Source organism: Janibacter zhangyanbonis (assembly GCF_050507325.1).
In the GTDB taxonomy this organism is placed as follows: Bacteria; Actinomycetota; Actinomycetes; order Actinomycetales; family Dermatophilaceae; genus Janibacter.
In genome coordinates, this window is sequence record NZ_CP191481.1 from 390838 (window position 1) to 838975 (window position 448138).

At 71.6% G+C, this 448138-nt stretch carries 437 protein-coding genes, 6 tRNA genes, 5 pseudogenes and 2 riboswitches (2 of these 450 running past the window's edge); of the genes and pseudogenes, 289 read left to right on the plus strand and 159 right to left on the minus strand.

The window, feature by feature from the left end; all coding sequences use genetic code 11:
* Window positions 1–124, minus strand: partial view of a hypothetical protein gene (locus ACQBJO_RS01960; protein WP_421008125.1) — the beginning only. Its footprint begins 341 nt before the window's first position; only the first 124 of its 465 coding nucleotides appear in the window; the start codon lies at window positions 122–124; its stop codon lies off the left edge, out of view.
* Between the two features lie 69 nt (window positions 125–193).
* On the opposite strand from ACQBJO_RS01960, the gene ACQBJO_RS01965 reads away from it, so the two are divergent.
* Window positions 194–1132, plus strand: a complete 939-nt coding sequence (locus ACQBJO_RS01965; protein ID WP_421008126.1) for a hydroxymethylglutaryl-CoA lyase — start codon at window positions 194–196, stop codon at window positions 1130–1132.
* A 41-nt stretch (window positions 1133–1173) separates the two neighbouring features.
* On the opposite strand, the gene ACQBJO_RS01970 is transcribed toward ACQBJO_RS01965, so the two are convergent.
* A complete protein-coding gene (locus ACQBJO_RS01970; protein WP_421008127.1) occupies window positions 1174–3372 on the minus strand; it encodes a helicase-associated domain-containing protein in 2199 nt (732 codons plus the stop codon).
* A gap of 14 nt (window positions 3373–3386) precedes the next feature.
* Entirely contained in the window at window positions 3387–4697 is a 1311-nt protein-coding gene (locus ACQBJO_RS01975) for an MFS transporter (RefSeq protein WP_421008128.1), read from the minus strand.
* A gap of 126 nt (window positions 4698–4823) precedes the next feature.
* Here ACQBJO_RS01975 and ACQBJO_RS01980 point away from each other — a divergent pair, with 126 nt between their 5' ends.
* The 3 genes from ACQBJO_RS01980 to ACQBJO_RS01990 all read left to right on the plus strand — a co-directional run bounded on the left by ACQBJO_RS01980 (window position 4824) and on the right by ACQBJO_RS01990 (window position 6623).
* Window positions 4824–5219, plus strand: coding sequence for a cold-shock protein (locus ACQBJO_RS01980; protein ID WP_068318630.1), 396 nt, complete (start codon window positions 4824–4826; stop codon window positions 5217–5219).
* Window position 5220: 1 nt separating this feature from the next.
* Window positions 5221–5988 carry a DUF3027 domain-containing protein gene (locus tag ACQBJO_RS01985; RefSeq protein WP_421008129.1) on the plus strand — a complete coding sequence of 256 codons (768 nt, stop codon included), beginning with the start codon at window positions 5221–5223 and terminating at the stop codon, window positions 5986–5988.
* Between the two features lie 71 nt (window positions 5989–6059).
* On the plus strand, window positions 6060–6623 hold the full coding sequence (locus ACQBJO_RS01990) for a carboxymuconolactone decarboxylase family protein (protein ID WP_421008130.1): 564 nt from the start codon (window positions 6060–6062) through the stop codon (window positions 6621–6623).
* Here the strand turns inward: ACQBJO_RS01990 and ACQBJO_RS01995 are convergent.
* Window positions 6610–7461, minus strand: a complete 852-nt coding sequence (locus tag ACQBJO_RS01995; RefSeq protein ID WP_421008131.1) for an NAD(P)-dependent oxidoreductase — start codon at window positions 7459–7461, stop codon at window positions 6610–6612. The genes ACQBJO_RS01990 and ACQBJO_RS01995 overlap by 14 nt on opposite strands.
* A complete protein-coding gene (locus ACQBJO_RS02000; protein ID WP_421008132.1) occupies window positions 7448–8344 on the minus strand; it encodes an enoyl-CoA hydratase/isomerase family protein in 897 nt (298 codons plus the stop codon). Before ACQBJO_RS02000 ends, ACQBJO_RS01995 begins: the two co-directional genes overlap by 14 nt.
* A gap of 206 nt (window positions 8345–8550) precedes the next feature.
* Here ACQBJO_RS02000 and ACQBJO_RS02005 point away from each other — a divergent pair, with 206 nt between their 5' ends.
* Both ACQBJO_RS02005 and ACQBJO_RS02010 read left to right on the plus strand, forming a co-directional pair.
* The gene (locus ACQBJO_RS02005) at window positions 8551–9708 is read left to right on the plus strand and encodes a CoA transferase (protein ID WP_421008133.1); all 1158 of its coding nucleotides are present in this window, start codon (window positions 8551–8553) and stop codon (window positions 9706–9708) included.
* Window positions 9705–11072 carry an amidohydrolase family protein gene (locus tag ACQBJO_RS02010; protein ID WP_421008134.1) on the plus strand — a complete coding sequence of 456 codons (1368 nt, stop codon included), beginning with the start codon at window positions 9705–9707 and terminating at the stop codon, window positions 11070–11072. Before ACQBJO_RS02005 ends, ACQBJO_RS02010 begins: the two co-directional genes overlap by 4 nt.
* A gap of 33 nt (window positions 11073–11105) precedes the next feature.
* On the opposite strand, the gene ACQBJO_RS02015 is transcribed toward ACQBJO_RS02010, so the two are convergent.
* Window positions 11106–11414, minus strand: a complete 309-nt coding sequence (locus tag ACQBJO_RS02015; protein ID WP_421008135.1) for a hypothetical protein — start codon at window positions 11412–11414, stop codon at window positions 11106–11108.
* Between the two features lie 80 nt (window positions 11415–11494).
* Here ACQBJO_RS02015 and ACQBJO_RS02020 point away from each other — a divergent pair, with 80 nt between their 5' ends.
* Window positions 11495–12688, plus strand: a complete 1194-nt coding sequence (locus ACQBJO_RS02020) for an amidohydrolase family protein (protein WP_242612791.1) — start codon at window positions 11495–11497, stop codon at window positions 12686–12688.
* Between the two features lie 35 nt (window positions 12689–12723).
* A complete protein-coding gene (locus tag ACQBJO_RS02025; protein ID WP_421008136.1) occupies window positions 12724–14142 on the plus strand; it encodes an MFS transporter in 1419 nt (472 codons plus the stop codon).
* Here ACQBJO_RS02025 and ACQBJO_RS02030 read toward each other — a convergent pair.
* Entirely contained in the window at window positions 14105–14785 is a 681-nt protein-coding gene (locus tag ACQBJO_RS02030; protein WP_421008137.1) for a TetR/AcrR family transcriptional regulator, read from the minus strand. The two genes, ACQBJO_RS02025 and ACQBJO_RS02030, sit on opposite strands and share 38 nt — an antisense overlap.
* Entirely contained in the window at window positions 14785–15804 is a 1020-nt protein-coding gene (locus ACQBJO_RS02035; RefSeq protein ID WP_421008138.1) for a hypothetical protein, read from the minus strand. The genes ACQBJO_RS02030 and ACQBJO_RS02035 overlap by 1 nt, the downstream gene beginning before the upstream one ends.
* A gap of 229 nt (window positions 15805–16033) precedes the next feature.
* On the opposite strand from ACQBJO_RS02035, the gene ACQBJO_RS02040 reads away from it, so the two are divergent.
* From ACQBJO_RS02040 to ACQBJO_RS02060, 5 genes are read left to right on the plus strand one after another with little or no spacing between them, the layout of a single operon-like run.
* On the plus strand, window positions 16034–16852 hold the full coding sequence (locus ACQBJO_RS02040) for an SDR family NAD(P)-dependent oxidoreductase (RefSeq protein WP_421008139.1): 819 nt from the start codon (window positions 16034–16036) through the stop codon (window positions 16850–16852).
* A 6-nt stretch (window positions 16853–16858) separates the two neighbouring features.
* Complete coding sequence (locus ACQBJO_RS02045) at window positions 16859–18175, plus strand: cytochrome P450 (RefSeq protein WP_421008140.1); 1317 nt, start codon at window positions 16859–16861, stop codon at window positions 18173–18175.
* 49 nt (window positions 18176–18224) lie between these two features.
* Entirely contained in the window at window positions 18225–19661 is a 1437-nt protein-coding gene (locus ACQBJO_RS02050) for an aromatic ring-hydroxylating oxygenase subunit alpha (protein ID WP_421008141.1), read from the plus strand.
* Window positions 19662–19678: 17 nt separating this feature from the next.
* Complete coding sequence (locus ACQBJO_RS02055; protein WP_421008142.1) at window positions 19679–20269, plus strand: aromatic-ring-hydroxylating dioxygenase subunit beta; 591 nt, start codon at window positions 19679–19681, stop codon at window positions 20267–20269.
* Window positions 20270–20283: 14 nt separating this feature from the next.
* Entirely contained in the window at window positions 20284–20898 is a 615-nt protein-coding gene (locus tag ACQBJO_RS02060; RefSeq protein ID WP_421008143.1) for a Dabb family protein, read from the plus strand.
* A gap of 78 nt (window positions 20899–20976) precedes the next feature.
* On the opposite strand, the gene ACQBJO_RS02065 is transcribed toward ACQBJO_RS02060, so the two are convergent.
* The 8 genes from ACQBJO_RS02065 to ACQBJO_RS02100 form a co-directional block, all read right to left on the minus strand.
* Window positions 20977–21981 (minus strand): ABC transporter ATP-binding protein, encoded by a 1005-nt coding sequence (locus ACQBJO_RS02065; protein WP_421008144.1) that lies wholly within the window; start codon window positions 21979–21981, stop codon window positions 20977–20979.
* On the minus strand, window positions 21978–23096 hold the full coding sequence (locus ACQBJO_RS02070; RefSeq protein ID WP_421008145.1) for an ABC transporter ATP-binding protein: 1119 nt from the start codon (window positions 23094–23096) through the stop codon (window positions 21978–21980). The genes ACQBJO_RS02065 and ACQBJO_RS02070 overlap by 4 nt, the downstream gene beginning before the upstream one ends.
* Window positions 23093–23920 (minus strand): ABC transporter permease, encoded by an 828-nt coding sequence (locus tag ACQBJO_RS02075; protein WP_421008146.1) that lies wholly within the window; start codon window positions 23918–23920, stop codon window positions 23093–23095. Before ACQBJO_RS02075 ends, ACQBJO_RS02070 begins: the two co-directional genes overlap by 4 nt.
* Before the next feature lie 68 nt (window positions 23921–23988).
* Window positions 23989–24948 (minus strand): ABC transporter permease, encoded by a 960-nt coding sequence (locus ACQBJO_RS02080; RefSeq protein WP_421008147.1) that lies wholly within the window; start codon window positions 24946–24948, stop codon window positions 23989–23991.
* 18 nt (window positions 24949–24966) lie between these two features.
* Entirely contained in the window at window positions 24967–26523 is a 1557-nt protein-coding gene (locus ACQBJO_RS02085) for an ABC transporter substrate-binding protein (RefSeq protein ID WP_421008148.1), read from the minus strand.
* 191 nt (window positions 26524–26714) lie between these two features.
* Entirely contained in the window at window positions 26715–27161 is a 447-nt protein-coding gene (locus tag ACQBJO_RS02090; protein WP_421008149.1) for a limonene-1,2-epoxide hydrolase family protein, read from the minus strand.
* Window positions 27162–27201: 40 nt separating this feature from the next.
* On the minus strand, window positions 27202–28008 hold the full coding sequence (locus ACQBJO_RS02095) for an SDR family NAD(P)-dependent oxidoreductase (RefSeq protein WP_421008150.1): 807 nt from the start codon (window positions 28006–28008) through the stop codon (window positions 27202–27204).
* Window positions 28005–28316, minus strand: a complete 312-nt coding sequence (locus ACQBJO_RS02100) for a hypothetical protein (RefSeq protein WP_430407140.1) — start codon at window positions 28314–28316, stop codon at window positions 28005–28007. Before ACQBJO_RS02100 ends, ACQBJO_RS02095 begins: the two co-directional genes overlap by 4 nt.
* Before the next feature lie 175 nt (window positions 28317–28491).
* Here ACQBJO_RS02100 and ACQBJO_RS02105 point away from each other — a divergent pair.
* Window positions 28492–29924: pseudogene (locus ACQBJO_RS02105) on the plus strand (aldehyde dehydrogenase family protein).
* Between the two features lie 23 nt (window positions 29925–29947).
* Here ACQBJO_RS02105 and ACQBJO_RS02110 read toward each other — a convergent pair.
* The 3 genes from ACQBJO_RS02110 to ACQBJO_RS02120 form a co-directional block, all read right to left on the minus strand.
* The gene (locus tag ACQBJO_RS02110; protein ID WP_421008152.1) at window positions 29948–30547 is read right to left on the minus strand and encodes a TetR/AcrR family transcriptional regulator; all 600 of its coding nucleotides are present in this window, start codon (window positions 30545–30547) and stop codon (window positions 29948–29950) included.
* A 19-nt stretch (window positions 30548–30566) separates the two neighbouring features.
* Window positions 30567–31163 (minus strand): TetR/AcrR family transcriptional regulator, encoded by a 597-nt coding sequence (locus ACQBJO_RS02115; RefSeq protein WP_421008153.1) that lies wholly within the window; start codon window positions 31161–31163, stop codon window positions 30567–30569.
* Window positions 31164–31235: 72 nt separating this feature from the next.
* Complete coding sequence (locus tag ACQBJO_RS02120) at window positions 31236–32228, minus strand: fumarylacetoacetate hydrolase family protein (protein ID WP_421008154.1); 993 nt, start codon at window positions 32226–32228, stop codon at window positions 31236–31238.
* Between the two features lie 121 nt (window positions 32229–32349).
* Here ACQBJO_RS02120 and ACQBJO_RS02125 point away from each other — a divergent pair, with 121 nt between their 5' ends.
* The 11 genes from ACQBJO_RS02125 (at window position 32350) to ACQBJO_RS02175 (ending at window position 42965) form a co-directional block, all read left to right on the plus strand.
* The gene (locus tag ACQBJO_RS02125; protein WP_421008155.1) at window positions 32350–33420 is read left to right on the plus strand and encodes an amidohydrolase family protein; all 1071 of its coding nucleotides are present in this window, start codon (window positions 32350–32352) and stop codon (window positions 33418–33420) included.
* Window positions 33421–33457: 37 nt separating this feature from the next.
* Window positions 33458–34378 (plus strand): VOC family protein, encoded by a 921-nt coding sequence (locus ACQBJO_RS02130; RefSeq protein WP_421008156.1) that lies wholly within the window; start codon window positions 33458–33460, stop codon window positions 34376–34378.
* Window positions 34379–34387: 9 nt separating this feature from the next.
* Window positions 34388–35479, plus strand: coding sequence for a sigma 54-interacting transcriptional regulator (locus ACQBJO_RS02135; RefSeq protein ID WP_421008157.1), 1092 nt, complete (start codon window positions 34388–34390; stop codon window positions 35477–35479).
* 6 nt (window positions 35480–35485) lie between these two features.
* Window positions 35486–36745, plus strand: a complete 1260-nt coding sequence (locus tag ACQBJO_RS02140; RefSeq protein WP_421008158.1) for a vWA domain-containing protein — start codon at window positions 35486–35488, stop codon at window positions 36743–36745.
* 13 nt (window positions 36746–36758) lie between these two features.
* Entirely contained in the window at window positions 36759–37091 is a 333-nt protein-coding gene (locus ACQBJO_RS02145) for a hypothetical protein (RefSeq protein WP_421008159.1), read from the plus strand.
* A gap of 124 nt (window positions 37092–37215) precedes the next feature.
* On the plus strand, window positions 37216–37524 hold the full coding sequence (locus ACQBJO_RS02150) for a hypothetical protein (RefSeq protein WP_421008160.1): 309 nt from the start codon (window positions 37216–37218) through the stop codon (window positions 37522–37524).
* A 3-nt stretch (window positions 37525–37527) separates the two neighbouring features.
* Window positions 37528–39063 carry a class I adenylate-forming enzyme family protein gene (locus ACQBJO_RS02155; protein ID WP_421008161.1) on the plus strand — a complete coding sequence of 512 codons (1536 nt, stop codon included), beginning with the start codon at window positions 37528–37530 and terminating at the stop codon, window positions 39061–39063.
* On the plus strand, window positions 39060–39260 hold the full coding sequence (locus ACQBJO_RS02160; RefSeq protein ID WP_338538837.1) for a ferredoxin: 201 nt from the start codon (window positions 39060–39062) through the stop codon (window positions 39258–39260). Before ACQBJO_RS02155 ends, ACQBJO_RS02160 begins: the two co-directional genes overlap by 4 nt.
* A gap of 41 nt (window positions 39261–39301) precedes the next feature.
* Complete coding sequence (locus ACQBJO_RS02165) at window positions 39302–40474, plus strand: thiolase family protein (protein WP_430407165.1); 1173 nt, start codon at window positions 39302–39304, stop codon at window positions 40472–40474.
* Window positions 40475–40516: 42 nt separating this feature from the next.
* Window positions 40517–41659, plus strand: coding sequence for an acyl-CoA dehydrogenase family protein (locus ACQBJO_RS02170; protein ID WP_421008163.1), 1143 nt, complete (start codon window positions 40517–40519; stop codon window positions 41657–41659).
* Window positions 41660–41744: 85 nt separating this feature from the next.
* Window positions 41745–42965 (plus strand): CaiB/BaiF CoA transferase family protein, encoded by a 1221-nt coding sequence (locus tag ACQBJO_RS02175; RefSeq protein WP_421008164.1) that lies wholly within the window; start codon window positions 41745–41747, stop codon window positions 42963–42965.
* A 75-nt stretch (window positions 42966–43040) separates the two neighbouring features.
* Here the strand turns inward: ACQBJO_RS02175 and ACQBJO_RS02180 are convergent, their stop codons facing one another.
* From ACQBJO_RS02180 to ACQBJO_RS02190, 3 genes are read right to left on the minus strand one after another with little or no spacing between them, the layout of a single operon-like run.
* Window positions 43041–44009, minus strand: coding sequence for a hypothetical protein (locus ACQBJO_RS02180; protein ID WP_421008165.1), 969 nt, complete (start codon window positions 44007–44009; stop codon window positions 43041–43043).
* The gene (locus ACQBJO_RS02185) at window positions 44009–44863 is read right to left on the minus strand and encodes a fumarylacetoacetate hydrolase family protein (RefSeq protein WP_421008166.1); all 855 of its coding nucleotides are present in this window, start codon (window positions 44861–44863) and stop codon (window positions 44009–44011) included. The genes ACQBJO_RS02180 and ACQBJO_RS02185 overlap by 1 nt, the downstream gene beginning before the upstream one ends.
* Entirely contained in the window at window positions 44860–46101 is a 1242-nt protein-coding gene (locus ACQBJO_RS02190; RefSeq protein WP_068424654.1) for an NAD(P)/FAD-dependent oxidoreductase, read from the minus strand. The genes ACQBJO_RS02185 and ACQBJO_RS02190 overlap by 4 nt, the downstream gene beginning before the upstream one ends.
* A 120-nt stretch (window positions 46102–46221) precedes the next feature.
* On the opposite strand from ACQBJO_RS02190, the gene ACQBJO_RS02195 reads away from it, so the two are divergent.
* Together ACQBJO_RS02195 and ACQBJO_RS02200 are read left to right on the plus strand one after the other, a co-directional pair.
* Window positions 46222–47127, plus strand: coding sequence for a 3-hydroxyacyl-CoA dehydrogenase family protein (locus ACQBJO_RS02195; RefSeq protein ID WP_421008167.1), 906 nt, complete (start codon window positions 46222–46224; stop codon window positions 47125–47127).
* The gene (locus ACQBJO_RS02200) at window positions 47124–50660 is read left to right on the plus strand and encodes an indolepyruvate ferredoxin oxidoreductase family protein (RefSeq protein ID WP_421008168.1); all 3537 of its coding nucleotides are present in this window, start codon (window positions 47124–47126) and stop codon (window positions 50658–50660) included. Before ACQBJO_RS02195 ends, ACQBJO_RS02200 begins: the two co-directional genes overlap by 4 nt.
* A 101-nt stretch (window positions 50661–50761) precedes the next feature.
* Here the strand turns inward: ACQBJO_RS02200 and ACQBJO_RS02205 are convergent, their stop codons facing one another.
* The 5 genes from ACQBJO_RS02205 to ACQBJO_RS02225 all read right to left on the minus strand — a co-directional run bounded on the left by ACQBJO_RS02205 (window position 50762) and on the right by ACQBJO_RS02225 (window position 55444).
* Window positions 50762–51547 carry an enoyl-CoA hydratase/isomerase family protein gene (locus tag ACQBJO_RS02205; protein ID WP_338538831.1) on the minus strand — a complete coding sequence of 262 codons (786 nt, stop codon included), beginning with the start codon at window positions 51545–51547 and terminating at the stop codon, window positions 50762–50764.
* Complete coding sequence (locus tag ACQBJO_RS02210) at window positions 51544–52650, minus strand: acyl-CoA dehydrogenase family protein (protein ID WP_421008169.1); 1107 nt, start codon at window positions 52648–52650, stop codon at window positions 51544–51546. The genes ACQBJO_RS02205 and ACQBJO_RS02210 overlap by 4 nt, the downstream gene beginning before the upstream one ends.
* Window positions 52647–53804 (minus strand): acyl-CoA dehydrogenase family protein, encoded by a 1158-nt coding sequence (locus tag ACQBJO_RS02215; RefSeq protein WP_338538829.1) that lies wholly within the window; start codon window positions 53802–53804, stop codon window positions 52647–52649. Before ACQBJO_RS02215 ends, ACQBJO_RS02210 begins: the two co-directional genes overlap by 4 nt.
* Window positions 53801–54568 (minus strand): crotonase/enoyl-CoA hydratase family protein, encoded by a 768-nt coding sequence (locus ACQBJO_RS02220; RefSeq protein WP_421008170.1) that lies wholly within the window; start codon window positions 54566–54568, stop codon window positions 53801–53803. Before ACQBJO_RS02220 ends, ACQBJO_RS02215 begins: the two co-directional genes overlap by 4 nt.
* Before the next feature lie 99 nt (window positions 54569–54667).
* Entirely contained in the window at window positions 54668–55444 is a 777-nt protein-coding gene (locus ACQBJO_RS02225) for an SDR family NAD(P)-dependent oxidoreductase (protein ID WP_338538827.1), read from the minus strand.
* Window positions 55445–55611: 167 nt separating this feature from the next.
* Here ACQBJO_RS02225 and ACQBJO_RS02230 point away from each other — a divergent pair, with 167 nt between their 5' ends.
* Genes ACQBJO_RS02230 through ACQBJO_RS02280 form a run of 11 tightly spaced genes read left to right on the plus strand, consistent with a single transcriptional unit; the run spans window position 55612 to window position 67735 of the window.
* On the plus strand, window positions 55612–58374 hold the full coding sequence (locus ACQBJO_RS02230; protein WP_421008171.1) for an ABC transporter permease subunit: 2763 nt from the start codon (window positions 55612–55614) through the stop codon (window positions 58372–58374).
* Window positions 58374–59162: an ABC transporter ATP-binding protein gene (locus tag ACQBJO_RS02235; RefSeq protein ID WP_421008172.1), complete on the plus strand. Its 789-nt coding sequence runs from the start codon at window positions 58374–58376 to the stop codon at window positions 59160–59162. The genes ACQBJO_RS02230 and ACQBJO_RS02235 overlap by 1 nt, the downstream gene beginning before the upstream one ends.
* On the plus strand, window positions 59159–60427 hold the full coding sequence (locus ACQBJO_RS02240) for an ABC transporter substrate-binding protein (protein WP_421008173.1): 1269 nt from the start codon (window positions 59159–59161) through the stop codon (window positions 60425–60427). The genes ACQBJO_RS02235 and ACQBJO_RS02240 overlap by 4 nt, the downstream gene beginning before the upstream one ends.
* Window positions 60428–60452: 25 nt before the next feature.
* Window positions 60453–60935, plus strand: coding sequence for a PaaI family thioesterase (locus ACQBJO_RS02245; protein ID WP_421008174.1), 483 nt, complete (start codon window positions 60453–60455; stop codon window positions 60933–60935).
* Window positions 60925–61704: an SDR family NAD(P)-dependent oxidoreductase gene (locus ACQBJO_RS02250; RefSeq protein WP_421008175.1), complete on the plus strand. Its 780-nt coding sequence runs from the start codon at window positions 60925–60927 to the stop codon at window positions 61702–61704. Before ACQBJO_RS02245 ends, ACQBJO_RS02250 begins: the two co-directional genes overlap by 11 nt.
* The gene (locus ACQBJO_RS02255; RefSeq protein WP_421008176.1) at window positions 61694–62782 is read left to right on the plus strand and encodes a phosphotransferase family protein; all 1089 of its coding nucleotides are present in this window, start codon (window positions 61694–61696) and stop codon (window positions 62780–62782) included. Before ACQBJO_RS02250 ends, ACQBJO_RS02255 begins: the two co-directional genes overlap by 11 nt.
* Window positions 62769–64064 carry an acyl-CoA dehydrogenase family protein gene (locus ACQBJO_RS02260; protein ID WP_421008177.1) on the plus strand — a complete coding sequence of 432 codons (1296 nt, stop codon included), beginning with the start codon at window positions 62769–62771 and terminating at the stop codon, window positions 64062–64064. The genes ACQBJO_RS02255 and ACQBJO_RS02260 overlap by 14 nt, the downstream gene beginning before the upstream one ends.
* Window positions 64061–64831, plus strand: a complete 771-nt coding sequence (locus ACQBJO_RS02265) for an SDR family NAD(P)-dependent oxidoreductase (RefSeq protein WP_421008178.1) — start codon at window positions 64061–64063, stop codon at window positions 64829–64831. The genes ACQBJO_RS02260 and ACQBJO_RS02265 overlap by 4 nt, the downstream gene beginning before the upstream one ends.
* Window positions 64828–65895, plus strand: a complete 1068-nt coding sequence (locus tag ACQBJO_RS02270; RefSeq protein ID WP_421008179.1) for an aldo/keto reductase — start codon at window positions 64828–64830, stop codon at window positions 65893–65895. The genes ACQBJO_RS02265 and ACQBJO_RS02270 overlap by 4 nt, the downstream gene beginning before the upstream one ends.
* Window positions 65892–66746 (plus strand): fumarylacetoacetate hydrolase family protein, encoded by an 855-nt coding sequence (locus tag ACQBJO_RS02275; protein ID WP_421008180.1) that lies wholly within the window; start codon window positions 65892–65894, stop codon window positions 66744–66746. Before ACQBJO_RS02270 ends, ACQBJO_RS02275 begins: the two co-directional genes overlap by 4 nt.
* A 2-nt stretch (window positions 66747–66748) precedes the next feature.
* Window positions 66749–67735 (plus strand): NADPH:quinone oxidoreductase family protein, encoded by a 987-nt coding sequence (locus tag ACQBJO_RS02280; protein WP_421008181.1) that lies wholly within the window; start codon window positions 66749–66751, stop codon window positions 67733–67735.
* A 148-nt stretch (window positions 67736–67883) separates the two neighbouring features.
* Here the strand turns inward: ACQBJO_RS02280 and ACQBJO_RS02285 are convergent, their stop codons facing one another.
* From ACQBJO_RS02285 to ACQBJO_RS02305, 5 genes are read right to left on the minus strand one after another with little or no spacing between them, the layout of a single operon-like run.
* Window positions 67884–68387, minus strand: a complete 504-nt coding sequence (locus tag ACQBJO_RS02285; RefSeq protein WP_421008182.1) for a DoxX family protein — start codon at window positions 68385–68387, stop codon at window positions 67884–67886.
* On the minus strand, window positions 68387–69388 hold the full coding sequence (locus ACQBJO_RS02290) for an amidohydrolase family protein (protein WP_421008183.1): 1002 nt from the start codon (window positions 69386–69388) through the stop codon (window positions 68387–68389). Before ACQBJO_RS02290 ends, ACQBJO_RS02285 begins: the two co-directional genes overlap by 1 nt.
* Window positions 69389–69392: 4 nt before the next feature.
* On the minus strand, window positions 69393–69815 hold the full coding sequence (locus tag ACQBJO_RS02295; RefSeq protein WP_421008184.1) for a VOC family protein: 423 nt from the start codon (window positions 69813–69815) through the stop codon (window positions 69393–69395).
* 49 nt (window positions 69816–69864) lie between these two features.
* A complete protein-coding gene (locus ACQBJO_RS02300) occupies window positions 69865–71046 on the minus strand; it encodes a thiolase C-terminal domain-containing protein (protein WP_421008185.1) in 1182 nt (393 codons plus the stop codon).
* Window positions 71043–71480, minus strand: coding sequence for a Zn-ribbon domain-containing OB-fold protein (locus tag ACQBJO_RS02305; protein WP_421008186.1), 438 nt, complete (start codon window positions 71478–71480; stop codon window positions 71043–71045). Before ACQBJO_RS02305 ends, ACQBJO_RS02300 begins: the two co-directional genes overlap by 4 nt.
* Window positions 71481–71592: 112 nt before the next feature.
* On the opposite strand from ACQBJO_RS02305, the gene ACQBJO_RS02310 reads away from it, so the two are divergent.
* The 6 genes from ACQBJO_RS02310 (at window position 71593) to ACQBJO_RS02335 (ending at window position 77965) form a co-directional block, all read left to right on the plus strand.
* Window positions 71593–72810 carry a CaiB/BaiF CoA transferase family protein gene (locus ACQBJO_RS02310; protein WP_421008187.1) on the plus strand — a complete coding sequence of 406 codons (1218 nt, stop codon included), beginning with the start codon at window positions 71593–71595 and terminating at the stop codon, window positions 72808–72810.
* The gene (locus ACQBJO_RS02315; protein ID WP_421008188.1) at window positions 72807–73436 is read left to right on the plus strand and encodes a carboxymuconolactone decarboxylase family protein; all 630 of its coding nucleotides are present in this window, start codon (window positions 72807–72809) and stop codon (window positions 73434–73436) included. Before ACQBJO_RS02310 ends, ACQBJO_RS02315 begins: the two co-directional genes overlap by 4 nt.
* Before the next feature lie 2 nt (window positions 73437–73438).
* Entirely contained in the window at window positions 73439–74365 is a 927-nt protein-coding gene (locus ACQBJO_RS02320) for a zinc-binding dehydrogenase (protein ID WP_421008189.1), read from the plus strand.
* Between the two features lie 275 nt (window positions 74366–74640).
* Entirely contained in the window at window positions 74641–76128 is a 1488-nt protein-coding gene (locus ACQBJO_RS02325) for an NCS2 family permease (protein WP_421008190.1), read from the plus strand.
* A 110-nt stretch (window positions 76129–76238) separates the two neighbouring features.
* The gene (locus ACQBJO_RS02330) at window positions 76239–76685 is read left to right on the plus strand and encodes a MarR family winged helix-turn-helix transcriptional regulator (protein WP_421008191.1); all 447 of its coding nucleotides are present in this window, start codon (window positions 76239–76241) and stop codon (window positions 76683–76685) included.
* The gene (locus ACQBJO_RS02335) at window positions 76682–77965 is read left to right on the plus strand and encodes an MFS transporter (RefSeq protein WP_421008192.1); all 1284 of its coding nucleotides are present in this window, start codon (window positions 76682–76684) and stop codon (window positions 77963–77965) included. Before ACQBJO_RS02330 ends, ACQBJO_RS02335 begins: the two co-directional genes overlap by 4 nt.
* Before the next feature lie 86 nt (window positions 77966–78051).
* On the opposite strand, the gene ACQBJO_RS02340 is transcribed toward ACQBJO_RS02335, so the two are convergent.
* A complete protein-coding gene (locus ACQBJO_RS02340) occupies window positions 78052–79416 on the minus strand; it encodes a glycosyltransferase family 39 protein (protein WP_421008193.1) in 1365 nt (454 codons plus the stop codon).
* Between ACQBJO_RS02340 and ACQBJO_RS02345 the strand changes: the two genes are divergently transcribed.
* Window positions 79408–79569 (plus strand): hypothetical protein, encoded by a 162-nt coding sequence (locus ACQBJO_RS02345; protein WP_421008194.1) that lies wholly within the window; start codon window positions 79408–79410, stop codon window positions 79567–79569. The genes ACQBJO_RS02340 and ACQBJO_RS02345 overlap by 9 nt on opposite strands.
* Here the strand turns inward: ACQBJO_RS02345 and serC are convergent.
* From serC to ACQBJO_RS02360, 3 genes are read right to left on the minus strand one after another with little or no spacing between them, the layout of a single operon-like run.
* Window positions 79548–80669, minus strand: a complete 1122-nt coding sequence (serC, locus tag ACQBJO_RS02350; protein WP_421008195.1) for a phosphoserine transaminase — start codon at window positions 80667–80669, stop codon at window positions 79548–79550. The two genes, ACQBJO_RS02345 and serC, sit on opposite strands and share 22 nt — an antisense overlap.
* A gap of 59 nt (window positions 80670–80728) precedes the next feature.
* Window positions 80729–81643: an LppX_LprAFG lipoprotein gene (locus ACQBJO_RS02355; protein ID WP_421008196.1), complete on the minus strand. Its 915-nt coding sequence runs from the start codon at window positions 81641–81643 to the stop codon at window positions 80729–80731.
* Between the two features lie 5 nt (window positions 81644–81648).
* Window positions 81649–82758 (minus strand): citrate synthase 2, encoded by a 1110-nt coding sequence (locus tag ACQBJO_RS02360; protein ID WP_255185200.1) that lies wholly within the window; start codon window positions 82756–82758, stop codon window positions 81649–81651.
* Between the two features lie 91 nt (window positions 82759–82849).
* Here ACQBJO_RS02360 and ACQBJO_RS02365 point away from each other — a divergent pair, with 91 nt between their 5' ends.
* The 3 genes from ACQBJO_RS02365 to pdxH are packed head-to-tail and all read left to right on the plus strand — an operon-like array spanning window position 82850 to window position 87615.
* On the plus strand, window positions 82850–84859 hold the full coding sequence (locus ACQBJO_RS02365) for an acyltransferase family protein (RefSeq protein WP_421008197.1): 2010 nt from the start codon (window positions 82850–82852) through the stop codon (window positions 84857–84859).
* Complete coding sequence (locus ACQBJO_RS02370; protein WP_421008198.1) at window positions 84856–86889, plus strand: acyltransferase family protein; 2034 nt, start codon at window positions 84856–84858, stop codon at window positions 86887–86889. The genes ACQBJO_RS02365 and ACQBJO_RS02370 overlap by 4 nt, the downstream gene beginning before the upstream one ends.
* A 21-nt stretch (window positions 86890–86910) precedes the next feature.
* Window positions 86911–87615, plus strand: coding sequence for a pyridoxamine 5'-phosphate oxidase (gene pdxH, locus ACQBJO_RS02375; protein ID WP_421008199.1), 705 nt, complete (start codon window positions 86911–86913; stop codon window positions 87613–87615).
* A 201-nt stretch (window positions 87616–87816) separates the two neighbouring features.
* Here the strand turns inward: pdxH and ACQBJO_RS02380 are convergent, their stop codons facing one another.
* From ACQBJO_RS02380 to ACQBJO_RS02390, 3 genes are read right to left on the minus strand one after another with little or no spacing between them, the layout of a single operon-like run.
* Window positions 87817–89121, minus strand: coding sequence for a hydroxyacid-oxoacid transhydrogenase (locus ACQBJO_RS02380; protein WP_421008200.1), 1305 nt, complete (start codon window positions 89119–89121; stop codon window positions 87817–87819).
* Window position 89122: 1 nt separating this feature from the next.
* A complete protein-coding gene (locus tag ACQBJO_RS02385) occupies window positions 89123–89863 on the minus strand; it encodes an SDR family NAD(P)-dependent oxidoreductase (RefSeq protein WP_255185205.1) in 741 nt (246 codons plus the stop codon).
* Complete coding sequence (locus tag ACQBJO_RS02390; RefSeq protein WP_255185206.1) at window positions 89860–90600, minus strand: hypothetical protein; 741 nt, start codon at window positions 90598–90600, stop codon at window positions 89860–89862. Before ACQBJO_RS02390 ends, ACQBJO_RS02385 begins: the two co-directional genes overlap by 4 nt.
* A gap of 42 nt (window positions 90601–90642) precedes the next feature.
* Here ACQBJO_RS02390 and ACQBJO_RS02395 point away from each other — a divergent pair, with 42 nt between their 5' ends.
* The 3 genes from ACQBJO_RS02395 to ACQBJO_RS02405 all read left to right on the plus strand — a co-directional run bounded on the left by ACQBJO_RS02395 (window position 90643) and on the right by ACQBJO_RS02405 (window position 93766).
* A complete protein-coding gene (locus ACQBJO_RS02395; RefSeq protein ID WP_421008201.1) occupies window positions 90643–91842 on the plus strand; it encodes an MFS transporter in 1200 nt (399 codons plus the stop codon).
* Window positions 91843–91849: 7 nt separating this feature from the next.
* On the plus strand, window positions 91850–92566 hold the full coding sequence (locus tag ACQBJO_RS02400; protein ID WP_421008202.1) for a metal-dependent transcriptional regulator: 717 nt from the start codon (window positions 91850–91852) through the stop codon (window positions 92564–92566).
* 116 nt (window positions 92567–92682) lie between these two features.
* Window positions 92683–92858: riboswitch (cyclic di-AMP (ydaO/yuaA leader) on the plus strand.
* A 2-nt stretch (window positions 92859–92860) separates the two neighbouring features.
* Window positions 92861–93766, plus strand: coding sequence for a C40 family peptidase (locus ACQBJO_RS02405; RefSeq protein ID WP_421008203.1), 906 nt, complete (start codon window positions 92861–92863; stop codon window positions 93764–93766).
* 60 nt (window positions 93767–93826) lie between these two features.
* On the opposite strand, the gene mnhG is transcribed toward ACQBJO_RS02405, so the two are convergent.
* From mnhG to ACQBJO_RS02435, 6 genes are read right to left on the minus strand one after another with little or no spacing between them, the layout of a single operon-like run.
* The gene (gene mnhG, locus ACQBJO_RS02410; RefSeq protein WP_421008204.1) at window positions 93827–94204 is read right to left on the minus strand and encodes a monovalent cation/H(+) antiporter subunit G; all 378 of its coding nucleotides are present in this window, start codon (window positions 94202–94204) and stop codon (window positions 93827–93829) included.
* Window positions 94201–94467, minus strand: a complete 267-nt coding sequence (locus ACQBJO_RS02415; protein WP_255185211.1) for a monovalent cation/H+ antiporter complex subunit F — start codon at window positions 94465–94467, stop codon at window positions 94201–94203. Before ACQBJO_RS02415 ends, mnhG begins: the two co-directional genes overlap by 4 nt.
* Window positions 94464–95030, minus strand: a complete 567-nt coding sequence (locus tag ACQBJO_RS02420; RefSeq protein WP_255185212.1) for a Na+/H+ antiporter subunit E — start codon at window positions 95028–95030, stop codon at window positions 94464–94466. Before ACQBJO_RS02420 ends, ACQBJO_RS02415 begins: the two co-directional genes overlap by 4 nt.
* Window positions 95027–96658 carry a Na+/H+ antiporter subunit D gene (locus ACQBJO_RS02425; protein ID WP_255185213.1) on the minus strand — a complete coding sequence of 544 codons (1632 nt, stop codon included), beginning with the start codon at window positions 96656–96658 and terminating at the stop codon, window positions 95027–95029. The genes ACQBJO_RS02420 and ACQBJO_RS02425 overlap by 4 nt, the downstream gene beginning before the upstream one ends.
* Window positions 96655–97098, minus strand: coding sequence for a Na(+)/H(+) antiporter subunit C (locus ACQBJO_RS02430; protein ID WP_341012925.1), 444 nt, complete (start codon window positions 97096–97098; stop codon window positions 96655–96657). The genes ACQBJO_RS02425 and ACQBJO_RS02430 overlap by 4 nt, the downstream gene beginning before the upstream one ends.
* Window positions 97095–99914: a Na+/H+ antiporter subunit A gene (locus ACQBJO_RS02435; protein ID WP_421008205.1), complete on the minus strand. Its 2820-nt coding sequence runs from the start codon at window positions 99912–99914 to the stop codon at window positions 97095–97097. The genes ACQBJO_RS02430 and ACQBJO_RS02435 overlap by 4 nt, the downstream gene beginning before the upstream one ends.
* Before the next feature lie 191 nt (window positions 99915–100105).
* Here ACQBJO_RS02435 and ACQBJO_RS02440 point away from each other — a divergent pair, with 191 nt between their 5' ends.
* Window positions 100106–101575: an HNH endonuclease signature motif containing protein gene (locus ACQBJO_RS02440; protein WP_421008206.1), complete on the plus strand. Its 1470-nt coding sequence runs from the start codon at window positions 100106–100108 to the stop codon at window positions 101573–101575.
* A gap of 8 nt (window positions 101576–101583) precedes the next feature.
* Here the strand turns inward: ACQBJO_RS02440 and ACQBJO_RS02445 are convergent.
* A tRNA-Arg gene (locus ACQBJO_RS02445) sits at window positions 101584–101655 on the minus strand.
* A 60-nt stretch (window positions 101656–101715) separates the two neighbouring features.
* Here ACQBJO_RS02445 and ACQBJO_RS02450 point away from each other — a divergent pair.
* Genes ACQBJO_RS02450 through ACQBJO_RS02460 form a run of 3 tightly spaced genes read left to right on the plus strand, consistent with a single transcriptional unit; the run spans window position 101716 to window position 106800 of the window.
* Window positions 101716–102954, plus strand: coding sequence for an MFS transporter (locus ACQBJO_RS02450; protein ID WP_421008207.1), 1239 nt, complete (start codon window positions 101716–101718; stop codon window positions 102952–102954).
* A 10-nt stretch (window positions 102955–102964) separates the two neighbouring features.
* A complete protein-coding gene (locus tag ACQBJO_RS02455; RefSeq protein ID WP_421008208.1) occupies window positions 102965–106606 on the plus strand; it encodes a hypothetical protein in 3642 nt (1213 codons plus the stop codon).
* Window positions 106603–106800 carry a hypothetical protein gene (locus ACQBJO_RS02460; RefSeq protein ID WP_421008209.1) on the plus strand — a complete coding sequence of 66 codons (198 nt, stop codon included), beginning with the start codon at window positions 106603–106605 and terminating at the stop codon, window positions 106798–106800. The genes ACQBJO_RS02455 and ACQBJO_RS02460 overlap by 4 nt, the downstream gene beginning before the upstream one ends.
* A 110-nt stretch (window positions 106801–106910) precedes the next feature.
* On the opposite strand, the gene mscL is transcribed toward ACQBJO_RS02460, so the two are convergent.
* The 5 genes from mscL to ACQBJO_RS02485 form a co-directional block, all read right to left on the minus strand.
* Window positions 106911–107279 (minus strand): large conductance mechanosensitive channel protein MscL, encoded by a 369-nt coding sequence (gene mscL, locus ACQBJO_RS02465; protein ID WP_421008210.1) that lies wholly within the window; start codon window positions 107277–107279, stop codon window positions 106911–106913.
* A gap of 85 nt (window positions 107280–107364) precedes the next feature.
* Window positions 107365–107823, minus strand: a complete 459-nt coding sequence (locus ACQBJO_RS02470) for a hypothetical protein (RefSeq protein ID WP_421008211.1) — start codon at window positions 107821–107823, stop codon at window positions 107365–107367.
* 41 nt (window positions 107824–107864) lie between these two features.
* Window positions 107865–108164, minus strand: a complete 300-nt coding sequence (locus tag ACQBJO_RS02475) for an FmdB family zinc ribbon protein (RefSeq protein WP_421008212.1) — start codon at window positions 108162–108164, stop codon at window positions 107865–107867.
* Window positions 108165–108175: 11 nt separating this feature from the next.
* On the minus strand, window positions 108176–109693 hold the full coding sequence (locus tag ACQBJO_RS02480) for a potassium/proton antiporter (protein ID WP_421008222.1): 1518 nt from the start codon (window positions 109691–109693) through the stop codon (window positions 108176–108178).
* A gap of 40 nt (window positions 109694–109733) precedes the next feature.
* Complete coding sequence (locus ACQBJO_RS02485; protein ID WP_421008213.1) at window positions 109734–110315, minus strand: 5-formyltetrahydrofolate cyclo-ligase; 582 nt, start codon at window positions 110313–110315, stop codon at window positions 109734–109736.
* 23 nt (window positions 110316–110338) lie between these two features.
* On the opposite strand from ACQBJO_RS02485, the gene ACQBJO_RS02490 reads away from it, so the two are divergent.
* Genes ACQBJO_RS02490 through ACQBJO_RS02500 form a run of 3 tightly spaced genes read left to right on the plus strand, consistent with a single transcriptional unit; the run spans window position 110339 to window position 113264 of the window.
* Window positions 110339–111736: a UTP--glucose-1-phosphate uridylyltransferase gene (locus tag ACQBJO_RS02490; RefSeq protein WP_421008214.1), complete on the plus strand. Its 1398-nt coding sequence runs from the start codon at window positions 110339–110341 to the stop codon at window positions 111734–111736.
* Entirely contained in the window at window positions 111733–112386 is a 654-nt protein-coding gene (locus ACQBJO_RS02495) for a GNAT family N-acetyltransferase (protein WP_255185225.1), read from the plus strand. The genes ACQBJO_RS02490 and ACQBJO_RS02495 overlap by 4 nt, the downstream gene beginning before the upstream one ends.
* A gap of 41 nt (window positions 112387–112427) precedes the next feature.
* The gene (locus ACQBJO_RS02500; protein WP_421008215.1) at window positions 112428–113264 is read left to right on the plus strand and encodes a hypothetical protein; all 837 of its coding nucleotides are present in this window, start codon (window positions 112428–112430) and stop codon (window positions 113262–113264) included.
* A gap of 13 nt (window positions 113265–113277) precedes the next feature.
* On the opposite strand, the gene ACQBJO_RS02505 is transcribed toward ACQBJO_RS02500, so the two are convergent.
* Entirely contained in the window at window positions 113278–114561 is a 1284-nt protein-coding gene (locus ACQBJO_RS02505) for an AI-2E family transporter (protein WP_421008216.1), read from the minus strand.
* 89 nt (window positions 114562–114650) lie between these two features.
* Here ACQBJO_RS02505 and ACQBJO_RS02510 point away from each other — a divergent pair.
* Window positions 114651–114726 (plus strand) — tRNA-Ala (locus ACQBJO_RS02510).
* 58 nt (window positions 114727–114784) lie between these two features.
* On the opposite strand, the gene ACQBJO_RS02515 is transcribed toward ACQBJO_RS02510, so the two are convergent.
* From ACQBJO_RS02515 to ACQBJO_RS02535, 5 genes and pseudogenes are all read right to left on the minus strand, one after another.
* Window positions 114785–115867 carry a tyrosine-type recombinase/integrase gene (locus ACQBJO_RS02515; RefSeq protein ID WP_421008217.1) on the minus strand — a complete coding sequence of 361 codons (1083 nt, stop codon included), beginning with the start codon at window positions 115865–115867 and terminating at the stop codon, window positions 114785–114787.
* A gap of 155 nt (window positions 115868–116022) precedes the next feature.
* Window positions 116023–117269 (minus strand): annotated as a pseudogene (locus ACQBJO_RS02520) (IS256 family transposase).
* A 236-nt stretch (window positions 117270–117505) separates the two neighbouring features.
* On the minus strand, window positions 117506–119050 hold the full coding sequence (locus ACQBJO_RS02525) for a replication initiator (protein WP_421009283.1): 1545 nt from the start codon (window positions 119048–119050) through the stop codon (window positions 117506–117508).
* A 687-nt stretch (window positions 119051–119737) separates the two neighbouring features.
* Window positions 119738–119929 carry a hypothetical protein gene (locus ACQBJO_RS02530; protein WP_421009282.1) on the minus strand — a complete coding sequence of 64 codons (192 nt, stop codon included), beginning with the start codon at window positions 119927–119929 and terminating at the stop codon, window positions 119738–119740.
* A 750-nt stretch (window positions 119930–120679) separates the two neighbouring features.
* Window positions 120680–122046, minus strand: a pseudogene (locus ACQBJO_RS02535) (ISL3 family transposase).
* Between the two features lie 184 nt (window positions 122047–122230).
* On the opposite strand from ACQBJO_RS02535, the gene ACQBJO_RS02540 reads away from it, so the two are divergent.
* The gene (locus ACQBJO_RS02540; RefSeq protein WP_421009290.1) at window positions 122231–122626 is read left to right on the plus strand and encodes a DUF4190 domain-containing protein; all 396 of its coding nucleotides are present in this window, start codon (window positions 122231–122233) and stop codon (window positions 122624–122626) included.
* A 760-nt stretch (window positions 122627–123386) separates the two neighbouring features.
* Complete coding sequence (locus ACQBJO_RS02545) at window positions 123387–123965, plus strand: dihydrofolate reductase family protein (RefSeq protein ID WP_430407141.1); 579 nt, start codon at window positions 123387–123389, stop codon at window positions 123963–123965.
* Window positions 123966–123971: 6 nt separating this feature from the next.
* Here the strand turns inward: ACQBJO_RS02545 and ACQBJO_RS02550 are convergent, their stop codons facing one another.
* The 6 genes from ACQBJO_RS02550 to ACQBJO_RS02575 all read right to left on the minus strand — a co-directional run bounded on the left by ACQBJO_RS02550 (window position 123972) and on the right by ACQBJO_RS02575 (window position 130679).
* A complete protein-coding gene (locus tag ACQBJO_RS02550; protein ID WP_421007262.1) occupies window positions 123972–125222 on the minus strand; it encodes an NAD(P)/FAD-dependent oxidoreductase in 1251 nt (416 codons plus the stop codon).
* Window positions 125223–125326: 104 nt separating this feature from the next.
* A complete protein-coding gene (locus tag ACQBJO_RS02555; RefSeq protein ID WP_421007261.1) occupies window positions 125327–126043 on the minus strand; it encodes a YcnI family protein in 717 nt (238 codons plus the stop codon).
* A gap of 59 nt (window positions 126044–126102) precedes the next feature.
* Window positions 126103–126690, minus strand: coding sequence for a hypothetical protein (locus ACQBJO_RS02560; protein ID WP_421007260.1), 588 nt, complete (start codon window positions 126688–126690; stop codon window positions 126103–126105).
* Window positions 126691–126694: 4 nt separating this feature from the next.
* Window positions 126695–127516 carry a DUF3152 domain-containing protein gene (locus ACQBJO_RS02565; protein ID WP_421007259.1) on the minus strand — a complete coding sequence of 274 codons (822 nt, stop codon included), beginning with the start codon at window positions 127514–127516 and terminating at the stop codon, window positions 126695–126697.
* A 26-nt stretch (window positions 127517–127542) separates the two neighbouring features.
* Window positions 127543–129060, minus strand: a complete 1518-nt coding sequence (locus ACQBJO_RS02570) for a TM0106 family RecB-like putative nuclease (RefSeq protein ID WP_421007258.1) — start codon at window positions 129058–129060, stop codon at window positions 127543–127545.
* Between the two features lie 65 nt (window positions 129061–129125).
* Window positions 129126–130679 (minus strand): dolichyl-phosphate-mannose--protein mannosyltransferase, encoded by a 1554-nt coding sequence (locus ACQBJO_RS02575; protein WP_421007257.1) that lies wholly within the window; start codon window positions 130677–130679, stop codon window positions 129126–129128.
* A gap of 28 nt (window positions 130680–130707) precedes the next feature.
* On the opposite strand from ACQBJO_RS02575, the gene rsmI reads away from it, so the two are divergent.
* Genes rsmI through ACQBJO_RS02610 form a run of 7 tightly spaced genes read left to right on the plus strand, consistent with a single transcriptional unit; the run spans window position 130708 to window position 136567 of the window.
* Entirely contained in the window at window positions 130708–131544 is an 837-nt protein-coding gene (gene rsmI / locus ACQBJO_RS02580) for a 16S rRNA (cytidine(1402)-2'-O)-methyltransferase (RefSeq protein WP_421007256.1), read from the plus strand.
* Window positions 131545–131562: 18 nt separating this feature from the next.
* A complete protein-coding gene (locus ACQBJO_RS02585) occupies window positions 131563–132330 on the plus strand; it encodes a histidine phosphatase family protein (protein ID WP_421007255.1) in 768 nt (255 codons plus the stop codon).
* A 9-nt stretch (window positions 132331–132339) separates the two neighbouring features.
* The gene (locus ACQBJO_RS02590) at window positions 132340–132930 is read left to right on the plus strand and encodes a TlpA disulfide reductase family protein (RefSeq protein ID WP_255185249.1); all 591 of its coding nucleotides are present in this window, start codon (window positions 132340–132342) and stop codon (window positions 132928–132930) included.
* Window positions 132927–133703 (plus strand): cytochrome c biogenesis CcdA family protein, encoded by a 777-nt coding sequence (locus ACQBJO_RS02595; protein WP_255185250.1) that lies wholly within the window; start codon window positions 132927–132929, stop codon window positions 133701–133703. The genes ACQBJO_RS02590 and ACQBJO_RS02595 overlap by 4 nt, the downstream gene beginning before the upstream one ends.
* Window positions 133703–135271 carry a cytochrome c biogenesis protein ResB gene (gene resB / locus ACQBJO_RS02600; protein ID WP_421007254.1) on the plus strand — a complete coding sequence of 523 codons (1569 nt, stop codon included), beginning with the start codon at window positions 133703–133705 and terminating at the stop codon, window positions 135269–135271. Before ACQBJO_RS02595 ends, resB begins: the two co-directional genes overlap by 1 nt.
* Window positions 135268–136233, plus strand: a complete 966-nt coding sequence (gene ccsB / locus ACQBJO_RS02605) for a c-type cytochrome biogenesis protein CcsB (RefSeq protein ID WP_421007253.1) — start codon at window positions 135268–135270, stop codon at window positions 136231–136233. Before resB ends, ccsB begins: the two co-directional genes overlap by 4 nt.
* 10 nt (window positions 136234–136243) lie before the next feature.
* On the plus strand, window positions 136244–136567 hold the full coding sequence (locus ACQBJO_RS02610; RefSeq protein WP_421007252.1) for a DUF4229 domain-containing protein: 324 nt from the start codon (window positions 136244–136246) through the stop codon (window positions 136565–136567).
* 124 nt (window positions 136568–136691) lie between these two features.
* Here ACQBJO_RS02610 and ACQBJO_RS02615 read toward each other — a convergent pair whose 3' ends face one another.
* The 6 genes from ACQBJO_RS02615 to ACQBJO_RS02640 all read right to left on the minus strand — a co-directional run bounded on the left by ACQBJO_RS02615 (window position 136692) and on the right by ACQBJO_RS02640 (window position 141823).
* Window positions 136692–137582, minus strand: coding sequence for a 1,4-dihydroxy-2-naphthoate polyprenyltransferase (locus ACQBJO_RS02615; protein WP_421007251.1), 891 nt, complete (start codon window positions 137580–137582; stop codon window positions 136692–136694).
* A gap of 22 nt (window positions 137583–137604) precedes the next feature.
* A complete protein-coding gene (gene menE / locus ACQBJO_RS02620) occupies window positions 137605–138750 on the minus strand; it encodes an o-succinylbenzoate--CoA ligase (RefSeq protein WP_421007250.1) in 1146 nt (381 codons plus the stop codon).
* A 5-nt stretch (window positions 138751–138755) separates the two neighbouring features.
* Window positions 138756–139076 (minus strand): type II toxin-antitoxin system RelE/ParE family toxin, encoded by a 321-nt coding sequence (locus ACQBJO_RS02625; protein WP_255185256.1) that lies wholly within the window; start codon window positions 139074–139076, stop codon window positions 138756–138758.
* Window positions 139073–139318, minus strand: coding sequence for a hypothetical protein (locus tag ACQBJO_RS02630; protein ID WP_255185257.1), 246 nt, complete (start codon window positions 139316–139318; stop codon window positions 139073–139075). The genes ACQBJO_RS02625 and ACQBJO_RS02630 overlap by 4 nt, the downstream gene beginning before the upstream one ends.
* A gap of 83 nt (window positions 139319–139401) precedes the next feature.
* Window positions 139402–140358, minus strand: coding sequence for a 1,4-dihydroxy-2-naphthoyl-CoA synthase (locus ACQBJO_RS02635; RefSeq protein WP_255185258.1), 957 nt, complete (start codon window positions 140356–140358; stop codon window positions 139402–139404).
* 43 nt (window positions 140359–140401) lie between these two features.
* Window positions 140402–141823 (minus strand): GntP family permease, encoded by a 1422-nt coding sequence (locus ACQBJO_RS02640; RefSeq protein ID WP_255185259.1) that lies wholly within the window; start codon window positions 141821–141823, stop codon window positions 140402–140404.
* Between the two features lie 93 nt (window positions 141824–141916).
* On the opposite strand from ACQBJO_RS02640, the gene ACQBJO_RS02645 reads away from it, so the two are divergent.
* The 7 genes from ACQBJO_RS02645 to menD all read left to right on the plus strand — a co-directional run bounded on the left by ACQBJO_RS02645 (window position 141917) and on the right by menD (window position 148831).
* A complete protein-coding gene (locus ACQBJO_RS02645; RefSeq protein ID WP_255185260.1) occupies window positions 141917–142750 on the plus strand; it encodes an oxidoreductase in 834 nt (277 codons plus the stop codon).
* Window positions 142751–142772: 22 nt separating this feature from the next.
* Window positions 142773–143765: a GTP pyrophosphokinase gene (locus tag ACQBJO_RS02650; RefSeq protein ID WP_303708025.1), complete on the plus strand. Its 993-nt coding sequence runs from the start codon at window positions 142773–142775 to the stop codon at window positions 143763–143765.
* An 11-nt stretch (window positions 143766–143776) separates the two neighbouring features.
* Window positions 143777–144184: a VOC family protein gene (locus ACQBJO_RS02655; protein WP_421007249.1), complete on the plus strand. Its 408-nt coding sequence runs from the start codon at window positions 143777–143779 to the stop codon at window positions 144182–144184.
* A complete protein-coding gene (locus tag ACQBJO_RS02660; protein ID WP_421007248.1) occupies window positions 144181–145176 on the plus strand; it encodes an o-succinylbenzoate synthase in 996 nt (331 codons plus the stop codon). Before ACQBJO_RS02655 ends, ACQBJO_RS02660 begins: the two co-directional genes overlap by 4 nt.
* A 92-nt stretch (window positions 145177–145268) precedes the next feature.
* Window positions 145269–145586 (plus strand): hypothetical protein, encoded by a 318-nt coding sequence (locus ACQBJO_RS02665; RefSeq protein WP_421007247.1) that lies wholly within the window; start codon window positions 145269–145271, stop codon window positions 145584–145586.
* Window positions 145579–147033 carry a hypothetical protein gene (locus ACQBJO_RS02670; protein ID WP_421007246.1) on the plus strand — a complete coding sequence of 485 codons (1455 nt, stop codon included), beginning with the start codon at window positions 145579–145581 and terminating at the stop codon, window positions 147031–147033. Before ACQBJO_RS02665 ends, ACQBJO_RS02670 begins: the two co-directional genes overlap by 8 nt.
* Before the next feature lie 46 nt (window positions 147034–147079).
* On the plus strand, window positions 147080–148831 hold the full coding sequence (gene menD, locus ACQBJO_RS02675; protein WP_421007245.1) for a 2-succinyl-5-enolpyruvyl-6-hydroxy-3-cyclohexene-1-carboxylic-acid synthase: 1752 nt from the start codon (window positions 147080–147082) through the stop codon (window positions 148829–148831).
* Window positions 148832–148838: 7 nt separating this feature from the next.
* Here menD and ACQBJO_RS02680 read toward each other — a convergent pair whose 3' ends face one another.
* Window positions 148839–150140 (minus strand): isochorismate synthase, encoded by a 1302-nt coding sequence (locus tag ACQBJO_RS02680; protein ID WP_421007244.1) that lies wholly within the window; start codon window positions 150138–150140, stop codon window positions 148839–148841.
* A 41-nt stretch (window positions 150141–150181) separates the two neighbouring features.
* Between ACQBJO_RS02680 and ACQBJO_RS02685 the strand changes: the two genes are divergently transcribed.
* From ACQBJO_RS02685 to ACQBJO_RS02765, 17 genes are all read left to right on the plus strand, one after another.
* The gene (locus tag ACQBJO_RS02685; protein WP_421007243.1) at window positions 150182–150874 is read left to right on the plus strand and encodes a demethylmenaquinone methyltransferase; all 693 of its coding nucleotides are present in this window, start codon (window positions 150182–150184) and stop codon (window positions 150872–150874) included.
* Between the two features lie 142 nt (window positions 150875–151016).
* Complete coding sequence (locus ACQBJO_RS02690; protein ID WP_421007242.1) at window positions 151017–152327, plus strand: geranylgeranyl reductase family protein; 1311 nt, start codon at window positions 151017–151019, stop codon at window positions 152325–152327.
* Between the two features lie 81 nt (window positions 152328–152408).
* Window positions 152409–152771 carry an NADH-quinone oxidoreductase subunit A gene (locus ACQBJO_RS02695; protein WP_255185269.1) on the plus strand — a complete coding sequence of 121 codons (363 nt, stop codon included), beginning with the start codon at window positions 152409–152411 and terminating at the stop codon, window positions 152769–152771.
* A gap of 21 nt (window positions 152772–152792) precedes the next feature.
* Window positions 152793–153380 carry a NuoB/complex I 20 kDa subunit family protein gene (locus tag ACQBJO_RS02700; RefSeq protein ID WP_255185270.1) on the plus strand — a complete coding sequence of 196 codons (588 nt, stop codon included), beginning with the start codon at window positions 152793–152795 and terminating at the stop codon, window positions 153378–153380.
* On the plus strand, window positions 153377–154192 hold the full coding sequence (locus ACQBJO_RS02705) for an NADH-quinone oxidoreductase subunit C (RefSeq protein ID WP_421007241.1): 816 nt from the start codon (window positions 153377–153379) through the stop codon (window positions 154190–154192). The genes ACQBJO_RS02700 and ACQBJO_RS02705 overlap by 4 nt, the downstream gene beginning before the upstream one ends.
* Window positions 154192–155544, plus strand: coding sequence for an NADH-quinone oxidoreductase subunit D (locus ACQBJO_RS02710; RefSeq protein ID WP_255185272.1), 1353 nt, complete (start codon window positions 154192–154194; stop codon window positions 155542–155544). The genes ACQBJO_RS02705 and ACQBJO_RS02710 overlap by 1 nt, the downstream gene beginning before the upstream one ends.
* Window positions 155544–156401, plus strand: a complete 858-nt coding sequence (gene nuoE / locus ACQBJO_RS02715) for an NADH-quinone oxidoreductase subunit NuoE (protein WP_421007240.1) — start codon at window positions 155544–155546, stop codon at window positions 156399–156401. Before ACQBJO_RS02710 ends, nuoE begins: the two co-directional genes overlap by 1 nt.
* The gene (nuoF, locus tag ACQBJO_RS02720; protein WP_421007239.1) at window positions 156398–157717 is read left to right on the plus strand and encodes an NADH-quinone oxidoreductase subunit NuoF; all 1320 of its coding nucleotides are present in this window, start codon (window positions 156398–156400) and stop codon (window positions 157715–157717) included. The genes nuoE and nuoF overlap by 4 nt, the downstream gene beginning before the upstream one ends.
* A complete protein-coding gene (locus tag ACQBJO_RS02725) occupies window positions 157714–160083 on the plus strand; it encodes an NADH-quinone oxidoreductase subunit G (protein WP_421007238.1) in 2370 nt (789 codons plus the stop codon). The genes nuoF and ACQBJO_RS02725 overlap by 4 nt, the downstream gene beginning before the upstream one ends.
* Window positions 160080–161483 carry an NADH-quinone oxidoreductase subunit NuoH gene (nuoH, locus tag ACQBJO_RS02730; protein WP_421007237.1) on the plus strand — a complete coding sequence of 468 codons (1404 nt, stop codon included), beginning with the start codon at window positions 160080–160082 and terminating at the stop codon, window positions 161481–161483. The genes ACQBJO_RS02725 and nuoH overlap by 4 nt, the downstream gene beginning before the upstream one ends.
* Window positions 161476–162075 (plus strand): NADH-quinone oxidoreductase subunit NuoI, encoded by a 600-nt coding sequence (gene nuoI, locus ACQBJO_RS02735; protein ID WP_421007236.1) that lies wholly within the window; start codon window positions 161476–161478, stop codon window positions 162073–162075. The genes nuoH and nuoI overlap by 8 nt, the downstream gene beginning before the upstream one ends.
* Window positions 162072–162839, plus strand: coding sequence for an NADH-quinone oxidoreductase subunit J (locus ACQBJO_RS02740; protein ID WP_255185278.1), 768 nt, complete (start codon window positions 162072–162074; stop codon window positions 162837–162839). Before nuoI ends, ACQBJO_RS02740 begins: the two co-directional genes overlap by 4 nt.
* Window positions 162836–163135, plus strand: a complete 300-nt coding sequence (gene nuoK, locus ACQBJO_RS02745) for an NADH-quinone oxidoreductase subunit NuoK (protein WP_084449949.1) — start codon at window positions 162836–162838, stop codon at window positions 163133–163135. The genes ACQBJO_RS02740 and nuoK (ACQBJO_RS02745) overlap by 4 nt, the downstream gene beginning before the upstream one ends.
* A 9-nt stretch (window positions 163136–163144) precedes the next feature.
* Window positions 163145–165025 (plus strand): NADH-quinone oxidoreductase subunit L, encoded by a 1881-nt coding sequence (gene nuoL, locus ACQBJO_RS02750; protein ID WP_421007235.1) that lies wholly within the window; start codon window positions 163145–163147, stop codon window positions 165023–165025.
* Entirely contained in the window at window positions 165025–166713 is a 1689-nt protein-coding gene (locus ACQBJO_RS02755) for an NADH-quinone oxidoreductase subunit M (RefSeq protein ID WP_421007234.1), read from the plus strand. The genes nuoL and ACQBJO_RS02755 overlap by 1 nt, the downstream gene beginning before the upstream one ends.
* Window positions 166713–168275, plus strand: a complete 1563-nt coding sequence (nuoN, locus tag ACQBJO_RS02760; protein ID WP_421007233.1) for an NADH-quinone oxidoreductase subunit NuoN — start codon at window positions 166713–166715, stop codon at window positions 168273–168275. Before ACQBJO_RS02755 ends, nuoN begins: the two co-directional genes overlap by 1 nt.
* Window positions 168276–168277: 2 nt before the next feature.
* A complete protein-coding gene (locus tag ACQBJO_RS02765; RefSeq protein ID WP_421007232.1) occupies window positions 168278–169282 on the plus strand; it encodes a polyprenyl synthetase family protein in 1005 nt (334 codons plus the stop codon).
* Window positions 169283–169341: 59 nt separating this feature from the next.
* Here the strand turns inward: ACQBJO_RS02765 and rarD are convergent, their stop codons facing one another.
* The 3 genes from rarD to ACQBJO_RS02780 all read right to left on the minus strand — a co-directional run bounded on the left by rarD (window position 169342) and on the right by ACQBJO_RS02780 (window position 173245).
* Window positions 169342–170277, minus strand: a complete 936-nt coding sequence (gene rarD, locus ACQBJO_RS02770; RefSeq protein WP_421007231.1) for an EamA family transporter RarD — start codon at window positions 170275–170277, stop codon at window positions 169342–169344.
* Window positions 170278–170318: 41 nt separating this feature from the next.
* Window positions 170319–171053: a class F sortase gene (locus tag ACQBJO_RS02775; protein WP_421007230.1), complete on the minus strand. Its 735-nt coding sequence runs from the start codon at window positions 171051–171053 to the stop codon at window positions 170319–170321.
* A gap of 119 nt (window positions 171054–171172) precedes the next feature.
* Complete coding sequence (locus ACQBJO_RS02780) at window positions 171173–173245, minus strand: PhoX family protein (protein ID WP_421007229.1); 2073 nt, start codon at window positions 173243–173245, stop codon at window positions 171173–171175.
* Between the two features lie 173 nt (window positions 173246–173418).
* Between ACQBJO_RS02780 and ACQBJO_RS02785 the strand changes: the two genes are divergently transcribed.
* Window positions 173419–174576 carry an alanine racemase gene (locus ACQBJO_RS02785; RefSeq protein ID WP_421007228.1) on the plus strand — a complete coding sequence of 386 codons (1158 nt, stop codon included), beginning with the start codon at window positions 173419–173421 and terminating at the stop codon, window positions 174574–174576.
* Window positions 174573–175883 (plus strand): D-arabinono-1,4-lactone oxidase, encoded by a 1311-nt coding sequence (locus ACQBJO_RS02790; RefSeq protein WP_421007227.1) that lies wholly within the window; start codon window positions 174573–174575, stop codon window positions 175881–175883. Before ACQBJO_RS02785 ends, ACQBJO_RS02790 begins: the two co-directional genes overlap by 4 nt.
* A 138-nt stretch (window positions 175884–176021) precedes the next feature.
* Here the strand turns inward: ACQBJO_RS02790 and ACQBJO_RS02795 are convergent, their stop codons facing one another.
* The 5 genes from ACQBJO_RS02795 to ACQBJO_RS02815 form a co-directional block, all read right to left on the minus strand.
* Window positions 176022–177122, minus strand: a complete 1101-nt coding sequence (locus tag ACQBJO_RS02795; RefSeq protein WP_255185288.1) for a 2-oxoacid:ferredoxin oxidoreductase subunit beta — start codon at window positions 177120–177122, stop codon at window positions 176022–176024.
* Entirely contained in the window at window positions 177119–178996 is a 1878-nt protein-coding gene (locus tag ACQBJO_RS02800; RefSeq protein WP_421007226.1) for a 2-oxoacid:acceptor oxidoreductase subunit alpha, read from the minus strand. The genes ACQBJO_RS02795 and ACQBJO_RS02800 overlap by 4 nt, the downstream gene beginning before the upstream one ends.
* Before the next feature lie 123 nt (window positions 178997–179119).
* Window positions 179120–179572, minus strand: coding sequence for a hypothetical protein (locus ACQBJO_RS02805; protein WP_421007225.1), 453 nt, complete (start codon window positions 179570–179572; stop codon window positions 179120–179122).
* Window positions 179569–179997 carry a DUF4870 domain-containing protein gene (locus tag ACQBJO_RS02810; RefSeq protein WP_421007224.1) on the minus strand — a complete coding sequence of 143 codons (429 nt, stop codon included), beginning with the start codon at window positions 179995–179997 and terminating at the stop codon, window positions 179569–179571. Before ACQBJO_RS02810 ends, ACQBJO_RS02805 begins: the two co-directional genes overlap by 4 nt.
* 192 nt (window positions 179998–180189) lie before the next feature.
* Window positions 180190–181695, minus strand: coding sequence for a M28 family metallopeptidase (locus tag ACQBJO_RS02815; RefSeq protein ID WP_421007223.1), 1506 nt, complete (start codon window positions 181693–181695; stop codon window positions 180190–180192).
* Window positions 181696–181826: 131 nt separating this feature from the next.
* Between ACQBJO_RS02815 and ACQBJO_RS02820 the strand changes: the two genes are divergently transcribed.
* The 12 genes from ACQBJO_RS02820 (at window position 181827) to htpX (ending at window position 192605) form a co-directional block, all read left to right on the plus strand.
* Window positions 181827–182183: an NADH-quinone oxidoreductase subunit A gene (locus tag ACQBJO_RS02820; RefSeq protein WP_255185293.1), complete on the plus strand. Its 357-nt coding sequence runs from the start codon at window positions 181827–181829 to the stop codon at window positions 182181–182183.
* 27 nt (window positions 182184–182210) lie between these two features.
* Window positions 182211–182774 carry an NADH-quinone oxidoreductase subunit B gene (locus ACQBJO_RS02825; protein ID WP_303708370.1) on the plus strand — a complete coding sequence of 188 codons (564 nt, stop codon included), beginning with the start codon at window positions 182211–182213 and terminating at the stop codon, window positions 182772–182774.
* Between the two features lies 1 nt (window position 182775).
* Window positions 182776–183357, plus strand: coding sequence for an NADH-quinone oxidoreductase subunit C (locus ACQBJO_RS02830; RefSeq protein WP_421007222.1), 582 nt, complete (start codon window positions 182776–182778; stop codon window positions 183355–183357).
* 108 nt (window positions 183358–183465) lie between these two features.
* Window positions 183466–184626, plus strand: a complete 1161-nt coding sequence (locus ACQBJO_RS02835) for an AAA family ATPase (protein WP_421007221.1) — start codon at window positions 183466–183468, stop codon at window positions 184624–184626.
* A complete protein-coding gene (locus ACQBJO_RS02840) occupies window positions 184623–185579 on the plus strand; it encodes a complex I subunit 1/NuoH family protein (protein ID WP_421007220.1) in 957 nt (318 codons plus the stop codon). The genes ACQBJO_RS02835 and ACQBJO_RS02840 overlap by 4 nt, the downstream gene beginning before the upstream one ends.
* The gene (locus ACQBJO_RS02845; protein WP_255185296.1) at window positions 185576–186103 is read left to right on the plus strand and encodes a NuoI/complex I 23 kDa subunit family protein; all 528 of its coding nucleotides are present in this window, start codon (window positions 185576–185578) and stop codon (window positions 186101–186103) included. The genes ACQBJO_RS02840 and ACQBJO_RS02845 overlap by 4 nt, the downstream gene beginning before the upstream one ends.
* On the plus strand, window positions 186100–186606 hold the full coding sequence (locus ACQBJO_RS02850; RefSeq protein WP_421007219.1) for an NADH-quinone oxidoreductase subunit J family protein: 507 nt from the start codon (window positions 186100–186102) through the stop codon (window positions 186604–186606). Before ACQBJO_RS02845 ends, ACQBJO_RS02850 begins: the two co-directional genes overlap by 4 nt.
* Window positions 186603–186902 (plus strand): NADH-quinone oxidoreductase subunit NuoK, encoded by a 300-nt coding sequence (gene nuoK, locus ACQBJO_RS02855; protein ID WP_421007218.1) that lies wholly within the window; start codon window positions 186603–186605, stop codon window positions 186900–186902. Before ACQBJO_RS02850 ends, nuoK (ACQBJO_RS02855) begins: the two co-directional genes overlap by 4 nt.
* The gene (locus ACQBJO_RS02860) at window positions 186902–188746 is read left to right on the plus strand and encodes an NADH-quinone oxidoreductase subunit 5 family protein (protein WP_255185299.1); all 1845 of its coding nucleotides are present in this window, start codon (window positions 186902–186904) and stop codon (window positions 188744–188746) included. Before nuoK (ACQBJO_RS02855) ends, ACQBJO_RS02860 begins: the two co-directional genes overlap by 1 nt.
* Entirely contained in the window at window positions 188743–190233 is a 1491-nt protein-coding gene (locus tag ACQBJO_RS02865; protein WP_421007217.1) for a complex I subunit 4 family protein, read from the plus strand. Before ACQBJO_RS02860 ends, ACQBJO_RS02865 begins: the two co-directional genes overlap by 4 nt.
* Window positions 190230–191726, plus strand: coding sequence for a proton-conducting transporter membrane subunit (locus tag ACQBJO_RS02870; protein ID WP_421007216.1), 1497 nt, complete (start codon window positions 190230–190232; stop codon window positions 191724–191726). The genes ACQBJO_RS02865 and ACQBJO_RS02870 overlap by 4 nt, the downstream gene beginning before the upstream one ends.
* Before the next feature lie 24 nt (window positions 191727–191750).
* The gene (gene htpX, locus ACQBJO_RS02875; RefSeq protein WP_421007215.1) at window positions 191751–192605 is read left to right on the plus strand and encodes a zinc metalloprotease HtpX; all 855 of its coding nucleotides are present in this window, start codon (window positions 191751–191753) and stop codon (window positions 192603–192605) included.
* 11 nt (window positions 192606–192616) lie between these two features.
* On the opposite strand, the gene ACQBJO_RS02880 is transcribed toward htpX, so the two are convergent.
* Both ACQBJO_RS02880 and ACQBJO_RS02885 read right to left on the minus strand, forming a co-directional pair.
* Complete coding sequence (locus ACQBJO_RS02880; protein WP_255185303.1) at window positions 192617–193093, minus strand: (2Fe-2S)-binding protein; 477 nt, start codon at window positions 193091–193093, stop codon at window positions 192617–192619.
* A gap of 10 nt (window positions 193094–193103) precedes the next feature.
* Complete coding sequence (locus ACQBJO_RS02885; protein ID WP_255185304.1) at window positions 193104–195422, minus strand: molybdopterin cofactor-binding domain-containing protein; 2319 nt, start codon at window positions 195420–195422, stop codon at window positions 193104–193106.
* Window positions 195423–195557: 135 nt separating this feature from the next.
* Here ACQBJO_RS02885 and pepN point away from each other — a divergent pair, with 135 nt between their 5' ends.
* Window positions 195558–198035, plus strand: a complete 2478-nt coding sequence (gene pepN, locus ACQBJO_RS02890) for an aminopeptidase N (protein ID WP_421007214.1) — start codon at window positions 195558–195560, stop codon at window positions 198033–198035.
* 79 nt (window positions 198036–198114) lie between these two features.
* Here pepN and ACQBJO_RS02895 read toward each other — a convergent pair whose 3' ends face one another.
* The gene (locus ACQBJO_RS02895) at window positions 198115–199104 is read right to left on the minus strand and encodes an NADPH:quinone oxidoreductase family protein (protein ID WP_421007213.1); all 990 of its coding nucleotides are present in this window, start codon (window positions 199102–199104) and stop codon (window positions 198115–198117) included.
* A gap of 79 nt (window positions 199105–199183) precedes the next feature.
* On the opposite strand from ACQBJO_RS02895, the gene ACQBJO_RS02900 reads away from it, so the two are divergent.
* From ACQBJO_RS02900 to ACQBJO_RS02910, 3 genes are read left to right on the plus strand one after another with little or no spacing between them, the layout of a single operon-like run.
* Complete coding sequence (locus tag ACQBJO_RS02900; RefSeq protein WP_421007212.1) at window positions 199184–199708, plus strand: methylated-DNA--[protein]-cysteine S-methyltransferase; 525 nt, start codon at window positions 199184–199186, stop codon at window positions 199706–199708.
* 28 nt (window positions 199709–199736) lie between these two features.
* Window positions 199737–201077 carry an MFS transporter gene (locus tag ACQBJO_RS02905; RefSeq protein ID WP_255185308.1) on the plus strand — a complete coding sequence of 447 codons (1341 nt, stop codon included), beginning with the start codon at window positions 199737–199739 and terminating at the stop codon, window positions 201075–201077.
* 55 nt (window positions 201078–201132) lie between these two features.
* Complete coding sequence (locus tag ACQBJO_RS02910) at window positions 201133–202092, plus strand: phosphotriesterase family protein (protein WP_421007211.1); 960 nt, start codon at window positions 201133–201135, stop codon at window positions 202090–202092.
* 3 nt (window positions 202093–202095) lie between these two features.
* On the opposite strand, the gene ACQBJO_RS02915 is transcribed toward ACQBJO_RS02910, so the two are convergent.
* Genes ACQBJO_RS02915 through ACQBJO_RS02925 form a run of 3 tightly spaced genes read right to left on the minus strand, consistent with a single transcriptional unit; the run spans window position 202096 to window position 204879 of the window.
* On the minus strand, window positions 202096–202698 hold the full coding sequence (locus ACQBJO_RS02915; protein ID WP_421007210.1) for a dienelactone hydrolase family protein: 603 nt from the start codon (window positions 202696–202698) through the stop codon (window positions 202096–202098).
* Between the two features lie 55 nt (window positions 202699–202753).
* A complete protein-coding gene (locus ACQBJO_RS02920; RefSeq protein WP_421007209.1) occupies window positions 202754–203566 on the minus strand; it encodes an enoyl-CoA hydratase-related protein in 813 nt (270 codons plus the stop codon).
* Window positions 203563–204879 (minus strand): MFS transporter, encoded by a 1317-nt coding sequence (locus ACQBJO_RS02925; RefSeq protein ID WP_421007208.1) that lies wholly within the window; start codon window positions 204877–204879, stop codon window positions 203563–203565. Before ACQBJO_RS02925 ends, ACQBJO_RS02920 begins: the two co-directional genes overlap by 4 nt.
* A 131-nt stretch (window positions 204880–205010) precedes the next feature.
* On the opposite strand from ACQBJO_RS02925, the gene ACQBJO_RS02930 reads away from it, so the two are divergent.
* From ACQBJO_RS02930 to ACQBJO_RS02945, 4 genes are read left to right on the plus strand one after another with little or no spacing between them, the layout of a single operon-like run.
* Window positions 205011–205679, plus strand: coding sequence for an HAD family hydrolase (locus tag ACQBJO_RS02930; protein ID WP_421007207.1), 669 nt, complete (start codon window positions 205011–205013; stop codon window positions 205677–205679).
* A gap of 39 nt (window positions 205680–205718) precedes the next feature.
* Entirely contained in the window at window positions 205719–206939 is a 1221-nt protein-coding gene (locus ACQBJO_RS02935) for an acyl-CoA dehydrogenase family protein (protein WP_421007206.1), read from the plus strand.
* Entirely contained in the window at window positions 206936–207952 is a 1017-nt protein-coding gene (locus tag ACQBJO_RS02940; protein WP_421007205.1) for a phosphotransferase family protein, read from the plus strand. Before ACQBJO_RS02935 ends, ACQBJO_RS02940 begins: the two co-directional genes overlap by 4 nt.
* A gap of 10 nt (window positions 207953–207962) precedes the next feature.
* Entirely contained in the window at window positions 207963–208643 is a 681-nt protein-coding gene (locus tag ACQBJO_RS02945) for a TetR/AcrR family transcriptional regulator (protein ID WP_421007204.1), read from the plus strand.
* Window positions 208644–208662: 19 nt separating this feature from the next.
* On the opposite strand, the gene ACQBJO_RS02950 is transcribed toward ACQBJO_RS02945, so the two are convergent.
* Window positions 208663–209448 (minus strand): SDR family oxidoreductase, encoded by a 786-nt coding sequence (locus ACQBJO_RS02950; protein ID WP_421007203.1) that lies wholly within the window; start codon window positions 209446–209448, stop codon window positions 208663–208665.
* Window positions 209449–209583: 135 nt separating this feature from the next.
* Between ACQBJO_RS02950 and ACQBJO_RS02955 the strand changes: the two genes are divergently transcribed.
* From ACQBJO_RS02955 to ACQBJO_RS02965, 3 genes are read left to right on the plus strand one after another with little or no spacing between them, the layout of a single operon-like run.
* The gene (locus ACQBJO_RS02955) at window positions 209584–210585 is read left to right on the plus strand and encodes an NADP-dependent oxidoreductase (protein ID WP_255185318.1); all 1002 of its coding nucleotides are present in this window, start codon (window positions 209584–209586) and stop codon (window positions 210583–210585) included.
* A 47-nt stretch (window positions 210586–210632) separates the two neighbouring features.
* Window positions 210633–211586 carry an NADPH:quinone oxidoreductase family protein gene (locus ACQBJO_RS02960; protein ID WP_421007202.1) on the plus strand — a complete coding sequence of 318 codons (954 nt, stop codon included), beginning with the start codon at window positions 210633–210635 and terminating at the stop codon, window positions 211584–211586.
* Complete coding sequence (locus ACQBJO_RS02965; RefSeq protein WP_421007201.1) at window positions 211583–212092, plus strand: thioesterase family protein; 510 nt, start codon at window positions 211583–211585, stop codon at window positions 212090–212092. The genes ACQBJO_RS02960 and ACQBJO_RS02965 overlap by 4 nt, the downstream gene beginning before the upstream one ends.
* Here the strand turns inward: ACQBJO_RS02965 and ACQBJO_RS02970 are convergent.
* A complete protein-coding gene (locus tag ACQBJO_RS02970; RefSeq protein WP_421007200.1) occupies window positions 212082–212552 on the minus strand; it encodes a MaoC family dehydratase in 471 nt (156 codons plus the stop codon). The genes ACQBJO_RS02965 and ACQBJO_RS02970 overlap by 11 nt on opposite strands.
* Window positions 212553–212659: 107 nt before the next feature.
* Between ACQBJO_RS02970 and ACQBJO_RS02975 the strand changes: the two genes are divergently transcribed.
* The 8 genes from ACQBJO_RS02975 to ACQBJO_RS03010 all read left to right on the plus strand — a co-directional run bounded on the left by ACQBJO_RS02975 (window position 212660) and on the right by ACQBJO_RS03010 (window position 223782).
* Entirely contained in the window at window positions 212660–213421 is a 762-nt protein-coding gene (locus ACQBJO_RS02975) for an SDR family oxidoreductase (RefSeq protein ID WP_255185322.1), read from the plus strand.
* Window positions 213421–214239, plus strand: coding sequence for an SDR family oxidoreductase (locus ACQBJO_RS02980; protein WP_421007199.1), 819 nt, complete (start codon window positions 213421–213423; stop codon window positions 214237–214239). Before ACQBJO_RS02975 ends, ACQBJO_RS02980 begins: the two co-directional genes overlap by 1 nt.
* The gene (locus tag ACQBJO_RS02985) at window positions 214236–215762 is read left to right on the plus strand and encodes a class I adenylate-forming enzyme family protein (protein WP_421007198.1); all 1527 of its coding nucleotides are present in this window, start codon (window positions 214236–214238) and stop codon (window positions 215760–215762) included. Before ACQBJO_RS02980 ends, ACQBJO_RS02985 begins: the two co-directional genes overlap by 4 nt.
* Before the next feature lie 16 nt (window positions 215763–215778).
* Window positions 215779–216996 (plus strand): acyl-CoA dehydrogenase family protein, encoded by a 1218-nt coding sequence (locus tag ACQBJO_RS02990; RefSeq protein ID WP_255185325.1) that lies wholly within the window; start codon window positions 215779–215781, stop codon window positions 216994–216996.
* Window positions 216989–218158 (plus strand): acyl-CoA dehydrogenase family protein, encoded by a 1170-nt coding sequence (locus ACQBJO_RS02995; RefSeq protein WP_421007197.1) that lies wholly within the window; start codon window positions 216989–216991, stop codon window positions 218156–218158. The genes ACQBJO_RS02990 and ACQBJO_RS02995 overlap by 8 nt, the downstream gene beginning before the upstream one ends.
* Window positions 218155–219261, plus strand: coding sequence for an acyl-CoA dehydrogenase family protein (locus ACQBJO_RS03000; RefSeq protein WP_421007196.1), 1107 nt, complete (start codon window positions 218155–218157; stop codon window positions 219259–219261). Before ACQBJO_RS02995 ends, ACQBJO_RS03000 begins: the two co-directional genes overlap by 4 nt.
* Window positions 219262–219323: 62 nt before the next feature.
* Window positions 219324–220520, plus strand: coding sequence for an acetyl-CoA C-acyltransferase (locus ACQBJO_RS03005; protein WP_255185328.1), 1197 nt, complete (start codon window positions 219324–219326; stop codon window positions 220518–220520).
* Between the two features lie 34 nt (window positions 220521–220554).
* Window positions 220555–223782, plus strand: coding sequence for a carboxyl transferase domain-containing protein (locus tag ACQBJO_RS03010; protein WP_421007195.1), 3228 nt, complete (start codon window positions 220555–220557; stop codon window positions 223780–223782).
* A gap of 20 nt (window positions 223783–223802) precedes the next feature.
* On the opposite strand, the gene ACQBJO_RS03015 is transcribed toward ACQBJO_RS03010, so the two are convergent.
* Complete coding sequence (locus tag ACQBJO_RS03015; RefSeq protein ID WP_430407142.1) at window positions 223803–223976, minus strand: hypothetical protein; 174 nt, start codon at window positions 223974–223976, stop codon at window positions 223803–223805.
* Here ACQBJO_RS03015 and ACQBJO_RS03020 point away from each other — a divergent pair.
* The 3 genes and pseudogenes from ACQBJO_RS03020 to ACQBJO_RS03030 form a co-directional block, all read left to right on the plus strand.
* Window positions 223894–224625: pseudogene (locus tag ACQBJO_RS03020) on the plus strand (AMP-binding protein); the annotation flags it as partial. The gene ACQBJO_RS03015 and the pseudogene ACQBJO_RS03020 overlap by 83 nt on opposite strands.
* Window positions 224626–224737: 112 nt before the next feature.
* Window positions 224738–225469 (plus strand): AMP-binding protein, encoded by a 732-nt coding sequence (locus ACQBJO_RS03025; protein ID WP_430407143.1) that lies wholly within the window; start codon window positions 224738–224740, stop codon window positions 225467–225469.
* A gap of 154 nt (window positions 225470–225623) precedes the next feature.
* Window positions 225624–226973 carry an MFS transporter gene (locus ACQBJO_RS03030; protein WP_421007193.1) on the plus strand — a complete coding sequence of 450 codons (1350 nt, stop codon included), beginning with the start codon at window positions 225624–225626 and terminating at the stop codon, window positions 226971–226973.
* Between the two features lie 85 nt (window positions 226974–227058).
* Here the strand turns inward: ACQBJO_RS03030 and ACQBJO_RS03035 are convergent, their stop codons facing one another.
* The gene (locus ACQBJO_RS03035) at window positions 227059–227553 is read right to left on the minus strand and encodes a YajQ family cyclic di-GMP-binding protein (RefSeq protein ID WP_255185332.1); all 495 of its coding nucleotides are present in this window, start codon (window positions 227551–227553) and stop codon (window positions 227059–227061) included.
* 68 nt (window positions 227554–227621) lie between these two features.
* On the opposite strand from ACQBJO_RS03035, the gene ACQBJO_RS03040 reads away from it, so the two are divergent.
* From ACQBJO_RS03040 to ACQBJO_RS03075, 8 genes are all read left to right on the plus strand, one after another.
* Window positions 227622–227707, plus strand: a tRNA-Tyr gene (locus tag ACQBJO_RS03040).
* Window positions 227708–227804: 97 nt separating this feature from the next.
* The gene (locus ACQBJO_RS03045) at window positions 227805–228236 is read left to right on the plus strand and encodes an acyl-CoA thioesterase (protein ID WP_255185333.1); all 432 of its coding nucleotides are present in this window, start codon (window positions 227805–227807) and stop codon (window positions 228234–228236) included.
* An 83-nt stretch (window positions 228237–228319) separates the two neighbouring features.
* Window positions 228320–228392, plus strand: a tRNA-Thr gene (locus ACQBJO_RS03050).
* Between the two features lie 39 nt (window positions 228393–228431).
* Window positions 228432–228505, plus strand: a tRNA-Met gene (locus ACQBJO_RS03055).
* A 211-nt stretch (window positions 228506–228716) separates the two neighbouring features.
* The gene (gene rpmG / locus ACQBJO_RS03060; protein ID WP_234993748.1) at window positions 228717–228848 is read left to right on the plus strand and encodes a 50S ribosomal protein L33; all 132 of its coding nucleotides are present in this window, start codon (window positions 228717–228719) and stop codon (window positions 228846–228848) included.
* Window positions 228849–228946: 98 nt separating this feature from the next.
* On the plus strand, window positions 228947–229393 hold the full coding sequence (locus tag ACQBJO_RS03065) for an FAS1-like dehydratase domain-containing protein (protein WP_255185334.1): 447 nt from the start codon (window positions 228947–228949) through the stop codon (window positions 229391–229393).
* Window positions 229394–229395: 2 nt separating this feature from the next.
* Window positions 229396–229821 carry a MaoC family dehydratase gene (locus ACQBJO_RS03070; RefSeq protein WP_255185335.1) on the plus strand — a complete coding sequence of 142 codons (426 nt, stop codon included), beginning with the start codon at window positions 229396–229398 and terminating at the stop codon, window positions 229819–229821.
* Entirely contained in the window at window positions 229821–230897 is a 1077-nt protein-coding gene (locus ACQBJO_RS03075; protein ID WP_421007192.1) for a UDP-N-acetylmuramate dehydrogenase, read from the plus strand. Before ACQBJO_RS03070 ends, ACQBJO_RS03075 begins: the two co-directional genes overlap by 1 nt.
* Before the next feature lie 198 nt (window positions 230898–231095).
* Here the strand turns inward: ACQBJO_RS03075 and ACQBJO_RS03080 are convergent, their stop codons facing one another.
* The 4 genes from ACQBJO_RS03080 to ACQBJO_RS03095 all read right to left on the minus strand — a co-directional run bounded on the left by ACQBJO_RS03080 (window position 231096) and on the right by ACQBJO_RS03095 (window position 235583).
* The gene (locus ACQBJO_RS03080; RefSeq protein WP_430407144.1) at window positions 231096–232589 is read right to left on the minus strand and encodes a S8 family peptidase; all 1494 of its coding nucleotides are present in this window, start codon (window positions 232587–232589) and stop codon (window positions 231096–231098) included.
* Between the two features lie 131 nt (window positions 232590–232720).
* Window positions 232721–233713 (minus strand): adenosine deaminase, encoded by a 993-nt coding sequence (locus tag ACQBJO_RS03085; RefSeq protein WP_430407145.1) that lies wholly within the window; start codon window positions 233711–233713, stop codon window positions 232721–232723.
* A gap of 65 nt (window positions 233714–233778) precedes the next feature.
* Window positions 233779–234282: a DUF5709 domain-containing protein gene (locus ACQBJO_RS03090; protein ID WP_421007190.1), complete on the minus strand. Its 504-nt coding sequence runs from the start codon at window positions 234280–234282 to the stop codon at window positions 233779–233781.
* Between the two features lie 2 nt (window positions 234283–234284).
* Window positions 234285–235583, minus strand: a complete 1299-nt coding sequence (locus tag ACQBJO_RS03095; protein WP_421007189.1) for an aminotransferase — start codon at window positions 235581–235583, stop codon at window positions 234285–234287.
* A 158-nt stretch (window positions 235584–235741) separates the two neighbouring features.
* Here ACQBJO_RS03095 and ACQBJO_RS03100 point away from each other — a divergent pair.
* The 7 genes from ACQBJO_RS03100 (at window position 235742) to rplL (ending at window position 239800) form a co-directional block, all read left to right on the plus strand.
* Window positions 235742–235814: transfer RNA gene (locus ACQBJO_RS03100), tRNA-Trp, on the plus strand.
* A gap of 57 nt (window positions 235815–235871) precedes the next feature.
* Window positions 235872–236129 carry a preprotein translocase subunit SecE gene (gene secE, locus ACQBJO_RS03105; protein ID WP_255185340.1) on the plus strand — a complete coding sequence of 86 codons (258 nt, stop codon included), beginning with the start codon at window positions 235872–235874 and terminating at the stop codon, window positions 236127–236129.
* A gap of 70 nt (window positions 236130–236199) precedes the next feature.
* A complete protein-coding gene (nusG, locus tag ACQBJO_RS03110; protein WP_421007188.1) occupies window positions 236200–237072 on the plus strand; it encodes a transcription termination/antitermination protein NusG in 873 nt (290 codons plus the stop codon).
* Between the two features lie 87 nt (window positions 237073–237159).
* Window positions 237160–237594 (plus strand): 50S ribosomal protein L11, encoded by a 435-nt coding sequence (gene rplK / locus ACQBJO_RS03115; RefSeq protein WP_255185342.1) that lies wholly within the window; start codon window positions 237160–237162, stop codon window positions 237592–237594.
* A 65-nt stretch (window positions 237595–237659) separates the two neighbouring features.
* Window positions 237660–238403, plus strand: a complete 744-nt coding sequence (gene rplA, locus ACQBJO_RS03120) for a 50S ribosomal protein L1 (protein ID WP_255185343.1) — start codon at window positions 237660–237662, stop codon at window positions 238401–238403.
* Between the two features lie 310 nt (window positions 238404–238713).
* The gene (gene rplJ / locus ACQBJO_RS03125; protein WP_255185344.1) at window positions 238714–239334 is read left to right on the plus strand and encodes a 50S ribosomal protein L10; all 621 of its coding nucleotides are present in this window, start codon (window positions 238714–238716) and stop codon (window positions 239332–239334) included.
* A 73-nt stretch (window positions 239335–239407) separates the two neighbouring features.
* On the plus strand, window positions 239408–239800 hold the full coding sequence (gene rplL, locus ACQBJO_RS03130) for a 50S ribosomal protein L7/L12 (protein WP_421007187.1): 393 nt from the start codon (window positions 239408–239410) through the stop codon (window positions 239798–239800).
* Between the two features lie 88 nt (window positions 239801–239888).
* Here rplL and ACQBJO_RS03135 read toward each other — a convergent pair whose 3' ends face one another.
* Entirely contained in the window at window positions 239889–241145 is a 1257-nt protein-coding gene (locus tag ACQBJO_RS03135; protein ID WP_255185345.1) for a phospholipase D-like domain-containing protein, read from the minus strand.
* Between the two features lie 368 nt (window positions 241146–241513).
* Here ACQBJO_RS03135 and rpoB point away from each other — a divergent pair, with 368 nt between their 5' ends.
* The 9 genes from rpoB to tuf all read left to right on the plus strand — a co-directional run bounded on the left by rpoB (window position 241514) and on the right by tuf (window position 255063).
* Window positions 241514–244996, plus strand: a complete 3483-nt coding sequence (gene rpoB, locus ACQBJO_RS03140) for a DNA-directed RNA polymerase subunit beta (protein ID WP_421007186.1) — start codon at window positions 241514–241516, stop codon at window positions 244994–244996.
* Between the two features lie 140 nt (window positions 244997–245136).
* Window positions 245137–249018, plus strand: a complete 3882-nt coding sequence (locus tag ACQBJO_RS03145; protein ID WP_421007185.1) for a DNA-directed RNA polymerase subunit beta' — start codon at window positions 245137–245139, stop codon at window positions 249016–249018.
* 220 nt (window positions 249019–249238) lie between these two features.
* Complete coding sequence (locus tag ACQBJO_RS03150) at window positions 249239–249514, plus strand: HU family DNA-binding protein (protein ID WP_072623754.1); 276 nt, start codon at window positions 249239–249241, stop codon at window positions 249512–249514.
* Between the two features lie 84 nt (window positions 249515–249598).
* Window positions 249599–249874, plus strand: coding sequence for a hypothetical protein (locus ACQBJO_RS03155; RefSeq protein WP_255185347.1), 276 nt, complete (start codon window positions 249599–249601; stop codon window positions 249872–249874).
* The gene (locus ACQBJO_RS03160; protein ID WP_421007184.1) at window positions 249875–250405 is read left to right on the plus strand and encodes a GNAT family N-acetyltransferase; all 531 of its coding nucleotides are present in this window, start codon (window positions 249875–249877) and stop codon (window positions 250403–250405) included.
* Window positions 250406–250702: 297 nt separating this feature from the next.
* Window positions 250703–251077, plus strand: coding sequence for a 30S ribosomal protein S12 (gene rpsL, locus ACQBJO_RS03165; protein WP_007930014.1), 375 nt, complete (start codon window positions 250703–250705; stop codon window positions 251075–251077).
* A complete protein-coding gene (rpsG, locus tag ACQBJO_RS03170) occupies window positions 251077–251547 on the plus strand; it encodes a 30S ribosomal protein S7 (RefSeq protein WP_072623757.1) in 471 nt (156 codons plus the stop codon). Before rpsL ends, rpsG begins: the two co-directional genes overlap by 1 nt.
* 88 nt (window positions 251548–251635) lie before the next feature.
* Window positions 251636–253759, plus strand: coding sequence for an elongation factor G (gene fusA / locus ACQBJO_RS03175; protein ID WP_255185349.1), 2124 nt, complete (start codon window positions 251636–251638; stop codon window positions 253757–253759).
* 110 nt (window positions 253760–253869) lie between these two features.
* Window positions 253870–255063, plus strand: coding sequence for an elongation factor Tu (tuf, locus tag ACQBJO_RS03180; RefSeq protein WP_255185350.1), 1194 nt, complete (start codon window positions 253870–253872; stop codon window positions 255061–255063).
* Between the two features lie 75 nt (window positions 255064–255138).
* On the opposite strand, the gene ACQBJO_RS03185 is transcribed toward tuf, so the two are convergent.
* Window positions 255139–255801, minus strand: a complete 663-nt coding sequence (locus tag ACQBJO_RS03185) for a helix-turn-helix transcriptional regulator (protein ID WP_421007183.1) — start codon at window positions 255799–255801, stop codon at window positions 255139–255141.
* Between the two features lie 16 nt (window positions 255802–255817).
* Here ACQBJO_RS03185 and ACQBJO_RS03190 point away from each other — a divergent pair, with 16 nt between their 5' ends.
* The 30 genes from ACQBJO_RS03190 to meaB all read left to right on the plus strand — a co-directional run bounded on the left by ACQBJO_RS03190 (window position 255818) and on the right by meaB (window position 276481).
* Window positions 255818–256393 (plus strand): helix-turn-helix transcriptional regulator, encoded by a 576-nt coding sequence (locus tag ACQBJO_RS03190; RefSeq protein ID WP_421007182.1) that lies wholly within the window; start codon window positions 255818–255820, stop codon window positions 256391–256393.
* Window positions 256394–256551: 158 nt separating this feature from the next.
* A complete protein-coding gene (locus ACQBJO_RS03195) occupies window positions 256552–257067 on the plus strand; it encodes a hypothetical protein (RefSeq protein WP_421007181.1) in 516 nt (171 codons plus the stop codon).
* Window positions 257068–257195: 128 nt separating this feature from the next.
* Window positions 257196–258290, plus strand: a complete 1095-nt coding sequence (locus ACQBJO_RS03200) for a YihY/virulence factor BrkB family protein (protein ID WP_421007180.1) — start codon at window positions 257196–257198, stop codon at window positions 258288–258290.
* A 370-nt stretch (window positions 258291–258660) separates the two neighbouring features.
* Entirely contained in the window at window positions 258661–258969 is a 309-nt protein-coding gene (gene rpsJ, locus ACQBJO_RS03205; RefSeq protein WP_007924661.1) for a 30S ribosomal protein S10, read from the plus strand.
* 11 nt (window positions 258970–258980) lie between these two features.
* Window positions 258981–259637, plus strand: a complete 657-nt coding sequence (gene rplC, locus ACQBJO_RS03210; protein ID WP_255185355.1) for a 50S ribosomal protein L3 — start codon at window positions 258981–258983, stop codon at window positions 259635–259637.
* Between the two features lies 1 nt (window position 259638).
* Window positions 259639–260286 (plus strand): 50S ribosomal protein L4, encoded by a 648-nt coding sequence (gene rplD / locus ACQBJO_RS03215; RefSeq protein ID WP_255185356.1) that lies wholly within the window; start codon window positions 259639–259641, stop codon window positions 260284–260286.
* Window positions 260283–260585, plus strand: a complete 303-nt coding sequence (gene rplW / locus ACQBJO_RS03220) for a 50S ribosomal protein L23 (protein ID WP_421007179.1) — start codon at window positions 260283–260285, stop codon at window positions 260583–260585. Before rplD ends, rplW begins: the two co-directional genes overlap by 4 nt.
* A 19-nt stretch (window positions 260586–260604) precedes the next feature.
* Entirely contained in the window at window positions 260605–261441 is an 837-nt protein-coding gene (gene rplB / locus ACQBJO_RS03225; RefSeq protein ID WP_421007178.1) for a 50S ribosomal protein L2, read from the plus strand.
* Between the two features lie 15 nt (window positions 261442–261456).
* The gene (gene rpsS, locus ACQBJO_RS03230) at window positions 261457–261738 is read left to right on the plus strand and encodes a 30S ribosomal protein S19 (protein WP_007924678.1); all 282 of its coding nucleotides are present in this window, start codon (window positions 261457–261459) and stop codon (window positions 261736–261738) included.
* The gene (gene rplV / locus ACQBJO_RS03235) at window positions 261738–262148 is read left to right on the plus strand and encodes a 50S ribosomal protein L22 (RefSeq protein WP_255185359.1); all 411 of its coding nucleotides are present in this window, start codon (window positions 261738–261740) and stop codon (window positions 262146–262148) included. The genes rpsS and rplV overlap by 1 nt, the downstream gene beginning before the upstream one ends.
* Window positions 262148–262966, plus strand: coding sequence for a 30S ribosomal protein S3 (gene rpsC / locus ACQBJO_RS03240; protein WP_072623769.1), 819 nt, complete (start codon window positions 262148–262150; stop codon window positions 262964–262966). The genes rplV and rpsC overlap by 1 nt, the downstream gene beginning before the upstream one ends.
* A gap of 1 nt (window position 262967) precedes the next feature.
* Complete coding sequence (rplP, locus tag ACQBJO_RS03245; protein WP_255185361.1) at window positions 262968–263387, plus strand: 50S ribosomal protein L16; 420 nt, start codon at window positions 262968–262970, stop codon at window positions 263385–263387.
* Window positions 263387–263614, plus strand: coding sequence for a 50S ribosomal protein L29 (gene rpmC, locus ACQBJO_RS03250; protein ID WP_303708045.1), 228 nt, complete (start codon window positions 263387–263389; stop codon window positions 263612–263614). The genes rplP and rpmC overlap by 1 nt, the downstream gene beginning before the upstream one ends.
* Entirely contained in the window at window positions 263611–263895 is a 285-nt protein-coding gene (rpsQ, locus tag ACQBJO_RS03255; protein WP_421007177.1) for a 30S ribosomal protein S17, read from the plus strand. The genes rpmC and rpsQ overlap by 4 nt, the downstream gene beginning before the upstream one ends.
* A gap of 109 nt (window positions 263896–264004) precedes the next feature.
* The gene (rplN, locus tag ACQBJO_RS03260; RefSeq protein ID WP_068315433.1) at window positions 264005–264373 is read left to right on the plus strand and encodes a 50S ribosomal protein L14; all 369 of its coding nucleotides are present in this window, start codon (window positions 264005–264007) and stop codon (window positions 264371–264373) included.
* Window positions 264374–264376: 3 nt separating this feature from the next.
* Window positions 264377–264715, plus strand: a complete 339-nt coding sequence (gene rplX / locus ACQBJO_RS03265; protein ID WP_255185363.1) for a 50S ribosomal protein L24 — start codon at window positions 264377–264379, stop codon at window positions 264713–264715.
* Window position 264716: 1 nt separating this feature from the next.
* Entirely contained in the window at window positions 264717–265289 is a 573-nt protein-coding gene (gene rplE, locus ACQBJO_RS03270) for a 50S ribosomal protein L5 (RefSeq protein ID WP_255185364.1), read from the plus strand.
* Between the two features lies 1 nt (window position 265290).
* Window positions 265291–265476 (plus strand): type Z 30S ribosomal protein S14, encoded by a 186-nt coding sequence (locus tag ACQBJO_RS03275; protein WP_007924699.1) that lies wholly within the window; start codon window positions 265291–265293, stop codon window positions 265474–265476.
* A 130-nt stretch (window positions 265477–265606) separates the two neighbouring features.
* Entirely contained in the window at window positions 265607–266005 is a 399-nt protein-coding gene (gene rpsH, locus ACQBJO_RS03280) for a 30S ribosomal protein S8 (RefSeq protein WP_255185365.1), read from the plus strand.
* 12 nt (window positions 266006–266017) lie between these two features.
* Window positions 266018–266554: a 50S ribosomal protein L6 gene (gene rplF / locus ACQBJO_RS03285; RefSeq protein WP_072623776.1), complete on the plus strand. Its 537-nt coding sequence runs from the start codon at window positions 266018–266020 to the stop codon at window positions 266552–266554.
* A 3-nt stretch (window positions 266555–266557) separates the two neighbouring features.
* Window positions 266558–266932: a 50S ribosomal protein L18 gene (gene rplR / locus ACQBJO_RS03290; RefSeq protein ID WP_421007176.1), complete on the plus strand. Its 375-nt coding sequence runs from the start codon at window positions 266558–266560 to the stop codon at window positions 266930–266932.
* Window positions 266933–266966: 34 nt separating this feature from the next.
* The gene (gene rpsE / locus ACQBJO_RS03295; protein ID WP_255185367.1) at window positions 266967–267632 is read left to right on the plus strand and encodes a 30S ribosomal protein S5; all 666 of its coding nucleotides are present in this window, start codon (window positions 266967–266969) and stop codon (window positions 267630–267632) included.
* Window positions 267632–267814, plus strand: coding sequence for a 50S ribosomal protein L30 (rpmD, locus tag ACQBJO_RS03300; RefSeq protein WP_072623779.1), 183 nt, complete (start codon window positions 267632–267634; stop codon window positions 267812–267814). The genes rpsE and rpmD overlap by 1 nt, the downstream gene beginning before the upstream one ends.
* 2 nt (window positions 267815–267816) lie before the next feature.
* The gene (gene rplO, locus ACQBJO_RS03305) at window positions 267817–268299 is read left to right on the plus strand and encodes a 50S ribosomal protein L15 (protein WP_255185368.1); all 483 of its coding nucleotides are present in this window, start codon (window positions 267817–267819) and stop codon (window positions 268297–268299) included.
* A gap of 204 nt (window positions 268300–268503) precedes the next feature.
* On the plus strand, window positions 268504–269826 hold the full coding sequence (secY, locus tag ACQBJO_RS03310) for a preprotein translocase subunit SecY (RefSeq protein ID WP_255185369.1): 1323 nt from the start codon (window positions 268504–268506) through the stop codon (window positions 269824–269826).
* The gene (locus ACQBJO_RS03315; RefSeq protein WP_255185370.1) at window positions 269826–270389 is read left to right on the plus strand and encodes an adenylate kinase; all 564 of its coding nucleotides are present in this window, start codon (window positions 269826–269828) and stop codon (window positions 270387–270389) included. The genes secY and ACQBJO_RS03315 overlap by 1 nt, the downstream gene beginning before the upstream one ends.
* A gap of 3 nt (window positions 270390–270392) precedes the next feature.
* Window positions 270393–271241: a type I methionyl aminopeptidase gene (gene map / locus ACQBJO_RS03320; RefSeq protein WP_421007175.1), complete on the plus strand. Its 849-nt coding sequence runs from the start codon at window positions 270393–270395 to the stop codon at window positions 271239–271241.
* 170 nt (window positions 271242–271411) lie between these two features.
* Window positions 271412–273286: a methylmalonyl-CoA mutase family protein gene (locus ACQBJO_RS03325; protein ID WP_421007174.1), complete on the plus strand. Its 1875-nt coding sequence runs from the start codon at window positions 271412–271414 to the stop codon at window positions 273284–273286.
* On the plus strand, window positions 273283–275493 hold the full coding sequence (gene scpA / locus ACQBJO_RS03330; RefSeq protein WP_255185373.1) for a methylmalonyl-CoA mutase: 2211 nt from the start codon (window positions 273283–273285) through the stop codon (window positions 275491–275493). Before ACQBJO_RS03325 ends, scpA begins: the two co-directional genes overlap by 4 nt.
* Entirely contained in the window at window positions 275486–276481 is a 996-nt protein-coding gene (gene meaB / locus ACQBJO_RS03335) for a methylmalonyl Co-A mutase-associated GTPase MeaB (protein ID WP_255185374.1), read from the plus strand. Before scpA ends, meaB begins: the two co-directional genes overlap by 8 nt.
* A gap of 11 nt (window positions 276482–276492) precedes the next feature.
* On the opposite strand, the gene ACQBJO_RS03340 is transcribed toward meaB, so the two are convergent.
* Complete coding sequence (locus ACQBJO_RS03340; protein WP_421007173.1) at window positions 276493–278004, minus strand: CPBP family glutamic-type intramembrane protease; 1512 nt, start codon at window positions 278002–278004, stop codon at window positions 276493–276495.
* 168 nt (window positions 278005–278172) lie between these two features.
* Between ACQBJO_RS03340 and infA the strand changes: the two genes are divergently transcribed.
* From infA to truA, 8 genes are all read left to right on the plus strand, one after another.
* Entirely contained in the window at window positions 278173–278394 is a 222-nt protein-coding gene (gene infA / locus ACQBJO_RS03345; protein ID WP_007928045.1) for a translation initiation factor IF-1, read from the plus strand.
* A 106-nt stretch (window positions 278395–278500) separates the two neighbouring features.
* Window positions 278501–278614, plus strand: coding sequence for a 50S ribosomal protein L36 (gene rpmJ, locus ACQBJO_RS03350; RefSeq protein ID WP_007928044.1), 114 nt, complete (start codon window positions 278501–278503; stop codon window positions 278612–278614).
* Window positions 278615–278840: 226 nt separating this feature from the next.
* Window positions 278841–279212, plus strand: coding sequence for a 30S ribosomal protein S13 (gene rpsM / locus ACQBJO_RS03355; RefSeq protein ID WP_255185376.1), 372 nt, complete (start codon window positions 278841–278843; stop codon window positions 279210–279212).
* Between the two features lie 74 nt (window positions 279213–279286).
* Entirely contained in the window at window positions 279287–279685 is a 399-nt protein-coding gene (gene rpsK / locus ACQBJO_RS03360; RefSeq protein ID WP_007928041.1) for a 30S ribosomal protein S11, read from the plus strand.
* Between the two features lie 29 nt (window positions 279686–279714).
* Window positions 279715–280323 (plus strand): 30S ribosomal protein S4, encoded by a 609-nt coding sequence (gene rpsD, locus ACQBJO_RS03365; protein WP_255185377.1) that lies wholly within the window; start codon window positions 279715–279717, stop codon window positions 280321–280323.
* A gap of 148 nt (window positions 280324–280471) precedes the next feature.
* A complete protein-coding gene (locus ACQBJO_RS03370) occupies window positions 280472–281506 on the plus strand; it encodes a DNA-directed RNA polymerase subunit alpha (protein ID WP_421007172.1) in 1035 nt (344 codons plus the stop codon).
* Window positions 281507–281565: 59 nt separating this feature from the next.
* Window positions 281566–282294: a 50S ribosomal protein L17 gene (gene rplQ, locus ACQBJO_RS03375; protein WP_421007171.1), complete on the plus strand. Its 729-nt coding sequence runs from the start codon at window positions 281566–281568 to the stop codon at window positions 282292–282294.
* Window positions 282295–282406: 112 nt separating this feature from the next.
* Window positions 282407–283234, plus strand: a complete 828-nt coding sequence (gene truA, locus ACQBJO_RS03380; RefSeq protein ID WP_421007170.1) for a tRNA pseudouridine(38-40) synthase TruA — start codon at window positions 282407–282409, stop codon at window positions 283232–283234.
* Between the two features lie 13 nt (window positions 283235–283247).
* Here the strand turns inward: truA and ACQBJO_RS03385 are convergent, their stop codons facing one another.
* From ACQBJO_RS03385 to ACQBJO_RS03400, 4 genes are all read right to left on the minus strand, one after another.
* A complete protein-coding gene (locus tag ACQBJO_RS03385) occupies window positions 283248–283715 on the minus strand; it encodes a hypothetical protein (protein ID WP_421007169.1) in 468 nt (155 codons plus the stop codon).
* A gap of 128 nt (window positions 283716–283843) precedes the next feature.
* Window positions 283844–284935, minus strand: coding sequence for a hypothetical protein (locus ACQBJO_RS03390; protein ID WP_421007168.1), 1092 nt, complete (start codon window positions 284933–284935; stop codon window positions 283844–283846).
* A 327-nt stretch (window positions 284936–285262) separates the two neighbouring features.
* The gene (gene lepB / locus ACQBJO_RS03395) at window positions 285263–285955 is read right to left on the minus strand and encodes a signal peptidase I (protein ID WP_421007167.1); all 693 of its coding nucleotides are present in this window, start codon (window positions 285953–285955) and stop codon (window positions 285263–285265) included.
* Window positions 285956–285973: 18 nt separating this feature from the next.
* Window positions 285974–286537, minus strand: coding sequence for a helix-turn-helix domain-containing protein (locus ACQBJO_RS03400; RefSeq protein ID WP_255185382.1), 564 nt, complete (start codon window positions 286535–286537; stop codon window positions 285974–285976).
* A gap of 230 nt (window positions 286538–286767) precedes the next feature.
* Between ACQBJO_RS03400 and rplM the strand changes: the two genes are divergently transcribed.
* Both rplM and rpsI read left to right on the plus strand, forming a co-directional pair.
* Complete coding sequence (gene rplM, locus ACQBJO_RS03405) at window positions 286768–287211, plus strand: 50S ribosomal protein L13 (protein WP_255185383.1); 444 nt, start codon at window positions 286768–286770, stop codon at window positions 287209–287211.
* A gap of 30 nt (window positions 287212–287241) precedes the next feature.
* Complete coding sequence (gene rpsI, locus ACQBJO_RS03410; RefSeq protein WP_255185384.1) at window positions 287242–287751, plus strand: 30S ribosomal protein S9; 510 nt, start codon at window positions 287242–287244, stop codon at window positions 287749–287751.
* A gap of 124 nt (window positions 287752–287875) precedes the next feature.
* Here the strand turns inward: rpsI and ACQBJO_RS03415 are convergent, their stop codons facing one another.
* A complete protein-coding gene (locus ACQBJO_RS03415; protein ID WP_421007166.1) occupies window positions 287876–289012 on the minus strand; it encodes a glutamate--cysteine ligase in 1137 nt (378 codons plus the stop codon).
* Window positions 289013–289127: 115 nt separating this feature from the next.
* Between ACQBJO_RS03415 and glmM the strand changes: the two genes are divergently transcribed.
* A complete protein-coding gene (glmM, locus tag ACQBJO_RS03420; protein ID WP_421007165.1) occupies window positions 289128–290477 on the plus strand; it encodes a phosphoglucosamine mutase in 1350 nt (449 codons plus the stop codon).
* 73 nt (window positions 290478–290550) lie between these two features.
* Here glmM and ACQBJO_RS03425 read toward each other — a convergent pair whose 3' ends face one another.
* From ACQBJO_RS03425 to ACQBJO_RS03435, 3 genes are all read right to left on the minus strand, one after another.
* The gene (locus tag ACQBJO_RS03425; protein ID WP_421007164.1) at window positions 290551–290946 is read right to left on the minus strand and encodes a nuclear transport factor 2 family protein; all 396 of its coding nucleotides are present in this window, start codon (window positions 290944–290946) and stop codon (window positions 290551–290553) included.
* The gene (locus tag ACQBJO_RS03430) at window positions 290943–292016 is read right to left on the minus strand and encodes a Glu/Leu/Phe/Val dehydrogenase dimerization domain-containing protein (protein ID WP_421007163.1); all 1074 of its coding nucleotides are present in this window, start codon (window positions 292014–292016) and stop codon (window positions 290943–290945) included. The genes ACQBJO_RS03425 and ACQBJO_RS03430 overlap by 4 nt, the downstream gene beginning before the upstream one ends.
* Before the next feature lie 64 nt (window positions 292017–292080).
* Window positions 292081–292602, minus strand: coding sequence for a beta-class carbonic anhydrase (locus ACQBJO_RS03435; protein ID WP_421007162.1), 522 nt, complete (start codon window positions 292600–292602; stop codon window positions 292081–292083).
* Window positions 292603–292837: 235 nt separating this feature from the next.
* Here ACQBJO_RS03435 and ACQBJO_RS03440 point away from each other — a divergent pair, with 235 nt between their 5' ends.
* The 4 genes from ACQBJO_RS03440 to ACQBJO_RS03455 are packed head-to-tail and all read left to right on the plus strand — an operon-like array spanning window position 292838 to window position 297236.
* Window positions 292838–294148: an extracellular solute-binding protein gene (locus tag ACQBJO_RS03440; protein ID WP_421007161.1), complete on the plus strand. Its 1311-nt coding sequence runs from the start codon at window positions 292838–292840 to the stop codon at window positions 294146–294148.
* Window positions 294145–295086 carry a carbohydrate ABC transporter permease gene (locus ACQBJO_RS03445; RefSeq protein WP_421007160.1) on the plus strand — a complete coding sequence of 314 codons (942 nt, stop codon included), beginning with the start codon at window positions 294145–294147 and terminating at the stop codon, window positions 295084–295086. The genes ACQBJO_RS03440 and ACQBJO_RS03445 overlap by 4 nt, the downstream gene beginning before the upstream one ends.
* Window position 295087: 1 nt before the next feature.
* Window positions 295088–295945, plus strand: coding sequence for a carbohydrate ABC transporter permease (locus tag ACQBJO_RS03450; protein ID WP_255185390.1), 858 nt, complete (start codon window positions 295088–295090; stop codon window positions 295943–295945).
* Window positions 295946–295976: 31 nt separating this feature from the next.
* On the plus strand, window positions 295977–297236 hold the full coding sequence (locus ACQBJO_RS03455; protein ID WP_255185391.1) for an ABC transporter ATP-binding protein: 1260 nt from the start codon (window positions 295977–295979) through the stop codon (window positions 297234–297236).
* 43 nt (window positions 297237–297279) lie between these two features.
* Here ACQBJO_RS03455 and ACQBJO_RS03460 read toward each other — a convergent pair whose 3' ends face one another.
* Together ACQBJO_RS03460 and glpX are read right to left on the minus strand one after the other, a co-directional pair.
* Window positions 297280–298242, minus strand: a complete 963-nt coding sequence (locus ACQBJO_RS03460) for a PfkB family carbohydrate kinase (protein ID WP_421007159.1) — start codon at window positions 298240–298242, stop codon at window positions 297280–297282.
* Window positions 298243–298255: 13 nt separating this feature from the next.
* Entirely contained in the window at window positions 298256–299275 is a 1020-nt protein-coding gene (glpX, locus tag ACQBJO_RS03465; protein ID WP_255185393.1) for a class II fructose-bisphosphatase, read from the minus strand.
* Between the two features lie 98 nt (window positions 299276–299373).
* Between glpX and ACQBJO_RS03470 the strand changes: the two genes are divergently transcribed.
* Entirely contained in the window at window positions 299374–300066 is a 693-nt protein-coding gene (locus tag ACQBJO_RS03470; protein WP_255185394.1) for a DUF4245 domain-containing protein, read from the plus strand.
* 20 nt (window positions 300067–300086) lie between these two features.
* Here ACQBJO_RS03470 and ACQBJO_RS03475 read toward each other — a convergent pair whose 3' ends face one another.
* The 4 genes from ACQBJO_RS03475 to ACQBJO_RS03490 all read right to left on the minus strand — a co-directional run bounded on the left by ACQBJO_RS03475 (window position 300087) and on the right by ACQBJO_RS03490 (window position 302837).
* Window positions 300087–300491 (minus strand): NUDIX hydrolase, encoded by a 405-nt coding sequence (locus tag ACQBJO_RS03475; protein WP_255185395.1) that lies wholly within the window; start codon window positions 300489–300491, stop codon window positions 300087–300089.
* A 10-nt stretch (window positions 300492–300501) separates the two neighbouring features.
* Window positions 300502–300732: an exodeoxyribonuclease VII small subunit gene (locus ACQBJO_RS03480; protein ID WP_255185396.1), complete on the minus strand. Its 231-nt coding sequence runs from the start codon at window positions 300730–300732 to the stop codon at window positions 300502–300504.
* 26 nt (window positions 300733–300758) lie between these two features.
* Window positions 300759–301991 carry an exodeoxyribonuclease VII large subunit gene (xseA, locus tag ACQBJO_RS03485; RefSeq protein WP_255185397.1) on the minus strand — a complete coding sequence of 411 codons (1233 nt, stop codon included), beginning with the start codon at window positions 301989–301991 and terminating at the stop codon, window positions 300759–300761.
* A 99-nt stretch (window positions 301992–302090) separates the two neighbouring features.
* Window positions 302091–302837 carry a hypothetical protein gene (locus ACQBJO_RS03490; protein ID WP_421007158.1) on the minus strand — a complete coding sequence of 249 codons (747 nt, stop codon included), beginning with the start codon at window positions 302835–302837 and terminating at the stop codon, window positions 302091–302093.
* A gap of 166 nt (window positions 302838–303003) precedes the next feature.
* Between ACQBJO_RS03490 and ACQBJO_RS03495 the strand changes: the two genes are divergently transcribed.
* Complete coding sequence (locus ACQBJO_RS03495) at window positions 303004–304056, plus strand: 4-hydroxy-3-methylbut-2-enyl diphosphate reductase (RefSeq protein ID WP_255185399.1); 1053 nt, start codon at window positions 303004–303006, stop codon at window positions 304054–304056.
* A gap of 39 nt (window positions 304057–304095) precedes the next feature.
* Here ACQBJO_RS03495 and ACQBJO_RS03500 read toward each other — a convergent pair whose 3' ends face one another.
* Window positions 304096–304836 (minus strand): IclR family transcriptional regulator, encoded by a 741-nt coding sequence (locus ACQBJO_RS03500; RefSeq protein WP_421007157.1) that lies wholly within the window; start codon window positions 304834–304836, stop codon window positions 304096–304098.
* A 79-nt stretch (window positions 304837–304915) separates the two neighbouring features.
* Between ACQBJO_RS03500 and hutH the strand changes: the two genes are divergently transcribed.
* The 4 genes from hutH to hutI are packed head-to-tail and all read left to right on the plus strand — an operon-like array spanning window position 304916 to window position 310273.
* The gene (hutH, locus tag ACQBJO_RS03505) at window positions 304916–306472 is read left to right on the plus strand and encodes a histidine ammonia-lyase (RefSeq protein WP_421007156.1); all 1557 of its coding nucleotides are present in this window, start codon (window positions 304916–304918) and stop codon (window positions 306470–306472) included.
* An 11-nt stretch (window positions 306473–306483) separates the two neighbouring features.
* A complete protein-coding gene (hutU, locus tag ACQBJO_RS03510; RefSeq protein WP_421007274.1) occupies window positions 306484–308178 on the plus strand; it encodes a urocanate hydratase in 1695 nt (564 codons plus the stop codon).
* Window positions 308179–308180: 2 nt separating this feature from the next.
* Window positions 308181–309110, plus strand: a complete 930-nt coding sequence (hutG, locus tag ACQBJO_RS03515; protein WP_421007155.1) for a formimidoylglutamase — start codon at window positions 308181–308183, stop codon at window positions 309108–309110.
* 2 nt (window positions 309111–309112) lie between these two features.
* The gene (gene hutI, locus ACQBJO_RS03520) at window positions 309113–310273 is read left to right on the plus strand and encodes an imidazolonepropionase (protein ID WP_421007154.1); all 1161 of its coding nucleotides are present in this window, start codon (window positions 309113–309115) and stop codon (window positions 310271–310273) included.
* A 7-nt stretch (window positions 310274–310280) separates the two neighbouring features.
* On the opposite strand, the gene ACQBJO_RS03525 is transcribed toward hutI, so the two are convergent.
* Genes ACQBJO_RS03525 through ACQBJO_RS03535 form a run of 3 tightly spaced genes read right to left on the minus strand, consistent with a single transcriptional unit; the run spans window position 310281 to window position 314198 of the window.
* Window positions 310281–310895, minus strand: a complete 615-nt coding sequence (locus ACQBJO_RS03525) for a DUF664 domain-containing protein (protein ID WP_421007153.1) — start codon at window positions 310893–310895, stop codon at window positions 310281–310283.
* Window positions 310892–312163: a DNA recombination protein RmuC gene (locus ACQBJO_RS03530; protein ID WP_421007152.1), complete on the minus strand. Its 1272-nt coding sequence runs from the start codon at window positions 312161–312163 to the stop codon at window positions 310892–310894. Before ACQBJO_RS03530 ends, ACQBJO_RS03525 begins: the two co-directional genes overlap by 4 nt.
* Before the next feature lie 37 nt (window positions 312164–312200).
* On the minus strand, window positions 312201–314198 hold the full coding sequence (locus tag ACQBJO_RS03535; protein WP_430407166.1) for a DUF222 domain-containing protein: 1998 nt from the start codon (window positions 314196–314198) through the stop codon (window positions 312201–312203).
* A gap of 93 nt (window positions 314199–314291) precedes the next feature.
* On the opposite strand from ACQBJO_RS03535, the pseudogene ACQBJO_RS03540 reads away from it, so the two are divergent.
* The 5 genes and pseudogenes from ACQBJO_RS03540 to ychF all read left to right on the plus strand — a co-directional run.
* Window positions 314292–314507, plus strand: a pseudogene (locus ACQBJO_RS03540) (DinB family protein); the annotation flags it as partial.
* Entirely contained in the window at window positions 314507–314806 is a 300-nt protein-coding gene (locus ACQBJO_RS03545; protein WP_430407146.1) for a DUF664 domain-containing protein, read from the plus strand. The pseudogene ACQBJO_RS03540 and the gene ACQBJO_RS03545, both read left to right, overlap by 1 nt.
* A gap of 25 nt (window positions 314807–314831) precedes the next feature.
* Entirely contained in the window at window positions 314832–315386 is a 555-nt protein-coding gene (locus ACQBJO_RS03550) for an NUDIX domain-containing protein (protein ID WP_421007150.1), read from the plus strand.
* Window positions 315383–315682: a hypothetical protein gene (locus ACQBJO_RS03555; protein ID WP_421007149.1), complete on the plus strand. Its 300-nt coding sequence runs from the start codon at window positions 315383–315385 to the stop codon at window positions 315680–315682. Before ACQBJO_RS03550 ends, ACQBJO_RS03555 begins: the two co-directional genes overlap by 4 nt.
* A 12-nt stretch (window positions 315683–315694) precedes the next feature.
* Window positions 315695–316780: a redox-regulated ATPase YchF gene (ychF, locus tag ACQBJO_RS03560; RefSeq protein WP_421007148.1), complete on the plus strand. Its 1086-nt coding sequence runs from the start codon at window positions 315695–315697 to the stop codon at window positions 316778–316780.
* 35 nt (window positions 316781–316815) lie between these two features.
* Here the strand turns inward: ychF and ACQBJO_RS03565 are convergent, their stop codons facing one another.
* Window positions 316816–317418, minus strand: a complete 603-nt coding sequence (locus ACQBJO_RS03565; protein ID WP_421007147.1) for a histone deacetylase — start codon at window positions 317416–317418, stop codon at window positions 316816–316818.
* Between the two features lie 87 nt (window positions 317419–317505).
* On the opposite strand from ACQBJO_RS03565, the gene ACQBJO_RS03570 reads away from it, so the two are divergent.
* The 5 genes from ACQBJO_RS03570 (at window position 317506) to ACQBJO_RS03590 (ending at window position 321259) form a co-directional block, all read left to right on the plus strand.
* Entirely contained in the window at window positions 317506–318345 is an 840-nt protein-coding gene (locus tag ACQBJO_RS03570; protein WP_421007146.1) for a hypothetical protein, read from the plus strand.
* Window positions 318342–319046 carry a hypothetical protein gene (locus ACQBJO_RS03575; protein ID WP_421007145.1) on the plus strand — a complete coding sequence of 235 codons (705 nt, stop codon included), beginning with the start codon at window positions 318342–318344 and terminating at the stop codon, window positions 319044–319046. The genes ACQBJO_RS03570 and ACQBJO_RS03575 overlap by 4 nt, the downstream gene beginning before the upstream one ends.
* On the plus strand, window positions 319043–319711 hold the full coding sequence (locus ACQBJO_RS03580) for a hypothetical protein (protein ID WP_421007144.1): 669 nt from the start codon (window positions 319043–319045) through the stop codon (window positions 319709–319711). Before ACQBJO_RS03575 ends, ACQBJO_RS03580 begins: the two co-directional genes overlap by 4 nt.
* 163 nt (window positions 319712–319874) lie before the next feature.
* Window positions 319875–320906 carry a tellurite resistance/C4-dicarboxylate transporter family protein gene (locus ACQBJO_RS03585; protein WP_421007143.1) on the plus strand — a complete coding sequence of 344 codons (1032 nt, stop codon included), beginning with the start codon at window positions 319875–319877 and terminating at the stop codon, window positions 320904–320906.
* On the plus strand, window positions 320903–321259 hold the full coding sequence (locus ACQBJO_RS03590) for a DUF488 domain-containing protein (RefSeq protein WP_255185415.1): 357 nt from the start codon (window positions 320903–320905) through the stop codon (window positions 321257–321259). Before ACQBJO_RS03585 ends, ACQBJO_RS03590 begins: the two co-directional genes overlap by 4 nt.
* Window positions 321260–321273: 14 nt before the next feature.
* Here the strand turns inward: ACQBJO_RS03590 and ACQBJO_RS03595 are convergent, their stop codons facing one another.
* Window positions 321274–321711, minus strand: a complete 438-nt coding sequence (locus ACQBJO_RS03595) for a VOC family protein (RefSeq protein ID WP_421007142.1) — start codon at window positions 321709–321711, stop codon at window positions 321274–321276.
* A 31-nt stretch (window positions 321712–321742) separates the two neighbouring features.
* A complete protein-coding gene (gene arr, locus ACQBJO_RS03600) occupies window positions 321743–322201 on the minus strand; it encodes an NAD(+)--rifampin ADP-ribosyltransferase (RefSeq protein ID WP_421007141.1) in 459 nt (152 codons plus the stop codon).
* 34 nt (window positions 322202–322235) lie between these two features.
* On the opposite strand from arr, the gene ACQBJO_RS03605 reads away from it, so the two are divergent.
* On the plus strand, window positions 322236–323336 hold the full coding sequence (locus ACQBJO_RS03605; protein WP_421007140.1) for a PQQ-dependent sugar dehydrogenase: 1101 nt from the start codon (window positions 322236–322238) through the stop codon (window positions 323334–323336).
* On the opposite strand, the gene ACQBJO_RS03610 is transcribed toward ACQBJO_RS03605, so the two are convergent.
* From ACQBJO_RS03610 to ACQBJO_RS03620, 3 genes are read right to left on the minus strand one after another with little or no spacing between them, the layout of a single operon-like run.
* On the minus strand, window positions 323323–323556 hold the full coding sequence (locus tag ACQBJO_RS03610; protein ID WP_421007139.1) for a hypothetical protein: 234 nt from the start codon (window positions 323554–323556) through the stop codon (window positions 323323–323325). The two genes, ACQBJO_RS03605 and ACQBJO_RS03610, sit on opposite strands and share 14 nt — an antisense overlap.
* Window positions 323553–323936 carry a hypothetical protein gene (locus ACQBJO_RS03615; protein WP_421007138.1) on the minus strand — a complete coding sequence of 128 codons (384 nt, stop codon included), beginning with the start codon at window positions 323934–323936 and terminating at the stop codon, window positions 323553–323555. The genes ACQBJO_RS03610 and ACQBJO_RS03615 overlap by 4 nt, the downstream gene beginning before the upstream one ends.
* The gene (locus tag ACQBJO_RS03620) at window positions 323933–324715 is read right to left on the minus strand and encodes an alpha/beta fold hydrolase (protein WP_421007137.1); all 783 of its coding nucleotides are present in this window, start codon (window positions 324713–324715) and stop codon (window positions 323933–323935) included. The genes ACQBJO_RS03615 and ACQBJO_RS03620 overlap by 4 nt, the downstream gene beginning before the upstream one ends.
* A 53-nt stretch (window positions 324716–324768) precedes the next feature.
* On the opposite strand from ACQBJO_RS03620, the gene ACQBJO_RS03625 reads away from it, so the two are divergent.
* Window positions 324769–326535 (plus strand): GNAT family N-acetyltransferase, encoded by a 1767-nt coding sequence (locus tag ACQBJO_RS03625; protein WP_421007136.1) that lies wholly within the window; start codon window positions 324769–324771, stop codon window positions 326533–326535.
* Window positions 326536–326547: 12 nt separating this feature from the next.
* Here ACQBJO_RS03625 and ACQBJO_RS03630 read toward each other — a convergent pair whose 3' ends face one another.
* Complete coding sequence (locus tag ACQBJO_RS03630) at window positions 326548–327672, minus strand: PLP-dependent cysteine synthase family protein (protein WP_255185422.1); 1125 nt, start codon at window positions 327670–327672, stop codon at window positions 326548–326550.
* 82 nt (window positions 327673–327754) lie between these two features.
* Between ACQBJO_RS03630 and ACQBJO_RS03635 the strand changes: the two genes are divergently transcribed.
* From ACQBJO_RS03635 to ACQBJO_RS03645, 3 genes are read left to right on the plus strand one after another with little or no spacing between them, the layout of a single operon-like run.
* Window positions 327755–328678 (plus strand): NADP-dependent oxidoreductase, encoded by a 924-nt coding sequence (locus ACQBJO_RS03635; RefSeq protein ID WP_421007135.1) that lies wholly within the window; start codon window positions 327755–327757, stop codon window positions 328676–328678.
* A gap of 9 nt (window positions 328679–328687) precedes the next feature.
* Window positions 328688–329062 (plus strand): hypothetical protein, encoded by a 375-nt coding sequence (locus tag ACQBJO_RS03640; RefSeq protein ID WP_421007134.1) that lies wholly within the window; start codon window positions 328688–328690, stop codon window positions 329060–329062.
* Window positions 329063–329112: 50 nt separating this feature from the next.
* Window positions 329113–329553, plus strand: a complete 441-nt coding sequence (locus ACQBJO_RS03645; protein WP_421007133.1) for an SRPBCC family protein — start codon at window positions 329113–329115, stop codon at window positions 329551–329553.
* Between the two features lie 29 nt (window positions 329554–329582).
* On the opposite strand, the gene ACQBJO_RS03650 is transcribed toward ACQBJO_RS03645, so the two are convergent.
* Together ACQBJO_RS03650 and ACQBJO_RS03655 are read right to left on the minus strand one after the other, a co-directional pair.
* Window positions 329583–329906, minus strand: a complete 324-nt coding sequence (locus tag ACQBJO_RS03650) for a DMT family transporter (protein ID WP_421007132.1) — start codon at window positions 329904–329906, stop codon at window positions 329583–329585.
* Complete coding sequence (locus ACQBJO_RS03655; RefSeq protein WP_421007131.1) at window positions 329903–330250, minus strand: DMT family transporter; 348 nt, start codon at window positions 330248–330250, stop codon at window positions 329903–329905. The genes ACQBJO_RS03650 and ACQBJO_RS03655 overlap by 4 nt, the downstream gene beginning before the upstream one ends.
* Window positions 330251–330273: 23 nt before the next feature.
* On the opposite strand from ACQBJO_RS03655, the gene ACQBJO_RS03660 reads away from it, so the two are divergent.
* Entirely contained in the window at window positions 330274–330801 is a 528-nt protein-coding gene (locus ACQBJO_RS03660) for a DinB family protein (protein ID WP_421007130.1), read from the plus strand.
* A gap of 16 nt (window positions 330802–330817) precedes the next feature.
* On the opposite strand, the gene ACQBJO_RS03665 is transcribed toward ACQBJO_RS03660, so the two are convergent.
* From ACQBJO_RS03665 to thiD, 3 genes are all read right to left on the minus strand, one after another.
* Window positions 330818–331258 carry a hypothetical protein gene (locus ACQBJO_RS03665; protein ID WP_421007129.1) on the minus strand — a complete coding sequence of 147 codons (441 nt, stop codon included), beginning with the start codon at window positions 331256–331258 and terminating at the stop codon, window positions 330818–330820.
* A gap of 165 nt (window positions 331259–331423) precedes the next feature.
* Window positions 331424–332179 carry a helix-turn-helix transcriptional regulator gene (locus tag ACQBJO_RS03670; protein ID WP_421007128.1) on the minus strand — a complete coding sequence of 252 codons (756 nt, stop codon included), beginning with the start codon at window positions 332177–332179 and terminating at the stop codon, window positions 331424–331426.
* A 54-nt stretch (window positions 332180–332233) separates the two neighbouring features.
* Entirely contained in the window at window positions 332234–333064 is an 831-nt protein-coding gene (gene thiD / locus ACQBJO_RS03675; protein ID WP_421007127.1) for a bifunctional hydroxymethylpyrimidine kinase/phosphomethylpyrimidine kinase, read from the minus strand.
* A 52-nt stretch (window positions 333065–333116) separates the two neighbouring features.
* A riboswitch (TPP riboswitch) is annotated at window positions 333117–333224 on the plus strand.
* On the opposite strand from thiD, the gene thiC reads away from it, so the two are divergent.
* From thiC to ACQBJO_RS03695, 4 genes are all read left to right on the plus strand, one after another.
* Complete coding sequence (gene thiC / locus ACQBJO_RS03680) at window positions 333222–334973, plus strand: phosphomethylpyrimidine synthase ThiC (protein WP_421007126.1); 1752 nt, start codon at window positions 333222–333224, stop codon at window positions 334971–334973. (Overlaps the previous riboswitch by 3 nt.)
* Window positions 334970–336319 carry an MFS transporter gene (locus ACQBJO_RS03685; protein ID WP_430407147.1) on the plus strand — a complete coding sequence of 450 codons (1350 nt, stop codon included), beginning with the start codon at window positions 334970–334972 and terminating at the stop codon, window positions 336317–336319. The genes thiC and ACQBJO_RS03685 overlap by 4 nt, the downstream gene beginning before the upstream one ends.
* Window positions 336316–337128 carry a hydroxyethylthiazole kinase gene (gene thiM, locus ACQBJO_RS03690; RefSeq protein ID WP_255185434.1) on the plus strand — a complete coding sequence of 271 codons (813 nt, stop codon included), beginning with the start codon at window positions 336316–336318 and terminating at the stop codon, window positions 337126–337128. Before ACQBJO_RS03685 ends, thiM begins: the two co-directional genes overlap by 4 nt.
* A complete protein-coding gene (locus ACQBJO_RS03695; protein ID WP_421007124.1) occupies window positions 337119–337769 on the plus strand; it encodes a thiamine phosphate synthase in 651 nt (216 codons plus the stop codon). The genes thiM and ACQBJO_RS03695 overlap by 10 nt, the downstream gene beginning before the upstream one ends.
* On the opposite strand, the gene ACQBJO_RS03700 is transcribed toward ACQBJO_RS03695, so the two are convergent.
* A complete protein-coding gene (locus ACQBJO_RS03700; protein ID WP_421007123.1) occupies window positions 337750–338973 on the minus strand; it encodes an MFS transporter in 1224 nt (407 codons plus the stop codon). The genes ACQBJO_RS03695 and ACQBJO_RS03700 overlap by 20 nt on opposite strands.
* 44 nt (window positions 338974–339017) lie before the next feature.
* On the opposite strand from ACQBJO_RS03700, the gene ACQBJO_RS03705 reads away from it, so the two are divergent.
* Both ACQBJO_RS03705 and ACQBJO_RS03710 read left to right on the plus strand, forming a co-directional pair.
* Complete coding sequence (locus tag ACQBJO_RS03705) at window positions 339018–339470, plus strand: deoxycytidylate deaminase (RefSeq protein ID WP_421007122.1); 453 nt, start codon at window positions 339018–339020, stop codon at window positions 339468–339470.
* 42 nt (window positions 339471–339512) lie between these two features.
* Complete coding sequence (locus tag ACQBJO_RS03710; protein ID WP_255185438.1) at window positions 339513–340427, plus strand: universal stress protein; 915 nt, start codon at window positions 339513–339515, stop codon at window positions 340425–340427.
* Window positions 340428–340444: 17 nt separating this feature from the next.
* Here ACQBJO_RS03710 and ACQBJO_RS03715 read toward each other — a convergent pair whose 3' ends face one another.
* Entirely contained in the window at window positions 340445–341140 is a 696-nt protein-coding gene (locus tag ACQBJO_RS03715) for an alpha/beta fold hydrolase (RefSeq protein ID WP_421007121.1), read from the minus strand.
* Window position 341141: 1 nt separating this feature from the next.
* Entirely contained in the window at window positions 341142–342062 is a 921-nt protein-coding gene (locus ACQBJO_RS03720) for a pirin family protein (RefSeq protein ID WP_421007120.1), read from the minus strand.
* Window positions 342063–342125: 63 nt separating this feature from the next.
* Here ACQBJO_RS03720 and malQ point away from each other — a divergent pair, with 63 nt between their 5' ends.
* From malQ to ACQBJO_RS03750, 6 genes are all read left to right on the plus strand, one after another.
* Complete coding sequence (malQ, locus tag ACQBJO_RS03725; protein WP_421007119.1) at window positions 342126–344255, plus strand: 4-alpha-glucanotransferase; 2130 nt, start codon at window positions 342126–342128, stop codon at window positions 344253–344255.
* Window positions 344256–344549: 294 nt separating this feature from the next.
* Window positions 344550–346148: a peptide ABC transporter substrate-binding protein gene (locus ACQBJO_RS03730; protein ID WP_421007118.1), complete on the plus strand. Its 1599-nt coding sequence runs from the start codon at window positions 344550–344552 to the stop codon at window positions 346146–346148.
* A 166-nt stretch (window positions 346149–346314) separates the two neighbouring features.
* Complete coding sequence (locus tag ACQBJO_RS03735; protein WP_255185443.1) at window positions 346315–347244, plus strand: ABC transporter permease; 930 nt, start codon at window positions 346315–346317, stop codon at window positions 347242–347244.
* Window positions 347237–348235 (plus strand): ABC transporter permease, encoded by a 999-nt coding sequence (locus ACQBJO_RS03740; RefSeq protein ID WP_421007117.1) that lies wholly within the window; start codon window positions 347237–347239, stop codon window positions 348233–348235. The genes ACQBJO_RS03735 and ACQBJO_RS03740 overlap by 8 nt, the downstream gene beginning before the upstream one ends.
* A 19-nt stretch (window positions 348236–348254) precedes the next feature.
* Window positions 348255–349262 (plus strand): ABC transporter ATP-binding protein, encoded by a 1008-nt coding sequence (locus ACQBJO_RS03745; RefSeq protein WP_421007116.1) that lies wholly within the window; start codon window positions 348255–348257, stop codon window positions 349260–349262.
* The gene (locus tag ACQBJO_RS03750) at window positions 349255–350397 is read left to right on the plus strand and encodes an ABC transporter ATP-binding protein (RefSeq protein WP_421007115.1); all 1143 of its coding nucleotides are present in this window, start codon (window positions 349255–349257) and stop codon (window positions 350395–350397) included. The genes ACQBJO_RS03745 and ACQBJO_RS03750 overlap by 8 nt, the downstream gene beginning before the upstream one ends.
* Before the next feature lie 78 nt (window positions 350398–350475).
* Here the strand turns inward: ACQBJO_RS03750 and ACQBJO_RS03755 are convergent, their stop codons facing one another.
* From ACQBJO_RS03755 to ACQBJO_RS03775, 5 genes are all read right to left on the minus strand, one after another.
* Window positions 350476–351621 carry an ABC transporter ATP-binding protein gene (locus ACQBJO_RS03755; RefSeq protein ID WP_421007114.1) on the minus strand — a complete coding sequence of 382 codons (1146 nt, stop codon included), beginning with the start codon at window positions 351619–351621 and terminating at the stop codon, window positions 350476–350478.
* The gene (locus ACQBJO_RS03760; protein WP_255185448.1) at window positions 351618–352673 is read right to left on the minus strand and encodes an ABC transporter ATP-binding protein; all 1056 of its coding nucleotides are present in this window, start codon (window positions 352671–352673) and stop codon (window positions 351618–351620) included. The genes ACQBJO_RS03755 and ACQBJO_RS03760 overlap by 4 nt, the downstream gene beginning before the upstream one ends.
* Before the next feature lie 5 nt (window positions 352674–352678).
* Window positions 352679–353704, minus strand: a complete 1026-nt coding sequence (locus tag ACQBJO_RS03765) for an ABC transporter permease (protein ID WP_255185449.1) — start codon at window positions 353702–353704, stop codon at window positions 352679–352681.
* Window positions 353701–354705, minus strand: a complete 1005-nt coding sequence (locus tag ACQBJO_RS03770) for an ABC transporter permease (RefSeq protein ID WP_421007113.1) — start codon at window positions 354703–354705, stop codon at window positions 353701–353703. The genes ACQBJO_RS03765 and ACQBJO_RS03770 overlap by 4 nt, the downstream gene beginning before the upstream one ends.
* 89 nt (window positions 354706–354794) lie before the next feature.
* Window positions 354795–356453: an ABC transporter substrate-binding protein gene (locus ACQBJO_RS03775; RefSeq protein ID WP_421007112.1), complete on the minus strand. Its 1659-nt coding sequence runs from the start codon at window positions 356451–356453 to the stop codon at window positions 354795–354797.
* A 264-nt stretch (window positions 356454–356717) separates the two neighbouring features.
* Here ACQBJO_RS03775 and typA point away from each other — a divergent pair, with 264 nt between their 5' ends.
* The 5 genes from typA to ACQBJO_RS03800 are packed head-to-tail and all read left to right on the plus strand — an operon-like array spanning window position 356718 to window position 363518.
* Entirely contained in the window at window positions 356718–358613 is a 1896-nt protein-coding gene (gene typA / locus ACQBJO_RS03780; RefSeq protein WP_255185452.1) for a translational GTPase TypA, read from the plus strand.
* A 13-nt stretch (window positions 358614–358626) separates the two neighbouring features.
* On the plus strand, window positions 358627–360375 hold the full coding sequence (locus ACQBJO_RS03785; RefSeq protein WP_421007111.1) for an ABC transporter substrate-binding protein: 1749 nt from the start codon (window positions 358627–358629) through the stop codon (window positions 360373–360375).
* Entirely contained in the window at window positions 360372–361283 is a 912-nt protein-coding gene (gene mshB, locus ACQBJO_RS03790) for an N-acetyl-1-D-myo-inositol-2-amino-2-deoxy-alpha-D-glucopyranoside deacetylase (RefSeq protein ID WP_421007110.1), read from the plus strand. Before ACQBJO_RS03785 ends, mshB begins: the two co-directional genes overlap by 4 nt.
* Entirely contained in the window at window positions 361280–361768 is a 489-nt protein-coding gene (locus tag ACQBJO_RS03795) for a flavin reductase family protein (RefSeq protein ID WP_255185455.1), read from the plus strand. Before mshB ends, ACQBJO_RS03795 begins: the two co-directional genes overlap by 4 nt.
* A gap of 4 nt (window positions 361769–361772) precedes the next feature.
* Window positions 361773–363518 (plus strand): VanW family protein, encoded by a 1746-nt coding sequence (locus ACQBJO_RS03800; protein ID WP_421007109.1) that lies wholly within the window; start codon window positions 361773–361775, stop codon window positions 363516–363518.
* Window positions 363519–363537: 19 nt separating this feature from the next.
* On the opposite strand, the gene ACQBJO_RS03805 is transcribed toward ACQBJO_RS03800, so the two are convergent.
* From ACQBJO_RS03805 to ACQBJO_RS03820, 4 genes are read right to left on the minus strand one after another with little or no spacing between them, the layout of a single operon-like run.
* Window positions 363538–364578, minus strand: a complete 1041-nt coding sequence (locus ACQBJO_RS03805) for an ABC transporter ATP-binding protein (RefSeq protein ID WP_255185457.1) — start codon at window positions 364576–364578, stop codon at window positions 363538–363540.
* Window positions 364575–366086 carry an ABC transporter permease gene (locus tag ACQBJO_RS03810; protein WP_421007108.1) on the minus strand — a complete coding sequence of 504 codons (1512 nt, stop codon included), beginning with the start codon at window positions 366084–366086 and terminating at the stop codon, window positions 364575–364577. The genes ACQBJO_RS03805 and ACQBJO_RS03810 overlap by 4 nt, the downstream gene beginning before the upstream one ends.
* 10 nt (window positions 366087–366096) lie before the next feature.
* Window positions 366097–367116, minus strand: a complete 1020-nt coding sequence (locus tag ACQBJO_RS03815) for an iron ABC transporter substrate-binding protein (RefSeq protein WP_421007107.1) — start codon at window positions 367114–367116, stop codon at window positions 366097–366099.
* Window positions 367117–367137: 21 nt separating this feature from the next.
* The gene (locus tag ACQBJO_RS03820) at window positions 367138–369714 is read right to left on the minus strand and encodes an AMP-binding protein (protein WP_430407148.1); all 2577 of its coding nucleotides are present in this window, start codon (window positions 369712–369714) and stop codon (window positions 367138–367140) included.
* Between the two features lie 61 nt (window positions 369715–369775).
* Here ACQBJO_RS03820 and ACQBJO_RS03825 point away from each other — a divergent pair, with 61 nt between their 5' ends.
* Complete coding sequence (locus ACQBJO_RS03825; protein WP_255185461.1) at window positions 369776–370324, plus strand: 4'-phosphopantetheinyl transferase family protein; 549 nt, start codon at window positions 369776–369778, stop codon at window positions 370322–370324.
* Here the strand turns inward: ACQBJO_RS03825 and ACQBJO_RS03830 are convergent.
* A complete protein-coding gene (locus tag ACQBJO_RS03830; RefSeq protein WP_421007105.1) occupies window positions 370306–371310 on the minus strand; it encodes a GNAT family N-acetyltransferase in 1005 nt (334 codons plus the stop codon). The two genes, ACQBJO_RS03825 and ACQBJO_RS03830, sit on opposite strands and share 19 nt — an antisense overlap.
* A 22-nt stretch (window positions 371311–371332) precedes the next feature.
* Here ACQBJO_RS03830 and fdxA (ACQBJO_RS03835) point away from each other — a divergent pair, with 22 nt between their 5' ends.
* The 3 genes from fdxA (ACQBJO_RS03835) (at window position 371333) to ACQBJO_RS03845 (ending at window position 374214) form a co-directional block, all read left to right on the plus strand.
* Window positions 371333–371659 (plus strand): ferredoxin, encoded by a 327-nt coding sequence (fdxA, locus tag ACQBJO_RS03835; protein WP_072626107.1) that lies wholly within the window; start codon window positions 371333–371335, stop codon window positions 371657–371659.
* A gap of 16 nt (window positions 371660–371675) precedes the next feature.
* Window positions 371676–372839 (plus strand): succinyldiaminopimelate transaminase, encoded by a 1164-nt coding sequence (gene dapC, locus ACQBJO_RS03840; protein ID WP_421007104.1) that lies wholly within the window; start codon window positions 371676–371678, stop codon window positions 372837–372839.
* A 94-nt stretch (window positions 372840–372933) separates the two neighbouring features.
* Window positions 372934–374214: a citrate synthase gene (locus tag ACQBJO_RS03845; protein ID WP_421007103.1), complete on the plus strand. Its 1281-nt coding sequence runs from the start codon at window positions 372934–372936 to the stop codon at window positions 374212–374214.
* 93 nt (window positions 374215–374307) lie between these two features.
* On the opposite strand, the gene ACQBJO_RS03850 is transcribed toward ACQBJO_RS03845, so the two are convergent.
* From ACQBJO_RS03850 to ACQBJO_RS03860, 3 genes are all read right to left on the minus strand, one after another.
* A complete protein-coding gene (locus ACQBJO_RS03850; protein ID WP_421007102.1) occupies window positions 374308–375183 on the minus strand; it encodes a hypothetical protein in 876 nt (291 codons plus the stop codon).
* Between the two features lies 1 nt (window position 375184).
* Window positions 375185–376117 carry a 2,3,4,5-tetrahydropyridine-2,6-dicarboxylate N-succinyltransferase gene (dapD, locus tag ACQBJO_RS03855; RefSeq protein ID WP_255185465.1) on the minus strand — a complete coding sequence of 311 codons (933 nt, stop codon included), beginning with the start codon at window positions 376115–376117 and terminating at the stop codon, window positions 375185–375187.
* A gap of 127 nt (window positions 376118–376244) precedes the next feature.
* On the minus strand, window positions 376245–377153 hold the full coding sequence (locus tag ACQBJO_RS03860; protein ID WP_421007101.1) for an endonuclease domain-containing protein: 909 nt from the start codon (window positions 377151–377153) through the stop codon (window positions 376245–376247).
* A gap of 202 nt (window positions 377154–377355) precedes the next feature.
* Here ACQBJO_RS03860 and dapE point away from each other — a divergent pair, with 202 nt between their 5' ends.
* The 6 genes from dapE (at window position 377356) to ACQBJO_RS03890 (ending at window position 381576) form a co-directional block, all read left to right on the plus strand.
* Window positions 377356–378432, plus strand: coding sequence for a succinyl-diaminopimelate desuccinylase (gene dapE / locus ACQBJO_RS03865; protein WP_421007100.1), 1077 nt, complete (start codon window positions 377356–377358; stop codon window positions 378430–378432).
* Window positions 378433–378442: 10 nt separating this feature from the next.
* Window positions 378443–379228 carry a TIGR00730 family Rossman fold protein gene (locus ACQBJO_RS03870; RefSeq protein ID WP_421007099.1) on the plus strand — a complete coding sequence of 262 codons (786 nt, stop codon included), beginning with the start codon at window positions 378443–378445 and terminating at the stop codon, window positions 379226–379228.
* Window positions 379229–379231: 3 nt separating this feature from the next.
* Window positions 379232–379558, plus strand: coding sequence for a DivIVA domain-containing protein (locus ACQBJO_RS03875; protein ID WP_255185469.1), 327 nt, complete (start codon window positions 379232–379234; stop codon window positions 379556–379558).
* Window positions 379536–380786, plus strand: a complete 1251-nt coding sequence (locus ACQBJO_RS03880; protein WP_421007098.1) for a hypothetical protein — start codon at window positions 379536–379538, stop codon at window positions 380784–380786. The genes ACQBJO_RS03875 and ACQBJO_RS03880 overlap by 23 nt, the downstream gene beginning before the upstream one ends.
* A gap of 114 nt (window positions 380787–380900) precedes the next feature.
* Window positions 380901–381077: a DUF3117 domain-containing protein gene (locus tag ACQBJO_RS03885; RefSeq protein WP_007923758.1), complete on the plus strand. Its 177-nt coding sequence runs from the start codon at window positions 380901–380903 to the stop codon at window positions 381075–381077.
* A 142-nt stretch (window positions 381078–381219) separates the two neighbouring features.
* Window positions 381220–381576, plus strand: coding sequence for a hypothetical protein (locus ACQBJO_RS03890; protein ID WP_255185471.1), 357 nt, complete (start codon window positions 381220–381222; stop codon window positions 381574–381576).
* Window positions 381577–381627: 51 nt separating this feature from the next.
* On the opposite strand, the gene ACQBJO_RS03895 is transcribed toward ACQBJO_RS03890, so the two are convergent.
* Window positions 381628–382260, minus strand: a complete 633-nt coding sequence (locus ACQBJO_RS03895) for an O-methyltransferase (RefSeq protein WP_421007097.1) — start codon at window positions 382258–382260, stop codon at window positions 381628–381630.
* 66 nt (window positions 382261–382326) lie between these two features.
* Between ACQBJO_RS03895 and sigE the strand changes: the two genes are divergently transcribed.
* The 3 genes from sigE to ACQBJO_RS03910 are packed head-to-tail and all read left to right on the plus strand — an operon-like array spanning window position 382327 to window position 384788.
* Window positions 382327–382953 (plus strand): RNA polymerase sigma factor SigE, encoded by a 627-nt coding sequence (sigE, locus tag ACQBJO_RS03900; protein WP_255185473.1) that lies wholly within the window; start codon window positions 382327–382329, stop codon window positions 382951–382953.
* Between the two features lie 36 nt (window positions 382954–382989).
* Window positions 382990–384399, plus strand: coding sequence for a trypsin-like peptidase domain-containing protein (locus tag ACQBJO_RS03905; protein ID WP_421007096.1), 1410 nt, complete (start codon window positions 382990–382992; stop codon window positions 384397–384399).
* A gap of 11 nt (window positions 384400–384410) precedes the next feature.
* Window positions 384411–384788 carry a hypothetical protein gene (locus ACQBJO_RS03910; RefSeq protein WP_255186315.1) on the plus strand — a complete coding sequence of 126 codons (378 nt, stop codon included), beginning with the start codon at window positions 384411–384413 and terminating at the stop codon, window positions 384786–384788.
* Between the two features lie 108 nt (window positions 384789–384896).
* Here the strand turns inward: ACQBJO_RS03910 and ACQBJO_RS03915 are convergent, their stop codons facing one another.
* From ACQBJO_RS03915 to ACQBJO_RS03930, 4 genes are all read right to left on the minus strand, one after another.
* On the minus strand, window positions 384897–386042 hold the full coding sequence (locus ACQBJO_RS03915; RefSeq protein ID WP_421007095.1) for an Mrp/NBP35 family ATP-binding protein: 1146 nt from the start codon (window positions 386040–386042) through the stop codon (window positions 384897–384899).
* 61 nt (window positions 386043–386103) lie between these two features.
* Window positions 386104–386661 (minus strand): DUF1003 domain-containing protein, encoded by a 558-nt coding sequence (locus ACQBJO_RS03920; RefSeq protein ID WP_421007094.1) that lies wholly within the window; start codon window positions 386659–386661, stop codon window positions 386104–386106.
* The gene (locus ACQBJO_RS03925; protein ID WP_255185477.1) at window positions 386654–387928 is read right to left on the minus strand and encodes a magnesium transporter MgtE N-terminal domain-containing protein; all 1275 of its coding nucleotides are present in this window, start codon (window positions 387926–387928) and stop codon (window positions 386654–386656) included. Before ACQBJO_RS03925 ends, ACQBJO_RS03920 begins: the two co-directional genes overlap by 8 nt.
* Before the next feature lie 36 nt (window positions 387929–387964).
* Window positions 387965–388480 (minus strand): hypothetical protein, encoded by a 516-nt coding sequence (locus ACQBJO_RS03930; RefSeq protein WP_421007093.1) that lies wholly within the window; start codon window positions 388478–388480, stop codon window positions 387965–387967.
* Window positions 388481–388598: 118 nt separating this feature from the next.
* On the opposite strand from ACQBJO_RS03930, the gene ACQBJO_RS03935 reads away from it, so the two are divergent.
* The 7 genes from ACQBJO_RS03935 to ACQBJO_RS03965 all read left to right on the plus strand — a co-directional run bounded on the left by ACQBJO_RS03935 (window position 388599) and on the right by ACQBJO_RS03965 (window position 395429).
* A complete protein-coding gene (locus ACQBJO_RS03935) occupies window positions 388599–389669 on the plus strand; it encodes an HpcH/HpaI aldolase/citrate lyase family protein (protein ID WP_421007092.1) in 1071 nt (356 codons plus the stop codon).
* Between the two features lie 3 nt (window positions 389670–389672).
* Window positions 389673–390542 carry an HpcH/HpaI aldolase/citrate lyase family protein gene (locus tag ACQBJO_RS03940; RefSeq protein ID WP_255185480.1) on the plus strand — a complete coding sequence of 290 codons (870 nt, stop codon included), beginning with the start codon at window positions 389673–389675 and terminating at the stop codon, window positions 390540–390542.
* A 176-nt stretch (window positions 390543–390718) separates the two neighbouring features.
* Window positions 390719–391423: a L,D-transpeptidase family protein gene (locus tag ACQBJO_RS03945; protein ID WP_255185481.1), complete on the plus strand. Its 705-nt coding sequence runs from the start codon at window positions 390719–390721 to the stop codon at window positions 391421–391423.
* 165 nt (window positions 391424–391588) lie between these two features.
* Window positions 391589–392791: an acyl-CoA dehydrogenase family protein gene (locus ACQBJO_RS03950; protein WP_255185482.1), complete on the plus strand. Its 1203-nt coding sequence runs from the start codon at window positions 391589–391591 to the stop codon at window positions 392789–392791.
* 142 nt (window positions 392792–392933) lie between these two features.
* Window positions 392934–393521, plus strand: a complete 588-nt coding sequence (locus ACQBJO_RS03955; RefSeq protein WP_421007091.1) for a general stress protein — start codon at window positions 392934–392936, stop codon at window positions 393519–393521.
* Window positions 393522–393574: 53 nt separating this feature from the next.
* Window positions 393575–394315, plus strand: a complete 741-nt coding sequence (locus tag ACQBJO_RS03960; protein ID WP_421007090.1) for a PIG-L deacetylase family protein — start codon at window positions 393575–393577, stop codon at window positions 394313–394315.
* A 184-nt stretch (window positions 394316–394499) separates the two neighbouring features.
* Window positions 394500–395429 carry a hypothetical protein gene (locus tag ACQBJO_RS03965; RefSeq protein ID WP_421007089.1) on the plus strand — a complete coding sequence of 310 codons (930 nt, stop codon included), beginning with the start codon at window positions 394500–394502 and terminating at the stop codon, window positions 395427–395429.
* A gap of 123 nt (window positions 395430–395552) precedes the next feature.
* Here the strand turns inward: ACQBJO_RS03965 and ACQBJO_RS03970 are convergent, their stop codons facing one another.
* Both ACQBJO_RS03970 and ACQBJO_RS03975 read right to left on the minus strand, forming a co-directional pair.
* Window positions 395553–396425: a crotonase/enoyl-CoA hydratase family protein gene (locus tag ACQBJO_RS03970; RefSeq protein ID WP_421007088.1), complete on the minus strand. Its 873-nt coding sequence runs from the start codon at window positions 396423–396425 to the stop codon at window positions 395553–395555.
* Window positions 396426–396469: 44 nt separating this feature from the next.
* Window positions 396470–397522 (minus strand): MaoC family dehydratase, encoded by a 1053-nt coding sequence (locus ACQBJO_RS03975; protein ID WP_421007087.1) that lies wholly within the window; start codon window positions 397520–397522, stop codon window positions 396470–396472.
* Window positions 397523–397799: 277 nt separating this feature from the next.
* Here ACQBJO_RS03975 and ACQBJO_RS03980 point away from each other — a divergent pair, with 277 nt between their 5' ends.
* A complete protein-coding gene (locus ACQBJO_RS03980) occupies window positions 397800–398387 on the plus strand; it encodes a hypothetical protein (protein WP_421007086.1) in 588 nt (195 codons plus the stop codon).
* Window positions 398388–398511: 124 nt separating this feature from the next.
* Here the strand turns inward: ACQBJO_RS03980 and ACQBJO_RS03985 are convergent, their stop codons facing one another.
* Window positions 398512–400014, minus strand: coding sequence for an aminopeptidase P family protein (locus tag ACQBJO_RS03985; RefSeq protein ID WP_421007085.1), 1503 nt, complete (start codon window positions 400012–400014; stop codon window positions 398512–398514).
* A 138-nt stretch (window positions 400015–400152) separates the two neighbouring features.
* Here ACQBJO_RS03985 and ACQBJO_RS03990 point away from each other — a divergent pair, with 138 nt between their 5' ends.
* The 4 genes from ACQBJO_RS03990 (at window position 400153) to boxB (ending at window position 404869) form a co-directional block, all read left to right on the plus strand.
* Window positions 400153–400863: an SDR family NAD(P)-dependent oxidoreductase gene (locus tag ACQBJO_RS03990; protein WP_421007084.1), complete on the plus strand. Its 711-nt coding sequence runs from the start codon at window positions 400153–400155 to the stop codon at window positions 400861–400863.
* Window positions 400860–401732, plus strand: coding sequence for a 3-hydroxyacyl-CoA dehydrogenase family protein (locus ACQBJO_RS03995; protein ID WP_421007083.1), 873 nt, complete (start codon window positions 400860–400862; stop codon window positions 401730–401732). The genes ACQBJO_RS03990 and ACQBJO_RS03995 overlap by 4 nt, the downstream gene beginning before the upstream one ends.
* Window positions 401729–403288 (plus strand): phenylacetic acid degradation bifunctional protein PaaZ, encoded by a 1560-nt coding sequence (gene paaZ / locus ACQBJO_RS04000; RefSeq protein ID WP_421007082.1) that lies wholly within the window; start codon window positions 401729–401731, stop codon window positions 403286–403288. The genes ACQBJO_RS03995 and paaZ overlap by 4 nt, the downstream gene beginning before the upstream one ends.
* Window positions 403289–403372: 84 nt before the next feature.
* Entirely contained in the window at window positions 403373–404869 is a 1497-nt protein-coding gene (gene boxB / locus ACQBJO_RS04005; RefSeq protein WP_421007081.1) for a benzoyl-CoA 2,3-epoxidase subunit BoxB, read from the plus strand.
* A 78-nt stretch (window positions 404870–404947) separates the two neighbouring features.
* Here boxB and ACQBJO_RS04010 read toward each other — a convergent pair whose 3' ends face one another.
* Window positions 404948–405814 carry a PaaX family transcriptional regulator gene (locus ACQBJO_RS04010; RefSeq protein WP_421007080.1) on the minus strand — a complete coding sequence of 289 codons (867 nt, stop codon included), beginning with the start codon at window positions 405812–405814 and terminating at the stop codon, window positions 404948–404950.
* A gap of 270 nt (window positions 405815–406084) precedes the next feature.
* Between ACQBJO_RS04010 and ACQBJO_RS04015 the strand changes: the two genes are divergently transcribed.
* The 19 genes from ACQBJO_RS04015 to ACQBJO_RS04105 all read left to right on the plus strand — a co-directional run bounded on the left by ACQBJO_RS04015 (window position 406085) and on the right by ACQBJO_RS04105 (window position 426394).
* The gene (locus ACQBJO_RS04015; protein ID WP_421007079.1) at window positions 406085–407266 is read left to right on the plus strand and encodes an ABC transporter substrate-binding protein; all 1182 of its coding nucleotides are present in this window, start codon (window positions 406085–406087) and stop codon (window positions 407264–407266) included.
* A gap of 34 nt (window positions 407267–407300) precedes the next feature.
* The gene (locus ACQBJO_RS04020) at window positions 407301–408206 is read left to right on the plus strand and encodes a branched-chain amino acid ABC transporter permease (RefSeq protein ID WP_421007078.1); all 906 of its coding nucleotides are present in this window, start codon (window positions 407301–407303) and stop codon (window positions 408204–408206) included.
* Window positions 408203–409165 (plus strand): branched-chain amino acid ABC transporter permease, encoded by a 963-nt coding sequence (locus ACQBJO_RS04025; protein ID WP_421007077.1) that lies wholly within the window; start codon window positions 408203–408205, stop codon window positions 409163–409165. The genes ACQBJO_RS04020 and ACQBJO_RS04025 overlap by 4 nt, the downstream gene beginning before the upstream one ends.
* On the plus strand, window positions 409162–409998 hold the full coding sequence (locus tag ACQBJO_RS04030; protein ID WP_421007076.1) for an ABC transporter ATP-binding protein: 837 nt from the start codon (window positions 409162–409164) through the stop codon (window positions 409996–409998). The genes ACQBJO_RS04025 and ACQBJO_RS04030 overlap by 4 nt, the downstream gene beginning before the upstream one ends.
* Window positions 409995–410711 (plus strand): ABC transporter ATP-binding protein, encoded by a 717-nt coding sequence (locus tag ACQBJO_RS04035; RefSeq protein ID WP_421007075.1) that lies wholly within the window; start codon window positions 409995–409997, stop codon window positions 410709–410711. The genes ACQBJO_RS04030 and ACQBJO_RS04035 overlap by 4 nt, the downstream gene beginning before the upstream one ends.
* A 105-nt stretch (window positions 410712–410816) precedes the next feature.
* Window positions 410817–412550, plus strand: coding sequence for a 2,3-epoxybenzoyl-CoA dihydrolase (gene boxC / locus ACQBJO_RS04040; protein WP_421007074.1), 1734 nt, complete (start codon window positions 410817–410819; stop codon window positions 412548–412550).
* 5 nt (window positions 412551–412555) lie between these two features.
* Window positions 412556–414139, plus strand: a complete 1584-nt coding sequence (locus ACQBJO_RS04045; protein ID WP_421007073.1) for a benzoate-CoA ligase family protein — start codon at window positions 412556–412558, stop codon at window positions 414137–414139.
* On the plus strand, window positions 414136–415152 hold the full coding sequence (locus tag ACQBJO_RS04050; protein WP_421007072.1) for an NAD(P)/FAD-dependent oxidoreductase: 1017 nt from the start codon (window positions 414136–414138) through the stop codon (window positions 415150–415152). The genes ACQBJO_RS04045 and ACQBJO_RS04050 overlap by 4 nt, the downstream gene beginning before the upstream one ends.
* A gap of 11 nt (window positions 415153–415163) precedes the next feature.
* Window positions 415164–415493 carry a ferredoxin gene (gene fdxA, locus ACQBJO_RS04055; protein ID WP_255185503.1) on the plus strand — a complete coding sequence of 110 codons (330 nt, stop codon included), beginning with the start codon at window positions 415164–415166 and terminating at the stop codon, window positions 415491–415493.
* Between the two features lie 6 nt (window positions 415494–415499).
* Window positions 415500–416360: an amidohydrolase family protein gene (locus ACQBJO_RS04060; RefSeq protein WP_255185504.1), complete on the plus strand. Its 861-nt coding sequence runs from the start codon at window positions 415500–415502 to the stop codon at window positions 416358–416360.
* Window position 416361: 1 nt separating this feature from the next.
* Complete coding sequence (locus ACQBJO_RS04065; protein ID WP_255185505.1) at window positions 416362–416883, plus strand: gamma carbonic anhydrase family protein; 522 nt, start codon at window positions 416362–416364, stop codon at window positions 416881–416883.
* 22 nt (window positions 416884–416905) lie between these two features.
* Window positions 416906–417448 (plus strand): DUF6158 family protein, encoded by a 543-nt coding sequence (locus ACQBJO_RS04070; RefSeq protein WP_255185506.1) that lies wholly within the window; start codon window positions 416906–416908, stop codon window positions 417446–417448.
* A complete protein-coding gene (gene pcaF / locus ACQBJO_RS04075; protein ID WP_421007069.1) occupies window positions 417445–418653 on the plus strand; it encodes a 3-oxoadipyl-CoA thiolase in 1209 nt (402 codons plus the stop codon). Before ACQBJO_RS04070 ends, pcaF begins: the two co-directional genes overlap by 4 nt.
* A gap of 22 nt (window positions 418654–418675) precedes the next feature.
* On the plus strand, window positions 418676–419461 hold the full coding sequence (locus ACQBJO_RS04080; protein ID WP_421007068.1) for an enoyl-CoA hydratase/isomerase family protein: 786 nt from the start codon (window positions 418676–418678) through the stop codon (window positions 419459–419461).
* Window positions 419462–419494: 33 nt separating this feature from the next.
* A complete protein-coding gene (locus tag ACQBJO_RS04085) occupies window positions 419495–420337 on the plus strand; it encodes a PHP domain-containing protein (RefSeq protein ID WP_421007067.1) in 843 nt (280 codons plus the stop codon).
* Window positions 420334–421665, plus strand: coding sequence for a DUF2252 domain-containing protein (locus tag ACQBJO_RS04090; protein ID WP_421007066.1), 1332 nt, complete (start codon window positions 420334–420336; stop codon window positions 421663–421665). The genes ACQBJO_RS04085 and ACQBJO_RS04090 overlap by 4 nt, the downstream gene beginning before the upstream one ends.
* Window positions 421666–421795: 130 nt before the next feature.
* The gene (locus tag ACQBJO_RS04095; protein WP_255185511.1) at window positions 421796–422569 is read left to right on the plus strand and encodes a ParA family protein; all 774 of its coding nucleotides are present in this window, start codon (window positions 421796–421798) and stop codon (window positions 422567–422569) included.
* A gap of 7 nt (window positions 422570–422576) precedes the next feature.
* On the plus strand, window positions 422577–424694 hold the full coding sequence (locus ACQBJO_RS04100; protein WP_421007065.1) for a glycosyltransferase family 2 protein: 2118 nt from the start codon (window positions 422577–422579) through the stop codon (window positions 424692–424694).
* Window positions 424691–426394, plus strand: coding sequence for a glycosyltransferase (locus ACQBJO_RS04105; protein WP_421007064.1), 1704 nt, complete (start codon window positions 424691–424693; stop codon window positions 426392–426394). Before ACQBJO_RS04100 ends, ACQBJO_RS04105 begins: the two co-directional genes overlap by 4 nt.
* Before the next feature lie 58 nt (window positions 426395–426452).
* Here the strand turns inward: ACQBJO_RS04105 and ACQBJO_RS04110 are convergent, their stop codons facing one another.
* Both ACQBJO_RS04110 and ACQBJO_RS04115 read right to left on the minus strand, forming a co-directional pair.
* Window positions 426453–428120, minus strand: coding sequence for a glycosyltransferase family 4 protein (locus tag ACQBJO_RS04110; protein WP_421007063.1), 1668 nt, complete (start codon window positions 428118–428120; stop codon window positions 426453–426455).
* Window positions 428121–428189: 69 nt separating this feature from the next.
* On the minus strand, window positions 428190–429734 hold the full coding sequence (locus ACQBJO_RS04115; protein WP_421007062.1) for a DEAD/DEAH box helicase: 1545 nt from the start codon (window positions 429732–429734) through the stop codon (window positions 428190–428192).
* Between the two features lie 215 nt (window positions 429735–429949).
* On the opposite strand from ACQBJO_RS04115, the gene ACQBJO_RS04120 reads away from it, so the two are divergent.
* Entirely contained in the window at window positions 429950–430651 is a 702-nt protein-coding gene (locus ACQBJO_RS04120) for a ferritin-like fold-containing protein (RefSeq protein ID WP_255185516.1), read from the plus strand.
* A gap of 86 nt (window positions 430652–430737) precedes the next feature.
* On the opposite strand, the gene ACQBJO_RS04125 is transcribed toward ACQBJO_RS04120, so the two are convergent.
* The 3 genes from ACQBJO_RS04125 to ACQBJO_RS04135 form a co-directional block, all read right to left on the minus strand.
* Window positions 430738–430989, minus strand: coding sequence for a GlsB/YeaQ/YmgE family stress response membrane protein (locus ACQBJO_RS04125; protein ID WP_255185517.1), 252 nt, complete (start codon window positions 430987–430989; stop codon window positions 430738–430740).
* Window positions 430990–431151: 162 nt separating this feature from the next.
* Window positions 431152–431421, minus strand: coding sequence for a DUF3107 domain-containing protein (locus ACQBJO_RS04130; protein WP_421007061.1), 270 nt, complete (start codon window positions 431419–431421; stop codon window positions 431152–431154).
* A complete protein-coding gene (locus tag ACQBJO_RS04135; protein ID WP_421007060.1) occupies window positions 431414–432076 on the minus strand; it encodes a TetR/AcrR family transcriptional regulator in 663 nt (220 codons plus the stop codon). The genes ACQBJO_RS04130 and ACQBJO_RS04135 overlap by 8 nt, the downstream gene beginning before the upstream one ends.
* A 112-nt stretch (window positions 432077–432188) precedes the next feature.
* Between ACQBJO_RS04135 and ACQBJO_RS04140 the strand changes: the two genes are divergently transcribed.
* Together ACQBJO_RS04140 and ACQBJO_RS04145 are read left to right on the plus strand one after the other, a co-directional pair.
* The gene (locus tag ACQBJO_RS04140) at window positions 432189–435341 is read left to right on the plus strand and encodes an ATP-dependent helicase (RefSeq protein ID WP_421007059.1); all 3153 of its coding nucleotides are present in this window, start codon (window positions 432189–432191) and stop codon (window positions 435339–435341) included.
* Window positions 435338–438634, plus strand: a complete 3297-nt coding sequence (locus ACQBJO_RS04145) for an ATP-dependent helicase (RefSeq protein WP_421007058.1) — start codon at window positions 435338–435340, stop codon at window positions 438632–438634. The genes ACQBJO_RS04140 and ACQBJO_RS04145 overlap by 4 nt, the downstream gene beginning before the upstream one ends.
* A gap of 466 nt (window positions 438635–439100) precedes the next feature.
* On the opposite strand, the gene ACQBJO_RS04150 is transcribed toward ACQBJO_RS04145, so the two are convergent.
* Window positions 439101–440585 (minus strand): phosphotransferase, encoded by a 1485-nt coding sequence (locus tag ACQBJO_RS04150; protein ID WP_421007057.1) that lies wholly within the window; start codon window positions 440583–440585, stop codon window positions 439101–439103.
* Between the two features lie 102 nt (window positions 440586–440687).
* On the opposite strand from ACQBJO_RS04150, the gene nudC reads away from it, so the two are divergent.
* The 6 genes from nudC (at window position 440688) to ACQBJO_RS04180 (ending at window position 445378) form a co-directional block, all read left to right on the plus strand.
* Window positions 440688–441596 carry an NAD(+) diphosphatase gene (nudC, locus tag ACQBJO_RS04155; protein ID WP_421007056.1) on the plus strand — a complete coding sequence of 303 codons (909 nt, stop codon included), beginning with the start codon at window positions 440688–440690 and terminating at the stop codon, window positions 441594–441596.
* 151 nt (window positions 441597–441747) lie between these two features.
* Entirely contained in the window at window positions 441748–443808 is a 2061-nt protein-coding gene (locus ACQBJO_RS04160; RefSeq protein WP_430407167.1) for an ATP-dependent DNA helicase UvrD2, read from the plus strand.
* A 137-nt stretch (window positions 443809–443945) separates the two neighbouring features.
* Window positions 443946–444116: a hypothetical protein gene (locus ACQBJO_RS04165; RefSeq protein ID WP_255185525.1), complete on the plus strand. Its 171-nt coding sequence runs from the start codon at window positions 443946–443948 to the stop codon at window positions 444114–444116.
* 130 nt (window positions 444117–444246) lie between these two features.
* Window positions 444247–444513, plus strand: coding sequence for a WhiB family transcriptional regulator (locus tag ACQBJO_RS04170; RefSeq protein WP_255185526.1), 267 nt, complete (start codon window positions 444247–444249; stop codon window positions 444511–444513).
* 26 nt (window positions 444514–444539) lie between these two features.
* Window positions 444540–444668 carry a hypothetical protein gene (locus tag ACQBJO_RS04175; RefSeq protein ID WP_421007054.1) on the plus strand — a complete coding sequence of 43 codons (129 nt, stop codon included), beginning with the start codon at window positions 444540–444542 and terminating at the stop codon, window positions 444666–444668.
* 131 nt (window positions 444669–444799) lie between these two features.
* Window positions 444800–445378 carry an HhH-GPD-type base excision DNA repair protein gene (locus ACQBJO_RS04180; RefSeq protein WP_255185528.1) on the plus strand — a complete coding sequence of 193 codons (579 nt, stop codon included), beginning with the start codon at window positions 444800–444802 and terminating at the stop codon, window positions 445376–445378.
* Between the two features lie 27 nt (window positions 445379–445405).
* Here the strand turns inward: ACQBJO_RS04180 and ACQBJO_RS04185 are convergent, their stop codons facing one another.
* From ACQBJO_RS04185 to ACQBJO_RS04195, 3 genes are all read right to left on the minus strand, one after another.
* On the minus strand, window positions 445406–446716 hold the full coding sequence (locus ACQBJO_RS04185; RefSeq protein ID WP_421007053.1) for an ABC1 kinase family protein: 1311 nt from the start codon (window positions 446714–446716) through the stop codon (window positions 445406–445408).
* The gene (locus tag ACQBJO_RS04190) at window positions 446713–447618 is read right to left on the minus strand and encodes a hypothetical protein (protein ID WP_421007052.1); all 906 of its coding nucleotides are present in this window, start codon (window positions 447616–447618) and stop codon (window positions 446713–446715) included. The genes ACQBJO_RS04185 and ACQBJO_RS04190 overlap by 4 nt, the downstream gene beginning before the upstream one ends.
* An 81-nt stretch (window positions 447619–447699) precedes the next feature.
* On the minus strand, window positions 447700–448138 hold the 3' portion of the coding sequence (locus ACQBJO_RS04195; protein ID WP_421007051.1) for an NUDIX hydrolase. It continues 221 nt past the right edge of the window; the window shows 439 of its 660 coding nt (coding positions 222–660); the start codon falls outside the window, past its right edge — the gene reads right to left on this strand; the stop codon is at window positions 447700–447702.

Here is a 448138-nt window from a genome sequence, read left to right on the forward strand (position 1 = left end):
GCTGCGGGTAGGGCAGGGGCGGCTGCGAGGTCTCGGGCTGGTTGCCCGGGACATAGGGGTCGCTCGAGTACGGGTCGGCGGAGTAGGGGTCCGGCCGCTCGTCCGGGTACGGGGTGTTGCTCATGCCTCTGGTGTCCTCCCGGGTTGGTGCAGCAGCCGGGTCCACGGTACGTGATGGGCCATGATGGGCCGCATGAGTCGTGCACTGCCGCAGACCGAGCCCGCCGCCGACCTGCCCCGTCGGGTGACGATCTACGAGGTCGGTCCGCGCGACGGCCTGCAGAACGAGAAGGCAAGCGTCCCGACCGAGGTCAAGGCGCAGTTCGTGCGCCGGCTCGCCGCCGCCGGCCTGCAGACGATCGAGACGACCTCCTTCGTCTCGCCCCGCTGGGTGCCGCAGCTGGCCGACGCGACCGAGCTGCTCGCCGACCTCGACGAGGTGGGGCGCGGCCCCCTTCGCCCCGTGCTCGTGCCCAACGAACGCGGTCTCGACCGTGCCCTCGAGTCCGGGGTCGGGGCGGTCGCGATCTTCGGCAGCGCGACGGAGACCTTCGCCCAGAAGAACCTCGGGCGCTCGCGGGCGGAGTCGGTCGAGATGTTCGCCCCCGTGGTGCGGCGCGCGCAGGACGCGGGGCTGTGGGTGCGGGCCTATGTCTCGATGTGCTTCGGCGACCCGTGGGAGGGGCCGGTGCCGGTGGACCAGGTGGCCGACGCCTGTGCCGAGCTCATGGACCTCGGCTGCGACCAGCTCTCCGTCGGCGACACGATCGGCACCGGCACGACCGGCCACGTCGAGGCGCTGCTCGCCGCCCTCGACCGGCGGGGCATCGGGATGGACCGGATCGGCGTGCACTTCCACGACACCTACGGGCAGGCCCTGGCCAACACGCTGACCGCGCTGCGTGCCGGCGTGAGCGTCGTCGACGCCTCGACCGGTGGTCTCGGCGGCTGCCCCTATGCCAAGTCGGCCACGGGCAACCTCGCGACCGAGGACCTCGTGTGGATGCTCGACGGCGCCGGAGTGGAGACGGGTGTCGACCTCGACGCCCTCGTCGAGACGAGCGTGTGGATGGCGCAGCAGCTCGGCAAGCCCTCGCCCTCGCGCGTGGTCAAGGCGCTCTCCGGCGCCTGACCGGCGGGGGAGCAGCAGGCCAGCGGCGAAGGGGGCGGGGCTCAGCCGTCGATGACGACGCCGGTGATCCGGTGCAGCGAGTAGACCTGTGGGACCCCGTCGACCTCGCCGACGACCCGGCCGCCCTCGACGGACGCCGGGTGGAAGAGCACCCGGCGGGTCGCGCCGACCGCGTCGGTCACCCCGACCCAGACCGGCAGCCGGTCGGCGGCCGCCTCGCGCAGCAGCGCCGAGCTGCTCGCCGGGTCGAGTGCGGGGATGCTCGGCCCGTCGGTCGTCGCGGTGGTCCGCTGGGCGGCGGCACGCGCCTCGCCCGCGCGCAGCCGCTCGAGCACGTCGACCGCGGGTTCGGGGCGCACCTCGACGGCGGGGCGCGCGGTGCGGGGCGTGATCCGGGAGCCGGTCGCCGGGCTGCTCACGACGCCGCCCGACCCTTCGAGCGCCGGAGCGGCGCCGATCTCGCGCAGCGCCTCGAGGAGGGTCGACGGACCCGCGGGGGAGACGAGGACGGTCGGTGCGAGCTGGCGCAGCTGCAGGTGGCCGAGGTCGCGGTGGCCGAGCAGCGCCTCGAGGTGCGTCGGGTCGTCGCTGCGCAGATAGCTGCCGGCGCTCCCGACGCGCAGCTGGCCGTGGCGCCGGGCGACGTCGCGCACGAGGTAGTCGAGGGGCTGGGGCACGGGCGTCGCGCTGAAGCGGGCGAGCGACTCGAGCAGGTCGTCGGCGGTCCAGCCCGCGTCGAGGGCCCCGCGCAGCGCGGTCTCGGTGAACCGGTGCACGCTCGCGCCGCCCCGGGACTCCAGGACCGAGCTGCGCCGCAGCACGGCGGCGAGCTCCGGCACCGGGGTGCCCGGCACGACCGCCGTGAGGTCGGCCTGGAGGAGCAGCTGGTCGACGGGGTCGGGGACGAGCTCGGCGAGCCGGTCGGTCGCCGCGGCCTCGTCGCTCAGCAGCAGCCGGCCGAAGGAGCCGAGGGCGCCGCGGCCGGTGACCCCGAGCGTCTCGCCCTCGCGCAGCAGGGCGGCGATCACCTCGTCGGCCTGGTGCGGCATGCGGCGCGGGCGGCGCTCGTGGAGCAGGCGCACGACGGTGGCCGTGTCGGGAGCGCTGCCGGCGGGGAGCGCGGCGAGGATCTCGAGCACCTCGTGGCGCAGCGCCCGCACCGGCGGCCAGACCATGCCCTCGGACAGGGCGTTGACCCGCCCGCCGTCCTCGGGCGCGGGCACGACCGTCGCCCGCAGCGAGTGCAGCCACGGCAGGGCGAGCGCGCTCCAGCGCCGGGCGGGTGGCAGGGCGCGCCAGTCGTCGACGCGGGTCGTCAGGCGCCAGGTCGGGTCGAGGGCGTGGTCGTCGGCGAGCAGGGCCGCGCCGAGGGCGAGCTCGAGCAGGAGCGTCGTGCCGGTCTCGTCGAGGTCGATGCGGGTGGCGAGGGTGCGCAGGTCGCGCACGGCCAGGCCGCCGCTGCGCAGGACGCGCGGACGCAGGTCGTCGGCGTGGTCGAGCAGCTCGTCGACGAGGGCGACGAGCTCGGTGGCCGAGGCCGTCGCGGCGCGGTCGACGTCGTCGGGGTCGTAGGTCGGCGGGGGCGTGACCTCGCCGACGGGCTCTGCCCGCAGCCGGCCACCGCGGACGGCCAGCCCCACCTCGCGCGGCACGACGACGTGGTCGCCGTCGGGGGCGGCGAGCAGACCGGCGTCGACGAGCTCGGCGACGGCCCGCCCGGTGCGCCCGTCGGGGTCGCCGGGGACGGTGGCGGTGGGGCCGTGGGCGGTGATGTGCGCGAGCACCTGGGTCTGCTCGACGGTGAGGTCGGCGAGCGTCGCCGGCAGGTCGAGCGGCAGGGCGTGGCCGAGGGTGGCGGCGCTCGGGCCGAGCCCCGCGGGGTGCGGGCCCAGCACGTCGGTGACGGTGCGTACCAGGGCCGGCCCGTCGGGCGAGCGCCACAGCAGGGCCGCGGTCGTCAGGTCGTCGACGAGGGTGGCGGCCTCCTGCTCGTCCACCCCGACGAAGGGGGCGATCGTCGCGGGGTCCGTGGAGCCGGCGATCGCGCATGCCTGCAGGGCGGTGAGGTGCGGCAGGTCGAGGTGGTCGACGGCGCGGGCGGTGCTCGCCCGGGTGCTCGCCCGGGCGGCGAGGGCCGTGAGGTCGGCGGGCTGCGGTCGGGCGAGGTCCGGGCGGAGGTCGAGCAGTGCCGTCAGCTCCGCGTCGGAGCGCTGACGGATGTCCTCGGCGAGGGAACGCACCGACCCACGGTATGTCAGCGGACGGGCTGCTCGTCCGTCGCGGTCACGGCCAGGCCGTTGACGGTCGGGCTGATGATCCGCTCCAGCCGCAGGAAGAGCCAGGCCGTGAGGACGAGCCCCGCGACGACGACGAGGACGAAGGTCGTCGACAGGTCGCGCTCGAGGAGCACCCCGGCGACGAGCGGTCCGAGCACCCCGCCGGCCATGAAGGCCGTGGACTGCGCGGCGTTGACCCGCCCGCGCAGGTGGTCGGGCGCCATGTCGTTGGTGATCGCGGGCAGCGTCGGCTGCAGCAGGGTCTCGCCGAGGCCGAAGAGGGTGAGGAAGGCGACGACGAGCACGGCGGCCGCCAGACTGCCCGGGAGCTGGCCGCTCAGCCCGAGGGCCAGCCACGCGAGGGCCCAGATGCCGAGCATGACGAGGCCGACGCGCGTGCGCCGGTGGCCCTCGATGCGCTGGAGCACCCAGAACTGCAGCAGGACGATCACGGCGGTGTTGGCGGCGAAGGCCAGCCCCACGACCGACGTGCTCACCTGCGCCACCCCGTGCGCGAAGGCCGGGATGCCGGCCTCGAGCTGGCCGTAGCCGACGAAGCTCGTGACGAGCGCCAGCAGCAGCACCCAGCGCATGCCGGGCAGGCGCAGGACCGTCGCGTAGCTCGCCGTCGCGGAGTCGTCGTCGGGGCGCTCGGCCCGTGCGTGCACATGGCGAAGGGGGCCGAGCAGCCAGATGCCGGGGATGAGGACGAGCACGGCGTCGACGAGGAAGATCGTCTCGAAGGTCACCGGCCGGGTGACGTCGACGAAGGCCCCGGCGATGAGCCCGCCGGCGCCGATGCCGAGGTTGAGCAGGGCGAAGTTGACCCCGAAGTACCGCTGCCGCAGGGGTCCTCGCACCAGGGCGGAGATGAAGGTGTTGGACGCCGACCAGCCGATGCTCTGCGACAGCCCCATGAGGACCGCGCCGAGGACCGCGATCGGCAGGCTCGTGGCGAAGGCCAGCGCGACGGCGCCGAGGCTCTGGCAGACGCCGGCGACGATGAGCATCCACCGGGCGCCGAGGCGGTCGGTGAGGGCGCCGAGGGGCGCCGCGGCGAGGGCGGCCACCAGCGCGAGCAGCGCCATGATCGAGCCCGCGGTGTCGAGGGAGAAGCCCCGCACCTCGTGCAGGTAGATCACGGTGAAGGGCAGGGTCATACCCCGCCCGAGGTGCTGGAGCGCGACCGTGGAGAGGAGGAACCTCCCTTCGCGCGGAAGTGCCCGCCAGAACCCGGACACGCCCGGCCCGATCTCGTGGGCGGGGACGTCCTGGGGCAGCGTGGTCACGAGGGACCATGCTGCCCCAGCCCACCGACAGCCGACCACCGGGTTTTCGGCGCTTCGGGTTAGCCTTGACGGTGGTGCACGGACCCGTGCGCCCACACATCCCCGGTAACGAGCAAGAGGTGCACGGTGCCCACTGGCAAGGTCAAGTGGTACGACGCGGAGAAGGGCTTCGGCTTCATCTCCGGCGACGACGGCGCGGACATCTTCCTCCACGCCAATGCCCTGCCCGAGGGCACGACGACCCTCAAGGGCGGCACGCGCGTCGACTACGGCGTCGTCGAGGGCCGCCGCGGCTCCCAGGCGATGGGTGTCACGGTGCTCGACGCCCCGCCGAGCGTCGCCTCCAACCTGCGCCAGCGCGACCGCAAGCCCGCAGAGGACATGGCCGCCATCGTCGAGGACGTCATCAAGCTGCTCGACGGCGTCGGCAACGGCCTGCGCCGCGGCCGCTACCCCGAGCGCGCCCAGGGCGCCAAGGTCGCCCAGGTGCTGCGTCGCATCGCCGACGACCTGGAGGGCTGAGATGACCGAGAGCGCCACCAAGCCGCGCGCCAAGGCGCGGCCCAAGGCCGACGCCGTCCTCGCGGCCGCGGTCGAGCCGGCCCGTCGCGAGCTCCACGAGGCGACGCAGGGGGAGGGCGTCGGCGAGCACGTCGGCTTCACCCTCGACGGGGAGCGCCTCGGCACGCACTGGTTCGCCGCGACCCTGCCCGGCTACAGCGGGTGGAACTGGGCGGTCACCGTCACCCGCGCCCCGCGCTCGAAGACGGCGACGGTCTGCGAGTCGCAGCTGCTGCCCGGCGACGACGCGATCCTCTCCCCGGAGTGGCTGCCGTGGGCCGAGCGCCTCGCCCCCGGCGACGTGGGCCCCGGTGACGTCACCCCCAAGATCGATGACGACCCCAACCTCGTGGCCGGATTCGAGGCCACCGGCGAGGAGGACGTCGACGCCGTCGCGCTCTGGGAGCTCGGCCTGGGCCGTCCGCGCGTGCTGTCCGCCGAGGGCCGCGACGCGGCCGCCCAGCGCTGGTACGACGGCGCGCACGGACCGACCGCCGAGGTCGCCGTCAAGGCGCCCGGTCGCTGCTCGGGCTGCGGCTACTTCATCCCGATGACCGGCGAGCTGCGCCGCGTCTTCGGCGTCTGCGCCAACGAGTGGAGCCCGAGCGACGGTGGCGTCGTGAGCCGCGACCACGGCTGCGGCGCGCACTCCGAGGTCGACATGGAGGCCCCCGAGCCGGAAAAGATCGGGACCCCCATCCTCGACGACGAGGTCATCGAGACCCTCTGACCGCAGGGTCGAGCGATGGTGGACAGACCCGGCGCAGCGTGTGACACTTTGATCGAGAAGCGTTCAATTCGATGAGTGCTGAGGTGCCCGTGGCTGCTATTGACCCGCTCCCGCTCGGCGACCTGCCCGACCCCCTTCGCCGTGAGATCGATGGACGACTCGCGGCGGGTACGTTGAGCACCTCCTTGCCGGTCCAGATCTGGGGCCGGCGCCCCGAGGCAGCCACCGCGTGGGTCCAGCTCCTCGGAGCCCTCCAGGAGCAGGCCCTACTCGAGTCGCGGTTGCGCGAGCTGGTGCGTCTGCGCATCGCGTCCTTCACCCAGTGTCGGACGTGTCAGGCGGCTCGCAAGAGTGATGCCGTCACCGAGGAGGACATCGCCTGCCTCGCCCCGGACGACGACCGCTTCTCTGCCCGGGAGCAGGCCGCCCTCGCGTATGCCGACGACTTCGTCAACGACTGGTTCGCCATCGACGACGACACGTACGGGGCGCTGGGCAGGCACTTCACGACCGACGAGGTCGTCGAGCTGCAGATGTTCTGCGCGATGATGCTCGCTGGTGGTCGTCTCGCCCTCGTGCAGCGCGCCTGGGCCGAGGACTCCGATCCGGCCGGCGAGCGGGTCAGCCGGGAGTGAGATCGAGGGGCCCGTCCGAGACGGTCGCCCCGACGACGCCTAGGTCGACGCCGAGCTCGTCGGCGACGGCCCGGGCCATCCGTACATCCTTGGTCAGGTAGGGCGTGACTGTCGCAAACATGGTCTCGGCGTCCGGGTAGGCGCCCAGCTTGGTGATGAAGGCGCTGGACCCGCTGCTCGCCGCGACGGCCTCGAGCAGCGTGGCCCGGTCGAGGTCCAGGGCGTCGCAGATCCGGAGGACGCGAGCGGTGAGTTGTGCGTGGGCCGCGAAGAGCAGGTTGTTGACCAGCTTGACGGACAGAGCTGATCCACGGGGCCCGGTGCGGACCACCGTGCTGGCGTAGGCGCGGACGAAGGGGGTGATCCGGTCCTGCGCGGTGGGGTCACCGCCGATCATGATCGTCAGGCGTCCGGCGAGCACGTCCTTGCTGGTGCCGCTGAAGGGGGCGTCGATGACGTCCACGCCTCGGGCGCTCGCTGCCTCCGCCAGCTCGGCCAGCGTCGAGGGGAGCCCGGTCGTATGACTGGCCAGCAGCCCGCCACGGGGCATGGCGGCGATCGCGCCGTCCGGTCCCAGGCAGACCTCGCGGAGCTGGGAGTCGTCGTAGAGGCACACGAGGACGACCGAGCGCCCGGTGACGGCCCGGGCGACCGAGTCGTGGATCACGGCGCCTGCGGCGGCCAGGTCGTCGCGCACATCGGGGCGCCGGGCGTGGACATGGACCTCGACCCCGTCGGCGAGCAGTCTGCGGACCATCGGGCCGCCGATCTGGCCGGTGCCGATGAAGGCGATGGGTGGACGCTCGTCGGCGGCCGAGGCGTGGTCAAGCGAGCGCATCGACGAGCCCCCAGTGCAGGGCGGTGCGTGCGTCGACGGGCTCGCCGGACAGGGCGAGCCACGCGGTGCGATGACGACCGATCCGGCGCGGGAGGCTGACCGTGCCGCCGGCGCCGGGGACCAACCCCATGCTCAGCTCGGGGAGTCTCATGGTGGTTCCGGGGTCGGCGATGACGTGCCCGGCGAAGGCCGCGAGCTCGATGCCGGCCCCGATGCAGGCGCCGTGGATGCGGACGGTCAGTCGCCGGGCGATGCGGTGCGCGCTGGCGCCCGGGTGCCGGGTGGCCCGGACGGCGACCGAGGTTGCCGGGTCACCGACCTGCCCGAACTCACTGAGGTCGCCGCCTGCGCAGAAACTCGCCCCGCGTCCGCTCAGCTCGACACGAAGTGCCGGGTCCAACTCGGCCAGGCCCAGGGCCTCGACGAGGGCATCACGCAGTGCCGTGTCCACCGCATTGTGCACGCGCGGCCGGTTGAGCTCGACGCGCAGCACATCGCCGGCGCGGCTCAGGAGCACGGGTTCGTCGGCCACATGGTGCTCGGCGTGAGTGGCAGCGCGCCACGTCGCGAAGGCGGCGCTGCCCAACAGCGCGGCATAGGTGGCTGCCTCGGCGGCGATCGCCACGGGAACCTCGAGGGCTGGGGTGGCCCGGAGGAGGCGCACGAGCGCCAGGGCGGCCAGCGGTTGGGCCTTCACGGCATCGGCGCAGGCGCTCGGATCGGAGCTCACCCACGGCGACGGGGGGTCGGGGTGGGTGGTGACGCAGGCGTCGGCCATGTCGACGAGCCAAGGTGGGGCGACGAAGGGGTCGCCGACCGCGAGCACCGGAGCGGCCACCTCGCGCAGCACGGATCTGGGCGACCCGGCGGCGGGGGCCGCCACGGCTGCTGCGTCCGCTGCATCGATGATGACGGGGGAGCCTGTGTGCAGCACGCTCAGCGATTCGCGTACCGCCGCAGCGCCGGGAGCCACGAGCGATGAGACATCGAAGCGATCCACGTCGCTCACACTACGGTGAGATCATGCACGCCACACCCGATGCGAGGACACCGTCGGAGGATGGCCGCGCGTGGGCCAGGTCCGGTGCGATGAGCCTCACCGGTCATGCCGGCCGTGCCCCCCTCTGCCCGCCGACACGCGCGGCCACACTCGTCGACGAGCTCGCGGCCCCCTTCGGCCTCGACTCCGGGTTGCTCTCGGAACGGGCCGCGCTCACCGGCTGTGGGCGTGACGGTCGCGTGACGCTCGGGGGTGCCGGGCGTCTGTTGCGGGCACGAGACGGATGGGTCGCGCTGTCGCTGCCACGTCCGGAGGACGTCGAGCTCATCCCGGCCCTGCTCGGTCACGAGGCACCCGACGCCGACGAGCCATGGTCTGTCGTGGAGTCCGCGATCGCCTCCCGTCCGGGCGCAGTGGTCGTCGCGCGGGCTCGGCTGCTCGGGCTGGCCGCGGCGGTCGTCGGAGGCGCGCGAGCCCACCCCGCACCGTCGTGGTGGCCCACGGCGAAGGGGAGCGCGCGAGATCTCGACGGGGCGGTCGTCGTCGACCTCTCGGCGCTCTGGGCCGGCCCGCTGTGCGGGGCGCTCCTCCTACGTGCCGGAGCACGGGTGATCAAGGTCGAGTCGTCGCCCCGGCCGGATGGCGCGCGGCGTGGCAACTCCGACTTCTACGACCTGCTCAACGTGGGCAAGGAGTCGGTCGCGCTGGACCTCACAACGACGGCAGGACGTGCTGACCTCGGACTCCTGGTCGCTCGGGCCGATGTCGTCATCACCGCAGCACGGTCGCGAGCCATCGCCGGCCTCGGGTTGGACCCGGGGGCCATGACGGCCCGCAACCAAGCCTGGGTGGCGATCACCGCGCGAGGGCAGCGAGATGACTCGGTGGGCTTCGGCGACGACGTCGCGGCAGGGGCCGGGTTGGTCGCATGGGACGAGGCGGGAGAGCCCTGCTTTGCCGGTGATGCCATCGCCGACCCGCTTTGCGGGGTGGTTGCCGCCGCAGCGGTCCTGCAGGGCGCCGCAGGCGTCGTCGACATCTCGATGGAGCAGGTCGCCTCCCTCGTGGTGGCCGAGCCGGGTGCGAGGGCCGCCGTTGCCCGGCGCTGCCCGCAGGGGGGAGCGTCGGTGGAGCAGTGGTGCCTCGGCGACGAGCCGGTGGCCCGGCCGCGCCTTCGAAGGGCGGCCGGCAGCGCTGCCACGCTCGGTGCGGACACCTCGCACGTGCTGGCCCGGGTCGCGCGATGAGCGTCGACCGCACCCTGCGCAACGCGTCGATCTCCGGTCGTCTCCGTGACCTCCACATCGTGGGGGGACTCCTGGCGGACCGCGGTGCGGCGGGTGCAGCCGAGGTGGATCTCGAGGGCGCGCGGCTGATCCCCGGCTTGCACGACCACCACATCCACCTGGCGGCCGCCGCCGCGGCCGTCGACTCGGTGTCCTTGACTCCCGATGAGCTGGTCGCCGGGGGTGGGCTGGGCGCGCTGCTCAGGGCGGCGCGACAGCGTCAGCCCGAGGGATGGCTGAGGGGTATCGGTTATGACCTCAACCAGTCGGGATGGCTCGACCGCCGTGACCTGGACGAGGTCGCGGTCGGACCGGTGCGGATCCAGGACCGCACCGGCAGCAGGTGGGTGCTCGACTCGACCGGGCTCGCGGAGGTGCTGGGGGACAGAGCTGATGGATCACCGCAGCCTGACGGGGTGGAGCGCGACGCAGCAGGACGACCCACGGGTCATCTCGTCCGCCTGGACGCGTGGATGCGAGAGCGTCTCCCCCCGCACCAGCCGGACTGGCTGCGGCTCGGACAGCGGCTGGCGGCCCATGGTGTCACGTCGGTCACTGACGCTGGGCACCTCAACGACCTCGCCGCGTTGGCGATGCTCGCGAGCGCTCCTCTGCCGCAGCGGATCTGGGCGATGACGAAGGGGTCGGTCACAGCCTTCGCCATGCCGGAGCCAACCGGTCGGGTCGTCGTGGACGCCGTCAAGATCGTGCTCGACGACGACGCCCTGCCGCGCCTCGACGTGCTCGCTCAGCAGGTCGAGGCGGCACATGCCGTCGATCGCGGCGTCGCCGTGCACTGCGTCACCGACGTCCAGCTGGCGCTGGCTCTCAGCGCGGGGCTGGGCCCGGGCGATCGGGTCGAGCACGCCAACGTCGTTCCCGAGGGTTATGCCGAGCTGATCGCCCGGGCCGGGGTCGCGGTGTGCGTCCAGCCCGGGTTGATCGCCACGCGCGGTGATCGCTACCTCGACGAGGTGGAACCCGATCGTCACCACGAGCTCTTCCGGCTTCGCTCTCTCGCCGCCGCGGGCGTCCCCCTCCTCGGTGGGAGCGATGCGCCCCTGGGCCCGATCAGCCCGTGGCGCGGCATCGAGGCGGCGACGACCCGGCGGACCGGGAGCGGGGCAGTGCTCGGCGCCGACGAGGGCCTGGGCCCGGTGACCGCCGCGAAGATGTACCAGCGCAGCGCCGGTCGTGGTTGGCCGGTCAGGGTCCTGGCCCCGGGAGACCCGGCGGACCTGCTCGTCCTGGGTGACGACGCCCCCTCCGGCCCGGAGGTCGTGGCGACCCTCGTCGAAGGGGTCGTCGTCCACGGCTCGCTGTGAGCACCCGAGGGAGTGGTCCCCGGGCGAGTCGGGCTACTCGCCGAAGAACTCGCGCTCGTTGACGTGGTCACGCTGTGCCTGCCCGTGTCGCTCCACGCCATCCCGCAGCTGCTGGATGCGCTCTCGCAGCGCGGTGGCCTGCTCGGAGTCCTCGCCGTGGTTGGCGATCACCGCGGTCAGCTCCTGCCCGTCCAGGGCGATCTGGTCCCGCAAGCGGTCCGTGGCGATCGAGTAGGTGAGCAGGTCGTGGTCGTCCTCGTCGGGTGCCGAGGGAGCGCCGGCCGCCTGGGCCGTCCCGTCGAGGTCGTCAGGGGCTTCGAAGATTTCGAGGTTGTCGGTCATCGGCCAGTCCTTTGTCGGTCGGGTTGGTCTCCGCAATGAACATGATATACGATAAGTGTACTATTAATCTATCGAGGAGGATGGACGTGCCGCTCCAGGACAACATGCAGATCGTCTCCGTCGACGACCACGTGATCGAGCACCCGCGGGTGTGGGCTGATCGCCTCCCGGAGCGGTACCAGGCTTCCGGTCCGCAGATCATCACCACGGCGGAGGGCAACCACACCTGGAAGTACGAGGGTCAGCTCTTCCCCTACATCGGCATCAACGCGGTCGCGGGCCGTGAGCCCAAGGACTTCGGCGCCGAGCCGGTCCGCTACGAGGACATGATCCCCGGTTGCTACGAGCCCAAGGCCCGCATCGAGGACATGGACATCGACGGCGTCCAGGCCGCGCTCAGCTTCCCGTCCTTCCCGGGCTTCGGCGGCGGCGTCTTCCACCGCGCCAAGGACAAGGAGCTCGCCGAGCTCTGCATCAAGGCGTGGAACGACTGGCAGGTCGACGAGTGGTGCGCATACGCGCCCGACCGGCTCATCCCCATGGCGCTGCTCCCGGTGTGGGACGTCGACGCTGCGGTCAAGGAGGTCGAGCGCATGGCCGCCAAGGGCGCCAGGACGATCTCGTTCCCCGACAACCCGATCCCGCTCGGCCTGCCGGGCTTCACCAACGACTACTGGACGCCGTTGTGGGACGTCTGCGAGGAGACCGAGATGCCGGTCAGCCTCCACTTCGGATCCGGCGGCTTCGTCCCGGGGTTCCCCTTCAGCGTGGCGACCGGCACCATGGGCCGCTCTGCGGAGGCCATGGCCGAGTCGCCCGTGCCCTACGCGATCCCGACGGCGCTCTTCGCGAGCAACCTCATGTGGTCCTCGGTCGAGCTGCTCTTCTCCGGCCAGCTGCAGAAGCACCCCAAGCTGCAGTTCATCCTCGCCGAGGGTGGTATCGGCTGGTTCCCCTACATCCTCGAGCGCGCCGACTACACGTGGGAGCGGCACCGCTGGTACCAGAACATCGACAAGGCGGCCAAGCCGTCCGAGCTCTTCCAGAAGCACTTCTGGGGGTGCTTCATCGACGACGTGCACGGTCTGGCCAACCTCGGTGACGGCTACATCAGTGCCGACCGGGTGATGCTCGAGGTCGACTACCCGCACTCCGACTCCAACTGGCCCAACAGCCGCAAGCGCGCCGCCGAGATCCTCGCGGACGTCTCCGACGAGGACTGCCACAAGATCACCGAGCTCAACGCGCGCAAGATCCTGCGCTTCGATCGCTGAGCACTCGCGTCCGACCGGGATGAAGGGCGGGTAGCGTGCGAGTTGCGCCGGGGCGCCGCGCGCTCTTCATCACCTTGGTCATGCTGTCGGCGTCGACGGCGCTCATCAGCAGTCTCGGCGCCCCGCTCGTCACGGCCGTCGCACTCCAGGAGCAGGTGCCCCTGGTCTGGGCCCAGTGGGTGCAGACCGCGCCTCTGCTCGTCGGCGCCGTCATCTCACCGATCGTCGGTCGACTGGGCGGTGGGACACGCAGGCGCCCGGTGCTGCTGGCCTGCTTGGGCCTGGTTGCGCTCGGCTGCCTGCTCTCCGCACTGCCGCTCGGGTTCGTCGGGCTGGTCGTGGGGCGGGTCCTCCAGGGATTTGGCATCGGCGTCCTCCCCCTGGCGATGGCTGCGGCTCGGGATGCGGCCCCGCCGGAGCGCCTGCCCCAGCTCCTGGGGGTGCTGTCCGTCAGCAACCTGACGTTCGCCGGGCTCGGGTATCCGACGACCTCCCTCATCGCGACCCTCTGGGGGGTGCGGGGTGCCTTCTGGTTCGGTCTTGTGCTCACCGCGGTCGCCCTGGTCCTCGCCGTACGCACGCTGCCAGCGAGCTCCCACCCGGACCAGCGGGTCGACTGGTTGGACGGCGTCGTCCTGGCATCGGGCACGCTCGCGCTCATGCTGGCCATCAGCCAGGCGTCTCGCTGGGGCTGGACCTCCGCCCCCTTCGTCGTCCTGGCGCTAGCGGGCCTTGCGCTGCTCGGGCTGTGGGCCGTCAGGGCCTGGGGTCTGCCGGACCCGATGGTCGATCTGCAGCAGGCGGTGCGCAGGGGTGCCCTCGGTGCCAACCTCGTGGCACTGCTCGTCGGTGCGGGCGTCTACGTCCTCATCACGCTCATGGTCCAGCTGGTCCAAGCGCCGCGGGAGTCCGGTGGACTGGCGAGCTCGCCGCTCTTCGCCGGCCTCATGCTGGTGCCCTACGCCATCTGTGGTTTCGGGGGCAACCGGGTGGCCCGTCGGATCGCCGACAGGTGGGGGCCAGAGCGGGTGCTGCCGCTGGGATCGCTCGCCTACCTGGGTGCGATCCTGGTCTTCGCCGTCGACCGGGACGGTTGGGTGCAGATCGCGGTGGCGATGGGGATCGCGGGCCTCGGGGCAGGGGGGACCTTCGCGATGATCCCTGTGGTCGTCGTCCGGCACGTCCCCGCACACGACACCAGCAGCGCGTTGAGCGCCAACCAGGTGGTCCGGTTCTTCGGGTTCGCTGCCGGCAGCGCGCTGGCGGCCACGGTCCTCGATGCCCTCTCGCCGGGCGAGACCCTCGCTCCGCACGCTTTCACCATGGCGGCGCTGGTCGGTGCGGGGCTGGCGCTCGCCTCGGCCGTCTGCGCCGTGATCACCCTGCCGCGCCGCAGCCCCGACCCCGGTATGGGGGTCAGCGCGCAGCCAGGGCCATCACTTGACACTGCGTGAGCATCGGCGCCAAGGCTCGGGCGCACTCGTCGAGCAGCTCGGTGAGTGACTCGGATCCGTCCAGGGCGGCCCAGTAGGACATCGTCGTCGAGCGAGCGGTGATCGTCACGGCTCCCGCCAGTTGGATCGGTTGCACCGCTGGGTCGACCCCGATCATCCGGCCGAAGAGGTCGCACAGGGTCTGCACGTCCTCCTCACGGCCGCGGGCCATCGCCGTCCGCAGGCCTGCGTCGAGGTGGATCGTCTTGAGGCGGGTGAGCAGGCTGACGTCGTAGCTCTCGACCGCGGCGGCGTACCTCGAGAAGAGGCTGGCCACCGCCCGTGGCATGTCGTAGGAGACATCGATCCGGTCCACGAGGGAGCCGTAACGCTCGGGTGAGAGCCAGCGCCTGGTGATCACGTCGTCCTTGCCGGAGAAGTGGCGATAGAAGGTGGCGACCGAGATGCCCGCTCCCGCAGCGATGTCCTCGACCGTCACCTCGTCATACCCGCGCTCGTTGACGAGCTGCCAGGCCGTGGCGTGGACGTTGTGGCGCAGGCGTGTCCGGTTCTGCTCGCGGCGGCCGGGGGCCGCGCCCGCCGGCGTTCCCGCGCTCTCGACCGCAGGCGCCGCGTTCGGGGTGGCCGTCGCTGGCTGCACCATCAGACCGAGTGCAGCCAGCGACGGCTGCGGCGGTCGGAGTCCGACGGGCGATGAGTGGCACAGGCGTCGCCCCCACCGGCGACAGCGGCGACCGGCACGGCCTGGATGCGGTGTCGGCGGCACCGACCCTCGCACGAGAGCGTCGGGTGGCTCTCGAACCACTCCATGACCTCTCCCTCGTCCCAGGTGACGGCGCGGCGCCCCGCGACCGGGGCAGGTGCGACCGCGCGCGCCCTCGGGCCAACGGTCACCCGGCAGCCCGCCGCCGCGTCCTGGATGGTCCGCCAGTCACCGAGCGACATCCCGACGACAGTGGCGCAGTGCCGGGCGGGGACGAGATGTCCGGTGTTGCGGCGGGAGGGCGCGCCGTAGCGCAGCCAGGTCGACATGGTGCGCCGGTCGCTGCCCACCAGCCGCGTGAGCTGTGCCGACGTCATGCCCCGGTTGGTGGCGAGGCAGTGGCAGGTGACCCGCTGCAGCAATCGGACCTCGCTCACCGAGGGCTGGTCCGCGGCCGGCATCAATTCGACCTGGGCGACGAGCTCGAGCAGCGAGACGCCGCACACCGAGGTCCACGCCGCGGCGAGGCGCTCGGCCCCGAGGTTCGACGCCAGGACCTCCTCGGCTGCGACGGCGCCCTCGGCATAGACCTCGCCGGACGAGGTGGTGGACGAGGTCGCCCGCAGCCAGCCGGCCATCGTCGTCGAGTCGAAGACCTGGTCGGCGGGTGAGCTGGAGAGCCGGGAACCGTGGGGCTGGTCGTCGGGCAGATCGGCCCGGGCCACGACGGCCACCAGGACCGCGAGGAGCGTCCGGGCATCATGGCGACCCCCGAAGATCTGGTCCGCCCTGGCCATCGCCATCGCCGAGCGGGTCTCGGCGGCCTGCCAGTAGCTGGCGTCGGCGGGCAGGGCTGCGCGATCCGCCGCCGCGACGCGCGCCTGGTGCAAGAGCTCGGCCAGGGCCGAGTCGCCCTGACGGGTCAGGTGAGGGCGCCGGGGGAGTGGGCGAACGATCATGTGCTGTTTCCTAGCCAGGCGCAATTTTGAGAGGCGCCTCTCACTTCGATGGGAGATGGCCATTGTGTGGTGCGCAGCACGTCGCGTCAAGGGCCGCGAGACGGACGGTCGGATTCCTGCGGGTCCATTGACTTGGATTGAGCAGTCTGCGCAGAATATGTCTTACATGTACGGGGTGGGCGTCGCGACGACGGGGTCGCGGCCGTCGCCGCCCGGCAAAGGAGCCAGCGTGGGACTGCTTGATGGGAAGGTTGCGCTCGTCACGGGCGCCGCAGGGGTGATCGGTGCCGACAGCGCCCGAGCCCTGGCCGAGGAGGGCGCCCGCGTGGTGCTGACCGATGTCAACAGCGAGGGCCTCGAGGTTGCGACGGCCGCCCTCGTCACCGCGGGTCACGAGGTCTTGGGGCAGGTCTGCGACCTGACGGACGAGGCGAGCATCGAGGCGCTGGTCGCGGCGGCCGTATCGGCCTTCGGCAGCGTCGACATCCTCGACAACAACGCCGGCGCCACCCACCTCTCGGGTCAGGACTCCGACTTGCTGAGCATCTCGCCGGAGCTCTGGGCCCAGTCGACGGCGATCAACCTGACCGGACCCATGCTCATGTGCCGCAACGTCATCCCGCTGATGATCGAGCGCGGCGGTGGCGCCATCGTCAACATCTCCTCGGGTCAGTCCCTCGGTGGCGATGACCGCAACACCGCCTACGCCGCGGGCAAGGGGGGACTCAACTCGCTGACCCGCCACCTGGCCGTCCAGTACGGACCCAAGGGCGTGCGCGTCAACGCCATCGCGCCCGGCCTGATCGTCAGCGAGGAGAACCAAGCGAAGTTCCCCGGCGCCTACCGCGACATGTTCGTCGGCAACCTCTCGGTGCAGCGCCTCGGGAAGCCCGAGGACATCTCCAACGCCGTCGTCTTCCTCGCCTCCGACCGTTCGTCCTACATCAACGGCCAGATCCTCTCGATCGACGGCGGGTTCTCGACCCAGCTCGGTTATGTCGGGTCGAGCCGCCAGCTGAACCTCGCCGCCATCAACACCAAAGGATGATTGCTGATGACCACTGACACCGCGACAGCCACCCACGAGGAGCGTCAGCCGACGGCGGCCGACCTCATGGTGGAGATCAGTGAGGCCTTCGGAGCCACCTCCGTCGAGACCCCCTACCCGACCTTCGCCAAGTACCGCGAGACCCAGCCCGTGATGAAGGGGGATGTGCTCGCCGAGTTCGGCACCCCTTCCATGGCAGCGGGATTCAACGGCGAGCGCGAGGTGTACTCGATCTTCAAGTTCGAGGACTGCCTCACCGCGCTCAAGGACTTCGAGTCGTTCGGCAGCGAGGCGGTGGCCGCAGCCTTCCGCCCGCTCATGGGCAACGTGATGACGGGCCTCGACGGTGAGGAGCACTCTCGCCTGCGCAAACTCTTCATGCCGGGGCTCGGTCGCGAGAACTTCGAGCTGTGGGGCGACACGATCGTGACGCCCGTCATCAACAAGATGGTTGGCGAGCTCAAGGCGAAGGGGGACCGCCTCAATCTCACCGAGTTTGCAGTCGACTTCCCCGTCCGCATCGTGTACGAGATCATCGGCTTCCACGGTGAGGGCGACGCGTCCTTCGACGACTTCCAGACCAAGGCGTTGACGATCCTCCTCGGCTTCGGCAGCACCGACCCCAACAAGCGCGAGCAAGCCAAGATCAACCAGGGCCGGGCCATCGCGGCGGTCAAGGCGCTCTACGACGACATCCTTCCGGTGGTCCAACGCCGTCGTGCGGAGGGTGCCACCGGCAACAACCTCATCTCGCACCTGCTGCGCACCGAGGTCGACGGGGAGCGGCTGACCGACGACGAGGTCGTGGTCTTCACGCGCTCGCTGCTCCCGGCTGCCGCCGAGACGACGACGCGAAGCTTCGGCAACGCACTCGTGCTGCTCCTGACCAGGCCCGATCTGCTCGCCGAGGTCAAGGCCGACCGCAGCCTCGTGCCCAAGGCGATCACGGAGGCGACCCGATTCGAGCCCGTCTCGATCACGGCGGCCCGGACCGCATCTAGGGACGTCGAGATCCGTGGCGTCAAGATCCCCGAGGGGTCGGGGGTCACGATCGTCAAGGGTGCCGGGCTGCGCGACCCCGACGCCTGGCCTGACCCGGACACCTACGACATCCACCGCCGGATGAACAAGCCCAACATCGCCTTCGGATTCGGGCCGCACACCTGCCTGGGTATGAACCTCGCCAAGCTCGAGATGTCGACTGCGCTCAACGTGCTGCTCGACGAGCTCCCGAACCTGCGAGCCGACGAGGATGCCGAGCCGATGATGATCCGTGGCGCCCACATGCGTCAGCCCACCTCTGTCCCCGTCCGCTGGGGCTGACCCACTTCTTCCCCCGATCTGATCCGCAGTACGAGACCAAGGAGTAGCCATGACCATCGATGACCGGCCCAGGACTGACGTCGGGCCGATCTTGTCCGACGGGACGCCACTCGCAGACCTCTTCGACCTCGACAAGCACGAGGTGTCGATGCGGCTGCTCAAGGACCCAGAGGTGTACCGCCTCGAGCTGAGTCGACTCTTCGGCAAGGCATGGACCGTCCTCGCCCACGAGACCGAGATCCCCAACGCCTTCGACTACGTGGCTCGCCACATCGGCGCCGACCCGGTCATCGTCACCCGCTCGCGGAGTGGGGACGTCAACGTCGTCCTCAACATCTGCACCCACCGCGGCATGCAGGTCTGTCGCGGCGAGGCCGGCAACGAGAAGCAGTTCAAGTGCCCATACCACGGCTGGAGCTTCAGCGAGCAGGGCAAGTTCATGGGCTCCCCCGTCGCTCGGGAGAACATGCACGGTGCCTTCCGTTCCAAGGAGGAGCTGGCACTGCCCAAGGCACGGGTCGAGCTGTACGCCGGCTTCGTGTTCGCCACTTGGGACGAGGACGCGCCGTCCCTCGACGACTATCTCGGCGAGATCAAGTTCTACCAGGACCTCATGTTCGACCGCACCGAGTCGGGTCTGGAGGTGCTCGGCCCGCCGCAGCGCTTCGTCATCCCGGCGAACTGGAAGTGCCCGGGCGAGCAGCACGCCGGTGACGGCTACCACGCGATGACCCTGCACCGTTCGATCAACGAGCTGGCGGCCTCCGAGGCCGACGACTCTTCAATGTACGGCATCGACGTCAGCGCCAACGGTCACGGCCTGCGACTGATCGACCGGCGCAAGGGCAAGTGGAAGGACAACCGTGAGGCCGTGCTCGCGGCCCAGACGCTGCCTCCCTTCGAGAAGCTCAAGTCGATCATGCTCCCTCCGGGAATGACGCCGGAGATGGCTGAGAAGCTCGACAAGAAGCTGTCCGAGGCGCAGATGAAGGTCTTGGCGGACTACCCGCCGAGCGTCGGTGGCCTCTTCCCCAACATGGGGACCTTCTGCTTCGAGTTCCCTACCCCGATGGGCATGGCTGCGATCATCTCGTGGCACGCCTTCGTGCCGCGCGGCCCGGGCAAGTTCGAGTTCATCAACTGGTTCCTGGTCGAGAAGGACGCGCCCGAGGACTTCAAGGACCTCATGCGTCGTGCCTCCACGCTCGGTCTCGGCACCACCGGTTTCGTCGAGACCGACGACGCCGACACGTGGCCGCTGATGACCGAGTCTGCTGAGGGCTTCATGGGTGAGCAGCAGAAGATCAGGTACGGCGCGCTCTGCGGCGAGGACCAGCCCCTCGACGGCTACTGGGACGAGGGTGAGTTCCCCGGTGGCGGTCACCTCTACCCGGGCTTCACCAAGGATGACGCGCAGTGGAACTGGTGGCTGCGGTACCGCGACTTCATGCTCGGTGACCCGTGGGGTCCCGAGGCCCACCACTGAGACGAAGGAGAACCGACATGACTGACACTTCTGTGGCGGTGGCCAAAGGCGGAGCCGAGTCCAAGATCCACGAGCACCTCGCTCACGGTGGGCGCATCGGCTCGGCTGACGAGCGTTACCACCACGTGGTCGACTTCCTCCACGACGAGGCCAACCTGCTTGACGAGTACCGCAGCGTCGAGTGGCTCAAGCTCCTCGCGGAGGACATCACCTACCGCGTGCCTGTCCGGGTCTCGCGGATGCGCGACGATCCGTTGCCGCAGTTCGCGACGAACATGTTCCACTACGACGAGAACCACGTGACGCTCACGATGAAGGTTCTGCGACTGGCCACCACGGCCAGCCCGTGGTGCGAGAACCCGCCGTCGCGCTCACGGCGACTCATCACCAATGTGCGTGTCTTCGAAGGTGTGGAGCCCGACGAGTACTACGTGGTCAGCTCCATGCTGATGACCCGCAACCGGCACTCCGAGTCGGTCCCGCTGATCATCTCGGGGGAGCGTCGGGACCTGCTGCGACGCGAGGACGACGGTTATCTCATCGCCCACCGGGAGTTCCTCATGGACCAGACGACGCTCGGGTACCCCAACCTGACCGTCATCTTCTGAGGGGAAGGGCACACATGCACGTGCACGGGACTGCCTTTGGTCTCGCGAGCGACGCCGAGGAGGGCATCGTCGACACCGTCGCTGCCCTCCTCGGGCACGTCGGGAGCGAGACCGATGGCGTACGCCACGTCCAGGTCGGCCCGAACCCGAGCAAGCTGGCGGATGGCCGCGACCACGGCGTCGTGGTGCTCATGGACGACGAGAGCGTGCTCGAGCCCTATCGCGCTCATCCTCGTCACCCCGAAGCAGGCGCGCTGCTGCGCGCCAATGTCGAGCGTGGCGTGGGCATCGACACCGGGCCGATGTACACCTCGGAGTCCACCGCCACCGACAGACCGCGGGTTCACATCACGCTCTTCGAGCCCGACCAGACGGTCGGCCCCGAGGTGCTCGAGGAGGTCGACACGCACCTGAGGGCTGCGGTCGACGACTGCCCGGGCGTCCTCGGTGTCTACGTCGGCCGGAACCGCACCAGGCACTCCCCGCCGGTCAGCGAGTGCGTCGTCATCGTCACCGACGGCGACCAGGGCTTCGAGGAGTTCCAGCAGCACCCGCAACGCGCACGGATCGCCGAGCTCATGACCGCGGTCGTCCGCCAGCCGATCGGTCTGGACCTCGGGCAGCCGTAAGTCGCGCCCGCCCGGGAAAGACGCGAGCAGGGCTGCAACCCCACTGGGGTTGCAGCCCTGCTCGCGTGGTCGGGGCGCTCAGGCGGTCATGGTCGGCAGGGCCAGCAGCTCGGGCATGTCCTCGGCGAGGTGACAGGCGACCTTGTGCTGGTCCGCGACCGTCAGCAGCGGCGGCTCCTCTGTGGCGCAGATGTCCTGGGCGTGCCGGCACCGCGTTCGGAAGCGACACCCGCTCGGTGGGTCCAAGGGCGACGGGGCCTCGCCGTATAGCTCCAAGGGGAGGACAGGGAGCGTCGGATCAGGTTCGGGGACCGCCTCGAGCAAGGCGGACGTGTAGGGGTGGTACGGCTGGGCGAACAAGGCGTCGACCGTCGTCTCCTCGACCACCTTGCCCAGGTACATGACGGCGACGCGGTCGCAGACGTTGCGCACCACCGCAAGGTCGTGCGAGATGAACACCATGGTGAGGCCGCGGCGCTCCTTGAGGTCGTGCAGCAGGTTGAGGACCTGGGCCTGCACCGAGACGTCGAGCGCGGAGACCGCCTCGTCGCAGACGAGCAGCTCGGGCTCGAGCGCCAGTGCGCGCGCGATGGCGATGCGCTGGCACTGCCCGCCGGAGAACTCGCTCGGGTAGCGGTCCTTGACCTCGTCGGGCTCGAGCCCGACCTCCGACAAGAGGGCGTCCAGCCACTCCTCGGTCACGGGACGACCCCATACCGTCATGCCCTCGGCGACGATGTCGCGGACCTTCCGGTGCGGGTTCAGCGACGAGACCGGGTCCTGGAAGATCATCTGGAGGTGTGGCCGCAGACGCCGTAGTTCCTTGGGCCGTAGTCCCACCAACGAGGTCCCATCGAACTCGATCATCCCGGACGTCGGTGTCCGCAGCATCACCATGGCCCGAGCGGTGGTCGACTTGCCGCATCCCGATTCCCCGACGATCCCCAGGGTCTCGCCACGATGCACCTCGAGGCTGACGCCCGAGACCGCGTGGACCGTCCGCCCTCCTGCGGCAGGGAACTCGACGACCAGGTCCTGGACGCTGAGCAGGCCCTGTGGGGCATCTTCTGCGGTGGTGGTCACGATGACACCTCTTCCTCGGGCACGGACAGCCCGGCTGCGGTCGTCCCGGCGGCACGGTTGCTGGCGAGCGCGGCCTCGCCATGCGCCGTACCTCGGGGGAAGAAGCAGGCGTAGGCGTGATCCGGCGAGCTGTCGTCCGTTGTGAGATCGGGCTCGATCCGGAGGCACTTGGGCTGTGCCGATGCGCAGCGATCGGCGAACCTGCAGCCCTGGGTGGGGCCGGCCGAGCGGACCTGGCGGCCGGGGATGGCCACCAGGCGGGTGTGCGGAGCGTCGGCGAGCCGAGGCATCGAACGCATCAGCCCGACCGTGTAGGGGTGACGCGGGGTGCGGAAGAGGTCCGCGGTCGGAGCCGTCTCGACCACCCGCCCCGAGTACATGACCGCGACCCGGTCGGTACGGGAGGCGGCGACCCCGAGGTTGTGCGTGATGAGCAGCATCGACATGCCACCCCGGCCCATGTCGGTGAGGACATCGAGGATCTGTCGTTGGATGGTCACGTCGAGGGCGGTGGTCGGCTCGTCCGCGATGAGAAGTCTCGGGCCGCAGATGAGAGCGGCAGCGATGCAGATCCGCTGCCGCATGCCCCCGGACATCTCGAAGGGGTAGGCGCGCAGGCGCGCCTCGGCATCAGGGATTCCCACGCGCCGCATCATCTCGAGCGTGGCCTCTCGGACCGCCTGGCGATCCTTCGAGCCGTGAAAGCGCAGGCCCTCGCTGATCTGCCGACCGACGCGGACGACGGGGTTCAGCGCCGTCATCGGGTCCTGGAAGACCATCGAGACGTCGGCGCCCAAGAGCTTGCGACGCCGGTTCGGGTCCAGCCCGAGGAGCTCGGTCCCCCCGAAGTCGATCTGCCCGGTCGTGCGGGCGGTCCTCGGGAGCAGCCCCATCACTGCCCGGGCAGCGACGGACTTGCCCGAACCCGACTCGCCGACGATGCTCAGCCTCTCGCCCGTCCTGATCTGCAGACTGATCCCGTCGACGGCCCGGAGGGGGCCGTGCCCGGTGTCGAACTCGACCGAGAGGTCCTTGACGTCGAGGAGGAGGTCGCGCGGTGGGTCGCCGGACCCGCAGAGCGGCTCGGGGCGTTCGTTGTCGACGATCTGGCTCACAGGGCTGCCGCCTTCTTGTCGGTGAGGCGACGGGCGTGGTCGCCGATCACGTTGATGGACAGCACGGTCAGGAAGAGCGCAATGGCTGGGACGAAGGTCAGCCACGGGCTGGAGGACAGCATCGGCCGTCCGCTCGCGATCATGCCGCCCCAGCTGGGACGTGGCGCGGGGATCCCCAGACCGAGGAAGCTCAGCGACCCCTCGGCCACGATGAGCCCAGCCAGGACGAGCACCCCGTAGGAGAGGACGGGCAGCACGACGTTGGGGAGCACTTCGCGCAGCAGGACCCGCCGCGGGCTGCTGCCCAGGAGCCGGGCTGCATCGACGAACTCCCGCTTGGACAGTGACAGGGTGTTGGCACGCACCAGACGAGCGAAGCCGGGGACGCTGAGCAGGCTCAGGGCCAGGGTCAGGGTCAAGAAGCTCTGGCTCTGGATCGCTGTGATGGCCAGGAGCAGCACGAGCGGTGGGAAAGCCAACATGCTGTCGAGCAGCAGGCCGATGACCTTGTCCGGCCAGCCGCGAAGGTACCCCGCGAGGACCCCGAGCAGGCCACCGACGAGTGCGGCCGCCGTGACGGCGACCAACCCCACCGCCAAGGAGACCCGGGCTCCGAAGATGACACGGGAGAGCACGCTCCGGCCGAGCTGGTCGGTGCCCAGGAACTCGGGCCAGGTGAGGCCGGGTGGGGTCCGGGGGGTGCCGATCCGCTGCTCGTACGACGCGAGCGGGAGTAGGTCGGCCAGCAGTGCGGCGCCGATCATCACGGTGATCCAGGCGAGGGCGACCCACAGGAGGGCCGATGACAGGATGCCCCTCCTCATGCGCCGACGGGCGCTCGTTCCGTCAGCCGGTGGCGCGATCGGCTCCGGGAGCGCCTCGGTGGATGTGCTCATCGGGCGGCCGCCTCTCGGACTCGCGGGTCCAACAACCCATAACCCACATCCACCAGTCGGTTGATGAGCACGTAGGCCACGGCCATGAAGAGCACGACCCCCTGGACGACGAGCAGATCTCGGCTCAGGACCGAGTTGACGAGCAGCTGACCCAGACCCGGCAGGGCGAAGAGGACCTCGATGACCACGGCCCCGCTCAGCAGCCTTCCCACGGAGAGCCCGAAGAGCGTGAGCACCGAGAACGACGAAGGCCGCAGGGCATGCCGCAGCAAGATGTACCCGGTCGGCAGACCGCGGGCCCTGGCGTTGAGGATGTAGTCCTCACGAAGGACCGTGATCATGTCCGATCGCAGCACGCGGTAGAACATGGCAGCCTCGGTCAGGGCCAATGTGATCGCCGGGAGGACCACCCGCTGAAGGTTGTCCCCCAGCCCCTCGGACAGTGGTGCCCACCCGGTCGGCGGGACGAGGTCTGCCTTGATGGCGAAGATGAAGATCAAGAAGACACCGGTGAGGAACGGCGGCGAGGCGATGAACCCCGAGGTCAGCGTGTTCATCACCCGGTCCACCACACCCTCAGGTCGGTAGGCAGCCAGGATGGCGACGGGGATCGCGATCAGGGCGGCCAGCATGATGGCCAGGAGGGTCAGCTCGGCGGTGACGGGAAGTCGGTCCAGCACGACGGAGGTCACCGACTCGCCGGTTCGCAGCGAGTTGCCGAGATCGCCCTGGGCGGCATGCGAGGCCCAGGCGACGTACCTCACCGCCAACGGGTCATCGAGCCGTAACTCCTGGTGCAACGCAGCGACCTGCTCGGGAGTCGCCGTCTCGCCCAGCAGTGCGACCGCGGGGTCCCCGGGGACGAGGTCCAGCAGCAACGAGGTTGCGAAGCTGACGATGACGATGACCAGGAGCAGCCGCAGCACTGCCCGGCCTGCTGTGTGTGCGAAGCGCATGGGATGCCCTCGGTGGGCTCAGTTCCCCACGCTCGCCCGGTCAAGGGCAGGGATGCCGTCCGAGAACCACTGGGGCACGATGACCCCTTCGTTGAGGACATCCATCCCGTTGACACGAGCGGTGATCATCTCGGCGTGGTCCTTGATGAGCTGCTCCTGGACCTTCGCGTACCCCTTGCGCTGCTCGTCGAGGTCTGTGCTGGCCTCGATCTCGGCCAGGGCCTTGTCGACGACTTCGGACGAGTACTTGCCGAAGTTCCGGCTCCCGCCGGTACGGAACTCATCGTGGAACTGGGGTGCGGGTGTGACGACCTGAATGCCCAGGGTCGAGGCGACGAAGTTGCCGGAGAACGCGTTGCCCACCTGGGTGGGGCCGGCCAGCTGCTCGACCTTGACCTTGACCCCCTTGAGCTGCTGGAAGGTCTGCTGGAGGTACTCGGCCGGACCCGGCTGTTGAGTCTGGATCGAGAAGGAGACGGAGCCCTTGTCCTTGGTGTACTCGTCGATGAGCCGCTGGGCCTTCGCCAAGTCCGGCTCGGGGAACGTCACCTCGGGGGTGAAGTAGGGCGAGCCCTCGGCGAAGTAGTTGGTGGGCGTCGTGGCGTTGCCACCGAAGACCGTCTCGTTGTAGTCCTTGTGATCGAAGGTGAGCCACAGGGCCTCGCGAACCCGCGCGTCGTCGAAGGGAGCCTTCTGGAAGTTCATGATGAAGGTCGTCCCGCCGCTGACGTCGACGACGTGCACGGTGGCGCCGTTGGTCTTGAGGTCGGCTGCGGTCTGGGGGTTGGTGATGCGAGCGATCATGTCGGAGCCCGAGGTCACCGTGTCGGCCCGCTGCTGCTCATCCGGCACGCTGCGGATGGTGAGGTGTTCGAGCTTGGGGGCGCCGGCGTAGTAGTCAGGGTTCGGCTTGTACTCGACGGCATCATTGCGCCGCCAGCTCTCGAAGATGAACGGGCCGGCGCCGACCGGGGAGCCGGCGAACTCCTTGCCCTTGTCCTTGAGCGCCTTGGGTGAGCCGATGAAGGTCAGGCCGCCGGCGACTAGGGACGGCCACTGGGCCAGGGGCTCCTTGAGGGTGATCTCGAGCGTGGTCGCGTCGCTAGCCTTCATCGACTTGATGCGTCCGGCGATGGAGGCTTGGACCGATCCCAGCTTGGGGTCGGTGTGGCGCTCCCAGTTGTACTTGACGGCTTCGGCGTCGAAGGGGGTGCCGTCGGTGAACTTGACCCCGTCCTTGAGCTTGAGGGTCCAGGTGGCCAGGTCGGTGGTCGACTCGAGCGAGTCGGCGATGCCCGGGACGACCTCGCCCTTCTCGGAGTCCACGCCGAGCAGCATCCCGAAGACGGCGTAGCCACGCCCACCGTGGCCGCTGCCTGCCGTGACCTGCAGATTTGCCGGGTCCAGGCCGACCGGCTCCGGGCCGGTGACGTAGGTGAGCGTCCCGCCGGTCGCGCCGCCGTCCTTGGCGGCACCCGTGCTGCCCGTCTGGTCGTCGCCGCCGCAGGCGCCCAGGGCCAGGGGAGTGCTGAGCGCAATCGCAGCAAGGATCGAGCGTCGGGTCAGGTTAGTCACGTGGTACCTCTCGTCGGCCCGCTGTCGAATCGGCAGCGTGTGTAGGTTGCAGGCAACTATTGCAAATAGTGCACTTACTGTCTAGTGCGTATCAGCGAAAAATGGCGAAGGGCCGCAACCCTCTCGGGTCTCGGCCATTCGCCGTGCGGTGAGCCCCACGCGGGTTGATCAGCCGGTCCTTGCTGACGAGGTCAGCGGGGCCGGGCGTACGAGCGCATGTGGTCGGCGAACTCCTGCGGTGTCTGACCCAGCTGCTCGGCCATGTCGGCGGAGTCGTAGTACTCGCGCCAGCTGGTGACCAGGCCACGGTCGTCGAACTCGAAGACCCCGCAGACCCGGACGACGACTTCGCGACCGTCACTACGCAGCGTCACCCGGTCGACCCGCTCGGTGAAGACGAAGCGGTCGTCCGACGCGAGCGCGATGATGTCGCAGCGACACTCCGTGTAGAAGTCGTACTGTCGCTCCAGCTCGGTGCGGATCGCGGCGCGGCCCCGTACGGGTGCGCGAAGGGGGAGGAGTGGCACGTAGCGCGCGTCCTCCGCCAGCAGCCCGTCGGTGAGCACGGCGAAGTCGGGGTCGGACACGTGCAGGGCGTCCAGGAAGCCTCGCACCATCTTCTCGTGGTGTTCAGTCATGGGTTCCATCCCAGGGCGATGGGCACGACACGGCGGCCGGTCATCCGCCCAGTGCGCCTAGGTCGGCGGGACGCGAGTCGTAGCCGGGCATGTGCAGCCCGCCGTCGACGTGGATCAGCTCGCCGGTCACGAAGCGCGACATCTCGGAGGCGAGGAAGACGACGACCGGGGCGATGTCGAGCTCGGGGTCACCATTGCGGCCCAGGGGTTTGCGTGCTGCAGAGGCCTTGGCGAAGCCGGGGTGCTCCGCGGCCAGGGCTTGGAAGTGGGTACCCATGGCGGCCGGGGCGATCGAGTTGACTCGGATCCCGAAGCGGCCCCACTCGTGGGCCGAGCTGCGGGTCAGCCCGAGGAGGGCCGACTTGGTCACGACGTAGTCGGAGTTGAGCCAGGCGGCGGTCTCCACGTCGATCGAGTAGAAGTTGACGACCGCGCCGCCACCGCGCTCGGCCATGATCGGCCGAGCTGCCTGCATGCCCCACCATGCAGCCCACAGGCCGGCGTGCAGGGTGCCGTCGAGCATGTCATCGGTCTTGTGCTCGAGGAGCACACGTGGCGAGAGCGTGAAGGCGTTGTTGACCAGGATGTCCAGACCGCCGAATGTGTCGACGGCGGCCTGGACGGCGGCCAGGACCTGCTCCTTCTCTCGCACGTCGGTGCGGATGACGTGGAGGGAGTCGTTGCCCGCGTAGTCGTCGCGGAGCGTGCTGCAGCGCTCCTCGTCGTACTCCGCCACGACGACGTTTGCGCCCTCGGCGAGGAATCGCGTGACGATGCCACGGCCGATGCCTGCACCGCCCCCGGTGATGAGGGCGATCTTGTCTGCGAGCAGTCCGGTGCGGGTCATTTCGCCGCCAGCCCAGCGTCGATGTGGCCGAACTCCGTGACACCTATGTCGAACGCGGCCCGCATGCCCGGTCGGTCGCGCACGTCGTTGACGGTGGGGTGCATCCTGCGGCCGGTCTGCTCGACGAGGCGCTTGGTCTCGTCGAGGTCCTCCCTGGTGCCCAGGTGGTAGGGGAAATCGGCGATGTCGGCGCAGATGTCGATGCCGACGATGTCGGCACCCTCCTGCGCGGGCCGCACCGCGTGCGAGCGGCCCTGACCGCGGCCGGCGCCGGTGATGAAGACGACGCGACCATCCATTCTGCCCATGAGACATCCTATTCAAAGAGGCTCGTACCCGCGACGTTGCGGACCCCTGAAATGTACATACAAGACAATTCATGTTCAATAGGTGTAGTCCGTTGTACGGTTCCATCACCGGGCCGCTGGACCCTGAGGCCCTGCCGTGCACAAAGGAGTGTCAATGGGCATCGAGCCGCAGAAGATGCTGATCGACGGCGAACTCGCCGCCGCCGCGGGCGGACGCGAGTACGACAACATCAATCCCGCCACCGAAGAGGTCCTGGGTCAGGCGCCGGATGCAGGCGCAGACGACGTTGAGCGCGCGATCGCCGCGGCCCGCCGTGCCTTCGACGAAGGGAGGTGGGCGAGCGACCCCGAGTTCCGCGCCCGCTGCCTGACGCAGCTGCAGGAAAAGTTGCGGGAGAAGGCCGACGTCATCCGAGAGGCCCACACGGCAGAGGTTGGCATGCCGGTCGGGCTCGCCCATGCCGTCGGCGTGGACCCGCCCATCGAGTGGCTCGGCTACTGGCCTGAGCTGATGAAGTCCTATGAGTGGGAGTACGACCGACCCCCGGTGGAGTTCATGGGCGCGCTGTCCAAGCGCGTCGTCCGGCGGGAGCCGGGCGGCGTCGTCGCGGGGATCACCCCGTGGAACTACGCCTTCCAGCTCAACCTCGCCAAGCTCGGCGCGCCGCTCGCGGCAGGCTGCACCGTGGTTCTCAAGGGTGCGCCCGACACACCGTGGAGCGCGACCCACCTCGCGCAGGCCATCGTCGAGACCGACATCCCGGCCGGGGTCGTCAACATCATCACGACCCAGGACAACTCGGTGGCCGAGATCTTGACGACGCATGCCGAGGTCGACCACGTCACCTTCACCGGCTCGACGCAGACGGGCCGGCTCATCATGCGCAACGGGGCCGAGACGATCAAGAAGTCTCCCTCGAGCTCGGTGGCAAGAGCGCGGCGATCGTCCTCGACGACGCCGACCTCGCCAGCGTCATCCCCGCGGCGGCCGGCATCGCGTGCATGCACTCGGGCCAGGGCTGCGCCTTGATGACCCGGCTGCTGGTGCCCAGATCGCTGATGGGGGCGGCGTCCGAGATCGTCAAGGCCGTGTACGCGCAGTTCCCCTACGGCGACCCCAACGACCCGGCCAACATGATGGGCCCGCTCATCAACCAGCGTCAGCTCGACCGGGTGCTCGGGTACATGGCGAAGGGGAAGACCGAGGCCGACCTGCTCATCGGTGGTGGGCGCGCGGAGCAGTTCGACAAGGGCTACTACGCCCAGCCGACCGCCTTCGCCGATGTCAGCAACGACAGCACGATCGCGCGCGAGGAGATCTTCGGCCCGGTGCTCTCCCTCATCGGGTACGACGACGACGACGATGCGGTCCGGATCGCCAACGCCTCGCCCTACGGACTCTCCGGCTCGGTCTTCAGCGCCGACCTCGAGCGTGGCATCGCAATTGCACAGCGCGTCCGGACCGGCTCGATCGGGGTCAACGGTGGCAACTTCACCGCCCCCGACACGCCCTACGGCGGCTACAAGCAGAGCGGCATCGGTCGCGAGTACGGAGTCGAGGGCCTGGAGGACTTCCTCGAGACCAAGGCGATGGGTCTCCCCGTCTGACGGTGGGGAGTCATCCGAGGGGGTCAGCCGGCAGCGGCTGACCCCCTCGTCGTGCCGCCCTGGGTGGCCGTCGGGTCGGCAGCTGACCAGAGCCGCATGAAAATCGCCTCGACCTCGGCCGCCGACGATGTGGGGATGAGGAAGGAGGAGGTGACGAGCCGGTAGAGCAGCTCGGCGACGTCCTCCGCCGACAGGGCCCCGCGGCGTCGGCTCTTGGGGATGGCCGGGCGGAGGTAGCCGGCGATGCTGGCGATGACCCCGTCGGCCTCCTTGTGGAGGAAGTCGAGCGACGCCTTGGGCTCGTACTCGAAGAGCACCTTCATGTGGGGGAAGACCCTCGGGAAGTCGAGCATGGTGTGCAGCATCACCTCAACCCGGTCAGCGGGATCGGGCCGCGCGGCTATAGCCGCGTCGAACAGCGCGCGGTTGACCTCGAGGATCTTGGCGTTGACGGCCTGCAGCACCTCTTCGCGGTTGGCGAAGTAGCGGTAGAGGGTCCCGCGCGAGACACCGGACTCGCGACAGATGTCCGTCATCGACAGCCCACTTCCATGACGCGCGAGCGCGCGCATGGCACCGTCCAAGATGGTGTCGGTCGTGTCGGACGAGGAGTGGCTGCTCATGAGTGGCAGCCTAAGAGAGTCAGCCGGCCAGAGTGCGACGGACCGCAGGCGCGTCGCTGATGATGCCAGCCATCGTGTCCTGGAGGAGGGCCGATCGGCTCGTGTCGGAGGCCGGGGCGAGCAGGCAGACGGACACCGCGCTGTGCACCATCAGCTCGACGAGACCACGCTCGGTGACGCTCCCGTCGCGCACCGCTGACGCCTGCTCCAGCGCAGGGTGCAGGCAATCGAGAAAGAAGTCGACGGTGCTGGCGAGGTGATGACCGAGCCGCTCCAGCACCATGCCTGGCTCGGTCTGGACCAGCAGCTCGAGCGCCGGGAATTTCGACCAATGGGCCGACATCGCCGTGAAGACGACCTCGACACGGTGCTCGAGTGCAGGATCGGCCGAGATCGCCTCCGTCACGTGCTCGCGCATGCTCGAGTCGAGGCGGGTCTCGATGGCGTCGAGTACCTCTTCGCGGCTGGCGAAGTAACGGTAGAGCGTGCCGCGGGAGACTCCCGACTCGGCACACACATCGGTCATCGAGAACTTCTGCTGACCGCGACGTGCGAGCGAGGTCAGCGCACCGTCGACGATGCGTGTCCAAGTCTGGGTGCCGGTGTTAAGTGTCACGAAAAGGACAATATCATCAACATGTGTCACACGCGTGACCACAGGAAGGGCGACCTCCCCACCCGAAGCCACCTACCGTTCCCCGGGGGCGGCGCCCCAGGTGTTGGCCAGGCTGCCCAGGCCCTCGATCCGCAGCTCGACCCGCGAGCCGCGAGGGGGGTACTTGCCGAGCTCCAGTCCGCATCCGCCGCCGACGGTGCCGGTGCCGATGACGTCGCCCACCCGCAGGGTCTCGCGCTGACTGATGTGGGCGACGATCTCCTCGACGGGGAAGTGGATGGTCGTCGTCGAGCCGCTGCTCCACTCCTCGTCGTCGACGAAGGCCTGCATCGTGTGATGCACGTGCGGGTCCCACTCGTCGGGCGTGACGAGCGCCGGGCCGAAGAGATTGGACCCGTCGAAGTCCTTCGACTTGGCCGGCCCGAGCCCCACAGACATCTCACGGAACTGCACGTCCCGGACAGAGACGTCGTTGAAGATCAGGTAGCCCGCGATGTGATCGAGCGCCTGCTCGGGGCTGAGGTCGCGGCCCGACCGGCCGATGACCGCGGCGTACTCGAGCTCGAAGTCACATTTCTCCGAGTCGTCGGGGACCGGCACGACCGTGTCCGGTCCGAGGACGGCGAAGGGGTTGCCCTTGTAATAGGTGGGGAAGTCGTACCAGCGCTTGGGGACGCTGCCGCGGGAGGCCGCGGCAACGTGCTGCTCGTAGGCGGAGCAGTCGCGGATGCTGGCGGGCCTGGGGAGGGGGGCGAGTAGTCGGACGGAGTCCAGCGCGTGGACGAGTGTGCCGCCCTGCTCGTCGGTCCTGCCGACCTCGGTCGGCAGTTCGTCGAGCACTCGGTGGAGGGCGTCCTGCCCCACCTCGAGGTTGGCCAGGAGTGCGATCAGGTCAGCGGGAACGAGCGCGTCCGCGATGGCTGTACCGCGTCGTCTCCCCACGCGATCGGCGTAGTACTGCCGAGCCGCCAGGTTGACGTCGATCACGCTGCCCGACGCGCCGAGGACGCCGACCCGCTCGATGGGGCCGACCGGGCTGGAGGCCTCGAAGGTCACGTATCGCATGGGTAGTCCTCTCGTCACGACGGTTCGCGCCCCACCATAGTCAGATTGCACAGTCTTGACGAGAAGTGTCTCGTGTGCATAAATGGGACCAGCCCATCCCGGCTCCTAGGAGGACCCGAACATGCTCATCGATCTGCACGCGCACCAGCTCACCAAAGACCTGTTCAACCAGCACGACCATTGGGGCCCGTTCTGGGACAACGGCTTGCGGATCGGTGACTGGAAGCTTGGCACCAAGCGTCAGACCGCCGCGACGCTCGACGAGATGCTCGAGCGCTGGCAGCCGGAGCCCCGGCTGGCCGCGATCGACGCCGCTGGCATCGACAAGATGATCCTCTCGATGCCCCTGCACATGGTCGGCTACCACTACGAGACCGACTTCGCCGTCCGCTACGCCGAGACCGCCAACAACTCGATGGCCGAGTTCTGCTCGCACAACCCTGACCGCTTCTACTTCTGGGCGCACGCGGCGCTTCAGGACCCGGTGGCAGCAGCGAAGGAGCTCGAGCGCTCGGTGACCGAGCTCGGTGCCCAGGGTCTGATGATGGGCGGTCGCAACTTCGGCGGTCGCGAGGTCAACGACCCGGCGTTCCGCCCGCTGTGGGAGAAGGTGTCCGAGCTCGACTGCATGATCTTCGTGCACGGCTACAACCAGTCGGTGACGTGGGGCAAGAACGCCTGCGACGACCCCTTCGACACCACCTCGATCGTCGGCATGAACAGCGACGAGACGCTCTTCTACTGGAACCTGACCAACGGCGGGGTGCTCGATGACTTCCCCGACCTCAAGGTCCTCATCACCCACGGTGGTGGCTTCGTGCCGTTCCAGCTGGGCCGTTTCAACCTCACCAACAAGACGATGGCCCCGGACAGCAAGAACAAGAAGGACCTCATCGAGTACAACTCGAACTTCTTCTACGACCTGGACATCCACAGCCCGCACATGCGTCGCGCGATCATCGAGGAGGTCGGCGTCGAGCAGGTTCTCTACGGCGACAACTTCTCCGGTGCCGACGTGCACGAGGGCGACCTCACGGACGGCCTCGGCCTCTCCGAGGCAGACCGCGAGAAGATCCGCTACCGCACGGCTCTGCCCATGCTCAAGCTGCCCGAGTCGGGTATGAACCCGGACCATCTCAGGAAGCCGATCGACCTCAGCACGACGGTCGATTCCGCCATCGCCGCCGGCTGAACGTCTCCCCGACTGCATAACCACGAAGGACTCGTCCATGGACATCATCGCGCTCGCATACATCGGCTTGGAGTCGACCAATCTCGACGAGTGGTCCCGCTACGCCCCCGAGGTATTGGGGATGCAGGTGCGGCCCCACGATGGCGACGCGCTCCTCCTGCGGATGGACGAGCGGCACCACCGCATCGCCATCCGGCCGGGTGAGGCCGAGCGTCTCAGCTATGTCGGCTGGGAGCTGCGCGACCGCCCGGCCTTCGAGGACGCCCTGCGCATCCTCGATGCCGAGGGCCTGTCGTACACGGTCGGGGACGAGGAGCTGTGCGCCGAGCGGGGTGTGCACGCCGTGGCGTACCTCGACGGACCGGACCGGATCCGGCACGAGCTCTTCTACGGGCAGGCCTTCGCCTCGCACTCCTTCGTCCCGGGGCGGGCCCACTCGGGCTTCGTCGCGGGCGAAGGGGGCTTCGGCCACGTGGTCCTCACCGTTCCCGAGTGGAGCGACGAGCTGAACCACTTCGTCGAGGACGTCCTCGGCTTCCGCTGGTTCGGGTCGGGTGGTGACATCGGCAAGCGCCGGTTCTACCGGCCCAAGCGCAACTTCCGCACCCACGCGATCGGGTACTCGATCGTGCCCGGCCTCGCCGGCCTGCAGCACGTCGGCATCGAGGTCGAGAACCTCGACGACGTCGGAGTTGCCTACGACCTCGTGCAGGAGCGCGGGTACCCGCTCATGGCGACCCTCGGTCGGCACACCCAGGACCCCGTGATCTCCTTCTACTCCTTCACCCCCTCCGGGTTCCCGCTGGAGTACATCCAGGGCGGCATCGAGGACAGCGAGGCCCACCCCTTCGTCGAGGGCAAGCCCGAGCATCTCTCGGTGTGGGGGCACAAGTTCAACCCCGACGCGCCCAAGCCCGCGACCATGTACGCCCTCGAGTCGCAGGATGCTCCTGCCTGAGGTGGACCCATGACAGCTGCAGCGCTCGATGCCCTGGTCATCGCCGTACGGGCAGATGTGCCGGTGCTCGTCTGGGGCAGCCCGGGCACGGGCAAGACGTCGGCCGTGGTCGACCTCGCCAGGGCTGCGGGCTGGGCCCACGAGGTCGTGGTCGGGGCGATCCGTGAACCCACGGACTTCTCCGGGCTGCCCGTCATCGTCGGCGAGCACGTGCAGTTCGCCCCACCACGCTGGGCCCGCCGGCTCGTCGATGCCGGTGAGGGGCTCCTCTTCCTCGACGAGCTGACCACCGCACCCCCCGCCGTACAGGCGGCGATGCTCCGCGTCGTCCTCGAGCGCGAGGTCGGCGACCTGGCGCTTCCGCCGGGCGTGCGGATCGTCGCTGCTGCCAACCCTCCCGAAGAGGCAGCGGACGGGTGGGACCTGTCCGCCCCGATGGCCAACCGCTTCGTCCACCTCGACTGGCCGGTCAGCGCCGAGTCGGTCGCAGCAGGCCTGACCGAAGGCTTCCCCACGCCCGCGACCTTGCTGTCGCGCGCCCGACCCGACCAGGCGCACCTGCTGCGAGCCCGCGCCGTGGTCGCGGCCTTCCTCCGGGTGCGCCCTGCCCTCGTGCTCCGGCTGCCCGAGAGCGCCGAGGAGGTGGGCCGCTCCTGGCCGAGCCCGCGGACGTGGGAGATGACGGCGCGCCTGCTCGCCGAGTGCGACTCCGCGGCCGCCTCCGACGAGGTCCGATCCCTCCTCGTGCGTGGGACGGTCGGCGAGGGCCCCGGCTCCGAGTTCTTGTCCTGGCTGCGCCACCTCGATCTGCCCGACCCGGCGCAGGTGCTCGCCGACCCCGACTCCTTCGAGATCCCCACGCGGGGCGACCGCGCCTACGCGGCCCTGGCCGCGGTCGCGAGCTACGCCGTGGCAGCCGACGACGCCGACCTGTGGGCCCGGGCCTGGCAGGTCGTCGCGAGGGCGGCAGAGGTCGCTCCCGACACCGCCGTGCTCGTCGCCCGACTCCTCGCGGGCAGACGCCCGAAGGGGGCGAAGCTCCCTGCCCAGGTGGACGCGCTCAGCGGGCTGCTGGCCCGCGCCGACCTCGACGCGGAGTGAGTGGCCGTGCAGGAGCGGCCGCGCCTCGAGGGTGAGCTCCTCGAGCGGTGGGCCGCCGGCCGGCTGCTCGCGGTGCAGGAGGCGCCCTACCTCGCGAGCGCGCTGCTCGCCCTTCGTCCCGTGCTCGTCGAGGTGCCGGGCTCGCAGGCCGGCCCGGACGGACCGCTGGCCGGCTATCCCGTCGACGCCGGATGGCGTGTCCACATCGACCCGGTGCGCCTGGCCGTCACTGCACCCCGTGAGCTCGCCTACTGGCTGCTCCACCAGGTGACCCATCTCATCCGCGACCACCCGGCCAGGGGGGTCAGGGCGGCGGGTGCGCGGGGAGGCCCTCCCACAGGAGCGGCGGCCGCACGCAGCGAGCCGGCACGGCGATGGGCCGTCGCCGCGGACCTCGAGGTCAACGACGACCTGCCCGACTCCCTTCGCCCTGAGCGTGACCTGCGGGCCGGGCGGCTCGGCCTGCGCGAGGGGTTGCTCGCCGAGGACTACTGGGACCGGCTCGAAGGGGTGTCGCTGACCGGGGTGCGGGACTGCGGCGGTGGTGCGACCGGCCAGCCGATGGGTGGCGCAGGTGCACAGGCAGCCATCGGGACCCAGGAGTCGCGGCTGCTGCGCGAGGAGACGGCCCGCAGGGTGTCCCGGTGGGCGAGAGCGCACGACGACGTGCCCGGAGGCTGGACCCGCTGGGCCCGGGAGAACCTGGAGCCGGTCGTGGACTGGCGCAGGGAGTTGCGGGTACAGGTGCGCAAGGGCGTCGGGTCAGCGGCGGGCCGGGTCGACCACACCTATCGACGACGCTCACGCAGGGACGGCGTCGTGCCTGGCGTGATCCTGCCCGGCAGTCACCGGCCCGAGGCGGTCATGGCCGTCATCATCGACACCTCGCAGAGCATGTCGCAGGCCCACCTCGACCGGGCGGTGGCCGAGATCGACGGGGTGATCCGCGAGGCAGGGGTCGCCCGCCGCGGGGTGAGCGTGCTCTGCTGCGACTCGGCGGCCTTCGATGCCGGCCGGGTGATGCTCGCGAAGGAGATCCGGCTCCTTGGCGGTGGCGGGACCGACATGCGCGAGGGGCTGGGCGCAGCCGCACGGTTGCGGCCGCGACCGGATGTGGTCGTGGTGCTCACGGACGGGTGGACGGAGTGGCCTGAAAGACCGCCCAGAGGCTGCCGGGTCGTCGTCGCACTGGTCGATGGCGAGGTGCGACCGCCACACTGGGCGCAGGTGGTCGACATCGACCTCTCTGACCTCGCGGAAGGGTGAGTGTCTCGTGTGGGTGACTGGGCCTGACCAGATCATGGGCTTCCTCGGCGGAACTGCCGGGCCGGAGTGGGTGCGGGTCGGTGTCGACGCGGTGTCGGCGCAGTTGTGGACGATTCTGGGGGTCCCACCGGACCTGGCCAGCCGGCTGCAGCGCGATGGCGTCAAGCCCGGCGAGGTCATCGACGAGTGGTGGCGTGCCGGAGTGCCACTCCCGGAGGTGGCCGCCTGGTTGGCTGCTGGCCTCACCTGTGACGAGGCGCTCGAGCAACGCGCCGACGGCGTGGGCCCCGAGCAGGCGCGGGCCTTCGGTGCGCTGCGCGACCTGCCGGGTATCGACGACATCTAGCAGGACCGGACCCGGGGCGTCGGCGACGGGGCGAAGTTTGGTCGGAACTGGGTATACAGAAATAACACATAGTGTTACGGTTGACCGAACACACATCGTCGTTCAGGAAGGTGGTGGAGCAGTCATGCCCAGTGTCGTCATCAAGCCCGGTGCTCGTCTGCGCAGTTCCGTCTCAGAGGTCGAGGTCGTCATCGTGCGGGCCGGCTCCGGCACCGAGGCCGCGGCGCTCACCTGCGGCGGCCAACCGTTGCTCGACATCGACTCCGCGCCAGGCCGTGGTGGCTCGGGCGCGGAGGTCCTCCTCGGCAAGCGCTATGTGGACGAGGACTCCGGCATCGAGCTGCTCTGCACCAAGGGTGGCGCTGGCCCGTTGGCGCTGGCCGGCCGCGAGCTGACCGTCAAGGGCGCCAAAACCCTGCCCTCCTCGGACTGAGCCATGAACCTCGACCTCCTGCTCGACATGGCGGTGTCCGGCGACCCCGACCGGGTCCTCGTCGGCCGGCGCGGCGACGGACTGACCGCTGCCGACCTGCAGCGGCGCGCGGCCAACGGCGCCGCCGTGCTGCGTTCCAAGGGTGCGGCCCACGTGGTCTACATCGCGGTGATCGATGCGGCCTTCCCCACGGCGCTCTTTGCCGCGAGCCGGGCGGGAGTCCCGCTCGTCCCGCTCAACTACCGCCTCGCTCGCGAGCAGCTGGTCGACCTCATCGGCCAGAACGCCCCGGCCTACGTCATCGCAGACCAGGACCTGCTCGACCAGCTCGCGGTCGACCCCGAGATGTCGACGACTCCGGCGGGGTGGCTCGAGCTCACCAACGAGGAGCAGGCGGGCGCCGACGACTCCCTCCCGGGGGACCCAGACGACATCGCCCTGCTCCTCTACACGAGCGGCACCACGGCGGCGCCCAAGGCTGCAGTGCTCCGCCACAAGCACCTCACCGCGTACGTCCTGACGACCATCGAGTTCGGCGCCGCCGACCCCGGTGACTGCAGCCTGGTGAGTGTCCCGCCCTACCACATCGCGGGTGTGGCCAACACGATCACCAACATCTACGCAGGTCGCCGGGTGGTCCACCTCAGCCGCTTCACACCCGAGGGGTGGATCGACACGGTGAGGGACGAGGGTGTGACCCAGGCCCTCGTCGTGCCGACGATGCTCGCGCGGGTCGTGGAGAAGCTCGACGACACCGGCGCCACGCACGGTCCGGCCCTGCGCTCGATCGCCTACGGCGGTGCCCCCATGCCCAGGCGCATCATCGAGCGGGCTCTCGACCTCTTCCCTGACACCAACTTCGTCAACGCCTACGGCCTGACCGAGACCTCGTCGACGATCGCCGTCCTGGGTCCCGAGGACCACCGCGAGGCGGTCGCCAGCGGTGACCCGGCGGTGCGGGCCCGGCTCGACTCGGTGGGCCGCCCGGTCCCCGGCATCGAGGTGGAGGTCCGCGACGACGACGGCACGGCCCTGCCCGCGGGCCGGGCCGGAAACCTCTTCGTCCGGGGTGACCAGGTCTCGGGCGAGTACCGCGGTCGCACCACCGAGCAGACCGACGGCTGGTTCGCCACCCGCGACCTGGCCTACGTCGACGACGCCGGCTTCCTCTTCGTCAAGGGTCGGGCCGACGACACGATCATCAGGGGTGGTGAGAACATCGCGCCAGCCGAGATCGAGGCCGCGCTCGAGCAGCACCCCGCGGTCTCCGAGGTGGCCGTCGTCGGCCTTCCCGACGAGGAGTGGGGCCAGCGCATCGCCGCGGTCGTCGTCCTGCGCCCGGGCCGCGAGGCCAGCGCTGACGAGCTAAGAGACTTCGCCCGTGGCCGGCTGCGTGGCTCGAAGACCCCGGACGTCATCGAGCTGGTGACGGAGCTGCCCCGCACCGATACCGGCAAGCTCCTGCGGCGCTCGCTCGTCACTGACCTCACCCGATCCAGCACCACCACGGAATCAGCAAAGATGGAGGCAACACCATGACGACAAAGGTCACCCTCGACATGGAGAAGTGCTGCGGCTACGGCATCTGTGCCGAGATCTGCCCGTCAGTCTTCAAGCTCGACGACCAAGGTTTTGTCTACGTCGACTCCGACGTCGTGCCCGAGGGCGAGGTGGATGCCGCCCAGGAGGCGGCTGATGCCTGCCCGGAGCTCGTGATCGCCCTGCACGCGTCGTGAGTCCCTCCATTGCGGTCATTGTCGACGCGGTCCGCTCCCCGATGGGCCGCGGACGCCGAGCGAAGGGCGATCGACCCGGTGGAGCGTTGTCCTCGCTGCACGCGGTCGACCTGCTCGCCCAGGTCCTGCGCGGTCTCGTCGAACGCACCGGGATCGACGCCGGGCTCGTCGACGACGTCCTGATCGGCTGCGTCAGCCAGGCGGGGGAGCAGGCCTTCACCCCTGGCCGGTTGGCGTGGCTCGGTGCAGGTCTCCCGGAGCACGTCCCGTCCGTGACCCTCGATCGCCGGTGCGGATCGGGTCAGCAGGCCGTCGAGTTCGCGGTCCACGGGGTCATGGCAGGGGCCTACGACATCACCGTCGCTGGTGGTGTCGAGTCGATGAGTCGCGTGCCCATGGGCTCGGCCCGAATGGGTGTCGACGTCTTCGGGCAAGGCATCGCCGAGCGCTACGCCCCGGGCCTGGTCGGCCAAGGAGTCTCGGCCGAGCTGGTCGCGGCCCGGTTCGGGCTCACCCGCGAGCTCATGGACGAGTACGCGGCTCGATCCCACGAGCGCGCGGCCGCCGCTCACGGCGCCATGGCCTCCGAGATCCTGCCCATCACGGTCCCGGGTGAGGGTGAGGGCGCGGTCGGTGCGACCGTCACCGAGGACGAGACCATCAGGCACGGCACGACCGCCGGCTCCCTCGGCGGTCTCAAGCCTGCCTTCGAGGACGCGGAGGTCCACGCCCGCTACCCGGAGATCAGCTGGTCGGTCACCGCCGGCAACTCGTCGCAGATCACCGACGGAGCAGCAGCACTGCTCGTCATGAGCGAGACCAAGGCTGCCGAGCTCGGTCTGCGTCCCCGGGCCCGGGTCCTGTCGACGGCCGTCGTCGGCTCCGACCCGATCTCGATGCTCACCGGGCCCATCCCCGCGACCAAGAAGGCGCTGGAGCGGGCGGGTCTGACGATCGACGACATCGACCACTTCGAGGTCAACGAGGCCTTCGCCAGCGTCCCCCTGGCCTGGCAGCGGTACTTCCAGGTCGACGACGCGCGGCTCAACCCCTTCGGCGGGGCCATCGCGCTCGGCCACCCGCTCGGCGCCTCCGGCGCCCGGCTGCTGACGACCATGCTCACGTCCCTCGAGACCTCCGGCGGCCGCTACGGGCTGCAGACGATGTGCGAGAACGGCGGGATGGCCAACGCGCTCGTCGTCGAGCGTCTCTGAGTCGGCGTCCCGAGCATTCCCCCCTTCGACCCTGGAGGTCCGGTGCACCGCACCCTGTTCGACAGTGACCACGAGGACTTCCGCAGCATGGTCCGGCGCTTCTTCGCCGACCGGGCGGTCCCCCGCTACGACAAATGGATGGAGGAGGGGCACCCCGACCGCGAGTTCTGGCTCGAGGCCGGGGCGCTGGGTCTGCTCGGTGTCCAGATTCCCGAGGAGCACGGGGGCGGCGGCGAGTCGTCCTTCCTCTACAACGTCATCCTCACCGAGGAGGCCCAGCACGCTGGTCTGGCGCTCGGTGGAGTGCGGGTGCACACCGACATCTGCATGCCCTACTTCCTGGAGCTGGCGACGCCCGAGCAGCAGGCGCGCTGGCTGCCGAAGCTCGCCACCGGCGAGGCGATCAGCGCCCTCGCGATGAGCGAGCCTGGAGCCGGGTCGGACGTCAAGGCGATGTCGACCCGCGCGGTTCGCGACGGCGACCACTACGTCGTCAACGGCTCCAAGACCTTCATCACCAACGGGTTGATGGCCGATCTGGTCATCCTCGCCGTCAAGACCGACCCCGAGGCCGGGCGCAAGGGCATCTCCCTGCTCGTCGTCGAGACCGACACCCCAGGCTTCGAACGGGGTCGTCGCCTCGACAAGATCGGGTTGAAGTCCCAGGACCTCGCCGAGCTCAGTTTCAGCGACATGCGCGTGCCGGTGGCCAACCTCCTCGGCGAGGAGGGCGCCGGCTTCGACTATCTGACCCGCAACCTCGCCCAGGAGCGGTTGTCAATCGCTGTCAACAGCCAGGCGGCCGCGGCGCGCGCCGTGGAGACCACGGTCGAGTACGTCACGCAGCGACAGGCCTTCGGCACCACCGTCGGCTCCTTCCAGAACACCAAGTTCGAGCTGGCCGCGTGCGCCACGGATGTCGAAGCCGGGCAGTCTCTCCTCGACAGGGCTTTGCTTGCGCACGAGAAGGGGGAGCTGACGCCCGCCGACGCAGCCAAGGTCAAGCTCTTCTGCACCGAGCTCCAGGGTCGCGTGGTCGACCGCTGCCTGCAGCTCCACGGCGGCTACGGCTACATCCTCGAGTACCCCATCGCCAGGGCCTATGCCGATGCGCGGGTCACCCGGATCTACGCGGGTTCCAGCGAGATCATGAAGACGATCATCGCCAAGGACATCGGTCTCTGAGGGGTCTCGACCTGCCCGTTCCTTGATCAGATGAGACATTTTCAATACTATTAGTTCTGTTCAATCAATCAACGTCGGGAGCCACGTGTACACGCTCATGCAGGGAGTCAAGGTCGTGGAGGTGGCCTCGTGGACCTTTGTGCCCGCGGCGGGTGCCGTCCTCGCGGACTGGGGCGCCGATGTCATCAAGGTCGAGCACCCCGACCGAGGCGACCCCCAGCGTGGCCTGATCAGCTCCGGCATCGTTCCCGGCCTGACCGCCAGCGCCGACCACCTCGTCGAGCTGCCCAACCGTGGCAAGCGGAGCGTGGGCATCGACATCAAGACGCCCGAGGGTCGCGCGGTCCTCGACGACCTCATCCGCGAGGCGGATGTCTTCCTCACCAACTTCCTCCCGGCCACGGTCGCCAAGCTCCGGCTCGACGTCGACGACATCCGCGCCATCAACCCGTCGATCATCTACGCCCGTGGCACCGGCCAAGGAGTGCGCGGTCCGGAAGCCTCGCGTGGCGGCTATGACGGGGCGTCCTACTTCTCCCGCGGCGGGGTCTATGACTCGCTCATGCAGCCGGGCGCCCAGATGCTGCCCGAGCAACCGTCGGCCTTCGGCGACATCATGGGTGGCCTGACGATCGCCGGGGGGATCGCGGCTGCGCTCTACCAGCGCGCGACGACCGGCCGGCCCGAGACCGTCGACGTCTCCCTGCTCAACATCGCCATGTGGAATGTCGCGCCCAATGTCGTGGCCTCCAAGCTCCTTGAGGGCGTCGACGTCCCCGTCTACGGACCCGACGACCGACCGAACCCCATCGCCCGCAACGCGTACCAGACCAAGGATGGTCGCTGGATCGCCCTGGTGATGCTCGAGTCGGACCGCTTCTGGCCCGACTTCTGCACGCACATCGGCCGCCCCGACCTCATCGACGACCCGCGCTTCGTCGACGCGACGGCCCGCAAGACCAACAACCGTGAGTGCATCAGGATCCTGCGCGAGCAGTTCGCGACGGCCGACATGGCGCAGTGGCGAGAGCGGCTGGCGACGATGAAGGGGGTCTGGGCGCCGGTGCAGACCCCGCTCGAGACCCACGACGACGTCCAGGTCTCGGCCAACGGCTACCTGCGCACGGTGACGACCAATACCGGCCACGAGTTCGCGACAGTCGCGAGCCCGGTCCAGTTCGGCGGCGAGCCGACGGACCTGGGGCCGGCTCCAGACCTCGGGCAGCACACCGAGGAGGTCCTGCTCGAGCTCGGCAAGACGTGGGAGGACCTGATCACCCTCAAGGAGGGGGGCCACATCTCCTAGTCGCTGGTCTGATCGGACAGCACAGTGGCCCCGGCGCTCAGGCGTCCGGGGCCACTTCTGTGCGGTGCCGCAGCGTCAGGGACGCGGCGGGGTGTGGGTGACGATCTCGACGAGCGCGCCGTCGAGATCCTCGGGGTCGATGCGCAGCAGGTCGCCGTCGACGGAGTCCAGCCCGCTGATGCGCTGGTAGCGGGTGCCGCGGGCATCGAGGTCAGCGGCCTTGGCGTCGAGGTCGATCGTCGAGAGCCGGATGTAGTAGGGGCCCGGCCCCCAGTTGTGCAGGAAGAGGCCCTCCTCGGTGTCCCACCGGGTCGGCTCGATGAGGTCGAGGCTCGCGCTGTGGCCCAGGGCGAAGGTCATCCGGGCGCGTCGCAGGCCCTCGTCCTCGAAGGTCTCGATGGTCTCGGGGGGCCAGTCGAGGTTGGTGCGTAGCCGCTCCAGGACGTCATCGAGGTCGCGGACCAGGAACCCGCGCGCGACGACCCGGACGAGGTCGCTGGGTGCGGGGTCGCGAGGCTCCGGCGCCGGCGTCTGGAAGACGGCGTCGGGCATCTGCAAGGGCTCCAGGCCCATGATCTCGATGCACAGCCCGCCGTCAACCTCGGGTGTGTAGCGCGGGTCCTCGGGGAGGCAGCCGACCCACAGCCGGTCGAAGGGCATTTCCGGGGTGCGTCGAGCCAGGCGGAAGGGGACCCGACGCTCGTGCAGGCGCTGGGTCACCCCCTTCAAGTCGTCGGTGATGAGCACCGTGGCGTGCGTCTTGATCGGTCGGTTGGTGCCCTGCAGTTCCTCGATGGAGTGCAGGTAGATCGGGAACATCGGGTCGCCCGGGTTGTCCGCATCGAGGTGCCCCTGTGGCTCGACGCGAGTGGGTGCCACGGCGAGCGACTTGTGGGTCCGCAGGAAATGGGCCACGTAGGGGTGGCCGGGGAAGGCCTGGCGCCAGTTGGGGTGTCCGGTGATGCCCACCTTGTCCACCAGCAGCTGGGCCATCCGATCGGCGTCGGCGACCATGAGGTCGCCGGAGAGCAGCATGGTGAACATCAGGCAGTGCCTCCGGTGCTCGACGTGCGTTGGCCGATGGTGTTGCGTTGCGTACCGAGCCTCTCGATGGTTGCCTCGACGACATCGCCGGGCTGGAGGTAGCGGCCGTCTTCGTGACCGACACCCTCAGGGGTCCCGGTGAAGACGACGTCGCCGGCACGAAGGGGGGTGCGTGCGTCGGCCCAGGCGATGAGCATGTCCACGCCGAAGGACATCTCGCTCGTGCGAGCCGACTGGCGCGTCTCGCCATTGACCGAGAGGGTCAGCTCGAGGTCCGGTGTGCCGTCGCCGAGCTCGTCACGAGTAACGATCCATGGTCCGAGCGGCGCGGACCGGTAGGCGCTCTTGGCGGTGAACATGTCCATGCCCGTCACCGACCCGCCGAACTGGTGGTCGCGGAGGGAGGTGTCGTTGCCGACCGTGTATCCGAGGATGCTGCGCTCGGGGTCACCCGGATGGAGCGTGTCACCGACGATCATGACGAGCTCGACCTCGAAGTCGAAACCCTCCGAGATCTCGGGGTAGACGATCTCATCCTCGGGTCCGACGAGGGCATCGAAGTGCTTCCAGAAGCCGGCCGGTTTGTCATGGGACTGCACTCCGAGGCCGGTGACGTGCTTGGCGTAGGTGGCGCCGAGGCAGATGACCTTGGCGGTCTCTTCGACCGGCGCCAGGATCGCCAGCCCGTCGAGTGGTCGCTGCGCCCCCGAGCGGGTGAGGGTGCCGGGCCCGTCGGCGCACACGAGCGGGCCCCAGGACCCGATCGAGCCTTCGACCGGATCGACTGTGCGGGCCTCGAGGTCGACGACCGCCCAGAAGGGGTCACCGCCGTCGCTGAACCGTCCGATCTTCATGCGTTCTCCTTCTGTGCGGCGGCCTCGTCGGCCAGCTCGGTGAGATCGAGTTCGGGATCGGTGAGGTGCTCGAGCGAGACGGCCAGGCCGTCGTGCATGATGCGCCGCACCGCGCGGACATCGTCGGTGCGGTTGTAGGCGACGCAACCCCGCAGGATCCCGTTGCGCACGAGCACGGCCGAGAAGTTCCACTCGTCGACGTCGCCGCGCAGATAGACCTTGTCCAGCGGCTCGGGCACGCCGGTGATCTGGATGGTGACCTCGTACTGGTCGGACCAGACCCAGGGCACCTCGAGGAACTCCTCGTTGCCTCCGCACATGTTCTTGGCGGCGACCTTGGCCTGGTGCTGCGCGTTCTGCCAGTGCTCGACCCTGCGCCGCTCACCGATGAGCGGGTGGGGGAGGTTGGCGACGTCGCCGATCGCGAAGATGTCAGGGTCGATGGTCCGGCACTGACCGTCCACGACGATCCCGTTGCTGACCTCGAGCCCGGCCTGCAGCCCGATGTCGTCGTTGGGCACCATGCCGACGCCGATGACGATCACGTCGGCGGGGTAGCGGCTGCCGTCGGCGGCATGCGCGACGAGGCCGTCGGGGCCGTGCTCGAAGTCGGTGATCGCGACGCTGGTGCGGAAGTCGACCCCCTTGTCCCGGTGCATCCTCATGTACAGCTGCCCGAGCATCTGCGGCATCATCCGCTGCAGCGGCAGCTCGAGGCCCTCGAGCACCGTCACGGTGCAACCCATCTGCACCGCGCTGGCCGCGACCTCGGCGCCGATGAACCCGCCGCCGACCACGACGACGCGCGCCCCGGGCTTGAGCCGCTCGCTGATCGCAAGGGAGTCCTCGACGGTGCGCAGGGTGAAGATGCCGGGGACGCCGTCGGTGCCGGGCATCCGACGAGCGTCACCGCCAGTGGCGATGAGCAACTTGTCGTAGACGAGCTCCTGGCCGTCGGCGAGGTGGACCGTCCTGGTGTCGCGATCGATGTGCTCGGCGGCAACCCCCGTGATGAGCTCGATGTCCTTCTTGTCGTACCAGTCCTTGGGGCGCAGGGCAGTCCGCTCCGGGCTCTCCTGGCCGCGCAGCACACCCTTGCTCAGGGGTGGCTTCGAGTAGGGCGGTCGGTTCTCTTCGCAGACCACCACGATGCGCCCCGTGAAACCTTCGGTGCGCAGGGCCAGAGCGGCGGTGCCGCCTCCGACGCCTCCGCCGATCACCACGAATGTCTCGGTCACGGGTCCTCCAAGGGGCGGGCTTTCAATGATACGGCTAGGTCAGATAGTGTCATATCCGTACGGTGTTGGGAATAGCAGCCAGACAATGCGTCGGTCCGTCGTGACCGGGATGGAGGGCCCATGCGGGTCGCAGTGATCGGGGCCGGGACCATGGGTAGCGGGATTGCCCAGCTGACGGCGATGACAGGGCACGAGACGGCGCTCGTCGATCTCGACGAGCGCCAGCTCGAGCGGGCACTCTCGGGCATCGCCCAGAGTCTGGAACGCTTCGTGCGCAAGGAGAAGATCGACGCGGACGAGTCGGCGGCCGTCCGGGCGCGGCTGACGACCACCACCCAGCTGGCCGAAGGGGTCGCCGGCGCCGATGTCGTCATCGAGTCGGTCATCGAGGTCCTCGACGTCAAGCAGGCGGTGTTCAGGCAGGTCGTCGAGCACGCTCCGGTCGACGCGCTGCTCGGGACCAACACGAGCCAGCTGTCGATCACGAGCATCGGTGCGGCCATCCCGAAGGATGCCCACCGGCTCGTCGGCATGCACTTCTTCAACCCACCCGTCATGATGCAACTCGTCGAGCTGGTGGCCGGCCTGGAGTCGAGCGAGGAGGCCATCCAGCGGGCGGTCGACTTCGGCGAGGCGCTCGGCAAGGAGACGGTGGTCTGCCGCAAGGACTCCCCGGGGTTCCTCACCTCGCGCATCTCGGCGCTGGTCCGGTTGGAGTGCCTGCGCATGCTGGAGGAGGGGGTGGCCAGCCCGGGTGACATCGACAAGGCACTGCGGGTCGGCTTCAACTGGCCGATGGGCCCGCTCGAGCTCGGTGATTTCAACGGGCTCGACACCTACCTGCACATTCTCGGCTCCCTCGAGGACACCCTCGGGGACCGCTTCAAGCCGACGGTGACCCTGCGCAACCTCGTCGCCGCCGGCCGGCTGGGCCGCAAGACCGGGCACGGGATCTACGCCTATGACGAGTCCGGCAAGAAGGTCGAGGACTCGGGCAGCTCCGATCACTCGGGGAGCATCCGGTGACCCAGCTCGACGAGCGCTCCGCTCCCTCCGTGCCTGACTCCGCGGCCGGTGGATACCAGTTGTCCGACCGGTACGAGGCAGGGGCCCGACCGGTGCTCCTGACGGGCGTCCAGGCGGTGGCTCGATTCCTCGTCGAGCAGCACGCCCGTGACGCCGCCGCCGGTGCCCGGACGGCCAGCCTCGTCTCCGGCTACCAGGGCAGCCCCCTCGCCGGTCTCGACAAGACGCTGGCCGGCGTCAAGGCGCTGCGTGACAAGCACGGCATGCATCTCGAGCCGGGCCTGAACGAAGAGCTGGGCGCCACCGCGGTCTGGGGCAGCCAGCTCGAGCTGCCCGGTGAGACGCGCAAGGTCGACGGGGTGGTCGGGGTCTGGTACGGCAAAGGGCCAGGGGTCGACCGCAGCGGTGACGTCCTGCGTCACGCCAACATGTACGGCGCCCACCCGCGTGGCGGTGCTGTGGTCCTCGCCGGCGACGACCCGGGGTCGAAGTCGTCGACCGTCCCGTGCGTCTCCGAGCGGTCACTGGCTGCCATGGGTATCCCCGTCCTGTACCCGCGCAATGCCGCAGAGGTCATCTCGATGGGCCTGCACGCCGTGGCGCTCTCGCGCGTGTCGGGGTGCTGGGTCGCTCTCAAGATCGTGTCCGACGTCGCCGACGGACTCTTCACCGTCGACGCCGACTTCGCTGCCCAGCGGATCGTCCTCCCCGAGATCGAGTGGGAGGGCAAGCCCTGGCGCTACGAGCAGCTCGCCATGCTCTCGCCGACCGACAGCCTCAAGGCCGAGGCGGCGCTCGTGGGCCCGCGTACCGCGATGGTTGAGGCGTATGCGGCCGCCAACGAGCTCGACGTCGTCGAGGTCGAGGCACCCGGTGCCACGCTCGGCATCGCGGCCACCGGCGCGCAGTTCGACACCGTCCGGCAGGCACTGCTCGACCTCGGTCTGGACGACGCCGCGCTGAGCGACGCCGGCATCCGGCTCTACCGGATCGGCATGCCGTACCCGCTCGGCCGGTCGCGGCTCACCGCCTTCGCCGAGGGTCTCGACGAGATCCTCGTGGTCGAGGAGAAGACTCCCTTCGTCGAGTCGCAGGTCCGCGACCTCCTCTACGGCAGCGCGCAGCAGCCTCGGGTCCTCGGCAAGGCCGACGGGGCCGGGACGCCCCTAGTCCCGGCGACCGGCAGCCTGACGGCCGACCGGCTCGTCCCGGCGTTGCGACAGTGGCTCGACGGGCGCGTCGGCCTGCGTGAGCCGGCCGCGCCTGCCCGTCGCTCCCGGATCGACCTGTCGATCACCCCCGTGGGCAGCGCCCAGCGGATCCCCTACTTCTGCAGCGGCTGTCCGCACAACCGGTCGACGGTGCTGCCCGAGGGGTCCATCGGCGGCGGTGGCATCGGCTGCCACACGATGGTGACGATGGCACCCCGCGAGAGTGCACAGGTCACCGGCATCACCCAGATGGGCGGCGAGGGCGTGCAGTGGCTCGGCCAGGCGCCCTTCTCCGACATCGACCACATCTTCCAGAACGTCGGCGACGGGACGTACTTCCACTCCGGCCAGCTGGCGCTGCAGGCCTGTGTCGCCGCCGGGGTCAACATCACCTACAAGATCCTCTACAACCAGGTCGTCGCGATGACCGGGGCACAGGACGCGCCGGGTGGTCTCGGCGTGCCCGAGCTGACCACGAAACTCGCCGCCGAAGGCGTGGGGCGCATCATCGTGTGTGCGGACGAGCCCGAGAAGTACGGTCGCAACGCCGGTTTCGCGCCCGGGGTCACGGTCTGGCACCGCGATCGCATCGACGACGCGCAGCGCGAGCTGCGCGAGGTGCAGGGTGTCAGCGTCCTCATCTACGACCAGCAGTGCGCGGCCGAGGCCCGCCGCCTGCGCAAGCGCGGCAAGGTCGAGGTGCGCCCCATGCGGGTCGTCATCAACGAGGCCGTGTGCGAGGGCTGCGGGGACTGCGGCGTCAAGAGCAACTGCCTCTCGGTGCAGCCGGTCGACACCGAACTGGGGCGCAAGACCCGCATCGACCAGACCAGCTGCAACACCGACTACAGCTGCCTCGACGGTGACTGCCCGTCGTTCATGACGGTCATGACCGACCCGGGGGTGAGGCTGTCCACGGCCGTGCCGGCCACACTCCCGAGCATCCCGAGCCCGCAGCGGCCGACGATCGACGGGACCTTCGACGTCTTCCTCGCCGGGATCGGCGGCACCGGCATCGTCACGGTCAACGCCCTCCTCGCGACGGCAGCCCTCGTCGACGGGCTGCACTGCTCGGGTCTCGACCAGACCGGTCTGTCACAGAAGGCCGGCCCGGTGACGAGTCATCTGCGGCTCGCGCCTGCCGGTGCTGCGCCGGCGAACAACCGGATGAGCGAGGGCCGGGCCGATGCGATGCTCGCCTTCGACCTCATGGTCGCCGGTGAGGCGAAGAACACCGCTCTGCTGGGCCGGGACCGCTCGACGGTGATCGCCTCGACGAGCCCGACCCCCACGGGCGAGATGGTCTACGACCCGTCGGTCACCTACCCCGACGAGCAGGGTCTCCTCGCCCCCCTTCGCTCTGCGGCGCGCTCCGTGCACACCGTCGACATGCTGGCGGCGACGACGGCGCTGCTCGGCTCGGTCGAGGCGGCCAACCTGCTCCTCGTCGGTGCCGCCGTCCAAGCGGGCGCCCTGCCGCTCTCGGTGGCGGCGCTCGAGCAAGCCATCGCGCTCAACGGCGTGGCCGTCGAGGCCAACCTCGCTGCCTTCAGGTGGGGACGGGTCAGTGTCGCCGACCCGGTGGCCTTCGGCGCCGCGACCCGGGCCCAGGTGGTCGAGGCGCCGGTGCCGGACGGCTCGCGCTTCCTCGCCGGGCTGTCCATGGCCGGGGAGACGCGGCGGCTGGCCGACGTCCGTGCAGCCGGCATGGATGCCCACTCCGGAGCCGGTGCCGCCCTCGGCTACGCCCGGTTGGTCGAGCGTGCCTGGGTGGCCGAGCAGTCACTGGCCCCGGGCAACGACGACGCGGCCCATGCCTTCAGTGAGTCAGTGGCTCGCGGCGCTCACCGGCTCGGCGCCTACAAGGACGAGTACGAGGTCGCTCGCCTGCTGACCGACCCCGACCTCGAGGCGCAGACGCTGGGACAGGTACCGGGCGCGGCCCGGCCGACCTATCGGCTGCACCCACCGATGCTGCGATCCGCCGGGATGAGCAAGAAGATCTCGATCCCGCTGGCAGGCCGGCCGGCGCTGGTCGCGCTCGCCAAGGCCAAGCGACTGCGTGGCACCGCGCTCGACCCCTTCGGTCGGGCCCACGTGCGCCGCCTCGAGCGGGCCCTGCTCGCCGACTACGTCGCGACCGTGGCACGCCTGGCCGACGGGCTCGATGCCTCGGGCTACGACACCGCGGTCGCCGTCGCCGAGACGGCCGAGATCGTGCGTGGCTACGAGGGCGTCAAGCTCGGCAACGTGGCGCAATACGTGCAGGCTCGTGCCGAGCTCGGCCACCCGGTCTCGGCCGAGGTCGCAGGCCTGCTCTGAGGGTCGGCCGACCGACCGACTGATCGGGCCCACCCGGCGTGCAGGACGTGCACGCCGGGTGGGCCCGATCAGTCGTGTGGGCGGCAGGGCCGACCCGTGTCTCAGCGACCCTGATAGACGCCCTCGCGCCGCTCGCCGAAGGCAGCAACCGCCTCGGTGTAGTCCTCCAGCGCCGTGACGACGCCGAAGTGCGAGGAGACCATGTCGTAGTGCGTGCGCAGGTCGACGCTCTCGGCCGAGCGGACGAGGCGCTTGATCATCGCGACCTGGACCGGGGGAGCGGCCGCGATCTTCTCCGCGAGGTCGTAGGTCCGCTCGAGGACGACCTCGTCGTCATGGACCTGGTTGACCAGCCCGAGGCGTAAGGCCTCGTCTGCCCCGACCGCGTCGCCGGTGAGCAACAGCTCCATCGCCTTGGCCGTGCCGACGAGTCGGGGGAGCAGCCACGCACCGCCGTCACCGGGTACGAGGCCGACCTTGATGTAACCCTCGATGAGCTTGATCGAGCGGCCGGCGACGCGCATGTCGCACAGCAGCCCCATGTCCATGCCGGCACCGACCGCAGCGCCGCGCATGCAGGCGATGACCGGCTTGTCGAGGTCGGCGAGTGCCGTGGCCACCCGGTGAACGCGCCCGGTCAGCATCTCCTTGCGGCCCAACGGGGTGGCCTCGACCTCGGCCAGCGCAGAGAGGTCGACGCCCGAGCAGAACGAGTCACCCGCGCCGGTGACGACGACGGCTCGGACGCGGTCGTCGGCGCCGGACTCGCGCAGCGCGTCGGTCCACTCGTCGACCATCGTCAAGGTGAAGGCGTTCTTGCGCTCGGGGCGGTTGAGGGTGATCGTCGCGATGTGCTCGCTGACGTCGTACACGAGGTCGTCGCTCATGGTGTGTCTACTCCTGTCAGCAGTGGCCAGAGGCCAGCACCGGTCGCGGTGACGGCTCGGTCGGCGATGAGCTCGGCCCAGCGGGACTGGCTGCCCCACTCCGAGCGCCAGGACCACAGTCGGGTCGTCGCATGCCGAAGGGGGTGCTCCTGGGTGACCCCCATCGCCCCGTGGACCTGGTGGGCGATGGTGGCAGCGGTCGTGCTGGCCTCGGCCGTGCGCACTGCCGCGAGCGCGACGGCGAGCTCGCTCGCCGGAGTGCCGAACCCCTCTGTCGCGACCCGTCGCACGGCAGCCTCGACGACTGCGGACGCAGCAGCGGTCTCGGCGACGAGGGTGGCGAGCTGCTGCTGCACCGCCTGGAAGGCGCCGATCGGTCGACCGAACTGCACTCGCTCGCCTGCGTACCGCAGGCTCAGCTCCTGGGTACGCCGCAGGGCGCCTGCGGCCAGTGCGGCACGAGAGAGCGCGCCGCGCAGCTCGAGCTCGGTGCGTGCGGTGTCGGGCACGGGGGAGAGGTGCGGCAGCCGGAGGTCGATCGTGATCTGGTCGCGCCGCTCACCCGCGAGGTTGTGTCCGGGAACGACGCTCACGCCCTCGACCTGCGTGCCGACGCCGAGCTCGGGAAGCTGGACGACCCCGAGACCGTCGGGGGTCTGGGCCAGCGCCACGACGATGGTCGCGACGCCGTCGTCGGGGAGCACGGGGACGCGGTCCACGGTGCCGGTGACATGCCAGGCGTCGCCCTCGCGCTCGGCCCGCACGTCACTCGGCCCGGTGCTCACCGGGCCGTCCGGCTGGTCGAGGCCGGCGAGCTCGAGGAGCCATCCACCGAGCAGCGAGGTCTCGGCCAGCGGGCCCGGGGCGGTGTGCTCCCCGATGACGCGCAGGACGTCGGTGGCAGCCACCAGGTCGGCACCCGAACCACCGCGCTCCTCGTCGAGGCCGAGCCTGGTGACGCCGACCGCGTCGAGCGCAGCCCACACGCGGGCGGCCGTCGACGCATCGTCGACGGACTCGGTCGGAGAGGCGTCGGCGAGCACCTCGTGCACCATCGCCGTCAGGTCGCGCAGGTCGGCTGCGGTCAGTGCCTCGGTGCTCATCGGACTCCCATCCCTCGGGCCACGACCCCGCGCAGGATCTCGTTGGTCCCACCACGGATCGTGAAGCCGGGTGTGTGCAGCACGGCCTGAGCGAGCAGGCGGCGGGTGGGGTCGTCGGAGTCGAGGTCGGGCTCGACGTCGAGGAGCGAGTCGGCCAGGGCCACGACCTCGCCCTCGAAACGGGTCCCCAGGTCCTTGACCAGGGCGGCCGGCACATCTTGGGCGACACCCGACGAGAGCGAGGCGGCGACGTCGAGCGACATGGCGCGCAGCGTCGCGAGGCGGGCGAGCAGGAGCCCGAGCTCACGCCGTCCGGCGCGGTCGGCGCGCTGGGCCAGTGCGTCGACGAGGACGGCGATGAGGGGATAGGTGGAGAGGAAACGCTCCGGGCCGCTGCGTTCGAAGGCGAGCTCCGACGTCACCTGGTGCCACCCCTGGCCGACCTCGCCGAGCACCATCGAGTCGGGCACGAAGACCTCGTCCAGGACGACCTCGTTGAAGTGGTGCTCACCGGTGAGCAGGTGGATCGGGCGGATCGTCACGCCGGTGGAGTCGAGCGGGACGATGAGCTGGGAGAGTCCGGCATGCCGGTGGGAGGTGTCGAGGGGAGCCGTGCGGACCAGGGCGAAGAAGGCGTGCGCGTGGTGCGCACCGCTGGTCCAGACCTTCGTGCCCGTGACCAGCCAGCCCCCGTCGGTGCGGATGCCCTTCGTCCGGACGGAGGCGAGGTCGGAGCCGGAGTCGGGCTCGCTCATCCCGATGCCGAAGTAGACCTCCCCGCGCGCGATGCCCGGGAGGTACATCCGGCGCTGCTCCTCGGTGCCGAAGCGCAGCAGCGAGGGACCGATCTGGCGGTCCGCGATCCAGTGCGCCGCGACCGGCGCCGCGGCGGCGAGAAGCTCCTCGGTGACGGCGAAGCGCTCGAGGGCGCTCCTGCCGTGGCCGCCGTACTCGGCCGGCAGGGTCATGCCGAGCCAGCCGCGCTCGCCGAGCCGACGGCTGAAGTCCTCGTCCCAGCCGGCGAGCCAGGCGTCGGCGATGGGCGCGAAGCGTCCCGCAGCGCGCTCCTCGTCGACGAAGGCGCGGACCTCGAGGCGAAGGGGGTCGGTGGCCGCGAGCGCTTCGCTCACGGCCGGTTCGCGCAGCGCGGTCATCGTCCCTCCCACATAGGGAGGCGCTTCTCGGCGAAGGCCCGAGCGCCCTCCCGGGCGTCGCGCGAGGCGCGGACAGGGGCGGTGATCGTCTCCTGGTGGGCGAGGGCGGCGGCGTTGTCGAGGGTGCGGGTCTCGGTGACGATCTGCTTGGTCGCGGCGACAGCGAGCGGGGCGTTGGCCGCGATCGCTCGAGCCAGCTCGAGTGCCGTGTCCCGGACCTGCTCGGCCGGGACGAGAGCGTTGACCATCCCGAGCTCGTGGGCACGCGCTGCGGGGAGCGGCTCGCCGGTGAGCAGCATCTGCAGGGCGAGGTGGTGTGGGAGCCGCTGGGCGAGCCGGACCGCTCCGCCACCAGCGGCGACCAGGCCGCGCTTGACCTCGGGCACGCCGAAGGTGGTCCCCTCGGCGGCGACGATCAGGTCGCAGGCGAGAGCGATCTCGAAGCCTCCGCCGAGGACATGTCCCATGACGCCGGCGACGACGGGTTTGGTCGGCGGGCGGCCGACGATGCCGAGGCCGCCGCGCGAGGCGGAGATCGGGCGCTCGCCCGTCTCGGCGAAGGCCTTGAGGTCCATGCCGGCGCAGAAGGTGCTGCCGGAACCTGTCAGCACGGCAGCGCGCAGCTCGGGGTCGCCGTCGAGCTCGTCGAGGGCCGCAGCGAGGGCATCGGCGGTCGGGAGGTCGATCGCGTTGCGCCGGTGCGGCCGGTTGAGGGTGATGACGAGGACGGGGCCCTCGCGCTCTGTCAGCAGGTACTCGTCCACCGAACTTACTATACAGAAAGAGTTACTTCTGTTCAATCGATCGTTGGACGGCCCGGTGACGGCTATGACCCGCTCGGGGCAGGCGGTCGCAGGCCGACGTCAGGCGTACATCAGCCCGCCGTCGGTGAGTACCATCGCGCCGGTCATCATCGCGGACGCGTCGGAGAGCAGGAACGAGACGACCTCGGCCACCTGCTCGGGCGTGCCGAGCTTGCCCGTCGGGACCATCTCGCTCCAGTGGGCCTGCATGTCGGCGCCGTAGGCTGCCAGCCCCTCGGTCAGGACCGTGCCCGGGCAGACGGCGTTGACCCGGATGTCGCGACGGGCGTACTGCAGGGCGACATTCTTGGTCAGACCCACGACGCCGTGCTTGGCCGCGGTGTACCCGGCCATGCCGGGGGCGTTCTTGGTGCCGGCGTTGGAGGCCATGTTGACGATCGGCCCGCCGCCGGTCGTGAGCATCGCTGCGATCTCGGCGCGCAGGCAGAGGAAGGTGCCACGCAGGTCGACGGCGATGACGCGGTCGAAGTCCTCGACCGCCAGCTCGTGGAGGTCGGAGGGAGCGTGGGCGATGCCGGCGTTGTTGACGGCCATGTCGAGGCTGCCGTAGGTGCTGACGGCGAGGTCGACCATCGCCTGCACGTCGGTCGGGTCCGAGACGTCGCAGCGGATCGCGACGGCCTCACCGCCCCCGGCCGTGATGGTGTCGACGGTGGTCCGGGCGGCTGCCTCGTCGACGTCCGCGACGACGACCTGGGCGCCGCGCCGGGCGAGCAGGACCGAGGTGGCCCGACCGATGCCCGAGCCGCCGCCGGTGATGACGACGCTGCGATCGGTGAAGAGGGTGCTGCCCTCGAGGGCTGCTGGTTGGTTCATGAGCGGTCTCCGTCCGGGTCGAAGATCACGCCGACCTCGCAATCTTCGAAAAAGGGGCTTGTCGTGGTCGGTCTGGTGCGGTACACATTGGGCACTAACGACACTAGATGTCTGATGTGTAATGAGCAATAGCCGGGCAACGAGGCCCGACGACCGGGCGGAGCACCGTGACGCAACACCTGACCTTCCTCATGCTGGGACTGGGCAACGGCTCGGTATTCGCCGCGCTGGCGCTGGCTCTCGTCCTGACCTATCGCAGCTCGGGCGTCGTCAACTTCGCGACGGGCAGCATCGCGCTCGTCACGGCCTACGTCTACGCACTGCTCCGACAGGGTGAGCTGCTCAACCTCATCCCGGGCATGGACAACACGATCTCGATCGGCGAGCCCTGGGGCCTGGTGCCCGCGGCCCTCGCGGCGGTCGTCGTGGCCGGTCTCATCGGCCTGGGTCTGCACCTGGTCGTCTTCCGCCCCCTTCGGCACGCCCCCCCGGTGGCCAAGGCTGTGGCCTCGCTCGGTGTCTCGCTGCTGATCACCTCGCTCATCGCTGCCCGGATGGGCACGCAGGCGGTCAACGTCACGGCGATCTTCCCCACGGGTGCATGGCGCTTCGGCGATGCCAACATCCCCAAGGACCGCGTCTACCTCGCCGGGACGGTCCTGGTCGTCGGGCTGCTCATCGCAGCCGGGTACCGGTACACCCGTTTGGGCCGCGCGACGAGCGCCGTCGCCGAGAGCGAGAAGGGCGCCTACGTCAGCGGCATCTCGCCGACGAACATCTCCGCCTACAACTGGGTGATCAGCTCGGCTGTCGCCGGACTCGGTGGCATCCTCATCTCGCCGATCGTGCCGCTGATCCCGGTGTCCTACACCCTCTTCATCGTCCCCGCGCTCGCGGCGGCCATCATGGGCGGCTTCGCCAGCATCCTCGTGGCCCTCTTCGCCGGCTTCCTCATCGGCATGCTGCAGTCCGAGGTGCAGTTCCTCGCGGGGTCTCACGACTGGCTGCCCAGCAGCGGGATGCCCGAGCTCGTGCCGCTCGTGCTGATCCTGGTCGTCCTCGTCCTGCGAGCCAAGCCCCTGCCGGGCCGCGGCGCCATCATCACCGCGACGCTCGGGCGGGCCCCTCGACCGCGGAGCCTGCTCATCCCCACCATCATCCCGACCGCCGCCGTCCTCGTCGGCCTGGTCGCCTTCTCCGGGGACTGGCGCAGCGGACTCATCTCGACCCTGATCTACGGCGTCATCGCGCTGTCGAGCGTCGTCGTCACTGGCTACGCAGGGCAGGTCTCCCTCGCCCAGCTCCCCCTCGCGGGGGTGGCCGCCTTCCTCCTCGCGCCCCTGACCGCTGACTGGGGGGTCCCCTTCCCGATCGCGCCGGTCGTGGCCGCGATCGGCGCGATGGTCGTCGGCGTGGTCATCGGCCTGCCGGCCCTGCGCATCCGCGGTCTGACCGTCGCCGTCGTCACCTTTGCCCTGGCCGGCGCGCTCGAGGCCCTGTGGTTCCGCAACGTCGACATCGTCGGCGAGGGCCTCAGGGTCGAGAACCCCACGCTCTTCGGGATCGACTTCGGGGTCGGTGCCGGTGACGCCTTCCCCCGGGCCACCTTCGGTCTGCTCTGCCTCGTGGTGCTCATCGCGGTGGCGATCAGTGTCGCCAAGCTGCGCACCAGCCGGCTGGGCTCGCAGATGCTCGCCGTCCGAGCCAACGAGCGCTCGGCAGCCGCGGCCGGGGTCAACGTGGTGCGGACCAAGATCATCGCCTTCGCGATCGGTTCCTTCATCGCCGGACTCGGCGGGGCCCTGCTCTCCTACAAGCTCGGTTCGGTGACGTACGACCCCTTCTCGGCGATCGTCGGCCTGGCCTTCTTCGGCACTGTCTACCTGGCCGGGATCACCTCGGTCAGCGGTGGCCTCTTCGCGGGCGTCATCGCGACCTTCGGGCTCATGTACGTCCTCCTGACCAATGTCTTCACCACCGGCCACTGGTACGAGGTCGTTGCTGCGGTCCTGCTCATCGTCACCGTCATCACCAATCCCGAGGGCATCATCAGCCATCCGCAGGGCGTCATCGAGCGCTGGCGTGAGCGTCGAGCAGGCACCGACCCGCTGGCCGACACCGGCGCTGCCGGGATCGCGCGCACGACCGACCTCGAGGTCGACACCGAGCTGGCCAACGCTGATGCCGTGGCGCGGGAGGTCGGTCCCGATCTGCTCACCGTGCGTGGACTCACCATCCGGTACGGCGGCGTCACCGCCGTCAGCGAGGTCGACCTCGAGGTCCGCGAGGGCGAGATCGTCGGACTCATCGGGCCCAACGGCGCGGGCAAGACGACGGCCATCGACGCGATCAGCGGTTTCGCGACCGCAGAGGGCGCCGTCCGACTGGGCGACACCGATCTGTCCGGCCTCAAGCCCCACCGGCGAGTGGCCCAGGGCCTGGGCCGTACCTTCCAGGCGATCGAGCTCTACGAGGACCTCAGCGTCCGCGAGAACGTCATCGTCGGGCTCACCGCGCGTGCCGCCCACGAAGCCGACCAGGACCCCGTCGAGGAGACGCTCGCGCTGCTCGGTCTGGGCGCCGTGGCGGACCGCCCGGCCGGCTCGCTCTCGCAGGGACAGCGCCAGCTGGTCTCCATCGCCCGGGCGATCATCGGACGACCCAAGGTGCTCCTCCTCGACGAACCCGCTGCCGGGCTCGACAGCACGGAGAGCCTCTGGCTCGGGGAGCGGCTGCGCGGCATCCGCGACAGCGGCATCACGATCCTCATGGTCGAGCACGACATGGGCCTGGTGCTCAGCCTGTGCGATCGGATCCACGTCCTCAACTTCGGCGAGCTCATCGCCTCTGGTACCCCCCGTGAGATCCGGGTCAACCAGCAGGTCTCGCAGGCCTATCTCGGTACCTCCCACGAGATGGTGGTGGCCTGATGCAGGGCGCACTCAGCACACGTCCCGTCCTCGAGACCCGGGGTCTCGGTGCCGGCTACGGCGCCATCTCGGTGATCCGCAGCCTTGACCTCAGCGTCGAACCCGGCACCGTGCTCGGCATCCTCGGACCCAACGGGTCGGGGAAGACGACCCTGATGCTCACCCTCGCGGGTCTGCTGCGGCACCAGGGTGGCGAGGTCCTCCTCGACGGCGAGGCCCTGCCGTCGGGTCGGGCGTCGGTCACCAACCGCGCCGGGGTGGTCCTCGTGCCGGACGACCGCGCCCTCTTCACCGGCTTGACCGTCCGGCAGAACATCGACATCGCTCGCCGCAAGGGCGGCATGTCGTGGGACGAGGTCGGTGACATGTTCCCCGCGCTCGCCGATCGGGCCAACCAGCGCGCCGGGTCCCTCTCCGGTGGCGAGCAGCAGATGCTCGCCGTGGCCCGCGGTCTGGTCCAGAAGCCCAAGGTCCTGCTCATCGACGAGATGAGCATGGGGCTGGCCCCCGTCATCGTCGAGGGCCTGCTGCCCGTCGTCCGCCGGATCGCCGACGAGGCCGGCGTGGTCGTCGTCCTCGTCGAGCAGCACGTCCAGCTCGCCCTCGAGGTCGCCGACCAGGCGCTCGTCCTCGTCCACGGCGATGCCGTCCTGCGGGGTGCGGCGGCCGGTCTGGCCGCCGACCCCTCAGCACTGGAGGCCGCCTACCTCGGCGACTCCCCGAAGAGTCCCCCCGCTGCCGGGCCGCCGGCCGATGCAGCACCACCAGAAAGTAGGACATCCCCATGAAGTCAAAGGCACTGCGGCGCACGCGCGTCGTCGTCCCCCTGACGGTCGCGGCCTTGACCCTCATCACAGCCTGCGGTGATGGCGGTTCGTCGACCTCGTCGTCGGTCGACAGCAAGGCTGCGTCCGACGCACTCGGCGCGGAGAACAAGGCCAGTGGCGACCCGATCAAGATCGGCTACGTCGAGACCGGCCAGACGGCCGCCATCGACACGACCAACGAGGACAAGACGGCGGCAGCCGTCCTCAAGTACGCCAACGACCACCTCGGTGGTGTCGGTGGGCGTCCGGCCGAGCTCGTCGTCTGCGAGACCAAGGGCACGCCTGCCGGCGCCCAGGAGTGCGGCAGCAAGTTCGTCCGCGAGGACGTGGTCGCCGTCGTGTCCAGCTCGGTCGGTGAGCCGGGACCCCTCATCAAGCAGCTGAACTCGGCCAAGATCCCCTTCACCGCCAACCTCGCGGCCAACGAGGCGGCGCTCAAGGGTGAGGACGTCTTCATCTTCGGCAACCCCCTGTCGGTCTTCGCGACCCCGGCGCAGTACGGCAAGGAGAAGGGGGCCACCAACGCGGCCCTCGTCGTCATCGACGTGCCCGGCAGCGCTGGTCCGGCCAAGACCCTGGCCCCGTTGCTCTTCGGCAACGCAGGAGCCAAGACCGACCCGGTCCTCATCGCCCCGGGCACGGCTGACATGACGCCGCAGATCCAGGCGGCCCTCAACAAGAAGCCGGACATCTGGTACGTCCTGGGTGACCCGAACTTCTGCTCGAGCGCGGCCAAGGCCTTCCAGACGCTGAACGTCACCGAGAACATCCTCATGGACGGTCGCTGCATCGGTGAGGACCCGGCGGCGGCGCTGCCCGGCATCGACAAGATGAAGTTCGTCACCGGCTTCACCACGGACCCGAAGGACGAGGACTACATCCTGCTCCGGGCCATCCTCGACAAGTACGCCGACGGCCTCGAGACCGACGTCTACGCCGCGACCGCGTTCCAGGGCACGCTCAGCCTGATCACCGGGATCAACGCCGGGAAGCCGGCCGAGGTCACCGCGGAGAACGTGACCAAGGCACTGCGCGAGGCTCCGGCCACGAACTACCCGCTCAGCGCCGGCACGACCTTCCAGTGCAACGGCAAGCAGGTGCCCAAGGCCATCTCGCCCAACATCTGCTCGACCGGTGGCCTGATCGCCTCGGCTGACGCCGACGGGACCTTGAAGGACTTCAAGGCCGTCGACGCCAAGGATCTCTACGTCATGCCGAAGAAGTAAGGCCTGCACGATCGAGGAGCGCACCATGGACAGGCCCCCGCACGAGTCGAACTTGTGCGGGGGCTGCCGCGCGGCCGGACGATGCCGCCTCGGACTGAGGACCTGGGAGATCTCGGACGAAGGGGTCGTGGTCCGGGGGGCCTGCCCCGCCACGTGGACCGGTGGTCCTTCCATCGCCCATGGCGGGTGGACGGCTGCAGCCTTCGACGACGTCGTCGGGCGGACCGTCCGGGCCACCGGGGTGCGTTCGGTGACGGCTCACCTGGGGGTCGACTTCGTCCTCCCCGTCCCGGTCGAGAACGAGCTCGTGATCCGGGCCCGGATCACCGGCGCCGAGGGCCGCCGCCGCTTCGTCGAGGCAGTCCTCGAGCTCGCCGGCACCGGTGAAGTGCTGGCCCGGGCCGACGCCACCATGGTCGTCGTCGACGACCGCCACTACGACCGACACCGCGCCCACATGGACGAGCGGGCTGCAGGCGAACGAGGAGAAGCACCACATGCACGTTGACCTCACCGGATCACGGATCATCGTCACGGGCGGCGCTCGTGGCATCGGGGAGTCCCTGGTGCGGGTCCTGTGCGCCGAGGGCGCGCTCGTCGCGGTGCTCGACGTGCTCGATGACGCCGGGCAGGCAGTCGCGGGGTCGGCCACCGCTGCGGGCCCGGGACGAGCCGTCTACCACTCCTGCGATGTCACCTCCCGGAGCTCCGTGACAGAGGTCTTCGCCGCGGTGGCCGCAGACTTCGGTGGCCTCGACTCGCTGGTCCACGGTGCGGGGGTCGAGACGCGAACCCCGGCCGAAGAGCTCACGGACGCCGAGTGGGATCATGTGGTCGACGTGAGCCTGCGCGGCGCCTTCCTCACCAACCAGGCGGCCTTCCTCCTTCTGCAGGCCGGCGGCGGCCGCATCCTCAACGTCGCCTCCGGCGCCGGGCTCGACCCCTTCCCCGGCGCAGCCCACTACTCGGCCGCCAAGGCCGGTGTCGTGGCGTGGACCCGCTCGGTCGCGCACGAGTGGGGCCGGCACGGCATCACCCTCAACGCGATCGTCCCGGCCATGTGGACGCCGATGTACCAAGCGACCCGTGACCACTTCACCCCCGAGCAGCTCGCGGCGCACGACGTCTTCATGGCCGGCCGGATCCCCGTGGGGGGCAAGCTGGGCGATCCCACGACCGATCTCGCCCCCGTGATCGTCACGCTCCTCTCGGACGTCACCCACTTCGTCACCGGTCAGATCATCTGCATCGACGGCGGCCTCAGCAGTGTCCGCTGACCCCGATGTCTTCGCGCTGCGCGCCTGGCTTGATGCCCAAGGGGTCGAAGGGGGCGCGCTGACCGACGTCCGGACGCTTCGGGGCGGTACGCAGAACCAGATCGTCGCCTTCATGCGCGGCGGTCGAGCACTGGTCGTGCGACGTCAGCCGGTGCGCGAGGGGAGCGCCGGGGTGGACTCGGCTCGTCGCGAGGCGAGGGTGCTGCGTGCCCTCGCCGGCACCGATGTTCCTCACCCCCGGCTCGTCGGCGCGTGCCTGACGGCGGACGTCCTCGGCACTCCCTTCCAGGTGAGCGAGCTCGTGGAGGGCACCAGCCTCTGGGAGGCGGCCGACCCGAGCGACCGGGAGACTCGCGCGCTGCGCGCCGAGCCGAGCCGGATGCACGAGATCGGTGCCCAGATCGCGACCGGCTTCGGCGTGCTGGCCCGGCAGGACCCTCGGGCGCTCGGCCTCGACGACCTGGGCCGGGGGTCCGGCTGGGCCGCTCGGCAACCCGAGCGTTGGGACCGCGTGCTGCGGACCCAACGCGCCCAGGTGGGTCTCGCGGCGCGTCTGGAGGGGGCTGACGAGATCCACGACTGGCTCGTCGACCACGTGCCGGCAGACGATCGGCCGGGCGTCGTCCACGGGGACGCGCACCTCGGCAACGTGCTGGTCCACCGTGACGGCAGCGGCGTGAGCATCATCGACTGGGAGCTGGCCACCGTCGGTGACCCGCTCCTCGACCTGGCCGAGCTCCTCGTCACCTGGCCGACCCCCGGGTCCCCCTACGCCTGGAGGGTCCGGGACCACGGGCTGCCCGACGAGGCCGCCGTCATCGACCGGTGGCGTGCGGCCAGCGGGAGGAGCGTCGACCGGCTGCCGTGGTTCCGGGTACTCGCCGGCTACCGGCTCGCGGTGCTGCTCGAGGGCACGCACGTCCGCGCTCTCCAGGGGAAGGCTTCGCAGGAGATCGGCGCCGACCTCCACCGCCGAGCCCAGGAGCTGATGCGGAACGCCCTTTACACGTCAGCCTTCATCAACATCTCGAACGATCCCGCCGCCGACACCCCGAGGACCACGCATGTGGAGCTTTGAGACCGACCCCGACCACCAGGCCGAGCTCGACTGGGCGGCGGACTTCATCGCCACCGAGGTCGAGCCGCTCGACATGCTCTTGGGGTCCCCCTTCGATCGCTCGGACCCGGCGGTGGCAGCGCACGTCCGCAGCCTGCAGGATGTCGTGCGGGCCCGCGGTCTGTGGGCCTGCCACCTCGGACCGGAGCTGGGCGGGCAGGGCTACGGCCAGTTGCACCTGGCGCTGCTCAACGAGGTGCTCGGCGGCTCGAGCTGGGCCCCGACGATCTTCGGCTGCCAGGCCCCGGACTCCGGCAACGCCGAGATCCTGGCGCACTTCGGCACGCCGGAGCAGCAGGACCGCTATCTGCAACCCCTGCTCGACGGGGAGGTCTGCTCGACCTACGCGATGACCGAGCCGCACGCCGGCGCCGACCCGCTGCTCTTCACGACCACCGCCCGCCGAGACGGCGACGAGTGGGTGATCGACGGGGAGAAGTGGTTCGCCACCAATGCCCGCTTCGCCGCCTTCCTCATCGTCATGTGCGTCACCGACCCTGACGCGCAGGACCCGCACCGACGCACGTCGATGCTTCTCGTCCCGGCCGGGACTCCCGGGGTCGAGGTCGTCCGCAGCGTCGGGGTGGGGACCGACCGACCCGGGGAGGGGACCCACGGCTACCTGCGCTTCACGGGCGCCCGGGTCCCAGCCGATGCGCTGCTCGGCGAGGAGGGGCAGGCCTTCGTGGTCGCCCAGACCCGCCTCGGCGGTGGCCGGATCCACCATGCGATGCGCACGATCGGGCAGGTGCGTGCCGCCTTCGACATGATGCGCGAGCGGGCGGTGTCACGCTCGACACGCGCCGGGGCCCTCGGCTCGCTGCAGATGGTGCAGGAGCAGATCGCCGACAGCTGGATCGAGATCGAGCAGTTCAGGCTGCTCGTGCTGCGCACCGCCTGGCTCATCGACAAGGAGCAGGACTACCTCAAGGTGCGCAAGGAGATCGCGGCGGTCAAGGCCCTGATGCCCAAGGTCTTCAGCGATGTCGTGAGTCGGGCGATGCACCTGCACGGTGCACTCGGGGTCTCCGAGGAGATGCCTTTCATGGCGATGCTCAGCCGCGCCGAGGTGATGGCAGTCGCCGACGGGCCAACCGAGGTCCACAAGGTGACGGTGGCCAGGCAGCTGCTGCGCGGGGTAGAGCCGGACGACGGGCTCTGGCCGAGTGCGCACCTGCCCAGCCGACGAGCTGCCGCACAGGCGCGACTCGGCGCCACGCTCGAAGCGGGAGTGGTCTCGTGAGCGCGTCGACGGAGCGGTGGACCGGTCGGGTCGCAGTGGTCACCGGCGGCACGCGCGGTCTGGGTCGCGAGATCGCCACGGAACTGGCAAGGCGCGGGGCTGAGGTCGTCATCGTGGGCCGCGACGAGGCGCGGGCGGTGACCGCCGCGTCCGAGATCGCCTCTGCGACAGAGGGCCTCGTCACCGGGATGGGATGCCACGTGGGCCGCTGGGCAGAGTGCGACGCCCTGGTCGAGCGGACACGGGAGACCCACGGTCGCCTCGACGTACTGGTCAACAACGCCGGGATGTCGCCCCACTACGACGAGCTCACCGACGTGACCGAGGAGTACTTCGACAAGGTCTTCGCGGTGAACCTCAAAGGCCCCTTCCGGCTCAGCGCGCTGGCTGCCGAGCTGATGACGAAGGGGGATGGTGGCTCGATCGTCAACATCACCAGCATTGCCGCGGCGCGGCCCAGGCGAGGCCAGGTGCCCTACGCGATGGCCAAGGCAGGACTTGCCACCCTCACCCACGCGATGGCTCATGCGTGCGGCCCGCAGGTGCGGGTCAACGCCGTCATGGCCGGACCCTTCCTCACCGACGTGTCCCGTGCCTGGGACATGGAGGCCTTCGAGGCCCGGGCCCATCGAGAGATCCCACTCCAGCGAGCCGGTCGGCCCGAGGAGATCGTCGGAGCGGTCCTGTATCTCGCGGGCCCCGACTCGACCTACACCAGCGGTGCCGTCGTCAAGGTCGACGGTGGCGAGTCCTGGGCTCCGGCATGAGCACGACGTACCGCACGCTGGGGAGGTCCGGGCTGCGGGTCGCTCCCTTCGGGCTCGGGACGATGACCTTCGGCCAGCCCGGTTGGGGCTGCGACGAGGAGGTCGCCGGCCAGGTCCTCGACACGTATCTCGGATGGGGCGGCAACCTCATCGACACCGCGGACATCTACGCCGGCGGCGAGTCCGAGCGGATCATCGGGCGCTATCTGGCCGACCGCGGGGCGCGTGCTGACGTCGTCCTCGCGACGAAGTACTCCATGGGCGCACGGCCGGGCCACCCCAATGCCGGCGGCAACGGGAGAGTCGCCATGCGTCGGGCGCTCGAGGGCTCGCTCGAACGGCTGGGCACCGACCACGTCGACCTCTACCTCGTCCACGCCTGGGACGGCATCACCCCGGTCGAAGAGGTGATGCGGGCCCTCGACGAGGTCGTGAGGGCAGGCTTGGTCCGACATGTCGCGCTCTCGGACGTGCCGGCCTGGTACGCGGCCCGAGCAGCGACGATCGCCCAGTGGCGTGGTTACGAGCCGCCGGTCGCTGTCCAGCTCGAGTACTCGCTCGCCGAGCGTGGTCTCGAGCACGAGTTCCCCGGTCTCTGCCGCGAGGTCGGCCTGGGGCTGATGACGTGGGGGCCGCTCGCCAACGGCCTGCTGGCCGGTGCCTACTCCTCGGTCGCACGTGCCGAGGACCCGGAGGAGGCCGAGCTCCCGGACGGACGGATCAAGGCGACCTCCGCACGGCGCAACCCGGCGACGGACAAGCGCAACGAGCGCACCTGGGCCGTGGTCCGCGCGCTCGAGGAGCTGGCCGCCGAGGTCGGCGCGACGCCTGCGCAGGTCGCCGTCGCCTGGCTGCGGGGTCGCCCCGCGGTGACGACGGTGCTGCTCGGTGCCCGGCGTCCCGAGCAGCTGGAGCAGAACCTCAGGGCCGCTGACCTCGAGCTGCCCGCCGAGGCGCGGGCCTGGCTCGACGAGCTCAGTGCCCCTCCCCGCACCGTGCCCTACGGCTTCATGCCGTGGGCCCAGTCCCTGATGAACGCCGACCTGGAAGAAGACACCCCGTGAAGATCGCTCGATATCTGGCCGATGACGGACCCACCTGGGGCCTCGTCGAGATCGCCGCGGAGCGGGCGACCGTTCGCCCGATCCGCGGAGCCATCTCCGAGTGGGCGCCGGTCCTCGTCTCGTCCGGCTTCACCGACCTGCCGGTCGAGGACGAGGAGCTGCCGCTGGAGAGCGTGCGGCTCCTCGCACCCGTCGAGGCCTCCACCAAGGTGCTCGGCGTCGGCGCCAACTACTGGGAGCACCTGCGTCGTCTCGGCCGCACCGAGCGACCCACCCATCTCGCCTCCTTCATCAAGCCGATCAGCGCGATCGTCGGACCGGACGACGAGATCCGCTACCCCCTTCTCACCCAGGAGCTCGACTACGAGGTCGAGCTGGTCGCCGTCATGGGCACCCCGGTGACACCGATGACTGCCGACGCAGTGCCCGCGGTGCTCGGCTACACCGTCGGCAACGACATCAGTGCCCGCGACTTCCGTCACGGCGACAAGGGTCCCGATCTCGTGAGCATGAAGGCCAACGACGCGACGACACCGCTCGGGCCCTGGATCGTGACCGCCGATGAGCTCGCACCGGCCGACCAGCTCGACCTGACCATCACCTGCCGCGTGGACGGTGAGGTGCGCCAAGAGGACTCGACCTCGCAGATGCTCTGGAGGGTGCCCGAGATTCTCGACTTCTTCCGACTGCGGATCTCGCTGGCGCCCGGCGACATGGTCTTCACCGGGACGACCTGCGGCGTGGGGCTCGAGGACGGCCGCTTCCTCACCGAGGGCCAGACCGTCGAGACCGAGGTCGAGTCGATCGGCGTCCTGCGCAATGTCGTCGGCGCTCGTGGCGAACGAGGCTAGACGTGCGCGCGGCTGTCGTCACGCAGCTGGGAGGCCCCGAGGCCGTCGTGATCCAGGAGGTCGAGCGGCCATCGCTGCGTCCGGGCACGGTGCGGGTCGCTGTCTCCCACGCGGCCCTGAACTTCCCCGATCTGCTGATCATGGCCGGGCGGTACCAGGCCAAGGTCGACCCTCCCTACGTGCCCGGTTGCGAGTTCTCGGGGACGGTCCTCGAGATCGCCGAGGGGGTGAGCGAGGTCGCGCCCGGTGACACGGTCTTCGGCCTGGCGACCCACGGTGCTCTGGCCGAGGAGGTCGTCATCGACGCCTGGCGGGTCACGCCTGTGCCGACCGGCCACGACCTGGACTTGCGGACCCTCGCGGCCTTCGGCGTCACCTACACGACGGCCTACCACGCACTGCGGACCTTCGGTCGGGTGGCGCGGGGGGAGTGGGTCACGGTCCTCGGGGCAGCCGGTGGCGTCGGGCTCGCGGCAGTAGACATCGCGGGCGCGCTCGGCGCGCGCACCGTGGCCGTGGCACGCGGCCACGACCGGCTGGAGGTCTGCCGACAGTCGGGCGCCGACGTGCTCGTCGACTACTCGACGAGCGACGTGAAGCAGGCGGTGAAGGACGCCACCGGTGGGGGCGCCGACGTCGTCATCGACCCGGTGGGGGGCGACCTGGCCGAGCCGTCCCTGCGGGCGATGCGGTGGGGCGGTCGTTATGTCGTCGTCGGGTTCGCCTCCGGCGAGATCCCGAAGATCCCGCTCAACCTCGTGCTGCTCAAGGGCGTGTGGGTCGTCGGGTTCGAGAACCGCACCATCCTCGACCACCTGACCGAGGTCGCCCGGGGGCATCGTCGCGAGGTGCTCCAGCTGTTGATCGAGGAGCGGGTGCATCCGCGCATCGCCGCGGTGCACCCCCTTCGCCACGTCGTGACCGGACTCCACCAGCTCCAGGACCGCACCATCGCAGGAAAGGTCGTCATCGATGTCCGAGCACAGTGAGCACACTGGGCAGGTTGCCCTCATCACCGGTGGAGCGAGAGGTTTCGGGGCCCTTCGCCGAGGTCGTTCATCAGCGGGGAAACCATCAAGGTAGGGGCCAGCCGCTCGGCCTGATATCGCGACTCGCCAGGTGCACACGGACCGACCGTCAGCTCGCGGCGTCCTTGACCGCGGGTCGGTAGCACACCGCCATGAGCAGGCCGGCCGCGGCGATCCCGCCGACGAGCGAGACGACAGCCCAGACCGGGCCGGCGACGTCCAGACCCAGGGCGTCATCGAGCGACCAGGCGCCCGGGCCCGTGGCGGCGAGGCCGATCGCCACCATGGCGACCAACAGCGTGTACTCCCACCCGCCCTTGAAGACGAAGTACCCCTTGCCGCGGTGGTCGGTGAGCGCGGCGACGGCCATCAGGCCCACGAACGCGGTCGACGAGAGCCCGGTGAGGAGGCCGAGCGTCATGAGCACACCGGCGCCCATCTCCGTCGCCGCAGCGACTCGCGCCTGGACCGAGGGGAAGCGGAGGCCGAGGGCGCGGAACCAGCCCGTCGTCCCGTCCAGCCCTCCGCCGCCGAAGACCTTGTTCCAGCCGTGGACGATGAGCATCGGGCCGAGCGCGAGTCGCACGACGAGCAGGCCGAGGTCGAGATCCATCACAGTCCTCCGAAGAGTTGTCGGGCGTTGGTCCGCAGGATGCGGGTGAGCGCGTCAGGGGCGAGCCCGCTGTCGGCGTGGTGCGCCATGGTCTGCGCGTAGGTGGCGAAGGGGAGCATCACGGGGTAGTCGCTGCCAGCCAGCAGCCGATCAGCCCCGAAGGCCTCGGCGGCGGCGCCCAAGGCCGCAGCCGAACCGTGGGACACCGTGTCGTACCAGAAGCGGCGCGCCGTCTCGCTGGGCCGCTCGGTCAGCCCGGGCACAGTCATCGGCAGCTGGTTGTCGAGCCGGTCGAGCAGCATCGGCAGCGCACCACCGAGGTGGGGGACGATGATGTCGATGCCGGGGAAGCGCTCGGGCACGCGCGCCGTCATGAGGTGCAGCGCTGCGACGGTGTCCTCGAAGACCGTCCCCGCGGTGGGCGCCAGCCCCCAGTCCGTGACCAAGGGCGAGCGGAGCCCGTTGACGCTGGGGTGGAGGAAGAGCACGCCGCCCCGCCGGTCGAGCTCGGCGAGGACCGGCTCGAAGGCCGGGTCGGCGACCGAGCGTCCGCCCACCGAGCAGTGGATGATCACGCCGACCGCGCCGAGGGTTTCAAGCGCGTGCTCGACCTCGTCGAGCGCGGCATCGACGTGGGGGAGCGGCAGGGCGGCGAAGAAGGAGAATCGACCCGGGTGCGCGGCGACCAGCGCGGCGTGGGTGGTGTTGACCAGCCGGGCAGCACGTCGGGCCGAGTCCTGATCGGCTGCGTAGGGACCGACGGTTGGCGAGAGGACCTGGCGCGTGACACCGGCCCGGTCCATGTGCTCGAGACGGCGCTCGATGCTGCTGGGGTCTGCGCCGGCGGGAGCGGGACGCGGGAGCTCGCTCGGGGTCGACGCCGGGGGCCCCGCCTGCCCGTAGCCGGGCAGGTCGAGACCGGCCGGGCGCAGTAGCGATGAGTAGTCCGGCAGGAAGACGTGCGCGTGCACGTCGATGATCGAGCGGTCCACGTGGTCCATGCGGTCAGGCGCCGCGCTCGTCCGCCTTGCACCGGCAGGTCCCGGCTTGGTGCAGCTCGATCATGTTGCCGCTCGGGTCGTGGAGGAAGATCTGCAGCTGCTCGTCGCGCCCGATCCGCCAGTACACGGTCTCGAGGCGGTCGAGCTCGGCGCGCGCCGCGGTGATGTCCGGGACGCCGAAGGCGACGTGAGGGGTGAAGGGGTCGCGATCGGGGGTGCGGGCGTGCTCAGACACCCCTTCGAGGGCGAAGAGGTGGACCTGCGACTGGCCGACGTCCATCCAGAGCAAGGGGATACCGGGTACCTCACGTGCGCCGGGGTCGGGGTGGAGCCCGAGGACGTCACCGAAGAAGTTGCGGGTCGCCTCCTCCCTGCCGGGCGCGATACGAATCGCGTGGTGGTGCAGCTCGAGTCCGGCGAGTGCCATCGGGTCTCCTCGGGGTGTGGGGCGGAGGTGGAAAGGGAGCGGGTGCGCGTTATCGGGTGAGCAGGAGTGCGCCGCCGTGCGGGCCTCCGCCCGCTGCCGCCAGCGCGACCTCGGCGCCGTCGACCTGGCGCGCGCCGGCCTCGCCGCGCAGCTGGAGGCAGGCCTCGTAGAAGTGGCCCCACCCGTGGAGACGACCGGCGGAGAGTTGGCCGCCGCTGGTGTTGAGCGGGAGCGTGCCCGTCAGCGAGATGTTGTCGCCCCCTTCGACGAAGGCGGGAGCCTCGCCGTAGCCGCAGAAACCCAGCGACTCGAGCCACATGATCGTCAGGAAGGTGAAGCCGTCGTAGAGCTGTGCCGTGTCGACGTCGGCGGGGCGCAGGTCGGTCCGGCTCCACAGATGCCTGGCGGCGTCGGCAGCGGCCATGTCGTGCGGGTGCCGCCACTGGTCCCAGCCCGGGTCGTTGCGCATGGCCGAACCGATGGCCTCGATCCGCACGACCTTGGGGGCGTCGCCGGCGGTCTCGGCGGCAGAGACGACCGCCGCGATGCTGCCGTCGGTCGGGACATCGCAGTCGAGCAAGCAGAAGGGTTCGCTGATCATCCGCGCCGCGAGGTAGTCGTCGATGGTGATCGACTCGGTGAAGACGGCGTCGGGGTTGTCGGCGGCATAGCGGCGCTGGCTCACCGACAGCCAGCCCACCTGGTCGCGGCGGGCCCCCGTCTCATGGACGTAGCGTTGGTAGTTCATGGCGAGCCAGTTGGCTGCCGAGACCGCCCCGAAGGGGCGCTGCCACTGCAACGAGCCGGTGACCCCGCCTTGGTCGGCGCCGTTGGTGAGGACGCGCCCGCCAGTGCCCTGGGCGGTCGACTCCTCCGTGGTGCGGTAGACGAGGATGTGTCGTGCGACGCCGGCGGACACCGCCATGGCCGCCGCCATGATCGGCGTCAGCTGGGCCGGGCCCTCCTGGCACGCGAGGTGCCACTTCAGGTCGAGGTCGAGCGCCCCTTTCACCCGCCAGGGGCTGGGCCCGTTGAAGCCGGGCGCAGCCGGGTACTCACCGGGCCACGCGACGACTCCATCGATGTCGGCCATGGTGAGCCCGGCGTCGGCGACTGCGGCTCGAGCGGCCTGGACGGTGAGGTCGAGGCCGGAGCGCTCGAGCCGTCGGCCGGTGTCGGAGCGGCCGATCCCGGTGATGGCGGCGTCGTGTTCGAAGTGGTCGCGGCTCATGCCGGTGCCTTCTCGTCGGTCGTGGTGAGGGGCTCGAAGAAGGGGAGGTGGATCTCGCCGTGCTGCTCGAAGGTCACCTGCACCCGCTGGCCGATGTGCACCGACTCGGGGTCGCAGCCGACGATGCGGGTCATCAGCTGCAACCCCTCCTGCTCGTCGAGCTCGACGATCGCGATGACGTAGGGCGGCGTGATCGCGGGGAGGAAGGGCTGGCGGTTGATCGTGTAGCTGTAGACCGTGCCGAGTCCCGACACCGGCGTGGGGACCGGGGTGCAGGCGCCGTCGGGAGGGCAGTCGGGCCGTGGCGGGTGGAACCAGCGCCCGGTCTCTGCGCACCGCTGGATGCGCAGCCGGCCATCCGCGCCGGAGGTCCAGAAGAACTCGGTCTCGGGCGTGAGTCGCGGAAGGGGAGGGGCGAGCGCTGGCACCGTCATGATTCTAAGATACACTAGTGACGAATAGTGTTTTATCTGGCACAGTGGCGGCATGGTCGCGCCGCGCGGCCCCAGGGGTGAGCAGCCTCACCCGGGCAGGCGAGGAGGGCAGATGGGCAACGTTCTCGACGGGGTCCGGGTCATCGAGGTGGCGATGTGGACCTTCGTCCCCTCGGCAGGAGCGGCCCTGGCGGAGTGGGGCGCCGATGTCATCAAGGTCGAGCACCCGGTCACCGGCGATGCGCAGCGGGGGTTGGTCAACTCCAAATTCCTCCCGCAGCAGGTCGGCGGGGCCAACTACATGATGGAGGTGCCCAACCGGGGCAAGCGCTCCATCGGTCTCGACCTCGGCACGGACGAGGGGCGCTCGATCCTCTACCGGCTCTGCGAGGACGCCGACGTCTTCCTGACGAACTTCCTGCCGGATGCCCGGGCCCGCCTGGGCATCGACGTCGCCGACATCCGGGCGCACAACCCCAGGGTGATCTACGCCCGGGGTAGCGGCGCCGGGCAGCGCGGCCCGGAGGCGCACAAGGGCGGCTTCGACAGCTCGTCCTACTGGGCGCGCGGCGGTATCGGATACGCCGTCACCCCGCCCGACGCGTCCTACCCGGTGCGGATGCGCTCGGCCTTCGGCGACGTGATGGGCGGCCTGACGATCGCCGGTGGCCTGGCCGCGGCGCTCTTCCACCGCGAACGCACGGGGGAGGCCAGCGTCGTCGACGTCTCGTTGCTCAACCTCGCGATGTGGAACCTGTCGGTCGACATCGCGTCGGCGCCGCTCTTCACCGAGGAAGGGGTGCACCGCTACGACCCCGAGGCGATGATCAACCCGACGGTCGGCATGTACCCCACCCGGGACGGTCGCCACCTCAACCTCACCATGCTGCAGTCGGACCGCTACTGGGCCGAGCTCGTCGACGCGATGGGGTGCCCCGAGCTCGCCGACGACCCGCGGTTCATCGATCACGCTGCGAGAGAGCGCAACTCGGCGGCCTGCACGCAGGCGCTCAAGACCGTCTTCCTCGGCCGGACGCTCGACGAGTGGCGCGATGCGCTCGCTGCCATCGAAGGGGTCTGGTCGCCGCTCCAGACCCCTCTCGAGGTCCATGACGACCCGATGGTCGCCGCCAACGGCTACCTGTCGGTCGTCGAGACGACGAGCGGCAGGTCCTTGGCCCTCGTGGCCAACCCGGTGCAGTTCGACGAGCAGCCCGCCCAGCCGACCGGCGCGCCGGAGCACGGTCAGCACACCGAGGAGATCCTGCTCGACCACGGCTACGACTGGGACGACCTCGTCGGCCTCAAGGAGCGAGGGGTGATCACGTGAGCCGGTCGGTGCCCCCGAACGACCCCACCGCCCCCGCGTCGCGTGTCCCCCTGCGGGCCGACGCCGACGGGGACATACTGCTGAGGACCATCTACGACAAGGTCACGGCGACCGCGGGTCGGGTCCCGACCCTCTACCAGGCGCTCGGCAACGCGCCCGCCCAGCTGCAGGGGTGGATCGACGCGGCCTGGGCGCTCCGGGCACAGGCGCACAGCGACAGGGTGCTGCGCGAGCTCGCGATCCTGCGCTGCGCCTACCTCGCCCAGAGCGAGTACGTGTGGTGCAGTCATGTCCGTCTCGCCGTCGTCGAGGGGGCCAGCGAGCAGCAGGTGGCCCACATCACCGAGTGGTCGGCGCACCGGGCGGACTACCCGCCCGCGACGCAAGCGGTGCTTGCCCTGACCGACGAACTCGCCGGTCAGGGGCAGGTGGCAGAGGCGACCTGGCAGGCCGCGGCCGAGCACCTGGACCCCGAGGCCATCGTCGAGGTCGTCCTGACGCTCAGCTGGTACCTGCACGTGGCGCGCGTCGTCGACACCCTGCACATCCCACCCGAGGGCTACCACGCCCGCGTCGTCCCCCTTCCACCTCGTCCCGGCACCGGGGCCCCGGACCAGGAGAAATGAACATGCGAGCAGCAGTCCTGCAAGAGCGCGGCGGCACCCCTGTGGTCGTCGACCACGAGGAGCCGTCGGAGCAGACGGGTGCCGTCCTCATCGACGTCGACACCGCCGGGCTCGGCGGCTGGGACGTCGTCGGTGCCTATCGCGAGTCCGTCGACTTCCCCTGCGTCGTGCGGGGAGAAGGGGTGGGGCGCGACCAGGACGGACGCCGGGTCTACTTCGGCGAGCGCTCGGTCCTCCCCTTCGGCGCGCTGGCCGAGCGCACTGTCGTGCCCGTGCCCGAGGTCTGGGAGGTGCCGGACGGTGTCGACGATGCGACCGCGATCACCATGGCCATCGCCGGGACCGGTGCGCTGCTGCCCCTCGAGGCGACCAGGATCGAGGTGGGGGACCGCGTGCTCGTCGTCGGCGGCACGGGTGCGCTCGGTCGCATCGCGCTCCCGCTGGCCCGCCACTTCGGCGCGGGCCGGGTCGTGGCGGCCGCTCGGGATGCGGATGCGCTGGACGACCTCAAGTCGGCCGGCATCGCCGACGATGTCGTCACCTTGACGGGCGAGGACGATGCCGCGCGGCTGCGCGACGCGAGTGGCGGCGACGGTTTCGACGCCGTGCTCGACCTCGTCTACGGAGCGCCCCTGGAGGCGGCGATCGTCGCCACTCGCTGGGGCGCGCGCATCGTCAACGCCGGCACCCTCGCCGGCCGCCAGGTCACGCTCGGGCCGGGTGCGCTGCTCTTCCGCACCCTGACGACCATCGGCACTGGTCAGCGGACACCCGCCGAGCGCGAACAGATCTGGCACCGCCTGCTCCAGCTGTCGACCGAGGTCGACCTGTCGATGCCGACGACGCACTACGCGCTCGAGGACGCTGCGACCGCTTGGCAGGCGCAGGTGGCGAGCCCCCACGGCAAGGTCATCGTCGACATCCGCTGAGCCGGAGGCATCCCTCGCCGGCCGGGTCAGCCATCGAGGTGGGCCCGCAAGGCGACGAGGCTGCCGTCGAGCCGCCGCCACGTGTTCGGCGATCACCTCGCGGCCACCGCGCGTAGCGGAGCGCCGAGTGGGCCTGCAGCGCGCGAGGATGTGGATCGGCGCGCTGCGCGACCGCTCCGTGCAGGGGCTGTGCGACCCCGGATGTCGGACGTCGACGCGTCGTGCGACGGACGGGGTGTGCACGGCCCTGACGCTCGAGAATACGATGTGCGGCCATGAGCACCCCTGCTGCAGCACCGGCCTCGACGGAGGGCTCCGCTCTCGAGCGGTACTTCAAGATCACCGAACGCGGCTCGTCCGTCAGCCGCGAGGTCCGTGGTGGCTTCGCCACCTTCTTCACGATGGCCTACATCGTCGTGCTCAACCCCCTGATCATCGGCACCCAGGAGGACTCGACCGGAGGCTTCCTCGGTGGCGGTGACGGCCCCAACCTCGCGATGGTCGCGGCCTGCACGGCGCTCGTCGCCGGCGTCATGACGCTGCTCATGGGTGTCGTGGCCAACTACCCGCTGGCGCTCGCCGCGGGTCTGGGGCTCAACGCCTTCGTCGCCTTCGGCATCGCCAAGCTGCCGGAGATGACCTGGGCCGACGCGATGGGCCTGATCGTCCTCGAGGGCCTGATCATCCTGCTGCTCGTCCTCACCGGCTTCCGCAAGGCGGTGCTCCATGCGGTCCCGCCGCAGCTGAAGACCGCGATCAGCGTCGGCATCGGTCTCTTCATCACCGTCGTCGGCCTCGTCGACGCGGGCTTCGTCCGCAAGGCCGAAGGGGGTCCCCTGGGTGAGCTCGGCGTCGGCGGCTTCCTCGCCGGCTGGCCGCTCCTCGTCTTCGTCATCGGCCTCTTCATCATCATCACGCTGCACGTGCGCGGGGTGAAGGGCGCGATCCTCTACGGCATCCTCGGCACGACGATCCTCGCGATGGTCGTCGAGGCGGTCTTCGACATCGGCGGCCAGACCAACGAGGCCGGCGAGCTGGTCAACCCGACCGGCTGGGGCCTCAACGTCCCGAGCCTGCCGAGCTCGCTCGTCGCGACCCCGGACTTCGGCCTCCTCGGCGACTTCAACCTGCTCGGCTCCTTCGACAAGATCGGCATCGTCTCCGCGGCGCTGCTCGTCTTCACGATCCTGCTCGCCGACTTCTTCGACACGATGGGCACGATGGTCGCCGTCGGCGCCGAGGGCGACCTGCTCGACGAGGAGGGCAACCCGCCCAACAGCCAGAAGATCCTCGTCGTCGACTCGATCGCCGCGGTCGCCGGTGGCGCCGCGTCGGTCAGCTCCAACACGAGCTACATCGAGTCCGCCTCCGGTGTCGGCGAGGGCGCCCGTACGGGCCTGGCCTCCGTCGTCACGGGCGTGCTCTTCCTGCTCGCGACCTTCCTGTCGCCGCTCGTCGCGGTCGTGCCCTACGAGGCCGCGACCCCGGCCCTGGTGCTCGTCGGATTCCTGATGATGCAGCAGGTCAAGGAGATCGACTGGGACGACCTCGAGATCGCCATCCCGGCCTTCCTGACGATCATCCTCATGCCCTTCACCTACTCGATCACCGCGGGCATCGGCGCCGGCTTCGTCAGCTATGTCTTCATCAAGGTGGTGCGCGGTCGTGCCGCGACGATCCACCCGCTGATGTGGCTCGTCGCCGCGCTCTTCGTCCTCTACTTCGGCATCGACCCGATCAAGGGGATCCTCGGCGTCGAGTGACCCCCCTTCGAACCCTGCAGGACCCCAGGGTCCTGCAGGGTTCCTTTTGACCATTTAGTTAGCACAGGTAATGAGTTGTGCTAACTTGTTGTCCGGACGAAGGGAGAGCCGTGGCAGATCACGAGGTGGCCCAGCTGGGTGACGACGGGGTGAGCGCGCTCAGCGAGGACCTGCGACTGGCGTGCATGCGGATCAGCCGGCGGGTCCGCTTCGAGAGCGTCGACGTCATCGCGCCGCACCAGTTCTCCGTCCTCGCCCGGCTCGAGGACGGCCCCCTGACCCCGCGGGCCCTCGCCGACATCGAGAAGGTCTCGGCCCCGAGCATGACGCGCACCGTCGGCTGCCTCGCCGACGAGGGGCTCGTCGAGCGCCACGACGACCCGGAGGACGGGCGCCGGGTCCTCGTCGAGCTGACGGCCGACGGGCGCGAGGCCCTCACCGAGACCCGCCGCCGCCGGGACAAGTGGATGACCGAGCGGGTCGCCGAGCTGTCGGGGGCCGACCAGGCGACGCTCCAGGCCGCGACCACGATCCTGCGGGGGATCGCGGCCCGATGAGCCCGACCTTCGCCTCCCTGTCGATCCGCAACTACCGCATCTACGCCCTCGGCGCGATCATCTCCAACGTCGGCACCTGGATGGGCCGCGTCGCGCAGGACTGGGTCGTCCTCACCGAGCTGACCGACCACTCGGCGAGCGCGCTCGGCATCGTCACCGGTCTGCAGTTCCTGCCGATGCTCGTGCTCGCGCCGTGGACCGGAGCGGTGGTCGACCGCTACCCGAAGCGGGTGCTGCTCCTCATCACCCAGGCCGCGCTCGGCCTCGCCGCGCTCGCCGGCGGTCTCCTCGTCGTCACCGGCACCGCAGCGCTGTGGCACTTCTACCTGCTGGCCCTCGTCACCGGCATCGCGACCGCCTTCGACAACCCCACGCGGCAGACCTTCGTCTCCGAGATGGTGCCGCGCGAGCGGCTGAGCAATGCCGTGGCACTCAACAGCGCCTCCTTCAACCTCGGCCGGCTCATCGGCCCGGCCGTCGCGGGTCTGGTCATCGCCGGCATCGGCTCCGGGCAGGCGCTGCTCGTCAACTCGCTGTCCTTCGTCACCGTGATCATCGCGCTGCTGTCGATGCGGGCGAGCGAGCTGACCCCGGCGCCTCGGGTGACCGGCCGCGGGTCGGCGCTCGAGGGCCTGCGCTACGTGCGCGGTCGCCCCGACATCGTCCTCGTCATGGTGCTGATCTTCGTCCTGGGCACCTTCGGCATGAACTTCCAGATCACCATCGCGCTCATGGCGACCCAGGTCTTCGGAAAGGGTGCGGAGGAGTACGGCCTGCTCGGCTCGGTCATGGCGATCGGCTCGCTGAGCGCCGCGCTCCTCGCCGCCCGCCGCAGCGAGCCGCGCCTGCGGGTGCTGCTGCTCTCGCTCGTCGGCTTCACCTTCGCCGCGACCGGCGCCGCCCTCGCCCCGACCTACGCGACCTTCGCCGTCGCGCTCGCCGCGTGCGGCCTGACCGCGCTCACGGCGATGACGACGGCCAATGCCATGGTCCAGATGCGCACCGAGGCGACGATGCGTGGCCGGGTCATGGCCCTCTACATGGCGATCTTCTTCGGCGGCACGCCGCTCGGCGCCCCGATCATCGGCTGGATCGGCGACGTCCTCGGCCCGCGCTGGACGATCGGCATCGGGGCGGCCGCGGTCGGGATCACGCTCGTCGTGGTGTCGATCTGGCTCGGTCGGCACGAGAATGTCGAGGTGACCTACTCCAGCCAGCGCCGCCCGCGCGTGCGGGTGCTCTCGACCCCGACCCACGACGTCCCCGAGGCCGCCCGATGACCCCGCGGTTTCGCCGGGTCATGACCTGGCTCGTGCTCGGCTCGCTCGTCCTCGTCGCGGTCCTCTCGGCCTTCCTCTGAGCCTGCCTACGGCACGTCGCCCGGCGCCGGACGGGCATCGGCCGGCGCGTCGAGCAGCGGGCCGCACAGCGGGCCTGCGACCTCGCCCGCGCGCGGCTCGCGTTCGCGGACGTAGACGATGACCTCGCCGAGGTCGTGCTCGGCATAGGGCACCGGTCGGCAGCCCAGCCACAGGCCGAGCTCCTTGCCCTCGCGCCCGGCCCACTGCCGGTCGACGAGCAGCGCCCGCGGCGCGAGGCTGCGCGGCATGCGCGTCGTCAGGCGCTGGTCGGGCAGCGCGGTGCGGGTCGTCCACGGGTCCGCCCAGATGACGAGCGGTGCGCCGCGGCCGATCTCGCGGTCGACGAGGTGCGGTGCGAGCAGCAGCCCCGAGGTGCGGGTGGCGGCGACGTCCCGGACGTGGTCGACGGACAGGCGGGCCACGGGCGTGAGCGCGACGAGCACGGCGAGCGTCGCGGCGGCGCCCTGCCAGAGGGGACGGGTCGGGCCCCGGCGAGTGCGGCGCGGCGCGAGCCCGGCACCGGCGAGCGCGACGAACAGCGGCCACCAGGCGAACTGGTAGTGCGAGAGCTGCACGGGCGAGCTGCTCAGCGCGGCGACGAGGGCGACGAGCGTGACCGCCACGGGCGCCGTGGTCCGCGGGTGCCGCAGCACCCCGACGAGCGCCGCGAGGGTGAGCCCACCGGCCGCCAGCGGGCCGAGCGCGTCGACGAAGAGCCACCCCGACGCCCACGCCGGGGCATAGCGATAGGTCGTGCCGGCGAGCAGCACGTCGTGCCCCGCCTCGGCGTGCCCGAGCTGGAAGATCACCGGCGTCGTCATCGCCGCCAGCGCATCGCCCTCCATCGGGACGAAGGTGAAGACCCAGGCGACCGCCGCCGCCACCCCCGACCCGAGGGCGAAGGGGAGGACCCGCCGGGTGCCGAGGTCACGGGCGAGGAGCAGCGCCGCGGGCAGCAGCCCGACGAGCGCGAGGCCGCCGGTGAGCTTGGCCGCCCCGGCGAGCCCGGCCAGGGCGCCGCCGACGAGCAGCCACCGCGGGTCGCGGCCGGTCGTCGCGAGCACCCACGCGAGCAGGGCGGCGACGACGAGCGCGCAGGTGACCGCCTCGAGGGTGGCCACCCGCGCCGGGTCGAAGGGCAGCGTCCACCACAGCAGCGCGGTGCCGATCCCGGCGGCGGCGCTCCAGCGACCCGGTCGGCCGGTCCGCCACACGAGGACCGCCAGCAGCAGGCCGGTGACCCAGGCGGCGACGGCGGAGGGCAGCCGGGCGGCGACGCGGGTGTCGCCGAGGACGAGCTGGGCCACCGCCATGAGCTGCTTGACGAGCGGTGGGTGCTGCGCGTTGACCAGCCAGTCGCCGTGGAGCATGCCGACGGCGGCCTGGTGGTAGTAGAGCTCGTCGCCCGCGAGGTGCGCCGCATCGAGCCGCCAGCCGATGGTCAGGGCACCGACGACGCTCGCGGCGAGCAGGAGGAGGTGTCGGGCCCGGAGGCGAGCGGTCAGAGCCGCTCCACCACGTAGTCGATGCAGTCGAGGAGCGCCGACACGTCGTCGGGGTCGACGGCGGGGAAGGTCGCGATGCGCAGCTGGTTGCGCCCCAGCTTGCGATAGGGCTCGATGTCGACGACGCCGTTGCGCCGCAGGGTCGCCGCGACGGCGGCGGCGTCGACGGACGCGTCGAGGTCGACCGTCGTGACGACCTGGGAGCGGGCCGCGGGGTCGGTGACGAAGAGGTGCGTGTGCTCTCCCTTCGTCGCCCAGTCGTGGATCCGCGAGGAGGACTCGGCCGTGCGGGCGGTGGTGAAGTCGAGGCCGCCGGAGGCGAGCATCCAGCGCACCTGCTCGGCCATGAGGGCGAGCGTGGCGACGGCCGGGGTGTTGAGGGTCTGGTCCTTGCGCGAGTTGTCGATCGCGGCGGTCAGCGAGAGGAAGTCGGGGATCCACCGGTCGGTGGCGGCGATCTCCTCGGCCCGGGCCAGCGCCGCCGGGCTCATGATCGCGAACCAGATGCCGCCGTCGGAGGCGAAGGACTTCTGCGGGGCGAAGTAGTAGGCGTCGGTCTGCGCGATGTCGACGGGCAGTCCGCCGGCGCCGGAGGTCGCGTCGACGAGGACGAGGGCGCCGTCGTCGGCCCCCGCCGGGCGCTGCACCGGCGCCATGACCCCGGTCGAGGTCTCGTTGTGCGGCCACGCATAGGTGTCGACGCCCGCGACCGCCTCGGGGAGGCTCAGCCCGCCTGGCTCGGCCGTACGGACGTCGGGGTCGGCGACGAAGGGGGCGCGGCGGGTGACCGCGGCGAACTTGCCGGAGAACTCGCCGAAGACGCAGTGCTGGGCACGCTCGCGGACCAGGCCGAGGGCGGCGATGTCCCAGAAGGCGGTCGAGCCGCCGTTGCCGAGGACGACCTCGTAGCCGTCGGGGAGCGAGAAGAGCTCGGTCAGGCCCTCGCGCAGGTCGCGCACGAGCCCGCGAACCGGCGCCTGCCGGTGGGAGGTGCCCAGGATGTCACCGGCGATCGACTGCAGGTAGGCCAGCTGCTCCGGGCGCACCAGCGAGGGGCCGGAGCCGAAGCGGCCGTCGCGGGGCTTGCGCTCGTCGGGGATGATGATCGCGTCGCTCACGGGCCCGAGTCTGACCTACCGGGCGCGGCGGCTGCCACCCGGTCCCAGATGCCGTGCGGTCAGGGGGTCTTGGCCAGCTCCGAGCCGCTCGGCGCGGTGATCGAGACCGGCTCGCCCCACTCGGAGGCCAGAAGACGGGCGGTCGCGCCGTTGAGGGTGAACTCCATCCGGCGGATGAGGTCGTCCTCGTCGAGCCACACGTCGTAGATGACCGTCTCGGGTGCGCCCGGGGCGGGCTTCATGCCGAGCTCGCGCAACGACGTCGCGGTGTCGACGGTGGCCGTGTAGTGGGTCGTCGAGACGCCGCCGACGTCCTCGGTGCCCTTGTTGCCCGCCTTCTCCACCCCGGCGACGAAGGCGTCGAGCTGGCGGCGCATCGACAGGATCTGCACCTGGTCGATGGTCGTCTTGACGAGGGGGTTGGTCGAGCCCTCGTCGACCTTGACCCACTTCGGGGGCTGGGCGAGGTAGTACTGCCCGTCGACGAGCCGGTAGCCCAGCTGCTGCCCCGCGAGGGAGACGTCCATGTCGAGGGAGTCGGCGGACAGGTCCTGCACACCGGTCGCCGAGGCCTGCGACTGGCCGGCGATCTTGGCCGTCACGTCGATCTTGACCGTGGGGTTGGCGTCCACCGCCGCCTCGAGGCGGTCGGTGAACTCCGCGGCGTCGAAGGGGGCGCCGGTGTCGGTCGAGGTCGACGACGAGGTGCTCGAGGACTTCGTCGAGTTGGACAGGGTCGGCTCGTCGGAGTCGGCGTCGGAGCTCGTCGTGGAGCCGGAGGTCGAGCGGGGCGAGCTCGTGCTCGAGCCGCCCGGGGTGCTGTCCTTGCCGCCGCCGGGGGTCGGCGTCGAGGAGTTGGAGACGCTGTCACCCCCCGTCCCGGCGGTCGGCCCGGGGCCGCCGTCACCCCCGCACGCGGAGAGGGTGAGGGCGGCCGCGAGGGCGAGCGTCAGGGCGGGGGAGTGGCGTCGCATACGGCTCAGGCGCCGGGCAGCTGGTCGTAGCCGGCGACCTCAGTGATCGCGCGCGGGCCGTGGCCGATGTAGTTGCTGCTCGGGCGGATGAGGCGACCGGTGCGCTTCTGCTCGAGGACGTGGGCGGCCCAGCCGGCGGTGCGGGCGCAGACGAAGAGCGGGGTCATCATCTCGCCGGGGACGTCGGCGAAGTCGAGCAGGACCGCGGCCCAGTAGTCGACATTGGTCTCCATCTTGCGGTCCGGGTAGCGGTCCGCGAGCTCGGCGATCGCGGCCTTCTCCAGCTCGAGGGCGACCTCGTAGCGGGGCGCGCCCAGGCGCTTGCAGGTGTCGCGCAGGACGGCGGCGCGCGGGTCGTAGGCCCGGTAGACGCGGTGCCCGAAGCCCATGAGGCGCTCCTTGCGGTCGAGCGCGTCCTTGACGTACTTCGTCGCGTCGCCGGTGCGCTCGACGCCCTCGATCATGTGCTGGGCACGCGAGGGGGCGCCGCCGTGGAGCGGGCCGGACATCGCGCCGACGGCGCCGGAGAGGCAGGCCGCGGCGTCGGCGCCGGTCGAGGCGATGACGCGGGCGGTGAAGGTGGAGGCGTTCATCCCGTGCTCGGCGGCGGAGATGAAGTAGGCGTCGATGGCCTCGACGTGCTTCGGGTCCGGCTCGCCGCGCCAGCGGATCATGAAGCGCTCGACGATGTTCTTGCCCTCGTCGACGCGGGCCTGCGGGACCATCGCGGAGTTCTGCCCGTGCGCCGACTGGGCGATGAAGGACAGCGCCATGACCGAGGCGCGGGCCAGGTCGTCACGGACCTGGGTGTCGTCGATGTCGAGGAGCGGCTTGAAGCCCCACAGCGGCGCGAGCTGGGCCAGGGCCGACTGGACGTCGACGCGGATGTCGCCGCTGTGGACCGGCAGCGGGAAGGGCTCGGCGGGCGGCAGGCCCGGGTCGAAGCTGTCGTCGACGAGCAGGCCCCAGACCCGCCCGAAGGAGACCTTGCCGACCAGGTCGTTGATGTCGACCCCGCGATAACGCAGGTTGCCGCCGGCCTTGTCCGGCTCGGCGATCTCCGACTCGAAGGCGACGACGCCCTCCAGCCCGTGCTTGACCTCGGTGTCAGTCATCTCGGTGGCCTTCCTTCGTGCGCAAGGTGATCTCAGGGCCATTCTGCACGTTCCCGACGACAGGACGATCCCGGGGCAACCAGCCGGTAGCATGCCCGGGGCCACGCAGACGATCGACGAGGAGCTCCGGGTGGTGCGTTCACGCCTCGGGTACAGCCCGGCTCTCGACGGGGTGCGAGGGCTCTTCATGCTCTGCTTCATGGCCTACCACTTCGGGGTGGACCAGCTCGCCGGCATGTGGGTGTGCATCAACCTCTTCTTCGTCCTGTCGGCCTTTCTCATCACCCGACTGCTCGTCGAGGAGCGGGTCCAGCACGGTGACATCGACGTCTGGGCCTTCTACCGGCGCCGTGCCCGCCGGCTCCTGCCCGGGCTCTTCCTCGTCCTGACCTTCGTCCTCGTCTACGCGGTGCTGTGGGCCGACGACGCGGTCCGCCGCAAGATCGGCGGCGACGTCCTCGCCACCCTCGGCTACGTCATGAACTGGCGGCTGATCGCCGAGGGTGACCAGTACTTCGGGACGAAGGGAGGGGAGTCCCCCCTTCGTCATGCCTGGACCCTGGCGATCGAGGAGCAGTTCTACGTCCTCGTCCCCTTCGTCATCCTCGGTCTGATGCTCTGGGCCCGCACGCGCCGGCGGATGGCCCTCGTGCTGCTCGCCGGTGCCGTCGCCAGCGCGGTGTGGACCGCGGTCGTCGGCTTCCACGACGCGAGCGACTACCCCCGCGTCTACTACGGCACCGACACCCGCGCCCAGGCCCTCTTCATCGGTGCCGCCCTCGGCGTGTGGCTCGCCCCCGGGCGCAGCGGGGCGCTGCCGTCCTTCTCCCGGCCGGTCGTCGCCGTCGCCGGGGTGGTCGGCGTCGTCTCGAGCGTCTTCTCCTTCGTCGTCGTCGGGCCCTACTCGGGCTGGATGTTCAACCTCGGCGGCATGTTCTTCTTCGCGCTCGGCAGCGCGCTGCTCGTCATCGCCTGCGTCGACGAGCGGCCGAGCTGGGTGCACGCGATCTTCGGCTGGCGGCCGCTGGCCCACGCCGGCCGCCTCTCCTACGGCCTCTACCTGTGGCACTGGCCGATCTGGCTGGCCGTCGGCAACGACCGGCTCACCGACAACGCGATCATCGAGTTCGTCCTGTGTGCCGTGCTGACGATCGGCATCGCCCAGCTGTCCTACCAGTACGTCGAGCGCCCGGTCATCAAGCGCGGCGTCCGCGGCTTGCTGCCGTCGGTGCGCACCCCGGTCGTCGCGACCCTGCTGCCGGTCGTCCTGCTCGCCGGCGCCGGGCTCGCCGTCGCGAGCAGCGCCCCCACCGCACCCGCGGAGCCGACCGTCGCGGTGCCGCAGGGTCCGCCGCCGAAGATCGTCGGCGGGCAGCCCTCCTACCGCGAGGGCAAGCCCGCTCGGATCGGCGTCTTCGGCGACTCGGTGCCCTTCTTCCTCGTCGACCGCTTCCCGCAGGAGACCTTCCCCGGCGTCACCCTCGACAACTACTCCCGCGAGGGCTGCGACCTGCTCTCCGAGCCGATCAGCTGGGCCCCGGGCTTCCAGATGGGCAACGAGCCGAAGTGCACGGCCATGAAGAAGGAGTGGCCGCAGGAGTTCAAGAGCAACGGCGACGACGTCCTGCTCATCTGGGCCTCGCCGCTGCTCGCGGTACCGCACATCGTCGACGGCGAGCGGCTCTGGCTCGACGACAAGGCCTACCTCGACCTCATCCGCTCGCGCTGGGACCGGCTGCGCCGCCAGGCGCTCGACGCCGGTGCGACGCAGGTGCAGATCGTCAACGTCCCCTGCCGCAAGCCGGTCAAGGACTCCATCCCCGAGGAGTTCCGCGTCGTCTTCGACTCCAACCCCGCGATCGTCAAGGAGTACAAGGAGCCGAAGCGGATCAACCGGCTCGTCGAGCAGTGGGCCGACTCCCACGACGACGTGCAGGTCGTCGACCTGCACGGTGCCCTGTGCTCCGACGGCTACCCCGAGGAGATCGGCGGCATCAAGGTCTTCAACGACTACCTCCACTTCTCGCCCGAGGCGACCCCGATGATCTGGGAGCACGTCCTCGGCCAGGTGAGCCGCAACTACGTGCGGGCCCGGTCATGAGGGCGCTGACCGCATCCCTGAAGACGTCGACGGGGGAGCAGCGACTGGCTGCCCTCGACGGCTACCGGGGGCTCTTCGTCACCCTCGTGCTGCTCTACCACTTCGGCGCGACCTTCCTCGTCGGCGGCTGGGTGGGCATCAACCACTTCTTCGCCTTCTCCGGCTACCTGATCACCCGGCTGCTCATCTCCGAGCGGGCCCGCACCGGTGGCATCGACGTCCTGCGCTTCTACCGCCGCCGCGCCGAGCGGCTGCTGCCGGCGCTCGTCGCCGTGTGCACCGCGGTGCTCGTCGCGAGCCTCTTCGCCGGGTCGGCGAACCGCCACCGCGATGCCGGCGACGTGCTCGCCTCGCTCTTCTTCGTGCAGAACTGGCGCCTGATCAGCCAGGACGACGCCTACTTCGAGCAGGTGGGCAACCCCTCGCCGCTGCGGCACGCGTGGACCCTCGGCGTCGAGGAGCAGTTCTACCTGCTCGTGCCGCTCCTCGTGCTCGTGCTCTTCGCCGTGTGGCGCACCAGCCGCACCGCCCGCGTCGTCGCCCTCGCCGCGCTCGCTCTCGCCTCCGCCGCGTGGACCGCCCACCTCGCCCGCTCCGGCGTCGACTTCGCCCGGCTCTACTACGGCACCGACACCCGCGCGCAGGCCCTGCTCGTGGGTGCGGTCGTCGCCGCGCTCCTCGGCCGGGACCACCGCGGACGACTGGGGCGGCGCCCTTCGGCCGGGGTCACGCAGGCCATCGGTCTCGTCGGCTTCCTCGTCTCGCTCTCGGCCTTCGTCGTCGTCGGGCCGCGCAGCGAGTGGCTCTTCACGAGCGGCGGCATGCTCTTCTTCGCCGTCGGCGCCGCGATGATGGGCCTGGCCGCGACCGACCCGCGGCCGCTGCTCATCAACCGGGTCGCGAGCTGGGGGCCGGCCGTGCTCCTGGGCCAGATGACCTACGGGCTCTACCTCTACCACTGGCCGATCCACCTCTGGCTCGGCCCGCTCCTCGACCCGCTGCCCCTCGTGGTCTCGGTGCTCGCGCAGCTCGCCGTGACCGTCGGCGTCGCCTACGCGTCCTTCCGCTGGCTCGAGGTGCCGGTGCTGCAGCACGGCTTCGGCGCGCTCCTGCCGCACGCGCTGCGGCCAGCACCACGCGCCCGCTCCGGCCGCGCCGCCCGCAGGGCCCGCCGCCGGGGGGCGCCGGTGTGGGCGGTCCCCGTCGCCGCCGTCGCCGTCGTGGCCGTGCTCGCGGGCTTCGTCTTCACCCGGCCGGTGAGCGAGGCCGACCTCGAGGTGCCGCCGCTCGTCGCGGCCGACGCCGACCCGGCGCCGGCGGACCCGCCGGTCGACATGGCGCTGCTCGGCGACTCGGTCGGGGTCTCGCTCGGCAAGGGCTGGCGCGCCGAGGACCACCCCGGCGTGACGATGACCAACCTCTCGCGCATCGGCTGCGACCTCGTCGACGCCCCGCTGCTCGCCGACGGCTCCCCGATGCCCGAGGACGAGTCCTGCGACGAGTGGCGCCGTGACTGGCCGCAGCAGGTCGAGGAGGCCGGCGCCACCGACCTGCTCGTCCTGCCCGGGCCGCAGCTCATCGGCGAGCACGAGGTCGACGGCCGCACGGTTGGCTCACGCTCGGACGAGCACGCCGCGCTCGTCACCGAGACCCTCGACGAGATCGAGCGGCGCGCCCACGAGGCGGGCGTGACCCACGTGCAGGTCGCGACGATGCCCTGCCGCGAGGTCGACCCGGACAAGCTCGACCCCTCGCTGCGGCAGTTCGCCGGCCCGATCTCCGACCCGGCCAATGTCGGCTGGGTCAACGACGTCGTGCGCGACTGGGCGCGCGGCGAGGGTGGGTCACGAGGGACGAAGGGGGTCGACCGGCAGGTCCTCGACCTCTGGGAGCCGCTGTGCGGCGACGGCTACCGCGAGGAGATCAAGGGCGTGCCGCTCTACTCCGACACGGTCCACTTCTCGCCCGCCGGGGCCGCCATGGTCTGGACCTGGCTGACCCCGAGGGTGGTCGAGGCGTCGCGCTCGTAGGGCGGTCGTAGTCTGGCGGCCATGAGCGCCTCGCCCGACGGGATGATCCCTCGCACACCGCCCGCGGCGGACCACGTGGACTACTCCGGGGAGGGGCTGGCCGAGACCGAGGTGCCGGGTGCCCCCTTCGCGCTGGTGACGTCGTGGATCGACGCCGCCCGGGCCCGCCAGGCCGCCCGCGGTGACGTGCCCGAGCCGCTGTCCTTCGCCGTCGCGACCGTCGACCCCGACGGGCGACCGGACGTGCGCACGGTGCTCATGCGCTTCCTCGACGGCCGCGGCCCGGGCTTCGTCACCAACCTCGACTCGACGAAGAGCCGCCAGCTGCAGGCCACCCCGGTCATCGCCGCGACGATCACCTGGCCGGCGATGTTCCGTGCCGTCCGCTTCCGCGGGCGGGCCGAGCTCGTCGCCGAGGCGGAGGTCGACGCCTACTTCGCGCAGCGCCCCCGCGGGTCGCAGCTGAGCGCGTGGGTCTCGCACCAGTCCCAGCCGATCGAGGGCCGCGAGTCGCTGGACCGGGCCTGGGCCCAGGTCGAGGAGCGCTTCGCGGGGCAGGACGTGCCGCGCCCCGACTTCTGGGGCGGCTGGCGGATCGTCTGCGACGAGGTCGAGGCGTGGGCCGGGCGCAGCGACCGGCTCCACGACCGCTTCCGCTGGACGCGCGTCGCCGACGGCGGCCTCGACGTCCCGGACGCCTGGCAGGTCGAGCGCCTCCAGCCCTGAGTGGTTACCGGTCGCCGGCCCGGGGCTGGGGGTGGCGACCGGTCGCGGGCACAGGGCTGGGGGTGGCCCTAAGGAAAAGTCCGGACCGCTCTCCCCGCATCTCGCGGAGCGCAGGAAGTCCGGACTTTCCCATGAGTCGGGCCGACCCCCACCCTGCGCCCGCTCCCTTGTCTCGTCACCCCACCCCGGGCCGGCTCCCTGTCACCCCCAGTGGTGCATGGAGGCCCGGACCACGCCGGCGACGTCCTCCTCGGTGACGGGGCGCGGGGCGGTGGCGAGCAGGCGCTGCTGCTGCATCGTGCCCGAGACGATGCCGTCGATGTCGGCCTCGCCGTAGCCGATCTCGGCCAGGCCAGAGGGCTGGCCGATGTCGCGCATGAGCCGTCGCAGCACGGCCGAGAGGCGCTCCGGCTCGGGGGCGTCGGCGTCCAGGCCCTGCGGGTCGAGCCAAGCGGCGGCGGTGAGGTGCCGCTGCGGGTCGGCCGCGTAGGTCATCGCGAAGGCCGCCGGCGCGGTCGAGGCGACCGCCATGCCGTGCGGGACCATCGCCTCGTCGACGTCGTAGTCGCACGGCCGGAAGTCGGAGCCGAGGTCGTGGACCCGACCGGCGATCGGGTAGGCGTTGGCGTGCGGCACGTGCACCCCGGCGTTGCCGAAGCCCATGCCCGCGAAGGTCGCCGCGAGCGCCATGTCGACGCGCGCCTGCTCCTGCCCGGCGACGGCCCCGCGGAAGGCGCCGGCGAGCAGCCGCATCGCCTTCTCCGCGTAGAGGTCGGAGATCGGGTTGGACCCGCAGTAGGGCACGCGCTGGTCGGCGCTCTTGTGCTCGTAGCTCGTGTAGGGCCGCGCGGTCCACGACTCGAGCGCGTGGCAGAGGATGTCCATGCCCGCCGAGGCGGTGACCCCCGCCGGCTGGGTCGCGGTCAGCTCGGGGTCGACGACGGCGAGCACGGGGCGCAGCCGTTCGTGGCTGATGCCGGTCTTGACCTTGGACGCGAGCACGTCGAGGACGCAGACGGTCGTCGACTCGGCCCCGGTGCCGGTCGTCGTCGGCACGGCGACGAGCGGCAGCACCGGCTGCTCGGGCGCGCGCCCGCCGCCGACCGGTGCGTTGACGTAGTCCATGAGCTCGCCGGGGTTGCTCAGCAGCAGGGACACCGCCTTGGCCGTGTCGATGCTCGACCCACCGCCGACGGCGACGACGACGTCGGGGCGGGGACCCCCCTTCGCCCTCTCGACGGCGGCGGCCAGCGAGGCATCGCTCGGCTCGACGGCGGCCGAGTCGTGCACCTCGGCCGTCAGGCCGGCGGCCCGCAGGGCCTCGGCGACCCGCTCGGGGTGGCCGGTCGCGGCGAGGCCGGGGTCGGTGACGACGAGGACGTGACGGCCGCCGAGCCCGGCGACGTCGTGGCCGATCTCGCGGACGGCGCCGGGGCCGAACTTCAGCCGCGGTGCGGCATAGGTGAAGACGGCCTCGGGCGTGGTGGGCGTGGGCAGGTCGGTCATGTCAGCTCTCCCGGTGGACCTTGTGCGCGGCAGCCTGCGCGCGGGGCTTGACGACCATGAGGTCGACGTTGACGTGGCGCGGCCGGGTGGCCATCCACGTGATGGCGTCGGCGATGTCCTCGGCGACGAGCGGCTCGGCGACGCCCGCGTAGACCTTGTCCGCCCGCTCCTGGTCGCCCTTGAAGCGGGTGAGCGAGAAGCCCTCGGTGTGCACCATGCCCGGCGCGATCTCGGTGACGCGCACCGGCTGGTCGACGAGCTCGAGGCGCATCGTCTCGGTCATCGTCGCGAGCGCGTGCTTGGCCGCGGTGTAGCCGGCGCCGCCCTCGTAGGAGGTGCGCCCCGCCGTCGAGCCGACGTTGACGATGATCCCCTCACCCGCGACGAGCGAAGGGAGCAGGGCCTGCACCATGCGCAGGGTGCCGATGACGTTGACCTCGTACATCGCCCGCCAGTCCTCGACGTCACCCGTGGCGACGGGGTCGAGGCCGTAGGCGCCGCCGGCGTTGTTGACGAGCACGTCGAGGCGGTCGCCGACCTCGGCCGCAAGGGCCGCGACGGAGTCCGGGTCCGTGACGTCGCAGGTGACCGCCCGGCCGTCGATCTCGGCCGCGAGCGCGGTGATCGCCTCGGTGCTGCGGGCCGCGCAGACGACCTCGTGGCCGGCGGCAGCCAGGGCCCGCGCGGTGGCCGCGCCGATCCCCCCGCTGGCTCCGGTGACGACGGCGAGGGGGCGGGTCATGAGGACTCCTGTCGTGGTGCGGGGGCGATCCAGGTGGCGGCGGCGCTCGCGAGGACGCGCTCGCCGTCGAGCAGGGCGGTGCCGGTGTGGCGCTTGCGGCCCTCGCGACCGGTCTCCCACGCGATGACGACGAGCTCGCGCCCACGAGGGACGTCGGCGGCCACCGTCGAGGTGAGGGTGCCGAGCAGGAGCGGGCCGTCGGCGAAGCCGACGGCGAAGGCGCCCGGGCAGTCGAGCGCGGCGAGCACGGGAGGCAGCCCCTCGTCGGTGATCGTCACCGGCGCGGCGAGGACGTCCTCGCGGCCGGCGACCGGCGCCGCGAAGACGCGCAGACCCCCTTCGGCCTCCGGCCCGCAGACGTAGCAGCCGGGGTAGGGGTGCCCGCTCGCGTCGAACTCGGCGGCCGCGGCCCTGGCCGCCTCGAGGGAGACCGGTGCGGGGACTGCCAGGCCGGGGGCGGTCGTGCGACGGGCCGTGCCGAGCAGGGTCTCGCCGTCGAGGAGGTGCACCGCGAGGTCGGGGCCGTCGGCGACGGTGCCGTCGACCTCCCACCGCAGTGGACTGCCGAGCGGGGTGGGAGCGCTCAGGCGTACCGTCGCCGCCGTCAGGTCCCCCTCAGCGGGGACGAGGTCGTCGAGTCGTTCGGTGAGCAGACCGCAGACCCAGCCGCCGTTGCCGGTCCCCGGCGGGCCGACGTGCAGCGGGGCAACGGTCGTCGTCTCGGCTGTGGTGTGCACCACCCCAACCTAGCGACGGTGCCCCGGGAGAGGATGAGGGGGATGAGTGCGAGCGAGACCTTCGGCTGGAGGCGCATCGCCGTACCCGCCTTCGGGCCCACCTTCCTGTCCGCCGCCGCGAGCGGAGCCGTCGTCCCGATCGCGGCCCTGCGGGCCGACGAGCTCGGCGCGAGCCTGGGCCTGGCGGCCTTCGTCGTCTCGCTCACGGGCATCGGGCAGCTCGTCGGGGTGCTGCCCGCCGGCGCCCTCGTCGCCCGCATCGGCGAGCGGGCCACCCTCGTGCGCGCCGGCCTGCTCGACATCGTCGCGCTCGCCGTCGCCGGGTGGGCCCCCTCGCTGTGGCTCATGGCGCTCGCCCTCCTCGTCTCCGGGCTGGCCTCCTCGGCCTTCTTCCTCGCCCGGCAGGGCTACATGATCGACGTCCTGCCGCAGCACCTGCTCGCCCGCGGCATGTCCCTGCTCGGCGGTGCGATGCGCGCGGGGCTGCTCCTCGGGCCGGTCGTCGGCTCGGTGGCGATCGCCCCCTTCGGCCTGCAGGGGGCCTATGGGGTGGCCGTCGTCCTCGCCGTCGGCTCCGTGGTCACCGTGCTCACCGCGCCCGACCTCACCGGTGACCATGAGCGGGCCCGGGCCGAGGACCACCACGCGAGGGTCTTCGCCGTCATCCGGCGGCACGCGCGGCTGCTGCTCACGCAGGGCATCGGCGTCACCGTCATCTCGGCCCTGCGGCAGTCGCGTCTGGTGATCCTGCCGCTGTGGGCCGTGCACATCGGCCTCGACGGCGTCGACTCCTCGCAGATCTTCGCCGCGGCCGGCGTCGCCGAGCTGCTCCTCGTCTACCCGGGCGGCTGGGTCATGGACCGGCTGGGCCGGGTCTGGGTCGTCGCGGTGCTGCTGTCGGTGGTCTCCGCGGCCTTCCTCGCCCTGCCCCTCGCGGGGACGAAGGGGGAGCTGCTCGCCGTGGCCCTCGTGATGTCCCTGGGCAACGGACTGGGGTCCGGCATCGTCATGACGCTCGGGGCGGACGCGGCACCGACCCGCGACCGGGCGCAGTTCCTCGGCGCCTGGCGGCTCATGGGCGAGGTGGGCCACGCCGGCGGATCGCTCGGGCTGAGCGCCGTCACCGCCCTCGTCTCGCTGCCGGCCGCCGCGGTCGTCCTCGGGGTCGCCGGCCTCACCGGGCTGGCGTGGACGAGCGTGTGGGTATCGCGGGCGGACCGCGCTCGCGCGGGCAAGGCATGATGGTGCCGTGAAGGATCTCATCGACACCACGGAGATGTACCTCCGCACGATCTTCGAGCTCGAGGAGGAGGACATCCCTCCCATGCGGGCCCGCATCGCCGAGCGGCTGGGCCACTCCGGCCCGACGGTCTCGCAGACGGTCGCGCGCATGGAGCGGGACGGGCTGGTCAGCCTCGGCGACGACCGGCGCCTCGTGCTCTCCGACGAGGGTCGTCTGCTCGCGACCCGGGTGATGCGCAAGCACCGGCTCGCCGAGCGACTGCTCGCCGACGTCATCGGGCTGGAGTGGGAGCACGTCCACGACGAGGCCTGCCGCTGGGAGCACGTCATGAGCGAGCGGGTCGAGCGCAAGATCCTCGCCATGCTGCCCGAGCACCGCGAGTCGCCCTACGGCACGCCGATCCCCGGCCTCGAGGAGCTGCTCGCCGGTGGTGACGAGGCGCCCGCCGACGACTACCTCGAGGGCCTGAGCAGCCTGACCGACATCGTCGACGAGGGCCTGACCGGGACCTTCCGGGTGCGCCGCATCGGCGAGCCCGCGCAGGTCGACCACGAGGCGCTCGAGCTGCTCACCGAGGCGCGGCTGCGCCCCGGCGAGATCGTGCTCGTCACCCCCGAGGAGGACCGGGTGGTCGTCGCCCGAGACGGCGCCGCCAGCGACGCCGTCTCGCTGCCGCGCGACGTCGCCATGCACGTCTTCGTCGAGCCGGCGTCCGCCTCCTGAGCGCAGTCCGTGACCGCGGTGTGACATTTTCGTGATCAGCGGGTACGGTTCCTGAGTCCGCCTCCCCTGGGCGGATCCGTCTCGCGGACGCCTTGTCCTGCCACCGCACCGACGGCTGCTGCACTTCACCGCATGGCAGGAGCGGGGGACCCACTCATGGGGCATCGCGGATGCTCCTCGGGGTGAAGTCCCACGGTACGCGGACCGCTAGGTCGGTCCGGAGCCGCGGGACCGGGCCGCACCTCTCGCCCGAACCCGACAGCTGACCTCGCAGGCGGGACAGAGGTATTCATCGTGTCTCACTCCGTCGGGCGCCACCGCGCTCCTGAGCGTTACAACCCCCTCGCCGAGATCGGCACCGTCATCAGCCAGACCGGCACCCCGCTGGCCAAGGGCTCGGCCGTCCTCGCCGCCTCCGGTGGCCTCGTCGCCGCGATCGCCATCCCCGCCCAGGCCGCCCCCGCCGTCGAGCAGGCCGACGCCACGCCCGCGGCCGCCGCCGCGCCGGCCGCCCCGGCTGCCGCCGCCGTCACGGCCCCGAGCACGACCGCCACGGCCAAGGCCACGAGCGCCGACTTCGGTCAGATCGAGGTCGAGCCCGTCGCCAAGCCGACCGGCCCGACCCCCTACCAGCTGCGCATGCGCGCCGAGCGCGAGCAGGCCCGCCAGGAGGCCGCCGCCGAGCGTCAGCGCGAGCAGGAGCAGGCCGCCGAGGCCCGCCGCGCCGAGCAGGCCCGTGAGGCCCAGGAGGAGCAGCGCTCGGAGGAGGCCGCCGCCAGCCGCTCGCAGGAGCGTCAGGCCCCCGCGACCACGCCGGCCCCGGCCAGCACCCCCGAGCCGACGCAGGCTCCCTCCGCGCCGGCCCCGACCTCCGGTGGCGTCATCGCGATCGCCAAGCAGTACATCGGCACCCCCTACGTCTACGGCGGCTCGACCCCCGCGGGCTTCGACTGCTCCGGCTTCACGCAGTACGTCTTCGCCAAGGCCGGCAAGTCCATCCCGCGCGTGACCACCGCCCAGCAGGCCGCCGCCACCCCGGTGTCCAGCCCGCAGCCCGGCGACCTGGTCTTCTTCGGCTCCCCGTCGTGGCACGTCGGCATCTACGTCGGCGACGGCATGATGATCGACTCGCCGCGCACCGGCTCGTCGATCTCGATCCGTCCGATCTTCGACGGCGTCTCCGGCTACGGCCGGGTCTGAGCGCCGACCCGACAGGGGGCGAAGGGAGCAGCCGCTCCCTTCGCCCCCTGCGTCATGTCGTCAGGACTGCTCGCGCTGCCGGTCCTGCTCCTGCATCCGTCGGTAGGCGGCGCCGAGCTCGTCGTGGTGGAGCAGGTCGTCCTCGGGGACGCCGGTGCGATAGCCGGCGCGGCCGAGCATGTGCGCGGTGACGGGCGCGGTGAGGGCCTGGGCGCCGAGGACGATGAGCAGCGTGGCGACCGAGGCCCAGGTGCGCACCGTGAGCGCCAGGCCGAGCAGGATGAGCAGCAGACCCAGGGTCTGTGGCTTGGTGGCGGCGTGCATGCGGGCGAAGAGGTCGGGCAGGCGCACCAAGCCGATCGCGCCGACGAGGGCCAGCGTGGCACCGAGGAGCAGGCTGATCGCCCCGGCGAGGTCGAGGATCTGTGCCCAGCTCACGAGGCATCGTCCTTGCGGGCCATGAAGCGGGCGACCGAGACCGACCCGACGAATCCGGTGAGGCTGAAGACGACGAGGATCGGCAGCGTCCCGGCGTCACCGCTGCGCACGATCTGCGTCGCCATGATGCCGATGACGATGACGATGACCACGTCGAGGCTCAGGGCGCGGTCGAGGTTGGTCGGACCTCGCGCGATGCGCACGAGGACCAGGCCGGCGGCGGCGAAGAGTAGCCCGAGTCCGATCGACAGGATGATGCTCATGCGACCTCCTGCGTGCAGATCGAGATCTCCTCGGGGGTGCCGATGGCCCGCACGACCCGGGTCTCGACGGCCAGGACGTCTCGTCGCAGCTCCTCCATGCCCTCCGGCGTGGTGACGTGGAAGCCGTGGACGTAGAGGACGTTGGCGCCGCGTCGGGCCTCGACGACGATCGACCCGGGCACGAGGGAGACGAGCGCGGAGACGATCGTCATGTAGAACTCCGAGTGCGTGCGCATCCGGACCTCGACGATCGAGCCACCCTGGCTGGGGCGGCGGCTCAGGGTGGCGCCGGCGATCTGGACCGCGGCGCTCACGAGGTCGACGAGGAAGCGCCCGATGAGCAGCAGGAGGCGCCACGGGTGGATCCGGCCGAAGTACTGGATCGAGGGCAGCGGGAAGATCTGCGTGACGACCGCGCCGATGATCAGGCCGTTGATGATGTTGCCCAGGGTGATGCGGTCCCAGAGCAGGACCCACACGACGGCCAGGCCGATGATCGCCCGGGGCTGGAAGCCGCCGCGCCGACGGGTCGCCGGGGTCGTGTCGATGGCGGTGTCGCTCACGGCGCCTCCTCGGGCAGGACGGCGCGGACGTAGGCATCGCTGGAGAGCATCTGCCGGGCCGCCGCGTCGGTGTAGGTGAAGAGCGGGCCGGCGAAGAGCGAGAGGCCCAGGCTGAAGGCGACGACCGCGGCGGCCGCGCCCAGCATGAGCGGCGGCATCGGCCGCTCGACCTGGGTCACCGCCGGCGGCGGGGCGATCGGGGTCGAGGGGCGCTGGGCCGCGACGGCGGCGCCGATGGCGTCGCTCAGCCGCCCGAAGCTCGGGGTGAGCGTCGGCATCTCGAAGGTCTGGTCCTGGCCCTCGACCGCGCGCGGCCGCCAGAAGGCGGCGCTCCACGTCTTGGCCACGGCGTAGAGGGTGAGCAGCGAGGTGACGACCGAGCCGACGACGAGCGTCCAAGCGATGATGCTGCCGTCCTGGGTGCCGGCCTGCAGCAGGCCGACCTTGCCGACGAAGCCGGAGAAGGGCGGGATGCCGGCGAGGTTCATCGCCGGGACGAAGAAGAGGGCGGCGAGCACCGGGGTGCTCGCGGCGAGCCCGCCGAGGCGGTCGATGACCGTCGAGCCGCCCACCCGCTCGATGAGGCCGGAGATGAGGAAGAGCGCGGTCTGCACGGTGATGTGGTGGGCGATGTAGAAGATCGCCGCCGACACCCCGGACTCGCTCGCCAGCCCGATGCCGAAGAGCATGTAGCCGATGTGGCTGACGAGGGTGAAGGAGAGCATCCGCTTGATCCCCGGCTGGGCGACTGCCCCGAGGATGCCGATGATCATCGTCAGCAGGCCGGCCCCCATGATCAGGTGGTGCAGCGGTGACTCGGGGAAGAGCAGGAACTGGGTGCGCACGATCGCGTAGACGCCGACCTTGGTGAGCAGTCCGGCGAAGACGGCCGACACGGGCACCGGCGCCGACGGGTAGGAGTCGGGCAGCCAGGCCGACATCGGGAAGACGGCTGCCTTGATGCCGAAGACGGTGAGGAGCATCAGCTGCAGCGCCAGCGAGACCGTCGGGTCGATCTCGGGCAGTCGAAGGGAGAGCTGCGCCAGGTTGACCGTGCCGGTCGCGGCGTAGACCCCGGCGATCGCCGACAGGAAGAGGAAGGAGGAGACCATCGAGACGATGACGTAGGTCGTGCCCGCCCGGATCCGGGTGCCGCTGCCGCCGAGGGTCAGCAGGACGAAGCTCGCGAAGAGCAGCATCTCGAAGCTGACGAAGAGGTTGAACAGGTCGCCGGCGAGGAAGGCATTGGACACGCCGGCCGAGAGCACGAGATAGGTCGGGAAGTAGATCGCGAGCGGCGAGTCCTCGTCGCCGTCGGCGACGCCCTGCCCGATGGCGAAGACGAGCACGACGAGGATGACGAAGGAGCTGATGAGCAGCATCAGGGCCGAGAGCCGATCGGCGACGAGCGCGATGCCCAAGGGCTCGGACCACGCCCCGAGCCACAGCGCGATGGGTCCGTCGTGGTGGGTGGACCACATGAGGGTGGCGGCGACGGCGAGGCTGGCGGCGAGCACGGCGATGCTGATGGCGACCTGCGCGCGGGGGTGGCGGCGCGCGACGAGGGTGAGGGCGGCGCCGAGCAGCGGCAGCAGCACCGGCATGGGCAGGAGGTTGGCCACGGTCATGCGGTCGCGTCCTCCTCTTCGGCCTCGGTCGTGGACTGGGTGTCGTCGTCGTAGGTGCTGGAGACCTCGTCGCGTTCGGCGAGGCGCTTGATCAGCTCGTCCTCGGCGTCGTCGGGGACGTCGTCGCTGCCGGTGATCCGCCACTGGCGGTAGGCGAGGGAGAGGACGAAGCCGACCGAGGCCAGGGCGATGACGATCGCGGTGAGCACCATCGCCTGGGGGAGCGCGTCGCTCATCTCGTCGGCCGGTCGTGCACCGACGAAGGGGGCTCCCTTCGCCGGTCCGGAGACGACGAGGTAGAGCGTGGCGACGCCGTTGGACGCCAGGACGATGCCGAGGAGCAGGCGGGTGAGCGCTCGCTCGAGGAGCAGGTAGACGCCGGTCGCGATGAGGAAGCCGGCGACGACGACGAGGCTGAGGTTGGGGGCGACGGCGTTCATGCGGTGGCCCCGTCCTCTTCGGCCTGCTTGTCGACACCCGCACCGAGCGAGCGGACGACGTCGAGCGCGAGCCCGATGACGATGAGGTAGACGCCGATGTCGAAGAACATCGCGGTGACGAGCTTGACGTGGCCCCAGACGGGGACGTCGAACTCGACGACCGCCGACTGCAGGACGGTGCCGCCGAAGGCGAGCGGCGCGAGCGCGGAGATCGCCGCGACGGCCAGACCGGCCCCGAGGACGAGACCGGCGCTCACCGGGGCGGCGCGGTCGAGCTCGGCGCGACCGCCGGCGAGGTAGCGCACGAGCAGCGCCAGACCGAGGACGAGGCCACCGGCGAAGCCACCGCCGGGCTGGTTGTGCCCGGAGAAGAGGAGGTAGAGCGAGAGCGCGATCATCACGTGGAAGACCAGCCGGGTGGCGGTCTCGAGGATGACCGAGCGGCGCTCGCGGGGGATCGACGCGGTGACCGGGCCCTGGTTGCGCCGGCGGGTCCACGAGCGCTCGACGTCCTGGGTGCGCACGAAGACCAGGCTGGCGATGCCGGTCGCGGCCGCGACGAGGACCGAGATCTCGCCGAGGGTGTCCCAGGCGCGGATGTCGATGAGGGTCACGTTGACGACATTTTGTCCGTGGCCGAAGTCGTAGGCCTGCTCGGGGAAGGCCTTGCTGATCGGCTCGTGGATGCGGGCATTGGCCGCGACGACCGTGAGGGTGGAGATCGCCGCGCCCATGGTCCCGGCGAGGGCGAGGCGCCACAGCCGGCGGCGCGAGCGGCGGCCGGAGCGGGGACGGCGGCGGAAGTCCTGCGGGAGCATGCGCAGCACGAGGACGAAGAGCACGAGGGAGAAGGTCTCGACGAGCACCTGGGTCAGGGCGAGGTCGGGCGCCCCGTGCAGGTGGAAGAGCAGCGCGAGCCCGTAGCCGGTGAGGCCGACGAACATCACCGACTGGAGGCGGTTGCGGCCGCGCACGGCGAGGATCGCCGCGGCGATGACGAAGAGCCCGACGGCCGCCTGGCTGAAGGTGTCCCACAGCCGCACCTCGGTGCCGGGCAGGGCGGTGGCGGCGACGACGCCCGGCAGGAGGATGACGACGAGGAAGATCGTGCCGAGGTAGGTCGGCAGCGAGCCGCCCTGGGCGAGGGCGGTGACCTCGACGGCGAAGCGGTCGAGGGCCTTCATGAAGCGCTGGTAGACGCGCTCGGCGTTGACCACCTCGGGCAGCGCGGCCTGGACCCGGGCGAAGGGGGCCCGCCCCACGAAGAGCAGGAGGCCGGCGACGATGGCCACGACGGTCAGCCCGAGGGCCGGGGTGAGGCCGTGCCACAGCGCGAGGTGCTCGGGCTCGGCGCCCGGCAGCGTCTCGGTGTAGGGGTGGAAGAGCTTGGTGAGCGGGTCACCGAAGAAGCCGGACGCCAGGGTCGTGAGCGACAGCAGGACCGGCGCGATGAGCAGCGCGTGGGGTGCGGCGAAGGGGGTGGGGCTCGGGGCGGCGCCGGTCGCCCCCTTCGTCGCGAAGGCACCCCAGACGAACCGCGCGGAGTAGGCGACCGTGAGCACGGACCCGGTGACGAGGCCGGCGACGGCCAGCCAGCCGGTGGTCGTCGACAGGGGGCCGTGGGCGGACTCGATGACGGCGGTGAGCGCCGACTCCTTGGCGACGAAGCCGACGAGCGGCGGCAGGCCGGCCATCGAGGCGGCGGACAGGGTCGCGGCCGCGGCGAGGACCGGTGCGGTGCGCCCGAGGCCGTGCAGCTGCGTCAGGTCGCGGGTGCCGGTCCCTTTGTCGATGATGCCGACGCTGAAGAAGAGGACCGACTTGAAGAGCGCGTGGGAGAGGACGAGGGCCAGGGCGGCCAGCCCGGCGGCCTGGGTGCCGACGCCCGCGAGGACGGTCATGAAGCCCAGCTGGCTCACCGTGCCGTAGGCGAGGAGGAGCTTGATGTCGTCCTGACGCAGGGCGCGCCAGCCACCGAGGATCATCGTCCACAGGCCGAGGACGAGCAGGAGCGGACGCCACCCGGGCACGTCCGCGAAGATCGGCTCGAGCAGCAGGACGAGGTAGATGCCGGCCTTGACCATCGAGGCTGCGTGCAGGTAGGCGCTCACCGGGGTCGGGGCGGCCATGGCGCCGGGCAGCCAGAAGTGGAAGGGCACCTGCGCCGACTTGGTGAGGGCGCCGACGAGGACGAGGAGGGCGGCCGTCGTCGTCAGGGCGCCGGCCGGGGGCGGCGAGGCGAGCATCTCGCTGATCGTGTAGCTGCTCGTCTCGCCGATGATCACCGTGCCGATGAGCATCGCCAGGCCGCCGAAGGTCGTGACGAGCAGGGCCTGGGTGGCGGAGCGGCGGTTGGCCGAGCGCACCGGGTTGTGCCCGATGAGCGTGTAGGAGAAGACCGTCGTCAGCTCCCAGAAGATGTAGAGCGCCAGGAGGTTGTCGGCGAGGACGAGGCCGAGCATGGCGCCCGCGAAGGCGGTGAAGACGCCCGTGAAGCGCCACAGGCTGGGGTCGTCGGGCTTGAAGTACCAGGCGCAGTAGAGCAGGGCGAGGGCACCGACGCCGGTGACGAGCAGCCCGAGGAGCCACTGGAGGGTGCCGAGCCGCAGTGCGAAGTCCATGCCGAGCGAGGGGACCCAGGCGATGTCCTCGACGATCGACCGGCCGGCGGTCACGTCGCCGGTCTGGGCGAGAAGCCAGGCGAAGGCCGCGGCGGGCACGAGGGCCAGGGCGAGGAAGGCGCGTCGGTTGAGGAACTTGGCGAGGCCGGGCGCAACTGCTGCCGCCGCGAAGTGCGCAAGCAGCAGCAGGGTCACGAGGGCCTCTCACGGGTCCGGGGACGGGAGTCCAGTTTAACGGCAGGTGACCGGCGCCCCGAGGCCGGGGTGCACGCGCGTCCTCGCGGTGCCGTAGGTGCCCGGCTCGGCACGTTCCCGAAGAAATCTCGGCCCACCCTCTTGAACTCTTCGAACATATGTTCGATACTGGAGGGGCGAGGGGAGGCGCCATGACACAGCAGTCGATCACCGATCAGGTCAGTGGGACCACGGTCCCGGGGCGCCTGCGCGCCGTGCTTGCCGAGGTGTCCGCCACCGGCGTCGACGGGCTGACCGAGGTCGAGCTGCTCGAGGTCGTCGCCCTCCTCGAGATGACGAAGGGGGCCGCGGCCGCCGCGCAGGCCCGCGCCACCGCGCGCTTCGTCGAGGAGCGTGACACGCGGGTGGCCGAGATGGCCGCCGCCGAGGAGATCTCCCGCCGCGAGGCCTCGCTGCGACGCCGGGCCACCCGCAGCGAGGTGGCGCTGGCGCGGCGGTGCTCGCCGGGTCAGGCCGACCGTCACGTCGGCGCCGCGCGGGCGCTCGTCCACGAGCTGCCCGGCACGATGGCCGCGCTCACCGCGGGTGAGATCAGCGAGTGGCGGGCGACGATCGTCGTCCGCGAGACGGCCTGCCTGTCGCCCGAGCACCGGCGCGAGGCCGACCGTCGGCTGGCGGGTGCGCTGCGCGACCTCGGTGACCGGGCGCTGGCTGCCGCCGCGCACCGGGCGTGCGTCGACCTCGACCAGGAGTCGGTCGTCGAGCGGCGGCGTCGGGCCGCGGCCTCGCGGCACGTGTCGGTCCGCCCGGCGCCTGACGGCATGGCCTGGCTGTCGATCCTCGGGCCGCTCGTCGACGTCGTCGGCGCCCACGTCGCGCTGCGCGCGGCCGAGCAGGCGCGGCACGTGGCGACCGGTGACCCCGAGGCCGATGCGGCCGCTGCCGCCGACGAGCGGGGTCGTGGTGCCTGGATGACCGACACGGCCCTCGAGCTGCTCTCCGGGCGGGCGCCCGGTCAGGCCCAGCCGGTCGAGATCGGGCTCGTGATGCGCGAGGGCGTGCTCCTTCCGGGCGAGCGCTCGGGCGCCAGCGCCGGCGCTGGCGGCGCCGACGACGAGGTCGAGGTGCCGGGCCACGGCGCGCTCGCCGGTGACCTCGCCCGCGAGCACGTGCTGCGACTGCTCGACGAGGGCGATGACCGAGACGGCGAGACGGCGCTCTGGCTGCGGCGACTCTGGACCACGCCCGACGGGCGCGACATCGTGGCCGTCGACTCGAGGCAGCGGCTCTTCGCCGGTCGGCTGAGGCGGCTGGTCGAGCTGCGCGACGCGACCTGCCGGGTGCCGTGGTGTGATGCGCCGGTGCGCGAGGTCGACCACGTCCGCCCGGTCGCCCGGGGCGGCGAGACCTCCGCGAGCAACGGCATGGGCGTCTGCCAGCGGCACAACCTCGACAAGGAGGCCCCCGGCTGGCGGGCCGAGGTGATCTCGACCGGGCTCGACCCGGGAGGCGGGCCGCACGAAGTGCGCCTGACGACCCCCGCTGGTGAGGTCCGCTGCCTCGCGCCACCCCTGCTCGGCCTCGGTCGTGCAGAGAGACGGCCGGTGGAGCAGCCATCGGCGCTCGAGGCCCGACTGCTGGCGCTGCTCGACGCGGCGTAGGTGCTGGGCGCCCCCGGCAAGATTCGAACTTGCGACACCTTCTTTAGGAGAGAAGTGCTCTTCCCCTGAGCTACGGAGGCCCGGCGCGGTGCGGTGAGACGACCACGCCACGGGACAGGGTACGCGTCATACTCCCTTCGGTGAGCATCCCGGCCCTGCAGCGGCGCACCGTCGCCACCCTCGCCGGGTCGCAGATCCTCGGGGGCGTGGGGGTGAGCGCCGGCGCCGCGGTCGGGGCCCTGCTCGCGGCCGACGTGTCGGGAAGCGAGACCTGGGCCGGCCTCGGCGGCACCGCCCAGACCCTGGGTGGCGCGCTCGCCGCCCTCGTCGTCGCGCGGGTCATGGCGGCGAAGGGGAGGCGCCCCGGCCTGACCACGGGGTACCTCCTGGCGATCGTCGGTGGGCTGCTCGTCGTGGCCGCGTCGGTCGTCGGCTCCTTCGTGGTGCTGCTCGTCGGGTTCCTCCTCTTCGGCGGGGCGACGGCGGCGAACTCGCAGGCGAGGTTCGCCGCGACGGACCTGGCCGACGACGCGCACCATGGCCGCCACCTGTCGGTCGTCGTCTGGGCGACGACGATCGGGGCGGTGGCCGGCCCCAACCTCACAGGTCCGGGGCAGTGGGTCGCCCGCCAGCTGCACCTGCCGGCGCTCGCCGGGCCATACGTCCTCTCCCTCGTGGGCATCGCCCTGGCCGCCCTCGTCCTCACGGCCGCGCTGCGGCCGGACCCGCTCCTGACTGCCCGCAGCCTGCAGGTCGACCACGACGAGCCGGACCCGACGGCCGGGCTCGAAGGAGAGGCGACCCGCGGCTGGGCGGTGATCCGCACCCGACCCGACGCCCTCATGGGCGTGGTCGCCATGGCGCTCGGTCACGTCGTCATGGTGTCGGTGATGATCATGACCCCGCTGCACATGCGGCACGGCCACGCCGGCCTCGAGATCATCGGTCTGGTCATCTCCCTCCACGTCGTCGGGATGTACGCCTTCTCACCACTCACCGGTTGGGCCGTCGACCGCTGGGGCTCCCGGGCGGTCATCGCGGTCGGTGCGGGGGTGCTGCTCACCGCGAGCCTGCTCGCCGCGTCGACCGCGAGCGGGCACTCCCTTCGCCTGACGGCAGCGCTCGTGCTGCTGGGGATGGGCTGGTCGTGCACCCTCATCGCCGGCTCGACCCTGCTCACCGCCGCCGTCCCGCTGCGCCAGCGGCCCGCGGCCCAGGGCCTGTCCGACGTGGCGATGGGCTTGGCCGGGGGCGGTGGGGGAGCCCTCGCCGGCGTCGTCGTCGGCTGGTGGGGCTACCCGGCGCTCGGGCTGCTCGCGGGCGGCGCGGCACTCCTGCTCGGTCTGCTGGTCCCGCTCGGGCGGCGCTTCGGTTGTTAGCGTTGGCACCGTGACTCCTCCGCCGACGACCCCTGCCCAGGCGCCGGCCGACGTGTCCCCCCTGCGCCGCGAGCTCATGGAGCTCGGCGGCCCCAACACCCTCATCTGGCCGGCCCGCGATCCGCACGTCGTCGACCTGACGACCGCTCACCCCGGCGGCGTCGCGATGCTCCTGTCCGGCCGCGACGCCCGCCTGTCCGACCTCGTCCGCGAGCCCGGGGCCCTGCTGCGCGCCCAGCGCCGGGCCACCAGCCTCACCGAGCACGTCGAGCGGATCTCCCAGGAGCACGGCGTCCACACCTGCTTCCTCGCGATGGGGGCCGCCTCGTGGCACGTGCCCGGCGAGGAGGAGCGTCCGCTGGCCTCGGTCGTCCTGCGCCGCGCGGCGCTGCGCCGGCTGCGGCCCGGGCCCGACTTCGCGCTCGACCTCGCACCCCGCGTCGAGATCAACCCCGTGCTGCTCACCTATCTGCGCCGCGCCCTGCGGCGCGACATCGACGGTGAGGCGCTGGCCGACCTCGGCCGCACGGAGGGCGGCGGATTCAACCCCACCCCCGTGCTCGAGGCGCTGCGCGAGCAGTGCGCCGACCTGCCCGAGCTCAACATCACGCAGCGGATCGTCGTCGCCGCCTTCCCCTACGGCAAGGCCGAGGCGCTGGCCGACCTGTCCCGCATCGTCGACTCCGGCCGTCTCGCCGAGGGCCCGGCGGCGGCCCTGCGCGCGGGCGAGGCGCTCCCTCCGCCCGAGGCGCCGGCCCCGAGCGTCGCCGACTCCGCCGTCCTCGACGTCACGGCCGACCAGCAGACGGTCCTCGACCGGGTCGCCGCGGGCGAGGACCTCTACGTCGACGCCCCGCCCGGCACCGGCGTCGCCCGCCTCGTCGCCTCGGTCATCGCCCAGACCGCGGGCGAACGCCGCTCCGTCCTCCTCCTCACCGAAAAGGCGGCAGCCATCGAGGCCGTCGTCGCCGAGCTGCGCCTCGCCGGCCTCGAGGACCTGCTCGTCCACGTCACCGACCCCGCGGCCGAGGTCGACCCCGCGATCGTCGCCGAGCGCTGGCCGCGGGGCCTGCCGGAGTCGGACCGGTCCTTCACCCAGCCGGGGCGACGGGCGGCGTCCGCGGCGCGGATCCTCGACGGCCACACCCACGCCATGCACCAGCCCCGCGACCCGTGGGGTGTCTCCATCGCCGACGCCCACGACGCGATCGTCGGCCTGTCGACCTGCCGGCCCGCGCCGCGCTCCCGCGTGCGCCTCTCGGGCCGCACCCTCGCCACCCTCGATGCCGCCGGCCGGGACGCCCTCGTCGCCCAGGTGGCCGGTGTCGCCGAGCGCAAGGCGTGGCGGCCCGGCCGCACCGACCAGCCGTGGGAGGGCGCCCGCCTCACCTCGGCCGCCGACGTCGACGAGGTGCTGGCCGCCCTCGAGCGGCTGCGGGGTGCCGACGGGACCCTGGCGACGCTGCGCACGACGGTGCGCGACGTCTTCGCCGACATCGCCGAGCCGCGCGCCGGCAGTCCCGCCGACCTCGGCCGCTTCCTCGCCGGCATCGAGGAGATCCGCGACACCCTCGAGGTCTTCCGGCCCGAGGTCTTCGACACCCCGCTCGACCACCTGCTCGCCGCGACGGCCGCGAAGGGCACGCCCGACCTCGAGGCCCTCGGCGGTCTCGAGCGGCGCCGTCTGCGCGGCCAGGCCAGGCGCCTGCTGCGACCCGGTCGCCCGCCGGAGGACCTGCACGCGGCGCTGCGGCTCGCGGCCGAGCAGCGGCGCACCTGGTCGCGTCTGACCGGCGGTGGCGGGCGTCCGCGCATCCCGACCGACATGGACCGTGCGCACTCGGCCTACGAGCGCGTCTACGCCGACCTCACCCACGTCTCTTCGGTGCTCGCCGACACCGAGCGCGGCGCCGACCTGCTCGACACCCCCTGGGACGAGCTCGCCGCCCGGCTCGACGCCCTCGCCAAGGACACGACCGGTGCGCGGGCCGTGCCCGGCGTCATCGACGACCTCGACGACCTGCGCGCCCGTGGCCTCGGCGAGCTTGTCGACGACCTGTCGGCCCGCCGGGTCGCCCCCGAGGCCGTGCCCGACGAGGTGCGCTTCGTCTGGTGGACCTCCGTGCTGGCCGAGGCCAGTCGCGACGAGCGCTACTCCGCGATCACCGGGGAGAGCCTCGACGAGGCGCTGCGCACCTTCGTCGAGGCCGACCGGGCGAGCCTGGGCGCCAATGCTGCTCGCACCACCACCCGCCAGCGCGAGCGGTTCCATGCCGAAGGGCGGCGCTTCCGCTCCGCAGCCCGGCAGGTGGCCGCAGCGCACGAGGGTCTCGTGTCGGGGCCGCCGTGGACGCGTGCCTTCGCGGAGTGGGGTGGGCTGCTGCGGGCGGCGGCTCCCGCCTGGGCGATGTCCCCCTTCGTCATCGGTCAGGTCCTGCCCGCGGACGAGCGGTTTGACCTCGTGATCGTCGACGACGCCTCGCGCACCAGCCTGGCGCGGACCATCTCGGGGATCGCTCGCGGTGACCAGCTGCTCGTCGTCGGTGACCACGGCCAGCTGCCGCCCGCGACGTGGACCGCCGACGCCGGGGTCTCCGCCCCGAAGCCCCCCTCGCGCTCGCTCGCCGACGTCGCCGCACGCGTGCTGCCGACCGCGAGCCTGCGCGACAGTGCCTACCCCCGCCCGCGCGTCGCCGACCTGCTCGTCGAGGGGGTGAGCGCCGGCGAGGTCGTCCATCCACCCGCGCCGAGCGTGCGCGAGACCGTGCGGCTCGTGCGCGTCGAGGGCCTCGGGGTCATCGACGAGCGCACCGGTCTCGTCGAGACCTCGACCGGCGAGGTCGAGGCCGTCGTCGAGCAGGTGCGGCGCGAACTGGTCGAGCGCCCCGGGCGCTCGCTGGGCGTCGTCACCTTCGGTCAGGCGCACGCGGAGCGCGTCGCCGAAGCGGTCGCCGAGCTGGCGTACCGCGACCCGGCCGTCGCCGAGACGATCAGGGCCCTGCCCGAGCCTCTCGTCATCAAGCCCGCCGACCGGTGGCAGCGCGAGCAACGTGATGCTGTCGTCGTCACCGTCGGCTTCGGCCGCACCCCGCAGGGGCGGGTCGTGCAGCGTCTCGGGGCGCTCAGCGGTGTCCTCGGCGGCGAGCTCGTCCTGCTCGCCGCGACCCGGGCCCGGCAGACCGCGACCTGGGTCAGCGCGCTCGGACCCGACGACCTCGCCGGCGAGCGGGGTGGGCTGCCCGGCCACCGCGCCCTGCGGACCCTGCTCACGGGCCTCGGCTCGCCGGCCCCGCAGCCCCCGGCAGACGGTGCGGAGCTGAGCCCGCTGCTGTCCGGCTTCGTCCAGCGGCTGCGCGACTCCGGACTGTCGGTGCGCACCGGCGTGGGTGTCGGCGAGCACCGCATCGACATCGCCATCGCCGACCCCCGTGACACCCAGCGACTCCTGCTCGCGGTCGACGTCGACGGCCCGGGCTATGCCGGCCTCGCCTCGACCCGGCAGCGCGACCGGATCCTCGTCGAGCGTCTCACCGACCTCGGCTGGCACCACCTGCGACTCTGGGCCGTCGACATCTTCGCCGACCCCGCGCGTCAGGAGGCGCAGGTCGCCCGGGCCGTGCGCGACGCCGTCGCCCGAGAGGAGCAGTCATGAGTGCAGCGGACGAGACACCCGAGGGAGCCGACGCGGCGGAGGAGTCGCAGCCGGCCGAGCCCCCGCAGAAGCCCCGCCCGCGCACCCGCCCCGAGCAGACCCGAGACGACACCGACCGCGGGTGGGGCGAGCGCCCCGACGAGGACGAGCACGATCGCTGGCTGCGCGAGCAGCGCCCGCCGCACTGGGAGTGACGCTGCCGAGCTGAGGGTGACGCTCTCTGCCGCCACCGCAGCCGCACACAAGAAGACCCCGGCCCGCACGGATCATCCGTGCGGGCCGGGGTCTACCCGTGTGGCGTGACTCAGGCGCGGCCGGCGCGCAGGGAGTCGCGGATCTCGCGGAGGAGCTCGACGGACTCGTCGGTGGTCTCCTCCTCGGCGGCGACGAAGCGCTCGCGCATCGCGGTGTAGGGCTTGACGACACCGAAGTAGACGACGGCGGCCATGATGATGAAGGCGACGATCGCGGTCAGCAGCGGGCCGACCGTCTTGAAGCCGAGGATCTCCATCTTGTCGAAGTTGAAGTCGGCGCCGCCCGTGAGCCGGCCGATGACCTCGAGGAGGAAGGTGGTGAACGCGGTGACGACGCTGGCGAAGGCGGTCGCGATGATCAGACCGACGGCGATCTCGACGAGATTGCCGCGCATGAGGAAGTCCTTGAAGCCCTTCATGAGGGTCTCCCTTCAACTGGGGTACAGGGGTCGCGGCGGAGCCGCTCGTCTCTTAGTGTGGACCATCGGCCCGCTGAACGCGCGGTTATGAGGCCCCGGCCGTGTCGGGCCCGCCCTCCCCGACGAGGACGAAGCCGCCCTGCGTCGGGCCGTCGACCCCCATGTGGCGCAGGATCCGGCCGATTTCGTTGTCCGACAGGGTGATTCGCGCCACGGTCTGCCCGGACGTGCTCTCCGACGTGCCGCCGAAGCGCGCCGAGCGCACGACCGGCTCCTCGCGCCCGGGCAGGTAGACCCCGACCCGGTCACCGGGGGAGAGGTGGTCGGCGGGCATCGCCAGGGGGAGCGAGAGCTCGGGGCCGGAGGGTGAGCGCGGGCTCGTCGTGGCTCCGTCGGAGGGGCGCAGGGCGTCCAGGGCCAGCTGGATCGCGAGCAGGATCGCCAGCGCGGCGAGCGCGCGGCGCAGCACGCCCAGCCGCCACGCGGCACGACGGGAGGGCCCGAAGAGAGCGGGCAGGTGCTGGGCGAGCGGGGATGCGGCCATGACCCGACGCTAGGCACGCGTCGGGTCGAAGGGAGTGGGCGTCAGCTCGCGGTGGACGACGAGGCAGCAGGCGTCGAACTTGTGGACGAGCTGTCGCTCGAGGAGCCCGAGGTGCTGGACGAGCCCGAGGAGCTCGACGACGCGGAGTCGCTCGAGGACGAGGTCTTCCGCGAGTCGTTGCGGTAGAAGCCGCCCCCCTTGAAGACGACGCCGACCGCGTTGAACTGCTTGCGCAGGTTGCCGCCGCACTCGGGGCACACGGTCAGCGCGTCGTCGCTGAAGGACTGGACGATGTCGAAGGCGTGGCCGCAGTCGGCGCAGGCGTAGGCATAGGTAGGCATATCGGCCGTTATCATACGTCGCTCCGCCACCCGGCCAGACGCCCCGACCGCGATACGGCACGGAAGCGACGCTCCGTCGCCTCGCGCACGTCGCCGGGGGTGACGACGAGCAGCCGGTCACCCGTCCACAGGCGGGTGTGCGCGTCGGGGACGAAGGTGTCGCGGTCGCGGACGACGAGCGAGACATTCGCCCCCTTCGGAAGGCGAAGCTCGTAGATCTCGACGCCGGCGAGGCGAGACCCCGGCGGGACGGCCACCTCGAGCATCTCCGCGCCGAGCTGCTCCAGGGGCACCGCCTCGACGACGACTCCGGTGGCCACGGCCGGCTCGGTGACCCGCAGGTGCCGGGCCATCCACGGCAGCAGCGGCGCCTGCACGAGGGTGAAGATCACGACGAGCATGAAGACGAGGTCGAAGACCCACTCGACGCCGGGCACGGAGTTGGTCACCGGCACGGTCGCGAGGACGACGGGCACCGCGCCGCGCAGCCCGGCCCAGGAGATGAAGGCCTGCTCGCGCCACGGGATGCCGAAGGGGGTGAGCGAGACGAGGACCGACAGCGGCCGGGCCACGAGGAGCAGGACGAGGCCGACGAGGATCGCCCGCGGCACCTCGTCGAAGAACCCCGAGGGCGTCGCGAGCAGGCCGAGCATGACGAAGAGCCCGATCTGCGCGAGCCAGCCGAGCGCCTCGGCGAATCCGGTGACCGCCTGCCGGTGGGGCAGGTGCATGTTGCCCAGGACGAGCGCCGCGAGGTAGCAGGCGATGAAGCCGGAGGCGTGGACCGTCGCGGCGGAGGCGTAGGCGAGCACGCCGATGGCGACGACCCCGAGGGAGAACAGGCCCGACGTGCCCTGCGCGAGGCGCCGCATGAGCTTGCCGCCGAGGAAGCCGAGGACGAGGCCGATCGCGGCACCGCCGGCGAGCTCGGCGACGGCGAGCAGCCCGATGGCCCACCAGGGTTCGGCATCGGCGGGGTGGGCGATCTGCAGCGACAGGGCGGTGACGAGCAGGACCACGGGGGCGTCGTTGAAGCCCGACTCGGCCTCGAGCATCCCCGACAGTCGGCGCGGCAGCGGCACGACCCGCAGCACGGAGAAGACGGCGGCGGCGTCGGTCGAGGCGAGGATCGCGCCGATGAGCAGGCTGATCTGCCAGTCGGTGTGCAGGATCTGGTGCAGCGCGACGGCGACGACCCCGACGGACACGAGCACGCCGACGGTCGACAGGGCGAGCGCGGGCGCGACGGAGCTGCGGATCGAGGACCACGTCGTCGTCAGGCCGCCCTCGACGAGGATGAGCACGAGGGCGCAGTAGCCGAGCACCTGCGCCGCCTGCTCGGAGTCGAAGGGGACACCCAGCCCCTCCTTGCCCAGCGCCAGACCCATGGCCAGGTAGAGCAGGAGCGTCGGCAGTCCCGAGTGGGAGGCCAGTCGCACGGCGGCGACGGCGACGACGAGGACGAGCGAGCCGGTGAGGAGGACGACCGAGAGCTGGCCCAGCCCGAAGCCGGCTGCCTGCTCGGTCATCGTCACGCGACCATCTCCTCTGTTGTCCGGGGTCAGTGTCTCAGGCGATGCGGGTGAGTCCGTCGGCCGTCAGCACGAGGTGGACGGGCACGTCGTGCGGGTCGGCCGGCAGGGCCTCGTCGGTGAGCTCGCCGGGATGCAGCAGGACGACGAAGGGGGCCCCCTCGGCGAGCATCGGCAGCACCCGGTCGTAGCACCCGCCGCCCTGCCCCAGGCGGGTGCCGGTGGTGTCGACGGCGAGCGCGGGGGTGAGCACGAGGTCGGCGCCGGTCGGGGTGTCGATGCCGAGGGGGGTGCGCTCGGGGTCGGCGAGGTCGCACCAGTCGAGGCGCATGTCGGGCAGCGTGATCGGCACGAGCACGCGGTGCCCGGCCGCCTGCAGGGCGGAGTTGACTGCTTCGGTCGGCGGCTCGTGGGGGAGCGACTCGTAGGACAGGACCGTCGTCGGGGTGCCGGGCCGCGTGCCGGACCGGGCTCCGGGCCAGCCCGGCGGCGGGTCCGCGAGCAGGGCGTGGGCGAGCGCCGCTCCGTCCGAGGCGAGGTCGCGGGAGGCGGCGAGCGCCCGCCGCTGAGCCCGCAGAAGGCGACGGACCTCTCCCTTCGTCCTCGCGCCTGGTGACATGGCGGCATCGTAGGGTGACCGGCATGGGAGCAGAAGGGCGTGACGCGGCCGTCGCCAAGATGGCCGGGCGCGGGGTGGACCGGCGGGCCGTGGCCGTCTTCGAGGACTACTGGCAGCAGCTCGCCGACGGTGCCCAGGGCACGATCCCCGAGGAGAGCATCGAGCCGCTCGTCGACCCGCCCGAGCTCGCCGCCATCGAGGTGAGCGACGACGAGCGCCGCGCCGCGATGGCCCAGGTCGCCGTCATCAAGCTCAACGGCGGTCTCGGCACGAGCATGGGGATGTCCGGGCCGAAGTCGGCCGTCATCGCCCGTGACGGGCTGACCTTCCTCGACATCATCGCCCGCCAGCTCATCGGGCTCGAGGAGCGCTTCGGCACCCGTCCGCCGCTCGTGCTGATGAACTCCTTCCGCACCCGCGAGGCCTCGCTCGAGATCCTCGAGCGCTACCCGCAGCTGGCGCGCCAGGACCTGCCGCTCGACTTCGTGCAGAGCATGGAGCCGAAGCTCGACGCGCAGACCCTCGCCCCGGTCTCGTGGCCCGACGACCCCGAGCTCGAGTGGTGCCCGCCCGGCCACGGCGACGTCTACGTCTCGCTCGCCGCCTCGGGCCTGCTCGACCAGATGCGCGCGGCCGGCATCCGCTATGCCTTCATCTCCAATGCCGACAACCTCGGCGCGACCTGCGACCCCGACATCGCGGCCTGGCTGATCGCCGAGGGCATCCCCTTCGCCGCGGAGGTCGCCGAGCGGACGGCCAACGACCGCAAGGGCGGCCACGTCGCGGTGCGCAAGAGCGACGGCCGGATCGTCCTGCGCGAGTCCGCGATGGTCGTCGACGGCGAGGAGGACCTCTTCCAGGACACCTCGCGGCACGGGTGGTTCAACACCAACAACCTCTGGGTCGGCCTCGACGAGCTCGACGCGCTGCTGCGCGAGCGCGACGGCGTGCTCGGGCTGCCGATCATCATCAACCGCAAGACCGTCGACCCGACGCGCGCCGACTCGACGCCGATCATCCAGATCGAGTCGGCGATGGGGACCGCGGTCGAGGCCTTCGAGGGCAGCGTCGCGCTGCGCGTGCCGCGCTCGCGGTTTCGCCCGGTCAAGACGACCAACGAGCTGCTCCTGCTGCGCAGCGACGTCTTCGAGCTCGACGAGGCGTCGCGGGTCGTCTCGCTCATCGACCGCAAGGACCCGCGGGTGAGCCTCGACGGGGCCTACAAGTTCATCGCCGACTTCGACGCGCGCTTCCCTTCGGGGGTGCCCTCGCTGCGCGAGTGCACGAGCTTCGCCGTCGAGGGTGACGTGACCTTCGGCGCCGATGTCGCGGCGGCCGGCGACGTCGAGGTCGTCGCCGCGGAGCCGGCGACGGTGGCGGACGGGACCCGGCTCGAGGGCCGAGTCACGTTGCCGCAGTGAGGCGCTCGCGAGAGGTCGTCCTCACCGGGGCCACCCCGGCAGGCGAGGGGGTCTCCCTTCGACCGGTGCGAAGGGGGGACCGCGCCGAGTTCATCGCGCTGCGGGAGCGCAATGCCGACTGGCTGCGGCCGTGGGACCCGACGGTGCCGCCGGGCGGGCCGGCGCGGCGGGACATCGCGGCGGACTTCGGTGGTTATGTGCGGGCTCTGCGGGCGGAGGCCCGCTCGGGCGGCGGGCTGAGCCTGCTGATCGTCGTCGGCGGCCGCATCGTCGGCATGGTCTCGGCGAGCAGCATCGTCGAGGGGGCGCTGCGCTCGGCGAGCATCGGCTACTGGGTCGGGCGGGAGGTCGCGGGACGCGGCATCGCGCCGACGGCGGTCGCGATGATCGCCGACCACCTCATGGACCCGCAGGGTCGCAACCTGCACCGCGTGCAGCTCGAGATCCGCCCGGAGAACGCACCGAGCCTGGTCGTCGCGACGAAGCTCGGGCTGCGCGAGGAGGGTGTGCGGCGGGCCTACCTGCACATCGACGGCGACTGGCGCGACCACCGCAGCTTCGCCGTCGTGCGCGAGGAGCTCGGTCCCGGAGGGCTCATGGCACGTCTGTCACACCAACACCATCCGTCACGTACGCGACACACCGAGTAACCTGCGCGCCGCGAAGCGTTTGCCCTCATAGCGTTGTCCTCGTGCAGCCGAGCAGCCTCATCTTCGTCCTCGTCGTGGCGATCTGGGCTGTCTACCTCCTCCAGTACTGGATCAAGCGCCGCGACCACCTCTCCACCGTGCGGTCCGTCGACCGGTTTTCCGCTGCCATGCGGGTCCTCGACGACCACCGCCTGCGACGGGAGTCGGCCGAGCCGACCCCGCGCTCCTACTCCGTCGCTCCGGTGCGCGCCGCGCGACCCGAGGTGACGGTCAAGCACGCCGAGGCCCCGCAGCGTGGTCGCCTCGCCGAGCCGGTCGTCGGTGCCCCGCGGCGGGTGCGTGGTCTGGCCCTGCTGACGATGCTCGTGCTGCTGCCCGTCGTCGCCCTCGTCGCGGCCTTCGGTCCGCTGCCCTGGTGGGTGGCGCTCGCCTGGCTCGTCGGCACCGTCGCGGCCTTCGGCTGGCTGCGCCAGGCGGTGCAGGCCGAGCGCACGGCCCGGGCTGCCGAGCGGGCTGCCGCTCGCTCGCGCGAGCGCGTCGCCGCCCGCCCCGCCGCGCCGAGCGCGCCGCGTGCCAGCGCTGCTCCGGCCGCTGCCCCCCGCTGCGCGCCCGAGCGCATCTACGACGTCGCTGCTGCCGCCCCGGCCGTCGAGCCCGAGGCCGAGGTCGCGACCCCGGTCGCCGAGGCCGAGCCGGAGCCGGGCACCTGGCAGCCGACCCCCGTGCCCCGCCCCGTCTACACGATGAAGGCCGCCGCCCACCGTCCCGAGCCGGCTCCGATGGCGGCTCCGGCCGCGCCGGCCGTGCCCGCCGACGAGGTGCCGCAGGTCATCGACGTCGAGGACGACGAGCTGCCGGCCATCGCGGGCTGGGGCTGACCCCCTTCGTCCCTCAGACGTCGTAGGGGGACTCTCCCGGGTCGAGCTCGGCCCGCTCGTCCGCCTCGGCGACGTCCTCACGGATCTCCGCCGCCTCGGCAGGTGACTCCACGAGGTCTGACGGTTCGTCGGCGTCCTCCGGCAAGGGTTCGAGGAGGTTGTGGCCGACGGCGTTGAGCACGGCCGCGGTCGGAACGGCGACGAGAGCACCGATGACGCCGCCGACGATGATGCCCGTCGCGATGGCGAGGATGACCGCGAGCGGGTGGACCCGCACGGCCCGGCCGAGGAGCAGGGGCTGGAGCACGTGCGACTCGAGCTGCTGCACCGCGACGACGACGCCGAGCATGATCAGGGCGGTGATCGGCCCCTTGGCGACGAAGGCCAGGACGACCGCGACGAAGCCGGACAGCAGCGCGCCGACGATCGGGACGAAGGACCCCACGAAGACGAGCAGCGCGATGCCGGAGGCGAAGGGGACGCCCAGCAGGAGTGCGCCCAGCCCGATGCCGAGGGCGTCGGTCGCGGCGACGAGGATCGTCGCGCGGGTGAAGGCCTTGAGCTGGTTCCACGCGATGGCACCCGAGGAGAGGACCTTGGCGCGGGCACCGCGGGGGAAGAGGCGCACGATCCACGCCCAGATGCCCGGGCCGTCGTAGAGGAAGAAGAAGAGCGAGAACATCGCGAGGAAGAAGCCGGTGAGCAGGTGGCCGACGGTCAGGCCGGCCTGGGTCGCCCGGGCGCCGACGTCCTGCTGCTGGCTGACCTTGGCCCACTGGTCGGTCAGCCAGGTCGTGATCTGGCCCTCGGTGAGGCCGAAGGTGTCGACGATCCACTGGCGCGACTGGTTCACGCCCTGGGTCACCTGCCCGACGATGTCGCCCAGCTGGGTCGTGAACTGGTTGCCGACGAAGCTGAAGAGCGCGACGAGGACCGCGAGCGTGCCGAGCACCGTGACGCCCGCGGCCAGCCCGCGAGGCAGGACGATCCGCAGGCGCTGGTAGAGCGGCTCGAGCAGAGCCGCGAGCAGCAGCGCGATGATGACCGGGAAGACGACCTCGGAGAGCTTCGAGATGAGCCACAGCAGCGCGAGGACCCCGACGCCGATGATCAGCGAGCGCCACACCCACTCCGAGGCCGCGCGGAAGGTCGGCGGCACCGTCGGCGGGGCCGACGGCGTCGGCGTCGTGGTCTGGATGACGATCTGCCGCTCCGGCGGCGGGGCCGCCGGCAGCTGGGGCAGGCGGCGGGTGATGCGGGGCAGCCGCACCCCCTTCGGGCGGCGCTGGTCGCTCATGCGGCTCCTCACAGGTCCATGGTCCGCCGACTCTAGTCGCCCGGATTGCGAGCCACGGCCACCCCGGTGTTATGGTTGCCGTCGTTCTCGGGGCTGTGGCGCAGTTGGTAGCGCGTCTCGTTCGCAATGAGAAGGTCAGGGGTTCGATTCCCCTCAGCTCCACCACCGGAGATCCCCGGCACAGCAGCGAAATCGCTGGTTCTGTGGCCGGGGTTTCTCTTTGTCATTCCGACCTCGCCTCCTGATCTGCCCCCCGGGTGCCCCCCGGCGTGGAATTGAGCCGCTCCAGCCCCGCCCGGTCAGCACCCGTGCCGAGGAAGTGCAGGTACCGGTTCGTCGTCGCGATGGACTCGTGCCCCATCCACGCTTGCACCGTCCCGGGATCGACCCCGCGACTGAGCCAGAGGCACGCAGCCGTGTGCCGCAGGTCGTGCACCCGGCGACCTCGACCGGTCGTGGACCAGTTCAAGGTGCGCAGCACTGCTGAGCGGTGCAGCTGCGACCCGCGCTCGGTGGTGAAGAGCAGGTCTCCTTGTGCCTTGCCCTCCGTCAGCCGCAGCACGATCGGTAGCACGCGGTTGGCCAGCGGCACCCGTCGTGATCGCCGGCCCTTCGTCGCTTTCACCGGCTGGCCCTCGGGCTGGGAACGGCGGACGAGGAGGCCGGGCGTGGGAACCCGCATGACGTCCTCGACCCGCATTGCCCTCGCTTCGGCCCAGCGCAGTCCCGTCCACGCCAGTAAGAGCAGCAGGTCCGCCAGATGTGGGGAGACCGTGCTCCACTCTGCATGGACCTCCTCGAGTGCCTCCTCACTGAACGGGTCCATCTCCTCGACCTCGCCGGACTGCTTGGGCACGGTGACGCCGATGACCGGGTTGGCCAGGACGAGCTTCTCCCGCACACACCAAGCGAAGAACGACGACAGACTTGCCCGATACCGCCGAACGGAGCTCTCCGCGAGACCCGCAGCAAGCAGTGCCTCGAAGGAACGCGCAACCTCCCGCCCGGAGACCGCCGACACGTGCAGCGCCAGCATGCTCGTCGGCATCAGCCGCAGCAGGTCCTGGTCCGCCCGATAGGTCTTCGCCGCGACGGTGGTCCGGCGAACTTCGAGCCACTCCACCACGAGGAGGCGGACTCGCTGACGCCCTGCGCGGGGATCAACACCGCCAGCCAAGGCTGCCCGCTCTCGAGCAAGCCATGCCTTCGCTTCGCGTTGGGTGTCGAAGACGCGGCTGGCGACATCGACCCGTCCGCTCTTCAACTTCGCCCGGAACCGGCCGTTCGGCGTCTTCTGGACGCTCATGCTGCTGCCTTCTTCAACCAGGCATCCACGTCCTCCTGCCGGTAACGCGGGATGAAGGGGGACAGCCACGTCACCCGAGGTCCCTCACCGGACTGACGCCAGCGGCGGTCAAGCCCCGGGTAGTGGTGTAGCGCCTGCGTGTTCCTTCTGGTGGTTCAGGCGGTCAATGCGGGCAGGTTGTCGCCTCCGATCTCGGGGTCGAGGGCGGGCACGATGTTGACGCGGCATCTGGCGAGGACGTCGAGGCCGAGGTAGCGCCGTCCTTCGGCCCATTCGTCGGTTTGTTCGGCCAGGACGGCTCCGACCAGGCGCACGATCGCGGCGCGGTTGGGGAAGATTCCAACGGAGTCGGTGCGGCGTCGGATTTCGCGGTTGAGGCGTTCGGCGGGGTTGTTCGACCAGATCTGGGTCCACACGTCTTTGGGGAAAGCGGTGAAGGCCAGGATGTCCGCTCGGGCGGCGTCGAGGTGTTCGTGGACGTCGGGAAGCTTGCCGTCGACGTAGTCCAGCAGCCGGTCGAACTGCGCCTGCACGGCGTCCTTGTCGGGCTGGTCGTACACCGAGTGCAACATCGCTTTCACGGCCGGCCACATCGACTTGGGTGTGACGCTCATGAGGTTCGCGCTGTAGTGGGTGCGGCAGCGTTGCCAGGCCGCGCCGGGCAGGTTCGCCGCGATGGCCTCGACCAAGCCCTTGTGGGCGTCGCTGGTCACGAGCCGGACGCCGGTCAGGCCGCGTGCAGTGAGGTCGGCGAAGAACTCGTTCCACGCCGCTCCGGTTTCCGAGGTCGCCACGCGCAGTCCGAGGACTTCGCGGTGGCCATCGCCGTTGACGCCGACCGCGACCAGCGCGACGGCGTTGATCACGCGTCCGCCCTCGCGGACCTTCATCGTGAGCGCGTCCGCGGCGACGAACGTGAACGGTCCTGCCTCGGCCAAGGGGCGGTGGCGGAACTCGTCGACGATCTGGTCGAGGTCAGCGGCCATGCGACTGACTTGGGACTTGCTCAGGGAGTCGATCCCCAAGGTCTTGACGAGCTTGTCCATGCGGCGGGTGGACACGCCGGCGAGGTAGCAGTCGCCACGACAGTGATCAACGCGGACTCCGCGCGTTTGCGGCGTTCGAGGAGCCATTCGGGGAAGTAACTGCCGGTGCGCAGCTTCGGGACGGCGACGTCGACGGTGCCGACGCGAGTGTCGAGGTCGCGGTGGCGGTAGCCGTTGCGCTGCGCCGACCGACCTGGGGTGGGCCGGCCGTACTCCGCGCCGATCACCGCATCGGCGTCCGCGGACAACAGGGCGTTGATCATGGTCTGCAGCAGCGATCGCATCATGTCCGGTGATGCTTCGGACAGGGCTTCACCCAGGAGGCCTGCAGGGTCGACAATGTGTGGTGCGGTCATCGTGATGACTCCGTTCGAGAGTGCTGTGAGACGTTCGCTCGAAGGATCACGCGGTGGCCGCGCCTATGTCCATCACGGTGATGAACTCGGCAACCGCGCTACACCACTATCGGGGACTCAACTCCAGCGGCACAACGTCGAAGGTGAGACCTGCACGGCCCGCGCCACTTCGTTGGTGGTCAACAACCGAGGCAGCGATGGCCCCTCCAGAGGTGTCGGTCTGTTCTCGCTCATGATCATTCCCCTTTCTGTACTCCATTTCGGGTCACGCGTCGTTGGGCTTTCCACAGGTCGTACTCACGGGTGCGGGCGGCGACGGCCAGGGCCATGGCTTCTTCGGTGTGGTCGCGCCAGCCGGTGCCGATGTAGGTCCAGGACCCGACGACCTGGGTGGTTTCGTCCGCGTCCTCGGCGAGCAGGCGTGCTTCGAGGTCGCAGGTGTCGATCGGAGCGCCGGTGCGGCGCGACTCCGCGGCGAGTTCTTGCCAGCGGGACCTCGCCCGACGAAGGGCGCCCAGCGTGATGGAGTATCGGCGGGACTTGGTGCCGAAGTGACCGCGAAAGCCCAAGCAGCGCACCCACTTACCCATTCGTTGGTAGTCGTGGTCGACATCGTGGAAGGTCGCGGCCCGCCCAGCCATCTCGCAGCATTCCCGTTTGAAGGCGAGGAGGTGGGGACGTCCTTGGCCGTGACCGTGCAAGCTTCCGGAGTCCTTGGTGGAGTACTTCGCGAGGTACCCGGCGACCTGGTCGGGGGTCAGTGGGCCGGTCGGGTCATCAGTGCGAGACCCTCCGCGGACGGTGCGGGCGTCGACTTGGGCGCCGAAGGCCAGCACGCGTGGGGTGTCTTCGTGGTCGACCGGGTCGGCCAGGACGGTCACGCTCGGGACGACCTTGCGCACGAGCGCAGCGAGATCGGCGCCATCCACGGAGGCGGGCGCGGGTGAACCGATCCCACCGTCTGCGGGGCCGTCGAGGCGGATCAGGGCGTGGAAGTGCACCAGTCCGCGGGTCTGGTACTCGGCGACCTTGGCGTACTGGATCGACGCATGTCGGCTCAGGCGTGAGTCTGGGACGCCCAGGCGGTGGGCGATGCCGCGACGTAGGGCGATGGTGAAGCGTCGCCACAGCTCGGGGGCGTGCCATTGCCACATCACCGCGGAGGCTGTGTCGTGGCACTCGAAGCACAGCGGGGACCCGTTGATCTGGTCGTCTGCGTCGTGGACGCGGTTGCACCAGGTGGGCCGGCCGTGGGGGCAGCGGGTGCGGTCATCTCGTCGTCGTGGCCGGCAGGGACGGCCGCGACGGTGCCCGTGGACGTGCCCGAAGGAGGGCGCGGTGAGGGTGACGAACAGCAGCGGGTTGTCGCGGACCTGCTCGGGCACGGTCTTGCCACCGCTGACGCCGGCATGGATCAACGCGTAGGTGTCGCGGGCGTAGACGCGCGAGCAGGACGGGCAGACGGAGGCGCGGCGGTTGCCGCATGGGCGGTGCAGGGTCCCGAACGGCAGCTCGCGGGTGTCGAAGGTGGAGATGACCTGACCGGTGGTGGTGTCGACGGTGGTCGAGGACCCGACCAGGCGGATGGGGTGGGCGCAGTTGCCGGTGGCGGCCAGTGCGTCGAAGAAGGCATCCATGGTGCCGTCGCGCATGCGGGAGGCGATCAGCTGCGCGGTCGCGGGGCGGGTCAGAGCCGGTAGGTCGAGTGGGGTGTCTTCGCCGTAGCCGGGGAACCGGTCTGGGCCCACGTCGGGGGAGGGCGACGCGCTGGTGGTGTGCACGGTCCCTCCCGGACGAAGGGTGTGCCGCGTGAACGGTGGTGCTGGCCTTGGGGTTCACGCGACACACCCAGACTGTGGGGGAGCGCGGCAAAGAAGTGAGGGGTCCGGACGTCGCAAGGCCGCTCAACGCCGGTCGCACCGCCGCATAGAGGGGGTGCAAGGCGCGGATCCAGTCAAGTGGTTGTAACGGCCATCTGTGATGCGAGCGCACTGGGCCCGAGGTGGGGAGCCGACCCCCAGGGACTTGTCCCGTTCAATGTGTGTGTTGATCCGCACCCACTACCTTGCCGCACCCGAGGGGCCCGCGCATCTTTCGCCGGAGGTCCCTGTGGATGACCTGACGCTCGCGCGCCGGTCTGGACCATCCAAACGAAAGAGTGGGGTACCTCTGGGTCTACTCCTGTCAGCCGGCCCGTGGCGGAGTCACGATGCCGGCTGAAAGGCCTCAGCCCTTCTCTCGTTCCTCGAGCGAACGCGCCAACTTCGCCCGGTTGATGGACCCAGCGACCATCACTGCGCCTAGGGCGAGAAGAACCACCGTCATCACGGGCCGAAACCATGACGCATCGTGAGCGAGCGTGCTCAAGGTGCAGGACAGGAGAATCAGCAGCACCACCATCCCGGACAGGAGAAGGGCGCGGCGTCGCTCGGCTGCTGTCGGCTCAGGTGGGTCGAAGGGGGAACCCATCACTTTTCTCGTTGAGTCCAGCGAAACCAGCTGAAGAACGCCACGATCAAAGTCACGATGAGTCCGGTCCCGAACAAGAACGACGCCCAGGTCGCTGCGTCACCTTCGAGCCAGAGGCCGGTCAATGGCCCGGCGATGAGACACACGATGCTGGCAATCGACCAGCGCACGTACGGCGGCATGCTCGCCACTAAAGCACATCCAGGACTGTGTCCCGGGTAGGTGGCCACGCGGACCCTGCCGACGTGCTTGCTTGGCTGCAGGGCGGGGCGGAGGACCCATGGGGAGGGGTCTACGCGGACAGCAATGAGAAGGAGGCGTTGACGGGTCTGCGGCGTGGGCTCACGCGGGAAGGGTCAGCATAGGTACGCCCTCAAATTCAGCCTGCGCTACTTTCGCCGCGTTCCTTGACGAAACCCTGATTTTTCACAGACTATTGGGCCATTCAGCTGATCCGTGCCGCCGTCCCTATGCCTGCGACCTGGGGTCCGGCGCTTGATCCACCGCCCGTGTCAAGGAGGTGTAGTGAACTTGCTCAGTTTGTGGTTCCAGCACCCCAGCGGCGACTTGTGCTGGCGTCGGGTTCTCACAGTGGCCCTCAATGTCTCGATGTTGGCTTGGGTGGGAAGTGCTATCGCCGGCTTAATTGATGGCGCTTCATACTGGTTCGTGTGGTGGGCGATTGCCGGCCTCAGTGTCGTAGCTGGGGGGTGTCCTCACCACTCGCAAGTTTCCGCTGAGTCGAAGGATCTTTGCGCCGGCGAGCGCTGACTCAGGAGCACCTCAGGACGTCACCAATGGTGGAAGCGATGCTTTCAAACAAATGACTGCGGCCAGCGGTAGGGCGATTGCGTAGGCGAGTCGTGGCTGGCGACTAATCGCCGCGAACCTCGACCGGGCACGGTTGACTTCTCTCTTGGCTGTGACTGGAATCTGGCTCTTCACCGATGAGTGTGGGGTCGTAGGTTGAGGCCGCCGCCGATGAGGAGCATGCGGAGGCGGTAGTTGTCGCGGTTGCGAAAGCCGCGGGCTACGCGGCGGTGGAGCTCAATGAGGCCGTTGATGGCTTCGGTGCCGCCGTTGTTGGCGCCGTTGGTGTCGAAGTAGCCGAGGAACTCGCGGCGCCAGGTGTTCAGGGTCTTGCCCAGGCGGGCGACCTCGGGGATCGGGCATGAGGCGAAGGTGTCGAGGATCTTCTCGGCGACCGCTCGCCCGGCAGCATGAGTGGCCTGGTGGTAGGCGGAGCGGACCTGCTGGGCGCACACCCAGGCGACCTCGACCTCGAGGTGGCGTTCGTCGGCAGCCCACGCCGCCTCGAGCCGGGCGCGTTGTCGCTCGGTGAGGTTCTCGGCGCCGGCGCGCAGGATGTTGCGGATCCGGTACAGCGGGTCGTTCTTGCGGCCTCGGTGGCCGTGGATCTGCTGCTGGACACGTCGGACGGACGTCGACGACGTCGTCGACGACGGCGGTGGCGAGCTTGACGACGTGGAAGGCGTCCAGGACCGAGCGGGCGTCCTCGAGCTGGTCGTCGATCGCGTTCTTGTACCCGTGGAACGGGTCCAGCGTGGCCACCTCGACCCGGGCTCGGAAGGCCTGGCCGCGCTGGTCGAGCCAGTCCTTGTACACGGCGCCGGAGCGACCCGGGACGAGGTCGAGCAGCCGGGCCCTGGTGCGCCCGCCCGCATCACGGGTCAGGTCGACCATCCCGGTCAGCTCCTTCGGGCCGCGTCCGCCGTCCTCGATCGGCTTGGTCGAGACGTGATGCCACACATGTTCATCGACCCCGAGGATCGCGACCCCCTCGAAGCGCGACACGTCGTCGGCTGCGGCCTGCAGCAGCGGCCGGATCGACTCCCACACGGTCCGCCACCCTGTCCCGAGCTGGCGCCGTACCCCGTTGACGCTGGCGTGCTCGCGGCGGATCTGCTCGATCGCCCACCGGCACGCCCGGGCCGTCAACAACCCGCGAGGCGTCGCGCGTCGCGACAGCGTCGTCCTGCTCCACGAACGAGCCGACCCCGCACGCGGGCTCCAGGCACAGCCAGCGGCGCTTGCGCCAGATGATCCGCACCGGCCGGCCAAACGCCGGCGCGTCGACCAGGCGCACCTCCACCCGTCCGTGGCCGCGGGCGATGACCCCGCAGGAGCGGCATCCCATCGGCTCCGGAGCCGACTCCACCGTCACGACCAACCGGTCGTCACCGTGCTGCTCGACAGCGATCACATGCAGCCCGGGTAGTCCGACGAGCACGTCGCAACGGTCGCAGTAGCCGCCGCGCACACGGCAGCACAACGTAGGCTCGGGCATCGTCGAGGTCCTTGCGATCAGGAGAGGTAAGAGTCCTCTGATCTTCGAGGGCCTCGACCCTTTCCACCCTTACCCCACGCCCCGGCGCGTCGCGCTCACCCCACACTCATCGGTGAAGAGCCTGGAATCTGGAGCTATCCGCAGGGGGTCAAACGCCGGTCACGGCGACATGTATGGTTCGCGCATGACGCAGGAGAGCGGGCACGCCGAGCAGGACCAGACGTCGGAATCGGCGGAGGTCGACGGGGAATTGGCGGTCGTACCGGCACCTCGGCCTGAACCGGGTCCGGCGATGCCCATCTACCCAAACATGATGTACGGCCCGCGGGAGCACCCGCAGGCCATCGCGGTGCTTGTCCTCGGGATCATCGGGGTGACTGTCGTCCCCTTCATCGCACCTGTGGCGTGGGTTATGGGCGGCTGGGTCCTTCGTCAGATTGATGCCAATCCTGGCGCCTACAGCCGTCGAGATTTTGTCGTCGTGGGCAGAATCCTCGGCATGGTGGGGACCTTGCTCATCAGCCTCATTGTGCTGCTCATCCTTTACTTCGTGCTGATCGACCCCCCGCCTGGCGCTTGAGCGAGACCAGGCGCAACGTCGCTCCCTCACACGTCTGGACGTACCGAGCTGGGCATCAGCCGAAATGGAGGGTGGCAGACCGCCCGATGGCAAAGGTGTGAGGACTTTCTCTACTGACTCAAGGCGGGCCTTCGGCCCGCGGCCGTCGCCTACGGCCGCTCCGGTGGGGACCCCCGCGCTCCGGGCTCGTTCCTCGCCCTCCGCGCACCCCCACCTGCGCGCCCTTCGTCGCCGACCGAGCACAAGGAAGGGCACCCGATGATCACCTCACCGAGTGCCCTCACCCTGCGAACCGCCGACCCGGCGCTACACCATCCGGCCTCCACGGGCGCGGCTCAAGCGGCCAGCGTTTGCACCATCCGGGACGCGCTCCGCGCCTGCGATCCACACCTGATCGCAACTCTCGGCCGCTTGCCCCGCACCCGCTCCGACCGGCTCTGCTCCGCTATCAGGTCGCCGGCTCTTCGTGCCCCCCAGGTGCCCCCCGGCGCCGCGAAGCAGGGTGTGGATGGCACGTATGCACTTCCCCCGGTGCGGTAACCCCGGGGCGTCTCGGCGGCAGCACGCCTTCGCAATGAGAAGGTCAGGGGTTCGAATCCCCTCAGCTCCACCAGCAAGGCCCCCGGCGGATCGCCGGGGGCCTTCGTCGTTCTGGGGTGCTTCGCCATGGGGTCCCCCCCCCCTGGCGGCGTCCCCCAACTCTGCAAAACCCTAGGGTCCTGCAGAGTTGCGGCTCCCCCTTCGCCAGTAGCGTCGGTCCATGGCACCCACGCCCGGCCTCGTCACCTACTCGATGAACATCTCGCTCGACGGCTACATCGTCGGGCCGGACGGCGGCTTCGACTGGTCGGAGCCGGACGAAGAGGTCTTCGCCGCCCACACCGACGAGCTGCGGGGGGTCGGCGTGCACCTGCTCGGCCGCCGGCTGCACGAGACGATGTCCTACTGGGAGACCGCCGACCAGGAGCCCGAGTCCGACTACTCCACGGTCGAGTGGGCGCGGATGTGGCGGGCGGTGCCCAAGGTCGTCTTCTCCCGCACGCTCACCGAGGTGACCGGCACCAACACCCGGCTGGCGACCCGCAGCCTTGCCGAGGAGATCGCGGCCCTGCGTGCCGAGTCCGACGAAGGGGAGATCGCTCTCGGTGGCGCAGAGCTCGCCGCGGCGGCCGCGGCCGCCGACCTCGTCGACGAGTACCGGCCCTTCGTCCTGCCGGTCGTCGTCGGGGGTGGGCGGCCCTACTGGCCCGAGGGGTTGGACCGGATCGACCTCGACCACGTGGGCAGCCGCACCTTCGGCAACGGCGTCGTCGCTTCGCGGTACCGCGTGCGGCGGTGACTCGACTCAGCCCGCGGTGAGGTCGGCGAGCGCCACGTCGGCGTCGGCCAGGTGCTCCGGATCGACCTGCCTGCCGATGAGCGCCCGCAGGTCGTCGTTGACGTCCCAGACGTTGACGTTCATCGCGGCCGTGACCACGCCGTCGCGCACCCAGAAGGCGATGAACTCGCCGCTGCTTCGGTCGCCACGGATGACGACCTCGTCGTCCGGGCCGCCGTGCCCGACGTACTCCATGCCGAGGTCGTACTGGTCGGTGAAGAAGTAGGGCACCCAGTCGTAGCCGGCGTCCTCACCCAAGAGAACCCGCCCCGCGAGCTTGCCCTGGCGGATCGCGTTGTCCCAGTGCTCGACTCGCAGCCGCTCACCGGTGACCGAGTTCCGCGCGCTGGCGACGTCGCCGACCGCGAGCACGTGCGGGTCGCTGGAGCGCAGGTGCTCGTCGACGAGCACGCCGTCGTCGACCTCGAGCCCGGCCGCCTCGGCGAGCTGCGTGTTGGGGCTGGCCCCGACACCGATGACGACGAGGTCTGCCGGGTGGAGGGTGCCGCCGGCGCGGACCCCGGTGACGTGACCGTCGCTCCCTTCGATCGACTCGACGAGCACGCCGGTGACGAGGGTGACGCCGTGGTCCTCGTGGAGCTGCCGGAAGTGCGCCCCCAGGGTCGGGCCCATCGCCGCCCGCAGCGGGACGTCGGCGTACTCGAGGACCGTGACCTCCAGGTCAGCCTGGCGGGCCGCGGCCGCCGCCTCGAGACCGATCCAGCCCGCGCCGACGACGACGAGCTGCTGCGCGGCGGCGAAGGCCTCGCGCAGGGCCGCGCTGTCGGCCATCGTGCGCAGCACGTGGACCCCGTCGAGGTCGACCCCGTCGATCGTCAGCCGGCGGGCCGAGGCGCCGGTTGCCAGCACGAGGTCCGTGTAGTCGAGGGTGACCCCGGAGGCCAGCGTGACGCGGCGCTGCTCGCGGTCGATCGCCCTCGCCGGGTCGTCGAGGTGGAGGGTGATGTCGTGCTGCGCGTACCAGTCGGCGTCGTGGACGAAGGCGCTGCTCGCGGGCTTGGCGCCGGTGAGCACCTCCTTCGACAGCGGCGGGCGCTCGTAGGGCAGCTCGCCCTCGTCGCCGACCACGGTGAGGGGGCTGGCGTAACCCCCGTCGCGCAGCGTGCCGACGACGTGCGCCGCAGCCAAGCCGGCCCCGACGACGACGATGTTGCGTTCGGTGGTGGTCGGGTCCCCAGGCGTGGCGTCCGTGGTCATGGCAGGTGTCCTTTCGCTCGCACTCCCACTGTGGCACCGCGCGGGCGCGAGCACGAGGGCCCGGCCACCCCGTCGCGGGGTGACCGGGCCGCACCGTGACCCGGTCAGGCCCTGCGGCGCCCGATCAGCGCGAGGCCCGCGCCCACGAGCGCGACGACGAGCGCCAGCCCGCCGAGCGTGCGGGCGAGGGTGTCGGAGGATGCGGGCTCGCCCCCTGCGGGCTCGCCCCCTTCGCCCTCGCTCCCTTCGTCCTGGGTGGTGGCGTGGTGGCCACCCTCCTCGGCGGCTGTGACCTCGAAGCTCGGGGCCGGGTGCTCCGGCTCCTCGCCGCCCTCCTCGGCGACGTCCGACCAGTCGGCGACCTCGCCGTCGGAGTAGGTCTGCTTCGCCGGCAGCACGAGCTCGCCGGGGGTGGGGAGCGGGCCGGCGCTGATCGCGAACTCCGCGTACTCGCCGGGCGCGATGCCGGCCGCGTCGGAGTCGGCGGTCCACGTGACCGTCCGCGGCGCCTCGCTGAGCGTGAGGTCGTTGGCGGTGACCTTCTCGGGGAGCTTCGCCGTCGTCACCTTCGCCGTCCATCCCGGGACCGGGCGGACGGAGACGGTCGCGAGCGGCCGGTCCTGGGGGAGCGTGACGACGAGCTTGGTCGTCGACGCGGTGTCCGACTCGTTGGGCACGCGGAAGGTCAGCGCCGCGTAACCGCCGGACGCCGTGGCGTCAGGGATGACGCGCACGTGGGCGGAGGCGGGCAGAGCCGTCGCGGCCGTGGCGGCGAGGGCGAGAGTCAGGGCTGCGCCGGAGCGCAGGATGGTGCGGTTCATGAGGTTGTCCTTCGGTGAGGTGTGCGGGGCCCGCCCGCGCCCTCACGGCGAGGGGCGGGTCAGGCAGGAGTGGGAGCGGGCGGCGCCGGCGGGCCGCGTCGCCCCACCCCACCGAGGACGAAGGGGGTCCGCCGCGGCTGGTCCGCGACGGCCGGGGTTGCACACGGCGCGGGGATGACGACCCGCCGCACCGTCTCCGGCAGGACCGGTCGCAGCAGGCCGGCGAGGAACCAGACCGCCTCCTCACCACGGGCGAGGACGAGGGCCAGCAGCAGTGCGGCGACGGTGTGCGCGAGGAGCATGGCCGGGCTGGTATGGGACATCTCGGTGCCGCCCGCGCACCCGAGGACCATCTCGTGGTGACCACCGCCGACCGCGCACGTCGGGTCGGGGTGCCCCGCGGAGAGCAGGGTGTGCAGGACCACCTGGGACCCGCCGAGCGTGACGGCCATCGCCGCGCGGCCGAGCCGCCACTGCGTGAGGACGAGACCGCTCCACAGCAGCAGCCCGACGATGAGCACCATCCCTCCGGCCGAAGGGAGTCCGCCGCCGGCGGCGAGGTGGGCGCCGGTGGACAGCCCGCCGGCCGCGAGCGTCCAGGCGAGGGTGCGCGCCACTCGCAGCACACCCCGGCTCGGTTCGGTCACGAGGTCACTCCGCCGCCGGAGGTCCGCTGATCATCTTGCCGTCGGTGTCGAGCGGCCACGGGTTGGCCGTGCAGTCGTCGAGACCGAGCGTCTGCTGGAGCATGACCGGCGCGCGCCACCCCGGGGCGGGGCAGCGCTCGTGCCCCAGCCCCAGCCCGTGCCCGACCTCGTGGTTGACGAGATAGGTCCGATAGGCGTCGATGTCGTCGACGTGCGGCACCCCGAGGAACCACCGGTCGAGGTTGAGCATGATGAACTCGCCTGCGCGACAAGAGGTGTAGCCATCGGTCGCGGCGCCGGCGGCACCGCACTGCTTGTCGACGGTCGCGGGCGTCGCCAGGCGGATCGTCAACTGCGCCGGCTCGTCGACGACCCGGCGGAAGCGCCACTGCCCGCCGCCGGTCCACCCGCGCGGGTGCGACAGCGCGCGGTCGATGACCCGGCCGAGGTCGCCGCTCGTCACCCGGGCGCCCTGCTCGACCTCGACGCGGTAGGTGACGAGCTGGCCGGACTCGCCGCGCACGCCGGTGCCGGCGGTCAGCCGCGTGTAGCGGCCCGTTGACCAGTACTCCGGCGCGGTGGGCGAAGGGGAGGTCTGCGGGCTCGTCGTGGCGGAGCCGGTGCCGGCGGCCTCGTCCCGGTCGGTCCCGGAGGAGCTCGTCACCGCCCCGCCCGCACCGGGAGCATCCCGGGTGGGGGCGCCCTCTGCGGTCGTCAGGCCCACGGCGACCGCGAGCACGACGAGCAGCACGAGGGCGGTCGCGGCGAGCTGTCGGCGCCGCGCCTGCACAGTGCTCGCCGGAGCCAGGGACCGAAGGGGGGACACCCCCACAGGATAGGCGCGGCCCGCGCTCAGCCGGCGTGGTCGAGCAGCCAGTCCCGCAGCCGCAGCGTCGAGAGGCAGTCGTACTCGTTGTACTGCCGCAGGTCCTCGAGCCGGGCCGCCGCCTCGAGCTCGTCGCCCGCGGCCACCGCCTCGCGGTAGCGCTGGTACTCGATGATCGAGTCGCCGCCGGCCGTCACGCCGTCGGCGTCGCGCAGCTCGTCACCCATGTAGAGCGGCTCGAGCGCCTTGATCGAGTAGGAGCGGCTGCCGACCCGCACGGCCGACTTGACCACGGCGTAGAGGTCGACGAAGACGTCGCCCTCGAGCAGCTGCGCGACCTCCGCCTCGTAGACGCCGTGCCGGGCGGCCAGGCGGGTCAGGGCGGAGCGCTCGTAGCCGGAGTAGTGGAAGACGTGCAGGCCGGGCCACCGCTGCAGCCGCTCGCGCAGCCAGTCGACGAAGCCGACGAGCGCGGCCCGCTCCTGCTCACGGTCGTGGGCCCAGAAGGGCACGAAGTCGCCGCTCGCCGTGAGCGACCCGAAGAGGTACTCCAGACCTGTGTCGGTCGCGGTCGCGCCCCGCCACATCGGGTCGCCCTCGAAGTCGAAGAAGACATCGCCCTCGCTCGGCGCCGGCAGCTGGGCGAGCAGCTCGGGGGCGAAGACCTCATAGGGCAACGGCTCCTGCGGCGTCGGCTCGATGAGCTGCAGCCCGGCCTGGCTGCGCAGCACGGCCAGCTGCTCGTCGTCGAGCCCCTCGACCGGTCGGGTCCGCTCGGCAAGTGCCGTGAGCGTCGTGACCCCGGCGTCGACGAGCCGTGCCCGGGTCGTCGCGCGCACCCCGGCGGCGAGCCCGACGTCCTCGCGCACGGCGAGCTCGGCGCGGCAGGCGTCGCAGAAGAGGCACGCCTTCCACCGCGGGTCCTCCCACACGACCGGCCCGCTCTCGGCGGCGTGCGCGTCGATGACCTCGAGGATGCGGGAGCGCACCTCGTGCAGCTCCTCGGCGAGTTCCTCGCGCGGGGTGTCGATGTGCGTCCCGTCGCCGAGGATCAGCCGGACGAAGGGGGCCAGCGGCACCCCGGCGGACTCGAGCGCCTCGGCGTAGGCGGCCACCTGCAGCTGGGCGTGCCGGTGCGCCTTGCGGGCGAGCTTGGTCTCCGCGGCGACCCAGCCCCCTTCGTCACGCAGCAGGTGGTCGGCCCGGCCACGGAAGCGCCCGCCGGCGACCGGGACCTGGTGGACCAGCCGCACAGCAGGGTCCTGCAGCACGCGCAGGACCTCGGTGGCGGACATGCGACCGGCGTCGACGACTCCGTCGCCGATCGTCGCGGTCAGCTCGTCGGTGACCTCCTGCTCGTAGTCGCGCCCGAGGTCGCCGAAGCGCTCGCGGATCGGGTCGACCTCGGCGGGAACCGCCTCACGACGACCGAGCCGCACGTCGAGCTCGACGAGCAGGCCGAACTCGCACTCGCGGCCGCGACGCAGGTCGCCCGCGGTGATGACCGCGGGCTGCGGCCGGCCGTCGAGGAGGGGGAGGTCCATGGCCTCGAGGGTACGAGCCCGCACCCACAACGTTCCCTGAGGTGCGACGGAGGAGCCTCGAAGGGTCAGACCCAGCTCGGGAACCACATGCGCCAGCGCCAGTGGTCGTAGGGGATGACCTGGGCGGTCCAGATCGGCCAGAAGAAGGCGAAGTTGGCCAGGACGAGGAGCAGGTAGGCGCCGACGACGAGGTGCCCGATGCGTCGGCGGCGGGCCGTCGCGCCCGGCGGGCCGAGCGCGAGACCGAGCATGAAGACGACCGCGAGGATCACCCAGGGCTCGAAGGCGATCGTGTAGAAGGTGAAGATCGTGCGGTGCTGCAGGAAGAACCACGGCAGCCACCCGCCGACGAAGCCCGCGAGGATCGCGCCGGCCCGCCAGTCGCGGCGGAAGGCCCAGTGCCACAGCAGGAAGAACAGGGCGGCGGTCGCGAGCCACCAGATCGAGACCGAGCCGAGCGAGGTGATCGCCTTGGAGCACTTGTCGACCTCGCAGCCGGTCATGCCGGCGGACTTCGTCTCGTAGAAGAAGGAGGTCGGCCGCGACTGGATCATCCACGACCAGGGGTTGGACATGTAGGTGTGCGGCGAGGTCAGGTGGTCGTGGAAGTCGAGGACCTGCACGTGGTACTGCCACAGCGAGCGAAGGGCGGGCGGCAGCCACTGCACGCCCTCGCCGGGGTGGTCCACGGCCCACGTGCGGTTGTAGCCCGTCTTCGTGACGAACCAGCCGGTCCACGAGGCGAGGTAGGTCGCGAGCACGACGACCGTCATCGAGATGCCGGCCCACACGCCGTCCTTGCCGATGCCGGCGACGGCCCAGTGACGGGCGCCGGCGGCGCGGCGGGCACCCATGTCCCAGAAGACGGTCATCAGGCCGAAGGCCGCGAAGAAGTAGAGCCCGGACCACTTCGTGCCGCAGGCCAGGCCGAGGGAGAGGGCGGCGAGGAGCCGCCAGGGGCGCCACCACAGCATCGGGCCGGTGCCGAAGGAGGTGCTCGGCAGCGCGGCGACCCGGTCGGCCAGGCGGGCGCGCGACCAGTCGCGGTCGACGAGCAGCGCGCCGAAGGCCGCGAGCGCGAAGAACATGAGGATCAGGTCGAGCAGGCCGGTGCGCGAGTGGACGAAGTGGTGCCCCTCGAAGGCCATGAGGAAGGCCGCGATGGTGCCGAGCCAGCTCGAGCCGAAGAGGCGACGGGCGATCCGGCCCACCATGAGGATCGAGATCGTGCCGAGGAGCGCGACGGAGAAGCGCCAGCCGAAGCTCGACGTCGAGCCGAAGACCCACTCGCCGAAGGCGATGATCCACTTGCCGACCGGCGGGTGGACGACCATGTCGCCCTCGGTGGACTTGAAGACGTCGAGGTTGCCGGCGGTGAAGAGCGGGTCGACCTTCTCCCCTTCGCCCTTCCACCGCATCTCGACGCCGTACTCGAGCATCGAGACGCCCTGCTTGACGTAGTACGTCTCGTCGAAGACCAGCTGGTGGGGGCGGCCGAGGGACCAGAAGCGCAGCACGCCACCGATCGCGGCGAAGAGGAACGGACCGAGCCAGCCCCACAGCACGTCGCTGGGGCGGAAGCCGAGCAGACGCGCGCGCAGCTGCTCCCCCCGGTCCATGGCCGCCATCGTAGGCGAGGATGGACGCATGCCACTCGTCCTCGCCGCCACGCCCATCGGAGACCCGCGCGACGCCAGCCCCCGGCTGCGAGAGGAGCTCGAGGGGGCCGACGTCCTCGCCGCCGAGGACACCCGTCGGCTGCGCCGTCTCGCCGGCGAGATCGGGGTGACGCTGCCCGAGCGGGTCGTCAGCTATCACGAGCACAACGAGGCGACGAAGACCGCCGAGCTGCTCGAGGCGGTCGTCGCGGGGGAGCGGGTCGTGCTCGTCACCGACGCCGGCATGCCCTCGGTCTCCGACCCCGGCTACCGCTTCGTGCGGGCGTGCATCGACGCCGACGAGGTCGTCACCTGCGTGCCCGGGCCGAGCGCCGTGCTCATGGCCCTGGCCGTCTCGGGGCTGCCGGTCGACCGCTTCACCTTCGAGGGATTCCTCCCGCGCAAGGGCGGCGAGCGTCGCCGGCTGCTCACCGAGGTCGCGCAGGAGCGGCGCACCATGGTCTTCTTCGAGGCGCCGCACCGCATCGCCGCCACCCTCGAGGCGATGGCCGAGATCCTCGGCCCCGACCGGCCTGCGGCGGTGTGCCGCGAGCTGACGAAGACCTACGAGGAGGTCCGCCGGGGTGGCCTGGCAGAGCTGGCCCAGTGGGCGGCCGAGGGGGTCAAGGGCGAGATCACGATCGTCGTCGGCGGCGCCGAGCGCACGACGATCTCCATGGAGGACGCGGTCGCCGAGGTGCTCGCCCGCAAGGACCGCGGCGCCCGGCTCAAGGACGTCTGCGCGGCCGTCGCCACGTCGACGGGCCACTCCAAGAAGGCGCTCTACGACGCCGTCGTCGACCACCGCAGGGAGCACTCAGACTGAGGTGGGACAATCCCGGCCATGACCGAGCCGATGCCCGACTCCGGCACCGACCTGCCCATCGACGAGGAGTCCTCCGCCCAGGCCCGCGGAGCCACGACCGAGGCCGCCGAAGGCGCCCGTGAGGCCCACGCGGAGCACGGGACCCGTCCCGGCAGCGAGCGCACCGTCGTCCACCTCCTGCGCCACGGCGAGGTCGACAACCCGCACAAGATCCTTTACGGCCGCCTGCCCGACTACCACCTCTCGCCCCTGGGCCGAGAGATGGCCGAGGTCGTCGGCGAGCACCTCGCCGACGCCGACCTGGCGCTCGTCGTCCACAGCCCGCTCGAGCGCACCGCCGAGACGGCCGCCCCGACGCTCGCCCGGCACGGCCTGACCGCCGTCGTCGACCCCCGGGTCATCGAGGCGGGCAACAAGTTCGAGGGCCGCCGATTCCGCAAGCGGCTGCTGCTCGACCCGCGCCGCTGGTGGTGGGTGCGCGACCCCACGAAGCCGACCTGGGGCGAGCACTACCGCGCCATCGGCAAGCGGATGATGGCCGCGATCGAGGACGCCCGCGACCACGCTCGCGGCCAAGAGGCGCTCGTCGTCAGCCACCAGCTGCCGATCTGGACCATCCGCAGCGTGCTCGAGCAGCGGCCGCTGTGGCACGACCCGCGGCGCCGGGAGTGCAACCTCGCCTCCCTGACCTCGGTCACCTTCGTCGGCGACGAGGTCGTCGACGTCACCTACAGCGAGCCGGCGGCGCACCTCTACGCGCACGCGGCCAAGACTCCTGGAGCCTGACCCCCTTCGATGAGACGACACCGCATCACCCGCACCCTCGTCGCGACGGCGAGCGCCCTGGCCCTTGCCGGCGGCGTCGCCGCCTGCAGCGACTCGCCGTCGGAGAAGGCGGCCAAGGAGTTCGGCACCCGCAACGGCGACGGCTCCACGCACCTCATCGCCGAGGCCGACCGGGGGAAGCCGGTGGAGCTCGCCGGCGAGACGATCGACGGCAAGACCTGGGACAGCGCGGACCAGCGCGGCAAGGTCGTCGTCGTCAACAGCTGGGCGAGCTGGTGCGGCCCGTGCGCCACGGAGGCCCCGCACCTCGTCGACGCGCAGGAGCAGACGAAGGGGGAGGACGTCGAGTTCGTCGGCATCAACTTCCGCGAGTCCTCCAAGGAGACCGGCCGGGCGCAGGCGCAGGAGTGGGGCTTCACCTGGCCCTCCGTCTACGACAAGTCCGGCCAGAGCGCCCTCGACATGCAGGGCAAGATGACCGCCACGCCGTCCACGGCCGTGCTCGACCGTGAGGGCCGCATCGCGGCCGTCGTCCTCGGTCCGGTGACCACCTCGACCCTCGTGGGACTTGTCGAGGACACCGCCGCCGAGACGGCATGAGCGGGGCCCTGGCCACGCTCCCTTCGCTCGCCGGCGGACTGAGCGATCAGGTCACCGAGGGGGCGCTGCCGCTCGCCGTCCTCGTCGCCGCCCTCGCTGGGCTCGTCTCCTTCGCCACGCCCTGCGTGCTGCCGCTCGTGCCCGGCTACCTCGGCTACGTCACCGGCCTGTCCGACGTCGCCCTCGAGGAGCGCAGCCGCGGGCGGATGGTCCTGGGGACGCTGCTCTTCATCCTCGGTTTCAGCGCCGTCTTCGTCCTCGCGTCGATGTTCGTCGCGACCGCCGGCCGGGCGCTCGTCGAGCACCGCGAGCTGCTCATGCGCATCGGCGGCGTGCTCGTCATCCTCATGGCCCTCGTCTTCCTCGGCGCCGGCTCGCAGCGGACCTTCCGCCTGCCGATCAAGCCCGCGACCGGGCTGGCCGGGGCGCCGGTGCTCGGGGCGGTCTTCGGCCTCGGCTGGGCGCCCTGCATGGGCCCGACGCTCGGCGCGGTCCTCGCCCTCAACCTCACCGGTGACGGGTCGACGACCCGCGCCGTGGTCCTCGCCGTCGCCTACTGCCTCGGCCTGGGGCTGCCCTTCCTGCTCATCGCCGCCGCCTACGAGCGGTGGGCGCCGGTCTCGGCCTGGCTGCGCCGCCGCCAGCGCGCCATCCAGGTCGTCGGCGCCGTGCTGCTCATCGCGATCGGGCTGCTCCTGCTCACCGGCGGCTGGGACGCGATCACCCAGTGGCTGCAGATCCATCTCATCAGCGACACGGAGGTGATCCTCTGATGGCCAGCTCGACCCGTCAGCGGCCCGAGGTGACCCAACCCCGGCTCGGCGCGATCGGCTACCTGCGGTGGGGCTGGCGCCAGCTGACGAGCATGCGCACCGCGCTCTTCCTGCTGCTGCTCCTGGCGATCGGCGCCGTGCCCGGCTCGGTCTTCCCCCAGCGCAGCCTCGACCCGGCGCGCACCGAGGACTGGATCGCCCGGCACGAGACCACCGGTCCGTGGCTGGACAAGCTCGGGGCCTTCGAGGTCTACAGCTCGCCGTGGTTCTCCGCGATCTACCTGCTCCTCTTCATCTCGCTCATCGGCTGCATCGTGCCGCGCACGGCGGTGCACTGGAAGTCCTTGCGCAGCAAGCCTCCCCGCGCTCCCAAGCGGCTCGCTCGGCTCGAGGCGCACGCCGACGGCGAGGTCGCCGGTGACCTCGAGCAGGTGCGCGAGGCCGCGACCCGGGTGCTGCGCAAGCGTCGTTTCCGCGTCGCCAGCCACGACGACGCCTCCGTGTCCGCGGAGAAGGGCTATGCCAAGGAGACCGGCAACCTCGTCTTCCACACCGCCCTCGTCACGCTGATCATCGGCGTCGCCGTCGGCCACCTCTGGGGCTGGAAGGCCGACGTCGTCGTCCCCGCCGGGGACTCCTTCGTCAACACCGTGACGCGCTACGACACCTTCGCCCCGGGGCCGCTCGTCGACGAGTCCTCGCTCGCCCCCTTCGGCATGAAGGTCACGAAGATGACCGCGGACTTCAACGACCGCGAGCCCGGGGCGCAGACCTTCGGCCAGCCGCGGGACTTCGAGGCGCACGTCACCGGCACGACCGCCGACGGCGAGGACTTCACCGACGTCGTCAAGGTCAACCACCCGCTGGAGATGCAGGACGCGACCGTCTTCCTCCTCGGCAACGGTTACGCCCCCGTCGTCACGGTCAAGGACGCCGACGGCAAGGTCCTCTACTCGGGGGCCACCCCCTTCCTCGCGCAGGACGGCAACTACCGCTCCACCGGCGCGATCAAGGTCGGGGCCGCGACGCCCGAGCAGTTCGGCTTCATGGGGCTCTTCCTGCCGACGGCCTACATCGACCCCGAGCAGGGGCCGGTCTCGGTCTTCCCGGACACGAAGGACCCGGCGCTCGCCCTGAGCATGTACACCGGCGACCTCTACCCCGGGGGGCGCCCGCAGTCGGTCTTCACGCTCGACACCGAGTCGATGGACAAGGTCACCAACGCCGGCGGCACCGACCAGCTGCGCATCTGGCTCACGCCCGGCGAGGGGGCCAACCTGCCCGACGACCGCGGCACGATCACCTTCGACGGGGTGGAGCGCTTCGCCGGCTTCTCCGTGCGGCACGACCCCGGCAAGGGGCTGACCCTGTGGTCGGCGCTCGCCGCGCTCGCCGGGCTCATCGCCACCCTGACCATCAAGCGCCGCCGGGTCTTCGTCCGGCTCGTCCAGGACGGCGACGTCGTGCGCGTCGACGTCGGTGGGATGAGCCGCGACGACGACGAGGGCCTGACCGACCTGGTCGCGGAGGTCCGTGACGAGCTCGTGGGACAATCGGAGGCATCATGACTGACGAGATCCTGGCCCAGTACGCCAACTACGCGCTGGCCTCGGCCGCGCTGGTGATCACCGTGGCGATGCTCTGCTACGCCCTCTACCTCGCCCAGTCGGTCCCGGTGCGCGAGCGCGCCGAGTCCACGGCGCGGGTGCCGGCCACGGTCGGTGGCGGTGCGGGCGATGACCTGACGGACGAAGGGGGCGCAGCCGCCGCTGACGAGCCGGTCGAGACCCCCGCCCGGGCCCGCAAGGCCGCCGGCATCGGTGGGTCCCTCTCGTGGCTGGGCGCGCTGCTGCTGCTCGGCTCGATCGTCCTGCGCGGGGTGGCCGTCGACCGGGTGCCGCTGGGCAACCTCTTCGAGTTCAGCATCGCCGGGTGCTTCTTCGCGATGGCCGTCTTCTGCGTCTCCGGGCTGCGCAGGGACCTGCGCTGGCTGGGCGTCTTCGTCACGGCCTTCGTCGTGCTCGTGCTCATGGTCGCCTCGACCGCCTGGTACGTCGAGGCCGACGAGCTCGTCCCCTCGCTCAAGTCCTACTGGCTGCCGATCCACGTCACCGTCGCGACCCTGTCCGTCGGCATCTTCATCGTCGGCGCGATCCTCAGCGCGCTCTACCTCATGAGCGACCGCGAGGTCGGCGGCGAGCGCTTCTGGCGCAAGCTGCCCGCGGCGCAGCAGCTCGAGAAGCTCGCGTACTCGCTGCACATCATCGGCTTCCCGCTGTGGACCTTCACCCTCATCGCCGGCGCCATCTGGGCCCGCGAGGCCTGGGGCTCCTACTGGAACTGGGACCCCAAGGAGGTGTGGACCTTCGTCATCTGGGTCGTCTACGCCGCCTACCTGCACGCCCGGGCCACGAAGAACACCTCGAGGCGCACGGCCAACTGGATCGCCCTGGCCGGCTTCGCCTGCATCGTCATCAACTACACGGTCGTGAACTTCTACTTCATCGGCCAGCACAGCTACGCGCAGTGAGGTCCCCCGCATGATCCGTTATTCGCTGCTGCGCATGCTCATCTTCTTCGGCTGCCTCGCGGCCCTGTGGCTCGTCGGCCTGCGTGAGCCCACCGAGCTGCCTTGGCTCGTCGTCATCGCCGCGATCGCGTCGATGGTCATCTCCGCGATCGTGCTCAAGCCCTTCCGCGCCGAGATGATCCGGCAGATCCAGGACCGTCAGGCCGCCAAGGCCCGCGCCCGCGCCGAGCGCAGCGACACCGACGAGGCCGTCGAGGACGGGCGGGGTACGAGCGAGCCCGAGGCGGAGGCCGAGGCGGAGGCCGAGGCCGAGGAGCCCGAGACCTTCCGCTGAGGAGTGACGCCGCGCTCGGCCCCGCGGTGGCTCGGGCCGTGGGGCCGAGATCCTCGCAGATGGCCGGGATGATCGCGTCTGGCCGGGAACCTTCCCGGCCACGCGCGCGAGCGGCGCCCGGGGATCAGCGGGCGAGCGGCGCGAAGAGCCAGATCGCCCACATCAGCTCGGCGAAGCCGGTGAGTCCGAGGGCCGGGATGAGCGCCTTGCCGGTCGCGCCGGAGCGCACGGCCTGGATGCCGGGCCAGGCGATGACCAGCCCGGCGAGGCCGATCGGGGCCCACGGGCGCCAGATCGCCATGAGCAGGGTGCACACGACCGTGACGCCGAAGAGCCCGAGGTAGAGCTGGCGGGTGCGCGCGTCGCCCAGCCGGACCGCGAGGGTCGTCTTGCCGGTCACCGAGTCGGTGGGGATGTCGCGCAGGTTGTTGGCCACGAGGATCGCGCTGGCGAGGGCGCCGACGCCGATGGCGCCGAGCACGCCGACCGGGGTGATCGAGCCGATCTGGCTGTACTGCGTGCCGAGGGTGGCGACCAGGCCGAAGAAGATGAAGACGTAGACCTCGCCGAGGCCGCGGTAGCCGTAGGGGTTGCCGCCGCCGGTGTAGCGCCAGGCCGCGAGGATCGCCAGGGCACCGATGGGGATCATGATCCACGCCTGGCTGAGCGCGACGAGCGCGAACCCGACGAAGGCGCCGATGCCGAAGAAGGTGAAGGCCATGAGCTTGACGTTGGCCGGGTCGGCGAGGCGCTGGCCGACGAGCCGCACCGGGCCGACCCGCTCCTCGTCGGTGCCGCGGATGCCGTCGCTGTAGTCGTTGGCGTAGTTGACGCCGATCTGCAGGCAGCACGAGACGATGAGGGCGAGGAGCGCGAGGCCGAGGTTGGCCCCCTTCGTCCCCTCCTCGAGGTCACGGTTGGCCGCTGCTGCGGCGGTGCCGACGATGACGGGGGCGAGTGCTGCGGGGAGGGTTCGCGGGCGGGCGCCGGCGATCCACTGCTTGAGGGTGGCCACGACCGCCGATCTTACGAGGCGCTCAGCCTCCGAGCAGACGCGCCACGGCGGAGCGGTCCGGCTTGCCGGGTCCGCGCATCGGCAGCGACTCGACGACGAGCACCCGGCGGGGGAGCGCGGCGGCCTCGAGGTGGGGCCGCAGCATCTGGCGGATCTCGGCCACCCCGGCGTCGGGGACGGGCCCGACGGGCGGGCCTCCTGGCGAGGTGACCGCGGCCAGCGCGACCGCCTGCCCCCACTGCGGGTCGGGCACGCCGACGACGACCGCCTCGGTGACGGCAGGGACGTGGGCGAGCACGGCCTCCTCGACGACGCGGGGTGCGATCTTGAGCCCGCCGGTGTTGATGACGTCGTCGGCGCGGCCGGTCACGCTCACCCGGCCGTCGCCGTCGACGGTGCCGAGGTCGCCGGTGCGAAACCAGCGCTGCCCCCCTTCGGTCCGGAAGGCGCCGGTGTCGAGACCGAGGTAGCCGTGGGCGACGACCGCGCCGCCGAGCTCGATGACGCCGTCGGCGCCGGTGCGCACGGCGACACCCTGCAGGGGCTGGCCGTTGTAGACGCACCCGCCGGCGGTCTCGGACATGCCATAGGTCGTCACGACCCGCACGCCCAGGGAGCGGGCGCGGTCGAGCAGCGCCCCGGGAGTGGCGGCCCCGCCCACGAGCACGGCGTCGAAGCGCCGCAGCGCTTCCAGGCCCATCGGGTCCTCGACGAGTCGGGTCAGCTGGGTGGGCACGAGCGAGGTGTATCGGCGCTCCGCGTGCATGCCCGCCGTGGCCTCGACGAGGGCGAAGGGGGGAGCCGACGCGTCGACGACGACCGGCGTCGTGCCGGCGGCGATGCTGCGCAGCAGCACCTGCAGGCCGGCGATGTGGTGGGGCGGCAGGGCGAGCAGCCACTGACCGGGGCCCCCGAGGCGGTGCGCGGTGGCCTCGGCGCTCGCGAGGAGGTTGGCGGCGGTGAGCAGAGAGAGCTTCGGTGTGCCGGTCGAGCCGGAGGTCGCGATGGCGACGGCGAGGTCGTCGGGCAGCTCACCCTCCGGCAGGGTCGGCGTCTCGCCGGGCGCGTGCGGGTGGATCGGCGCGGTGCCGGTCAGCGCCCGCTCGAGCGCGGGCAGCGCGTCGAGCACGGCGGGGCCGGCGGGCAGGGGGAGTGGGGTGATCGGCACCGGACTCATTCCTTCTCTCGCAGAGCGGTCTCCCAGTCGGGACCGCGGTGGAAGATCCCGAGGACGATCACGGTCAGGTCGGTCGCGCAGCCGACAACTTCGTAGGCGATGAGGGTCCGCCTCCGAAAGCTGGTGGTCTTCACCCCGGGGCGGACGTCGTCACGGTTCCTGCCCGCATCGGGAAAGGCAGGGATGCCTTCGATGTGGTCGATGATGGCCGAGATGAACTGCTGTGAGATCTCGGGACCCGCGTTGGCGGTGATCCAGTTGTCGAGATCGTCGAGCTGGCGTTGGGCTTCTGGCGTGTAGCTGATCCGCTCCGTCATGAACGGGCGGCCCACTTGCTCTCGAAGTGGGCACGCACGTCAGCGGCCGGGATCGCTCGGTCAGGGTCCGCCTTGAGCGCGTCGTAGGCCGCACCGACCTCGCGGTGCAGCCACGACGTGGTGGCCAGGCTCCAGGCGTCGTCGCCGTCGACCGACTCGAGCAGGCGCAGCGCCACCTCTCGGCGCACGTCGGGAGGCAGCGACATCCCTGCCTCGTAGAACTCCGACTCGTTCACCGACATGCATCCGAGTTTACGCCGCAGCCTCCGTCCCTTGCTGGGCCTCGTCCACAGGGTGCGCGGCGTGATCGCTGCGGGACCAGCCCTCAGAAGTACCAGGGGAAGGGCGACCAGTCCGGGTCGCGCTTCTCGAGGAACTGGTCGCGCCCCTCGACCGCCTCGTCGGTCATGTAGGCCAGACGGGTCGCCTCGCCGGCGAAGACCTGCTGGCCCATGAGCCCGTCGTCGGTGAGGTTGAAGGCGAACTTGAGCATCCGGATCGCGGTGGGCGACTTCGCCATGATCTCGCGGGCCATCTGCAGCCCCTCGACCTCGAGCTCGGCGTGCTCGACGACCGCGTTGACCGCACCCATCTCGTACATCTCCTGGCCGGTGTAGGCGCGGCCGAGGAAGAAGATCTCGCGAGCGCGCTTCTGCCCCACCATCTTTGCGAGGTAGGCGCTGCCGTAGCCGCCGTCGAAGGAGCCCACGTCGGCGTCGGTCTGCTTGAAGCGGGCGTGCTGGCTGGCGAGGGTCATGTCGCACACGACGTGGAGCGAGTGCCCACCGCCGGCGGCCCAGCCGCCGACGAGCGCGATGACGACCTTGGGCATGGTGCGGATGAGGCGCTGGACCTCGAGGATGTGCAGGCGCCCCCCTTCGGCCTTGACCCGACGCTCGTCGATGCCGGCCGCGGAGTCGTCGCCACCGGGGTCGGCGGCGTACTGGTAGCCGGAGCGGCCGCGGATGCGCTGGTCGCCGCCGGTGCAGAAGGACCAGCCCTCGGTCGTCGCGCTGCTGCCCTCGCGCGGAGTCGGGCCGTTGCCGGTGAGCAGGACGACGCCGACGTCGGGGGTGCGGCGGGCGTGGTCGAGTGTGCGGTAGAGCTCGTCGACGGTGTGCGGCCGGAAGGCGTTGAGGATCTCTGGTCGGTCGAAGGCGATGCGCACGCAGCCGACGTCCTTGGCCCGGTGGTAGGTCAGGTCGGTGAGGTCCTCGAAGCCGGGGACCACCTCCCAGGCCTGCGGGTCGAAGGTCTCGCTGACGTCGTCCAGTGCACTCACGGGGCGAGCCTAACCACCGCGAGGACGAAGGGGGCCGCCCCCGTCAGGCGACGAGGCTCGCCAGCAGGACCATCGGCAGTGAGACCACGGCCCCGAGCGAGGTGGCCAGGGTGAGCGTCTTGAGCGCGCCCTTGGTCGACAGGCCGAGCAGCGACTTGAACATCCAGAAGAAGTTGCTGTTGACGTGCAGGGCGAACATCGCGCCGGAGGCGATGGCCAGGGCGACGACGACGGGCTCGACGCCCGTCGAGGCGACGACCGGGCCGATGATGCCCGAGGCGGTGATCGCGCCGACCGAGACCGAGCCGATGGCGAAGTGCAGCAGGGCCGCGATGAACCACGCGAGCAGCACGGTGATGAGCACCGGTGCGCCGGCGTCGGCGGAGAAGAGGCCCTCGAGCGTCTTGTCGAGGCCGGTCTCGGTGATGACCGCGCCGAGCGAGCCGCCGATACCGGTGATGAGCAGGATCTCGCCGGTCGTGCGGAACCCACCCGACAGGGCGTGCTCGGTGCCGTCGGAGCCGAGCGTCGAGCGGCCGATGACGAAGGCGATGAGCAGGCCGATGAAGAGCGCGATGTTGGCGTCGCCGACGAAGGCGATGACCGCATTGCTCGCGTCGAAGAGGTCCATGAAGGCGCCGAAGGCGATGAGCACGAGCGGCACGAGGATCGGCGTCAGGCGCAGCAGCAGGGGCAGGCGCAGCGCCCGCTCCGGCACGGCATCCGGGTCGTCGAGGTCGGCGTCGGCGCTGTGGCCGGTGCCGTCGTGGCCGACCTCCCCGCGGGCGAGGTAGGCGGCGTGGCCCGGGTTGTCGGGGTGCTCCTCCTCGTCGGGGTCGACGTCGGTGCGCTCGTCCCAGAAGCGGGTCTGCAGCAGCAGGCGGAAGAGGAAGGTCGTGAGCAGGGCCGTGGCGATGCCGATCGGCGCGCCGAAGATCAGGTACTCGCCGAGCGGGAGCTTCAGCTGCCCGGCGACGGCGACCGCAGCCAGGCCCGGCACGACGAAGACGTAGCCGGCGAAGATGCCGATGCCGATCGCGCCGGCGAGCCACGGCAGGCCCTTGCGACGGTCGACGACCGGTGCCGCCTGCCGCGCCATCGGCGAGGCGAGGACGACCTGCACGTCGACGTAGATCGAGGGGAAGATCGCCGAGAGCGCCGCGGTCATCGCATAGGGCAGCTTGCGGCCGACCCGTCGCGCGATGATCTCGACGAGCGCGCGGAAGGTGCCCGTCGCCTGCAGGAGCGAGCCGATGAGCACGCCGAAGCCGATGAGCAGACCGACCTCGCCCATGATCTCGCCGAAGCCGGTCGTGATCGCCGCGACCGTGTCGGCCGGCCCCACCCCCGCCGACAGGCCGAGGAAGACCGAGGAGATGATCAGCGAGATCACCGGGTCGACCTTGAAGCGGAGGATGAGCACGATCGCCAGGGCGATCGCGACGAGCGTCAGTGCGATGTCCACGGCAGCCGACCCTACGCGTCCGTGAGCACCGTCACACCAGCAGCCCGCTCCTCGGGACTGGCGGCGCCGACCCCCTTCGCGTCTCATGGACCCATGACCGACTCACGTGTCGCCCTGGTCACCGGTGCCTCCTCGGGCATCGGCGAGGCCGCCGCCGTCGCACTCGCGGGAGCGGGGTGGACCGTCGTCGGCGCCGCCCGGCGTCTGGAGCGACTCGAGTCCCTCCGGGCGAAGGGGGTGACGCCGCACGTCGTCGACGTCAGCGACGACGAGTCGATGGTGACCCTCGTCGACGACGTCGTCGCCGAGCACGGACGCATCGACGTCCTCGTCAACAATGCCGGCTACTCGGTCTTCGGCGCGGTCGAGGACGTGCCGGTCGAGGTCGCCCGCCGCCAGCTCGAGGTCAACGTGCTGGGCCTGTCACGGATGAGTCAGCTCGTGCTGCCGCACATGCGCGCTGCCGGCTCCGGTCGGATCATCAACATCGCGTCCGTCGCCGGCCACGTCAGCGAGCCGCTCGGCGGCTGGTACCACGCGAGCAAGTACGCGGTCGAGGCCCTCAGCGACGCGATGCGGATGGAGCTGGCGCCGCACGGGGTGCGCGTCTCGATCATCGAGCCGGGGGCGATCCGCACCGAGTTCGGCGACATCGCGGCGGACTCGCTCGCGGAGTACTCCGGCTCGGGCGCCTATGCCGCGCAGGCGCGCCGGATGGCCCGGGCCCACGAGCGGATGTTCGGCGCCGACGCGGCCGAGGTCGACGTCGTCGTCGACGCGATCGTCCACGCGGCGACGGCGCGACGACCGCGCAGCCGCTACCAGGTGCCCGCGTCCGCCCGGGCGATGGTCGCGGCGACCAAGGTCGTGCCCAGCCCGGTGATGGATGCGGTGATGGGGCGCATGTTCGGCACACACCGACGCTGAGCACTGAGGCAGGCTGTCCCCCATGGCGACCACGCAGTCGACCCGGGTGCGCCGGGCAGTCCAGCGGTACGCCGCGAGCTTCGACGAGCTGCGCGGTGTCACCGACGCCTACGTCGCGCTCGTCACCCGGCTGCTCGACGACGCGGGTATCAACTACCTGACGGTCACGGGTCGGACGAAGTCGGTCGAGTCCTTCGCGGGCAAGGCCGCCCGCCGGCTGCCCGGTGGCCGGATGGCCCACCCGAAGCCGCTCACCGACATCACCGACCAGGTCGGGGTGCGGGTCGTCACCTATGTCCTCGCCGACGTCGATGCGGTAGCCCAGCTGCTCTCCTCTCAGCTCGAGGTCCACGAGGACCGCGACATGGGCCAGGAGACGGCGGCGGCCGGACGCTTCGGCTACTCCAGCCGGCACCTGCTCGTCGGGCTGGGCGAGGACCGGGACGAGCCGGGCATCCCGCCCGAGCGTCCCGCATCGGTGCAGATCCGCACCGTGCTCCAGCACGCCTGGGCCGAGTTCGAGCACGACGTGCGCTACAAGGGCTCGGTCTCGGCCGAGCACGCACCCGACTTCGACCGCCGCTTCACCCTTGCGGCCGGGCTGCTCGAGCTCGCCGACCAGCAGTTCTCCGCGATCCGTGACCGGCATCGCGACGAGCTGACCTCACCGGCCGACGGAGACGACGACGACCCGCGGATCAGCCCGACCGACCTCGCGGCCTTCCTCGCCGGGCAGTTCACGGACGCCGGCTGGTCGCGCACCGACCACTACGCGTGGATCAGCGGCCTGCTGCTCGAGCTCGGCATCAGCTCGCTGTCCGAGCTGCGCGAGGTGCTGCGTGAGGTCGACGTCCCCGCCATCGACCACCACATGGGCTACCGCTACCCGCCGGGTGCCGTGCGCCGCCTCGACGACGCCCTGCTGTCGGTCTACGGCGAGCGCTACATCGCGCTCCACGGCAACGCCCACCGGCTCGCCCTGCTGCGCGCCCGGCTGGCCCGCCTCGCGGACTAACGTCAGGGGGCATGGCCCTGCACCTGTACTCGCTGACCGTCGACGCCCGGGACCACCGGGCCTTGGCCCGCTGGTGGGCCGAGGTCCTCGGGTGGCGGATCGGCTACGAGGACGAGCACGAGTGCGAGGTGCTCCCGCCGGAGGCGAGTCCCGACCCCGTCGACGAGACCGCGACGTGGCTGGCCCGCCGCACGATGCTCAGCTTCGTCCCGGTCCCCGAGGGCAAGACGGTGAAGAACCGCCTGCACATCGACCTCGCCCCGCACGTCGACCAGGACCGTGACGCGGAGATCGAGGCGCTCCTGGCGAAGGGAGCGACCCGCGCCGCCGTCGGTCAGGACGACGACGAGGTGACGTGGACCGTGCTCGCCGACCCGGAGGGCAACGAGTTCTGCGTGCTCTCCTCCCGCGACCGGTGAGCGGCGCCGGTCCGGGCACCGTCGACGAGCTCCTCGACGGGCTGCACGTCGTCGTCCTGCCGCTGGCCACGCGGTTTCGCGGGGTGCAGGAGCGAGAGGTCGCGCTCGTGCGCGGGCCGCTCGGGTGGGGGGAGTTCGCCCCCTTCGTCGAGTACGGGTCGGCCGAGGCCGCCCGCTGGCTCGATGCGGCGATCGAGGCGGCCTGGGCCGGGTGGCCGCAGCCGCAGCGCGACGAGGTCCCTGTCAACGCGACCGTCCCGGCCGTCGCGGCGGACGAGGTCGCCGGGGTGCTCGCCCGCTACGACGGGTGCACGACGGCGAAGGTCAAGGTCGCCGAGCGCGGCCAGGCCCTCGCCGACGACCTCGACCGGGTCGCCGCGGTGCGTGACGTCATGGGGCCCGGGGCCCGCATCCGGGTCGACGCCAACGGCGGCTGGTCGCTGACCCAGGCCGCCGATGCGCTGGCCGGGCTGGCTCCCTTCGACCTCGAGTACGCGGAGCAGCCGTGCGCCGACGTGCGTGACCTCGCCCGGCTGCGCGTCGAGCTCGCCCACCAGGGCCTCGACGTGCCGGTCGCCGCCGACGAGTCGATCCGCAAGGCGCAGGACCCGCTCGAGGTCGCGCGGCTGCGGGCGGCCGACGTTGTCGTGGTCAAGGTCGCGCCCCTCGGGGGAGTGCGCTCCGCGCTGCGCATCGTCGAGGACTGCGGCCTGCCCGCGGTCGTCTCCTCGGCCATCGACTCCAGCGTCGGCCTGCGCGCCGGCGTCGCGCTCGCCGCGGCGCTGCCCGAGTTGCCGCACGCCTGCGGTCTCGGCACCGCCGCCCTGCTCACGGCCGACGTCACGAGCGACCCGCTCGTCCCCGCGGGTGGGGCCCTGGCCGTGCGGGATGTCGTCGTCGAGCCCGACCTGCTGGCGACGCACGCCGCGCCGCCGGAGCGGGTGACGTGGTGGCGTGAGCGGGTCCGGGCCGCGTGGGCGGCCCGCGCCTGAGGTTCGTCCACAGCCGCGCCGCACTGCAGTCGTCCGTCCACAGCCCGGGGCGCGCCCGGCCGCACGTCGACGGGCCGGGGTTGGCTGGCGACATGCAGATCTCGCCCCTCAACCCCGTCGACCTCACCGATGTCGCGGCCCGTCTCGAGCAGGCGGCCGGACGGATCGAGGTGTGCGCCGTGCAGGCGCGCACCGCCACGTCGACGACCTGGCGCGGCGAGGCGGCGGTGCTCCACCACGACCGGGTCGACGAGCACGCGGGCGACCTGCGCGGGCTCGCTCGTCGGCTGCGCGCGGCGGCCGGGCTGGTCCGCGATCTCGAGGCGGCCGCGCGGCGGCGGATCGACCTCGTGGGAGACGCCGACGTCACCGCCGGTGACTGGCCGATCGAGGTGATCGGCCGTGGCTGAGATCAGGGTGAGCGGTGGGGCAGCGGGTCTGTCCGTAGCACTCGACGAGCTCGAGGTCGCGGCGGACCGTCTGGGCCGGGTCGCGACCGAGGTGGGCGAGGTCGCCATCGCCGTGGGGCTCGTCGGGTTCGACCCGCGGGTGCAGCTCGCGGCGCTCACAGCGCCGCTCGAATACCTCGCCGTCGAGCGGGCGGTGCTGACCTGCGCCGGGCCCACAGGGGCAGCGGGCCTGTCGGTCGACGTCGCCGCCACCGGGGTCGCGACTCGGGCCGCGGTCCGGGCCTATCGCGAGGGCGAGCGCGTGGTCGAGGCCCTCGCCGACGGGGTGGCAACCGAGGTGGGGCGGTGGGTCGGGCGATCCGTCGCGCCGGTCGCCCTCGGGGTCGCGGTGGCTGCCGCCCCCGTGGCCGCCGTCGTGCTCTCCACCCCCGCCGGACGCGATGCGGCCGTCGCGGTCGGGCTCGGGCTGGGGCAGGAGGTCGACGAGATCCTCTTCGACCACCCGTGGCTCGTGCCAGCGGCCGCCGACGGTCTCGACGGGCTGCTCATCGGCCTCGGTGAGGGTGTGCCCGCGCTCGGGGTGCTGCTCGCCTGGCGCAGCGGCCGCGCGGGGGTGCCCTACCCGCCGCGCAACGAGGCCGACGCGCTCGGTGTCGTGCTCGCCGCGACCAGGGGCATCGCCCTCGACGAGTCGGGCCGGTCGGTCCGCGTGAGCGCGCGGCCGTCGTTCGCAGGTCGGCCGCCCGCCGGGGTTGCCGACCTCGTGTCCAACCACGGCCCCACCTCGGGCGGCTCCCGCGTGCGGGTCACCGGCATCCGCGGGCCCGACGGCAGCTGGAGCTGGGTCGTCGACGTCCCGGGGACGCAGACCTTCGACCCGCGCGCGGGCGAGAACCCCTGGGACATGACGACCAATGCGCTGCTCGTCGCCGGTCGGCGTCCGCTCGTCATGCAGGCGGTCGCGCGGGCCCTCGACGACGCCCGTCGCCGCGCTGGCGACACGAGCACCACGAGCCGGGTCATGCTCACCGGGCACAGCCAGGGCGGGCTCACGGCGGCGGCGCTCGCCGCCGACCCGACCTTCCGCTCCCGCCACCGGGTCACCCACGTCGTCACCTCGGGGGCGCCCGTCGCCTCGCTCGCCGTGCCCGAGGAGGTGAGCGTGCTCAGCCTCGAGCACGACGAGGACCTCGTGCCCGGTCTCGAGGGCGCTGACAACCCCGACCGCCGTGGCTGGGTGACCGTCGAGCGGTCCCTCGCTGACGACCTCGGGCCCGACGGTCGGGCGTCGCAGGCGCACGACAACGCGACCTACGTCGACACGGCCCGTCTCGTCGACGCGAGCGACGACCCGTCGGTGCAGGCCTGGCGAGACGGCGCCGCCCCCTTCGTCGGGTCACCGCTGGCCACGACCGTCACCGCCGACTACGACGTCGCCCGCCGGTGAGCGGTCGTCGTCGGACACGACGGGTGCCAGTGGCAGGATCGGGCGGGTGAACCCCTCGACCGCCGCCGCCCGTGTGCTGCTCGACGAGCTCGTTCGCCTCGGGGTGCGCGAGGTCGTCCTGTGCCCCGGGTCCCGGTCGGCCCCGCTGGCCTATGCCGCCCACGACCTCGAGGCGGCGGGGCGCCTGCGGCTGCACGTGCGGGTCGACGAGCGCAGCGCCGCCTTCCTCGCGCTCGGGCTGGCCAAGACCTCGCGCCGCCCCGCCGTGGTCATCACGACGAGCGGCACCGCGGTCGCCAACCTCCACCCCGCGGTCCTCGAAGCGCACCACGGCGCCGTGCCCCTGCTGCTGCTCACCGCCGACCGGCCGCCCGAGCTGCGCGGGGTCGGGGCCAACCAGGCGACCGTCCAGCCGGGCGTCTTCGGCGGTGCCGTGCGCCTGGCCCTCGAGCTCGAGACCCCCGCCGACCCCGAGCGGCAGACGCCGGCCTGGCGCACGGCAGCGGCCCGCGCCGTCGCCGCCGCGACCGGTGCGCTCACCGGCCAGGGGTGGGCCGGCCCGGTCCACCTCGACGTGCCCTTCCGCGACCCGCTCGCGCCGGACGACCACCCGTCGGGTCGAGGTACCGGCGACCGGCTATCCGGTCGGGATCACCTCGACCCGGCGCGCGCCGGGCGCCCGGGCGGCGACCCGTCGCTCGCCCTGCCCGCACCGCCCGAGGTCCTCTCCGGCGCCGCGACCCCGCTCGCGCACGACGAGCGGACTCTCGTCGTCATCGGCGAGCTGCCCACGGCGCAGCACCGGGCGGCCGCCCTCGCCTGGGCCGAGCACCACGGCGCCCCCGTGATCGCCGAGCCCGGCCCCGGCACCAGCCCGCTCGTCCTGCCGCACGGCGACCGGCTGCTCGCCGCGACGAAGTGGGTCGGGGGGCACCTCCCTTCGCGCGTCGTCGTCGTCGGCCGGCCCACCCTCGGCCGGTCCGTGCCCGCGCTCACCCGCACGCCGGGCCTGCGGGTCGAGGTCGTGACGAGCGGTGAGCCCGGCGCCGACGGCTGGGCCGACGCCGCCCACGCGGCCGCGGCAGTCCACCCCTTCGCGGCGTTGCGGACCGAGGGGGCGGGGCAGGAGCCGACCCCCTTCGCCCACGAGTGGCTTGCTGCAGGCGAGACGGTCGCCGCCGCGCTCGCCCCAACCGGTGCCACGCTCGACGGGCCCGCCGTGGCCCGGGCGGTGCACGACGCGCTCGCCGACGACAGCGCGCTCTTCCTCGGCAGCAGCAGCGTCGCCCGCGACGTGGCCCACGGCGTCGCCCGGGTGCGCGCCGACGTCGAGGTCGTCACCAGCCGCGGGCTCGCCGGCATCGACGGCTGCGTCTCCACGGCCGTCGGGCTGGCCCTCTCCCGCACGGGGCCGACGGTGGCGGTGCTCGGCGACCTGACCTTCCTCCACGACGCCAACGGCCTGCTCGTCGGGCCAGACGAACCGCGCCCCGACCTGACCCTCGTCGTCGTCGACGACGACGGGGGCAGCATCTTCGGCACGCTCGAGTACGGCGCCGACGCGCTCGCGGGACCGATGCGCCGGCTCTTCACGACACCGACGGGCACCGACATCGAGGTGCTCTGCGCCGCCCACGGGGTGCCGGCGACGACGGCGACGTCGGCGGAGCAGCTCACCGCACTCGTGGCGCGCCCGAGCGAGGGGATCCGGGTGGTGCGGGTGCCCGTCGACGGGGCCGCGCGGCGCGAGGCGGGCCGACTCGCTCGCAAGACCGTCGTGGCGACGCTGGGCGGCTGACCGTCGGTCAGCCGCCGAGGGCGGTGCGCATCGGCAGCAGCTTGGCCGCCGACTCGGCGACCTCGTCGGCCGCGACCGAGCCGGCGACGATGCCGCACCCGGCGTAGAGGCGCAGCGAGGACGCGCTCTCGTAGGCGCCGCAGCGCAGCGCGATGCCCCACTCGCCGTCACCGGAGGCGTCCATCCAGCCGACGGGTCCGGCATAGCGACCGCGATCCATCTGCTCGAGCTCGGCGATGACCCCGTCGGCGACGAGGGTCGGCGTGCCGCACACCGCGGCGCTCGGGTGCAGCGAGGCGGCGAGCGCGAGCGAGGTCGAGTCGTCGTCGACGACTCCCGCGACGTCGGTCGCCAGGTGCATGACGTTGTTGAGGTGCAGGACGAAGGGGGAGTCCGGCACGTTGATCGAGGAGGTGTGTGCCGCCAGGGCGTCGGCGACCGAGCGCACGGCGTACTCGTGCTCCTCGAGGTCCTTGCTGCTGCGGGCGAGGGAGCCGGCGAGGGCGAGGTCGTGGCTGTCGTCGCCGGTGCGGCGGATCGTGCCGGCGAGGACCCGCGAGGTGACCAGGCCCCGCTCGAGGCGCACGAGCATCTCGGGGGTGGCGCCGACGAGACCGTCGACGGCGAAGACCCACGTCGTGTCGTAGTCCTCTGCGAGACGGGCGAGGACCCACCGGGGGTCGATGCGCTGCTGCGCGGTGGCCCGCACGGAGCGGGCGAGCACGACCTTGTCGAGCTCGCCGGCGCTGATCCGGGCGACCGCCTCGTCGACCGCGGCGGCCCAGCGGTCGGCGGTGAGGTCGAGGTCGGCGAAGTCCACGGCGCCGGGGGTGCGCGGCTCGGGCTGGCGCTCGAGCGGCTGGTCGGCCGCGGGGACCGTCGCATCGGTCGTGATCGTCGTGACCCACGCGAGGGAGCCGCGCCGGCCGACGACGACCTCGGGCACGACGAGGACCGACTCGGTCTGCGAGCGCCGCGAGTAGGCCATCGAGCCGAAGGCGATCGGCCCGGTGCCCGGCTCGTCGACGTCGTCGCGCACGATCGCCTCGGCCGTGACCTGCCGCCACCACTCCTGCGCCCGGTCGAAGCGGTCGGGGCCGCTCGCCCGGAAGGTCGCGACCCGGCCCCAGCCGACGAAGCCCTCGCCCTTGCGCACCCAGGAGACGACGTCGCCCGCGTCGTCCGGCTCCGGCAGGAGGGAGAGGAGGTCCGCGACCCTGGCCGTGGGGACGGCGACGGTGCGGACGACGAGCGCGGGGTGGGGGACGCCGGTGGGGGTGGGGGCGTCGGCAGGGGAAGGCGATGACATGTCGGGCATCAGCCTACGGCGGCGGGTGCGAGGATGAGGACATGAGCCGCGCCACCCTGCAGAAGGACCCCAAGGACGTCGCCGCGATGTTCGACGAGACCGCCGCGAAGTACGACCTGATGAACGACGTGATGTCGCTGGGTCAGACGCGGCTGTGGCGGCGGGCGGTCGTGGAGGCCATCGACCCGCAGCCGGGGGAGCGCATCCTCGACATCGCCGCCGGCCCCGGCTCCTCGAGCCTGCCGCTGCGCCGCGCCGGCGCGCAGGTCGCCTCGGCCGACTTCTCCCTCGGCATGCTGCGCCAGGGGCTCGTGCAGAGCCCCGAGCTCGACTTCACCGCTGCCGACGCGACCCGGCTCCCCTTCGCCGACGCCTCCTTCGACGTCGTGACGATGTCCTTCGGCTTCCGCAACGTCGTCGAGCCCGAGGTCGCCCTGGGCGAGTTCCTCCGGGTGACCCGGCCCGGCGGGCGGTTGCTCATCTGCGAGTTCAGCCAGCCGGTCAACCGGGCCTTCCGCACGATCTACTCCGAGTACCTCATGGCGGCCTTCCCGCCGGTGGCCCGGCGGCTGAGCTCCAACCCCGACTCATACGTCTACCTCGCGGAGTCGATCCAGAGCTGGCCGGCGCAGGAGCAGCTCGCGCAGATGATCACCGGCACCGGCTGGGGCGGCGTCGAGTGGCGCAACCTGACGGGCGGGATCGTGGCTTTGCATCGGGCGAGCAAGGCCTGAGGCGCGCCGTCTCGAGGCTCCTTCGTCGCACCTCGACGACCGGTGGTGGTTGGTTAGGTCTACCTGTGTGACCGCCGAAGTTCCTGCCGGGTAGTGTCACACGCGATCGTGAATTGCTTCACAAGCAGCTGAGGAACCTTTCGTGACCAGTGCACTGCCTGCGGCCGACGGAGACCGCAGTGTCGACGTCATCGTCGTCGGAGCCGGCCCGGGTGGCAGCGCCACCGCCGCGTGGCTGGCGAAGGCCGGCAAGGACGTCGTCCTGCTGGAGAAGTCCCGCTTCCCCCGCGACAAGATCTGCGGTGACGGGCTCACCCCGCGCGCGGTGCGCCAGCTGATCAACCTCGGCGTCCCCCTGTCGGAGACCGACGGGTGGGCGCACAACAAGGGTCTGCGGATCATCGGCGGCGGCATGCGGCTTCAGCTCGACTGGCCCGACGTGACCTCCTTCCCCGGCTACGGCATGGTCCGGGCCCGCGCGGACCTCGACGAGGTCCTGGCCCGCCACGCCGCCTCCTGCGGCGCCGAGCTGCTCGAGGGGCGCAACGTCTCCGAGCCGATCCGTGACGAGTCCGGTCGGATCGTCGGCGTCGTGGCCAAGGTCGTCGACGAGCGCGGCCGGGCCACGGGCGAGACCGAGACCTATCGCGCCCCCGTCGTCGTCGCCGCGGACGGCGTCTCCTCGCGCCTGTCGGTGAAGATGGGCCGCGAGAAGCGCGAGGACCGGCCGATGGCCGTCGCCGTGCGCGCCTACTACGAGACGCCCCGCCACGACGACGAGTACCTCGAGAGCCACCTCGAGCTGTGGTCGACGACGCCCGAAGGGGGGCGCATCCTCATGCCGGGCTACGGCTGGCTCTTCGGGCTGGGGGACGGGCGCTCCAACATCGGGCTGGGTGTCCTCAACACCTCCGAGGCCTTCGGTCGCACCGACTACAAGGACGTCATGCGTCGCTGGGTCGAGACGATGCCGCCGGAGTGGGGCATCAACGAGGGCACGATCACCGGCGAGATCACCGCGGCCGCGCTGCCGATGGCCTTCAACCGCCAGCCGCTCTACGCCGACGGCCTCATGCTCGTCGGCGACGCGGGTGGCATGGTCAACCCCTTCAACGGCGAGGGCATCGACTACGCCCTCGAGGCCGGTCACGCCGCCGCCGAGGTCATCGTGCAGGCCCTCGCCCGGCCGACCGCCGCGGACCGGGAGCGGGTGCTCCAGTCCTACGTCGCCCGGATGAAGGACATGCACGGCGGCTACTTCCGGCTCGGCGCGCAGTTCGCCAAGCTCATCGGCAAGCCCGAGATCATGCGGCTGGCGACGAAGTACGGCCTGCCCCGGCAGACGCTGATGAAGTTCATGCTCAAGCTCATGGCCAACCTCCCGGAGGAGAAGGGTGGGGGTCTCGACGACCGCCTCGTCCAGCTGATGACCCGGGTGGCCCCCGATGCGTGAGGCGGTGTCGGGTGTGTCCGGCGTCACCCCTAGGATCGGGCGTGGACTGGATCACATGACGGAAGAAAGGCGGGAGCAGTGATGAACCCGTACATCCCGCTGCTCATCCTCTTCGCCATCGGTCTCGGCTTCGCGCTCGTGTCCGTGGGCACGAGCCTGGTCGTGGGCCCGGCGCGCTACAACGCCGCCAAGGCGCAGGCCTACGAGTGCGGCATCCAGCCGACGCCGCAGGCCGCCGAGGGCGGCCGCTTCCCGGTCAAGTACTACCTGACCGCGATGCTGTTCATCATCTTCGACATCGAGGCGCTCTTCCTCTACCCCTTCGCCGTCGCCTTCGACGAGCTCGGGGCCTTCACCCTCGCTGCCGTGGTGCTGTTCCTGTTCAACGCGTTCTTCATCGCGGATGCCTATGTGTGGCGCCGCGGTGGGTTCGAGTGGGACTGACGAGGACGAGGAGACGGATCAATGGGGATCGAAGAGAAGCTGCCGTCGGGCATCGCCCTCACGACGGTCGAGGCGCTGGCCGGCTACATGCGCAAGGCGTCCATCTGGCCGGCGACCTTCGGGCTGGCCTGCTGCGCCATCGAGATGATGGCCGTCGGCACGCCGCACTACGACCTGGCCCGCTTCGGCATGGAGCGCTTCGCCGCGACCCCGCGCCAGGCTGACCTGATGATCGTCGCCGGCCGGGTGAGCAACAAGATGGCCCCCGTCGTGCGTCAGGTCTACGACCAGATGGCCAACCCCAAGTGGGTCATCTCGATGGGCGTGTGCGCCAGCTCCGGCGGCATGTTCAACAACTACGCGATCGTCCAGGGCGTCGACCACATCATCCCCGTCGACATCTACCTGCCCGGCTGCCCGCCCCGCCCGGAGATGCTGCTCAACGCGATCATCGAGCTGCACCAGCAGATCCAGAGCACGCCCCTGGGTGTCAACCGCGTCGCCGCCGCCCGGGCCGCGGAGCAGGCTGCCCTCGGCGCCACCCCGACGGAGCTGCAGCCCCCGACGCACGACCACGAGGGCCTGCTCGGAAGGAACCTCCTGGCATGAGCGAGATCGACAAGCCCGCCGAGGGCGTCCACCCGGACGGCGTCGGCCTGAGCGGCACCGCCAACAAGGGCTTCCCCTCGACCCAGGGTCTGACCGGCGGCAACCAGCCGGTCGAGTACAGCAATGTCGAAGGGGAGGGCGCCGGCGAGGTCGACCCGGCGCACGCCCCCGTCGTGCGCGCCGAGCGTCGCGGCATGTTCGGCGCCCGCAACGGCCAGGACACCTCCGGCTACGGCGGGCTCAAGACGACCGTCGCCTTCCCCGGCGCGAGCGAGCGCCCCTACGGCGGCTGGTTCGACGAGGTCGTCGACCGGCTCGCCGACGCCACCGGGGGCGACCTGCTCGAGCAGGTCGTCGTCCACCGCGGCGAGCTGACCCTGCACGTCGCCCGCGAGGACCTGCCGGTCGTCATGCGCGCCCTGCGCGACCGGCCGGACCTGCGCTTCGAGATGTGCATGTCGGTCTCCGGCGTGCACTTCCCGCAGGAGAGCGGGCGCGAGCTGCACGTCGCCTACCACCTGCTCTCGATCACCCACGGTGGTCGGCGGCTGCGCGTCGAGGTCACCGCCCCCGACGCCGACCCGCACATCCCGAGCATCGTCGAGACCTATCCCGCGGCCGACTGGCACGAGCGCGAGACGTGGGACATGTTCGGCGTCGTCTTCGACGGGCACCCCGCGCTCACCCGCATCCTCATGCCCGACGACTGGGCCGGGCACCCGCAGCGCAAGGACTACCCGCTGGGCGGCATCCCGGTGGAGTACAAGGGCGGCACCGTCCCGCCGCCCGACGAGCGGAGGTCGTACAACTGATGGCTACGCACACGCAGGGTGGCCGGGTCCACGCGACCCCGGGCGCCGACGACCTCGCCGAGGGCCGCATCGTCAACGTCCAGGGCGGTGACTGGGACCAGGAGATGGGCGAGCTCGGGATGAACCCCGAGGAGCGCATCGTCCTCAACATGGGTCCGCAGCACCCCTCGACGCACGGCGTCCTGCGCCTCATCCTCGAGCTCGACGGCGAGACGGTCACCGAGGCCCGCGCCGGCATCGGCTACCTCCACACGGGCATCGAGAAGAACATGGAGTTCCGCACGTGGACGCAGGGGGTGACCTTCTGCACGCGCATGGACTACCTGACGCCGATGTTCCAGGAGGCCGCCTACTGCCTCGCGGTCGAGAAGGTCCTCGGCATCACCGACGACATCCCCGAGCGGGCCAGCGTGATCCGGGTGCTCATGATGGAGCTGACCCGCATCTCGAGCCACCTCATCTGCCTCGGCACGGGTGGCATGGAGATGGGCGCGACGACGATCATGACGATCAGCTTCCGCGAGCGCGAGCGGATCCTGTCGGTCATCGAGAACATCACCGGCCTGCGGATGAACAACGCCTACATCCGCCCCGGCGGCGTCGCCCAAGACCTGCCGCACGGCGCGATCGACAAGATCCGGGAGATGGTGCCGCAGGTGCGCAAGGGCATCGGCGAGCTCGAGCAGCTCCTCCTCGAGAACCCCATCCTCAAGGGCCGCACCAAGCGCGTCGGCGAGCTCTCGCTCACCGGCTGCACCGCCCTGGGCATCACCGGCCCGGTGCTGCGCTCGACCGGTCTGCCGCACGACCTGCGCAAGCTCACGCCCTACTGCGGCTACGAGAAGTACGACTTCGACGTCATCACCCGCACGGGCGCCGACGCCTACGACCGGCTCGCGATCCGCCTGGCGGAGATGCGCGAGAGCCTCAAGATCGTCGAGCAGGTGACCGACGAGCTGCAGCGCAACCCCGGCCAGGTCATGGTCGCCGACAAGCGCGTCGCGTGGCCCTCGCAGCTCGCCGTGGGCGGCGACGGCATGGGCAACAGCCTCGACCACATCCGCGAGATCATGGGCACCTCGATGGAGGCCCTGATCCACCACTTCAAGCTCGTGACCGAGGGCTTCCGGGTTCCGCCCGGCCAGGCCTACGTCGCCGTCGAGTCGCCGAAGGGCGAGCTGGGCTGCCACGTCGTGTCCGACGGCGGCACCCGCCCCTACCGGGCCCACTTCCGGGACCCGAGCTTCAACAACCTGCAGGCCGTCGCGGCCATGTGCGAAGGGGGCAACCTCGCCGACGTCATCGTCGCGGTCGCCTCCATCGACCCGGTGATGGGAGGAGTGGACCGCTGATGTCGTCCAACTTCGGAGAGCAGACCGCCTCGGGGCACCTGCACGTGCCGTCGGAGAGCAAGGAGCCCTACCCGGCGGAGGTCCTCGAGCAGCTGTCGGCCGAGGCCGAGCAGGTCGTGGCCCGCTACCCGCAGCCGCGCTCGGCGCTGCTGCCGCTGCTGCACCTCGTGCAGAGCGTCGACGGCTACGTCACCGGTCGCGGCATCGACTTCTGCGCGAGCACGCTCGGCCTGACGACGGCCGAGGTCTCGGGCGTCGCGACCTTCTACACCCAGTACAAGCGCCACCCCAACGGCGACTACACCGTCGGCGTGTGCACCAACACCCTGTGCGCGGTCATGGGCGGCGACCAGATCTGGGAGACCGTCAGCGAGCACCTGGGCATCGGTCACGACGAGACGACCGAGGACGGCACGATCACCCTCGAGCGCATCGAGTGCAATGCCGCGTGCGACTACGCCCCGGTCGTCATGACCAACTGGGAGTTCTTCGACAACCAGACCCCGGAGTCGACGGTCCGGCTCGTCGACGACCTGCGCGCCGGCACGCCGGTGCGGCCGACCCGAGGACCCGACCGCCTGTGCACCTTCAAGCAGGTCTCGCGCGTGCTCGCCGGCTTCCCCGACGGGCTCGCCGACGAGGGCATCGGGGCGGGGGAGGCCTCCCTTCGCGGTGTGGAGCTGGCCCGACGCGAGGGCTGGACGGCACCGGGCGAAGGGGGCGACGCCGACGCGGCGACGTCCACGACCGCAGCGTCGACCGAGGGCATGGCCACCGGCGAGCAGACCTCGGTCGACACCCCGGCGAATGCGCCCGACGAGCGCCCGACGAGCGAGGGCACGGAGGCTGACAAGTGACGACGCTGACCCCGATCCTCACGAAGTTCTGGGACCACCCGCAGTCGTGGACCCTCACGACCTACGAGGACAACGACGGCTACGCCGCCCTTCGTCAGGCGCTGCAGAGCGACCCGGCGGATCTCGTCCAGGCGGCCAAGGACTCCGGCCTGCGCGGCCGTGGCGGCGCCGGCTTCCCGACCGGCATGAAGTGGGGCTTCCTGCCCCCGCCCGACGGCGGGCCCCGCTATCTCGTCGTCAACGCCGACGAGTCCGAGCCGGGCACGTGCAAGGACATCCCGCTGCTCATGGCGGCGCCGCACTTCCTCGTCGAGGGGGTGGCGATCACCTCCTTCGCCATCGGCTGCAACCACGCCTTCATCTACCTGCGCGGTGAGGTCGTCCACGTCTACCGCCGCCTCATGCGCGCGGTCGAGGAGGCCTACGCGGCCGGCTACCTCGGCAAGGACATCCTCGGGACCGGCTTCGACCTCGACGTCACGGTGCACGCGGGCGCCGGCGCCTACATCTGCGGCGAGGAGACGGCCCTGCTTGACTCCCTCGAGGGCCGTCGCGGCCAGCCGCGGCTCAAGCCGCCCTTCCCGGCCGTCGCCGGCCTCTACGCGCGACCGACGGTCGTCAACAACGTCGAGTCCATCGCCTCGGTGCCGGTCATCATCCGCAAGGGCGCCGAGTGGTTCTCCGACATGGGCACGGAGAAGTCGCAGGGCTTCGGCATCTTCTCGCTCTCGGGCCACGTCAAGCGGCCGGGGCAGTACGAGGCACCGCTCGGCATCACGCTGCGCGAGCTCATCGACATGGCCGGTGGCATGCGCGACCCCAACCACCCGCTGAAGTTCTGGACGCCGGGTGGTTCGTCGACGCCGATCTTCACCCAGGAGCACCTCGACGTGCCGCTCGACTTCGAGTCGGTCGCGGCCCACGGCTCGATGCTCGGCACCCGCGCGCTGCAGATCTTCGACGACACCGTCTCGGTCGTGCGCTGCGTCAGCCGCTGGACCGACTTCTACAAGCACGAGTCGTGCGGCAAGTGCACCCCGTGCCGCGAGGGCACGTGGTGGCTCGCCCAGATCCTCGAGCGCCTCGAGCACGGTCACGGCACGCCCGAAGACATCGACAAGCTCGTCGACATCTGCGACAACATCCTCGGCCGCTCCTTCTGCGCCCTCGGTGACGGTGCGACCAGCCCGATCACGTCGGCGGTCAAGCACTTCCGGGAGGAGTTCGAGGCCGGGTGCCACACCCCGGCGAGCGAGCTCTTCCCGCCCGCCGCCTCGACGCTCTTCCATCACGAGACCGCACAGGTGACCGCATGACCGTCGCAGACACCACCGACCAGCAGGCACCCCCGGAGCTGATCAACCTCAGCATCGACGGCGTCGCCGTCGCCGTGCCCAAGGACACCCTCGTCATCCGGGCGGCCGAGGAGGCCGGGATCGAGATCCCGCGCTTCTGCGACCACCCGCTCCTCGAGCCCGTCGGCGCCTGCCGCCAGTGCCTCGTCGAGGTCGCCACGCCCGACCGCGAGGGCAACGTCAAGCCGATGCCCAAGCCGCAGGCCAGCTGCACCATGACGGTGAGCGAGGGCATGCAGGTGCGCACCCAGCACACCTCGCCGGTCGCCGACAAGGCGCAGCAGGGCGTCATGGAGCTGCTGCTCATCAACCATCCGCTCGACTGCCCGGTGTGCGACAAGGGCGGCGAGTGCCCGCTGCAGAACCAGGCGATGAGCAACGGCCGGGCCACCTCGCGCTTCGACGACGTCAAGCGCACCTATCCCAAGCCGATCAACATCTCCTCGCAGGTGCTCCTCGACCGCGAGCGCTGCGTCCTGTGCGCCCGGTGCACCCGGTTTTCCGACCAGGTCGCCGGCGACCCCTTCATCGCGCTCGTCGAGCGCGGGGCGCTGCAGCAGGTCGGCATCTACGAGGAGCAGCCCTTCGAGAGCTACTTCTCCGGCAACACCGTCCAGATCTGCCCGGTCGGCGCGCTCACCGGTGCCGCCTACCGCTTCCGCTCCCGGCCCTTCGACCTCGTCTCGAGCCCCGACGTCTGCGAGCACTGCGCCGACGGTTGCTCCCTTCGCACCGACCACCGCCGGGGCAGCGTGCTGCGCCGCATGGCCGGCAACGACCCCCAGGTCAACGAGGAGTGGAACTGCGACAAGGGCCGCTGGGCCTTCGTCTCCGCCGACCTCGGTGACCGCTTCGAGCTGCCGATGGTGCGCGACGCCGAGGGCGAGCTGCGGGTCGCCTCGTGGCAGGAGGCCCTGGCCGTCGCGGCCGACGGGCTGCGCGCCGCACAGGGTCACGGGGTGCTCGTCGGCGGCCGGGTGAGCGTCGAGGACGCCCACGCCTACGCCACCTTCGCCCGCTCGGTGCTGCGCACCGAGCACGTCGACCACCGCGCCCGGCCGCACTCGGTCGAGGAGCGCGACTTCCTGCTGCGGCACGTCGCGGGGACGACGCCGGAGACCGGCGTGACCTTCGAGGAGGTCGGCCGGGCCAGCTCGGTCCTACTCGTCGGGCTGGAGCCCGAGGAGGAGAGCCCGATCCTCTTCCTGCGGCTGCGCAAGGCGCACCGCAAGGCGGGCACGAGCGTCTTCGCCGTCGCCCCGCTGGCGACCCGCGGCCTCGACAAGCTCGGCGGCACGCTCATCCCGTCGGCGCCCGGCACTGAGACCGAGGTGCTCACGGCGCTCACGGGCGAGATCGGGCCCGGCTCCGAGGGCGACCCGCTGACCGCGGCCCACGCCGCGCTGCGCGGCGAGCGGCCGGTCGTGCTCGTCGGCGAGCGCCTGGCCACCGTGCCCGGTGCCCTCACCGCGGCTGCCCGCCTGGCGGAGGAGACCGGGGCCCGCCTGGCCTGGGTCCCGCGACGGGCGGGGGAACGCGGCGCGATCGACGCCGGCTGCCTGCCCGGCGAGGGCGGTCTCGACACCGCCGGCATCGTCGCCGCGGCCGCTTCCGGCTCGGTCGGCGGCCTCGTCGTCGGTGGCGTCGACGCCGACGACCTCGGGGTCGCAGGTGCCCGTGAGGCCTTCGAGCGCGCCTTCGTCGTCTCCCTCGAGATCCGGCCCAGCAGCGTCACCGAGCACGCCGACGTCGTGCTGCCGGTCGCCCCGCACGCCGAGCGCGAGGGCGCCTTCGTCAACTGGGAGGGTCGCGTGCGGCCCTTCGAGGCGGCGCTGTCGACCACCGCGCTGCCCGACCACCGGGTGCTGCACATGCTCGCCGACGAGATGGGCGAGTTCCTCGGCACGCGCACGACCGCCGAGGCGCGCCGCGCGCTCGAGGTCACCGCCGCGCCCCGCGCGACCGGCGAGACCCCGCAGGTGCCGCAGGCGGACCCGGCGCAGCCCGGTGAGGGCGAGCTCGTCCTCGCCACCTGGCGCCTGCTGCTCGACAAGGGCAGCCTGCAGGACGGCGAGGCCTTCCTCGCCGGCACGGCCCAGGCGCCGCGAGCGCTCGTGTCGCCGGCGACGGCGCAGTCCTTCGGCCTCGTCGAGGGTGACCTCGTCACGGTGAGCGCCGAGGACCTGCGGGTCACCGTCCCCGTCGTCATCCGCGACATGGTCGACCACGTCGTGTGGTTGCCGACCCACTCGGAGAGCTGCGACCTGCGCAGCCTCTCCGGCCGAGCCGGAGCGATCGTCTCCGTGACGAAGGGGGGTGCGGCATGACGGGCATGACCCTCCTCGCCGCCGCAGCCGACAAGCCGGTCCCGGCGGACTTCAGCGACACCCCGCTGTGGCTCTCGCTCGTCAAGGCGCTGCTGCTCTTCGTCTACCTGCTCGTGTCGGTGCTGCTCGTCATCTGGTTCGAGCGCCGCGTCATCGGTCGCATGCAGCAGCGGCCCGGCCCCAACCGCAACGGCCCCTTCGGCCTGCTGCAGACCCTTGCCGACGGCATGAAGTCGATGTTCAAGGAGGACGTGCGTCCCAAGGCCGCCGACGCCCTGATCTTCACCATCGCGCCGGTGATCTTCGCGTCGATGGCCTTCGTCGGCTTCTCGATCATGCCGCTCGGCGGGATGGTCTGGATGTTCGGTCACCACACCCCGCTGCAGCTGACCGACCTGCCGGTCGCCGCGCTGCTCGTCCTCGCCGTCGCCGGCGTCGCGGCCTACGGCATCGTCCTCGGCGGCTGGTCCGCCGGCTCGACCTACCCGCTGCTCGGTGGCCTGCGGGCGACCGCCCAGCTGATCTCCTACGAGATCGCCATGGGCCTGGCCCTCGTCGCCGTCTTCATGTACGCGGGCTCGATGAGCACGAGCGAGATCGTCGCCGCCCAGAGCGACCTCTGGTACATCGTCCCGGCGTGCGTCTCCTTCGTCATCTACGTCATCACGATGGTCGGCGAGACCAACCGTCTGCCCTTCGACCTCGCCGAGGGTGAGGGCGAGATCGTCGGTGGTTACTTCACCGAGTACTCCGGCATGCGCTTCGCGATGTTCTTCCTCGGCGAGTACATCAACATGTTCACCGTCTCGGCCCTGGCGACGACGCTCTTCCTCGGTGGCTGGCAGGCGCCTCCCGGCATCGCCGCGATCGGCGACGGCATGCTCAACACCGGCTGGTGGGGCCTGCTGTGGTTCACCGTCAAGCTCTGGCTCTTCATGTTCTTCTTCGTCTGGCTGCGCGGCACCCTGCCCCGCACCCGCTACGACCAGTTCATGCGCTTCGGCTGGAAGTTCCTCATCCCCGTCACCGTCGCGTGGGTCATCGCCGTGGCCTTCATCCGTGGCGCCGACGCCGGCTTCTTCGGCGACGGCACGGTCGGGCTGCTCGGCCGCGAGTTCCCGATCTCCTCGCTGATCATCGTCGGCGTCCTGGGCGTCCTCGTCCTCGGCTCCACGTGGATCTGGGAGACGAAGGTCGACCAGCGCGCCCGCGAGGAGGAGGCCGCCGCCGAGGTGCCCGAGGAGGTCGACCCCTGGGCCGAGGGCTACCCCGTGCCGCCGCTGCCCGGCCAGCGCCTCGTCGAGGCGCCCCGTGGTGGGACGGCCATCGACACCCGGCCGGCACCCCCTTCGACCGAGACCAGCACCCCGTCCACCTCCGAGGAGGAGCACCGTGGCTGACGACACCGCCAAGGGAGGGTTCTTCGCAGACCTCTTCGCCCCCGTGGCCGGCTTCGGCGTGACCTTCGCGACGATGTTCCGCAAGGTCGCGACCCAGGAGTACCCCGAGGTCAAGTGGCCCACCCAGCCGCGCTTCCACGGCCGCCACCAGCTCAACCGTCACCCCGACGGTCTCGAGAAGTGCGTCGGCTGCGAGCTGTGCGCCTGGGCCTGCCCGGCCGACGCGATCCTCGTCGAGGGCCGCGGCAACGACGACGATCGGGGGCTGCGTTTCAGCCCCGGCGAGCGCTACGGGCACATCTACCAGATCAACTACCTGCGCTGTATCTTCTGCGGGCTGTGCATCGAGGCCTGCCCGACCCGGGCGCTGACGATGACCAACGAGTACGAGCTCGCCGACAACAACCGCGCCGACCTGATCTTCACCAAGGAGCAGCTCCTCGCGCCGCTCCAGGAGGGGATGCTCCCCGCGCCCCACCCGATGGTCGAGGGCATGGAGGAGCGCGACTACTACCAGGGCAAGGTCGCCACGGCCACGCCCGAGCAGCGCGAGTGGGTCGAGCAGCACGCGAGCTCGGAGGAGGGCCGATGACCGGCACCGGTGAGGCCGTCGTCTTCTGGGTCCTCAGCCTCGTCGCCGTCCCCGGCGCGCTCGCCCTGCTCTTCGCCCGCAAGGCGGTGCACGCGGCCATCGGCATGGTGACGACGATGATCGTCCTGGGCGTCTTCTACCTCCTGCAGGAGGCTCCCTTCCTCGGCGTCGTGCACATCTTCGTGTACACGGGCGCGGTGATGATGCTCTTCCTCTTCGTCGTCATGCTCGTCGGCGTCGACCACTCGTCCTCGCTCGTCGAGACGATCAAGGGCCAGCGTCTGCTCACCGTGCTCGTCTCGGTCGCCGGCCTGCTGCTGCTCTTCTCCGCCATCGGCCGGGTCGTCTACGAGGGCAACCCGACGCTCGCTGAGGTCAACGCCGACCCCGGCAACGTCGAGGCCATCGCCTACCTCGTCTTCGGTCGCTACGTGTGGCTCTTCGAGGTCACCGCCGGTCTGCTCACCGTCTCCGCGCTCGGCGCCATGGTCTTCGCGCACCGCGAGCGGATCATCGCCAAGCCGACCCAGCGTGAGTGGATGGAGCGCCGCTTCCGCGAGGGCAAGCACCTCTCCGGTCTTCCGGTCCCGGGCGTCTACGCGCGGCACAACGCCGTCGACACCCCGGCCCTGCTGCCCGACGGCAGCATCTCCGAGCTCTCGCTCAACCGCGTGCTCGTCGCCCGTGACCAGGTGACGACCCCGACGCGCTACCGCCAGCTCGAGGACACCGAGACCACCACCGAGGGAGGTGAGCAGCAGTGAGCCCGATGAACTACATCTACCTCGCGACGATCCTCTTCGTGATCGGTGGCGCGACCGTCCTGCTGCGACGCAACGCGATCATCGTCTTCATGGGTGTCGAGCTCATGCTCAACGCCGCCTCGCTCGCCTTCGTCACCTTCGCCCGTATGCACGGGTCGGTCGAGGGGCAGGTCATCGCCATGTTCGTCATGGTCGTGGCCGCCGCCGAGGTCGTCGTCGGACTGGCCATCATCATGGCCGTCTTCCGTGCCCGCCGCTCGGCCTCGGTCGACGACGCCAACCTGCTGAAGCTGTAAGGAGCCACCTTGCTCACCGACATCGCCTGGCTCCTCGTGGCCCTGCCCCTCCTCGGGGCGGCGCTGCTGCTCCTCGGCGGCCGCCTCACGGACTCCTTCGGGCCGCTGCTCGCGACCGCCCTGTCCTGGGGCTCCTTCCTCGTCGGCGCCGCCATCTTCGTCTCGATGCTCGGCACCTCCGCGGAGGAGCGCTCCGGCACCGTGCAGCTGTGGGACTGGGTCCCCGCCGGCAGCATCGACGTCACCGCCGGGCTGCTCGTCGACCCGCTCTCGGTCGCCTTCGTCCTGCTCATCACCTTCGTCGGGTCGCTCATCCACGTGTACTCGCTCGGTTACATGGAGCACGACCCCGACAAGCGGCGCTTCTTCGCCTACCTCAACCTCTTCGTCGCGTCGATGCTCCTGCTCGTCCTCGCCGACTCCTACCTGCTGCTCTTCGTTGGCTGGGAGGGCGTGGGTCTGGCCTCGTGGCTGCTCATCGGCTTCTGGAACCACAACCCCGCCTACGCCACGGCGGCCAACAAGGCCTTCATCGCCAACCGCATCGGCGACGTCGGCCTGATCCTCGCGATGACGCTCATGCTCGCGACCTTCGGCACCGTCGACTTCGCAGCGGTCGACGCCGCGGTCGGCGGCGCGGGGGAGGGCGTGCTCACCGCGATCGGCCTGCTGCTCCTGCTCGGCGCCTGCGGCAAGTCGGCGCAGTTCCCCCTGCAGTCCTGGCTGGGCGACGCGATGGCGGGCCCGACCCCGGTCTCGGCCCTCATCCACGCCGCGACGATGGTGACCGCCGGTGTCTACCTCGTCGTGCGCAGCCACCACATCTTCGACGCGGCGCCGAATGCCCAGCTCGCGGTCGTGGTCGTGGGTGCGATCACCCTCGTCTACGGGGCGATCGTCGGCTGCGCCAAGGACGACATGAAGAAGGCGCTCGCCGCCTCGACGATGAGCCAGATCGGCTACATGATGCTCGCCGCCGGTCTCGGCCCGGTCGGCTACGCCTTCGCGATCTTCCACCTCGTGACGCACGGCTTCTTCAAGGCCGGCATGTTCCTCGGTGCCGGCTCGGTCATGCACGGCATGGGCGACCAGGTCGACATGCGCCGCTTCGGCGGGCTGTCGACGGTCATGAAGATCACCTGGGTGACCTTCGGCCTGGGCTGGCTCGCGATCCTCGGGGTTCCCCCCTTCGCCGGCTTCTGGAGCAAGGACAAGATCATCGAGGCCGCCTTCGTCGGCGAGGGCTGGCGGCCGTGGGTCTTCGGACTCGTCGCGCTGCTCGGCGCCGGCATCACGGCCTTCTACATGTCGCGCCTGTTCTTCATGACCTTCCACGGCAAGCGGCGCTGGACCGACGACGTCCACCCGCACGAGTCGCCCCTGACGATGACGATCCCGATGATGGTCCTCGCGGTCGGCTCGGCCCTGCTGGGTCTCGTCCTCGCGACCGTCGCCCCGATCACGACCTGGCTCGAGCCGGTCCTCGGCCACGTCGAGCACCACGAGCCGGTGCTGCCGGTGCCGGTCCTCATGGCGGGCACGCTGCTCGTCGTGGCCGTCGGCGCCGTCTGGGCCTGGCTGGTCTACGGCCGCGACGAGGTCCCCGTCGTCGCGCCGGCCGGCAGCGCGCTCACCCGGGCGGCTCGCGCCGACCTCTACCAGGACGAGCTCAACTCGACCCTGCTGCAGTGGCCCGGCATCGGGCTCACCCGGGGTCTGACCTCCTCCGACCGTGAGCTCGTCGACGGCTCCGTGCTGAGCCTGTCGCGCGCGATCGAGACGACCTCCTCCTGGCTGCGCACGGCCCAGAACGGCTACGCGCGCTCCTACGCCCTGACGATGCTCACCGGCGTCGTCGTCTTCCTCGGTGCACTGTGGGTGATCAACTGATGGACAACCTGCCCTGGCTGACCCTGCTCATGGTCGTGCCGCTCGTCGGCGCGCTCGTGGTGGCGGTCCTCCCTTCGCGCAGTGCGCAGCTCGCCCGACCCATCGCCCTCGGGGTCTCCCTGCTCACCCTCGTGCTCGGCATCGTCGCGACCGCGACGAGCTTCACCCGCGGCAGCAGCGAGCAGTTCCAGATGGTCGAGCGCCACGACTGGATCCCGCAGTTCGGCGTCAGCTACGCCCTCGGCGTCGACGGCATCTCGCTCGCCCTGATCCTCATGGCGCTCGTGCTCGTGCCGGTGTGCATCCTCGCCGCGTGGGACGACGCGCCCGAGGGCGGCGCCTGGCACAAGGGCTACTTCGCCCTGCTGCTCTCGCTCCTGCCCTTCATGATCGGGGTCTTCTCCGCGATCGACGTCTTCCTCTTCTACGTCTTCTTCGAGGCCATGCTCATCCCGGTCTACTTCCTCATCGGGATGTACGGCGGCGCCCACCGCCAGGCCGCGGCGATGAAGTTCCTCCTGTTTTCCCTCGCGGGTGGGCTGATCATGCTCGTCGGCGTCATCGCCCTCTACCTCCAGGGCCCGGGCGGGTCCGAGGGCTTCCTCGTCGAGCGGCTCACCGGCCTCGAGATCGGCGGCTCGGCCGAGCGCTGGATCTTCGTCGCCTTCTTCATCGCCTTCGCGGTCAAGGCGCCGATGTGGCCGGTGCACACCTGGCTGCCCGACGCCGCCGCGGCCTCGCGGCCCGCCGTCGCGACGCTGCTCGTCGGCGTCCTCGACAAGGTCGGCACCTACGGGATGATCCGCTTCTGCCTCCAGCTCTTCCCCGAGGCGAGCCAGTGGGCGACGCCGGTCGTCGTCACCCTCGCGGTGATCTCGATCCTCTACGGCGCGATCCTGGCGATCGGCGAGCGCGACATGATGCGCCTGATCGCCTTCACCTCGGTGAGCCACTTCGGCTTCATCGTCCTGGGCATCTTCGCCTTCACGTCCGTCTCGCAGTCGGGCGCGAACTTCTACATGGTCAACCACGGCTTCGCGACGGCCGGCCTCTTCCTCGTGGCCGGCATGCTCATCGCCCGCCGCGGCAGCCAGCGCATCGACGACTACGGCGGCTGGCAGCGCGCCACCCCGTGGCTGGCCGGCTCCTTCCTCATCGCCGGGCTCGCCACCCTGTCGCTGCCGGGTCTGTCGACCTTCGTCTCCGAGTTCCTCGTCATCGCCGGGTCCTGGTCGCGCCAGCCGGTCGCGACGGCCTTCGCGGTGTGGGGCGTCGTCCTCGCCGCGATCTACGTGCTGCTCATGTACAAGCGGATCTTCACCGGCCCGCCGCCGGTCGTCGTCGGTGACGCCGAGGCCGGGGCCGAGGCCGGAGCCGACGACCTCGCCGTCGCCGCCCGGACGCAGGAGGCCACGCCGGCCGCCGCCGAGCTGCCCTACGTGCGGGCCGACCTCGACGAGGGCGTCACCCCGGCCCGGCTGTCCGCGCCGCTGCGCGACCTCGGCTGGCGGGAGAAGGCCGTCGTGGCCCCCGTCGTCGTGGCCCTCGTCGTGCTCGGCTTCTTCCCCAAGCCGGTGCTGGACACCCTCGACCCGGCGGTCGAGCGGACCCTCCAGATCGTCGGCGTCAGCGACCCGGCCCCGTCCGTCCCCGCCGACGCCGGCTCGACCTCCGGGAGTGACCACTGATGACCCTGACCGTGCCCACGGCCTTCGAGGCCGCCGACATCAGCTACCAGGCGCTCTCGCCGATGATCGTCCTGCTCGTCGGGGCCTTCGTCGGGGTCCTCGTCGAGGCCTTCGCGCCGCGCAGCACCCGCCACCTCGCGCAGGTCGTCGTCTCGGTCGCCACGATCGTCATCGCCTTCGTCGCGCTCGTCGTCACCGGTGACTCCGCCGGGGTGACCGTCGGCGGCACCGTCGCCGTCGACGACCCGACCCGATTCATGCAGGGTGCGCTGCTCGTCCTCGGGCTGCTCGGCCTGCTCGTCATGGCCGACCGGCTCGGCGGCGACACCGCCGATGCCTTCACCCCGATGGGGGCCGCGAGCCCGGGCTCGGCGCTCGAGTCCCAGGCCGCGCGCAAGGGCTGGTCGACGACCGAGGTCTTCCCGCTCGCGCTCTTCGCCCTCGCGGGCATGCTGCTCTTCCCCGCGGCCAACGACCTGCTGACGATGTTCGTCGCGCTCGAGCTGCTGTCGCTGCCGCTCTACCTCATGTCGGGTCTGGCCCGCCGCCGACGTCTGCTCTCGCAGGAGGCGGCCCTGAAGTACTTCCTCCTCGGCGCCTTCTCGTCGGGCTTCTTCCTCTTCGGTGCGGCCCTGCTCTACGGCTACGCCGGCTCCATCGACCTGGCCCGCATCGCCGCTGCCGCGTCGACCTCGACCGGCGACCTCGAGGGGCTGCTCCTGCCGGGCGTCGTCATGGTCCTCGTCGGCCTGCTCTTCAAGGTCGGCGCCGTTCCCTTCCACTCGTGGACCCCCGACGTCTACCAGGGCGCCCCGACCCCGGTCACCGGATTCATGGCCGCGTGCACCAAGGCCGCGGCCTTCGGTGCCCTGCTGCGTCTGATCTACGTCGGCCTCGAGACCACCCGCTGGGAGTGGCGGATGGGCGTCGTCGTCATCGCCGCCCTGACGATGGTCATCGGCGCGGTGCTGTCGGTGACCCAGACCGACATCAAGCGGCTGCTCGCCTACAGCTCGATCGCCCACGCCGGCTTCATCCTCGTCGGACTGATCAGCTTCGACCGCACGGCGGTCGAGGGTGTGCTCTTCTACGTCGTCGCCTACGGCATCACGACGATCGCCGCCTTTGCGGTCGTCAACCTCGTGCGCGAGCGCGGTGCCGAGGCGACCCACCTGTCGCAGTGGGCCGGGCTCGGCCGGGCGCACCCCTACATCGCCGGGACCTTCGCGCTCTTCATGCTCGCCTTCGCCGGCATCCCGCTGACCTCCGGCTTCACGGCCAAGGTCGCCGCCTTCATCCCGGCGGTCGAGCACGGTGGGCTCTCCGGTGTCCTGCTCGTCGTCATCGGCGTGCTCATGTCGGCCGTCACCGCCTTCGTCTACATCCGCCTCATCGTGCTGATGTTCTTCACCGAGCCGGGCGGTGAGGTCACCGTCGCGGCCCCGGCTACGCTGTCCCTCGTCGTCATCGGCATCGGCGTCCTCGCGACGATCGCTCTCGGTGTCTTCCCCGGTCCGCTCCTGGAGCTGGCCCAGCAGTCCAGCGTCTTCATCCCGAGGTGACCATGACCAGCGCAACGCCCCCTGTCCTCGCTCTGCCGGAGGCCAGTGACGCGTTGAGCTCGAGGCTGGCCGAGGGGCTCGAGCGGGTCGAGGCCCTCATCGTCGAGCGCACGCGCAACGAGGACGACTTCATCACCGAGGCCAACCTCCACCTCGCCCGTGCCGGCGGCAAGCGGTTTCGTCCGGTGCTGACGATGCTCGTCGCCGAGCTCGGCGAGGGCATCACCGACGAGGTCGTCGCCGCGGCCGCCGGCGTCGAGCTGACGCACCTGGCGAGCCTCTACCACGACGACGTCATGGACGAGGCCGACCTGCGGCGAGGCGCCCCGAGCGCCAACGCGAAGTACGACAACTCGACGGCGATCCTCGTCGGCGACCTGCTCTTCGGCACCGCGTCCGACATCATCGCCGACCTCGGCGCCGACGCGGTCAAGATCCAGGCGCAGACCTTCATCCGGCTCTGCTCGGGCCAGATCCGCGACGACCGGCCCTGCCCCGAGGGCACCGACCCGCGCGAGTACTACCGCGGGGTCCTCGCCGACAAGACCGGCGTGCTCGTCGCGACCGCGGCGCGCTACGGTGCGATGTACGGCGGCTGCCCGCCGCAGGTCGTCGAGCTGGTCACGGAGTACGGCGAGCAGCTGGGCATGGCCTTCCAACTGGCCGACGACCTCATCGACATCGCCAGCGAGTCCGGCGAGACGGGCAAGACGCCGGGCACCGACCTGCGCGAGGGCAAGCGCACCCTGCCGGTGCTCAACGCACTGGCCTCCACCGACCCCGCCGATGCCGAGCTGCAGGAGCTGCTGCGCTCCGAGCTCAAGGAGCCCGAGCGGCTCGAGCGGGCGCTGGAGCTGCTGCGGGTGCACCCGGGCATGGCCGCCGCCCGCGAGGAGACCCTCGAGGTGGGCCGTCGGGCGACCGCCTCCCTCGACGCCCTGCCCGACAGCGACGCCAAGACCGCGCTCATCGCGCTCATGGACGGCGTCATCCACCGCGTCGGCTGACGCGGGCGGACCCGGCCCGGGATCGAAGGGAGGACCGGACCGGTCCTCCCTTCGTCATGTCAGACCGGCTCGACCGGCTCCAGGGACTCGCACTCGTCGGCGGGCCGCCGCCGACGCCGGGCGGAGGCGAGCGAGTCGACCGTCAGGCAGGCCAGGGCGACCCAGACGATGGCGAAGCCGATCCACCGGGCCGGCTCGAGGTGCTCGCCGAGGAGGGTCACGCTCACGACGAGCTGGAGCACCGGGGTGATGAACTGGATGAGCCCGATCGTCACGAGCGGGATGCGCCGAGCCGCCTCGGCGAAGAGCAGCAGCGGGATCGCCGTGACCACGCCCGCCGAGACGAGCAGCAGCGGGTGCCACGGGGCGTCGACGGCGAAGGTCGACTCGCCGGTCGCCGTGAGCCACCAGACGAGCCCGAGCGCCGGCGGCAGCAGGAAGATCGTTTCCGCCGACAGGGAGTGCAGGGCGGGCAGGCTCGCGCCGAGGCGCTTCTTGGTCAGGCCGTAGCCCCCGAAGGTCATGGCGAGCACGAGGGAGATCCACGGCAGCCCGCCGCCGGCGACGGTGAGGTAGAGCGCCGCGAGGGCGCCGATGCCGACGGCCACCCACTGCAGGCGCCGCAGCCGTTCGCCGAGGACGAGGACACCCAGGGCGACGGTGACGATGGGGTTGAGGAAGTAGCCGAGCGCCGCCTCGCTCGTGCGGCCGGTGCCGACGGCGTAGACGTAGACGAACCAGTTGCCGGCGATCAGGTAGGCGGCGATGCCGACGCCGAGGGCCAGCCGCCCGCGCAGGCGACGCACGAGCGCGACGAGCTCGTGCCGCAGCAGCAGGACGATCACGCACAGGGCGAAGGTCCAGATGATCCGGTGGGCGAGGATCTCCACCGAGCCGGAGGGGCGAAGGGCGTGGAAGTACAGGGGGAAGAGGCCCCAGATGCCGTAGGCGAGCCAGGCGGCGATGATGCCGCGGCCGTCGCGAGAGGGTGTCACCCGGCGAGGCTACTCCCGGGCCGGCGGGCCGCACCGACCGGTCAGGACGGCACCTCGGCGACGACGAGGAGGGCGGCGTCGCGGGGCCCGTGGTCGAGGTGGATCCGGTCGTCGCTCGTGACGAGCACGATCCGTCGGGTGCCGGCGGCGGGGCGGGCGCGGAGCGCGTCGTCGCTCGCGAGCGCCGTGCGGTCGACGACGGCGGTGCGGGTCACCTCGAGGCGCAGCTGGGTGCCGCTGGGGTAGGTGAGCACGACCCCGTCGCCGGGCCGCAGCGCCGCGAGGTCTGCGAAGACGTCGGCGGCCCCGCCGGAGCGCGCCCGGCCCGCGAGCAAGGCGGTGCCCTCGGCGCCCGGGGCCACCCGGCCCTCGCCGGTGGCCCGCACGACCCGGCCCGGGCCGGGGGCGAGGCGTCCGTCGCGCAGTGCCTGCGGGGACAGCTGCGCGGTCAGGTCGAGCGCGGGGACGTCGAGGGTCATCGCCTCCGCGCCGGTGTCGACGTCGGCGAGGCCGGCGTCTCGGGCGTCGGCGGGCTGGGGTGGGTCGCTCCGCGCCGAGGACGAAGGGGAGGCCCCGCCAGTGGTCGAGGTGGTCGCCGTGGTCGCGGTCGAGCTCGTCGACGTGCTCGCGCTGCTCGCGGAGCTCGATCCGGTCGCCGGCACCGGGTCCTCGCTCGACCCGCCGCCGCACCCACCGAGTGCCGTGCCCAGCCCCAACCCCAGCGCCAACCCCACGCCGAGGCCACGGACCACGACCGAGCCACGACGGGAGCGCATGCCGCTCACCCTGCCACGGCGAGCGAGGACGCCGTGGGCCGAGCAACCGCACGACACGGCGCAGGGCCGCCCGCGACGGATGTCGCGGACGGCCCTGCGGGTGGTGCCTCGGGCTGGGATCAGGCCTTGCCGTTGCCCTTGCCAGCGCCCTTGCCGTTGTTCTTGCCCTTGCCCTGACCGGCGCCCTTGCCGCCCTTCGCCTCGGGCCAGATCATGATGACCGAGGGGCGGGGCTGCGTGTTGCCCTGGTAGGGGAAGAGGCTCGTCGGGGCGGCGGTGGTGGCGCCGTCCGACTCGCCCGGGTGCTGGATCGCGGCGAAGACGACGCGGTCGTCCCACTCGATGAGCGGGCCGCAGCACTCGGCGTGCGCCGGCACCGAGAGGAACTGCTGCAGGTGTCCCTTGTGCGCGCCCTCGAGCGGCATGAGGTACATGCCGTCGCAGTGGCCCAGGGCGTTGCCGTCGGTGGCGACCCACAGGTTGCCGTCACCGTCGAAGGCGACGTTGTCGGGGCAGGAGATCGGGCTGACCTGCGACGTGTCGTAGCCGTTGAAGTAGGTCTGCGGGTCATTGGGGTCACCGCAGATGAGGACGAGCTTCCACGCGAAGGTCGTGCCGGTGTGGTCGCCGCCGTCCTCGGTGATCTCGAGGACCTGGCCGTGCTTGTTGTTGGCGCGCGGGTTGGCCTCGTCGACCTGCGTGGGGGTGCGGGCCGAGTTGTTGGTCAGGGCGGCGTAGACGCGGCGGTTGACCGGGTTGACCTCGACGTCCTCGGGGCGGTCCATCTTCGTCGGGCCGACCTTGTCGGCGGCGACGCGGGTGTAGACGAGGACCTCCTCGACGCTCATGCCGTCGACCTTGGACTCGCCACCGACGACGAGCGGCAGCCACTGGCCGGTGCCGTCGTGCTCGCCGTCCGCGGCGCCGTCGCCGGTGAACTTCGCGACGTAGAGGTCGCCCTCCTCGAGGAGAGTCTTGTTGTGGGCGCGGTCGCCCTCGCGGTAGGTCCGCTTCGAGACGAACTTGTACATGTAGTCGAAGCGCTCGTCGTCACCCATGTAGGCGACGACGTGGCCGTCGTCGGCGATGACGACGTTGGCGCCCTCGTGCTTGAGGCGGCCCAGCGCGGAGAGCTTGCGGGGGCGAGCGGTCGGGTCGCTCGGGTCGACCTCGATGACCCAGCCGTGGCGGTGCGCCTCGTTGGGCTCCTTCGTCAGGTCGAAGCGGGAGTCGATGCGGTCCCAGTTGTGCTGGCTCTTGCTGCCGCCGGCGAGGCCGTAGCGCTTGGCGGCCTGACCCTTGAGGTCGGCGGTCGGGGCGGCCGGCTGGGTGAAGTAGCCGTTGAAGTTCTCCTCGCCGGACAGGATCGTGCCCCACGGCGTCGTGCCCCCGGCGCAGTTGCCGAAGGTGCCCAGGGGCGTCGTGCCGGCCGGGTCGGCGGAGGTCTTGACGAGGTCGCTGCCGCGGGCCGGGCCGACGAGCTCGAAGGGGGTGGTGGCCGTGATGCGGCGGTTGAGCGGCGCGCCCTTGGTGTAGACCCACTTGCTGTTGGGGTTCTTGCGCGACATCTCCACGACGGTCATGCCGTGGGCGTTCATGGTGATCCGGACCTGGTCGTCGGTCATCGCGGCCGCGGTCGTGTAGCCGTGGAACATGAGGTTGTTGTTCGTGTACTCGTTGTTGACGACGAGCACCGCGTTGTTCGCGCCCTTGGTGCGCACGACACCGACGTAGTCGCAGTTGTAGCCCATCTGGCCGGCCTGCGCGGCGGCGGTCTGGTGGTCGAAGTCGAAGGCCGGTGCACCCTTGAGGATCGGGTCGCCCCAGGCGATGACCGGGGCCCACTGGAAGCCCTCGGGGACGACGACCTCGTCGGTGCCGGCGGGTACCGGGGAGATGGGGGTGAAGCCGAAGGGGGCCTTCTTGCCCGGGCCGGCAGCGGCGGCGGGGGTGGCCGCGCCGGTGGCGACGGTCGTCAGGCCGGCGAGGGCCGCGGCGGCGCCGCCGGCCTTGAGCACGGAGCGACGCGAGGCGGCGACGACGTCACCGAAGTAGTCGTTGTCCGAGGTGTTGGGGACCGGCTTGCTGCACGCGTCGTTGCACTTCCAGGTGCAGGTCGCGGCGGCGCGGCCGCCGTCACGGTGGCCGGTGGCCAGGGGCAGCAGGGTGCGGTCGTTGCGAGGGGGCGTCATCAGGTTCCTCCGGGAGATCCGCCCGAGCACGGGCGGGGGTGAGCAGGGGTGACGAGCCGAACCTAGGGAGGCGCGGGTCACCCCGGGCGGCATCGACGTGACGAGCAGGTGACGCCCAGTCGAACGTCGCACGTCCCCCGCGCCGGTGGTGACCAGCCGGTAGCGTCGGGCGGGTGACGAGCTTCGAGACGTGGGACCGGGCGACGAAGGGGAGGTCCGCCCCCTTCGCCGTCGTGGACCTCGATGCCTACGACGCCAATGCCGCCGACCTCGTGCGGCGGGCCGGTGGCCGCCCGATCCGGGTGGCGAGCAAGTCGATCCGGGTGCGCCACCTGCTCGAGCGGGCCCTGGCGACGCCCGGCTTCGCCGGGGTGATGGCCTACTCGCTGCCCGAGGCGCTGTGGCTCGTCGGGCACGGCGTGCGCGACGTCTTCGTCGCCTACCCGAGCGTCGACCGCGAGGCGCTCACCGCGCTCGCCGGCGACGAGCGGGCGCTGCGGGAGGTGAGCATCGCCGTCGACTCGGCCGAGCACGTCGACGCGCTGCGCCGGTGGCTGCCGCACGGCGCCCCGGTGCGGGTCGTCGTCGACGTCGACGCCTCGCTGCGGGTCGGGCCGGCCCACCTCGGGGTGCGGCGCAGCCCCCTTCGCTCCCCGCGGGCCGCCGCGGCCGTGGCGACCGCTGCGCAGCGCGCCGGGCTGCGGGTCGTCGGCCTGATGTTCTACGACGCCCAGATCGCCGGGCTGCCCGACAGCTCGCCGGCCGTGCGTCTGGTCAAGCGCCGCAGTGATGCCTCGCTGCGGCGCCGCCGCCGGGCCGCGCGAGCCGCCCTCGAGCGCGCCGTCGGCCCCCTGACGATCGTCAACGGCGGCGGCACCGGCTCGCTCGAGGTGACCGGCGCCGACCTCGCGCTCACCGAGCTGGCCGCCGGGTCGGGGCTCATCGGGCCGACCCTCTTCGACGGCTACGACGCCTTCACCCCGCAGCCCGCGGTCGGCTTCGCCCTGCCCGTCGTGCGCCGCCCGGCCCGCGACGTCGTCACCTGCTTCTCCGGTGGCTACATCGCCTCCGGCCCCGCGGGCGACTCCCGGGTACCGACCCCGGTGCACCCCGCTGGGCTCTCGCTCGTCGGGACCGAGGGTGCCGGCGAGGTGCAGACTCCGCTGCGCGGCAAGGCTGCTCGCGACCTGGCGATCGGTGACCGGGTGTGGTGGCGGCATGCCAAGGCCGGTGAGCTCGCCGAGCGCTTCACGGAGTACGTCGTCATCAGCGGGGGAGAGGTGGTCGACGTCGTGCCGACCTACCGCGGCGAAGGGAAGTGCTTCGGATGAGGTCTCGCCGACGGCACACGTGGTCCAACTGGGCCGGCAATGTCACGGACAGCGCCGAGGCGGTGGCCCCGCGCACCCCGGAGGAGGTCGCCGAGGCGGTCCGCTGCGCGGCGGGCGAAGGGCGGCGCATCCGCCCCGTCGGCAGCGGCCACTCCTTCACGGCCATCGCGCAGGCCGACGAGCTGCGGCTCGACCTGCACCACCTGTCGGGCATCGTCTCGGCCGACCGGCACACCGGGCGGGTCCGGGTGCTGGCGGGGACCCCCCTTCGCATCCTCAACCAGGCCCTCGACTGGCTCGGGCTGGCCATGCCCAACCTCGGCGACATCGACGCCCAGACCCTCGCCGGTGCGACGTCGACCGGCACCCACGGGACCGGCGCCGGGCTGCCGGGGCTCGCCGCGGGCATCGTCGGGCTGCAGCTCGTCACGCCCGACGGGCAGGAGCGGTGGGTCGACGAGAGCGACCCGGAGCTCTTCGGGGCGGCGCGGGTCGGGCTCGGCGCGCTCGGCGTCGTCACCGAGATCGAGCTCGCCTGCCTGCCCGCCTACCGGCTGCGCGCCGTGGAGTCGCCCGACGAGCTCGACGTCGTGCTGCCGCGCATCCAGGAACACTTCGACGCCCACCGGCACTTCGAGATGTACTGGTTCCCCGGCACGGGGCGGGTGCAGACCAAGGCCAACGACCTCGTGCCCGACGAGGTCGACGAGCCGCTGCCCGAGTGGCGCCGGCGGCTCGACGACGAGCTGCTCTCCAACACGGTCTTCGGCGCCGTCAACCGCGTCCTCGCCCACGCGCCGCGAGCGGTGCTGCCCTTCAACGCCGTTGCCGCCCGGGCGCTGTCGCAGCGCTCCTACACCGCGCCCTCGCACGAGGTCTTCGTCACGCCGCGGACCGTGCGCTTCGTCGAGTCGGAGTACGCCGTCCCGCGCGAGGCGGTCGCCGACGTGCTCACCGACCTGCGGGCGTGGGTCGAGCGTCGGCGCGAGCCGATCAGCTTCCCCGTCGAGGTGCGGGTAGCCGCGCCCGACGACATCTGGCTCTCGACGGGCCACGAGCGGGCCAATGCCTACGTCGCGGTGCACCAGCACGTGCGGGGCGCCGACCCGACGGCCTACTTCGCAGCCTTCGAGGAGATCGTCGCGGCCCACGCGGGGCGCCCGCACTGGGGCAAGCTGCACACCCTCGGCGCGGAGCGGCTGGCCGCGCTCTACCCGCGGCACGGTGACTTCGTCGCCCTGCGCGACCGGCTGGACCCCGACCGGATCCTCGCCAACGACTACCTGGACCGGGTCCTCGGCCCCTGAGAGCGCCCTGCCGGCGGCACAACGGGCCGCGAACGTCGCAAAAACCCTAGGGTCTTGCGACGTTCCGGACCGCAACCGTGCAAAACCCTAGGGTTTTGCGGAGTTAGGGCCACCCCGGGTGGTCCGGGGGGGTGCCCCCTACTCGACGGTCCAGGTGTCCTTGCCGTGGAGCAGCGCCTGCAGGTCGTCGTCGGTGGCCGGGCCGCCGGCGAGGTCGACCGCGGACTCGACCTGCGCGCGGGTCTGGTCGTCGTAGGTCGGACGGTCGACGGCGCGGAAGATGCCCATCGGCACGTGCGTCATCGACTCGGAGTCCAGCCGGCTGATCGAGAAGGCCTGGCTCGGGTCGGACAGGGTGACGTCGTGGACGACGACCTGGTCGGCCAGCCCCTGCTCGGAGACCTCGGCCTCCGGCACGAAGCGGACGGACCCCCCTTCGCCGCGGACCAGCAGCTCGCGCTCGCCCTCGTCACCGATGGCGACCGGCTCGCCGTCGCGCAGGTGCACCAGGCGGGCCTTCTGCTGCTCGACGTCCTTGATGAGCTCGAAGGCGCCGTCGTTGAAGATCGGGCAGTTCTGGTAGATCTCGACGATCGACGTACCGCGGTGTGCCGCAGCGGCCTTGAGCACCTCGGTGAGGTGCTTGCGGTCGGAGTCCATGGTCCGCGCGACGAAGGTGCCCTCGGCACCGAGCGCCAGCGAGATGGGGTTGAAGGGGGCGTCGACCGAGCCCATGGGGGAGGACTTGGTGACCAGACCCGGCTGCGAGGTCGGGCTGTACTGGCCCTTGGTCAGGCCGTAGATGCGGTTGTTGAAGAGCAGGATCGTCATGTTGACGTTGCGCCGCATCGCGTGGATCAGGTGGTTGCCACCGATCGACAGGGCATCGCCGTCACCGGTGACGACCCACACCGACAGGTCGGGGCGGCTCGTCGCCAGGCCGGTTGCGATCGCCGGGGCGCGCCCGTGGATCGAGTGCATCCCGTAGGTGTCGAGGTAGTAGGGGAACCGCGAGGAGCAGCCGATGCCGGAGACGAAGGTGATGTTCTCCTTGCGCAGGCCGAGCTCGGGCAGGAAGCCCTGGACGGCCGCGAGGATCGCGTAGTCACCGCAGCCGGGGCACCAGCGCACCTCCTGGTCGGAGGCGAAGTCCTTGCGGGTCTGCTTCTCGCCCTCGGGGAGGGTCGGGACGCCGGCCGTGCCGGACGCCACCGTGGGGATGCCGAGATCGATGCTCATGCCGTGACCTCCTGGAGGGCAGCGTCGATGACCTCGGCCAGGTCGGCGACCTTGAAGGGCAGACCGCGGACCGAGGTGTGGGACCGGACGTCGACGAGGTACTTCGCGCGCAGCAGCATCGCCAGCTGACCGAGGTTCATCTCGGGCACGATGACGCGCTCGTAGCGCTGGAGGACCTCGCCGGTGTTGGCCGGGAAGGGGTTGAGGTGGCGCAGGTGCGCGTGGGCGACGCTCTTGCCGGCCGCGCGCAGGCGGCGGACCGCCGCGAGGTTGGGCCCGTAGGTCGAGCCCCAGCCGAGGACGAGGACCTTGGCGTCACCGCTCGGGTCGTCGACCTCGAGGTCACCGATGGAGTCGGCGCTCTTGTCCACCTTGGCCTGGCGGGTGCGGACCATGAGGTCGTGGTTGTCGGGGTCGTAGGAGATGTTGCCGGTGACCGCGTCCTTCTCGATCCCGCCGATGCGGTGCTCGAGGCCGGGGGTGCCGGGCACCGCCCACGGCCGGGCGAGGGTCTCCTCGTCGCGGACGTAGGGGTGGAAGGTCGGGTTGCCCTTGGCGTCGGTGGCATTGGGCTCGCTGGCCAGCTCGACGGGGAAGGACGGCAGGTCGGCGACCTGCGGGACCTGCCACGGCTCGGAGCCGTTGGCCAGGTAGCCGTCGGAGAGCAGGAAGACCGGGGTGCGGTAGGTCGTCGCGATGCGCACCGCCTCCAGCGCCGCGTCGAAGCAGTCGGCCGAGGTCTGCGGCGCGACGATCGGCACCGGCGACTCACCGTTGCGACCGAACATCGCCTGCAGCAGGTCGGACTGCTCGGTCTTCGTCGGCAGACCCGTCGAGGGTCCGCCGCGCTGCACGTCGACGATGACGAGGGGCAGCTCGAGGCTCACCGCGAGGCCGATCGTCTCGGACTTCAGGGCGACGCCCGGGCCGGAGGTCGTCGTCACGCCGACCGCACCGCCGAAGGAGGCACCGAGCGCGACGCCGATGCCGGCGATCTCGTCCTCGGCCTGCACGGTCGTCACGCCGTGGCGCTTGAGACCGGAGAGGCTGTGCAGGATGTCGCTCGCCGGGGTGATCGGGTAGGAGCCGAGCACGAGCGGGCGGCCCGCGCGGTGGGCACCGGCGACGAGGCCGAGAGAGAGCGCGGTGTTGCCGGTGATGTTGCGGTAGGTGCCGGGCGGCGTCGGCGCCGCGGCGACGGTGAAGGGGACGGCGAAGTCCTCGGTCGTCTCGCCGTAGTTCCACCCGGCGCGCAGCGCGGCGAGGTTGGCGGCGAGGATGTCGGGCTTGGCGCCGAACTTCGAGGCGAGGAAGTCCTCGGTGGCCGTCGTCGGACGCGAGTACATCCACGACAGCAGGCCGAGGGCGAACATGTTCTTCGCCCGCTCCTTCTCCTTGCGGGTCAGGGTGTCGAAGTCCGCGAGCGCCTCGACGGTGATCGAGGTCAGCGGCACGGCGTGCACGTGCCACGACTCGAGGCTGTCGTCCTCGACCGGGCTGGTCGTCCAGCCGACCTTCTTGAGGTTGCGCGTCGTGAACTCGTCGGTGTTGACGATGATCGTCGCGCCGCGCGGCACGTCACCGAGGTTGGCCTTGAGCGCCGCGGGGTTCATCGCGACGAGCACGTCGGGGGCGTCGCCGGGGGTGAGGATGTCCCAGCTGGCGAAGTGCAGCTGGAAGGAGCTGACGCCGGGGATCGTGCCCTGGGGCGCGCGGATCTCGGCGGGGAAGTTGGGCAGGGTCGACAGGTCGTTGCCCAGCGCCGCGCTGTCGGCCGTGAACCGGTCGCCGGTCAGCTGCATGCCGTCGCCGGAGTCGCCGGCGAAGCGGATGATGACGCGGTCCTTGGCCTGGGTCGTCGCAGTACTGCTCATGATGGGTGGTCGTGCCCCTCGCAGGTCGGTCGTGTCGCGGGCGCTCCCCGGACATCTGTCCATGGTAGGTCCGCGACCTCCGGGCCAATCAATCGGTCACGTTATGAGATGGATAACGCGCCGTTATGCAATGAGGGTGGCCTGGGTGGCGTCGGGCAGGCGCAGCCCCAGGACCTCGCCGGTCGCGAGGCCCGTCAACCGGGGCAGGAGCAGCTCGACGACGGTCGAGGGCTGGTGGTGCATCGGCTTGGTCTCGGGGTGCGGGTGGTAGACGAGGCCCTCGACCTGCTCGTCGCCGCGAGTCACCGTGCACTCGACGAAGGAAAAAGTCTCCGGCGGGTGCACCGCGGTCCAGTCGACGTCGACGAAGGTCCACCGCGGCTCCCGCAGCACGAGCCGGTGCGGGGCGAGGTCGACGTTGACCGTCGCCATGACGAAGGGGGACAGGTCCAGTCCGCGGGCCGCGAAGTGCGGCGCCTGCAGCTCGATCGTCCCCGCGGCGAAGGGGGAGTCGCTCGCCCGGCCGGAGGCGACCCCGTGCCCGGCGACGACCACCCCCTTCGCCTGCTGGGTCACTTGACCAGCTGCGGCGTCATCGGCGGGGTCCACCACTCGCCGTTGTTGGCCTTGACCGCACCGAGCACGTGGATGACGGTCGCGACGACGATGACGAGCGGGTAGAGGATGAAGCCGACGAGCAGCAGCATGAGCACGCTCGAGGCGAGCAGCAGGATCGCGGTGATGATCTGCACGTTGAGGCTGTTGGCCGCGTGCGCCCGCACGAAGGGGCCGCGGTCCTTGTAGACGAGGTAGATGACGAGCGACCCGACGAAGCCGAGGGTGCCGGCGCTCAGCGGCAGCAGCACGGCCGGCACGAGGTGGGCGATCATGCCGAGGTTGCGCTCCTCGGTCGGTGACATCGGGGCCGGCGTGTAGCCGGGGGGCGGCGGGGTCTGGCCGGGGAAGCCCTGCTGGGGCGGGAGCTGCGGGTGCTCGCTCATGGGGTGTACCTCCTGTGGTCTCGGCACGACTCTGCCGTGGACGGGCCCGCGGGCCAATGCGGCCCGCCGCCGGACCGGTCGGGGGACATCCCCCCTTCGCCTGGTCCAGCGCGGGCCCCGGCACGACGAAGGGGGCGCCCCGGCACCGTGGATCCACGTTGCCGGGACGCCCCCGTCGGGACGGGTCCGCGGTCAGGCCGCGTCGACGTCCTCGGGCAGCACGGTCGGCGCCGGCTTGCCGGACTTGCCGCGGCTGGTCTTGCCGTTGATGTCCGCCGTCGACTGGGCGAGGGTGATCGTCGCGTGGGCGATCGCATCGCTCATCGTGTCGAGGGCCTCCATGTTGACGTTGGAGATGTCGTCAGCGGGGGTGTGGTAGTTCGGGTCGTAGATGACACCGGCCTCACCGCCGAACTTCTCGACCTCCTCGGGGGTCTTGACCCCGTCGGCGCCGGTGAAGAGACCCGACGCGGGCACGCCCGCGGCGATGAAGGCGGAGTAGTCGCTGCGACCGGAGAACTCGGTGTCGACCCACGCCTGGTTCGTGCCGTCGAAGTAGTCGGTGAAGACCTCTTCGGTGGCGGCGGAGCCGGCCGGGACCTCGACCGGGGCCTCGTAGGTCGACTCGTCGGCGTCGTAGACCCCGATGATGTGGTTGGGCGAGGCGATCATGTCGAAGTTGAGGTAGGTCGCGATGTCGTCCAGAGCGGCCGGGTCATTTTCCTGCAGGTCGGCCACGTAGTGGTCGGAGCCGAGCAGGCCGAGCTCCTCGGCGCCCCACCAGGCGAAGCGCACCTTGTTGTTGAGCTTGTTGACCTTGCCCAGCTGGACCGCGGTCTCGAGGATGCCGGCGCTGCCGGAACCGTTGTCGTTGATGCCGGGGCCGTCGCCGACGCTGTCGAGGTGCGCGCCGAGCATGACGACGTTGTCGTCGCGCCCGCTCGTGGTCTCCGCGATGACGTTGAAGGTCTCGCGCTCCTCCATCGTCTTGGTCAGCACGAGCTTCATCGTCACCGGGCCGGCGGCCATCTTGGCGAGGAGGTTCTGGCCCTCCTCCTGGGTGACGCCGGTGGCCGGCGCGCTGTCGGGCTCGACGCCACCGAGCGTGCCGTTGAGGGTGCCCGGCGCGTTGTTGTAGATGATCACCGCGGAGGCGCCGGCGGCCTTGGCGGCGATCGCCTTCTCCGCGAAGGAGCAGGTGCCGCGGCTGACGAGCGCGATCTTGCCGGCGACGTCGGCGCCGGCGTAGTCACCGGCGGTGCAGCCGATGGCCGTCGTCGGCGCGGCGAGGGTGGCCGTGACCCCGTCGTCGGGCGTCGGCTGGCTGTAGGACATCTCGACGGCGTCGACGGTGCGTGCCTCGGGCGAGATCTCGGTCAGGCTCGAGGAGTGGACCTCCTCGTAGACGAAGGAGAAGGGCTGCCGCTCCGTCGTGTAGCCGGCGTTGCGCAGGGTCTTCTCGACGTAGCGGGCGCTGGCCTCGTAGCCGGAGGTCCCGGCGCCGCGGTTGCCGTCGTTGGCGTCGGCGATCTCCTGGAAGGCCTCGAGGTGCTTGTGGACGTTCTCGACCGTGACGGCCTTCGTCATCTTCTTGCTGTTGTTGGGGTTGCTTGCCTGGGCCGGACTGCTGGCGAGGGTGGTGAGTGCCAGGGCCGCGGTCGCGGCGGCCGCGGTAGCGGCAGCGGTACGTGATCGCACGATGGTTTCCTCCGGTAGGCCGGCGGGCGCCGTTTGCCCGCCGGTGTGACGCAGACCATAGGGGTGGCGTCGGCGCTGCGGGGGATTACGGGGTCCCCTCGTCGGCGGGTGGGCGTGGATAGGGTGCGGGGGTGGATGGATACCTCGTCGTCGCCGGCACCCTCGTCGTGGGTGTGCTGCTCGTCGTCGCGGCCTACACCGCGCGGCGGCTCATCGCGCCGGCCGCGCCCACCCGAGCCAAGCTGACGACCTACGAGTCGGGCGTCGACCCCGTCGGGCAGGACTGGGCGCAGACCCAGGTGCGCTACCTCGCCTACGCCTTCCTCTACGTCGTCTTCGCCGTCGACGCCGTCTACCTCTTCCCGTGGGCGCTCGTGCTGCGCAGCGACCTCGGGCCGGTGAGCCTCGTCGAGGTCGCGATCTTCATCGGCGTCGTGCTCATCGGCCTCCTCCACGCCGTGCGTCGCGGCCTGCTGCGGTGGACGTGAGGTGACCTCGTGACGACCGACCTGCCGATGCCGCGCGTGGGCCCCGTCGGGGCCCACGCCCCCAAGCCGATGAAGGTCGTGCTCAGCTGGGGCCGCCGCTACTCCCTTTGGGTCTTCAACTTCGGGCTGGCCTGCTGCGCCATCGAGTTCATCGCCGCGTCGATGGCCCGGCACGACTTCATCCGGCTCGGGGTCATCCCCTTCGCCCCGGGCCCGCGGCAGGCGGACCTCATGGTCGTCTCCGGCACGGTGACGGACAAGATGGCGCCGGCGATCCGTCGCCTGCACGACCAGATGCCTGAGCCCAAGTACGTCATCTCCTTCGGCGCCTGCTCCAACTCCGGTGGCCCCTACTGGGACTCCTACTCCGTGACGAAGGGGGTCGACCAGCTCGTCCCCGTCGACGTCTACGTGCCCGGCTGCCCGCCGCGCCCGGAGGCGCTCCTGCACGGGATCCTCACCCTCCAGGACAAGATCGCCGCGGAGTCGCTGACGACCGCCGGGATGCGGGCGCGCTATGCCGGGCACCGGTCCGCCGGTGCCGGTGAGGTGCGCCGCGGCCTGCTGCGACGACCGACGAAGGGGGCGTGACGTGCCCCAGGAGGACCTCACCGTCAGCCCGCTGGAGTGGTTGCGCGCCGTGCGCGACGCCGTGGACCGCGGCTACACCTTCTTCGACTGGCTGAGCGCCGTCGACGAGACCGACCGCGAGGAGCACCCCGGTCTCGACATCGTCTGCCACCTCGTCGACCCGCGCCCGACGCCCGAGCGCGACCAGCGCACCGCGCTCCTGCGCACCCGGGTCCCGCTCGGCGACAGCCTGCACAGCATCACCGGCATCTTCGCCGGGGCGGCGTGGCACGAGCGCGAGACGCACGAGATGTTCGGCCAGGACTTCACCGGCTTCGTCGACGGCACCGGCCTCGGGCTGCGGCCGCTGCTCCTGCCCGACGGCTTCGAGGGCACGCCGCTGCGCAAGTCCTTCGTCCTCGCCTCGCGGGCGACCCGCCCCTGGCCCGGCGGCAAGGAGCCGGGGGAGGGGCACTCGAGCAAGTCGCCGAGCCGCCGCCGCGTCACCGCGCCCGGCGTGCCCGGGCCCGAGTGGGGTCCGCGGGACGGGTCGGGCGAGGGGCCCGACCCCGAGGCTCAGGAGGGCACGCGGCCGGTGAGCTGAGCGATCCCCCCGTGGTCCCTGGTGTGATGGCGACACCCTGGGCCAGCCGCCTCGAAGGTACAGGTCTTTACAGATCCGCGAACTGTAAAGACCTGTAAGGTCCAGCGCATGGTCCAACCGAGTCCGTACACCCCGGGGGAGATCGCGCACGACGTCCCTGGGCGCGCGGACCACCTCGACCGGGTGGCCGACCTCCTCGCTGCCATGTCCGCGCGGCGTCGGCTCGCCGGTCGGGTCCACGTCTTCGTGGGACCGCGCGGGGTCGGCAAGACCTCCCTGCTGCGCGAGGCGCAACGTCAGGCGCAGGCCGCCGGTCACGCCACCGTCTTCGTGACGGCCGGGCACGGTGACCTGCTGGCATCGCTCGTCGAGGCGCTGGGGCTCGGCCCCCTGCGCTGGCAGCCGCACACGGTGGCGTCCCGGCTGCGCGAGATCGGGGTGAGCGTCGGACTCCCGGGGGCCAAGGTGGAGGCCACCTTCGCGCCGGGCGAGGGCACCACGGTCGTGCGCCGGCTCGAGGACCTGTTCCGTGCCACCGCCCGCGAGGTGCTCGACGACGCCGGTGTCGGAGCCGTGATCTTCGTGGACGAGCTGCAGGCAGCGGACCGCGACGGGATCCAAGCTCTCGCCTATGCCTGGCAGCACCTGCAGGCCGACCCCGAGGGCGTGCCGATCGCGCTCGTCTGCGCGGGGCTCGGGCACACCGAGGACGTGGTCACCGACGCCGCCAGCTTCGCCGAGCGCTTCGCCTACCGGCAGCTCGGCTCGCTCGACGAGGCAGCGACACGCGAGGCCATCACCGCGCCCGCGACAGCGCTCGGAGTCTCCTGGGAGACGGCGGCGGTCACCGAGATCGTCCGGCGCACCCAGGGCTATCCCTACTTCGTGCAGCTCCACGCCGACGGCGTGTGGCGGGCCGCCGGGCGCCCGGACGCGGGTGCGGTCCTCACCGTCGACCACGTCGACTCGGCCCGGGCCGGGATCGCCGAGGACCTCGACGCCCTCTACCGCAGCCGGTGGTCCAAGGCATCGCCCTCGGAGCAACGCTTCCTGACCGCCATGGCCGGTGCCGACGAGCCCGTCGTCCGGCGTGGTGACATCGCCGCCACCCTGGGCGTGAGCACCGGCTCCCTCGGCATGGCCCGGCGCTCCCTCATGGACAAGGGTCTCGTCGAGGTCGCAGGACACGGCCTGCTGAGCTTCACCGTCCCCGGGTTCCGCGACTTCGTGAGAGAGAGTGCCGATGTGGACGAAGGGAGGAGCCGATGAGCCTGCTCGAGATCGCCCTGCGCTCGCTGGCGTCCCTCGCCGCGGTGCTCGTGCTCCCGCTCGTCGCCGGCCAGACGGAGCACAAGGTCATGGCGCACATGCAGGGCCGGCTCGGCCCGATGTACGCCGGCGGGTTCCACGGCTGGGCCCAGCTCGTCGCCGACGGGGTGAAGTTCGTCCAGAAGGAGGACATCACGCCGGTCGCCGCCGACCGCGGCGTCTTCCGCCTCGCGCCGGCCGTGGCGCTCGTGCCCTATGTCATCGCCATGGCCCTGCTGCCGATCCACCCCGGGGTCGCCGCCGCTCAGGTGCCGGGCAGCGTCCTCCTCGTGCTCGCCGTGACCGGGGTCGGGGTGCTCGGCACCCTCATGGCCGGCTGGGCCAGCGCCAACAAGTACGCCCTCGTGGGCGGGATGCGCTCTGCCGCACAGCTGCTCGCCTACGAGCTGCCGCTGGTGCTGGCCGTCGCCTCGGTGGCGATGGCGGCGGGCACGCTCTCGCTCGCCGGCGTCGTCGAGGTCTGGTCCCCGTGGTGGCTGCTGTGGCAGCTGCCCGGCGCGATCGTCTTCCTCGTGGCCGCGACCGCGGAGCTGCAGCGACCCCCCTTCGACGCACCCATCGCCGACAGCGAGGTCGTCATGGGCCCGTGGACGGAGTACACGGGGCTGCGCTTCGCCTTCTTCATGCTCGCCGAGTACGCCGGCATGGTCGTCATGGGGCTGCTCTTCGGGATCCTGTGGCTCGGCGGCTGGCAGGGCCCCTTCGCCGACCACCTCGGCTGGCTGTGGACCCTGCTCAAGGGCGGCCTCGTCGTCCTGCTCATCATCTGGATGCGGGTGTCGTGGCCGCGGCTGCGCGAGGACCAGCTGCAGCGGCTCGCGTGGACCGTCCTCGTCCCGCTGGCCCTGGCCCAGCTCGCCCTGACCGCCGTGGGAGTGGTGATGACCGCATGAGCACCGACCGCAGCTTCGTCCCCGGGCTCGTCAAGGGCATGGCGACGACCGCCCGCCAGATGATGCGGCCGCCCCACACCGCGGAGTACCCCGACGTCGCGCCGGAGCTGCCGGCACGCTCCCGCGGGGTCATCGCGCTCGTCGAGAGCAACTGCACCTCGTGCATGCTCTGCGCCCGGGAGTGCCCCGACTGGTGCATCCACATCGACTCGCACAAGGAGGAGGTCCCCCCGGCGAGCGAAGGGGGGCGCGCCCGCCAGCGCAATGTCCTCGACCGCTTCGACATCGATTTTTCGCTGTGCATGTACTGCGGCATCTGCATCGAGGTCTGCCCCTTCGACGCGCTCTTCTGGAGCCCGCAGTTCGAGTACGCCGAGACCGACATCCGCGACCTGCTCCACGACAAGGAGCGCCTCGGCCAGTGGGCCGCCGACGTCCCGGCCCCGCCGGAGCTCGACCCCGCCGCCGCCGAGGCCCCCGAGGTGAGCGCCGCCAACAAGCCGGCGCGCAAGGGGCGCCGATGACGGGCCTCGACCTCGCCTTCGCCGCGACCGGTCTCATCACGGCGGCGGCCGCGGCCCTGGCCGTGACGACCCGTCAGGTGGTCCACGCCGCGCTGTGGCTCGTCGTCGCCCTCCTCGGGCTCGCCGGCTGCTACCTCGTCCTCGGCGCCGAGCTCGTCGCCCTCGTCCAGGTGCTCGTCTACGTCGGCGCCGTCGTCGTGCTCGTCATCGTCGCGCTCATGCTCACCCGGGCCCCGATCGGGCCGCGCACCGAGCACTCGACGAGCCGTGCCCACCGGCTGCTCGCCGCGCTCGTCGGCGCCGGCACCGGCGGCCTGCTCGCCGCGGTGCTGCTGCCGATCGCGGTGCCCACGCAGGTCCGCCCCGGCGGCACCGACGAGCTCGCCCGGCAGATCTTCTCGACCTGGGTGTGGCCCTTCGAGCTGCTCTCGCTGCTGCTGCTCGCGGCGCTCGTCGGGGCCTTCGCCGTCGCCGGACTGACGACCGACCGGGAGCGCCGATGATCCACAGCGCCGGTCCCTACCTGCTCGCGAGCGTCCTCGTCGCGCTCGGTGTCTACGGCATCCTCGCCCGGCGCCATGCCGTGCTCGTCCTCGTCGGCGCCGAGCTCGTCCTCGCCGGTGGTGGGTTGCTGCTCGTCACCGCCGGGGCCCTCGGCAACGACGCGACCTGGTCGGGCCAGGTCCTCACCCTCTTCGTCATCACCATCGCCGCCGCCGAGGTCGTCATCGCCCTCGCCGTCATCGTCGCCGCCTACCGCCGGCGCGGCCACATCGACCTCGCGCAGGACGCCGAGTGATGGCCTGGTCCCTCGTCGTGCTGCCCCTGGCCGCAGCGGTGCTCACCTTCCTCGTCGGACGCAGCGGGCCGCTGTCCGCCCTCACCGGCGTCGCCGGCGGCGTGGGCACGCTCGTGCTGTCCGTCATCGCGCTCGCCGGCGCACCCGCGGGGGTGCGGGGCGCCCCCTTCGCCGAGGAGCACGCCACCGGACCGGGCCTCGTCATGGGCGGCACCGACCTCCCGCTGGGTCTGGGCCTGTCGGCGACGAGCGCCTTCCTCGTCCTCGTCGTCGCCCTCGTCACCGCGCTCGTGCAGGCCTATGCCGCGTGGTACCTCGCCGACGACGACCGGCGCGGCGCCTTTCACGCGACCGTCGCCCTCTTCAGCGCCGCGATGGTGCTCGTCGTCCTCTCCGCCGACCTGCTCCTCACGGTCGTCGGCTGGGAGGTGATGGGCTGGTGCTCCTACCTGCTCATCGGCCACTGGTCGCGTCGCGAGCGGCCGCGGCGGGCCGCCCACGCGGCCTTCATGGTCACGCGGGTCGCCGACATCGGGCTGCTGCTCGGCACCGCCGTGCTCGTCGCGGGCGCCGGCACGACCGCCCGCGCCGACGTCATCGACCACTGGACCTCCGCCGCGGCCGACCCGACCGCCCGCTCGATCGCCCTCGTCCTCGTCGTCGTCGGGGTGCTCGGCAAGTCCGCGCAGATCCCCTTCCACCACTGGCTGCTCGACGCCATGGAGGGCCCCACCCCCGCCTCCGCACTCATCCACGCGGCGACGATGGTCGCCGCCGGCACCGTCGTGCTGACCCAGCTGCTCCCGCTGCTGCTGCGCTCCGACCCGGCCCGGGCGCTCCTCGGCCTCTCGGTCGCCGCGACGATGCTGCTCGCTGCCCTGTGCGCGCTCGTCGAGCCCGACCTCAAGCGGCTGCTCGCGTGGTCGACGATCAGCCAGGTGGGCGTCATGCTGGCGCCGCTCGCGGCCGCCGGCAGCGGCCCGACGGCCGGCGCCGCCCTCGGGCACCTCTACGGCCACGCGATCTTCAAGGCGCTGCTCTTCCTCACCGTCGGCTGGCTCGCCACGACGCGTGGCTCGACCGCCGCGCGTGCCCTCGTCGGCAGCGGGCGGGCCCACCCCGTCGGGCTCGCCGCCTGGGCGGCCGGGCTCGTCTCCCTCGCGGGCATCCCGCTCGTCCTCGGTGGCCTGACGAAGGAGCACGTCATCGCCGCCGTCGGGAGCGACGTCGGCAGCCGCGGCCCGGTCGCCGCCATCGTGCTCGTCGCTCTGCTCGCGACGACCGTCGTCACCGCCGCCTATGCCACCCGCGCCCTGCTCGTCGTCGCCCTCGGCGACGAGGGGCGGGTGCGCGACCGCGCGGTCATGCCGACCGCGGTGGCCGGGATCCTGCTCGTGCTCACCGCCGCCAGCATCCTCGGGGGTCTGGCCCTCGGGCCCCGGCTGCCCGACGCCGGGCACGTCCCGCTCGCGCTCTTCGCCGTCGTCCTCGTGCTCGTCGTCGCCGGCATCGCGCTCGGCTGGCTGCTCCACGCCTCCGGGTGGCAGCAGCGGCTCGTCACCGGCCGCCTCGGTGGCCTCGTCGGCGCCGGCCTCGGGGCCGACCGGGCCCAGCGCGCGGTCGTCGCCCGGCCGGTCACCGCTCTCGCCGGGCTCGTCGCCTTCCTCGACCGCGGCGTCGTCGACACCTATGTGCGCGCCGCCGCCTGGGGCGTGCTCGGCGCGAGCGGTGTCGGCACCGAGGCCCACCGTCGCGCCCGGCCGGCCAACGGCCTCGCCCTGCTCGGTGGGGGCCTGCTGCTCGTCGCCGTCGTCACCGCCCTCGTCCTGCTGGGGGACTCGTGATCGGCCTCGCCTGCGTCCTGCCGCTGCTCCTCGGTGCCGTCCTGCTGGGCGCCGGCACGGAGATGAGCGCCCGGCTCGCCGCCCGCATCGGTCTGGCCGGCGCCCTCGTCACCGCGGCCCTCGTCGTCATCGCCTGGAGCAGTCACGCCGTCGTCGACATCGCCTGGCTGCCCGCCCTCGACCTGCGCATCCACCTCGGGCTCGACGGCATCAGCGGGCCGCTCGCCCTCCTCGCCGCCGTCGTCACCGCTGCGGCCTGCACGACCGCCCTCGGTGACGCGCCGCGCGGGGGCAGCGCCGCGACCTTCGTCGGCACCCTGCTCATCACCCTCGGCGGGGCGATCGGCACCTTCGCGGCGCGCGACGCACTGCTCTTCGTCGTCGCCTTCGAGCTCGTGCTCGTGCCGATGTGGGTGCTCATCACCCGCTTCGGCGACGACCGCGACCCGGTGGCCCGCCGCGAGGCCGGCGCCCGCTTCGTCCTCTACACCGGGCTCGGCTCGACGCTCCTGCTCCTCGGGGTGCTGCTGCTCGTCTCCCAGTCGGGCACCGGTGACCTCGGCACGCTCGGCGCCGCCCACGGCCGGGGTCTGTCGACCGGCGTGCAGGTGGCCGTCGCCGTGCTGCTCACCCTCGGCCTCGCGATCAAGGTGCCCGTGTGGCCGCTGCACTCGTGGCTGCCCATGGCGCACACGACGGCACCGACCGCCGGCTCGATGGTGCTCGCCGCCGTGCTGCTCAAGATGGGCACCTACGGCCTCGTGCGGCTCCCCCTGGCTGCGGTGCCCGAGGGCTTCGCCCGGGTCGCGCCGGTGCTCGCCGTCTGCGGCGCCATCGGCATCATCTGGGGCGGGCTCGTCTGCCTCGTCGAGCGCGAGCTCAAGCGGCTCATCGCCTGGTCGTCCATCGCGCACATGGGCTTCGTCGCCCTGGCGCTCGCCTCGGGCACCGACACCGGTGTCGCCGCCGCGCTCTACGCCAACCTCGCGCACGGCGTCATCTCCGCACTGCTCTTCCTCGTGGTCGGCGGGCTCAAGCACCGCTGGGGCGACGACCTCCTCGACACGGCGCGGACCCCCCTTCGCGAGGAGGCGCCGGTCACCGGGCTGCTCCTCGTCACCGGCCTGGCCGCCGGGCTGGGGCTGCCCGGCCTCGCCGGCTTCTGGGGCGAGATCATGGTCGTCGTCGCCGCGCTCTCGCCCGCCGACGGCCGCCCTGGGCCGCTCTTCGTCGGGTGCGCGGTCGTCGCGGCCGTCGGTGCGGCCCTCGCCGCCGCATACTCCCTGCGCGTCGCCCGGCTCGTCTGGCTCGGCGAGGGCAGCGGGGCGCCGGACGCCCCGACGCCGGCCGAGCGGCGCGCGGAGCTGCCCGTCACCGATCTCGTGCCCGGTGCCGTCCTCGCCCTCGCGGTCGTCGCCCTCGGCGTCGCGCCGGGGCTCGTCCTCGCCGTGACCGACCCGGCCCTCGCCGCGGTGGTGACCCGATGAGCGCCCCGCAGATCGACGTGGCCGTCGCCGCGCCCGTCCTCGCCCCCGCCGTCGGGGCCGTGCTCGTCCTCGCGGTCGACGCCCTCGCCCCGCGACGTCGCCTGCCCGCGATCCTGCTGGCGGCCCTCGCGCTCCTCGTCTCGCTCGGTACCGCTCTCGCCCTGCGCGTGCAGGCCTCCGGGGGCGGCGAGGTCACGACGCTGTGCCGGCCCGGGGACCCTGCCATGAGCCTCACCCCGCCGCCGGGCACGCAGGCGAGCGAGTGCCTGCTGCGGGTGAGCCAGTCGGGTGCACTGCTCCAGGCGCTCGCCGGCGCGGCCGGTCTCGCCGTGCTCGTCCTGCTCGCCCGGCAGCGTGGCGTGCCCTCGCTCGAGGACGGCACGACCCACCGCCCCGACGGCGCCGTCGAGGCCGCGTTGCTCCTGGCGACCGTCACCGGCGCGTGCACCGTCTCGGTCGCGCACGACCTCGGCACCTGGCTCGTCGGCCTCGAGCTGGCCACGCTGCCCATCGTCGCGCTCGCGGTCCTGCGCGGCGGGCGCGACAGCGGGGCGATGCAGCTGGTGACGACGTCCGTCGCGAGCTTCGCCGTGGCGGTCGTCGGCGCCGGGCTGTGGGTCACCGCGACCGGGAGCCTGCGCCTGAGCGGGGTCGCCTCGTGGGCGGCCGGTCAGACGGGGGAGACCCGCGCCGTGCTGACCCTCGCGGTCGTCCTGCTCCTCGCGGCCGTCGGCTTCAAGCTCTCGCTCGTGCCCTTCCACGCCTGGGCGCCGGCGACCTATCCCCGCGCCGGGCTCGAGGTGGCGATGCTCCTCGCGGGCGTCTCGACCGTCGCCGCCGTCGGTGGGCTCGTCGCCGTCACCGACGGTGCAGCCAGCGTGCGCGCGGCCGCGACCCCGGCCTTCGGCGTGCTCGCCGTCGTCTCCATGATCGGGGGTGCGGTGCTCGCGCTCGGGGCGAGCGACCCCCTTCGCCTCATCGCCTGGTCCGGGGTCACCCAGGGCGGCTGGATCCTCGCCCCGCTCGTTGCCGGCGACACCTTCGCCGCCGTCGGCTACCTCGCCGTCTACGTCGTCGCGGTCGTCGCCGCCCTGGCCGTCGTCGCCGCCCTGTCGGTCGACGGTCCGCGACGCCTCGACGACGACCGCGGGCTGCTGCGCCGCCGGCCCGTGCACGCCGCCGTCCTCACCCTCGCGCTGCTCACGATGGCCGGCCTGCCGCCGGGCGTCGCCGGCCTGCTCGCCAAGGTCATGGCGCTGCGCCCCCTCGCCACCGAGGGCCTGTGGTGGGTGGCTCTGCCGGCCGTCGTCGCCGCGGTCATCGGCCTGGCCGTCTACCTGCGCTGGGTGGCGCTCGTGCTGCAGCCCGGCGACGAGCACCGGCCGCCCGAGCGGACCGATCGGACCGCGACCGTCGTCGCCGTCGTCACCGGGGTCGTACTGCTCGCCGCCACCCTCGTGCCCGTCCTGCTGCTGGGGACGGGAACGCCGTGACCCCCTGCGAGCGTTGGGGATGACATGCACAACCACTACAACGGTCTGAAGACCGCCGGCCTCTTCGGCTCGATCTTCGCGTTGCTCATCCTCGTCGGCTACGCCCTCGCCGGTGCACGCTACGTCTGGATCTTCGCCCTCATCGGCCTGGCGACGACCGCCTACAGCTACTGGAACTCCGACAAGCTCGCGATCCGGGCGATGCGCGCCCAGCCCGCCGACCCGCAGCAGTTCCCGCAGATGTACCGCATCGTCGAGGAGCTCAGCCAGCGCGCCGGGCAGCCCATGCCGCGGCTCTACGTCAGCCCGACCGCTGCGCCCAATGCCTTCGCCACCGGCCGCAACCCCCAACACGCGGCCGTGTGCTGCACCGAGGGCATCCTCCAGCTGCTCGACGAGCGCGAGCTGCGCGGAGTGCTCGGCCACGAGCTCATGCACGTCTACAACCGCGACATCCTCACCGGCTCGGTCGCCGGGGCGATCGCCGGCGTCATCTCCTCGGTCGCCTCGATGGCCCTGTGGTTCGGCGGCGACCGCGACCGCAACCCCATCGCCGGCATCGCCGTCGCGCTGCTCGCGCCCATCGCCGCGATGGTCATCCAGATGTCGATCTCGCGCACCCGCGAGTACGACGCCGACGAGGACGGCGCCACGCTCACCGGTGACCCGCTCGCCCTGGCGTCGGCCCTGCGCAAGCTCGAGGGGGGCGTGCAGCGCGCGCCGCTCGAGCCGACGCCGCAGCTGCAGAACGCGAGTCACATGATGATCGCCAACCCCTTCAGCGCCCGCGACGTGGGCAAGCTCTTCTCGACCCACCCGCCGATGGACCAGCGGATCGCGCGCCTCGAGGGCATGGCCGGGGGCCACCACCTGCGGTGACCCGTGGCCCGTCACATGCGCTGCGCGCCGTCCTTGATCGCGTCGCGGATGCGCGGATAGGTCCCGCAGCGGCAGACGTTGCGGATCGTGTCGAGGTCGGCCTCGGTGATCGCGCGGCCCTCGCGCTGCACCTTGCGCACGAGCGCGACCGCGGCCATGATCTGGCCCGGCTGGCAGTAGCCGCACTGCGCGACGTCGTGCTCGATCCAGGCCTCCTGCATGGGGTGCAGGTCGCCGTCGACGGTGTCGGCGAGACCCTCGATCGTCGTGACCTCGTCGGTCTCCTTGATCTGGTCGACGGGCACGGCGCAGGGGTTGAAGGCCTTGCCGTTGATGTGGCTCGTGCAGGCCTTGCAGACGTTGATCCCGCACCCGTACTTGGGGCCGGTGACCCCGAGGACGTCGCGCAGGACCCAGAGCAGGCGCACGCCCGGCTCGACGTCGACGGTGACCTTTTCGCCGTTGAGGACGAAGGTGTGGCTGGACATGGCGCGCTCCTCAGCGGGTGTGGTCGAGGCCGTCGGTCGGCGACTGCGGGACGGATGGGACGAAGCTCTTGACCTCGAAGCTGATCGGGTCGGGGTGGTTGATGGGGAACTCGGTCGGCATGCGGCCCGTGGCGCGCGCGTAGGCGCAGGCGATCGCGGCGAAGCTCGACGCGACGCCCGCCTCGCCCGCGCCGCCGGGCTGCTGCGAGTCCGACGGCATGATCTCGACGGTGATCTCGGGTGGGACGTTCCACTGCCGCGTGTAGAAGTAGTTGTCCCAGCTGGCCTCGAGGAAGTGGCCCTCCTCGAGGTGGCAACTCGTCGTCAGGGCCAGGCCGATGCCGTCCATGACGCCACCGAGCATCTGGGCCTCGAGGCCCGTGGGGTTGATGACCAGGCCGGCGTCGACGGCGAAGACGACCTTGGTGACCCGCGGCCCGGTGACGGCATCGCGGACCGTGCGGTTCACCGTCTCGGGGCGGCAGTCGATCTCGACGAGGCAGGCGGTCGCGCCCTTGTACTCCTTGTGGACCGCGATGCCCTGGGCGACGCCGTCGGGCAGGGAGCGGCCCCACTCGCCGACCTCGGCGGCCTTGTCGAGCACGGCCCGGGTGCGCTTGTCCCGCAGGAACTTCCGGCGGAAGGCGACGGGGTCCATCCGCATCCGCCGGGCCAGCTCGTCGATGACGAGCTCGTTGGCGCAGCGCACGTCGGGGGAGTAGATCTGGCGCATGCTGCCGGTGTTGAAGCGGTCGTCGGTCTCGGTGAGCGTCTGGCTCACGGCCCCGAAGTTGTAGGGCACCTCCTGGGTCAGGGCGAAGATCGTCTGCGCGAAGGTCATCTGGCCGACGGGCAGCTTGGCCGCGTGGTTGGTGATGATGTCGCCGAGGCCGTGGCCGAAGTCGGTCGTGACGCTCGTGTGCTTCTGCTCGAAGGAGAGGACCTCGCCGCCGAGGTAGGCCGCCCGGACACGAGAGGTCGCCATCGGGTGCAGCCGGCCCTGCCGGGGCTCGTCGGCGCGGTGCCACATCAGGCGCACCGGCTTGCCCATCGCCTTCGAGATGCGGGCGGCCTCGAGGGCCGCGTCGTGGAAGAGCTTGCGCCCGAAGGAGCCCCCGCCCTGGGTGACGTGGACCTTGACCTTCGACACCGGCAGGCCGAGCTCCAGCGCGATGTTCTCCTGGGCGACGACGGGCGACTTCAGCGAGCCCCAGATCGTCGCCGAGTCGGAGCGCACGTCGGCGATCGCGCAGTTGGGCTCGAGCGAGGAGTTGCTGCGGAAGCGGAAGGTGAAGGAAGCGTCGATCTTCTTGGCGAGCAGCGACACCTTGGGGGTGAGCATGGGCAGCTCGGCCTTCTTCACGCCCTCGAGCACGGAGGCGTCGGTGGCGCCGGCGAGGCGGCCCCCTTCCCACTCGACGTCCATCTGCTGGATCGCGTCGATGCACTGGCCGAAGGTCCGGGCGCGCACCGCGATGCCGGTGGCGACCTTGACGACGTCGGTGACGCCCGGCATGGCCTCGATGTCGGCGGCATTGCGCAGCGCGACGGGGCGTCCGTTGTGCGTCGGCGGTCGGCAGACCATCGTCGGCAGGGCGTCGGGGACCTTGACGTCCATGGCGAAGGTCTTCGCGCCGGTCACCGCGTCCCGGGCGTCGGTCCGCCCCTGCGGGGTGCCGACGACGGTGCGATCGGAGGCGTCCTTGAGGGTCACCGAGGCCCGGGTGGTCGTGGTGGCCGCCGCCTTGGACGACAGCTCGCCGAAGGTGAGCGCATTGCCCACGGCGTCGGTGATGACACCCGCCTTGATGGTCAGCGCGTCGACCGTGGTCCCGAGGACGGTCGCGGCGGCCTTGAGCAGCTGTTGTCGGGCCAGCGCGGCGGCGACTCGGATCGGCGTGTAGGTCGAGATCGTCGTGTTGGACCCGCCGGTCAGCTGGTTGAAGAGCAGCTCCGGTCGGGCCGGCGCCAGGGTGACGTCGACGCGGTCGACGGGCAGGTCGAGCTCCTCGGCGATGATCATCGCGGTGGAGGTGACGATGCCCTGGCCCACCTCGGCCCGCGGCAGGGCGAAGGAGGCGCGTCCGTCGGTGCCGATCGTCACCGTGATGAGGGCGGCCGTCGGGGCCGCGGCGAGGGTGAGCAGGTCGTTGAGATCGAGGATCTCCGCCGGCTGCGGCGGGGTGGGCACGACCGCCTCCGCGGTCGGTGCACCCAGGCTCATCTCGGCCCCGGTGACGAGCGTGGCCCCGGCGATGACGTAGCCCATGAAGGCACGACGGCTCGGGCCCGACGAGGTGCTCTCGATGCTGGGCTGAGGTTCGGTCACGATGTCTCCCATGGTCGACGGCGCTGTCGCTACCGAGCAGTAGACACCTGTCGGTGGGGTCTCGCGACCGGAGAGCCGACGACGTCCACGATGTGACTCATCCCCTTCGGACGAAGGGGGTGACAGGATGCCGGTGTGCCTTCCCTCACCCGCGACGAAGCCGTCGCCCGCGCAGACCTGCTCACCGTGTCGCTCATGGAGGTCGAGCTCGATCTCGACCGTGGGCCGCAGACCTTCGGGTCGGTGACCCGCATCCACCTCACCGCGAGCGGTGACGGCACGACCTTCGTCGACGTCAAGCCGCGGACCCTGCACCGCGCGAGCCTCGACGGCGCCGAGATCGACGTGGCGACCCTCGCCGAGGGGCGGCTGCCCCTGACGGTGACCGTGGGGGAGCACGTCGTCGAGGTCGAGGCGACGATGGCCTACAGCCACGACGGCGAGGGGCTGCACCGGGCGACCGACCCTGCAGACGGGGAGGACTACGTCTTCAGCCACCTCTTCCTCGATGCCGCCCCGGCGGTCTTCGCGTGCATCGACCAGCCCGACGTCAAGGCGCCCTACGCGGTGTGCGTCAAGGCGCCGCAGGAGTGGCACGTCATCGGCAACGGCTCCGGCACGATCGCCGACGGCGGGGTGTGGCACCTCGCCCAGACCCAGCCGCTGTCGACCTACTTCGTCGCCCTGTGCGCCGGCCCCTACGTGTCCGTGACCGACGAGCACGACGGCATCAAGCTCGGGTTCTGGGCGCGGCGCTCCCTTCGCCAGCAGCTCGAGGAGCACGCGCCCGAGATGCTCGAGGTGACCCGACGCAGCTTCGACTACTTCCACTCGATCTTCGGCATCCGCTATCCCTTCGACGACTACGACCAGGTCTTCGTCCCGGAGTTCAACGCCGGCGCGATGGAGAACCCGGGGTGCGTCGTCCTGCGCGATGCCTACCTCTACCGCGGGGCGGTGGGCCGCGACGAGATGCTCACCCGGGCCAACACGATCAGCCACGAGATGGCGCACATGTGGTTCGGCGACCTCGTCAGCCCCCGGTGGTGGGACGACCTGTGGCTCAACGAGTCCTTCGCCGAGTACATGGCCCATCGCTGCCTCGTCGAGGCGACGGAGTACACCGAGGCCTGGGTCGACTCGACGATGTCGCGCAAGTCGTGGGGCTACGGCGCCGAGCGCTCGCCGTCGACCCACCCGGTCGCCGGCTCGCCCGCGCCCGACGCGAAGTCGGCCCTGGCCAACTTCGACGGCATCTCCTACGCCAAGGGTGCCGCCGTCATCCGCCAGCTCATCGAGTTCATCGGCGACGACGCCTTCCTCGAGGGGATCCGCGACTACCTGACCGCGCACTCCTTCGGCAACGGCACGCTCGCGGCCTTCCTCGCGGCGATGTCCCGCGCGAGCGGGCAGGACCTCGCGGCATGGAGCGCCGCCTGGCTCGAGACCTCCGGCGTCGACACCATCGCCGTCGACCGGACGGCCGGCACGGTCACGCGGCAGGCACCCGCGGGGCACCCCGCGCAGCGGCCGCACGCCGTCGACGTCGCGACCTATGCCCAGGGCGCCGAGACCTCCCGCACGACCCTGACCCTCGACGCCGACTCGGCCCCGCTCGAGGGCGTCGACCTCGCCGCCCCGCTCGTGCTGCCCAATGCCGGCGACCGCACCTGGGCCACCCCGCTGCTCGACGAGCAGTCGCTCGCCGCACTGCGCACCGAGCTGCCGGCGATGACCGATGCCCAGGCGCGAGCCGTCATCTGGGTCGGCCTGCGCGACGGCGTCGCGCTCGCCCAGGTCGACCCGCGCCTGCTCGTCGACCTCGGCGAGGCGGCCCTGGTCACCGAGACCAATGACTCGATCTTCTCCCGCGCCGGCCTGCACCTGACCAACCGCGTCATCCGGGTCCTGCTGCCGCAGGAGGAGCAGGACGCGGCGCGGGCGCGGCTGGCCGAGGTCGGCGAGCAGGTGCTCGCCACGGCCGAGCCCGGCTCCTCGCTCGCGCTGCACGCCGCACGGCTCGTCGCCCGCACGAGCGACGACATCGAGGGTCGGCTCGTGCCGTGGTCGCAGGGCCGGGACCTGCCGGCGGGGCTCGACGGGGATGCCGACTTCCGGTGGATCCTCATCGGGCAGCTGACCCGTCGTGGTCTCATCGGCGCGGCCGAGGTCGACGAGGCCCTGGCGCAGGACCGCACGATGTCGGGGCAGCTCGGCGCACTCACCGCTCGCGCCGCGATCCCCACCGAGGAGGGCAAGGCCGCGGCCTGGGCCGACCTGACGACCAACCATGAGCGCAGCAACCACGAACTCGTCGCGATCGCCGCGGGCTTCTGGGGGCCGGCCGACCGTTCGCTCGTCGAGCCCTACGTCGAGCGCTACTTCGCCGACGTCCCGCCGATGCGGGTGTGGCTCGGCGAGGACGCCCTCGCCCGCGTGGCGGCGATGACCTACCCATCGCGCTTCGTCAGCGACGAGACCCTCGAGCTGTCGCGAGCGACGCTGGCGCGCACCGACATCGACCAGGGCGTGCGGCGCTCGATCGTCGACGCGCAGTCCGAGCTCGAGGAGGCCCTGGCCTCACGCCGCGCCTTCCCCGCCGCACGACCTTAGGGAAATGCGAACCCGGGTGTGCACGACCTCAAGGACATGCGAACCCGGGTGCGCACGACCTCAAGGAAATGCGGAGGTCTCAGGCGGTGATGACGATCCGACCGGTGCTCGACCCGCCGGCGAGGCGGGCGAGCGCGGCCGGGGTGTCGGCGAAGTCGTAGGTCTCGGCGACGAGCGGGGCGACCTGCCCCGCGTCGGCCAGGCGCACGAGCTCGGCGTGGGCGTCGAGCACCGACTGCGGGTCGTGCTGCTGGTAGAGGCTCCAGTGCAGCCCGAGGATCGTGTAGTTCTTCACCAGGGCGTGGTTGAGCCGCGGCTCGGGGACCCGGCCGCTGGCGAATCCGACGACGATGATCCGGCCCTCGAAGGCGATGCACTTCGTGCTCTGGGTGAAGGCCGTGCCGCCGACGGGGTCGTAGACCACGTCGACGCCGCGGCCGTCGGTCGCCTCCTTGACCGTCTCGATGACGTCCTGCTCGCGACGGTCGACGACGACGTCGCAGCCGAGGTCACGGGCGATCTCGACCTTGTCCGCGCCACCGACGACGCCGATGACCCGCGCCCCGGCCGCCTTTCCCAGCTGGACGGCAGCCGACCCGACGCCTCCGGAGGCGGCGTGGACGAGGAGGGTCTCCCCTTCCCGCAGGTGGGCCCGGCGGTGCAGGCCGAACCAGCCGGTCTGGTAGCTGATCATCAGTGCCGCGCTCGCGGCGTCGTCGAGCCCGGCCGGTGCGGAGAAGGTACTCGCCGCGTCCATGAGGCACTCGGTGGCGAAGCCGCCCGCGGGCACCGCGGTGCCCCCGAGCACGCGGTCGCCGACGGCGACGTGGGTGACGCCCTCGCCGACCTCGAGCACGTCACCGCAGACCTCCAACCCCGGGACGAAGGGGGGCTCCGGCCGGACCTGGTACTCGCCGCGGCACATGAGGGTGTCGGCGAAGTTGACCGCGCTCGCGCGCACCGCGACCCGCACTTGGCCCGGCCCGGGGGTGGGCTCGGGGAGGTCGACGAGGCGGAGCACCTCGGAGGGGTCGCCCAGCTGCTGGGCCTGCCATGCACGGATCGTCATGTCGCGGAGGCTACCGACCTCACACCCCGTCCCGCCCACGCGTCTGCAGGGTGTGAGCACATCCACGAAGATCGACACCATGACCACCCGGCACGCCCGCATCTCCACGAGCCTCGGTGAGCTGACCGCCGTCGTCGACGACGCCCGCGACGGCGGGGGAGCGGTGCTCATCGGCCTCTACTTCCCTGGTCACTGGACCCTGCCCGACGGTGCCGACCACGGCCCCCGGGTCGACGTGGCGCAGGAGCCGGTCGTCGCCGCGCTCGCCGACCAGCTGCGCGAGTACCTGGCCGGCGAGCGGCGGGACTTCGAGGTGGCCTACGAGCTGCGCGGCGGCGCGCACCACCGGCAGGTGTGGGCGCTGCTCGAGCGGATCCCCTACGGGCAGACCGTGACCTACGGCGACCTCGCCCGGGAGACGGGGGGCGCGGCCCAGGCCGTCGGCCGCGCCGTCGGGGCCAACCCGATCTCGATCCTCGTCCCCTGCCACCGGGTCATCGGTGCGGACGGGTCGATCACCGGCTATGCCGGCGGACTGGAGCGCAAGCGCACCCTGCTCGCCCTCGAGGAGCCGAGCGCCGTCGAGCGGGACGCGCTCTTCTGAGCGACGGCGTCGGGGCTACCGTCGCCGCATGAGCACCACCCCCACCCCGTCGCGAGCCGAGCGCCTCGGCGCGCTGCCGTACACCCGCCGCCACACCCGCCTGCTCGTCGGGTCGGGGACCGGCTGGGCCCTCGACGCCATGGACGTCGGGCTGATCTCCTTCGTCATCGTCGTCCTCGCCGACCAGTGGGACCTCACGACGGGCGAGCGGTCGTGGATCGTCACGGTCGGCTTCATCGGCATGGCGATCGGCGCGACCGTCGGCGGGTGGCTGGCCGACCGCTTCGGTCGGCGGGCGGTCTTCGCGACGACCCTGCTCGTCTACGGGCTGGCCACCGGCGCGTCCGCCCTCGTCGGCGGGCTCGCGGCCTTCCTTGTCCTGCGGCTCGTCGTCGGCCTCGGGCTGGGCGCCGAGCTGCCCGTCGCCTCGACCCTCGTCAGCGAGCTGTCCCCGACGCGCATCCGCGGTCGCCTCGTCGTGGCGCTCGAGTCCTTCTGGGCGCTCGGCTGGATCCTCGCCGCGGTCATCGGCTTCTACGTCGTGCCCCGCGGCGACGACGGCTGGCGGTGGGGCCTGGCCCTCGGGCTGGTCCCGGCGGCCTACGCGCTCGTCGTGCGCTTCGGCCTGCCCGAGTCGGCCGCCTGGCTGGAGCGCCGCGGCCGGCGCGAGGAGGCCGAGCGGGTGGTGCGCGGCTTCGAGGCGTCGGCGGGGGTAGTCGCGCCGCCCACGAGCCCGAAGGGGGTGCCCGCTGCGGTGGCCGAGCCGGTCCCGCAGCCGGCGCCGGGCCTGTGGTCGCGTGGGCTGCGCCGCCGCACCCTGGGCATCTGGCTCGTGTGGTTCGGGGTCAACTTCAGCTATTACGGCGCCTTCCTGTGGATCCCCTCGCTCCTCGTCGCGCGGGGCCACGACGTGACGACCTCCTTCGGCTACACGCTGGTCATCACGCTCGCCCAGCTGCCGGGCTATGCCCTCGCGGCGGTCCTCGTCGAGGCCTGGGGTCGGCGTTCGACGCTCGCCCTCTTCCTGCTGGGTTCGGCGGTGGCCGCGTGGTTCTTCGGGCAGTCGGACTCGGCGACGTCGATCATCGTCGCGGGCTCGGCCCTCTCCTTCTGCAACCTCGGCGCCTGGGGCGCCCTCTACGCGATCACGCCCGAGATCTACCCGACGGCGGTGCGCGGCTCGGGAGCCGGTGCGGCTGCGGGCTTCGGGCGACTCGCCTCGATCGCCGCGCCGCTCGTGGTGCCGGTGCTCCTCGAGCGAGGTGGCGGCGACGTCCTCGTCTTCACGATCTTCACCGCGGCCTTCGTCGTCGCGGCCGCGGCGGCCTTCCTCTTGCCCGAGACGCGAGGACGCGCGCTCGATACTTGAAACGAGGTTCAGGTGGGCATAGTCTCGGGCCACCCGTACTCGAAGGAGAGTCAGCATGGCCGCCGTCCCCACCGTGACCGGGAGCATCGACTCCGCCGACCTGGGCCGGGTGCTGGCCCACGAGCACATCTTCGTCGTGGGGGAGGAGTACCGGCAGAACTACGAGTCCGACTGGGACGAGGACGCCAAGGTCGCCGACGCCGTGACCCAGCTGTCCGAGCTCAAGGGCCTGGGCATCGACACGATCCTCGACCCGACGGTCATCGGCCTGGGCCGGTACCTGCCGCGCGTGCAGCGGGTCGCGGAGCAGATCGACCTCAACGTCGTCGTGGCGACCGGCCTCTACACCTACAACGAGATCCCCTTCCAGTTCCACTACACCGGGCCGGGGCTGCTCTTCGACGTGCCGGAGCCGCTCACCGAGCTCTTCGTCAAGGACCTCACCGAGGGCATCGCCGACACGGGGGTCCGCGCCGGCTTCCTCAAGTGCGCCATCGAGGAGCAGGGCCTGACCCCCGGCGTCGAGCGGGTCATGCGCGCGGTCGCCCAGGCCCACGTGCAGACCGGCGCCCCCATCACCGTGCACACCAACCCGCACACGCAGTCGGGGCTGGTCACCCAGCAGGTGCTCGCCGAGGAGGGGGCCGACCTGACGAAGGTCGTCATCGGTCACAGCGGCGACTCGACCGATGTCGACTACCTGTGCACGGTCGCCGACGCCGGCTCCCTCCTGGGCATGGACCGCTTCGGCCTCGACGTGCTGCTGCCCTTCGAGGACCGCATCGCGACGGTGCTCGAGCTGCTGCGGCGCGGGTACGCCGAACGCATGGTGCTCGCGCACGACGCGTCGTGCTTCATCGACTGGTTCGACCCGGAGGCGAAGCGGCAGGTCGTCCCGCGCTGGAACTACCGGCACATCAGCCAGGACGTGCTGCCCGCCCTCCTCGAGGGCGGCGCGAGCGAGGCCGACATCGACACGATGCTCGTCCACAACCCGCGCCGCTACTTCGAGTGAGGCTCAGCCCACCTCGTCGACGAACTCGATGACCCGTCGGGTGAGGATGCGGGCCTCCTCGGGCTGGTACTCCGCCGGCAGCGTCGGGTCGTTGAAGAGGTGGCCGTCCCCCTGGTACTCGACGTAGGACCAGGCGCCGCCGGCGTGCTCGACGTCGTCCTGGAGCTGCTCGTCGACCATCGGGTCGAACTGCCGGTCCTCCTCGTGGAAGGGGTCGCCGGCCGTCACGTGGACCTGCCCCGGCACCCCGGGCGGCCACGTCGCCTCGAGGTGGCGCATGGGCATGCCGCCGCCGACCATGATGACGCCGCGGGCGTCGGCCGGGCGTTGTGCGGCGATCCACTGGGCCATCGCGGCGCCGTTGGAGAAGCCGACGGCCACGAAGGCGCCCTCGACGGCTCGCGCGGCCTCGAGCGCGTAGGCCATCTGCGCGGGGAAGCCGATCTCCTGCGAGCGGGCTGCGGCGGTCGGGTAGTCGTCGAAGGTGACGCCTTCGAGGTGGTCGACGGTGGTCACGCTGTGGCCCGCGCCGGTGAGGGCGTCGGCGAGGTCGGTGATGCCCTGACGCGCACCGAGGACGGACGGGAAGAGCAGTACCTGTGCCATGTCCCGACCGTAGACCCGGGCGCCGACAACGTCGCGTCAGCGAGCCGCCGTCCGGTCAGCGCTTGAAGACCGGCGGCCGCTTCTCGACGAAGGCCCGGGCGGCCTCGACGTGGTCGGCGGTCAGGCCGCACGCCTTGTGCCGCGGCACCTCGGCCGCCATCGACTCCGCGAGGGTCTGGCCGGGTGCCTCGAGGAGGTTGCGCTTGATGCTCGCGAGCGTGCCAGCCGAGCCGGCCGCCAGCTGCTCGGCGAGCTCACGGGTGCGCGCCTCGAGCTCCTCCTCGGGGACGAGCCGGTTGAGCAGCCCGAGGTCGAGGCAGGCCTGCCCGTCGAGGCGAGGGTTGAGGAACATCAGCTCGCGGGCGGTCGCCGGCCCGACGAGTCGCTCGAGCAGCCAGGCGACACCGAAGTCCCCGGACAGGGCGATGCTCGCGAAGGCGGTCGCGACGACCGTGCGCGGCGTGCCGATCCGCAGGTCCGCGGCGAGCGCGAAGCCCAGCCCGGCGCCCGCGGCCGCGCCCGGCAGGGCGGCGACGACCGGCTTGGCGAAGGCGTGGATCCGCCCGACGGTCAGCTCCTGGTGGCGCAGCTGCTCCGCGACCGCCGCCGGGTCGACCTCGCTGGCGCCACCCCCTTCGCCACCGTCGGCGTCGAACTGCTGGACGTCGCCGCCGGAGCAGAAGGCGCGACCGGCGCCGGTGAGGACGAGGACCCGCACGGCGGGGTCGGCCTCGGTCTGCGCGAGCAGCTCGCCGAGGCGCTCGACCATCTCCGGCGACATGGCATTGCGTCGCTCCGGCCGGTTGAGCGTGATCGTCGCGATGCCGTCGGTGACGTCGAGCAGCACGTGGTCGGTGGGGGTGGTCATGGGCACTCCTGCGGGGTCGGGTCGGGTACGGCGGGACGACGGGGGCGGGCGAAGGCGAGGGCGCCGAGGGCCGGCAGCAGAGCGAGCAGCAGCAGCGAGCGGGGCCACCCGATGACGTCGCCGAGCCCGCCGACGGCGGCCGCGCCGAGGCTGCCGCCGAGCAGGAAGCACAGCGTCAGCAGGCCGAGTGCGCTGCCGCGGGTGCGGGCGGGCACGGAGTCGGCGACGAGGGCGGTCATCGCCGGCTGCCCGAGCCCGAAGGAGAGCATGAGCGCGAGCGTCGCGCCGACGAGCACGGCCGGCTGGGCGAGGGTCGTGCCGACGGCGGCGACGAGGACGGCCGCGGTGACGCCGGTCGTCGCGACGAGCTGGGCGCGGGCGGTCCCGAGCCGCAGCAGCGCCGGCCCGGTGATGCGCGGTGCCACGACCCCGAGTGCTGCGGCCGGCAGGAGCATCAGCCCGACTTGCACGCCGGTCCAGCCGCGTGCGGCGAGGCTCGTCGGGACGGCGACGAGCATGCCGAACCACGCCGACGACAGGCTGCCCGCGGTGAGTAGGGAGCGGCGGGCGGCGGCGCTGCGCACGAGCGCCAGCGGGACGATGCCGAAGGGGGTGCCCCGCGAGCGCAGCACGACGACCGGGGCGGCGACGAGGAGCAGCACCGCGCCGCCGACGGCGACGGCCCGGCCGAGGGTGGCGGCCTGCAGCGTGAGGACCGCGCCGGTCGCGGCGAGCGCGACGAGCAGCACGCCGGCGGGGTCCAGGGTGGCGCCCGGCTGCCGCTCGGTGGGCAGGTGGCGCCAGGCGACGGGCACGAGCGCGAGCGTCACGAGCGGGATCGCGACGACCGGTCGCCAGCCGAAGGGGTCGACGAGCGCCGAGCCGATGACCGGCCCGAGCGCGTTGACCGTGCCGCCCACCCCGGCATAAGTGGCCAGTGCCCGGGCTCGCGCGTCGCCGGCGAAGAGCGCCTGCACCGCCGCGAGGGTGAGTGCGGGGATCGCCGACGCGCCCAGCCCCTGGAGGGTGCGGGTCGCGATGAGCGCCGGCAGGCTGTCGACGAGCGCGCCGGCGCAGGCCGCGGCGACCATGACGCCGAGCCCGACGAGCAGGGGTAGTCGGATGCCGAGGAGGTCGCCGAGCCGACCGCAGATCGCGCTGCCGACGGCCAGGGCGAGGGAGTAGCAGCTGACGACGAGGGCTGCCCGGCCCGCGGTGAGCTCGAGGTCGTCGGCGAGGGTGGGCAGGGCGACGGCGACGGCCGCGCTGCCCATGCCGGTGACCCCGAAGAGGACGGCGATCGCGCTCGCCACGGCGCCCCGGTGCTCGGTGGCGGGTGCGGTGGCGATGTCGACCCCTTCGTCGGCTTGTATCTGAATCCGAGTTCAAGTATACCTGTGAGGACCACGGACGACCAGAGCCGACCGACCAGAGGATGCGCACCATGACGACGACGTCGGATGCCGCAGCGGGCGAGACCGCTTGTGCCGCAGCGCTGCTCATCGACTTCGGGGGAGTGCTCACCGTCCCCCTCCGCGCCGCCTTCGGTGCGCTCTCCACCGACATCGGGCTCGACCCGGACGCCGGTCTGCGCCTCCTCGCCACCCACGAGGGGGCCCGCACCGCGCTGGGTGAGCACGAGGTCGGCCGCCTCGACGACGAGGGCTTCGAGGACGCCTTCGCCGCCGCCCTCACCGAGGCCGGCGGCCACCCCGAGCCGCGCGGCCTGCTCGCCCGCCTCGCCGAGCACATGGACCTCGACGAGCCGATGATCGACCTCGTGCGCGAGGTCCGCGCCGCCGGCGTGCCCGTCGCGCTCGTCTCCAACTCGTTGGGCCGCGACTGCTACGCCCGGGTCGACCTCGACGAGCTCTTCGACGTCACCGTCATCTCCGGTCAGGTCGGGGTGCGCAAGCCCTCCCGGCAGATCTACCGCATCGCCTGCGAGCGGCTCGGGGTCGACCCCGGGCAGTGCGTGCTCGTCGACGACCTCGAGCACAACCTCGTCGGGGCCGCCCGCCTCGACATCCGCGGCATCCACCACCGCACCGCCGACGAGACCATCCCGCGCGTGCGGGCCGCCCTCGGCCTGCCGACGCCGACCGCAGCGTGACCCCCTTCGCCCCTGAACCACTCACCAAAGGACCCCACGATGTTCGACCTCAGTGACCGCGGCCAGGACTACCGCGACCGCCTGCTCGCCTTCATGGACGAGCACGTCTACCCCGCCGAGAGCGTATACCGCGAGCAGATGCGCGCCTCCGGCGACGCCAACCACCACCCGCAGGTCCTCGAGGACCTCAAGGCCGAGGCGCGCAGCCAGGGTCTGTGGAACCTCTTCCACCCGCACCCCGAGTGGGGGCCGGGGCTGACGAACCTCGAGTACGCCCACCTCGCCGAGATCACCGGGCGCAGCATCGAGATCGCCCCCGAGGCGATCAACTGCAATGCCCCCGACACCGGCAACATGGAGGTGCTCACGCTCTTCGGCACCGACGAGCACAAGGAGCGCTACCTCAAGCCGCTGCTCGCGGGCGAGATCGCCTCGGCCTTCGCGATGACCGAGCCGGCCGTCGCCAGCTCCGACGCGACCAATGTCGAGACCCGGATGGTCCGCGACGGCGACGAGTACGTCATCACCGGCCGCAAGTGGTGGACCTCCAACGCCCTGCACAAGAACTGCAAGGTCCTCATCGTCATGGGCAAGACCGACCCCGACGCCCCGACCCACCGTCAGCAGTCGATGATGGTCGTCCCGATCGACGCCCCGGGCGTGAAGATCCTGCGCGGCCTGCCCGTCTTCGGCTACTGGGACCGCGAGGGTCACGCCGAGGTCGAGTTCGACCACGTGCGCGTGCCGCGCGAGGCGCTGCTCGCGGGCGAGGGCGACGGCTTCATGATCAGCCAGGCCCGCCTGGGCCCCGGCCGCATCCACCACTGCATGCGCGCCATCGGCGTCGCCGAGCGCGCCCTCGACCTGATGATCGACCGCGCCCAGTCGCGGGTGACCTTCGGTGAGCCGATCGCCAACCGGGCCAACATCATGGACTGGGTCGCCGAGGCGCGGATCGAGATCGAGATGGCCCGCCTGCTGACGCTCAAGGCCGCGCACATGATGGACACGGTGGGCAACAAGGTCGCCCGCACGGAGATCGCCGCCATCAAGGTGGCCGCGCCGCAGGTGGCGCTGAAGGTCCTCGACCGGGCGATCCAGGTCCACGGCGGCGGTGGCGTGAGCGACGACTTCCCGCTCGCCCAGTGGTACGCCCACATGCGCACCCTCCGCCTGGCCGACGGGCCCGACGAGGTGCACAAGATGACCATCGCCCGCCGCGAGTACCGCCGCCGCAGCCCGGAGTGGGGCAAGAAGTGACCGAGGGGCTGCGCGAGGACGCGCTGACCGGCTGGCTCGTCGGTCTCGGGGTCGGCCTGCAGGCGCCCCTGACCTACGAGCGCGTCGGCCTGGGCCAGTCCAACCTCACCTATCTCGTCACCGATGCGAAGGGGGAGCGGCTGGTCCTGCGTCGGCCGCCCCTCGGTGAGCTGCTCGCCTCGGCCCACGACGTGGCCCGCGAGCACCGGATCCTCTCGGCGCTGCAGGGCACGGACGTCCCGCTGCCGCGGGTGCTCGGGCTGTGCGAGGACCCGAGCGTCACCGACGTGCCGGTCCTCGCCGTGTCCCACGTCGAGGGCACGGTCGTCGACGAGCGGCCCGACGCCGAGGCGCTCGCGCCGGCGGCCCGGCATGCGATCGGGCTCGCGCTCGTCGACACCCTCGGCCGGATCCACGGCGTCGACCTGACCGCGGTCGGGCTCGACGACCTGGCGAGCCACAAGCCCTATGCCGCCCGCCAGCTCAAGCGCTGGTCCGGGCAGTGGGAGCTCTCCCGCACCCGGGAGCTGCCGGCGCTGGAGCAGCTCACCGAGCGCCTGCGGGCGCTCGAGCCGGAGCCGGGGGAGGTCGTGCTCGTCCACGGCGACAGCCACCTGCGCAATGTCATCGTCGACCCCGACGACGCGTCGGTGCGGGCGATCCTCGACTGGGAGCTGTGCACCCTCGGCGACCCGCTCGCCGACCTCGGCACGGTCCTCGCCTACTGGCCGCAGCCGGGCGACCCGCCGACGATGCGCTTCGACGCCTCGATGGTCGAGGGCTTCGCCACGCGGGAGGAGCTCGTCGAGCGCTACGTCGCGGCCACCGGGCGCGACGTCACCCACGTGCCCTTCTGGCACGGCCTGGGGCTGTGGAAGCTCGCGATCATCCTCGAGGGGGTGCGTCGCCGACAGCTCGACGACCCGCGCAACCTCACCGCGATGGGCCGCATCCCCGCCGAGGCGGTCGACGAGCTCGTCGCGTGTGCGCACGCCGTCCTCGACGCGGACTAGGGTGTCCGCCATGCCCAGCGACACCGACTCCGCCGTCCCCGAGGTCCCTGACCTCGTCGACGCCGCCAAGCTCGGGACGCTGCCCCAGACCCCCCGGGGCAAGCGCACCCGGGACGCCCTGATCGCCGCCGCGCGCACCGTCTTCGAGCGTGACGGCTACGTCGACTCGCGCCTCGTCGACATCGCGGCGGAGGCGAAGTGCTCGATCGGCAGCTTCTACACGTGGTTCGACAGCAAGGACGAGGTCCTGGCCGCCGTCCTCCACGAGGCGCAGAGCGACATGCTCCACCCCGGCACCAACCGGATCGAGGCGACCGACGACCCGATCGCGATCATCGCCGCGAGCAACCGCGCCTACTTCGAGGCCTTCCGCCGCAATGCGAAGCTCAACGCCCTGCTCCAGCAGGTCGCGGCCGTCGACCCGCGCTTCCGCGACATGCGCCGCGCGCGCAGCGAGGCCTTCGTCGCCCGCAACTCGCGGGCGATCCGCGACCTGCAGGAGCGCGGCCTGGCCGACCGTGACGTCGACCCCGAGCTCGCGGCGATGGCCCTGTCGGGCATGGTCGCCCGCCTCGCCTACGACATCTTCGTCATCGGCGGGCCGGAGACGGTCGAGGACGTCGTCGCGACCGCGACCCGCCTGTGGACCAATGCGCTCGGCCTGACCGAGCCGGTCCTGCGCGCCGACTGACGCGCAGGACCGACCGGCCTCATCGGGCGACGTTGACCCCACCGTCGACGGTCAGCGTGCTGCCGACGACGTAGTCGCCGGCGTCGGAGGCGAGGTAGACCGCGGCGGCGGCCATGTCCTCGTCGCGGCCGATCCGGCCGGAGGGGATCTGCGCGGCGGTCTCGGCCTCCTGGTCGCGGGCCTCCTTGTTCATCGACGAGGCGAAGGCGCCCGGCGCGATGGCGCTGACGACGATGCCCTCCGGGGCGAGCCGCACGGCCATCCGCTTCGTCAGGTGCACGACGCCAGCCTTGCTCGCGTGGTAGCTGTAGGTCTCGAGCGGGTTGAGGGAGAGCCCGTCGATCGAGGCGATGTTGATGACCTTGGCCAGGTGCCCGCTGCGCTCACGGCCCGCGAGCAGCAGCGGCTTGGCGGCCTGGGTGAGGAAGAAGGGCGCCTTGACGTTGAGGTCCATGACCTTGTCCCAGCCGCTCTCGGGGAACTCGTCGAAGCCCGCTCCCCACGCCGCGCCGGCGTTGTTGACGAGGACGTCGAGGTGGTCCTCGTGCTCGCCGAAGGCCTCGAGCAGCGCACCGATCCCGGCGGTCGTCGAGACGTCGCAGGGCAGGGCGATGCAGCGCCCTTCGCCGTACTGCTGCGACAGCTCGGCGGCGGTGGCCCGGCAGGCCTCCTCCTTGCGGGCGGTGATGTAGACCGTGGCGCCCTGCGCGAGCAGGCCCTCGGTGATCATCCGGCCGATGCCGCGGCTGCCGCCGGTGACGAGGGCGATGCGGCCCTCGAGGGAGAAGAGTGCGGTGAGGTCCATGCTGGTCCTGACGCTCGAAGGGGGGTTGTCCCGTCGACCGTAGCGTGACCTGAATCAGGGTTCAACAGTAGTTGAAGCCGGATTCACGTTGTGACAGGCTGGCGCCACACCGGCACGTCGACCACAGGAGCTCACATGTCCCGGACCTCGCAGGAGATCCGCCTCGCCGCCCGTCCGCAGGGCCGCCCCGATGCGAGCACCTGGGAGCTCGCCACGACCGAGGTCGCCGAGCCGGGACCGGGGGAGTTCCTCGTCGAGCTCGAGCAGATCTCCCTCGACCCCGCGATGCGCGGCTGGCTCAACGACGTGCGCTCCTACCTGCCGCCGGTGAAGATCGGTGCCGTCATGCGGGCCTTCGGCGCGGGCACCGTCATCGCCTCCCAGCACGACGACTTCGCCGTCGGTGACGTCGTGAGCGGCACCTTCGGGGTGCGCGAGTACGCGATCTCGGACGGCACGGGGGTCGCCCACCTCGACCTCGACGTCGCCCCGATGAGCACCTGGCTCGGTGCCCTCGGGATGCCGGGCATGACCGCGTGGTTCGGGCTCGAGGACGTCGGCCGGGCCCAGCCCGGTGACACCGTCCTCGTCTCCGCCGCGGCCGGTGCCGTCGGGTCCACCGTCGCGCAGCTCGCCAAGGCCAAGGGGTGCCGGGTCATCGGCGTCGCCGGTGGCCCGGACAAGGTTGCCTGGCTGCGCGAGCTCGGCCTCGACGAGGTCATCGACCGTCGGGACGGCGACCTGCTGCGCCAGGTGCGCCGGGCAGCGCCCGACGGCGTCGACGTCTACTTCGACAACGTCGGCGGCGAGCTGCTCGACGCCGCCCTGGCCAACCTCGCCCACGGCGCGCGCATCGCCATCTGCGGCGCGATCTCGACCTACAACGACGAGACCCTCGCCGAGGGGCCGCGGCGCTACATGGCCCTGCTGGTCTTCCGCGCGAGCATGCAGGGCTTCGTCGTCATGGACTACGAGGACCGCTACGCCGAGGCGATCGCGGGCATCAGCGAGCTCATCCGCGACGGGCGTCTTGTCGCCACCGAGACGATCCTCGAGGGCGGCGTCGCCGCCTTCCCCGACGCACTCCTGGGCCTCTTCGACGGGGTCAACACCGGCAAGCTGCTGCTCAAGGTCTGAGGTCTCGAGGCTCGTCCCTCGCACCTCGACCACCGAAAGGATTTCTTATGCGCGCCATCCACATCTCCTCCCTCGAGGGGCCGCAGGCCGTCGAGGTCGTCGACGTCCCCGCCCCGGCCGACCCGCGTCTGGTGACGATCGAGGTCAGGGCCGCCGGCGTGGCCTTCCCCGAGCTGCTCCAGACCCGCGGGCTCTACCAGATGAAGCCCGACCTCCCCTTCGTCCCGGGGGCCGAGGTGGCCGGTGTCGTCACGGCCGCACCCGAGGGCAGCGGCTTCGCGCCCGGTGACCGCGTCGCGGCGCTGTCGATGCTCGGTGGCTTCGCCGAGGTCGTCCAGGCCCAGCCCGACCTGACCTTCCACCTGCCCGACGAGGTCGGCTTCGAGTCCGGCGCCGCCTTCACCTTCAACTACGCGACGGTCTACTTCGCGCTGCTCGAGCGCGGCCACCTCGCCGAGGGCGAGACCGTCCTCGTGCACGGCGCCGCCGGCGGCATCGGCACCGCCGCGATCCAGATGGCCAAGGCCTTCGGCGCCGGCAAGGTCATCGGGGTCGTCTCCACCGAGGCGAAGGGGGAGATCGCCCGGGCGGCGGGTGCCGACGAGGTCGTCCTCGCCGACGGCTTCCTCGACGCGGTGGGCAAGGCGAGCGTCGACGTCGTCGTCGACCCGGTCGGCGGCGACCGCTTCACCGACTCGCTGCGCTCGCTGCGCGAGCACGGCCGCCTGCTCGTCATCGGCTTCACCGCCGGCAGCATCCCGGAGGTCAAGGTCAACCGGCTGCTGCTCAACAACATCAGCGTCGTCGGGGTCGGCTGGGGCGCCTACGCGATGTCCCGTCCCGGCCACATCGGCACCGAGTGGGAGGCGATGCTCCCGCACCTGCGCAGCGGCGCCCTCGACCCGGTGCTGGGCACGACCTACCCGCTCGACCAGGCCGCCGAGGCGATCGCCTCCCTCGAGACGCGACAGGTCACCGGCAAGGTGCTGCTGCTCCCATGACGACGGTGGCGGCACCCCCTTCGGTCCAGGAGGTCCTCGCCCTCCCGGCGGCGGTCGTCGAGACGGCCCCGCCGGAGTGGGAGGACGTCAACGGGCACGTCAACGTCGCCCGCTACTACGACCTGCACCTGCGCGGCGCCGAGGCGGCACTGCGGGCGCTCGGGGTCGACGACGCCTACCGGGCCGAGACCGGGTGGAGCGTCTTCAGCGTCGAGCAGCACCTGCGCTTCCTCGGCGAGGTGCACGTCGGCCACGAGGTGAGCGTCCACCTGCGCTGGGTGGCCCGTGGCGACAAGGTCATGCACGCGATCTCCTTCGTCGTCGACCGCACCACCGGGCGGGTGGCCAACTCGCTCGAGGTCCTCGAGGCGCACGTCGACCTGACGACCCGCCGGGCATGCGCGTGGGCCCCCACGATCGCCGAGCGGATCGACGAGCTCGTGGAGGCCCACACGGCGCTGCCGTGGCCGGCCCCGACGTGCGGGGCCATCGGCATCAGGCGCTGAAGCGGCCGATCGACTCGGCGACGAGGATCGGCTTGTCGATGCCGTCGGCCTCGACGGTGAGGGTCGTGACGACCTTGACCGCGCCCGGGCCGGTCTCCTCGACGGAGGCCAGCTCGGCGCGCAGGCGGATCCGCGAGCCCACCGGCAGCGGGTGGATGAAGCGGACCTTGTCGTAGCCGTAGTTGAGGCTGTGGGCGAAGCCGTCGAAGGCCATGAGCTCCTCGAGGAAGGCCGGCGTGCGCGAGAGGCTGTAGAGCCCGTGCGCGATCGTCGAGCCGAAGGGGGAGCCCGCCGCCCGCTGCGGGTCGACGTGGATCCACTGGTGGTCGCCGGTGAGGTCGGCGAAGGCGTCGATCTTCGCCTGGTCGACGACGTGCCACTGCGTCGGGCCGAGCTCGGTGCCGACGAGGTCCTTGAGGTCCTGCACGGACGTGGGGTGGTACTGCGCGGTCTGGGTCACGGTGAGCTCCTTCGGTCACGGTCTTGTCCCTCGAACCTAGTTGAACTTGAACCCGGCTTCAAGTAGCGTCACGGGCATCCGGCAGTCGAGACCACAGGAGCTCTCACATGACCACTGACCAGCAGCGCGTCGCCGTCGTCACGGGCGCGGCCCGGGGCATCGGTGCGGGCGTCGCCCGCCGCCTGGCCGCCGACGGGATGGCCGTCGCCGTCCTCGACCTCGACGAGTCGGCCTGCGTGCCCGTCGTCGAGGAGATCACCGCCGACGGGGGCCGTGCCCTGGCCGTCGGGGCTGATGTCTCCGACGAGGAGCAGGTGGCCGCGGCGGTGCAGCGCATCGCCGACGAGCTCGGTCCGCCGACGGTCCTGGTCAACAACGCCGGCATCATCCGCGACAACCTCATCTTCAAGATGTCGGTCGCCGACTGGGATGCGGTCATGGCGGTGCACCTGCGCGGGGCCTTCCTCATGACCCGCGCCTGCCAGACGCACATGACGGCCCAGCGCCACGGCCGCATCGTCAACCTCTCCTCGACCTCCGCCCAGGGCAACCGTGGCCAGGTCAACTATTCGGCAGCCAAGGCCGGCATGCAGGGCTTCACCAAGACCCTGGCCATCGAGCTCGGCAGGTTCGGCGTGACGGCCAATGCCATCGCCCCGGGCTTCATCGAGACCGAGATGACCGCCGAGACGGCCGAGCGCATCGGGATCTCCTTCGAGGACCTCAAGGCGCAGGCGAGCGCGGCCGCACCGGTCGCCCGCACGGGCACCCCGGCCGACATCGCCCATGCGGCGTCCTTCTTCGCGAGCGAGGGGGCCGGCTTCACCACCGGTCAGGTCCTCTACGTCGCCGGCGGGCCGTGCGACTGATGGGCGCCCCGATGCAGGTCCAGGACAAGGTCGCGGTCGTCACCGGCGCCGCCGGTGGCATCGGTGCCGCCATCGCGCAGGCCCTCGTCGACGCGGGTGCCCACGTCGTCGTCTCCGATCTCGACGAGGCCCGCGTGGTCGCGACGGCCGAGCGCCTCGGCGCGACCGCCGTCGCCGGTGACGCGTCGAGCGACGAGGTCATCGCCGCGATGATCGCGGCCGCCGAGGAGGCCCACGGCCCGGTCGACCTCTTCTTCGCCAATGCCGGCATCGGCGACGGCCTCGGCCTCTCGGCCACCGACGCCCAGTGGCAGGCCGCGCTCGACATCAACCTCCTCGCGCACGTGCGTGCCGCCCGTCAGCTCGTGCCCGGCTGGGTCGAGCGCGGCACCGGCTACTTCGTCTCGACCGCCTCTGCCGCAGGGCTGCTCACGCAGATCGGCTCGGCGACCTATTCCGTCACCAAGCACGGCGCCGTCGCCTTCGCCGAGTGGCTCGCCGTGACCTACGGCGACGACGGCATCGGCGTCAGCTGCCTGTGCCCCATGGGTGTCGACACCGACCTGCTGCGCAGCGGCATGACCTCCGGCGACGACGAAGGGGGACGGGTCGCCGCGGCCGCGGTCACCGGGGCCGGTGAGGTGCTCGCCCCGAGCGACGTCGCCGACCAGGTGCTGGCCGCCGTCACCGAGGGGCGCTTCCTCATCACCCCGCACGAGGACGTGCGCGAGTTCCTCCGGCGCAAGGTCGACGACCACGACCGGTGGATCGGCGGCATGCAGCGCTACCAGCACCACCTGAGGGAGAGCACGCGATGACCGGCACCGCCGAGCTGATGTGGCGCTGGGCCGACACGACGCCCGACGCCCCCGCCCTGCGCGAGGGCGAGCGCTCGTGGACCTTTGACGAGCTGCGCACGGGCATCCGCGGCGCGATGGAGGAGCTGACCCGCCGGGGCGTGCGTCCCGGCGACCGGGTCCTCGTCGTCGTCCCGACGAGCGCCGAGTTCGTCCTGACCTACCACGCCCTCCTCGCCCTCGGGGCGACCGCCGTGACGGTCAACCCGCTGTGCACCCAGCGCGAGCTGACCCACTTCGTCCAGGACGCCGGCTGCTCCTTCGCCATCGGCTGGCACGAGGGGGCACAGGCGCTCACCGCGACCGCGCAGGAGGGTGGGCTCGACGCCTGGGTCCTCGAGCCGGGGTGCGTGCCGCAGCCCGAGGGCACGCCCGAGCCGGCGTCGGTCGGCACCGACGACCCGGCCGTGCTGCTCTACACCTCGGGCACGACGGGAGCCCCCAAGGGCGCGATCCTCACCCACGGCAACCTCCTCGGCTGCGGTGCCTCGCTCGCCGAGGCGCTCGACCTCGGGCCTCGGGAGAGCATGGGCACGGCTCTGCCGCTCTTCCACGTCTTCGGCCAGTCGTCGGTGATGTTCACCGTCTACACGGCCGGCGGTTGCCTGTCGCTGCAGCGGCCCTTCGACCCGGCGGGCCTGCTGCGCATGGCCGCCGACCAGCAGCTCACCTCGGTCGCCGGGGTCCCGACGATGTGGAATGCCATGCTCCACGCCGACACCGACGTGACCCCGCAGGACCTGACCTCCCTTCGCCTGGCGTGCTCGGGGGGCGCGGCGCTGCCGCTCGAGGTGGCCAAGGCCTTCCGCGACCGCTTCGGCGCGGTCGTCCTCGACGGCTACGGCCTGAGCGAGACCGCGGGGGCGGCGACCTTCAACCGGTCCGACCTCCCGCGCAAGGAGATGAGCGTCGGCCGGGCCCTGCCCGGCGGTGCGCTCGCGATCTTCGACGACGACCGCAACCAGCTGCCGCCCGGCGAGACCGGTGAGGTGGCCATCGCCGGTCCCTACGTCATGAGTGGCTACTGGCAGCGGCCCGAGGCGACCGCCGCGGTCTTCGAGGGGGAGTGGTTCCTCACCGGCGACATCGGTCGCATGGACGAGGACGGCGACCTGTGGATCGTCGACCGCAAGAAGGACCTCGTGATCCGCGGTGGGTACAACGTCTACCCCCGCGAGATCGAGGAGGTCCTCTACGGCCACCCCGACATCCGCGAGGCCGCCGTCGTCGGCGTGCCCGACGAGCGGCTCGGCGAGGAGATCGCCGCCGTCGTCACCCCGCAGCCCGGTGCGCACATCGAGCCGGCTGCGCTGCGGGCCTGGCTCGAGGAGCGGCTGGCGGCCTACAAGGTGCCGCGGATCTACCAGCTCGTCGAGGAGCTGCCCAAGGGCGCCACCGGCAAGATCCTCAAGCGGGCCCTCGACCGCCCGACGATCGCCACCTCCGGTGAGCGGCCCGCCCGGGCCACCACCCCCACCACCTGACCGAAGGGAGCGACCCGTGGACTTCGCGCTGGACGCCCGCACCCTCGAGCTGCGCGAGCAGCTCACCGCCTTCATGGACGAGCACGTCTACCCGATCGAGGCGACCTACCAGGAGCAGCTCGACGCCGCCCCCGACGTGTGGGCACCGCCGCCGATCATCGAGCCGGCCAAGGAGGCCGCCCGCAGCCAGGGGCTGTGGAACCTCTTCCTCCCCGGCGAGGACGGTGCCGGCCTGACCAACCTGCAGTACGCCCCGCTGTGCGAGGTGCTCGGCCGCAGCCTGCACATCGCCCCCGTAGCGACGAACTGCGCGGCGCCCGACACCGGCAACATGGAGGTGCTGCACATGTTCGGCACCCCCGAGCAGCAGGAGCAGTGGCTCACCCCGCTGCTCGCCGGCGAGATCCGCTCGGCCTTCGCAATGACCGAGCCGCGGGTCGCCAGCTCCGACGCGACCAACATCGAGACCGCGATCGTGCGCGACGGCGACGAATACGTCATCACCGGCCGCAAGTGGTACATCTCCGGCGCGATGAACCCCAACGCCAAGGTCTTCATCCTCATGGGCAAGACCGACCCGTCGGCCGACCGCCACCGGCAGCAGTCGATGATCCTCGTGCCGCGCGACACCCCGGGCGTCGAGGTGCGGCGGGGGATGAAGGTCCTCGGCTACGACGACCGCGACCACGGCGGCCACGCCGAGATCGACTTCCACGACGTGCGCGTGCCGGTGAGCAACCTCATCGGCGAGGAGGGCTCGGGCTTCGCCATCGCCCAGGCCCGCCTCGGCCCCGGCCGCATCCACCACTGCATGCGCCTCATCGGCATCGCCGAGCGCTCCCTCGAGCTCATGGTCGAGCGGGCCGCGAGCCGGGTCGCCTTCGGCAAGCCGCTGTCCGACCAGGGCGTCATCCGTGACTGGATCGCCGAGTCCCGGGTGCGCATCGAGCAGCTGCGGCTGCTCACCCTCAAGGCCGCCTGGCTCATGGACACCGTGGGCAACAAGGGCGCCCACACCGAGATCCAGGCGATCAAGATCGCCGCCCCGGCGACCGTCGAGTGGATCGTCGACAAGGCGGTCCAGGTCCACGGTGCCGGCGGCCTGAGCCAGGACTTCCCCGTCGCCGAGTGGTATGCGCAGGTGCGCACGCTGCGCTTCGCCGACGGCCCCGACGAGGTGCACAAGAATGCCCTCGCCCGTCACGAGATCCGGAGGATGACCAGCCGTGCCTGATCTGCAGCAGCGGGTCGAGGAGCTCCTCGCGAGCCACGACCCCAAGAAGACGCCTCCTCCAGAATTTCTCGGTGCGCAGTTCGACGCCGGGCTGGCGTGGGTGCACTTCCCCGAGGGGCGCGGCGGGCTCGGCCTGCCCCGTGGCCGCCAGCTCGAGGTCGACGCCCTGCTCGAGGCGGCGGGCGCACCCCGGCCCGACGTCGCCCGCAACAGCATCGGCCTGGGCATGGCCGCCCCGACGATCCTCGCCTTCGGCACGGCGCAGATGCAGGAGCGCTACCTGCGCCCGCTCTTCGCGTGCACCGAGATCTGGTGCCAGCTCTTCAGCGAGCCCGGCGCCGGCTCCGACCTCGCCGGCGTCACCACCCGCGCCGTCCCCGACGGTGACGAGTGGGTCGTCGACGGGCAGAAGGTGTGGACCTCCGGTGCGCACAACGCCGACTTCGCGATCCTCCTGGCCCGCACGGACACCTCGGTGCCCAAGCACGCCGGGATGACCTACTTCCTCGTCGACATGACCGACCCCGGCGTCGAGGTGCGCCCGCTGCGCCAGATCACAGGCGAGGCGGAGTTCAACGAGGTCTTCCTCACCGGTGTCCGCGTCCACGACCGCGAGCGGGTCGGCAAGGTCGGCGAGGGCTGGCGGGTCGCGACGACGACGCTCAACAACGAGCGCGTCGCCATCGGCGCCGGCAGCGAGCGCGAGGCCGGCCAGATCGGGCTGGTCACCGAGCGCTGGCGCAGCGACCCGTCGGTGCGCACCCCGGGCCACCACGCCGAGCTCATGCAGTGGTGGGTCGAGACCGAGGTGACCCGGCTCGCCGGTGAGCGGCTGCGGCAGGGCCTCGAGGCCGGGCAGCCCGGCCCGGAGAGCTCGGCGATGAAGCTCGCCTTCGCCCAGCAGGCGCAGCAGGTGAGCGGCTTCGCCCTCGAGCTCGCCCCCGAGGAGGGGCTCGAGTACCACGACTGGACCATGGTCCGCCCCCGGGGTGGCTCCTTCCTCGGCCACGGCCCCGGCTTCCGCTACCTGCGCGCCAAGGGCAACTCCATCGAGGGCGGGACGAGCGAGATCATGCGCAATGTCATCGCCGAGCGGGTGCTCGGCCTGCCCCCCGACCACCGCCCCGACAAGGGCGTCGCCTTCAAGGACGTGCCGCGATGACCGACCTGCTCTACTCCGACGTCGAGGAGTCGCTGCGCGGCAGCGTGCGCTCGACCCTCCAGCGCGTCCTCGACGACGGCCTGGCGGCCCGGCTCTACGACGAGCCGGACACCGACGTCAGCGGCATCTGGCGGGCCCTGGCCGAGCAGCTCGGCCTCGCCGGACTGCTCGTGCCCGAGTCCCTCGGCGGTGCCGGTGCCGGTGCCCGTGAGGCGGCCGTCGTCCTCGAGGAGCTCGGCCGCGCCGTCGCGCCGGTGCCCTTCCTCACCAGCGCGGTCGTCGCGACGAGCGCGCTGCTCGCCGCCGGCGACGAGGCGCACCTGCCGGCACTCGCGTCCGGTGAGCGCACCGCCGCCCTCGTCCTGCCATGGACCGCGAGCCGTGGCGCGTGGTCGCCGGTCGACGGGGTGGTCGCGCCGGTCGCCGGTGCCCTCGACGCCGATCTCTTCCTCGTCCCCGTCGCCGACGGGACGGGAGGGACCTCCCTTCGTGCCCTGGGGCGGGACGAGGTCGACCTCGAGCCGATCACCTCGCTCGACATGACCCGCCCGCTCGCCCGGGTGACGGTCACCGGCACCGGCACCGAGGTCGCCTCGGGCGAGGCCGCCGTGGCGGCCGTCGACGCCGCGCTGGCCGCGGGTGCCGCCCTGCTCGCCTCCGAGCAGCTCGGGCTCGCCCAGTGGTGCCTCGAGACGACCGTTGACTACGCGAAGACACGAGTGCAGTTCGCCCGCCCGATCGGCTCCTTCCAGGCGATCAAGCACCGCCTCGCCGACCTCTACCTGCTGCTCGTCAACACCCAGGCCGCGGCCCGCCAGGCCGCCGGCGTGCTCGCCGACGGCGCCGCCCTTCGAGGCTCCTCCGTCGCACCCCGGGACACGGCGGAGGGAGAGATCGCCACGGCCACGGCGCAGGCCTTCTGCTCCGACGCCGCGGTCCGCGCCGCCGAGGAGGCGCTGCAGCTGCACGGCGGCATCGGCATGACGTGGGAGCACTCCGTGCACACCCGCCTCAAGCGGGCGAAGTCCGACCAGCTGGCCCTGGGCACCCCCGACCGGCACCGTGCCGACCTAGCCACACTCGTCGACCTGCCCGTCGCCTGACCTGCCCGTCCGCCACCACGACAGACTGGCTCCATCCCCCTTCGACCACACCAGGAGTGACCATGCGCGAAGCCGTCATCGTCTCCACCGCCCGCACCCCGATCGGCCGCGCCTACCGCGGCGCCTTCAACGACACCCAGGCCCAGGAGCTCATCGGCCACGCCGTGCGGCACGCCGTCGAGCGCGCCGGCGTCGAGGGCGAGCAGATCGAGGACGTCGTCATCGGCGCCGCCCTCCAGCAGGGCTCGACCGCGATGAACATCGGCCGCCAGGCCGCGCTGCGGGCCGGCCTGCCCGTCACCGTCGCCGGCATGTCCGTCGACCGCCAGTGCGCCAGCGGTCTCATGGCCATCGCGACCGCCGCCAAGCAGGTCATCGTCGACGGTCAGCAGATCGCCGTCGGTGGTGGCGTCGACTCGATCTCGCTCGTGCAGAACGAGCACATGAACACCTATCGCGCCCAGGACCCGTGGCTCGTCGAGCACGTGCCCGCGACCTACATGTCGATGCTCGAGACCGCCGAGGTCGTCGCGCAGCGCTACGGCATCAGCCGCGAGGCGCAGGACGAGTACGCCCTCGAGTCGCAGCGACGCACCGCCGCCGCGCAGGAGGCCGGAGCCCTCGACGACGAGATCGTGCCGCTGCCGTCGACGATGCTCACCAAGGACAAGGCGACCGGCGAGGTCGGCTCCCAGCAGGTGACCCTCGCCAAGGACGAGGGCAACCGCCCCGGCACGCAGCTCGCGGACCTGAGCAAGCTCAACCCGGTCCTGGCCAAGGACGGCACCGAGGGCTTCTCGATCACCGCCGGCAATGCCTCGCAGCTCTCCGACGGCGCCTCGGCGTCCGTCGTCATGGAGGCCGAGGAGGCCTCCCGCCGTGGCCTGACCCCGCTCGGCGCCTTCCGCGGGATGGCCGTCGCCGGCTGCGAGCCGGACGAGATGGGCATCGGCCCGGTCTTCGCCGTGCCGAAGCTGCTCAAGCAGCACGGCCTGACCGTCGACGACATCGGCCTGTGGGAGCTCAACGAGGCCTTCGCGGTCCAGGCGCTCTACTGCCGCGACACCCTCGGGATCGACCCGGAGAAGTACAACGTCAACGGCGGTGCGATCTCCATCGGTCACCCCTACGGCATGTCCGGCGCCCGCATGGCCGGCCACGTCCTCATCGAGGGCAAGCGGCGCGGTGCCCGCTACGGCGTCGTGACGATGTGCGTCGGTGGCGGCATGGGCGCGGCCGGGCTCTTCGAGATCTTCTGAGCCGACGGGAGTGTCCGAGCCGAAGGGAGAGACCGTGGGCGTCTTCGTCGCCAACCGTGGTGAGATCGCCGTCCGCATCGTGCGGGCGGCCCGGGAAGCCGGGCTGGAGGCGGTCGTCGCGGTGACGCGGGCCGAGGCCGACGGCCTCGCCGCGCGTCTGGCGAGCGGCGTCCACGTGCTCCCCGGCGAGGGCCCGGCGGCCTATCTCGACGCCGCGGCCCTCGCGGCCGGGGCCCGGGAGCACGGATGCACCCTGCTCCACCCCGGCTACGGGTTCCTCAGCGAGTCGCCCGAGCTGGCGCGCGCCTGCGCCGCGGCGGGCGTGACCTTCGTCGGCCCCGAGGCCGACCTGCTCGAGCTCTTCGGCGACAAGGGCCGGGCGCGTGCGGCCGCGCAGGAGGCGGGGGTCCCGGTCCTGCCGGCGACGGCGGTCGGGGCGAGCGCGGCCGAGGTCGAGGACTTCGCCCGCGTGCAGCTGCCGGGCGGGGTGATGATCAAGGCCGCTGCCGGCGGTGGCGGACGCGGCATGCGGGCCGTCCCGGCGGGCGAGCCGGTCGCCCCGGCCTGGGAGCGGGCCCGGTCGGAGGCCGAGCGCAGCTTCGGCTCCGGTGACCTCTTCGCCGAGCTCTACGTCGAGCGGGCGCGGCACGTCGAGGTGCAGGTCGCGGCCGACGGCGAAGGGGGAGTCACCCACCTCGGCGAGCGTGACTGCACCCTTCAGCGGCGCTTCCAGAAGGTCGTCGAGGTCGCTCCCGCACCCGGCCTGCCCGACGACGTGCGCGCCGCCCTGCACGAGTCGGCCGTGCGGCTGCTCGCCGGGCGCGGCTACCGCGGGCTGGCCACGGTCGAGTTCCTCCTCGACGCCGACGACCCGACCCGCTGGTGGTTCATCGAGGTCAACCCGCGCCTGCAGGTCGAGCACCCGGTGACCGAGATGGTGACCGGCGTCGACCTCGTGCTCACCCAGCTCGCGCTCGCCGCGGGCCGCACCCTCGCCGAGGTCGGTCTCGACCGACCCCCGGAGGTGCGGGGGAGCGCGGTCGAGCTGCGCGTGGCGGCCGAGCGGGTCGGCTCCGGTGGTGAGGCGCTGCCCGCCCACGGCGTCGCCACCGGCCTCGCCTGGCCGAGCGGCCCGGGCGTGCGGGTCGACACCCACCTCGTCGAGGGCACCCGCATCGACGGGAGCTTCGACTCCCTCGTCGCCAAGGTCGTCACCCACAGCCACGGCACCGGAACTCTGCAGGACCCTAGGGTCTTGCAGAGTTCCGGTGTCTCCGGCGCGCTCGACAAGGCGCTCCGGGCCGCGCTCGAGTGCTCGATCGACGGTGTCGAGACCAACCTGCCCCTGCTGCGCGAGCTGCTCGCGCACGACGACGTCGCCGACTGGCGGGTGACCACCCGCTGGATCGGGGAGGCCGGGCTCGCGCAGACCGCGAGCGGCGAGGCCGGCCCGGTCGGTGAGGTGCGTGCCGAGATGACCGGAGCGGTCGTCGACGTGCTCGTCGCCGCGGGTGACGAGGTCGCGCTCGGCGCGCCCCTGCTCGTCGTCGAGGCGATGAAGATGGAGCACGTCGTCACCGCGCCCGCCTCCGGCACGGTCACGGCGGTGGCGGCACGGCCCGGGGCCACCGCGGCTGCCGGAGACCTCTTGGTGCGGCTGCTCCCTTCGTCGGTGGGGGAGGAGACCGCGAGCGTCGACGACGGTCCCGACCTCGACGCGGAGCGCGCCGACCTCACCCGCCTGCGCGAGCGGCAGGAGCGACGCCTCGACGCCGCCCGCCCCGATGCGATCGCCAAGCGGCACGCCCGCGGCCAGCGGACCGCTCGTGAAAACGTCGCCGACCTCGTCGAGGAGGGCAGCTTCGTCGAGTACGGCGGGCTCGCCGTCGCTGCCCAGCGCGCCCGACGCAGCGAGGAGGACCTCGTCGCGAGCACCCCGGCCGACGGCATCGTCACCGGCATCGGGCACGTGACGACGAGCCCCGGTGCGACCGGCACCCGCACCGCGGTCCTCGCCTACGACTACACGGTCCTCGCGGGCACGCAGGGCTACCTCAACCACAAGAAGACCGACCGGCTGCTCGAGATCGCCGAGCAGCAGCGGCTGCCCGTGGTCCTCTTCGCCGAAGGGGGCGGCGGCCGCCCCGGCGACACCGACACGACGGTGGCGAGCGGGCTCGACGTGCCGACCTTCGCGACGATGGGTCGCCTGAGCGGGCTCGTGCCGACCGTGGGCATCGCGGCCGGGCGCTGCTTCGCCGGCAATGCCGCGCTGCTCGGATGCTGCGACGTCATCATCGCCACCCGTGACTCGACGATCGGCATGGGCGGCCCGGCGATGATCGAGGGCGGTGGCCTCGGTGTTTTTGCGCCCGAGGAGGTCGGCCCGATCGGCGTGCAGGGCAGCAACGGCGTCGTCGACGTGGTCGTCGACGACGAGGCCGAGGCGGTCGCCGTGGCGCAGCGCTACCTCGGCTACTTCCAGGGCTCCCACGAGCAGTGGAGCGCGCCCGACCAGAGGCGGCTGCGGCACGTCGTGCCGGAGAGCCGGGTGCGCGCCTACGACGTGCACGTCGCCATCGACACCCTCGCCGACGAGGGCTCCGTCCTCGAGCTGCGGGCCGGCTTCGCGCCGGGCGTCATCACCGCCCTCGTGCGGGTCGAAGGGCGGCCGATGGGCCTGGTGGCCAACAACCCGCGTCACCTCGGCGGCGCCATCGACACCCCGGCGGCCGACAAGCTCGCGCGCTTCCTCCAGCTGTGCGACGCGCACGGCCTGCCCGTCGTCTCGCTGTGCGACACCCCGGGCTTCATGGTCGGCCCCGAGCACGAGCGCACGGCGACGGTGCGCCACTTCTCACGACTCTTCGTCATTGGCTCGCACCTGCGGGTGCCCGTCGTCACCGTCGTCCTGCGCAAGGCCTACGGCCTCGGGGCGCAGGCGATGGCCGCCGGTGGCTTCCACCGACCCGCGGCGACCCTCGCGTGGCCGACCGGCGAGGTCGGCGGCATGGGGCTCGAGGGCGCCGTGCGCCTGGGCTTCCGCCGCGAGCTCGATGCCGTCGTCGACCCGGCGGAGCGGGCCGAGCTCGAGGCCGAGCTGCTCGCGCAGATGTACGAGCGCGGGCGGGCGGTCAACGCCGCGGCCGTCGTCGAGCTCGACGACGTCATCGACCCGGTCGAGACCCGGCGGTGGATCGTCACCGCGATGGGCTCGGCCGTCCCCGAGGACGTGCCCCGGAGATACGTCGACACCTGGTGACCCAAGGAGTGCCCGATGGACTACACGCAGCACCTCGCCGACGTGCGCGCCCGGCAGGAGCGGGTGCGCCCCGCCGACACGCCCCGCGAGGTCGTCCACCCGCTCGGCGAGATGACCGTGCCCGAGTACGTGGACGCGTGGGCCGACCGCCAGCCGGAGCACCCGGCGCTCGTCGTCGGCGACGAGACGCTCACCTACGCCGACCTCGCCGGTCGGCACTCCCGGTGGGCCGGGTGGCTGCGCGCGAAGGGGGTGGTCCCCGGAGACCGCGTCGGCGTGCACCTGGGCAATGCGCACGAGTTCGTCGTCGCCATGATCGGCACCCTGCGCGCCGGCTGCGTCCACGTGCCGGTCAACCCGATGTTCCAGCGGGCCGAGCTCGTCCACGAGCTCTCCGACAGCGGTGCCCGCGTCGTCGTCACCCACGCCGCGCTCGTCGAGCGCCTGCTGCCGGCAGCCGCAGAGGCCGGAGTGGAGACGGTCGTCGTCGTGGGAGGTGAGGTCTCCTCCCTTCGCCGGGAGGGGGTCGAGATCGTCACGTGGGACAAGGCGCTCACCGCGGACCCGCTCGTCGAGCCGGAGCGCGACCTCGACGCGCTCGCGGCGCTCAACTACACCGGGGGCACGACCGGCCTGCCCAAGGGCTGCGAGCACTCGCAGCGTCACATGGTCTACACGGCGGTGAGCGGTGCGGGGGCCAACGGCGTGGGCCGCGAGGTCGTCTCGCTGTGCTTCGTGCCCGTCTTCTGGATCGCCGGCGAGGACCTGGGCATCCTCATCCCGCTCGTCATGGGTGGCACGAGCGTGCTGCTGCCCCGGTGGGATGCCGCGACCGTCGTCGACCTCGTCGAGCGCCACGGCGTGACGATGACCGCCGCGACCGTCGAGAGCTATCTCGAGATCCCTCGAGCTGCCCGACATCGCCGAGCGCGACCTGTCGAGCTTCACCGGGCCGATGGCGATGTCCTTCATCCGCAAGCTGACGCCGCAGGTGCGCCGTCGGTGGGCGCAGGTCGTGGGGGAGCACTCGGTGCTGCGCGAGGGCTCCTACGGGCTCACCGAGAGCCACACGGTCGACGTCGTGCCCTACGGCTTCGCCGACGACGACCACGACCTGACGACCACACCCGTCTTCTGCGGTCTGCCGGTGCCCGGCACCGACGTGCTCGTCGTCGACCCGGTGACCGCCGAGCCGGTGCCCCTGGGCGAGCCCGGCGAGATCATCCTGCGCAGCCCCTCGATCACGACCGGCTACTGGCGCAACCCCCAAGCGACGGCGAGCCAGCTGCGCGACGGCTGGCTGCACACCGGCGACACCGGCCACCTCGACGAGGACGGCTGCCTGCACTACCTGGCGCGGGCCAAGGACATGATCAAGGTCAACGGCATGAGCGTCTTCCCCGCCGAGGTCGAGATGATGCTCGCCGGCCACCCCGACGTCGACACCGTCGCCGTCGTGCCCGCGAGCGACGGGGGCACCGGGCAGCGGCCGGTCGCCTTCGCCACGCTGCGCGACGGCGCCGCCGTCGATGCCCCGGCGCTCGAGGTCTGGGCCCGCGAGCAGATGGCGGTCTACAAGGTGCCGCTCGTCGAGGTGCTCGGCGCCTTCCCGCTCACCGACACCGGCAAGATCCGCAAGGGCGAGCTGCTCGAGCGCGCCGGTGAGGTGCTCGCCGCCCGGGGGTGACCCCCTTGGCCCGCCGGCCCTGTCGTGGGCTCGAGCTGCCGCGGCCCTGCCCGCCGGCTCGTGGGTGTCCACACATCGACGTGACCCTTGACACTACTTGAATCCACATTCAATATGAATGCGGATTCATCCACGAGATCTTGGGAGATCAGACATGACGACACCGACAACGACGTCGGACGCGCTCCACTCCTCGGCGACGCGCAAGGCCTTCGTGCGTCTGGTCCCGCTGCTCATGGCGGCCTACTTCATGGCCTTCGTCGACCGGACCAACGTGGGCCTGGCGAAGTCCGCTCTCGAGGTCGACGCCGGCATCGACGCCGCCGCCTACGGGCTCGGGGCGGGCCTGTTCTTCATCACCTATGCGGTCCTCGAGGTGCCGAGCAACCTGATCCTCCACCGCATCGGCGCGAAGGTCTGGATCAGCCGGATCGCGGTGACGTGGGGCCTGATCACGATGGCGATGATGTTCATCTCCAGCCCCACGATCTTCTACGTGCTGCGCTTGCTGCTCGGCGCCGCGGAGGCGGGCCTCTATCCCGGGATCATGTATCTCATCACGACGTGGTTCGCGCAGAAGGACCGCGCCACCGCCGTCGGGCTCATCCTCACCGCCTCGTCCGTCGCCTTCATCGTGGCCAACCCGATCGGCGGTGCGCTGATGAAGATGGACGGCGTCGGCGGCCTGCACGGCTGGCAGTGGCTCTTCGTCCTCGAGGGCATCCCGACGGTGCTCCTCGGCGTCATCATCTTCTTCGTTCTGCCCAACTCGCCGGCCAGGGCGAGCTGGCTGACGCCCGACGAGGCCGCCGAGCTGACCCGGCGCGCGGTCGGTGCGGAGGAGCCGGTCGGCAGCCCCGGGGCGATCGTCCGCCAGGCGATGTCCACGCCCTTCCTGCTGACCATCGCGGCGATCTACTTCATGAACCAGATCGCCACCTACGGCGTCATCTTCTTCGTGCCCTCGATCGTCCAGGCGATGAACGTCACCGACAGCTTCCTCATCGGGCTGATCTCCGGTGTCGTCGGCATCGGGGCGGTCATCGGTGTGCTCGTCGTGCCCCGTGTCCTGCGGCGCAACCCCGGCAGCGAGGTGCGGCTCATCGGCATCACGACCGCAGCCGCGATCGTCCTCGCGCTGTGCTTCGTCGCCGTCGATCAGCCGGTCGCCCGGATGATCATCCTCAGCGCGACGATGCTCTTCATCGTCGGCGTCCAGCCGCTCTACTGGTCGGTGCTCATGGCCCGGCTCGGGGGAGTGGGTGCGGCCGCCGGCCTCGCCTTCGTCAACACCATCGGCCTCACCGGTGGCTTCGTCGGGCCCTATGCCTTCGGTCTCGCGGAGCAGGCGACGGGCGCGCCCTCGTCGGGTCTGTGGGTGCTCATCGCGGCCACCTGCCTGGGACTGCTCTGCGTGCCGCTGCTCGCTCGCCTGCTGCGCCGGCACGACGCCGACAACCCCGTCGGCGACCCCGCGGACGACGTCGCCCCCGTGGCGGTCTGACCCTGCGGACGAGACAACCGGCCGTGACCCGAGGGTCGCGGCCGGTCGTCTCGTGCTGCCCGGCGTGCCGGGGGTGAAGGGAGGGTCAGCGGTAGTTGGTGAACTGCAGCGCCACGTCGAGGTCCTTGCCCTTGAGCAGCGAGATGACCTCCTGCAGCTCGTCGCGGGACTTGCCGGTGACGCGCAGCTCGTCGCCCTGGATCTGCGGCTTGACGCCCTTGGGGCCCTCGTCGCGGATGATCTTGGAGATCTTCTTCGCGTTGTCCTGGTCGATGCCCTCCTTGGTCGGGCCCGACAGGACGTACTCCTTGCCGGAGGGCTTGGGCTCCTTGTCGCCGAAGTCGATGTTCTTCAGCGAGACGCCGCGGCGCACGAGCTTGGACTCGAAGACGTCGAGGACGGCGAGCACGCGCTCGGCGGTGTTGGCCTTGATGACGATGCTCTCGCCGCTCCACTCGATCGAGGCGCCGACGCCCTTGAAGTCGTAGCGCTGCGCGACCTCCTTGGCCGCCTGGTTGAGCGCGTTGTCGACCTCCTGGCGGTCGACCTTGCTGACGATGTCGAAGCTGCTGCTGGCCATGTCCGGGGCGCTCCTCGGGGTGGATTCTGCTGTTGGGCGTTCGGCTTGCTATCCTCTCAGACGCACACGGCAGGTTGTCCGAGCGGCCAATGGAAACGGACTGTAAATCCGTCGGGTTATCCCTACGAAGGTTCGAATCCTTCACCTGCCACCAGCAGTGCACGAGGCCCCCGGGACGTCCGCGTCCCGGGGGCCTTGCTCGTGCCCGGGCGCCCCGCCCCGCGCGGAGCCGGTCGGGCAGGATGGGCCGGGTGACCCCCTTCGACCGCTCGAGCTACGGCCACTGGACGACGATGCCCACGCGCTGGAGCGACAACGACCAGTTCGGCCACGTCAACAACGCCGTGCACTACTCCGTCATGGACACGACGATCAACAACTGGCTCAAGGCGCACGGCTTCGACGTCGCCGCCGGTGGCGACACGATCAACCTCATCCCCGAGACCGGCTGCCGCTACCTCGCCGAGATCTCCTACCCCGACGTCTTCGAGATCGGGCTGCGCAGCCTCGCCGTGGGCCGCACGAGCGTGCGCTGGGAGTGCGCGCTCCTGCGGGCGAGCGACGGCGAGGCCGTCGCCATCGCGACCTCCGCGCACGTCTTCGTCGACCGTCAGACGCGGCGTCCGGTGCCGGTCCCGGCCGGGCTGAGGCCCGCTCTGGAGGCCCTCGTCGCCGGCGGGTGAGCCCTCGATTTCATGACCACGCCATCTGGCGTGTAATCTCTCCCGAGGTTGTCCACCGGATCTCCCCGAGAGCCGGAGGACCTGCCCCCTTAGCTCAGTCGGCAGAGCGTTTCCATGGTAAGGAAAAGGTCGTCGGTTCGATTCCGACAGGGGGCTCGGGTTCGGCCCGCGCCGCGCGCGCAGGTCGACCGCCACGGCGGGGTAGCTCAGCTGGTTAGAGCGCACGACTCATAATCGTGAGGTCGCGGGATCGAGTCCCGCTCCCGCTACGCAGTGCCACGGGTGCGACCACCACCGATTTCCGGTGGGGCCGCCCCGTGGACTATTCTTGTGCGTCGTTGTGTTGTGCCCCCGAGGTGGCAACGCACCACACACCTCCCGCCCAGCGCAGACCGGCGCCAGGCGAGTACCACCCGAAGTGTCTGAGAGCAGGTTCTTACCGTGGCCACGAAGAGCGCCGACGTCCGCCCCAAGATCACCATGGCGTGCACGGAGTGCAAGGAGCGGAACTACATCACCAAGAAGAACCGCCGCAACAACCCCGACCGCATGGAGCTGGCGAAGTTCTGCCCGCGGTGCCGCAAGCACACCGCGCACCGCGAGACCCGCTGAGGTCCCAGCAGCACCTGCACGCTTCCCGACGCGGCCGCCCGAGCACCTGCTCGAGCGGCCGCGTCGTCGTGCACGAGGTGCCCGCCTAGACTGACCGCATGGCCGTGAACGAGGACTTCCAGGGGCGCAGCTACGAGCCCACACCCCCCTTCGACGTGGGGCGTGAGCACATCCGCGACTTCGCCGCGGCCGTCGGTGCGACCGACCCGATCCACACCGATGTCGAGGCCGCGCGGGCCGCCGGTTACGCCGACCTCGTCGCCCCGCCGACCTTCGCCGTCATCCCCGGGCAGCGCACCGACCGCCAGTTCGTCGTCGACCCCGAGGCCGGCGTCGACTACACGCGCGTCGTCCACGGCGAGCAACGCTTCACCCACCACCGACCGATCGTCGCGGGCGACGAGCTGCGCGGCGTGCTGCACATCGACGCGATCCGCGCCGCCGGCGGCCACCAGATGGTGACGATGCGCAGCGAGATCATCGACGCCCACGACGAGCCGGTCGCGACGAGCCTGTCGACGATCGTCGTGCGAGGAGGAGAGTGACCATGGCCGTGCGCGAGTTCTCGCAGGTGAGCGAGGGCGAGGCCCTCCCCAGCCGCACCATCCCGGTCACGAGGGCCACCCTCGTGCACTACGCCGGAGCCTCCGGCGACCGCAACGTCATCCACTGGGACGAGCGCACCGCGCAGGCCGTCGGCCTGCCCGACGTCATCGCGCACGGCATGTGGACCATGGGTGCCGCGGTCCAGGTCGTCACCGACTGGGTCGGCGACGCCGGCCGCGTCGTCGACTACGGCACCCGCTTCACCAAGCCGGTCGTCGTCCCCCACGACGGGGGCGCGGCCATCGAGGTGTCCGGCGCGGTGCGGTCGCTCGACGCGCAGACCCGGCAGGTCACCGTCGAGCTCACCGTGACCTGCGGCGACGACAAGGTCCTCGGCCGCTGCCGGGCGACCGTCCAGCTCGACTGATGGGCGGCACGGAGCACGGCGCCGCGCTGGCGCCGCTGACGACCATGCGTGTCGGTGGCCCGGCCGACACGCTCGTCACCGCGACGACGACGAGCGAGGTCGTCGAGGCGGTGCGCGCCGCGGATGACGCGGGCACCCCCCTTCTCCTGCTGTCGGGTGGGTCCAACCTCGTCATCGCGGACGACGGCTTCCGCGGCACCGTCGTGCGGATCACGACGAAGGGGGTCGACGTCGCCCCGTCGTCGCCGGCCGGGACCGTCGAGGTCACCGTCGCCGCCGGTGAGGTGTGGGACGAGGTCGTCGCCCGCGCCGTCGCCGAGGGCTGGTCCGGCATCGAGGCCCTGTCCGGCATCCCCGGCCTCGCCGGGGCGACCCCGGTGCAGAATGTCGGCGCCTACGGCCAGGAGGTCGCCCAGACCATCGTGCGGGTCCTCGCGTGGGACCGGCGGGAGGGGGCGCAGGTCACCTTCGACAACGCCGCCTGCGCCTTCACCTACCGGCACTCGGTCTTCAAGGAGACCGGCCGCTACGTCGTGCTCGAGGTGACCTTCCGCCTCGGCGACGACGGGCTGTCCGCGCCGGTCGCCTACGCCGACCTCGCCCGCGAGCTCGGTGTCGAGCAGGGCGCCCGGGTCCCGCTGGCCGATGCCCGGGCGGCGGTGCTCGCCCAGCGCGGCATCCGCGGCATGGTGCTCGACGAGCCCGACCACGACACGTGGAGCTGTGGCTCCTTCTTCACCAACCCGATCCTGCCGACGGAGCAGATGGACGAGCTCGTCGAGCGCGCGGCCGCCCGGCTCGGTCCTGACGGGCCGGTCCCGCCGGTCTTCCCCGCGGGGGAGGGGCGGGTCAAGACGAGCGCGGCCTGGCTCATCGACAAGGCGGGCTTCGGCAAGGGGCACCGCATGCCCGGCCCGGCGGCGCTGTCGACGAAGCACACCCTGGCGATCACCAACCGTGGCGACGCGACGGCGGCCGACGTCGCCGCCCTCGCCCGCGAGGTGCGCGACGGCGTGCGCGAGGCCTTCGGGGTGACGCTCGTCAACGAGCCCGTCTTCGTCGGGCACGCCCTCTAGGCCGCCCGGCCCCAACTCTGCACGACCCCAGGGTTGTGCACGGTCCAGGCCCGGCAACTCTGCAAGACCCTAGGGTTTTGCACGGTCCGGGCCCGGCAACTCTGCAAGACCCCAGGGTTGTGCAGAGTTCGGACCCGGCACGACGCAGGGCCCCCGGCCGAATGGCCGGGGGCACTGCGTTCTGCGTGGGCGTGCGGGTCAGCGCACCGCCGCGTAGGCGTCGACGATGCCGTCGCCGTAGAAGGAGTTCTCCTCCGGGGTGCCGACGCAGGGGGCGCCGGCGGTCGTGGTCGAGCACGGGGTGTCGGTGGCCTGCGCCCGCAGCTCGGTGATCATCTTCTCCGGGCCCCACGTCGGGTGCGCCGACTTCATCAGGGCGAGGACGCCGGCGACGTGCGGCGAGGCCATCGAGGTGCCGCTCTTGAGGCCCCAACCGTTGTCCCTGACGATCGTCGACAGGATCGAGCGGCCCGGGGCCGAGACGTCGATCGAGCCGAGACCGCGGTTGGAGAAGGACGACAGCGTGCCCGCCCGGTCGAGCGAGGAGACGGGGACGACGCCGTCGAGCTCGGTCGGGATGTCCTTGCAGGAGCTGTTGATCGTGCGCTCGACGGAGGTGCCGTCGTTGGGGCTCGAGTCGTTGGTCGTCTTGTTCGACAGGTCGTAGGAGCTGTTGCCCGCGGCCGCCGCGTGGACGGTGCCGCGCTTCGTCGACCAGTCGACCGCGCGACGCACGGCCTCCATGGCCGGGGCCTGCTCGGGCTGGTCACCGCACCAGAACTCGAAGGGGTCGACGTAGTAGCTGTTGTTGGTGACGTCCATGCCCTTGAGCCCGGCCTCCATGAAGCCGCAGACCGCGTACTCGGGGTAGATGAACCCGTCGTCGTTGACGACCTTGACCGAGGCCATCTTCGCGCCCGGCGCGATGCCGACGATGCCGACACCGTTGCGCTCGGCGCCGATGGTGCCGGCGACGTGGGTGCCGTGGTCGCTCGTCGTCGGGGCCCAGGCGGACTCACCGGTGGCCGGGCGGCCGGCGTCGGTGCAGCCGACGGAGTTGGCGCGGTCGATCTGGTTGGCCAGGTCCGGGTGGTCGGGGTCGATGCCCGAGTCGAGGACGCCGACGAGGACGTCGGGGGAGCCGGTCGTGATCGCGTGCGCCTGCGGCACCTTGATCATCGTCATGTCCCACTGCTCGCCCTCGCGCGGGTCGGTGGAGGTGGCGGCGGTGCCCTCGGAGACGTCGCCCTTCTTCGTCAGGGCCTTCTTCTGCTGCCCGGTGCCGGGGCCCCACGGGGCCTGCGCGCCGGCAGGGGTGCCCTCGCTGACGGCGACGGAGCGGGTCGGGCCGACCGACTCGATGGCATTGCCGGAGGCCGCGACGACGGCGGTGCGGAAGTCGGCCTTCGTCGAGTGGGCGACGACGACGCCGATCTGCGGCCACGACTGGACGACGACGCCACCGGCGGCGGTCACCGCCGACTCGACCTTGCGGACCTGGCCCGGGGTGACGAGCTTGGTGTTGATGACGTAGCTGGAGATCTGACCGTCAGGGGTCGAGATCGGGACCGGGGTCGAGGTCGGCTCGTCCTGGGTCGCGCCCGTGGCGGACTGGGCGCCGATGACGCCGAGCCCGATGACGGCGGCAGCAGCCGCCAGGCGCGCGCCGCGCGGTCGCATGCGTGAAGCCATGTGCATTTCCTCCCTTGGTGACCGCGGGCCGGGGATCGAGCCGCGGCACTGCGATCTTGGCAGAAGATGTCACGCCGTGTGGGGTGAGAGCCGCAGGATCTTCGGCCGTGTTCGCGCTCCGGGAGTGACGGCTACGCCGCGGACGAAGGGGGTGTCTCCAGCCAGGCGTCGATGTCCGCCAGGGCGGTGGCGACGACCTCCTCCGGAGCGCGGCTGGCGCGGAAGGAGCCGCGGGCGAGCTCGGCGAGCTCCGGGTCGGTCAGGCCGTGGAACGTGCGGGCGGTCTCGTACTGCGCGAGCAGCCGCGAGTCGAAGAGCAGCGGGTCGTCGGCGCCGAGCGCGACCGTGGCCCCGGCGTCGAGCAGCGTGCGCAGGGGCACGTCGGGCGCCTCGCGGTAGACGCCGAGCGAGACATTCGACCCCGGGCACACCTCGAGCGCCACGCCGCGCTCGACGACGAGGTCGAGGACGCGCGGGTCCTCGACGCTGCGGACGCCGTGGCCCAACCGCTGCGGTCGCAGGGTCTCGAGAGTCTCGGCGACGGCCTGCGGCCCGAGCAGCTCGCCGGCGTGGGGCACGAGGGCCAACCCGGCCCGCTCGGCGATGCGGAAGGCCGGGGCGAAGTCCGGCGTCGACCCGCGGCGTTCGTCGTTGGACAGCCCGAAGCCGAGGACCCCCTCGGGCCCGCGGTCGGCGAGCCGGGCCGCGAGGCGGGCGAGCGTGCGCGCCTCGAGAGGGTGCCGGATCCGGCTGGCGGCCATGACGACCCCGACCCGGGCCGAGCCGGTCTCGTCGGCGGTGGCGTTCACCGACCGGGCCTCGTCGAGCACGATCTCCATCGCGGGCGTGATCCCGCCGACCGGCCCGGCGTAGGACGTCGGGTCGACCTGGATCTCGAGCCAGCGCGACCCCTCGGCGCCGTCGTCGAGGGCGGCCTCGCGCACGATGCGCCGCATGTCGGCCTCACCGTGCACGCAGTGCCGCGCGGCGTCGTAGAGCCGCTGGAAGCGGAACCAGCCGCGCTCGTCGGCCGCGGACAGCCGCGGGGGATAGGCCGAGCGAAGGGAGTCGGGCAGCCGCAGCCCGTGGGCCGCGGCGAGGTCCCGGACCGACTCGACGCGCATCGACCCGGTGAAGTGCAGGTGGAGGTGCGCCTTGGGCAGGGCCCGCAGGTCCCGTGCCGGGGCGCTCAGTCCCGCTCCTCGTCGCGGCCGTCGATGATGTGCACCGCCGCCTCCTCGGCCGAGGCGGCGCCGCCGTCGACGCCGACGTCGCGACCCCAGGCTTGGTCGTCGTGGTCCTCGTGGCTGCCCTCGTCGGGGCTGACGAGGCGTCCGGCGCGCGCGTCGCCGACCTCGGAGTCGCCGATCCAGTCGTCCTCGGCGGCGATCGCGTCGGGGTCGTCGCCGCCCACCCGACCGTCGCCGCGCCGCGAGGGGTCCTCCTCGGACCACGCGGTGTCGGGCTCCTCCTGCTTGAGCCGCTCGTCGATCGTCTCGCCGACGGCCTGCTCGGCAGCGGTCACCCCGTGCGCGTAGGACCCGCGGGGGGAGTCGGGCGGGGAGTACCCCGCGTCGAGCACGTCCTCGCCCTCCGCCCCCGTGCCCATGAGGCTGTCACCGGGCTGCAGCTGGTCCTCGTCGTCGAGGCTGTAGCTCGTGAGGTCGGTGTCGAGGTCCTCGCGCTCGCTCATCATCACTCCTTGGTGGTCTCCAGCTGCTCCGCGGCCGCGATCAGGACGCAGGTCGCGACCGTCTCCATCGCCTCGGTGAGCTCCGCCATGGGCGGCATCGTCGGGGCGAGGCGGATGTTGGTGTCCTGCGGGTCGTCGCCGTGGGGGAAGGAGGCGCCGGCCGGCGTGAGCGAGAGGCCGGCCTCCTTGGCGAGGGCGACGACGCGCGAGGCGGTGCCGGGCAGGACGTCGAGGTTGACGAAGTAGCCACCGGTCGGGCGGTTCCACGTGGCCACCCCGAGCCCGCCGAGCCGCTCGGTGAGGACGCGGTCGACCTCGGCGAACTTCGGCGCGATGATCTCCGCGTGCTTGCGCATGTGCGCCCGCACGCCCTCGGCGTCGCCGAAGAACTCGACGTGGCGCAGCTGGTTGACCTTGTCGGGGCCGATCGACCCCTTGCCGAGGTGCTCGAGGTACCAGGCGACCTGCTCCACGGACGAGGCGAGGAAGGCCACGCCCGCGCCCGCCCAGGTGATCTTCGAGGTCGAGGCGAACATGACGGTGCGGTGCGGGTGGCCGGCGCCCGAGCACAGCGTGATGATGTCGGCGCTCTTGGCCTCGTCCTCGGTGAGGTGGTGCACCGCGTAGGCGTTGTCCCAGAAGATCTTGAAGTCGGGGGCCGCCGTCTCCATGCCGGCCAGACGGCTGGCGATCTCGTGGGTGACGATCGAGCCGGTCGGGTTGGCATAGGTCGGCACGATCCACATGCCCTTGACCGAGGGGTCGGAGCCGGCGATGCGGGCGACCTCCTCGACATCCGGCCCGTCGTCCGTCATCGGCACGGTCACCATCTCGATGCCGAGGTCCGCGAGCAGGGCGAAGTGGCGGTCGTAGCCCGGGACCGGGCAGATGAAGGTGACCTTGTCCTCCTTCGCCCACGGGCGGGGGGAGTCGATGGCACCGAAGAGCAGCAGGTCGACGAGGACGTCGCGCATCATCGTCAGCGAGGAGTTGCCCCCGGCGACGATCTGCTCCGGCTCGACCCAGAGGAGCTCGGCGAAGATCTCGCGCAGCTCGGTGAGGCCGGAGAGGCCGCCGTAGTTGCGCACGTCGGTCCCGGCGCGGTCCGTCGTGGCCGAAGGGAGGGAGAGCATCGGGTCGGCGAGGTCGAGCTGTGCGGAGCTCGGCTTGCCGCGGGTGACGTCCAGCTTGGCGCCCTTCGCGGCCTGGGCCGCGTGGGCCTCCCGCTGGGTCTGCGCGAGGGTGCGCAGCTCCTCGGCGGAGAGGTCGGACAGGGGGCGAGCGTCGGGTGTCGAAGTCACGCGGACAGTCTTCCACCTCGTGCGGGTTCGCGGTGCAGTGCCTGCGTGACGTACAGTGATGCCTCGGTTGACTTGGACCAGACTCTCCGGCGTGCCCGCACATCGGTGACGACGGACCGGGACGACCGCGGGAGATCGCCCCCAACGCGACCTCCCGAAGGGCAGTGGCTCAATTGGTAGAGCACCGGTCTCCAAAACCGGCGGTTGGGGGTTCGAGTCCCTCCTGCCCTGCGTTGCACGACACCCGTTGCGCAGCCAGGTGAGACCCCTCGACGGAGAAGAGACGACGTGAGCCAGCTCGGAGCGCAGCCGACCAAGGCGCGGCGCGAGCCGAAGGGTGGCAACCCGATCTCTCGCTTCTTCGGGTCCATCGGCCTCTTCCTTGCCCAGGTGCTCGACGAGCTCCGCAAGGTCGTCCGGCCGACTCGGTCCGAGCTGATCAACTACACGCTCGTGGTGATCGTCTTCGTCACCGTGATGATGCTCGTCGTCTCGGGACTGGACGCGGTCTTCACCCGGGTTGTGCTCTGGGTGTTCGGCGGCTGACGCCGCCGCACCGATCCGCATCCCGGGCGCTCCCGCGCCGTCGTACGAAGTCGAAATGAGGAAACAGGTCATGTCCGAGCAGGCCCCGACCCCCGAGTCCCAGGACACCGAGGGCACCTCGAGCGTCATCGCCGCCGAGCAGGCCGAGCACGCTGCGCAGCCGCCGGCGGACCTCCCTTCGGCCCAGGACGCGGACGACGCCCGCGCCGCCGACGAGGCCCTCGAGGAGGCCGCTGCCGAGCAGGCCGACGACGAGCAGATCGCCGACGAGCCGACCGCGGCCGCCGCCGACGAGGACGGCGACGTCCTGCCCGAGGACAGCGCCGACCCGGTCCAGGCCTTCAAGGACGACCTCGCCGGCAAGTTCGGCGACTGGTACGTCATCCACACCTACGCGGGCTACGAGAACCGCGTGAAGCACAACCTCGAGACGCGTGTCGCCAACCTCGACATGGAGGACTACATCTTCGAGGTGGCCGTCACGATCGACGAGGTCACCGAGATCAAGTCCGGCCAGAAGAAGGTGCGCAAGCAGCCGCGCATGCCCGGCTACGTCCTCGTCCGCATGGACCTGACGGACGAGTCGTGGGGCGCCGTGCGGCACACCCCGGGCGTCACCGGCTTCGTCGGCAACGCGCACGACCCGGTGCCGCTGAGCCTCGACGAGGTCTTCACGATGATCAAGCCGGCCGACCTCGAGAAGCCCGCCGCCCCGGCCGCCGCGGGTGCGGCCCCGGCCCAGGACGGCGTCGCGCCGGCCACCGCGGTCGACGTCGACTTCGAGATCGGCGAGTCGGTCACCGTCATGGACGGCCCCTTCGAGACCATGCCGGCGACGATCTCCGAGATCCTCCCCGAGAGCCAGAAGCTCAAGGTCCTCGTCTCCATCTTCGGCCGGGAGACCCCGGTCGAGCTCGGCTTCCACCAGGTCGCGAAGATCTGATGGTCCAGTGCCGCCGACCGGCGGCACATCTGCAACCGGGTCATCGCCCACGGCGTGGGCCCACAACACAGGAAGTAGGAACACCGCATGCCCCCCAAGAAGAAGGTCTCCGGCTACATCAAGCTGCAGATCCAGGCTGGTGCCGCCACCCCCGCCCCGCCGGTCGGTCCGGCGCTGGGTCAGCACGGCGTCAACATCATGGAGTTCGTCAAGGCGTACAACGACGCCACGGCGGACATGCGCGGCAACGTCGTGCCGGTCGAGATCACGGTCTACGAAGACCGCTCCTTCACCTTCATCACGAAGACCCCGCCGGCCGCCGAGCTGATCAAGAAGGCCGCTGGCCTGAAGAAGGCCTCGGGCGAGCCGCACAAGGTCAAGGTCGGCTCCCTCACCCCCGACCAGGTGCGTGAGATCGCGCAGACCAAGATGCCCGACCTCAACGCCAACGACATCGACGCCGCGATGAAGATCATCGCCGGCACCGCCCGCCAGATGGGCATCGAGACCCCGGGTATCTGAGCCCGATCCGTGGGAGGGCCACGCGCTGGCCCGCACCACACCTCCACCACCACCAAGGAGCACGCATGAAGCGCAGCAAGAGCTACCGCGCCGCAGCCGACAAGATCGACCGCGACCTCGCCTACGCCCCCCTCGAGGCCGTCCGCCTCGCCAAGGAGGGCGCGAAGAAGTCCTACGACGAGACCGTCGAGGTCGTCTTCCGACTCGGCATCGACCCCCGCAAGGCCGACCAGATGGTCCGCGGCACGGTCAACCTCCCGCACGGCACGGGCAAGACCGCCCGCGTCCTCGTCTTCGCCAACGGCGACAAGGCCGACGCCGCCCGTGAGGCCGGCGCCGACTTCGTCGGGTCCGACGACATGCTCGAGAAGGTCCAGGGCGGCTGGATGGACTTCGACGCCGTCGTCGCCACCCCGGACCTCATGGGCAAGGTCGGTCGTCTCGGCAAGGTCCTCGGTCCCCGTGGCCTCATGCCCAACCCCAAGACGGGCACCGTCACGATGGACACGGCCAAGGCCGTCGCCGACATCAAGGGCGGCAAGATCGAGTTCCGCAACGACAAGCACGCCAACCTGCACTTCATCATCGGCAAGGCGAGCTTCGACGAGAAGGCGCTCGTGGAGAACTACCAGACCGCGCTCGACGAGATCCTGCGTCTCAAGCCGTCTGCCTCCAAGGGCCGCTACATCACCAAGGCCGTGCTGAGCACGACCATGGGCCCCGGCATCCAGCTCGACAGCTCGCGGGTCAAGAACCTCCTGGAGGAGTCCACCCCGGTGGCCGCCGACGAGGTTCCCGCCGCGGAGTGATCCGAGGCTGCAGCCACGAAGGGGGGCGCGTCCCGCGAGGGAGGCGCCCCCCTTCGTCATGCCGCGGCAGGGTGGGGCCGAGGCGATTTGGACACCGGGCCCACCTGCCGTACCGTTGTCCACGACCACTGACCGCCGGTTGTCGTGATCCACGTGATCGTGACTGAAGGTTCCGCGAGAGCGGGCGACCCGCGCAGGCCACCTGATTCGCACCCGTCCTCGTGACGTGCGTGCCGGAGTCCCGTGCCTGTGCCGGGGCTCCTTTTCTCGTTCCGGGCCCCGGTGGCACCACACGAGAAGGGAGGCCCGCATGGCGAACCCCCAGAAGGACGCCGCCATCGCCGAGCTCGCGGAGAAGTTCCGCAGCTCCAGCGCGGCCGTGATCACGGAGTACCGCGGTCTGACCGTGGCGCAGCTCGGCGAGCTGCGCAGCAAGCTCCGTGGCAACGCCACCTACTCCGTGGTGAAGAACACGCTGACCGAGCGCGCTGCCAAGGAGGCGGGCATCGAGTCCGCCTTCGAGGGCCAGCTCGTCGGCCCCAACGCGATCGCCTTCGTCGAGGGCGACCCCGTCGAGGCTGCCAAGGGTCTGCGTGACTTCGCCAAGGACAACCCCCTCCTGGTGATCAAGGGCGGAATCCTCGACGGGAACCCGCTCACGCCGGAGGAGATCGACAAGCTCGCGAAGCTCGAGTCCCGCGAGGTTCTCCTGGGCAAGCTGGCTGGCGCCATGAAGGCCCAGCTCACCCAGGCCGCGTACCTCTTCAACGCGCCGCTCGCGCAGACGGCTCGCGTCGTCGACGCGCTGCGCGCGAAGGTCGAGGAGCAGGGCCCGGTCGCGACCGACGCCCCCGCTGCGGAGACCGAGGAGCCGGCCGCCGAGGCCGACGCCTCCACCGAGACCACCCCCGAGGGTGGCGACGAGGCCTGAGGCACCCGCCTCCGGCCACTGCACGACCCCGCCACTTTCGGCACACACGTTTTTTCGAGAAAGGACGCCCATCATGGCGAAGCTCAGCACCGACGAGCTCCTTGAGGCCTTCAAGGAGATGACCCTCATCGAGCTCTCCGAGTTCGTGAAGCAGTTCGAGGAGACCTTCGAGGTCACCGCCGCGGCCCCGGTTGCCGTCGCGGGTGCCGCCCCGGCCGCCGGTGGCGACGCCGGTGGCGCCGCCGCCGCCGAGCAGGACGAGTTCGACGTCATCCTCGCCGCGGCCGGCGACAAGAAGATCCAGGTCATCAAGGAGGTCCGCGCGCTCACGAGCCTCGGCCTCAAGGAGGCCAAGGACCTCGTCGACGGCGCCCCCAAGCCCGTCCTCGAGAAGGTCGACAAGGACGCCGCGGAGAAGGCCAAGGAGGCCCTCGAGGGCGCCGGCGCCACCGTCGAGCTCAAGTGATCTCGGCTCGTCACTGACGAGCACTGATCTGCCGAAGGGCGGGTCGCACCATCTGGTGCGACCCGCCCTTCGTCGTGCGCTGGACTCGTCAGAGCAGCGGGCGCCAGGGGGAGAGGATGCCCTCGGTGACCCGGCTGATCAGCGGGCGCCGGGTCCACTCGTCGAGGGTCAGCTCGGTGCAGTTGCCGGAGTCGAGGGCGAAGATCTCCTCCATCCGGGCGGCGACGTCCGCGTCGAGGATCTCCATGTTCATCTCGTAGTTGCCGGCGAGACTCAGCCGGTCGATGTTGGCGGTGCCGATCGTCGACCACAGGCCGTCGATCGTCGCGGTCTTGGCGTGCACCATGGCATTTTCGAAGCGCAGCAGCCGCACGCCGCCGCGCAGCAGCCGCTCGTAGAGGGCGCGGCTGAGCCAGTCGGCGACGATGTGGTTGCTGAAGTGGGGGACGATGACGCGCACGTCGACCCCGCGCCCCGCGGCGTTGACGAGGCTGCGGACGAAGGCGTCGTCGGGGATGAGATAGGCCGTCGTCAGCCAGACGCGCGTGCTGGCCCGGTCGATCGCCTCGAGGTACATGTTGCGGATCGGGTAGACCATGTCGGCGGGCATGTTGCGGTGCACGCGCATGTCCCGGCTCCACGTGCGCCGGCGCGGCTGGGGCAGCTCCGGGCGCCCGCCGTAGAGGTTCCAGTAGTCGACGAAGGCGTTCTCGAGCTCGACGACCATCTCCCCGGAGTAGCGGGCGTGGGTGTCGCGCCAGCGGTTGGCGTAGTCCTGGCCGATGTTGTAGCCGCCGAGGTAGGCGGCGGTGTCGTCGACGACGAGCAGCTTGCGGTGGTTGCGCCCCCAGTGCCGCGGGCTGAGGAAGGCCACCCCGCCGGTGACGAGCGGGTGGCGGTTGACGTGGATGCCCTCGGGCAGCTGCCGGAAGAAGTCGCGGGGGACCACGAGGTTGGCGAAGGTGTCGTAGACGACGTAGATCTGCACGCCGCGCGCGTGCGCGTCGGTGAGGGCCTTGCGGAAGCGCTCACCGGTCGCGTCGCCCTTCCAGATGTAGGTCTCGAGGTAGATCCGTTCGGTGGCCGCCTCGATGTCCGCGAGCATGTCCTCGAAGAGGTTCTCGCCGAAGGTGTAGATGCGCACGTCGCCGCCGGGGACGGGCACCGGTCCGCCGTGACGGTGGGGGAACTCCTTGTCCGGGCGGTCCTTGCGCCGCTGGCTGTCGAAGACGAGAAGCCCTGCGGCAGTGAGGAGCTGGGTGGCGAGCGCGGCTCCGGCGGCGCGGCGCACGGTGCGCTGCACCTCGAGCCGCCGGCGTCGGCGGCGGATCTTGCGCAGGTCCATGGCCCCACCCTAGGGGGACCGGGCGAAGGGGGGTCCCCGCCCCTCGTGCGCCGGCCCCCCTTCGCGACCCGCCGGGAGACAGCCTTGACGTCGGCTGCCGTGTCGTCCATCCTCATGGCGTCGATTGATCCGGCCCCACCGCTCCTGCGGGAGGCGGGCCGTGGACCACCGTCGAGCCGTCGGCTCGACCGGGTTGGACACTTGTGTGTTTGTGCATTACGCTGTCGCTTTGCGCTGCCTTGTTCCTGTCGTCGCCCGGTCGGATCGCTCCAATCCCCTCTTCTCCGAGGTGTGTCGAGCCCCCCGCCAGGTGATGGTCCGGACCGGGTGGCACCGCCCGACTCTCAGGCCCGTGGAAGGATCCATCCTTGGCTGCCTCGCGCACCGCTTCCCCGATGTCCACCGCACGGACGGCCAGTGGCCGTCTGTCCTTCGCGAAGATCCGCGAGCCGCTCGAGGTCCCAGACCTCCTGGCCCTCCAGACCGAGAGCTTCGACTGGCTCCTCGGCAACGAGAAGTGGCAGGAGCGTCTCGCTGAGGCTCTCGACGCTGGTCGACGCGATGTCCCGGAGCACCCGGGGCTGGAGGAGATCTTCGAGGAGATCTCCCCGATCGAGGACTTCTCCGGCTCGATGAGCCTCTCCTTCCGGGAGAGCCGCTTCGAGGAGCCGAAGTACTCCGTCGACGACTGCAAGGAGCGCGACCAGACCTACTCCGCGCCCCTCTTCGTCACCGCCGAGTTCATGAACGCCGAGACCGGCGAGATCAAGAGCCAGACGGTCTTCATGGGTGACTTCCCGCTCATGACCGAGCGCGGCACCTTCATCATCAACGGCACCGAGCGCGTCGTCGTCTCGCAGCTCGTCCGCAGCCCGGGCGTCTACTTCGAGCGCACGCCCGACAAGACGTCCGACAAGGACATCTACTCGGCCAAGGTCATCCCCAGCCGGGGTGCCTGGCTCGAGTTCGAGGTCGACAAGCGCGACATGGTCGGCGTGCGCGTCGACCGCAAGCGCAAGCAGTCGGTCACCGTCCTGCTCAAGGCCCTGGGCATGACCTCCGCCGAGATCCTCGAGGAGTTCGGCGACTACGAGTCGATGCGCGCCACCCTCGAGAAGGACACCGTCGAGGACCAGGACGCCGCCCTGCTCGACATCTACCGCAAGCTGCGCCCCGGCGAGCCGCCGACCCGCGAGGCCGCGCAGAACCTGCTCGACAACCTCTACTTCAACCCCAAGCGCTACGACCTGGCCAAGGTCGGCCGCTACAAGGTCAACCGCAAGCTGGGTGTCGAGGCCGAGCTCGACGCCTCGGTGCTCACGCTCGACGACATCGTCGCGACGCTGAAGTACCTCGTGGCGCTGCACGCCGACCAGCCGACCCTGCCGGGGACGCGCGACGGCGAGCCCTTCGAGGTGCCCGTCGAGACCGACGACATCGACCACTTCGGCAACCGTCGCCTGCGCAGCGTCGGCGAGCTCATCCAGAACCAGGTCCGCACGGGCCTGTCCCGGATGGAGCGCGTCGTGCGCGAGCGGATGACGACGCAGGACGTCGAGGCCATCACGCCGCAGACGCTGATCAACATCCGGCCGGTCGTCGCCTCCATCAAGGAGTTCTTCGGCACCAGCCAGCTGTCGCAGTTCATGGACCAGAACAACCCGCTGTCGGGTCTGACGCACAAGCGTCGTCTCAACGCGCTGGGCCCGGGCGGTATCTCCCGTGACCGTGCCCAGATGGAGGTCCGTGACGTCCACCCGTCGCACTACGGCCGCATGTGCCCGATCGAGACCCCTGAGGGTCCCAACATCGGTCTGATCGGCTCGCTCGCGAGCTACGGGCGGATCAACGCCTTCGGCTTCATCGAGACCCCGTACCGCAAGGTCGTCGACGGTCGCGTCACCGACGAGATCGTCTACGTCTCCGCGGACGAGGAGGACAAGGTCATCGTGGCCCAGGCCAACGCCGTCCTCCTCGACGACGGCACCTTCGCCGAGGAGCGCGTCCTCGCCCGCACCAAGGGTGGCGAGGTCGACCAGATCCCGGCCGAGGACGTTGACTACATGGACGTCTCGCCGCGCCAGATGGTCTCGGCCGCGACCGCGATGATCCCCTTCCTCGAGCACGACGACGCCAACCGCGCGCTCATGGGCGCCAACATGCAGCGTCAGGCCGTGCCGCTCGTCCAGGCCGAGGCCCCCTTCGTCGGGACCGGCATGGAGTACCGCGCGGCGCTCGACTCCGGTGACGTCGTGCGTGCGGAGAAGGCCGGTGTCGTCACCGAGGTCTCCGCGGACCTGGTCACGGTCACCCACGACGAGGGCGGCTCGCGCTCGTACAAGATGATGAAGTTCTCCCGGTCCAACCAGGGCAACAGCTACAACCAGCGCGTCATGGTCTCCGAGGGCGACCGTGTCGAGGCCGGCCAGCTGATCGCCGACGGTCCCGCGACCGACGGCGGCGAGATGGCCCTCGGGCGCAACCTGCTCGTGGCCTTCATGCCGTGGGAGGGCTACAACTACGAGGACGCGATCATCCTCAGCCAGCGCCTGGTGCAGGACGACGTCCTCTCCTCGATCCACATCGAGGAGCACGAGGTCGACGCCCGCGACACCAAGCTGGGCCCCGAGGAGATCACCCGCGACATCCCCAACGTCTCGGAGGAGGTCCTCGCCGACCTCGACGAGCGCGGCATCATCCGCATCGGTGCCGAGGTCCGCGACGGCGACCTGCTCGTCGGCAAGGTCACGCCCAAGGGTGAGACCGAGCTGACCCCGGAGGAGCGCCTGCTGCGCGCCATCTTCGGCGAGAAGGCGCGCGAGGTCCGCGACACGTCCATGAAGGTCCCGCACGGCGAGACCGGCACGGTCATCGGCGTCAAGGTCTTCGACAAGGACGAGGGCGACGAGCTGCCCCCGGGCGTCAACCAGCTGGTCCGCGTCTACGTGGCCAACAAGCGCAAGATCACCGACGGTGACAAGCTCGCCGGCCGTCACGGCAACAAGGGCGTCATCTCCAAGATCCTGCCCGTCGAGGACATGCCCTTCCTCGAGGACGGCACGCCGGTCGACGTCGTGCTCAACCCGCTCGGTGTCCCCGGTCGAATGAACATCGGTCAGATCCTCGAGCTGCACCTCGGCTGGGCTGCCAGCCGCGGCTGGCAGATCGAGGGCGAGCCCGAGTGGGCCGAGATGATCCCCGAGGACGCGCGCCAGGCCCCGGCCAACACGCGCGTCGCGAGCCCCGTCTTCGACGGTGCGCGCGAGGAGGAGATCACCGGTCTGCTCGACTCGACGACCCCGACCCGCGACGGCGTCCGGCTCATCGACCGCTCCGGCAAGGCCAACCTCTTCGACGGCCGCACCGGCGAGCCCTACCCCGACCCGGTGTCCGTCGGCTACATGTACATCCTCAAGCTGCACCACCTCGTGGACGACAAGATCCACGCCCGCAGCACGGGGCCGTACTCGATGATCACGCAGCAGCCGCTGGGTGGTAAGGCCCAGTTCGGTGGCCAGCGCTTCGGCGAGATGGAGGTGTGGGCCCTCGAGGCCTACGGCGCCTCCTACGCGCTCCAGGAGCTGCTGACGATCAAGTCCGACGACGTGACCGGTCGCGTCAAGGTCTACGAGGCCATCGTCAAGGGCGACAACATCCCCGAGCCGGGGATTCCGGAGTCCTTCAAGGTGCTCATCAAGGAGATGCAGTCCCTCTGCCTCAACGTGGAGGTCCTCAACTCCGAGGGCGGCACCATCGAGATGCGCGACAACGAGGACGATGTCTTCCGCGCCGCGGAGGAGCTTGGTATCGACCTGTCCCGGCGCGAGCCGAGCAGCGTCGAGGAGGTCTGAGTCCCGGGGGTCCGCCGACCTGACCGGTCGGCGGCCCCCGGCTCCGGCCCCCCACAAGCCCGCAGGGCGACCCCGGTCGCCCCAGGGCAACTGAACTTATCGAGAGTCATCCTCGAGAGAACGAGAGAAGGAAGCACACAGTGCTGGACGTCAACTTCTTCGACGAGTTGCGCATCGGCCTGGCCACCGCGGAGGACATCCGTACGTGGAGCCACGGCGAGGTCAAGAAGCCCGAGACCATCAACTACCGCACCCTCAAGCCCGAGAAGGAGGGCCTGTTCTGCGAGCGGATCTTCGGCCCCACCCGGGACTGGGAGTGCTCCTGCGGCAAGTACAAGCGCGTCCGCTTCAAGGGGATCATCTGCGAGCGCTGCGGCGTCGAGGTCACCCGCGCCGGCGTGCGTCGTGAGCGGATGGGCCACATCGAGCTCGCCGCCCCCGTCACCCACATCTGGTACTTCAAGGGTGTCCCGAGCCGTCTGGGCTACCTGCTCGACCTGGCGCCGAAGGACCTCGAGAAGGTCATCTACTTCGCCGCCTACATGATCACGAGCGTCGACGAGGACCAGCGTCACAGCGACCTGCCCTCGCTCGAGGCGCAGATCGAGGCCGAGAAGCGTGAGCTCGAGAACCGTCGCGACGCCGACGTCGAGACCCGCACGCAGAAGCTCGAGAAGGACATCGCCGAGCTCGAGGCCGAGGGCGCCAAGTCCGACGCCAAGCGCAAGGTCCGCGACTCCGCCGAGCGCGAGATGAACCAGATCCGCAAGCGCGCCGACCAGCAGGTCGAGCGCCTCTCCCAGGTCTGGGACCGCTTCAAGAACCTCAAGGTCCAGGACCTCGAGGGCGACGAGGTCCTCTACCGCGAGATGCGTGACCGCTTCGGTCTGTACTTCGAGGGCGGCATGGGTGCCGCGGCGATCCAGAAGCGCCTCGAGACCTTCGACCTCGAGGCCGAGGTCGAGAAGCTGCGCGAGATCATCGCGACGGGCAAGGGTCAGAAGAAGACCCGCGCCCTCAAGCGCCTCAAGGTCGTCACGGCCTTCCTCACCACGGACAACAAGCCCGCCGGCATGGTCCTCGACGCGGTCCCGGTCATCCCCCCGGACCTGCGCCCGATGGTCCAGCTCGACGGTGGCCGCTTCGCGACCTCCGACCTCAACGACCTCTACCGCCGGGTCATCAACCGCAACAACCGCCTCAAGCGACTGCTCGACCTCGGTGCTCCCGAGATCATCGTCAACAACGAGAAGCGGATGCTGCAGGAGGCCGTCGACAACCTCTTCGACAACGGTCGTCGCGGTCGTGCGGTCACCGGCCCGGGCAACCGCCCGCTGAAGTCGCTGTCCGACATGCTCAAGGGCAAGCAGGGTCGCTTCCGTCAGAACCTCCTCGGCAAGCGCGTCGACTACTCGGGCCGTTCGGTCATCGTCGTCGGCCCGCAGCTGAAGCTGCACCAGTGCGGTCTGCCCAAGGCGATGGCGCTCGAGCTCTTCAAGCCCTTCGTCATGAAGCGGCTCGTCGACCTCGACCACGCCCAGAACATCAAGTCGGCCAAGCGCATGGTCGAGCGTCAGCGCTCCGTCGTGTGGGATGTCCTCGAAGAGGTCATCACCGAGCACCCGGTGCTGCTCAACCGTGCGCCCACGCTGCACCGTCTGGGCATCCAGGCCTTCGAGCCGCAGCTCGTCGAGGGCAAGGCCATCCAGATCCACCCGCTCGTCTGCACGGCCTTCAACGCCGACTTCGACGGTGACCAGATGGCCGTCCACCTGCCGCTGAGCGCGGAGGCCCAGGCCGAGGCCCGGATCCTCATGCTCTCGAGCAACAACATCCTCAAGCCGGCCGACGGTCGCCCCGTCACCATGCCGACGCAGGACATGGTCATCGGTCTCTTCCACCTCACCTCCGAGGTGGCCCTCGAGACCGAGCACCGTCGCGCCTTCGCGACGACGGCGGAGGCCCGCATGGCCTTCGACGCCGGCGAGATCAAGATCGGCACGCCGATCAAGGTGCGGCTCAACGACGTCGTGCTGCCGACCGGCGACGCGGTGCCCGAGGGTGCCGAGCTCGACGAGCGCGGCATGCTCGCGACGTGGACGGCGGAGACCACCCTCGGCCGCGCGCTCTTCAACGAGACGCTGCCGGAGGACTACCCCTTCGTCAACGAGCCGGTCGACCGCAAGCGTCTGTCGACGATCGTCAACGACCTCGCCGAGCGCTACACCAAGGTCGAGGTCGCGGCATCGCTCGACGCCCTCAAGGAGGCCGGTTACCACTGGGCCTCCCGCTCGGGCACGACGGTCGCCGTCTCCGACGTCGTCACGCCGCCGCGCAAGCCGGAGATCCTCGCGACCTACGAGGAGAAGGCCACCAAGGTCCAGAAGCAGTACGAGCGCGGTCTGATCACCGACGACGAGCGTCGTCAGGAGCAGATCGAGATCTGGACCCAGGCGACCAACGAGGTCTCCGCGGAGATGCAGGCCAACTTCCCCAAGGACAACCCGATCTTCCGCATGGTCAACTCGGGTGCCCGTGGTAACTGGTTCCAGCTGCGCCAGATCGCCGGTATGCGAGGCCTCATGGCCAACCCGAAGGGCGAGATCATCCCGCGCCCGATCCGCACGAACTTCCGTGAGGGTCTCTCCGTAGTCGAGTTCTTCATCTCGACGCACGGTGCGCGCAAGGGTCTGGCCGACACCGCCCTTCGTACCGCCGACTCCGGCTACCTGACGCGTCGTCTCGTCGACGTCTCGCAGGACGTCATCATCCGCGAGGACGACTGCGGCACCGAGCGTGGTCTGACCATGCCGATCGCCCAGTTCGACGAGCTGACCGGCACCCGCCGCAAGCACGACGACGTCGAGTTCACCGTCTACGCGCGCTGCGTCGCCGCCGACGTCGAGCACGAGGGCGCCGTCCTCGCCGAGGCCGGGTCCGACCTCGGTGACGTCGGCATCGACAAGCTCTACAAGGCCGGCGTCGACGAGGTGAAGATCCGCTCGGTCCTCACCTGTGAGTCCAAGGTCGGCACCTGCGCCAAGTGCTACGGCCGCAGCCTGGCGACCGGCCAGCTCGTCGACATCGGCGAGGCCGTCGGCATCATCGCGGCCCAGTCGATCGGTGAGCCCGGCACCCAGCTGACGATGCGTACCTTCCACACCGGTGGTGTGGCCGGTGACGACATCACGCAGGGTCTGCCGCGTGTCGTCGAGCTCTTCGAGGCGCGCACCCCCAAGGGTGTCGCCCCGATCGCCGAGGCCGACGGCCGCGTGACGATCGAGGAGACCGACAAGGGCCGCCGCATCCTGCTCGTCGCGGACCGCGACGGCGAGGAGCACGCCTACCCGGTGAGCAAGCGTTCGCGCCTGCTCATCGAGGACGGCGAGCGGGTGGCCGTCGGCACCCAGCTGGTCCAGGGCGCCATCGACCCGAAGCAGGTCCTGCGCATCCTCGGCCCGCGCCACGCCCAGAAGCACCTCGTCGACGAGGTCCAGAAGGTCTACCGCCAGCAGGGTGTGTCGATCCACGACAAGCACATCGAGGTCATCGTCCGGCAGATGCTGCGCCGGATCACGATCCTCGAGTCGGGCGACGCCAACCTCCTGCCGGGCATGCTCGCCGAGCGCGCCCGCTTCGAGGCGGAGAACCGTCGCGTCGTCGCCGAGGGCGGTCGCCCGGCCTCGGGTCGTCCGGAGCTCATGGGTATCACCAAGGCCTCGCTGGCCACGGACTCCTGGCTCTCCGCCGCCTCCTTCCAGGAGACGACCCGTGTCCTCACCGAGGCCGCGATGGAGGGCCGCTCGGACCCGCTGCTGGGTCTGAAGGAGAACGTCATCCTCGGCAAGCTGATCCCCGCCGGTACGGGCCTGCCCCGCTACCGCAACGTGGAGGTCGAGCCCACCGAGGAGGCCAAGGCCGCGATGTACTCGCTGCCCAACTACGACGAGTACGCCTACCCGGTCTTCGGTCCCGGCTCCGGCGAGGCCATCCGCCTCGACGACCTGGACCTGGACGTCTGAGCCGTCCTCTCGTGACCCGAAGGGGGTCGCTTCCCGCGAGGGAGGCGACCCCCTTCGTCGTCCCCGAGACGCACGTGAGAGGTGTGGCCAGAGGGGCCGACGGGCGACAGATCGCCGGAAAATCAAGGGAAACACGCCGTGGGCGAAGTCGACGAAGGCCCCGGTTTCGTGGTTGATTGGCCTTGTTCGACCTACGAACTTCAAGGATGGAGATCCCACTATGAACAAGTCCGAGCTCGCCAGCGCCGTCGCCGAGAAGGCTGGCGTGTCCGCTTCCGCGGCGTCCGAGGTCATCACCGCCCTCCAGGCGGTCCTGTCCGACTCCGTCGCCAAGGGCGAGAAGGTCACCGTCCCCGGCTTCTTCAGCCTCGAGCGCGTCGAGCGCGCCGAGCGCAAGGGCCGTAACCCGCAGACGGGCGAGGAGATGACCATCCCCGGTGGCTACGCCGCCAAGCTCACCGCCGGCAGCGCCCTCAAGGCGGCCGCCAAGGGCTGATTGCCCGGCACCACGCGAAGGGGGCCGACCACCGTCGAGGTGGTCGGCCCCCTTCGCCGTGCCCGGATGGGGGAGGATGGCGCCATGAGTGACCGGGAGCAACCGATGTCGGTGCGGGCCACCGCGGCCCGGTGGGCCCTCGGGGCCCTGCTCGTCGTCGGTGCCCTGGTGCTCCTGCTCAAGCCGGGCGGGCTGAGCAAGCTCCTGGCGCTGGTGCTCGCCGGCGCGGCCGTCGCGATCTTCACCCGGCGCTCGCGCAGCGATGCCACGGTCGTCACCGTCGTGCTGCTCGTGGTGGCGGCGGTCTACGTCGGCGCCTTCCTCTCCGGCAACAGCCACTGGATCACGGACAGGTACTGAATGCGCGACGACATGGTGATCCGGCGCGAGACGCCGGACGACACGGCGGCCACGGAGGCCCTGCACGACGCGGCCTTCGGGGTGCCGTCAGGGCGCAGCGAGTCGGTCGAGCGCGAGCTGCTGCGCGCGCTGCGGGCCGAGGGCTCGGTCATCGACGAGCTGACCTTCGTCGCCGAGCTCGACGGGCAGGTCGTCGGCCACGTCGTCTGCAGCCGCGGCAGCCTCGCGGGCGCGCCCAGCGTCGGGCTCGGCCCGATCGGTGTGCGCCCGGACCTGCAGCGGCAGGGGATCGGTGCCGCCCTCATGATGGCCGTCGTCGCCAGTGCCGAGCAGCAGGCTGAGCCGGCGCTCGTCCTGCTCGGCGACCCCGACTACTACGGGTTCTTCGGCTTCGTCACCGCCTCCGGCCTGGGGATCGGGTCACCGGGCCCCTGGGGGGACAGGTACTTCCAGGCCCTGACCTTGCGCGCCTGGCGGCCCGAGATGGCCGGGGACTTCCGGTACGCCCCCGCCTTCGACGCCCTGGGCTGAACGCGCGGAGCGCCCTCCGGACGGTATGGATTTGTGACCCCACGGGGGCCGCCGGTATCGTTGATCTCCGCACGTGGCACGGCTGTGCCGTGACGCGTGCTGAGGAGGGTCGGAGACGACCCGACTCGCCTCTCTCGCCGGGCGTCCGGTGGCGGACCGACAGGCCGTGACCGGAAGTGCAGGGGAGAGCACCACCGACGACACACCCGAGTGCGTGGGTCGCCGGTGGCATCCAAGGAGCATCGGCCGGCTCACGCCGGACGGTGCAGACAACATCACCGACGTACGGAGAACAGGTTGCCTACCATCAACCAGCTGGTGCGCAAGGGGCGGCAGGACAAGCCGTCCAAGGCCGCCACCCCGGCCCTCAAGGGGTCGCCGCAGCGCCGTGGCGTGTGCACTCGCGTGTACACGACCACCCCCAAGAAGCCGAACTCTGCCCTGCGCAAGGTCGCCCGTGTGCGCCTGACGTCCGGCATCGAGGTCACCGCGTACATCCCGGGTGTCGGCCACAACCTGCAGGAGCACTCCATCGTGCTCGTGCGTGGTGGTCGTGTGAAGGACCTCCCCGGTGTCCGCTACAAGATCGTCCGCGGTTCGCTCGACACCCAGGGTGTCAAGGGTCGCCAGCAGGCCCGCAGCCGCTACGGCGCGAAGAAGGAGAAGAAGTAATGCCTCGCAAGGGTCCTGCTCCGAAGCGCCCCCTCGTCGTCGACCCGGTCTACCAGTCCCCGCTGGTCACCCAGCTGGTCAACAAGATCCTGCTCGACGGCAAGAAGTCCATCGCTGAGTCCATCGTCTACGACGCCCTCGAGGGCTGCCGCGAGAAGACCGGCACCGACCCGGTCCAGACGCTCAAGCGCGCGCTCGACAACGTCAAGCCCTCTCTGGAGGTCAAGTCCCGCCGCGTCGGTGGTGCGACCTACCAGGTCCCGATCGAGGTCAAGCCCGGCCGCGCCACGACCCTGTCGCTGCGCTGGCTCGTCGGCTACGCCCGTCAGCGTCGCGAGAAGACGATGACCGAGCGCCTCATGAACGAGATCCTCGACGCGAGCAACGGCCTGGGTGCCGCGGTCAAGCGTCGCGAGGACACGCACAAGATGGCCGAGTCCAACAAGGCCTTCGCGCACTACCGCTGGTGACAGCAGGTCGGGGCCGGCGACCGTCGGCCCCGACCACCACCCGCCCTCCCGGGCAGACACGACCGCAACGAGCGAGATGAGATAACGAGTGGCACAGGACGTCCTGACGGACCTCACCAAGGTCCGCAACATCGGCATCATGGCGCACATCGACGCCGGCAAGACGACGACGACTGAGCGCATCCTCTTCTACACCGGCGTCAACCACAAGCTTGGCGAGACGCACGACGGTGCCTCCACCACCGACTGGATGGAGCAGGAGAAGGAGCGCGGCATCACGATCACCTCCGCCGCGGTCACCTCCTTCTGGGAGGGCACCCAGATCAACATCATCGACACCCCCGGCCACGTGGACTTCACGGTCGAGGTCGAGCGCTCCCTGCGCGTCCTCGACGGCGCCGTCGCCGTCTTCGACGGCAAGGAGGGTGTCGAGCCCCAGTCCGAGACGGTCTGGCGCCAGGCGGACAAGTACGACGTCCCCCGCATCGCCTTCGTCAACAAGATGGACAAGCTGGGCGCCGACTTCTACTTCACCGTCGACACCATCAAGGACCGCCTCGGTGCGGAGCCGCTCGTCATGCAGCTGCCGATCGGCGCCGAGAACGACTTCGTCGGTGTCGTCGACCTGATCAGCATGAAGGCGCTCGTCTGGCCCGGCGACGCCAAGGGTGACGTCACCATGGGCGCCTCCTACGAGGTCCAGGAGATCCCCGCGGACCTCCAGGCCAAGGCCGAGGAGTACCGCAACCACCTCGTCGAGCGCGTCGCCGAGTCCGACGACGACCTGATGGAGAAGTACCTCGGTGGCGAGGAGCTGACGACCGACGAGATCAAGGCCGCCGTGCGCAAGCTGACGGTCAACTCCGAGCTCTACCCGGTCTTCTGCGGCTCCGCCTTCAAGAACCGTGGTGTCCAGCCGGTCCTCGACGCGGTCGTCGACTACCTCCCCAACCCGCTCGACGTCGCGGCCATGGAGGGCCACGCCCCGGGCAACGAGGACGAGGTCGTCCTGCGCAAGCCCAGCACCGAGGAGCCCTTCTCCGCGCTGGCCTTCAAGATCGCGGCGCACCCCTTCTTCGGCACGCTGACCTTCATCCGGGTCTACTCGGGTCGGATCACGCCGGGCACCCAGGTCATCAACTCGACCAAGGGCAAGAAGGAGCGTCTGGGCAAGCTCTTCCAGATGCACGCCAACAAGGAGAACCCGGTCGACGAGGCGATGGCGGGTCACATCTACGCCGTCATCGGTCTCAAGGAGACCACGACGGGTGACACCCTGAGCGACGTCAACGACCAGGTCATCCTCGAGTCGATGTCCTTCCCGGCGCCGGTCATCCAGGTCGCCATCGAGCCCAAGACGAAGGGTGACCAGGAGAAGCTGGGCACCGCGATCCAGAAGCTCGTCGCCGAGGACCCCACCTTCCAGGTGAGCCTCGACGAGGAGACCGGCCAGACGATCATCGCCGGCATGGGCGAGCTGCACCTCGACGTCTTCGTCGACCGCATGAAGCGCGAGTTCAAGGTCGAGGCCAACATCGGCAAGCCGCAGGTGGCCTACCGCGAGACGATCCGTCGCGCGGTCGAGAAGTACGACTACACGCACAAGAAGCAGACCGGTGGCTCCGGCCAGTTCGCCAAGGTCCAGATCACCTTCGAGCCCCTCGAGGCCACGGAGGACACGGACGGCGAGCTCTACGAGTTCGAGAACGCCGTCACCGGTGGTCGCATCCCGCGTGAGTACATCCCGAGCGTCGACGCCGGTATCCAGGACGCCATGCAGTACGGCGTGCTCGCCGGCTACCCGGTCGTCGGTGTCAAGGCCACCCTCATCGACGGTGCCTACCACGACGTCGACTCCTCGGAGATGGCGTTCAAGATCGCCGGGTCGATGGCCTTCAAGGAGGCCGCCCGCAAGGCCGACCCGGTGCTCATGGAGCCGATGATGAAGGTCGAGGTGCGTACGCCCGAGGACTACATGGGCGACGTCATCGGCGACATCAACTCCCGCCGTGGCCAGATCCAGTCCATGGAGGACGTCAGCGGAGCCAAGGTCGTCACCGGCCTCGTCCCGCTGTCGGAGATGTTCGGCTACGTCGGCGACCTGCGGTCGAAGACCCAGGGCCGGGCGAACTACTCCATGGAGTTCGACTCCTACGCGGAGGTCCCCAAGGCGGTCGCCGAGGAGATCATCAAGAAGACCCGAGGCGAGTGACCGGTAGCATTACCGGGATCCCGACACGGACCATCCACACACACCCACACACGACGCCACCCTGCCGGGCAAAGGCGTAACCGAGAAAACGTCCTGAGGAGGACAACACAGTGGCGAAGGCAAAGTTCGAGCGGAGCAAGCCGCACGTCAACATCGGCACCATCGGTCACATCGACCATGGCAAGACGACGCTGACGGCCGCGATCTCCCGCGTGCTGCACGACCAGCTCCCCGACCTCAACGAGGCCTCGGCGTTCGACACGATCGACAAGGCTCCCGAGGAGAAGCAGCGCGGTATCACCATCTCGATCGCGCACATCGAGTACCAGACGGAGTCGCGTCACTACGCGCACGTCGACTGCCCGGGTCACGCCGACTACGTGAAGAACATGATCACCGGTGCGGCCCAGATGGACGGTGCGATCCTCGTCGTCGCCGCCACCGACGGCCCGATGCCGCAGACGAAGGAGCACGTCCTCCTGGCCCGCCAGGTCGGCGTCCCCTACATCGTCGTGGCGCTCAACAAGGCCGACATGGTCGACGACGAGGAGATCATGGAGCTCGTCGAGATGGAGGTCCGCGAGCTGCTGTCCTCCTACGAGTTCCCCGGCGACGACGTCCCGGTCGTCAAGGTCTCGGCGCTCAAGGCGCTCGAGGGCGACGCCAAGTGGGGCGAGTCGATCATGGAGCTCATGACGGCCGTCGACGAGTACATCCCCGAGCCGGAGCGCGACCTCGACAAGCCGTTCATGATGCCGGTCGAGGACGTCTTCACGATCACCGGTCGTGGCACCGTCGTCACCGGTCGTATCGAGCGCGGCATCCTCAACGTCAACGAGGAGGTCGAGATCGTCGGTATCCGCGAGGAGAAGACCACCACGACCGTCACGGGCATCGAGATGTTCCGCAAGCTGCTCGACGAGGGTCGCGCGGGTGAGAACGTCGGTCTGCTCCTTCGTGGCACCAAGCGCGAGGACGTCGAGCGCGGCCAGGTCATCTGCAAGCCGGGCTCGATCACCCCGCACACCGAGTTCGAGGCGCAGGTCTACATCCTGTCGAAGGAGGAGGGCGGCCGCCACACGCCGTTCTACGACTCCTACCGTCCGCAGTTCTACTTCCGGACCACCGACGTCACCGGCGTCGTCTCCCTGCCCGAGGGCACCGAGATGGTCATGCCCGGCGACAACACCGACATGAAGGTCGAGCTCATCCAGCCGATCGCCATGGAGGAGGGCCTGAAGTTCAACATCCGCGAGGGTGGCCGCACCGTCGGCGCCGGTCGCGTCACCAAGATCGTCAAGTGATCCTGGGCTGACCTCGAGTCAGCAACCACGCAGGGCCCGTCTCCCGTCGTCAGGGGAGGCGGGCCCTGCGTCGTGTCACGGCCGGCCGGCGTCGATCCACACCTGCGGGTCGTAGGTCCACCCGTCGGCGACCATCGCCGTGCGCAGCGCAGCACGGTTGTTGGTCGCGTGGCCGGCCTCCCGGTAGCGGGCCCGGCCACGCTCGATGTGGCTGCGCACGGTCTCGGTGCGCAGCGACAGCACGCGCGCGAGGAAGGCTGGGGAGTGCCCGCGGGCGGCGACGAAGAGGGAGAGCAGCTGGAGCTCGCGATCGGTCAGGTGCACCTCGGGCGGCTCGGCCGGCTCGACGCGCGCGATGTCGGGGGTCTCGCCGCCGGCGACCGAGCGGACGACGTCGGCGGTCTGCGCCAGACCGAGGGTCGGCTCGATCCAGGCGGTCGCGCCCTCGGCGGCTGCCCGGCGGGCGAAGGGGGAGTGCCGCTGCGGCCCGATGATGATCGGGTGCGAACCGAGTCGGCGCAGGGCCCGCACCTTGACGGCCAGCGGCAGGTGGTCGTCGAGCTGTGCGTCGACGACGACGAAGTCCCCGGCGAAGTCCCACTCGGCCTGGAAGTCGGTCCAGGCGTGCACGGCGGTCGTCACGCGCAGCGGTTCCGGCCCGGACAGCAGCTCTCGACGCAGGGCCGTCGTCACCACAGGGGAGGTGTGGACCAGGTCGAGGCGGGTGGCTGCGGACATCGGGCACGATGCTCCCATGCGCGCCGACGCCATGGTCTTCGTCTGGTCGCGCTGGCGGCTGCACGCGGACGCGGTCACCTCGGTGCTCGTGGCCGATGGGCTCGATGCCAGGACGGTTGCGTCGGTCGACGAGGCCACCGGCCTGCTCGTGGGGGGAGCGCTGCTGCCGGACCTGACCGACCTGCTCGAGCGGCGACAGTCCGCGGGGCTGGCGACGGTCGTCTGGGGTGGGGTCCTCCCTTCGCCCCGGGTCGCGGCCCTGCGGCAGGCGGGAGCGGCGGCGTACGTCTCCATGCTCGAGCCACCCCAGCAGGTCGTCGACGTCGTGCGACGGGTGCTGGCCGGGCAACCCGTGCCGTGGCCACCGCCGCCGGAGGCGATGGTGCGGCTGACCGAGCGGGAGCAGGAGGTGGCGCGGGCCTACCTCGCCGACTGGTCGGACCACCCCCGGGCGGAGGTGGCGCGGCGGCTCGGGATCAGCGAGCGCACCCTCAAGGTGCACATCGCCAACATCCGCGCCAAGGCGGGTCACCGGGGCGCCGAGACGCGCGAAGGGCTGCGGCGAGCGCTCGTCGTGTCCGAGTGGCTCTAGTCCTTCTGGGGGCATTCGAGGTGGGGTCCCGAAGGTGTCCCTAATCTCACGCGTGAGTGCCTCGACAGGGGGGCGTTCGCCGGGGGGAGGACCCTGGATCCGGCCGTGTCATCCGCGCGGCGCACCTGACCGCGCCTGTCCGCAGAGAGAGCCTCGCCTTGTCCAAGGACATCACCACCGCCGGTCCGTCGCGCCGTCAGATCGCGAAGGGGGCCGCCTGGGCCGTCCCCGCCGTGACCGTCGCCGCCGCTGCCCCCGCGCTCGCCGCCTCGCCCCTCCCGGTCTGTGGCCCGGGGGCCCTGGTCGTCTCTGTGGAGAACTGCGACGGCCTTACGCTTCTGGGCCAGCCGCCGCGATTCCGCATCACCAACCCGAGCGACTCTGGATGCACCCTTCCTAGCGGTACCCCTGTCGAGCTCTCCGGTGCGGGCGTGGCCGGAGTCAACCTCCTGGGAGAGCAGTTGGCCAACGTCGGTGTCCTCTACAGCGAGCAGGGGACGGCGGCGCTCACCAAGGCCCTCGAGCCCGGGGACTCCGTCGTCGTCAACGTGTTCCCGTCGGGCCTCAACGTGACCGTCATCGGCAGCGCCACCCTCAGCGTCGCCGGCTCGTCCGGCACGTTCAACCTGACTGCAGGGGTTGGAGGTCTCGTCAGCATCTGCGGCGTCGCCTGAATGCACTACCGAACGCGCCCATCGTCCGTCGGGGCGGTGGGCGCGTTCGCGTGTGGCAACGCGACGGGGGACTCCCTTCGTCCTAGGGTGGTGACGACCGCAGCACCCGACCACGGAGACCACGCCACATGGCCACCGACGAGAGCACCGCGACCGCAGACCTGACTGGCGACGACGCCGGTCTCGACGAGGTCGCCAAGCCGTCCCTGCGGCACATGAAGCGCCGCAGCTGGGTCTTCGCCTTCAAGCGGGCGGTCAAGGAGTTCTCCGCCGACGGGTGCACGGACCTCGCGGCGAGCCTGACCTACTTCGCGGTCCTGTCGATCTTCCCGGCGCTGCTCGCCCTGGTCTCGATCATCGGTCTCGTGGGCGATCCCGAGGAGACGAAGAAGACCCTGCTCGACGTCATCGGTCAGCTCGGCCAGGGGGACGCCGTCGACATCCTCGAGGGACCGATCGACCAGATGGTCAACTCCTCGGGTGCCGGGCTCGGCCTCGTCGTCGGTATCGGCGGTGCGCTGTGGTCGGCCTCCGGCTACGTCGGGGCCTTCGGCCGTGCCCTCAACCGCATCTACGACGTGCCCGAGGGGCGCGGCTTCCTCAAGCTGCGGCCCATGCAGCTCGCCGTGACCGCGGTGCTGCTCGTGCTCGCCGCCGCGACGATCATGTCGATCGCGGTCAGCGGTGACGTCGCCCGGGCCATCGGCAACACCATCGGCCTCGGCGACGCCTCGGTCGCGGCGTGGAACATTGCGAAGTGGCCGGTCATCCTGCTCGTCGTGATCTTCATGGTCGGTCTGCTCTACTGGGCCACGCCCAACGTCAAGCAGCCGAAGTTCCGCTGGCTCAGCCCCGGTGCCGCCGTCGCGATCGTCGTCGCGATCATCGCGTCGATCGTCTTCGGCTTCTACGTCTCCAACTTCGGCTCCTACAACGCGACCTACGGCTCGCTCGCCGGCGTCATCGTCTTCCTGCTGTGGCTGTGGATCCTCAACAACGTGCTGCTCCTGGGCGCCGAGGTCGACTCCGAGATCGAGCGCTCCCGCCAGCTGCAGGCCGGCATGGCCGCCGAGCAGGACCTGCTCCTGCCGCTGCGGGACACGGCGAAGTCCGACGCCGCCGAGGAGGCCCACGAGGCCGAGCTCGAGGAGGCGCGGTCGCTGCGGATCAAGGGGCTGCAGGACCAGGGCCGCTCGACCGCCGACCTCGCCGACGAGGGCTGAACGCAGCTCCGGGCGACCTGACGCCCCCGGTCCGCGTGGGGAGCGGGCCCGGGCCGATTTGGAGTGGGCCCGCAGGCTCTGGCACACTGTTCAGGTTGCTTGTTGAACGGTGACGCCGTGATCGGACTTTGCCACGATCACCGGTGCCACCGACACGCCGATGACAACGCATCGCACCGCCTCGGGCGGGACGACACATCGGACACGAAGCACGACCCGGCTCGATCGGGTCGACGACCAGATCGCACGACCAGCCATTCGGCGCGTCGTCGCGTCGCGGAGCGGGTGCGACACACCCGACCGCGTGGGTCGGAGACCAGGTCGACCGACACAGACCAAGGCAAGACGGCGAGAGAGAGACGGACACAAGATGGCGGGACAGAAGATCCGCATCCGGTTGAAGTCGTATGACCACGAGGTCATCGACAACTCGGCGCGAAAGATCGTCGACACCGTGACCCGTGCCGGCGCGACGGTGGTGGGCCCCGTGCCGCTGCCCACGGAGAAGAACGTGTTCTGCGTCATCCGGTCGCCCCACAAGTACAAGGACAGCCGCGAGCACTTCGAGATGCGCACCCACAAGCGCCTCATCGACATCATCGACCCGACGCCCAAGGCCGTCGACTCGCTGATGCGCCTCGACCTCCCGGCTGACGTCAACATCGAGATCAAGCTCTGAGGCTGAACGAGATGACTACTACTGCCACCAAGACCGTCAAGGGCGTCCTCGGCGAGAAGCTCGGCATGACGCAGGTCTGGGACGAGGACAACCGTCTCGTCCCCGTGACCGTCATCCAGGCCGGCCCGTGCGTCGTCACCCAGGTCCGCAACGCCGAGACCGACGGCTACGACGCCGTCCAGATCGCGTACGGCGCCATCGACCCGCGCAAGGTCAACCAGCCCAAGAGCGGCCACTTCGCCAAGGCCGGCGTGACCCCGCGCCGCCACCTCGTGGAGCTGCGCACCGCTGACGCCTCCGAGTACTCCCTGGGTCAGGAGGTGACCGTCGAGCTGTTCGAGTCCGGGCAGGCCATCGACGTCACCGGCACGACCAAGGGCAAGGGCTTCGCCGGCGTCATGAAGCGTCACGGCTTCGCCGGTGTCAGCGCCTCCCACGGTGCGCACCGCAACCACCGCAAGCCCGGCTCGATCGGTGGCTGCGCCACCCCGGGTCGCGTCTTCAAGGGGATGCGCATGGCCGGCCGCATGGGCGGCGTGCGCCAGACCACCCAGAACCTCACGATCCACGCCGTGGACGCCGAGAAGGGCCTGCTGCTCGTCAAGGGCGCCGTCCCCGGCCCCCGTGGCGGCGTCGTCCTCGTCCGCACCGCGGTGAAGGGAGCCTGACGTGCCGACCATCGACATCATCAGCCCGCAGGGTGCCGCCAACGGCACCATCGAGCTGCCCGCCGAGATCTTCGACGTGCAGGTCAACGTCCCGCTGATCCACCAGGTCGTCGTGGCCCAGCTCGCCGCGGCGCGCCAGGGCACGCACGCGACCAAGACCCGCGGCAACGTCCGCGGTGGTGGCCGCAAGCCGTACCGCCAGAAGGGCACCGGCCGCGCCCGTCAGGGTTCGACCCGCGCTCCGCAGTTCGCCGGCGGTGGCACCGTCCACGGCCCGCAGCCGCGTGAGTACTCGCAGCGCACCCCCAAGAAGATGAAGGCTGCCGCCCTGCGCGGTGCCCTCTCCGACCGGGCGCGTCACGGCCGCATCCACGTCCTCAGCTCCCTCGTCGACGGGGACACCCCCTCGACGAAGGGCGTCGCGACCGTCCTCGGTGGCCTCAGCGAGCGCAAGAACCTGCTCGTCGTCATCGAGCGCGGCAACGAGACCGCGTGGAAGTCGGTGCGCAACCTGGCCGACGTCCACGTGCTGCCGGCCGACCAGCTCAACACCTACGACGTGCTGTGCGCCGACGACGTCGTCTTCACCCAGGCGGCCCTCGAGGCCTTCCTCGCCGGCCCGACCAAGACCGAGGAGGTCAGCAAGTGACCGCGTCCCAGCTCAAGGACCCGCGCGACATCCTGATCCGCCCCGTCGTCTCGGAGAAGTCGTACGGCCTGCTCGACGAGGGCAAGTACACCTTCATCGTCGACCCGCGGGCGAACAAGACCGAGATCAAGATCGCCGTCGAGCAGATCTTCGGCGTCAAGGTCGACTCCGTCCACACGATGAACCGTGTCGGCAAGGCCCGACGCACGCGGTTCGGCACCGGCAAGCGCAAGGACACCAAGCGCGCGATCGTCTCCCTCCGTGAGGGCACGATCGACATCTTCGGCGGCCAGGGCTGACGGAGAGGACAAGGAAGACATGGGAATCCGTAAGTACAAGCCGACCACCCCGGGTCGTCGCGGCAGCTCCGTCGCCGACTTCGTCGAGGTGACGCGCTCCACCCCCGAGAAGTCGCTCGTCCGCCCGCTGACGAAGTCCGGTGGCCGCAACGCCTCCGGCCGCATCACCACCCGTCACATCGGTGGTGGCCACAAGCGTGCCTACCGCGTGATCGACTTCCGTCGTCACGACAAGGACGGCGTTCCGGCGAAGGTCGCGCACATCGAGTACGACCCGAACCGCACCGCCCGCATCGCGCTGCTGCACTACGCCGACGGCGAGAAGCGCTACATCCTGGCGCCGAACAAGCTGACGCAGGGCACCGTCATCGAGAACGGTCCCTCCGCGGACATCAAGCCGGGCAACAACCTGCCGCTGCGCAACATCCCGACCGGTACGACGATCCACGCCGTGGAGCTGCGTCCGGGTGGGGGAGCGAAGCTCGCTCGCTCGGCCGGCACCAGCATCCAGCTGCTGGGCAAGGAGGGGCCGTACGCGACCCTGCGCATGCCCTCCGGCGAGATCCGTCGCGTCGACGTGCGCTGCCGCGCCACCGTCGGCGAGGTCGGCAACGCCGAGCAGTCGAACATCAACTGGGGCAAGGCCGGCCGCATGCGGTGGAAGGGCAAGCGCCCGACCGTCCGTGGTGTCGTCATGAACCCGGTCGACCACCCGCACGGTGGTGGCGAGGGCCGCACCTCCGGTGGCCGTCACCCCGTCTCGCCCTGGGGCAAGCCCGAGGGCCGCACCCGGCGTCCCGGCAAGGCGAGCGACAAGCTCATCGTCCGTCGTCGCCGTACCGGCAAGAAGCGCTGATAGGAGCCTTTGGACATGCCTCGTAGTTTGAAGAAGGGCCCCTTCATCGACGACCACCTTCAGAAGAAGGTCGACGTCCAGAACGAAGCGGGCACCAAGAACGTCATCAAGACCTGGTCGCGCCGTTCGGTGATCTCGCCGGACATGCTGGGTCACACCTTCGCCGTCCACGACGGCCGCAAGCACGTCCCGGTGTTCGTCACCGAGGCGATGGTCGGCCACAAGCTCGGCGAGTTCGCACCGACCCGCACCTTCCGCGGTCACGTGAAGGACGACAAGAAGGGACGTCGTCGCTGATGCCTGCCACCGAGACCACCGAGCAGGAGACGCTGGTCGCCCGCGCCTCCGCCCGCCACGTCCGCGTCACGCCCCAGAAGGCGCGTCGCATCGTCGACATGATCCGCGGCAAGGACACCCAGACCGCGATCGCGTCGCTGCAGTTCGCCCCCCAGGGTGCGGCCGAGCCGACCCTCAAGGTCCTGCAGAGCGCCATCGCCAACCTCCGCGTCAAGGCTGACGAGGCCGGGGAGCCCTTCGACGAGCGCAACCTCGTCATCTCCTCCGCCTTCGTCGACGAGGGCCCGACGATGAAGCGTTTCCGTCCCCGGGCCCAGGGCCGCGCGGGTCGGATCAACAAGCGCACCAGCCACATCACCGTCCTCGTGACGAGCAAGCCTGAGAAGGCCGCGAAGGGAGGGACCCGCTGATGGGTCAGAAGATCAACCCGCACGGCTTCCGTCTGGGCATCACCACCGACCACAAGAGCCGCTGGTTCGCCGACTCCAACAAGGAGGGTCAGCGCTACCGCGACTACGTCAAGGAAGACGTCGCGATCCGCAAGCTCATGTCCACGGGCATGGAGCGCGCCGGCATCGCCCGCGTCGAGATCGAGCGCACCCGTGACCGCGTGCGTGTGGACATCCACACCGCGCGCCCGGGCATCGTCATCGGTCGCCGTGGCGCCGAGGCCGACCGCATCCGCGGCGAGCTCGAGAAGCTCACCGGCAAGCAGGTCCAGCTGAACATCCTCGAGGTCAAGAACCCCGAGATCGAGGCTCAGCTCGTCGCCCAGGGCATCGCCGAGCAGCTCGCTGCTCGCGTCACCTTCCGTCGCGCCATGCGCAAGGGCATGCAGTCCTCCCTTCGCGCCGGTGCCAAGGGCATCCGGATCCAGTGCTCCGGTCGCCTCGGTGGCGCCGAGATGTCGCGCTCGGAGTTCTACCGCGAGGGTCGCGTGCCGCTGCACACCCTCCGCGCGAACATCGACTACGGCTTCTACGAGGCCCGCACGACCTTCGGCCGCATCGGCGTCAAGGTCTGGATCTACAAGGGCGACATGACCGAGAAGGAGTTCGCGGCCCAGCAGGCGACCGCGGCCCCCCGTGGTCGTGGCCCGCGTCGCGACCGCGACGACCGTCCCGCCCGCGCCCGCCGCGGCGACCGCAACGAGGGTCAGGCCCAGGCCGCCGCCCCCGCTGAGGCCCCCGCCGCCGAGGCCCCGGCCAAGACCGAGGGAGAGTCCTGAGATGTTGATCCCCCGACGGGTCAAGCACCGCAAGCAGCACCACCCCAAGCGCTCCGGCATGTCGAAGGGCGGCACCGTCGTCTCCTTCGGTGACTACGGCCTCCAGGCTCTCGAGCCGGCCTACGTCACGAACCGCCAGATCGAGGCGGCTCGTATCGCCATGACGCGCTACATGAAGCGTGGCGGCAAGGTCTGGATCAACATCTACCCGGACCGTCCGCTCACCAAGAAGCCGGCTGAGACCCGCATGGGTTCCGGTAAGGGCTCGCCCGAGTGGTGGGTCGCCAACGTCAAGCCGGGCCGGATCATGTTCGAGATCTCCGGTGTCGACGAGACCGTCGCACGCGAGGCCATGCGCCTGGCGATGCACAAGCTGCCGATGAAGTGCCGCTTCGTCGTGCGTGAGGGTGGTGTCAACTGATGGCAGTCGGATCCAAGGACCTGACCCCGGCCGACCTGCGCGAGCTGACCGACGACCGCCTGGTCGACGAGCTGCGCAAGGCCAAGGAGGAGCTCTTCAACCTCCGTTTCCAGTCGGCCACCGGCCAGCTGGAGAACCACGGCCGGCTCCGCGCCGTCCGCAAGGACATCGCCCGCATCTACACCGAGATGCGCGAGCGCGAGCTCGGGATCGGTGAGAGCAAGTGACCGAGAACGAGAAGGACACCACCGTGACCCAGCGGAACGACCGCAAGACCCGCCGCGGCTACGTCGTCAGCGACAAGATGGACAAGACCGTCGTCGTCGAGGTCGAGGACCGCGTCAAGCACGCGCTCTACGGCAAGGTCATGCGCAAGACCTCCAAGGTCAAGGCGCACGACGAGGAGAACGTCGCCGGCATCGGTGACCACGTCCTCATCATGGAGACCCGACCGCTGTCCGCCAACAAGCGCTGGCGGCTCGTCGAGATCCTCGAGAAGGCCAAGTAAGGCCACCCCGGAGCGAAGGGGGCGCATCCGCCCCCTTCGCCCGCGAAGACCACATCAGTTCGGCCAGGCTCGCCGCGAGCGAGAACCAGCACGACGACAGGAGTGAGAAGTGATCCAGCAGGAGTCGCGACTGCGCGTCGCCGACAACACCGGTGCCAAGGAGATCCTGTGCATCCGCGTGCTCGGTGGCTCCGGCCGCCGGTACGCCGGCGTCGGCGACACCATCGTCGCCACCGTCAAGGACGCCATCCCCGGTGGCAACGTCAAGAAGGGTGACGTCGTCAAGGCCGTCATCGTCCGCACCACCAAGGAGCGTCGTCGCAACGACGGTTCCTACATCAAGTTCGACGAGAACGCCGCCGTCATCCTCAAGGCTGACGGCGAGCCGCGCGGGACGCGCATCTTCGGCCCGGTCGGTCGCGAGCTGCGCGACAAGAAGTTCATGAAGATCGTCTCGCTCGCACCGGAGGTGATCTGATCCATGGCCAAGCTCAAGATCAAGAAGGGCGACCTCGTCCAGGTCCTGTCCGGCAAGGACAAGGGCCTGCAGGGCAAGGTCATCTCGGTCAACACCGAGACCCAGCGCGTCGTGGTCGAGGGTGTCCAGCGGGTCACCCGCCACACCAAGGCCGGCATCGGCGGCCAGGCCGGCGGCCTGGTCGTCTCCGAGGCGCCGATCCACGTGAGCAACGTGGCGATCGTCGATCCGGAGGACAACAAGCCGACCCGCATCAAGACCCGCGTCGAGACCGTCGAGCGCGACGGTCGCACCAAGGCGAGCCGCACCCGCGTCGCGGGCCGCTCGGGCAAGGACCTCTGAGATGACTGACACCATCGAGACCGCCGTCGAGGCCCCGCGCCTCAAGGGCAAGTACGCCGATCAGGTCGTCCCCGCGCTGCAGGAGCAGTTCGGCTACGACAACGCGATGCAGGTTCCCCGCGTCGTCAAGGTCGTCGTCAACATGGGCGTCGGCGACGCCGCCAAGGACAGCAAGCTGATCGAGGGCGCGATCCGCGACCTGACCGCCATCACCGGTCAGAAGCCGCAGGTCACCAAGGCCCGCAAGTCCATCGCGCAGTTCAAGCTGCGCGAGGGCATGCCGATCGGCTGCCACGTCACGCTGCGCGGTGCGCGCATGTGGGAGTTCCTCGACCGCCTCACGGCGATCGCGCTGCCCCGCATCCGTGACTTCCGTGGCCTGAACCCGAAGCAGTTCGACGGGAACGGCAACTACACCTTCGGTCTGACCGAGCAGTCGATGTTCCACGAGATCGACCAGGACAAGATCGATCGCGTCCGCGGCATGGACATCACCGTGGTCACGACCGCGACGAACGACGACGAGGGCCGCGCGCTGCTCAAGCAGCTGGGCTTCCCCTTCAAGGAGAACTGACATGGCGAAGACCGCCCTGATCAACAAGGCGAACAAGAAGCCGAAGTTCAAGGTCCGCGGCTACACGCGGTGCCAGCGCTGCGGCCGGCCGCACTCGGTCTACCGCAAGTTCGGCCTGTGCCGTGTGTGCCTTCGCGAGATGGCGCACCGCGGCGAGCTCCCCGGTGTGACCAAGTCCAGCTGGTGACCCACCCTGGGTCCGACACCTGTCGGGCCCACCGCGACCCAGGTCGCACCACAACCCACGAACCGTTCTACATCGAAGGTCGCTCCGGGCTCCGGAGGGAAACCGCGATGAGAGAGGGCAGGCAGAGCCCATGACCATGACCGACCCGATTGCGGACATGCTGACCCGCGTCCGGAACGCCAACTCGGCGCACCACGACGTCGTCTCCATGCCGTATTCCAAGCTCAAGTCGCACATCGCGGAGATCCTCCAGGCGGAGGGTTTCATCGCGGGGTGGGAGGTCGAGGAGGCGACCGTCGGCAAGACGCTGACGATCAACCTCAAGTACGGCCCCAACCGTGAGCGCTCCATCGCGGGCGTGCGCCGGGTGTCCAAGCCCGGTCTGCGCGTCTACGCGAAGTCCACCAACCTGCCGAAGGTGCTCGGCGGCCTGGGCGTGGCGATCATCTCCACGTCCTCCGGCCTCCTCACCGACAAGCAGGCCGCAACCAAGGGTGTGGGCGGGGAAGTCCTCGCCTACGTCTGGTAAGGGGAAGCAGACATGTCGCGTATCGGACGACTCCCGGTCGCCATCCCCAGCGGTGTCGACATCGCCATCGAGGGCCAGACCGTCAAGGTCAAGGGCCCCAAGGGCGAGCTGCAGGTCATCGTGACCGAGCCGATCACGGTCGAGAAGACCGAGGCCGGCGTCGAGGTCAAGCGTCCCGACGACGAGCGCGAGTCGCGCTCGCTCCACGGCCTGACCCGCAGCCTCATCAACAACATGGTCGTCGGTGTCACCGAGGGCTACGAGAAGAAGCTCGAGATCCACGGCACCGGTTACCGCGTGCAGAACAAGGGCGGTTCGCTCGAGTTCGCGCTCGGCTACAGCCACCCGATCACCATCGAGGCCCCCGAGGGGATCAGCTTCAACGTCGAGAACCCCACGCGCTTCAGCGTCCAGGGCATCGACAAGCAGCTCGTCGGCGAGACCGCTGCCAACATCCGCAAGCTCCGCCGCCCCGACCCGTACAAGGGCAAGGGTGTCCGGTACGAGGGCGAGCACATCCGTCGCAAGGTCGGAAAGGCTGGTAAGTAACCCATGGCCAAGATCGTCAAGCGTGCCAAGGGCAAGAGCGCCGCTCGCGGGCGTCGCCACCTTCGCCTGCGCAAGAAGGTCACCGGCACCGCGGCCCGTCCGCGGCTGGTGGTCACCCGCAGCAGCCGCCACGTCTTCGTCCAGGTCGTCGACGACACGATCGGCAAGACCGTCGCGTCCGCGTCGACCATGGAGGCCGACGTGCGTGCGCTCGAGGCCGACAAGACCGAGCGGGCCAAGAAGGTCGGTGAGCTCGTCGCCGAGCGCGCCCAGGCTCAGGGCGTCGTCTCCGTGGTTTTTGATCGCGGTGGCAACCGCTACCACGGTCGCGTCGCCGCGATCGCGGACGGCGCCCGCGAAGGGGGTCTGACGCTGTGATGCAGACCCAGAACGTCGAGAAGAGGAACATCTGATGCCCGGACCCCAGCGTCGAGGCGCCGGTGCCGCAGGCACCAACGAGCGCTCCAACAACGACCGTCGTGACAACCGCGGCGGTGGCCGTGACCGTCGTGACGGTGGCCGTGACCGCACCGAGAGCCAGTTCCTCGAGCGCGTCGTGACCATCAACCGCGTGGCCAAGGTCGTCAAGGGCGGTCGCCGCTTCAGCTTCACCGCCCTGGTCGTCGTCGGTGACGGCGACGGCACCGTCGGTGTCGGCTACGGCAAGGCCAAGGAGGTCCCGGCCGCGATCGCCAAGGGCGTCGAGGAGGCGAAGAAGAACTTCTTCACCGTCCCGCGCATCCAGGGCACGATCCCGCACCCCATCCAGGGTGAGGCCGCGGCCGGTGTCGTCATGCTCCGCCCCGCCAGCCCCGGTACCGGTGTCATCGCCGGTGGGCCGGTGCGTGCGGTGCTCGAGTGCGCCGGCATCCACGACGTGCTGTCCAAGAGCCTCGGCTCGGACAACGCGATCAACATCGTCCACGCGACCGTCGAGGCCCTGCGCGGCCTCGAGCGTCCCGAGGCCGTCGCGGCTCGCCGCGGTCTGCCCCTGGACGAGGTCGCCCCGGCAGCCATGCTGCGCGCCCAGGCCGCTGGTCGCGCCGAGGCCGCCGAGAAGGCAAAGGCGGGTGCGTGATGGCACAGCTCAAGGTGACCCAGACCCGTTCGGAGATCGGTGGCAAGCAGAACCAGCGCGACACGCTGCGCAGCCTCGGTCTGAAGCGCATCGGCGACGTCGTCGTCAAGGAGGACCGCCCGGAGATCCGTGGCATGGTCCAGACGGTTCGCCACCTGGTGACCGTCGAGGAGGTTGACTGATCATGGCTGACTCCAAGGCCAACCCGACCCCGGAGCAGGGTACGCACGCTCTCAAGGTGCACCACCTGCGTCCGGCCCCCGGGGCCAAGACCGCCAAGACCCGCGTGGGTCGCGGTGAGGGCTCGAAGGGCAAGACCGCCGGCCGCGGTACCAAGGGCACCAAGGCCCGGTACCAGGTGCCGGAGCGCTTCGAGGGTGGTCAGACGCCGCTGCACATGCGTCTGCCCAAGCTCCGTGGCTTCAAGAACCCCTTCAAGACCGAGTACCAGGTCGTCAACCTCGACCGCATCTCCGCGCTCTTCCCCGAGGGTGGCAGCGTGGGCGTCGAGGAGCTCGTGGCGAAGGGTGCCGTCCGCGACGGTCACCTCGTCAAGGTGCTCGGCTCCGGCGAGATCACGGTGAAGGTCGACCTCACGGTCGACGCCTTCTCCGCGAGCGCCAAGGAGAAGATCGAGGCGGCCGGCGGCAGCATCACTGCTCGCTGACCCCTTTCGGTCCATCTGCATCGAGGCCGTCCCGGCTCACCGGGACGGCCTCGACGCGTCTCCCGGCCCCCTTCGTCGAAGGGGGATGCGGGTCACGTCGCGACCTCGCAGTCGCGGCAGGTATCGTCTGACAGGTTGCTCACCGTCGGTGGGCCCTGCCCGCAGCCCACATCTGCATCCCGGCACCGTCCTGGAGGAACCCACGTGCTCTCCGTCTTCACCCGGGCGTTCAAGACGCCCGACCTGCGGCGCAAGCTGCTCTTCACGCTGGGCATCATCGTGCTCTTCCGCCTCGGGTCGCACGTGCCGACGCCCAACGTCAACTACACGGCGGTGCAGGACTGCATCGCGGGGGCCCGGCAGGACGCCGGCAACAACTTCCTCGGGATGGCCAACCTCTTCAGCGGTGGGGCGCTGCTCCAGCTGTCGATCTTCGCGCTCGGGATCATGCCGTACATCACCGCGAGCATCATCGTGCAGCTGCTCACGGTCGTCATCCCTCGCTTCGAGGCGCTGAAGAAGGAGGGGCAGCAGGGTCAGGCGAAGATGACGCAGTACACGCGCTACCTGACGATCGCCCTGGCCATCCTCCAGTCGGCCACCTTCATCACCTTCGCGCGCAACCCCGCGAGCCTGTTCAACAACGCCGAGTGCGGGCCGATCCTCTACCGCGACTCGATGTTCTCGATCATCCTCATGGTCCTGACGATGACGGCCGGCACCGGTCTGATCATGTGGCTCGGCGAGCTCGTCACGGACAAGGGCGTCGGCAACGGCATGTCGCTGCTGATCTTCACGTCGATCACCGCGACCTTCCCCAGCTCGCTGTGGGCGATCCAGCAGCGCGACGGCCGCTGGGACCTCTTCTTCCTCGTCATCGCGATCGGCCTGGTCATCATCGCCGCGGTCGTCTTCGTCGAGCAGAGCCAACGCCGCATCCCGGTCCAGTACGCCAAGAAGATGGTCGGCCGGCAGATGTACGGCGGCACCTCGACCTACATCCCGATCAAGGTCAACATGGCCAACGTCATCCCGGTGATCTTCGCGAGCTCGATGCTCGCGCTGCCGCAGATGATCGCGCAGTTCCAGACCGACCCGCAGGGTGACAACCCCGGCTGGGTCGACTGGATCAACACCTATCTCGTCCGGGGTGACCACCCCATCTACATGGCGGTCTTCACCGCGATGATCCTCTTCTTCACCTTCTTCTACGTGTCGATCACGTTCAACCCCACCGAGGTTGCCGACAACATGAAGAAGTACGGAGGCTTCATCCCAGGTATCCGGGCCGGGCGACCCACGGCCGAGTACCTCCAGTACGTGCTCACCCGCATCACCGTGCCGGGCGCCATCTACCTCGCTCTCGTCTCGTTGATCCCGCTCATCGCACTCGTGCTCGTCGGGGCCAACCAGAACTTCCCCTTCGGCGGTACCTCTATCCTCATCATGGTCGGGGTCGGTCTGGAGACGGTGAAGCAGATCGAGTCCCAGCTCCAGCAACGCCACTACGAAGGATTCCTCCGCTGATGCGTCTGATCATTTTGGGTCCCCCCGGTGCCGGCAAGGGCACCCAGGCCGGCCGGATCGCCGAGCACTACGGCATCCCCGCGATCTCCACGGGTGACATCTTCCGCGCCAACATCAAGAACGAGACCGAGCTCGGTCTCCAGGTGAAGGAGATCCTCGCCTCCGGTGGTTACGTCTCCGACGACATCACCAACGCGATCGTCGAGGACCGCCTCGCGCAGGACGACGCCGCTCCGGGCTTCCTCCTCGACGGCTACCCTCGCACGACCGCGCAGGTGACCGCCCTCGACGCGATGCTCGCCAAGGGCGACCACGCGATCGACAAGGTGCTCGAGCTCGTCGTCGACGACGAGGTCGTCGTCGCGCGCCTGCTCAAGCGCGCCGAGCTCGAGGGTCGCGTCGACGACACCGAGGAGGTCATCCGCGAGCGGATGGCCATCTACCACCGTGAGACCAAGCCGCTGTCCGACGCCTACGCCGAGCGCAACCTGCTCGTCACCGTCGACGGTGAGGGCGAGGTCGACGAGGTCGCCGAGCGCATCGTCGCGGCCCTGGGCGCCTGAGTCTTGTCCCTCTTCGGCCGTGAGCGGATCCGCCCGCGCACCCCGGACCAGCTCCGGGCGATGCGCGTGGCGGGTCTGCTCACCGGTCGCACCCTCGAGATGCTGCGCGGCGAGGTCCGCGCCGGCGTCACGACCGGGCAGCTCGACGCCCTCGCGGAGGACTTCATCCGCAGCGGCGGGGGAGTGCCCAACTTCCAGCTCGTCCCCGGCTACGTCAACACGCTGTGCACCTCGGTCAACGACGAGATCGTGCACGGCATCCCGGGCGACCGGGTGCTGCGTGACGGCGACCTGCTGAGCATCGACTGCGGCGCCGAGGTCGACGGGTGGAACGGCGACTCCGCCATCACCCTCGTCGTTGGGGGCGATGCCGCAGGTGACCCGGCCGCCGTGCGGCTCAACGAGGTCACCCGACGCTCCCTCTGGGCCGGGCTCGCCGCCCTTCGCCCCGGAGGGGACCTCAACGACATCGGCGGCGCGGTCGAGGACTCGATCACCGACGACGCGCGCGCCGACGGCGTCGACTACGGCATCGTGCAGGACTACACCGGTCACGCCATCGGTGAGCACATGCACCTGCCGCCCAATGTGCCCAACTACCGCGAGCCCGGCCGTCAGCCGCGCACGCCGGTCGGCACGACCCTGGCCATCGAGCCGATGGTCACCCTCGGCGACCAGGCCAACCACGTGCTGCCTGACGAGTGGACCGTCGTCACCGACGACGGCTCCGTCGCCAGCCACTGGGAGCACACCGTCGCGCTCACCGAGCGCGGCCTGTGGGTGCTCACCGCCCTCGACGGTGGCGAGGCAGAGCTCACCGCGCTGGGCGCTCCCTTCGGTCCGCTGGACTGATCTCGGACACCCTTCGAGACGCGTGCAGAGCAAGCTCCTCAGGGAGCGTGGGGTGTGGCCCACGCGACGCTGGACACCCCCTTCGCACCGTGGTGACGGTCGGTAGGGTGCGAAGTCAGTCATGTCCGACGCCGTGACGCCGCGGCCGGGTCGATGAGGAGCTTTCGAGGATGACCCTTCCCCCTGCACGTGACGACGTCATGGGCCTGGCCGAGGGCTTCGCCCCGGTGGGCCCGGACGCGTGGGCGGACCTGGCCGCCGCCGTCGTCAACAAGTCCCGTCCCGACGACCGCAAGGTCGACGGCGCCGGCGCCCGCGAGGCCCTGACCAGCCACCTGCCCGGCGGCATCGACATCGACCCGATCTACTGGCCGCAGCCGGGCACCGCCCTCGGCGTGCCGGGCGCGATGCCCTTCACCCGTGGCCGTGGCCCCCGCAACCCCGACCTGCCGTGGGACGTGCGCCAGCTGCACGACGACCCCGACGCGGCCGCGAGCCGCAAGGCGGTCCTCGACGACCTCGAGCACGGCGTGAGCTCGGTGTGGCTGCACGTCGGCGCCGACGGCATCGCCGCCGGTGACGTCGCCGAGGTCCTCACCGACGTCATGGCCGACCTCGCCCCGGTCGTCGTCAGCTCGACCGACGACCAGAGCGCCGCCGCGGCCGCGCTCGTCGCCGCCTGGGAGGCGAAGGGGGTCGACCCCACCGCCGTGAGCGGCAGCCTCGGTCACGACCCCATCGGTCAGGTCGCCACGGTCGGCGGCACGCCCGACCTCGCGCCGCTCGTCGAGGCCGTCGCCACCTGCCGCGACCGCTTCGCCGGGGTGCGCGCCATCACCGTCGACACCCGGGTCCACCACGACGCCGGTGCCGACGCGCAGGACGAGATCGCCCTCGCCCTGGCGACCGCCCTCGATTACGTGCGCCACCTCGCCGAGGCGGGCGTCGAGCCGGCCGAGGCCTTCCGTCGCATCGACTTCCGCGTCGCAGCGACCGCCGACCAGTTCGCGACGATCGCCAAGCTGCGCGCCCTGCGCCGCACCTGGGCCCGCGTGGGCGAGGTCCTCGAGGTGCCCGAGGCCGACCGGGGCGCCTGGATCCACGCCGTGACCTCGTGGCGCATGCAGACGCGCACCGACCCGTGGGTCAACCTGCTGCGCGACACGATCGCCTGCTTCGCAGCCGCCGCCGGTGGCGCCGACGCGATCACCGTGCTGCCCTACGACCACGCGCTCGGCCTGCCGACCGCCTTCTCCCGCAGGGTCGCCCGCAACACGCAGTCGCTGCTGTCGTCGGAGTCCAATGTCGCGCGGGTCGCCGACCCGGCCGGCGGCTCCGCCTACGTCGAGGCCCTCACCGACGAGCTCGCCCGCGCTGCCTGGACCTGGTTCGGTCAGCTCGACGCCGCCGGCGGTGCCGCCGCCGCGCTCGCGGCGGGCGCCGTCGCCGAGCGCCTCGCCGCCACCCGCGCCGAGCGGGACGAGGCCCTGGCCACCCGGGCGATGCCGATCACCGGCACCTCGACCTTCCCGCTCGCGGGGGAGACCCTGCTGACCCGCACGCCGCGCACCGAGCCGACCGGCGGCCTGCCGCGTCGCCGCGACAGCGAGGTCTTCGAGGCGCTGCGCGAGCGCACCGCCGCCGGCGACGTCAGCGTGCCGGTCCTCGCCCTCGGCCCGGCCAAGGAGCACACCGCCCGCCTGACCTTCGTCACCAACCTCCTCGGCGTCGCGGGCATCCGCCCCGAGGTCGTCGAGGTCGGCGAGGGTAGCGACCCGGGCGCCGTGGCGAGCGCCGCGCAGGGCGCGCCCGTCGCGATCCTCGCCTCGTCCGCCCGCGGCTACGAGGCACACGCCGAGGCGGGCGTCGCCTCCCTTCGCGATGCCGGTGTGCAGCGCATCCTCGTCGCCGGCAAGGCCACCGAGGTCGGCGACACCACCGTCGACGGCGAGGTCCGCGACGGCATGGACGTCGTCACCTTCCTCACCGACCTCCTCGACACCCTCGGCGCCCCGGGCGCCACGCAGGCAGGAGCAGACGCATGAGCGCGCAGATCCCCACCTTCGACACCGTCGACCTCGGCGACGGAGTCCCGTCCGCCGACGCCGCCGAGCGCTGGCAGGAGGCCCTCGACGCCACCCCCGGTGCGGCCGACGGCTGGGAGACCCCGGAGAAGATCGAGGTCGCCCCGGTCTACACCGAGGCCGACACCGCCGACCTCGACTTCCTCGAGACCGCCCCCGGCGCCGCTCCCTTCCTCCGCGGTCCCTACCCGACGATGTACGTCAACCAGCCGTGGACGATCCGGCAGTACGCCGGCTTCTCGACGGCCGAGGAATCCAACGCCTTCTACCGGCGCAACCTCGCCGCGGGGCAGAAGGGCCTGTCCGTCGCCTTCGACCTGGCGACCCACCGCGGCTACGACAGCGACCACCCGCGGGTCGAGGGAGACGTCGGCATGGCCGGTGTCGCCATCGACTCGATCTACGACATGCGCACGCTCTTCGACGGCATCCCGCTGGACCGGATGAGCGTGTCGATGACGATGAACGGCGCGGTCCTGCCGATCCTCGCCCTCTACGTCGTCGCGGCCGAGGAGCAGGGGGTGAGCCCGGAGCAGCTGAGCGGCACCATCCAGAACGACATCCTCAAGGAGTTCATGGTCCGCAACACCTACATCTACCCGCCGGCTCCCTCGATGCGGATCATCTCCGACATCTTCGCCTTCACCAGCCAGCGGATGCCGCGCTTCAACTCCATCTCGATCTCCGGATACCACATGCAGGAGGCCGGGGCGACGCAGGACCTCGAGCTCGGCTACACCCTCGCCGACGGCATCGAGTACATCCGCGCCGGCCGCGAGGCGGGCCTGGACGTCGACGCCTTCGCGCCGCGGCTGTCCTTCTTCTGGGCCATCGGCATGAACTTCTACATGGAGGTGGCCAAGCTGCGCGCGGCCCGCCTGCTGTGGGCGCGCCTGGTCAAGGAGAACTTCGAGCCGAAGAGCGCCAAGTCGCTCTCGCTGCGCACCCACTCGCAGACCTCCGGCTGGAGCCTGACGGCGCAGGACGTCTACAACAACGTCGTGCGCACGTGCGTCGAGGCGATGGCCTCGACGCAGGGCCACACGCAGAGCCTGCACACCAATGCGCTCGACGAGGCGATCGCGCTGCCGACCGACTTCTCCGCCCGCATCGCGCGCAACACCCAGCTCGTCCTCCAGCAGGAGTCCGGCACGACCCGCGTCATCGACCCGTGGGGCGGCAGCGCCTACGTCGAGCGCCTGACGCACGACCTCGCGCAGCGGGCCTGGGCCCACATCGAGGAGGTCGAGGCGGCCGGCGGCATGGCCAAGGCGATCGAGGCCGGCATCCCCAAGATGCGCATCGAGGAGGCGGCCGCCCGCACCCAGGCGCGCATCGACTCCGGCCAGCAGCCGGTCATCGGCGTCAACACCTATCCGGTCACCGAGAGCACCGCCGACGAGGCCATCGAGATCCTCAAGGTCGACAACGCCGCGGTCCGCGCCTCCCAGATCGCCAAGCTCGAGCGCCTGCGGTCGGAGCGTGACGAAGGGGAGACCCGCGCGGCTCTCGCAGCGCTCACCGAGGCGGCCAAGGCCGACGGCGGCACGATGGAGACCAACCTCCTCGCGCTGGCCATCGACGCGGCCCGCGCCAAGGCCACCGTCGGCGAGATCTCCGCGGCGCTCGAGGAGGTCTACGGCCGCTACACCGCGCAGATCCGTACGATCTCCGGTGTGTACCGGGACGAGGCTGGCAAGGGCGGCGCCGTGGACGAGGTCCTGGCCAAGGTCGAGGACTTCGAGCAGGAGGAGGGGCGTCGCCCCCGCATCCTCGTCGCCAAGATGGGCCAGGACGGTCACGACCGCGGGCAGAAGGTCATCGCGACGGCCTTCGCCGACCTCGGCTTCGACGTCGACGTGGGCCCGCTCTTCCAGACCCCCGGCGAGGTGGCCCGTCAGGCCGTCGAGGGCGACGTGCACGTCGTCGGGGTGTCGTCGCTGGCCGCTGGTCACCTGACCCTCGTGCCGGCGCTGCGCCAGGAGCTCGACGCGCTCGGGCGCCAGGACCTGATGATCGTCGTCGGTGGTGTCATCCCCGACCAGGACTTCGACGAGCTGCGTGCCGCCGGGGCCGACGACATCTACCCGCCCGGCACGGTCATCGCCGAGGCGGCCGGCCGACTCGTCGACCGCCTGCGGGAGCAGGCCGCCGGCACCGATGCCTGAGTCGGTCGCCGACCTCGCCCGGGGGGTGCGGGAGCGCTCGCGCGCCCACATCGCCCGGGCGATCACGCTCGTCGAGTCCTCGCGCCCGGACCACCGGGAGCGGGCTCGCGAGCTGCTCGCGCTCATCGCCCCCGACACCGGGCAGGGCATGCGCGTGGGCATCTCCGGCATCCCCGGTGCCGGCAAGTCGACCTTCATCGACGCCCTCGGCACCCGCCTCATCGAGCGCGGGCACCGGGTCGCCGTCGTCGCCGTCGACCCGAGCAGCTCGCGCACCGGTGGGTCGGTCCTCGGTGACCGCACCCGGATGGCGCAGCTGACGGCGAGCGAGGACGCCTTCGTCCGGCCTTCGCCGTCGGGGGCGCACCTGGGCGGTGTCGCCCGCGCGACCCGTGAGGGGATGCTCGTCCTCGAGGCCGCTGGATATGACGTCGTGCTCGTCGAGACCGTCGGCGTCGGTCAGTCGGAGGTCGCTGTCGCCGAGATGGTCGACACCTTCCTCCTGCTCGCCCTCGCCCGTGGCGGCGACCAGCTGCAGGGCATCAAGCGGGGCATCCTCGAGATGGCCGACGTCATCGCGGTCAACAAGGCCGACGGCGAGCACGCCGGCGACGCCCGGGTCGCTGCTCGCGAGCTCTCGGGCGCGATGCGGCTGATGAACTCCGACCCTGACGCCCGCCGCCCCCCGGTGCTCACGTGCAGCGCGCAGACCGGCGACGGGCTCGACGACGTGTGGGCCGCGGTGCTCGAGCACCGCGAGTGGCTCGAGGCGCAGGGATCGCTGCACGCCCGTCGGGCCGAGCAGCAGCGCGAGTGGATGTGGGCGATGGTCGACTCCGAGCTGCGGGACGCCGTGCGGCGCTCGCCGCGGGTGCGCGAGCTGCTCGCCGAGATCACCCCGGGCGTGCGCACCGGAGAGGTGAGCGCCGTCGACGGCGCCGCCCGGATCATCGCGTCCTTCGCCGAGGACCTCGCCGCACGACCTTAGGGAAATGCGGCCTACCTGGGCGCGGGGACGGCGCGGTCGGGGGAGAGGGCCGGGCGGCCGAAGCCCCGGGGCGCGATGCCCGAGCGCCGGGCCAGCCACAGCAGGATCGCCGTCATGACGAAGGTGGCGACGACCCCGAGCCCGCCCGAGGCGGCGGTGCTCGTCGTGTCCTCGGTGACGTAGGCGGTGTCGAGCCCACCGAGCAGGGTCAGGCCGACGATGATGACGAGGTTGTTGACCACGTGCAGCACGATGGCGGCCTCGAGGCCGCCGGTGCGCCAGGTGAGGTAGCAGCAGGCGACGGCCATGCCGCCGAGGTCGAGCAGCACCCACGGGTCGAGCGAGGTGTGCGCCAGCGCGAAGATCACCGCCGACAGGACGGTCGTCACCACGAGCGCGACGACCGGGCGGCGGATCCACGCGCCGACGCCCTGCATGAGCCCGCCGCGGAAGGCGACCTCCTCGCCGGCGGACTGCAGCGGCGTCGTGAGCAGGGTGATGACGAGCAGCCAGGGCCAGTGCTCGGGCCGCTCGGTGGGCTCCTCGCCCGAGAGCACCCACGTCGCCGCGAGATAGCCACCCCAGACGACGAGGGTGACGAGCGAGGCGGTGCCGAGCCAGCGCCACCGGATGCGCCCGGTCACCGACCACACCTTGCCCATCGGCCGCCAGTGACCGACGCGGGTGGCGACGAGCGTCGCGGGGATGAGCGCGGCGAGCGTCAGGTTGCTGATGAGCATCGTCAGCGGGTCCGAGGGGTCGATCTCGGTGGCGCTCGAGGCCTCGAGGAGCGAGGGGTCGGCGATGAACCACGCGATGCTCAGCACCGTCGCGAGCACGAGCCAGGTCCCCACACCCGCGGCCAGGGCGAGCAGCGGTCGCCACCAGCGGTGACCGGCCGTGCGCATCTGGTGGACATAGCTGCGCGGCTCGTCGTCGGGCAGCGCCCGCATCGACGGCCCGGCCGCGACCGGTGCCCTGCGGCCGGCGGCCCGCTGCCGGGCGGCTGCGACGAGGTCGAGGGCGAGCGGGTGGACCCCCTCTGCCGTGGCGAGGGGGAAGTCGGTGAGGGTGGCGAAGGGGGACCCGCCCGCGCTCACGACCGCCGGCTCGCCGCCGCGGTGGGCCTGCGCGTACCAGACCGTGCCGGGGGCGTCGACGTAGTCGCGGCCGGGGCGGGCGGCACCCCGCTGTGCCGGCAGGTCGACCGTTGCCGTGCCGGTGATCGCGGCGAAGCGGCTGCCGGGGGAGGGGGCCAGGCGACTCCCTTCGCCTGCACGCAGGGGACCGACGACCGGGACGCCGAGCTGCAGGGCCCAGCCGGTCGTCACGTCGTGGGTCGTCGCCGGGGCCGAGGCCGGCGGGGCGAGGAGCCACACGGCGTCGACGTCGGGGGTGATCGTGGCCCCCGCCGGCAGCCACCGCACGTGCGCGTCGGGGGCGAGGGCGGTCACCGCCCGCGAGACGAAGGGGGCGTCCGGCCAGTCCGCGGAGCCGACGAGTGCGATGGTCAGGCCGGTCATGCAGCGAGCCTACGTGGGGGGTGCGATTTCCCTCCGAGTGGGCCGGTGCCCTACTCTTGACTGTCGGTCACGTGTGTCATGCCTTCCCGCTCTCCGGGGAGGTCATCTCGCGCGTGCCACACGCGGTGGCCTCCACCCAGGAGGCGACCACCAACGGATTGAGAGGGTATGGCCAAGAAGGACGGTGTCATCGAGGTCGAGGGCACGATCGTCGAAGCGCTCCCGAACGCAATGTTCCGGGTCGAGCTGACCAACGGTCACAAGGTTCTCGCCCACATCTCGGGCAAGATGCGGCAGCACTACATCCGAATCCTCCCCGAGGACAAGGTTGTCGTCGAGCTCAGCCCGTACGACCTGACCCGCGGCCGGATCGTCTTCCGTTACCGCTGACCGAGGCGGTCGTCGACACGGCGACCGACGAGGGACGCAACTCCCGCACGACCCGGCATCCACCACCCGTGGGTCGGGACAGATCGATGAAAGATGCGAGACGGCAATGAAGGTTCAGCCGAGCGTCAAGAAGATCTGCGACAAGTGCAAGGTGATCCGCCGTAACGGTCGGGTCATGGTGATCTGCGACAACCTGCGCCACAAGCAGCGCCAGGGCTGATCGCGGCCACCACGGCCCGCACGGCGGGGACCTTGGCTCATCGCCACAGATCCTCGAGCAACGCCAACTGAAGAACGACGCACCACCCGGCCCCTCTCCCTTCGCGGAGCAGGACGTCACCCCCGGCTCGGAGGCCGGGGACCGAGCGGCCCGCCACCATCGGCGGGACCCACCGCCGGACCGGTGGTGCACCAGACCTCCGAGAGAACGAGAAGGAAGCCAGCACATGGCACGACTTGTTGGAGTCGACCTGCCGCGCGAGAAGCGCGCCGAGGTCGCCCTGACCTACATCTTCGGTGTGGGACGCACGACCGCACAGAAGGCCCTCGCCGAGACCGGCGTCGACCCGAGCACCCGCGTGAAGGACCTGAACGACGACCAGCTCGTCGCCCTCCGTGACTACCTCGAGGCCAACGTCCAGCTCGAGGGTGACCTCCGCCGCGAGGTGGCCGCCGACATCCGCCGCAAGGTCGAGATCGGCACCTACGAGGGCCTGCGGCACCGCCGCGGTCTCCCGGTCCGCGGTCAGCGCACCAAGACCAACGCCCGGACCCGCAAGGGCCCGAAGCGCACCGTCGCAGGCAAGAAGAAGGCCTGACACACCACGTGTCGCCGCAGCCGGCTCCGGCCGCGCGGTGATCACCACACACCGAAGAGCTTCGTAGGAGAAACATGCCCCCCAAGACCCGCTCCGGCGCCAAGGTGCGCCGCAAGGTCAAGAAGAACGTGGCCGTGGGCCAGGCCCACATCAAGAGCACGTTCAACAACACCATCATCTCGATCACCGACCCCACCGGTGCCGTGATCTCGTGGGCCTCTGCCGGCCAGGTCGGCTTCAAGGGCTCGCGCAAGTCCACCCCGTACGCCGCCCAGATGGCTGCCGAGGCCGCTGCACGTCGCGCCATGGAGCACGGCATGAAGAAGGTCGACGTCTTCGTCAAGGGCCCGGGCTCCGGTCGTGAGACCGCGATCCGCTCCCTGACCGCCGCCGGCCTCGAGGTCGGCGCGATCCAGGACGTCACGCCCAGCCCGCACAACGGTGTCCGCCCGCCCAAGCGCCGTCGCGTCTGAGCAGCAGAGATACGGGAGACAGATAAGACATGGCTCGTTACACCGGCCCCATCACCAAGAAGTCGCGTCGACTCAAGCTCGACCTCGTCGGCGGCGACAAGAACTTCGAGCTCCGTCCCTTCCCGCCCGGCCAGCACGGCCGTCGGCGGATCCAGGAGAAGGAGTACCTCACCCAGCTGCAGGAGAAGCAGCGCGCCCGCTTCACCTACGGCGTCATGGAGAAGCAGTTCGTCCGGTACTACAAGGAGGCGGCCAACCGCCCCGGCCAGACCGGTCACAACCTGCTGACCATCCTCGAGTCGCGCCTCGACAACGTCATCTACCGCGCGGGCCTGGCCCGCACGCGTCGTCAGGCTCGCCAGCTCGTCACGCACGGCCACTTCGAGGTCAACGGTGTCCGCACCGACGTCCCGAGCCAGCGCGTCGAGCAGTACGACATCATCACGATCCGCAAGCAGTCGGTGGAGGCCTTCCCCTTCCAGCTCGCGCGTGAGACCTTCGGCGAGCGTCCGGTCCCGGCGTGGCTCCACGTCGTCCCGGGCAGCCTGAAGATCCTCGTGCACCAGCTGCCGACCCGCGAGCAGATCGACACCCAGCTCACCGAGCAGCTGATCGTCGAGCTCTACTCGAAGAACTGATCACCGTCGCTCCTGCTCCCTTCGCCTCGTGCGAAGGGAGCAGGAGCCTCACGGTTGGTGCACGGACAGAGGCGCACCAACCGCCGGCCACCAGACCGGCACCTTCACGAGGCGTCATATAGCGGTCGCCCGTGGGAAGGAAACAGACGTGCTCATCGCACAGCGCCCCAACCTCAGCGAAGAGGTCATCGCCGACAACCGCTCGCGGTTCGTCATCGAGCCCCTCGAGCCCGGCTTCGGCTACACCATCGGCAACTCGCTGCGTCGCACCCTGCTCTCGAGCATCCCGGGTGCCTCCCTCACCTCGATCCGGATCGACGGCGTGCTCCACGAGTTCTCCACGATCCCCGGGGTCAAGGAGGACGTCACCGAGATCATCCTCAACATCAAGTCCCTCGTCGTCTCCTCGGAGAATGACGAGCCGGTCGTGATGTACCTGCGCAAGTCGGGCGCCGGCGCGGTCACCGCTGCCGACATCAACCCCCCGGCCGGTGTCGAGGTCCACAACCCGGACCTGCACATCGCGACGCTCAACGACAAGGGCTCCCTCGAGATGGAGCTGACCGTCGAGCGCGGCCGCGGCTACGTCTCCGCGCAGCAGAACAAGACCGGTGACCAGGAGATCGGCCGCATCCCGGTCGACTCCATCTACTCGCCGGTCCTCGCCGTGACCTACAAGGTCGAGGCGACCCGTGTCGAGCAGCGCACCGACTTCGACAAGCTGGTCGTCGACGTCGAGACGAAGAACTCGATCTCCCCGCGGGACGCGCTGGCCTCCGCCGGCAAGACCCTCGTCGAGCTCTTCGGCCTGGCCCGTGAGCTCAACATCGAGGCCGAGGGCATCGACATGGGCCCCTCGCCGACCGACGCCGCGATCGCCGCCGACCTGGCCCTGCCGATCGAGGACCTGGACCTGACCGTCCGCTCCTACAACTGCCTCAAGCGCGAGGGCATCCACAGCGTGGGTGAGCTCGTGGGCCGCAGCGAGGCCGACCTGCTCGACATCCGCAACTTCGGTGCGAAGTCGATCGACGAGGTCAAGGCCAAGCTGCACGAGATGGGCCTGGCGCTCAAGGACAGCCCTCCCGGCTTCGACCCGACGACCATCCCCGGTTACGGCGAGGACGACTACGACGAGTCCGGCGACGAGGACGCCTCGTTCGCCGAGGACGAGCAGCTCTGACCCACCGCTTCCCGACCTCACCGCTGACGCGGTAGGTCAGAACTTCCAAGGAGAACACCATGCCCACCCCCACCAAGGGTCCCCGTATCGGTGGCGGCCCGGCTCACGAGCGGCTCATCCTCGCGAACCTCGCCACCGCGCTCTTCGAGCACGACCAGATCACGACGACGCAGGCCAAGGCCAAGCGTCTGCGTCCGCTGGCCGAGCGTCTGATCACCTTCGCCAAGCGCGGTGACCTGCACGCCCGCCGCAAGGTCATGACGACCGTCCAGGACAAGAGCGTCGTCCACCGCCTCTTCGTCGAGATCGCGCCCGACATGGCCGAGCGCGAGGGTGGCTACACCCGCATCACGAAGATCGCCCCCCGCAAGGGTGACAACGCCCCGATGTGCGTCATCGAGCTCGTCCGCGAGCCCGTCAACGCCAAGCCGAAGCGCGCCGTCGTCGCCGAGGCCGAGGCCGCCACGAAGCGCTCCGCCAAGGACGAGGCCGCCGAGGCCGAGGCCCCGGTCGAGACCACCGAGGCTGCCGCCGAGGAGACCGCCGCTCCGGCCGCCGTCGCCGACCTGCCCGAGGGTGCCGCCGCGCCCCTCGAGGACGGCGCCGCGCCGAGCGACGACTACACGGTCAAGGGCAACCTCGACTCGATGAAGTACCACGTCGCCGGCTCGCAGTGGTACGACCAGACGGTCGCCGAGGTCTGGTTCAAGACCGCTGACGAGGCCAAGGCTGCGGGCTTCGAGCCCGCCGGTGGCGAGGCCAAGCAGCAGGAGTCCGACGAGGCCTGAGCCTGACGGCCGACTGCATGCGAAGGGAGCGCCGCTCACCCCACGGGGTGGGCGGCGCTCCCTTCGTCTTGGCTCGGCGGTGACGTCGCAGGCGTCGCCTACGCTGGCCCGCATGCGGCTGCGACTCGACCTCGCCTACGACGGCACGGACTTCCACGGCTGGGCCGCGCAGCCGGGGCTGCGGACGGTCGAGGAGGAGCTGTCGCGCGGGGTGACGACCGTCCTGCGCCTGCCCGAGCCGGCGCGGCTGACCGTCGCCGGACGCACCGACGCCGGCGTCCACGCTGCCGGTCAGGTCGTGCACGTCGACGTCGAGCCGGCAGAGCTCGAGCGGGCGCGGGGCCACTCAGACCGGCCCGCGGAGGAGGCCCTGGCCACCCGGCTTCGGGGTGTGCTCCCACCCGATGTCGTCGTCCACCGCGTCAGCCGGGCTGCCGAGGGCTTCGACGCGCGCTTCTCCGCGACGAGCCGGCGCTACCGCTACCTCGTCGGTGACGACCAGGCGCGGGTGGACCCCCTTCGTCGTCGTGAGGTGGTCTCGCTCCGCACGCCGCTCGACGTCGACGCGATGAACGCCGCCACGCAGCGCCTGCTGGGCCTGCGGGACTTCGCGGCATTCTGCAAGAAGCGGGAAGGGGCGACGACCACCCGCACCCTGCTGCGCTACGACTGGACCCGGCGCGACGACGGGCTGCTCGAGGCCACGGTCGTGGCCGATGCCTTCTGCCACTCGATGGTGCGCGCCCTCATCGGGGCCCTCGTGCCGGTGGGTGCGGGGCAACGGGGCGTCGACTTCCCCGCCGAGGTGCTCACGGCCGGCGCCCGCGACCCGCGGGTCAAGGTCATGCCGGCGCACGGGCTGTGCCTCGTCGAGGTGACCTATCCCGCGGACGACGCGCTCGGGGCGCGAGCCGTCGAGGCCCGCGCCCGTCGCGACTGAGCCTGCGGGACACCTACTCGACGGCGGGGGCCTCGCACCTCACGGTCTTCGGGTCGCCCTTGTAGCCGCACAAGTTGGCGAGGACGTCGAAGGTCTGCTTGTGGCTGTGGCCGTCGAGCTCGTAGGTGACGGTGACGGAGCGGATCAGTGTGGGTCCGAGACGATCCGTCGTCAGGCCCCCCACGAGAGACCAGGCACGGCCACCCCCGGGCACCGGCCGGGTCGGTAGGCCTGGATGGTAGTTGTCGCGGTCCTGGGGGAACTCTCTGAAGTAGGACTCCGGTGGGAAGTCTTCGAGAACGACACCCCCGACAGAGGCCTTCGAATCCAGGACACCCACGCCCACGAGGGTGATCCCGTCGTCGGCGTCGATCGTGACGTCGGTGATGCGGGGGTTCACGCCGGGAGTCGTCGCCTTGATGCTCGTCAGCGAGTACGACATCGGCTTTCCGACCTCAACGGGCACACCCTCGCTGCCCACCGGCGCTCGACCATCCGAGCCATCCGTGAGGTAACGAGGTTCCGCCCACGGCAATTGCTCCGAGAGGGAGCATGACGTGGCCATGATCAGGCACAACACAGCAGCTGCAAGCGCGGTGGATCGCCGGATCATGAGGAAGCGCGCACTTCCTTCATGTCTCGTGCGATGTTGGGGTCGGGACCGTCCTGTCCGCACAGCGTGAACCCGTAATAGCCGGATCGTCGGATGTGGCTCTTCGTCGAGACCGTGGACGAGTTCTGCTCACGCGAGGCCCCGAGGGCGCCCGCGAGGGTGAACGATCCGCTGAAGTAGAAGGCGCTCGTCCGAGCGACCCAGATGTCCGAGGAGGTGAAGTACCGCTTGTTCCACGAGTGGCAGGAGAAGGGCGTGGACCAGTAGCCGAAGTCGATCTGGCCGAGATACGTCTTCTGGGGTTGCCAGGATCGCCCGTCCATGTTCCACCAGATCGTGCGTAGGGGGGACTCAGAGCGGCACATCTGCTTGAACTTCCGGTAGTTGACCTTCGTCTTGATGATCCGGCTCTTCTCGGCGCCGATGTTCACGCCAGCGCCGAGGCTGGAGGACTCGCTGATCGCGGTTGACAGGCCGCCCGCAACGAACTTCGTCCCAGACTGGAAGAACAGCGACGTCTTCGTGCCCTTCGTGTGCTCAAGTGTGTATCTGGAGGTCGTGCGATTTTCGGTCCTGACGCGCTGGACGGGGGCGTAGATGTTGCGGCTGGTATTCGAGGCGACCCCGTACGGCTTGATGTAGTGCCACTGGGTGGAGCCACCGAGCGAGCGACACTCAGCCGCGGTGATGGGACCATTCGTGCCTGCCGCCGCAGTGCCCTCAGGGGCGACAGACACCTCCACGTCCGCGTAGGTGACGCCGCCCAACTCACCGGCCTCGATGACCTCAGCCGTAGATGCCGTCTCGGCGCCCAGGTCCTCGACGACGTCGCCGGCCGCCTCCGCCGCTGCGGCCTCGGCGTCGGCACTGCCCGTGTCGGCATCTTGAGGCTGCAGATCTCCAAGCGCTGCTCCCTGGGTTTCCAGCTGCTCCTCGTTGATGAGCGCGCTGGTGTTCATCTCGCCCGCCATCCCATCGGACCAGGAGAAGAACAACTCGACCTGCCCATCGGTGTCAGCCGGAACGTCAGGAAGGGTGGTCTCGAACGACCCGTCCGGGCGAATTACCGCCTGGCCGACTGGCTCCATGCGGAGCCCTTCAGGCACAACGACTGGCCTCTCGATGTACACCGTGGAGTCAGGGACGGGGGAGGCTCCCGGGGCGCCGACCGCAGCAGTCAACACATGCGGGCCCCCTGGGCGCGGTGGCGTCTGGGCCGCGGAGGCGCCCCCCCCTGTCCCCAACACCAGACCACCCACGGCAGCGAACGCGCAGACCTGCCAGACACTCTTCATCGAGCTCCCCCGTCATCGTCGTCGACAGCCGATCTGTCGACCGATGGGCTCAAGGTAGCGCCTGGGCGGGGGCGATGGTGCGAAGCGGCGTCCCGATCCCACGCGCCCGTCGCGGCGAGGTCAGTCGAGCCGCTCGGCGCGGCCGGGTGGTAGGGGCCACCAGCGCCAGCCGAGGGTGCCGACGACGTGGTCGGCGCCGACGAACTTCGCGTCGCAGCGACCCGTCGCCCGGCCGCGGCACGCGGCGACGGAGTCGTCGCTGTTGGCGCGGTTGTCGCCGAGGACGAGGTAAGAGCCCTCGGGGACGGTGACGTCGGGGAAGCATCGGGGGGCGGTGCCCCCTTCGCACCCTCCGGCGAAGGGGAGGTCGCGCCGCACATAGGGCTCGTCGAGGGGCTCGCCGTCGACGAGGACGAGGCCCTGGTCGTCGCAGCAGGAGATCGTCTCGCCCGGCAGGCCGATGACGCGCTTGACCGTGTGCGCGGTGTGGCTCGGCCCGGCGCCGAGGAGGTCGCCGCCGTAGCGGATGACGTCCTTGACCGGGTTGGGCTCGTCGATGCCGTCCGACGCCCACGTCTCGCCGTGGCCGAAGACGACGACGTCGCCGCGCTCGAGGTGCTCGCCGTCGACCCCGACGATCTGCGCCATGACCCGGTCGCCGGTCATGAGGGTCGGCTCCATCGACGCCGACGGGATGACGAAGGGGCGCACGAGGGTGTGCGTGACGACGGCGACGACCGCGAAGGCGATGACCAGACGCAGCAGCACGCCCCACAGCCAGTGCCGCTCGGTGCCCGCCTCGTCTCCGCCCACGCCGTCAGCCTAGGCCGGTTAGCGGGGCAGGGGGGTGAGGGCGACGACGGCGCTCACCCGACGAGCGCCCGGTGTGCCGGCGCCGCGTCGCCGGTAGCGGTCGAGCACCGCGCCCAGCTCGGCCCGCAGCGCCGCGAGCTGGGTCTCGTCGACGAGCACCTCGCGGTCGTCGAGGCCGCACTCCTCCTGCCACACCAGCGGCCACGACACCTGCGCGTCGACCCACCCGTGCATGCGCTGCGTGTGGTGGTCGACGAGGTCGTGGGCGAGCCACAGGGCGTCGGCCAGGTCGTCGGCGTCGTCGATCGTGCTCACGGCCACCGAGGTGTCGACGGCGCGCTCCTCGTCCTCCTCGGCGGCGGCCCACACCCGGGAGCGGCCGTCGCCCAGGCCGGTGTCCTCGAGCAGCCCCGCCTCGGCGAGCACCCGCGAGTGATAGCTCGTCGCACCGGTGTTGGTCCCGAGCGCGCGGGCGAGCTCGGCCGCGGTCGCGGCGCCGTGCAGCCGCAGGTGGGCGAGGATGCGCGAGCGCAGCGGGTGCGCGAGCAGTCGCCAGGCGTCGGTCGAAGGGGAGTCGCTCACCTGCCCAGAATCGCACAAGTTTTGTGCAATCTCCGGTCGCGGGCTGCCGGGGGAGGCCGCTGGAGGTGGGAGATCCTTGATCTACCAAGGGTTTTGCGGCCGGTGTGCGGATTTCTGCCGCGGGTGCGGTGTCCGTAGAATTGAACCCAGCGGCGCCCCGTCCTCGCGACGTGCGGCGCCTCCCCTTCGCCCCCGCAGGGGCAAGCGAACGACGAGCAGAAGGCATCATCATGCGCACGTACACCCCTAAGGGCGGTGAGATCACCCGTCAGTGGCACGTCATCGACGCCACCGACGTCGTGCTCGGCCGTCTGGCGAGCCAGGCCGCGACGCTGCTGCGCGGCAAGCACAAGACGACCTTCGCCCCCCACGTGGACACCGGCGACTTCGTCATCATCATCAACGCCGACAAGATCGCGCTGACCGGCGCCAAGGCCGAGCAGAAGCGCGCCTACCGTCACTCGGGTCACCCGGGCGGTCTGTCCTCGATGAACTACACCGAGATGCTGGAGAAGCACCCGACGCGCGCCGTCGAGAAGGCCGTGCGCGGCATGCTGCCCCGAAACAGCCTCGGCCGCCAGCAGCTGAGCAAGCTCAAGGTCTACGCCGGTGCCGAGCACCCGCACGCCGCTCAGCAGCCCACCCCCTACACGATCTCCCAGGTCGCGCAGTAAGCGCCGCCCAGAAGGAACTGAGGAACCACTGTGGCTGACACCACCGACAACACCGAGGTGCTCGAGGGCGACGAGCCCGAGCTGAGCTCCTACACCTCCGAGTCCGAGGGCCCCGTCGGCACCGACGAGCCCGTGCGCCGCCCCTCCGCGTCGGCCCCCGGCTCGGCCACCGGCCGCCGCAAGCAGGCCATCGCCCGCGTCCGGATCGTCCCGGGCACCGGCGAGTGGAAGGTCAACGGGCGTGCGCTCGAGGACTACTTCCCGAACAAGGTCCACCAGCAGATCGTCAACGAGCCGCTCGTCGCGCTCGAGCTCGACGGCGCCTACGACGTGCTCGTGCGCGTCCACGGCGGTGGCCCCTCCGGCCAGGCCGGTGCCGTCCGTCTCGGCGTCGCCCGCTCGCTCAACGGCGTCGACCCCGAGCTCAACCGCGCCACCCTCAAGAAGGCCGGCTACCTCACCCGTGACGCCCGCGTCCCGGAGCGCAAGAAGGCCGGTCTCAAGAAGGCCCGCAAGGCGCCGCAGTACAGCAAGCGCTGATCCACGGATCACCGCTGGTCTTCGAGACCACGAAGGGCGGTGCTCACCTCACGGTGGGCACCGCCCTTCGTCATACCCGCTCCGGTCGTCGAGGTGCGAGGAACGAGCCTCGAGACGCCCCCGGCTAGGCCGTCAGCGGTCGCCCGGCGCGCATCTCCGCGACGAGCGAGCGGGTGACCTCGACGAGGTCACCGCCGTGGGCGTCGGCCGCGGCCAGCTGGCGCTGGTAGCTCGCGCCGCGGCGGATGATCTCCTCGACGCCGGCGAGCTCGGTCTCGCAGCCCAGGCGGCGGGCGATCGGGGAGAGCCGCTCGAGCAGGTCGTGCAGCTCGTCGGTGACGAGCCGCTCGCGGTTGCGCGAGTCGAGGATGATGATCGCGTCCATGCCGTAGCGCGCGGTGCGCCACTTGTTCTCCTGCACGTGCCACGGCGGCAGCGTCGGGATCGTGCCGCCGTCGGTGAGCCGGTCGTCGAGGTGGACGAGCAGGCACTGCGTCAGGGCCGTGAGGGCCGCGATCTCGTGGAGGGTCGGCACGCCGTCGCACACCCGCACCTCGAGCGTGCCCAGGTGCGGGGCCGGGCGCAGGTCCCAGCGCACCTCCTTGAGCTCGTCGATGACGCCGGTGACGAGCAGGTCGTCGACATAGCGCTCGTACTCGGCCCAGGTGTCGAACTGGAAGGGCAGCCCGGCCGTCGGCAGCTGCTGGAAGAGCAGCGCGCGGTTGCTCGCGTAGTCGGTCGGCACCCCGCCCCACCAGGGGGAGGAGGCGGACAGCGCCTGCAGGTGCGGGGCATAGGTGAGCATGCCGCCGAGCAGCGGCAGGACCTTGTCGCGGTGGGTGACGCCGACGTGGGTGTGCACGCCGTAGATGACCATCTGCCGGCCCCACCAGCGGGTGCGGTCGATGAGCGTGGCATAGCGCTCCCCTTCGCTCACCTGCTGCGACTCCCAGCGGGCGAAGGGGTGGGTGCCGGCGCTGATGAGCTCCAGCCCGAGCCCGTCGGCCACCCCGCGCAACCTCGCGAGGCTGTCGGAGAGGTCGGCGACGACCTCGGGGACGTCGTGGCAGATGCCGGTGACGATCTCGACGGTGTTGGTGAGCAGCTCGCGGTGCACCTTGGGCGCGAGGCCGTCCTCGGCCGCGAGCGGCTCGACGACGCTGTCGGCGAGCGGGACGAGGTCGAGGGTCTCCCGGTCGACGAGGGCGATCTCCCACTCGACCCCGAGGGTGGGGCCGTCTGACGGGGTGAACTCGATCATGAGGGCCTCTCGACGTCGCACCTACGGTCTCCCAGCCTAACCAGCGGGTATCGTCGCACGAGCCCGTCTCTCGTGTGTCATGCGACGGGCCCCCCACGGAAGGTTCAGCACGCACATGTCCCGACTCTTCGGCACCGACGGTGTTCGCGGCCTCGCCAACGGCGAGGTCATCACCGCAGACCTCGCCCTCTCGCTCGCCCAGGCCGCCGCCCGCGTCCTGCGTGACCCCGAGGGCCTGCAGGGCCACCGCCCCGTGGCGGTCGTCGGCCGCGACCCGCGCGCCTCGGGCGAGTTCCTCTCCGCCGCGGTCGTCGCCGGGCTCGCGAGCAGCGGCATCGACGTCCTCGACGCGGGTGTGGTGCCGACGCCGGCCGTCGCCTTCCTCACCGCCGAGGTGCACGCCGACTTCGGCGTCATGCTCTCGGCATCGCACAACGCCATGCCGGACAACGGCATCAAGTTCTTCGCGAAGGGGGGCCACAAGCTCCCCGACGCCGTCGAGGACGCCATCGAGGCGGCTCTCGACGACACCCCCGACCGGCCCACCGGCATCGACGTCGGTCGGGTCACCCCGATGGAGGACGCCGGCGCCCGCTACGTGCGGCACCTGCTCGACGCGGTCGAGCAGCGCCTCGACGGCCTGACGATCGTCCTCGACTGCGCCCACGGCGCGGCGAGCCAGGTCTCGCCCGAGGCCTTCCGCCTCGCCGGCGCCGAGGTGCACGTCATCGGGGCCCGCCCCGACGGGCTCAACATCAACGACGGCGTCGGCTCGACGCACATCGAGGGCCTGCGCGCCGCGGTCGTCGAGCACGGCGCCGACCTCGGCATCGCGCACGACGGCGACGCCGACCGTTGCCTGGCCGTCGACGCCACGGGCAACGAGGTGGACGGCGACCAGATCATGGCGATCCTCGCGCTGGCGCTCAAGGAGCACGGCGAGCTCGCGCAGGACACCCTCGTCGCGACGGTCATGAGCAACCTCGGTCTCATCCGGGCGATGGAGGCCGCCGGCATCCACGTCGTGCAGGCCGGCGTCGGCGATCGCTACGTCCTCGAGGAGATGCGCAAGGGCGGCTACTCCCTCGGTGGCGAGCAGTCCGGCCACGTCATCCTCCAGGAGCACGCGACGACCGGAGACGGGGTCCTCACCGGCCTCATGCTCGCGGCGCGGGTCGCCGAGACCGGCCGCTCGATGGCCGAGCTCGCCGGTGCGATGACCCGGATGCCGCAGGTGCTCATCAACGTCAAGGGCGTCGACAAGCACCGCGTCGACGGCGACGAGGGCGTGCGGGCCGCGGTCGCCGAGACCGAGGCCGCGCTCGCCGACGAGGGCCGCGTCCTGCTGCGCAAGTCCGGCACCGAGCCGGTCGTGCGCGTCATGGTCGAGGCCGCCACCCACGAGCGGGCCCAGGAGTCCGCCGAGCGCTTGTCCGTCGTCGTCAAGGAGCGCCTGGCCCTCTGACGCCGCCCCCTAACTCCGCAAAACCCTAGGGTCCTGCAGGTCCAACCCTGCAGGACCCTAGGGTTTTGCAGGGTCAGACGGCGGGGGAGTCGAAGAAGGTCCGGCGGGTCAGGGCCCGGCCGGTCTCGTCGAGCACCCAGAAGTCGGCGAAGCCGACGCTCGCGGCGCTGCCGTCCTTGAGCGTGCCGACGAAGCGACCGTGGACGGCGACGCGACGCCCCTGCGTGACGACCTCGTCGAGCTCGTGCCGGCCGTCGGCGATGACCCGCTCACCGGCGTAGAAGTCGGTCAGGGCCGCGTGCCCGACCATCGGCGGGTAGCCCGGCCGGTGGTAGACCGCCTCCGCCGCGAAGCACCCCACGACACCGGGCACGTCACCCGCGTCGACGAGTGCGTAGTAGCGCTGCACCGCCTCCTGCGGGTCGCGCGGCACCTCGGTGCCCGGCTCCGTGCCCGCGCCGCCGATCATCGCGGCACCGTGCGCCCGAGCGCGGCGTCCGCGCGGCGCAGCGCGGCCTCGAGGGGCGTGATGCCCTCCGCCTCGGCGGTCTCGAGCAGGCCGGTGACCCGCTCGCCGATCCGGTCGATCGCGGCGAGGGTCTCGTCGTCGGACCAGCCGGCGACGCCGCCGTGGACCTGGATGACGCCGCCGGCGTTGGCGACGAAGTCGGGGACGAAGGTGATGCCCGCCGCCTGCAGCGCCTCGGCGCAGTCGGGGGTGTCGAGGGTGTCGTTGGCCGCGCCGGCGATGATCCGCGCCGGGATCCGGTGGATCGCCTCGCGGGTGACGACCCGGGCGATGGCGCAGGGGGCGAAGACGTCGGCCTCGGCGAAGGGGGCATCCTGCGTCGGCACCATGTCGCCGCCGAGCTCGGTGGCGAGGGCGCTCGCGCGGGCGGTGTCGATGTCGGCGACGGTGACGCGGGCGCCGTCACGGTGCGCGAGGCGGGCGACCTCCTCGCCGACGCTGCCGACGCCCTGGACGACGACGCGCAGACCGGACAGACCCCCTTCGCCGTGGTGGTGGACCGCCGCGGCCCGCATCGCCGCGTAGACGCCGCGGGCGGTGAAGGGGGAGGGGCTCACCTCGTCGCAGAAGGCGCGGGCGTGGCCGTCGTCGCGGATCGTCTGCATGTCCTCCAGCAGGGTGCCCATGTCGACGCCGGGCACGTAGAAGCCGGCGGTGCGGGCGATCATCTCGCCGAAGCGGGCGAAGAGCGCCCGGCGCTCGGGAGAGCCGGGGGCAGCGGGCTCGCCGTCGAGCACGACGACGGACTTGGCGCCGCCGTAGGGCAGCTCGGCGAGTGCGTGCTTGAGGGTCATTGCGGCGGCGAGGCGCTGGGCCTCGCGCGCGGCGGCCTCGGTCGAGGGATAGGCGCGGTAGCGCACCCCTCCGAAGCCGGGACCGAGGGTCGTGTCGTCGATTGCGATGACGGCACGCAGTCCGACGCGGTCGTCGTGGCAGGTGATCATCTGCTCGCTCGCCCAGGGTGCGGCGACGGCGTCAGACGTCGGGGTGGGTTCGGTGACGGTGGTCATGCGCCCATGGTGGCACTGCGGGAGTGACCGCCGTCACCGACCCCGGGTGTCCCGGCGGGGGGCCTCAGTAGTGCTGGCTGATCAGCCCGGTGTCGACGTCGTAGACGAAGCCGCCGACGGACGCGCGCTCGGCGATGAGGGGGTGCGAGCGGACGGCCGAGACGTCCTGACGCAGGGAGCCCAGCTGGTCGGTGACGACGTGGAAGCCCTGCCACGAGGCGTCCTGCCCGGCGGACTCTCCGACCTTCTGCCGCAGCTCGACCTCGGTCGAGCTGGTCATCGCGCACCGGGTGTGCGGGATGACGAGCACGCGGTTGACGTTGAGCAGGTGCACCCCGAGGACGAGGGCCTCGAGCGCGGCGGCCGTGACGCGGCCACCGGGGTTGCGGAAGATCTTCGCGTCGCCCGGCTTGAGCCCGAGCATGCCGAGCGGGTCGATGCGGCTGTCCATGCAGGTGACGATGGCAACGCCTGCCTTGGCGATGCCGTCGAAGCCGCCGAGGGTGAAGTCGTCGGCGAAGGCCTGGTTGGCGGCGATCAGATCGGCGAAGGGGGAGTCGCCGGCGGTCGTGGTGGGGTCGGTCATGGGTGCACCTTTCGTGGGGTCCCTTGCACAGTAGACCTGCGCGTGACCTCCCTTCGACGGCCGTCCGCGCGCTGTCGGTCACGTTGGCGACCGACCCCGGGTGGTCACGAATCAGCCCGTGGCCCAAGTCGTCGGCCCGCTTGCGTGACGCAGGGCGCAGCGGGGGTGTAGACACATGACTAGGAGGCAGCGTCGGGCGCCGGTCCACGCCGCCCCTGCGGACGAAAGGAACGACGTGGAGAGTCGACGACGACGTCGGATCGCCTTCGTGGCGGCTGCGGCCACGGCCGCGAGCCTCGGACTGGCGGCCTGCGGCAACGACAGCTCGTCAGGCGGGACCACCCACCTGACCTGGTACATCAACCCCGACGGCGGTGGCTCCGACCCGGCCGGAGGCGGGCAGGCGCAGCTGGCCAAGGAGTGCTCCGACGCCTCCGACGGCCGCTACACGATCGGCATCCAGCTGCTGCCCAACAGCGCGAGCGACCAGCGCCAGCAGCTGCTGCGGCGCCTGGCGTCGAACGACAAGGGCGTCGACATCATGTCGATCGACCCGGTCTTCGTCGCCGAGTTCGCCGAGGCCGGCTACCTCGCGCCGGTGCCCGAGGACAAGCAGTCGACCTTCACCGACGACGTCGTCGACCCGGCGATCACCAACGCGACGTGGAAGGACGAGCTCTACGCGGCGCCCTTCTGGGCCAACACCCAGCTGCTCTGGTACCGCAAGTCGGTGGCGCAGAAGGCCGGTCTCGACATGACCAAGCCGGTCACCTGGGACCAGGTCATCGACGCGGCGAAGAAGACCGACAGCAACGTCGGCGTCCAGGCCTCGCGCTACGAGGGCTACATGGTGTGGATCAACGCGCTCGTCGAGGGCGGCGGCGACCACATCGTCGAGAACCCCGGGGCCGACGGGCCGGAGCTGAAGTTCGGCCTCGAGTCCGAGGGCGGCAAGAAGGCCGCCGAGATCATCCAGAAGGTCAGCGACGAGGGCGTCGGCGGCCCGGCGATGGGCTCGACCGACGAGACGACGACGCTCGACATGTTCCAGAACGAGCAGGCCGGCTTCATGGTCAACTGGCCCTACGTCTACGCCGCGCTCAAGGGCGCAGAGGTCGATTGGATGAAGGACCTCGCCTGGACCCGCTACCCGCAGACGACCGAGGGCACGGAGTCCAAGCCCCCGCTCGGCGGCATCGAGATGGGCGTCGCCCAGTCCTCGTCGAAGCAGGAGCAGGCGTGGGAGGCCGTCGAGTGCCTCACCTCGAAGGAGAGCCAGAAGGCCTACATGCTCGGCACCGGCAACCCCGCCGCGCGCAAGGCCGTCTACGACGACGCCGACGTCAAGAAGGACTTCCCGATGGCGGCCCTCATCCGCCAGTCCCTCGACTCCAGCGGCCCGCGCCCGCTGACGCAGTACTACGGCGACGTCTCCTCGGGCATCCAGCGTGAGTACAGCCCGCCCGGGTCGGTCGCCCCGGGCTCCACCCCGAAGCAGGCGACGACGCTGCTCGAGGACGTCCTGAAGGGGGATGCGTTGCTGTGAGCGCCACCACCGACACCACGACGACGGCGAAGGGGGGAGCGCCCCGGCTGTCCGACCGGGCCCGGGCCGAGCAGCGGCTCGGCTGGAAGCTCGCGATGCCGGCCTTCGTCGTCATGCTGCTCGTCACGGCCTACCCGATCCTGCAGGCCATCTGGAACAGCTTCTTCAAGTACCGGCTCACCGACCCCGACAACCGCGAGTTCGTCGGGCTCAACAACTACGTCGTCTCCTTCGGCGACTCGGTCTTCTGGAGCGCGATGGCGGCGACGGTCCTCATCACCGTCATCACCGTCGTCGTCGAGCTGGTCCTCGGCTTCATCATCGCCCTGGTGATGCACCGGATCGTCATCCCGCGGCGCACGCTGCGCACGATCGTGCTCATCCCGTACTCGATCATCACGGTCGTCTCGGGTTTCACCTGGCTCTTCATGTACCAGACGGACACCGGCTTCGTGAACCGCTGGACGAGCTGGCTGCCGGGCGTGAGCGACAACTACGACTGGTTCGGCAGCTTCTGGCCCTCGATCTTCGTCATCTGCCTCTCTGAGATCTGGAAGACGACGCCCTTCATGTCGCTGCTGCTCCTCGCCGGCCTGGCCCAGGTCGACACCTCGATGGAGGAGGCGGCCAAGGTCGACGGCGCCTCGTGGATGCAGGTGCTGACGAAGGTGATCCTGCCGAACATGAAGCCGGCGATCATGGTCGCGGTGCTCTTCCGCACCCTCGACGCCTTCCGCATCTTCGACAACATCTTCATCATGACCGGCGGTGCCAACGGGACGAACTCCCTCTCCGGCCTCATCTACCGCCAGACCATCGACCGGACGGAGATCGGGCTCGGGTCGGCGCTGTCGGTGATCCTCTTCATCTGCGTGCTGATCATCGCGGCGCTCTTCGTCAAGGGCTTCAAGGTCGACCTGACGCAGGGGAGGAGCTGACATGGCGAAGGAATCCGCCAAGGGCACCGGCATCTGGAGCGTCCTCGCGATCCCGATCATGATCTGGACCGTGCTGCCGCTGCTGTGGATGCTCTCGCTCTCGCTGAAGAGCGCGAGCGACCTGGCCAACCCCGACAAGGCCTACCTCGGCAACTTCTGGCCGAAGGACCCGACGCTCGACAACTACCGGCTGATCTTCACCGGCGGCGCGAGCGACCTCTTCATGCCGGCGCTGCGCAACTCGCTCATCGTCTGCCTGCTCGCGACGCTCATCTCCGTCGTGCTCGCGATGTTCTGCGCCTACGCGATCTCGCGGCTGGAGTTCAAGGGCAAGAAGATGATCCTCACGACCGCCCTCGCGGTCAGCTTCTTCCCGGTCGTCGCGATGGTCACGCCGCTCTTCGACGTGTGGAGCCGGATCGGTCTCTTCGACACCATCCCCGGCCTGATCATCCCCTACCTCGCGCTCACCCTGCCGCTGTCGATCTGGACGATGTCGGCCTTCTTCCAGCAGATCCCGTGGGAGATGGAGCAGGCGGCGCAGGTCGACGGCGCGACGAGCTGGCAGGCCTTCCGCAAGGTGATCATCCCGCTCGCGACGCCGGGCGTTTTCACGACCGCGATCATCACCTTCTTCACCGCCTGGAACGACTTCGTCTTCGCGATCTCGCTGACCTCCGACCAGGCCCGCACGGTCCCCGCCGCGCTCGCCTTCTTCACCGGTGCCAGCCAGTTCGAGCAGCCGACGGGCGCGATCATGGCGGCCTCGGTCGTCGTCACCATCCCGGTCGTCATCCTCGTGCTGATCTTCCAGCGCCGGATCGTCGCCGGCCTGACCTCGGGCGCCGTCAAGGGCTGACCCCCGCCTTCACAGAACTGGAGAACACCCCATGGCTGAGATCACCCTCAACAACATCGTCAAGAAGTACGGCGACGGCTTCCCCGCGGTCAACGACGTGAGCCTGGACATCAAGGACGGCGAGTTCATGATCTTCGTCGGCCCCTCCGGCTGCGGGAAGTCCACGCTCCTGCGGATGGTCGTCGGGCTCGAGGACATCACGAGCGGCGAGCTGCTCATCGACGGCAAGCGGGTCAACGACCTCTCGCCCAAGGACCGCAACCTGTCGATGGTCTTCCAGAACTATGCCCTCTACCCGCACCTGAGCGTGTACGAGAACATCGCCTTCCCCCTTCGCCTGTCGAAGGGGAAGCACAGCGACACCGACATCGACAGCAAGGTGCGCATGGCCAGCTCGATGCTCGAGCTCGACGAGCACCTCGACCGCAAGCCGGCGAACCTCTCCGGTGGTCAGCGGCAGCGCGTCGCGATGGGCCGGGCGATCGTCCGCGACGCCGACGCCTTCCTCTTCGACGAGCCGCTGTCGAACCTCGACGCCAAGCTGCGCGGCCAGATGCGCACCGAGATCGCCCGCATGCAGCGCCGCATGGGCACGACGACGATCTACGTCACCCACGACCAGACCGAGGCGCTCACCCTCGGCGACCGGGTGTCGGTGCTCAAGAAGGGCGTCCTGCAGCAGTGCGCCAGTCCGCGCGAGCTCTACGACCAGCCGGTCAACCTCTTCGTCGCGGGCTTCATCGGCACGCCGCCGATGAACTTCCTGCCCGCGGAGGTCCACGGCGACGAGCTGCAGCTGCCCTTCTGCCGGGTGCCGATGCCGCAGGCCGTGCGCGAGCGCGCCGGGGGCAAGGACCTGCTCATCGTCGGCATCCGCCCCGAGCACATCAAGGACGCCGACCTCGGCGACGTGCCCGCCGGCGGCGTGCGCTTCGCGGCACCGGTCGACCAGACGGAGTGGCTGGGCAACGAGCAGTACGCCTACATCCCCTTCGCCGTCGAGGGCGACGTCAAGCACAAGCTCGACGAGCTCGACAAGGAGCTCGACGGCGAGGGTATGCGCACCCAGATGGTCATCAACCTCGACCCCCGCTCGCGGGTGCGTGAGGGGGACGACGGCAACTTTGTCTTCGACCCCGCCCTCATGCACGTCTTCGACCCGGAGACCGGCGACTGCCTCACCCGTGACGACGCGAAGGCCGCGGAGATCGCCCACCAGTCCGAGGAGGACCGGCAGCGCGCGCTCGAGCGGGCCCGGGCCCGCGAGGCGGAGTCCGTCACCACCGGCTGACGAGCAGGGCTGACGGGCGACGCGTCGGCGCCGTCCCGAAGGCCTATCGAGCCGCGTCGACCCCCAGGTCGGCGCGGCTCGGTGCGTGTGCCCCGGCGTGGGCGACGGTGCGCGCGGCGGCGTCGACAGCGCGCTCGATGGCCGCGGAGACGACCCGGCCACGGGCCTTGCGCAGGCGGGCCTTGGGCTCGGCCCCGCCGAGGAGGCCGGCGTCGAGCAAGCCGGAGAGCAGGCCCGCCATGAAGGAGTCGCCGGCACCCACGGTGTCGACGACGTCGACGCGGGGAGCGCGCAGCTGGATGCGGCGGCCCGAAGGGAGGATCGCCAGGGCCCCGGCGGCGCCCAGCGTGCACACGGCGAGCGCGGGCCCGAGGTCTCGCCAAGAGCGCAGCACGTCGGCGATCTCGTTGTGGTCGAGCGGGCGGCCGGCGAGCCAGGCGATGTCCTCGTCGCTCGCCTTGACGACATCGCTCACCGCGATGCGGCGCTCGATCTCGGCCCGGGCGGCGTCGCGGTCGGGCATGAGGTCCGGTCGGCAGTTGGGGTCGTAGGAGATCGTGTGGGCGCGCGCGGCACCGGTCATCGCGGAGAGGACGTCGACGCCACCGGGGCGCAGCAGGGCGCCGAGGGAGCCGGTGTGCACGTGGCCACCGACCTCGGGCAGCTCGGGCAGGCGCCAGTCGAGGTCGAAGGTGTAGGTCGCCGCGCCGCTCCCGTCGAGGGTCGCCGTGGCGATCGAGGTGTCCCGGGCGCGGTCGCTGCCCGGGACGAGGGCGACGCCGGCCGCGGCGAGGTGCTCGCCGATCGCGGCCCCCCGGGCGTCGCGGCCGAAGTGGGTCGCGAGCGTCACCGGGTGGTCGAGGCGGGTCAACCCGACGGCGACGTTGAGGGGGCTGCCGCCGACGTGCTCGCTGCGCTGCCCGTCCGCCCCGACGACGACGTCGACGAGCGACTCGCCGATGACGAGCGTCGGGGCGGGCGGTGCGGAGCGGCGGCGGCGGGGCACGGGACCAGTCGGGTCAGGCGGTCGGGTAGGGGGAGACGCGCTGGACCTTCGTCAGGTTGTGGTGCGCCTCGACGGTGCGGATCGTGCCCGACTTGCTGCGCATGACGAGCGAGTGGGTCGTCGCGCCGCCGGCGCGGTAGCGCACGCCGCGCAGCAGCTCGCCGTCGGTGATGCCCGTCGCGACGAAGTAGCAGTTGTCGGTCTGGACGAGGTCGTCGGTCGTGAGGACCTGGTCGAGGTCGTGGCCGGCGCCGACCGCGTGCTGGCGCTCCTCGTCGTCGCGGGGCCACAAGCGGCCCTGGATGACTCCGCCGAGGCACTTGATCGCGCAGGCGGTGATGATGCCCTCGGGGGTGCCGCCGACGCCGAGCAGCAGGTCGATGCCGGTGTCCGGGCGGGCGGCCATGATCGCGCCCGCGACGTCGCCGTCGGAGATGAAGCGGATCCGCGCCCCGGCGGCGCGGACCTCGTCGGCGAGGTCGGTGTGCCGCGGGCGGTCGAGCATGACGACCGTGACGTCCTCGGGCTGCTGGCCCTTGGCCTTGGCGATGCGCTTGATGTTCTCCTTCACCGGCAGGCGGATGTCGACGACGTCGGCGGCCTCGGGCCCGGTGACGAGCTTGTCCATGTAGAAGACGGCGCTGGGGTCGTACATCGTGCCCCGGTCGGCGACGGCGAGGACGGAGACCGCATTGGTCATCCCCTTCGCCGTCAGTGTCGTGCCGTCGATGGGGTCGACCGCGACGTCGCAGGCGGGGCCGGTGCCGTCGCCGACCTCCTCGCCGTTGAAGAGCATCGGGGCCTCGTCCTTCTCGCCCTCGCCGATGATGACGACGCCGCGCATCTGGACGCTGGAGATCATCGAGCGCATCGCGTCGACGGCGGCGCCGTCGGCGGTGTTCTTGTCGCCGCGACCCACCCACCGGCCCCCGGCGAGGGCGGCGGCCTCGGTGACCCGCACGAGCTCCATCGCGAGGTTGCGGTCGGGGTGCATCACCCCGGCGCTCGGGGTGGACGTCTGGGCCTGGCTCATGCTTCTCCTCAGATACGGCTGGTCGTCGGGCCGAGCCTATCGGCCGGGCCGCCGACAGGTGTCAGGGCCGCGCTGTGGCGCGTGCGACCATGGAAGGCATGAGCTCAGCCCCCGGCGACCAGGCCGCGACCCCCTCCTCGTCGGCTCCCGATCGCGAGTCGACCCCCGAGGAGCTCGCCGCCCAGCAGGGGGTCCCCGCACGCGGCGCGAGCCACTACGCCAAGGGCACGAGCGCCAACATGGTTCGCTCGATGGTCGTCATCGTCGGGCTCGCGCTCGCCCTCTTCCTCGTCACCGGGCGCCCCAACAGCGTCACGCCGCAGGCCGTCGACGTCTCCGCCGCCGCGGAGTACCGCGCCGCCGAGGCGGGTGAGCCCTTCGCCTACGCGGACCAGTTGCCCGACGGGTGGACCGCGACGAGCGTGCGCTACGTGCGCTCCAAGGGCGGCGTCATGGTGTGGAATGCCGGCTACACGACCCCCGACGGCGAGTTCGTCTCCGTGCAGCAGGCGGTCGACCCCGGCCAGGCCTGGATCGACACGCAGACCAACAACGGTCGCCCCGTCGGCACCGTCGAGACCTCCGACGGTCGCGAGTGGGCCAAGCGTGACCGCGAGGGCAAGGTCCAGCGCAGCCTCGTCAACGTCCCCGACGCGAAGGGGGAGCTGACGACCCTCGTCACCGGCACGGGCAGCTGGGAGCAGCTGCAGGCCTTCGCCGAGCACCTGACCCCCGCGAAGGTGACGAAGCCCGGCGGCAGTGCGAGCCCGAGCGCGTCGCCGTCCTCATGACGTCCTGAGAGGTCCCTCGCTCAGCGGCCCAACGCCGTGGTGACGAGCGGGACCAGACCGGAGTGGGCGAGGTGGAGCCCGCTGATCTCGTCGAGCTGCCACCAGGCGAGGTCGTCGTGCTCCTCGGGCTCGAGGTTGGCCGGCGTGCCCTGCCAGCCGTCGACGACGAAGGTGTGCAGCTCCAGGTCGTCGCCGAGCCGCACCACCGGCGGGTCGAGCGCGCGCCACCGGGTGACGGTCACGCCGATCTCCTCACGGCACTCGCGCACGAGCGCCTCCTCGGGTGACTCGCCGGCCTCGATGTGACCGCCCACCCCGTCCCAGCAGTCGGGGTAGTGCTGACGACGGGGGTGCCGGTGCGCCAACAGCACGCAGCCGTCGGCGACGAGAAGCCCCATCGCGACGCGGTGCAGGCGCCCGGTCACGGCAGCCCGCTCACTCGTCGGTCGTGTCCTGCGACCCCAGGCTCGCCTCGGCCTTGTCGAGCCATGCCTCGCAGTGGGCGGCGAGGGCCTCGCCCCGCTCCCACAGCCGCATCGACTCCTCGAGACCGGCCTGACCCCCTTCGAGCCGGGCGACGAGCTCGATGAGCTCCTGGCGCGCCTCCTCGTAGGACAGGTCGGCGACGTCGGGCTGCTCCTGCTCGGGCTGCGGGTCGGTGGCCATGGCGACCACTGTAGGCGGGGCTGCCGTCAGGAGTCCGTGACCCGCACGGCGAAGTCGCCGTCGGCCACGGTCACCCGCAGCAGGTCGTCGACGGCGAGGGCGGCGCGGGAGGCGACGACCTCCCCTTCGGGCCGCTGGACGATGGCATAGCCGCGCTCGAGGGTGGAGGCGGGGGAGAGGACCCTCGCCTGCGACCGCAGGTGGCCGATGCGGTCGCGCTCGCGGTGCAGCAGCGCCTCGACCCGGCCGTGGGCCCGCCGCCGCAGGGAGGTGACGACCTCGCGCTGCGCCCGGACGAAGGCGGTGCGGTCGGTGAGCACCGGCCGGCTCGTCAGGTGGACCAGGCCACGGCGTTCGCGCTCGACGAGGCCGGCGAGCGCGGCTCGGGCCCGGGTGCGGGCGTCGACGACCCCGGCGCGTTCCTGGGCGGCGTCGGGGCAGATGAGCTTCGCGGCGTCGGTGGGGGTGGAGGCGCGCACGTCGGCGACGAGGTCGAGCAGGGGGCTGTCGACGTCGTGGCCGATGGCGCTGACGACCGGGGTGCGCGCGTCGGCGACGGCGCGCACCATCGTCTCGTTGCTGAAGGGCAGCAGGTCCTCGACCGACCCACCGCCGCGGGCGACGACGATGACGTCGACCTCGTCGACGGCGTCGAGCTCGGCGACGGCCGCGGTCACCTCGGTCACCGCGGTCGGTCCCTGCACGGCGACCTGACGGATCTCGAAGGGCAGGCCCGGCCAGCGGCGCCGCGCATTTTCGACCACGTCACGCTCGGCGGCGCTCGCGCGGCCGCAGACGAGGCCGACGCGGCGGGGGAGGAAGGGCAGCGGTCGCTTGCGCGAGGCCTCGAAGAGCCCCTCGGAGCGCAGGTGCTGCTTGAGGTACTCGATGCGGGCGAGCAGCTCACCGACGCCGACCGGTCGGATCTGTCGGACGTCCATGGACAGCGACCCGCGCTGGGTCCAGTAGCTCGGCTTGGCCTGCACGACGACCCGCGCGCCCTCGCCGAGCGGCGCGGCCATCGCGTCGAGCGCGGTGACCCGCACCATGCACGACAGCGACATGTCGACGTCGGGGTCGCGCAGGGTCAGCCAGGCGGTGCGCGCCCCCGGCCGCCGGGTCAGCTGCACGACCTGACCCTCGACCCAGGTCACCGACATCTTGTCGACGTAGTCGGCGATCTTCATGCTCAGCAGGCGCACCGGCCACGGCTGCTCGGCCGTGGTGTCGGCTGCCTTGTCGGGAAGGGGGGTGCTCACGGCCCACAGTCAAGCAGCCCGTGCCGACGGCCGGACCCCGGCTCGCGGCCAGGCGCGAGCCGGGGTCCGGGGCGAAGGGAGCGTGTGCCCGTGGGTGGGTCAGGGAGCGGTGGTACCGGCCGGGCAGTTGACGCGGTAGTCCCACGCCGTGCCGTCGGGGCCGGTGACGACGACGGTCACCTCCGTGCTCGTCCCCGCGGGCAGGGTGAGCGTGGCCGAGCCGGTGCCTTCGTTGATGTCGTCGCCGACGACACCGGTGTCGTGGATCAGGGCACCCTCGTAGAAGACCTGGAACTGGTCAGGTACGCCATAGGCCTCCCACTCGAAGAGGAAGGAGGTCGGGCCCGCAGGCCCGATGCCGTGGACGGTGGTCGTGACCCCCGCGCCGCCGGACGAGGTCGAGGCATTGCACGGCGTCACCGGCGTCGGGTCGGTGGTGGTCACCGAGTAGAGGACGAGGTAGGAGATGTCCTGGGTCCTGCCCTGCTTGTTGGTGCTGCTGCTGACGCCGGAGGTGCCGGTGCCGTCGTGCGCGAGGGCGGCGGACTTCAGGCACCACGAGGCGTCCTCGAGGGTGAGGTCGGGGTCGCCGCTGGCGAGGGTGAAGCTCGTCCCGGTGATGGTCACGACGACGTCGATCGGGTCGCCGGTGCGGGTGTCGGTGACGGTCACGGTCGTCGGCCCGGCGAGGTCGGCGTCGATCTTCGTCGCGGTCGTGTGGTCGGTGCAGTGCTGGGTGGCGGCCCCGGCCGGTGGCGCGAGGGCGAGGGCGGCGAGGACGAGCGCGAGGGCGGCGAGCAGGGCCGTGCCGACGCGCAGTGGTCGAAGGGGGTCGAGCGTGTGCATGGTGGTTCCTCCCGAGAGCCTCGTCGTCGTCGACGAGGTCCCCGCCAGTGTCGGCCGGCGACGACGGCGCCCGATACCGGTCGGATCTGCCCATTGACACCGGCCCCCGGCCGTGGGATGGGCCACGATCAGGGGCCGTCCAGCCCACTCACCTACGATGGGTGGCATGACGACGAGCGTGACCCCTCCCGCCGAGACCGACGCCCCGCAGGACGCCAAGCGCGTCCTGCTCGCCGCCCCCCGCGGCTACTGCGCCGGCGTCGACCGGGCCGTCGTGACGGTCGAGAAGGCCCTCGAGCTCTACGGTCCCCCTGTCTACGTGCGCAAGGAGATCGTGCACAACAAGCACGTCGTGACGACTCTCGAGAAGCGCGGCGCGATCTTCGTCGAGGAGACCGACGAGGTCCCTGAGGGTGCGACCGTCGTCTTCTCGGCGCACGGTGTCGCCCCGGTCGTGCACGACGAGGCCAAGGCCCTCAGCCTCAAGACGATCGACGCGACCTGCCCCCTCGTCACCAAGGTGCACCGCGAGGCCGTGCGCTTCGCCGACGACGACTTCGACATCCTGCTCATCGGTCACGAGGGGCACGAGGAGGTCATCGGCACCTCCGGCGAGGCGCCCGAGCACATCACCCTCGTCGAGGGCCCCGACGACGTCGCCAACGTCGAGGTCCGTGACCCCGACAAGGTCGTGTGGCTGTCGCAGACCACCCTGTCGGTCGACGAGACGATGGAGACGGTGCGCCGGCTGCGCGAGAAGTTCCCCAAGCTGCAGGACCCGCCGTCCGACGACATCTGCTACGCGACGCAGAACCGTCAGCTCGCCGTCAAGCAGATGGCCAAGGACTGCGACCTGATGATCGTCGTCGGCTCGCGCAACTCGTCCAACTCGGTGCGCCTCGTCGAGGTCGCCATCGAGCACGGCTCGCGCGACGGGCACCTCGTCGACTACGCCGACGAGATCGACGAGTCCTGGCTCGACGGCGTGCGCACCGTCGGCGTCACCTCCGGTGCCTCGGTCCCCGAGATCCTCGTGCGCGGGGTCCTCGACTTCCTCGCCGAGCGTGGCTACGGCGAGCCTCAGCCGGTGACCGCGGCCGAGGAGTCGCTCCTCTTCGCGCTGCCCAAGGAGCTGCGCCGCGACCTCAAGGCCGCCGGCATGAGCGACCAGATGAAGCACGACGCCGGCGCGCTCGGCGACGCGGGCCAGCTGCACTAGCCCTTCGAGACGTCCGCGGGCGGCCTCCTCAGGGAGCGGCTAGAGCCGCTGGCTGATCCGCGCGGCGGTGTCGGCGGCCGCCTGCGCGAGGTGGGCGGCGCCCCCTTCGTCGACGTCGGCGGTGCGATAGGTGACCGCCACGGCGGCCACGGGGTGACCGTCGCGGTCGAGGACGGCCGAGGCGACGGATGACAGGTCGGGCGAGACGCTGCCCGCCTCGACGGCGTGGCCACGAGCGCGCACGTCGACGAGGAGCCGGCGCAGCGCCGACGGGGTCGCCGGACCACCCCCGACCATGACCGCTGCCGACGGGTAGAGCGCGGTGACCTGCCGCCGGGGGAGCGCGGCGAGCATCGCCAGGCCGCTCGCGGTGAGCGTCGCCGGCAGCCGCACCCCGACGTCCGTGACGAGCGAAGGGCGTCCCGCGGCACGTTCCTCGATGACGTAGAGGACGTCGCGACCCGAGAGCACCGCGAGGTGGGCGTTGTGGGTCGTCGCGTCGACGAGGCGCTCGACGAGGGGCCGGGCGAGCCGCTGCAGCGGGTCCTGGCGTTGGTAGCCGGCGCCGAGCTCGTGCACCGCGGCGCCGATGCCATAGGTGCGTTCCTCCGCGTAGTGCACGACGTAGCCGTGCTCCACGAGCACCGCGAGCAGGTGGTAGGTGCTGCTGCGCGGCAGGTCGAGGGCTCGCGCGAGGTGCGCAGCGGGGATCGGCTCGGCCCGGCTCGCGAGGTGGGTCAGCGCGCGCAGGGCGTGACCGGCGGAGGTGGCATTGGGCATGGGGCTCCTGTCTTGTATCCGAGACACTATCGCCTGCGCGGGCCTCACGAGCCGGGGCGAAGGGGGGTTGCATGGACCCATGAGCACCGACACCACCACCGTCGTCCTCGGCGACCGGCCCCTCACCATCGACGAGGTCGTCGCCGTCGCCCGCCACCACGCCCCCGTCGAGATCAGCGTCGGCGCCTGGGAGCGGGTGCGGGCCGCGCGCACCGTCATCGAGGGCCTCGCGGAGGACACCGTCGCCCACTACGGCGTCTCGACCGGGTTCGGCGCGCTCGCCACGACCCACATCCCCCATGAGAAGCGCGCCCAGCTGCAGCGCTCGCTCGTGCGCAGCCACGCCGCCGGCGCGGGCGCCGAGGTCGAGGAGGAGGTCGTGCGCGCGCTCATGCTGCTGCGTGTGCAGACGCTCGCGACCGGCCGCACCGGCATCCGCGAGGAGACGCTGCGCCTCTACCTCGCCCTGCTGCAGCAGCGGATCACGCCGGCCGTCCACGAGTACGGCTCGCTCGGCTGCTCCGGCGACCTCTCGCCGCTCAGCCACTGCGCGCTCACGCTCATGGGAGAGGGCCGCGTGCGCGTCGACGGCGGCGACGAGGTCGACGCCGCAGGCGCGCTCGCCGACGCCGGCCTGACGCCCGTCGAGCTCCACGAGAAGGAGGGCCTGGCCCTCATCAACGGCACCGACGGCATGCTCGGCATGCTGTGCCTCGCCGTCCACGACCTGCGCCGACTGCTCGCCACCGCCGACATCGCCACCGCGATGAGCGTCGAGGGCCTGCTCGGCACCGACGACGTCTTCGCCGCCGACCTGCAGGCGCTGCGCCCCCAGCCCGGCCAGGCGCTCTCGGCCGCAAACATGCGCGCGGTGCTCGCCGACAGCCCGATCCGTGACAGCCACCGCGACCCGGCCGCCTGCACACGGGTCCAGGACGCCTACTCCCTTCGCTGCGCGCCGCAGGTGCACGGTGGCGCCCGCGACACCGTCGAGCACGCCGCGACGATCGCCGGCCACGAGCTCGCCTCGGCCATCGACAACCCCGTCGTCACCCTCGACGGGCGCGTGGAGTCCAACGGCAACTTCCACGGGGCGCCCGTGGCCTACGTCCTCGACTTCCTCGCGATCGTCGCCGCCGACGTCGCGAGCATGAGCGAGCGGCGCACCGACCGCTTCCTCGACGTCAAGCGGTCCAACGGGCTGCCGCCCTTCCTCGCTGACGACCCCGGCACCGACTCCGGTCTGATGATCGCGCAGTACACCGCCGCCGGGATGGTCTCGGAGATGAAGCGCCTGGCCACCCCCGCCAGCGTCGACTCGATCCCGAGCAGCGCCATGCAGGAGGACCACGTCTCGATGGGCTGGGGTGCCGCCCGCAAGCTGCGCCGCAGCGTCGACGCGCTCGCCCGGGTCATCGCCATCGAGCTGCACACCGCCGCGCGGGGGATCGCGCTGCGCGCCCCCCTTCGTCCTGCGCCGGCGACGGGTGCCGTCATCGACGCCCTCGCCGAGCACGGCCAGACCGGACCCGGCCCGGACCGCTTCACCTCGCCCGACCTCACCGCCGCCCACCTCGCCGTCGTCGACGGGTCGGTCCTCGCGGCCGCCCAGTCGGTCACCGGTCCGCTCAACTGAAGGAGCAAGTGATCACCATGGACGGAGCCCGTCCCGTGCGTGCCCCCCGAGGCACCGACCTGACCGCCCGCAGCTGGCAGACCGAGGCGCCGCTGCGGATGCTGATGAACAACCTCGACCCCGAGGTCGCCGAGCGCCCCGACGACCTCGTCGTCTACGGCGGCACCGGCCGGGCCGCGCGGTCGTGGGAGGCCTTCGACGCGATCGTCGAGACGCTGACCGACCTCGCCGACGACGAGACCCTGCTCGTGCAGTCGGGCAAGCCGGTCGGCGTGCTGCGGACCAACCCGTGGGCGCCGCGCGTGCTCCTCGCCAACTCCAATCTCGTCGGTGACTGGGCCACGTGGCCGGAGTTCCGCAAGCTCGAGGCCGAGGGCCTGATGATGTACGGCCAGATGACCGCCGGGTCGTGGATCTACATCGCCACCCAGGGGATCCTCCAGGGCACCTACGAGACCTTCGCCGCGGTCGCGCGCAAGCGGTTCGGAGGCACGCTTGCCGGCACCCTGACCCTCACCGGCGGCTGCGGCGGCATGGGCGGCGCGCAACCGCTGGCCGTCACGCTCAACGGCGGCGCCTGCCTCATCGTCGACGTCGACGAGACGCGGCTGCGCCGGCGCCAGTCCAAGCGCTACCTCGACGAGGTCGAGACCGATCTCGAGGTCGCCCTGGCCAAGGTCATGGAGGCGAAGGGGGAGCGCCGCGCCCTGTCCGTCGGTCTCGTCGGCAATGCCGCCGAGGTCTTCCCCGAGATCCTGCGCCGTCACCGCGCCGGCGAGGTCGAGGTCGACGTCGTCACCGACCAGACGAGCGCGCACGACCCGCTGAGCTACCTGCCCGCGGAGGTCGCGCTCGACGAGTGGCAGCGCGAGTCCGAGGCCGACCCGGAGGGCTTCACGAAGAAGTCCCGCGAGTCGATGGCCGCGCAGGTCCAGGCGATGGTCGAGTTCCAGGACGAGGGCGCCGAGGTCTTCGACTACGGCAACAGCATCCGCGACGAGGCCCGGCACGCCGGCTACACGCGCGCCTTCGAGTTCCCCGGCTTCGTCCCGGCCTACATCCGGCCGCTCTTCTGCGAGGGGCTCGGGCCCTTCCGCTGGGTGGCGCTGTCGGGTGACCCCGAGGACATCGCCGTCACCGACGCGGCGCTCAAGGAGCTCTTCCCGGACAACGAGCACCTGCACCGCTGGCTCGACGCGGCCGGCGAGCTCGTCGAGTTCGAGGGGCTGCCGGCCCGCATCTGCTGGCTCGGATACGGCGAGCGGCACCAGGCGGGCCTGCTCTTCAACGAGCTCGTGCGTGAGGGCAAGGTCAAGGCACCGATCGTCATCGGCCGCGACCACCTCGACTCCGGGTCCGTCGCCTCGCCCTACCGCGAGACCGAGTCGATGCTCGACGGCTCCGACGCGATCGCCGACTGGCCGCTGCTCAACGCGCTGACCGCGACGAGCTCCGGCGCGACCTGGGTGTCGATCCACCACGGCGGTGGCGTGGGCATCGGCCGCTCGATCCACGCCGGTCAGGTCGGCGTCGCCGACGGCACCGACCTCGCGGCGCAGAAGCTCGACCGACTGCTCACCAACGACCCCGGCATGGGCGTGCTGAGGCACGTCGACGCCGGCTACTCGCGGGCCGCGGAGGTCGCCGCCGAGCGCGGGGTGCGCGTGCCGATGGAGCCGGTCGTCCGGGACGCGAAGGAGGCCTGAGCGTGGCCCCCTTCGCCTGGAGCGGACGCAGTGACGGTGACGGCCCCGAGCACCGGCGCTTCTGGAATGTCGTGAGCGAGCCAGAGCGGGGCCGGCAGACGGACGTCGCGCTCGTCGGCTTCGCGAGCGACGAAGGGGTCCGGCGCAACCACGGTCGGGTCGGCGCCGCCGAGGGGCCCGGCGCGCTGCGTGCGGCGCTCGCCTCGCTCGCGGTCCACGAGGACCTCACGGTCGTCGACCACGGGGACGTCGCGGTCACCGACGGTGATCTCGAAGGGGGGCAGCGTCGCCTCGGCGAGGTGATCGCCGCCGCCCGCGAGAGCGCCGACCTGACCGTCGTCCTCGGTGGGGGCCACGAGACGGCCTACGGCAGCCACCTCGGGCTCGGGCCGCGCCCGCGACTCGGTGTGCTCAACCTCGACGCCCACTTCGACCTGCGGGCGGCGGAGCGGCCGACGTCAGGCACGCCCTTCCGGCAGATCGCGGCCGACCGCCACGAGGCGGGCGTCGACTTCGACTACGCCGTCGTCGGCATCTCGCGCACGAGCAACACGGGCACGCTCTTCGACACCGCCGACGAGCTCGGCGTGCGCTGGCTGCTCGACGACGACAGTCAGGAGCCCGGCGCGCCGGTGCGCTTCGTCGAGGACTTCCTCGCCGGGGTCGACGCGGTCTACCTGACGATCGACCTCGACGTGCTGCCGGCTGCCGTGGCGCCCGGCGTGAGCGCGCCTGCGGCACTGGGGGTTCCCCCCTTCGTCATCCAGGCGGTGTGCGACGCGGTGGTCGCCTCCGGCAAGCTCGTCCACCTCGACGTCACCGAGCTCAACCCGCGCTTCGACGTCGACCAGCGCACCGCGCGGGTCGCGGCGCGCCTGGTCCACCGGATCATCACCCGCCACGCGAGCACCCCACGCCACCAGGAGGCCTGAGCATGTCGACCCTCGTGACCAACATCGGTGAGCTCGTCACCTGCGACGGCACGGGCGAAGGGGGCGTCGGCGCCCGCATCGACCACGCTCTCGTCGTCGACGCCGGAGGCATCGCTTGGGTGGGGCCGGCCGCGTCCGCGCCCGCCGCGGACGAGGTCGTCGACCTCGAAGGGCGTTGTGTCACACCGGGTTTCGTCGACAGCCATGCGCACCTCGTCTTCGCGGGCGACCGGTCCGCGGAGTTCGCCGCGCGGATGGCCGGGCAGGCCTACGACGGCGGTGGCATCGGGGTGTCGGTAGCCGCGACCCGGGAGGCGAGCGATGACTGGCTGCGCACTGCCCTCGCCGCACGCGTCGCCGAGATGCGCGCCCAGGGCACGACGACCGTCGAGGTGAAGTCGGGCTACGGGCTCACCGTCGCCGATGAGGAGCGGGCGCTGCGCCTGGCGGCCGAGGTCACCGACGAGGTGACCTATCTCGGGGCGCACGTCGTGCCCGCCGAGGCCCGGGAGGACCGTGCCGGCTACGTCTCGCTCGTCACGGGGGAGATGCTCGCGGCGTGCGCGCCGCATGCCCGGTGGGTCGACGTCTTCTGCGAGCCGCACTCGCCGCACGCCTTCACCGGGGAGGAGTCCCGCGAGGTGCTCGTCGCCGGGCGTGACGCCGGTCTGGGGCTGCGGGTCCACGGCAACCAGCTCGGCCACGGGCCCGGGGTGCAGCTCGCGTGCGAGCTCGGTGCCGCGAGCGTCGACCACTGCACCTATCTGTCGGACGCCGACGTCGACGCTCTCGTGCAGTCGGCCGGGACGACGACGGCGACGCTGCTGCCCGGCGTGGAGTTCTCGACCCGCTCGCCGTGGCCGGACGCGCGGGCGCTCCTCGACGCGGGGGTCTCCATCGCGCTCGCGAGCGACTGCAACCCCGGCACCTGCTACTCGAGCTCGATGCCCTTCGTCATCGCGCTCGCCGTGCGAGAGATGGGTTTGACGCCGAGCGAAGCCGTCGTCGCCGCGACCCGTGGTGGTGCTCGCGCGCTGCACCGCGAGGACATCGGTCGGGTCGAGGTCGGCGCACGAGCCGACCTCGCGGTGCTGGAGGCGCCCAACCACCTGCACCTGAGCTACCGGGCCGGTGTGCCGATCGCGCGGGCGTTGGAGGTCTGAGGGCCTCTCAGAGCCAGGCCGGGCGCCAGTCCGGCGACGGGTCCTCGCCGGTGCGTCCGTCGAGGGCTTCGCGAAGCATGTCGGCCTGGCCGGTGTGCCGGCCGTACTCCTCGAGCAGGTCGAGCATCACGCGGCGCAGGTTGGCCCAGCCGGTCTCGTCGCTGCCCGTCGTGACCTGCTGGTCGATGCCGTCCGCGGCGATCGCATCGGCGACGCGCTGCCGGGCCCGGGCGACCGTCGTGTCGTAGCGGGCGTAGAGCTCGGCGGGCGAGTCCGTCGGGTGGAAGTGGGCCTCCCACGCCTCCTGGCTGCGCATCGTGGCCCAGCGCTCGTCGAGGGCCGAGTCGTCGAGCCGGAGCGTGGAGTAGAGGTCCTCCACGAAGGCGAGGTGGTTGAGCAGGCCACCCAGGGTCAGCTCGGACGCGCCGATGCGCTGGCTGAGGCCGGCGGCGTCGAGTCCATCGGCTTTCCATCGGAAGGTCGCGCGCTGCCGGTCGAGCGCGGCCACGATCTGCTCCGCGTCGGTGCCGGTGAGCGGTGGTTCCCACGCGGGGGTGCCGGTGCCGGGTGCGCCCCCGTCAGGCGTACCGGGTGCGTCAGGCGTACCGGGTGCGTCGGTCATGAGGCCTCCTCGCGGGATGTCGTGCGACCACCCTCCTCCTGCGCGCGGGAGCGTGCCACCTGTTCGCGGAGGTCTGCCGCCTGCTCGCGCGGGTGCGGCAGACCGAGGTCGAGGTCGAGCTCGGGCCGATGGTCGGCGACGACGTCGAGGAGCTCGGGGGCGGTGAGCGGCCGCGGTGTCGTCGTCACGGCGGGGACCTCATCGATCTCCTCGCTGCTCAGGCCGATCTCACCCATGCGACGGGCACTGACGAGTACCCGCGACTCGAGCGAGCCGACGAGCCGGTTGTAGTCCTCGACGCTGCGCTGGAGCGAGCGGCCCATGCGCGTCGCGTGCTCGCCGAGGGTGCCGACCCGCGCGTAGAGCTCGCGACCGACGGTGAGCAGCTCCTGGGCGTCGCGGGTCACGGCATCCTGCTGCCAGGCATAGGCGACCGTGCGCAGCAGCGCGAGCAGGGTGCCGGGGGAGGCCAGCACGACCCGCTCGGCCATCGCCTCCTCGTGCAGGCCCGGCGCGCGCGACAGGGCGGCCGCGAGGGTCGCGTCAGAGGGGACGAAGCACACGACCATCTCCGGCGACGGCTCGAAGGCGGTCCAGTAGGCCTTGCTCGACAGGGTCGTCACGTGCGCGCGAAGGGAGGCGGCGTGCGCCTCGAGCAGGCGGTCGTGCTCCGACGGGTCGATCTCCTCGGCCTGCGCCTGCAGCCAGTGGCTCATCGGTGCCTTGGCGTCGACGACGAGGTGCTTGCCTCCCGGCAGGTGGACGACGACGTCGGGGCGCACCTCGCGCTCGGCAGCGGTCGCCCCACGCGCCTGCTCGTCGAAGTCGCAGCGCGCGATCATGCCCGACACCTCGAGGACCCGGCGCAGCTGGACCTCGCCCCAGGCGCCACGCACGGACGACACCCGCAGCGACGAGGCGAGGGAGGAGGCCTCGCGACCCACCCGGGTGGTGGTGTCCTCCACGCGGCCGAGGGCTTCGCTGACCGAGGCGAACTGCGAGACCCGGTCCCGCTCGAGCTGCTCGACCTTGGCCGAGACGCGGCGCAGCGTCTCGCCGAGGGGCGCCAGCGCGGCCGCGGTGCGGTCGTCCTCGTCGGCAGCATGGGCCTGCTCGTCGAGGCGCTCACGCAGTCCCTCGAGCTGCTCGCGCAGCCCGTCGCGCTCGGCGCGCAGGCCGGCGACCTTGGCCCGCACGGCCAGCCAGGCGAGCAGCCCGCCGACGACGAGGCCCACCAGCAGTCCCGTGATCAGGGTCGTGATGTCCATGGGGCCAGCCAACCAGCGACCTCCGACAACCCGCGGATCAGAAGGGCGGCGGGCTGTCGGCGGCCTCCTCTGCCTCGTTGGTCCCCACCAGCAGGGACGAGACGGAGTCCGGTCCGTTGGTCCCCGTGGGCGGGGACAAAAGGGAGTCCGCGTCGCTGGGCGGGGACGAAGGGGAGTCCGCCTCGCTGGTCCGCGTGGGCGGGGACGAGGCGTTGTCCAGATCGCTCGTCCCCACCGGCGGGGACGAACTCTCCTCCCCTTCGTCCACGGCGTGGACCGGGAAGGTGAGGGCGACGACGCCGCCGGGGGTGATCCACTCGGTCGACCCGTCTTCTCGGAGCCGGTGGCTCCAGCGTGCGGAGTGCTTGACGCGGTGGTGGTGCCGGCACAGGTCCGACAGGTTGGCCGGGCTCGTGCCGCCGTGCGGCCACGGCGTCGCGTGGTCGACGTCGGCCGCCCACCCCAGCCGCCGTGACTGCACCGGGCGCTCGCAGCCCCACATCCGGCAGACGCCATCACGCGTCGCGACGAATTCGCGCTGCGCCTTGGGGATCGCGTAGGCCGACGTCGACGTCTCGAGCAGCGTGCCGGTCCGGGCATCGATCAGTGCCCGGCCCACCCGGGTGTCGAGACGCCGGACGATCGCGGCGACGACGTCCGGCGGCACGTAGCCGACGCCCGGGATCGTCGTCCCGGAGACCCATCGCCCACCGCCCGTGCGGCACGTGCACGGATGGACGCCCCCGCCCGTGCTGTCCTCGCCGTGGTGGCACGCGTCGGTGGTGCACGTGCAGCCGCACCCGACGCGCACCTGCGTCGTCACGTCGTCGCTCATCCACTCCTCGGCGAGGACGTCGACCTGGTCGGCGCCCTCGCCGCTGACGATGCGCACACGCTCGTGATCGACCCGGTCATAGGTGATGCCCTCCTCGAGGAGGCCGGCCACAGGGTCCTCCTCGCCACTGCAGATGGGGCACGACGGGTCGTCCACCGGCGCGAAGGTCAGCCGCGAGACCGCCGACGCGATGACGGGCACGCCGAGCCGCACCTCGGCAGTCACCTCGCTGCCGCACAGGACGAGGTCCGCCAGGCCCATCGCACGGGCCGTGCCGATCGGCATCTCCGGGTCGTCGGCCCGCCATCGCTGCCCGGCGGCGTCGACGGCCGCCTTGATCGCCGCGCCGATCTCGCTCGGCAGCACGGCCGTCAGCCACGTCGTGCCGACGGGGCCGGCCTCGGTGCGTACGTCGAGCCTGCTGGCGCGGTTGGCATCGGCCCGCGCCTGCATGAGCTCGGGCTCGAGGCGCGTGATGAGGCGCCGGCAGGTCTTGGCGACCTCGTGCGGCTCCATGTCGATGATCCGGATCGATCCGGGCGCCCCGCGTCGAGCGCCGAGCAGGTGCTCGACGATCGCCTGCGTCGTCTCGGGGGTCGTGTCGCGCGTGTGCTTGTGCACCTGCTCCAGGGCGCGGCGTCCGAGGCGCCCCTCGGCGACGAGCTCGGCCAGGGCCGCCAGGTCGGTCGCGGCGCGGGAGGCGACGGCGCACCGTCGGCCCGCCTCGGTCGGACCGGTGCCGATGGCGACGGCCACCGCGTCAGGAGCCATCTCGGCGACCTCACCCGCGGGCAACCGCACCTCGCGGTACTGCCCATCCGGTCCGCGCTCCTCGCCCCGGCGTCCGACCTCGGCGACGAGGACGAGCTCGAGGCCGTCCACGGCCCGGCGCACCGCCTCGGTCGCGACGAGTGCCCGCTCCAGCTGCCCGTCGTCGAGCCGTGCGGCATCGCGCACCGCCCGGTCACGGGCCGCGCCCACCGACGCCAGCACCCCGTCGAGCCACTGGTCTGCGACCCGCGATGCGTGCCCGGGCCCGTCTTCGAGTGGCCCCGAACGCACCTCATCGGACCCGTCGTCAGGCCCGTCACCCGGACCCGTCCGAGACCGCACCTCCCCGACCGCCTCGGCCCCCACCGTGTCCACCTGCATGACCGTCACGTCATCCCCCTTCGTCATCGTCGACGACCCATGACCCATGCTCTCGCCGAGCACCGACAGCCCACCCGGCCTGTTGACGCCGGCCCGCCGACGCAGCAGCGTGGGTCCATGAGCGAGACCCAGCGGGCGCAGATGATCGACGACGACCCGCGGACGCCGGTCGACCCGGTCGGCGACGAGCGGCACCTGCTCGGCGAGTACCTGCGGTGGCAGCGCGAGACGCTCGCGGCGAAGTGCGCCGACCTCTCGCCCGAGCAGCTGGCCACGCGCCCGGTCGAGCCGTCGACGATCTCGCTGCTCGGTCTCGTGCGGCACATGGCGCGGGTCGAGCGGGGCTGGTTTCGCCAGTGCGTCGAAGGGGAGGACGTCGCCACCCTCTACCGCGGCCCGGGCAACATGGACGCGAGTGGGACGACGCGGCGGGCACGCAGGAGTGCGTCGACGACGCCTTCGCCACGCGGCGGGCGGAGTGCCTGGCCTCGGACGAGATCATCGCGCGGCACGCGCTGGACGACACCTTCGAGGACCACGGTGGGTGGACATGGAGCGTGCGCGGACTCGTGCTCCACATGATCGAGGAGTACGCCCGCCACATCGGGCACGCCGACCTGCTGCGCGAGCGGATCGACGGCCGGCTCGGGGAGTAGCGGCGCGCTCTGTAGCCTCGTGGCCATGACGAGTGACGAGCCCACCGAGGAAGAGGTCAAGGCGGCGACGACCCGGCCGGACCTCGCGACGGAGGCCGGTCGGCTCGCCTTCATCAAGGTCCTCAACGCCCGCCTGCCCAAGAAGCGCCTCATCGCTCAGGGCCTGCTGCGCGACGAGGACGGACGCATTGCCCTCTGCGAGCTCGTCTACAAGCGCGACTGGGACCTGCCCGGCGGCATCGTCGACCCGGGGGAGTCACCGGCCCACTGCGTGGTCCGCGAGGTGCGCGAGGAGCTCGGCCTCGACGTCACCGTCCGCGGGATGCTCGCGGTCAACTGGCTGCCGCCCTACCGCGGGTGGGACGACGCGCTGCTGTGCCTCTTCGACCTCGGGACCGTGCCCAGCACCTTCCTCGACGACGCGACCCTGCAGGCCCGCGAGATCAAGGCCGTGCACTGGGTCGACCCTGCGACGGTTGCCGAGCGGGTCGCGCCCTATACCGCTGCGATGATCGCCGAGGCGGTCGCGACCGACACGACGCTCTACCTCGAGAACTCCACGGAACGTGCCGACCCGTGAGCGACCCCCTCGACGACCTGAAGCTGCCCCGCCGCCAGCCGACGCCCCGCCCGCCCCTGTGGCAGATGTGGGGCCGCGAGACGGCCAAGGACTTCATCCTGCTGCTCGCGGCGCTGCCGATCGTGTGCGCTCTGGTCTACGTGCCGGTCATCGCGACGTCCGGCGGGTCGTGGCCGCGACTGCTCGGTCTGCTCGTGCTCTTCGTCGCGATCTGGTGGGCCCTGCGGGCCGTGCTGCGGCGCTGGGTCGCCGCCGGCCGACGGGACGAGGCGGGGGAGCCCCCTTCGCCCGGCTAGACTCCTGTCCCCGTGGCACTCTCCATCGGAATCGTCGGTCTCCCCAACGTCGGCAAGTCGACGATGTTCAACGCTCTGACGAAGAACAACGTCCTCGCCGCGAACTACCCCTTCGCGACCATCGAGCCCAATGTCGGCGTCGTCCCGCTGCCGGACGCGCGGCTGGGCCGGCTCGCCGAGATCTTCGGCAGCGAGAAGATCCTGCCCGCGACCGTCTCCTTCGTCGACATCGCCGGCATCGTCCGTGGTGCGAGCGAAGGGGAGGGGCTGGGCAACAAGTTCCTCGCCAACATCCGTGAGTCCGACGCGATCTGCCAGGTGGTGCGCGCCTTCGTCGACGACGACGTGACGCACGTCGACGGCAAGATCGACCCCGCCTCCGACATGGAGACGATCAACACCGAGCTCGTGCTCGCCGACCTGCAGACCCTCGAGACCGCGATCCCGCGGATCGAGAAGGAGGTCAAGGGCAAGAAGACCGACAAGGACGTCCTCGACACGGCGCTCGCCGCCCGCGGGGTCCTCGAGGCCGGCGACACCCTCTTCGCGAAGGGGGCCGCGGCCGGAGTCGACATGACCATCGCCTCCCAGCTCGGGCTGCTCACGACCAAGCCCTTCCTCTACGTCTTCAACGTCGACGAGGACCAGCTGACCGACACCGACCTGCAGGCCCAGTGGCAGGCGCTCGTCGAGCCGGCCGAGGCGATCTTCCTCAACGCCAAGCTCGAGTCCGAGGTCGCCGAGCTCGACGACGAGGACGCCCGCGAGCTGCTCGAGGGTGTCGGCATCGACGAGCCGGGCCTGGACCAGCTGGCGCGCAAGGGCTTCAACACCCTCGGTCTGCAGACCTACCTCACCGCCGGCCCCAAGGAGTCGCGCGCGTGGACGATCCACAAGGGCGACACCGCGCCCAAGGCCGCCGGCGTCATCCACACCGACTTCGAGCGCGGCTTCATCAAGGCTGAGGTCGTCTCCTTCGAGGACCTCGACAGGCTCGGCTCGATGGCCGAGGCGAAGGCCGCGGGCAAGGTCCGCATGGAGGGCAAGGACTACGTCATGGCTGATGGTGACGTGGTGGAGTTCCGCTTCAACGTGTGACGCCGGGCCTTCGCGCAGAGCGGCCGCGGCATGGTCTACACGATCGGCTGATCGCGCAGCGCACGCGCCGCGAAGTACCCCTCGATCCGCTCCTCGTCCCACTCGTGCGCCTCGCGCAGTCCCTCGGCGAGCATCGCGAGGTAGGCCGGTCGGGGAGCGGTGTGCGGGACCGCGTGCATGCCGTGGGGCGCGGTGAAGGTGAGCATCGGCAGCCCTTCGTGCTCGCCGACCCGCACGAGCGTCTCGTAGTGGCCGGGCCCAGCCTGGTGACGCTCGCCGGGCAGTCCGGTGAGCAGCACCTCCTCGAGCGGGTCGTCCGGATCAGCCGGCCGGTGCATCTCCTGGTTGGCGACGTCGACGAACTGCCCGATCGTCAGCAGGTAGGCCCGCCCCGCGGTCTCGCCGGGGGAGTCGTGGTCGTAGAAGGCGACCCCGCCACCCCAGGTCTGCGACTCGCCGGCGAAGTACAGGCTCCCCGGCAGGGTCACCGCGTGATCGTCCGTCGGCATGGTCCGGTCGCGCGCCCCGGCATAGGTCCTCATCGATCCGGGCGGCGTGCCGCCGGCGAGATAGCAGCCGAGACGGCGGCGGGACATGTTGGAGCCGTAGCTGACGTACCAGAGGTGCGAAGGGAGCATCCCTCCCATTGTCGTCCGCGTCCGTCGGACGGGCACAGGGGCCCCGTTCGGTCCGTCCGCCACGCGGTCTGCGGCACAATCGAGCCCGTGCCGCACCTGCTGGACATCGGATCCCGGAAGTTCTGGACGCTCACCGGTAGATCCGTCGACCTCGGCGGCGCCGAGAGCTGGCTCGACGGCCCCGTGAGCGGCTCACCTCGGGTGGCCTCCGACTGGCTGGCAGCCGAGGCCGAGCGCCACGGCGGCTCGGTGGCCGAGGCGGACCCGAGTGCCGGTCTGCTGCTGTCGATGTCACTCCTCGACGGCCCCGGCTTCGACGCGACCCGGCTGCACCCGGCGGTGCGCGACTTCTACGAGCACACCGCCTCGTGGCAGATGGAGGTCTGGTCGTCCTGGTCCCCGCTCTTCTGGCCGGGCGGGGAGCTGGTCGCCCGGCTGTGGGGGAGGCGGGTCGAGCAGCTGGCCCTGCCGATGCGCCCGCTCGACGTCGCCCACGGCATGGACAGCGTCGTGACCCCGATCCTCGACGGGCAGGGCGAGCAGGTGGCCGCCGCGTGGACCCGCGCCCTGCGCGCCACCGGCCGCACCGTCTTCAGCGGTGCCTACTCGACCCGGACCCTCCCCGGGGCCGACCGTCCGAGCGTCCACGTGACCTTCCCCCTCGAGTCGGGCAACCTCCAGGTCTTCCTGCGCCCCACGGTCCTCGACGACGGTGGCTTCCTCCTCGAGTCCCTCGGTGGCCGCTTCGGCGACGACGGTGCCTACGTCGTCGTCCGGGGGCAACGCAGCCACGCGGCGAAGGTGCCGCTGCGGGAGACCTTCCACATGTACCTGGACCCGAAGGGGACGCTGCGCACCGATCACGTGCTGCGCATGTGGGACCGTCCCGCCCTTCGCCTGCACTACAAGCTGGAGCCCGCCGCATGATCCACAGCTTCCACCTCGCGCAGGTGCCCGTCCGGGCCGGCGCGGCGGCACTCGTCCGGCCGCCCACCCCGGCGACCGTGCCCGGTCTCGACCACCTCGAGAGCCTCTCCCTCATGCGGCTCGGGGCGCCCGTCGTCTCGCCCGAGCGGCTCCAGCTGACCCGGCTGGCGGCCTTCGCCCAGTGGCGCGACGAGGAGGCCCTCGTCCGCTTCCTCGAGCGCGACCCGCTGGGGCAGCAGCTGGATGCCGGCTGGCACGTGCGGCTGGAGTTCGTGCGGCGCTGGTCGACGATCGCGGCCTTCGACGGGCTGCCGGCCCGCACCGGCACGATGCGTCAGGACGAGCCCGTCGTCGCCGTCACCCTCGCCCGGATGAAGATCCCCGAGCTCCCGCGCTTCCTGCACCACGGGCGGCCGGTCGAGCGCCTGGTCCGCGACCACCCGGGGGTGACGCTCGCTGGGGCGGCACTGCGCCCACCGCGGACGGTCTCGACCTTCTCCATCTGGCGCAGCGTGCGCGAGATGGTCGAGATGGTCCACGGCCGCTCCGAGGTGCCCGAGCCGGATCGGCACTCCGCGGCGATGCGCGAGCGGGAGCGGCGCGACTTCCACCACGAGTTCGCGACCTACCGCTTCCGGCCGCTGTCCGAGCACGGCTCGTGGCTGGGCCGGTCGGACCTCGTGCCGTGGGCTCAGCCATGACGCATCCGCCGGCAGTGGCGCTGCGCTACGACCCCGGCCGCGCCGGCCGGCAGGTCGTCGGCTTCGGCGTCGCCGCTCTGCTCATGGTCGCTCTGGGCGCCCTCGGCGCGTGGATGATCATCGCCTCCTTCCAGCAGCTGGATCTCGGCGGCCGGATCATCGGCTGCGGCTTCGGGGCCTTCTTCATCCTGCTCGCCCTCGCGACCCTCGTGAGCGCGGCCGAGGTCTTCATGACGATCCGGCGGGACTCCCGGCAGGAGGAGCCGCTGCTCGTCGTCGACGAGACCGGCGTCGACGGCACCACCGTCGTCGACGGCATGGTGAGCGCAGACCAGCCGCACATCGACTGGGGCGAGATCTCGAGGATCGATCTCACCGCCCGGGGGCCGGGTGCGCGGCGCACCTCTGCCGTGGCAGAGCTCGACCCCGAGTTCCGTCTGCGGCAGTCGGTCAAGACCGGCCTCGACCGCACGGCGGGCACGAGCCTGGGGATGCGCGACGGTCACCGAGCCGTCGCGCTGGTGCTCGTCGACGGCAGACGCGGCCACCGCGACCTCACGCTCCCGCTGTCACCCGGGTCCTTCGCCGCCGCTGCGCCGCAGATCGTGGCGATCGCCGAGGCCCACGGCGTCGAGGTGTGGTTGCGGGGCGACGACTTCGGGTGAGGGCATGGGCGGGCGCTCCGCCCTCTCCACCCGCTGACCCTGGACCCGGTGGCACCATGGCGACATGGACGCCGCACCGCCACCCACCGGGCACGACCTTGCCGGGTGCCGCTGCCTGCTCCATGACGTCCAGCTCCATCCCCACGACGTCGTCGGCTGACCCGTGCAGAGGATCCGATCCGCGGTCGCGGACCTGCCACCGGGAGCCTTCGCCTTCGTCATGGCGACGGGCATCGTGTCGATCGGGCTCGACCAGCAGGGGCTGCACCTCCCTTCGCTCGTCCTGCTCGTCATCGCCGGCGGCGCGTGGATCGTGCTGCTGGTCGCGCTCGCTGCGCGACTGGTCGCCTACCGCGGCCGGGTGATCACTGACCTGCGCGACCCACGCAAGGCCTTCGGCTTCTACACGATCATCGCCGGCACAGGGGTCGTCGCGGTGCGCCTGCTCGACCTCGACCACACCGTGAGCGCCGTGCTGCTGGCGGTCGCGGCCCCGGTCGGGCTGCTGCTCAGCTATGCCGTCCCGTGGGCCGCCGTGCTCTCCCGCAGAGAGCGGCCGGCGCTCGCCGAGGCCAACGGCACGTGGTTCATCTGGGTCGTCGCCAGCCAGTCGGTCGCGACGACCGCGGCCGGACTCGAGCCGCTCGTCGGCCGCGGGCAGTCCGAGCTCGCCGTCCTCGCCGTCTGCGCGTGGTCGGTCGGGATCGTCCTGTACGCCGCGTGCGCGGTCCTCGTCGCCCTGCGCCTGACGCTCTACCCCCTCGACGTGCACGAGCTCAGCCCGCCCTACTGGGTCTCGATGGGTGCCGTGGCGATCTCGATCGTCGCCGGGGCCAAGATCGTCGAGATGGACTCGACGCCGATCGTCGACGCGACGGGCGGGCTCATCGCCGGCCTCGTCGTGCTCTGCTGGGCATGGGCGACCTGGCTGATCCCCGTGCTCTTCGCCGTCGGCGTATGGCGCCACGTCATCCACCGCATCCCGCTGCGCTACGAGTCGACGTGGTGGAGCATCGTCTTTCCCCTCGGCATGTACGCGGTCGCGGGCATGTACCTCGGTCGCGCCGACGAGCTGCCGCTCGTCGAGCAGATCGGTGCCAGCTGGCTGTGGGTCGCCGTCGTCGCGTGGCTCTACACGGCAGGCACGATGGCTCTGAGCTGGGTACGCCCACGCGGGAGTACGGTCGGGGCGTGAGCACCACAGCGCAGGTCCACGTCCGCTCGGTCCGGGACGAGGCGGCGCCTGGAGACGGCTACCGGGTCCTCGTCGACCGGCTGTGGCCGCGCGGGGTGAGCAAGGAGGCCGCCGCCCTCGACGAGTGGCTCAAGGAGGTCGGGCCCTCCACCGAGCTGCGCAGGTGGTTCGGCCACGACCCGGAGCGTTTCGAGGAGTTCGCGCAGCGCTACGAGCGTGAGCTCGACGGCTCGCAGGCCTGGCAGCAGCTGCAGGACATCGTCGCCGACCACGGCCGGGTCACCCTGCTCTTCGGAGCTGCCGACCACGAGCACAACCAGGCGATCGTCCTGCAGGACCTGCTGACGCGCTGACTCGCGTCAGCTGCTCAGCGCAGCTCCTCCGCCAGCCCCAGCAGGAGCCCCTCGGGTCCGCGGACGTAGCAGAGCCGGTAGGCGTCCTCGTAGCGCACCACCTCGGTGCTCACCATCTCGACTCCCTTGTCCCGCAAGCGATCCAGGGTCTCGTCGAGGTCATCGACGGCAAACATCACCCGCAGGTAGCCGAGGGCGTTGACCGGCGCCGTGCGGTGGTCGGCGACGACCGCCGGCTCGACGAAGCGCGACAGCTCGAGCCGTCCGTGACCGTCCGGGGTGCGCATCATCGCGATCTCGACGCGCTGGTCGCCCAGACCGGTGACGCGACCGGCCCACTCGCCGGAGACCTCCCCTTCGCCCTCGAGCTCGAGACCGAGCTCCCGGAAGAAGTCCACGGTCGCGGCGAGGTCCTCCACGACGATGCCGACGTTGTCCATCCGCAGTCCCATGACCCCAGCGTAGGGAGGCCGGGCGGGCGCGTCAGTTGACGATCTCGCCCTGCCGCAGCGTCCCGAGTCGCTCACGCCAGGCCCGGAGTGCCTCCGGGGTCAGGCGGGTCCAGTCGTCGACCTCGGCGACGACACGAAGGGGGTCCCGGCTGCGGTACGAGCGGGTCGGGTTGCCGGGGAACTTCTTGTCCGTGACGTTGGGGTCGTCCTCGAAGTCCCCGGTGGGCACCACCTCGTACACGTGCGGGCCCAGCCCACCCGCTCCCGAGCCCTGCGCGGCGAGCTCGACGGCGACCTCTGCGGCGAGGCCGGCGCCGTCGCGCAGCGCCGTGAAGTACACGTGGTTCATCAGGACGTCGGAGCGGTAGTTGGAGGGAAAGCCGGCGGTGAGCAGGTCGCCGGCCTCGAGCCGCGCGATCGTCCCGTGGAAGAAGGGGCCCTGCTCCGCCAGCGCCGACTTCGTCGGGCCCGGCCGCGTCGTCTCGTCCATGGCCACAGGCTGGGCCCGCCGGTAGCGTCAGGTCATGGACCGCCGGACAGCTCCCCGCGTCGCCACGCTCGCCGCGGCGGTGGCCCTGCTCGTCGGGTGCTCGGGGGAGGCGACGGACCGCGGCTCCTCCGGGTCCGGCACGACGACGTCGGGTGCACTCCCTTCGTCATCGTCCGGCAGCGCGCCGACCGACGTCGTCACCGACCTCGAGGCGCCCTGGTCCATCGCGATCGACGACGAGGTGGCGCTCGTCAGCGAGCGTGACTCCGGCCTCGTCCTCGAGATCACCGACGACGGCGGCACCAGGGAGGTCGGCACCGTCGAGGGCGTCTCCGCGGGAGGCGAAGGGGGCCTGCTCGGCCTGGCCCTCCACGAGGACCACCTCTACACCTACCTGACGACCGACGAGGACAACCGCGTCGTGCGCCACGAGCTGACCGGCGAGCCCGGCGCGCTCGGCCTCGGCGATGCCGAGACGATCCTCGCGGGCATCCCGTCGGCGAGCTTTCACAACGGCGGTCGGATCGCCTTCGGCCCCGACGACATGCTCTACGTGACGACCGGTGACGCCGGCGAGACCGACCGTGCCCAGGACCGCGAGAGCCTCGGCGGCAAGATCCTGCGGCTGACGCCCGAGGGCGAGGTGCCCGAGGACAATCCCTTCGACGACTCGCTCGTCTGGACCCTCGGTCACCGCAACCCGCAGGGCATCGCCTGGGACGACGACGGGACGATGTATGCCAGCGAGTTCGGCCAAGACACGTGGGACGAGCTCAACGTCATCGAGGCCGGCGACAACTACGGCTGGCCGACCGTCGAGGGCACCGCCGACGACGACCGGTTCACCGACCCCGTGCAGCAGTGGTCGACCGACGAGGCGAGCCCGAGCGGCATCGCCGTCGCCGAGGGCAGCATCTGGATCGCCAACCTGCGCGGCGAGCGACTGCGCGAGGTGCCGCTCGACGACCTGACGACGTCCACCGAGCACCTCGTCGGCGAGCACGGGCGGCTGCGCGACGTGGCCGTCGCGACCGACGGCTCGCTGTGGGTGCTCACCAACAACACCGACGGCCGCGGCGATCCCGGCGATGGCGACGACCGCATCCTGCGCGTGGGCGTCGTCAGGAAGGCCTGACGCCGCCGTAGCGGTGGTCTGCCGCGGCGAGGAGCTCGTAGAGGCGCCGCCGCCCACCGACGTACCCGGCTTCGAGGACGTACCCACCGGGCCCGAGGAGCCCGTAACGGGGCGGGCGCCGACCCGCGGCCACCATGGCGCGGTCCCTGGCCTCGATCGCCGCCGGAGTCAGCACGTAGGTCACCGAGCGGGGGGCGAAGTTGTCGTAGGGGCCGGTCACCCTCTCGAAGCCGACGCGCTCGATGCCGGTCCACGGCACGTGTGAGCGGATGACGCCACCCGACTCCGTGGCCAGCCCCCGTGGGTGACGACGAGGGCCTCACGGCGGTGGAGCCGCACCGCGATGACCACCGGCAGGAGGGCGCAGGCCACGACGGCGATGGTGCTGGCCCAGGTCACCGGATGCGCGAGCACCACGCCCATCCGGTCGCGGCGCAGCCCGTCGGCGACGGCGAGGACGAGCCAGGCGAGCAGCCCCGCTCCGACGAGCAGACTCAGCACGAGGAGGCCGATCGCGTAGCCGCGCGAGCGCGCGACGCGCACCTGCCCGCCCGCGTCGAGCACGGCGATCGCCTGGTGCAGGGGTGGCGGGCCGCTCATCGCCCGGTCCGCTCGACGTCGGCCATGAGCACCGCGGGCCAGCGGTCGACCTCGGCCCGGGTGCTCGCCACCTGCAGGGTGGCGCGGGGGAGCAGGTCGAGCAGCGCCCCGGCCGTCGACAGCGGGTGCGCCGGGTCGTCCGTCCAGGCGAGGATCGTCGTCGGCAGGTCGATCGAGCGCAGCGACTTGCGGTCGGGCAGGTCGCTGCGGGCGGCTCCGCGGAAGACCCACGGCAGCAGGTCGGTCCGCACGTCGGGCACGGTGTCGGGTGCCCCGGCGGTCGCCGGCGGCGCCGGCGCCGCTGCCTGGGCCCGCAGCAACAGCTCGAGACCATGGGCCTCGACAGCCTCGGCGGAGCGCTCGTAGTCGTGCGCCTTGGCCGCGCGGGTCTCCCAGGCCGTCGGCGGCACCATGAGGGTCAGCCCGCTGAAGCGCCCGGGGTCGAGCAGCGCCGCGTGCAGCAAGGTCGCGCAGCCCATCGACGGCCCGACCCCGTGCACGCGCTCGCCCGGGAACCACACGTCGAGCAGGGCGAGCAGGTCCTGGGCGAGCCGGGGCCACCGGTAGTCGTCGGCCACCGGCCGGCCCGTCGACCGACCGTGCCCGCGGGCGTCGTAGCGCAGCAGCCGGGTACCGCTCAGGCCGCGACCGAGGTCGAGGTCGAGGACCCGGTCGCGCTCCAGGCTGGAGGTCAGGCCGTGGAGCTGGACGACGGGGTGGCCCCCTTCGTCGCTGTACTCCAGCCTCAGCCGCGCACCGGGGACGTCGAAGCTGGTCACGGGTACCTCCTCGCCCGGCGCGCGGGCGGCACCGTGCGGCTACGGTAACCGCCATGAGGCTGTCCAACGTCGCCCACCTGCGGCTGCCCTTCGGGAGGCTCCTGGGCTACGACGTCACCGCCCACCGCACAGGACGCGCCCTGCCGCTCTCCTTCGACCAGCGTCGCCACGTCGGTGGTGGCGACCGGCCCGGCTCGTGGATGGCGATCTGCTTCACCCTGCCCGCCCCCGTTGCGCGCCAACGGCTCTCGGCCGCCTGGCTCGCCGTCATCGCGCGACACGGCACGTTGCGGTCGGGCTTCGCACCCGGTCCCGACGGGGTGCCCGTGCTCGAGGAGCTCGAGGTCACGCCGGGGCAGTGGGTCGAGCACCCCGTCGCCTCGGGGCAGGCGGTCAACGACTGCGTCCGGGACGTGCTCGACGCGACGTGCACCCCCTTCGCCACGCCCTCGCACCGACTCCTCGTCCTCGAGACCGCGCAACGTCCCACGGTGGTCATCGGCGCCGACCACGCCCACGTCGACATGTGGTCGATGCTCGTCGTCATCCGCGACCTCCTCGCGGCGCTCGACCTCACCGACGGCGAGAGCATCCCCGAGCTGACGCTCGTTCCTCCCTTCGCCGACCACACCGCGGCCCTGGCCGACCGTGACCCCGCGCCCGACGACGTCCGCCGGCGGTGGGCCGAGGTGCTCGCCGCCAGCGGTGACGTCATGCCCCGCTTCCCGCTGCCGCTCGGGGAGCCGGTGCCGCACGCCGAGCGCGTCGAGCTGCGGGACGTGCTCGACGTCGACGACGCGGCCGCGCTCGCCGCACAGGCCCGCGGTGACGGTGTCTCGATCCTGACCACCGTCGTCGCCGCGATGACCGCCGTCACCCGCGACCTCGCCGACTCACCGCTGCGCGCCGTCTTCCCCGTCCACTCGCGATACGACGCGAGGTGGCACGACTCGGTCGGGTGGTTCATCACCAACTCGGTCCTCGAGTCGTCCGACCCTGACCCGCAGGCCTGCGCCGCCGCCGTCAGAGAAGCGGTGCACCTCGGCTCGTGGCCGCTCGACGACGTCATGCGTCCGTGGGGCGGCATGCCGGAGGCACCCGGCATGTTCGCCGTCTCCTGGCTCGACCTGCGGCGGCTGCCGGTACGGGTCGACGCGGCGGGTCTGGACGCCCAGTACGTCGGGGCGACGATCCGCTCCGACGGGGTGATGCTGTGGTTCATCCTCGACGAGGCCGGCCTTCACCTGCGCTGCCGATACCCCGACACCGACGAGGCCCGACGGCACGTCGGCGGCTGGCTCGACGCCCTCGCGCTCGATCTGAGGGCTCGGGCAGCCGAGTCCGTCGGCGGGGTCCTCGAGCTCGGGGAGCGTCGCTACCGCGTCCGCCGAGCGGTGCGCACCGATGTCGCGTCGATCGTCGCCCTGCTCGCCGACGACGAGCTCGGCGCCACCCGCGAGGGCACCGACCTCGCCCACTACGAGCGGGTCTTCGACGCGATCAGCCGTGACCGCGCGCAGTACCTCGCCGTCGTGCGCGACGAGCAGGACCGCGTCGTCGCGACGATGCAGTTGTCGATCGTGCCGGGACTCTCGCGCAACGGCGCGACCAGACTGCAGGTCGAGGGGGTGCGCGTCGCCGGGAGCGAGCGGTCCATGGGACTCGGTGCCGCGATGCTCGAGTGGGCCCACGAGCACGGGCGCGCGCACGGCGCGGTCCTGACCCAGCTGACGACCGATCGGGTGCGCACCCGGGCGCATGCCTTCTACGACCGACTGGGCTACGAGGCGAGCCACCTCGGTTTCAAGCGTCCGTTGTGAGCGACCCCGCCGTCAGGGCAGGCGACCGGTGCGCATGAGCTGCTCGAGTCGCCCTTCGTAGGGCTCGATGTCGATGCCCTCGTCGGCCAGCCACTGCGGGGAGTAGTACTTGTCGAGATAGCGCTCGCCCGGGTCGCAGATGAGCGAGACGACGCTCCCGGTCTCGCCGGCCCGGACCATCTCCGAGACGATCCGCAGCGCGGCCCACAGACTCGTGCCGGTCGAGGCGCCGGCGCGCGTGCCGATGAGCTGCTCGAGCAGCCGCACCGCGGCGACCGCGGCGGCGTCGGGCACCCGCATCATCCGGTCGATGCTCGCGGCGATGAAGCTCGTCTCGACCCGCTGGCGCCCGATGCCCTCGATGCGCGAGCCGACCGAGGTCGTCACCGACGGGTCGTCGTCGCGCCACCCGGGGAAGAAGGCGGAGTTCTCCGGGTCGGCGACGCAGATGCCCGTGTCGCGGCCCGTGTAGCGCACGTAGCGGGCGAGGGTCGCCGACGTGCCGCCGGTGCCCGCTGTCGCGACGATCCACGTCGGCTCGGGGTGCTCCTCCATCGACATCTGCTGGAAGATCGACTCGGCGATGTTGTTGTTGCCGCGCCAGTCGGTGGCCTGCTCGGCGTAGGTGAACTGGTCCATGTAGTGACCGCCGGTCTCCTGCGCGAGGGACTGGGCGACGGCGTAGACCTCGTGGGCGTTGTCGACGAAGTGGCACCGGCCGCCGTGGAACTCGATGAGGTCGACCTTCTGCCGGCTCGTCGACCGGGCCATGACGGCGAGGAAGGGCACGCCGATGAGCGAGGCGAAGTAGGCCTCCGACACGGCCGTCGAGCCGCTCGACGCCTCGATGACCGGCCGGTCCGGCCGGATCCAGCCGTTGCACAGCGCGTGGAGGAAGAGCGACCTGGCCAGCCGGTGCTTGAGCGAGCCGGTGGGGTGCACCGACTCGTCCTTGAGGTAGAGGTGCACGCCCCACTCCGCCGGCAGCGGCACCCGCACGAGGTGCGTGTCGGCCGACCGCGTGGCGTCGCTGCGGACGGTCCGGATCGCGGCGGCCAGCCAGCGCCGGTAGTCGGGGTCGTAGCGGTTGACGTCTTCCTCGACGTCGACGAAGGGGTCAGCGTGGTCGAGCGGCATGCCGCCCATTGTGCGAGATCGCTGGGCCACGTGGCGGGCGGGCGATGGAATGCCGTGCCCGTCCGTGCGAGTTGCACCGAGCATGCGCGCCATCACCTATGACCAGTACGGCACCACCGACGAGCTGCGGATCAGCGACCAGCCGGTCCCGAAGGTCGGGCCGAGCGAGGTCCGCATCCGGGTCACCCGGGCCGGGGTCAACCCCGTCGACTGGAAGCTCATGTCCGGCGGCCTCGACCCGATGCTCGCCGCGGACTTCCCGGTCATCCCGGGCTGGGACGTCGCCGGGGTCGTCGACGCCGTCGGCCCCGACACCCCGGAGTTCGCCCCCGGTGACCGGGTCGCCGCCTACGCCCGCAAGCAGGTCCTGTCCGCCGGCACCTTCGCCGAGTACGTCACCGTGCGTGTCGACGACGTCGCGGCCGTTCCCGACGAGGTCACCGACGACGTCGCCGCGGCGCTTCCGCTCGCCGGGCTCACCGCCCTTCGTGTCCTCGAGACCCTGGCCGTGACGAAGGGGGACACCCTCCTCGTCCACGCCGCCTCCGGTGGCGTCGGCTTCGCCGCCGCCCAGCTGGCGATCGCCGCCGGGGCCACGGTCGTCGGCACCGCGTCGACGGCCAACCACGACAAGCTGCGCGACATCGGCGTGACGCCGGTGGAGTACGGCGACGGGCTCGAGGAGCGGCTGCGCGAGGTGGCGCCCGAGGGCTTCGACGCGGTCGCGGACCTCGTCGGCGGCGTCCTCGACGTCAGCCGGGCGGTGCTGCGTGACGGCGGACGCCTCGCCTCGATCACCGACCCCGGCGTCGAGGAGCACGGCGGCCGCTGGGTGTGGGTGCGACCTGACGGCGCACGGCTCGCCGACCTGCTCGACGAGGTCGCAGCCGGCCGGTTGCGGGTCGACGTCGACCGGACGTTCGCGCTGGAGGACGTGCCGCAGGCCTTCGCGGCCAGCCAGTCCGGCGCCGCCCGCGGCAAGCTCGTCATCGAGGTCGCCGACTAGGGTGCGGCCATGCAGCCGCTGACCATCCGCCACAGCCGTCCCATGGGTATCACCTTCGTCGCACTGGGCGTGCTCATCGCGCTCGTGTCCCTGCTGACCTCGGCCTGGGTCACCGTCGCGGCGGGCGTCGTGCTCACCGCTCTCGGCATCCTCCAGCTCGTCAACCCGATGCTGCGGATCGAGCCGCACGAGGTGCGCATGTGCAACCCCCTGGGCATGACCCTGCGCCGGTTCCCCCTCACCGAGCCCCGTGACCTCGTCCTCGACGGCAAGAACCTGCTCCACGTCCCGACCGGCAAGCGGGTCGCGGCGCTCGGCTTCGGGGTGCACCAGCCCGACGTCGAGGCCCTGCGGCAGGTCGTGCCCGTCGTGCCGCATGGCTGACGAGGTCTCCTCCCGAGCCCGCCTGGCCGCGCGCTCCTAGGGTGGGTGCCATGGACGAGACCAAGGTCGTGACCGCCTCCACCACCATCCCCGCCGCGCCCGAGGCGGTCTTCGAGGAGATCGCCGACCCCGCGCGCCAGCTCGCGTGGGACGGCAACGACAACCTCGGCGCGTCCGCACCCGGCCAGCGGGTCCACGCGGTCGGCGACGTCTTCATGACGACGACGACCTCGGGCAACGATCGCTACAACCACGTCGTGGACTTCGAGGAGGGGCGTCGCATCGCCTGGCGTCCGGCGGCGCAGGGGCAGGCCCCCTTCGGCCACCAGTGGGGGTGGGAGCTGACCCCGACCGACGACGGCGGCACCGAGGTGACCCACACCTACGACTGGCGTGAGCTGACCGACGAGTCGCGCTTCGAGCGGGCGCGCAACACGACCGAGGCCAACCTGCGCTCGTCCCTCGACCGGCTCGCCGCGCTCTTCGGCTGACCTGCACCGGCCCGGCCACGTGCGCTCGGTCAGTGCCCGCCGCCGAGCTCGAGCAGCAGCACACCGACCATGATCAGGCCGATCCCGGCGACCATCCGTCGGGTGAGGACCTCGCCGAAGAGCACGCGCGAGCCGATGGCGGTCAGCGCGACCCCGGCCGCGGCCCAGGTCCCGTAGGCGACGCCGAGGGGCATGCCGCGCGCGAGGCTCGTCGACAGCGCGGCGAAGGCCGTGACGTAGCCGAGGGCCACCGCGGCGTACCACCGACGGTCGGTGTGCACCGCCGTGCGCAGCGACAGCGTCCCGGCGACCTCGGCCGCCACGGCGACGACCAGCCACACCCAGGCGGTCATCGCGGCTCCTCGGGCGCTGTCGTCGCGCTCGGGGCGCCCGTCTCCACGAGCAGGACGCCTCCGATGACGAGCACGACGCCGAGCCCCATGAGGGGGGTGAAGGCCTCGCCGAGCAGCAGGGTCGACAGGACGGTGGTCAGGGCGACACCACAGGCCGACCAGATCCCGTAGGCGATGCCCAGCGGCATGCCCCGCCGGAGCACGACGGCGAGCAGGCCGAAGGACAGGGCGTACCCGGTCACGACGACGACGTAGAGCACCGGCCGGTCGAGCGCCGCCTTGAGGCTCAGGGTGGCCGCGACCTCGCAGGCGATGGCGGCGGCGAGCAGCAGCCAGGACGTCATGCCCCCGACCCTAGGCTGGACGCATGAGCGCCACGCCTCCACCCGCCGACCACGACACCCGTGACTGGACCTTCGTCGTCGACGACGGGTGCGACGAGTGCGGCTACGTCCCGCACGACCCGGCCACGACGAGTGCCCGGCTCCTCGCCGTCGTGCCCCGCTGGGCCGCGGCCCTGCAGCGTCCGGGGGTGGGCGAACGGCCGGCCCCGGGGGTGTGGTCACCCCTCGAGTACGCCTGCCACGCGCGCGACCTCGTCCGGGTCCTCGGCGAGCGGGTGGGCGCCGTGCTCGCCCTGGAGGGCGCCCCCTTCGCGAGCTACGACGGGGAGGCCGAGGCGGTGCGCCAGGAGTTCTGGGCCAGTGACCCGCAGGTCGTGGCGCGCCAGATCGCCGAGGAGACCGAGCGCACCGTCGCCGTCCTCGACCGCGTGCGCGGTGAGGCGTGGGAGCGCGCCGGCACCCGGGGTGACGGCGCGCCCTTCACGATCGCCGGCCTGAGCCGCTACCTGCTCCATGACGTGGAGCACCACCTGCACGACGTCGGGGCCTGACGGCGGTGCCAGCGGCTCAGCTCGCCTGGTCCGCCTGGCACCGCGCGATCGCCATGCCGAGCCCCTCGTCGAGGATGGGGAAGTCGGCCTCGCCGAGGAAGGTGATCGCCGTGGGCGTCCTGCCCTGCGGGTTGTTGTGGAGCGCGCCACCACCCACGGTCGCCTTCGAGTGGATGAGCGGCACCGAGGTCGCGCCGGTCTCGGCCATCCAGTGGTCGATCGCGACGGAGGCGTAGCCGGCGCACTCCGGCATGCCGATGTCCTCGGCGATGATCATGCCGCCGAGCGTGGTCAGCGACATCCACGGGGTGCCGCCCTGCGAGAGCTGGGCGTAGGCACGCTCGTTCCAGTCGACCTTGTAGCAGTGGTGGGCCGAGGCCATGCTGGCCGTCGCCAGGCCGAGGGCCGCCGCGGCTGCCGTCGTGGTCGCCGCCCGACGCAGGATGTGGTGTGACATGTCTGCTCCTCTCCCGGGCCGCCGCTCCGCTGCGGCGGCCTCGGACCCAGCACACTCCTGCTGCGCCGGGCGCCGCTATTGGCAGTTCTACCCACAGGGGGAGGGCCCGGCCGAGTCGTGGTGGCGGCCGGCCGTGGCCCCGGACCAGCCGGTCGTGGCTCGCCCTCAGCCGGTCGCGAGCAGACCGATCCGCTGCGCCTTGACGACGGCGCTCAGCCGGTCGGTGACGCCGAGCTTGGCGTAGATGTGGGCGAGATGGCGGTGGACGGTGCGCTCGGAGCAGCCGGCGTGACGGGCAATGGTCGCGGCCTTGTGGCCGGCGGCCAGCAGGCAGAGGACCTCGTGCTCCCGCTGGGTCAGCTGGGCGACGCGCAGGGTGGGCGGCGCCAGGTGCTCCGGCTCGAGCAGACGCACGAGCCCGGCGACGACGGGCTGCACCGCGGTGAGCAGCGCGAGGTCGCGCTCGCCGTAGTCCTGCCCGCGGCGCCCGACGAGGAAGGCGACGAACTCGGTCCCGGACCGCACGGGCAGGGCGGCGACCTGGTCGATGCCCCAGATCTCGAGGCTGCCGCGGCACTTGCCGGAGGCCTGCCACGCGGCCTGGCCGCCGTAGGCGAGGCCGGCGGTCGTCGGCTCGAGGTCTCCGGCACGGATCGGGTCGAGCAGCGGGTCGGGGCCACCCGTGATGCGCAGCTCGTCGCTCATCCGGGCGCGGGCCGCCGGTGTCGCGGCGCTGCCCACGGCGCGGATCTCGAAGCCGTCAGGGGCCCCGTGGACCATGAGCCCGGTCGGTGAGGAGAGCAGGTCGACGAGCAGGTCGCTCATCCGCGCCAGCCGGGCGTCGACGTGCTCGGAGGCGCCAGCGACCCCCGTGACGAGCCTGACGACCGTCGCGTACTCGTCGATGCCCTTCCCCGACATGGGGGACATCTTCCTCGCGCGTCGGGGGATGGTAAAGGTGTGGTCAGCAGATGGTCACGGGTGCTGCCACCGCCGCTGCTCGTGGAAGTGGTGCACCGGCCCGGCGCCGGACCCGATCCCGAGTGACTCCCCGTGCCGCAGGGCCTCGGTGAGCCAGTCGCGCGCCTCCCGCACGGCCGGCAGCCACCGCTCGTGCCGGGGGCGAAGGGCGGCGACCGCCGAGCTGAGCGTGCAGCCGGTGCCGTGCGTCGCCGTCGTCGCGATCCGCGGCCCGCGCAGCGGCACGGCTCCGTCGTCGTCGTGCCAGAGGTCCACGGCCTCCGGGCCGTCGAGGTGGCCACCCTTGAGCAGCACCCGGCGGGCACCGAGCGCGCGCAGCCGCCCGGCCTGCTCCGGCAGGTCCTCCTCGCTGCCGGCCGGGGACGCGTCGAGGAGGACGGCGGCCTCGGGCACGTTGGGGGTGATGACGTCGGCGCGGGGGAGCAGCGCGCGCACGGCGTCGACGGCCTCGGGGGCGAGCAGGCGCGACCCCGAGGTCGAGACCATGACGGGATCGAGGACGACCGGCGTGGTCGCGAGGGGTTCGCTCGTCAGCAGCTCGTGCACGGTCTCGACGAGCTCCGCGGAGGCGAGCATCCCGACCTTGACGACGTCGATGCGCACGTCCTCGACGAGCGTCTCGACCTGGGCGCGCACGACGTCGACGGGCACCTCGTGCACGAGCGTCACGCCCCGCGTCGACTGCGCCGTCAGGGCCGTGATGACGCAGGTGCCGTAGGCGCCCAGGGCACTGAAGGTCTTCAGGTCGGCCTGGACCCCGGCACCGCCCGACGGGTCGGAGCCGGCGACGGACAGGGCGACCGGCGGTCGCGGGAGGGCGGTCATGGTCGCACCGTAACGGTGCCCGGCGGGGCACCGACGGCGTGTGGTTGGATCGGGGTACCCCCGCGGGAGCCCGGGCACGGGCTGAGATCGGACTGCTGCCGTCCGGACCGTCTGAACCTGTCCGGATCATGCCGGCGAAGGAAGAGGAGGCGCCCGCGTGCGCACACCCGTCGAGTCAGAGCTCCACCCCCAGCACCGTCGCGAAGAGGTCGTCGACCCCCACGACCCGTCGATCAGGGTCGCGGTCACCGCGATCTCCCTGGCCGACAGCCCCGACGGCACCCCCAACGAGGACGTCCACGTCTACCGCACCAGCGGGCCCGGTGCCGACCCGGAGGTCGGCCTGCCCGACCACCGGGGTGCGTGGATCACCGGTCGCGGTGACGTCGAGCCCTACGAAGGGAGACCCCGTCACCTCGCCGATGACGGCCGTGCGGCGCAGCGGCGCGGTGCTGCTGCGGCGGCGTGGCAGGGCCCGGCGCGTCGCCCCCTTCGTGCCGTGGCCGGCAGCACGGTGACCCAGCTGCACTACGCCAAGCGCGGCGAGATCACCGCGGAGATGCGCAGCGCCGCACTGCGAGAAGGCTGCTCGCCCGAGCTCGTCCGCGACGAGGTCGCCGCCGGCCGGGCGATCATCCCGGCCAACGTCAACCACCCGGAGTCCGAGCCGATGGTCATCGGCCGCGCCTTCCTCACGAAGATCAACGCCAACATCGGCAGCTCGGCCGTCACCTCGTCGATCGCCGAGGAGGTCGACAAGCTCACCTGGGCCACCCGCTGGGGTGCCGACACGGTCATGGACCTGTCGACCGGCGACGACATCCACACGACGCGCGAGTGGATCATCCGCAACAGCCCCGTGCCGATCGGCACCGTGCCGATCTACCAAGCCCTCGAAAAGGTGGACGGGAAGGCGGAGGAGCTCACCTGGGAGATCTTCCGCGACACCGTCATCGAGCAGTGCGAGCAGGGCGTCGACTACATGACGATCCACGCCGGGGTGCGGCTCGCCTTCGTGCCGCTGACGGCCGAGCGGGTCACCGGCATCGTCTCCCGGGGTGGGTCGATCATGGCCGGCTGGTGCCTGGCCCACCACGAGGAGTCCTTCCTCTGGACGCACTTCGACGAGCTGTGCGAGATCTTCGCCCGCTACGACGTCGCCTTCTCGCTCGGCGACGGGCTGCGGCCGGGGTCGGTCGCCGACGCCAACGACGAGGCGCAGCTCGCCGAGCTGCGCACCCTGGGCGAGCTGACCCTGCGGGCCTGGGAGCACGACGTGCAGGTCATGGTCGAGGGCCCGGGCCACGTGCCGCTCCACCTCGTCAAGGACAACGTCGACCTCGAGCAGGAGTGGTGCCACGGGGCGCCCTTCTACACGCTCGGCCCGCTCGTCACCGACATCGCGCCCGGCTACGACCACATCACCTCGGCGATCGGCGCGACCGAGATCGCCCGCCACGGCACGGCGATGCTCTGCTACGTCACGCCCAAGGAGCACCTCGGCCTGCCCGACCGCGACGACGTGCGCACCGGGGTGGTCACCTACAAGATCGCCGCGCACGCCGCCGACCTGGCCAAGGGGCATCCGCGGGCACGTGAGCGCGACGACGCGCTCAGCCGGGCGCGCTTCGAGTTCCGCTGGCACGACCAGTTCGCGCTCGCCCTCGACCCGCCGCGCGCGATGGCCTTCCACGACGAGACCCTGCCGGCGGAGCCGGCGAAGACCGCGCACTTCTGCTCGATGTGCGGACCGAAGTTCTGCTCCATGCGGATCAGCCAGGACATCCGCGACGCCTACGGGTCCGGTGCGGCGCAGCAGGCCATCGCCGAGGCGGGCATGGCGGCGAAGTCGCGTCAGTTCGTCGAGCTCGGCTCGAGCGTCTACGTGCGCGACGAGGCGACCCGGTGAGCCTCGTGCCCGGGCTGCCGCCGACCGGCCGCGCCGCCGTACGCGCCGGCATCGTCGGCAACTACGTCGACCAGATCAACATCTTCCTGCCCGTCGTCGCGCTCGCCCCGGCGCTGGCGACCCTCGCCGGCCCGCACGCGGGCGTCACCGCGGGCGCCGTCGTCATCGTCGCGACGCTCCTCGGTCGGCCGATCGGCGCGATGGTCTTCGGCCGCATCGCCGACCGGGCCGGGCGCACCCGCACGACCCAGGTGGCGATCGCCGGCACCGCGGCGTGCAGCCTCGCGATCGCCGCGGTGCCGACGCACGAGAGCATCGGCGCCCTGGCGATCGCGGCGGTGGTCGTGCTGCGGTTCGTCGGCGGGGTCTTCCTCGCCGGGGAGTACACCTCGGCCATCCCGCTCGCGATGGAGTGGTCGGTGCCGCGACGCCGCGGCCTCGTCTCCGGGCTCATCATGTCGATGGCGCCGTGGGCGCAGTCGACGATCGCCTTCGCCACCGCGGGCCTGCTCGCCGCGCTCGGGCCGCAGGCCTACGCGGAGTGGGGGTGGCGGCTCGCCTTCGTCTGCGGCGGCCTCGCGAGCCTGGCTCTCCTGGCCTACTACTCCGCGCGCGTCGCCGACGCACCGCAGGTCGTACGGCAGCGCGAGCAGGCCGACGAAGGGAGGGCCCCCGCCTCCCTCGGTCTGCGCGCGGTCCTCGGTGGCGCCTTCGCCGGTGCCTTCTGGCAGATCTTCGGCCTGATGAGCGGGCTGTGGCTCATGACCAACATGGTCGTCATCCACGCGACCGGCCGGCTCTCGGCGGACCCGGGGTCCGATGGGGGAGAGGTCGCGCTCGTCATGGGCATCGCGTCGGTCGCCCAGGCGCTCGTCATGTCGCTCACCGGCCACTGGTCGACCCTCCTCGGGCGGCGACGCTTCTTCGTCGGGTGGGGGCTGGGCGCCGCGGTCGTCGCCCCGCTCCTGTGGGCGGGCACGATGGCGACGCAGGTCGTGCCGGCCGTCGTCGGCGTCGCGCTGCTCCAGGTCGTCACGGTGTGCGGCTATGGGCCGGTCGGGGCCTACCTGTGCGAGCGATTCCCGGCGCACGTGCGCTCCACCGGCTACGGCACGGCCTACTCGCTGTCGATCGTCGTCCCGGCGCTGTGGCCGTGGTGGCTGCCGGAGCTGCAGTCCGTGCTGGGCCGTGACGGATCGGTCGCCGCCGTCCTGGTCGTGGGTGGTCTGCTCGTCGCCGGGTGCGGGGCGCTCGGCCCCCGCCTCGCCGGCCCCGATCTCGACCGTGACGTCGAGCTCGTCGCGCAGCGGCCCGAGGCCCCTTCTGCCGCAGGGGCGCTCGCATGATCGGCGTCGCGCGGGCTCGCGACCACCGGGCGGAGATCGCCGCGGCGGTCGACGCCGTGCGCGCCTCGGCGCCGCTCGTCCACGGGGCGACCGGCTCGGTGACCCGCGCTCTCGTCGCCGACGGTCTGCTCGCCGCGGGGGCCCGGCCGATGCTCACCGAGAGCGAGCAGGAGGCGCCCACCCTCGTCGGCGTCGCCGACGCCCTGCTCGTCAATCTCGGCTCGCTGAGCGGCGACGGCATGGCCGGCCTGCTGCCGACCGCGCGTGCTGCCGCCACCCACGGGGTGCCGTGGGTGCTCGACCCGACCGCGGTCGGGCTGGCCCCGGTGCGCACCCCGCTCGCCCACGAGCTGCTGGCGCTCGGCCCGACGGTGGTGCGCGGCAATGCCTCCGAGGTCCTCACCCTCGCGGGCGGCAGCGGCGGGGGACGGGGCGCCGACAGCACCCTCGGGCCCGACGCCGCGGCCGTCCCCGCGACGACGCTCGCCCGCCGCGCCGGCTGCGTCGTCGCGGTCTCCGGCGCGGTCGACCTCGTCACCGACGGCGAGCGCGTGGCCCGGATCGCCTCCGGCTCACCGCTACTGACCCGGGTCAGCGGCACCGGCTGCCTCCTCGGGGCGCTCACCGCGGCGCACCTGCCGGGGGCCACCCCCTTCGTCGCAGCGGTCGCGGCCACGGCGCTGCTCACCGTGGCCTCCGACCGGGTGCGCGCGACCGGGCCGGGGAGTTTCAGGATCGGGCTCCTCGACGCGCTCGACGCGGTGACCGGCGACGAGGTCGCCGCGGAGGTGGACCTCGCGTGGCCGTGATCGACTGGCGCCTCTACCTCGTCACCTCGGGCGACGGGCCGGCGACCGTGCGGGCCGCGGCAGCCGCCGCTGCGGCCGGAGCGGGGGTCGTGCAGGTGCGGGCCAAGCACCTGCTCGCCGGCGAGCTGCTCGAGCTCGTCCTCGACGTCGCGTCCGCCGTGGCCGACGTCGCCCCGGACACGCGCGTGCTCGTCAACGACCGCGCCGACGTCGCCCACGCAGCCCGCCGACGGGGCGCCCCGGTCCACGGGGTGCACCTCGGCCAGGCCGACCTGTCCGTCGGCGAGGCGCGCGCCCTCCTCGGCGCCGACGCGCTCGTCGGGCTGACCGCCGGCACCCTCGACCACGTCCGTGAGGCCGACGCGCGCACCGGTGCGCACCGTCCGGACTACCTGGGCAGCGGGCCCTTCCGTCCCACGCCGACGAAGGACGTGGGCCGTCCGCCGATCGGGCTGGCGGGCTACCCCCTTCGGATCGCGGCGACGCAGCTGCCCGTCGTCGCCATCGGGGACGTCACGCTCGCCGACGTCGCGCCCCTCTCCCGCACGGGTGTCGCCGGCGTCGCGGTCGTGCGCGAGGTGATGGGCGCCGCCGACCCGGGGGCCGCTGCCGCCGCGTGCCTCAGGGCGTGGGAGAGCTGACGCCGATCTCGTCGTCGACGAGCACCGGGCGAGCGACGCGCAGGCCGGCGAGGGTGATGCCGACACCGGTCGTCATGAGCAGCAGGAGCACCACGGTCCAGCCGCCGGTCAGCTCGTGCAGGAGACCGACGGCGAAGGGGCCGATGCCCGCGAGCAGGTAGCCGACCGGCTGGACGAAGCCCGAGAGCTGGGCCGTCACGTGGGGATTGTGCGTGCGGGCCGCGATGAGGGCGATGGCGGTGGGGAAGGCGAAGCCCGACAGACCGAGCAGCACCGCCCACAGCCACGGCACGGTCGCCGGCGCGAGGAGCAGACCGAGGTAGCCGGCGACGGCGAGCGTCCCGAAGCCGATCATCCACGCGGACAGGTCGCGGCTGCGGGCGATGACGGTCGGCATGAGCAACCCGCCGAAGATGCCGAGCGCGGCGAGCACCGAGGTGAGCAGGCCGGCGGTCGCGGCCGACAGTCCCGCGTCGCGGTAGATCTGCGGCAGCCAGCCGAACTGCACGTAGGCATTGGTCGACTGCACGCCGAAGAGCATGGTGAGCGCGATCGCGGTGGGGGAGTGCCAGATCCGCGACGTCGGGGTCTCGCCCGCGGCGCGGCGGTGGACCCGGTCGCGCAGGGCGATGACGACCCATGGGACGAGAGCGAGCAGGGCGACGAGCCCCCACATGCCGAGCGCTCCGCGCCACTGGCCGGGGGCGACGGCGGCGACCGGGGCGGCGAGCAGCGGCCCGAGGGTGCCGCCGACGGTCAGCCCCATCGAGTAGATCGTCATGAGCCGCACCCCGCCGTCGGTGGAGTGCGCCTTGATCCACGCGGGGACGAGCACATTGCCCAGCCCCATGCCGGCGAGTCCGACCGCGGTGAGCACGAGGAAGACGCCGGAGGAGTCGGTGAGCACGCGGGCCAGCAGCGTGACGACGACCGCGGCGACGCCGAGTGCGATGCCCGCGGAGACCCCGACGCGTCGGGCCAGGGCGACGGCACCGCCACCGGCGACGGCGAAGGCGAAGCCCGGCAGCGCCGTGACGACACCGGCGAGGGTCGGGCCGATCTCCAGGGCGGCGCGCACCTCCGCCAGGAGCGGCCCGATGGAGGTGGCCCCGGGGCGCAGGTTGATCGAGATGAGTGCCACGCCGAGGAGCGCGAGCCCGGGTCCGAAGGGGGGAGTCCGTCGCGTCGTCTCGTGGCTCGTCACCCCAGCGGTCTATCACGCGGGCCCGGTCTGCCTAGGATCGGTCCGTGCCCGACGAGACCCCCACCACCAGCGTGCCGAGCTGGGACGACTACTTCCTCGGCATCGCCACGGCCGTCGCCGCCCGCGCCAAGTGCACCCGCCGCCGCGTCGGTGCCGTGCTGACGATCGACCACCGGATCATCGCGACGGGCTACAACGGCGCGGCCCCCGGCGAGCCCGACTGCCTCGAGGGCGCCTGTCCCCGTGGCCGGCTCGGCTACGACGCCGTGCCCGGTCTGGGTGACTACGACCGGCCGGGCACCGAGGGCTTCTGCATCGCGATCCACGCGGAGGTCAACGCGCTGCTCTTCGCGACCCGGGACACCAAGGGCGCGACGGCCTACATCACCGACCCTCCGTGCCCGGGGTGCCGCAAGGCGCTCGCCGCGGCCGGCATCGTGCGGGCCGTGTGGCCGGGGGGCTCCCACGACCGTCAGGGTCTGACGAACTGGGGGTGACTCTCCCCTCCCGCTGAGGCGCCTCCGTGGGGACAATGGGGCATGAGCACCGACGCCAGCACCCACGACACCCCGACACCCTCCGGCGCCGTGGTGGCTGCCCTCGACGGGAGCCACCGCGACGACGCCGTCACCGCCTGGGCGGTCGCCGAGGCCGCGGCGCTGTCCGCGCCCCTGCACCTCGTGCACGCCGTCGACCTCGGTACCCCGCTGTCCGCCTACGGCGAGCTGCTCACGAGCCCCGAGATCGTCGAGCGGGTCGAGCAGGAGTCGACGAAGGTCGTCGTCGCCGCCGCCGCGCGGGTGCGGTCGGAGAGTCCCGACCTCGCCGTGACCACCGCGCTGCCGACGGGCTCGCCCACCGGCGCCCTCCTCGCCGCTGCCGAGGGGGCCCGGGTCCTCGTCGTCGGCTCCGCCCGCAAGAACCGCGCCGAGCGGATCGTCCTCGGCACGACCTCGCTGAGTGTCGTCGCGCACGCCCCGTGCGCCGTCGTCCTGGTCCCGGAGGACGTCGGGACCAAGGGGGACGGTCGCGTCGTCGTCGGCATCGACGGCAGCCAGCACAGCCGCCTCGCCTTCGACTACGCCCTCGACGCCTCGCTCGTGCGTGGTCGCGCGGTCACGACCGTCACCTCGTGGAATGTCGAGGTCGAGAACGGCGTCGTCGTCACCGAGCCCGGCTCGCCGGAGTGGGAGAGGGTCGACTCCCGCTACCGCGAGATGGCCGAGCGCACCATCACCGAGGGCCGTGCGGCCCACCCCGAGGTCGACGTCACCGTCGAGGTCCGGCACGGCCGGGCCGCCGACGCCCTCGTCGAGGTCGCTGCGGGCGCCGACCTGCTCGTCGTCGGCTCGCGCGGTCGCGGCGGCTTCCGCGGGCTGCTCCTCGGCTCCGTCTCGCAGCGGGTGCTCGCCCTGGCGACCTGCCCGGTCGCGGTGCTCCACCACCGGGGCTGACCGCCCCCGACACCGCCTCAGCGGGCGTGGGCCGCCTGGAAGTCGCGCATGGCGGCCCACGCCTCCGGGTGGTCCTGCGGGCGGTGGTCCGCGCCCGGCAGGACGAGGTGCGTCGCCCCCTTCGCCTCGAGGGCGGCGGCGACCTCCGTGTACATCGGCCGGTCATCGCCGGTGATGACGAGCGTCGGCACCAGGCGCGGGGTGTCGGTGCGCAGCGCGACCTCCCAAGGGGCCGGGGTGGCCCGGATCCGCGCGGCGAGGGCATCGCAGGTGAGGGTGTCGATGTCGAGCGGGGCGTGGCTCATGCCGGCGGCGAAGCGGTCGAGGAAGTCCCGTCCGTCGACCTCCGGGTCGTCGGCGACGGCGTAGACCGGCGCCATCGCGGCGATGTGGGCCTCGACGTGGCGGCCACCGCGGGCGACGTCGTAGCACGCGGGCTCGATGAGCACGAGGCTGCGCAGCAGGTCGGGCCGCCGCTGCGCGGCGAGCATCGCGGTGACGGCGCCGTAGGAGTGCCCGACGACGTGCCCGCGGCCGCCGAGCGCCTCGACGACCCGGTCGGCGTCGCGCTCGGGCTGGTCGGCGGCGCAGGTGCGCTCGAGGAAGACGTGGTCGGGGTCGGCCTCCTCCGCCTGGAGCGGCCAGGCCCGCGCGCCGCTGCGGCCGCGGCCGTGGATGAAGACCGTGCGCACGGTCGGGGTGTGCCAGCCCATGTCAGCCCCTCGCCCGCAGCCGTCCGCCGGGCAGCGCCGGGGCGGGAAGGGGGGCGGGCTGCCCCTCGGGGAAGGGACCGAAGCGCTCCTCGCCCTCCGGCGGCTGCTCGCCGATCTCGGCCATCCAGCGGTCGCGGGCGGCGACGACGTCCTCGTGGCTGCGGCCGACGAAGTTCCACCACATGACGATCTGCTCGCCGAGCGGCTCGCCGCCGATGAGCACGAGGCGGGCGCCGGTGCGGGAGGTGAGGGTGAAGCGCTCGCGGCCGGTGCCGACGTAGCCCAGCTCGCCCCGCTCGAGGGCGGTGCCGTCGATGCTCACGTCGCCGTCGTCGAGCAGCACGGCGTGCTCGTGGCCGGCCGGGACCTCGACGACGGTCTCGGCGTCGGCGTCGAGCAGCAGCTCGGCCCCGGTGAGGGCGCCGTGGGTGACGACGGGGGAGCGCTCGCCGAAGAGCTCGCCGAGGAAGACGCGGGCGATGCCGCCGGGGACGTAGGCCGGCTCGGGCACGTGGTGGTCGAAGGTCGGCTCGGTGTCGACGGCGTCGCCCGGCAGCGCGAACCACAGCTGCACCCCGTGGAGCATGCTCGTGTCCGGGGTGGAGAACTCGGAGTGGCTGACGCCGCGCCCGGCCGTCATGAGGTTGAGCTCGCCGGGGCGGACCATCGCGTGCGCGCCCGTCGAGTCGCGGTGCTCGATCTCGCCGGTGAAGAGCCACGAGACGGTCGCCAGCGCGGTGTGCGGGTGCCGCGGCACGACCATGCCGCCGGTGGCCGCGACGTCGTCGGGCCCGTAGTGGTCGAGGAAGCACCAGCCGCCCACGAGGGAGCGGGCTCTGGAGGGGAGGGTGCGTCGCACCGTCATCGCCCGGGGGCCGCCGAGGGGGACCTCCCGGGGCGCCAGGATCTGCACGTCGTCCACCACTCCCACGCTACCCCCGCGTCGTGGTGGACAGGGATCCGTCCGCTCGGAGAGGCTGTCGCCGTGACGGAGTCGACGGACCACCTGCACGCCCTGGCTGCCGCGAAGGGGGTCGAGACCCAGTGGTGGGACTGGCGCGGCGAGCACCGCGAGGTGCCGCCCGAGTCGCTGCGCGCGGTCCTCGCGGCAATGGGGGAGGAGGTCGGCGACGACGCCTCGGTCCTCGCGTCGCTCGAGCGCACCCGCACGGCGCCGTGGCGCCGCACGCTGCCCCCGACCGTCGTCCAGCGCGAGGGGGACCCCCTTCGCCTCCTCGTGCACGTGCCGCACGGCAGTGGTGTGGCCGTGCACATCACGCTCGAAGGGGGGTCCCGCCGTGACCTGCAGCAGCTCGAGCACGTCGTCGAGCCGCACGACGTCGACGGTGGGCTCGTCGGCGAGGCCGCCTTCGAGGTCCCGGGCGACCTGCCGCTCGGCTGGCACGAGATCGTCGCCGAGCCCGGGGCCGGCCCGCTGTCGCCGGGCACCGACCGGGCCGTGCTCGTCACCGTGCCGCAGCGCCTCGAGCTGCCCGCGGTGGTGCAGGAGGCGCCGCGCACCGGCCTGCTGACGCAGCTGTACCAGGTGCGGGGCTCCGGCAGCCAGGGCATCGGCGACCTCGGCGACCTCGCCACGCTCGGCGAGTGGGCGGCCCGCGAGCACGACGCGCACTTCGTCCTCGTCAACCCGCTGCACGCGGCCGAGCCGGTGCCACCGATGGAGCCCTCGCCCTACCTGCCGACCTCGCGCCGCTTCCTCAACCCCGTCTACATCGACCTGCGCGGGCTGCCCGGCGCCGAGATGCTGCCGGAGCAGGCGCGCGCGGAGATCGAGGGCCTCGCCGCACGGGCCCGGGAGCTCGACGCCCACGACACCATCGACCGCGACGCGGTCTGGGCGCTCAAGGAGCCGGCCCTGCGCACCGCCTTCCGTCACCTCGGCGCGGGGCAGGCGCGGGAGGTCGCCGCGCTGCACGCGGCCGAGGGGCAGGCGCTCGTCGACTTCGCGACGTGGTGCTCGCTGGCGGCCACCCACGGGGCGCTGTGGGAGAGCGAGTGGCCGGCCGAGCTGCACGACCCCGCCGGGCCCGCCGTCCGCGCGCACCGCGAGGCGCACCGCGAGGAGATCTCCTTCCACGTGTGGCTGCAGTGGGTCGTGCGAACCCAGCTGACGCTGGCCCAGCAGCGCCTGCGCGAGGCGGGCATGGGCGTCGGGGTCGTCACCGACCTCGCCGTCGGCATCCACCCCGAGGGTGCCGACGCGTGGGCGCTCGGCGATGCCCTCGCCCGCGGTGTGGACGTCGGCGCACCGCCCGACCAGTTCAACCAGCTCGGGCAGAACTGGTCGCAGCCGCCGTGGCGGCCCGACCGGCTCGCCGAGCTCGGCTACGCCCCCTTCCGCGACATGCTGCGGGCCGTGCTCGCCGGGGCCGGTGGCGTGCGCGTCGACCACGTCATCGGGCTCTTCCGCCTGTGGTGGGTGCCCGAGGACTGCTCGCCGGGGGAGGGGGCCTACGTGCGCTACGACCACGAGGCGCTCGTCGGCATCCTCGTCCTCGAGGCCCACCGGGCCGGTGCCCTCGTCGTCGGCGAGGACCTCGGTGTCGTCGAGCCGTGGGTGCGCGAGCACCTCGCCGAGCGGGGCGTCCTCGGCACGAGCGTCGCGTGGTTCGAGTGGGGCGACGACGGCCGGCCGCTGCCGCCGGAGGCCTACCGCGAGCTGTGCCTGGCGACCGTGACCACCCACGACCTGCCGCCGAGCGCGGGCTACCTCGGCCTCGAGCACGTCGCCATCCGTGAACGGCTCGGCCTGCTCACCCGACCCGTCGACGAGGAGCGCGCCGCCGAGGAGGCGAGCGTGCGGGCGGTGCGTGAGGCCCTGCACGAGCGGGGGCTGCTCGCCGACGTCGACGCCGACCCCGCCGAGGTGGTGGCCGCGCTGCACCACTGGCTGGGGCTGACCCCTTCGCGCCTGCGGGGCATCGCCCTGACCGACCTCGTCGGCGACGTGCGGGCGATCAACCAGCCCGGCACCGACGAGGAGTACCCCAACTGGCGGCTGCCGCTCGCCGGCCCCGACCGGCGGCAGGTCAGCCTCGACGACGTCGTCGCGGGGGTCGTGGGGACCCGCTCGCAGGAGTCGCCGCGATCCTGACCCGCGCCGCGATATCGGCGGTGTCACGGCCGGATCACCGCAAGGTTTCCGGGGCGTGAGGGTTAACCCTGCATCTCCTTTGACCGGTGCCGGGGCGGTCACCGAAGAGTCACAGTTGTGTCTCAGGGCACACCGGGTCATGGTGCGAATCGACCTCGTGGTTTTTGATGTCACGAGCAGTCGCGGACCGCGCTGCGACCCCAGGGGTGGACCCGCATCGAGCCGGGAAAGCCGATAGACCCGCCTTCCCGGCGGCATGACGTAGGAGGACCCATGCGAGTGAAGTCTCGCGCGATGGCAGTTGCCAGCATCTCCGCGATCGCACTTCTCGCGACCGCGTGCGGCGGCGGCAGCGACAGCGACAGCACCTCGGGCGGCGGCGGCGCCGGCGGCGAGATCAAGGCCGGTGGCTGCAACCCCGAGAACCCGCTGGTTGCGGGCAACACCGCAGAGACCTGTGGCAGTGACGTCCTCGACGTCCTGACCGCCAAGCTGGTCCACTACAACCCCGAGACGGCCGAGCCCGAGAACGACATCGCCGAGTCGATCGACACCGATGACAACCAGAACTTCACGGTGAAGATCAAGAAGGGCTACAAGTTCCACGACGGGACCGAGGTCAAGGCGAAGAACTTCGTCGACGCCTGGAACTACACCGCCTTCGGCCCCAACGGCCAGCAGGGTGGCTACTTCTTCGAGCCCTTCGAGGGCTACGACAAGGTCTCGGACCCCAAGTCCAAGGTCAAGGAGCTGTCGGGCCTGAAGGTCGTCGACGACTACACCTTCACGATCAAGACCTCCGAGAAGGTCTCGAACCTCCCGCTGCGCCTCGGCTACACCGCCTTCGCCCCGCAGCCCGACTCCTTCTTCGACGACCCGGAGGCCTTCGGCAAGAAGCCCGTCGCCGCCGGCCCGTACAAGTTCGACTCGTGGGACGAGAACTCCTCGATCGTCGTCAGCAAGTTCGACGACTACGCGGGTGACTTCGGTGGCCAGGCCGACAAGATCACCTTCCAGATCTTCCAGGACGCCGACGCCGAGTACACCGCCCTCCAGGCCGGCGAGATCGACGTCGTCCGCCAGATCCCGGCGAGCGCGCTCATCGACGACAAGTTCAAGAGCGACCTCGGTGAGGGCCGTTACCTGGAGAAGGAGAACTCCACCCTCCAGTTCATCGGCATGAACTACCACGTCACGCCGGAGCTGAAGAACGTCAAGGTCCGCCAGGCGATCTCGATGGCCATCGACCGGCCGACCATCGTCAAGCAGATCTTCAACGGCGCGATGACTCCGGCCACCGGCTGGGTCTCCCCGATCGTCGACGGCTACAAGGAAGGCGCCTGCGGCGAGTACTGCACGTACAACCCGGAGAAGGCCAAGCAGCTGCTCAAGGAGGGTGGCGGCTTCAAGGGCAAGCTGACCCTGACCTACAACGGTGACGGCGGCCACAAGGAGTGGACCGAGGCGGTCTGCAACTCGGTCAACAAGGCCATCGGCATCGACTGCGTCGCCACCCCGGCGGTCGACTTCAAGACCATGCTGACCAAGCTCGGCGAGGACGAGCTCAAGGGCATGTTCCGCATGGGCTGGGTCATGGACTACCCGTCGATCGAGAACTACCTCGCGCCGATCTACGGCAAGGGTGCCGGCTCGAACTACTACGGCTACGACAACGCCGACTTCCAGGCCAAGATGAAGGAGGCCGGCGCTGCCGAGACCCCCGAGGAGGCCAACAAGCTGTACCAGGAGGCCGAGGGCATGATCGCGAAGGAGTTCACGACCATCCCGACGTGGTACGGCAAGACCATCATCGGTTGGTCGGAGCGCGTGGGCGACGTCCAGGCGACGCCCTTCGGCAGCCCCGACCTGGCGGCGATGACCGTCAAGGAGTGACCCTGATCCAGGGCTGACTTCGCACTGCACCGGCCGGCCATCGCTCGATGGCCGGCCGGTGGCGTGCCGACCTCCCGCCGATCGCGGATACCGGTCACACCCAATGAGTTACCCTCTCCCGGCACCCCGGGACTGAGGTGCGCTACCAGCTCCATAGGAGGTGCACGTGGGCAAGTACATCGTTCGCCGATTGCTCCAGATGATCCCGGTGATCATCCTCTCCACGTTCCTGATCTACGCCATGGTCTTCGCCATGCCCGGCGACCCCACGGCAGGCAAGTGTGGCGAGCGGCCGTGTCCCGCTGCCTACGTCGAGAAGTTCAACGAGAAGTACCACCTGGACGACCCGCTGCCGGTCCAGTACGGCTACTACGCCAAGAACGTCCTGCAGGGCGACTTCGGCGAGAACCAGTACGGCAACTCCGTGGCCGAGGAGCTCGGTGAGCGCTTCACCGTCACCGGCAAGCTCGCCGTCATGGCCCTGGTCTTCGAGGGCGTCATCGGCATCATCGCCGGTGTCCTCGCAGGTCTGCGCAAGGGTGGGTTCATCGACAACCTCGTGCTCATCAGCACGCTCTTCGTCATCTCCGTGCCGATCTTCGTCGTCGGCTTCGCGGCCCGCTACTTCCTGGGCCTCAAGTGGGGCATCTTCCCGGCGCTGGCGTCCGGCAAGGACCCGAGCTTCTACAGCCTGATCATGCCGGCGATGGTGCTCGGCTCGACCTCCTTGGCCTACATCGCGCGCCTCATGCGCACCAACATCGCCGAGAACATCAAGTCCGACTACGTGCGCACCGCGAAGGCCAAGGGCCTCTCGCCCAAGCGCATCATCGGCATCCACACCCTGCGCAACTCGATGATCCCCGTCATCACCTTCATGGGCTACGACTTCGGTGCCCTGCTCGGTGGCGCCATCGTCACGGAGGGCATCTTCAACATCATGGGCGTCGGTGGCTACATCTTCACCGGTATCCGCAACCGTGACGGCATCGCCGTCGTCGGGGCGGTCACGGCGCTGGTCATCGTCTACCTGGTGATGAACCTCATCGTCGACCTCCTCTACGGCGCCCTCGACCCGAGGATCAGCAATGACTGACAAGAGCACGGCGCAGGACGCCGCACAGGACCCCGGCCAGGACGAGGCCACGGCGACGACGACGCGCGAGGCGGCCATCGCGGTCGACACCGCGCCCGAAGGGGGCGAGGCCCGCTCCCTCACCGCGGACGCCTTCGCCTCCCTTCGTCGCAACCCGCTCTTCTGGATCTCGGGGGTGCTGATCATCATCCTCCTGCTGATGGCGATCTGGCCCTCCCTCTTCACGACCTACGACCTGAAGTTCAACGACCTCAGCAAGGCCCGCCAGACCCCGAGTGGCGAGCACTGGTTCGGCACCGACACCCAGGGCCAGGACATCTACACCCGCACGATCTACGGCGCCCGCGCGTCGATCATCGTCGGCGTGCTCTCAACCCTCGGCGTGCTCCTGCTCGGGTCCTTGCTGGGTCTGCTCGCCGGGTACATCGGCGGCTGGGTCGACGCCCTCATCAGCCGTGCCGGCGACATCTTCTTCGCCATCCCGCTGCTGCTGTCGGGCATCATCTTCCTGTCCTCGATCCGGGAGCGGGAGGAGATCTTCGGCATCCCGATCCAGGGCTACTTCGGCGTCGTGATGCAGGTCGTGCTCGTCTTCGTCCTCTTCGGCTCGCCGAGCCTCATGCGCCTCATGCGCAGCTCGGTCATCCAGGTCAAGCCCAACGACTACGTCCAGGCGGCCCGCGCCCTCGGCGCCTCGCCGATGCGGATCATCCGCCGGCACGTCCTGCCCAATGCGATGGCCCCGGCGATCGTCGTCACGACGATCAACCTCGGCAGCTACATCGCCGCGGAGGCGACGCTGTCCTTCCTCGGCATCGGTCTGCGCCCGCCGACCGTGTCCTGGGGTGTGATGATCAACGACGCCCTCGTGCCGCTGCAGACCTACCCGCACATCCTCTTCTTCCCGGCGCTCTTCCTGAGCATCACGGTCCTGGCCTTCATCATGCTCGGCGACGCCGTGCGTGACGCCTTCGACCCGAAGGGGCGCTGAGAGACAGGTGAGTGACCACATGACCACACCGACGACCCCGTCGTCCGGCGAGCACCTGCTCGAGGTCGACGACCTCCACGTCGAGTTCCGCACCCGGGAGGGCATCGCCAAGGCGATCAACGGCGTCAACTTCACCCTCGACGAGGGCGAGACGCTGGCGATCCTCGGCGAGTCCGGGTCGGGCAAGTCCGTGACCGCGCAGGCGATCATGGGCATCCTCGACATGCCCCCGGCCGTCATCCCGGGCGGGCGGATCCTCTACAAGGGTCAGGACCTGCTGACCATGCCGGAGGAGGCGCGGCGCGCGACCCGTGGCCCGGAGATCTCGATGATCTTCCAGGACGCGCTCAGCTCGCTCAACCCCGTCTTCCCGGTCGGTTGGCAGATCGCGGAGATGTTCCGCGTGCACCGCGGGTCCAACCGCGCGGACGCCTACGCCGAGGCCGTGCGCCTCATGGAGCGCGTCAACATCCCGGCGGCCAAGGATCGCGTCAAGGCCTACCCGCACCAGTTCTCGGGCGGTATGCGGCAGCGCATCATGATCGCCATGGCGATCGCGCTCGACCCCAAGGTGCTCATCGCCGACGAGCCGACGACGGCTCTCGACGTGACGGTCCAGGCCCAGATCATGTCCCTCCTGCAGGAGCTGCAGGACGAGTTCAAGATGGGTCTGATCCTCATCACGCACGACCTGGGTGTCGTCGCCGACGTCGCCGACCGCATCGCGGTCATGTACGCCGGTCGGATCGTCGAGCGGGCCGACGTCGACGAGATCTACGCCCGGCCGGGTCACCCCTACACGCGGGGTCTGCTCGAGTCGATCCCGCGCCTGGACCAGAAGGGCCAGTCGCTCTCGGCCATCGGTGGCCTGCCGCCGAACCTCACCCGCATCCCCGAGGGGTGCGCCTTCAACCCGCGCTGCGTCATGGCGCAGGACATCTGCCGGACCGAGCGCCCCGAGCTGCTCGACATCGGCCCGCGTCGCCAGTCCGCCTGCCACTTCAGCCAGGAGGTGCTCGATGCCTGAGGCGATCCTCACGGCCAAGGGCCTGAAGAAGCACTACCCGATCAAGGGCGGTGTGCTCCGCACGACCGTCGGCCACGTCAAGGCCGTCGACGGTGTCGACTTCGAGCTCTACAAGGGCGAGACGCTCGGCATCGTCGGTGAGTCCGGCTGTGGCAAGTCGACCCTGGGCCGACTGCTCATGCGGCTCGAGGAGCCGACCGAGGGCACCGTCGACTTCGACGGGGTCGACATGTACAGCCAGTCGGGGTCCGCGATGCGCAAGCTGCGTCGCGACATCCAGATCGTCTTCCAGGACCCCTACACCTCGCTCAACCCCCGGCGCACCGTCGGCGAGATCGTGGCCGAGCCGCTGGAGATCCACTCCGACGTCGTGCCGCGTGGTGGACGCAAGCGCCGGGTCCAGGAGCTGCTGGAGCTCGTGGGTCTCAACCCCGAGCACATCAACCGCTACCCGCACCAGTTCTCCGGCGGCCAGCGCCAGCGCATCGGCATCGCCCGGGGCATCGCGCTCAACCCCAAGGTGCTCATCTGCGACGAGCCGGTCTCCGCGCTCGACGTGTCGGTGCAGGCGCAGGTCATCAACCTGATGGAGAAGCTGCAGGACGAGCTCGGCCTGTCCTACATCTTCATCGCGCACGACCTGTCCGTGGTGCGTCACATCTCCGACCGGGTCGGGGTCATGTACCTCGGCCGCATGGTCGAGATCGGCGACGAGGACGACATCTACTCGCGCCCGACGCACCCCTACACCCAGGCTCTGCTCTCCGCCGTGCCGGTGCCGGACCCGACCCTGCGCGGTAAGCGCGACCAGATCGTCCTCAGCGGCGACGTGCCGTCCCCGGCCAACCCGCCGCAGGGCTGCCACTTCCACACCCGCTGCTGGAAGGCGCAGGACATCTGCCGCACGGAGACCCCCGTGCTCGAGCTGCGCAGCGACGGTGCCGGCGAGCACCCCTCGCGCTGCCACTTCGCCGAGCCGCGGGTCATCGTCGAGACGCAGGACGTGACCGACATCGACTCCGGCCTCTTCGCCGGCCAGGGCCTCGCCGACGTCGACGACGCGATGGCCGCGGGCCAGGCCGGTGGCGCTGCCGCCGGCGGGGACACGACCGGCACCTCGACGGCCGGGGCGTAGTCGGGTCACCGACCGCACCACGACGAAGGGGGTGTCCCACCGATCGGTGGGACACCCCCTTCGCCGTGCCGGTATCCGCTAGGAGAAGGGGATCTCCCCGACGATCCGCTCGGCCTCCGCCTCCGCTGCGAGGGCCGCGCCGGTCTCGTCGACCGTCGCCGTGACGGCGTGCGGCTGGATCTCGCCGGAGGCGATCTGCTCGGCCCAGTGGCAGGCGACCTTGTGCTCGGCGGCGTCGGAGACGACCCGCAGCTGCGGACGCTCGGTGTCGCAGCGGGTCTCCTGCCGCCAGGGGCAGCGGGTGTGGAAGCGGCAGCCCGACGGCGGGTTGGCGGGGGAGGGCAGGTCGCCGCTCAGCAGGATCTGCTCCCGGGTGTCCTCGACGACCGGGTCCGGCACCGGCACGGCGGACAGCAGGGCCCGCGTGTAGGGGTGCAGGGGAGTGGCGTAGAGGTCGTCGGCCGGGGCCTCCTCGACGATGCCGCCGAGGTACATGACCCCGACGCGGTCGCTGATGTGCCGCACCACCGCGAGGTCGTGGGCGATGACGAGATAGGTCAGGCCGTACTCGTCCTGCAGGTCGGACATGAGGTTGATGACCTGCGCCTGCACCGACACGTCGAGCGCGGAGACCGGCTCGTCGGCGACGATGAGCTCGGGGTCGACGCTCAGGGCCCGGGCGATGCCGATGCGCTGGCGCTGACCGCCGGAGAACTCGTGGGGGTACTTCTTCAGGGCGGCGGGCGGCAGACCGACGTCGGCGAGCAGCTGGCGCAGGCGGGGCTCGGCCTCCTTGGCGTCCTTGGCGATCCCGTGGGCCTTCATCCCTTCGACGAGCAGCGCCTCGACGCTCTGGCGCGGGTCGAGGCTGCCCATCGGGTCCTGGAAGACCATCTGCAGGTCCTTGCGCCGGCTCCGCAGTGCCTCGCCCGTCAGCGTGGAGATCGGCTCGCCGTCGAAGGTGACCGTGCCGTCGGTCGCCGGCTCGAGGTGGAGGATCGCGCGGCCGAGGGTGGACTTGCCGCAGCCGGACTCGCCGACGAGGCCGTAGGTCTCGCCGCGACGGATCTGCAGGTCGACACCGTCGACGGCGTAGACGTGGCCGACGACCTTGTCGAAGACGACGCCCTTGGTGATCGGGTAGTGGACCTTGAGGCCGCGGACGTCGACGAGGACGTCGGCGTCGCTCGACGTGGCGGTCGGCTCGGGGCTCGTGGTGGTCATCGGACCTCCTCGGTCGTCGCGGCCTCGGCGGGCGAGGGGTCGCCGGCGAGGGGGTTGAAGCAGCGCAGCGCACGCGAGCCCCCGACGGCGAGGTCGGGGGTGGCCTCGCGGCAGTGGTCGGTCGCGCTCGCGCACCGTGGGGCGAAGGCGCACGAGCTCGTCCACGGGAGGTTGTCGGCGACCGACCCCGGCACGGGGTCGAGCCGCGCGCCGCGCTCGCCGTCGAGGCTCGGGACGCTCGAGAGCAGCCCGCCGGTGTACGGGTGGCGCGGCTGGGCGAAGAGGTCGTGGCGCTCCGCCCGCTCGACGATGCGGCCGCCGTAGAGGACGTTGATCTCGTCGCACAGCCCGGCGACGACACCGAGGTCGTGGGTGATCATGATCAGGGCCGTGCCCGTCTCCTCGACGAGCTCGCGCAGCAGCGCGAGGATCTGGGCCTGGATCGTCACGTCGAGCGCCGTCGTCGGTTCGTCGGCGATGAGCAGCCGGGGTTCGCAGGCCAGGGCCATGGCGATGAGCGCGCGCTGGCGCATGCCGCCGGAGAGCTGGTGCGGGTAGTCCTTGAGCCGGCGGTCGGGGTCGGGGATGCCGACCTTCTTGAGCATGTCGCGCGCGTGGGGCGTGGCCTCCTTGCGCGACATGCCCTTGTGCCGCTCGAGCACCTCGGTGACCTGTCGGCCGATGGGGACGACGGGGTTGAGGGAGGAGAGCGGGTCCTGGAAGATCATGCTGACGTCGCGGCCACGCCGCGCGCGCATCTGCTTGTCGGAGAGGCCGAGCAGGTCGGTGCCGTCGAAGGTCACCGAACCGCTGACCTCGTTGCCGCGGCCGGGCAGCAGGCCCATGATCGCGAGCGACGTGACCGACTTGCCGCAGCCGGACTCGCCGACGAGGCCGACGGTCTGACCGGGCTGGACGTCGAAGCTGACCCCGTCGACGGCGGCGAAGGGGGCCTGCCCCTGCCGCGTGAAGGTCACCGACAGGTCGCGCACGGACAGCAGGGGAGTGCCGGCGCCCGGACGGGCACCGCGGGGCGTGGGGGCGGTCGTCATGCCGCTCACCTCCGGCTCTTGGGGTCGAGCGCCTCGCGCAGCGACTCGCCCATGAGGGTGAAGCCGAGGGCGACGACGATGATGCAGATGGCCGGGTAGAAGGCCAGGTGCGGGTGGTCCTGGAAGTAGACCTCCGAGGTGCCGAGCATCTGGCCCCACTCGGGGACGCGGTCGTCGGGCAGCCCGAGACCGAGGTAGGAGAGCGCCGCGGCGTCGATGATCGCCGTCGCGAGCACGAGGGTCGCCTGGACGATGACCGGGCCGAGCGAGTTGGGCAGCATGTGCCGCAGGACGATGGCCGAGCGCTTGACGCCGAGTGCCCGGGCGGCGAGGACGTGGTCCTTGCTGCGCTGCGCGAGCATCGAGCCACGCAGCAGCCGGGCGAAGATCGGCACCTGGACGACGGCGATGGCGATGATGACCGTCCACTGGCTCGGTCGGGCGGCGATGGCCGCGATGGAGAAGGCGAGCAGCAGGCTCGGGATCGAGAGCATGACGTCGACGACGCGCATGATGACCGCGTCGACCACCCCGCCGAAGGCGCCCGCGAGGGTGCCGAGCGCCAGCCCCCCGCCCAGCCCGCCGAGCGTCGCGGCCACGCCGACGACGAGGGTCTGGCGCGAGCCGACGAGCAGCCGGGAGAAGAAGTCCCGTCCCGAGCTGTCAGCCCCGAGGGGGAAGCCCGGCTCCGCGCCGGGGATCGGGTTGGACTGCGGACTCACCTTGTCGATGAGGGGGTTGTCGGCCGGGTCGTGCGGTGCGATCCACGGCGCGATGATCGCGAGCACGACGAAGGCGATGGTGATGGCCAGGCCGAGCAGGAAGATCGGGTTGCGGCGCAGCCGGCGCCACGCGGAGGCGACGAGGCCGACCCCGGCTCCGTCGTCGATCGTGCCGGCCTCGATGACGGTCGCGCCGCCCGTGGCGCCGCTGGTCGCGGCGAGGTCGTCGATGCGCTGCTTGCGCCGGGCACCGAGGCCGCGGCGGGGCCGGTCGGGCTGCTCGTCCGGGTGCTGGGAGTCCTGGCTCATCGGGTCCTCACTCGGGGGTCGACGACGGCGTAGAGGACGTCGACGACCAGGTTGACGATGACGTAGGTGACCGCGGCCGCGAGGATGAGCACCTGCAGCACCGGGTAGTCGCGCAGGGTGAAGGCCTGGCGCAGGGCGTCGCCGATGCCGGCGATGTTGAAGACCGACTCGGTGAGCACGGCGCCGGCGAGCAGGCCGCCCATCTGCAGACCGATCGCGGTGAGCACGGGCAGCAGGGCATTGCGCATGACGTGCCGACCGCGCACGACCCGCTGGGTCAGGCCCTTGGCCTGGGCGGTGCGCACGTAGTCCTCGTCGAGGACCTCGAGCACGCTCGCGCGGGTGATGCGGAAGATCATCGAGAAGGGGATGGAGGCCAGGGCGATGCCCGGCAGGATGAGGTGCTTGAAGGCATCCCACGACGCATCCCACTCGCGGGTGAGCAGGCCGTCGAGGATGAAGAAGCCCGTCACGCGGGTTGCGTCGACCTCCTGGCGCCCGGAGACCGGCAGCCAGTGCAGCTCCTGGGCGAAGACGTAGCGCAGGAGGAAGGCGAGGAAGAAGACGGGGACGGCCACGCCGACGAGCGAGCCGACGATGCTGAGGTTGTCGAGCAGGCCCCCACGGCGCTTGGCGGCGAGGTAGCCGAGCGGCAGGGCGAGGCCGATGGCGATGACCAGGGCCACCGCGCTGAGCTCGATCGTCGCGGGGAACCGCTCGATGAGCAGGTCGAGCGCGGGCTTGCCCGGTTGCACGCCGTTGGAGACACCGAAGTCGCCGGTGACCGCGCGCTTGAGGAAGGTCCAGTACTGCACCCAGATCGGCTCGTCGAGGCCGAGCTCGTGGGTCAGCCGGGCGCGGGTCTCGGGGGTGGCGCGCTCACCGAGCATCGCCGAGACGATGCCGCCCGGCAGCGCGCGCAGCCACAGGAAGAGCAGCAGCGAGAGCACGAAGACGACGAGCACCAGCTGCATGAGCCGGCGGATGATGAATCTCAGCACGTGGGGACTCCTGACGTGGACCGCGGACCGGGGCCGCCCCGACCGGTCGGTCGAGGCGGCCCCGTCACGAGGTCACCTGCGGGTGTGGGTCACTTGCCGCCGACCGTGACCGACGAGAAGCGCTCGGCGGTCAGCGGGCTGGCGACGAGGCCCTTGACGTCCTCGTTGACGACGATCGCCGGCGGCGAGTGCGAGATCGGCAGGCCGGGCACGTACTCGTCGTGGATCTTCTTGTTCAGCTCCTCGTACTTGGCGGCACGCTCCGACTCGTCGACCGTCTGGTCGGCGTCCTTGAGCTCCTTGCTCAGGTCGGCGCCGAAGTCCGTCGCGGAGGTGTGGAAGTCGTTGGACTTGAGGTTGCCGAAGAAGGTGCCGATGAAGTTGTCGGCCGAGTTGTAGTCACCCGTCCAGCCGAGCAGCCAGGCGTCGAACTGGCCGTTGTCGACGCCGTCGAGGTAGCCGCCGTTCCACGGCTTGGTGACGACCTCGACCTTGACGCCGGCCTTCTCGAAGTCCTTGCGGATGGCCTCGTGGATCTTCTGCGGGTTGGGCATGTAGGGCCGGGTGACCTCGCTCGGGTAGGCGAAGGTCAGCTTGAGGTTCTCCTGGCCCGCCTCCTTGAGCAGCTTCTTGGCGCCCTCGGGGTCGTACTTCGTGACCGCGAGGTCCTTGTTGTAGCCCTCGACGGTGTCGGGGTAGAACTGCGAGGCGGCGGTGGCGCCCTCCGGCAGCTGGGACTTGACCAGCTGCTCGCGGTTGACCGCCATGTCGAGCGCCTGGCGGACCTTGAGGTCCTTCAGCGCCGGGTTCTTCTCCGGGTTGAAGGCGACGTAGAGGACGTTGAAGGGGTCGCGGACCTCGACCTGGTTGCCGGCGTCCTCCAGCCCCTTCCAGTCCACGGGGTTGGGCAGGTCGTAGCCGTTGATGCTGTCGGCCTCGAGCTCCTGCCGGCGCGTCGACTCGTTGGGGATGATGTCGAAGACGATCTCGGCGTTCTTCGCCTTGTCGCCCCAGTAGTCGTCGTTGCGCTTGAGCGTGACCGTCTTGTTGGCCTCGTCGTAGCTGTCGAAGGTGTACGGGCCGGTGCCGACGGGGTTCTCGGAGTTCTTCGGGTAGGCGAAGCCCTCGCCCTGCTTCTTGACGTCGTTGGCCTTGCCCTCCTCCAGCGCCTTGGGGGACTGGATGCCGAAGGCCGACAGCGAGAGCATCGCCGGGAACTTCGAGGTGGCCCGGGCGATCTTGAGCACGACGGTCTGGTCGTCGCTCGCCTCGCAGCTGCGGTAGAGCGAGTCCTGGCCGAAGCCCTCCATCGAGTAGGCCCAGTACTCGGCGGGGCCGGCCTGGGCGGTCTCGTTCTGGTCGGCCATGCGCTCGAAGTTGTCGCAGACCGCCTGCGCGTCGAGGGTCTCGCCGTCGCTGAACTTCACGCCCTTGCGCAGGGTGAAGGTCCACGTCTTGCCGTCCTTGGACGGTTCCCACTTCTCGGCCAGGCCGGGCCCGATCTCGGAGCTGCCCTCCTCGACCTCGACCAGACCCTCGAAGATCTGGCGGGTGACGCGGAAGGTCTCGCCGTCACTCGCGTAGAAGGGATCGAAGACCTCGGGGGCGCCGGCCGCGCCGAAGGTGAAGGTGCCGTCGGTGTCGCCACCGCCGGAGCCGGAGTCGTCGCGGTCGCTCTGGGCGCACGCGCTGAGCGTCAGTGCGGTGGCGGCGAGAGCGGCCAGGGGCGCTGCTTTCCTCATCGACATGTGTTCCTCGCTTGTCAGATCCGGCCCAGCGGGGTCGACCGGGCCGCGACCGGGGCGCCAGTGGCCCAGCGCACACGGTTGCGGCAATCTAGCCCGATCCTGCGGTCGGGGCGCGGCGAGGCGACGACCTTTATCGGAGCGAGACCCGACCGACCGCAGGATGTCCGGCGAAGGGGGAAAACCCTCACCTGCTCCGTGCGAAGGGGGAGGGTCCCCCCTTCGTCCATTTGGGGCAGGGGCCCACGGGCTGAGATGATCGCGAGCATGCCCCTGATCTCTCGCAGCGACATCCGCAATGTCGCCATCGTCGCCCACGTCGACCACGGCAAGACCACCCTCGTCGACAAGATGCTCTGGCAGGGGGGTGCCTTCGGCGAGCACGACCACGTCGACGAGCGGGCGATGGACTCCGGTGACCTCGAGCGGGAGAAGGGCATCACCATCCTCGCCAAGAACACGGCGATCCACTACAACGGCCCGTCGGCCGCGGCCCACGACGCCCCCGACGGTGTGACGATCAACATCATCGACACCCCCGGCCACGCCGACTTCGGTGGCGAGGTCGAGCGCGGCCTGTCGATGGTCGACGGCGTCGTCCTGCTCGTCGACGCATCCGAAGGCCCGCTGCCGCAGACCCGCTTCGTCCTGCGCAAGGCGCTCGCCGCCAAGATGCCGGTCATCCTGTGCATCAACAAGGTCGACCGGCCCGACAGCCGGATCAGCGAGGTCGTCGACGAGGTCTACGAGCTCTTCATGGACCTCGACGCCGACGAGGACCAGATCGAGTTCCCCATCGTCTACGCCTCGGGCAAGGCCGGCGCCGCGAGCCTGGCCCGCCCCGCGGACGGCACCCTGCCGGACAACGAGGACCTCGAGCCGCTCTTCAAGACGATCATGGAGACGATCCCGGCTCCCTCCTACGAGTCGGACGCCCCGCTCCAGGCGCACGTCACCAACCTCGACTCGAGCAACTTCCTCGGCCGCCTCGCGCTGCTGCGCGTCTTCAACGGCGAGCTGCGCAAGGGCCAGCAGGTCACCTGGTGCCGCCACGACGGCACGACCGAGCGGGTCAAGATCACCGAGCTGCTCATCACCGAGGGTCTGGAGCGCAAGCCGCTCGACACCGGTGCGGCGCGCCCCGGCGACATCATCGCCATCGCGGGCATCCCCGACATCATGATCGGCGACACCATCGCCGACGCCGACAACCCGATCCCGCTGCCGGTCATCACCGTCGACGAGCCGGCCATCTCGCTGACCCTGGGCACCAACACCTCGCCCCTCGTGGGCCGCGGCCCGACGAAGGGCACGAAGGTCACCGCCCGCATGGTCAAGGACCGCCTCGACAAGGAGCTCATCGGCAACGTCTCGCTGCGCGTGCTGCCGACCGAGCGCCCCGACGCGTGGGAGGTCCAGGGCCGAGGCGAGCTCGCGCTGGCGATCCTCGTCGAGCAGATGCGCCGCGAGGGCTTCGAGATGACCGTCGGCAAGCCGCAGGTCGTCACCCGTGAGGTCGACGGCAAGGTCCACGAGCCGGTCGAGCGCCTGACGATCGACACCCCCGAGGAGTACCTCGGCTCGATCACTCAGGTCCTCGCCGCCCGCAAGGGCCGCATGGAGCAGATGACCAACCACGGCACCGGCTGGATCCGCATGGAGTTCCTCGTGCCCTCGCGCGGCCTCATCGGCTTCCGCACCGAGTTCCTCACCGAGACCCGGGGCGCGGGCATCGCGCACCACGTCTTCGAGGGCTACGAGCCGTGGTTCGGCACGATCACCACCCGCGTCTCCGGGTCGCTCGTCGCCGATCGCTCCGGGCCGGTCACCGCCTACGCGATGGTCAACCTCCAGGAGCGCGGCGCGCTCTTCGTCGAGCCGGGCACCGAGGTCTACGAGGGCATGATCGTCGGCGAGAACTCGCGGGCCGACGACATGGACGTCAACATCACCAAGGAGAAGAAGCTCACCAACGTGCGCGCCTCCTCCGCGGACAACTTCGAGAAGGTCGTCCCGCCGCGCAAGCTGAGCCTCGAGCAGTCGCTCGAGTTCTGCCGCGAGGACGAGTGCGTCGAGGTCACCCCCGACGCGGTCCGCATCCGCAAGGTCGAGCTGACCGCTTCTCTGCGGGCCCGGGCGGCAGCGCGCGCCCGCAACTCCTGAGGTCGGGGCGCCGATGAGGCGCAGCACCGCCGCCCTGGTCGCCACCGCGACCGCGCTCGCCCTCGCGGCGGGCGCGGCCGGGTGCACCCACTCCGGCGGCGGTCCCGGGCCCGGCCCGGGGACGAGCACCGGCGGGGTCAGCGGCCCGAAGGACCGGCTGACCGTGCTCTCCGCCGGTCCGCTGCCCTCGTGGGACCCGCAACGCATCACCAGCCGTCAGACGGCGGGCTTCGCCTCGCGCACGTGGATGCGCACGCTCACCGCCTATGCCCCGGCGGCCGACCTCGCCGGCCAGCGCACCCTGCGCGGTGACCTCGCCACGAGCTCCGGCCGCCCGAGCAAGGATGCGACGACGTGGACCTTCTCCCTTCGCCCCGGGGTGACGTGGCAGGACGGCTCCGCGATCACCTGCGAGGACGTGCAGTACGGCGTCGCGCGCTCCTTCGACGCCGACATCACCTCCAGCGGCTACGCCCTGACCTACCTCGACATCCCCAAGAAGCCGGACGGCACCTCGCGCTACCCCGGACCGCTGGCGAAGGGGGGTACCTCCGCCGCCAACCGTCGGCTCCTGGAGCGGGCGGTCGAGTGCCGCGACGAGCGGACGGTCGTCTTCCACCTCGCCGAGCCCGTGGGCAACTTCGGCGAGATCGTCTCGCTGCCGGAGTTCGCCCCCTTCAAGGCCTCGCAGGAGGGCAAGGACGCGACGCACGCGGCCTTCTCCTCCGGTCCCTACCGCCTCGAGGACGGGTGGGACCCGAGCAAGGGCGGCACGTGGGTGCGCAACCGCGAGTGGTCGCGCAGCAGCGACCCGCTGCGCCGCACCGGCCCCCGGACCATCGAGCACCGCGAGGGCGTCGAGCCCAAGGACGCCGTCGAGACGATCGTCGAGGGCAAGGACGGCGGACGCACGCTCGCGCTCGACCCGCTGCCCGCCTCCCTCGCGCCCGCCGTGGACGAGGCCGGCGACCTCGCGCAGACCGTCTCCGTCGACGGGCAGCTCGTCGACTACCTCGCGGTCAACGTGCGCAGCAGCGCGCTGAAGAAGTCCTCGGTGCGTACCGCACTGGCCGCCGCGACCCACCGCGAGGCCTACACCGAGGCGCTCGGCGCCGGCTCCGGCACCCCGACCTGGTCGCTGCTCGGCACCGCGCTGCCCTCCGCCCACGACACCGTGCTCGACCACGGCCCGAGCGGCGACACCGCCGCCGCTCGCGAGCAGCTGCGCGAGGCCAAGGTGCGCACCCCGGTGAAGATCACCGTCGGCTACCGCGACACGGAGGGTGCCGACGCGGCGATGCGAGCGCTCGAGGGCCCGTGGGAGGACGCGGGCTTCGACGTCACGCTCAAGGCGATCCCCGAGGACGACTACTTCGAGCAGATCGGCACCCGCAAGGTCGCCGAGGACCTCGACGTCGTCTGGGCCAACTGGGGCCCCGACATCCCCTCGGCCGGCAGCGTCCTGCCGCCGCTCTTCGACGACCGGGTCAACCTGTCGAAGACCTCGGTCGGCCGCGACTACGGCCTGCTCGCCGACCGCAAGGTCGACGCCGCGATGGACCGGGCGAGCAAGCAGACCGACCGCGGCAAGCGGGCGAAGGCCTGGGCCGACGTCGACACCGACCTCCTGCGCGACGGGGCCTACATCCCCCTTCGCCAGAGCCGGCTGACCTATGTCGCCGGCTCCGAGGTCACCTCGCTCGTCGGCAACCCCGTGCACGGCGGGACGCCGGAGATGGGTCTGATCGGGGTGTCGCGATGAGCCGCGCTGAGCCCGTCCTGGTCGAAGGGCGGCCCGCGCGGCTGCTCTTCGTGCACGCCCACCCCGACGACGAGAGCCTCGCGACGGGGGTCGCCATCGCGCACCACGTCGCCGCCGGCGACGAGGTGCACGTGCTCACCTGCACCCTCGGGGAGCAGGGCGAGGTCATCCCGCCCGAGCTGGCGCACCTCGACGCCGACCACGAGGACACCCTCGGCGACTTCCGCCGCGACGAGCTGCGCGGCGCGATGACGGCCATCGGCGCCCGCAGCCGGGTGCTCGGCGAGGACCCGGCCGCCGGCCGGCTCTCGCGGTGGCGCGACTCAGGCATGGCCGGCACGCCGAGCGCGCACGACCCGCGCGCGTGGGTGCGCTCCGACACCGACGATGCGGTCGCCGCCGTCGGCGCGGTCATCGACGAGATCGACCCCGACGTCGTCGTCACCTATGACGCCCACGGTGGCTATGCCCACCCCGACCACATCCGCACCCACGAGGTGACCCGGGCGGCCGTGGCCGCCCGGCCCGAGGGCAGCCGCCCGGCGCTCTTCGGCGTCTTCACCCCGCGCTCGTGGGCCCTGGAGGACCGCGAGGTCCTCGCCACGCTGCACGCGCCGGCCCAGCACGGCTGGACGCAGCCGACGGGGGAGCTGCCCCCTTCGGTCGTGGACGACGCGGTCGTGACCCACGCGATCGTCGACGAAGTCGCCGTGGACCGGCAGGAGGCCGCGCTGCGGCACCACCGCACCCAGGTGACGCTCGGCCCCTCGCGCACCTATGCCCTGTCCAACGACATCGCGGCGCGGCTGCCGGGGCGGGAGGGCTTCGCCCGGCTCGACCTGACGACCGGGCAGCCCGTGCCGGCCGTCGTCGTGGGGGAGCGCCCGCCGCTCGTGGCCCGCCGATGACCGGGCTGTCGCCGACGACCCTGCGGCACACCATGGCCCACTTCGCGACCGGGGTGACCGTCGTGACGACGGTTGCCGACGGGCACGACCACGCGATGACCGCCAACTCGGTCACGTCGGTCTCGCTCGACCCGCCGCTCGTCCTCGTCTGCGTCGTCAAGGACACCGGCTGGCACGAGGCCGTGACACAATCCGGCGTGTGGGGGATCTCGATCCTCCCGAGCGCGGCTCGACCGGCGGCCAGCTGGCTGAGCACCGGTGGTCGGCCGCTGCAGGGACAGCTCTCGCGCGTGCCGCACCACCGCGGCGAGCTCGGCGTCGCCCTCCTGGACGACGCCCTGGGCACCCTCGAGTGCCGCACGAGCGCCCTGCACGACGCCGGCGACCACACCATCGTCGTCGGCGAGGTCGTGACGAGCCGGGCAGACGCCCGCCGCGACGACCCATTGATCTACTACCGCAGCCAGTACACGAGCACGAGGTGACCGCATGACCCACGACGACCGCTGGAGCGACGACGAGCTCGTCGACCGGCCCCGCCGGGGGCGCGGCTGGATCGCCGGCGCCTTCGTGCTGCTCGTCATCGCGGCGCTCTACGTCGCCGCGGCGATGTACTTCGGCGACAAGGTGCCGGCCGACACCCGCGTCGGTGGTGTCGCCGTCGGCGGCAAGACGCCCGCGGAGGCCCAGAGCGCGCTCGAGGAGCAGCTCGCCGACGAGGAGGCCGAGCCGGTCACCCTCGACGTCGCGGGCACGTCCGTCGAGCTCACCCCGGCCGACGCCGGGCTGTCCTACGACTACGAGGCCTCCGTCGCCGGCCTGACCGGCTTCAGCCTCAACCCCGTCGACCTCGTCAACCACGTGCGCGGCGGCGTCGAGCGCGAGGTCGAGGTGCAGGTCGACGACGACGCGCTCGCGGCGGCCGTGGACGAGGCCACCGACGGCATGGACAAGAAGCCGACCGAGGGCAAGGTCTCCCTCGACGGGGCCAAGGTCGTCAAGACCTCCTCGAAGCCCGGTCTGGCGCTGGAGCGGGACAAGGCCGTCGCGGCGATCGCCGACGGGTGGCCGGGCGAGCGGAGCTTCGAGGTGCCGACCACCGCGCCGAAGCCGAAGCTGAGCCAGGCGGAGATCGACCGCTTCGCCCAGGACGACCTCACGCCGCTCGTCTCCGCGCCGGTGAAGGTCACGACGACCGATCCCAAGGGGTCCGGCGCCGCGAAGAACATCTCCTTCGAGGTCACGGCCGAGCAGCTCGCCGCCGCCGTGTCCGTCCAGGACTCGCAGGGCAAGCTCTCGGCGAAGGTCGACGAGGCGAAGCTCCAGGAGATGGCGGCCGCCGCCGGCCGGGGCTCGGGTCGCTTCCGCGCGGCGCAGGACGCGGTCGTGACGCGCAACGGGCGCAGCTTCTCCGTCTCACCCTCGAGCACCGGTCTCGAGCTGGACTCCACCGGACTGGGCGCCAAGGTCGCCGAGGCGATGAAGAAGTCCGGTGCGCAGCGCACCGTGGCGGCGACGTCGAAGCAGACGAAGCCCGACTTCACGACGATGGAGGCGCGGCGCACCCTGCCCAAGGAGCAGATCTCCACCTTCACGACCTATCTGCCGGACAACCCGGTGCGCACCAACAACATCAAGATCGCCGCTCGCCAGCTCAACGGCGCCTACGTGGCGCCCGGCGAGACCTTCTCGCTCAACGGTCTGCTCGGTCCGCGCACCGCGGCCAAGGGCTACCAGAAGGCGGGCGTCATCAACGCCGGCCGCCTCACGGAGGACTACGGCGGCGGCATCTCGCAGCTGTCGACGACCCTCTTCAACGCGGTCTTCTTCTCGGGGGCGAAGATCGAGGAGTTCCACCCGCACTCCTTCTACATCTCGCGCTACCCCGAGGGCCGCGAGGCGACGATCTCCTGGCCCGACGTCGACAACCGCTTCACCAACGACACCGGCGCCGGCATCCTCATCAACGCCTCGGTCAACGGCGACGAGGTGACGGTGAGCTTCGACGGGCGCAAGGCCTACGACAAGGTCGAGGCGAACAAGAGCGCCCGTCGCAACCTCGTGCAGCCCAAGAAGATCACCGACAACAAGAAGGGCTGCGTGCCCCAGTCGCCCGCGCCCGGCTTCTCCGTCGACATCACCCGCACCTTCATCAAGGGCGGGCGCACCGTGAAGTCGTCGAGCTTCACGACGACCTACATCCCCCAGGACGACGTCACCTGCACCAACCCCTGACGGAGCCACCCGAGCGGGGTCAGCCGAGTGCGGAGCCCGGGTAGGCCAGCACCGGGCCGTCGACGCTCACCGGGACCTGCTCGCCGGGCGCGGGGGCGCGGCGGCCGGTGACGCGGACGGCGACGAGCATGCCGTCGCCCAGGGCGACCTGCACGAGGGCGTGGGCCCCGTGGTAGGTGATGCGCTGGACCGTGCCGTGCGGGCAACCGGGGGAGTCGGTGAGCGAGAGGTCCTCCGGGCGCAGGACGACCTCGACGTCGCCGGGCGCGACGTCGGCACGCGGGGTGAGGAGCCCGAGGGCGCAGGTGATGCCCTCGGAGCCGGCCCGCCCGGGCAGACGCACGACGTCGCCGAGGAAGGCCGCCTCGCGCGCGTCGACCGGCGTCTCGTAGATCTCGTGCGGCGTGCCGACCTGGCTGAAGCTGCCTCCGCGCATGATCGCGACCTGGTCGGCGAAGGAGAGCGCCTCCTGCTGGTCGTGGGTGACGAGGATCGTCGTCGCCGCGGTCTCGGCGAGGGCGGCGGCGACCGCCTCACGGGTGCTCGCCCGCAGCGCCGTGTCGAGGGACGAGAAGGGCTCGTCGAGCAGGACGACGGCGGGGGAGAGGGCGAGCGCGCGGGCCAGGGCCACGCGCTGCTGCTGCCCTCCGGAGAGCTGGTCGGGCCGGCGGCTCGCGGTGCTCGCGGGCAGGCCGACGAGCTCGAGGAGCTCGCCGACCCGGTCGCCGCGGCGCCGCGCGGCGCGGCGCATGCCGAAGGTGATGTTGTGCGCGACGTCGAGGTGCGGGAAGAGTCCCCCGTCCTGGCGCACGTAGCCGATGCCGCGCCGCTCGGGCGGGACGGACCTCCCTTCGCCGCACACGATCCGCTCACCGATGCGCACGGTCCCCGCGTCTGGGGCGAGGAAGCCGGCGATGACCCGCAGCAGGGTCGTCTTGCCGCCACCGGAGGCGCCGAGGACCGCGGTCGTCGTGCCGGTGGGGACCGTGAGGTCGACGCCGTGCAGGATCGGCTCGGAGCCGTACCCGACGGTGATGCCGTGGATGTCGACGGTGCTCATTCTTCGATCCCACTCTGTCGGAGCATCAGGAAGGTCAGCGGGGCGGACAGCAGGATCATCATCGCCGCGAAGGGGGCCGCCCCCGTGTAGTCGAACTCGTCGCTGGCGGCCCAGAAGGCCGTCGCGAGGGTCGAGGTGCCCGTCGGCGCGAGCAGCAGGGTCGCGGTGAGCTCGGTCGCCGTCGCGATGGCCACGAGCGCCGCTCCGGTGAGGGCCGACGGGAGGATGAGCGGCAGCACGACCCGGCGGAAGGCCTCGGCCGGGCTGCTGCCGAGCGAGCGCGCTGCGTCGCTGAGCTCCGGCGGCGCGGCGGCCAGGCCGGAGCGCAGCGAGACCATCGCCCGCGGGATGAAGAGGATCGTGTAGCCGAGCACGAGCAGGGCGGGGCTCTGGTAGGCCGCCGGGAGGTAGCGCACCGACAGGGTGATCAGCGCCAGCGCGATGACGACGCCGGGCAGCGAGCTGGCGACATAGGTGACGCGCTCGAGCAGGAGCGTCCACCCGGAGCGACGGCGGCTGAGCAGCCAGGCCCCGGGGAGGGCGAGCAGCAGGGTGAGGGCGGCCGCGGCGAGCGCGAGGGAGATCGTCGAGCCGGTGGTGAGCAGCAGGGAGGGGCGCATCGCGATCTCTGCGGCGGGGGCGGCGGCCCAGCGCGCGAGCCAGCGTCCGACGAGCGTCACGGGGACGACGAGGGAGACGAGGACGACGGCCGTCAGCGCGAGGCAGGCGAGCGGGGCCCAGCGGCCCAGGCGCACGGCCTCGGCCCGGCGGTGGACGCCGCGGCCGACGCGGGAGGTGCGGGCGCTGCCGCGCACCAGGTGCTCGAGGGTGAGGACGGTGACGCACAGCAGCACGAGGACGAGCGCGAGCAGGCTGCCCTGGTTGCTGCTGAAGCTCACCTGGTACTGCACGAGGATCGCGGTGGTGAAGGTCGGGTAGCGCATCATCTCGAGCACGCCGAACTCCGCGAGCAGGTGCAGCGCGACGAGCAGCGCGCCGCCACTGATCGCGGGGCGCAGCCGCGGCAGGACGGTGCGCCGCCAGGCAGCCCACGGTCCGGCCCCGAGCGCCCGGGCGTCCTCCTCCGGGGCGGCGTCGAGGTCACGCAGGATGGCCGCCACGGGCAGGTAGACGAAGGGGAAGTACGCGGCGGTCGTCACGAGCGCCGCCCCGCCCAGCCCGTCGAGGCCGGGGCGGAAGGAGACCCAGGCATAGGCGGCGACGAAGGCCGGGACGGCGAGCGGGGCGCCGAGGAGCACCCGCCACACGCCGGCGAGGGGCAGGTCGGTCCGCTCGACGAGCCACGCGGAGCCGACACCGAGGACGACCGTCGCGGGGACGGTGACGGCGATGAGCAGGAGGGTGTTGGCGAGCAGCTCGCCGATGCGCGGGCGCACGAGGTAGTCCGCGGCGCCGCCGAGCCCGCCGGGGGTCCGCCCGATCGCGTCGACGGCGACGACCCCGATCGGGAGCAGGGTGATGGCCGCGGCGAGGACCGCCGCGGCCACCACGAGGTGCCTAGAGGAGACCGGCATCGGTCATCAGCCGGGTGACCTTCTCGGAGTCGAGGCCGAAGGGGTCGACGTCGGGCGACTCGAGGGAGTCGAGAGTGGGCAGGTCCGGGTCGGAGGCGGCGCCGGTGGCGACCGCGTACTCCTTCGAGCCGCTCGTCTCGAGGACCTGCTGGCCCTCCTTCGAGAGGACGTAGTCGACGAACTGCTGGGCCTCGTCGGCGTGCTTGGCGTTCTTGAGCACGCCCGCGGCGGAGAGGCTGACGAAGGCGCCGGGGTCCTCGTGCTTGAAGTAGTGCAGCTTGGTGCTGGCCGTGCCCTCCTTGGTCTCGGCCTGGTCGCGGTACCAGTAGTAGTGGTAGATGACGCCCATCGGGACCTCGCCGGCGTTGACGGCCTTCATCGTCGCGATGTTGTTCTCGTAGATGCGCGCATTGGTCTTCATGCCCTCGAGCCAGGTCTTCGTCTTCGCCTCGCCCTGGTCGGCGAGCATGCCGGCGACGATCGCCTGGAAGTCGGCGCCCGTCGCGCCGGCGCCCCACTGGTCCTTGTACTCCGGGTCCTGCAGGTCCATGAGCGAGGCCGGCAGGTCCTTGGCGTCGATCTTGTCGGGGTTGTAGACGAGGACGGTGGACCGGGCGGCCACGCTCGTCCAGTCGCCGCTGCTGGGGCGGCGGTCCTCGGGCACCTTGGCGAGCGTCTTCGCGTCGATGGGGGCGAGCAGCTTCGCCTCCTCGACGAGAGTCATCGCGGGGCTGTTCTCGGTGAGGAAGACGTCGGCGGGCGAGGCCTCGCCCTCCTGGACGATCTGGTGACCCATCGAGGAGTCCTTGCCGGCGCGGACCTGCGTCTTGATGCCGGTCTTCTTGGTGAAGCCCTCGGCCCAGGCCTTGGTGAGGGTGTCGTGCTGGCTGGAGTAGATCTGCAGCGCGTCCGGGTCGGTCGCCGGGCCGTCCGAGCCGCCGCAGGCGGCGAGGGCGAGGACGGAGGCGCCGAGGGCGCTCACCATGAGGGTGCGTCGGGTCATCATCGCGGGGTCTCCGATCGTTCAGGCGGTCTCGGCCCGGGGGCCGGTCGGTGCGGGGGCGGGACGGCGGTCCCGGGTGGCCAGGTCGGCCAGGGCGTGCGTCGGGCGCTGCAGCAGCCACCACAGCACGACCCCGAGGACGAGGGACCCGGCCAGGGCGAGCCACGGGTCGTCCACGACCCGGAAGACCTGCCACTGGACGAGGTAGATGTGCAGCGACGCGGCCGCGACGAGCCCGAGCGGGAGGGCGAGGGGGCGCGGGAGCGGCACGCGCGGGACGAGGCCGAGGACGGCGATCGCGACGAGCACCGTCAGGCCGCGGCTGGGCTCGACGAAGAAGTCCCACATGCCGACGGCGGTGAGCGCCAGGGTCGCCGCGCGCTGGCGGTGGGTGCGGGCGGCGCCGAGGGCCATGCCCAGGGCGAAGAGCCACAAGACGGACCCGGGCAGGCCACGCGTCGCGCCGGTCGACTCCGGGACGAGGATCCACCGGGGCACCAGGGCGACCGCGGCCAGGGCCATGCTCCACGCCCACGGGTGGCGCACGTGGAGCCGCCCGAGCGCGGGCACGGAGACGAGCGCGAGGGCGAGCACGCTGCAGGCGAGCAGGGCCTCGATGAACCACAGGTTGATCCGGGCGCCCCACTCGACCTCGCCCACGAGCCAGTTGACGAGCAGCACGTTCTCCCAGCCGTAGCCCGAGGCGGTGACCAGCCCGAAGAGGGCGACCGCCATCGACGGCACCGCGAAGGTCGCGATCGAGCGCAGGCCGCGTCGGCGCCGCTCCGCGGGCCGCGGGTCGTCGAGGGTGAACGTGGTGAGCGACCAGCCGGCGAGGGCGAGGAGGGTGTGCGCGCCGCCGGGGACGGAGATGATCCCGAGGTGGCTGGCGCAGATCGCCAGGGCGGCGAGAGCGCGCACGACGACGGGTGTCTCGGCCCAGCGCACGACGCGTCCGGGGGTGCCGGCCTGCGCCGCGAGACGACGAAGGGGGACCCGGTGCCAGCCGTCGGGGAGGGGCCCGAGGGCCCGCTCGAGGGCGACCGAGGTCTGCACGAGGCTGTAGGAGTCCCCGCCCAGCTCGGCGAAGGAGCGGTCCGGGTCGACGTCCTCGCGCCGCAGGGCGGCGGCGACGAGGGCGACGGTGGCGGCGAGCTGGTCGCCGGAGGGCAGGGGGTCGCCGGTCGTCGCCGCGAGCGCGCGCTCGCGGCACGCGGCCCGGTCGGTCTTGCCGTTGGGCAGCCGGGGCAGCTCGGCGACGGTGTCGACGATGACGGCCCCGGGGGCGAGGCCGGCGGCCCGGACCGACCGCTCGCGGACCGAGCGGACGAGGTGAGGGTTGCCCCCTTCGTCGGTGACGAGGGTGACGAGGAGGTGGCGGGCGTCGGCGGTGACGACCACCTCGTGACCGGCATCCGCGAGCGCGTCGGCGACGCGGCCGAGGTCGATGCGCAGGCCGAGGACCTTGGCGATGTCGTCGCGGCGGCCGACGATGCGCACGCGGCCGTCGTCCAGCCGCCCGAGGTCGCCGGTGCGCAGCTCGGCGACCATGCGGCCGAGGGCGAGCTCGTCGGGGTGCTCGGCGTAGCCGAGCATGACGCCGGGGCCGGTGAAGACGAGCTCGCCGACCTCGTCGCTCCCGCCCGGGACGTCGTGGTCCAGGCGGAAGGCCGAGGCGGCGACGGCCCGCCCGACCGCATCCGGGTGCTCGAGGACCTCGGCGCCGCGCTGGATCGCCATCCGGGCGGTCGCCTCGGTCTGGCCGTACATCACCGCGAGCTCCCAGCCCTGGCGCCGGCCGAGCACCGCGAACTCGCGCACCCGCTCGGCGCCGAGCGCGCCGCCGGCCTGGGTCACGAGGCGCAGCCCGGGCGTCCCGGCGCGCAGGCGCGCATCGACGAGGTCGAAGGTGTGCGGCACCCCCGCGAGGACGGTGACGCGGTGCTCGGCCTGCAGCCGCCAGAACTCGTCGTCGGTCACCGAGCGCTCGGTGACGACGATGCCGCCGCCGGCGAGGAGCGCGCTGTGCAGGACGGACAGGCCGTAGCAGTAGTGGAGGGGGAGCGAGGTGATCGCGCGGTCGTCCGCGCGCAGGCCCAGGCCCTCGGCGATGGCTGCGGCGTTGCTCGTGAGGTTGTCGTGCGAGAGGCGCACGAGCTTGGGGCTGCCGGTGCTGCCGGAGGTCGACAGCAGCAGCGCGAGGTCGGGGTGCAGCAGGTGCTGGGGCTCGGTCGAGAGGGCCTCGACGCGCTCGCCGACGAGCCTCACGTCCGGGGCGAAGCGCTCGGTGACCGACTCCGCGCCCGGTCCGGTGACGAGCCCGACGTGACCGGCGGCGAGCACCGCCAGGTGGGCCACGACACCCGGGACGTCGCGCGTCGGGTGGAGGTGGACCAGGCGACGACCGGTCGCCGCGTCGGGCAGGCGCTCCGCGAGCGCCGCGACCCGTGCCGCCAGGTCGGCGTGCGTCAGCACCCGGTCGCCGTCGAGGAGCGCGGGACGGGTCGACCCGGGGTGGACGAAGGGGGCGGTCCCCCGGCCCGGGACGCGCTCGGGAGCCGGGCGGGCCACCTCCGTGAGCGTCGCCGTGGGAGTCATGTTGGTGTGCCTATCCTTAGTAGCTAGGGCGAGAGTACAACCGTTGATGTCAGGACCTCACATGGACAACCACGTCGTGGACGTCTGGTGGTCGGACCTGCGGGCGATGGACCTGGCGCTCCTGCCGCTGCTCGACCCGGTCGAGGCGGCACGGGCCGCGGGCATCGCCGGCTCGGCCGACCTCGGGCGCTTCGTCGTCGGGGCGTGGCTGCTGCGGGTCGCAGTGGGGGCCGCGACGGGGACCGACCCCCGCTCCGTCGCCGTCGAGCGGACCTGCACCGACTGCGGCGGGCCGCACGGGCGGCCGCTCGTGCACGGCACGCACGTGAGCGTCGCGCACGCCGGGCCGCTCGTCCTCGTCGCCACCGCTGCGGTGCCGGTCGGTGTCGACGTCGAGTCGCTCCGGCGCGGAGGGGACGTCGCCGGATGGGTCGTCGAGGAGGCGACCTTCAAGGCCACGGGGGCGCGCTCGTCAGCCGGCGTCCGGGTCGTCGATCTCGAGGTCCCGGTGCCGGGCTACCGCGCGGCGCTCGCCGTGGCCGGCGCCGACGTCACCCTCGTCACGCACGGGCCGTCGGAGTCGGCCGCCGCTCAGCGCAGCGCGAGGTAAACGTAGTCGTGGTGGGTCGTCAGGCCCATATCGCGGTAGAGGTGCTGGGCGGGCGCGTTGCCCGGCTCGACCTGCAGGTAGGTCAGGCTGGCGCCGTCGGCTGCGGCTGCCCGCAGCGACTCGACCGTGAGCCATCGGCCGACGCCGCGGCCGCGGTGCTCGGGGGCGACGTGCAGGCCGAAGACGCCGGCCCAGCCGTCGTTCACCGCCACCCGCACGACCGCAGCGACCTCCCCTTCGTCCGTCGTGGCCGTGGCGAAGACCTGGTGCGGCGGCAGCGCGAGGACCTGCCGCGCGGCGTCGAGGTGGTCGACCAGGCGGGGTGAGCCGCCCGCGAACCACGCGTCGTCCGGCGCGGCCGTCGTGGTCAGGCGCAGGCCGGCCGGGGTGGGGACGTCGGCCAGCAGGTCGGCGGTGCGTCCGGTGAGCACGTCGGCGGGGTTGCCCTCGACCCAGCCCCGCTCGAGCAGCAGCGCACCGAGCGGGTCGTCACCGGTGGCGGCGCCGGTGGGCCGCGGCAGCATGACGAGGGGGAGGAGCCCGCGCTCGTCGTACCAGGCCTCCACGGCGTCGACGGCCTCCGGCAGGGGCTGGCCCGGGTCGCCCACGGGCAGAGCGGAGTTGGAGCGACCGGTCCACCCGAGACCGGCCCGCAGCAGCCAGCCGGAGCCCGGTGCGCCGAGCCAGGCCTCCTCGACGCCCGGCTGACCGCGGGTCATGACGAGGTGCAGGTCCTCGAGCGTGATGGCACGGTGCGGGGCGCCGCGACGGGTGGGCTTCGGAGGGATCACGCGCGCGGCGACGACCCGGTCACGGGCCACGGTGACGTCGCCGGTGCGGGTGGCGATGCACAGGTGGGTCGCGTCGATGTCGACGAGCTCGCCGACGGTGTCCGTGAGGGTGGGGCCCGCGGTCGGGGGCGGGTCGATCCGGGAGCGGACGGCGACGCGTTGACCTGTGGTGAGACCCGCGGGCAGATCACTCATGGGGCGTCATAGTATGTGCCGCATGACGTATGTGATCGCGCAGCCTTGTGTGGACCTCAAGGACAAGGCCTGCATCGAGGAATGCCCGGTCGACTGCATCTACGAGGGCAAGCGCAGCCTCTACATCCACCCGGACGAGTGCGTCGACTGCGGTGCCTGCGAGCCGGTGTGCCCCGTCGAGGCCATCTACTACGAGGACGACACCCCCGAGGAGTGGGCCGACTACTACAAGGCCAACGTCGAGTTCTTCGACGACCTCGGCAGCCCGGGCGGCGCCGCGAAGATGGGCATGATCGACAAGGACCACCCGATCATCGCCGCCCTGCCCCCGCAGGAGCACGACGAGTGATGGTCGGCGCCCGCTGATGGACCTGCCTGACTTCCCCTGGGACTCGCTCGCTCCTGCCAAGGAGCGGGCGAGCTCCTTTGTCTCCTCCGACCCCGCCCAGGGCGAGGGCATCGTCGACCTGTCGGTCGGCACCCCCGTCGACTCCACCCCCGAGGTGGTGCAGACGGCCCTGCGCGACGCCGCTGACGCGCCCGGCTACCCGCAGACCTGGGGCACGGCCGACCTGCGCGAGGGCATCGCCGGCTGGTTCGAGCGCCGCCGCGGCGCCCCGGGCATCGACCCCGACGGCGTGCTGCCCACGGTGGGCTCCAAGGAGCTCGTCGCGTGGCTGCCGACCCTCATGGGCCTGGGCGCGGGCGACACCGTCGCCTTCCCCCGGGTGGCCTACCCGACCTACGACGTGGGCGCGCGGATGGCGGGGGCGACCCCCTTCGCCGCCGACGCCACGACCGCCTTCGGTCCCACGACGTCGGCCACCGCACCCAAGCTGCTGTGGCTCAACACCCCGAGCAACCCCACGGGCAAGGTCCTGGGGGTCGAGCACCTGGCCAAGGTCGTCGCCTGGGCCCGTGAGCGCGGCGTCGTCGTCGCCTCCGACGAGTGCTATGCCGAGCTGGACTGGCGCACCGAGGAGGCGCGCGGCGAGGGCTACGACAGCCTGCCGACGACGCCGTCGATCCTCGACCCGCGCGTCACCGGTGGCTCCCACGAGGGCCTGCTCGCCGTCTACTCGACCTCCAAGCAGTCCAACCTCGCGGGCTACCGGGCGGCCTTCGTCGCCGGCGACCCGACGCTCGTGCGCCGTCTGCTCGAGGTGCGCAAGCACGCCGGCATGATCGTTCCGTGGCCGGTCCAGCGGGCGCTGCTCGCGGCCGTCGGCGACGACGCCCACGTCGCGGCCCAGCGCGAGCGCTACCGCGCGCGTCGTGAGGTCCTGCGCCCGGCGCTCGAAGGCTTCGGCCTGCGCATCGACGACTCCGAGGCCGGCCTCTACCTGTGGGCGACCGCTGGGGAGCCGAGCCGGGTGACCGTCGACCGTCTGGCGGCCCGGGGCATCCTCGTCGCGCCGGGCGACTTCTACGGCGTGGCCGGTGAGCAGCACGTGCGCGTGGCGCTCACCGCGAGCGACGAGCGGATCGCGGCAGCCGCGGCACGTCTGGCTGCCGGACCCGCTTCGTGACCCAGCGCACGACTGGGGTAGTTTCAGACGCAGAACCGCATGCCCGGGGCCACCGCCCCCGCGGGCACGGCACCACTGAAGGGCAGATGACTCAATGACCGACGCCACCTTCTCCGCCGCCGGCAAGGACCTGACGTTCCCCCTCGTCAAGGCCTCCGAGGGCAACGACGGCTACAACATCTCCTCGCTCATGAAGGAGACGGGCAACACCACGCTCGACGTGGGCTTCGTCAACACCGCCTCCTGCAAGAGCGACATCACCTACATCGACGGTGACGCGGGGATCCTGCGCTACCGCGGCTACCCGATCGACCAGCTGGCGAGCAAGTCGACCTTCACCGAGGTCGCCTACCTGCTGATCTACGGCGAGCTGCCGACGGCCGACCAGCTCGGCGACTTCGAGGAGCGCATCTCGCGCCACACGATGCTCCACGAGGACCTCAAGGCCTTCTTCAACGGCTTCCCGCGCGACGCGCACCCGATGCCGGTCCTGTCCTCGGCCGTCTCCGCGCTGGGCACCTTCTACCAGGACAGCCTCGACCCCTTCGACCCGGAGCACGTCGAGATCTCGACGATCCGCCTCCTGGCCAAGCTGCCGACGATCGCCGCCTACGCGCACAAGAAGAGCGTCGGCCAGCCCTTCCTCTACCCGGACAACTCGCTGAGCCTGACGGAGAACTTCCTCCGGATGACCTTCGGCTTCCCGGCCGAGCCCTACGACCTCGACCCCGAGATCGTGCGCGCGCTCGACCAGCTCTTCATCCTGCACGCCGACCACGAGCAGAACTGCTCGACGTCGACGGTGCGCCTCGTCGGGTCGGCCCACGCCAACCTCTTCAACTCCGTCTCCGCGGGCATCCACGCCCTCTCCGGCCCGCTGCACGGCGGCGCCAACCAGGCGGTCCTGGAGATGCTCCAGCAGATCCAGGCCTCCGACGACGGCGCCGAGACCTTCATGAAGAAGGTCAAGAACAAGGAGGACGGCGTCCGCCTCATGGGCTTCGGCCACCGGGTCTACAAGAGCTACGACCCGCGCGCGGCGATCGTCAAGGAGACCGCGCACACCATCCTCGAGAAGATGGGTGGCGACGAGCAGCTCGAGATCGCCATGAAGCTCGAGGAGATCGCGCTGGCGGACGACTACTTCGTCGAGCGCAAGCTCTACCCCAACGTGGACTTCTACACCGGCCTGATCTACACGGCCATGGGCTTCCAGCCGAAGATGTTCACCGTCCTCTTCGCCATCGGCCGCCTGCCGGGCTGGATCGCCCAGTGGCGCGAGATGATCGAGGACAAGGACACCAAGATCGGCCGTCCCCGCCAGATCTACACCGGCCCGACCGAGCGCGACTACGTCGGCATCGAGGGCCGCTGAGCCGCCACCTGCGGCACGGCACGTCGACCCCCTTCGTCCTCACGGGCGGAGGGGGTCGCCGCATGTCCGGGCCGGGCGAAGGGGGGAGTGCGCTCAGCTCTCGTGGAGGGTGACGATGACGCGGGTGTCCTCGATCGGCTCGTCGGCGTCGCGCCACTGCATCGCGTCGTCCCCGGAGCCACGGACCCACTCGCGGTCGCCGACCTGGACGCGCACGACGTTGCGGGCCTTGGCCTGGCCGACGGACCACGCACCCACCGCCCAGGCGTGGCGTGAGTCGACCGCGGTGACGCTGATGGTCTGGCCGTCGGCGGTGCCGGTGTGCCCCGTCTCCTCGTCGAGGGCCGCGACGAAGCGGTCCGGTCGGCCGGCGGCCTCCGGGCCGTCGAGGCGGCAGGCGAAGCCCTCGGGGGAGTGGCCGCTCATCGCGGACGCGATGGTGCGGCCCTCGTGCTCGTGGTCGGCGTAGGCCTCGGGGTAGCCGCTGCGCTGGACCTCCTGGGCGATCTCGGTGATCACCATGTCCTGCCAGCCGTCGACCTTGACCAGGGCGTCGTAGAAGGCATTGGTCGCGTAGACCGGGTCCTGCAGCTGCGCGGCGGAGCCCCAGCCCTGGCTCGGCCGCTGCTGGAAGAGGCCGACGGAGTCGCGGTCGCCGTAGGAGAGGTTGCGCAGCTTCGACTCCTGGATGGCCGTGGCGACGCCGATCGTGCCGGCGCGCGCGGGCAGGCCGCGCTTGACGCCGATGAGCACGATCGTGCTCGCGTGGTGCATCTGGTCGGGGGCGAAGGTCACGCTCTCGTCGAGCGCCGTGGCGGTGCACTGCTCCCCGAGGAAGAGACCGATGCGGTCACGGGCCCACCAGGCGCCGACGCCGCCGACGAGGGCGAGCACGCACAGGACCGCGACGACCGTGGGCCACCGCGGGCCCCGGTCCTCGGGCAGCGGTGGGTGCTCGGCCCTCGGCACGTCAGTCGTTGGCGTGCAGTGCGTCGTTGAGCGCGATGCCGTGGCCGGTGCGGTCACGTGCCTCGACGGTGCCGGTCACGGAGTTGCGCACGAAGAGCAGCCCGCTGCGGCCGGAGAGCTCGGCGGCCTTGACGACGGCGCCGTCGGGCAGGGTGACCTTGGTGCCGGCGGTGACGTAGAGCCCGGCCTCGACGACGCAGTCGTCGCCCAGGGCGATGCCGACGCCGGCCTCGGCGCCGACGAGGCAGCGCTCGCCGATGGAGACGCGCTCGGTGCCGCCGCCGGAGAGGGTGCCCATCGTCGACGCGCCGCCGCCGATGTCGGAGCCGTCGCCGACGACGACGCCCTGGCTGATCCGGCCCTCGACCATCGAGGTGCCGAGGGTGCCGGCGTTGAAGTTGACGAAGCCCTCGTGCATGACGGTGGTGCCGGAGGCGAGGTGGGCGCCCAGGCGCACCCGGTCGGCGTCGCCGATGCGCACGCCGGAGGGGGTCACGTAGTCGGTGAGGCGGGGGAACTTGTCGATGCTCGTCACCTGGACCGGGCCGCGGGCGCGCAGCCGGGCGCGGGTGGTCTCGAAGCCCTCGACCGCGCACGGGCCGTGGTTGGTCCACACGACATTGCTCAGCTGGCCGAAGAGGCCGTCGAGGTTGATCGAGTTGGGCTGGACGAGCCGGTGCGAGAGCAGGTGCAGCCGCAGGTAGGCGTCGGAGGCGCCCTCGGGGGCGGCGTCGAGGTCGATGGCGACGGTGACGACCTCGGTGCGCACGCCGCGCGCCTCGTCGTCGCCGGCCAGCGCGAGCAGCTCCTCGGGGACCCGGGTGGCCTCGGGGGCCTCGCCGAGCGCCGGCTCGGGGTACCAGGTGTCGAGGACCGTGCCCTCGGTCGTCACGGTGGCCACTCCGTGGCCCCAGGCTGCGCGCGTCGTCGTCATGGGCCGAATCTTACGAAACGGCGGCCCCGTCCCGCGATCTCGCCCGCCCCCACAAACTGTGGCTGACCGCAGTTTGGATGATCAGCCACACGACGTGCTGTGGCCCACCCTACGAACTGTGGCCGACTCATGCGGCTGCTGTCAGCGCCGCGACGACCAGGCGACGCACCCGCGCCGGGTCGTGCAGGTCCGACCACATGAGCCGGACGACGACGTACCCGCGGCGACGGAGATCGTCCTCCCGGCGCTTCTCGGCGACGATGGCTTGGCGGTCGTCGTACTTGACGGCGCCGTCGAACTCGACGATCACCCGGGTTCCGGTCACGAGGAAGTCCACGCGATACGGCCCGATCCAGACCTGGGGTTCGAGTGAGTACCCCAGATCGCGCATCACCCGGGCCGTCAGGGTCTCACCCGGTGACTCGTGGCGACCGTCGACATCGGCCAGTGCCCGCCGGACGGCGGCCGCCCCAGGGGTTCCGAGCGGCAGGTCAGCGGCGGCGACCTCGATCTCGGTCGACGTCACGAGGCCGCGCCGCACGGCGGCATCCGCCGCGGCGAGGGCGGCGCGGGGAGTGCAGGTCACCCCGGTGTGGGTCAGCGCCACGGCGACGGGAGCGCAGGCCAGCGGCGTGTCGACGAAGGGAGGTCGTGTCGCCGCGCGCAGCCCACCCGCGCACCCCCAGACGGTGTAGTCGTGGCTTCGTCTGGTCGCGTGCCCGCGGCCACGGACGAGGTGCACGCGATCGAGGTCGGTGTCGAGGATCGGCAGGTCGTGGAGGACCAGCGCCGACTGGGCGGTGGCGCCCGCGGGCTGGCGCAGTCGGCGGATGATCGCCACGGTCCTCAGCAGATGGGTCTGGGCAGCGTCCACGGTGTGGATGGTCGACCACATGCCACGGGTGAGATGGGTGAGCAGGCCAACCTTCGCCAGGGCCACCAGGCGGAGTCGTGGGATGCCATGGCGCTCCGCGTCAGCGCTCGAGAAGACACCGTTGACCGACGCCTGACGCAGCAGCTCGACCTCGTCCTCCATGGCTGGAGTCTGGCGTCCGCGACACGCCTCGCCGCGGGCTTTTCCACAGCGGGCCCGCCCAAGGTGGCGGCACCCCCCTTCGTCCGGCTCCAGCTAGCCGCACCTTGGATGGTCAGCCGCACGACGTGCTGTGGCCGACCATCCAAGCTGTGGCCAGCCACAGTTTGTGGGGGATGGGGCGGGGCGGTCGTAGGGTGGCGGCATGCCGAGCCTCGACCTGACCGCGGACGTCGTGACCCTCACCCAGCAGCTGTGCGACATCGAGTCGGTGAGCCACGAGGAGGAGGCGATCGCCGACGCGATCGAGGCGGCGCTGCGCCCCCTTCGTCATCTCGAGGTGGTCCGCCGGGGCAACACGGTCATCGCCCGCACCCACCTCGGCCGCGACGAGCGGGTCGTCCTCGCCGGCCACATCGACACCGTGCCGCTGACGAGCGACCCGGCCAACCTGCCGACCCGGCGCGAGCAGGTCGGCGGCCAGGACGTCCTCTGGGGGCGCGGGACCGTCGACATGAAGGGCGGGGTCGCCGTCCAGCTCAAGGCCGCGCTGCTCGAGGAGCCGAGCCGCGACATCACCTTCCTCTTCTACGAGGCCGAGGAGGTCGACGCGGTCTACAACGGCCTGCAGCTGCTCGCCGACTCCGACCCCGACCTGCTGGCGGCCGACTTCGCGGTCCTGCTCGAGCCGACCAACGCGGCCGTCGAAGGTGGCTGCAAGGGCACGATGCGCGTCGAGGTGATCACGAAGGGGATCGCCGCGCACTCGGCCCGGCCGTGGAACGGCCACAACGCCATCCACGACGCCCATGAGGTCCTCGCCGCCCTCGCCGCCCACGAGGAGCGGACCGTGACCGTCGACGGCCTCGACTACCACGAGGCCCTGCAGGCCGTCGGCATCACCGGCGGCATCGCGGGCAATGTCATCCCCGACAGCTGCAGCGTCCTCATCAACTACCGCTTCTCCCCGGACAAGGACACCGAGGCGGCGCTCGCCTACGTCCAGACCGTCCTGCCCGGCCGCGAGCTGCACCTGCGCGACGTCGCCGAGGGAGCCAGACCCGGGCTGGACCTGCCTGCAGCGCAGGCCTTCGTCGCCGCGCTCGACGTGCCCGTCGGGCCCAAGGAGGGCTGGACCGACGTCGCGCGCTTCTCCGCGCTCGGCATCCCGGCGGTCAACTTCGGGCCCGGGGACCCCAACCTCGCCCACCACGACGAGGAGCGCTGCCCGGTCGAGCAGATCGAGACGGCGGAGGCCGCGGTGCTGCGGTGGCTCGCGTAGGGTCGAGACCGTGACTGATCAGGGGAAGCAGCAGCCGGCGTCCGACCGCTGGTACCACAAGGGCCCGGTCCTCATGCGAGGCCGTCAGGTGCCCAAGTCGACCACCGACCAGCGGCTCCTCGACGACCGCGGGCACGCCGACTGGCTGCACACCGACCCGTGGCGGGTGCTGCGCATCCAGGCCGAGTTCGTCGAGGGCTTCGGCGCGCTGGCCGAGCTCGGGCCGGCCGTGAGCATCTTCGGCAGCGCCCGCACCCCCGTGGACTCGCCGCGCTACGCCCAGGGCATCGAGCTCGGCCGCCTCGTCGCCGAGGCCGGCTACGCCGTCATCACCGGCGGCGGTCCGGGCGCCATGGAGGCGGCCAACCGTGGGGCCAGGGAGGCCGGCGGCACGAGCGTCGGCCTGGGGATCGAGCTGCCCTTCGAGGCGGGTCTGAACCCCTACTGCGACCTCGGCATCAACTTCCGCTACTTCTTCGCCCGCAAGACGATGTTCGTCAAGTACAGCGAGGGCTTCGTCGTCCTGCCCGGAGGCTTCGGCACGCTCGACGAGGTCTTCGAGGCGGTCACCCTCGCCCAGACGGGCAAGGTGACGAGCTTCCCGATCGTGCTCGTCGGCGTCGACTACTGGCAGGGCCTGATCGACTGGCTGCGCGACTCGGTCCTCGAGGGCGGCATGATCAGCCCCGAGGACATCGACCGGCTCTTCGTCACCGACGACCTCGTCGAGGCGGTCGAGTACCTGCGGACCGCGTCCGACCGGGTGCGCCCCGCCGCGACGAAGCAGCCGGAGTAGACCGTGGTCTGGATCTTCTTCGTCCTCGTCGCACTGCTCGTCGTCGTCGCCGTCGCCGCCGCGGTCACCGGCCGGATCACCACCGACCCGATGGCCGAGCCGGTGGCCTCCGCGCCGCACCACGGGCTCCCGGAGTCGGACTTCGCCGCGAGCGACGTCGACGCCGTCCGCTTCGACACCGCGCTCCGCGGATACCGGATGGACCAGGTCGACGAGGTGCTCGACCGGCTGCAGCAGCGCCTCGCCGAGCTCGAGTCGGCTGCCCGGGACACGTCGGCCGTCCCGGACATGTCGGCCGCCCGAGACGATGTCGGTCCGCGCGAGGGTTGACGCGTGGGTTGACGAGGCGGTCGCCCGACCGATCCGCTCCCTCCTCGTCGTCTACGCCCTCTCCCGGGTCGTCGCGGTCCTCGCGATCTGGGTCGCCGCCCGCTACTACCAGTCCCCGGCCGGCGTGGGGCACCTCGATGCCGGCCTGCCCGACATGTTCGGCCTCTGGGACACGCAGTGGTACCGCAGGATCGTCACCGAGGGCTACCCGATCCCCCTGCCCGCCGACCCCGAGACCGGCGAGATCACCTACAGCGCCTGGGCCTTCTTCCCGCTCTTCCCGGGCCTGGTGCGCCTCGTCATGGCGACGGGCATCGGCTTCACCGCCTCCGCGGTCGTGCTCAACCTCGTGCTCGGTGCCGCCGCGACCGTCCTCGTGTGGAAGGTCCTCAGCTTCTCCGGCCACGCGGCCGCCCAGCCGGCCCGCGAGCGGCTCGCCTTCGTCGCCGCCGCCCTGTGGTGCTTCTACCCGGCGACCGGCGTCATGGTCATCCCCTACACCGAGGCGCTCGCCGCCGTCCTCATCGCCGGCGCCCTGCTGCTGCTCATGCGCGGCAACTACCTCGGCGTCGCGGGCATCGCCCTCCTCCTCGGCTTCACCCGGGGCGTCGCCGCCCCGCTCGGCCTGGCCGTGCTCGCCCACCTGTGGCTGCGCTGGCGGCAGGAGCGCGAGGCGGGGGTCGCCCCCTTCGCCCACGACCGCCTGCGGATCGCCGTCATGGTCCTCGCCACCGGGGTGTCCGGCATCGCCTGGCCGCTCACCGTCGGCTACCTGTCGGGGCTGCCCGATGCCTTCTTCCGGGTGCAGGCGGCGTGGGGCCAGCGCCCCGACGAGGGGCCCTTCGTCCTGTGGTTCAGCTGGGCGTGGGAGCAGCGCGGGCTCTTCGCCGTCGTCGTCATGGTGGCGCTCGTCGGTACCTACCTCGCGCTCGTCCTCGGCCGCCACGGTCAGTGGATCCCGCTCGAGGTGCGCATGTGGGCGCTCGTCTACCCGATGTACCTCTTCGCGGTCGTGCGGCCGATCACGAGCATGTGGCGCTTCCTGCTCCTCGACTTCCCGCTCGCCGCGCTCCTCGCATCGGTCGTCATGCGCACCTCGAGCGGCGGTCGGATCGTCGAGCACTGGCGCCGCAGGGCCGCCGTCGTCGTGCTCGTCCTCGTCGGTGGGATCTTCGCCTGGTCGTGCGGACTGCTGCCCTACGTGCCCTGGCACGTCACTCCTCCGTGACCGGCGGCGATTAGGCCGAGCGCGCACGGGAGGTGGATAATGGAGCCCAGCGTCGGCGCGACTGCGCCGCCCGGTCGGTGAGGCTCCGTCCGGTGTTGATCGAAGGGAACGCACATGGCGGCAATGAAGCCACGCACGGGGGATGGTCCTCTCGAGGTCGTCAAGGAGGGTCGTGGCATCGTCCTGCGGATGCCCCTCGAGGGCGGTGGTCGTCTCGTCGTCGAGATGAAGCCCGACGAGGTCCTCGCCCTCGGTGAGGCCATCGACAACTGCGAGGGCCTGCAGAAGTAAGCCCCGTACGAGAGCCCCCGGACACCTGCGTCCGGGGGCTTCGTCGTGCTCGGATGGTGACACGGGACTGTCAGTCGTGGGTGCGAGTGGTTACCGTGCCGAGACCACTGTCGACCTCGACCGAGGCCCACGAGAGGACTGCATGAACGCTGGATACGGACTCGCCGTCCGCTGGTCGCTGACCGAGGCGTCAGGCGATGTCGCGGAGCAGCTGCGGGAGTACGTCGTCGGTACCTCGATGGCCAACTTCATGTTTCTCGACGGCCTGGCCTTCAAGACCTGGCGCATGCGCGAGGGGGAGTGGTTCGAGGGCACCTACGTCTTCGACGCCGCGAAGGACCGAGACGACTTCTGCGAGGAGTTCACGGCGACGGCGACGGAGTCGGCCGGTTCGCGGATCATCGGCTCCGCGCCGATCGAGATCACGCCCTTCGAGGTCGTCGCCATCGCCGAGGGGCCGGCGCAGTTCCGCCGCGGCCCCGGACCCGGCTCGGTCTGACCGAGCCGTTGCGAGCGCCGGGGTCGGCGGCGCCGACCCCGGCCGGCCCGCCTAGCGCTTGACGGCGGCGATCATGCCGTCGCCGACCGGCAGCAGGCTCATGACGAGCCGCTCGTCGTCACGCAGCTGCTTGCCCAGGTCGCGCAGCAGCACGGTCGTCGCGTCCCGCGCCGCGGGGTCGGCGACCTTGTCGTGCCAGAGCATGTTGTCCATCGCGAGCACGCCGCCGGGTCGCAGCAGCCGGATCGCGTGCTCGACGTACTGCGGGTAGCCCTCCTTGTCGGCGTCGATGTGGACGAGGTCGTAGGACGAGTCGTTCATCCGCGGCAGGACGTCGACGGCGCGGCCGGTGATGACCCGGGTGCGCTGCGGGGCGATGCCCGCGGCCGCGAAGGAGCGCTTCGCGCGCAGCGCGTGCTCCGGCTCGATCTCGATCGTCGTCAGCACGCCGTCTGCGGGCATGCCGGCGAGCAGCCACAGCCCCGAGGTGCCGGCCCCGGTCCCGACCTCGACGACGTGGCGGGCCCCGCTGGCTGCCGCGAGGAGGCGAAGGGCGGCGCCTCCGCCCGTACCGATCGGCACCGCCCCGAGCTCGGTCCCGGTGCGACGTGCGGCCTCGACACTCTCGTCCTCGGGGACGAACTGCTCGGCGTAGGCATGGCTGTTGAGCTGGGCGGCGGTCATGGGAGTCCACCCTAATGGCGCGCTGGATCACAGACTTCCCTCAGGTTGACGCGTGAGCATTGAGGGGTGACCAGCAACACCGACGTCCGCGACCTCGAGGGGCAGGAGTGGGTCCCCCCGACCTGGGCGGAGATCGTCGAGGAGCACAGCGCCCGCGTCTACCGGCTCGCCTACCGACTGACCGGCGACGTCCACGACGCCGAGGACCTCACCCACGACGTCTTCGTGCGTGTCTTCCGCTCCCTCGACGGCTACACGCCCGGCACCTTCGAGGGGTGGCTGCACCGGATCACGACCAACCTCTTCCTCGACCGCGCCCGCCGCAAGCAGCGCATCCGCTTCGACGCGCTGACCGACGAGTTCGCGGCACTGCTGCACAGCGGCTCGCCGACCCCCGAGCAGGTCGTCCTCGACCACCACCTCGACGCCGACATCCAGCGGGCCCTCGACGCCCTGCCGCCGCAGTTCCGCGCGGCGGTCGTCCTGTGCGACATCGAGGGGCTGACCTACGAGGAGGTCGCCGAGGCCCTCGACATCAAGCTCGGCACCGTCCGCTCCCGCATCCACCGCGGCCGCTCGCTCCTGCGCGAGAGCCTGAGTCACCGCGCGCCCACCCCGTCGACCCGCACCGAGAGCCGTCGCCGTGGCGGCTCCGGCTTCCCGCTGGCCCGCCCGGTCACCGGCACCCTCTGAGGTCGGCACCGTCCCGACAAGGCATGATCTACAGCCATGAGCTCTCCGCACCCAGGTGAGGAGCCGCGTCCGCAGGACGCCCCCACCGAGCCGACCCGACCGGTGCCGGCAACGCCCGAGCAGCGGGCCACGCCGAGCGCTCACGAGCAGTCCGCCGGCGGGCAGGTCGGCGCCGGGCAGCCGGCCACGCAGCACACCGAGCCGCTCCCGCGCAGCCCGTACCTCCCCTTCGACAGCCTGGGTGGCCACGGGCAGGCGCCGGGACAGGCCGGCTGGGGCGCGCCCTCGCCGCAGCCCTACGCCACGGATCACCAGCCCCACGCGCAGCAGCACCTGAGCACGCCGCCGCCGGCGCGACGTCGCGGGCCCGGGTGGGGCGGCGCCATCGCGCTCGCGCTCGCCGCGGCCCTCGTCGCCGGTGGCCTCGGCGGCCTCGTGGGGGGCGTCACCGCCGACGACACCGGTGGCGGACCGACGATCGTCCAGCGCGACGGTGACACGGCGCAGCGACCCGACGGCTCGGTCGCGTCCATCGCGGCCGACGCGGTGCCGAGCGTCGTCACCGTCCGGGTGCGTGCCGCCGGGGGCGGCGGCACCGGCTCCGGGTGGGTCTACGACGACAGCGGCCACATCGTCACCAACAACCACGTCGTCGAGGGCGCCGGCAGCGGCGGCTCGGTGAGCATCGAGCTCAGCGACGGCAGCCGCCGCGATGCCAAGGTCGTCGGCAAGGACTCCTCCTACGACCTCGCCGTCCTCGAGGTCGACCCCAAGGGTCTCGAGCCGCTCGCGATCGGCCGCTCCAGCGAGGTCGTCGTCGGCGACGAGGTCGTCGCCGTGGGCTCCCCGCTGGGTCTGGGCTCGACGGTCACGGCCGGCATCGTCTCGGCGCTCGAGCGCCCGGTCACGGCCGGTGAGGCCGGCGACGAGTCCTTCATCTCCGCGATCCAGACCGACGCGGCGATCAACCCCGGCAACTCCGGCGGGCCGCTGCTCAACGGTGACGGCGACGTCGTCGGGGTCAACTCGGCGATCGCGCAGGTCCCGGGGCAGCAGCAGGCGAGCGGGTCGATCGGGGTGGGCTTCGCCATCCCGTCGGACGTCGTCGTGCGCACCGTCGACCAGCTGATCGCGACGGGCACGGCCCAGCACCCGATCATCGGGGTCAGCCTCGACCGACGGTGGGACGGCGAGGGGGCCAGGGTGCTCGAGGACTCCGACGTCGACAGCGGGCGAGCCGTCATCCCCGACGGGCCCGCGGACAACGCCGGCGTCGAGCCGGGCGATGTCATCACCGAGCTCGACGGGCGGCGGATCACCGACCTCGACCAGCTGATCACCCGGATCCGGGCCAAGGCCGTGGGCGATAAGGTCACCTTGACGATCCAGCGGGATGGCAAGCAGCAGGACCTGTCGATGACGCTCGAAGCGGCCGAGGAGAAGTAGACGTGGGGATCATGAACGGCTGGGAGTTCGTCGTCCTCATCGTCCTGGCCATCATCATCCTCGGCCCGCAGCAGCTGCCCGAGTACGCGGCCAAGCTCGCCCGTCTCGTCGTCAGGGTCCGCCGGATGGCCAACGACGCCAAGGTCCAGCTCAAGGAGCAGATGGGCCCGGAGTACGACGACCTCGACTGGCGTCAGTACGACCCGCGTCAGTACGACCCGCGCCGGATCGTCAAGCAGGCCCTCATGGAGCCCCTCGAGGACGCCTTCACCATCGACGCGGCGCCGGCCGGCAGCGCGGCCTCGCGTGCCAGCACCTCGACCGCACCCGACGAGGCTCCGGTTGCCGCCGCAGTCGCCGGCACCCCCTGGGACCGCGAGGCGACCTGAGCCTCCTCGACCGGGTGGTGCGCGGCGCCTCGGGCTGAGAGAAGACCCCGGCCGAGCGCGAGGGTGAACTCGTGCTGGCCGGGGTCTTGTGGGCCGGGGCCCGTTGCGTCAGCGACCCGTCGGGGTGAGCCCCAGGCTGCGGCCGGCGAGACCGCGGGAGCGGGTGGCCAGGCTGCGGGCGATGCCGCGCAGGGCGACGGCGGCCGGGCCGTCGGGGTTGGACAGGACCGCGGGGTTGCCGTGGTCGGAGCCCTCGCGCAGCGAGACGTCGAGCGGGATCTGGCCGAGCAGCGGGACCTCGGCGCCGACCGTGCGGCTGAGCGACTCGGAGACGGCCTGACCGCCACCGGAGCCGAAGAGCTCCTGGCGCGAGCCGTCGGGCAGCTCGAGCCAGGACATGTTCTCGATGACGCCGACGAGGCGCTGGTGCGTCTGCATCGCGATCGAGCCGGCGCGCTCGGCGACCTCCGCGGCGGCCTGCTGCGGGGTCGTCACGACGAGGATCTCGCTGTTGGGGATCAGCTGGGCGATGGAGATCGCGATGTCACCGGTCCCGGGCGGCAGGTCGAGCAGGAGGACGTCGAGGTCGCCCCAGAAGACGTCGCCGAGGAACTGCTGCAGCGCGCGGTGGAGCATCGGCCCGCGCCAGACGACCGGCTGGTTGCCGGGGACGAACATGCCGATCGAGATGACCTTCACGTCCGAGGCGATGGGCGGCAGGATCATGTCGTCGACCTGCGTCGGCGGGTGCGTCACGCCGAGCATGCGGGGGATCGAGAAGCCGTAGATGTCGGCGTCGACGACCCCGACCTTGAGCCCCTCGGCGGCCAGCGCGGCGGCGAGGTTGGCGGTGATCGACGACTTGCCGACGCCACCCTTGCCCGAGGCGATGGCGTAGACGCGGGTCAGCGAGCCCGGCTTGGCGAAGGGGATCTCCTTCTCGGCCTGGCCGCCGCGCAAGTGGGTCTTGAGCTCCGCGCGCTGCTCGTCGTTCATCACGCCGAGCGTGACCTTGACGTCCGTGACGCCGTCGATCTCGGCGAGCGCCTTGGTCGTGTCGGTGGTCAGCGTGTCCTTCATCGGGCACCCGGACACCGTGAGCAGGATGGTCGCCGTGGCGAGGCCGTCGGCGTCGACCGCCGCGGTCTCGACCATGCCGAGCTCGGTGATCGGACGACGGATCTCGGGGTCGATGACCGTGCTCAGCGCCTCGCGGAGCTGCTCATCGGTGATCGTGGGGTGCGAAGAAGCCATTGCCCCATCGTAGATCGCCCCACGGAGTGGCCTGCGTCGCACCCGGCGAAGGGGGGCAGGGTCAGGGAGAGAGCGGCTTGGGTTCGGTGACCTCGTCGACGTCCTCGTCGCGCTGGCGCACCTCGAGACCCTTGGCCTCCATCTCCTCGAGCAGGTCGCGCAGCTCGCTGCGGATGAAGTCGCGGGTCGCGGCGTCGCGCAGGGCCAGCCGCAGCGCGGCGACCTCGCGGGTGAGGTACTCGGTGTCGGCGAGGGCCCGCTCGGCCTGCACGCGGTCCTGCTCGAGGGCGACCCGGTCGCGGTCGTCCTGCCGGTTCTGCGCGAGCAGGATGAGCGGCGCGGCGTAGGAGGCCTGCAGCGAGAGGATCAGCGTGAGCAGGGTGTAGTTGAGCGCCCGCGGGTCGAACTGCGCCGGCTCCGGGGCGAAGGTGTTCCACGCCAGCCAGACGGCGACGAAGACCGACATCCAGATGAGGAAGCGCGGCGTGCCCATGAAGCGCGCGAACTTCTCCGAGATGACGCCGAAGGCCTCCGTCGAGAAGCTCGACGGCTTGCGGATCAGCTGGCGCCGCACCTCCTGGGGGGTGTCGACGCGGGTCGTGGTGCGGCGGTCACTCATCGGTCACCTCGTGGCGCTCCTCGCGCCAGTCCTCGGGGAGGATGTGGTCGAGCACGTCGTCGACCGTGACGACGCCGAGCAGGTGCTCGTCCTCGTCGACGACCGGCGCGGAGATGAGGTTGTAGGTCGCGAGCGTGCGCGTCACCTGCCCCAGCGGGGCCTCCGGGCGAAGGGGGTCGATCGCCTTGTCGATGTAGCGCCCGATGCTCTCGTGGGGAGGCTCGCGCAGCAGCCGCTGGATGTGGATCATGCCGAGGTACTTGCCCGTCGGGGTCTCCAGCGGCGGGCGGCAGACGTAGACGGTCGCGGCCAGGGCGGCGGTGATCTCCTCGCGACGCACGACGGCGAGCGCCTCGGCGACGGTGTCCTCGGGCGCGAGGACGACGGGGTCGGTCGTCATGAGACCACCCGCGGTGTTCTCGTCGTAGCTGAGCAGTCGACGCAGCGGCTCGGCGTCGTCGGGCTTCATCAGCTGCAGCAGCGTCTCGGCGCGCTCGGGCGGCAGCACGGAGAGCAGGTCGGCGGCGTCGTCGGGGTCCATCGCCTCGAGGACGTCGGCGGCCCGTGCCTGGGTGAGCAGCCCGACCATCTCGGCCTGGTCGTCGTCACCGAGCTCCTGGAGGATGTCGGCGAGCCGGTCGTCGTCGAGAGCGGCGACGACGGCCTCGCGGCGGTCCCGGGAGAGGTCCGCGATGACCTCGGCGAGGTCGGCGACCTTGAGGTCCTCGACCGACTCGAGGAGCTTGACCGCGGAGTGCTCGGCGGCGCTCACCGTCGCGGACAGGCCGGTGACCTCCTCCACGGGGACGGTGAAGGTCTCCCCCCTTCGCCGCACGAGGAGGCCGCGCCGGGACTGTCGCCCGCCGCGGACGAAGACCTTGGTGACGAACCAGCTGCGGTTGGCCGACTGCTCGACCCCGATGTCCTCGACGGTCGCGTCGACCTGGCCGTCGTCGGTGCGCACCGTGACCGGCCGCTCGAGGAGCTCGGCGAGCACGAGCGTCTCGGTGGCGCGCTGCTCGAAGCGACGCATGTTGACCAGGCCGGTCGTGATGACCTGCCCGCCCTCGACGGAGGTCACCCGGGTCATCGGCACGAAGACGCGGCGCCGGCCGGGCACCTCGACGACGAGACCGATGACGCGGGGGCGCCGCGAGGGGGAGAAGGTGACGACGACGTCGCGCACGCGGCCGACCTGGTCACCGAGCGGGTCGAAGACATTGAGGCTCGCCAGACGCGCGACGAAGAACCGGGTGGGAGCACTCACGCCTGACAGGGTAACGGCGGCGAGCGGGTGCGCCCGTCAGCCGCGTCGGGTGCCGCGGCCCCCGAGGTGCCACGGACGCCGCACCCGCGTGGCGGCGGCGCCCGCGGTGATCGGCGCGTCGGCCCGGGCCGAGCCGTCGGGTCCAGACCGCCCCGGTGCCTGCACCGGCAGGCCGAAGGGGGAGAGCAGCCAGATCGTCGACCCCGCGCGCCACCGGTCGAGCAGGTCGGCGGGGGCGTTGAGCCGCTCGGCGAGCAGGGTGGCGGCCGCCGGCTCCCACCACGGGTTGCCGGGGGAGAGGGCCTGGGCGCGGGCGCGCAGGGTGAGCAGTCGGCCGCCGTCGCCCTTGCTGCGCAGGACGACCTCGACCTGCTCGGGCAGGGGCCCGAGGTCGGCCTCGGCCCCGCCGGACACGAGCAGGACCTGCCCGGCGAGCTCGTCGGCGCCGGTGGCGAACCAGGTGAGGCGCTCGCGGCCGTCGACCCGCAGCCACAGCACGTCGGACTTCGCCAGCGCCTCGGTCGTCAGTGCCGACAGGTTGACCTCGCTCATGCCCGCAGCCTAGGGGGCAGCCGTGTCCGGGTGTCGTCGGTCATAACGGCGCGGTGAGGCGCCTTGCTAGGTTGCGCGAGAACCCCCCTTCGCTCACCCGAGAGGACTCGAGCCACACATGCGCAGTGCCAAGGACTTCTTCGCCCCACTCGCCGTCGGGGCGCCCGCCCCGGCCCGTGAGGTGCCGGCGCGTCCCAGCCGGATGATCCACTTCTTCGACCCGAGCAACCCCAAGATGGCCGCCAAGGTCCCCGACATGGTCGGCGTCGCCGACGTGCTCCTGGGCAACCTCGAGGACGCCGTCGTGGCGGACAAGAAGGAGGCCGCGCGCGAGGGCCTCGTGCAGATCGCCAAGGATGTCGACTTCGGCGAGCACACCCAGCTGTGGACCCGGGTCAACGCCCTCGACAGCCCGTGGGTCCTCGACGACCTGACCACCCTCGTCACCGAGGTCGGCGACAAGCTCGACGTCGTCATGGTCCCCAAGGTGCAGGGCCCCGAGGACATCCACTACGTCGACCGTCTCCTCGCGCAGCTCGAGGCGAAGGGGGGCGTGCAGCGCCCGATCATGGTCCACGCGATCCTCGAGACCGCCCGCGGCATGGCCAACGTCGAGGCCATCGCGGGTGCCAGCCCGCGCATGCAGGGCATCTCGCTCGGCCCGGCCGACCTGGCCGCCGACCGCCGGATGAAGACCACCCGCGTCGGTGGCGGCCACCCCGGCTACCTCGTGCGACAGGACCCCACGAAGGGAGCGGATGGCGCGCCGGACTACCAGGGCCAGCGCACGGTCTTCCAGCAGGACCTGTGGCACTACACGATCGCCCGCATGGTCGACGCCTGCGCGATGCACGGGATCTTCCCCTTCTACGGCCCCTTCGGCGACATCAAGGACGTCGTGGCCTGCGAGGACCAGTTCCGCAATGCCTTCCTCCTCGGCTGCGTCGGCGCGTGGAGCCTGCACCCGGTGCAGATCGACATCGCCAAGAAGGTCTTCAGCCCGAGCGCCGAGGACGTCGCCCACGCCCGCGAGGTGCGTGACGCGATGCCGAGCGGCGGTGGCGCCGTGATGATCGACGGCAAGATGGAGGACGACGCCAGCTACAAGCAGTGCATGGTCATCCTCGAGCTCGCCGAGCGCCTGTCCGCCAACGACCCCGAGCTCGCCAAGCTCTACGCGGAGGCCTGAGCCATGACCGAGAGCACCTACACCCCCCGCCGCTCGGTCCTCTACATGCCGAGCTCCAACGCCCGCGCCCTCGACAAGGCGAAGACCCTGCCGGTTGACGCCCTGATCCTCGACCTCGAGGACGCCGTCGGCCCCGACGACAAGCCGGCCGCCCGTGAGGCCGCGTGCGCCGCGGTGCGCTCCGGCGAGTACGGCGAGCGTGAGCTGACGATCCGGGTCAACGGCATCGGCACCCAGTGGCACGACGAGGACATCGCGGCCGCCTCCCAGGCCGGCCCGCACGGCATCGTCGTGCCCAAGGTCAACACCGCCGACGAGGTCCGCCAGCTCGTCGCCGCGATGGAGGCCGCCGGCGCCCCCGAGCACACGAAGCTCTGGGCGATGATCGAGACGCCCGCCGCGATCTTCAACATCCGCGAGATCGCGCAGGCGTCCGACCGTCTCGTCGCCTTCGTCATGGGCACCAACGACCTCGTCAAGGAGCTGCAGGCCGACCACGTGCCCGGCCGCGCCCCGCTCCTCACGTCGCTGTCGTGGGCGCTCCTCGCCGCGCGCGAGGCCGGCATCGCGGTCCTCGACGGCGTCTACAACAAGGTCAAGGACCTCGAGGGCTTCACCGCGGAGTGCGAGCAGGGCCGCGACATGGGCTTCGACGGCAAGACCCTCATCCACCCCGGCCAGGTCGAGGTGTGCAACTCCACCTTCGCCCCGAGCGAGGAGGCCGTGGAGGAGGCGAAGGGGGTCCTGCAGGCCTGGGAGGACGGTGCCGGCAAGGGCGTGGTCACCCACAACGGCAAGATGATCGAGAACCTGCACGTCGACATCGCCCGTCGCGTGCTCGCGACCCACGAGGCGATCGCCGCCCGCGGCTGACCCTCCCTTCGCCCCGCCGCAGCCCGGCTGCGCACGACATCCCGCACGCCATCGCGTGCGGGATGTCGTCGTCCGGGGGCCGTGCGCCGTGGCGCTATATTTTCCTCATCACCGCGCAACCTGCCGGACGATCCAGGCGTCTGTCCCGGTATCAGCGCTCTCATCAGGGGGGAAACATGGACACCATCTCGCTCGACCGCCGCGACCTCTTCCGCGGCGCCGCTGCCACGGCCGTCGCCGGTGGCCTGCTCGTCACGGCCGGGGAGGACGCGCACGCAGCCCGCCCCACGACGCTCAAGCAGGGCGACACCGGCTGGTGGGTGCAGAACCTGCAGCAGCGTCTGCTCAAGGCGAAGTTCTGGCTGCGCACCGCCAACGGCAGCTACGACCAGACGACCCAGCAGGCCGTCATGGCCCTGCAGAAGGCGCACGGTCTGACCCGTGATGGCGTCGTCGGCCCGCAGACCTGGTCGGCCGTCTACTCGCCGCGCACCCCGCGGCCCCGCACGACCTCGGCCTTCGAGATCGACAAGACCCGTCAGCTGCAGATCGTCGCCCGCTACGGCTGGGCCCAGTGGGTCTTCAACACGAGCACCGGCAACGGCGAGCGCTACTGGTCCTCGGCCTCCGGCGCCTACGTCTACGCGACGACCCCGAGCGGCACCTTCCGCTTCTACCGGGCGATCAACGGCATGCGCAATGCCCCGCTCGGCGAGCTGTGGCGGCCGCGCTACTTCAACGGCGGCATCGCGATCCACGGCTCGCCGTCGATCCCGGGCTACCCGGCCTCGCACGGCTGCGCCCGACTGAGCGACCCGGCGATCAACTACATCTGGTGGAAGAACCTCGCGCCCATCGGGCGCACGGTCAAGGTCTACTGACCTTCCACACGACGGGCGAAGGGAGATGTCAGCGCACAGCATGCGCTGACATCTCCCTTCGTCCGTCTCATCGTGGCCGAGGACACCCTGAGACTCCGTGGCGGGTGGCGGGGTGCGCTGGGATACTGACCCGGATCCTTGAACCACGAGAGCAAAGGTGGACGCATGTCCCGACTGCAGACGACCGACGGACTGACCGAGGAGCAGGTCGACCTGCTGGGCTTGGTCAAGGAGTTCGTCGACGAGCAGATCATCCCGGTCGCGCAGGAGCTCGAGCACGCGGACGAGTACCCGCAGAAGATCGTCGACCAGATGAAGGAGATGGGGATCTTCGGCCTGATGATCCCCGAGGAGTTCGGTGGGCTCGGCGAGTCCCTCCTCACCTATGCGCTGTGCGTCGAGGAGATCGCCCGCGGCTGGATGCCGGTCTCCGGCATCATCAACACCCACTTCATCGTGGCCTACATGATCCTCAAGCACGGCACCGAGGAGCAGAAGCAGCACTACCTGCCGAAGATGGCCACGGGCGAGATCCGCGGCGCCTTCTCGATGAGCGAGCCGGGGCTCGGCTCCGACGTCGCCGGCATCAAGACCAAGGCCGTGCGTGACGGCGACAGCGACGACTGGACGATCAACGGCCAGAAGATGTGGCTGACGAACGGCGCCTCCGCCAACCTCGTCGCGGTGCTCGTCAAGACCGACCTCGGTCACGACAGCCCGCACAAGAACATGACGACCTTCCTCATCGACAAGACCGAGGGCTTCGGCGAGACCGCCCAGGGCGTCACCGTCCCCGGCAAGATCGAGAAGATGGGCTACAAGGGCGTCGACACGACCGAGCTCATCCTCGAGGGCCACAAGACGACGACCGGCCAGATCCTCGGTGGCGAGCCGGGCAAGGGCTTCTACCAGATGATGGACGGCGTCGAGGTCGGTCGCGTCAACGTCGCCTCCCGCGCCTGCGGCCTGGCGATGCGCGCCTTCGAGCTCGGCGTCCAGTACGCCCAGCAGCGCGAGACCTTCGGCAAGAAGATCGTCGACCACCAGGCAATCCTCTTCCGCATCGCCGACATGGCGAGCAAGGTCGAGGCCGCGCACCAGCTGATGGTCAAGGCCGCGCGTCTGAAGGACAAGGGCGAGCGCAACGACCTCGAGGCCGGCATCGCGAAGTACATGGCGGCCGAGTACTGCGCCGACGTCGTCAACCAGTCCTTCCGCATCCACGGCGGCTTCGGCTACTCCAAGGAGTACGAGATCGAGCGGATCTACCGCGAGGCCCCGATGCTGCTCATCGGTGAGGGCACCGCCGAGATCCAGAAGATGATCATCGGCAAGAGCATCCTCAAGGACTACCAGCTCAAGGGGTGATGTCCGGGTAGGTGCCGGCACCGACACCGCTCGCGCTCGCCCGATCGAAGGGGGCTGGCCGTCACCCAGGTGACGGTCGGCCCCCTTCTTCGTCGTCCGCCCCGTCCACCGGGCCCACAGGTCGGGGTGGGAGACTGGAGCCATGAGCACCCAGCCCGGTATGGCCGCCCACATGCAGCAGTTCCTGCGTCTGGAGTACCCGCGGTCGTTGGCGACCTACGACAGCTATGCCGAGGCCCAGCGCGCGGTGGACTTCCTCGCGGACAAGGAGTTCCCGGTCCAGGACGTCATGATCGTCGGCACCGACCTCAAGCAGGTCGAGCGGGTTCGTGGCCGGCTGACGAGCGGCAAGGTCGTGCTCGGGGGACTGCTCTCCGGCATCTGGATCGGTGTCTTCGTCGGCCTGATCTTCGCGATGTTCGAAGGGAGCGACGGCCTGCTCGTGAGGCTGGCCTCGACGGTGGCGATGGGCGCGCTCTTCGGTGCCGTGTGGGCCTGGCTCGGCTACCGCTCCACCGGTGGCCAGCGCGACTTCACCTCGGTGACCCAGGTGGTCGCCTCCCGCTACGAGGTGCTCACCGAGCACCGCCACGCGGCGCGGGCCAACGAGCTGCTGCACGAGCTCGACCCGACCCGCGCCGGGCTCGAGCAGCTGCGGCGCAACCAGGAGGCGGCGCGTGCCGCTCAGGAGCAGATGGACCGCGCCCAGCAGCACCCGCAGCAGGGCTGATCCCGCCCCGCGCGCCCTTCCCCCGGCGGCGGGGCGGGACTAGCGTCGTCGGTGTGAGCACCCAGCCCGACCTGGCCGCCCTCGACGAGACCTCCTTCGACTCCGTGCTGTGCGTCGTCGCCCACCCCGACGACATCGAGTACGGCACCGCCGCCGCCATCGCGAGGTGGACCGCCGCCGGCAAGCGCGTGCGCTACTTCCTGCTGACCCGCGGCGAGGCGGGCATCGACACGATGGACCCCGTCGACGCCGCGCCGGCCCGCGCCGACGAGGAGCGCGCGAGCGCGTCCGTCGTCGGTGTCGAGGAGGTCGAGTTCGGCGACCACCCCGACGGGACCATCGAGTACGGCCTGACCCTGCGGCGCGACATCGCCGCGGCGATCCGGCGGGCTCGCCCCGACCTCGTCATCGGCACGACCTTCGACGTGACCTTCCCGGGCGGCATCCTCAACCAGGCCGACCACCGGGCCGTGGGCCTCGCGACCGTCGACGCCTGCGCCGACGCCGGCAACCGGTGGATCTTCCCCGAGCTCGTCGCCGACGGCCTCGAGCCGTGGCACGTCAAGCTGCTCGCGATCGGCGGCAGCCAGCGACCCAGCCACTACGTCGACGTCACCGGCCACCTCGACGACGCGATCGAGTCGCTCGAGGAGCACCGGCTTTACAACGCCGCGCTGCCCGACGACTTCCCGAAGCCCGCGCAGCTGCTCGGCAACATCCTCGGCGGTGGCGGCCAGGCCGTCCCCGACCCGGCGGTCGAGCACGCCCTGCTGCTCGAGGTCTTCGAGCGGTAGGGGGAACCGGTGCCCCCTTCGTCATGCGCGGGAGGGCGAGAGGGGCAGGGGTTGTCGAGTCCCGCGCTGGGTATGTCCCGCGCGTCGCTCGCCAACCCACGCGCGGCTCGACATGTGGTGCCGGATTCGCGGGCCCTGTGGAGAACGTCGGCCGTCTCCGGGCGGTCTCCGTGATGATCGGGGGATGGACGAGCGACTCAGGCGGCGGGCGGAGCGGCAGGCGGGGGTCTTCACGTGGGGTGACGCCCGCGCGTGCCTGCAGGGTGAGCACGACCTGCGCCTCGCCCTGCGGCGGGGTGAGGCGATCCGGGTGCGCCGCGATGCCTACGTCCTGGCGCAGGCCTGGCAGGGCACCGGACCCGAGGAGCAGCTGGCGCTCGCCACCCGGGCCGTGCTGCGGACCCGACCGGGTGACCTCGCGAGCCACCAGAGCGCTCTGGCCCTGCACGGCATCTCGCTGTGGGGCCTGCCGGTGCAGACGGTGCAGGTCACGTCAGCGGTGACACGGTCCCGACGGGACCCCACCCTGCGCATCCACCGCCTGCGAGAGGGGATCGAGCCCACTGAGGTCGAGGGCGTTCCCTGCGTCGCGGTGGCCGTCGCGCTCGTCCAGGTCGCGCTCTCCGAGAGCACGACCGCCGCCGTCGTGTCGCTGGATCATGCGCTGAAGACCCGTCGGTGCCGGATCGAGCAGGTGGAGGCTGCCGGGGACCGGCTCGCTCGGGGTCCTCTGCAGCGCGCCCGCCTGCGGGCGGTGATCGACGCGAGCGATGCGAAGTGCGAGTCGGTCGGGGAGTCCCGCACCCGGATGCTGCTGCGCGAGCTGGACCTCGACCTGCGGAGCCAGGTGCGGATCAGCGACCGCGACGGCAACTTCGTCGGCCGGGTGGACTTCCTCGTCGGCGACCTGCTCGTCATCGAGTTCGACGGCCTGGTCAAGTACGAGGGGGCCGAGGGCAAGCAGGCCCTGGCCCGGGAGAAGGCGCGCGAGGAACGGCTCACCGGGCTCGGCTGCATCGTCATCCGACTCGTCTGGGCGGACCTGGAGCACCCGGAGCGCGTGGAGGCCCGGGTGCAGGAGGCGCTGATGCGGTTGGCGGCGCGGGCGGCCTGACGGGGACGTCGAGCGGTGCCGGTCCTGTCGAGTCCCGCGCTGGGTATTCCACGTGCGGCGCTCGACAACCCGTGCGGCGCTCGACAACCGGCGCGTGGTCGCCCCCTCCGCGACGAGTGGTGGCTACCAGGCGCCGTAGAAGGGCGGCATCTGCGAGGCCTTGCCCGAGTAGACCGGCGTGCGCTTGTCGAGGAAGGCGGCCACGCCCTCCTTGCCGTCGCCGATGCTCGCGTAGAAGATCGCGAGCGAGTCGACCCGGTGCGCGTCGACGGGGTGGTCCAGACCGGCGTTGCGGTACATCAGCTGGCGGGTGAGGGCGGTGGCGACCGGCGAGCGGTCCTTGGTCCACCGGTCGGCGAGGGCCACGGCCGCGGCGAGCAGCTCGTCGGGCTCGTGGACCGAGCGGACCAGGCCGACCTCGAGGGCACGCTCGGCGTCGATGATGTCGGCCGAGTAGACGAGGTCGAGCGCGTCCGGCATGCCGACGATACGGGGGAGGAACCACGACGAGGTCGCCTCGGGGGTGATGCCGATGCGGCCGAAGACGAAGCCGATCCTCCCCTTCGTCGACACGAGACGGGCGTCCATCGGCAGGGTCATCGTCGCGCCGATGCCGACCGCGGCGCCGTTGATCGCGGCGATGACCGGCTTGCGGCAGGCGTGGATCGCCAGGGCGACCCGACCGCCCGTGTCCCGCACCCGGGCCAGGCCGGGGTCGTCGAGATCCTCCATGTCAGAGAGCGCCGGCGTGAGGCTCTCGTCGAGACCGAAGACATTGCCCTCGGCAGTGAGGTCCATGCCCGCGCAGAAGGCGCGGCCCGCGCCGGTGACGACGACCGCGCGCACCGCGTCGTCGTCGTTGACCTCGCGGAAGGTCGCCTCGAGCTCGTCGGCCATCGTCACCGTGAAGGAGTTCATTGCCTCCGGGCGGTCGAGGGTGACGAGGAGGATCCCGTCGGTGACGCTCAGGGAGATGGTCTCGTGGTCGGTCCTCATCGGGTGGGCTCCTCGGTGGTGGTGACGGGCGGGCTTCCGTGGTCTCAGCGGGGGATGAGCACCGTGTAGTCGAGGTCGAGGACGACCTCGGGCAGGTACTTGCCGTCCTCGCCCTTGTAGGGGAAGTCGGCACACGGGGTGTCCTTCGTGGCGACCGTGCGTAGGCGCAGGGCGCCGACGTCGGTGCGGCCGGGCAGCTCGATGCGCTCGAGCACCTCGGACCAGGCGTAGATCGTGTCGCCGGCGAAGGTCGGGTTGGCGTGGGCGCCGGCGTTGATCGCCGCGACGAGCTGGCCGTTGGCCAGACCGTTGAAGGACAGGGCCCGCGCGAGGCTGATGATGTGGCCGCCGTAGATGAGGCGGCGCCCGATCTTCGCCTGCGACTGGGCGTGCTGGTTGAAGTGGACCTTCGCGGTGTTCTGGTAGAGCCGCGTGGCCAGCATGTGGTCCGACTCCTCGATGGTCATGCCGTCGACGTGGTCGATGCGCTCGCCGACCTCGTAGTCACCCCAGAGGAAGGGTGAGCCCGCGAGCTCGACGTCGTAGTCGCGACCGGTGAGGTCGAAGGGGACGAGGAGGTCTTCTGCCGCAACGGCGCCCGGCAGGTCGGGGATGACCGTCTCGGGGGCGGGGGAGGCCGCGTCCTTCTTGTGGACCATGACCCAGCGGACGTAGTCGACGACCATCTCGCCGCGCTGGTTGACGCCCACGGAGTTGACGTAGACGACGCCCGTCTTGCCGTTGGAGTTCTCCTTGAGCCCGATGACCGTCGAGGTCGTCGTCACGGTGTCACCGACGTGGAGAGGAGCGCCGAAGCGCCCGCCCGCGTAGCCGAGGTTGGCCACGGCGTTGAGGCTGATGTCGGGCACCGACTTGCCGAAGACGAGGTGGAAGGCGAGCAGGGAGTCGACCGGCATCCGCTCGAAGCCCATCGCCTGCGCGAAGGTCGCGGCGCTCGTCGCCGCGAAGCGCGAGCCGTAGAGGCCGGTGTAGAGCGCGATGTCGCCCTCGGTGACCGTGCGCGGCGTCGCGTGCCGGATCTCCTGGCCGATCGAGAAGTCCTCGAAGTAGTTGCCGGGGACCGTCTTGGTCGACATGTGCGTGGGCCTTTCGGTGGGGGCGAAGGGGGTCGGTGACATCTTCCCCCTTCGCCCCCGTGGTGGTCAGGCCGTCCGGCTGTTGACCCGGCCACACCCGGCCACCTGGCCGGGAAGCGCGCGACTGGCCGAGATCGCCGGACCTGGCCGCGCAATTGCTCGGTCAACTCCGGGTTTCCCGGCCATCTCCGGATCTCTCGGCCGTCGTGGGCAGCGCAGCCCGGTGGCCTGTGGATGACGCCGGCGAGCGAAGGGAGGACCTCGCAAGGATGTCGTGATGGATCCACGACTCGCAGGTGTGCTCGTCGCGGGCGATCAGGTGTTCACGACCGCCAGGCTGCGGGCGATCGAGATCGACGCGGACGAGACCGAGCGTCTGGTGCGGTCCGGGGAACTCGTGCGACTGCGTCGCGGGCTCTACGCCGCGGGCGAGAGGTGGCGCTCGGCGAAGCCCGAAGCTCGTCTTGCCCTGTGCACCCGAGCGGTTCTGGGGGAGAGGCCGGACGCAGCCGCATCGCACGCCAGCGCCGCGGTACTCCACGGGCTACCGCTCTGGGGCGTGGGGCTCTCGACCGTCGAGGTGATCTGCTCGTCTCCCCGGGGGCGGCTACGTGGGGGTGTGCGCCTGCGCCCGTGGCCCGACGGGGTGGACGTCCAGGTCGTCGACGGCCTGCGGGTGGTCCCCGTGGGGATGGCCATCGCGCAGGTCACCGACGAGTACGGCTTCCTCCCCGGTCTCGTCTGCCTCGACGGGGCGCTGCACACCGAGCAGGTGACGGGGCCGCAGGTCGAGATCTTCGACCGTCGCGGCAAGATCGGCCGGGTGGACTTCCTCGTGGGGCAGGCGATGGCGCGGGTGGCCTGACCGGGGAGAGCGCCGATGGCCGGGAAGTCCGGGGATGACCGCGCAATTGCACGGCCAGGTCCGGATTTCCCGGCCATCTCTGGATGTCTCGGCCACCTCGCCCGTGTGAGAGGCGAAGGGAGGGTCAGCGCCCCTGGACCTCGGCGATCCAGGCCTCGACCTCGTCGGCGGTGTGCGGCCAGTCGCCGGAGAGGTTGCGGCAGCCGTCCTCGGTGACGACGACGTCGTCCTCGAGGCGCACGCCGATGCCGCGGAATCGCTCGGGCACCTTGAGGTCGTCGGCCTTGAAGTAGATGCCCGGCTCGACGGTGAGGACCATGCCCGGCTGCAGCTCGGCGTCCATGTACTCCTCGCGGGTCGCCAGGGCGCAGTCGTGGACGTCGATGCCGAGGTGGTGACTCGTGCCGTGCACCATCCAGCGGCGGTGGTACTGGCCGTGCTCGGTGTCGAGCGTGTCCTCGACCGAGACGCCCTCGGGGAGCAGCCCCCACGCGTGGAGGTGCTCGGCGACGACGCGGATCGCGGCGGCGTGGACGTCGGAGAACTTGTTGCCCGGCTTGACCGCGGCGATGCCCGCGGCCTGCGCGGCGGCGACGGCCTCGTGCACCTCGCGCTGGGTGGGGGAGAAAGTGCCGCTCACCGGCAGCGTGCGGGTGATGTCGGCGGTGAAGAGCGAGTCGACCTCGACACCGGCGTCGAGGAGGATGAGGTCGCCGTCCTTGACCTCTCCGTCGTTCTTGATCCAGTGCAGCGTGTTGGCGTGGTCGCCGGAGGCGCAGATCGAGTCGTAGCCGACGCCATTGCCCTGGTGGCGGGCGTGCAGGCCGAAGGTGCCCTCGACCCAGCGCTCGCCGCGGCCGCGCTCGGGCAGGCCGGGCAGCTCGCGGATGACCGCCTCGAAGCCGACGCGCGTCGCGTCGACGGCCTGCTGCATCTGGTCGAGCTCCCAGTCGTCCTTGATCATCCGCAGGTGCGACAGGTCGTGGGCGAGCGCGGCGTCGCCCTCGGCGAGCGTGTCGGTGTCGGCGCCGGCTTGGCTGCGCACCGTGTCGAGGCGGGCGGTGAGGTCGCGGTCGGCGTCGCGCACGACGCGCACGGTCACCTGACCGGCGTCCTTGCCGACGGCGTCCTCGAGCTGCTCGACGTGCCGACCGACGAGGCCCAGCTCGGCCTCGATGTCCTCGATGGACGGACGCGCGCCGACCCAGAACTCGCCGTAGCGGGCGTCGCCGAAGAACTCCTCGGAGTCGCGCGGCGCGAGCGGGCGGAAGTAGAGGCTCGCCTCGTGGCCGGCGTGCTCGTCGGGCCCGCCGAGGGGCTCCATGACGAGCACGGCGTCGGGCTCGCGGTCGGCGCCGAGACCCGTGAGGTGGGCGAAGGCCGAGTGCGGGCGGAAGACGTAGTCGCAGTCGTTGCTGCGCACCTTGAGACCGCCGGCGGGGATGACGAGGCGCTCGCCCTGGTGGGCGACGGAGACCGCGGCGCGGCGCTCGGCGGCCCGCTCGGCCGCCTCGGTGAGCGTCGGGCGCTCGCCCGAGCGCGGGGCCCAGTCCTGCGCGACGAAGGCCCGGAACTCGTCGGTCGTCGGCCGCTTGCGGTTGTCTGCCTGCTGCTGCTCCTCGCTCATCGCCCCATCGTCTCACTTCGTGGATCCCCGTCTCGGGCGGGCGAAGGGGGAGGCCGCCTCCCTTCGTCATGTTCTACACAAGCACTGGCGTGGCGACACAAATATGTGGCATGTTGGTTTCGACGAAGGGAGTCGACAATGACCACTGCCCTGGTGCTGGGCGGCGCCGGAGGGATCGGCGCGGCCGTGACCCGCCGCCTCGCGGCCGACCACGACGTGACGATCACCCACCACGGCCACCCCGAGCGGGCTGAGGCGCTCGCCGCCGAGCTCGGCGACCGGGTGCGCACGGTGACGGCCGATGCGACGACCGAGGAGGGGGTGGTGGCGGCCTTCGACGCGGCGCAGGAGCGCGGCGAGCTGACCGTCGTCGTCGACTGCGTCGGCGGCTGGGACTACCCCCGCATCACCGAGCTGACGAGCGAGCAGATCCACGACTCCCTCTCGCTCAACCTCGTCTCGGGGCTGCTCGTCCTGCGCGAGGCGACCAAGCGCGTGGCCGACGGCGGCCGCGTCGTCATGGTCTCCAGCGCGGCAGCCCGCGTCGCCCCGGCTCGGCAGAGCACCTATGCCGCCGCCAAGGCCGGTCTCGAGGCGGCCAGCCGCGTCGCGGCCAAGGAGGTCGCCCGCCGGGGCGTGACGGTCAACGTCGTGCGCCCCGGGGCCACCGACACCGAGTACATGCGCTCGATCACGAGCGACAAGGCCATCGACGCGATGGCCGGGAGCAACGCGATGCGCCGCCTCGGCACCCCCGAGGACATCGCGGGCGTCGTCGCGCTGCTCGTCTCGCCCGACGCCGCTTGGGTCACCGGCGACGTCATCGACGCCACGGGAGGCCTGGCATGACCCTCGGACAGATCCCCACCCGCACCGGTGTCGTCGGTGGGGGCCAGATGGGCGCGGGCATCGTCCACGCGCTGCTCCTCGCCGGCAGCGAGGTCGTCCTGCTCGAGCGTGACCCGACGGCCGCGCAGGGGGCGGACGAGCGGGTGGGCCGCTCGTGCGACAAGAGCGTCGAGCGGGGCAAGATCGCCGACGCCGCCGAGCCGATGGGTCGCCTCACGACGACGACCGATGCCGCGGACCTCGCCGCCTGCGGCCTCGTCGTCGAGGCGGTGCCCGAGGACGAGCAGCTCAAGCGCGAGACGCTCCAGCGGGTCGAGGCGGTCATCGCGGACGACGCGGCCCTGGCGACCAACACCTCGAGCATCTCGCTCGACGCGCTCGCCACCTCGCTGCGCCGCCCCGAGCGCCTGCTCGGCCTGCACTTCTTCAACCCCGTGCCGGCGAGCAAGCTCGTCGAGATCGTCATCGCCTCGGCCACCGACGAGGCCTGGCGCGAGCGAGCCGTCACCTGGGTGCGCGACGGGCTGGGCAAGACGCCGGTCGTCGTCGCCGACTCGCCGGGCTTCGCCAGCAGCCGGCTCGGTGTCGCGCTCGGCCTCGAGGCGATCCGGATGCTCGAGGCGGGCGTTGCCTCGGCGGAGGACATCGACGCCGCGATGTCGCTCGGCTACGGGCACCCGATGGGCCCCCTTCGCCTCACCGACCTCGTCGGGCTCGACGTGCGCCTGGGCATCGCCCGCTATCTCGAGCGCGAGCTCGGCCCCCGATTCGCCCCACCACAGCTGCTCGTCGACCTCGTCGAGCAGGGCCACCACGGCCGCAAGACCGGACGCGGCTTCTACGACTGGACCAAGGAGAGCACCGTATGAGCGAGATCCTCGAGAGCTATGTCGCCGGCCGCTGGAGCGCCGGCACCGGTTCGGGTCGCGAGGTCCGCGACGCCGTGACCGGCGAGACCGTGACCCGGGTGTCGAGCGAGGGCCTCGACCTCGGCGCCGCCGTGGCGCACGCCAGGGCGAAGGGGGGTCCCGCCCTTCGTGCGATGACCTTCCACGAGCGGGCCGCCGCCCTCAAGGCCGCCGCGACCGCGGTGCACGAGGGCAAGGACCGGCTCTACGAGCTGTCCGCCCGGGCCGGGTGCACCACCCGGGACGCCGCCGTCGACATCGACGGCGGGACGGGCACCGCCTTCGTCTACGCCTCGCTCGGGCGCAAGGGCCTGCCCGACGCCCGGGTCGTCGTCGAGGACGAGTTCATCCAGCTCGGCAAGGAGGGCGTCTTCGGCGGTCGGCACGTGCTGACCAGCCCGCACGGCATCTCGCTGCAGATCAATGCCTTCAACTTCCCCGTCTGGGGCATGCTCGAGAAGCTCGCACCCGCGCTCCTCGCCGGCGTGCCGACGATCGTCAAGCCCGCGACGCCGACGGCCTACATCGCCGTCGAGGCGGTGCGGATGATGATCGACTCGGGGGCCCTCCCCGAGGGCTCGCTGCAGGTCGTCGCCGGCTCGATCCCCGGGCTGCTCGACGAGCTCGGCGGCCAGGACCACATCGGCTTCACCGGGTCGGCCGACACCGCGGCCGCGCTGCGCGGCGACCCGGCCGTCACCCGCCGCTCGGCGCACTTCAACGCCGAGGCCGACAGCCTCAACGCCTCCGTCCTCGGCCCCGACGCGGCGCCGGGGGAGCCGGAGTTCGACCTCTTCGTCAAGGAGCTCGTCACCGAGATGACCGTCAAGGCCGGGCAGAAGTGCACGGCGATCCGCCGCGCCCTCGTGCCTGCCGACCGGGTCGACGCGGTGGCCGAGGCCGTCTCGGAGCGCCTCGCCGGCGTGACGATCGGTGCCCCGGGTGCCGAGGGGGTGCGCATGGGTGCGCTCGTCGGCACCGAGCAGCGCGACGACGTGCGTGACGCCGCCCGGCGCATCGCCGCCGCGGGCACGGTCGTCCACGGCGACCTCGACCGCGTCGACGTCGTGGGCGCCGACGCCGAGCGCGGCGCCTTCCTCTCGCCCGTGCTCGTGCGCGTCGACGACGCCGATCGCGCCGAGCCCCACGAGGTCGAGGCCTTCGGCCCGGTGAGCTCGCTCATGGGCTATCGCGATGCCGAGCACGCGGTCGAGCTGCTCGCCCGCGGCGAGGGCAGCCTCGCCGGCTCCGTCGTCTCGGCCGACGCCGACTTCGTCGACCGGGTCGTCGCCGGAGCGGCGCCGTGGCACGGCCGCCTCCTCGTGCTCGACCGCGACAGCGCGCCGGAGTCGACCGGCCACGGCACGCCGATGCCCCAGCTCGTCCACGGCGGCCCCGGCCGTGCCGGTGGCGGCCAGGAGGAGGGCGGCCTGCGCGCGGTGCACGCCCACCTGCAGCGCTCCGCGGTCCAGGGCAGCCCCGCCGTCCTCGAGCGGCTCGGCTCGCTCGGCGACTGATATTCCACAAAGTCTTGTCGCGACGCCCTGCAAGGTGTAGAACATATGACAGGACCTCGCACGGACGCGACCCAAGGAGAGACCATGACGACCACGGACGACCGCATCGGTTCCGCCCCGGACCCCGACGGCCCGACGAGCCCCATCGACTACAGCCAGCGCATCCCCAACAACGTCAACCTCAGCGACGACCGTCGTCTGCAGCGGGCGCTCGAGGGCTGGCAGCCGAAGTTCCTCGACTGGTGGAAGAACCTCGGTCCGCAGCTGCCGACGCAGGACGTCTACCTGCGCACCGCCGTGGCCGTGGGTCGCGACGGCTGGGCGCACTTCGACCACGTGCCGATGGAGGAGTACCGCTGGGGGATCTTCCTCGCCGAGGGCGACCCCGACCGCAAGATCAACTTCGGCAAGCACCAGGGCGAGCCGGCCTGGCAGGAGGTGCCGGGCGAGTACCGCGCCGACCTCATGCGGCTCATCGTCGTCCAGGGCGACACCGAGCCGGCCTCGGTCGAGCAGCAGCGCATCCTCGCCAACACCGCGCCGTCGATCTACGACATGCGCAACCTCTTCCAGGTCAACGTCGAGGAGGGGCGGCACCTGTGGGCGATGGTCTACCTGCTGCACGCCTACTTCGGCCGCGAGGGGCGCGAGGAGGCCGAGCAGCTGCTCAAGCGCAACTCCGGCGACTACGACAACCCGCGGATCCTCGGCGCCTTCAACGAGGAGACGACCGACTGGCTGCAGTTCTTCATGTTCACCTACTTCACCGACCGTGACGGCAAGTACCAGCTCGGCACGCTCAAGGAGTCGGGCTTCGACCCGCTGGCGCGCACCTGCGAGTTCATGCTCAAGGAGGAGGCGCACCACATGTTCGTCGGCACGACCGGCGTGCAGCGCACCGTCGAGCGCACCGCGCAGGTCATGCAGGACAAGGGGACCGATGCGACCTTCGAGGACGGGGTCATCCCGCTCGACGTCATCCAGAAGTACCTGAACTTCCAGTTCTCCGTCTCGATGGACCTCTTCGGCTCGGAGCAGTCGACGAATGCGGGCAACTACTACTCCTCCGGCCTCAAGGGCCGCTGGCAGGAGACCCGCCGCAAGGACGACCACACGCTCCTCGACGACGAGCGTGAGATGTCCTACGTCGAGGACGGCGAGATCCGGACGAAGAAGGTCCCGATGATCTCCGCGCTCAACCTCGACCTGCGTGACGAGTACGTCGCCGACTGCGCCAACGGCGTCAACCGGTGGAACCAGGCGCTCGAGGACGCCGGCGTGGAGGAGCGCCTCTACCTGCCGCACGAGGGCTTCCACCGCCAGGTCGGCGTCTACGCCGGGCACCACGTGAGCCCGCAGGGCGAGGTCCTCGACGACGCGACGTGGGAGTCCCGCAAGGACGAGTGGCTGCCGAGCGAGCAGGACCGGGCCCGGGTCGCCGAGCTCATGGTCCCCGAGTACGAGTACGGCAAGTTCGCCAGCTGGATCGCCGAGCCCCCGACGGGCATCAACGGCCAGCCCGTGGAGTACGACTACGTCCACCTCTACGAGGAGGGCCTGCGTCAGGAGGGCATGGCCTGACCGGCCGCCACGACGTGCGAAGGGGGTGCCCCGGGATCGAGTCCCGGCGCACCCCCTTCGTCAACAGGTGCGGTGTCGTCAGGTGCGCTCGCCGGCTGCCTGCTCGAGGCGCTCCCACTCGCGCTGCGCGCGGCGGTGCCAGCGGTCACGGAGGGTGTGGAAGAGGGTCGCGGCCTGCGGTCCCGGCCAGTCGGCGGGCAGCAGCTCGGCGGGCAGGTCGGGGTCGACGAAGGGGAAGTGCCGCCAGGCCTGGATGAGCTCCACCTGCGCGACGAAGGCCTCCTCGTCGGAGTCGACGGTCCGGTCGGCGAAGTCGGCCATGAAGTCGTGGTAGCCGGCGCGGACCTCGGCGAGGTCCCATGCCGCGTCGATGAGCGAGGCGGGGTCGGTGCCTGCCGCGCGGCGGCCGACCCAGGCGAAGGCGCGGTCCGCGAGGCCGAGGTCGGCCAGCGTGGACTGGACCTCGGCCTCCTTGTGTGCGTCGGGGATGATCCACATCCCGGGGGTCGGGCAGCCGAGGCCGAGCCAGGTCAGGCGGGTGCGCAGCTTGTGCCGGGTGGCGCGCTGCGACTCGGGGACCGCGGCGGCGACGACGAGCCACTCGCCGTCCCACGTGTGCGGGCTGCGCAGGAAGGAGTAGATGCGCTCGGTGCCCTCGGCGAGGAGCGTGCGGCCCTCCGGGGTCGTCTGCCAGCGCACCCGACGGCCGTGCCGCTCCGACGCGACCAGACCCTGGCCGGCGGTGCGGGCGATGGTCTGGCGGGCCGATTTTTCCTCGACGCCGAGGGCCGCGAGCGCTGAGACGAGGGTGCCGGTCCACGCGGACCCGTCGCGAGGGTGGGCGAACTCGCCGAGGATCGTCAGCAGGAGGGCGCGCGCGCTCGCCGCGGTGGGGCGCTCGCCGACGGTGGTCGTCGCAGGTCCGGTGTCGGCCTTCGTCGTCATGGGTCGGTCTGCTCCTCGTCTCGTGGTCTCCCGTCAGGGTTGCACCGAAGTGGTCCGGCGTCGCGCAGGCGCCCGTGACGAGCCCGTGCGTGTGCCGTGGACGCCCCACCTCGGTGGGGGAGGCCGCATCGAAAAATCTACTACTAATTTCTTTCGACACGGCTATTGACTGTAGAAGGATTGACCGCCATCCTCATTCCACCGACGACGGGGTCGGTTTCCCAGCGGTCCCGTCGTGCCCTCAATGACGAGATCGCACCTGGAGTCCCGATGCGCGCCACCCGTTCTCTCCCCCTGGCCCTGACGTTGACCCTCGCCCTCACCGCCTGCGGCGGCTCGGCGCTCTCCGGTGACGGGGGTGGTGGTGGCGACGACGACTCGGTGAAGATCGCCCTGCTCGTCCCGCAGTCCGGCGTCTACGCCCCGCTCGGCAAGGACATGGAGGCGGGCTTCCGCCTCTACCTCGAGCAGCACGACGGCAAGCTCGGCGGCAAGGAGGTCGAGCTCACCGTCGTCGACGAGGGCGGCGGCCCGGAGGACGGTGTCCCCGCCGGCACGAAGCTCGCGCAGGACGAGTCCGTCGACGCCGTCGTGGGTGTCGTCAACTCCGCAACCGCGCTCGGCCTGACCGACGCCTTCGACGAGGCGAAGAAGCCGCTCATCGTCGCCAACGCCGGCGCCGACGACATCACCGGCGCGCAGGGCTCGCCCTACGTGTGGCGCACGAGCTTCGCCAACGGCGAGGTCGGCGGCGCCATCGGCGAGAAGGTCGCCGAGGAGGTCGGCGACGGCAAGGTCTACCTCGTCGGGCCCGACTACGCGGCCGGCGACGAGTTCCTCGCCGGATTCAAGACCGCCTTCGAGAAGGCCGGCGGCCAGATCGCGGGCACCCAGATGACCCCCTTCGGCAAGACGACGAACTTCCAGCCCTACCTGCAGAAGGTGCGCAAGGCCCAGCCGAAGGCGGTCTTCGCCTTCTACGCCGGCTCCGAGGCGGTCACCTTCGTCAAGCAGTACGACCAGCTCGGCCTGCACGACGAGATCCCCTTCTACGGCACCGGCTTCCTCACCGAGGGCGGCGCCCTGACCGCCCAGGGCAAGTCCGCCGACGGCATCTTCACCTCGCTGCACTACTCCTCCGAGCTCGACAACGAGACCAACACCGCCTTCGTCAAGGACTACGAGGCGGCCAACGACGGCACGCCGACCGTCTACTCGGTGCAGGCCTACGACGCCGGCGCGGTCCTCGACAGCGCGCTCGAGGAGGGCACCGGCGGTGACGAGATCGTCGACGGGCTCAAGGCCACCGGCGACATCGACAGCCCGCGCGGCACGTGGTCCTTCTCCGACGAGCAGGGGCCGGACCAGACCTACTACCTGCGCAAGGTCGAGGAGAAGGACGGCGCGTGGACCAATGCCGTCGAGGGTGAGCTGACCACACCCGCCTCCTGACCCGGCCATCCCGACCGACTGCCAGGAGGATCTCGTGACCGCACTGCCGGCCAACTTCATCACCGACAACGGCGTGACGATGATCGACGGGCTCGCCACCGGCGTCCTGCTCTTCGTCATCGCCCTCGGCCTCTCGCTCGTCTTCGGCGTCATGGACGTGCTCAACCTCGCCCACGGCGCGCTCTACCTCGTCGGCGCCTACGTCGCCGTCGCCCTCCTCGGGGGCGGCTCGACGATGACGCTGCTCGCCTTCGTCGCCGCCGTGCTCGTCGCGGCGCTCGTCGGCGGGCTCGGGGGGTGGGGCCTGTCGGCGATGGTGCGGCCGGTCGCCCACCGGGGCCACCTCGACCAGGCCCTGCTCACGCTCGGCATCGCGCTCGTCGTGAGCGACCTGGTCTCGATGCGCTTCGGCAACGACGTGCGCTCGATCCCGGCCCCGACCGGCCTCGACGGGAGCGTGTCGATCCTCGGCCAGTCCTACCCGCTCTACCGGCTCGTCGTCATCGGCGTCGGCGGGCTGCTCGCCGTCGTCGCGCTCTACGTCATCGAGCGCACCCGCGTGGGCTCGCTCGTGCGCGCCGCGGTCGTCGACCCCCAGATGGTCTCCGCCCTGGGGGTCGACACCCGGCGACTGGTCACCGGCGTCTTCGCCGCCGGGGCGGCGCTCGCCGCCGCGGGCGGGGTCATCGGCGGCCCGATCCTCTCCGCCTACCCGGGCCTGGACAACCGGGTGCTCCTCCTCGGCCTCGTGGTCGTCGTCATCGGCGGTCTCGGGTCGGTGAGCGGTGCCCTCGTCGGGGCGCTCGTCATCGGGCAGATCGAGACGCTCGGCGTCTCGCTGCTGCCCGACCACGCGAGCTTCCTCGTCTTCGGCGCGATGGGCCTGGTGCTGCTGCTGCGGCCGCAGGGCCTGCTCGGGCGCAAGGAGGCGGCGGCATGAGGTCCCGCGCCACGACGCTCGTCGGCCTCGTCGTCGTCCTGCTCCTCGCCGCGGTGCCCCTCGTGCTGCCGGCGGACGCCGCCAACACGCTCAGCCGGGTCCTCGCCCTCGCCCTGCTCGCCGTCTCCCTCGACCTGCTCGTCGGGGTCTCGGGCATGCCCTCGCTCGGGCACGCCGCCCCCTTCGGTGTCGGTGCCTACACCGCAGCGCTCGTCGCCCGCGACGTCGACGCCTGGGCTCCCGTCCCGCTCCTCGTCGCGGTGCTCGCCGGCGGGATCTTCGCCCTCCTCACGGGCGTGCTCATGGTGCGGACCAAGGGGACCTACTTCCTCATGCTCACGCTGGCCGTCGCCGAGCTCGCGCACGTGCTCGCGCAGCGCTGGGTCGGCCTCACCGGCGGGACCAACGGGCTCTACGGGATCCCGTCGATCACGCTGGTGCCCGGTGGTGAGCCGGTGACGCTCGCCGGCATCCGCTACTGGTGGGTGCTGCTCGTCTTCCTCGTCGGCTTCGCCGTCGTCTGGTGGACCTCGCGCACCACGCTGGGCAGGTCGCTGCGCGGGCTGCGCGACAACGAGGAGCGGATGGGCTCGCTCGGCTACTCGACCTTCCGCCTCAAGCTGACCGTCTACGCCACCGCCGGTGCGGTCGCCGGCGCGGCCGGCTCGATGTGGGTGGCGCAGAACCGCTTCGTCTCGCCCGAGGACCTCGCCTTCGAGGTCTCCGCCATGGCGCTGCTCGCCGTCGTCGTCGGCGGTCGCGGTCGGCTCTGGGGTGCCGTGCTCGGCGCCGCGCTCGTGACGATCGTGCGCGACGACATCGGCGCCTCGCTCGGCGGTCGCGGACCGCTGCTGCTCGGCCTCGTCTTCATCGCGGTCGTCTACCTGCTCCCGCACGGCTTCGCCGGCACGAGCTGGCGACGACTGCTCGCCCGACGCACCCAGGAGAGCAAGGCATGAGCACGCAGACACCCGCGCTGACCCTGCGCGGGGTGACCAAGCGCTACGGCGCCCTCACCGCCGTCGACGACGTGAGCCTGCAGGTGGCGAAGGGAGGTCGGCACGCCCTCATCGGCCCCAACGGCGCGGGCAAGTCGACGCTCTTCAACCTCGTCGCCGGCGGGCTGCCGGTGACCTCCGGCCAGATCCTCTTCGGCGACGAGGACGTCACCGCGCGCTCGGCCGCGTGGCGGGCGCGGCGGGGGCTGGGCAAGACCTTCCAGCACAGCTCGCTCTTCCTGTCGATGAGCCCGCTCGACAACGTCGCCCTCGCGGCCCAGAGGGTCGCGGGCAAGGGGATGTCCTGGCTGACGCCGGCCTCCCGCCGCTCGAGCGAGATCGACGACGTCGCCGAGCAGTGCGTCGCCGACGTCGGCCTCGCCGACCGGTCGCACATCATGACCGGCAACCTCTCGCACGGCGAGCGGCGCCAGCTCGAGGTCGCGGTCGCCCTGGCGACCCGACCGCGGCTGCTGCTGCTCGACGAGCCCGCGGCGGGGATGTCGCCCGCTGAGAGCGCCCGCTTCGCCGACCTCGTCCGTTCGCTGCCCGACGACCTCACGGTCGTCATCATCGAGCACGACCTCGAGCTCGTCTTCGAGCTCGCCGACCGGATCAGCGTGCTGCACCTGGGGGCGCTCATCGCCGACGGACCGACGAGTGAGGTCCGCGAGGACCCGGTGGTCCAGCAGGCCTACCTCGGCGAGGACTCCCTCGAGGAGCTCTTCGACGAGACCCCCACCGCACCACCGCCGGTCACCGTGCCGGCCCTGCCCGAGGAGAGCACGCGATGACGGCGAAGGGAGCGGACCTGCGGGTCGAGGGGGTCGAGGCCGGCTACGGCGGCAGCACCGTCCTCACCGGGGTCGACCTGCACGTCGCGGCGGGGGAGACAGTCGCGCTGCTCGGCCGCAACGGCGTCGGCAAGACGACGCTCATGTCGACCGTCATGGGGTTCGTCCGCGCGCAGCGGGGGAGCATCCACGTTGGCGGCGACGACGTGACCGCCCTGCCCACGCACGCGCGAGCGCGGGCCGGGCTGGCGATCGTCCCCCAGGGGCGGCGGGTCTTCGCGCCGCTCACCGTGCACAACAACCTGCGCATCGCCGAGGGGGCGCGCGAGAGCGAGTGGACCCTCGAGCGGGTCTACGAGCTCATGCCGAGGCTGCGCGAGCGCCGGGGCAACCGGGGCGACCAGCTCTCGGGCGGCGAGCAGCAGATGCTCGCGATCGGCCGGGCCCTGCTCCTCGGCCCGCGGGTGCTCCTGCTCGACGAGCCCTCGGACGGCCTGGCGCCGGCGATCGTCCAGCAGGTCATGGGGGTGGTGCACGAGCTGGCCCGTGAGGGCATCACCGTGCTCGTCGTCGAGCAGGACCTGCGCGCCGCCTTCTCGGTCGCCGCCCGCGTCGTCCTCATGGACAAGGGGCGGATCGTCCACGACAGCACGACCGCCGACTTCCGCGGTGACGCCGACCGTGCTCGGCGGCTCCTCGGCGTGGGGCAATAAAGTGCTACAACCTCTTGACGTATCGCAGATGCAATGTAGAGAATAAGTGTCGTACCCCGACGCCGCGGTCCGTGGCGTCCGACGTCGATCGACGGAAGGCATGACGTGAGCGAGACCACCATCGACAAGGCGGCACCCGCAGAGGCCCCGGCCGCGCCCGCAGCGCAGGACGGCCCCCCGGTCGTCGAGTTCCGCACCTCGCCCGATCGCTACCGGCACTTCCGCGTCACCTACGACGGTGACGTCGCGACGGTCGCGCTCGCGGTCGACGACCAGGGCGGTCTGGTGCCCGGCTACGAGCTGAAGATGAACTCCTACGACCTCGGCGTCGACATCGAGCTCTACGACATCGTCCAGCGGCTGCGCTTCGAGCACCCCGAGGTCAAGGCGGTCGTCATGACCGGCGGCATCGAGCGGATGTTCTGCGCCGGGGCCAACATCCGGATGCTCGCCGGCTCGCCGCACAGCTGGAAGGTCAACTTCTGCAAGTTCACCAACGAGACCCGCAACGGCATCGAGGACGCGACGGCGAACTCCGGCCAGCGGTGGATCGCCGCGCTCAACGGCACGGCCGCCGGTGGTGGCTACGAGCTCGCCCTGGCCTGCGACGACATCGTCCTCGTCGACGACAACAGCTCGACCGTCTCGCTGCCCGAGGTGCCGCTGCTCGGCGTGCTCCCCGGCACCGGCGGCCTGACCCGCGTCGTCGACAAGCGCCACGTGCGCAAGGATCGTGCCGACCTCTTCGCGACGAAGTCCGAGGGCTACCGCGGCCAGACCGCGGTCGACTGGGGCCTGATCGACGCGACCATCCCGCGTCGTGAGTGGGACGAGAAGATCGCCGAACGCGCGCACGCCGCCGCTGCGGCCTCGACCCGAGGCGGTGCCGCCGGCGAGGGGGTCGAGCTCACCCCGGTCGAGCGCGCCGAGGACGGCGACACGATCTCCTACCGTCACGTGACCGCGACCCTCGACCGGGCTGGGCGCCGGGTCGAGATCGTCGTCTCCGCCCCGACCGAGGAGCCGCCGGCCGATGCCGAGGCCGCCCGCGCCCAGGGCGTCGACTACTACCCGCTGGCGCTGGCTCGCGAGCTCGACGACCTGATCCTCCACCTGCGCACCAACGAGCTGCAGCTCGGCACGTGGGTGCTGCGCGCGAAGGGCGACCAGGCCCTCGTCATCGCCCACGACGACAAGCTCGCGGAGTGGTCCGAGCACTGGTTCGTCAACGAGGTCGTGCACTACCTCAAGCGCACGCTCAAGCGCCTCGACGTCACCTCCCGCAGCCTCGTCGCGGTCATCGAGCCGGGGTCGGCCTTCGTCGGCACCCTGCTCGAGCTGGCCCTCGCGGCCGACCGGCAGTACATGCTCGAGGGGGTCTTCGAGGACGTCGACCCCGACGCCGACCCGGCGACCGTGCGGATCACCGACGCCAACCGCGGCCGCTACCCGATGGGCAACGGCCTGACCCGGCTCGAGTCGCGCTTCTACGGCCGCGACGAGGACCTCGAGGCCGCGCTCGCGACGGCGGGCACCGACCTCGACGCCGCGGCTGCCGATGCCGCCGGCCTGGTGACGGTGGCCCTCGACGACATCGACTTCGAGGAGGAGCTGCGCATCGTCCTCGAGGAGCGTGCGGCCCTCAGCCCCGACGCCCTGACGGGCATGGAGGCCAACCACCGCTTCGTCGGTCCCGAGACCGTCGAGACCAAGATCTTCGGCCGGCTCACGGCCTGGCAGAACTGGATCTTCATCCGGCCCAATGCCTCCGGTCCGGACGGCGCCCTGCGCCGCTACGGCTCGGGTCAGAAGGGCGACTACAACCTCGAGAGGGTCTGAGCACCATGAGCGACGCAGGCTTCAACGCAGCAGCCTGGCTCGTCGACCGGATCGCGCAGGAGCGCGGTGACCACCCGGCCGTCGAGACCCCGACGCAGACCGTCACCTACACCGACCTCGTCGACCTCACCGGTCGCGCCGCCGCGGGACTGCGCTCCCTCGGGCTGCGCCGTGACGACCGGGTGGTCTTCGTGGCCAACGACGACGTCGCCCTCTTCGCGGGCATCCTCGGCGCGATCCGGGGCGGCTTCGTCGCCGTCCCCGTCTCGACGATGTACGGCCCGGACGAGCTCGCCGAGATCATCGCCGACTCCGGTGCCGTCGCCCTCCTGGCGAGCTCGACCTATGCCGAGGCGGCCGTGCGTGCCGCCGGCCGGTGCCCCGAGCTGCGCCACGTCGTCTGGGACGGCGACCCCGGGGCCGTGGCCGCCGACCTCGGCGACGTCGGTCAGCAGTCGTGGGACGAGCTCGTCGCCCGCGGCGCGCAGGCAGACCCGGCCGAGCACGCCCCGGTGCCCACGGGTCCCGACGCCTGGGCCCTGTGGCTCTACACCTCGGGCACGACCGGCAAGCCCAAGGGCGCGATGCACCGGCACGACAACATCCGCATCGTCACCGCGACCTACGGCGCCCAGGTCCTCGGCATCACGTCGGAGGACCGGTGCCTGTCGGTGGCGAAGCTCTTCTTCGCCTACGGCATCGGCAACTCGATGTTCTTCCCGCTGTCGGTGGGGGCGACCGCCGTGCTCAACCCCGAGCGGCCGACCCCGGTCGGCATGGCCGAGCGCATCCGCGAGGGGCGACCCACGCTCTTCTTCGGCGTCCCGACCTTCTACGCCGGTCTGCTGGCGAGCGACATCCCCGACGACACCTTCGCCGGGGTCCGGATGGGTGCCTCGGCCGGCGAGCCGCTGCCGCGGGGGGTGCAGGAGCGGATGCTCTCGCGCTTCGGCCTCGAGATCCTCGACGGCATCGGGTCGACCGAGTGCCTGCACATCTTCCTGTCCAACCGGCCGGGCGAGATCAAGCCGGGCACGACGGGCAAGGCCGTGCCGGGCTACGACCTCGAGATCCGTGACCTCGACGGCTCACTCGTCCCCGACGGCGAGCCGGGCACCCTCTTCGTGCGGGGCGCCTCCGCCGCGCTCGGCTACTGGCGTCGCGCCGAGGCCACCCGCACCGTCTTCCAGGGGGAGTGGCTCAACACCGGCGACACCTATGTCCGCGACAGCGAGGGCTACTACGCCTGCATGGGCCGGGCCACCGACCTGCTCAAGGCCGGCGGCATCTGGGTCAGCCCGACCGAGGTCGAGGACCGGCTCCTCGCGCACGACGCCGTCGCCGAGTGCGCCGTCGTCGGGCAGGAGGACGCCGACGGCCTGGTCAAGCCGGTCGCCGTCGTCGTCACCCGCGGGCAGGTCACCGCCGACGACCTCGATGCCTGGTGCCGGGACGGGCTCGCGCCCTTCAAGCGACCGCGGCACGTCTACTTCGTCGACGAGCTGCCCAAGACCGCGACCGGCAAGATGCAGCGCTTCAAGGTGCGCGCTCTCGTCAAGGACCTTGCTGCGATGGAGGCCGTCTCATGAGCACCACCACCCGTGTCGACCTGCTCATCGTCGGAGCCGGCCCCGTCGGGCTCTTCGGCGCCTACTACGCCGGCGTCCGCGGCCTGCGGACCGCCGTCGTCGACAGCCTCAGCCAGGTGGGCGGTCAGGTGAGCGCGATGTACCCGGAGAAGCAGATCTTCGACATCGCCGGGTTCCCCGCCGTCTCGGGCCGGCAGCTCATCGCCAACCTCGTCGAGCAGGCGGCGCCCTACGACCCGGTCTACCTGCTGGGCCAGGAGGCGCAGGAGCTCGAGCGGACCACCGACGACCAGGGGCGCGAGCGGCTCGTCGTGACGACGAGCACCGGAGACCGCGTCGAGGCCGGGGCGATCGTCGTCACCGGCGGCATCGGCACCTTCTCCCCGCGCAAGCTGCCGGCGGGCGAGGACTTCCTCGGTCGCGGGCTCGAGTACTTCGTGCCGAGCTCGGCGGAGTATGCCGGCCAGCACGTCGTCGTCGTCGGCGGCGGTGACTCGGCCGTCGACTGGGCCAACATGCTCCACCCGATCGCCGAGTCGGTGACGCTCGTGCACCGACGTGACCAGTTCCGTGCCCACCACGGGTCGGTCGAGCAGCTGCACGCGGCGCCCGTCGAGATCGTGCTCAACGCGCAGGTCACCGAGACCGTCGGCGGCAGTGCCCTCGAGTCGGTCATGGTGACGCCGAAGGGGGAGGAGCCCCGCTCCCTTCGCTGCACCCGGCTCGTCGCCGCCCTCGGCTTCACCGCCAATCTCGGCCCGCTGCGCGACTGGGGCGTCGAGCTCCACGACAACCGGCACCTCGTCGTCGACCCGGCGATGCGCACCAACGTCCCCGGCATCTTCGCGGCCGGTGACATCACCGACTACGACGGCAAGGTGCGCCTCATCGCCGTCGGCTTCGGCGAGGTGGCGACCGCGGTCAACAACGCGGCCGTCCACATCGACCCGGAGGCCCAGCTCTTCCCCGGGCACTCCACCGACAACCAGCCCGCGGTCCCGCAGCCCGCCTGAGAGGAACTCACATGCCGTACGTCATCGCCGGACACTGCCTGGACGTCATGGACACCTCGTGCACCGAGGAGTGCCCCGTCGACTGCATCTACGAGGGCGAGCGCAAGCTCTACATCAACCCCAAGGAGTGCATCGACTGCGGCGCCTGCGAGCCGGTGTGCCCCGTCGAGGCGATCAGCCAGGACCGACGGGTGCCCGAGGAGATGCAGGAGCACATCGAGGACAACCGGCGCTTCTTCACCGAGGTCCTCGACGGCCGCGACGAGCCGCTCGGCGCACCCGGCGGCAGCCACAAGACCGGGCCGATCGGGGTCGACACCCCGATGGTCGCGGACCTCTGAGGCGCCGTGCTCGACGGTCACACCCTCGTCGACGCGCACGTCCACCTGCCCGTCCTGCCGACCCTGTCCCCGTCGTGGATCGACTGGGCGCGGCAGTTCGGGCCCGAGGGCCTGCTGGAGCGTGCGTGGGACGCCGACGGCGTCCCACGCCCGGCGGTCGTCGACGAGCTCTTCGCCGAGCAGGGCGTCGACGTCGCGATCCTCTTCTGCGAGTACAGCCCCAAGGCGACGGGCATGCAGCTCTTCGACGACCTCCTACCCGTCGTCGAGCACAACCCGCAGCGCTTCCGCCCGATGGCCAACGTCAACCCGCACCTGCACTTCCCCCTCGGGGACGAGGTGCGCCGTCAGCTCGGGCACGGTGCCGCGGGGCTGAAGCTGCACCCGGTCCACGGCGGCTTCACCTGCGACGACCCGATGCTCTACCCGGCCTACCAGGTGCTGTGCGAGGAGGGGGCGCCGCTCGTCGTGCACTGCGGCACCTCGACCTTCGCCGGGTCGTCCAACCAGTACGCCGACCCCTCGCACCTGCTCGCCGTGACGCGCGATTTCCCCGAGCTCGACATCGTCCTCGCCCACGGCGGGCGCGGCTGGTGGTACGAGCAGGCGGCCTTCATGGCGCTGAGCAACCCGCACGTGTGGATCGAGCTGTCGGGCCTGCCGCCCAAGCGCCTGCCGCAGTACTACGCGGCCTCCGGCCTCGAGCGGCTGGCGCGCAAGATGATCTTCGCGACCGACTGGCCGGGCGTGCCCGGCACCGACGTCAACGCCCGCGCGGTCGCCGACCTCGTGCCCGACGAGGATGTGCCTGCGGTCCTGGGGGGCAACGCCCTTCGCATCTACAAGCACCTGACCGAGGCGGCCTGACATGGCGATCTACGCCCTCGGCGACGCGGTGCCGACGATCCCCGCCTCCGCCTTCGTCCACCCCGACGCCGTCGTCATCGGCGACGTGACGCTCGGCGAGCGCGCCTCGGTGTGGCCGACCGCGGTCCTGCGTGCCGACTTCGGCCGGATCGTCGTCGGCGACCGCACCTCGGTGCAGGACGGCACCGTCGTCCACGTCATCGAGGAGCAGCCGACGACGATCGGTGCCGACTGCGTCGTCGGGCACAACGCGCACCTCGAGGGCTGCACGATCGGCGACTGGTGCCTTGTCGGGTCCGGGTCGGTCGTGCTCAACTTCGCGTCCGTCGGCACGGGCTCGGTCATCGCGGCCGGTGCCGTCGTGCGCGAGCGGGCGCAGGTGCCCGCCGGCTCGATGGCCGTCGGCGTGCCCGCGCAGGTGCGCCCGGTCCCGGCCGACGCGGCGGAGTGGATCCGCTTCGGCGTCGGCGAGTACCTGGACAACTCCACCCGCTATCGCGACCAGCTGCGTCGGCTCGACTGACGCACGAGGAAGGGAACCCACCATGTCCGATGCCACCACCGGCGTCCCGGCGTCCGAGCTGAGCGACGAGGAGCTCGAGGCGCAGGGCAAGAGCGCGCACGAGACCCGCAACTGGGTCTTCCTCCACGGCAGCGCCGAGCAGTTCGCCCACCACACGGCCCGCATGCTCGAGCTCGAGCGCGAGTACGTGCGCCGCCACCCCAAGCGCACTTGGCAGGGCAGCGGCGGCGCGGCCACCGACCTCGCCCAGACCGCCGCCTCCTGGCGCGAGACGGTGCGGGCGGTCATCGCCCAGCTCGAGGCGCTCGTCGAGCTGCCCGACCCCGCGCCGAGCGACGCCTCGGCGACCGCCGACCCGGTGGCCGCCTTCCTCCAGCGGCTCGCCGACAACGGCGGCCGGCTCAACAAGCTCGAGGCCCACCAGGTCGCCCGCGAGGTCGGGCTCGACCCGGCCGTGCGGGCCGAGCTCTACCGTGCCGACCCCCAGCTCGTCGCCACGGAGGGCACCGACCGGGTGCTCACCGACGCCGGCCGCGCCCGGCTGAGCGGCCAGGGCGCCGGATGAGCGGCGCCCGCCGGGCCTATCTCGTCGACGGGGTCCGCACGCCGATCGGTCGATATGGCGGGGCGCTGTCGAGCGTGCGCCCCGACGACCTCTCGGCGCACACGATCCGCGAGCTGCTCGCCCGGCACCCCGACCTCGACCCGGAGCTCGTCGACGACGTCGTCGTCGGCTGCGCCAACCAGGCGGGGGAGGACAACCGCAACATCGCACGGATGGCCGCGCTGCTCGCCGACCTGCCCGTCACGGTCCCCGGGACGACGATCAACCGGCTGTGCGGCTCGGGGCTCGACGCCGTCGGCTACGCGGCCCGCGCGGTCGTCGCCGGCGACGCCGACCTCGTCGTCGCCGGTGGGGTCGAGAGCATGAGCCGGGCCCCCTTCGTCCTGCCCAAGGCGCAGACCCCCTTCGCCCGGGGGATGAGCGTCGAGGACACGACGATCGGGTGGCGCTTCGTCAACCCCGAGATGGAGCGGCGCCACGGCACCGACCCGATGCCGAGGACGGCGGAGAACGTCGCCGTCGACGACGCCGTCTCCCGCGAGGACCAGGACGCCTTCGCGCTGCGCTCGCAGGAGCGGGCGGCCGCCGCCATCGCCTCGGGCCGGCTGGCCCGGGAGATCGTCCCGGTCACCGTGCCCCGGCGCAAGGCCGACCCCGTGGTCGTCGACACCGACGAGCACCCGCGCGCGACCTCGCTCGAGGCGCTCGGTCGGCTGCGGCCGCTCTTCGACGGTGGGTCGGTGACCGCCGGCAACTCGTCGGGCGTCAACGACGGCGCCGCCGCCCTGCTCGTCGCCTCGGAGGAGGGGGTGGAGCGTCACGGGCTCACCCCGGTCGCCCGGGTCGATGCGGTGACCGCCATCGGCGTCGAGCCGCGGGTCATGGGGCTTGGCCCCGCGCCGGCCGTCACCCGACTGCTGACGCGCACCGGCGTCGGTCTCGACGAGGTGGGCGTCATCGAGCTCAACGAGGCCTTCGCCTCGCAGGGGCTGGCCGTGCTGCGCCGGCTCGGCATCGCCGACGACGACCCGCGGGTCAACCCGCACGGTGGGGCGATCGCCCTCGGTCACCCGCTCGGGATGAGTGGCGCCCGGATCGCCTGGTCGGCCGCCCTGTCGATGGCCGACGGCGACCACGACCACGCGATCGCGACGATGTGCATCGGCGTCGGGCAGGGCATCGCCGCTCTGCTCTCGCGCCCGTGACCCGACTGGTTGGATGGACCCCATGATCGACACCCCGCTCATCCGCATCGACCGCCACGAGTCCGGCGTCGTCGAGGTCGTCCTCGACCGCCCCGAGGCGATGAACGCCGTCTCCACGCAGATGGCGACGGCCCTCACCGCGGCCGGTGGGGCCCTCGCCGACGACACCTCGGTGCGTGCCGTGGTGCTCACGTCGAGCCACGACAAGGCCTTCTGCGTCGGCGCGGACCTCAAGGAGCGCAACGGCTTCACCGACGAGCAGCTGCGCGCACAGCGCCCGGGCAACCGCTTGGCCTACCGGGCGCTCCTCGACCTGCCGGTGCCGACGATCGCCGCGGTCGACGGCTATGCCATGGGCGGCGGGTGCGAGCTCGCGCTCGCGTGTGACCTCATCGTCGCCGGGCCGCGGGCGCTCTTCGCGCTGCCGGAGGTCTCGGTCGGGGTCATCCCCGGCGGTGGCGGCACGCAGCTGCTGACCCGCCGCATCGGCTGGTCGCGGGCGGCCGACCTGATCTTCACCACGCGCCGGGTCGATGGCGAGGAGGCCCTACGCCTCGGCCTGGCCGACCGCTTCGTCGACGACGCGAAGGGGGAGGCCCTCGCCATGGCGGCGACCATCGCCCAGCACTCGCCGGTGGGGATGCGCAATGCCAAGGCGGCCATGCGTGGCGGCCTCGACCTCACCCTCGACGAGGGCCTCGACCTCGAGGACGCCCGCTGGCACGACACGGCCTTCAGCGCCGACCGCGCCGAGGGCGTGCGGGCCTTCGCCGAGAAGCGCACGCCCGACTGGCCCGGTCTGGGCTGACCGGCCGTCGGTGCGAGGCCATAGGGTGCAGATGTGATCGACCTGCACACGCACAGCGCCCGCAGCGACGGCACCGACGCGCCCGGTGAGCTCGTCCGTCAGGCGGCGGAGGCCGGGCTGACGACGGTGGCGCTCACCGACCACGACACGACCGTCGGGTGGGAGGAGGCGGCGCAGGCGGCCGCCGAGCACGGCGTCGCCCTCGTGCGCGGGGCCGAGCTGTCGACGCGGCACCAGGGGCGCTCGGTCCACCTGCTCGCCTACCTCTTCGACCCTCAGGACGCGGCGCTCGCCGAGGAGATGCGCCGGATGCGCGACGACCGCGTGCCGCGACTGCAGCGCATCGTCGAGCACATGGCCGCCGACGGCTTCGACATCACGTGGGACGACGTCCTCGCGCAGGCCGACGGCCCGGCCTCCCTCGGCCGCCCGCACCTCGCCGACGCCCTCGTGGCCAAGGGGCTCGCCCCCGACCGCAATGCCGTCTTCGCCGACTGGCTGCACAACGGCTCGCGCTACTACGAGGCGCACTACGCGGTGGGCACCGAGGAGGCCGTCCGGCTCGTGCGCGCCGCCGGCGGGGTCCCGGTCGTCGCCCACCCCTTCGCCGCGAAGCGCCAGCGCTCGCTCGACGCCGACGACGTCGCCCGCCTCGTCGACGCCGGGCTGCTCGGCCTCGAGGCCGACCACCGCGACCACGACGACGCCGGTCGCCGCCTGGCCCGCGAGCTCGCCGCCGAGCACGACCTGCTCGTCACCGGCAGCAGCGACTTCCACGGCGACGGCAAGACCAACCGGCTCGGTGAGAACACGACCGACCCCGAGGTGCTCGCCCGCCTCGAGTCGCTGGCCACCGGGCTGCCGGTCCTGCGATGAGCTGGGTCGAGACGGGCGACGAGCGGGCTCGCCAGCAGCACGTCGTCGACACCCTCGAGTCCGCCTTCTCCGACCTCATGGCCGCCTCGCCCGACGCCTTCCGGGTGAAGTTCCGCAAGATGGCCGATTCCCCCTTCGCCTTCTATCGCGGCAGCGTCTGCCTCTTCCACCGCGACATGGCCTCGCTCGACGAGCCGTGGACCGACGAGCGGACCTCGCGGGTGTGGACCCACGGCGACCTGCACGTGGAGAACTTCGGCACCTACATCAACTCCCACGGCGAGCTCGTCCTCGACGTCAACGACTACGACGAGGCCTATGTCGGGCCCTACACGTGGGACCTGCGGCGATTCGTCGCCGGGCTGGCGGTCATGGGCTGGCGCAAGGCCCTGCCCGAGCAGGACGTCCGTGACCTGGCGGCGACCTACCTGCGCAGCTATCTCGAGCAGGTCCACGACTTCGTCGACGGCGCCGACGACATGGAGTTCGCCCTGCGCCTGGGCAACACCGAGGGGGCGCTGCACGCGACCCTGCAGGCGGCCCGGCGCGGCAGTCGTGCCGCCCTGCTCGACGCGGCGAGCGAGGTGACCGACGAGGGTCGCCGTTTCACCGACGGGCCCGGCGTGCGCCGGCTCGACGACGAGGAGCGCGAGCGGGTCCTTGAGGCCTTCGCGCGCTACGTCGAGACGATCCCGGAGGCCAAGCGCGCCGAGCACGAGACCTTCTACGAGGTCAAGGACGTCGTCGGGCGCTCCGGCTTCGGCATCGGCAGCGCCGGGCTGCCGGCCTACAGCCTGCTCATCGAGGGCTTCGACGAGGCGCACGAAAATGACATCCTCCTGTCGATGAAGCAGGCCAACCACCCCGCGCTCGCCGACGTCGTCGACCTGCCGCAGGCCCGTGACCTCTTCGCCCACGAGGGAGAGCGGACCGTCGTCAGCCAGCGGGCGCTGCAGGTGCACGCCGACCCGCTGCTCGGCTACACGACGGTCGCGGGCGTCGGCTTCGTCGTCGACGAGGTCTCGCCCTACGAGATCGACCTGTCGTGGGACGAGCTGCACGAGCCGGTCGACATGGAGCCGGTCGTGCGCGACCTCGGGCGGGCGACGGCCAAGATCCACTGCGTCTCCGACGCCGACAGCGACCACACCGTCGTCGACTTCCAGACGGAGGAGGCGATCGCCTCGGTCCTCGAGGGCCGCGAGGAGGAGCTCGTGGGCGACCTCGTCGACTTCGCCGTCGCCTACGCCGAGCGGGTCCGTGCCGACCACGCGCTCTTCGTCGAGGCCTTCCGCCAGGGCCGCATCGGGCGCGTGCAGGCGGTCTGACCCGGGGCGAAGGGGAGCCCGTCACCCGGACGGGGCGCGACGTGACGCGCGCCGCGGGGTGGTGGCGCCCCGGCAGGGCGCCGACCTGAGAGGATGGCGGCGCATCCCGACGGACAGAAGGGCGTCACACGTGGCACGAGCGAAGAAGGCGGCGATCATCGCGGTCGCCAACCAGAAGGGCGGGGTCGCCAAGACGACCTCCGTGGCCTCGATCGGTGCCGCCATGGCCGAGCTCGGCAAGCGGGTGCTGCTCGTCGACCTCGACCCGCAGGCGAGCCTGACCTTCAGCCTCGGCATCGACCCCGACGCCGTCGAGCTGTCGGTCAACGAGGTCGTCCTCGGCCAGGCCGAGATCGCCGACGCGATCCTCGAGGCGAGCGACGGCATCGACCTGCTGCCCTCGACGATCGAGCTCGCGGGCTCCGAGGCCCAGCTGCTCACCCGTCCGGGGCGCGAGTTCGTCCTCCAGTCGGTCCTCGAGGACGTGCGCGAGGACTACGACGTCGTCCTGCTCGACTGCAGCCCGAGCCTGGGGGTGCTCACCCTCTCGGCGCTCACGGCTGCGACCGGTCTGATCATCCCGATGCAGGCCGAGATGCTCAGCCACCGCGGCGTCGGCCAGCTGCTCGACACGGTCAAGGACGTCAAGAAGCTGCTCAACAAGAAGCTCAAGACCATCGGCATCCTCCCGACGATGTACGACGGCCGCTCCAACCACGCCCGCGAGGTGCTCGAGGACCTCGGCACGCGCTACAAGCTGCCGGTGCTCTCGCCGCCGATCCCGCGCACGGTGCGCTTCGCGGAGGCTCCGGCCGCGGGCCGCTCGATCCTCGACACCGCCCGCTCGAGCAAGGGTGCCGCCGCCTACCGCGAGGTCACCGAGGCCATCCTCGCCGCGATCTGAGTCGCCCGTGCCCACCCTGCAACGCGCTCGTACCCTCGCCGTCGGCGGCCTGCGCGCCGTCGTCACCCGTGATCCCGCCGCACGACGTCGGGTCGTCGACCCCCTTCGTGCCCGGCTGCGGCCGACCCCGCTCACCGGCGCCGACCCGCTCGTCGCCGCCTATGCCCGGGGCGCGGAGCAGATCGGGGTCGACGACCTCGTCGCGACCGGCCACCGCACCCGGTCCGCGCTGCTGCGTGATGCCGCGCGGCTGCTCGCCGAGCGCACCGGTGCCCCGAGCTGGCGGGCCGGCTGGGCCGAGCTGCTCGTCACCAGCGGTGACGCCGAGCTGGCCCGGACCGGGTCGGCGGTCTTCCGCGAGCTCGTCGACGAGGGTCACGCCGGTGCTCTGACCGCGCGGCAGTGCCTGCTGCACGCCCACACCCTGCTCGCCCGGCAGACCGAGGCGGGCGAGGGCGCGGCCGTCCTCGCGGCCCAGCTGCCTGCGCTCACCCAGCTCTCCGACGACGAGCGGCTCGACCTCGAGACCGACCTGGCGCACCCCGGCACCGCCGGTGACGACGACGCGTGGTGGGCGCTGCTCACCCGCCGCTGGCGCGACGCCGGGATGCTCGTGCCCCGCCGGCTCACCGACGACGAGCTCGCGGCGGTCGTCGGGGCGGAGTCGGTCGCGGCCTTCGGCGACGACCTCGACGTCTACGACCGCGTCGGCCCCGACGCGGCCGAGCTGGCGGCCCGCCGGGCGGGCCTGCGCGAGCGGGTCCGCGAGGCCACCGGCCGCGACATCGACGCTGACGACCTGCCGCTCGTCAGCGTCGTCGTCACCGCCTATCGCCCGGGCCCGTGGCTCGCCACGGCGATCCGCGCCCTGCTCGACCAGACCTGGTCGCGGCTCGAGGTGCTCGTCGTCGACGACGCCTCCGGGCCGGACTTCGCCGACGAGATTGCCCGCATCGCCGCCCTCGACCCGCGGGCGCGGGTCATCACCCGTGAGCGCAACGGCGGTGCTTATCGCGCCCGCAACCTCGGTCTGGCCCAGGCGAAGGGGGAGTACCTCGCCTTCCTCGACGCCGACGACTGGTGCCACCCCGAGCGCATCGAGCGCCAGGTGCTCCCACTGCTCGCCGACCCCTCGCTCGTCGCCACCCACGCCCTGGCGATCCGCGGGAGCGAGGACCTCCGGCTCGCCTGGCTCGGCTACCCGGCGGTGCGGCACAACGCCGCCGGGCTCGTCATGCGGCGGTCGACCCACGACCGGGTCGGCAGTTTCGACGACGTGCGCAAGAGCGCCGACAGCGAGTACAACGCCCGGATCGAAGCCGTCACCGGCCAGGTCCCGCCCATGGTCACCCCGCCCCTGCAGATCACCCGCCTGCGCTCGGGATCCTTGTCCCGCAGCGACTTCGGCGTCGGCTGGGGCATCGGTGCGCGGCTGGCCTATCGCTCGGCCTACAAGACGTGGCACCGGCGTCTGGCCACGGCCAGGACGAAGGGGGAGCTGCCGCCGGTGGCCGAGGGGGCCGACGTCCCGCAGGAGCTCGTCCTCGACTGGGCCACGCGGCACGGCGAGTCCGACCCCGATCGCGAGAGTGCGCCGGGTCGCCCCTTCACCGCACCCCACGCGTGGATCTCGACGCGGCCGCTCGCTCCCTTCGACCTGCTCGTCGTCGACGACGCCGCCGACACGATGGCCGACCCGGCCGAGCTGCGGGGTGTGCTCGACGAGCTGCTCGACCTCGACCTGCGGGTCGCCCTGCTCCACCGCGAGAACCCCGCGCGCCTGCGCCTCTACCGCAAGGGCCTGCTGCCCGCGGTGCGCCGGCTCGTCGACCACGCCGACGACCTCGTGCAGGTGCACCCCGAGGAGCACGTCGAGGCGGCGGTGACCTGGGTGCGCCGCGCCGAGGCGCTGTCCGTCGGCCGGCCGGCGCCCGACCTGACGACGGGCGAGGTGCTCGTCACCCGGCCCACCGCGACCCGCACCCACCGGGTCGACCCGGCGTGGACCCACGCCGCCGTCGAGACCGAGCTCGCCACGTGGGGCGTGCCCGAGGGCAGCGCCCTCTGGCTGCCCGAGGACGAGGCCCGCGCCCGGATTCACCAGCTCGCCGAGGAGATGCGATGAGTGCACTGTCCGGACCGGCCCAGGCGGTGCGGTCCGCCGTCCGCGACGCGACCGCGGGGCCGCGTGCCCGGCGCGAGGAGAGCAGGCGGCGTGCCCGGGTCATGGCCCCGGCCGCCGGGGAGCGGCGCTCCCACGAGCGGCTGCGCGTCGAGGTGCACGCCTCGGAGCGGGTGCGCGCCGGCCTGGCCGGTCAGTGGCTGATCACCGACGAGGACCCCGAGGCGGTGCTCGTCGAGGTCGACGCGCGCTCGGCGGTGACCGTGGCGGCGCCCTTCGCCCGGCAGCGTGCCGCCGTCGCAGGGGTCGAGGTGCCGGTCATCGTCTGGGTGACGAGCAGCGCCCGGGTCGTCGCCGACGACGTCGCGCGGCTCGTCGAGGGCGTCACCGCGCCCGTGCACATCCACGTCGACGATGCCGCGAGCGTCCCCGAGTGGGCCACCGCGCTGGGTCGCGAGGTGCGCCACCTCGCGCCCGCCGTCGACCACACCGTCCACGCACCCTCGGTCGTCGGCTCCACCGCACGGCGGGAGCAGGTCGTCGCCCTCGTCGGTGACGCCGACGTCGACCTCGAGCGGCTGGCGCCCGTGCAGCCGCAGCGGCTCGACGTCGTCGGGGGCGACGATGCGGCGAGCGAGCTGCCGGGTGACCGCCCCGTCCTCGGACGCTACCGCGCGGCCGCCCTCGTCGCCGACCGACCCCTGACGCCCTGGCACGCGCTCGAGGCCGCTGCCGCCGGCACGGCCCTCGTCGGCACCGGCCCCACGATCGAGCGGCTGCCCGACGAGCTGGCCGACCGGGTCTGCCGCGTCGAGGACGACACCCAGCTGGCGCTGCAGGTGCGCGCCCACCTGTGGCAGGACGAGCTCGTCGAGCGGGTCGCGTTGCCGGCCGCCCGCGCGGCACGGGGCGGGCACACCTTCGCCCACCGGGCCGCCGACCTCGAGGCCCTCGTCGGCCGCCCCCGCGACCTGCGGGACGCGACGGGTGCTCCCTTCGACCGGAGCGTGAGCGCGGTCATCTCGACCAACCGGGCCCACGAGCTCGACACCGTCGCCGACAACATGGCCCGGCAGTCGCTGCGCGAGAGCGGCGAGCTGCAGGTCGTCCTCGTCCTCCACGGGCTCGACGTCGACGTCGCCGAGGTGGAGGCGCGCTTCCGCGAGCGGGGGATCGACCAGCTCGTCGTCGTGCCCGCCGACGCGTCGCTCACCCTCGGTGCCTGCCTCAACCTCGGCATCGACGCCAGCGACGGCGCGCACGTGGCGAAGATCGACGACGACAACTTCTACGGGCGGCACTACCTGCTCGACCTCGTCGACGCCGTCGACTACTCCGGCGCGGGGATCGCGGGCAAGTGGGCGCACTACACGTGGCTGCGCAGCACCGGCGCCGTGATCCTGCGCTTCCCCAAGAGCGAGCACCGCTACGAGCGGCTCGTGCAGGGCGGCTCGATCCTCATGCGTGGTGAGGTGGCGCGGGGGCTGCGATTTTCCGACCTGCCGCGGGCGGTCGACACCGACCTGCTCAACCGCGCGCAGGCTGCGGGGGTGCGGACCTACTCGGCCGACCGGTTCAACTTCGTGAGCATCCGGGGCACCGACCGGCACGCCCACACGTGGACCCTCGAGGACGCGTCCTTCATGAATGCCTCGAGCCGGGTGGTCTTCTACGGCGACCCGCGGGAGCAGGTCGAGGTCTGAGCGGCGTCGGGCTGCGGCTGGACGTGGCTGCGCCTGCAGCCCGGCTCGACCCCCTCGGTCACTCCCGGGCGCCGAGCACCTGCTCGTAGACCCGCGCGTAGCGCGGGCCGTTGGCGGCCCACGAGCGCTCCGCCTCGACCCAGGCGCGGCCTGCGGCGGCGAGCTCCGCGCGACGCCCCGGGTCACCGGCCAGGCGGGCGAGCGCGTCGGTCAGCGCGTCGGCGTCCCCCGCGGCGAAGGACTCGCCCCATGCGCCCTCGCCGGTGATCTCCGTGAGCGCCGGCAGGTCGGAGACGAGCACGGGCAGGCCGGTGGCCATCGCCTCGAAGGGCTTGAGCGGCGTGACGAGCCGGGCCGCCTGCTCGTCGACCCGGGGCACGACGAAGACGTCGATGAGGGCGTAGTGGTCGAGCACCTCGTCGTGGGGGACCCGGCCGGTGAAGACGACGGCGTCGCCCGCTCCGACCGCGGCGGCGTGCGCCTCGAGCTCGGCGCGGCGGGTGCCGTCGCCGACGACGAGGGCGACGGCGTCGATGCCGCGCTCGCGCAGGGCCACGGCCGCGTCGACGAGCAGCTCCTGGCCCTCGCGGTAGTGGTCGAGGTTGGAGACGTAGCCGAAGACGAAGCGGTCGCGCAGGCCGTACTCGTCGATGAGGTCATCTCGCCGGGGGCGGGGTGAGAAGGCCTGCGCGTCAACGCCATTCGGCACGACGTGGACGCGGTCGCCGGGCACGCCGCGGCTGATGATGTCGGAGCGCATCGACTCGCTGAGGGTGATGACGGCGTCGGCGGCGAGCATGCAGCGGGTGTCGGTGTCGCGGCGCCGGCGATAGGTCTCGGCCGACTCGGCCCGGTCGAGGTCCTGGCTCCAGATCGCCTCGAAGAAGCCGCGGACCTCGTAGACCCACGGGATGTCGAGGGCCTCGGCGACGGCCCGCCCGACGAGTGCGGCCTCGTAGCCGCGGCCACCCGAGTGCACGTGGAGCAGGTCGGGGGCCTCCTCGGCGACGGCGGGCAGCAGGGCGCTGGCATAGGCGTCGAGATAGCTGTCGACGCGCTCGGTGCCGGGGACGTGGTCGCGCAGCAGGTGACGGTGGCGCACCCCGTGGACCATCTCGACGTCGGGTGCGTCGCCGCCCGGGAAGTCGAGCGCCGTGATCGCGACCGGCTCCATGCCCGCGTCGGTCTGGGCGGCGAGGTTGTAGCGGGTGCGCACGGAGTAGCCGGACTGCCGGTGGGGCAGGGCGATCTTGAGCAGGTGGACGACACGTCGGCCGGCGCCGGGCTCTGACCGCTCCTGCAGGGTGCGGGCGGCGGCCACGGCGGCCGGGTCGAGCGACGGGGACCACGTCGGGTCGGTCTCGCGCAGCCGGCCGGTGACCTGGTCGAGGGCTGCGGTCAGCCGGGTGCGGGCCGGACCGGCGAAGCGCGGCGTCGCCGCGAGCTCGGCGCGGGTCACCTCCGCCTGGAGGCTCGGCTCGCCGGCGCGCGAGGCGCTGCGCCGCGCCTGGTCGAGGAAGCCGGTGTCCCCGCCGAGGGCGTCGAGCTCGGCGCGCACGAGGTCGACGGCAGCGGCGTGGTCGCGCTGCTCGGTCAGCGCCGCGAGCCGGGCGGTGACGGCCGCTGCGCTCGACCCGTCCGAGGCGGTGGGGCGGGGGCGCAGGCGCTGCAGGGTCGCGTAGGTCCGGCGGGCGGCGCCGCGGGCGAGGCTCTTGGGATCACGCACCCGAGGCAGCCTAGTTCGCCGGGCCGAAGGGGGCCGGGAGGCCGGCCCCCTTCGCGCCGGAGGAGCCGGTCAGCTCTCCGAGCCCGAGGACTGAGACTGGCCACCGCGGGTGCGGCGGCGGTTGCGGTTGCGACGACGGGGACGGGACTCGCCGTCCCCCTTCGCCTCGGTCTGGCCGGAGCGCTCGCCACCACGGCCACCGCCGTTGCCGCGGCCGCCGGAGCCACCGCGCCCGCCGCCGGAGCGACGACCGCTGGACTTGCCGGTCTCGCCGAGGTCCTCGAGGCGCTCGGCGTCGAGGCCCTCGCGGGTGCGCTGCCCGCGGGGGAGGCGGCCCTTGGTGCCCTCGGGGATGTCGAGGTCGGTGAAGAGGTGCGGGCTCGAGGAGTAGGTCTCGACGGCCTCGGGGATGCCCAGGTCGAGGGCGCGGTTGATCATCGCCCACTTCGTCTCGTCGTCCCAGTCGACGAAGGTGACGGCGATGCCCGTGTTGCCCGCGCGGCCGGTGCGGCCGATGCGGTGGACGTAGGTCTTCTCGTCGTCGGGGCACTGGTAGTTGATGACGTGGGTGACGTCGGTGACGTCGATGCCGCGGGCCGCGACGTCGGTGGCGACGAGCACGTCGACCTTGCCGTTGCGGAAGGCGCGCAGCGCCTGCTCGCGGGCGCCCTGGCCGAGATCACCGTGGATCGACGCGGCCGCGAAGCCGCGGTCGGTGAGCTCGTCGGCGACCTTGGCCGCGGTGCGCTTGGTGCGCGAGAAGATGATCGTCAGACCCCGGCCGTCGGCCTGCAGGATCCGCGCGAGCATCTCGACCTTGTCCATCGCGTGCGCGCGGTAGACGAACTGCTCGATCGCCTTGACGGTGTGGCTGTCGCCCTCGCCGTCCTCGCTCATCGCGCGGATGTGCGTCGGCTGGGTCATGTAGCGGCGGGCCAGGGCGACGATCGCGCCGGGCATCGTCGCGGAGAAGAGCATCGTGTGGCGGGCCGGGGAGGTCATCGCCATGATCTTCTCGACGTCGGGCAGGAAGCCGAGGTCGAGCATCTCGTCGGCCTCGTCGAGGACGACGGTCTTGGTCGCCGAGAGGTCGAGGTGGCGCTGCTGGGCCAGGTCGATGAGTCGGCCGGGGGTGCCGACGACGACGTGGACGCCCTTCTTCAGCGCCTCGATCTGCGGCTCGTAGGCGCGGCCGCCGTAGACGGTGAGCACCTTGATCCCGAGGCGCTTGCCGGCGCGCTCGAGGTCGGCGGCCACCTGGCTGGCGAGCTCACGGGTCGGGGCGACCGCGAGCGCCTGCGGGCGGATGTCGTCGGACTCGAGGTCGATCCGGTTGAGCATCGGGACGCCGAAGCCGAGGGTCTTGCCGGTGCCGGTCTTGGCCTGGCCGATGATGTCGTGGCCGGCGAGGGCGACGGGCAGGGTCATCGCCTGGATGGGGAAGGGGTGGACGATCCCCGCGTCGGCGAGCGCCGCGACGATCTCGGGGTGGACGTCGAAGTCGCCGAAGGTCTGCTGCGCGGCCTCGGGGGCGGTGCCCTCGATGTCGGGGGTGGCCTGGACGGCCTCGCGCTCGGCGTCGGACGCGGGCACGGTCGTGTCGGGCTCAGTCATGAATCTCTCGATCAGCGTGGACGACGCATCGCGCGCCGTGGATGGCACGGGCCGATCGGAGGTGAGTCAAGCGGTCCGCCGCCACGAGGGGCGACCGCGCCGGACGTCTCGTCCGGGGAGAAGGATGCCGACCGGGCACCGCTGGTCGTCGTCATGCTACCCGCGACCCCCTCCCGGGGCCGAAACGAGGCCGGTGCGCCACTAGGCTGCGACCCATGAGCGAGCAGGTTCCCCCTTCGTCCACGCCCGAGCTCGGCACCCGCGAGCGCGAGGGGACGATCGAGCTCCTCGGGGTCATCGCCTACGGCGCGATCTCCGGCTTCACGCGGATGGCGGCGGACTCCGAGATGGCCCGCGACCTCGTCCTCAAGCGGGCGCTGGCGCGCATGGCGGTCCGGGAGTTCCAGAGCCACGAGCAGCTGTGCGACCACATCGTCGCCCTCGGCGGCGACCCGGTCGCCGCGATGGCGCCCTTCGAGGACGCCTTCGAGGCCTACCACGCGCGCACCCGCCCGCGTGACCTGCTCGAGGGCATGGTCAAGGCCTACATCGGCGACGGCATCGCCCGTGACTTCTTCGTCGAGATCTCGCGCTACGTCGACCCCTCCGCCCAGGCGGTCATCGAGCAGACCGGGGGTCTGCAGGCCGACCGCGACACGATCGTCGACGCGGTGCGTCGCGGCATCAAGCAGGACCCGCGTCGCGGCGGTCCGCTCGCGCTGTGGGGCCGACGGCTCATGGGCGAGGCCCTGACGCAGGGGCAGGTCGTGGCCGCCCAGCGCGAGGCCCTCAGCGAGCTCGTCCTCGGCCTGAGCCACGACCGCCCCGGCGCCACCCTCGCGGAGGTCGGTGAGCTCATGCAGCGGCTCACCGACCGGCACCAGCAGCGGATGGCCCGCCTCGGCATGTCCGCCTGAGGGCCGCGTCCCGGGGACGACCCGACCCAGACATGACGAAGGGGGGTCCCGCCGACTCGGCGGGACCCCCCTTCGCTTGTGGTGCGTCAGACCTGCTTGCGGCCGGCGATCATCCCGTAGAGGACGATCAGGACGGCGGCGACGACGACACCGACGATGACGGCGAGGAAGCTGAAGTCCGTCTTCGTGCCGTTGATCAGGTAGGAGCCGATCAGCGCGCCCAGGACACCGAGGATGACGGTGACGAGCGTCGAGATGCTCTGCTTGCCCGGCAGGACCAGACGAGCGAGCGCGCCGATGATGGCGCCGACGATGACGGTGACGATGATGGTCCACACAGTGAATCACTCCTTCTGCGTCCGACAGGGGTGAGCGGACGCGCTCAGGCAGCCCGTGCGGGCTTCCGTGACCAACATAGACTCCTGAGGCGGGTGGGGCGACTCTCAGGAAGCAACGAATGTGTGTCGGCCCGGACGTGGCCGGGCCGCGTGGCCCGGCGATCAGGCGCCGAAGCCGACCCGTCCGCGGCTGGGCTCGCCGACCTCGACGTAGCCGAGGGCGCCGGCCGGGACCATGACGCGACGGCCCTTGTCGTCGGTGAGCACGAGCGCTCCGCCGTCGAGTGCGGTGCGCACGGCGGCCTCGATCTCCGCCTCGGCGCCGGTCGCCTCGATGACGATCTCGCGGGCGACGTTCTGGATCCCGATCTTGACCTCCACGGTCACTCCTTCGTTGTCGACGGGTGAGCTCGAGCTCATCGTGTCACTCACGCCCGACAGCGGCGGTGTCGGGGTCGTCGACCGCGCCCATGCGGTTGACGGGGAAGGAGCCGAGACCGCGCCAGGCGAGGTGGCCGGCGGCCTGCGCGGCGACGTCCTTGGTGAAGTGGGCGCCGTGCGCGAGCCAGGTGCGCGCCATGACCTGCGCGGCACCGGACATCGCCAGACCGAGCATCTCGGCCAGCTCCTTGGGCAGCGGGGTGTCCTCGGTGATCCGCTGGGTCATCGCCTCGCCGAGCTGCGCCTCGAGGGCGTCGATCCGGTGACGCACCTGCGGCTCGTTGGTCAGGTCCGACTCGTAGATCAGGCGGAAGGCGCCGCCCTCGTCGGCGACGAAGTCGAAGTAGGCGCGGACGGTCGCGTAGACCCGCTCCTCGTGGTCGTCGCTCGAGTTGAGCGCCTCGAGCACGAGTGACTCGAGGTGGTCGCACTGGTCGTCGAGGAGGGCGAGGTAGAGGTCGAGCTTGCCCGGGAAGTGCTGGTAGAGAACGGGCTTGGAGACGCCCGCCTCGTCGGCGATGTCCTCCATCGCGGCGGCGTGGTAGCCCTTCGAGACGAAGACGGTCAGGGCGGCGCCGAGCAGCTGCGCCCGCCGCTGGGCACGGGGCATCCGCTGGACGCGGGTACCGGTCGCGTGGGAGCTCATGGTTCCTCCGGGATGGGTGGCTCACCGTGTGGTGAGTCACAGGATCCTACTGCGCGGTAGTGACAACCTGCGCGCGGGGGAGGCTGTCGGGCCGAGGTGATGGGATGGCGTCGTGGCTGAGGACCTGACGAGCGTGCACCTGCGGCGGCCGACGACGAAGGGGGAGGACGCCCCCCTTCGTCTCGACGAGGACCAGGCGCGGGCCGTCGCGTCCCGCGCCGACCTCGTGCGGGTCCTCGGCGGTCCCGGCACGGGTAAGACGACGGTCGCCGTCGCCGCTGTCCTCGACCGGGTGCGGCAGGGGGAGTGCCGGCCCGACGAGGTGCTCCTCGTCGCCGCGACCCGCCTCGGCGCCGCCGAGGCGCGCGACGCCGTCACCGCCGGTCTCACCGGCGCGACGACCGAGCCGATGGCCCGCACGATGCAGTCCCTGGGCTTCGCCGTGCTGCGGCAGCAGGCGGTCCTGCTCGGCCAGCCGGCTCCGCGGCTGCTCTCCGGTGCGGACCAGGACCTCGTGCTCGGCGAGCTGCTCGCCGGCCATCGCGAGTCGGGCCGCGGACCGGCCTGGCCCGACGACCTCGCCGAGGCCCTGACGACTCGCGGGTTCCGCGAGGAGCTGCGCGACCTGCTCATGCGCGCCATCGAGCACGGGGTCTCGCCCGACGACCTCGCGACCCTCGGGCGCGAGCACGGCCGCCCCGAGTGGGTCGCCGCCGCCCAGGTCGCCCGTGAGTACGACGAGGTGACGGCACTGTCGCGGCCGGGTGCCTTCGACCCCGCCTGGGTCCTCGCGGCCGCGGCCGAGCTGCTCGAGGACGACCCCGAGGCGCGCGAGCGGGTGCGCTCGGGCATGCGGGTCGTCGTCGTCGACGACGCCCACGAGCTCACCGCGCCCGCCGCGCGGCTTCTGCGGGTGCTCACCGGGGCGGGCGTCGACCTCGTCCTCGTCGGTGATCCCGACGCCACGGTCCAGGGGTTCCGCGGGGCCGACCCGCACCACCTCGTCGACGTCTGGCACGGGCGCACCGAGGAGACGCACGTCCTCGGTCGCGGGCACCGGCTGCCGCAGGCGGTGCACGCGGCAGCCGCGCGGGTGACCCCCAAGATCGCGGCCCTCGGCGGTGGCCGGCAGCGCGAGGCGGCGCCCGCCGCCGGCGGCGGGATCGTCGAGGCGCACGTGCTGCACTCCGGGGCCCAGGAGGCGGCCTTCGTCGCCCACGAGCTGCGGGCCGCGCACCTGCTCCACGGGGTGCCGTGGCACCGGCTCGCCGTCGTCGTGCGCGGCTCCTCGCGGCAGGCGACGCTGCGCCGGGTCCTCGCTGCCCGCGGGGTGCCCGTGCAGGGCGACGCCCACCGGGTGCCGGTGCGCGACGAGCCGGCGGCACGGCCGCTGCTCCAGCTGCTCGCGTCCGCGGTCGACCTCGCCCGAGGACGGGTCGAGGCGCTCGACCCGGCCGACGTGCTCGACCTGCTCACCTCGCCGGTCATCGCCGCCGACACCGTCGCCGTGCGCCGGCTGCGCCGGGTGCTGCGCCACGAGGAGCTGCTCGCCGGTGGCACGCGCACGAGCGACGAGCTGCTCGGCGAGCTCGTCCTCGACCCCGAGCGGCTGGCCCACCTCGGCGAAGACGTCGCCCCGCTGCACCGCCTCGCCGTGGCCCTCGCCGCCGGGCGGGCGGCCGCCGTCACGAGCGAGACGGGGTGGGCGCCCGGGGTCTCCGCCGAGTCGGTGCTGTGGGCGCTCTGGCAGGCCCTCGGCGTCGCCGACACCTGGCGCGCTGCGGCGCTCGCCGGCGGCGCCACGGGTGCCCGTCACGACCGGGCGCTCGATGCCGTCGTCGCGCTCTTCGACGCCGCCGCGGCGCACCAGGACGCGCTGCCGGCGTCGGGCCCCGATGCCTTCCTCGACGCGGTCGCCGGCCAGGCCGTCGCCGCCGACTCCCTCGCCGCCCGCAGCCCCAACGCCGATGCGGTCGCCCTCGTCACCCCGCAGACGGCGGCCGGCCACGAGTGGCACATGGTCGTCGTCGCCGGGGTGCAGGAGGGCGTGTGGCCCGACCTGCGGCTGCGCGGATCCCTCCTGGGCTCCGAGCGCCTCGTCGACGTCGTCACCGGTCGCGACCGCACCGGGGCGGGGGCGGCGACCGCCGTCCGGCACGACGAGACGCGCCTCTTCCACGTCGCGCTCACCCGCGCGAGCGAGCGGGTGGTCGTCACGGCCGTGGCCGCCGAGGACGAGCAGCCGTCGGTCTACCTCGACCTCGTCGACCCGCTGCCCGACGACGGCAGCCGACGGGAGCCGACCCAGGTGCCCGCGCCGCTCGACCTCACCGGCCTCGTCGCCGTGCTCCGGCAGCGACTCGCGAGCCCCGACCCGGGCGAGGTGGCCCGCGCGGTGGCCCGGCTGGCGCACCTCGCCGACGCCGGGGTGCCGGGCGCCTCGCCGTCGACGTGGTGGGCGCTGCGCGACCTCAGCGACACCCGATCCGTGCGGGGTCCGCAGGACCCGGTGCGGGTCAGCCCGTCGAAGGTCGCGCAGTTCGCCGACTGCTCGCTGCGCTGGCTGCTGCAGTCCTCGGGCGGCGACGGGCCGAGCAGCGTCTCGCAGGAGGTCGGCACCCTCATCCACGACATCGCGCACGAGCTCGGCGACGCGGGTGAGGAGGCCTTCCTCGCCGAGCTCGAGCGGCGCTGGCCGGAGCTCGGCATGGCGCCCGGGTGGGTGACGGACCAGAAGCTCGAGCGCGCGCGCAGCATGGCGCACTGGCTGGCCGACTACCACCGGCGTGCCGAGAGCGAGGGGTGGCGCCCGGTCGCCACCGAGGTCGGCTTCCGCGTCGAGCTCGGTCGGGCGGTGCTCGCCGGCAGCGTCGACCGGCTCGAGGCCGACGCCGACGGCCGGCTGCGGGTCATCGACTACAAGACCGGCGCCTCGGCACCGACGGCCGCCGAGCTCGCCGAGCACCCCCAGCTCGGGTCCTACCAGGTGGCCATCGCCGAGAGCGGCTTTGTCGGGCACGGCAGCGAGGGTGCCGGGGCCGCGCTCGTCCACCTCGGCCGGGCCCGCACCTCGCGCAATGCCGTGCAGGAGCAGCAGCCGATCGCGAGCAGCGACGAGCCGCGCCACTTCCACGACCTGATCACCGACACCGCCGAGGGGATGGCGGCGGCGACCTTCGTCGCCCAGCCCGAGGACAACCGCTGCCGGATCTGCCCGGTGCGCTCGTCCTGCCCCGCCCACGAGGAAGGAGGGCGGCTGCGATGAGCCACCCGCCCGTCATCTCCGCCGTCGACCTCGCCCGGGCCCTCGGCCAGGAGCACCCGCCGACCGACGAGCAGCGCGAGATCATCGAGGCCCCGCTCGAGCCGCTGCTCGTCGTCGCGGGAGCCGGCTCGGGCAAGACCGAGACGATGACCGCCCGGGTCGTCTGGCTCGTCGCCAACCGCCTCGTCACGCCCGAGCAGGTGCTCGGCCTGACCTTCACCCGCAAGGCGGCCGGCGAGCTCGCCGAGCGCGTCGGCCGCCGGCTGGCCACCCTCGAGCAGGCCGGCGTGTGGGCGCCCGATGCGCAGGCCGACGGGGAGGCCGACGCCGGCGGTCTCGGTGGCGCGCCGACGATCTCGACCTACCACGCCTATGCCGGGCGCCTCGTCCGCGAGGGCGCGCTGCGGCTGGGCTACGAGAAGGACTCCCGCCTGCTCTCGGAGGCCGCCACCTGGCAGCTGGCCCACGAGGTGGTCGTCGCGTGGGACGGCCCGATGGAGGACATCGACAAGACCGAATCGACGGTGACCAATGCCGTGGTCTCGCTGGCGGGCGAGCTCGCTGAGCACCTGCGCACGCCGGCCGACGTCGACGACTTCGCCCGCCGAACCCTCGCTCACCTCGAGTCCGTGGCGGCGGCAGGCAAGGACTTCACGAAGGACTTCCGAGGCAAGGTCATGACGCCGATGGAGCAGCAGCGGCTCGTGCTGCCGATCGTTGAGCGCTACGGCGAGGTCAAGCGCGAGCGCTCGGTCATGGACTTCTCCGACCAGATGGCGCTCGCGGCGGCCCTGGCGACGCGCTTCCCCGACCTCGGGCAGGCCGAGCGCGACCGCTTCCGCGTCGTGCTCCTCGACGAGTTCCAGGACACCTCGGAGGCGCAGCTGGTCCTCATGCGGGAGCTCTTCGCCCCGGAGGGGCAGCCGCCGGCTGCGGTCACGGCCGTGGGCGACCCGCACCAGTCGATCTACGCCTGGCGCGGGGCGAGCGCGACGACCCTGGCGACCTTCCCCCGCTTCTTCTCCACCGAAGGGGAGGCCGCTCCCGTCAGGCACCTGTCGACGAGCTGGCGCAACGACGAGTCGATCCTGTCCGTCGCCAATGCCGTGGCCGGGCCCCTGGGTGCCGTGAGCGGGGTGCCGGTGACCTCCCTTCGGCCTCGGCCCGGGGCCGGTCGGGGACAGGTGCAGGTGATGCGCAGCCTCACCGCCCACGACGAGGCGGCCGCGGTCGCCGAGTGGATCGAGACCCGGTGGTCCGGTGGCCGGCGCTCGGCGGCGGTGCTGTGCCGCAAGCGCAGCCAGTTCACGCTCGTCGCCGAGGCGCTCGCCGCGCGGGGGATCCCGCACGAGGTCGTGGGTCTCGGCGGGCTGCTGCTCACGCCGGAGGTCGCCGACGTCGTCTCCCTGCTGACGATCGTGCAGGACCCCTCCCGCGGCGACCGGCTCATGCGGCTGCTCACCGGGCCCCCCGGGCTCCTCGGTCCGGCCGACCTCGACGGGCTGGGGGCGTGGGCGCGTCAGCTGGCCAAGGCTGCCCGGGACGACCTCGGCGAGGACGCGCCTCCGCCCGGGCCGGACGATGCGGTCACGATCGTCGACGCCCTCGACCGGCTGCCCGACCCGGGGTGGCGGGGTGACGGCGGGCAGTCGATCTCCGACACGGCGCTGCGCCGGCTGCAGCAGATCGGGGCGATGGTCGCCCGGCTGCGACGCCAGGCCGGTATGCCCCTGCCCGACCTCGTCGGCGAGGCGGAGCGGGAGCTCGGGGTCGACATCGAGGTGCTGGCCCGGCCGAAGTGGTCGCCGGGCGTCGCGCGGGCGCACCTCGACGCCTTCGCCGACGTGGCGGCGCAGTTCTCCTCGAGCGCCGACCGCCCGACGCTGGGTGGCTTCATCGACTGGATCGAGGCCGCCGTCGAGCAGGAGCGCGGCCTGGAGAAGCCGGTCGTCGAGCCGGCCGCCGACGCCGTGCAGATCCTCACCTGCCACGCGGCGAAGGGCCTCGAGTGGGACGTCGTCGCCGTGCCCGGCCTGTCCGAAGGGGTCTTCCCGACGCACCTGTCGCGGGCCTCCCTCAAGGACGACGGGACATGGGTGGTCGGGCAGGTCAACGACTCGGGGTGGATCACCGGGCTCGACGGCGTGCCCTTCCCGCTGCGGGGTGACCGCGAGGGGCTGCCGCACCTCGACCTGTCGCTCGGCGAGACGAAGGCGCTCCAGGACGAGCTCAAGCGCTATCGCGCGGCCAACGGCGAGCACGGGCTGCTCGAGGAGCGCCGTCTGGCCTACGTCGCCTTCACCCGCGCGCGCAGCCAGCTGCTGCTCGGGTCGTGGGTGTGGGGCGCGACCGGGCAGCAGCCGCGGCGGCAGTCGCGATTCCTCGACGAGGCGCGCGCTGCCGGTCCGGTCGAGATCCTCGAGTGGACGAACATGCCGGAGACCAAGGACGAGCCCAACCCCTCGCTGGCGGTCGAGCGGCAGGTCGTGTGGCCCGGCGCCGAGCCGGCGCCCGAGCGGGCCGGGCTCGCCGCTGCGGCTGCAGGGATGGCTGCGCGCGCTGGTGCTGCCGACAGAGGTGGCGCCGGTGCCGGTGGCGTCGACGCTGATGACGGTGGGCCGGACCCGATCGACGACACGATGCGGCTGCTGCTGACCGAGCGTGAGCAGCGCCGTCGGGCGCGGGGGGAGGACGTCGGCGTGGACCTGCCGGCCCACCTGTCGACCTCGCAGCTCGTCGCGCTCGCGCGGGACCCGCAGGCCTTCGCGATGGACCTGCGGCGCCCGATGCCGCAGCCGCCGCAGGTGGCCGGACGACGCGGCACGGCCTTCCACGCGTGGGTCGAGCAGCACTACGCCGATGCCGGTCTCGTCGACGTGCTCGAGCTGCCGGGCAGCGCGGACGACTCGCTGGCCGATGCGGACCTGTCGACGATGCAGGAGCATTTCCTCGCCAGCGAGTGGGCCGACCGCGTGCCGCTCGAGGTGGAGCTCTCGCTCGAGACGGTCATCGGCGAGCACGCCGTGCGGGGGCGGGTCGACGCGGTCTTCGCCGACGAGGACGGGGGAGTCACGGTCGTCGACTGGAAGACCGGACGCCCGCCCCGCGGCCCCGAGGCCGAGGTGCGCGCTGTGCAGCTGTCGGCCTATCGCATCGCCTATGCGCGCTGGCGCGGGCTCGACCCCGAGCGGGTCCGGGGCGCCTTCTTCCACGCCGCGACCGGCGAGACGACCCGACCCCGCCTGCTCGACGAGGACGAGGTGGTGCGCCTGCTCGGCGACGTCGTCGCCTGATTGCGGGCGGCCGCCGCCGGCCGCCCGATCGTGGGCTGTTGCGGTGGCTACGCCGCTGCTCCGTACGGTGAGCCGGGGGCAGGCCGGCCCAGGTGGTGCGGGTGCTGAGGGTGCCTACGCCGCTGCTCCGTACGGTGAGCCGGGGGCAGGCAGGCCCGGTGGAGCAGGGACGCGGGGTGCGGAGCGCCTACGCCGCTGCTCCGTACGGCGAGCCGGGGGTGGGCCGGCCCGGTGGTGCAGGGACGCGGGGTGCGGAGCGCCTATGCCGCTGCTCCGTCCGATGAGCCAGCGGATGAACCGGCGGTTCGCACGGCAGGCCGGCTCGGTGCCCGTAGTACGGAGCAACGGCGTAGTGGGCGGAGAGCCCGGTCGGGGTGGGCTGGTGGGGGCGTGCCCGGAGTACGGAGCAACGGCGTCGTGGGCGGAGAGCCCGATCGTGGTGCGCTGGTCCGGACGCCGCCGTCCGTCAGCGGCGGGGGTGGACCGGGATGATGTCGTCGCCGTCGTCCTCGTCGTTGATCGGGACGATCTCGGCGGTTGCGTGGTCGGTGCCGGGGCGACGGGGTGCTTCCGGCAGGCTGGCGGCCGTCTCGTCGGCTCCGCCCGAGCTGTCCTCGCTGGCCCCGACATCCTGCTGGAGGTCGCTGTCCTGCTGGGGGTGGTCCTGACCGTCGTCGCCCTCGCCCTCGCCGTCGGCGTCGAGGGGCGCAGCGACCGCGACCGGCTGGGCGGGCGGTGCCGGCTCGACCTCGACAGCCTCGTCGGCGTCAGAGTCCTCCGGGTCAGCGTCGGGGGTGGCCTGTGCAGCCACCGCGGCAGTGGCCACGGGCTGCGTGACCTGGGTGGGCCGGGCCGCGGGTGCCGGGGCGGACTGCTCGTCAGCGTCCCCGTCCGCAGCCGTCGCCTTGTCGGCACGCGCCTCGTCCGCACTCGCGTCGTCCGTGGCGGACGTCGCGTCGCCCGACGCGGCCGTGGCCGAGGCTGCGCGGTCCGCCCCCTTCGCCTCGAGGCGGGTGCGCTCGGCCTCCTCCTCGGCAGCCAGCTGCTCGTCGAGGCGGCGCAGCTCGGCGGCGCGACGCTCGGCGCCGGCGTCGTCGCCGGCCGCGACGGCGACCATCATCGTGCGCACCAGCTGCATCTCGTGGACGAGACGGGCCCGGCGCTGGAGGTGCTTGTCGGGGCGTTCCACGCGGGCGTGGGCGTAGGCCTCCAGGACGGTGTCGAGCGCCTCGGGGTGCAGCTCGCCGACCAGGGGCGCGAGGTCGTCGGCGGGGTCGGCGACCTGCGCGGACTCCCAGCCGAGGAATCCCTTGACGTCCGGCTCGTCGCCGTCGTCGGGGCTCGCGAGGATCGTGCCGGGACCGATCGCCCCGTGGGTCGGGGTGGCGGTGAAGCCCCACAGCGACTCGTCGTCGAGGATGCCCTCCCACCGACCGAGCAGCCCGGTGGGCACCCGGCCGGTCGCGGCCGCGCGGTCCAGCTCGGCCAGCCGGCGGGCCCGGTAGGCCGCGGCGTCGTAGACGGGGACACCAGCCTCCTCGTAGATGCGCACGTCGAGGTTGTGCAGCTGCGCCAAGGCCCGGCCGAGGCCGGCCGCGAGCGTGGACCCGGGCGCGATCGACGCGACGTCGACCATCCGCCCGGTGAGGTAGCTGCTGACGCACGCGCGCCCACCCTCGGGCAGCGCGGCCCAGCCCTTGACCGCAGGCACCGGCATCGTCAGGCGCCGCGCGAGCAGCGCCAGCAGGGCCGCCGACTGCTCGAGCTGCGCCGAGGCAGCAGGGGTCCGGGGAGCGCGCACCACCCACCTGCGGTGGTCGTGGTCCTGGACGAAGGCGACGTCGAAGGGGGAGACCGACGGCGTGACGACCCCCTCGACCGAGTCGGGGTCCAGGCCGGGCACGGCAGCGCTGGCCAGAGCGGCGAGAGTCAGCGGTCCACGAGAGGTCACCCGCCCACCGTACGAGCCCGGCGGCCCCGAGACGGGGAGCAACGCCCTCCGAGCCGGGGATCCGTGCCCGGGCCTAGGGTGGGTGACGTGGACCATGACCCGATGCGCGACCTGCCCATGACCGCCTCGGACATCGACCGCGACGGCCAGCGGCGGTCCGACCCCGACCTCCTGCCGCGCCTGCTCGCCGACCCGGCCACGCGGGTGCTCGAGCTGCGCGGCGACCGGTCCCCCCTTCGCCCCGACGGTCGGCTGGCGCTGCGCCCACCGCAGCCGGACGACGCCGACGGGTTGCTCGTCCACCTCGGTCTCGTCGACGGCATCGCCCACGTCGCCACCTGCCACCCCGCGCCCCCCGGCGAGCCGGTGCCCCGCGAGGAGCGACTGGACTCCGCCCCCTTCGCCACCCTGCGTGAGGTCGCGGTCCAGCTGCCGCCGACCGAGGCGGCGCTCTTCGCGACGGCGCTCGGCCTGGCCAACTGGCACGTGCGGCACCCCCGCTGCCCCCGCTGCGGGACGCCCACCGAGGTCGTGCAGTCCGGCTGGGTGCGCCGCTGCCCGCAGGACGGGTCGGAGCACTACCCGCGCACCGACCCGGCCGTCATCATGGCGGTCACCGACGACCGGGACCGGCTGCTCCTCGCGCGCAACGTCGGGTGGCCGGAGGGCCGCTTCTCCGTCCTCGCCGGATTCCTCGAGCCCGGCGAGACCATCGCCGGCGCCGTCGCGCGCGAGGTGGGGGAGGAGACGGGGGTCGAGGTGACCGACGTGCGCTTCGTCGCCGACCAGCCGTGGCCCTTCCCCGCGTCGCTGATGATCGGCTGCACCGCCCGCGCCACGACGACGGCGATCACCCCGCAGCCCGACGAGATCGCCGAGGCGCGGTGGTTCACCCGCGACGACTTCCGCCGCGAGCTGCGCGAGGGCTACCTGCGCGCCGCCGGCCGGCTGTCGATCTCGGCCCGGCTCATCGAGGGCTGGCTCGGGGAGCGGCTCGACGAGGTGGCCTGACGGCCGCAGCCGCGGCCCGGGGACCACGGGTGTCGGGCGCGGGTGAGAGAGTGCCGGGGTGATTTCTTCGGCCGACCCGCAGACCGCGGACGACATCCTCGCGGCGCTCGACCCCGAGCAGCGCGAGGTCGCGGCCAACCCGAGCGGACCCATGGTCGTGCTCGCCGGTGCCGGCACCGGCAAGACGCGCGCCATCACCCACCGCATCGCCTACGGCGTGCGCTCCGGCGCCTACCAGCCGCAGCGCGTGCTCGCCGTGACCTTCACCGCCCGCGCCGCCGGCGAGATGCGCACCCGCCTGCGCGACCTCGGGGTCGTCGGGGTGCAGGCCCGAACCTTCCACGCCGCGGCGCTGCGGCAGCTGCACTACTTCTGGCCCCAGGCCATCGGCGGCGCGGCCCCCGAGGTCATGGCGCACAAGGTGCCGGCCGTCGCCGAGGCCGCCTCCCGCATGGGCATGCGGCTCGACCGCAGCGAGCTGCGCGACGTCGCCGCCGAGATCGAGTGGTCGAAGGTCTCGCTGCTCACCCCCGAGACCTATGCGGCCGCGGCCCGACGCGACCAGCGCGAGGCGCCCGGCATGGACCACACCGCCATGGCCCGGCTCATCGCGACCTACGAGGAGGTCAAGGGGGAGCGCGGCGTCATCGACTTCGAGGACGTGCTCCTGTTGACCGTCGGCATCCTCGAGGAGCGCGACGACATCGTCCGCACCGTGCGCGACCAGTACCGGCACTTCGTCGTCGACGAGTACCAGGACGTCAACGCGCTGCAGCAGCGCCTGCTCGACCTGTGGGTCGGCGGCCGCGGCGACATCTGCGTCGTCGGTGACCCGGCGCAGACGATCTACTCCTTCACCGGCGCCACCCCCCAGCACCTGCTGCGCTTTACGAGCACCCACCCCGGCGCGGCGACCGTGCGCCTCGTGCGCAACTACCGCTCCACCCCGCCCGTGCTCGCCCTGGCCAACCGGCTGCTCACCGACCCGAGCGGCCAGCGACGCGGCGGTGCCGTCGAGCTCGTGCCGCAGCGCGAGGGCGGCGAGCCGCCCCGCCTCACGGCGCTCGACGACGACCCTGCCGAGGCGGCCTGGGTCGCCGACCGGATCAAGGAGCTCGTCGCCCAGGGGCGACCGCTGCGCGAGATCGCGGTCCTCTTCCGCACCAACGGCCAGTCCGAGGCCTTCGAGTCCGCGCTCGCGGACGCCGACGTGCCCTACCTCGTGCGCGGGGGAGAGCGCTTCTTCTCCCGCAAGGAGGTGCGCGAGGCCGTCCTGCTGCTGCGCGGCGCTGCCCGCACCGACGACGGGAGCAAGCCACTGCCCGCCTTCGTCGGCGACGTGCTCGGCGGCATGGGCTGGCACGAGGACCCGCCCTCGAGCTCGGGCGCCGTGCGGGCCCGGTGGGAGTCGCTCAAGGCGCTCGTCGATCTCTCCGCCAGGCTGGCGTCGACGACGCCCGACGCGCGGCTGCCCGACCTCGTGCGCGACCTCGACGAGCGCATCGCCGCCCAGCATGCGCCCGACGTCGAGGGCGTGACCCTCGCGTCGCTCCACGCGGCCAAGGGCCTGGAGTGGGATGTCGTCTTCCTCGTCGGCTGCTCCGACGGGCTGATGCCGATCATGATGGCCGAGGGGCCGGAGGAGATCGAGGAGGAGCGGCGCCTGATGTACGTCGGCGTCACCCGCGCCCGTGAGGTCCTCCACCTGTCGTGGGCGCGCGCCCGGACCCCGGGTGCCCGCGGGACGCGACGGGTCAGCCGATTTCTCGACCAGGCGAGCGGCATCCTCGGCGAGGGCGCGCGCTCGACCCCCAAGCGCGCCAAGGCCGCTCGCGGCTCGGGCGGCCCGCTCAAGGCCGCCCGGCCCAAGGTGTGCAAGGTGTGCGGCACCGAGCTGCAGACCGCGACCGAGCGGGCCTCGGGGCGCTGCCCGCAGTGCCCGCCGACCTACGACGAGGCGACCTTCGAGCGCCTGCGGTCCTGGCGGCTCGCGGTGTCCAGGGCGGCCTCCGTGCCAGCCTTCGTCGTCTTCACCGACGCCACCCTCGAGGCGATCGCGGAGGCCGAGCCGGCCCACCAGCGGGACCTGTCGGCGATCAGCGGTGTGGGTCCGCGCAAGCTCTCGCTCTACGCCGACCAGGTCCTCGCCGTCGTCGGCGGAGCGGACCCCGACGAGGTCGCCGAGGCCGCCGTTGGTGAGCCCGAGGACTGACCCGGGACCACCCCGACAGGCATCCGAAATTTAATTCGGTGGCGCGCACGAGAAGCGTGCTCTACGTTGGTCCTTGTCAGTCGGTCACGCCATCGCGTGTGATCCGAGAGCGCGTCGACGAGAGGAGGGCAGGACCCATGGACAACATCACGATGAACCTCATCCCGGAGTCTTGGGCTGCCCTCGTGCCGTCCGCCGATTGCATCGGCGACGCCACCGGCGTCTTCATCGACCGTGGCCGCACCCTGGCCGCTGAGCCGAAGACCCCCTTCGTCGTGGACCCGCGCCCTGCAGGACCTCCCGTCTAGGAGACGGACTCACAGGTCCTCCTTCTCAGGCCGCGGCATCCCGACACCGGGAACCGCGGCCTTCGTCGTGTCCCGGCACCGCCACAAGCACCCGCCACCCACGCATCACACGCCACCAGGAGAACCCGACGTGACGACCCTGACCCACCCACCGATACAGCGCCTGACCCCGTGCCAGGCGGAGGAGCCCGAGATCTGGTTCGCCGAGACGCCCGCCGGCGTCGAGTACGCCAAGGCGCTCTGCCAGGACTGCCCCTTCCAGACGATGTGCCTCCAGGGCGCGCTCGAGCGCCGCGAGCCCTGGGGTGTCTGGGGCGGAGAGCTCTTCGACGCCGGACGCGTCATCCCCCGCAAGCGGCCCCGTGGCCGCCCCCGCAAGCACCCGATCCCCGCCTGAGCGAGAGACCGAGAGGAGGAGACACCATGAAGTTCCCCAAGATGCCGCGGCTGCGGCACACGGACCGTCCCCTGGCCTACGTGCCCGAGCCCCAGCGCCGTGAGCTGCTGGCTCGCCGCCACGACCCCCGACCCGCTCACCTGAGCTTCCGATGAGCAGGATCGCCGGCGGCGTCGATCACGACTCCGCCCGAGAGGCCGACAGGCCCCACCCGATGCCCCGGGTGGGGCCTGTTGTCGTCTCCGCCGCGGGAGGCGAAGGGGGTGCACGTGGCACTCTGGTGCCCATGGCCACCACGCTGCGCATCGCCCAGGACGAGACTGCCGACGAGCTGCTCTCCTCCGACCCCTTCGCCCTGCTGCTCGGGATGCTCCTCGACCAGCAGTTCCCGATGGAGCGGGCCTTCGCCGGTCCGGCGAAGGTCAAGGAGCGCTTCGGGTCGCTCGACCCCGCGAAGATCGCGGCGGCCGACCCGGAGAAGTTCGCCGACCTGTGCGCGACGCCGCCGGCCGTGCACCGCTACGGCCGCTCGATGGCCGGTCGCATCCAGGCCGTCGCCGAGGTCGTGCGCGACGACTACGACGGCGACGTCACCCGCATCTGGACGAGCACCGACGACCCCGCCGAGATCGTCAAGCGCCTCAAGGCGCTGCCCGGCTTCGGCGACCAGAAGGCGCGGATCTTCGCCGCCCTGCTCGGCAAGCAGCTCGGCGTGCAGCCGGCCGGCTGGCGCGAGGCGATCGGCCCCTATGCCGAGGAGGGCTCGCGCCGCTCGGTCGCCGACGTCACCGACGAGACCTCGCTGCAGGAGGTCCGGGACTACAAGAAGGCCGCGAAGGCCAAGGCGAAGGCCGCCAAGGGCTGACGCCCCCGGACCTGCGACGGGTGGACGTCAGCCGTCGGCGAAGCCCGGCAGCAGCCGCTCCATCGACCCGCGGGCCGGGATCGTCGCGCCGAGCTGGCACAGCACGCCGGTCGACCCGACGAAGACGCGGTGGATCATCGCGTACTCGCGCGGCATGTTCATCCGCAGCCCGGTGGCGAACTCGGGCGCGCGCAGGTCGGTGACCCCGCGGGCCGCGGCCCGCAGCCACTCGCGGGTGAAGGCGTGCTCGGGCTCGCGCAGCGGCTCGACGAAGGGGAGCAGGTAGGCGAGCACCTCGTCGGCGTCGACCTCGATGCCCGGGAGGATGAAGCCCTCCGAGCGGAGCCCGTCGACGACACCCTCGGCGTCACCGGCCAGCGCCCGGCGCACGAGGCGGCCGACGACCGGGGGGATGCCGTGGGGCAGGTGCGCGACGGCGCCGTAGTCGATGACGCCGAGCCGACCATCGGGGGTGAGTCGGAAGTTGCCCGGGTGCGGGTCGGCGTGGAGGAGACCCGCCCGCCTCGGCCCGTCGAGGAGGAACTCGAGGTAGAGCTGACCCACCCGGTCGCGCACGTCCTGGTCGGCGTCGCGGATGACCTGACTGAGCGGTGCACCGGCGAGCCACTCGCCGACGATGACGTGCCGGGTGTGCAGGACGACGTCGGGGACCGCGACGTGCGGGTCGTCCCTGAAGGCCTGGGCGAAGGCTCGCTGGTTGGCCGCCTCGAGCCCGTAGTCGAGCTCCTCGTCGGCGGCGGCGAGCAGCTCGTCGGTCACCGGCTTGATGTCGATGCCCGGCATCCACGTCGTCGCGACGCGCGCCAGTCGGGCGATCTGCTGCAGGTCGGAGCGAAGCGCCCGGTCGGCGCCGGGGTACTGCACCTTGACGGCGACCTCCCGGCCGTCGGCGGCGATGCCGCGGTGCACCTGGCCGATCGACGCGGCCGCGACCGGTGCGTCCTCGATGTCGACGTGCTCGCGCCACCGGGCCCCGAGGTCGCGGGCGAGCACCTCGTGGACCTCGGCGGTCGACATCGGGGGAGCGGCGTCCTGCAGGCGCACGAGCATCTCGCGGTAGGGCTCGACCATCTCCTCGGGCATCGCGGCCTCGAGGACGGAGAGGGCCTGGCCGACCTTCATCGCGCCGCCCTTGAGCGAGCCGAGCACGGCGAAGAGCTGCTCGGCGGTGCGGCGTTGGATCTCCTCGGTGACGACGTCGGCGGGCGTGCCCGTGAGGCGGCGCCCGACGCCGCGGGCGCTGCGACCGGCATGGCCGAGGGGCACGGCTGCCAACCGTGCCGCGCGCCCGGCGGCTCGTCGTGGGATCTGGCTCACACGGCCATTGTGTCGCCCCACCCTGACGCTGCGGCGCACCCCCCTTCGGGCGTGGTGTCGGCCGGGGGTGCGCCCCCGGTCCGCGCGCACCCCGGGCAGCCCGGGTGGGAGGGCCACCGGTGCCGCTCGAGGGTGGGGCCGGGCGTGGCCACCTCGAAGGACCACTCCGGGGTGGCGACCAGACCCGCGAGGTGGTCGAGGGCGAGCGCGGTCGTCAGGCCGGCGGCGAGCAGCCGGACGGCGGGCAGCCCGTCCGTCGGTTCGGGCCCGGTGACGCGCGGTCGCACGAGCTGGGCGCGCAGATAGGGCCAGTCGGGGTCGGCGGCGGCGCGGGTGAGATCGAGGCAGTGCAGGCACGGGCCGCCGGCAGGGGTGAGCACCGGCCCGATGCTCGCGTGCTCGGGCTGGCACCACACCGGCAGCACGTCGGCGCCGGCCGCGTGCCAGGGGTGGATGCCGGCGGGGTCGGCCGGCGCCGGGCTGACGACGACGGCGAGGTCGTCGGCGGTGCACTCCCCGCCCGGGCGCACCCGGGTCACCTCGACCTGCTCGCCCTGCCGCAGGACGTCGGCGAGGAGCGCGGGCAGCGCGCCGGCACCGACGACGGCGACCCGCGGTCGGCGTTCGGGGTCGACTGGGCGGACGAGCCCGAGCCCGACGAGCCGGTCGAGGACGTCCGCGGCGCGGGTCGGGTCGACCCCCTCGAGCGCGGCGGTCGTCAGCGACTCGGTGAGCGCCTGCCCCGGGTCGAGGGCCGCGAGCCAGCGGACCTCGGCGTCGGTCAGCCCGAGGAGCCGGGCGGAGTGCGGCCCGGTGCCGAGCTGGACGCTGCCGTCAGGACGACGAAGGGGGTGCAGGCGCGCCCCGCGTGGTGGGCGGGGAGGGTGCGACGGGTGGGGCATGGCGGCTCGCTCGACGAGGTGGACGGTGGTCCGCCCACTGTGTCGGATCTCGCCGCGGTGGCCGCCGCGTCATCCACAGGCTCAGCGGCGGGCGAGCGCCACGAGGTCGTGCACCGACTGCTCGGTGTCGGGCGGCAGCGCGTCGACCGGCCACCACGCGACGTCGAGCGACTCCGGCGAGACGACCGGCTCGGCGCCGGGGTCGGCGACGGCGATCCACCGCAGGTCGAGGTGCTCGGTGCACCTCGTGAAGCCCGACCCCAGCGCGTGCCGGTCGAGCTGCGCCGGACCGGGGAGGAGGTGGAGGCTGCCGGCGGGCAGACCCGACTCCTCGACGGCCTCGCGCAGCGCGGCGGCGGCGACGCTCGGGTCGTCGGCCTCGATGTGCCCGCCGAACTGCAGCCAGCGACCGACCTTGCGGTGCAGGGTGAGCAGCACCCGCTCGCGCGGCTCGTCGACGACGAGGCACGACGCGGTGAAGTGGGCCGGCGGGCCGGCCTTGGCGCTCGCGTCGGCGTGC

Excerpts from the sequence above, each read along its gene's own strand:
- ACQBJO_RS03035 (WP_255185332.1), bottom strand. The coding sequence starts at position 227,553 with ATGGCCAGCAGCAGCTTCGACATCGTCAGCAAGGTCGACCGCCAGGAG.
- ACQBJO_RS03715 (WP_421007121.1), bottom strand. The coding sequence starts at position 341,140 with ATGGGCTGGCACACCCCGACCGTGCGCACGGTCTTCATCCACGGCCGC.
- ACQBJO_RS02015 (WP_421008135.1), bottom strand. The coding sequence starts at position 11,414 with ATGACCGACAACCTCGAAATCTTCGAAGCCCCTGACGACCTCGACGGG.
- ACQBJO_RS03975 (WP_421007087.1), bottom strand. The coding sequence starts at position 397,522 with ATGTCGACCAAGACGGTCCCCGGCAACTACTTCGAGGACTTCTCGATC.
- rplX (WP_255185363.1), top strand. The coding sequence starts at position 264,377 with ATGGCCAAGCTCAAGATCAAGAAGGGCGACCTCGTCCAGGTCCTGTCC.
- thiM (WP_255185434.1), top strand. The coding sequence starts at position 336,316 with ATGATCGGCGTCGCGCGGGCTCGCGACCACCGGGCGGAGATCGCCGCG.
- ACQBJO_RS02210 (WP_421008169.1), bottom strand. The coding sequence starts at position 52,650 with ATGAGCACCGAGGCACTGACCGCAGCCGACCTGCGCGACCTGACGGCG.
- ACQBJO_RS02290 (WP_421008183.1), bottom strand. The coding sequence starts at position 69,388 with ATGGACCACGTGGACCGCTCGATCATCGACGTGCACGCGCACGTCTTC.
- ACQBJO_RS02880 (WP_255185303.1), bottom strand. The coding sequence starts at position 193,093 with ATGTCCAGCCACACCTTCGTCCTCAACGGCGAAAAGGTCACCGTCGAC.
- ACQBJO_RS02165 (WP_430407165.1), top strand. The coding sequence starts at position 39,302 with ATGGGCCGCGGACGCCGAGCGAAGGGCGATCGACCCGGTGGAGCGTTG.
- ACQBJO_RS02980 (WP_421007199.1), top strand. The coding sequence starts at position 213,421 with ATGGGCGCCCCGATGCAGGTCCAGGACAAGGTCGCGGTCGTCACCGGC.
- ACQBJO_RS02195 (WP_421008167.1), top strand. The coding sequence starts at position 46,222 with ATGCGGGTCGCAGTGATCGGGGCCGGGACCATGGGTAGCGGGATTGCC.
- ACQBJO_RS02505 (WP_421008216.1), bottom strand. The coding sequence starts at position 114,561 with ATGAGCGACCAGCGCCGCCCGAAGGGGGTGCGGCTGCCCCGCATCACC.
- ACQBJO_RS02695 (WP_255185269.1), top strand. The coding sequence starts at position 152,409 with ATGAACCCGTACATCCCGCTGCTCATCCTCTTCGCCATCGGTCTCGGC.
- ACQBJO_RS02575 (WP_421007257.1), bottom strand. The coding sequence starts at position 130,679 with ATGGACCGGGGGGAGCAGCTGCGCGCGCGTCTGCTCGGCTTCCGCCCC.
- ACQBJO_RS02225 (WP_338538827.1), bottom strand. The coding sequence starts at position 55,444 with ATGAACCAACCAGCAGCCCTCGAGGGCAGCACCCTCTTCACCGATCGC.
- ACQBJO_RS02975 (WP_255185322.1), top strand. The coding sequence starts at position 212,660 with ATGACCACTGACCAGCAGCGCGTCGCCGTCGTCACGGGCGCGGCCCGG.
- ACQBJO_RS03070 (WP_255185335.1), top strand. The coding sequence starts at position 229,396 with ATGGCCGTGCGCGAGTTCTCGCAGGTGAGCGAGGGCGAGGCCCTCCCC.
- ACQBJO_RS02150 (WP_421008160.1), top strand. The coding sequence starts at position 37,216 with ATGCCCAGTGTCGTCATCAAGCCCGGTGCTCGTCTGCGCAGTTCCGTC.
- ACQBJO_RS03805 (WP_255185457.1), bottom strand. The coding sequence starts at position 364,578 with ATGAGCACCGTCGACATCCACGGCATCACCGTCGGGTACGGCTCCGAG.
- ACQBJO_RS02360 (WP_255185200.1), bottom strand. The coding sequence starts at position 82,758 with ATGACTGACACCGAGGTCAAGCACGGGCTGGAGGGCGTCGTCGCCTTC.
- ACQBJO_RS03325 (WP_421007174.1), top strand. The coding sequence starts at position 271,412 with ATGACCCTTCCCCCTGCACGTGACGACGTCATGGGCCTGGCCGAGGGC.
- rplK (WP_255185342.1), top strand. The coding sequence starts at position 237,160 with ATGCCCCCCAAGAAGAAGGTCTCCGGCTACATCAAGCTGCAGATCCAG.
- rpsD (WP_255185377.1), top strand. The coding sequence starts at position 279,715 with ATGGCTCGTTACACCGGCCCCATCACCAAGAAGTCGCGTCGACTCAAG.
- rpsK (WP_007928041.1), top strand. The coding sequence starts at position 279,287 with ATGCCCCCCAAGACCCGCTCCGGCGCCAAGGTGCGCCGCAAGGTCAAG.
- truA (WP_421007170.1), top strand. The coding sequence starts at position 282,407 with ATGCGGCTGCGACTCGACCTCGCCTACGACGGCACGGACTTCCACGGC.
- ACQBJO_RS03535 (WP_430407166.1), bottom strand. The coding sequence starts at position 314,198 with ATGGGTCATGGGTCGTCGACGATGACGAAGGGGGATGACGTGACGGTC.
- ACQBJO_RS02045 (WP_421008140.1), top strand. The coding sequence starts at position 16,859 with ATGACCACTGACACCGCGACAGCCACCCACGAGGAGCGTCAGCCGACG.
- ACQBJO_RS01985 (WP_421008129.1), top strand. The coding sequence starts at position 5,221 with ATGACCGAGAGCGCCACCAAGCCGCGCGCCAAGGCGCGGCCCAAGGCC.
- ACQBJO_RS02665 (WP_421007247.1), top strand. The coding sequence starts at position 145,269 with ATGCAGATCTCGCCCCTCAACCCCGTCGACCTCACCGATGTCGCGGCC.
- paaZ (WP_421007082.1), top strand. The coding sequence starts at position 401,729 with ATGAGCGAGATCCTCGAGAGCTATGTCGCCGGCCGCTGGAGCGCCGGC.
- ACQBJO_RS03525 (WP_421007153.1), bottom strand. The coding sequence starts at position 310,895 with ATGACCGACGCACCCGGTACGCCTGACGCACCCGGTACGCCTGACGGG.
- ACQBJO_RS02700 (WP_255185270.1), top strand. The coding sequence starts at position 152,793 with ATGGGGATCGAAGAGAAGCTGCCGTCGGGCATCGCCCTCACGACGGTC.
- ACQBJO_RS02380 (WP_421008200.1), bottom strand. The coding sequence starts at position 89,121 with ATGACCGACCTGCCCACGCCCACCACGCCCGAGGCCGTCTTCACCTAT.
- hutH (WP_421007156.1), top strand. The coding sequence starts at position 304,916 with ATGAGCACCGACACCACCACCGTCGTCCTCGGCGACCGGCCCCTCACC.
- ACQBJO_RS03435 (WP_421007162.1), bottom strand. The coding sequence starts at position 292,602 with ATGACCGACCCCACCACGACCGCCGGCGACTCCCCCTTCGCCGATCTG.
- rplP (WP_255185361.1), top strand. The coding sequence starts at position 262,968 with ATGTTGATCCCCCGACGGGTCAAGCACCGCAAGCAGCACCACCCCAAG.
- ACQBJO_RS03730 (WP_421007118.1), top strand. The coding sequence starts at position 344,550 with ATGGCAGTTGCCAGCATCTCCGCGATCGCACTTCTCGCGACCGCGTGC.
- ACQBJO_RS04080 (WP_421007068.1), top strand. The coding sequence starts at position 418,676 with ATGATCGACACCCCGCTCATCCGCATCGACCGCCACGAGTCCGGCGTC.
- ACQBJO_RS02475 (WP_421008212.1), bottom strand. The coding sequence starts at position 108,164 with ATGCCTACCTATGCCTACGCCTGCGCCGACTGCGGCCACGCCTTCGAC.
- ACQBJO_RS02810 (WP_421007224.1), bottom strand. The coding sequence starts at position 179,997 with ATGAGCGAGCACCCGCAGCTCCCGCCCCAGCAGGGCTTCCCCGGCCAG.
- hutI (WP_421007154.1), top strand. The coding sequence starts at position 309,113 with ATGTCGACCCTCGTGACCAACATCGGTGAGCTCGTCACCTGCGACGGC.
- ACQBJO_RS04010 (WP_421007080.1), bottom strand. The coding sequence starts at position 405,814 with ATGACGACGAAGGCCGACACCGGACCTGCGACGACCACCGTCGGCGAG.
- ACQBJO_RS04175 (WP_421007054.1), top strand. The coding sequence starts at position 444,540 with ATGAAGTTCCCCAAGATGCCGCGGCTGCGGCACACGGACCGTCCCCTG.
- ACQBJO_RS03860 (WP_421007101.1), bottom strand. The coding sequence starts at position 377,153 with ATGGAGGACGAGGTCGAGCTGCTGCGTCAGGCGTCGGTCAACGGTGTC.
- ACQBJO_RS04050 (WP_421007072.1), top strand. The coding sequence starts at position 414,136 with ATGAGCACCACCACCCGTGTCGACCTGCTCATCGTCGGAGCCGGCCCC.
- rplM (WP_255185383.1), top strand. The coding sequence starts at position 286,768 with ATGCGCACGTACACCCCTAAGGGCGGTGAGATCACCCGTCAGTGGCAC.
- ACQBJO_RS02075 (WP_421008146.1), bottom strand. The coding sequence starts at position 23,920 with ATGAGGAGGGGCATCCTGTCATCGGCCCTCCTGTGGGTCGCCCTCGCC.
- ACQBJO_RS03640 (WP_421007134.1), top strand. The coding sequence starts at position 328,688 with ATGCAGCCGCTGACCATCCGCCACAGCCGTCCCATGGGTATCACCTTC.
- ACQBJO_RS03980 (WP_421007086.1), top strand. The coding sequence starts at position 397,800 with ATGGATCCACGACTCGCAGGTGTGCTCGTCGCGGGCGATCAGGTGTTC.
- ACQBJO_RS03135 (WP_255185345.1), bottom strand. The coding sequence starts at position 241,145 with ATGGACCTGCGCAAGATCCGCCGCCGACGCCGGCGGCTCGAGGTGCAG.
- ACQBJO_RS03605 (WP_421007140.1), top strand. The coding sequence starts at position 322,236 with ATGGACCGCCGGACAGCTCCCCGCGTCGCCACGCTCGCCGCGGCGGTG.
- ACQBJO_RS03940 (WP_255185480.1), top strand. The coding sequence starts at position 389,673 with ATGACCGAGAGCACCTACACCCCCCGCCGCTCGGTCCTCTACATGCCG.
- rpsM (WP_255185376.1), top strand. The coding sequence starts at position 278,841 with ATGGCACGACTTGTTGGAGTCGACCTGCCGCGCGAGAAGCGCGCCGAG.
- ACQBJO_RS03470 (WP_255185394.1), top strand. The coding sequence starts at position 299,374 with ATGAGCTCAGCCCCCGGCGACCAGGCCGCGACCCCCTCCTCGTCGGCT.
- ACQBJO_RS02540 (WP_421009290.1), top strand. The coding sequence starts at position 122,231 with ATGACGCAGGAGAGCGGGCACGCCGAGCAGGACCAGACGTCGGAATCG.
- ACQBJO_RS03090 (WP_421007190.1), bottom strand. The coding sequence starts at position 234,282 with ATGAGCGAGCGCGAGGACCTCGACACCGACCTCACGAGCTACAGCCTC.
- rplB (WP_421007178.1), top strand. The coding sequence starts at position 260,605 with ATGGGAATCCGTAAGTACAAGCCGACCACCCCGGGTCGTCGCGGCAGC.
- ACQBJO_RS02110 (WP_421008152.1), bottom strand. The coding sequence starts at position 30,547 with ATGAGCAGCCACTCCTCGTCCGACACGACCGACACCATCTTGGACGGT.
- ACQBJO_RS02825 (WP_303708370.1), top strand. The coding sequence starts at position 182,211 with ATGCCGCGCGTGGGCCCCGTCGGGGCCCACGCCCCCAAGCCGATGAAG.
- ACQBJO_RS02900 (WP_421007212.1), top strand. The coding sequence starts at position 199,184 with ATGACCACCCGGCACGCCCGCATCTCCACGAGCCTCGGTGAGCTGACC.
- ACQBJO_RS03030 (WP_421007193.1), top strand. The coding sequence starts at position 225,624 with ATGACGACACCGACAACGACGTCGGACGCGCTCCACTCCTCGGCGACG.
- ACQBJO_RS02440 (WP_421008206.1), top strand. The coding sequence starts at position 100,106 with ATGACACAGCAGTCGATCACCGATCAGGTCAGTGGGACCACGGTCCCG.
- ACQBJO_RS02790 (WP_421007227.1), top strand. The coding sequence starts at position 174,573 with ATGAGGTCTCGCCGACGGCACACGTGGTCCAACTGGGCCGGCAATGTC.
- ACQBJO_RS03565 (WP_421007147.1), bottom strand. The coding sequence starts at position 317,418 with ATGCTCCCTTCGCACCTCTGGTACGTCAGCTACGGCTCCAACATGTCC.
- ACQBJO_RS03795 (WP_255185455.1), top strand. The coding sequence starts at position 361,280 with ATGACCGGGCTGTCGCCGACGACCCTGCGGCACACCATGGCCCACTTC.
- dapC (WP_421007104.1), top strand. The coding sequence starts at position 371,676 with ATGGACCTGCCTGACTTCCCCTGGGACTCGCTCGCTCCTGCCAAGGAG.
- ACQBJO_RS02395 (WP_421008201.1), top strand. The coding sequence starts at position 90,643 with ATGAGTGCGAGCGAGACCTTCGGCTGGAGGCGCATCGCCGTACCCGCC.
- rplF (WP_072623776.1), top strand. The coding sequence starts at position 266,018 with ATGTCGCGTATCGGACGACTCCCGGTCGCCATCCCCAGCGGTGTCGAC.
- rpsC (WP_072623769.1), top strand. The coding sequence starts at position 262,148 with ATGGGTCAGAAGATCAACCCGCACGGCTTCCGTCTGGGCATCACCACC.
- ACQBJO_RS02305 (WP_421008186.1), bottom strand. The coding sequence starts at position 71,480 with ATGACGGTGCCAGCGCTCGCCCCTCCCCTTCCGCGACTCACGCCCGAG.
- ACQBJO_RS03995 (WP_421007083.1), top strand. The coding sequence starts at position 400,860 with ATGACCCTCGGACAGATCCCCACCCGCACCGGTGTCGTCGGTGGGGGC.
- resB (WP_421007254.1), top strand. The coding sequence starts at position 133,703 with ATGGCCAGCTCGACCCGTCAGCGGCCCGAGGTGACCCAACCCCGGCTC.
- ACQBJO_RS02425 (WP_255185213.1), bottom strand. The coding sequence starts at position 96,658 with ATGACCGTGGCCAACCTCCTGCCCATGCCGGTGCTGCTGCCGCTGCTC.
- ACQBJO_RS02355 (WP_421008196.1), bottom strand. The coding sequence starts at position 81,643 with ATGCGACGCCACTCCCCCGCCCTGACGCTCGCCCTCGCGGCCGCCCTC.
- ACQBJO_RS03785 (WP_421007111.1), top strand. The coding sequence starts at position 358,627 with ATGAGGCGCAGCACCGCCGCCCTGGTCGCCACCGCGACCGCGCTCGCC.
- ACQBJO_RS02595 (WP_255185250.1), top strand. The coding sequence starts at position 132,927 with ATGAGCGGGGCCCTGGCCACGCTCCCTTCGCTCGCCGGCGGACTGAGC.
- ACQBJO_RS02570 (WP_421007258.1), bottom strand. The coding sequence starts at position 129,060 with ATGGACCTCCCCCTCCTCGACGGCCGGCCGCAGCCCGCGGTCATCACC.
- ACQBJO_RS03500 (WP_421007157.1), bottom strand. The coding sequence starts at position 304,836 with ATGCCCAATGCCACCTCCGCCGGTCACGCCCTGCGCGCGCTGACCCAC.
- ACQBJO_RS03200 (WP_421007180.1), top strand. The coding sequence starts at position 257,196 with ATGGCCACCGACGAGAGCACCGCGACCGCAGACCTGACTGGCGACGAC.
- mscL (WP_421008210.1), bottom strand. The coding sequence starts at position 107,279 with ATGAAGGGCTTCAAGGACTTCCTCATGCGCGGCAATCTCGTCGAGATC.
- ACQBJO_RS02755 (WP_421007234.1), top strand. The coding sequence starts at position 165,025 with ATGGACAACCTGCCCTGGCTGACCCTGCTCATGGTCGTGCCGCTCGTC.
- ACQBJO_RS03930 (WP_421007093.1), bottom strand. The coding sequence starts at position 388,480 with ATGAGCGAGGTCAACCTGTCGGCACTGACGACCGAGGCGCTGGCGAAG.
- ACQBJO_RS02910 (WP_421007211.1), top strand. The coding sequence starts at position 201,133 with ATGGCCGCCGTCCCCACCGTGACCGGGAGCATCGACTCCGCCGACCTG.
- nusG (WP_421007188.1), top strand. The coding sequence starts at position 236,200 with ATGTCCGAGCAGGCCCCGACCCCCGAGTCCCAGGACACCGAGGGCACC.
- ACQBJO_RS01990 (WP_421008130.1), top strand. The coding sequence starts at position 6,060 with ATGAGTGCTGAGGTGCCCGTGGCTGCTATTGACCCGCTCCCGCTCGGC.
- ACQBJO_RS02160 (WP_338538837.1), top strand. The coding sequence starts at position 39,060 with ATGACGACAAAGGTCACCCTCGACATGGAGAAGTGCTGCGGCTACGGC.
- nuoE (WP_421007240.1), top strand. The coding sequence starts at position 155,544 with ATGTCGTCCAACTTCGGAGAGCAGACCGCCTCGGGGCACCTGCACGTG.
- ACQBJO_RS03990 (WP_421007084.1), top strand. The coding sequence starts at position 400,153 with ATGACCACTGCCCTGGTGCTGGGCGGCGCCGGAGGGATCGGCGCGGCC.
- rplQ (WP_421007171.1), top strand. The coding sequence starts at position 281,566 with ATGCCCACCCCCACCAAGGGTCCCCGTATCGGTGGCGGCCCGGCTCAC.
- boxB (WP_421007081.1), top strand. The coding sequence starts at position 403,373 with ATGACGACCACGGACGACCGCATCGGTTCCGCCCCGGACCCCGACGGC.
- rplJ (WP_255185344.1), top strand. The coding sequence starts at position 238,714 with ATGGCGAACCCCCAGAAGGACGCCGCCATCGCCGAGCTCGCGGAGAAG.
- ACQBJO_RS03425 (WP_421007164.1), bottom strand. The coding sequence starts at position 290,946 with ATGATCGGCGGCGCGGGCACGGAGCCGGGCACCGAGGTGCCGCGCGAC.
- ACQBJO_RS03085 (WP_430407145.1), bottom strand. The coding sequence starts at position 233,713 with ATGCGCGTCGAGTCGGTCCGGGACCTCGCCGCGGCCCACGGGCTGCGG.
- ACQBJO_RS02585 (WP_421007255.1), top strand. The coding sequence starts at position 131,563 with ATGACCGAGCCGATGCCCGACTCCGGCACCGACCTGCCCATCGACGAG.
- ACQBJO_RS02470 (WP_421008211.1), bottom strand. The coding sequence starts at position 107,823 with ATGGCCGCATCCCCGCTCGCCCAGCACCTGCCCGCTCTCTTCGGGCCC.
- ACQBJO_RS03635 (WP_421007135.1), top strand. The coding sequence starts at position 327,755 with ATGCGCGCCATCACCTATGACCAGTACGGCACCACCGACGAGCTGCGG.
- ACQBJO_RS02300 (WP_421008185.1), bottom strand. The coding sequence starts at position 71,046 with ATGAGCCGCGACCACTTCGAACACGACGCCGCCATCACCGGGATCGGC.
- ACQBJO_RS02610 (WP_421007252.1), top strand. The coding sequence starts at position 136,244 with ATGATCCGTTATTCGCTGCTGCGCATGCTCATCTTCTTCGGCTGCCTC.
- ACQBJO_RS02780 (WP_421007229.1), bottom strand. The coding sequence starts at position 173,245 with ATGACGCCCCCTCGCAACGACCGCACCCTGCTGCCCCTGGCCACCGGC.
- ACQBJO_RS03955 (WP_421007091.1), top strand. The coding sequence starts at position 392,934 with ATGAGCACCCAGCCCGGTATGGCCGCCCACATGCAGCAGTTCCTGCGT.
- ACQBJO_RS02725 (WP_421007238.1), top strand. The coding sequence starts at position 157,714 with ATGACCGTCGCAGACACCACCGACCAGCAGGCACCCCCGGAGCTGATC.
- ACQBJO_RS02905 (WP_255185308.1), top strand. The coding sequence starts at position 199,737 with ATGAGCACCACCCCCACCCCGTCGCGAGCCGAGCGCCTCGGCGCGCTG.
- ACQBJO_RS04065 (WP_255185505.1), top strand. The coding sequence starts at position 416,362 with ATGGCGATCTACGCCCTCGGCGACGCGGTGCCGACGATCCCCGCCTCC.
- rplO (WP_255185368.1), top strand. The coding sequence starts at position 267,817 with ATGGCTGACTCCAAGGCCAACCCGACCCCGGAGCAGGGTACGCACGCT.
- ACQBJO_RS04025 (WP_421007077.1), top strand. The coding sequence starts at position 408,203 with ATGAGGTCCCGCGCCACGACGCTCGTCGGCCTCGTCGTCGTCCTGCTC.
- ACQBJO_RS02680 (WP_421007244.1), bottom strand. The coding sequence starts at position 150,140 with ATGTCATCGCCTTCCCCTGCCGACGCCCCCACCCCCACCGGCGTCCCC.
- ACQBJO_RS03890 (WP_255185471.1), top strand. The coding sequence starts at position 381,220 with ATGAACGCTGGATACGGACTCGCCGTCCGCTGGTCGCTGACCGAGGCG.
- ACQBJO_RS02005 (WP_421008133.1), top strand. The coding sequence starts at position 8,551 with ATGAGCCTCACCGGTCATGCCGGCCGTGCCCCCCTCTGCCCGCCGACA.
- rpmG (WP_234993748.1), top strand. The coding sequence starts at position 228,717 with ATGGCGTGCACGGAGTGCAAGGAGCGGAACTACATCACCAAGAAGAAC.
- thiD (WP_421007127.1), bottom strand. The coding sequence starts at position 333,064 with ATGACCGCCCTCCCGCGACCGCCGGTCGCCCTGTCCGTCGCCGGCTCC.
- ACQBJO_RS02325 (WP_421008190.1), top strand. The coding sequence starts at position 74,641 with ATGAGCACCCCTGCTGCAGCACCGGCCTCGACGGAGGGCTCCGCTCTC.
- ACQBJO_RS02800 (WP_421007226.1), bottom strand. The coding sequence starts at position 178,996 with ATGAGCAGTACTGCGACGACCCAGGCCAAGGACCGCGTCATCATCCGC.
- ACQBJO_RS02705 (WP_421007241.1), top strand. The coding sequence starts at position 153,377 with ATGAGCGAGATCGACAAGCCCGCCGAGGGCGTCCACCCGGACGGCGTC.
- ACQBJO_RS03895 (WP_421007097.1), bottom strand. The coding sequence starts at position 382,260 with ATGACCGCCGCCCAGCTCAACAGCCATGCCTACGCCGAGCAGTTCGTC.
- ACQBJO_RS03985 (WP_421007085.1), bottom strand. The coding sequence starts at position 400,014 with ATGAGCGAGGAGCAGCAGCAGGCAGACAACCGCAAGCGGCCGACGACC.
- ACQBJO_RS03655 (WP_421007131.1), bottom strand. The coding sequence starts at position 330,250 with ATGACGTCCTGGCTGCTGCTCGCCGCCGCCATCGCCTGCGAGGTCGCG.
- arr (WP_421007141.1), bottom strand. The coding sequence starts at position 322,201 with ATGGACGAGACGACGCGGCCGGGCCCGACGAAGTCGGCGCTGGCGGAG.
- nuoN (WP_421007233.1), top strand. The coding sequence starts at position 166,713 with ATGACCCTGACCGTGCCCACGGCCTTCGAGGCCGCCGACATCAGCTAC.
- ACQBJO_RS03830 (WP_421007105.1), bottom strand. The coding sequence starts at position 371,310 with ATGAGTGATCTGCCCGCGGGTCTCACCACAGGTCAACGCGTCGCCGTC.
- ACQBJO_RS02100 (WP_430407140.1), bottom strand. The coding sequence starts at position 28,316 with ATGGGCAGAATGGATGGTCGCGTCGTCTTCATCACCGGCGCCGGCCGC.
- ACQBJO_RS04165 (WP_255185525.1), top strand. The coding sequence starts at position 443,946 with ATGGACAACATCACGATGAACCTCATCCCGGAGTCTTGGGCTGCCCTC.
- nudC (WP_421007056.1), top strand. The coding sequence starts at position 440,688 with ATGCGCGACCTGCCCATGACCGCCTCGGACATCGACCGCGACGGCCAG.
- ACQBJO_RS03000 (WP_421007196.1), top strand. The coding sequence starts at position 218,155 with ATGACCGACCTGCTCTACTCCGACGTCGAGGAGTCGCTGCGCGGCAGC.
- ACQBJO_RS04160 (WP_430407167.1), top strand. The coding sequence starts at position 441,748 with ATGGTCGTGCTCGCCGGTGCCGGCACCGGCAAGACGCGCGCCATCACC.
- ACQBJO_RS03645 (WP_421007133.1), top strand. The coding sequence starts at position 329,113 with ATGGACGAGACCAAGGTCGTGACCGCCTCCACCACCATCCCCGCCGCG.
- rsmI (WP_421007256.1), top strand. The coding sequence starts at position 130,708 with ATGCCACTCGTCCTCGCCGCCACGCCCATCGGAGACCCGCGCGACGCC.
- nuoH (WP_421007237.1), top strand. The coding sequence starts at position 160,080 with ATGACGGGCATGACCCTCCTCGCCGCCGCAGCCGACAAGCCGGTCCCG.
- ACQBJO_RS02870 (WP_421007216.1), top strand. The coding sequence starts at position 190,230 with ATGAGCGCCCCGCAGATCGACGTGGCCGTCGCCGCGCCCGTCCTCGCC.
- ACQBJO_RS02545 (WP_430407141.1), top strand. The coding sequence starts at position 123,387 with ATGGCACCCACGCCCGGCCTCGTCACCTACTCGATGAACATCTCGCTC.
- ACQBJO_RS03760 (WP_255185448.1), bottom strand. The coding sequence starts at position 352,673 with ATGACGACCGCCCCCACGCCCCGCGGTGCCCGTCCGGGCGCCGGCACT.
- rplC (WP_255185355.1), top strand. The coding sequence starts at position 258,981 with ATGACTACTACTGCCACCAAGACCGTCAAGGGCGTCCTCGGCGAGAAG.
- ACQBJO_RS02260 (WP_421008177.1), top strand. The coding sequence starts at position 62,769 with ATGTGGAGCTTTGAGACCGACCCCGACCACCAGGCCGAGCTCGACTGG.
- ACQBJO_RS03965 (WP_421007089.1), top strand. The coding sequence starts at position 394,500 with ATGGACGAGCGACTCAGGCGGCGGGCGGAGCGGCAGGCGGGGGTCTTC.
- rplV (WP_255185359.1), top strand. The coding sequence starts at position 261,738 with ATGCCTGCCACCGAGACCACCGAGCAGGAGACGCTGGTCGCCCGCGCC.
- ACQBJO_RS02365 (WP_421008197.1), top strand. The coding sequence starts at position 82,850 with ATGCCCGGGGCCACGCAGACGATCGACGAGGAGCTCCGGGTGGTGCGT.
- ACQBJO_RS02895 (WP_421007213.1), bottom strand. The coding sequence starts at position 199,104 with ATGACGATCCGTGCATGGCAGGCCCAGCAGCTGGGCGACCCCTCCGAG.
- ACQBJO_RS02955 (WP_255185318.1), top strand. The coding sequence starts at position 209,584 with ATGTCCCGGACCTCGCAGGAGATCCGCCTCGCCGCCCGTCCGCAGGGC.
- ACQBJO_RS02630 (WP_255185257.1), bottom strand. The coding sequence starts at position 139,318 with ATGTCGGTGAACGAGTCGGAGTTCTACGAGGCAGGGATGTCGCTGCCT.
- ACQBJO_RS02095 (WP_421008150.1), bottom strand. The coding sequence starts at position 28,008 with ATGACCCGCACCGGACTGCTCGCAGACAAGATCGCCCTCATCACCGGG.
- ACQBJO_RS03820 (WP_430407148.1), bottom strand. The coding sequence starts at position 369,714 with ATGACTCCCACGGCGACGCTCACGGAGGTGGCCCGCCCGGCTCCCGAG.
- ACQBJO_RS02840 (WP_421007220.1), top strand. The coding sequence starts at position 184,623 with ATGAGCCTGCTCGAGATCGCCCTGCGCTCGCTGGCGTCCCTCGCCGCG.
- ACQBJO_RS04035 (WP_421007075.1), top strand. The coding sequence starts at position 409,995 with ATGACGGCGAAGGGAGCGGACCTGCGGGTCGAGGGGGTCGAGGCCGGC.
- ACQBJO_RS02515 (WP_421008217.1), bottom strand. The coding sequence starts at position 115,867 with ATGAGCGTCCAGAAGACGCCGAACGGCCGGTTCCGGGCGAAGTTGAAG.
- ACQBJO_RS03950 (WP_255185482.1), top strand. The coding sequence starts at position 391,589 with ATGTCCCGACTGCAGACGACCGACGGACTGACCGAGGAGCAGGTCGAC.
- ACQBJO_RS02935 (WP_421007206.1), top strand. The coding sequence starts at position 205,719 with ATGTTCGACCTCAGTGACCGCGGCCAGGACTACCGCGACCGCCTGCTC.
- mshB (WP_421007110.1), top strand. The coding sequence starts at position 360,372 with ATGAGCCGCGCTGAGCCCGTCCTGGTCGAAGGGCGGCCCGCGCGGCTG.
- glpX (WP_255185393.1), bottom strand. The coding sequence starts at position 299,275 with ATGAGCCAGGCCCAGACGTCCACCCCGAGCGCCGGGGTGATGCACCCC.
- ACQBJO_RS03910 (WP_255186315.1), top strand. The coding sequence starts at position 384,411 with ATGAACGGCTGGGAGTTCGTCGTCCTCATCGTCCTGGCCATCATCATC.
- ACQBJO_RS02625 (WP_255185256.1), bottom strand. The coding sequence starts at position 139,076 with ATGACGGAGCGGATCAGCTACACGCCAGAAGCCCAACGCCAGCTCGAC.
- ACQBJO_RS02550 (WP_421007262.1), bottom strand. The coding sequence starts at position 125,222 with ATGACCACGGACGCCACGCCTGGGGACCCGACCACCACCGAACGCAAC.
- ACQBJO_RS03415 (WP_421007166.1), bottom strand. The coding sequence starts at position 289,012 with ATGATCGAGTTCACCCCGTCAGACGGCCCCACCCTCGGGGTCGAGTGG.
- ACQBJO_RS03595 (WP_421007142.1), bottom strand. The coding sequence starts at position 321,711 with ATGGGACTGCGGATGGACAACGTCGGCATCGTCGTGGAGGACCTCGCC.
- infA (WP_007928045.1), top strand. The coding sequence starts at position 278,173 with ATGGCCAAGAAGGACGGTGTCATCGAGGTCGAGGGCACGATCGTCGAA.
- ACQBJO_RS02765 (WP_421007232.1), top strand. The coding sequence starts at position 168,278 with ATGACCAGCGCAACGCCCCCTGTCCTCGCTCTGCCGGAGGCCAGTGAC.
- ACQBJO_RS02090 (WP_421008149.1), bottom strand. The coding sequence starts at position 27,161 with ATGACTGAACACCACGAGAAGATGGTGCGAGGCTTCCTGGACGCCCTG.
- ACQBJO_RS04030 (WP_421007076.1), top strand. The coding sequence starts at position 409,162 with ATGAGCACGCAGACACCCGCGCTGACCCTGCGCGGGGTGACCAAGCGC.
- ACQBJO_RS03750 (WP_421007115.1), top strand. The coding sequence starts at position 349,255 with ATGCCTGAGGCGATCCTCACGGCCAAGGGCCTGAAGAAGCACTACCCG.
- ACQBJO_RS02485 (WP_421008213.1), bottom strand. The coding sequence starts at position 110,315 with ATGTCACCAGGCGCGAGGACGAAGGGAGAGGTCCGTCGCCTTCTGCGG.
- ACQBJO_RS02030 (WP_421008137.1), bottom strand. The coding sequence starts at position 14,785 with ATGGTGCAGCCAGCGACGGCCACCCCGAACGCGGCGCCTGCGGTCGAG.
- ACQBJO_RS02240 (WP_421008173.1), top strand. The coding sequence starts at position 59,159 with ATGAAGTCAAAGGCACTGCGGCGCACGCGCGTCGTCGTCCCCCTGACG.
- ACQBJO_RS02480 (WP_421008222.1), bottom strand. The coding sequence starts at position 109,693 with ATGACCGAGCAGGCAGCCGGCTTCGGGCTGGGCCAGCTCTCGGTCGTC.
- ACQBJO_RS02295 (WP_421008184.1), bottom strand. The coding sequence starts at position 69,815 with ATGGCACTCGCCGGACTCGAGCTGCACCACCACGCGATTCGTATCGCG.
- ACQBJO_RS03340 (WP_421007173.1), bottom strand. The coding sequence starts at position 278,004 with ATGACCGGCCTGACCATCGCACTCGTCGGCTCCGCGGACTGGCCGGAC.
- ACQBJO_RS03660 (WP_421007130.1), top strand. The coding sequence starts at position 330,274 with ATGAGCGCCACGCCTCCACCCGCCGACCACGACACCCGTGACTGGACC.
- ACQBJO_RS03935 (WP_421007092.1), top strand. The coding sequence starts at position 388,599 with ATGCGCAGTGCCAAGGACTTCTTCGCCCCACTCGCCGTCGGGGCGCCC.
- ACQBJO_RS03550 (WP_421007150.1), top strand. The coding sequence starts at position 314,832 with ATGACGAGTGACGAGCCCACCGAGGAAGAGGTCAAGGCGGCGACGACC.
- ACQBJO_RS03065 (WP_255185334.1), top strand. The coding sequence starts at position 228,947 with ATGGCCGTGAACGAGGACTTCCAGGGGCGCAGCTACGAGCCCACACCC.
- ACQBJO_RS02655 (WP_421007249.1), top strand. The coding sequence starts at position 143,777 with ATGGCCCTGCACCTGTACTCGCTGACCGTCGACGCCCGGGACCACCGG.
- ACQBJO_RS02205 (WP_338538831.1), bottom strand. The coding sequence starts at position 51,547 with ATGAGCGACGACCTCGTGTACGACGTCAGCGAGCACATCGCGACGATC.
- ACQBJO_RS03885 (WP_007923758.1), top strand. The coding sequence starts at position 380,901 with ATGGCGGCAATGAAGCCACGCACGGGGGATGGTCCTCTCGAGGTCGTC.
- ACQBJO_RS03825 (WP_255185461.1), top strand. The coding sequence starts at position 369,776 with ATGGACAACCACGTCGTGGACGTCTGGTGGTCGGACCTGCGGGCGATG.
- pdxH (WP_421008199.1), top strand. The coding sequence starts at position 86,911 with ATGAGCGCCTCGCCCGACGGGATGATCCCTCGCACACCGCCCGCGGCG.
- ACQBJO_RS03155 (WP_255185347.1), top strand. The coding sequence starts at position 249,599 with ATGAGTGACCGGGAGCAACCGATGTCGGTGCGGGCCACCGCGGCCCGG.
- ACQBJO_RS04070 (WP_255185506.1), top strand. The coding sequence starts at position 416,906 with ATGTCCGATGCCACCACCGGCGTCCCGGCGTCCGAGCTGAGCGACGAG.
- meaB (WP_255185374.1), top strand. The coding sequence starts at position 275,486 with ATGCCTGAGTCGGTCGCCGACCTCGCCCGGGGGGTGCGGGAGCGCTCG.
- ACQBJO_RS02650 (WP_303708025.1), top strand. The coding sequence starts at position 142,773 with ATGGCGACCACGCAGTCGACCCGGGTGCGCCGGGCAGTCCAGCGGTAC.
- ACQBJO_RS02335 (WP_421008192.1), top strand. The coding sequence starts at position 76,682 with ATGAGCCCGACCTTCGCCTCCCTGTCGATCCGCAACTACCGCATCTAC.
- ACQBJO_RS02130 (WP_421008156.1), top strand. The coding sequence starts at position 33,458 with ATGGACATCATCGCGCTCGCATACATCGGCTTGGAGTCGACCAATCTC.
- ACQBJO_RS03530 (WP_421007152.1), bottom strand. The coding sequence starts at position 312,163 with ATGGACATCACGACCCTGATCACGGGACTGCTGGTGGGCCTCGTCGTC.
- ACQBJO_RS03390 (WP_421007168.1), bottom strand. The coding sequence starts at position 284,935 with ATGGAGCCAGTCGGCCAGGCGGTAATTCGCCCGGACGGGTCGTTCGAG.
- ACQBJO_RS04015 (WP_421007079.1), top strand. The coding sequence starts at position 406,085 with ATGCGCGCCACCCGTTCTCTCCCCCTGGCCCTGACGTTGACCCTCGCC.
- ACQBJO_RS02245 (WP_421008174.1), top strand. The coding sequence starts at position 60,453 with ATGGACAGGCCCCCGCACGAGTCGAACTTGTGCGGGGGCTGCCGCGCG.
- ACQBJO_RS02250 (WP_421008175.1), top strand. The coding sequence starts at position 60,925 with ATGCACGTTGACCTCACCGGATCACGGATCATCGTCACGGGCGGCGCT.
- ACQBJO_RS03800 (WP_421007109.1), top strand. The coding sequence starts at position 361,773 with ATGACCCACGACGACCGCTGGAGCGACGACGAGCTCGTCGACCGGCCC.
- ACQBJO_RS03915 (WP_421007095.1), bottom strand. The coding sequence starts at position 386,042 with ATGGCTTCTTCGCACCCCACGATCACCGATGAGCAGCTCCGCGAGGCG.
- ACQBJO_RS03815 (WP_421007107.1), bottom strand. The coding sequence starts at position 367,116 with ATGACCCGACGCACCCTCATGGTGAGCGCCCTCGGCGCCTCCGTCCTC.
- ACQBJO_RS02740 (WP_255185278.1), top strand. The coding sequence starts at position 162,072 with ATGACCGGCACCGGTGAGGCCGTCGTCTTCTGGGTCCTCAGCCTCGTC.
- ACQBJO_RS01995 (WP_421008131.1), bottom strand. The coding sequence starts at position 7,461 with ATGCGCTCGCTTGACCACGCCTCGGCCGCCGACGAGCGTCCACCCATC.
- typA (WP_255185452.1), top strand. The coding sequence starts at position 356,718 with ATGCCCCTGATCTCTCGCAGCGACATCCGCAATGTCGCCATCGTCGCC.
- rpsH (WP_255185365.1), top strand. The coding sequence starts at position 265,607 with ATGACCATGACCGACCCGATTGCGGACATGCTGACCCGCGTCCGGAAC.
- ACQBJO_RS03185 (WP_421007183.1), bottom strand. The coding sequence starts at position 255,801 with ATGTCCGCAGCCACCCGCCTCGACCTGGTCCACACCTCCCCTGTGGTG.
- ACQBJO_RS03150 (WP_072623754.1), top strand. The coding sequence starts at position 249,239 with ATGAACAAGTCCGAGCTCGCCAGCGCCGTCGCCGAGAAGGCTGGCGTG.
- ACQBJO_RS02270 (WP_421008179.1), top strand. The coding sequence starts at position 64,828 with ATGAGCACGACGTACCGCACGCTGGGGAGGTCCGGGCTGCGGGTCGCT.
- ACQBJO_RS02795 (WP_255185288.1), bottom strand. The coding sequence starts at position 177,122 with ATGAGCATCGATCTCGGCATCCCCACGGTGGCGTCCGGCACGGCCGGC.
- ACQBJO_RS03745 (WP_421007116.1), top strand. The coding sequence starts at position 348,255 with ATGACCACACCGACGACCCCGTCGTCCGGCGAGCACCTGCTCGAGGTC.
- ACQBJO_RS04115 (WP_421007062.1), bottom strand. The coding sequence starts at position 429,734 with ATGACTGAGCCCGACACGACCGTGCCCGCGTCCGACGCCGAGCGCGAG.
- rplE (WP_255185364.1), top strand. The coding sequence starts at position 264,717 with ATGACTGACACCATCGAGACCGCCGTCGAGGCCCCGCGCCTCAAGGGC.
- ACQBJO_RS01965 (WP_421008126.1), top strand. The coding sequence starts at position 194 with ATGAGTCGTGCACTGCCGCAGACCGAGCCCGCCGCCGACCTGCCCCGT.
- rplL (WP_421007187.1), top strand. The coding sequence starts at position 239,408 with ATGGCGAAGCTCAGCACCGACGAGCTCCTTGAGGCCTTCAAGGAGATG.
- ACQBJO_RS02490 (WP_421008214.1), top strand. The coding sequence starts at position 110,339 with ATGGGAGCAGAAGGGCGTGACGCGGCCGTCGCCAAGATGGCCGGGCGC.
- ACQBJO_RS02340 (WP_421008193.1), bottom strand. The coding sequence starts at position 79,416 with ATGCTCCACGGCGACTGGCTGGTCAACGCGCAGCACCCACCGCTCGTC.
- dapE (WP_421007100.1), top strand. The coding sequence starts at position 377,356 with ATGCCGAGCCTCGACCTGACCGCGGACGTCGTGACCCTCACCCAGCAG.
- ACQBJO_RS02060 (WP_421008143.1), top strand. The coding sequence starts at position 20,284 with ATGCACGTGCACGGGACTGCCTTTGGTCTCGCGAGCGACGCCGAGGAG.
- fdxA (WP_255185503.1), top strand. The coding sequence starts at position 415,164 with ATGCCGTACGTCATCGCCGGACACTGCCTGGACGTCATGGACACCTCG.
- ACQBJO_RS02010 (WP_421008134.1), top strand. The coding sequence starts at position 9,705 with ATGAGCGTCGACCGCACCCTGCGCAACGCGTCGATCTCCGGTCGTCTC.
- ACQBJO_RS03630 (WP_255185422.1), bottom strand. The coding sequence starts at position 327,672 with ATGCCGCTCGACCACGCTGACCCCTTCGTCGACGTCGAGGAAGACGTC.
- ACQBJO_RS03275 (WP_007924699.1), top strand. The coding sequence starts at position 265,291 with ATGGCGAAGACCGCCCTGATCAACAAGGCGAACAAGAAGCCGAAGTTC.
- ACQBJO_RS04045 (WP_421007073.1), top strand. The coding sequence starts at position 412,556 with ATGAGCGACGCAGGCTTCAACGCAGCAGCCTGGCTCGTCGACCGGATC.
- ACQBJO_RS03670 (WP_421007128.1), bottom strand. The coding sequence starts at position 332,179 with ATGTCGGGGAAGGGCATCGACGAGTACGCGACGGTCGTCAGGCTCGTC.
- ACQBJO_RS03775 (WP_421007112.1), bottom strand. The coding sequence starts at position 356,453 with ATGTCGATGAGGAAAGCAGCGCCCCTGGCCGCTCTCGCCGCCACCGCA.
- htpX (WP_421007215.1), top strand. The coding sequence starts at position 191,751 with ATGCACAACCACTACAACGGTCTGAAGACCGCCGGCCTCTTCGGCTCG.
- ACQBJO_RS03080 (WP_430407144.1), bottom strand. The coding sequence starts at position 232,589 with ATGGCTTCACGCATGCGACCGCGCGGCGCGCGCCTGGCGGCTGCTGCC.
- ACQBJO_RS03845 (WP_421007103.1), top strand. The coding sequence starts at position 372,934 with ATGACCGACGCCACCTTCTCCGCCGCCGGCAAGGACCTGACGTTCCCC.
- pcaF (WP_421007069.1), top strand. The coding sequence starts at position 417,445 with ATGAGCGGCGCCCGCCGGGCCTATCTCGTCGACGGGGTCCGCACGCCG.
- ACQBJO_RS02845 (WP_255185296.1), top strand. The coding sequence starts at position 185,576 with ATGAGCACCGACCGCAGCTTCGTCCCCGGGCTCGTCAAGGGCATGGCG.
- ACQBJO_RS02320 (WP_421008189.1), top strand. The coding sequence starts at position 73,439 with ATGCGAGCAGCAGTCCTGCAAGAGCGCGGCGGCACCCCTGTGGTCGTC.
- ACQBJO_RS02920 (WP_421007209.1), bottom strand. The coding sequence starts at position 203,566 with ATGACCACCCCCACCGACCACGTGCTGCTCGACGTCACCGACGGCATC.
- ACQBJO_RS03880 (WP_421007098.1), top strand. The coding sequence starts at position 379,536 with ATGTCGGTCCGCGCGAGGGTTGACGCGTGGGTTGACGAGGCGGTCGCC.
- rpmD (WP_072623779.1), top strand. The coding sequence starts at position 267,632 with ATGGCACAGCTCAAGGTGACCCAGACCCGTTCGGAGATCGGTGGCAAG.
- ACQBJO_RS02080 (WP_421008147.1), bottom strand. The coding sequence starts at position 24,948 with ATGCGCTTCGCACACACAGCAGGCCGGGCAGTGCTGCGGCTGCTCCTG.
- ACQBJO_RS04105 (WP_421007064.1), top strand. The coding sequence starts at position 424,691 with ATGAGTGCACTGTCCGGACCGGCCCAGGCGGTGCGGTCCGCCGTCCGC.
- rpmJ (WP_007928044.1), top strand. The coding sequence starts at position 278,501 with ATGAAGGTTCAGCCGAGCGTCAAGAAGATCTGCGACAAGTGCAAGGTG.
- ACQBJO_RS02135 (WP_421008157.1), top strand. The coding sequence starts at position 34,388 with ATGACAGCTGCAGCGCTCGATGCCCTGGTCATCGCCGTACGGGCAGAT.
- ACQBJO_RS02055 (WP_421008142.1), top strand. The coding sequence starts at position 19,679 with ATGACTGACACTTCTGTGGCGGTGGCCAAAGGCGGAGCCGAGTCCAAG.
- ACQBJO_RS03315 (WP_255185370.1), top strand. The coding sequence starts at position 269,826 with ATGCGTCTGATCATTTTGGGTCCCCCCGGTGCCGGCAAGGGCACCCAG.
- ACQBJO_RS04190 (WP_421007052.1), bottom strand. The coding sequence starts at position 447,618 with ATGCCCCACCCGTCGCACCCTCCCCGCCCACCACGCGGGGCGCGCCTG.
- ACQBJO_RS02020 (WP_242612791.1), top strand. The coding sequence starts at position 11,495 with ATGGACGTGCCGCTCCAGGACAACATGCAGATCGTCTCCGTCGACGAC.
- ACQBJO_RS02155 (WP_421008161.1), top strand. The coding sequence starts at position 37,528 with ATGAACCTCGACCTCCTGCTCGACATGGCGGTGTCCGGCGACCCCGAC.
- ACQBJO_RS02120 (WP_421008154.1), bottom strand. The coding sequence starts at position 32,228 with ATGCGATACGTGACCTTCGAGGCCTCCAGCCCGGTCGGCCCCATCGAG.
- ACQBJO_RS03650 (WP_421007132.1), bottom strand. The coding sequence starts at position 329,906 with ATGACCGCCTGGGTGTGGCTGGTCGTCGCCGTGGCGGCCGAGGTCGCC.
- ACQBJO_RS02860 (WP_255185299.1), top strand. The coding sequence starts at position 186,902 with ATGGCCTGGTCCCTCGTCGTGCTGCCCCTGGCCGCAGCGGTGCTCACC.
- ACQBJO_RS02915 (WP_421007210.1), bottom strand. The coding sequence starts at position 202,698 with ATGGCACAGGTACTGCTCTTCCCGTCCGTCCTCGGTGCGCGTCAGGGC.
- ACQBJO_RS02645 (WP_255185260.1), top strand. The coding sequence starts at position 141,917 with ATGACCGACTCACGTGTCGCCCTGGTCACCGGTGCCTCCTCGGGCATC.
- ACQBJO_RS02965 (WP_421007201.1), top strand. The coding sequence starts at position 211,583 with ATGACGACGGTGGCGGCACCCCCTTCGGTCCAGGAGGTCCTCGCCCTC.
- ACQBJO_RS03615 (WP_421007138.1), bottom strand. The coding sequence starts at position 323,936 with ATGAGCGGCCCGCCACCCCTGCACCAGGCGATCGCCGTGCTCGACGCG.
- rplR (WP_421007176.1), top strand. The coding sequence starts at position 266,558 with ATGGCCAAGATCGTCAAGCGTGCCAAGGGCAAGAGCGCCGCTCGCGGG.
- ACQBJO_RS03970 (WP_421007088.1), bottom strand. The coding sequence starts at position 396,425 with ATGAGGACCGACCACGAGACCATCTCCCTGAGCGTCACCGACGGGATC.
- ACQBJO_RS02960 (WP_421007202.1), top strand. The coding sequence starts at position 210,633 with ATGCGCGCCATCCACATCTCCTCCCTCGAGGGGCCGCAGGCCGTCGAG.
- rplA (WP_255185343.1), top strand. The coding sequence starts at position 237,660 with ATGAAGCGCAGCAAGAGCTACCGCGCCGCAGCCGACAAGATCGACCGC.
- ACQBJO_RS03920 (WP_421007094.1), bottom strand. The coding sequence starts at position 386,661 with ATGAGTGACCGCCGCACCACGACCCGCGTCGACACCCCCCAGGAGGTG.
- ACQBJO_RS03710 (WP_255185438.1), top strand. The coding sequence starts at position 339,513 with ATGAGCACCGACGCCAGCACCCACGACACCCCGACACCCTCCGGCGCC.
- ACQBJO_RS02185 (WP_421008166.1), bottom strand. The coding sequence starts at position 44,863 with ATGAAGATCGGACGGTTCAGCGACGGCGGTGACCCCTTCTGGGCGGTC.
- ACQBJO_RS02835 (WP_421007221.1), top strand. The coding sequence starts at position 183,466 with ATGGTCCAACCGAGTCCGTACACCCCGGGGGAGATCGCGCACGACGTC.
- ACQBJO_RS03430 (WP_421007163.1), bottom strand. The coding sequence starts at position 292,016 with ATGACCACCGTCACCGAACCCACCCCGACGTCTGACGCCGTCGCCGCA.
- ACQBJO_RS02415 (WP_255185211.1), bottom strand. The coding sequence starts at position 94,467 with ATGAGCATCATCCTGTCGATCGGACTCGGGCTACTCTTCGCCGCCGCC.
- ACQBJO_RS03575 (WP_421007145.1), top strand. The coding sequence starts at position 318,342 with ATGATCCACAGCTTCCACCTCGCGCAGGTGCCCGTCCGGGCCGGCGCG.
- ACQBJO_RS03740 (WP_421007117.1), top strand. The coding sequence starts at position 347,237 with ATGACTGACAAGAGCACGGCGCAGGACGCCGCACAGGACCCCGGCCAG.
- ACQBJO_RS03190 (WP_421007182.1), top strand. The coding sequence starts at position 255,818 with ATGCGCGCCGACGCCATGGTCTTCGTCTGGTCGCGCTGGCGGCTGCAC.
- rpsE (WP_255185367.1), top strand. The coding sequence starts at position 266,967 with ATGCCCGGACCCCAGCGTCGAGGCGCCGGTGCCGCAGGCACCAACGAG.
- ACQBJO_RS03025 (WP_430407143.1), top strand. The coding sequence starts at position 224,738 with ATGGCGATGTCCTTCATCCGCAAGCTGACGCCGCAGGTGCGCCGTCGG.
- ACQBJO_RS02950 (WP_421007203.1), bottom strand. The coding sequence starts at position 209,448 with ATGGACCTCACCGCACTCTTCTCCCTCGAGGGCCGCATCGCCCTCGTC.
- ACQBJO_RS02930 (WP_421007207.1), top strand. The coding sequence starts at position 205,011 with ATGACGACGACGTCGGATGCCGCAGCGGGCGAGACCGCTTGTGCCGCA.
- ACQBJO_RS03455 (WP_255185391.1), top strand. The coding sequence starts at position 295,977 with ATGGCTGAGATCACCCTCAACAACATCGTCAAGAAGTACGGCGACGGC.
- ACQBJO_RS02685 (WP_421007243.1), top strand. The coding sequence starts at position 150,182 with ATGAGCCGCGCCACCCTGCAGAAGGACCCCAAGGACGTCGCCGCGATG.
- rpsJ (WP_007924661.1), top strand. The coding sequence starts at position 258,661 with ATGGCGGGACAGAAGATCCGCATCCGGTTGAAGTCGTATGACCACGAG.
- ACQBJO_RS02850 (WP_421007219.1), top strand. The coding sequence starts at position 186,100 with ATGACGGGCCTCGACCTCGCCTTCGCCGCGACCGGTCTCATCACGGCG.
- ACQBJO_RS03580 (WP_421007144.1), top strand. The coding sequence starts at position 319,043 with ATGACGCATCCGCCGGCAGTGGCGCTGCGCTACGACCCCGGCCGCGCC.
- ACQBJO_RS02555 (WP_421007261.1), bottom strand. The coding sequence starts at position 126,043 with ATGAACCGCACCATCCTGCGCTCCGGCGCAGCCCTGACTCTCGCCCTC.
- ACQBJO_RS04180 (WP_255185528.1), top strand. The coding sequence starts at position 444,800 with ATGGCCACCACGCTGCGCATCGCCCAGGACGAGACTGCCGACGAGCTG.
- ACQBJO_RS02235 (WP_421008172.1), top strand. The coding sequence starts at position 58,374 with ATGCAGGGCGCACTCAGCACACGTCCCGTCCTCGAGACCCGGGGTCTC.
- fdxA (WP_072626107.1), top strand. The coding sequence starts at position 371,333 with ATGACGTATGTGATCGCGCAGCCTTGTGTGGACCTCAAGGACAAGGCC.
- ACQBJO_RS02590 (WP_255185249.1), top strand. The coding sequence starts at position 132,340 with ATGAGACGACACCGCATCACCCGCACCCTCGTCGCGACGGCGAGCGCC.
- rpsG (WP_072623757.1), top strand. The coding sequence starts at position 251,077 with ATGCCTCGCAAGGGTCCTGCTCCGAAGCGCCCCCTCGTCGTCGACCCG.
- scpA (WP_255185373.1), top strand. The coding sequence starts at position 273,283 with ATGAGCGCGCAGATCCCCACCTTCGACACCGTCGACCTCGGCGACGGA.
- ACQBJO_RS03005 (WP_255185328.1), top strand. The coding sequence starts at position 219,324 with ATGCGCGAAGCCGTCATCGTCTCCACCGCCCGCACCCCGATCGGCCGC.
- ACQBJO_RS02430 (WP_341012925.1), bottom strand. The coding sequence starts at position 97,098 with ATGAACGCCGTCGCCCCCAACCTCAGCCTCGTCGTCGTCGCCGGCTTC.
- ACQBJO_RS02050 (WP_421008141.1), top strand. The coding sequence starts at position 18,225 with ATGACCATCGATGACCGGCCCAGGACTGACGTCGGGCCGATCTTGTCC.
- ACQBJO_RS03625 (WP_421007136.1), top strand. The coding sequence starts at position 324,769 with ATGAGGCTGTCCAACGTCGCCCACCTGCGGCTGCCCTTCGGGAGGCTC.
- ACQBJO_RS02370 (WP_421008198.1), top strand. The coding sequence starts at position 84,856 with ATGAGGGCGCTGACCGCATCCCTGAAGACGTCGACGGGGGAGCAGCGA.
- rpsS (WP_007924678.1), top strand. The coding sequence starts at position 261,457 with ATGCCTCGTAGTTTGAAGAAGGGCCCCTTCATCGACGACCACCTTCAG.
- ACQBJO_RS03905 (WP_421007096.1), top strand. The coding sequence starts at position 382,990 with ATGAGCTCTCCGCACCCAGGTGAGGAGCCGCGTCCGCAGGACGCCCCC.
- rpmC (WP_303708045.1), top strand. The coding sequence starts at position 263,387 with ATGGCAGTCGGATCCAAGGACCTGACCCCGGCCGACCTGCGCGAGCTG.
- ACQBJO_RS02180 (WP_421008165.1), bottom strand. The coding sequence starts at position 44,009 with ATGTTCACCATGCTGCTCTCCGGCGACCTCATGGTCGCCGACGCCGAT.
- ACQBJO_RS03490 (WP_421007158.1), bottom strand. The coding sequence starts at position 302,837 with ATGCACACGCTCGACCCCCTTCGACCACTGCGCGTCGGCACGGCCCTG.
- ACQBJO_RS03945 (WP_255185481.1), top strand. The coding sequence starts at position 390,719 with ATGGACACCATCTCGCTCGACCGCCGCGACCTCTTCCGCGGCGCCGCT.
- ACQBJO_RS03495 (WP_255185399.1), top strand. The coding sequence starts at position 303,004 with ATGACGACGAGCGTGACCCCTCCCGCCGAGACCGACGCCCCGCAGGAC.
- ACQBJO_RS02215 (WP_338538829.1), bottom strand. The coding sequence starts at position 53,804 with ATGACCGCGCTGCGCGAACCGGCCGTGAGCGAAGCGCTCGCGGCCACC.
- ACQBJO_RS02460 (WP_421008209.1), top strand. The coding sequence starts at position 106,603 with ATGAGTGCAGCGGACGAGACACCCGAGGGAGCCGACGCGGCGGAGGAG.
- ACQBJO_RS02710 (WP_255185272.1), top strand. The coding sequence starts at position 154,192 with ATGGCTACGCACACGCAGGGTGGCCGGGTCCACGCGACCCCGGGCGCC.
- ACQBJO_RS03765 (WP_255185449.1), bottom strand. The coding sequence starts at position 353,704 with ATGAGCCAGGACTCCCAGCACCCGGACGAGCAGCCCGACCGGCCCCGC.
- dapD (WP_255185465.1), bottom strand. The coding sequence starts at position 376,117 with ATGACGACGACGCGCGCAGCCTGGGGCCACGGAGTGGCCACCGTGACG.
- ACQBJO_RS03755 (WP_421007114.1), bottom strand. The coding sequence starts at position 351,621 with ATGACCACCACGAGCCCCGAGCCGACCGCCACGTCGAGCGACGCCGAC.
- ACQBJO_RS02285 (WP_421008182.1), bottom strand. The coding sequence starts at position 68,387 with ATGGATCTCGACCTCGGCCTGCTCGTCGTGCGACTCGCGCTCGGCCCG.
- ACQBJO_RS02985 (WP_421007198.1), top strand. The coding sequence starts at position 214,236 with ATGACCGGCACCGCCGAGCTGATGTGGCGCTGGGCCGACACGACGCCC.
- ACQBJO_RS03075 (WP_421007192.1), top strand. The coding sequence starts at position 229,821 with ATGGGCGGCACGGAGCACGGCGCCGCGCTGGCGCCGCTGACGACCATG.
- ACQBJO_RS04090 (WP_421007066.1), top strand. The coding sequence starts at position 420,334 with ATGAGCTGGGTCGAGACGGGCGACGAGCGGGCTCGCCAGCAGCACGTC.
- ACQBJO_RS02385 (WP_255185205.1), bottom strand. The coding sequence starts at position 89,863 with ATGACCCGCCCCCTCGCCGTCGTCACCGGAGCCAGCGGGGGGATCGGC.
- ACQBJO_RS03450 (WP_255185390.1), top strand. The coding sequence starts at position 295,088 with ATGGCGAAGGAATCCGCCAAGGGCACCGGCATCTGGAGCGTCCTCGCG.
- ACQBJO_RS04145 (WP_421007058.1), top strand. The coding sequence starts at position 435,338 with ATGAGCCACCCGCCCGTCATCTCCGCCGTCGACCTCGCCCGGGCCCTC.
- ACQBJO_RS02945 (WP_421007204.1), top strand. The coding sequence starts at position 207,963 with ATGCCCAGCGACACCGACTCCGCCGTCCCCGAGGTCCCTGACCTCGTC.
- ACQBJO_RS03480 (WP_255185396.1), bottom strand. The coding sequence starts at position 300,732 with ATGGCCACCGACCCGCAGCCCGAGCAGGAGCAGCCCGACGTCGCCGAC.
- ACQBJO_RS04135 (WP_421007060.1), bottom strand. The coding sequence starts at position 432,076 with ATGAGCTCCCACGCGACCGGTACCCGCGTCCAGCGGATGCCCCGTGCC.
- ACQBJO_RS02775 (WP_421007230.1), bottom strand. The coding sequence starts at position 171,053 with ATGCGCTCCCGTCGTGGCTCGGTCGTGGTCCGTGGCCTCGGCGTGGGG.
- ACQBJO_RS02310 (WP_421008187.1), top strand. The coding sequence starts at position 71,593 with ATGGGCAACGTTCTCGACGGGGTCCGGGTCATCGAGGTGGCGATGTGG.
- glmM (WP_421007165.1), top strand. The coding sequence starts at position 289,128 with ATGTCCCGACTCTTCGGCACCGACGGTGTTCGCGGCCTCGCCAACGGC.
- ccsB (WP_421007253.1), top strand. The coding sequence starts at position 135,268 with ATGACTGACGAGATCCTGGCCCAGTACGCCAACTACGCGCTGGCCTCG.
- nuoK (WP_421007218.1), top strand. The coding sequence starts at position 186,603 with ATGATCCACAGCGCCGGTCCCTACCTGCTCGCGAGCGTCCTCGTCGCG.
- ACQBJO_RS03160 (WP_421007184.1), top strand. The coding sequence starts at position 249,875 with ATGCGCGACGACATGGTGATCCGGCGCGAGACGCCGGACGACACGGCG.
- ACQBJO_RS03665 (WP_421007129.1), bottom strand. The coding sequence starts at position 331,258 with ATGTCACACCACATCCTGCGTCGGGCGGCGACCACGACGGCAGCCGCG.
- ACQBJO_RS02035 (WP_421008138.1), bottom strand. The coding sequence starts at position 15,804 with ATGATCGTTCGCCCACTCCCCCGGCGCCCTCACCTGACCCGTCAGGGC.
- ACQBJO_RS02125 (WP_421008155.1), top strand. The coding sequence starts at position 32,350 with ATGCTCATCGATCTGCACGCGCACCAGCTCACCAAAGACCTGTTCAAC.
- ACQBJO_RS04120 (WP_255185516.1), top strand. The coding sequence starts at position 429,950 with ATGAGCGAGCAGGTTCCCCCTTCGTCCACGCCCGAGCTCGGCACCCGC.